This window comes from Duganella sp. Root336D2 (assembly GCF_001425005.1).
In the GTDB taxonomy this organism is placed as follows: Bacteria; Pseudomonadota; Gammaproteobacteria; order Burkholderiales; family Burkholderiaceae_D; genus Rugamonas.
On record NZ_LMDB01000022.1, the window covers coordinates 1 to 461,373 of the forward strand.

Below are 461,373 nucleotides of genomic sequence, written 5' to 3' on the forward strand. Positions count from 1 at the left end.
AGTGAGGTAACCTGACTTTTTCGGACACTTCCATTTGATAAACTTGTCAAAGGGAGTGAAAACATGAGATCAACAACATACACGCCGGAGTTCCGGGCCGAGGCGGTAAAACTGGTGCTGGCGCAAGGGCTGACGTTGGAAGAAGCCGCGCAACGTATCGCGATTCCGAAAGGGACGCTGGCGAACTGGGTGAGCGCGGCAAAACGCCGTAACGACCCGGCTGCGCCACCTGGTAGCCGAAGCATCGCAGAGCTTGAGGCCGAGGTTGCGAAGCTGCGCAAAGAACTGGCTACCGAACGGATGGAAAAGGAAGTGCTAAAAAAGGCCACCGCGTACTTCGCGAGGGAGTCGCTGCCCGGTACGCGTTCATGAAATCGGTGCGACTCGATTATCCTCTTGGCTTGTTGTGCCGCGTCTTTGAAGTTTCGCGCAGCGGTTTCTACGCAGCGTTGGAGCGCAAGCCGTCGCAACGCGCCCAGGATGATGAACGATTGAAGGTTGCGATCAAGGCCACTCACGTGCAGACGCGAGAGACATACGGCCCTTTGCGCCTGCAACCGGAGTTGGTCTCGCAGGGTTTCAATGCTGGCCGTGACAGGATCGTGCGGCTGCGGCGAGAGCTTGGCCTGCGGTGCAGGCAGAAGCGGAAGTTCAAGGCTACGACGAACTCGAATCATGCGTTCCCGGTGGCGCCGAACTTGCTGGAGCAACGGTTTGCACCGACGCGGCCCAACGAAGCCTGGGTCAGCGACATCACCTATGTCCCGACCGACGAAGGATGGCTTTACCTGGCTGGCATCAAGGACGTCTTTACGTGCGAAATGGTGGGCTACGCCTTGGGTGCGCGGATGACGCAAGAGTTGACGGCGCAGGCGCTGTGGCGGGCGGTACGCAGCAAAAGGCCAGCGCCCGGCCTGATCCTGCATTCCGATCGCGGCAGCCAATATTGCGCCGACGACTACCGCAAGCTGGTCGCGCAGTTCGGCATGCGGGCATCCATGTCGCGCAAGGGGAACTGCTATGACAACGCCCCCATGGAGAGCTTTTGGGGCAGCTTGAAGAACGAGATGATTCATCATCAGAGATACGCTACAAGGGCTAACGCAGAATCAGCGATCAAGGAGTACATCGAGATCTTCTACAACCGCCAGCGGCGTCATTCGCGCCTTGGCTATGTATCGCCGGCATTGTTTGCAGATAATTTCAACAAACAGGCGCTGGCTGCTTGAAACGGACGTGTCCATTATTGACAGTACACCTCANCGCCTTGGCTATGTATCGCCGGCATTGTTTGCAGATAATTTCAACAAACAGGCGCTGGCTGCTTGAAACGGACGTGTCCATTATTGACAGTACACCTCAGAAGCTCTACACCGAACTAGTCGTTTGCTGTGATCACTCCGGTTGCAAAGAGATCTTCGTTGCGCAAGAACCAGCTATTGACCCCATGGAGGAATGGGCCGAACGAGCTGCGCTCGAGGCCGAAAGGTTTGGTTGGTCGGAAAGTACGAACGGAGACCTGTTTTGCCCTAACCATTCATATATGGACTCCCAATACGCACGAAATTATTCAGGTGGCTAACCCTTTGATGGCTTCCTGGATCGAACCGACGTCAGGGGGAAAACATTACTTCCGCAATTTTCGAGGCGAGATCACCGTCAAGAATCCAAGCAAGAACGCAATCGCGAAAATGAAAGCAGTCGCAAAGAAGCTTTCGGCGCGAGTCCAGGGAAACGACGGTGAGTGGTACTGAATAGCCGCGCGTTGCTGCAGTCAGTTACCCCACACGTTAGCCCCTCACATCCAAAGATAACTATGCACTCACTTACTCTTCCGCTGAAACGCACTATTCATTCGCTCTTCCTTCTTGGTATGCTGCTAATCGGCTCTATTGCCGACGCGAGCGACGAGATCTCTATCAAGCTCGCAAACGAATCCAAGTCAGAACGAAGAACAGAGCAACAGCTTCGGCGCATCCTGACGGAATACGACCTGTCGCGCTGGACGTTCGCGCGTTCGGTTGTGATCGATGAGAAGGAAATTCCTCATAGCCATCCGGTTCTCACATTGCACGCGCGGCACGTCAATGACGATGAGCTACTTCTCTCCACGTACTTACATGAGCAGCTGCACTGGTTCCTTTCGCAACATCCGGCCGAAACTTTGGCTGCCACTCGTGAACTAAAGCGTATCTATCCGCACGTTCCAGTAGGTTTCCCGCAAGGGTCATCTGATAAGGACGGCAACTATGAGCACTTGCTCGTCATTTACTTGGAGTACCGGGCAAACCAAAGCTTGATGGGTGAGCTCAAGGCACGCGAAGTGATGAGTTTCTGGTCGGAGGACCACTACACGTGGATCTACAGGGAAGTTCTCAAGAATCCAGAGAAAGTTGGAAAGGTGCTGAAGGCTCATGGGCTAGTCCCGAGCAAGCGCGGCGCAGAAGTCTAGACGGTAGCCAAACGATGGCGCACTAATGGCGCTCATCGCGGAGTGGCCGGAAGCGACGCGGTTCATTATTTAGCGCAAAGCGCTTACGCCGGTTGACACACGTTAGGGTTGATTGAAACCGATGGCTCGAGCCCTCTAGGGAACTCGCGTCGAAGTCCTGCGGTCTTTCTGGCGCTTTATACGGGATTTTCAATCGCGTGAGTACCCCCAAACCAGACTGGCCCATTGTCGACTACAGCCGCATTGCGGCGATTAGAGAAGCGATCGGAGTTTCACATGAAGCCTAGCCATCAGTACCATCGGGCGCTTGGCGGCGCCAAGGAATAGCGAAGAAGCCGTGACCACAAACCTTCAGAACGAGTGGCAGGTCTTCCAAGCGCCGCGACATTCGCGCCAGATCGATGCCTTGATATTTGTAGACGGACAGCGTGGTGAAATTTGGTGAGCCTTTACGAATCGTTGGTAAGTTAAGATATGCACCACTTTTTCAGGAGTCCATTGATGCCCCTACGCCCAATCCTTGCAGCAGCGGTGCTGCTGCATGCCTGCTTAGCACATGCGGATAATAGTTCCCTGGAGGGGCAGCTGGATGCCAAGTTGGCGCCTATGTTCAAGTCCGGCGGCCCCGGAGCCGCCGTCATTGTCACGCGGGAAGGTGCGACGGTCTTCCGCAAAGCATATGGCCTGGCCGACCTCGACAAGAAGGTCCCACTGCAGGCGGATATGCAGTTGCGACTGGGCTCGATCACCAAGCAGTTCACCGCAGTGGCAATCCTGATGTTGGCGGAGCAAGGCAAACTTTCGCTGCAGGACGACATCACGCGGTTCGTGCCGGATTATCCGGCCAAAGGCAAGTCCATCACCATACAACAGCTGCTGCAGCACAAGTCCGGCATCCATAATTACACGGCCATGCGTTCATTCTGGTCGGCGGCGCGCAAGGACATGAGCGTCGCGCAAATGATCGACTTCTTCAAAGATGAACCGCTGGACTTTGCGCCTGGCGAACGCTGGGCGTACAGCAACTCCGGCTACTTCCTGCTTGGCGCCGTGATCGAGAAGGCCTCCGGCATGCGCTATGCCGATTTTATTGCCCGGAACATCTTCGAGCCATTAGGTATGGCGGATACGGCCTATGAAGGCGTGGAGCGCAGCGCCAAGCGCCGCACTCCAGGCTATCGCAGCGGATTTTTTTCGGGCTATAGTCCGGCCGACCCAATCAGCATGTCATTGCCCTACGCAGCAGGTGCGCTGGTTTCCACCGTTGACGATCTGGCGCGTTGGGACGCCGCCATTGGCGCCGGCAAGCTGTTGACGGCGGAGAGTTGGAGGCAGGCTTTCACGCCTTGCACTCTGCCTGATGCGGTGACATGCAATTATGGTTTCGGCTGGAACATCGGTAAACTGCGCGGGCACCAGGAAATGGCGCACGGGGGCGACATCCCAGGCTTTAATGGCCATGTAATTCGCCTGCCGGACGATAAAGTTTTTGTGGCGGTGTTAAGCAATGGCGAACGTTCTTTGCTCAATACGGAAGTGGTGGCGCAGCATGCTGCAGCCATTGCCATTGGCGATCCATTCCCCGAGCAGAAAGTCATTGCTCTGACGCCGGAGGCGCTGGATGCTTTCGTCGGCACTTATAAACTGGCCGATAACAGCATGCGTACAGTGCGCCGCAAAGGGGCAATCCTGACCTGGCAGCGCGAAGGCCGTCCGGCGACGGACTTGAAGCCGTATGCATCGACCAGCTTCTTCATGGATGGAACCATGAATAGCGTCGAGTTCCGGCGCGATGCCGGCGGTAAGGTTACCAGCCTCTTGGTGCAGCAGACCATAGGCGACCAGGTGGCCGAGCGCATCGCGGATTAAGCGAGCGGAATAGCCGTGAATTCGTCTTTACCTTGAACGTTTGACCCCTCCGCTTATGGAACTGAAGACAGCAACCGAATTGATGGCGATTTTCGAGCGAGTAGGCGCTACTTTAAACGAAGCCGAGCCTATTCTGCGGGCGCTTCCTGAAGGCGAACGTGAGTCGTATCTGACGGGCCTAGGGTCGATGATGGCCATGCTTTGGACGGGCCTTCAGCATCCGATCGTGCAAGAACATCCTGAATTGGATCCTGACGTATGACTTTGTCAAACAACTTATTCAACTGGGCGGCTTATGCGTTGCCAGCTATCCCGCACGTCAGGACCCTATGCAACTAGTAGCTTGGATCTTTTTCTTTGTTGTATATGGTCTCGTGGCAGCTTACGTTATGCTCGCCCTCAGCGCTCGCCGAATACGCGACCCTGGCCAATCATCCAAGCCTCAACACTGGTTTCTTGCCTTGGGTGGAATGACAGGGCTTGCGATAGTTCCCCCGCTGGCCGAGCTATGTGTTCGAGTCTATGTTGACGATGCAATGACCAAACAAGACCTAGGTCTTGGGGCATTTATAGTGCTTTGGGTCTCTGCGTTCTTGCCGGGCGCTATTAAGAGTCGGCGAATGTTGCGGGCTGCAGGCATTGATTCAGATGCGAACGGCTAACCCTCCAGTTAACTGGGCTGCCTCCGCGCTGTGTGTTTTCGCTGGCGGTTGTCGGATGTTAGGGCTTATGGAGAGAAATCGGAAAATCAGCGCAATTGCAGCGTCCTTGCTTTCCCGCTTGAAGTGGTGGAGCTGGGCGCTAGCTCCATTACTCCCGGCCACGAACGGGAATTTGTAATTTGCTGTTTGCTTGTACTTTCCGCGATTGATTCAGGTCTTTGCTTCTCTCATTGCAGGGAGAGCAAATACTCAGATATTGAATCGCAGCTCGATCAGTTGCCGGACGAGCAGGCAATGATGCCGGTCGAGGCCTATGCTGCCAGAGGTGATCGATCGCTTCAATGCTGTTCGTACCTGTAGCAACTTTCGTTTAACGATAGATATCACAACACTTGATTATGATTCTTCTCAATCTTCCAACCAAAAGCGATGTACTGCTCGTCGCTCCGGCAGATTCTTGCTGTAACTGTGGTTCCACTATTAACGTACGGCCTATTGAAACTGATCTTCGCCGTATGCCGTTGATGGGGCTAGCGGGTGCAGAAATAAAAATTGTCCTCCCGTTCCCATACTGCGAGTCTTGTACGGCCACGGCGACGCGTCGTCGTCCTTCCTTGCTCGGCGTAGTTGCAGTTTCATCGTTGCTCGCGCTTGTATTCGGAATGTGCTGGATCTTCTTTGGGCCGCAGTTGCCCGAAGAGCAGACTACCTATGTGGTCGGACCCGCATTGATTGTATTGAGCCTGATGGTTGTCCTGGGCTTCTACTCGCTCCGAAAGCGAATTGGCGCGCAATCGACTTATTACCAGCCCATCAAGCTGAAAAATACCGCGCACAAGTGGCCGGCAGACATCACAGGCCTGGCGCTGGAGTTCACGAACTCGGAGTATGCCAAGAAGTTTTCAGACGCTAACCAATCCGCTATAGCAACAAAGAAGCTCAAAGTTTCCAATGCCTAAGGCCGTTGAACCAATGAACATTCCGTTGCGTGCGTCCGGCGCGCCATTTACCATCCGCGTGTTAGCGTTGTTTCGACAAGCAAGCCCTCATATTCATTAGATCGCAAAAATTTATGTCAACTGAAGATCCCAGCACCCCGCCTGGCGCTAAAGCTATCGGCGTACCGTCTGGTACATCACATCCGAATGGACGTTGGCTAGGGGCGTCGCTTTTTTGGCGAATCTTTCTGCTGCAGGCATTTGTAGCTATTCCGGTGGCGGTCCTGTGGCCAGCGAGTGACGGGTATATTCGGCTCAAGCCCTCCGCTATCTACTTCATCATGGTGCTGGTCTTGGTCATCGCTGCGTTAGTCTCGAAGACTGGCCTATTTTCGGCTGTGGGGTGATCGCCTTGGTTTGGCTGCGTTTTTTTGGCGCCGCTTCAACTGGTTACTGGTTGCATATTACATTGCTATGGCAATAGGTAACATGATTCTGGTCTTTACCGCCTCCGTTGAAGCCTGGCTTCAGTTTAAGTTGTATGTTCCGCTCATTTCATTGCTTGCCCTGTGTTTGTTTGCCCCCAGGTTCATTCGAAGTGTGACGTGAACTGGTGAACGGTATGATTGGATGTGCAACCAAGCAGGCACGATGAGCGGAAAATACCCTGATGAAAAGGCGCTTGTTGCGCGCGTGCGGACTAGGTTTCCGATTGAAGCAATTCGCACTGACGATTGGCTGATAGAGCGTGGTTGGGAGCTGGTGGACGAATGTCCGCATATCTGGGTTGAGGCATTCGCCGATCGAACGACTGAGGCGGCTCGCGACCAGGATTGGGGATTGGTGAAGTCGCATACTGAGTTTCTTGCGACAGAGTACCGGGACGGGACTGACGCAGTCCGAAAAATGGTGGACGTCTCGTATGCGGAGAATTTAATGTGGGATCTTGACGCGGATGCCAAGGCCAGCGCGTGGCAATACGTCGCAAAGGAAGTACAGGCATTGTACGAACAGACTTGGAATAGCTAGAGGTCGCCTGAAGCGACCATAACCGGAGCAAGCCTCGTGACAGTCAAACGCATGGATAACGTGGGTATCGTAGTGGAGGACCTCGAAGCTGCCATTGGGTTCTTCACCGAACTGGGTCTCGAACTCGAAGGCCGCGCGCCGATTGAGGGCGATTGGGCGGATGGCGTAACCGGCCTGCGTGGCATGCGTGTCGAGATTGCGATGATGCGTACGCCGGATGGCCACAGCCGCCTCGAGTTGTCCCGCTTCCTCACGCCGGCGGTGGTTGCCGATCACCGTGCCGCCCCTGTGAATGCCCTTGGCTACCTGCGCGTCATGTTTACCGTGGATGATATCGACGATACGCTGGAACGGCTCGGCAAACTTGGGGCGAAGCTTGTTGGTGAAGTGGTGCAGTACGCGAGCGTGTACCGGCTTTGCTACATCCGCGGGCCGGAAGGAATCCTCATTGGACTGGCCCAGGAGCTTGGGCCTGAGTGACGCCTTGTGCGCTGGCGGTGCGTGCTAGAATTTGCCAAAAAATCAACCCCATCGCACATGTCCCGCCGAAGCAAGTTCGTATCCATACTGATCTTTTCCAGCCTCGCCCTGATTTCCGCCTGCAGCCAGAAGGCTGCCAGCGTATCTGATGAGGATATCAGGCTGTCCAATCTTGAGCCGCTGCCAAGCATTGCCAATTCTATGGTCGGGAAAGAGCGCCAGGTCAAGCCGGGCGAGCCGGATTACGTTCCTGAGCCGATAGCGCAGTCGCTGAAGGCGCAGGTTGCGAAGTGGCCAAAGGGCGAGAAGATCGCGGACGCGCTTTCCTTCTGCTCGGGCGCCCTGGTTGCGAAGCGCCTTGGCGCGAAGTCGGCCTGCGAAATTTATTCGATGGAACCGGAAAGTTCATGCATTGCGCAGCATGGCTATGGCAAGAATTCCATCGGCCAGGCCTTGACGGCCGATCGCCGGGACTTGAATGGTGACGGCGTCAAAGACTATATCATCTCGGATCGCTACTACTGCTTTAGCCTGACTGCAAACCAGGCCAGCGTATACTTCGTGATGCTGTCGAATTCGAAGAAGGACTTTACGCTGGCATATGCGGATTGGGCGTCGGCAGGCATCGTTGTGGTCGACGACAAGGTTAAAGGCAAGCTTGTGCTGATGGAGCAAGCCCAAAAGTCGTACGGGAAGTTCTCGACGATTTATGAGTTGCGCGATTCGAAGTACTCCGCGAAGGCTTGTGTTATCAGTGACGAGAAGGGCTATAGCGCCTGTCCGCTTTCGGAGCCGCAAAGCGGTTTTGACTGAGTTCTTCATGACTTACTCTATACTCGCCACGGTTTCCTTCTCTCGCTGCATTTTCTGAATGACTAACATCACTGCTAACCAAGTCCCTCCACGAGTCCTGCGACGGCAAACCCTGGCGCTGGTACTGCTGGTGGCGAGCGGCGTCATTAATTACCTGGACCGCGCCACCCTGGCCGTGGCGAACGAGTATATCCGCGCGGACCTCAGCCTCTCACTGGGTGAAATGGGCCTGCTGCTGTCGGCATTCTCCTGGAGCTACGCCTTGTGCCAGCTTCCGGTCGGTGCACTGGTGGACAAGGTCGGTCCGCGGTGGCTGCTTGGCATGGGCCTGGTGGTATGGTCGGTGGCACAGGCGGCTGGCGGGCTGGCTTCGACTTTCGGCTTCTTCGTGCTGGCGCGTATTGCACTGGGCATTGGGGAGGCGCCGCAGTTCCCTTCTGCGGCGCGGGTGGTGAGCAATTGGTTCCCGCTGCGCTCGCGCGGAACGCCGACCGGCATCTACAACTCTGCATCGCCGCTGGGCGTCGCGCTGGCTCCGCTGCTGCTGCCTCCATTGATTGCTGCGACCAGCTGGCATTGGGCGTTTTACGTCACCGGTGGATTGGGCCTGGTGGCTGCAATTGTCTGGGTGAGCGTCTATCGCGATCCGGTTCGCGAGGAACTGAGCGCCGAGGAGCGCGCCTACCTGGAGGAGGGGGAGGCCGTCGAAGCCGCGCCGAAAACCAGCTTTGCGGCCTGGCGGGCGCTGTTCCGCCATCGTGTGACCTGGGGCATGATGTTCGGCTTCTTCGGCTCCGTCTACCTGAACTGGGTGTACCTGACCTGGCTGCCCGGCTACCTGCGCACGGAACGCCATATGGACCTGGCGAATGCGGGCTTTGCGTCGGCAATTCCATTCCTGTGCGGTTTTGCCGGCGCCCTGATCGCAGGCTGGGCTTCAGACCGCATTGTGCGCTTTGCCAGTACGCCGATTTCCGGACGCCGCAACGCGGTGGTAGTTGCCACGCTGGGCATGGTGGCGTTCACGATTCCTGCCGCGCTGGTGGAGAGCAATGTCGTGGCGGTGGCGTGCATTTCCATCGTGATCTTCCTTGCCAATGCTTCGTCGGCCTGCGCCTGGTCGTTGGCCACGGTGGCGGCACCTCGCAGCCGTATCGCTTCGCTTGGCGCGATCCAGAATTTCGGCGGTTTCCTGGGCGGGGCGCTGGCGCCGGTGCTTACCGGGTATATCGCTCAAAGCTGGTCCTTTGTGCCGGCGCTGCTGACCGGTGCAGCGATCGCCTTCCTTGGCGCCATGTCCTACCTGTTCCTGGTTGCGCGTCCAATTCCTGAAGAGGAGTGAAATGATTGACTGGTGCCTCGATGCCGCAAACTACCTCCGCTAAAGCGCGCAAGGCCGCGTTCGCGCTGGTTGGCGCAATGGTTGGAATGGCAGCGGTGTCGTGCTGGATCGGTGGCGTCATCGGCTGGGAGCAAAGCGGGCAATGGCCGGCGTGGCTGGCGGTGCCGCTTGGTGTCGGCATGGGGCCGATGTATCTCATTGGCGACTTGATGACTCTCTCAGACGGCAGCCTGCAGGATATGATCGCCTTGCCGCAAGCGCTGGTGGGTGGCGCCGTCGGCGGCGCGCTGGGCTGGCTGGTTGCCAGTGTGAGGAAATAGGCCAGCCCGAGGCGACTTTTCGAGAGAATTCAAGGCTCCGCGGAAGCGTACAATCTTGCACCCAACTTTCGCGAATGCGGCAGCGCTGCAAGCTCCATGAAGACCCAATTTTTTACCGCTGCCAGCCTTGATGGCTTTATCGCCACCGAAGACGATTCGCTGGAATGGCTATTCCCGCTGGGCGATGTCAACGACAGCAGCTATCCTGAATTCATCGCTCGCGTTGGCGCCATCGCCATGGGCTCGTCCACCTACGAGTGGATGCTGCGCAATGCCGATACGGTGGCGGCGGAAGTGGGGGCGCCCTGGCCCTACACCCAGCCGACGTGGATCTTCTCGTCGCGCTCCCTGCCGTCGATTCCCGGTGCGGATGTGCGCTTTGTGAAAGGCGATGTGCGTCCGGTGCACGCTGCGATGCGCGAGGCGGCGGGCGATAAGAACATCTGGATCGTGGGCGGCGGGGACTTGGCGGGCCAGTTCCATGACGCGGGACTGCTGGACGAGTTGATCGTCCAGGTCGGCTCGGTCACGCTGGGGCGCGGCAAACCGCTGTTTCCGCGGCGCCTGACCAATCCGCCGCTGCTGCTGCAATCGGCGCGCCAGATCGGAACCGGCATGGCCGAACTGCGCTATCTGGTTCCGGGGCGGTGACCGAATGCTGATCCGTCCTTATCAAGCCTCCGACTGGCGGCGCATATGCGTGGTGCACGACGCCGCGCGCAAATTCGAACTGGCAGCCAGTGGCCTGGCAGACGCTTTCTTCACGCTGGAAGAAACCGGCGAGGCAGAAGGCCTGTTCGAGGCGACGCTGCTGGTGGCTGAAATCGACAGTGAAGTCGTCGGCTTCGCTGGCTTCACGGAAGACGAGGTGACCTGGCTGTACGTCGATCCGGCCCGCTATCGGCAGGGAATCGGCCGCGCGCTGGTTGAAGCGGTGTTGCGCGGGTCGGGCAAGCCGCTGTCGCTGGACGTATTGGCCGGAAATGCGGCTGCCTTGGCCTTATATCAAAGTGCCGGCTTCAAGATCGTTGAAACGATCAGCGGCAAGCTGGCAGGTAACGAGCGGTTTGCCGCGACTGCGCATGTACTACATAACTCTAACTCACTACTGGGGAAATCAATTGCTGGACAGGACTAACTACTTCATCAAAGAACACGCCGGCGTATTCAAAATGTCGGACACTTACGACATCATCGACCCGGAGACCCGGCAGAACCTGGGCGTGGCCCAGGAAAAACTGAGCTTCCTGGTCCACGCGCTGCGCCTCGTCATCGACAAGCGCATGCTGCCGACCAAGGTGGAAATTTCGGAACAGGTGAACGGCCCGGCGCTGCTGACCATCAAGCGTGGCATGACTTTCCTGCGTTCGCGTATCGAGATCGTGGACCGCTCGGGCCAGGCCATCGGCTATTTCAAATCCAAGCTGTTCAGCCTGGGCGGCGGTTTTTTTGTGTACGACATGCGCGACCAGCTGATCGCTGAAGTGAAGGGCGACTGGAAGGGCTGGAACTTCAAGTTCCTGGATGCCAAGGGTAATGAGAAGGGCACCGTCAGCAAGAAGTGGGCAGGCATCGGCAAGGAGCTGTTCACCACTGCCGACAACTACATGATCTCGATCGCCGACGACTTCAAGGCCAACGCCGGCTTGCTTCTCGCTGCCGGCCTGGCAATCGATATCGTCTTCAAAGAGCGCTAATATGGCGGGCGCCGGGCATGGTGCTAGAATTTATGAAAAGGATAATACCGACCTCCGAAGGAGACTTGTCATGAAGACCATGAATTTGTTTGCTGCCGTCCTGGGCCTGTGCCTGGCTGCCGCTACGCCGGCCGGCTGGGGCCAGCAAACCACCCCGGGACAGGACAAGCCGGAAGCCCGGCAGCAAGCCAAAGCGACCGTGAAAGGTGAATCTTCCTCTGCGGCGCGCAAGGCCACCGGCCTGCAGGAGCCCAAAAAGGAGGGCCAGGCGGGCAGCCAGCCCGACCGCCGCGAGCGGGCGATGCAAGTCTCCGGCAGCCTGCAGAAGAAAACCAACGAAACGGCAAGCGCGGCCGCTTCCAACGTGAAGTGAGCCCCAGGCTGCCCGGCCTTGTTAAAATCATGCCCTGAACCTCTTTTCGAGCTGGCATGAGTATCCAAACCGACAATTTCACCGAGCAGCGCATCATCGATGCGGCGCCAACCTCCCCCAACGAGGAGGCAATCGAGCGCGCGCTGCGTCCCAAGCACCTCGATGAATACGTCGGGCAGTCCAAGATCCGCGACCAGCTCGAAATTTTCATTTCGGCCGCCCGCAAGCGCAGCGAGGCGCTTGACCATACCCTGCTTTTCGGTCCTCCTGGCCTGGGCAAGACCACGCTGGCCAATATCATTGCGCGCGAGATGGGCGTCAACCTGCGCCAGACTTCCGGGCCGGTGCTGGAGCGCCCTGGCGACCTGGCCGCCATCCTGACCAACCTGGAAGCCAACGACGTCCTGTTCATCGACGAGATCCACCGCCTGTCACCGGTGGTCGAAGAAATCCTGTATCCGGCGCTGGAGGACTACCAGATCGACATCATGATCGGCGAGGGTCCGGCGGCGCGCAGCGTCAAACTGGACCTGCAGCCTTTCACGCTGGTCGGCGCCACCACCCGCGCCGGCATGCTCACCAACCCGCTGCGCGACCGTTTCGGCATCGTGGCGCGGCTGGAGTTCTATACCACCGATGAACTGGCGAAAATCGTCGCCCGCAGCGCCGCGCTGCTGAAGGCGAATATCGACGAAAGCGGCGCGGTGGAAATTGCACGGCGCGCGCGCGGTACGCCGCGTATTGCCAACCGCCTGCTGCGCCGCGTGCGCGACTATGCGGAAGTGAAGGGCAACGGCGACATCACGCGCGAAGTGGCCGACGCTGCGCTGCGCATGCTGGACGTCGACCATGCGGGCTTTGACGTCATGGACCGCAAGCTGCTGGAAGCGGTGCTGTACAAATTCGGCGGTGGCCCGGTCGGCATCGGCAACCTGGCGGCCGCCATCGGCGAGGCCGCGGATACTATCGAGGACGTTTTGGAACCATACCTGATCCAGCAAGGCTTCCTGCAACGCACGCCGCGCGGCCGCGTCGCTACGGCGCAGGCCTACCAGCATTTCGGCGTGACCCCGCCGCGCAGCAATGCCAGCGGAGACCTTTGGGATGCGTAAGCTGGCAGCGCTGGGCGCGGCGGCGCTGGCCGCGCAAATCGCATCGGCAGCGGTGCCGGTGCAGGGCTATTCGATCAAGGCGACGTACCCGCACGATCCGCAAGCCTTTACCCAGGGCCTGTTCTTCAAGGACGGCTTCCTGTGGGAGAGCACCGGCCAGTACGGTGCTTCGTCGGTGCGCAAGGTGGAACTGGCCACCGGCAAGGTGTTGCAAAAGCGCGACCTGCCGGAGAAGGTATTCGGCGAAGGCATTGCGCCGCATGGCGACAGCATCGTCGGCATCACCTGGATGAACCAGGCCGGCTATGTGATGGACCAGGGCAGCCTGTCCATCAAGGGCACTTTCAATTACCTGGGAGAGGGCTGGGGCCTGGCCAGCGACGGCGAGCGCCTGTACATGAGCGACGGCACGCCGGAAATCCGCGTGCTCGACCCGAAAACCTTCAGCGAGCAGCGCCGCATCAAGGTGACCGCCGATGGCCAGCCGCTGGCGCAGATCAATGAGCTGGAGTGGGTCGAAGGGCAGCTCTATGCCAATGTCTGGCAGACCGACCGCATTGCCCGCATCGATCCGTCCAGCGGCCGTGTGCTGGGCTGGATCGACCTGTCCGGACTGGCGGCTACCGCCAAGGCGGGCGGCGATGCCGACAATGTCCTGAACGGCATCGCCTACGACGCCAAGACACACCGCCTGTTCGTCACCGGCAAGCGCTGGCCCAAACTGTTCGAGATCGTGCTGCGACCCCAAAAGAAATAGTAATTGTCGGTAGGCTTGCTTCATGAAGTTTTCCGCGCAAGAATAGGTGAAACCCAGCCTTGCGGAGGCCCGCCGTGCTTGCACGTTCCAGCAGCTTGTTCTGGAAGCTGTTCCTGCCAATCGCCTTGCTGCTGGCCGGGTGCGGGCTGGTCATTTCGGCATTATTGCCAATCCTGATCAGCGAGAACGCGGAGCGCGATGCCGTGGATGCGGCGCAGGCCACGGTGCGGCAATTCCTCCTGCTGCGCAAGTACTACACCGAGAACGTGGCGGCGCGCGTGCTGGCGCGGACCGATATGCAGGTGGATCCGGACTATCGCAGCAAGGAAAATGCGATCCCGCTGCCGGCTACCATGATCCACGACCTGAGCGACTTGATGCAGGGCGGCGGCACCTCGGTCAAGCTTTACAGTCCTTTTCCCTTCCCGCAGCGGCGCGGGCGCACCAGCGACCAGTTCGCGCAGGACGCCTGGAACTACCTGCAGAAAAACCCCGAGGGCGTGTTCTCCCGCACCGAGACCGTGCACGGCCGCAGCACGGTGCGCGTGGCGCTGGCCGACCGCATGAGCGCCCAGGCCTGCGTGTCCTGCCACAACAGCCATCCGCAAAGCCCGAAGACCGACTGGAAGCTGGGCGACGTGCGCGGCGTGCTGGAGGTCGATTCCACGCGCGAGGCGGCAAGCGCCACGCGCATCGTGAGCTGGGTGCTGATCGCGTTCGGCGCCGTGCTGCTGCTGGTGGCCGTAGCGCTGCGGGTGTTCTACCAGCGCAATGTGGCGCAGCCGCTGCACCGGGCGCTGGATTCGGCGCGCGCCCTGGCCGATTCAAGGGCCGGCCATGTGGCGGCGGTGCAGGCCGTGGCGAGCGGCAACCTCGGTCCTGATTTCACGCCGTCGCCGCTGCCGCAGCTGGACCTGGCCGGCGTGGCGCACGATGAGGCGGGCGACCTGCTGTTGTCGGTGGCGGGACTGGCCGAGTCGCAGCGCAGCTTCGACCAGGCCTTTGCCCGGATGACCGAGGCACTGCGCGCCAGCAAGCTGGCCGACCGCGAGCGCGACTGGCTCAAGTCCAGCCAGAACGAACTCAATACCGTGATGCGCGGCGAGCAGGAACTGGCCGCGCTCGGGCAACGCATATTGGACTTTTTCGCGCAGCGCCTGCAGGCGCGCGTGGGTGCGCTGTACGTGGATGAAGCTTTGGGTGCGGGCATGTGCCTGCTGGCGGGTTATGGGCTGGCGCAGGAGCGGCAGCTGGCGCGCGTAGCGCCGGGCGAAGGACTGGCCGGGCAGGCGATCCGCGACGGCCAGCGCATGCTGGTCAGCGAGGCGCCGCCGGGCTACCTGGCAATCGGATCCGCCCTGGGCAGTGCGCAGCCGTCCTGCGTGCTGGTGCTGCCGCTGCAGCACGGGCGCAATATGGTGGGGGTGATGGAGCTGGGTGCCTTCCGCCGTTTCAGCGACAACGAGCTGGCGTTTGTCGACCTCTGCGCAGAAGCGGTTGCGATCGGGCTGGAGGTGAACATCACCCGCCATCGCACCAGTTCCCTGCTGGCGGAGACGGCGCAGCAGGCGGAGGAGCTGCGGGTGCAGCAGGAGGAGCTCCAGCAGAGCAATGCGGAGCTGGAGGAGCGTGCCGACCTGCTGGAACGGCAACGCGAAGAGATCCAGCGCGTCAGCGCCTACAAGAGCGAGTTCATGGCCAATATGTCGCATGAGCTGCGCACGCCGCTGAATTCCATGCTGATCCTGTCGGCCCTGCTGAAAGAAAACAAGGCGCACAACCTGAATCAACGGCAGCTCGAATATGCCGGCACCATCCACAATGCCGGGCGCGACCTGCTGAACCTGATCAACGATATCCTGGACCTGGCCAAGATGGAAGCGGGCAAGGTGGAGCTGAATATCGCCCCGGTGGAGCTGGCTGGCTTGTGCGAGGACCTGCAGGCGCAGTTCCAGCCGCAGGCCGAGCAGAAAGGGCTGGCATTGCTGATGGAACGTCTGCCCGGTACACCGGCGGCAGCGCTGATGGATGGACATCGTGTGCAGCAGGTGCTGCGCAACCTGTTGGCCAATGCGCTCAAATTCACGCACCAGGGCAGCGTGGCGCTGCGCGTGTCGGTAACGGGCGAGCAGTTGTCGTTTGCGGTCAGCGATACCGGGATCGGCGTGCCGGCGGACAAGCAGGTGACGATCTTCGAAGCATTCCGCCAGGCCGACGGAAGCATCAGCCGGCATTACGGCGGCACCGGCCTGGGCCTGTCGATTTCACTTCAGCTGGCGCGCACCATGGGCGGTGCGCTGCACCTGCACAGCGTGGAAGGGGAGGGCAGTACATTCACCTTCATGCTGCCATTGCTCCCTGGCGACGGGGCGCAGGATCCGGTGCGGCCGGCCGCTGCCGCTGCCAGTGCCGTCCCGGCGCCGGGCGATGACGGGCGCCGCATCCTGATTGTGGAAGACGATCCTTTCTTCGCCAGCCTGCTGGCAGACTTCGTGCGCGGCCGCGGCTATACGCCGCTGGTCGCAGCGGATGGCGAGCAGGGGCTGCAACTGGCGCGGCAGGAGTCGCCGCATGCCGTGCTGCTGGACGTGATGATGGCGCGCATGGACGGCTGGGAAGTGATGCGCGAGCTGCGCGCCGACCCCCGTACCGGCCACCTGCCGGTGCACTTCATCACCTGCCTTGACGAAATCCAGCGCGCGCGCGATTTGGGGGCGCTGGGTCTGGTGACCAAGCCGGTCAGCCCCGGGCAGCTGGCGCAGGTGTTCGATACGATCGAGCAGGCCTGGGCCGGTGCGCTGAAACGCGTGCTGGTTGTGGAAGACGACGAGAGCCAGCTAAGCAGCCTGGCCGCGCTGCTTGAGGGGCGCGAGGTGGAAGTGGTGCGCAGCAAGTCGGGCCGGGCCGCGCTCGAACTGCTGGTGCATGGCCACTTCGACTGCATGGTGCTGGACCTCGGCTTGCAGGACATGTCCGGCTACCAAGTGCTGGAGGAAATCCAGGCCACGCCCGGCCTGCGCCGCCTGCCCGTGGTCATCCACTCCGGCCAGGACCTGACGCGCGAGCAGCTGCGCATGCTGAATCATTACGCGCGCAGTGTGATCATCAAGGGCGCGCACAGCCCGCAGCGTCTGTTCAGCGAGGTGCAGCTGTTCCTGCATAGCGTGGAGCAAGGCGGCCAGGGTACGCAGCAGGAGGCTTTCGCGCTTGCAGGCAGCAAGGTGCTGGTGGTGGATGACGATATGCGCAACCTTTTTTCGCTGGCCAGCCTGCTCGGCGACCGCGGGGTAGAAGTGCTTGAAGCGGAAAACGGCATCGAGGCGCTGGCCAGGCTGGCGGCGCAACCCAGGGTGGATGCGGTGCTGATGGATATAATGATGCCGCAGATGGATGGTTATGAAGCGATGCGCCGCATCCGCGCTGACGCCCGCTACAAGGACTTGCCCATCATCGCGATGACCGCCAAGGCCATGCCGGGCGACCATCAGCGTTGCCTGGAGGCGGGAGCCAGTGATTACCTCGCCAAGCCGATCGATACCGCGCAGCTCTTATCGCTGTTGCGGGTCTGGATTAGACGCTAGGGGAGCGCATGGACCTGAACATCCCGGTGCTGCTGGTCGACGACCGACAGGAAAACCTTACGGCGCTGGAAGCCTTGCTGGAAGAGATGCCGCTGCCGCTGCACCTGGTGAAAGCCATGTCCGGCAATGAGGCCTTGCGCCAGTCGCTCAGGCATGATTTCGCGGTGGTGCTGCTGGACGTGCAGATGCCGGAGATGGACGGCCTGGAGACGGCCGAACTGCTGCGCGCCAATCCGCGCACGCGCCACCTGCCCATCATCTTCGTCACCGCCGGCCTGCATGACCGCGTGCACCAGTTCAAGGGCTATGAAATGGGCGCGGTGGACTTCCTCAACAAGCCGATCGAGCCGGCTGTGCTGCGCAACAAGGTGGCCGTGCTGTGCGAGCTGTACGCCAAGGTCCAGGAGCGTACGCGCGCCTTGCATGAATCGGAGCGGCGCCTGCGGATGGTGATCGACAGTGCCAGCGAAGCCTTCGTTGCCACCGACAGCGAGGACGTTGTCACCGACTGGAACCATGCGGCGGAAGATTTGTTCGGCTGGCGCCGCGACGAAATGCTGGGCCAGCCCGCCGGCAAGGTGCTGCTGCCGTCTGACGGCTGCAGCCGGCGCGCGCGCCACCGCAGCGGGCGCGAATTCGACGTCGAAGTGTCGCAGTGGCAGGTGCCGCAATCGCAGCCTCCGGCTTTTGCAGCGCTGGTGCGCGATATCACGCAGCGCAAGGAGGCCGAAGAGGCGCGCCGTTGCGAGCTGCGCCAGGCCTTGCAGCAGATCGTCGAACAGGAAAAAATGGCGGCGCTGGGCAGCATCGTCGCCGGCGTGGCGCACGAGTTGAATACGCCGGTCGGCAACCTGGTGCTGCTGGCGTCGACGCTGCGCGAGCGGGTGAGCGAACTGGCCGACAATGCGCTGGCCGGCAAGTTGACGCGCTCCTGCCTGGTGCAGGCAGCTGGCGAATGCCGCGATGCGAGCGAGGTGCTGGTGCGCAGCGCCGACCGGGCGCGCGAATTGATCGAGAGTTTCAAGAACGTGGCGGTGGACCAGACCAGCCGGCGCCGGCGCCAGTTCGACCTGCATTCCTGCCTGCACGATATCCTGGTCACGCTGGGGCGCATGATGCGGCAGGCGAACGTGACGGCGGAGCTGCAGGTGCCGCCCGGTGTGCTGATGGATTCCTATCCTGGCCACCTGGAGCAGATCCTCAACAACCTGATCGTCAACTCCATCCTGCACGGCTTTGAGGGGCGCGGCTGCGGCAAGATATCGATTGCCGCCAGCGTGGCGGACGGCCATGTGCGCTTGCTCTACAGCGATGACGGCGCCGGCATCGCGCCGGAACTGCAGCAGAAGATCTTCGAACCGTTCTTCTCCACCAAGGTCGGCTCCGGCGGCTCCGGCCTTGGCATGTACATCGTCAACAACCTGGTGTGCGGCGCGCTGCAAGGCAGCGTGAGCCTGGCCAGCACGCCCGGCCAGGGTGTGCAATTTGAGTTCAGGCTGCCGCTGACAGTGGGCTAATTCGTCCTGGCCTTATTCTTCGCTGTAGATCTTTCCGCCGAATTTCAAGGCGCTGTATTCGCGCTTCGATTGCAGCAGGGGGTAGAACATCTGCTTGTCCCAGCGTTCGGCGCCGAACAGCTGGTCGTCGCGCAGGCCGACTTCGGCCGGGTAGCGGCGCGTGATGTGCGCGGTGCCGAACAGCACGTCCCAGAAGAACAGCAGGTTGCCGAAGTTGCCCTTGTAATAGCCGATGCCGTCGGCATTGGTGATGGCGTGGTGGGCGCGGTGGGTGGCCGGGGTGGAGATGGTGCGTTCCACTACCCACATCAGCGGGCGCAGGGCGCGCACCTTGTACAGCGGCTCGTCCCAGGCCCAGGCGCAGTGCGCGCCGAGGATGACGGTCTGCTTGACGATGACGTAGGCGAAATACATCCAGCCGCAGCCCAGGTAGACCATGGCGCCGGCGAACCAGATGCCGGGCATCATCAGGTAGTAAAAGAAGTTGTTGCGGTAGGTGATGCGGATGCTCATGTAGGAAGCCGAGTGGTGGGCGCGGTGCAGGGGCCACAGCTTCGGCGAATGGGAGATGCGGTGCCACCAGTACTGCGTCATGTCGTCGCCCACCAGCAGCAGTCCGGCCCAGGCCCACCAGGGCAGTGCGGCCCAGGCGTTGCGCATGGCGGGCGCCAGCCAGTGGCCCAGAGCGCTGCTGCTGAAGATGATCAGCGGCTGGGTAACCAGCAGCAGGCTGACGGTCATGCCCACTTCCAGCGCGGTATCATTGGCGCTGGCGCGCACTGTGTCGCGGTAGCGGCGGCTGGCGAATTCCGCCATGGCCAGGCCGGCAATCACCAGTGCCAGCAGCGTGTACATCATGTTGTTGTCCATGTTCCGGGTCTCCTTTTGCAAGCATGATGCAGGGCCGCGCCGGCGAAGATTGTTCAATTCCGGGCAATTCAGGATTTTTTTGCATGCAGATATTCTTCAACAACCCCTGGTTCGCGCGCCTGCCGGCGCCGCAGGCCAAAGCTTTGCTGGCGTTGACGCGCAGCGTGCGCCTGGTGCAAGGCGAGGTGCTCTACCTGCAGGGCGAACGGTCGTGCGGGGCGCAGGATGGGCTGTGGGGCGTGGTGCGCGGAGCGGTGCGGCTGTCGGTCATGCATGCGGACGGCAACGAGGCGATCGTGACCATGGCCGAAGCGGGCAACTGGTTTGGCGAAACGGCGCTGCTGGCGGGCTTGCCGCGCAGCGCCACGGCCACCGCCCAGGAGGACACGGAGCTGCTGGCGGTCAGCGCCGAACGTTTCACGGTCCTGATGCAGGACGTGGTTTTCGCCAACGCCATGGCGCGGATGGAAGCGGAGCGGCTGCATGCGGCCTTCGGCCTGATTGCCGACATGGCGATGCACAGCACCGGCACCCGCCTGGCGCGGCGCCTGCTGATGATGGCGCACGGCGACCTGACCCAGGCCGCCAGCGCGCGCAGCACCATCAGCGCCTCCCAGGACCACATCGCGATGATGCTGGGCGTCGGGCGCACCACCCTGAACAAGGAATTGCAGGCGCTGGCCGGCTGCGGCGCGATCGCCCTGCGCTATGGCCAGATCGAGCTGCTCGACCTGGAGTTGCTGCGCGCAGCCGCGGCCTGACGGGGGCCTTGCGGGCGGTTTATTGGCGCGGCATTTCGGTACCGGCCAGTTGCGCCAGGATTTCGCGCGCCGCCTGCAGCACGCGTTGCGCGCCCGGCGACAAAGTGCGCCCGCGCAGGCGGATGGTGGCGATGTCGGCCCACAGCGGCGGCAGCGGCACCTGCACCTGTTCCAAGCGGCCCTCGGCGGCCGCCTCGGCCAGCGCCGCATGGCTGGAAATCAGCAGCAGGTCGCTTTCGGCCACCACGTCGACCAGGGTGTGCACGCTGTCGCAACTGAGCATGATGGGCAGGTCGCGTCCGGGCGGCAGGCGGAACAGCCTGTTCATCTGCGTCATCAGCACTTCGGGAATGGTGGGCGCGGCCATGCCGTAGGGCAGCAGCTCGGGCGGGGTGACGTCGTCGCGCCCCAGCAGCGGGTGGCCGGGACGGCAGTAGATGCCGCCGTACTGGCGGCATTCGTGGGTGATGATCAGGTCTTCGGCCGGTTCGATCAGGCGCACGTCGGACATGAAGAATTCCATTTCCTCGCCGCGCAGGTGGTCCAGCAGGTAGGTCGAGGTGTTGATGGTGACCGACAGGCTGATGCCCGGCTGGTCGGCGCGCACCTGGCGCAGCATGCGCGGCAGCAGGGCGCCCGAATGCAGCGGGCCGATGCCGAAGGCCACATGGCCGCTGTCGCCATTTCGCAACAAGGACAAATCGTGTTCCATGTTGCGTACATCAAACAGCAAGCGCCGCGCGTGGTTGAAGAAGGCGGCGCCGGCCACCGTCACCGCCACGTTGCGGTTGCCGCGGTCGAACAGCAGGAAGCCCAGCTCTTCCTCCAGGGTTTGCACGGCGCGCGACAGGGCGGGCTGGCTGATGCTGACCTTCTCGGCGGCCCGCACGAAATTGCCTTCGTCGGCGACAGCCAGGGCGTAACGCAAACGCTTGAAATCCATGGAAAAACCTCTAGTATGCGGAATATGCATTGTGCGGATAAATACAATGCATTGGACGAATAGTAGTGTCAAACACATACTCGTTTCAACGACAGCGTTAATAAAACGCGGCGCAACTGGAGACACTGTGATGAAAGTTCAGGAATTCGACCCCGCCGTCGTAGGACGCTGCGCGTCATCTCTGCTCGACGTGCTGGAAGTCCAGCGCGCGGCCTTCAACGCCGACATGGTGCCGACGGCGGCCGTGCGGCGTGAACGTCTTGGCCGCCTGCAGGCGCTGGTGGCCGACAATGAGCCGGCCATCCTGGAGGCGATCAACGCCGACTTCGGCGGGCGCGCGCGGCAGGAAATGGTGCTGACTGAATTGTTCGTCGTGCTGTCGGCGATTCGCCAGCAGCGCCGCAAGCTGGGACGCTGGATGCGCCCGCGCCGCGTGGCCACCCCGCTGCACATGCTGCCCGGCTCGAGCCGGATCATGCCGCAGCCGCTGGGCGTGATCGGCAATATCGTGCCCTGGAACTACCCTTGCCAGCTGGCGCTGGTGCCGGCGGCAGCCGCGCTGGCCGCGGGCAACCGCGTGATGATCAAGCCTAGCGAACTGACGCCGGCCTTTTCGCGCCTCCTGGCGCAATTGGCGGCGCAGTATTTCGCCCCGGCCGAACTGGCGGTAATCGAAGGCGGGGTGGAAGTCAGCCGCGAATTTTCGGCGCTGCCGTTCGACCACCTCATATTCACCGGCTCCACCACGGTCGGGCGCCAGGTCGCAGTCGCTGCGGCGCACAACCTGACGCCGGTCACCCTGGAACTGGGCGGCAAGTCGCCCGCCATCATCGACGAAAGCTGCGACCTGGCGGAGGCCGCGCCGCGCCTGGCCTTCGGCAAATTGTTCAACGCCGGCCAGACCTGCGTGGCGCCGGACTATGCGCTGGTGCCGCGCGCGCGGGTCGAGGAATTCGTGCGCGAGGTCAGCGCGGCGGCAACGGCGATGTATCCCCGCTTTGCCGGCAACGAGCAGTACACCAGCATCATCAGCGAGCGCCATTACGCCCGCCTGCAGCAGCTGGTGCAGGACGCGGAGCAGCAGGGCGCGCGCGTGCTGCGGCTGGGCGACGCCGCGGCGGGGCCGGCCGGCGAGCGGCGCATGGCGCCGGTGCTGCTGCTGGACGTGACGCCGGAAATGGCGGTGATGCGCGAAGAGATCTTCGGCCCGCTGCTGCCGGTGGTGCCGTATGACACGCTGCAGCAAGCCATCGCCTTCATCAACCAGCGCGAACGCCCGCTGGCGCTGTACTGGTTCGGCAGGGAGCGCCGCAACTGCAGCAAGGTGCTGCACTCGACCATCTCGGGCGGCGTGACCGTCAACGACGCGCTGTGGCATGCGGCGCAGGAAAACCTGCCCTTTGGCGGCGTGGGCGCCAGCGGCACCGGCGCCTATCACGGCGAGCATGGCTTCCTGGCGTTCTCCAAACAGAAGCCGATCTACCGGCAGGCGCGCCTGAATGGCTTCGGCCTGTTCCGCCCACCTTATGGCCGCGTATTCGATACGCTGGCCGATTTCCTGAAACGCCATATGTAACGGGTTAGCGCATGCAAGCTTTGATGCAGGACCAGCCGCTGCTGATTTCTTCGATGATCGAGCATGCGCGCCGCGTGCACCCGCGTGCCGAGATTGTGTCGCGTACTTGCGAAGGCCCGCTGCACCGCAGCAGCTACGGCGAGATCGAACGCCGCGCGCGGCGCCTGGCCAATGCGCTGCAGGCGCTGGGCGTGGCCATGGGCGATCGTGTCGGAACGCTGGCCTGGAATACGCACCGCCACATGGAGCTGTACTTCGGCGTGTCAGGCATGGGCGCGGTGCTGAACACCATCAACCCGCGCCTGTTCCCGCAGCAGGTGGAGTACATCGTCAACCACGCGCAGGACCAGGTGCTGTTCTTCGATATCAGCTTCGCTCCGCTGGTGGCTGCGCTGGCGCCGAGGCTGGCGGGCGTGAAAGCCTTGGTCTGCATGACCGAGCGCGCGCACATGCCGCCGTCCCTGCCGGCCGGCACCCTGTGCTACGAAGAGCTGGTGGAAGGCGCCAGCGAAGAATATGCGTGGCCGCAGTTCGATGAACGCACGGCGTCGGCGCTGTGCTATACCTCCGGTACCACCGGCAATCCGAAAGGCGTGCTGTATTCGCACCGCTCGGCCTACCTGCATTCGATGGGATTGTGCGCTGCGGGCAGCGCAGCAATTTCGCACCGTGACAGCTGCTTGGTGGTGGTGCCGCTGTTCCATGTCAACGCCTGGGGCATGCCGTATGCGGGCGCGATGAGCGGCGCCAAGCTGGTACTGCCGGGACCCGCGCTCGACGGCAGCAGTATTTATGAATTGCTGCGCGACGAGCGCGTGACGATGGCGCTTGGCGTGCCGACCGTCTGGCTCGGCCTGCTCAATCATATCGACAGCGAAGCGCGCCCGGCGCTGCAGGAGCTGTGCCTGGAGCGCATGCTGTGCGGCGGCTCGGCGATTCCGCCGGTGATGTTCACGCGCTGCCGCAACACGCTGGGCGCGACCCTGATGCAGGCCTGGGGCATGACGGAGATGTCGCCGCTCGGCACCGTGTGCTCGCTGTTGCAATCGCACGACAAGGCCAGCGACGAAGAAAAGCTGCGCGTGCAGGCGCGCCAGGGCCGTCCGGTATGCGGGGTGGAGCTGGCGCTGAAAGACGAAGCGGGGCGGCGCCTGCCGCATGACGGCATGGCGAACGGGCGCCTGATGGTGCGCGGGCCGTGGATCCTGTCGGCCTATTACGGCAGCGATGCGCCAGTGCTGGACGAGGACGGCTACTTCGATACCGGCGACATTGCCAACATCGACAGCGATGGCTATCTGCAGATAACCGACCGCGCCAAGGACGTGATCAAGTCCGGCGGCGAATGGATTTCATCGATCGATGTCGAGAACGCAGTGATGGGCCATCCCGATGTGATGGCCGCCGCGGTGGTCGGCATCCCGCATGAAAAATGGCAGGAGCGCCCTTTGCTGGTGGTCGTTCCCCGTCATGGCAGTTCCCCCGCACGCGATGAAGTGTTAGGCTACCTTGCCAGCCGCGTAGCCAAGTGGTGGCTTCCCGACGACGTGGTTTTTGTCAGCGAGCTTCCGTATTCCGCCAACGGCAAAGTGCAGAAGATGAAGTTGCGTGAGGAGTTCAAGCAGTTATATAAGCCTGTATAAAAAGCTGTAAAAAACCATTAGGAGACACAAGGATGACGAGGAAGTACAACCGTACCATGGCGCTCGCTGTGGCCGCGGCGCTGGCAACCCCACTGGCGCACGCAGATACCTTCACCACTGGCGATGGACTGGAAGGACGCTGGTCCCTCAATATGTCGGTCGGCACCAGCATCCGCATGAAGGATGCAGACAAGAACCTGATCTCTGTACCCAACGGCGGCACGGCAGGCGCCGGCGCCGACGACGGCAACCTGAACTTCAAGAAGCACGATGCCTACTCCACCGTCGGCAAGCTGACCGGCGAACTGGAACTGAAAGGCGATACCTACGGCATGTTCATGCGCGGCTTTGCCTGGTACGACCGCGTGCTGAAGGGCCGCGAAATGCCGCACGGGCATTTCAACAACGGCTACAAGACGAATGGAGAACTGAGCGACACCGGCTTCGACCAGCTGTCCACCTTTGACGGCGTGGCACTGGCCGACGCCTATGTGTTTGCCAACTGGGACCTGGGCGGCAAGGCCCTGAGCGCCAAGCTGGGCAACCAGGTGATCAACTGGGGCGAATCGCTGTTCGTACCGGGCATCAACGCGATGGGCGCATTCGACACCAGCGCCGCGCGCCGCCCGGGTGCGCAGGTGAAGGAAATCCTGCGCCCGCAGCCGGCCCTGATGGCCAACCTGGGCCTGGGCAATGGCGTCTCGGTGGAAGCGTTCTACAACCTGGGCTGGCGCCAGAACGTGGTGGACGGCTGCGGTACCTACTGGTCGGCGGCCGACTCGCTGAACTGCAATAACGGCACCGTGCTGTTTGGCGACGGTACCAAGATGAACGACCAGGGCCAGTACAACGGCGCGCCTCTGCTGGCCGGGCTGCCGGCGGCGCTGAATCCGCTGCTGGCTTCGCTCGGCCTGTCGCGCAGCATGCCGCTCAACTTCCGCATGACCACCGCGCAAAAGATCCGGCCGAAGAATTCCGGCCAGTTCGGCCTCTCGAGCCACTATTTTGCCGATGCCATCGCGACCGACTTCGGCGTCTACTTCGCGCGCTACCACAGCCACTCGCCGATCGTCTCGGTGGTCAAGCAGCCGTCGGCCCTGCCGTCGGTGTGGTCGGGCCGCCTGGCGCAGCTGGTGAAAGCGGTGCCCGCGCTGGCGCCGAACCTCGGCGCGCTGGCCCTCCTGCCGCCGGGGAATATCGTGTGGGATTACAGCGGCGAGAACGTGAAAACCATGGGCTTGTCGGCGGCCACCGAAGTGGCCGGCTTCTCGCTGTTTGGCGAAATATCGCGCACCAAGGACATTCCGGTCCAGATCAACGCCATCGACCTGCTGGTCGGCACCGCGCTGGGCCTGGGCCCGCAGGCCAAGCTGTTTGCCGTTGCGCGCGATCCTAACGTGCCCACCGGTACCGTGATCCATGGCTACGACCGCAAGGACAAGACCCAGGCGCAGATGTCGTTTATCCGCCAGATCCCGCAAGTGCTGGGCGCGGATTCGCTGACGCTGCTCGGTGAAATCGCGGGCCAGAAATGGACCGGCATCGGCGATCCGAATACCAGCACGCGCTATGGGCGCGCCTTCATGTTCAACCTCGGCCCGACCGCGGCGCTGGGCGGCACCTGCCCGGCAAGCATCCAGCCGAACCCGTCGTACTGCGAGAACGAGGGCTTCGCCACCCGCACCGCCTGGGGTTACCGCCTGTCGGCCGAGATGCTGTTCCCGAACGTGGTTGCCGGCATCAACTTCAAGCCGCGCGTCTACTTCGCGCATGACGTGAAGGGCTATGCGGCGGACAACCTGTTCGTCGAAGACCGCAAGACGCGCTCGGTCGGCCTGCGTGCGGACTACAACAACCGCTATTACGCGGACATCAGCTATACCAGCTACAACAAGAGCGCCAAGTACGACCAGTTCCACGACCGCGACAATATGCAGTTCGTGGTCGGCGCCAACTTCTAATAGAGACACAGGAGACAAGTAGATGAAGATGATGAAGCAAAGCTTGCTGGCCGCAGCGCTGGCGTGTATCGCGGGCAGCACCCTGGCCGGCCTGCCGCAGGCCGATGTGGACCGCCTGGGCAAGGACCTGACGCCGGTCGGCGCGGAAAAAGAGGGCAACAAGGCCGGCACCATCCCGGCCTGGGGCGGCGGCGTCACCAAGGCGCCGGCCGGCTTCGACAGCAAGAACGGCTACGCCGACCCGCTGCCGAACGAAGCGGCGCAGTACAGCATCACGGCCGCCAATATGGACAAGTACAAGGACGTGCTGGCGCCGGGCCAGATGGAAATGCTGAAACGCTACCCGAGCTACAAGATGAATGTCTACAAAAGCTACCGCACGGCGGGCTATCCGCAGGGCGTGTACGACACCATCAAGGCCGAAGCCTCCAAGGCGGAGCTGGCCGGCGGCGGCAACGGCGTGACCGGCATTGCCAGGACCACGGTGCCGTTCCCGATGCCGAAGACCGGCGTGGAAGTGATCTGGAACCACCTGATGCGCTACCGCGGCGGCACCATTGAGCGCTACACCGCGGAATTCCCGGTGCAGACCAACGGCGCCTTTACGCCGGTGACGCGTACCGAGAAGGTGGCGTTCGCGCAGGGCATGGCCAATCCGGAGCCGAACCGCCTGCTGTACTACATGGCGACCCTGACCGGGCCGTCCTCGGTGGCGGGCGATGCGCTGCTGGTGGTGGACCCGCTGGACCAGGTCAAGGAATCGCGCCTGGCCTGGACCTACAACCCGGGCCAGCGCCGCGTGCTGCGCGCGCCGAACGTGGCGTACGACTCGCCGGGGCAGGGCGCCGACGGCCTGCGCACCACCGACGACTACGACGGCTTCAACGGCGCGCCGGACCGCTACGACTGGAAGCTGGTGGGCAAGAAGGAGATGCTGGTCTCCTATAACAACTACAAGATCACCAACAAGTCGATCAAGTATGCCGACATCGTGCGCGCCGGCCACATCAACCAGGACTTCGTGCGCTACGAGCCGCACCGCGTGTGGGTAGTGGAAGCGACCCTGAAGAAGGACAAGCGCCACATCTACGCCAAGCGCGTGTTCTACGTGGACGAGGATAGCTGGCAGGTGGTGCACACCGATTCGTACGACGGCCGCGGTGAACTGTGGCGTGTGCACGAAATCGGCGGCATCCAGTACTACGATGCGATGACCCACTACTTCGCCTACGAAGTTTTCTACGACCTGCAGGCACGCCGCTACCTGCTGTCCGGCATCTCCAACCAGGAGAAGCCGATCAAATTTGGCGTAAAGCTCGATCCGTCGAACTTCACGCCAGATACGCTGCGCCGCTCGTCCAACTGAGGACGGCGTAGCGGGTTTGGGGGTGTCTCTTCGGGCGCTTGCGTTCTCAGGGAGCGCTGCGCCCATTTTTTCGCAGGTAGAGAATGAATAAAGTCTTGATACAGGCCGCTGCCGCGCTCTTGGGCGCACTGGCGGTGATGCCGGCCGTGGCGCGCGACCCGCTGCAAACGCCGGCGCGCATGTCGGCGCGGGCGCCGAAAGCCATGCTGACGGCAATGGCGCTGGCCGGCCAGCGCACGGTGGCGGTGGGCGAACGGGGCGTCATCCTGCTGCGCGACGGCGGCGCGAATGCGGCGTGGCAGCAGGCGAGGGTACCGGTGTCGGTCACGCTGACCGACGTGGCGTTTGCCGACGCGTCCAATGGCTGGGCCGTCGGGCACGATGGCGTGATCCTTGCCACCAATGACGGCGGAGCGAATTGGAGCACACGATTTGATGGCAACAAGGCCAATGCCTTGATGCTGGCCGATGCCAAGGCGGCAGTTGGCAAGGCGCAGGCGGCCGGGGGCAATACGCTCGCCGACGCCGAGAATGCGCTGGGCGATATCGAAGCGGCGGCCAAGTTCGGTCCGTCGCGCCCGTTATTGGGCGTCTGGTTCCGCGATGCCAAAACGGGCTACGCGGTGGGCGCATACGGCCAGGCTTTCCGTACCACGGACGGCGGGGCAAACTGGACTTCCATGGGCGCGGGCCTGCCCAATCCCGAAGGCCTGCATTACAACGCGATTGCCGGCGGGCCTGGCAATGCGCTGGCCATTGCGGGCGAGGGCGGCTATGTGTACCGCTCGCAGGATGGCGGCGCCAGCTGGCAGCGCATCGAGACCGGCTACGGCGGCCAGCTGTACGGCGTGATCTTCACCGGCCGCAGCGTGCTCGCTTACGGCTTCGGCGGCCATGTGTTCCGCAGCGAAGATGGCGGCGCCACCTGGCGCGAAACGCCGGCTGTGACGAAAAAGAGCCTGGTGGGCGGCGCCATGCAGGGCGGCAGCATTGTGCTGGCGGCGCAGGATGGCGCTTTGCTGCGCAGCGATGACGATGGCGCCAGCTTCCGCGTGCTGCGCCAGGGCGATGCGGTGCCGACGGCCGGCATGCTGGCGCTGGACGGCGTCGTGCTGCTGTCGGGCGTGGGCGGCGTGCGTGCCGTGGCCGGGGAGGGCGCAAAATGAACCGCAACGACAAAAAAGCCTGCGCAGTGGCGGAGCAGGGCCACCAGCGCTTCACCTCAGTCGAGCACTGGCTGGAGCCGCGCCTGTTCCATTACCGTTTCATCATCCTGCTTGTCTTCCTGCTGGCATCAGTGCTGTTTGCCTGGCAGGCGGCGTTGCTGAAGCCGGACGCCAGTTTCCAGAAGATGGTGCCGGCCACGCACCCTTTCATCGCCAACTACCTGAAGTACGAAAATGAGTTGCGCCCGCTGGGCAACAACATCCGTATCGCGGTGGAGGCAAAGAACGGTGATATCTATTCCAGGGAATACCTGGACACGTTGAAGGCTGTGACGGACGAAGTGTTCTACATTCCCGGCGTGGACCGCGGCAACCTGAAGTCGCTGTGGACGCCGAACGTGCAGTGGATGGAGGTCACCGAGACGGGCATGAACAGCGGCCAGATCATCCCGCAGGGCTTCGACGGTTCTCCGGCCATGCTGGACGAGGTGCGCGCCAATGTGGCGCGCTCGGGGCGCATCGGCAGCCTGGTGGCGGCGGACCAGAAGTCCACCATCGTGCAGGTGCCGCTGCTGGAGATCGATCCGGACAAGGGCACCAAGCTCGATTACGGCCTGTTCTCCGAACGGCTGGAAAAACTGGTGCGCGACAAGTATGAAGCGCAGGGCGTGAAGATCCACATCGTCGGCTTTGCCAAGGTGGTGGGCGACCTGATTCACGGCGCCAAGGCGATCGGCATATTCTTTGCGATCACCTTTGCCATGACGGTGGCGCTGCTGCTGTGGTATTCGCGCTGCTGGAAGTCGACCCTGGTGACGGTATTCTGCTGTTCGCTGGCGGTGATCTGGCAGTTAGGCATCGTGCGCTTATTGGGTTTCGGGCTGGATCCGTATTCGATCCTGGTGCCGTTCCTGACCTTTGCCATCGGCGTGTCGCATGCGGTGCAGAACATCAATACCATGGCGGCCGAGCGGCTGTCGGGCAAGACGGACGTGGAGGCCGCCAAGCAAACTTTCCGCCAGCTGTTCATTCCGGGCACCATCGCGCTGCTGTGCGATGCGGTGGGCTTCTCGACCCTGCTGGTGATCGAAATCGGCGTGATCCGCGAGCTGGCGATTTCGGCCTCGGTCGGCGTGGCGGTGATCGTCTTGACCAAGATGTTCCTGCTGCCGGTGCTGATGTCCTATGTCGGCGTGACGCCCGCCTGCCTGCGCAACCAGGAGCGCAAGGCGCAGCGCAAGCACAGCTTCATGCGCACGCTGTCGCGTATTGCGGAGCCGAAGTTTGCCAAGTGGGCGTTGCTGGGCGCGCTGGCGGTGTTCGTCACCGCCTTTGCGCTGAGCCGCGACCTGAAGATCGGCGACCTCGATCCCGGCGCGCCGGAGCTGCGGGCGGATTCGCGCTACAACCGGGACAACGCTTACATCACCGGCCATTACTCGACCAGTTCGGACGTGTTCGTGGTGATGGTGAAGACGCCGGCCGGCGAGTGCGGGGCGTATCCGACGGCGGAAGTGGTGGACCGCTTCCAGTGGGAGATGGAGAACGTGCCGGGGGTGGAGTCGACTACTTCGCTGTTCACGGTGCAGAAGCGGATCATCTCCAACGTGAATGGCGGCAGCCTGAAATGGCAGGCGCTGTCGCGCAACCGTTTCGTGTCCAATTCGGCGCAGCGCATGATTCCGTCCGAGTTGTACAGCAACGATTGCTCGATGCTGCCGGTGCTGGTGTTCCTGGCCGACCACAAGGCCGATACGCTGACGCGGGTGGTGCAGGCGGCGCAGGCGTTCGCCAGGGAGAACAATTCGCCGCAGGCGGAGTTCATCCTGGCGGCCGGCAATTCGGGCATCGAGGCGGCCACCAATATCGTGATCAAGCAGGCCGAGATCACCATGCTGGTGCTGGTGTATGCGATTGTGGCGCTGCTGGTGTGGTGGGAATTCCGTTCGCTGCGGGTGACCATCTGCATCATGGTGCCGCTGTATATCACGTCGGCGCTGTGCGAGGCCATCATGGCGCGCCTGGGGCTGGGGGTGAAGGTGGCGACCTTGCCGGTGATTGCGCTGGGGATCGGGATTGGCGTCGACTACGGCATCTACATCTACAACCGGCTGCAGTGCTTCCTGGACCGCGGAATGGAGCTGAAGGAGGCTTACTTCGAGACGCTCATGACCACTGGCGTGGCGGTGGCGCTGACCGGCGTGACACTGGCGCTGGGGGTGCTGACCTGGGCCTGGTCGGACATCAAGTTCCAGGCCGATATGGGCCTGCTGCTGATGTTTATGTTCCTGTGGAATATGGTGGGGGCGATTGTGATGATCCCGGCGCTGGCGTCGCTGCTGCTGCCGAAGCGTTAAAACCGGTAGGCCGGGGTCTGACCCAAGGGTCAGACCCTGGTTTACCGGTTTTACTCCTGGCGTTCCCAGGTCTGCGAGCGGCCCAGCATCGGGAAGCCAACGTAACCGCGCACTTTCAGCTTCTTGCCGCCGTCGGCGATTTCCAGCTTGCTCCTGTACACCTTGCCGTTATTCGGGTCGAGAATCTCGCCGCCGGTGTATTCGCTGCCGTCCTTCTTCAGCCCGGATACGATCACCATGCCGACAATCGGCTTGTCCTTGCGCGCGTCGGTGCACTTGTCGCACACCGGGTTCTGTTCCTCGGCCGGGCCGCGGAACAGCTTTTCAATCTTGCCCTGCAGGGCGCCGTTTTCCTCGGTGATGCGGATCAGGGCCTTTGGCTTGCCGCTGACGTCATCGATGTTTTTCCACAGGCCGATGGGGGTAGGATCTTGGGCAAATGCCGGAGCGGCAGCCAGCAAGGCTGCCACAGCCAGCGCCGCTGTGCGGGTTAGGCGCATGGGGGTGTCTCTTTTTTAGATTTGGGGAAAATCAGTTTAGCAAAGGACCCGGCGGGACACCGTACGGTCATGCTATTTTTTTTGGAGGGAAGCCTCTAGAAATGAAAAAGGCGCACCTGAGTGCGCCTTAAATGTCCGATTGCCAGACCTGACCCCGACTTTTATGCTGGGAGTTTTGCCAGTTGTTCCTGCATCTTGGCCAGGGTGGCGCTGAAGGTGGCGACGCGTTCCTGTTCCTGTGCCACCACGGCTGCCGGGGCGCGGGCGACGAAGCTTTCCGAGGACAGCTTGCCGTTGGCCTTGGCGATTTCGCCTTCCAGGCGGGCGATCTCTTTCGACAGGCGCTCGCGTTCTGCTTTCACGTCGATTTCGACTTTCAGCATCAGCTTGGTGGTGCCGACCACGGAGACGGCGGCCGGCGATTCCGGCAGCGCGTCGACGATCTGCACTTCCGACAGCTTGCCCAGCATCTGGATGTACGGGGCGAAGGCGGCCATCTTGGCTTGGTCGGCGCCGGATGCTTCGACGATCAGCGGCACGCGCACCGACGGCGACAGCTTCATTTCGCCGCGCAGGTTGCGGGCGGCGTCGGTCATGCCTTTCAGCTCGCCCATCCAGGCTTCGGCTTCGGCGCTGATCGCCGCTTCGTTCGGCAGCGGGTAAGGCTGGGTCATGATCGACATGCCTTCGCCGCCTTTGCCGGCCAGCGGGGCGACGGTCTGCCACAGCTGCTCGGTGACGAACGGGATGATCGGGTGCGCCAGGCGCAGGATCACTTCCAGTACGCGCAGCAGGGTGTGGCGGGTGGCTTGCTGCTGGCCCGGCGTGCCTTGCTGGACCTGGACTTTCGCCAGTTCCAGGTACCAGTCGCAGTACTCGTACCAGACAAACTGGTAAATGGTGGAGGCGATGTTGTCGAAGCGGTAGTCGGCGAAGCCTTTGTGCACTTCCTGTTCGGCGCGGTTGAGGGCGGAGATGATCCACTTGTCGGCGGCCGACAGGTCGGCTTCGTTGGCGGAGCAGTCGTGGCCTTCGGTGTTCATCAGCACGAAGCGGGTGGCGTTCCACAGCTTGTTGCCGAAGTTGCGGTAGCCTTCGCAGCGGCCGAGGTCGAAGTTGATGTTGCGGCCCAGCGAGGCGTAGGAGGCCATGGTGAAGCGCACGGCGTCGGTGCCGTAGGCTGGAATGCCGTCCGGGAATTCCTTGCGGGTGGCTTTTTCGATCTTGGCCGCGTCTTTCGGGTTCATCAGGCCGGTGGTGCGCTTGGCTACCAGGTCTTCCAGTGCGATGCCGTCGATCAGGTCGATCGGGTCCAGGGTGTTGCCCTTGGACTTGGACATCTTCTGGCCTTGCGAGTCGCGTACCAGGCCGTGCACGTACACGGTTTCGAACGGCACCTTGTTGGTGAAGTGGCTGGTCATGATGACCATGCGTGCAACCCAGAAGAAGATGATGTCGAAGCCGGTCACCAGCACGGAGCTTGGCAGGAAGGCCTGCAGTTCAGGCGTTTCGTTCGGCCAGCCGAGGGTGGAGAACGGCACCAGGGCGGACGAGAACCAGGTGTCCAGCACGTCGTTGTCGCGGGTCAGGGCGCCGGTGATGCCTTTGGCGGCGGCTTGCGCTTTGGCGTCTTCTTCGCTGCGGGCGACGTAGATGTTGCCTTGCTCGTCGTACCAGGCCGGGATCTGGTGGCCCCACCACAGCTGGCGCGAGATGCACCAGTCCTGGATGTTGTTCAGCCACTGGTTGTAGGTGGTGCTCCAGTTTTCTGGGACGAATTTGATCTCGCCGCTGGAGACTTTTTCCAGCGCCACTTCGGTGATCGATTTGCCCGGGTTGAAGGTGCCTTCAGGCGCCGGTTTGCTCATGGCGACGAACCATTGGTCGGTCAGCATCGGTTCGATCACGACGCCGGTGCGGTCGCCGCGCGGCACCATCAGCTTGTGCGGCTTGACTTCGACCAGGAAGCCTTGCGCGTCCAGGTCGGCGACGATCTGCTTGCGCGCGGCGAAACGGTCCAGGCCCTGGTAGGCTGCTGGCGCGTTTTCATTGACCTTGGCGTCCAGCGTCAGGATCGACGGCATGTCCAGGTTGTGGCGCTGGCCTACGGCGTAGTCGTTGAAGTCGTGCGCAGGAGTGATCTTCACGCAGCCGGTGCCGAATTCCTTGTCGACGTATTCGTCGGCGATCACCGGGATTTCGCGGCCAACCAGCGGCAGCTTGAGCATCTTGCCCACCAGCGCGGTGTAGCGCTCGTCGGTCGGGTCCACCGCCACGGCGACGTCGCCCAGCATGGTTTCAGGACGGGTGGTGGCGACCACCAGGTGGCCACTGCCGTCGGCCAGCGGGTACTTGATGTGCCACATCGAGCCGTCTTCTTCTTCCGATGCCACTTCCAGGTCGGAGACGGCGGTGCCCAGCACCGGGTCCCAGTTGACCAGGCGCTTGCCGCGGTAGATCAGGCCTTGTTCGAACAGGCGCACGAACACTTCGGAGACCACTTTGGAGCGCTCGGCGTCCATGGTGAAGTATTCGCGCTTCCAGTCGGGGGAGGTGCCCATGCGGCGCATCTGGCCGGTGATGGTGGAGCCGGACTTTTCCTTCCACTCCCAGACTTTTTCGACGAATTTTTCGCGGCCCAGGTCATGGCGCGACACCTTCTGCGCGTCCAGCTGGCGCTCCACCACGATCTGGGTGGCGATGCCGGCGTGGTCGGTGCCCGGGATCCAGGCGGTGTTGTGGCCCAGCATGCGGTGGTAGCGGGTCAGGCCGTCCATGATGGTCTGGTTGAAGGCGTGGCCCATGTGCAGCGTGCCAGTGACGTTCGGCGGCGGCAGCTGGATGCTGAAAGACGGCTTGGAGAGGTCGAGGGAGGCGGCGTAGTAACCGCGCTTTTCCCACTCGCTGCGCCAGAACTGTTCAATGTCGGCAGGCTCGAAAGACTTGGCTAATTCCATGATTTGGGCTGTAAATTTGGCGAAAACTTTCATTATAAGGTAGATTGCCGGGACCATGGACGCCAGCAATTCCCCCCCGCCCCGCAAGCGCGGCCGCCCTGCGCAGGCCGCTTCCGACAGCCTCAAAACGCTGCTTATTGCCGTTTCGGCAAGGCTGTTCCGCGAACAGGGCTTTGATAACACCACCGTGCGCGATATTGCGGCCGCTGCGGGCGTGCAGGCGGGGTCGTGGTTCTATCACTTCAAGTCCAAGCAGGACATCTTGCAGGCGGTGATCGAGGAGGGCATGCAGCAGGCCCTGGCCCGCATCGAGGAGGTGGCCTCGCTTGGTCTGCCGCCGAGCGAGGCGTTGCGGCGCCTGGTGCATACCCATCTCGAAACCTTGCTGTCGCCGGGGCAGGATTTTGTCTACGTCATGCTCTACGAGTGGCGCGCACTGTCGCCAGAGGGGCAATTGCGCATTGTCGCGGCCAAGGACCGCTATGAGGCCTTGTGGGATGCGGTGCTGCGCGAGCTGCAGGCTTCCGGCGAGTGGCCGGCGCCGGGCAAACTCGATCGGCTGTGGCTGTTCGGGGCGCTGAACTGGTCGGCGCAATGGTACCGGCGCGACGCCGGCGTCAGCATCGATGAATTGGCCGAGTCCGCCATTCGTTTCCTGCTTCGGTAGCTCCTCGCGGGTGCTTCTGTGGTAAGTGCTGAAATGGCGTTACAAGGTGCTGAAATTTGAACTTCTCCCGAATTTCTCCCTCTAAGGGATTTTCACTTCGGGAGATTTCAGCATGAACCAAACCGTGAGCGTACCAATCACATTGCCGACGTTGCGCGCCTTACTCGACTTTCAGGCTGGGCACGCCAGCAAAGAGAGCTTTTCGGACCTTGTGGATCGTATCTTTCGCGAGTGGTTGGCGCGCCAGCGCGGTCCGCAAGGCTATCTCTGGAAAACGGTAATGCTGCCGGAAGGCAGCCGCCTACGGATTTCCAGCCTACATCGTGCTCATTTCGCGGCCATTGTTGGCAGCGAACTCATTTATGAAGGTGTGAGCATGTCGCCAAATCAGTTTGCCACGGCGAGCCTGGGTACCGTTCGCAATGCATGGGAGGCGATTCAAGTCCAGTTGCCGGGCGAACTGAACTGGACGCCAGCAACCAGATTGCGCTATTCCGCCGAGGCTGAAGCTCGCCGGAAAGCATACCGTGAGGCGCAACGAACGAGAGAAGAGGCGATGTGCACATCTCGTCGTGAGAAGTGCTGAAATCGCGTTGCCAAGTGCTGAAATCTGCTGGAAATCGGAAGCGCTTGAAAATTCTCCCTCTGGGGTAATTTCAGGCCGCGCGATTTCAGCACCTCCCCCAGACAGTCTCCGAATGAGGACTCCGCCGCCCGAAGCGTCGCGGCGGTCCTTGACATTTTATGTCGTGCTTTTATACTAATGACATAATATGTCTAACCACCCCACAACAAGGAGGGACTTTATGGACGAGGTGATGGGCCGGATGCTGGCGATCGAGCGCGCGCTGTCCGCCCAGGTGGGCTCGCTGTCGGTGAGCGCCAACCTGCTGGCCCCGAGCGAGCCGGATGGCGTGCCGGTGATGCGCATGTGCATCGAGGGACAGGAAGAGATCCCGGTGTTCGTCACCGCTTCGCCGCAGCAGGTGCTGTGCATCTGCTATCTGTGGACCGAGCGCGAGGTGCGCCCCGAGCGCCGTGCCGAGATGCTGGAAGCGATGATGGACCTGAACATCGCCATTCCGCTGTCGAATTTCGGCCGCATCGGCGAGCACTACGTCATTTTCGGCGCCCTGGCGGCCGACGCGACGCCGGAGAGCATCGCCACCGACGTCGCCATGGCTGCCGACAATGCGCTGGAAGCCCTGGAAGTGTTCAACGAATTTCTCATGTGAGGAGCCATCATGGCTGTTTTTTCCAAAGTGCTGACCATGTTGCGAGGTAACCTGCGCGAGATCGGCCAGAGCATCGTCGACGGCAACGCGTCGACCATTTACGAACAGGAAATCGTCGAAGCCACTGCCCATGTGGCGGCGGCCAAGAACGACCTGACGGCGGTGATGGCCAAGGAAATGCAGGCCGGCCGTGAAATCGAACGCCTGCGCGCCGAACTGCAAAAGTACGAAGACCTGGCGGTGCAGGCGCTGCAAAAGGACGAAGCCGGCCTGGCCGAGGAGGTCGCCACGCGCGTCGCGGACCTGGAATTGGCGCTGGCCGAGCAGGAAGAAGCCCGGGCCCAGTATGCCGCCCACGTGGCGCGCCTGAAGGACATGATACGCAACGCCGAGGCTACCCTGCGCGAACACGAGCGCCAGCTGGCCATGGCCAAGACCACGGAAAGCGTCTACAAGGCCACTGCCACCATCTCGCAGAACATGGGCGCGAGCGGCTCCAAGTTGATGAGCGCGAAGGAGTCGCTGGAACGCATCCGCCAGCGCCACCAGGACCTGGCAGACCGCATGCAGGCCGCCGAGACGCTGGAAGGCGAATTCGGTTCCAAGGCGCTGGACAACAAGCTGGCGCAGGCGGGGATCGGCGAGCGCGCCAGCCGCAAGGCCGAAGTCATTGCCCGCCTGCAGGCGCGTGCCCGGCCCAGCACGCCGGACCGGAGCTGAGGCGCATGGTACGCAGTTCCAGCCGCTGGTCCGGATCGGACGCGGCCTTGCGCGCCGTCCAGGTGGCGTTTGACGTCGAGACGCAGGTGATCGACGCGGTGCGCCTGGCGGCGTTCAAGAGCCAGCTTTCCACCTCGGACCAGATCCGCAAGATCCTCGGTTTGCCGTTTAGCAGCAAGCCGGTGCGCCCGCGGCTGACGGTCAGCCTGTCCGACGCCGACTACGCGCTGCTGGCCGGGCGCCTGGGCGTGGACGCGGCCGACCGCCGCCGCATCAAGGAAATCCTGCATGAACAGTTGATAACGTTTGCAATAAAGCAATTAGAGCGCGAGAATGCTTGACGATTTCACCACCCTGAAGGGCACCGCATGAGCACCTGGCAAACCCTGACCAGTTTTCCTACCGCCGTCCCCACCGTCCTGCTGATCATCCTGCTGGTGTACTGGGGCTTGTCGCTGGCCGGCCTGTTCGACCTGGGCGACAACCTCGAGGCCGAGGCCGATGCCGATGACGCCGACTTGCAAACGCTGGCATCGTGGCTGGTGGCGCTGGGGCTGGGCGGCGTACCGCTGTCGATCGTGGCCACGCTGCTGGTCTTCTTCACCTGGCTGCCGACGGCCCTGCTGCACCAGTACCTGCTGGCCTGGCTGCCGGCCGGGGTGCTGCAATGGGCCGGCGGCGGCGCCGTGCTGCTGGCGGCTGCGGCCTTCAGCGTGTGGCTCTCGGCGCGCCTGGTCAGGCCCTTGCGTGCGCTGTTCGTCAAGCACCATGCGCCGGAAAACCGCAGCCTGGTGGGCCGCACCTGCCGCATCGTCACGCTGGCGGTGGACGAGAAATTCGGCCGCGCCGAAGTGGCGACCAGCGGCGCCAGCCTGAATATCCGGGTCTGGGCCAGTTCGCCCAATTCACTGGGCAAGGATGCGCTTGCGGTGATCGTCGCCTACGACGAAGCATCGCAGCAGTACGAAGTACAGGCCGCCAGCGCGGCCAGCTAAAACAATAAATACCAACAATACCAACACACCTGAAGGAAATCCATGGACATCATGTTGATTACAGCCGCCATCGGTATCGTCTTTTTGCTCGGCGCCCTGGCCATGTTCGCCCGCTTCTACCATAAGGTCGAACAGGGTCACGCAATGATCATCAATACCCTGCGTGCCGAGCCGGACGTGAGCTTTACCGGCGGCATGGTCTACCCCATCATCCACAAGAAGGAAATGATGGAGATCTCGCTCAAGACCATCGAGATCGACCGCCTTGGCAAGGATGGCCTGATCTGCCGCGACAATATCCGCGCCGACATCAAGGTCACCTTCTTCCTGCGCGTGAACAAGACCAGGGACGACGTGCTGAAGGTGGCCCAGGCCGTAGGCTGCGCCCGCGCTTCCAGCCAGGACACGCTGGAAAGCCTGTTCTCGGCCAAGTTCGCCGAGGCCCTGAAGACGGTCGGCAAGTCGATGGACTTCGTCGACCTGTACCAGGCGCGCGACCGCTTCCGCGACGACATCATCCGCCAGATCGGCAACGACCTGTCCGGCTACATCCTGGAAGACGCGGCCATCGACTATATCGAGCAGACCCCGATCGAAAAGCTGGACAGCCATAACATCCTGGATGCGCAGGGTATCAAGAAGATCACCGAACTGACCGCGATCGAAAGCGTGCGCACCAATGAACTGAAGCGCGACGAGGAAATGCGCATCAAGAAGAAGGACGTGGAAACGCGCGAAGCGATCCTCGAGCTGGAGCGCCAGCAAGCCGACGCGGAAGCGCGCCAGAACCGCGAGGTCACCTCGGTGCGTGCGCGCGAACAGGCCGAAGCCGAGAAGGTGCAGTCCGAAGAGCGCGCCAAGTCCGAACTGGCCCGCCTGCAGGCCGAACAGGTGGTGCTGGTGCAGCAGGAAAATACCACGCGCGAGAAGGAAGTGGCGGAGAACAACCGCAAGCGCGCCGTCGCCATCGAGGAAGAGCGCGTGACCCGCGCCCGCCTGCTGGAAGTGGTGGCGCGCGAGAAGGAAGTCGAACTGCAACGCATCGATAAGGAGAGGGCGCTGGAGGTGCAGAAGAAGGCCATCGCCGACGTGATCCGCGAGCGCATCGTGGTCGAGCGCACGGTGGCCGAGCAGGAAGAAGCCATCAAGGACGTGCGCACCCTGGCCGAGGCCGACCGCGGCAAGAAGTCGCTGGTGATCGCCGCCGAGGCCAGCGCGGAAGAGAAGCTGCTGCTGGCGGTCAAGGCGGCCGAAGCGGATGAGCGCGCGGCCAAGCACCGCGCCGCCCAGGAACTGACGCTGGCGGAAGCGGCGCTGAAAGTGGCGGAGAAGGAAGCCGAAGCCAAGAAGCGCCAGGCGGAAGGCACGGAAGCAGAAATCGCCGCCCCTGGCCTGGCGGAAGCGCGCGTCATGCTGGCGTCGTCGGAAGCGATCGTCAAGCAGGGCGCGGCCCAGGCCGAAGCGACCCGCCTGCGCATGGAAGCCGAAGCCAAGGGCAAGGAGCAGTTGGGCCTGGCCGACGCTGCGGTGAAGACGGCCGATGCGGCCGCCACGGCCAGCCTGGGCGCGGCGGAAGCCAAGGTGATCGAGGCGCGCTTCGAAGCCGAGTCGCGCGGCCTGGCGCAGAAGTTCGAATCGATGTCGGCGATGAGCGCCGAAACGCGCGCCCACGAAGAGTTCCGCATGCAGCTGGAACTGGCCAACGAGCAGGCCCTGAAAGGCATCGATGCGCAGACCATGGTCGCGCGCGAGCAGGCCGAAGTCCTGGGCAAGGCGCTGCAGAACGCCAAGATCGACATCGTCGGCGGCGACGGCAACTACTTCGACAGCTTCGTGCGCGCGCTGTCGGTCGGGCGCGGCATCGATGCCGCCATCGAAAAGAGCAAGACCCTGCAGATCGGCCTGAAGGACCACCTGAGCGGCGAGCGCGACATGCTGAACGACCTGCGCGGCCTGGTCGGCGCGCTGGGCGGCTCCTCCGGCGAGCTGCAGAACCTGAGCGTGGCTTCGCTGCTGGCCAAGGTGTCGCGCGAAGGCACCCAGCAACAGCAGCATGCCCTGAACAACCTGATCGCCTCGGTCCCTGAACTGAAAGGAAAAGCATGATCTGCCCGGCCTGCGCAAGCACCCATTTCCAGTCGACCCGCATCGAAGGCGGCTTGCCCGCAGAGCAATGCGAGGCTTGCCGCGGTGTGCTGGTGGACCTCGAGCGCTATCGCGCCTGGCGCAAGACCATGCCGGCGGTGGCGCTGGCCGCCGCCACCGCCGAAGCGAGCGTCACCGACGGCGCCGTCCGGCTCTGCCCCAGGACCGGGCGCATCATGGCGCGCCTGAAGGTGGACAACCACCATCCGCTGCGCCTGGACTACAGCGCGGCGGCGCAGGCGATCTGGCTCGACGCCGGCGAGTGGGACACGCTGATGTCGCTCGACTTCCACGGCCAGCTTGACGAGATCGCCTCCGACCGCTGGCAGGCCAGCGTGCAGGAAGCGGCATCGCGTGAGCGCATCGAGCAAGCCATGCAGGCGCGCTTCGGCGACGACTTTGCCGAGCTGGCGCGCATGCGGGCCTGGCTGGACGGCCGCCCGAACCGCGGCGAGATGCTGGCCTTCCTCGGCGCCCTTAAAGACTGAAGCGACAGAAGCACAACATCATGAGCCAAGAACAAGCAGCACCCGAGGGTGCCGAGGCGTCGCTGCGCCATTCCAGCAGTTTCGATTTGCTGCGCAAGCGGCTGGCCGAGCAGGGCAAGTCCCTGCTGGAGAAGGCCGGCGCGCTGAACGCAGCGCGGCTGGCCGAGTTCGGCCGCGAAGAGATGGCGCTGCGCGCCCGCACCCGCGCCCGCACCGACAACAACTGCACCGCGCGCGACCTGGTGCTGGTCGGCGAGGTGCTGCTGTTCGGCTATAACGTCTTCATCGGCCTGCGCCAGGAGACCCAGGTGGCGGACGTGTTCGCGCTGTATCGCCTGCGCCAGGACGGCGCCGAAGTGGAGCTCGAGCCGCTGGCGCTGGACGGCAGCTTCCTGGCCGAGCCGCGTTTCGTGGCCGAATTCAAGGAACTCTACAACTACTACCGCAGTGCGCAGCTGGTGCAGCTGCGCGTTACGCAAGGCAAGCTGCTGGCCGCCTTCAAGATCGGCGAACGCCAGAGCGACCTGCGCGTGTTCCGCTGGCAGCTCGGCGAGCAGGGCGCGGCGACCTACATCGACAACCGCGGCGAACGCGATGTCGCGCTGCCGCCGCCGCATGATTTCGAGTGGAGCGTCACCACGCGCGACCAGCACGTGCTGGGCCAGCACCCGCACGTCAACGTGCTCGACACCCTGTTCGTGGAAACAGTGGGCGGCGACCTGACGCTCAAGATCGAGAACAACACGGAAACAGGGCTGGGCATCTACAGCGAGCCGGTCGACGATCCCAACCAGTCGCTCAGCGACGCCGAGATCGCGTATGCCGCGCTCGGCGACCTGATCCTCTTGCGCGTGCGGCCCTACCGCGAGACGCAGCTGCGCTACCTGGTGTATTCGCGCCTGAGCCAGCAGGCGCAGCGGGTCGACAGCATCGGCGCCTCCTGCGTGCAGCTGCCGGAAGACCACGGCATTGTCTTCCCCGGCGGCGTGATCCTGCAGGGCGGCGAGTCGCGCCTGTTCGCCGGCCTGCCGGAGGGACTGCAATTCGAGCGCCGGGTGCTGGCGCCCAACGGCGAAGACGTGCTGTATGTCTTTTACGAACTTGTCAGCGGCACTTATGTGCTGCTGACCTATAACCTGATCAACAAGACCCTGTCGCAGCCGCTGGTGGCGCACGGCTACGCCCGCTATGACGACGGCAGCATGCTGCTGTTCACCGCGGAAAGCGAGGAGCCGACCCGCAACCACCCGATGCAGTGGTGGCAGACGCCGTTCCTGGGCGAGGAATACGCCGCCCGCGCCGCGCCGCGCCAGGGCTTCTTCGGCAAGATCGGCAACCGCGAGCTGGTGCGCGGGGTGTCGGAACTGTATTCGATCGGGCGCATGGTGCGCGAGCAGGGCCAGGGTGAAGGCGGCGGCAATGCGCTGCCCGGCCGCGCCGTCTACGAGAGCCTGCTGCGCCAATGCCGCCGGGTGGCCGACGCTTTCCACTGGCTGGGCGCGCCCGAAGCCATGGGTGTCGGCGCCGACCTGGGCGGGGTGTCCGAGCTGGCCAGCGCCACGATGGACGAATTCGACAAGGCGGCGGCAATCCAGCGCGAAGCGGCGCGCGTGCTGCAGCAGGCGGCGCAGGAGCAGCGCCAGTTGCTGGCCGAGACGGCCAGCCGGCTGTGGCAATCGCCGACCGAGTTTATCGAAGCGCTGGAACAGATCCGCCTGGCGCGCGGCCGCCTGGCCACGCTGAAGGAGCGGCGCTACATGGACGTGGCGCGCCTGGCCGAACTGGATGGCGAACTGGGCGCCGAAGAGGCGCGCGTGGGCGAGCGCACCGTCCAGTTCCTGTCGCAGGCCAATGCCTTCGCCGGGCTGGAGGCGGAACTGGCGAAACAGCGCGGGCAGCTGCCGCAGCTGGGCACCACGGCCGAACTGGCGCCGCTCAACGAAGCGCTGGACCGCACGGCGCGCAACCTGGATGGCTTGAACGAACTGCTGGGCACCCTGGCGGTCGGCGATGCCGCCTTGCGCACCCAGATCCTGACCGCCATCTCGCGCCTGTACGCGGGCATCAACCAGTTGCGCGCTGAAGTGCGCCAGCGCCGCAAGCAGCTGGCGCAGACCGAGTCGGCGTCCGAATTCGCGGCCCAGTTCCAGTTGTTCAGCCAGTCGGTGGAGAGCAGCCTGGAACAGGCCGACACGCCGGAGCGCTGCGATGAATTGCTGACGCGCCTGCTGGCCCAGCTGGAAACCCTGGAAGGGCAGTTCGCCGAGCAGGAAGACTACCTGGCCGAGATTGCGCACAAGCGCGAAGCGGTGTACGAAGCGCTGGAGGGGCGCAAACAGTCGCTGCTCGATGCGCGTGCGCGCCGCATGCAGGCCATCGGCGAAGCGGCGCGCCGCATCCTGGCGGGTGTGCCCAAGCGCCTGGCCCAGTTCAGCGAAGCGGCCCAGATGGAAGCGTATTTCGCCGCCGATGCCCTGCTGGCCAAGCTGAAGGCCAGCATCGAGGAATTGCGCAAGCTGGGCAACGCGGTCGCCGCGGACGATTTGAGCGGGCAGCTGAAGAACCTGCGCGAACAGGGCCAGCGTGCGCTGCGCGACCAGAACGAACTGGTAAGCGGCAATACCATCAAGCTGGGACGGCATGACTTCACCGTCAACCGGCAAACGCTGGAGCTGGCCATCGTGCCGCACCAGGGCGAGCTGGCCTTCCACCTGGCCGGCACCGATTACTATGCGCCGCTGCAGGACGCGCGCCTGGATGCCTTGCGCCCATGGTGGTCGCAGGAGACCGTGGCCGAGACAGCGCAGGTTTACCGCGCCGAATACCTGGCTTACCAGTTCATGCGCGCGGTGCGCGCCGGCACCGCCGGCATCGACTGGCAGCAATTGCAGGAAGCGCTGGCGCAGCCCGATAGAGCGGCGCTGGACGAACCGGTGCGCCGCTTTGCCGCGCCGCGCTACCAGGAGGGCTACCAGAAAGGCTTGCACGACCACGACGCTGCCGCCATCCTGCGGCAGCTGGTGCCGTTGTGGGAGGGCGCCGGCCTGCTGCGTTTCAGCCCGCTGGCGCGCGCCGTCGCCGTACTGTACTGGACCCATGTGCATGCCTCGCCTGCGGCGCAGTCGCTGCGGCACCAGGCCGAGCAAGCCGAATTGATGCGCCGCCATTTCAATAGCGAGCGCTTATGGGACAAGCTGGCGGCTGAAGTCGAGCAAGCGCTGCAGCGCTTCCTCGATGCCGAACTGCTCGATATCGAGGCCTGGCTCGATCACGGCAGCGAAACGCGCGCCCTGGCGCTGGCGCAGGCCGCGCGCTACCTGCTGTCCGAACTGGGCGTGCCCGCGGGCGTGGAGCAGGCCTGGCTGCTGAGCCGCAGCGGCAGCGAACTGGCGAACGGCCTGGCGCAGCACCTTGCGCGCCACAATATCGCCGCCCCTTGGCAAGTGCCGGCACTGTCGTGGCGCGAGCGCTGGATGCTGGCCACCGAATGGCTGCACGGTTACGCACTCCAGCAGGGCCATGAGCTGTCGCTGCTGCCCGAGGTGGCCGCCAGCCTGCTGAGCACCCTGCCGCGGCGCGTCGTGCAGGTTGGCGTCGAAGCACAGGTCACCGGTTTGCTCGGCGAGCACGCCCGCATTGAAAACCGGACGCTCAAGCTGCAACTGAATGATTTCCTGCGCCGCCTCGAACATCACGAAGCTGTCGTGGTGCCTGCCTTCCGCTTGCTGCAGCAGTTGCGCCAGCAACTGGCGCAAGAAGAGAAAACCCGCCTGCGCCTGGAGCAGTTCCAGGCCAAGCCGCTGGCCAGTTTCTTCCGCAATCGCCTGATCGACGAAGCGTACCTGCCGCTGATCGGCGACAACCTGGCCAAGCAGATCGGCGCGGCCGGCGACCAGCGCCGGGTCGACTCGATGGGCATGCTGTTGCTGATTTCACCGCCGGGCTACGGCAAGACCACCCTGATGGAGTACCTGGGCGAGCGCCTGGGCATGATCTTCGTGCGCATCAACTGCCCGGTACTGGGTCACGACGTGACGTCGCTCGACCCGGCCCTGGCCGGCAACAGCGCCGCCCGCATGGAACTGGAAAAGCTCAACCTCGGCCTGGCGATGGGCAACAACGTGATGCTGTACCTGGACGACATCCAGCACACCAACCCCGAGTTCCTGCAGAAGTTCATCGCCCTGGCCGACGGCACGCGCCGCATCGAAGGTGTATGGCGCGGCGAGAGCCGCAGCTACGACCTGCGCGGCAAGCGCTTCGCCGTGGTCATGGCGGGCAACCCCTATACCGAATCGGGCGACGTGTTCAAGATCCCGGACATGCTGGCCAACCGGGCCGACATCTACAACCTGGGTGATGTGCTGAGCGGACGCGAAGAACTGTTCGCCCTCTCGTATATTGAAAACGCGCTGGTGGCGCATCCCGAACTGCAGCCGCTGGCTTCGCGCGACCCGCAGGACCTGTACCTGCTGGTACGCATGTCGCAGGGCGAACCGGTGGCGGCGTCGGACCTGAAGCATGCCTACACTTCGCAGGAGATCGACCAGATCTGCGCGGTGCTGCAGCGCCTGTTCAAGGTGCGCAGTGCGCTGATGAAGGTCAACCTGGCTTATATCGCCTCGGCCGCGCAGGACGATGCCTACCGCAGCGAGCCCGCGTTCAAGCTGCAAGGCAGCTATCGCAATATGGCCAAACTGGCGCCCAAGGTGTCCGCCCTGATGCATGACGCCGAACTGGACGCGCTGCTGCGCGACCACTACCGCGGCGAGGCGCAGACCCTGACCAGCGGCGCCGAAGAAAACCTGCTGCGCCTGGCGCACTTGCTGGGTCAGCCGACGGACGCGGAGCAGGCGCGCTGGAGCGAGCTGGTGGAGGAATTCGTCCGCCTGCGCAAGAACGGCGGGCAAGCGGATGGCGAAGCGCGGGTAGCCGAACACCTGGCCGAGATCGGGGCCGGCATCGCCGCGCTGGGTGGCCGCATGGCGCCGCAGGTGCAGGTGCACGTGCCGGAACAGGAGCGGCTGCACGAATTGCTGCAGCGCCTGGCGGACAGCTATGAAAAGGTCCTGCTGCCCATGATGAGCGCGATGAATTACAAGATGCGCCTCGACCACGGCATCTGGGACGAGGTGCGGGCCACCAGTTCCATCGTCAAGGATATGGAACACCGCCTGCGCTACCGGGGCAAGAAGGGCCCGCCGTCGCCCAAGCAGGCGCGCGAGCCGGCTGGCGAGACGGCTGGCGAGCCGTTAGGCGACTGAGAGGACCTTTTCTTTGCAGATGGCGGGCACGTTCTCATCGAAGAACTGGCCGAGCCCGCCATCCGGTTGCTGCTTGGGGAGTTCAGTGCACCGCTGTCGCGGACTACTACTGAAAACTACTGAAATTTTCACTGAAACTACTGAAAAATTGAACTTTCAGGGCGTGATAGCGCTCTAACGGGGAAAATTTCAGGAGCTTTCAGTATGACTTCCCGAGTGACCCTGGAGGTAAGCCTCCCTACGCTGCACGCGCTGCTCGACTACCACTCTGAACAGGCGGCAGACCACACCCTTACGGACTTGGCCGACATTGCGATCCGCGAATGGTTGCAACGCCAGCGCGCCGCCAGCAAGCCAATGGAATTAGCGGGTTTCTTTTGGCAGACGCTCTTCCTGCCAGACGGAGCATTGCTGCGCATTTGCAGCCGTGACGGACCGCATTGCGCCGAGGTGGTCTGTGGCGAGCTAATCTATGAAGGGCGGGCAGTATCACCAAACCAATTTGTCATTGCCAGCCTGGGTAATGTAGGGAACGCCTGGAAAGTGATTTACGTTCAGCTTCCAGGGGACGGTGATTGGACGCCGGCTACCCGGATGCGCCACGCGGCCATGGCCCATGCGTTCCGCACGGCTAAACGCAAGGCCGAACGCACCGCGCCGCCGGGCTCATCTTCCTCTTAGCCGTATAAAGCCTGGTGATTCGCGCGCAGCACGTGCTTCTGGATCTTGCCGGTGGAGGTCATCGGCAAGTTCTCCACGATGGCAATGTGCTTGGGGATTTCGAAGCCGGCCAGCGTGCTGCGGCAATGTTCCTGCAGCGCGCCCGCGTCGGCGGATTGCCCGGGCTTGAGGCAGACGAAGGCGGTGACGGCTTCGATCCATTCCTCGTGCGGCAAGCCGACCACGGCAGCAACAGCCACGGCGGGGTGGCCGAGTAGCGCTTCTTCCACGCGGATGGCGGGCACGTTTTCGCCGCCGGTCTTGATCATGTCCTTCAGGCGGCCTTTGAAGTGCAGGTAGCCGTCCTCGTCCCACATGCCAAGGTCGCCGGTATGGTGCCATCCGAAGCGGCGCACGGCGGCCGTGGCTTCCGGGTCCTTGAAGTAGCCCAGCATCGCATTTGCGCCGCGATGCACGATTTCGCCGACTTCGCCTTTGCCAAGCAGGCGTCCGTCGGCGTCCATGATGGCGGTGTCGTTGACCGGCGTCGCCTGTCCCCAGCAATTGCCGGTACGGTGCTGCTGCTCGGGCGGGAAGTAGACCGTCATCGGGAACATCTCGGTCTGCCCGCTGCCCAGCGCGAAACGAGGGCAGAATTCCTGCATCAGGCGGCGCAGCAGCTCGGGCGCCATCGGAGCCATGGCGTATATCGCCAGGCGCAGCGCGGAGAGGTCGTGTTCCGCGCGCGCAGGATGCAGAAGCATTGCGCCATACATCGCCGGCAGGGCGGCCACCAGCGTGACGCGCTCGCGCGCCAAAGTCGCCAGCACGGCGGCCGGATCGAAGCTGCGCGAGAGCGATATCGCGGCGCCGCACGCCAGTCCCGCTGCGGCCATGCTGAACTGGGCGCAGTGGAATAGCGGCAGGATGGCGGACAGCACGTCATTCGGAACGATCGATACGGTCACCGCGTTCGACATCACGGCCGACAGCACCGAACGGTGCGAGTGCATTGCGCCTTTCGGATGGCCGGTGGTGCCGCTGGTGTACATGATCATGGCCAGCGCGTGTTCGTCGATCTCCAGCGCCGGCGGGGTTGCCGGCTGGCCGATGAGCGCCTCGGTCAGCGTGCCTGCGCCCTGGGCGCCCGGGCCGCAGCGCAGTAGCGGCACACCCAGCGCGGGCAACGCGGCGCGCCAGGCGGGATGCGCGCCAAGCTGCGCGTCCACCACCAGCAGGCGCGCTTCCGCGTGCTGCACGATGTAGGCGACTTCGGTCGGCGACAGCATGGCGTTGACCGGCACCCATACCAGCCCCGCCTTCATGATGCCGAACGAGGCCACCACGAAGTCCATGGAATTGGGACTGAGCATGGCTACCTTGTCGCCGGGCTGCAGGCCGCTGGCGAGCAGATAGTGCGCAAAGCGGTTGCTGTCCTCGTCCAGCTGGGCGTAAGGCATGCGGCGGCCATGTTCCAGCAGCGCCGGTGCCGCGCCATTGCGGCGCGCGCTGCGCGAAACCACATTGCCCAGGGTCTCCTGCATGCGCTCAGTCATGGCCTGCCTCCACGAACAGGTCGATCATCGGCTCCACGCCTGGCGTCACCTGGTACTGTGAAAAATCGGTCATGCCGCTGCCGCGCAGGACTTGCTCGTCGATGAAGAAGTTGCCGGTCGTCGTGCGGCTATCCTTCGTCAGTATCAGGTGGGCGGCATCGGCCATGATTTCCGGCGTGCGGCCGTACTGGGCGCCGCCGGGCAGGGCGACATTGAGGGCGGCCGTTGCGATGACGGTGCGCGGCCACAGCGAATTGACCCCGACCCCTTCCTCTGCTAGCTGGGCGGCCAGGCCGTGCACGATCATGCTCATCGCGTATTTCGACGTGGTGTAGGCGGCGTGGCGGGCGAACCATTTCGGGTTCATGTCGATCGGCGGCGACAGCGTCAGGATGTGCGGGTTGCTGGCTTCCAGAAGATGCGGCAGGCAGTGCTTGGCGCAGGCGAAGGTGCCGCGTACGTTGATGTCCATCATCAGGTCGTAGCGTTTCATCGACGTGCTTTGCGCGTTGGTCAGGCTGATGGCGCTGGCATTGTTGACCAGTATGTCAATGCCGCCGAACTCCGCGACGCCGCGTTCGATGGCGGCAATGACCTGCTCCTCCTCCCGGATATCGACCTGCAGCGGCAGCGCATTGCCGCCGGCGGCGCGGATTTCCTCGGCGGCGGAGTAGATGGTTCCGGGCAAACGCGGATCGGGTTCGGTGGTCTTGGCGGCGATGATCACGTTCGCGCCGTCGCGCGCCGCGCGCAAGGCGATCGCCTTGCCGATGCCCCGGCTGGCGCCGGTGATGAACAGGGTCTTGCCTTGCAGCGTAGTCATGGGTTCTCCGTCAGGGGGTGATTTCCAACAGCAGCTGTCCGGTCGCCACTTGCGTGCCGAGGGCGGTGGCGAGCAGCGCCACCTTGCCGTCGCGCGTGGCGAGCATATTGTGTTCCATCTTCATCGCTTCCAGCGCCAGCAATGGCTGGCCGATGCTCACTTGTTGGCCTTCGCGCACGTGCAGAGCGACCACGCGGCCGTTCATTGGCGCGGCGATGCGGCCGTCGGCGGCGCCGTTGCCCGCTCCTTGCGGCGCTGCGTCGCCCAGGTCGTCCAGCATATGTTCTCTGCCGTCCAGCAGGAAGAACAGGCGGGCGCCGTCGGCGGCGAAATGCAGTGTCGCGGGCTGGCCGTCGAGGGATAGCAGCACGGTGCCGTCGCCGGCTTCGGCCACTTCGACGCGCATCGACACCGCGCTGCCTTCGCTGGTGATGTGCCAGGCGTTGCGGCCGTCGGCGCTGGCGCGGGCCTGGTGCGCGGCGCCATCCAGCGTGAAGCGCAAAGCTTGGGCATGGGCATGGCTGGAGCTCCAGCCGTGCAGCTCGGCCGGGTAGCGGCGCGGGTGGCGCTGCGAACGGTGCCAGGCCAGCAGCGCGCTGGCCGCCTGCGAGCTGCGGCCAGTCGCGGTGGCGCTGCCGCGCCGCCCGGGCGGCAGGTATTGGGCGATAAAGCCGGTGGTCGCACGGCCGGCGCGGAATTCGGGGTGCGCCAGGCATTGCGCCAGGAAGGGGCGGTTGCTGGGCAGTCCAAGCAGCACGCATTCGTCCAGCGCGCGCCGCAACTGGCGCAGCGCGTCGGCACGGTCGCGGCCATGGGCCACCAGCTTGGCCAGCATGGAGTCGTAGTAGGGCGGCACCTGCACCCCGTCGGCCAGCGCGTGGTCGCTGCGCACGCCGAACGGCGCCGCCCAGCGCCATACTTTTCCGCTTTGCGGCAGGAAGTCCTGCTGCGGGTCTTCCGCGCACAGACGCACTTCGATGGCATGCCCGCCGGCTGCGCGGCGCGCATCGAGTTCGCACTGCGCCTGCGGCAGCGGCGCACCTGCCGCCACCAGCAGCTGCCATTCGACCAGGTCGATGCCGGTGATGGCTTCCGTCACCGCATGTTCGACCTGCAGGCGCGTGTTCATCTCCATGAAATAGAATTCGCCGTCGCCATCGAGCAGGAATTCCAGCGTGCCGGCGCCCACATAGCCGATGGCGCGTGCCGCCGCCACGGCCACCGCGCCCATGCGCTCGCGCAGCTCCGGCGTCACGGCCGGGGAGGGCGATTCTTCGATCAGCTTCTGGTGCCGCCGCTGCACCGAGCAATCGCGTTCGCCCATGTGCACCACGTTGCCGTGGCTGTCGGCGAAGAGCTGGATCTCGATGTGGCGCGGTTCGATAACGGCGCGCTCCAGGATCACGTCCGCGCTGCCGAAGGCGTGCAGCGCTTCGGAGCGGGCAGCCGCCAGCGCGGCGCTGAATGCGCCCGGGTCGTCCACCCGGCGCATGCCGCGCCCGCCGCCGCCGGCGGCAGCCTTGATCATCACCGGGTAGCCGATGCGCTGCGCTTCCGCCGCCATGCGCTCGCTCGACTGGTCTTCGCCGTGGTAGCCAGGCACGCAGGGCACGCCGGCCTCCAGCATCAGGCGCTTGGCGCCGGCCTTGTTGCCCATGGCTTCGATAGCTGCCGGCGGCGGACCGATGAAAACCAGGCCCGCGTCGGCGCAGGCCTGGGCGAAATCGGCGCGTTCGGCCAGGAAGCCGTAGCCGGGGTGCACGGCGCCGGCGCCGCTGGCCTGCGCGGCGGCGAGCAGCGCCGGGATGTTCAGGTAGGACTCGCCCGGCGCGGGGCCGCCGATGCGCAGCGCCGCATGCGCGCCACCGGCTGCGCCGGTTGCATCGGCGGCGCAGTGCGGGGCGCCGGCGTCGGCGTCGGAATATACCGCCACGCAGCGGTAGCCCATGCGCCGCGCCGTACGCATCACGCGCAGCGCAATCTCGCCGCGGTTGGCGACCAGGATGGTGTCGAAGGCGTTCACGCTTTGCGGCCCGGCAGGATGTCCATGTATTTGCAGATGATGCCCAGCATGACCTCGTCGGCGCCGCCGCCAATCGAGGTCAGGCGCCCGTCGCGGTAGAACTGCGACACCGGGTTTTCCAGCGTGAAGCCCATGCCGCCCCAGAACTGCATGCAGCCGTCGGTGATCTGGCGCGCCAGGCGGCCGGCCTTGAGCTTGGCCATCGACGCCAGTTCGGTAACATCGGCGCCGCCGATGTACATGCCGCAGGCGCGGTAGGTCAGGGCGCGCAGCGATTCGAGCTCGGTCTGCATCTCGGCCAGCTTGAAGTGCACCCACTGGTTATCCAGCACGCTGGCGCCGAAGATCTTGCGCTCGCGCGTGTATTCGATGGTGGCGTCGATGCAGTTCTGCATCTGCTGCACGATATTGGCCGCGCACCACAGGCGTTCTTCCTGGAATTGCAGCATCTGGTAGGTGAAGCCCTTGTCCTCCTCGCCCACCAGGTAGCGCTGCGGCACCCGCACTTCGTCGAAGTGGATCAGGCCCGTGTCGGAGGAATTCATGCCGATCTTGCGGATCTTCTGGCCCACGCTGACGCCCGGCGTATCCATCGGCACGATGATCAGCGACTTGTTGCGGTGCGCCGGGCCGTCGCCGGTAGTGGCCAGCAGGCACATCCAGTCGGCCTGCAGGCTGTTGGTGATCCACATCTTGCTGCCGTTGATGATGTAGTCGCCGCCGTCCTTGCGCGCCGTGGTGCGGATGGCCGCCACGTCGGAGCCGGCGCCCGGTTCCGACACGCCGACGCAGGCCACCGCCTCGCCGGTAATCGCCGGCGCCAGGAATTCGCGCCGCAGCGCGTCCGAGCCGAAGCGCGAGAGCGCCGGCGTCGCCATGTCGGTCTGCACGCCGATCGCCATCGGCACCCCGCCGCAGCGGATGTGGCCCAGTGCTTCGGCCATCGCCATCGAGTAGGAGTAGTCCAGTCCCAGGCCGCCGAATTCGGCCGGCTTGGATACGCCCAGCATGCCCAGTGCGCCCAGCTTGCGGAACACTTCCTTGGCAGGGAAGATCTCGGCGGCCTCCCATTCGTCGACAAAAGGATTGATGTCGGTGTCGATGAAGCGTTTCAGGTTGCGCTGCAGTTCAAGGTGTTCGTGGCTGTATTCCATAGGTTCTCCAATCATGGTCGGGCGACGCCGAATTGCACCGGCCGCAGCTCGCGCCGGCGCGCTTCCTCGCACACTGCCAGCACGCAGGCCAGCACCTTGCGCGTGTCGCGCGGGTCGATGACGCCGTCGTCCAGCAGGCGTCCGGATGTCGTAAAAACGTCGGTCTGGCGCTCGAAGGTTTCCACCACGCGTGCGCGCATGGCGGCAATCGCCTCGCGGTCGATTTCCTGTCCTTTGCGCCGCATGCTGCCTTCCATCACGATGGCCATCGTGGTGGCTGCCTGCTCGGCGCCCATCACGGCGGTGCGCGCATTGGGCCAGCTGAAACAGAAGTCCGGCATGAAGCCGCGCCCGGACATGCCGTAATTGCCGGCGCCAAACGATGCGCCGCAATGCAGGGTAATGCGCGGCACGTTGGCGTTGGCCAGCGCCTGGATCATTTTCGAGCCGTGCTTGATCATGCCCGCCTGCTCGTAGGCTTTGCCGACCATGAAGCCGGTGGTGTTCTGCAGGAACAGCAGCGGGGTGCCGGACTGGCAGCACAGCTGGATGAAGTGCGCCGCCTTGGTGGCGCCGGCCGGATCGAGCGGGCCGTTGTTGGTGATGATGCCGACCGCCATGCCGCAGATGGCCGCATGGCCGGTCACCGTGGCCGCGCCGTAGCCGGGCTTGAACTCCAGGAAGGCCGAGCCGTCCACGATGCGCGCGATCACTTCGCGCATGTCGAGCGGCTTGCGCTGGTCGCATGGCGCGATGCCGAGCAGTTCCGCCGCCGCATGGCGCGGCGCCTCGTACGGTGCGCCGCCCGCCGCCGGCGCGGCGTTCCAGCCCAGGCTTGCCACCAGTTCGCGCGTGATGCGCAGCGCATCGGCGTCGTCTTCGGCCAGGTAGTCGGCCAGGCCGGACAGCGTGGCGTGCATCTCCGCGCCGCCCAGTTCTTCCTCGCTGGCGATTTCGCCGGTGGCCGCCTTCAGCAGCGGCGGCCCGGCCAGGAACGCCTTGGCGCGCTCGCGCACCATCACCACGTAGTCGGACAGGCCCGGCATGTAGGCGCCGCCCGCGGTGCTGGAGCCGTGCACCACGCTGATCACCGGCAGTCCCGCCGCCGACAGGCGCGCCAGCCAGTAGAAGCCGCTGCCGCCGTGGATGAAGGTCTCGACCTTGTAGTCCAGCAGGTTGGCGCCCGCGCATTCGACCAGGTGGATGAAGGGCAGCTTCTGCGCCAGCGCCACCTGCTGCAGGCGCTGGAACTTCTCGATCCCCATCGGCTGTACGGCGCCGGCATCGATGCCGGAATCGTCGGCCACCACCATGCAGCGCACGCCGCTGACAAAGCCGATGCCGCCCACCAGGCCGCCGCCCGGCACCGAGCGCTCGGGATCGGGATGGTCCAGGCAGTAGCCGGCCAGCGTGGCCATTTCCAGGAACGGTGCGCCGGCATCGAGCAGGGCGCCCAGGCGTTCGCGCGGCAGCAGCTGGCCGCGCTTGGCAAACAGCGGCGCCGAGGCTGCCGATTTGTCGCGGCTACGCGCTTCCAGCTGGCGCAGGCGCGCCAGCTGCGCCTCCAGCGCCGCGCTGTTGGCCTGGAAGGCTGCGCCCTGCGCCGGCACGCGGCTTTCGAGCGCCGGCATTATCCGCCCTCCAGTACGCGCGGCGTGGCCGCCAGGTGGAAACCGTTGAAGGGCGCCGTGGCGCCGGCCTGGCGCGGCGCGGGCATCGGCATGCCAGGCCGCACATTCGGCCGGCCGCCGTCGACGCGCAAGGTGCTGCCGGTGATGAAGGCCGCCGCGTCGGACAGCAGGAAGGTGATGGCCGCCGCCACTTCCGATTCGGTGCCGAAGCGGTGCAGCGGCACCGTGCGCGGGAAGGCGCGGATGGTGTCGCGCATTTGCGGCGGATACTGGTCCATGCCGGAGGAGGCGATGTAGCCCGGCGCCACGGCGTTCACCCGCACGCCGTACTGCGCCCACTCGAAAGCTGCCGTCTCGGTCAGGCTCACCATGCCGGCGCGCGCCGCGCCCGAGTGGCCCATGTTCGGCATGCTGCCAAACATGTCGGCCGCGATATTGACGATGGCGCCGCCATGCTCGGCCATGCTCTGGTTCAGGCACTCGCGCGCCAGCAGGAAGCCGCCGGTGAGGTTGGTCTGGACCACCGCTTCCCAGCCCTTTTGCGAGATCTCGCGCAGCGGCGCCGGGAACTGGCCGCCGGCGTTGTTGACCAGGCCGTGCAGCGGGCCGTGTGCGGCCACCATCTGCGCCACCAGCTCGCGCACGGCCTCTTCGCTGCGGATATTGCAGGAGTAGCCGTGGGCAGCGCCGCCGGCGCCGGCAATCTCGGCGCGCACGGCATCGAGCTTGGCGCTGTCGCGCCCCACCAGCAGCACGCGCGCTCCCAGCGCCGCCAGTTCGTGCGCGGTGCAGCGCCCGATGCCGCTGCCACCGCCCGTCACCACGATGGCGCGGCCCTCGAACAGGCCGGGTTTGAAGATCGATTGGTACATTGCACTTCCTTTCAGGACCAGCCGAGCTGGCGCGCGGCCAGGTCGTTGAGGATTTCTTCGGCGCCGCCGCCGATCATATACACCTTGGCGTCGCGGTACACGCGCTCGGCCACCGTGCCGCGCATGAAGCCCATGCCGCCCAGGATCTGCACCGCTTCGCCGGCGCAGGCCTGCATGGTTTGCGCCGCGAAGTTCTTCAGCATGCACACTTGCGCCACGTCCTGCCCTCCCGCATCCATGCGCGCGACCACACTGTCGATGAAGGCGCGCGTGGCCTCGATGCGGGTCGCCATGCCCACCAGTTTGTGGCGCACGGCCTGGTGCTGCACCAGCGCTTTGCCGAAGGTCTTGCGCTGCTGCGCCCATTGCAGCGCTTCATCGAGGCAGGCTTGCGCCAGGTAGCAGGCGTGCATGGCCAGCATCAGGCGTTCATCGTTGAAGTTGCGCATCAGGAGCGTGAAGCCGGCATTTTCGGCGCCCAGCAGGTTGGCGGCCGGCACGCGGCAATGGTCGAAATGCAGTTCGGCCGTGTCGGAGCACCACCAGCCCATCTTCTTCAGCGGTGCACGCGTCAGCCCCGGCGTGTCGCCGGGCACCAGCAGGACGCTCACCCCGGCCGCGCCGCTGCCTTGGCCGCCGGTGCGCACGGCCAGCGTGATCCAGTCGGCGCGCATGCCGGAGGTGATGAAGGTCTTGCTGCCGTTGACGATGTAATGGTCGCCGTCGCGCTCCGCCGTTGCCGCCAGGCTGGCCACGTCGGAGCCGCCGCCCGGCTCCGTCACGGCCAGGGCGCTGATCGTCGCGCCGGAGAAGATGCCGGGCAGCACGCGCGCGCGCAGTTCGGCAGAGCCGCCATGCACGATCGGCGGCGTGCCGATGCGATGGCTGAACAGGGATGCCAGCAGGCCGCCGCAGGCGGTGCGGCATAGTTCCTCGTTCAGCACCTGCAACTGGCGGTAGCTGGCGGGGATGCCGCCGTCGGCCTCCGGGAAGCCCAGGGCCAGCAGGCCCAGTGCGCCGGCTTGCTGATAAAGGGCGCGCGGGAAGGTGCCGGCTTCTTCCCAGTCGTTGACGTGGGGGCGCAGCTCCTGCTCGACGAAACGGCGCACGGTGGCGCGCAAGGCTTCTTCCATCATGTTCTCCGGCTGGTGAAATCCGGCGGCACCGCGACTGGCATCGCCAGCAGCCATTGCGCCATGCCCTTGCCAAGCGGATCGTGGCGCAGTGACGCCATGCCGCCGCCGCCCAGCGCCTGCTCGCAGACGAAGTTGAAGGCGTGGATGCCGGGCAGTTCGTAGCGCGTCACAGGGCCGCTTACCTTGTCCGCCAGGTGCGCGGCCACCGCTTCCGGCGTCAGTTGCTCGCGCAGCAAAGGCAGGTCTCCAGGATGGCGCGCGATGACGCCGATATTCGAGGTATCGCCCTTATCGCCGCTGCGCGCCCAGGCCAGCTCAATCAACGGCACCATGCGCCACCCCTCACGCGGTAGAGCTCGTGTCACACCCTCGCCCCTAGGGGCAACCCCAAGGTGTGACACGGGCTCGGCCGTAGCGGCAGTGCCGGGCGGGATTGCGGGGCGCGCTTGCTCGCCATCGGGCAGGTGCACCACGGGCTGGATGCGGTTTTTGTCGAGCAGGAAGGAGAATTGTTTGATGGCGGGCGAGACGGAGGGGCGGCCGCCGAAGCCGGTGGTGCCGGGTGCCCACGAAGTGCCGGCGGGGGCGATCTCGCGCGTGAAACTTTCGAGCGCGGCGCGCTGCGGGTGGGCTACCGCCAGCCACATGACCGCCTGGCCGAAGCCTTCTTGCGCGCCGAGGATGTCGATGTGCGTGGCGGAATAGTCGGCCAGTCCGGCGCGGGCGAACATGGCCCGGGTCCGCGTCAGGATGGCTTCGGCGCTGCGGCGCGCCTTGCGGCCTGCGTCGTGGCCGACGATGGTCAGTTGCGCGGCGCTGCGAAAGCCGTCGGCGTAGGTGGCGCTGACCTTGTAGGTCGGCGTAGGCGCGCGGCCGCGCGCGCCTTGCACCAGCACGCGCTGCGGGCCCGCTGGCTCCAGCGTGACGCCGGTGAAATCGCACACCACGTCAGGCAGCAGGTAGTGCGCCGGGTCGCCGATTTCATAGAGCAGCTGTTCGGCCGCCGCGGCTGGCGATACCAGCCCGCCGCTGCTTTCTGGCTTGCCCAGCACGAAGCTGCCGTCGGCGCGGCATTCCACCACGGGATAGCCGCTGTTGGCCCAATCGGGTACGTCTTCCCAGTCGGTGAACAGGCCGCCGCTGCCCTGGCAGCCGCATTCGATCAGGTGGCCAGCCAGGCTGCCGGCGGCGAGCAGGTCGTAATCGCCGGCGGCCCAGCCGAATTCGTGCATCAGGGCGCCCAGCGTCACGGCGCTGTCGACGCAGCGGCCGGTGATCACCACGTCGGCGCCGGAATCGAGTGCGGCCTTGACCGGCAGTGCGCCGAGGTAGGCGTTGGCGCTCAGCACCGTGGCTGGCAGGGGCAGGCCTTCCGCGCGCAAGCCGGGCAGCAAGGCTGACACGTCGTCGCCTTCCACCACGGCGATGCGCGGCGCCAGTCCCTGTTCCGCCGCCAGCGCGCGCAGTGCGGCGGCGCAGCCTTGCGGGTTGATGCCGCCGGCGTTGGCCACGATGCGCACGCCGCGTGCCAGCGCGTCGGCCAGCACGTCGCGCATGACGTCGATGAAGTCGGTGGCGTAGCCCAACTCCGGGTGCTTGCGGCGCGCCGCCGCCAGCAGCGACATGGTCAGTTCGGCCAGGTAATCGAAAACGAGGTAATCGAGGTCGCCGCCGTCGAGCAGCTGGCGCGGGCCGAGGGCGCTGTCGCCCCAGAAGCCAGCCGCCCCTCCGATCCGGACATGGTTCCTGCCTGCACGCACCCTGCCTCCTTTATTAAATCATGCGATTGAATAATTAAGGATACCTCGGAAAAGCGCGGGCGTGCAAGAAAAAAGCCCCGGCTGCCGCCAGAGGCGGGGCCGGGGCTGGCGCGTCAGCTTAGCCGACGCCAGGTGCTTAAGGCACCAGGTTGAAGTTGACGTTGATGGCGTTGGCGACATTCAGGTCGACCGCGGCATTGGACAGCGTGGTGTAGCCGGTGGCCGAGGCATCGACCTTGTACATGCCGGTGGCCGGGATGGTGCCGGCGCTGGAGAAGGCCAGCGGCAGGGTGGCGCTATAGGCAGCGTATTGCGGCGCGGCCAGCGGCAACTTGGCGATGCTGTAAGCGCCGGTGCTCAGGTCCGCATTGGTGTAGCGCAGGGTCACGGTCGGGCCGCCGGTAATGGCTTGCTTGGCCGAGACCAGGGCCGATTCGGTGGCGCTGGCCGGGGTCAGCGTGGCGCTGCCGCTGATCGATCCCATCAGGCTGGTGGCCGGCAGGGTGAACGGGGCGCCGGTGGTGCTGATCGGCACCATGGCAGTGGTGGAAGTCACCGGTACGCCGCCCACCACGTAGGCCGCATGGGTATTCGAGGTGATGACCACGTCGTAGTTACCGAGAGGCAGGCGTGGCAGCACGAATTCGCCGGTGGCGCTTGGCACCGTCGCGGCCACCACGGCGCCGTTTTGCTGGGCGCTGACGGTAATGCCGTCGGACAGCAGCGGCACGGCGACGAAGCCGCTGATGCCGTTCAGGGCAGTCGGGATCACCTTGACCACCGGTTTCAGCGCGTACTTGCCATTGCCCTTGGTGACGATGGATTTGCAGGCGTCGAAGTCCATCACCAGGTCATAGCGCTGGCCCGCTTCCACCGTGAAGTCGGCGTTCATCTTGATGCCGCTTTGTACCGCGCTCGGGGTGTCGAGCGAGATCTCGGTGGTGGTGCCGCTCAGGACCACGGAGTTGGCAGTCGCGTTGCCGGTGTTCGGGTCCAGCACCAGGCGTACCTGGTTGTAGCGGCCTGCCGCCAGCGCGGTCTGGCCCAGCGCGTCCAGGGTGCCGTTGGTCAGGTTCAGCAGGTTGATTTTCTTCCCTGGCGAGAGGGTGATATCGGTCCAGCCGCTATCGGTGTCGCTGGCGGTGGCGCTGGTGTTGACGCGGACCTTGTTGACCGTCACGTTGACGGCATCGAAGCCGCAGGCCGGAGCGTCGGTAATCGAGACGCCCAGGGTGCCCATGGTCTGGGTGGGTGGAGCGTCGCCACCGCCACCGCCGCCGCCGCAGGCAGCGAGCAGGAGGGATGTCAGCGCGAGTGGGAGCAGGGAGACTTTGGAGTTCATGGTAGTGCCTCTCGTAATAGTTATTGGTGCTCTTCCATTATCGGAAGCGAGAGGAAAAACCCAATGTGCGATTACCCACATAGTAACGAATTGTTACACTTGCAGATCAAAAGCCACTCTGCAGCAAGGGCTGTGTTGCATGTGGAACACGGCCCTCCTTGCGATGCACTGTTTTACCGGCAGTTAATTACCGGCAATTAACGTTCCATGCGGTGAGTTCCGCGCGCGACGGCCGCACCGTGATCTCGACTTTGCTGCCGATATCGCTTTCATAGCCAAGCAGGAACATGCCGTCGGTGCTGCGGCCCAGGGCGCGCAACTGGAAGCTGCGCGAACGGGTCGGTGCGCAACTGGTATTGCCGGCCATGAGCAGGCGCGCGCGCTGCAGCAGTTCGCCCTGGGCCTGGATCAGGCGCAGCATGTCGATTTCGGCCAGCGGTGCGCGCAGTTCGACCATTGTGGCCGGCGGCATGCCGCAGCTGGTGGTGTGGTGGATCCAGACATGCTGGCTGCTGTCGGCCCGCCAGCTATCGTCGGCCTGCTGCGTGTAGCGGGTGCGCGTGACGCGGCACAGCGGCAGTACCAGGCGCACCGGCGGCGCATCGGTGGTAGCGCTGGCAATCCACTTGCTGCCATCGCTTGCGCGCTCCAGGCGCAGCGGCGGCACGGGCGTGCCCGGCGCGCTGCGCTGCATGAATTGTTCGAACGAGCGCTGCTCGGCCAGCGTCGGCGCGCGCGCAGCAGGGCCTGGCCCGGCCATCGCCGTTGCCGCCTGCGCGGCCATCGCCGCCAGGAATACTACATATCGCATCCGGTCTCCTTTCAATGCGCATCGATTATAGATATAATCCGCTCGCTGCCGAAAGGTGGCACACGCTAGGGGTCCTGTGCGCTCAGTTTCATATTGAGCTGCGCGGGTGAGAAATACCCTCCGAACCTGATCTGGATAATGCCAGCGAAGGGAAGCTTCAGGATACGCAGCGGCTGCGCCACGCACGGCGCAACTGCACGCGCAGCCTAACCTCCTTTGCTGGCTCCTGCGCCAACAAAGGAGCCAAAATGAACGCCAATCCAACTTTCCTCGCCGCCCAGGCAGAGGTCGACTCCGCAGCTGTTACCCCGCTGCCGAATTCCCGCAAAATCTATGTGACCGGCAGCCGCGCCGACCTGCGCGTGCCGATGCGCGAGATCAGCCTGTCCGGCGACAATGCGCCGGTCACCGTGTACGACTGTTCCGGGCCTTACAGCGACCCGGACGAAACGATCGACATCCGCAAGGGCCTCGGCACGCCGCGCGCGGCCTGGATCGCCGAGCGCAGCGACACCGAGCTGCTGGCCGGCCCGACTTCCGACTATGGCCGCCAGCGCCTGGCCGATGAAAAGCTCGATGCGCTGCGCTTCGAACTGCACCGCCAGCCGCGCCGCGCGCAAGCCGGCCGCAACGTGAGCCAGATGCACTACGCGCGCCAGGGCATCGTCACGCCGGAAATGGAATACGTGGCGATCCGGGAAAACCTGCGCCGCAAGGAATACCTGGCCGGCCTGCGCACCCAGGGCGAGAAAGGCCAGCGCATGGCCGACCTGCTGGGCCGCCAGCACCGCGGCGAGTCCTTCGGCGCCGCCATCCCGGAAGAAATCACGCCTGAATTCGTGCGCGACGAGATTGCCCGCGGCCGCGCCATCATCCCGGCCAATATCAACCACCCGGAACTGGAGCCGATGATCATCGGCCGCAATTTCCTGGTCAAGATCAATGCCAATATCGGCAACTCCGCCGTCACTTCCTCCATCGGCGAGGAAGTGGAGAAGATGACCTGGGCTATCCGCTGGGGCGGCGACACCGTGATGGACCTGTCCACCGGCAAGCATATCCACGAGACGCGCGAATGGATCGTGCGCAATTCGCCGGTGCCGATCGGCACGGTGCCGATCTACCAGGCGCTGGAAAAGGTCAACGGCAAGGCCGAAGACCTGACCTGGGAAATCTTCCGCGACACCCTGATTGAACAGGCGGAGCAGGGCGTCGACTATTTCACCATCCACGCCGGCGTGCTGCTGCGCTACGTGCCGCTGACGGCCAACCGCATGACCGGCATCGTCTCGCGCGGCGGTTCGATCATGGCCAAGTGGTGCCTGGCCCACCACAAGGAAAACTTCCTGTACACGCACTTCGAAGACATCTGCGAAATCATGAAGGCCTACGACGTGAGCTTCTCGCTGGGCGACGGCTTGCGTCCCGGCTCGGTGTGGGATGCCAACGATGCGGCGCAGCTGGGCGAACTGAAAACCCTGGGCGAACTGACCCAGGTCGCCTGGAAGCACGACGTGCAGGTGATGATCGAGGGCCCGGGCCACGTGCCGATGCAGCTCATTAAAGAGAACATGGACCTGCAGCTGGAGCAGTGCAGCGAAGCGCCGTTCTACACCCTGGGCCCCTTGACCACCGATATCGCGCCCGGCTACGACCATATCACCTCCGGCATCGGCGCCGCGCAGATCGGCTGGTACGGCACCGCCATGCTGTGCTACGTGACGCCGAAAGAGCACCTTGGCCTGCCGAACAAGGCCGACGTCAAGGAAGGCATCATCACCTACAAGATCGCGGCACACGCGGCCGACCTGGCAAAAGGCCATCCGGGCGCGCAGATCCGCGACAACGCGCTGTCGCTGGCGCGCTTCGAGTTCCGCTGGGAAGACCAGTTCAACCTGGGCCTGGATCCGGACCGCGCGCGCGAATTCCACGACGAGACCCTGCCGAAGGATTCGGCCAAGGTGGCGCACTTCTGCTCCATGTGCGGCCCGCATTTCTGCTCGATGAAGATCACGCAGGAAGTGCGCGAGTTCGCGGCCAAGGGCATGCAGGAAAAGTCGATCGAGTTTGTCAAGGGCGGTGCCAGCATCTACCGCGAGCAGGCATGATCGAGATTGAACTGAACGGCGCGCCGCACTCGGTGCCGCCGCGGCAGACGCTGGAGGCGCTGATCGAAGCGCTGGAACTGACAGGGCAGGCGCTGGCGCTGGCGGTCAACCGCCAGGTGGTGCCGCGCCAGCGCTGGCCGCAGGTCGCACTGAACCAAAACGACAAAGTAGATATCGTCCGCGCCATCGGCGGGGGCTGAAAAGGGGAGACGGCAAATGCAAGACAAACCATTGCTCATCGCGGGCAAGCAGTACAGCTCGCGCCTGCTGGTCGGCAGCGGCAAGTACAAGGACTTGGCGCAAACCCGCGAAGCCACGCTGGCGGCGGGCGCGGACATCATCACGGTGGCGATTCGCCGCGTCAACATCGGCCAGGACCCGCACGCGCCAAGCTTGCTGGACTACGTGCCGCCGCATGAATTCACCATCCTGCCGAATACGGCCGGCTGCTACACGGCGAAGGATGCGGTGTACACGCTGCAGATGGCGCGCGAACTGCTGAACGGCCACAAACTGGTCAAGCTGGAAGTGCTGGGCGACGAGAAGACCCTGTTCCCCAACATGCCGGAAACCCTGGTCGCTGCGCGCGAACTGGTGAAGGACGGCTTCGATGTGATGGTCTACTGCAGCGACGACCCGATCCAGGCGCGCATGCTGGAAGATATCGGCTGCTGCGCGGTGATGCCGCTGGCGTCCCTGATCGGCTCGGGCATGGGCATCCTGAATCCGTGGAACCTGTCGCTGATCATCGAGCAGTCCAACGTGCCGGTGCTGGTCGATGCCGGCGTCGGCACCGCGTCCGATGCGGCCATCGCCATGGAGCTGGGCTGCGACGGTGTGCTGATGAACACCGCCATCGCCGCTGCCGGCGACCCGGTACGCATGGCGCGCGCCATGAAGCTGGGCGTGCAGGCCGGCCGCGAAGCCTTCCTGGCCGGCCGCATGCCGCGCCGTTTCGCCGCCTCGCCGTCGTCGCCGATGGCGGGGAGGCTGGCATGAGCGACCGGCCTTGCGTGCTGGTGTTTTCCGGCGCCGATCCCTCGGGCGGCGCCGGCATGGCGGCCGACATCCAGGCCATCACGGCGATGGGCGCGCATGCGCTGCCGGTGCTGACGGCCATTACGGTGCAGGACAATAACCGGGTGCATGCGGTGATGCCGCTGGCGCCGGAAGTGGTACTGCAGCAGGCGCGCGCGCTGCTGGCGCAGGTGCCGGTGGCGGCGGTGAAGATCGGCATTCCGGGCAGCGCGGAAAATGCGCAAGCCATCGCGATGCTGCTCTGCGAGCTGCGTGCCACGCATCGCGCCGCGGCCGGTGCGGCGCCGGGCTGGGCGCAGCGCCTGTACAGCGATCCGCCGGTGGTGCTCGATCCAGTGCTGCGCAGCGGCCATGGCGACGCGCTGGGGCGCGACGATGCGGTGCAGGCGCTGGCGCCCCTGCTGCCGCTGGCCACGCTGATCATGCCGAATGGCCCCGAGGCCGCGGCCCTGGCCGGCAATGCGGCGCGCTATCGCGCGCCTGTCCGGGCAAGCGCCGCGGCGGCATCCGGCATCGGTGCTGCGGCACGGTCGCCGGTGCCGTCCATGGCTGGTGCGCTGGCTGCGGCGGGTGATGCGCCTGAAGGCGAGGCGGGCGAGGCGGGCGGGGTTGCGCTGGTGGACGCGGCACCGATGGTGGCGCTGGCGGCGCCCGGAGTGCCGCCGGCCTGGCACGGCACCGCGCATGGCGATGCTTTGACCCATGCACGTGCGCTGCGGGCGCTGGGCTGCACCCACGTGCTGGTCACGGGCGGCCACGATGAAGGCAGCGACGTGGTAATCAATCGCTGGCTCGGGCCTGACCGCCAGCAGAACTGGAGCTGGCCGCGCCTGCCGGGCGATTTTCACGGCAGCGGTTGCACCCTGGCCGCCGCCACGGCAGGGCTGCTGGCATTGGGCAACACGATGGCGCAAGCATTGACCAAGGCGCAAGGCTATACCCAGCGCGCACTGGCCGCTTCATACGCGATCGCGCCCGGCCAGCGCATTCCGCAGCGATAAGGAGAAATCATGCAAGGACTTTACCTGGTCACTCCCAATTGGGACGATACCGACAAACTGCTCGAGGTGAGCGAGCAGGCGCTGCGCGCTGGCGTCGCGCTGCTGCAATACCGCCACAAGGACGCTAGTGCGGCGCTGCGGCGCGAGCAGGGCGGGGCGCTGCGCGAGCTTTGCCACAAGTACAGCGTGCCGTTCCTGGTGAACGACCACGTGGCGCTGTGCCGTGAACTGGGCGCCGATGGCGTGCACCTGGGCGGTACCGATGCGCCGCTGGCCGAAGTACGCGCTTCGCTCGGCCCCAACAAGCTGATTGGCGCTTCCTGCTACGGCGAGCTGGCGCGCGCCCAGGCAGCGCAGGCGGCCGGCGCCAGCTACGTGGCATTCGGCGGCTTTTACCCGTCGAAGGTGAAGCAGTACGCCGTCACCACGCAGCCGTCGATCCTGCGCCACGCACGTGAAGTGATCGGTGTGCCGCTGTGCGTGATCGGCGGCATGACGGCGCAAAATGCAGCGCCGCTGGTGGCCGAGGGAGCGCAAATGGTGGCGGCCATCACCAGTGTTTACCTGGCCGATGATGTAGTGGCTGCAGTGCGGGAATTTCAGTCTATAATTTCCCCATTAGCATAACCATAAGGTTGACGCCGATGAACGCCCAGACTCCGCCAAAGCGCCTGATCCTGATCGTCGATGATGACAAGATCCTGACCGAGTTCCTGGGCGAGCTGCTTGCCCGTGCCGGCTACGACACCATGCTGGCGCATTCATCGGACCAGGCCTTGTCCCTGATCGCCGAGCGCGAACCCGACCTGGCCCTGCTCGACATCCACATGCCCGGCATGTCGGGCCTGGAACTGGCCAAGCAGTTGAACCGCAACACCACGGTGCCTTTCATGTTCCTCTCCGGCCGCGGCGACGCCGACGCCGGCAAGCAGGCCGCCGCTTATGGCGCGGTGGGCTTCGTGGTGAAGCCGGTCGACGAGCACCACCTGATGCCGGCTTTTGAAGCCGGCCTGGCGCGCGCCGATGAGATCCGCCAGTTGCGGCGCACCGAAATCAACCTCAATGCAGCACTGGCAGCCGGGCGCGAAACCAGCCTGGCCGTGGGACTGTTGATGTGCAAGTACCAGACCGACCGCAACACCGCCTTCGAAGTGTTGCGCGACCATGCCCGTTCCAGCCGGCGCAAGATCAACGAGGTAGCCGACCAGCTGCTGGCGGCGGAAGAAATGTTGAACGGTTTGCATGCTGCATTTAACTCACGCCTGAAGAAATAAAGCTTTCCGCGGGCCGCGCGCTTGCTTTAGACTATTCCGGTGGGCCCCGACTCGCCCACCGTAATCCCCTTCAGCGGCCGCCCCTCCTTCGCGGCCCGGCAACATCCTTCGGCCCAGCTCCGCCGACCATCCCCTGCAGTGCGGAGAACCGCTTCATGAACATGCCATTTGATTTGCATCCGGCGCCACGGGTGCTGCACGTCGACCACGACGAAGATAGCGCCGTCGTCCTCGCCACCTTGCTGGCGCCTGAAATCCACGTGGTGCACGCATCGAGCTACAGCCAGGCGCAAAGCCAGTTGCAGCAAGGCGAGTTTGCCCTGGTGGTGATCGACCCCGACCTGCCGGACGGCGACGGCCACGCCTTGATCCGCTGCATGCGACAGACCGAGCAGAACACCCCGGTGCTGCTGTATTCGGGCAGCCAGCCGATGCTGCATCACCAGGCCCACGCCTTCCTGCCCAAGCCCTGGACTTCGCCGCGCCAGCTCTGGCGCACCGTGTCGCACATGCTGGGACTGGAGTCCACGCTGGCTGTCAGGAGTTAGGCTATGCTGTCGTCTTTATCAGTTTTGGAGTAGCGGGATGAAGACGAGAGCAGCTGTGGCATGGAAGGCGGGAGCGCCGCTGACCATTGAAGAAGTGGACCTGGATGGCCCGCGCGCGGGCGAGGTGCTGGTGGAGATCAAGGCCACCGGTATTTGCCATACCGACCACTACACCTTGTCCGGCGCCGATCCGGAAGGGCTGTTCCCGGCCATCCTTGGCCACGAAGGCGCAGGCGTAGTGGTTGACGTCGGGCCGGGCGTCACTTCGCTCAGGAAAGACGACCATGTGATCCCGCTGTACACGCCGGAATGCCGCCAGTGCAAATTCTGCCTGTCGCGCAAGACCAACCTGTGCCAGGCGATCCGCTCGACCCAGGGCAAGGGCCTGATGCCGGACGGCTCGAGCCGCTTCTCGCTGGACGGCAAGCCACTGTTCCACTACATGGGCACCTCCACCTTCTCCAACTACATCGTGGTGCCGGAGATTGCGCTGGCCAAGATCCGTCCCGACGCGCCGTTCGACAAGGTATGCTACATCGGCTGCGGCGTCACCACCGGCGTGGGCGCCGTGCTGTTCACTGCCAAGGTGGAAGCTGGTGCGAACGTGGTGGTGTTCGGCCTGGGCGGCATTGGCCTGAACGTGATCCAGGCGGCCAGGATGGTGGGCGCCGACAAGATCATCGGCGTCGACATCAACCCGGCGCGCGAAGCGATGGCGCGCCAGTTCGGCATGACCCACTTCATCAATCCGCGCGGCGTCGAGAACGTGGTGGACGCCATCGTGCAACTGACCGACGGCGGCGCCGATTACAGCTTCGAGTGCGTCGGCAATACGCAGCTGATGCGCCAGGCGCTTGAGTGCTGCCACAAAGGCTGGGGCAAATCGATTGTGATCGGCGTGGCGGCGGCAGGGCAGGAGATTTCGACCCGTCCGTTCCAGCTGGTCACCGGCCGCCACTGGCTCGGCTCCGCTTTCGGCGGCGCGCGCGGCCGCACCGACGTGCCGAAGATCGTGGACTGGTATATGGAAGGCAAGCTCAAAATCGATGAGCTGATCACCCACACCCTGCCGCTGGAACGCATCAACGAAGGCTTCGACCTGATGGAACGCGGCGAATCGATCCGCTCCGTGGTCGTGTATTAAGCATCCTGGGCGGCGAATTGCGCCGCCTGTCGCAAATCCCGCGCCGCGCTGCCGGCGCGCGGCTACATTGGCTCCTGAGCGCTTGCACCCGCATCTAGACAAAAAGTTCTAGACACAAAGATCTAGATCATTTAATCTAGTTTGCAAGGACACCATCAAACCGGAGCCGCCTGCCATGAGCAACCTGCTGAACGCCGTCATCCCCGCCCTGGGCTGGTCCCTGCTGCACTTCCTGTGGCAAGGCCTGCTGATCGGCTGCGTCGCGGCATTGCTCCTGAACGCCCTGCGCAATGCCCGGCCGCAAGCGCGTTACCTGGTCGCCTGCACCGCCTTGCTGATGTGCGCCGCACTCCCGCTGGCCCATTTCGCATGGCGCCTGGCCGACGCCGCCGACACCGGCTACGTACTGCCCGCCCCACTGGAAGCCACCGCCATCGCCGCCATCCCCGGCGTAGCAGGCGGGCAGGGCGGCGAAGCAGCGCTGGTCGACATTGATGCCATGGCATCCTGGGAATACCTGCTGCGCCGCCAGATGCCCTGGCTGGTGCTGCTGTGGGCCGCCGGCGCCGCGCTGATGACGCTGCGCCTGTCGCTTGGCCTGCAATGGGTGCGCACCCGCACCCTGCCCAATCATTACCACGCCGACGCCAGGTGGCAGGCACGCACCACCGCGCTGGCGCAGCGCATGGGCATTCGGCGCCTGGTGCGACTCGGCGTATCGGACGATGCGCTGGAAGGCCCGATCACGGCCGGTAGCCTGCGCCCGATCGTGCTGCTGCCAGCTTCGCTGGTCAGCGGCCTGCCGCCCGATTTGCTGGAAGCACTGCTGGCGCACGAGCTGGCGCATGTACGCCGCCACGACTACCTGGTCAACCTGGTCCAGAGCGGCATCGAGATTTTCCTGTTCTACCACCCCAGCGTGTGGATGCTGTCCCAATGCATCCGGCGCGAGCGCGAACAGATAGCAGACGACTTAGCCGCAAGCACGCTCGGCGAACCGCGGCGCCTGGCACTTGCACTTTCAGAGCTGGACAGATTCCAGTTCACCACCCATCACTTTGCTGCCCCTGCGGCAAACGGAGGAGACCTCATGTCCCGAATCAAACGCCTGATCCGTCCCGATGCACAGCCACTGAGCTGGAAGATGGCGACCCCGTTGTTAGGAATTTTTGCGGCCTGCGCCGCGCTGTATGCCCACGCGATGCCGCAAGCAGTGTCGCTCCCGGCCGCCAGCGCTGTTACCGCAGCCGCTCCCGACGCCGCGCCGGCAGGCGCCATGCTGTTGCACGTCACCGATGCCGACGACCCGCACGACGTGGAGCCCGCGCCACCGGCCCCGCCGGCGCCTCCCGCAGTCGCTGCGCCGCCCGCCCGCCCGGCCCCGCCGGTGGCCGAACTGGCGCCGCCCGCACCGCCCGCCGCGCCGATGGCCGCCGTACCGATGGCAGCCGTACCCGCTCCGCCCAAACCACCGAAGCCGCCGAAGGAACTGAAGGAGATCGAAAGCAGTAGCTACATCTCGATCGACGACGGCAGCCGCAGCGCCTACGCCTTCGTGCGTGACAACGACAAGCACCTGTCGGTGAACGGCTTCCACGGCGCGCCAAGCGACCTGACGATGCTGAAGCGCCTGCGCCAGGATACCAAGGGCGAATTCATCTACGTTCGCAAAGACGGCAAATCCTACGTGATCCAGGACCCGGTCCTGCTGGGCAAGGTGCGCGACCTCTGGAAGCCAGCCGAAGCGCAAGGAAAGCTGATGGATGAACAGGGCAAGCTGATGGACGTCCAAGGCAAGCAAGTGGAAGCGATGAGCGACCAGGTTGCGAAAGAAGTCGAAGCCGCCATGGGCAGCAAGGAGCAGCAAGCCCTGGAACGCGACCTGGAGCGCAAGATGGAACTGTCCGCACGGCAGCAAGAACGCATCGGGCGCGCCATGGAAAAAGCCGGCCGCAAGATGGCAATGGCCGACGACAAGACCCGCGCCCAGCTGGAACGCGACCTGGAAAGCCTGCGCAAGCAGATGGAACCGCTGTCGGCGGAAATGGCGCGTCAGGGCAGTGAGATCGGCGCCCGCCACGCCGCGCTGGCAGCACGCCAAGCCCCGATGGCCGCCATGCACGCCCGCATCGCCGAAGCCTCCAAACCGCTGCACGAAATGGGCCGCAAGATGGGCGAGCTGGGACGCGAACAAGGCCGCCTGTCGCGTGAAGCGGACAAAGCTTCGCGCGCCCTGATCGACGAAGCCATCAGCAACGGCAGCGCCAAGCCAGTCCTGTAATAAAAGTCGGGGTCAGGTCTGGGACTTGGTGACGCAGCCGGAATCCTCATGCGCGGGCCAGCTGTTCCGGCAACAGCAGCGCCTCGAATTCGGCCACCGGCAGCGGAGCGCCGAACAGGTAGCCCTGGAAGGCGCGGCAGCCCTGGTGTGCGAGATAGTTCTTTTGTTCCAGCGACTCAACGCCTTCGGCAATGGCCGACAGCCCCATGCTGTCGGCCAGGGTCAGGATGGTCTTGGTGATGGCGGCATCGTCGGCATTGTGCACGATGTCGCGCACGAAAGAGCGGTCGATCTTCAACTGGCACAGCGGCAGGCGCTTCAGGTAAGCCAGCGAGGAATAGCCGGTGCCGAAGTCGTCCAGGGAGATGCCGATGCCGGCCGCCTTCAGCAGCGCCATTTTGCCAATCGATGCTTCCACGTCGTCCAGCAGCAAGCCTTCGGTCAGCTCCAGCTTCAGCAAGTGCGGCGAGGCGCCGCTGCGCACCAGCGCGCCCATTACCTGCTCGACGAAGTCGGCCTGGTAGAACTGGCGCGGGCTGACGTTCACTGCTAATTCCAGCGAAGCTGTCAATGGTTCGTGCGCCCAGGCTACCAACTGGGCGCAGGCTTGCTCCAGTACCCAGGCGCCGAGCGGCAGGATCAGGCTCGACGCCTCGGCCGCAGCAATGAAGTGCATCGGCGGCACCAGGCCGCGTACCGGGTGCTGCCAGCGCAGCAGGGCTTCAGCGCCGGTGATGCGTCCTTCAGCATCGACTTGCGGCTGGTAGTGCAGCATGAACTGCCGCAGCGACAGGCCCTGGCGCAAGTCCGCATCAAGGGCGGCGCGGGCGCTGACCACGGTTTGCATGGCGGGGTCGAAGAAGCACATGGTATTGCGGCCGGCCGCCTTGGCCTGGTACATCGCGAGGTCGGTTTGCTTGAGGAGGTCCTCCAGGCTTTCCTGTTCGCCGCGGAACACCGTGATGCCGACACTGGAGGTGCAGCTGTGCTGGTGCGGGCCCATGATGTAAGGTTCGGTCTGCCTCGCCAGCAGCTTGGCGCCGATGGCGCGCGCCTGTTCGGCGGCCAGTTCGGTATCGTCGGACAGGTTCTCCAGCATGATCACGAATTCGTCGCCGCCCAGGCGCGCCACGGTATCGCTCTCGCGCACGCAGCCGACGAAGCGGCGCGCGGCCTGCTGCAGCAGCATGTCGCCAACGTTGTGGCCCAGCGTGTCGTTCAGGTCCTTGAAGTTATCCAGGTCGATGAACAGCAGCGCACCGCATTGGCCGGTGCGTGCGCTGGAAGCCAGCGCGTGCTGCAGGCGGTCCATCAGGCAGCGCCGGTTCGGCAACTGGGTCAGGAAGTCGAATAGCGCCAGGTTGCGGATTTCCTGCTCCGAGGCTTTGCGCTCGGTGATGTCGGTCAGCGCACACACGTGGTGGGTTATTTCGCCGGCCGCGTCGCGCACGGCCGTCACCACCAGCCAGCACGGGAAACGCCCTCCGCTCTTGCGCAGCTGCCATACTTCGCCCTGCCAGGCGCCATGGGCGGTTACACCATCCCAGATGCGCTGTTGCAGCGCGGAGTCGTCGCATACCAGCAGTTCGCGGTCCAGCGCATCGCGCTCGGAAAAGCCGGTGATGTCGGTGTAAGCGCGGTTGACGCGCAAGATCATGTGATCTGCATCGGTGATGGCCATGCCTTCCAAAGACTCGAATGCGGTGGCGGCAACGCGCAGGTCGGCGTCCGCCTTTTGCTTCTCGCGCAGGTAAAGCGCGGTGGCGGTGGCTGCGGCGACCAGCATGCTGCCCGTGAATTCGATCAGCATGAATAGCCAGAAGCGGCGCGTACCCTGGTGCTGCAAGGCCGGCAACGGCCGCGGCACCGTGACCGAGAGGCTGCCATCGGACAAGGAGCGGGATGCCAGCACGCTTGGGGTGCGCGCGCCGCCTATGCGCGCCGCGGCCGGCATGCCGGCAGCGTCCCAGGGTTCCAGCGAGACGCTGGCGAAACGTTCGCGCCCATAGCGCTGGCGGCGCTGCGCCGGGTCCAGCCGGCTCACGCGGGCCTCGGGCAAGGCCTGGTGGCGCAGGGTTGCATCGGCCGAGTGGATGATGACGCCGTTGCTGTCGGCCACCCAGGCTTGCGAAGGGCCTGCCATGGTGGCTAATGCGCCGGCATTCAACTTGACCACCGCGACGCCGAGGAATTTGTCGCCATCGCGCACGGCGTGGGCGTAGTACAGGGCGCCCGTCTGGCCGTCGCGGCCGACGCCATATTGCTGTCCTTCTTCGCTGGCGTGCGACTGGATGAAGTAGTCGCGGCTGGAGAAATTGCGGCCGACATACAAGGCCGTCTCGGCCAGGTTGCTGGTGGCGATGCAGGTACCGCCGGCATCGAGCACAAACATGCTGTCGACCTTCAAAGCGCGCGCAGTCTGCGCCAGCCGTTCGTTCGATGCCTGGTCTGCTGAGCCCTGCAGCGCTATGCTGCGGATGGCGGCATCACGCGCCAGCATCAAGGCGAAGCCGCGCAGTCGCGCCGTACTTTCTTCGATGCTGCTGGCGACGTTGTCGGCCTGGTCCTGTGCTACTTTCAGCTCATGCTGGTACACCTCGTCGGACATGCGCTGCTGGAAGTAGCTGGCGCCCAGCCACGCGATCACGCTCCAGCCGAGGATCAGCATGGCGATCAGGCGGTAGGAGCGCTCGAAGGTGAACAGGCGGCGCTTGCCGACATAGGTGGCGACAATGGTGACAACAATCAGCAGGCTGGTGAACACCAGGACGGAAGCAGCCAGTATGCTTGGACTGATGTGCGCAGTCTCCGCGACGTTGGCCGCGGCGCTGCTGCCACGGCCGTCGCGCACGAAATAGGCCGCGGCCATCGCGGTGTAGTGCATGCAGGCCACCGCCAGGCCCATCACCACGGAACTCCACAGCGGGGACGCCCAGCGTCCCTTTAATCGCGCCAGCCGGAACTTGAGCCACAAGGCCAGCGTTGCCATCGCCACGGCCACTGCGATCGACAGCAGGAACAGGCGCAGGTCGTACTGGATCATGCCGTCGAACTGCATGGCCGCCATACCGGTGTAGTGCATGGCGCCGATGCCGGCGCCAAGCAGGGTGCCGGCGATCCACAGCCGCGGCGTGTTGGGCGGGCCTTGGCTGATGACGTGCAAGGCCAGGCCGCTGGCCAACATGCCGGGTACGGTGGACAGGAGTGTCAGTCCGGCGTCATAGCTGTTGGTGCAGGGCAGGGTGAAGGCCAGCATGCCCACGAAGTGCATGGCCCAGATGCCCAGGCCCAGGCAGCCGCCGCCCGCAGCCAGCCACCCCGCGCGGCGTGCCCGATTCGCTGCGGAAGGCAGCAGCTGCGCTACCAGCAGCGCAGCGTAGGAAGCGAAGATAGCGACCGCCACTGACAGGGTGACCAGCACGGCGTCGTAGTGGCCAAGGTAGAGCACACTGCTGTCGGGCGCGCCGAGGACGAGGATCAGGTAGTCGAACATTGCAACCCTTATCGGTTTGTATTGCAGTGTGGGCAGCGCTCTCCTCAATCTAACAGAAAAAAATCCCCGCAGAAATCAACTACTTAAAGGCAAGGTACTGCGCAGCCAAGGTTCCGACCAGGCGGCGACCTTGGTTGCTGCCTGCAATCCACTCTTCGGGGGGGAATAGGTCGAACAGGCCGACCTTGGCGACGGTCGGGATGGCTGCTTCCAGTTGCTGTTCAAGGTCGCCGCGTTCGCCGGCGTTATACAACTCGATATTGCGCAGCATGGTGGCGACAGTGCCGGTTTGCACCTTGCTGCCGTCTTTTAGCTGCACCAGCGGCAGCGATTCGCCGTCGGCGAGGATTTTCTGGTTGATGGCAGCGAGGTCATTAGGGGTATTCATTATTGCTCCTTTCATATGTGTGAGGCGCATATTCGCACGTCCCGCCGCGTCTTCAAGGCCCCGAATCACAGCTTGGCGGTTTCGCGACAACATGTGGCGAAAACCCATCATTCAGTACAATGCAACCACCATGCAAACGAGAGTCCTGACACCCGGCGATGCCGCCGCCTATCATTCCTTGCGCCTGGAAGGCCTGCGCGAAGCGCCTTCGGCATTCACGGCCAGCGTTGAAGAAGAGTCCACCACGCCACTCAGCGAAATCGCGAGGCGCCTGTCGCCAGGATCGGGACGCGAATATTTAGGCGTGTTCAATGAGGAGGCCTTGGTTGCGATCGCGCGCGTGGATCGCGACAGCAGCTCAAAGCAACGCCACCGCGCCCACATTCGCGGCGTGTACGTCTCTACCGCCCATCGAGGGAAAGGCGCTGCGCGCAAGCTGATGGAGCGGGCGCTGGACTGTGCCGCTTCACTGGAAGGTGTGACCCACGTCAGCCTTGCCGTCACGGCCGGCAACGAAGCTGCGCAAAAACTGTATGAGTCGCTGGGCTTTAAGGCCTGGGGCTATGAGCCTGCCGCGCTGGTTGTCGATGGCGTGAGGTACGACGAGATCCCGATGACGAAGGTGCTCGCGCCCGATGCCAGGGACACTTAAAGCAGTTTGATGACCGCCACGCCGGCCAGCAGCAGCACGACGCCAGTCAGCCGCAGCGCCGAAACGTCGCGTTGCGGCAGACGGAACCAGCCATGCCGGTCGACGAAGACAGACGCCACTTGCTGCCCGGCGACCGTCAACCCGACTGCAGCCGAGGCACCGATGACCGGAATCGCGGTAAAGACGGTCGTGACATAGATCGCGCCGGCGAAGCCGCCGAGCCATCCCCACCAGGGCATGGAAGGCAGGCCTTGCAACGTAGGCGCCGGTGCGCGCAGTACCGTGGTCGAAAACAGCAGCGCCACAGCCATCGCCAAGGTGGCGACCAGGAAGCTTACGGCACCAACCACCAACGGCGCACCGAGATCATGTCGCAGCAAGCCGTTCACCACGCCCTGAACCGGCAGCACTGCACCGGCAAGCAAGGCGAGCATGATCCAGCCGGCCTTGCCCGCTACCGGGTGTGATTGCCGGCCAGACTGCCCCTTCACGATGATCGCGGCCCCCGCCAGGAGTGCCAGCATGCCGACGGCAAGCGGGGCATCGACTGTACGCGGTGCGCCGCCGGCCAGTCCGGTGACATCAAGGACAAATGACGCCAGCATCTGGCCCGCAATGAAGAGTCCTACTGAAACAATTGCGCCGAGGCGCGGAAACAGCAGGATGGTGGAAACGACATAGATGGCGCTCGCTACCCCGCCGACTGCATGCCACCAAGGTACGTGGGGCAGGGCGGCGGCGGCGGTCAGCGTCCCCGTAAGCAGGGCAAGCACCAGCAGCGCAAGCGTGCCGACCGACAGTTGCAGCGTGGTCGCCGCAAAGGGACTGCCGGTTGCTTTGGACAGTTGCGCATTCGCGCCCGCTTGCACAGCGAGCAGTCCGCCGGCAAACAGCGATGCCGGGATCAGAAGGGTTTCCATGTTTAGCCTCCGAAGAAAATGTGAGTGACGGTCGCGCCCACTGTAGGCTATGCTTCATTGCATGGATATTCCCAATAATCGCGTTTGAGCTATGCAAAAACGCAGAATGAGACTATGAATCAATACGCTACCTACGCCGCTTTGAAAAGCGAAATGGTTGCGTCGGTGGGCTATGCCGGGAGGCTGGAAGTTCCAACCGCGCTGGTGCGAAAAATCGCAGAGTTCCTCGATGCATATCCGGACGACTCGATGACGACTTACTACGCCAATTCATTGCTTGACCAGTTCTATCGAAAAAGAACGAAAGAACGTTCGATCAGGCTATTTGAATTATTGAGCTCATTCCTGAAGAACAAGAGTCCGCTCATCGACTTGTTCTTGCATCGGGTAGCCTGGCGACAGGACCGCTTCCGCGCTGAACAATGCTTTGACGCCGCAACAATCTGGTCAGCGATACGCGATCTTGACGATGGCTACGACAAGGCAAACTGCATTGGCCAATATGCTTACCTGCTTACCGACGAAGTCGCCAGCCAGGCGTACCACACCATCCTCGAACTCCACGAACCGTACAAAACAAGGGCTCTTGCCGGCATCTACCCCAGGATGGATACGCTTCGCAAAACGGAGATCCTGAGCTACTTGCTGCAACAATTTGCCTCCGGATCTTCTGCGGCCGCGTATCGTCTTAAGTTCATGTTCCCGTACATGGATAGTGCCTCCCGAGCCAAAGTGGTAGCCGCCCACCTTGGCCTGCCGGACGTACCGGAGGGGCTCATTGCCTATCTTGTTGTCCGCAACGCAGCCTATTTCGAGTACGACGATGCAGTCAGGCTGGCGGCCAGGGCCAGACTTTTCGAGTCGGACTATTACAGGAACCGCTGCCTGCTTAAACTAGCCGCCTTTCTGCACGACGGGGAAGTCGAAAAACTGTATGAGCAGTTTATGTTGGACTTCAACACGCAGCCGGCTACCTCAGCGAGGATACATAACCTGTACCATTTTGGATCGGTGCTGAAAACGCTGGACCCGACTCGCGTCATCAGCCTGGCACTGGAAAAAATTGAGTGCCTTGACGATTCCGCAAGCGACTATTACGAGCAAGCCAAGTATGGCGAAATGATGTTTGTCATGCCGCTGCTGACCGAAGCTCACAGGGAGCGGGCATTCGGCATCGCAGGGACGATCAGGGGGCGCTACGGGAAAGCTGTCGTGTCGAAGCTGAACGCCCATTTCACAAACAGCAAAGACTTTTGTGACTTCAGGGGGGCTCCGATATTCTATTGAATGGAAATTGCAGGTCCAACGGAAATCCAGGTCTTCGCTGCACCGCCAGGTATGTACGGGATCCCTATCACGTTGAAGTAAGCATGCTTTGAGCGAAACGCATTATGTTTCTTATGCCAGGGCATAGCATGATTCAAATACGGGGCGGGAATGGGACATCCCCGCCCCGGGGATGGAGTTAGATCCGTTCCAACTTCGCGACCGAGAGGTCGAGCACCTTCATGCCGAAGGAGCCGAAGTTGATTTGCGCGCGGCAGTTGGCGCCACTGCCTTCGAGATTGACGATCACGCCTTCGCCGAACTTGGCGTGGGCGACCGATTCGCCGATGCGCCAGCCACCGGAGGCACCGGAGCGTTCGTTCATGCGCGCCGCCAGGCGATTGTCGGCGCTTGGCACGGACGGCATTTCATCCCATGCCGACTTGCGTGAACCGGTAGAGAACCAGTTGTTCTGCACGCGTGCCGTCAGCCACTTCAGCGATTCCTCCGGCAGTTCGTCGAAGAAGCGCGACTTCATGTTGTAGCGCGTCTGGCCGTGCAGCATGCGGGTCTGGCAGAACGACATGTACAAGCGCTTGCGCGCACGTGTGATCGCAACATACATCAGGCGACGCTCTTCCTCCACGCCGCCTTCTTCTTTCGAGCTGCTCTCGTGCGGGAACAGGCCTTCTTCCAGGCCGGTGATGAAGACATTGTCGAACTCCAGGCCCTTGGCCGAGTGCACCGTCATCAGCTGCAGCGCATCCTGGCCTTCCTGGGCCTGGTTGTCGCCGGCTTCCAGCGAAGCGTGGGACAGGAATGCGGACAGAGGCGACATCACGGTCGCCAGCGGAGCATCGGCGTCGATGATCTCCACGCCGTCTGCTACCACCACTTGCGCGCCGGCGGAGGCCGAAGCCTGCGGACCGAGGTGCGCAGGCGCCCCCTGTCCGAAGCCTTCTTCGGACACGAACTGCGTAGCAGCGCTGACCATCTGCTCCAAGTTCTCGACGCGGTCGGCGCCTTCCTTCTCATTCTGGTAATGCAGCAGCAGGCCGGAGGAATCCAGCGTGATCTTCACCAGTTCCGGCAGTGCCAGTTGCTGGGTCTCGAAGCGCACCCCCTCAATCAGCTTGGTAAAGGCGGCCAGCGAGGTGCCGGCCTTGCCGACCATGTACGGCACTGCGGCGTACAGCGAGCAGTTGTAGGTGGCTGCTGCGTTCTGCAGTTGCTCAATCGAGCGCGCACCGATGCCGCGCGCCGGGAAATTCACCACGCGCAGGAAGGCCGAATCGTTATGCGGGTTGTCCATCAACTGCAGGTAAGCGATGGCATGCTTGACCTCAGCGCGCTGGAAGTAGCGCAGGCCGCCGTACACGTGGTAAGGCATGCCGGCCGAGAACAGGGCATGTTCGATCACGCGCGACTGCGCATTCGAGCGGTACAGGATCGCGACTTCGCGGCGCAGGGCTCCCTCGGCGATCAGCGACTTGGCTTCTTCAATGATCCACTGCGCTTCCTGCAGGTCCGAGCTGGCTTCGTACACGCGTACCTGCTCGCCATGGCCGGCGTCGGTGCGCAGGTTCTTGCCCAGGCGGCGGCTGTTGTTGGCGATCAGCAGGTTGGCCGAATCCAGGATGTGGCCGTGCGAGCGGTAGTTCTGTTCCAGCTTGATCAGGTTCTTGACCTGGAACTCGCTTTCGAAGGCCTGCATATTGCCTACGTTGGCGCCGCGGAAAGCGTAGATGCTCTGGTCATCGTCGCCCACGGCGAACAGCGCGCCGCCGAATGGCGAGGCATGGCCAGCCATCAGTTTCAGCCAGGCGTACTGCAGGTTGTTCGTATCCTGGAACTCGTCGACCAGGATGTGGCGGAAGCGTTGCTGGTAGTGCTGGCGCAGCGGTTCGTTGCGCGACAACAGTTCGTAGGTGCGCAGCAGCAGTTCGGCGAAATCCACCACGCCTTCGCGCTGGCACTGGTCGTCATAGAGCTGGTACAACTCGACCAGTTTGCGCTCCAGCGCGTCGTAGGCCTCCACCTGCGAGGCGCGCAAGCCCTGGTCTTTGTTGTTATTGATGAAGTACACCACCTGCTTCGGCGGGAACTTTTCATCGTCGATATTGTTCGCCTTCAGCAGGCGCTTGATCATCGATAGCTGGTCTTGCGAATCGAGGATCTGGAAAGTCTGCGGCAGGGCCGCATCCTTGTAGTGGGTGCGCAGCAAGCGGTTGCACAGGCCGTGGAAGGTGCCGATCCACATGCCGCGTGTATTGATCGGCAACATGGCGCTCAGACGGGTGAGCATTTCCTTTGCCGCTTTGTTGGTAAAGGTCACCGCCAGCACGCCGGACGGGGATACCTGGCCAGTCTGGATCAGCCACGCGATACGGGTGGTCAGCACGCGCGTCTTGCCCGATCCGGCACCGGCCAGAATCAGGGCATTTTGCGGTGGCAGGGTGACTGCTGCGAGTTGTTCGGGATTGAGGTTGTGGAGGAGATTTTGCATCCCTCCATTATACCGGCGCAGCGCTTGGGAGGCCGGGAGACGGGGCGTGGCGGCTGGCTGGTCTCGTCATTGGTGATTGATAGGCCCGGAGTTTGGCGTCATAATTAGGTTTGTTAAAACGTTAATATGATGCCGAATTTACGTTGGGCCCGGATATGACAATGGACACATCAGATCAAACCAAGCTTCTTGCGAAGGCGCTCTACGAAATTCGGCTGCTTCTTTCTGGCTATCTTGGCAGTTCCGTGGACGCAGACATGTCGGTGCGCATCGCGGCGCACATCGCGTATGCTCTCCATAATGAGGCTTTAGCAGTTTGTGACGGAGACACCTTTGACTTGGCTGGCGCTACCAAAAAAATCGAGGCAATTGATCGCTTGCTCGATCAACGAGTGAGCGAACGCTTGTTATGAAAGCGCTTTTGCCCAACCATTCCGTCAACCGGGCCTCCGCAACGCTGCTCGTTGCTATGGCCGCTTACGTTCAACGTTGGGTCTCACATGGTTAAGGTCAGGCTTGCTAAGAATGCTGACGTACCTCAAGTTGGCGCGCTTTACGTCGAGGCTGGATACGGTGGTGGGATCGATGAAAACGACACAGTAATTGTTGCCACCGCGAGCGAGAAAATTGTTGGTGCGGTACGCTTATGTTCTGAAGATGGCGTCACAGTGCTTCGAGGCATGCAGGTCAGCGAAACGTTCCAAAGGCAAGGAATCGGTTCGCAGTTGCTGAAGGCTTGTGCCGGGCATATGGACATTGGCCAAGCGTTTTGCCTGCCATATTCACACCTCGCGGAGTTCTACGGTGCCGCGTCGTTTGAAGCCGTCAGTGCCGAAGAGCTGCCGGACTTTTTGGCCAAGCGGCTATACTCATATTTGGCTCGGGGCCAAGACGTTATTGCTATGCGGCGTAATGGGCTCGACCAAGCATTCCAGCCGACGCCTTCGGCGCGGCTGAATTAGCACGTTGGACTATCGATCAATGACGTACGATCCTATTACCGAAGTAGAAGATACGACGTTGTGCTTTGGATGGAGGAGGCCGTTGCGCTTCGTGGTTTCAAACCACCTAAGATCGCAGTTCATTCCGCCAACTCTTCGGCAAGGGATAAGATGATCGCAGGTATCCTATCTCTCGAACGTCTGGTAGCCAGAACATGAGCCCCATCGCTAATCATAGGTTCCGTTGGACGCCTAAGGGCGCCGCTGAGCAAGCACGTTGTCCCATATGAATAATCTCTTGATGCTCTTCTTTGTAGCCTTCCTTTCAGCGAACGCGCTTGCCCAGAGCTCGGAGCCTCACAACTACAAGCCAGCCGCTGGTTATGTGCCGGACGCCGCAACTGCGGTGGCGTCGCAGTTGCAGAAATCTCCAGAGATGATGCCACCGTTCGTCGCATTAGCCATGGCAAGTAAATAGTCCAACAATTCAGTCAGCAGGACGCGCGCCCCCTGATTGGCGTACGTTGGAAAAAGAAGCATGAATTCCTTGTCACCGCTGCACTAAATTATGCTCTTCGCCATTTGCTATGCGTTTCTATTGTGCACGCATGCCTTATTGAATAAGCGCGACTTCAAACAAAGCCCTGAAAAGCGGGAGCGGTACAATGCACTTCCCCGTTACTACAAATTTTGTTGCTGGTTCGTCGTCATGCCGATGTTTGCGGGGGGGAATACTTATACCTTGGCTTTTCATGTTTTCGTTGGTGGGCTTCTTCCTTCTTGAGGCTGCATGCATTAGGTGGTACCGCCGTAGGGGGCTATTCGGATGAGTGCATTCTTGTATGAGGGGCGGTCGAATACCGCTGGCCGCGCGCACGGAATTTGCCAAGAATGCGTTCGCCCTAGAGCCTACATGAAGCTTCTCGCGATTTTCAAATCCTGCAAAATTCTCACCGCCTGTGGCGCCAGCCCAGTTGAATCATGGCACGTCTGATGTGCTATCGGCCAAAGTAGACCGTCATCGACTATTGAGGAACATGTGCCTACATTGAATGACCGGGATATCCAGGCTGTGGTGGATCTAGAGGCTGACCGGCTCCTCCGCTTGAATCCATGTGAACTGATGCAGATTCAATCTCACGACCTCGTTCGCGTCGTTGGCAATAGTGAGATCTGCGTTCATGTGAGTCCGTGTTACGTGCTGTCTGCCTTATAATTCAGCTTCTCGTGCGTCCAGGATAGAAGGGGCCGACAACCTGGAACGTTGTCTGGCCAAATTATAGATAGTAGAGTTCACCCGTATGCTGAGAGCAATGTACCGCTTCGCATACGTCGAATAGCGAGGAATATATTCCTATGTCAGCGGAAGTTTACTGGGTTCGTGATATCGAACCTCTAAGGCTAGCAATCATGCCTCGTCCTCGAGGTGGTGATTGGCTTGAAGATGAAATCGCAGGCTGGAAACGGTCAGGGGTCACCCATGTCGTCAGCCTGCTGCATCGATATGAAATCGAAGAACTGTCCATTTCAAATGAGGCGGCACTTTGCAAGGTTAGCGGGATCGAGTACAAGTCATTGCCGATTCAAGATCGAAGTACGCCCGCTTCTTCAGCGGACTTCTTCGCGCTGGTACACGAGTTGACTTCGCTGGTGCAAAACAATCACGGCGTTGCGGTGCATTGTCGCGCTGGCATTGGTCGTTCCGGCCTCACTGCTGCTTGCGTACTACTGAAGCTTGGAATTCCCGCAGCGGAGGCATTTGCGATTCTGTCGCGAGCTCGCCGCCTGCCGGTCCCTGATACGCAGTCTCAGGTCGAGTGGTTTCATTCGGTCGCTGTCCCTCGGCTTCTGCAGCGAATCTAAGCCAATGCGTAAGCGAATCACCCTGATACGGGAGCCCGGCGGCAGACTATGTCGGCGTTTGCGTCGGCCCTGCGCCAGGCAAATTCGGCTCGCCGAATATGCCTTTGTAGGCCGCGTACACCGAGCATTGAATGATCATTGCGATGACCATCAGGACTGACTGCTGCACTGCTGCGCCAAGTAGTGTTTCGCCGAACAGTATTATCACCATACTCGACAACAGCATCACAATCACTACCCACGACAGGAAGTACAGCAGGAAGGGACGCAAGGCACGCCATACCCCGAAGAAGCTGAAGAAAAGTGCTTTGCCGACGCCCATCTGCTGCCAGAAGATCAGCAGTGCCGCAAACAGCATGGCCATGCTGACTGGCAGGGAAACCAGGAAGACAACCAAAATGGCAAAGTTTACATTGCCATTGGCTGCCACCGCGCTGGCCTTCATCTTCTGCTCCACTAACTGGCGCATGGTATCGAGACCGACAATGCTCGCAAACACGAAGGTGAGCAAGATCAGCACAATCACAAACAGCGTGCCCAATCCAGCAAGGCGCGGAAAGACCGGTTTCTGGAAGATAGGGTGCAGCATTTCCGGCGTCAGTTTCTGCTGGCGGTCAGCTGCTGCGCAGGCTTGCACGAACACGGCTGTGAACACCGGAGCGAGAATCATCGGCAGCAACTGTCCCAGCAGGGGAATAATCCCCATTATCATCCCCGCCACCAGATAGGCCAGCATCAGCAGCATCAGCCCGCCGGGCTGCTTGCGGAAGATGGCGAAGCCTTCGCGGATCCAGGCGATGCCTGCGCTGGCGGGTAAATGACTCATTTAATACAACTCCGGGGCCGGTACGGCAATGCGTGTGCGCAGGATGCGCTCAAAGTGGGTAGGGTCGTGCGGCGTCAGCATTTCGGCGGCGCGCGGCAAATAAAAATCGTACAGTCTCGATATCCAGAAGCGCAATGCTCCGGCGCGCAGCAGGGCAGGCCACAGCGAGTGCTCGGCGGCCGTGAATGGCCGCACGGCGTGGTAGGCGTCCAGCATGGCGCGCACGCGTGCTTCGTCGAGCGCGCCGGTGGCGAGGTCGATGCACCAGTCGTTGACGGTCACGGCGACATCGAACAGCCAGCTATCGCAGCCTGCGAAGTAGAAGTCGAAGAAGCCGGTCAGGCGCTCGCCGTCGAACATCACGTTGTCGCGGAACAGGTCGGCGTGCACCGGGCCGCGCTGCAGCGTGTGGTAGTCGGCGGAAGCATGCAGCGCTTCCTGGAATTTCATCTCGTCGTGCAGCAGGTGGGCTTGTTCCAGCGCCAGGTGCGGCAACACGGCGGCGGTAGCTTCGCGCCACCACGGCAGGCCGCGCAGGTTGGGCTGGTGCAGCGTGAAGTCCTGGCCGGCAAGGTGCATGCGCGCCAGCATGGCGCCAACGGCGGCGCAGTGCACCGGCTGCGGCGCCATTTGCGGCTTGCCTTCGAGCTTGGAGACGATGGCGGCCGGCTTGCCGTGCAGCGGGACGCAGAGTTCTCCCTGGCCGTTGGGCACGGGCGCAGGCACCAGCACGCCGTGTTCGGCGAGGTGGCGCATCAGCTGCAGGTAGAACGGCAGCTGCTCGAACGTCAGGTTTTCAAAAATTGTGAGCACGAACTCGCCGCGCTCGGTAGTCAGGAAAAAATTGCTGTTCTCGATGCCGGACGCGATGCCTTTCAGCGCGACGGCTTTGCCAAGGGGGAATTGCTTGATCCAATGGCCGACATCTTCCAGTGAGACCGGGGTAAAAACTGCCATGAGAAACCAGGTTAAGTGTTCGTACGGGGCGCGCGCTTATTTAGTTGACGCGGCCGGCTGGGCTGGCGGTGGAGGCGGCGGGCCGTCCTCCTTGTCCGCTTCCTCGGCAGAGCGTTTCTTCTTCTTGGCGAGGAGGTCGAACTCCAGCACGGTCCACTGCGGGCCACGGTTGGCCGAGCCGGCTGCATCGCCGGGCAGTGCGCTGCCAGCCGGGGTATTCGGCTTGACGGTATACGTGCTTCCGCCGCTCTTGACCTTGGCTTCGGTCACGCGGCCACCTTCGCGCTTTTCCACAATCCTGGTTTGCGTGCTCGGCTTGGCCGAGACGGTTACCGGATTGTCGACTTCCTCGATGCGTTCCAGTTGCTGCGGCTGGGGCGGGGCAGACTGCGCCACGGCGCCGGTGGCCAGCAGGACGAAGGGAAGGGCAAGCCAGGAAGTTTGGGCGCGCATGATGGGATTTCGTTCAATTTATTGGTTTAACCATTGTATCAAATGCCCTCCTGTCCCGTTGTAAAACTCTGCGATAATGGAATATTGAGATTTACACCACTCTCCCGCTATGCAAAAGACCCTGTTGCTGGTCGATGGTTCCAGCTACCTGTACCGTGCCTTCCACGCCCTGCCTGACCTGCGCAGCGCCGAAGGCCATCCCACCGGCGCCATGCACGGCATGGTCAATATGCTACGCCGCCTGCGCGCCGACTTCCCGGCTGCCTACATCGCTTGCGTGTTCGACGCCAAGGGCAAGACCTTCCGCGACGATATGTATCCCGACTATAAGGCGACCCGCGCGCCGATGCCGGATGACCTGCGCCTGCAGATCGAGCCGATCCATGAGGCGGTGCGCGCCATGGGCTGGCCGATCCTGATGGTAGAAGGGGTGGAGGCCGACGACGTGATCGGCACGCTGTCGGTGCAGGCCGAACAGGCCGGCCTGGACGTGGTGATCTCCACCGGCGACAAGGACCTGGCGCAGCTGGTCACGCCGAAAGTCATGCTGATCAATACCATGACCAATGAAAAGCTGGACGAGGCGGGCGTGCTGGCCAAATTTGGCGTGCCGCCGAACCGCATCATCGATTACCTGACCCTGATCGGCGATACCGTCGACAACGTGCCGGGCGTGGCCAAGTGCGGCCCGAAAACTGCACTGAAATGGCTGCAGGAATACGATAGCCTGGCTGGCATCATGGCAAACGCCGACAAGATCGGTGGCGTAGTGGGCGGCAACCTGCGCTCGGCGCTGGAGTGGCTGCCGAAGGGCCGCGAGCTGATTACCGTGAAGACCGATTGCGACCTGTCGGCGCACATGATGTCGATTTCCGAATCGCTGGGCGCCAAGGATGAAGACCGCGAGCAGCTGGTTGCCTTCTTCACCAAGTACGGCTTCAAGACCCTGCTGCGCGAGCTGTCCGGCCTGACCCCGGCCGCTCCGGCGCCGGGCAGTGCGGCTGCCGCTGCGCCGGCACCGGGCGCCACGGCTGACCTGTTTGCCGCGCCGCCGGCCACCATCAGCTACGAGACCGTGCTGACCGAGGAACAACTGGCAGCGTGGATGGCGCGCATCGATGCCGCCGAGCTGACGGCGATCGATACCGAAACCACGTCGCTGGAGCCGATGCTGGCCGAGATGGTGGGCATCTCGCTGTCCACCGAGCCGGGCATCGCTTGCTATATCCCGCTGGCGCACAGCTACCCGGACGCGCCGCAGCAGCTGCAGCGCGACTGGGTGCTGTCCAAGCTGAAGCCGTGGCTGGAAGACGGGACCAAGCCGAAGCTGGGCCAGAACCTGAAGTACGACGCGCACATCTTCGCCAACCATGGCGTGACCCTGCGCGGCGTCGTGCACGACACCCTGCTGCAATCGTACGTATTCGAATCGCACCGCACCCACGACATGGACAGCCTGGCGCTGCGCCACCTGAACCACAAGACCATCGCATACGAAGAAGTGTGCGGCAAGGGCGCCAGCCAGATCGGTTTCGACCAGGTTGAAATCGGCCGCGCCACTGACTACGCGGCGGAAGATGCCGACATCACGCTGCGCCTGCACCTGGCGATGCATGGCCAGGTCTCGGGCGACGAAGGCCTGACCCGCATCTACAACACGATCGAACTGCCGACCGCGGTCGTGCTGCAAAAGATCGAACGCAACGGCGTGCTGATCGACGCCGGCCTGCTGGCGACCCAGTCCAACGAACTGGGCGCGCGCATCCTGGAACTGGAACAGAAAGCCTATGAACTGGCAGGCCAGCCGTTCAACCTCGGCTCGCCGAAGCAGATCGGCGAGATCTTCTTCACCAAGCTGGAACTGCCGGTGGTGAAAAAGACCCCGAGCGGCGCCCCTTCCACCGACGAGGAAGTGCTGCAAAAGCTGGCCGAAGACTATCCGCTGCCGAAAGTGCTGCTGGAATACCGCGGCATGGCCAAGCTCAAGTCGACTTACACCGACAAGCTGCCGAAGATGATCAACAGGGCCACCGGCCGCGTGCATACCAACTATGCGCAAGCGGTGGCGATCACGGGCCGCCTGGCGTCGAACGATCCGAACCTGCAGAACATCCCGGTGCGCACCGCCGAAGGCCGCCGCATCCGCGAAGCGTTCATCGCTCCGCCGGGCGCCCACATCGTGTCGGCCGACTACTCGCAGATCGAGCTGCGCATCATGGCGCATATCTCGGGTGACGAGGCGATGCTGCGCGCCTTCGCGGAAGGGGAGGACATCCACCGCGCTACCGCCGCCGAAATATTCGGCGTGGCGCCGGCCGACGTGCAGCCGGAGCAGCGCCGCTACGCAAAGGTAATCAATTTCGGCCTGATCTACGGCATGAGCGCCTTTGGCCTGGCAGCCAACCTGGGCATCGACCGCACTGCAGCACAGAACTATATCGACCGCTATTTCGCCCGCTTCTCCGGCGTCAAGCGCTATATGGATGAAACCCGTGCCGAAGCCAAGGCGCAGGGCTTTGTGCAGACCGTGTTCGGCCGCCGCCTGTGGCTGCCGGAGATCAATTCGCCGAACGGCCCGCGCCGCCAGGGTGCCGAGCGCGCGGCGATCAATGCGCCGATGCAGGGTACGGCGGCCGACCTGATCAAGCTGGCCATGATCGCGGTGCAGGACTGGCTCGAGCGCGAAGGCCTGGCAAGCAAGATGATCATGCAGGTGCATGATGAACTGGTGCTGGAAGTGCCGGATGCCGAGCTGGCGCTGGTCAGGGACATGCTGCCGAAGCTGATGTCGGGTGTGGCGGAACTCAAGGTGCCGCTGGTGGCGGAAGTCGGAGTTGGCTGCAATTGGGAAGAGGCTCACTAAAGATGCCTGCTGATCGCCAAAATTTGTCAGCACTGACAAATTTTGGCAGCCGAGCTCGACAAACCTTGTCAACTTACTTGAAATGACAACAATAAAAAAATTGCAAGTGAGCGGCACCGTCTCTGTCGAGCTGGCTTCGCAAGGGCTTGAGTTAGCGAAAAATGCTGCAGGGCGGTAAAATGCCCGGTTTGCACGCGAAGGAAGCACCATCGACCCCGTCCTGACCTCCATCCTGCTGGCCACCACGATCGCCGGCGTTGCCAGTATTACGGCAGCGGCGGTGTTTTCGTTCGCCCTGCTGTCGAAGGTGGTGGAGAAGATGGTCAGCCTGTCGGTCGGCATCATGCTGTCCACTTCGCTGCTGCACGCGCTGCCGGAAGCGTTCGAGTCCGGCACCGACCCGCGCCACCTGTTCGGCGCGCTGCTGGCCGGCCTGCTGGCCTTCTTCCTGCTTGAAAAATTGGCAATCTTGCGCCACTCGCACCACCACGAGCACGACGGCCACCATCACCACCATGGCCACGACAAGGCCGAAGCGGGCCGTGCCGGCTGGATGATCCTGGTGGGCGACGGCATGCACAATTTCACCGACGGCATCCTGATTGCGGCGGCTTTCCTGGCCAACCCTCAGCTGGGCATCGTGACCGGCGTCGCCATCATTGCCCATGAGATCCCGCAGGAAATCGGCGATTTCATCGTACTGCTGAATGCCGGCTTCTCGCGCACGCGCGCCTATGTCTACAACCTGCTGTGCAGCCTGCTGTCCGTGGCTGGCGGCGTGCTCGGCTATTACACGCTGGACAAGGCCACCAACCTGATTCCTTTCGTGCTGGTGTTTGCCTCTTCCGGCTTCATCTACATTGCCGTCAGCGACCTGATGCCACAAATGCAACGCCGCGCCACCATGCGCGAGACCATCCCGCAAGTTTTCTTAATTGCACTTGGTGTTGTAATTGTGCTATTCCTCACTTCCAGTGCGCACGATACGCATTGAACTATTACGCATTGGCATCATTTTTGCTACGCTAAGGGGATAGGAGATTGCCCCATGCACGAAACATCGACCGAACACCACACTGCAGAAGCTCTGATGGCCGCATTCCAGCGCGGCGCCGGAGTGCAACCAAACTGGCAACTGACGCCGGAATTCATGGAAATGCTGGGAAAACTGGTCGGCACCTCGATCAGCGGGGCGCATAGCCTGCTGCTGAATCGCGCTGAGCTCAAGCGCAACATCCACGCCGACGCCACCGTCGTCGTCGTGCGCAACAACAACCCCCTGAAGTTCCTGCCTGACAGCCAGGCTGCCAAGACCCAGATGCTGCGCAAGAAAATGCCTGGCTTCATGGGACCGGTGGAGGCGCTGGAAGATGCCTTCGCCGACCTGACTGCCCACCAGACATGCGTGAAGGCCGGCATGGAAGGCGCCGTCGCGGAAGCGCTGGCGCGGGTATCGCCGCAAGCGGTCGAGGAGAAGCTGAAGCGCGGCGTGGTAGGCACCGTCCTGCCGATCGCGCGCAAGGCGGCCTTGTGGGACAGCTACCGTGCCCAGCACGCGGCCCTGCTCAAGGCAACCGACTCCGATTTCAACGGTACGCTGGGCGATGCTTTCCTGAGCGCTTACGAGCGCCGCCAGGACGAGATGGAATAAGGAGTCAGCCATGGCCGATATGCCCCAGCGCATTGCGCTCAGCGTCGCGGAAGTTACTTCCGTCGGCGGACGTGCATCCAACCAGGATGCTATTGGCCGTGCCGAGCGCGGTGAACTGGTGTGCTTCGTCGTCTCCGACGGAGCGGGCGGTCACGAGGGCGGCGAAGTCGCGGCCCAGACCGTGGTGCAAGCGGTCTTGTCCAACTTCGGCGAGCATCCCGCCTTCAGCGCCGACGCCACGCCGGCCATGGTGGCCGAAGCGGCGATCGCGGTAGCACGCAGCAAAAGACAACGCCCCACGCTGCAGGGCATGAGCGCCACCGTGGCGCTGGCGCTGGTCGACCGTGCAGGCTCCCAGGCCACTTGGGCGCATATGGGCGACACCCGCATCTACCTGTTCCGCCGCGGGCGCCTGCTGCATGCCACGCGCGACCATAGCATGGTGCAACAGATGATTGACGCCGGGCTGGCCGCTGGGGCCGACCCGCGCAGCCATCCCAAGCGCAATGTGCTGTATGCTGCTATTGGCACTGAAAATGAAGTGCTGCCGTCCGTGATGCCGCCAATGGCGCTGCGCGCGGGCGATGCAATCCTGATCTGCACCGACGGCCTGTGGGAATGGGTCGCCGAGCCGCAGATGGAGTTGTTGCTGGCGAAAGCAGGCAGCGCGCAAGAGTGGCTTTCCGCCATCTGCACCCTGGCCGACGAGCGCGCGGGCCTGGTGCATAAGGCGCGCGATAATTTCAGCGCTCAGGCAATTTTTATCGGTGAAGCTCCATGAACAAAGCAGTCGAACTGCCTAACAGCCTGCCAATTGGCACCCGCATCGCGGAATTCGAGATCCGCGAAGTGATCGGGGAAGGCGGATTCGGCATCGTCTACCTCGCCTTCGACCACTCGCTGCAACGCACGGTGGCGGTCAAGGAATACATGCCGTCGGCCCTGGCCGCCCGCGCCACCGACCATACGGTGACGGTGCGCTCCAAGCGCCACGCGGAAGCCTTCGGCGCCGGCTTGCGCAGCTTTATCAACGAAGCGCGCCTGCTGGCCCAATTCGACCACCCGGCGCTGGTCAAGGTGTACCGCTTCTGGGAGTCGCATGGCACTGCTTACATGGCCATGCGCTACTACGAAGGCCGCACCTTCAAGTCGGTGGTGCGCGACAATCCGGAACTGGTGACCGAAGCATGGCTCAAGCGCCTGCTGCAGCCGGTGCTGGGCGCGCTGGAAGCGCTGTACGCGGCCAAGATCCTGCATCGCGACGTCTCGCCGGAAAACATCATGATCCAGCCCGATGGCCAGCCGGTACTGCTCGATTTCGGCGCCGCGCGCCAGATCGTGCAGGACATGGCGCAGTCGCTGACCGTGATCCTGAAGCCGGGCTTTGCACCGGTCGAGCAATACGCCGACGACGAATCGATGCGCCAGGGACCGTGGACCGATATCTATTCGCTGTCGGCCGTGATGTATGCGGCGATCACCGGCAAGGCGCCGCCGGCAGCGGTGGCGCGCATGCTGAACGACCCGATCGAACCGCTGGCGATCAGCGGGCGCGAAGGCTACAGCAACCAGTTCCTGGAAGCGATCGACCGCGGCATGGCCGTGCGTCCGGAAATCCGTCCGCAATCGATCGCCGAATTTTCAGCGCTGCTTGGCCTTGATGCTGCCGCGCCGGCCGCCGCAACGCCTGCCGCCGACAGCGGCAATGCGCCAGCCGCAGCCGACGGCGCCGCCGAGGCCGCGCATGCCGGCGCAGCCGGTGACGCCAGCACTGCGACAGACAATGTACCGCGCCGCAACCGCCCCCGCACGCCTCGCAACGCCGAGAAGGGCGGATCCGCATCGGGCGAAGCCGGCGCCAGTTCGAGCCCGAGCGCAAGCTCGCCGTTTGATTCGGGCAACCGCTCCGGGCGCAACAAGGCCGGCAGCAAATCGGGCAAGCAGGCGGTCCCGGTTGCACGCAGCACGCGCCCATCGAACAACATGATCGCCGGCGGTCTTTGCGTCCTGGCCTTGCTGGTTGGCGGCATCACGTGGTTTGCCGACGGCAGCCCGGTAAAGCCGGCCGCGCCGGAAGTAGCCAGCGCACAGGTGCCGGCAGCAAGCAGCGCAAGCGCTGAAGCGCCTGCCAGTGCAGTCCCGGCCAGCGCGCTGGCTGAGGCCGGCCCCCCTGCCGCAGAGCCGCAGGTTGCCGTTGCCGGCAGCAGCGCCAACGCATCCGCGTCGGCAGGTGCAGTACCGGCGGCCACGCCGGCGGAGCAAGCCGCACCGGGCACCGCCGCCGCGACTGCTGCAGCGCCTGCGCCGACTTCCGGCACGCTCAGCATCGCTGTGCAGCCGTGGGCTACAATTTACGTCGACGGTGTACAGAAAGGCATCACACCGCCTTTGAAAAAACTGACGCTGCCTTTGGGCGAACATGAAGTTCGCCTCGAGAACCCCAACTTCCCAGCATATGTCCAGAAGGTCACTGTGGACGCCAGGAAGCCGGTCACCATCAAGCATGACTTTGGACAATGAAGAATAAGAGTTTCCTGATCGCCGCCGCGCTCTTGCTGGCTGGCTGCGAATCTTTCGGCCCGCTGCATGACAAGCCGGCACACGCTCCTGCCACTGCAAAAGAAGCGGCGCCGCCGCCGGTCAAAAAAGCACTTCCGCCTCCACCGCCAGCGGAGCCGGAAGTGCCGGACGCGCGCAAGGCGCTGGGCGCAGGTATCGAGATGTACAAGGCGGGTAATTTCAACGGCGCCATCAAGCAGCTCTCGGCGCCTGAACTGGCGAATGCCGATAAGCCGCTGCAGCTGGAAGCGATCAAATATACGGCCTTCAGCTACTGCGTCACCAACCGCGCCACCCAGTGCCGCCAGCAATTCGTCAAGGCCTTCAAGCTGGACAAGTCCTTCGACCTGAGCCCGGGCGAAAAGGGCCACCCGCTGTGGACGCCTTCGTTCGAACGCGCCCGCAAGGAAGCTGCAAAAAAAAAGTAACTGCTAATGAACGACGCGCAATGACGGGGTGTGACGCAACAAGTTCATGATCTCGTCATCCCGGAAGCCGTTCTGCTTCAGGAAAATCCAGGCATGAATGCTGCCCGCCTCCACATTGATGCGCATGGCAATCTGGACGATGTCCTGCGTTTCGAATTCCGCGGCCGCCAGCTCTGTTCTGATTTTCATATATTTGCTTTCGCGACAAGTTCGTTATTCCCGACGAACTCTCAAGAATATAGTCACACTTTCTCACGCAAATTTCCAACGAAAAGCGGGCTGGTGCGGCAAGCGCGCCACGTTGTAATACACTTGTCACAATCTTTACTTAGGCTGGCATCATGATTTGGACAATGTTGAACAGTTGGTACGCGCGGCGCCTCATGTCGCGCTCACATCACCACAAAGCCCTCAAGGAGATACCGGCGGGACTTTACAGCTACTGGAAAAGCAGCGCGCCTCTCGAATACCACGGCATCCCGACAGATGCCGTTTTTTTTGCCCGCGCCACGATTGGCCTGCTCGACTTCTTCGACTGTGCCGCGCAGGATGGCAAACCCTGTGCCCTGCCATCCAAAGCCGCCGACTCGGTGTGGCATGCCTGGCTGCGTTTATCCCCGCTCAAGCTCGAAGCATTCTGCCGCAAGCACTTTGGCCGCGTGGTGCCGCATGTGGAAGGCGCCGCAATGGGCGGCAACCTGGATGAAGCGCTGGCGGTCTGCCTGGTGCGGGCGCGCCTGGCCGAATGCCTGAATCCCGAAGGGCCGCGACTGCCGTCGCTGTTCTTGCTGGATAAGAAGTTGAAGATGCCGTCCGGCTTCGGCTACTCGGTCAAGCGCGGCCAGCCCGGCTACAGCCAACTCGATGCACAAGGCCGGTTCGACTCGGACATCCAATGCCCGCCGCAGATGGCGGCGGCCGGCCTGCTGACGGCGGGCCTCATCACGGCCTCCCAGTTCGACGACTTCGAACAGCGCGCGCGGCAGCAGGCTTCCAGCAGCAGCGACAGCAGCAGCGGCAGCAGTTGCGGCTCAGGCTGCGGCAGTTCGGTTGACTGCAGCAGTGATTCCTCCAGTTCCAGTTGCGACAGCGGAGGCAGCAGCTGCGGAAGCAGCTGTGGCAGCAGTTGCGGCGGCGGAGGCGGCGACTGATTGAACGGCTGAGTTCGTGTCACACCATGGGGTCACACCCCAAGTGTGACACGGGCTGAACTGTACTTGGAAATATCAGGCGGGGCCGGTGGCGACGGGGCGGGTGCTGTCGGCGCACCATTCGGACCAGGAGCCGGGATACAGGGCGGCGCCCGGCAGGCCGGCGATTTCCAGCGCGAGCAGGTTGTGGCAGGCGGTGACGCCGGAGCCGCATTGCATGACGGCGCCAACCGGCGCACCCACTACCGGCGTCAGTTCCTGCTTCAGCGCGGCGCCGTCTTTGAAGCGGCCGTCGGCTTGCAGGTTGTCTTTGAAGAAGCGGTTGCGCGCGCCGGGAATGTGGCCGCCCACCGGGTCTATCGTTTCGTTCTCGCCGCGGAAGCGGTCGTTGGCGCGGGCGTCGACTACTTGCAGGCGTTTTACCCCGAGGTTTTCAAGCAGCTCGGCTGCCGACACTGTGCGCACCAGGGCTGCCTTGTCGGCGAGCTTGCCGCGCGGGCGTTCGGCGACCGACGTGACCAAAGGCTGGCCGGCGGCGCTCCATGCGGCCAGGCCGCCGTCCAGCACCGCCGCTGCGCCATGGCCAACCCAGCGCAGCAGCCACCACAGGCGCGCCGCGTACATGCCGCCGTGCGCATCGTAGGCGACAACTTGCGTATCGTCGTTGATGCCCCAGCGGCGCAGGGTTTCCAGCAGCGCGGCGCGGTCCGGCAAGGGGTGGCGGCCACGGAACACGCCATCGCTACCCGTCTTGGGACCCGACAGGTCGGTGTCGATATTGGCGAATTGCGCGTTTTCGATATGACCTTCGGCAAAGGCGTTGCGGCCGAAGTCCGGATTCATCAGGTCGTGGCGGCAATCGAGGATGACCCACTGCGGGTCGGACAGGTGCTGCGAAAGGGTGTTGGCGTCGATCAGGGTAGTGAACATGCGTGGTCCTTATACTTCGCTGGCAATCGGGTCGGTTTCGGAAATGGCCTTGCCACGTTCCGTGCTGCGGGTATTGTAGAACGTCGCGGCCACACCGGACAGCAGGATGATCGCGATGCCCACCCAGCTTAGCCAGCCGAAGCTGTCGCTGAACAGCAGCACGCCCCAGAAGCTGGAGAACACAATCCCGGTGTACTGCAGGTTGGCTACCACCAGCGTCTTGCCGAGGCGGTAGGCGCGCGTCATCGCCACTTGTGCGGCGGTGGCGCACAGGCCAATTCCCAGGATCAGCAGCACGCCGCGTGCGTTGTCCAGCGGGTGCCAGTTCCATCCGCTTTCCAGCAGGTGTCCGCTGAAGCCGGCAAAGAAATTGGTGACGCTGAAAAAGAACACCACGCGCGACTCGGGTTCGCCGGCCAGGCCAAGCTTGCGCACCTGCATATAGGCCATGGCCGACAGCACGGAGGAACCGAGCGCCATCAGGGCGGGGCCGAGCTGGTTGGCGTCGAAGGCCGGTTGCAGCAGGCAGGTGACGCCGACAAAGCTCATGCCGACCGCCAGGATCAGCGGCCATTCGACGCGGTTTTTCCGGTGCCACCAGCCATGGCCGAACAGCCACACGGCGATCCAGATCGGCGCCATGTAATTGAGCGTCATGGCCGTGGCCAGGGGCAGCTTGGCGATGGTGTAGTACCAGATCCAGAGCGAAAGTACGCCGACCGCGCCGCGCCACAAGTGGGCCAGCGGCATGGTGGTCTTGAGGGTGCCGCGCTGCAGGCGCAGCATGGTGAACAGGATGACCATGCCGATCACCCCGCGGTACATCACCATTTCGGAAACGCTGAATTCACCGGACGCCAGTTTCACGCACACCCCCATGGCGGCGAACAGGAAACTGGCAACTAACATCCAGAGTGATTGCATCAGGTGTCCAGTTTGCTCCGGTACCATTCATGGAAGTGCTGCATGCCGTCTTCCATCGGTGATTGATACGGCCCGGCGTCGTTCTCGCCGCGCTCCATCAGGATCTTGCGCCCGGCGTCCATGCGGGCGCCGATTTCATCGTCCTCGACGCAGGTTTCCATATAGGCTGCGCGTTCGGCTTCGATGAATTCGCGCTCGAACAGCACGATTTCTTCCGGATAGTAGAACTCCACCACGTTGCGGGTGCGGTTCGGGCCTTCCGGCCACAGGGTCGAGACCACCAGCACGTGCGGGTACCACTCGACCATGATGTTCGGGTACAGGGTGAGCCAGATCGCGCCGTGCTTCGGCGGCTCGCCGTTGCGGAACTTGAGCAGCTGCTCGTGCCATGCCTGGTAGGTGTCGGAGCCTGACTTCTTCAGGCCGCGGTTCACGCCCACCGTCTGCACGCTGTAGTCCCGGCCGAATTCCCAGCGCAGGTCGTCGCAGGTGACGAAGCTGCCCAGGCCGGGGTGGAACGGCTCGACGTGGTAGTCCTCCAGGTAGACCTCGATGAAGGTCTTCCAGTTGTAGTCGCAGTGGTGCACTTCCACGTGGTCCAGCATGTAGCCGCTGAAATCCAGGTCCTTGGTGACCGACAGGCTACCCAGCTTTTCCATGACGTCGTAGCCGTTCTGCTCGAACAGCAGGCCGTTCCAGCTTTGCAGCTTGGCCTTCGGCAGGTTCAGGCACGGGGTGTCCGGGAAGTGCGGGGCGCCAATCAGCTCGCCTTTCAGGTCGTAGGTCCAGCGGTGCAGCGGGCAGACGATGGTATCTGCATTGCCGCGGCCATTGAACATCAGCGCCTGGCGATGGCGGCAGACATTGGACAGCAGTTCGATACCGTTGGCATTGCGAACCAGCATGCGGCCTTCATTTTCAGCCGCCAGCGTGGCAAAGTCGCCGATATTCGGCACCATCAGCTCGTGGCCGACGTAGCGCGGGCCTTTCTTGAACAGTTCCTGCATTTCACGCTGCAGCAGCGTTTCGTCAAAATAGACGGTGACCGGAAGTTGCGCGTTGGAACGCGCCAGCTTGGCGTGGCTACCCAGATCGGACATCCAAACCCCCCTTAATTAAATAATCAAACCAAGAAGAGAAAGATCCGCAAAGACCTGAATTCAGATAATAAAAACGGTATTTCGGACAGAACCGGAGATTATAGCGTGAAACAGGCTATCTTCGCTGAACTATCTGGGGCGGGGCGCGCGACAGTCAATGTGAAAGTAATTGCAACGTTTCCAGCGGATTAGAGGCCGCTTTTTAGACCGGATACAGGAGTTTGTTCTAAAATAGCGGGCTACACTCAAGTTATATGCCATGTCCAAGAAAATGAATGCGCCCGCCACCTTCGAGGAAGCGATGGCCGAACTGGCCCAGCTGGTCAGCCAGATGGAAGCCGGTCAACTGCCGCTGGAAGCTTCGGTGGCAGCCTATGCCCGCGGCTCCGAGCTGGTGAAATTCTGTGCCGGACAGCTCGACAAAGTCGAAGCCCAGGTCAAGGTGCTGGAAGGCGATATGCTCAAGCCATTCGCCGAAGGCGAGGAGGCCGTCCAATGACCGCATCGTTCCAGGACTGGATGAAGACCATCCAGGCCGGCATGGAGCAGGACCTGGCGTCCTACCTGCCTGCCGACGATATCGTTCCGGCCAAGCTGCACGCGGCCATGCGCTACGCCGTACTCGATGGCGGCAAACGGGTGCGCCCGCTGCTGGTGCATGCCGCCGGCGCCCTGTACGGCGCCGATGCGCAGGCCCTGAGCCGCGCGGCCGCCGCCTTGGAAATGATCCACGCCTATTCGCTGGTGCACGACGACATGCCCTGCATGGACGACGACGCGCTGCGCCGCGGCAAGCCGACGGTGCACGTGGCCTATGACGAAGCCACCGCGCTGCTGGTGGGCGATGCGCTGCAGGCGCAAGCCTTCGGCGTGCTGGCCGGCGTCGATTCGGTGCCGCCGCAACGCCTGGTCGGCATGCTGCGCCTGTTGGCCGATGCCGCCGGTTCGGCCGGCATGTGCGGCGGCCAGGCGATCGACCTCGATAGCGTGGGCATCAGCCTGACGCTGGAACAGCTGGAGCGCATGCACCAGCTGAAGACCGGGGCGCTGCTGCGCGCTTCCGTCGTGCTGGGTGCGATGGCGGGCAAGGATTTGACGGAAGCCGAACTGAAGGCGCTGCACGATTATTCGCGCGCCATCGGCCTCGCCTTCCAGGTGGTCGACGATGTGCTCGACGCGACGGCCGATTCGGCCACGCTGGGCAAGACGGCGGGCAAGGATGCGGCGGACAACAAGCCGACTTATGTATCCATCCTGGGCCTGGAACCATCGATCGCCCTGGCGGAAAAATTGCGGCAGGATGCGCACGCTGCGCTGGCGCCGTTCGGAGAACAAGCTCTGCGCCTGCGTGAACTCGCAGACCTGATCGTGCAGAGGAAAGCTTAAACATGAAACTGCTTGAAACCATCAATAACCCGGCCGACCTGCGCAAGCTGGGCCGCCACCAGCTCACGCCACTGGCCGAAGAGCTGCGCAGCTTCCTGCTCGATTCCGTGTCCAAGACCGGCGGCCACCTGTCGTCCAACCTTGGCACGGTGGAGCTGACCGTTGCGCTGCACTATGTGTTCAACACGCCGCAAGACCGCATCGTGTGGGACGTGGGCCACCAGACCTACTCGCACAAGATCCTGACGGGCCGCCGCGACCAGTTCCACACGCTGCGCCAGTTGAACGGCATTTCCGGTTTCCCGCGCCGCGCGGAATCGGAGTACGACACCTTCGGTACCGCGCATTCCTCGACCTCGATTTCCGCCGCGCTGGGCATGGCGCTGGGCGCCAAGATCAAGGGCGAGCACCGCCACGCTATCGCCGTGATCGGCGACGGCTCGATGACCGCCGGCATGGCGTTTGAAGCGCTGAACAACGCCGGCGTGGAAAAGGACTGCAACCTGCTGGTGATCCTGAACGACAACGACATGTCGATCTCGCCGCCGGTCGGTGCGCTGAACCGCTACCTGGCGCGCCTGATGTCGGGACAGTTCTACGCCGCCGCCAAGAACGTCGGCAAGTCCGTGCTGCCAGGCCCGCTGCTGGAAGTGGCCAAGCGCCTGGAAGAACACGCGAAAGGCATGGTGGTTCCTGCCACCATGTTCGAAGAACTGGGCTTCAACTACATCGGCCCGATCGACGGCCATGACCTCGATTCGCTGATCCCGACGCTGCAGAACATCAAGCAGCTGAAAGGTCCGCAGTTCCTGCACGTAGTGACCAAGAAGGGCCAGGGCTACAAACTGGCCGAGGCCGAGCCGGTCCTGTACCACGGCACGCCTAAGTTTAATCCGGCCGAAGGCATCAAGCCGCCGCTGGCTCCTTCCAAGAAATCATATACCGAAATATTCGGCGACTGGCTGTGCGACATGGCCAAGGCCGACAAGCGCCTGGTCGGCATCACGCCGGCCATGCGCGAAGGTTCTGGCATGGTGCGCTTCGATAAGGAATACCCAGACCGCTATTTCGACGTCGGCATCGCCGAGCAGCATGCGGTAACCTTTGGTGCCGGCCTGGCCTGCGAGGGCCTGAAGCCCGTCGTGGCGATCTACTCGACTTTCCTGCAGCGCGGCTACGACCAGTTGATCCACGACGTGGCGCTGCAAGACCTGGACGTGACCTTTGCGCTGGACCGCGCAGGCCTGGTGGGCGCCGACGGCGCTACCCACGCCGGCAACTACGACCTGGCCTACCTGCGCTGCATCCCGAACATGGTGGTGATGGCGCCGTCCGACGAGAACGAATGCCGCCAGATGCTCTCGACCGCTTACCACTACCCCGGTCCTGCGGCGGTGCGCTATCCGCGCGGCGCCGGCATCGGCGCGGCCATTGCGCAGGAACTGACCACGCTGCCGATCGGCAAAGGCGAAATCCGCCGCAAGGGCCAGAAGATCGCTATCCTGGCCTTCGGTTCGATGGTGGCGCCGGCGATGGGCGCGGCCGACCTGCTGAACGCCACCGTGGCCAATATGCGCTACGTGAAGCCGCTCGACGTGGAACTGGTCAAGCAGCTCGCTGCCGACCACGATTTCCTGGTGACGGTGGAGGAGGGCTGCATCATGGGCGGCGCCGGCGCTGCCGTTGCCGAAGCCATGGCCGCCGCAGGCATCACCAAGCCGATCCAGATGCTCGGCCTGCCGGACAAGTTCATCGACCACGGCGACCCGGCCAAGCTGCTGGCGCTGGTGGGCCTGGATGCCGCCGGCATCGCGGCCTCGATCAAGGCGCGCTTCGGCGACGAACCACGCCTGGTGGTCAACAACGGTTGATCGGATATGCCCCACAAGGAACGGCGCTGCGGCGCCGTTTTTTTTGCCTAGCATGTTAATAGTGTTGCAATATTGTTGCGCTGTACATGTTTTTGCTTGAACAACATAGTTGCTTCCGCTAACGTGGCTGCTGCAAATGATGAATATTTGCGCAATCAAACAATTAACGGAGGAAGACGATGTTCAAGAAGATTGGTCTGTTCCTGTTTGCTGTAGGCGTTGCAGCAGCTGCCTATGCCGGTTCCCCTGAATGCTACGCGGCTTGCGATGCCGAACTCGATGCTTGCCAGGAGGCGGGCGGGCATTGGTACAACTGCCGCGCCGATTTCTTCGCCTGCAACAAGGCATGCGACGCCGAATAAGCGATTGAGCCTTAGCCGCCACCGTCACCAACATCTGCGAAGACATCGATGATCAAGCATTTGAAGACCCTGGGCATGTATGCCCTGATCCTGGCAGCCGGCCTTGCGGTCGGCGTGGCGGTGGCAAAAGTACCCGCCCTGTTCAAGAAGGACTTTGTGCAGGGCGACTACTCCGCCTACCTGACGCAGCATAAGGCGCAGGTAGTGTTGTACGGTACGGAGACCTGTCCCTATTGCGCCAAAGCGCGTGCCTACTTCAAGGAGAACGGTATTGCCTACGCCGACCTGGATGTCGGCAAGCCGGGCGAGTCGCGCGAGGAGTTCAAAAAACTCGGCGGGAAAAACGTTCCCCTGCTGCTGATAGGCGAGCGCCGTATAGACGGCTTTAATGTCGCCGTTATCCATGCGGCATTGAAGGCCGACGGGCGTGCTATGCTGGGCCGGTGATCTTCCCCCACGGAGGCAGTCGTGAAAGCCGCAAGCCTTGCCGTTATCCTGCTGGCCGTGTGCGCCGCAGCCTTTGCCGGGCAGCCCCCGCCCCCATCGATCAAGTTGCCCACGATGGAGGACGCGCCGGCTGAGGCGCCAGCCAAAACCAGGTCCTCCACAACGCAGCAGAAACGCGCCGCCACCACGCTGCCTGCCCGCATGCCGTACATCGTCATGTATGCCACGGCCACCTGTCCCTATTGCGCCAAGGCGCGGGCGCATATGGCCGCGCGCGGCATTCCTTATGAAGAGCGGGATGCCGGTGATTCGCAGGAGTTCGGGCAGCTCGGCGGACGCGGTGTGCCGTTGTTCGTCATCGGTTCTGAAGTGCTGCATGGTTTCAATCCTGCAGCGCTGGATGCCGCTATCCGGCGCGCTGCGCCTTGATTTCTTGCGCTATCTCTCGCTCGCGTTGCTGGCAGTGTTCACCCCTGCGCTTGCGCAAGTGCCCGATTCCGGTCGTTGGCAGGAACTGCGCTTTGCTGCGGAGGAAGTGGGGCAGCGCGCGGAAGACCGGTATATTGAGCAGACGGTGTCGCTTGCCGCGGCTGGCCGGCTTGACCGTGACAAGGTCTTGCTGCTGCGCGTGAGGCGCGTCGCGCAGGGGCTGGTGCACGCGGCAAGTGCGCTCAAGCCGGCTGCTGCGGAATGGCCGTGGGAAGTCCACGTGACCGACGATCCTGCAGTCGAAGCGGAAAGCCAGCCTGGCGGCAAGCTGCTGGTGGGCAGCCTGTTTATTGAAAGCCTGCGGCTGGATGATGGCGAACTGGCGATCCTGCTGGCGCATGAAATCGCGCACGTGGTTGCGGAGCATGGGCGCGAGACCTTGTCGGAGGCGCTGCTCGACAGCCGGCGCGACTTGCCGCTGGAGGTGGTAGAGGAGCGGCTGGCCTCCGACATCCCCTTGCAATTTCGCCTGTCGAAGCTGTCCGCGATCCAGGAGCGGGAAGCCGACCAACTCGGCATGTTGATCGCCTATCGCGCCGGCTGGCCTCGCTCAGCCATGCTGTCCTTCTACAGCAAGCTTGCCGCCGATTCCAGCGGCCCCGCGCTGCTGGTCAGCCACCCCAGCGGGGCCACTCGCCTCAGCCTTGCCAAAGGCATGTCGCGCCTACTTGGCGACTAGTGCCGCGGCGCGCGCCATTTCCGCGTAGCCGGCGTCGCTTGGGTGCAGGTGGTCGCCGGAGTCGAAGCCGGCGCGCAGGCGAGTCGGGTGCGCAGGATCGCGCAGCAGCTGGTCGAAATCGATGGTTGCGTCGAACTCGCCGCTGTGGCGGATCCAGTCGTTGACTTCGTGCCGTACCTTGTCTTTGGCTGGCGAATAATGGCCCGAGTAGGGCGTGCCGTGCAGGGCGCCTTCGAATGGCAGCAGGGTGCCGCCGACGATACGGACCTGGCGTGCACGCGCGGCGCTGATCAGCTTGCGGTAACCGGCAATCATGGCGCTGGCCGTGGCTGGCGCTTCCTGCGGCGCGAAGGCGCTGCCGGGCCAGCCGATGTCGTTGATGCCCAGCAGGACGATCACCGTGCCGACGCCCGGCTGCGCCAGCACATCGTGCTCGAAGCGCGCCGCCGCCTTTTCACCCATTCCATCGGACAGCAGGCGGGCGCCGGAAATGCCGGCATTGGCCACGGCGACGCCGTCGGCGCGCGCGGCCAACTGGTCGGGCCAGCGCAGGTCGAGGTCCGGCGTCGAGCCGTTGCCGTCCGTGATCGAATCGCCGAAGGCGACGACGGCAAGGCGCGCGGGGCCTGCGACCTGCACGGCGCTGAGGAAGGTGCGGCCTGTCATGGCTTGTGCAGCCGGCAATGCGGTGGCGGCGGCCAGGTTGCCGGGGGCGACAAACGCTGTCTGCTGCGCACCCCAATGGAAGGTCGCCAGCGCGGTGCGCTGGGGCAGCCAGGTCGATATCGACAGGCGCTGGCGGGCGGCTATCGGCAGGGATGCCGCGTCACTGGTGGCCGTCTGCCCCGGCGCGATCGTCACGCCGCGCTGGCCGCCGAAGGTCAGTTGCACCCCTGAGCCATCCTGCTGCGACGAGGCGGCGCGCGACGCTTCGCCGCGTGTCGCTGCCAGCCGAGCCTCGCCGATCACGAGCGGCGCAGCGCCATAGCGGTTGGAGTAGGTGATGCGAACCTGCTCGCCGCCGACGCTGGTGCGCACGACTTCGCGCACCGTCTGGGCCTCCAGCGCGGGTGGCAGCATGGTGGGCAAGGCGAATTCGGCGCCCCAGGCTGGCATTGGCGCGGCATACCAGGTGGTGCGCCATTCGGCTGCGTGGACGGCGGTGGCAGCCAGCATTGCGGCCAGGGAAGCGGTCAGGCGTTTCATGAGGATTCTCCAGTTGATTGGGGTGGAGACATCCTCGTTTATTCTGAATGCGACTGGTAGCCTGGAAAATGGACTATAGTTAAGTCCAGAATGGAATGACTATGGATACCTTACGCTCCCTCCAGTGCTTCGTGCGCGCCATTGAACTGGGCAGCCTGTCGGCTGTCGCCCGCGAGCAGCGCACGACGCAATCGAACATCAGCAAGATCGTCGCCGCGCTGGAGGACGAACTTGGCGTGCGCCTGCTCGAGCGCAGCACCGCCAGCCTGTCGCCCACCATGCCCGGCCGCCGTTTCTATGAACGCGCCCGCGGCGTGCTCGAAGAATATGCCGATGCCGTGGCCGATGTGCGCGGCGAAACCGCCGCCGCCAGCGGCCTGCTGCGCATCAATGCGCCGGTAGCACTGGGCCAGTTTTGCCTCAACGCCTACGTACAGGACTTCCTGCGGCAATACCCGGGCATTGAAGTGGAGCTGATCCTGAACGACCGCATGGCGGACCTGGTGGAGGAGGGTGTCGACATCGCCGTGCGCCTTGGCAGCGACTTGCCGCCGAACGTGGTCGCGCGCCGGGTCGGCGTCTCGCCACGCATGCTGGTGGCCGCACCGGCCTACCTGAAAGCCCACGGCACGCCGCAAACGCCGGCCCAGCTGGCCGGCCATGAATACATCCGCTTCGCCTGGCTGAGCACAGGCGACCGGCTTGAATTATCGGATGGTGAACAAAGCGTGACGGTCGCCACGCATGGCCGTTATCGCGTCAACAACGCGCTGGCAATCCGCGACACGTTGGCTGCAGGCGCCGGCATCGGCCTGTGCCCGCAATGGCTGGTGCACGACCTGCTGGCCCGGCGCAAACTGCGCCGGGTGCTGCGCGACTGGCAAGGGCCGGGGCAGGAACTGAACCTGCTGTACCCCAGCCGCCGCTACCTGCCGCACCGGGTGCGGCTGATGCTTGATTACCTGCAGCAGCGCTTTGCCGCGCAGGCGGGTTTTTAACCGCGTTTGCGGTCGTGGTGCCACAGCACGTCGCTGCCGCCGGCGAAGCGGTTCAGCACGCGCGCCAGCACGAACATCAGGTCCGACAGGCGGTTCACATACTGGCGCGGGAAGTCGTGGATGGTTTCCGTCTTGCCCAGGGTGACGATGGCGCGTTCGGCGCGGCGGCACACGGTGCGGCAGACATGCGACACCGCGGCGGCGCGCGAGCCGGCCGGCAGGATGAATTCCGTCAGCGCAGGCAGCGTGGCGTTGTACTTGGCCAGCAGTGCATCGAGGCGCTCGACATGTTCTTCCTTGATCATCTGGTAGCCCGGAATGCACAGCTCTCCGCCCAGGTCGAACAGGTCGTGCTGGATCGAGACCAGTTCATCGCGCATTTCGTCCGGCAGCGGCTCGGCCAGCAGCACGCCCAGGTTGGAGTTCAGCTCATCCACTTCGCCGATGGCCTGGATGCGCACATTGTCCTTGTCCACGCGGGAGCCGTCGCCCAGGCCGGTGGTGCCTTTGTCGCCGGTACGGGTGGCGATTTTCGAGAGTCGATTACCCATTGCAGCCTCAATTTGTCGTTAACGCTGGCAGGATACGACAAATTACCAATGGTTGGGAGGGGATTTCCGCGTGCCTGCAGGATTTGAACTTACAATGGATTAATGAATAACAGCACAGCCTTCGTTGCCGCCCTGCGCGCGGCCCTGCCGCCGGCGAGCGTGCTGTCCGACCAGGAAGACACCCGCCCCTACGAATGCGACGGCCTCTCGGCCTATCGCCAGCTCCCGATGGCGGTCGCCCTGCCGGCCGACGAGGCGCAGGTGCTGGCGGTGCTGCGGATATGCCGCCAGTTCAATGTGCCGATCGTGCCGCGCGGCGCGGGTACCGGCCTGTCCGGCGGCGCCATGCCGATTGCCGACGGCCTGGTGCTGTCCACCGCGCGCATGAACCAGATCCTGCGCGTGGATGCCTATGCGCGTACGGCGGTGGTGCAGCCGGGCGTGCGCAACCTTGCCATTTCCGAAGCGGCCGAACCCAGCGGCCTGTATTACGCTCCCGATCCCTCGTCGCAGATCGCCTGCACCATCGGCGGCAATGTGGCGGAGAATTCGGGCGGCGTGCATTGCCTGAAGTACGGCCTGACCGTGCACAACGTGCTGCGCGTGCGCATGGTGGCCATCGAGGGCGACGTGGTGGAACTGGGCGGCGAATCGCTCGATGCGCCGGGCCTGGACCTGCTGGCCGCCTTCGTTGGTTCCGAGGGCATGCTGGGCATCGTCACCGAGGTCACCGTCAAGCTGGTGCCCAAGCCTGCCAGTGCGCGCGTCATCATGGCGTCCTTCAACGAAGTGGCGGCGAGCTGCAGCGCGGTGGCTGACGTGATCGCCGCCGGCATCATCCCGGCCGGGCTGGAGATGATGGACCGTACTTCTTCGCGCATGGTGGAGCCTTTTGTGCGCGCCGGCTACGACACCGACGCCGCGGCGATCCTGCTGTGCGAGGCGGATGGCACGGTCGATGAGGTCGAAGAGGAAATCGCCCGCATGACGGCAGTACTGCAAGCGGCCGGCGCCAGCGCGGTGCTGGTGTCGGGCAGCGAGGCGGAGCGGCTGAAATTCTGGTCCGGCCGCAAGAACGCCTTCCCGGCGGCCGGCCGCATCTCGCCCGACTACTACTGCATGGACGGCACCATCCCGCGCAAGCAGCTGGCGCGCGTGTTGTTGGGTATCGGGCAGATGGAGGCAAAATACGCCCTGCGCTGCGCCAACGTGTTCCATGCCGGCGACGGCAACCTGCACCCGCTGATCCTGTTCGATGCCAACCGGCCCGACGAACTGCAGCGCGCCGAAGCGTTCGGCGCCGAGATCCTCGCCTTGTGCGTGGCGGTGGGCGGCACCATCACCGGCGAGCATGGCGTGGGCATCGAGAAGATCGACTCGATGTGCGCCCAGTTCAGCGATGCCGAACTGGCCGCGTTCTCTGCGGTGAAACAGGCTTTCGATCCCCTGGCGCTGCTGAACCCGAACAAGGCCATTCCCACGCTGAACCGCTGCGCCGAATTCGGCAAGATGCATGTGCGCGCGGGACGCTTGCCGCACGCCGGCTTGCCGAGGTTCTGACATGGATGCGATCCTCGAACAATTCCGCGCCCGCATCCGGTCGGCCAGCGCCGACGGCACGCGGCTGCTGCTGCGCGGCGGCGGCACCAAGGACTGGTACGGCCAGAACGTGGTGGGCGACGTATTCGACACTCGCGCCTACGCCGGCGTGGTCGATTATGAACCGACCGAACTGGTTGTCACGGCGCGCTGCGGTACGCCGTTGGCCGAGATCGAAGCCCTGCTGGCCCGGCATGGGCAGATGCTGGCGTTCGAGCCGCCGCGCTTTGGCGCCGGTTCGACAATTGGCGGCGTGGTGGCCAGCGGTTTGTCCGGCCCGCGCCGCGCGACTGCCGGGGCGTTGCGCGACTTCGTATTGGGGGCGCAGTTGTTGGATGGCCGCGGCGAGTTGCTGTCTTTCGGCGGCCAGGTGATGAAGAATGTGGCGGGCTACGACGTGTCGCGGCTGCTGGCCGGCTCGCTGGGCACGCTGGGCCTGATTACCCAGGTCTCGCTGAAAGTGCTGCCGCTGCCTTTCTGCGAAGCGACCATCCGCTTCGAGGCGGATGAAATCAAGGCGCTGCGCATGATGAATGAATGGGCGGGGCGGCCGCTGCCGCTGTCGGGCACTTGCTGGCACGCCGGCGTGCTGACTGTGCGCCTGTCCGGCGCCCAGGCGGCAGTCAGGGCGGCGCAGTCAGGCATGGGAGGCGAGGCGCTGGCCGCTGGCGATGCATTCTGGAGCGCCTTGCGCGACCAGGGCGCCGATTTCTTCGCGGCGGCGGAGGCCGGGGCTGCGGAGCTGTGGCGCCTTTCGGTGCCGGCCACCGCCAGCGCGCTGGTCATGCGCGGCGAGCAGATGATCGAGTGGGGCGGGGCACAGCGCTGGCTGCGCGTCGACCGCGGCGCGGCCGACGATATCCGGCGCGTTACGGCGGCGGCGGGCGGCCACGCTACGCGCTACCGGGTAGCGAGCGAGGACCTTGGCGCGGGCGTAGGCGCCTTCCATCCTTTGGCGCCGGCGATCGCGCGCATCCATCAGCGCCTGAAAGCCGCCTTCGATCCCGCCGGCATTTTCAACCGCGGCCGCATGTACTGATATGCAAACGAACCTGGCAGATTTCATCAAGGGCACGCCGGAGGGCGATGAAGCGGAGGCGATCCTGCGCGCCTGCGTGCATTGCGGCTTCTGTACCGCCACTTGCCCGACCTACCAGCTTCTGGGCGATGAGCTGGATGGGCCGCGCGGGCGCATCTACCTGATCAAGCAGGTGCTGGAAGGCGCTGCGGTGACGGCCAGTACCCAGCTTCACCTGGACCGCTGCCTGACTTGCCGCAATTGCGAAACCACCTGTCCTTCGGGCGTCAAATACGGCCGCCTGGCCGACATCGGGCGCAAGGTGGTGCAGCAGCGCGTGCCGCGCAAGCTGCCAGACCGCATCAGGCGCTATGTGCTGAAGGAAGCCTTGCCGCGCCGCTGGCTGTTCGAGCCGGCCCTGCGCATGGGGCAGCTGCTCAAGCCTGTGCTGGGCAAGCCGTTGCAGGACAAGCTGCCGCCGCGCGGCCGCGCGGCAGCATGGCCAACGCGCCGGCACGCCCGCAAGATGCTGGTGCTGGACGGCTGCGTGCAGCCCGGCCTGGCGCCCAATATCAACGCGGCCACCGCGCGCGTGCTCGACACGCTGGGCGTGCAGCTGGTCGCAGCGCCGGGTGCCGGCTGCTGCGGCGCGTTGCGCTTCCACCTGAATGACCAGGAGGCCGCGCTTGGCGATATGCGGCGCAACATCGACGCCTGGTGGCCGTATGTGGCGCAAGAACAGGTGGAGGCGATCGTGATGACCGCCTCCGGCTGCGGCGTCACGGTGAAAGAGTACGGCCACCTGCTGGCGCACGACGGCGCCTACGCCGCCAAGGCGGCCCGCATTTCCGGCATGACGCGCGACCTGGCTGAAATCCTGCCCACGTTCGAGGCCGAGCTGGCGCAGCGCGCGGATGCAACCCGGGCCGGCGCCGGGCCAGTCGCATGGCACCCGCCCTGTACGCTGCAGCACGGCCAGCAAATCCGCGGCAAGGTCGAGGGCCTGCTGCGCGCGCTCGGCGTGGAAGTGAAACTGTGCCGCGACGCCCACCTGTGCTGCGGTTCAGCGGGCACCTATTCGCTGCTGCAACCGGAGTTGTCGCAGCAACTGCGCGAGCGCAAGCTGGCCAACCTGGCCGATACCGGCGCCGAGCGCATCGTCTCGGCCAATATCGGCTGCATCGGCCACCTGCAGTCCGGCACGCAAACGCCGGTGGAACACTGGATCGAGCTGGTCGACCGCGCGCTGCACGGCTAGCCTCAGCGCTCGGCCCACTTGTCCATGATGCGCGCCACTTCGGACAACTGGCCGAGGAACAGGTCCACCAGCCGCGGCTCGAAGTGCAGGCCGCGCTGGTCCTGCATCCAGGCGCAGGCATCCTCCAGTTTCCAGGCCGCCTTGTAGGGCCGCACGGACGTCAGCGCATCGAATACGTCGGCCACTGCAATAATGCGGGCGGCCAGCGGGATCTCTTCACCGGCCAGCCGGTTGGGATAGCCGCTGCCGTCCCACTTTTCATGATGCGACAGCGCCACGTCGTGCGCCATGGCCAGCATGCCGCCCTCGTGCTGGCCGATGATATGGGCGCCGATGCCGGGGTGGGTTTGCATGATCTTGTACTCCTGCGGCGTCAGGCGGCCCGGCTTTTGCAGGATGCTGTCGGGGATGCCGATCTTGCCGATATCGTGCATCGGCGCCGAAATGAACAGGTCATCGGCTTGCTGCTCGTCGAAGCCGGCGGCAGTGCCGAGCAGCCGGGCGTAGTGGCTCATGCGGATCACGTGCAGGCCGGTTTCGTTGTCCTTGTATTCGGCGGCCAGGCCGAGGCGCTGCACGATGGCCAGGCGGCTGGCGCGCAGCTCCTCCATGCGCACCATGGACAGGTGCAGCTTGACGCGGGCCTTGACCACGGCCGGGCTGAGCGGCTTGCTGATGAAGTCCACCGCGCCGGCCTCGAAGCCGTCCACTTCATCGGTCGAATCGGTCAGCGCGGTGACGAAGATTACCGGGATCTTGCTGCTGGCAGGGTTGGCTTTCAAGACCCGGCATACGTCGTAGCCTGTCATTTCGGGCATCATCACGTCGAGCAGGATCAGGTCGGGCTTTTCGTTGACCGCCAGTTCGATGGCGCGCGCGCCATCCTTGGCGAACAGCAGGCGGTACTTGTCCTGCAGGACCTGGCGCAACAGCTGCAGGTTGGTCGATTCGTCATCGACGGCAAGCACGGTGGCCTGTCGGGTCATGGCATTTTCCTTTGCATCGGCAGGCATTCGTCGAGCAGTTCCTGCAGGGCGCCGCGCGCCACCGTGAAGTCGAAGTCGTCGAGCGCGCGTTGCAAGGCCTGCAGCCGCTCTTCGGCCGCCCGGCCGTGCAGCAGCTCCGACAGCGCCGCCAGTTCCTGCTGGTCGAAGCTGCCGCGTTCCAGCGACTGCAGCATGGCATTGCCCATCGCGCGCACCTGTTCCTGGTCGAGCGCCGCTGCCGGGCCGGCTGCCGCTTCCGCGGCGGGCCCGGGGCGGATATCGTCCTGCGCCCACACCGCCGCCAGCGCATCGGACAGGCACAGGGCAGCCTGCTCCAGCAGATCCGGCAGCGCCGCCCGCCCGTCCTGCGCCTGCAAGCTGCTTTCCAGGCGCCACAGCGCATCGGCCAATTGTTCCATGCCGAGGTTGGCGGCGGCGCCACGCAAACGGTGCGCCAGGGCGGCGCAGGCGGCGTGCTGGCCGGTCGCGAGCCCGGCCCGCAGTTCCCGCTCTGCGCTTTCATACTCGTGCGCAAAACGGCGCAATGCGCGCTGGTAGGCTTCGCGCTGGCCGGCCCAGCGCGCCAGGCCTTTTTCCGCATTCAGTACCATGCCGCGCGCCGGGATGGCGGCCGGCGCCAGCTGCGGGGCGCCGGCGGGCATGCCGAGCACACGTGCCAGTTCCTGCGTCAGCACGGCCACATCGACCGGCTTGGTGGTGAAACCGTCCATGCCCGCCTCGCGCGTGGCATCGCGGTCGCGTTCCAGGACGCTGGCGGTCATGGCGATGACAGGTGTGCGCCTGCGGCCCGCGGCCGCTTCGTCGGCGCGGATGCGGCGCGTGGCTTGCAGGCCGTCCATGCCCGGCATCTGCACGTCCATCAGGATGGCATCGAATTGCGCTTCCGCCGCCAGTTGCGCCGCCATTGCGCCATCGCCGGCGCCGGTCACGGTATGCCCCAGTTTTGCCAGCAGCAGCATCAGCACCTCCAGGTTTTGCGGCACGTCGTCGGCTGCCAGGATATGCATCGGCGGCAGCAATACCGGTGCTGCCGCGCTGCGTACCGCCTCGTCGCGCGCCGCCAGCAGCGGCAGCATGACGTGGAAGGTGCTGCCTTTGCCCGGTACGCTCTCGGCCCACAGGCGGCCGCCCATCAGCTCCACCAGCTGCTTGCAGATGGTGGTACCCAGTCCGGTGCCGCCGAAGCGGCGGTTCATCGAGGCATCGGCCTGTACGAAGGGTTCAAAGATGGCCGCCATGCGGTCGGCGGCGATGCCGATGCCGGTATCGCCGATGGCGAAATGCACCATACGCCGCTCGCCTTCCCGTGCCGCGCTGGCAGCCAGCGACACGCCGCCCTGGCTGGTGAACTTGATCGCGTTGTCCAGCAGGTTGGTCAGCACCTGGCGCACGCGCAATTCGTCGCCATGGATCCAGTTCGGCAGGGCTGGGTCGTAGTGCAGCGACAGCGATAGTCCCTTGGCCTTGGCCGCGTTGCCCATGCTCGAGGACAGCTCGTCGCTCAGTGCCAGCAGGCTGAAATCGTGCAGTTCGAGCTCCACCGCGCCCTTGTCCAGCTTGGCCGTGTCGAGGATGGCGTTCAACAGGCGCAGCAGCGAGCGGCCGGCATTGCGCACCGTGTCGAGGTGGCGCCGCTGCACGGCAGTGAGTTCGCCATGCAGCAGCACGTCGGTAAAACCGAGGATGGAATTCATCGGCGTACGGATTTCGTGGCTCATATTGGCCAGGAAGGCGGCGCGCGCAGCGGCGGCGCCCTCGGCACGCTCCTTGGCCACGCGCAGGTCCAGCTCCATCAGGCGGCGATTGCTGATGTCGAGCACCACGCCGTCCAGCAGTTCGACTTCGCCGCTCGGGCCCAGCACCACATTGCCGTTGCCCCAGAACCAGTGGATGCTGCCGTCGCGGTGGATGATCCGGTATTCCAGCGTGAAGGGGCGGCGCTGTTCGACTGCTAGGCGCGCGCCTTGCTGGACTGCCGGAAAGTCGTCTGGATGCACCAGTTCCCCGAACAGGCGCTTGGGCGGGTCGCCCAGGAAGTCGGCAGCGGGATAGCCGGTCATGCTTTCGATGGCATCGTTGACAAACACCAGCGGCCAGCCGGGTGTGTTGCGGCAGCGGAAGGTTATGCCCGGGATGTTCGTGACCAGCGAGCGCAATTGCTCTTCGCTGGCGCGCAGCGCCTGTTCCAGGTCGCTCACGTGGTGGAACAGGGCGCGGTAGCGCAGCATGCCGTTGGCGAATACCACCAGCGCCGTCAGCAGCGCCGTGGTCACGGTCACGGCCAGCGCCAGGAAGCCGGCATTGGCAATGCCGCTGGCCGGGTCGAGCGGCACCCGGCCGACAAAGCGTGCCGCGGCCATGCCGGTGTAGTGCATGCCGGAGATGGCGCAGCCCATGATCAGGCCTGCCGCGGCGACGCTGCCGCTTTCCCCCAGCCTGCCGCGCAGGCCCTGCAAGCCGAAGCGCACCCACAGCGCCAGGGTCGCCAGCGCAATGGCGACCATGATGGACCAGCCGAACATCCACGGGTCGTAGCGCAACTGCAGCGCCGAGCGCATGGCCGCCATGCCGGTGTAGTGCATGGCGCCGATGCCGGCACCGACCAGCACGCCGCCCACCAGCAGGCTGCGCAAGCCGATGCGATGGCGGCTCAGCAGCGACAGGGCGACAGTGGAGGCGGCGATGCTGGGCAGCATCGACAGCAGGGTGGTGGCGGGATCGTAGGAGACCGGCGTGCACAGGTCGAAGGCCAGCATGCCGATGAAGTGCATGGCCCATACCCCGCTGCCAAGGGCCAGGCTGCCGGTCACCAGCGCGGCCAGGCGCAGCGTGCGCTTGCTGCTGCGCGCTGCCTGGCCGGCCAGCTGCAAGCCCATGGCGGACGAGAAACTCGCCACCAGCACCGACAGGATGACCAGCGCTGGAGTGTAGATCCCGTAAGTGAGTAGCGCCGGGTCGGCAGGCGGAGAGAACAGCTGGATCAAGTAGTGCTTGATCTCGCCCATGACGGCGCCCCTTCCTTATTGCGCTATCAGCTTCCTGATTTCATCCGCCAGGTCGGCAGGCTTGGTGGTCGGCGCATAGCGGTCATGGATGCTGCCGTCCTTGCGCACCAGGAACTTGGTGAAATTCCACTTGATGCTTTCCCAGCCGAAGATGCCGGGAGCGTTCTTCGTCAAATGCCGGTACAGCGGATGCGCATTGTCGCCTTTGACCTCGATCCTGGCGAACACCGGGAAAGTCACGCCGTAGTTCTTTTCGCAGAAGGCGCCGATTTCTTCAGCGTTGCCGGGTTCCTGCTGGCCGAACTGGTTGCAGGGGAAGCCCAGTACTTCGAAGGGCTGGCCGGCAAACTCCTTGTGCAATTCCTCCAGCCCCTGGTACTGCGGCGTGAAGCCGCATTTGCTGGCGGTGTTTACGATCAGCAGCACCTTGCCCTGGTACTGCTTCAGGTCCACGTTCTGGCCCGCCAGGCTGTCGGCGCTGAAATCGTAAACAGTGGTCATCAGATGATCCCCAGGTGCTCGGTACCGGCCGCCAGGTCGCGGGTTTTCGCATCCTTCGATTCCAGCTTGATGGCAAGGCGCAGGTCGTTCACCGAGTCGGCGTTGCGCAGCGCATCTTCATAGGTGATCTGGCCGGCTTCGTACAGGTCGAACAGCGCCTGGTCGAAGGTCTGCATGCCCAGTTCGCGCGAGCGCTTCATCAGTTCCTTGATCTCATGCACCTGGCCCTTGAAGATCAGGTCGGCGATCAGCGGGGAATTGAGCATGATCTCCACCGCCACGGCGCGGCCCTTGGCATCCTTTTTCGGGATCAGGCGCTGCGAGATCATGCCTTTCAGGTTCAGCGACAAGTCCATCAGCAGCTGCTGGCGGCGCTCTTCAGGGAAGAAGTTGATGATACGGTCGAGCGCCTGGTTGGAACTGTTGGCGTGCAGGGTAGCCAGCGCCAGGTGGCCGGTTTCGGCGAAGGCGATCGCGTGGTCCATGGTCTGGCGGTCGCGGATCTCGCCGATCTGGATCACGTCCGGCGCCTGGCGCAGGGTGTTCTTCAGCGCGATTTCCCAGTCTTCGGTATCGACCCCCACTTCACGCTGGGTGATGATGCAGTTGCGGTGCGGGTGCACGAATTCGACCGGGTCTTCGATGGTGATGATGTGGCCGTAGCTGTTGGCATTGCGGTGGCCCACCATGGCGGCCAGCGTGGTCGATTTACCGGAACCGGTAGCGCCGACCATGATCACCAGGCCGCGCTTGGACATGATCACGTCCTTCAGGATCGGCGGCAGGCCCAGTTCGTCGAACTCGGGGATCGAGCTGTTGATGGTACGCAGCACCATGCCGACGGAGCTCATTTGCACGAAGGCCGAGACGCGGAAACGCCCCAGGTCGCCCGGGCTGATGGCGAAGTTGGCTTCCTTGGTCTGCTCGAAGGAAGCGGTCTGCTTGTCGTTCATGATCGCACGGGCCAGGTCGGAGGTGTGGGCCGGCGTCAGGGCCTGCGCCGACACCGGCGTCATCTTGCCGTCGATCTTGATGGCCGGCGGGAAGCCGGCGGTGATGAATAAGTCGGAGCCCTTCTTGCTGACCATCAGGCGCAGCAAGTCGAACATGAATTTTGAAGCCTGGTCGCGTTCCATGATTAGCCTGGGAAATTATCTGGGATCTTGGCCGCTGCGCGCGCTGCGGCCGGGGAGATCATGTTGCGACGGATCAGGTCCGTCAGGTTCTGGTCCAGGGTCTGCATGCCGACGCTGTTGCCGGTCTGGATCGAGGAATACATCTGCGCGATCTTGGCTTCGCGGATCAGGTTACGGATGGCCGGGGTGCCGATCATGATTTCGTGCGCGGCGACGCGGCCGGAACCGTCCTTGGTCTTGAGCAGGGTCTGCGAAATGACGGCCTGCAGCGATTCGGACAGCATGGCGCGAACCATTTCCTTTTCTTCCGCCGGGAAGACGTCGATGATACGGTCGATGGTTTTCGCGGCGGAGGAGGTGTGCAGCGTGCCGAACACCAGGTGGCCGGTTTCCGCCGCCGACAGCGCCAGGCGGATGGTTTCCAGGTCGCGCAATTCGCCCACCAGGATCGCGTCCGGGTCTTCCCGCAGCGCCGAGCGCAGCGCGTTGTTGAACGACAGCGTGTGCGGCCCCACTTCGCGCTGGTTGATCAGGCACTTTTTCGATTCGTGCACGAATTCGATCGGATCCTCGATGGTCAGGATGTGGCCGTATTCGTTTTCATTGAGGTGGTTGACCATTGCTGCCAGCGTGGTCGACTTGCCGGAGCCGGTCGGGCCGGTCACCAGCACCAGGCCGCGCGGCTTGAGTGCGAAGTCGGCGAAGATCTTCGGCGCATTCAGTTCTTCCAGGGAGAGGATCTTGGAAGGAATGGTACGCAGCACGGCCGAAGCGCCGCGCTCCTGGTTGTAGGCGTTGACGCGGAAACGCGCCAGGCCCGGAATGGCGAACGAGAAGTCGCATTCCAGCATCTCTTCATAGGCCTTGCGCTGGCCGTCGTTCATGATGTCATAGATCATGCCGTGCACGTCTTTGTGCTCGAGCGGCGGCAGGTTGATGCGGCGCACGTCGCCGTGCACGCGTATCATCGGCGGCAGGCCTGCCGACAGGTGCAAGTCAGATGCCTTGTTCTTGACGGAGAATGCGAGAAGTTCGGAAATGTCCATTTATAATCCCTGTGCTTTTTCAATAGCCAAAAAAGCTTGGCCCTGTCTCATTCGATTATGTCCACAATAGCCCACAACTTGCAAGTTGTTACTGAAGCAATTAACGTTGCCGCACGCGAAGCGCGGCGCGTTCCCAACGAAGTGCAGCTGCTGGCTGTTGCCAAGACCTTCCCGGCGCAGGCAGTTTTCGAGGCGGTGCTGGCGGGACAGCGTGCTTTTGGCGAAAACTATGTGCAGGAAGGGGTGGACAAGATCCACGAACTGGCAAAAATGCGCGGCTGCACGCCGTTGGAGTGGCATTTTATAGGACCAATCCAGAGTAATAAGACGCGTCTTATAGCCGAAAACTTCGATTGGGTGCACACGATTGAACGCGAAAAGATCGCGCAGCGCCTGAGCGGGCAGCGGCCCGCGCACCTGCATCCCATGCAGGTCTGCATCCAGGTCAATACCAGCGGGGAGGCCAGCAAAAGTGGCGTACTGCCCGCCGACGCCGCAGCACTGGCCCGTACCGTGGCCGCGCTGCCGCGCCTTGTCTTGCGCGGCCTGATGGCCATCCCCGAGCCGGAAGACGATTTCGACAGGCAGCGCGCGGCCTTCCGCGTGCTGCGTGAACTCTACGATCAATTGCGGGCCGAGGGCATTGCGCTCGACACGCTGTCGATGGGCATGTCGGCCGATATGCGCGCCGCCATCCATGAAGGCGCGACCATTGTGCGCGTCGGCAGCGCCATTTTCGGCGCCCGCGACTACAACCAAGGGTAAGAAGTAATGAAAATTGCATTTATCGGCGGCGGGAATATGGCCGCTGCGCTGATCGCCGGCCTGGCCGGCAAGTTGACGCCCGGCGCAAATATCCACGTGGTGGACCCCAACCCGGCATCGCTGGAAAAGCTGCGCCAGGAGTACGGCGTGAGCGTTGCCGCTGCGGCCGGCGAGCCGGTGGCGGCGGCCGAAGTGCTGGTGCTGGCAGTCAAGCCCCAGGTCATGCACGAAGTGACGCAGCAATTGCTGCCGCTGCTGCAGGCGGCGCAGGCGGCCGGCCGTGCGCCGCTGGTGCTGTCGATTGCAGCCGGCATCCGCGCCGCCGACCTGGCGCGCTGGCTGGGCGGTTATCAGTCCATCGTGCGCACCATGCCGAACACGCCGGCCCTGATCGGCATGGGCGTGACCGGCATGGTGGCGTCCTGCGGCGTCAGCGCCGGGCAGCGCGCGGCGGCCGACCAGATCCTGCGCGCCGTCGGCGCCACGGTCTGGCTGGACGACGAGGCGAAAATCGATGCGGTGACGGCGGTTTCCGGCAGCGGCCCGGCCTATGTCTTCTATTTCATCGAAGCGATGCAGCAGGCGGCCCAGGAGTTGGGCCTGAGCGCCGAGCAGGGCAGGGAGCTGGCGATGGCTACCTTCAGCGGCGCCGCCCAGCTGGCGCTGCAGTCGACCGATCCGGTAGCGGTGCTGCGCGAAAAAGTGACCTCGAAGGGCGGCACCACCTATGCCGCGCTGGCCAGCATGGAGTCAAGCGGCGTCAAGGCGTCCATCATCTGCGCCGTCAAGGCTGCCGCCGCGCGCGGCAAGGAACTGGGCGAGCAGCTCGGCGCCGCCGGCTGAGCGGCGCCTCAGGCCGGCGCCAGGCTGCCATGGGCTGCAGTGCGGCCCAGGCCGGCCAGCAAGGCCGCCAGTTCGACTTCCACCTCCGCCACCAATGGCGGGATGCGCTCGATCTTGCCGGCTTCGGCCAGCATTTCAACCAGGCCACACAGGGCGCTGAGTTCGCGCGCGCCGAACAGGCCAGCGCTGCCTTGCAGGCTGTGCGCGTTCAGGCTGATGGCCGCCATGTCCGCGCACTGGATGCCTTGCCGGATCGCGGCAAGCTGGCGCGGGCCTTCCTGCATGAAGGCGGCGCATGCGGCAGGGCTTAAGGCGCGGCCAGGCGCGGCCGGCATGGCGCCGCCTTCGGTACCAAACATGGCGTCGAGGTCGGCCCGGCGCGGCGCATGCAGCTGCAAGCCGGCATGGCGGCCAATTTCCGCATGCAGGTTTGCTTCATCGATCGGCTTGGGCAGGAAACCGTTGGCGCCCGCTTCCATGAAGCGTTCGCGCTCCTCGGCTGCCGCATTCGCGGTCAGCGCAATGACCGGGATCGCGGGCTGGCGCACGCCGGCCGCGCCGGCGCGCAGCAGGCGCAGGGCGGCGATGCCGTCCATGCGCGGCATGCGGCTGTCCATGATCACCAGGTCGAAGTCGCGTTCCGCCAGGCGTGCCAGTGCAGCGGCGCCATCTTCCGCGATGGTTACCGCGTGCCCCATGTCGCCCAGCAGCTCGCGCAGGATGATCTGGTTGGTGCTGCCATCTTCCGCGCACAGGACCTGCAGGCGCACTGCATGCGGGGTGCGCGCCTCCAGTGCCCGCTCGACTGCCGGCTGCCCGGCCGGCAGCGGCAGCTGCACCTTGAACACGCTGCCGGCGCCGCGTTCGCTGCGCACCTCGATCGTGCCGCCCATGGCATCGACGATGTTCTTGCAGATTGCCAGGCCGAGGCCGGCGCCGCCATATTTGCGCGAAGTGGCGGCATTGGCTTGCTCGAATTTGCGGAACAGGCGGGAAATCGCATCCGGTTCGATGCCGATGCCGGTATCGCTGACCAGCAGCTCGATGCCGCCGTTGTGTCCCATGCCGGCAGTCATCCGTACTTCGCCGCGTTCGGTGAACTTGACGCCGTTGCCAACCAGGTTCATCACCACTTGGCGCAGGCGCAGCGGGTCGCCGCGCCACCAGCGCGGCAAGGCCGGGTCGATCTCCGCCACCAGCGAGATGCCCTTGGTTTCGGCGCGGTCGGCCAGCAGCGCCACCACGTCGCGCAGCAGGGCCGGCAGGTCGAAGTCGATGCTCTCGAACGGCATCTTGCCCGCTTCCAGGCGCGAAAAATCGAGGATGTCGTTAATGATGTGCAGCAGCACTTCCGCATTGCCCAGGCCGATGCGCAGCTTGTTGCGCGTTTCCGCCGACAGGGTGCGGTCTTTCTTCGCCAGCTGCAGCATGCCGATCACGCCGCCCAGCGGGGTACGCACTTCGTGGCTGATCATGGCCAGGAATTCCGATTTCTGCTCGTTCGATTCCTCGGCCGCCTTGCGGGCCGCGGTCGACTCGCGCAGTTCCAGGTCGCGTGCCTGCAGGGCGGCCACCTGCTTCTCCAGCGCCTGCTGCACTGCGCGCTGGCGCGCCAGCGCGCCTTCCAGCCCATTCAGCAGGTAGGCGCAGGACACCACCAGCACGGCCGCCACCAGGGTGAAATTCAGCGCAACCAGCGACCAGTGCATCAGCATGCTGACAAAGACGTTGGCCAGGCCCGGATCGATGCCGCCGAAATAGCCGACCGCGAACAAGGTGGCGCTGCAGCAGAGCAGGGCTGCCATGGCGGGACGGATGCCGAGCAGCACAGTGCATAGTATCGGCACGGCGAGCAGGTAGGGCTGGACCAGCGGGCCGACGGCGAAAAGCTGCACCACGGCGAGCAGGTAGCAGATGGCCAGGAAGGCCAGCGCCCGGAAGCGGAAAGAGGGGGAGCGGCAGAAATACAGGGCGCCGACGCACAGCAGGGCGACGATGTCGCTCACGATCAGCGGCCACTGGTTCATCTTCATGCTGCCCACGACGCTGGGCACCGCAACCAGCATGCCGAGGAAGAATGCGACGGCGCACAGCCCGTTCAGCAGGTTGTTGCGCCAGATTTGCAGGCTGTCAGCCTGTTCGTTCAGGCCATGCAGCCGCCGGGATATGAAATCCCCTGGCCCGTCGTACTGCGCGGGCCGCTCGGCTTGGGCGGGAGGACTCTTGGCGGGGACGAACATTGCAACATAAAAGTTTGGCTAAGAGGTTGATTTTACTACAATTCGTCACATGTTCACGCGCAGCTCAAGGCCGAACTGGCGCGGCGAATTGACCATCGCATAGGGCGTGCCCAGCAAACCGGTGGTCATATTGCCAATACTGGTCACGTAACGTTTGTCGAACAGGTTGTTGGCGTACAACGCCAGCGCCCATTGATGGCTGGCCGCTTCATAGCCGGCGCGGAAGTCGGTGCGCTGGGTGGAGCTGCCGACGCGAAAGCGCGGCGTGGCCAGGCAGGCACCCTGCAGCGCATCGGCGTTGCAGCGCGTGGCGCCGGTGTAGGCGTGCTGCAGGGTGAAGTTCAGGTCGCCGCCCGCCACGTCGCGCACCCAGTAGTCGGCGCCGAGCGCCGTGGTCCATTTCGGCGTGCCCACCGGCTGGCCATCGAGCCTGATGCCGTCGCTGGTGGTGAAGGTCTTGTAAGTCTGGTCGATGTAGGCGGCGCTCATGTTCAGGCGCAGGTCGCGTACCGGCTGCCAGCGCATGTCGAAATCCAGCCCGTGCGCTTGCTGGTCGCTGCTGGTGACCTGGTAGGTCGGGATCGCCGATCCATTGTTGACCAGGGCCAGCGACTGCAGGTTGCTGAACTTGTATTTATAGAGCGAGGCGTTGACCAGCAGCTTGTACTGGCGGTAGTAGTTCTTCACGCCGACTTCGGCATTCCAGACCTTTTCCGGTTCGTAGGTGGCATTCACCTGCAGCGCATTGAAGCCGCCGGCCTGGTAGCCCTTGGCGATCGAGCCGTAGAGCAGCATGTCGTCATTGAGCTTGTAGTCGAGCACTGCGCGCGGGCTGCTGTCGTTCCACTTGTTCTTTCTGGACAGCGGCGCCGAAGTGGCGCCGGCGCTGGTGAACTCGATGTTCTGGCTCATGGCGCCCAAGGCCATCATCAGTTGCTCCGGCGTGAGGGCGCCCATGCCGACCAGCGCGTCGAAGAAGCCGAGGTTTTGCAGGTTGGCGATGCTGTTGTCCAGGCCTGCGGCCGTGCGCGGCGGGCTGTACCAGCTGAAGCGCTTGTCGTCGCGCGTGAAGCGCACGCCGGTGGTCAGGTTCAGCTTCGGCGCCAGGTGCCAGATCACGTCGCCGTAGATTGCAGTGGCCTTGTAGCGCCCTTCAACGTGCATGTTTTCCTGCCAGGGGTTGCCCAGCAGCCCGGCCGGAATGTCGACGGCTGCCGCGGCGCCTTCCAGCAGGCTGAAAACGGGGAAGCTGGCGACGTTGCCGAAGATGGTGTCGAGGGTATTGGTGTTGGTGTTGACCTGGCTGGTCTGCTTCGCCTTCTCATGATAGAAGCTCAGGCCCGTGACCCAGTCGGCCATGCCGGTATTGCCCGACAGGCGGAACTCCTGCTGCCAGCTCCGGTTGCGTTCCGAGTTTTCGGTATCGACATAATGGGTGGCCAGGTTGGTGCCGTCGTTATCCTGCCGGTTGCGCGAGTCGAAGCGGCGGTAGCCTGTGGTGGAATTGAAGGTGGCCCAACCCAGCGGCACTTCGATGCGCAGCGTGCTGCCGCGGAAGTCGCGCGTTTCGCCGTTGTGCATGGCGTCGTTGTAGACCGGGGCCGTGCGCGGGTCGAGGTAGCCGGATGGATCGGCCGGCACCACGGGCACGCCGGCCACCAGGCCGATCGCCGGGCGCGCCATATGGTCGAGCTTTTCCGCCTCCACCGACAGCAGCACCTTGGCGCGCGCCGGGGCGTCCCAGCGCAGGGTGGCGCGCACGCCGTTGTCGGTGCCATGCTGCAGTTTTTCGCCGGTGGCTGCGTCCTTCAGCCAGCCGTCGGTGCCATGGTGCACGGCCGTGATGCGCAGCGCCGTGGTATCGCCAAGCGGGGTATTGGCCAGCAGCTCCACATTGCGGGTGTGGAAGCGGCCATAGCGCAGGCGCGCCTCCAGTTCGGTGTCGCGGCCCGGTTCCCGCGTCACGACCGAGATGGCGCCGGCGGCGCTGTTGCGCCCGAACAGCGTGCCTTGCGGGCCTTTCAGTACTTCGATGCGCTGCACGTCGTTGAAGTTCATGATCGCGCCGCCGGTCTTGCCGGCATAGACGCCATCGATGTACATGCCAACCGGGGCGTCGGTGCCGATGCCAAAGTCGCCGGTGCCGATGCCGCGCAGCGAAAGCGAGGGCTGGGTCGCCTGCTCGGCGTTGACCGACAGGCCGGGAATATAGCCGTTCATTTCAGCCAGGCTGGGAGCGGCCAGCTTGTCGATCTGGTCGGCGCCGATGATCTGCAGCGCGATCGGCACGTCCTGGGCCTGCTGCGTGCGGTTCTGCGCGGTGACCACCACGACATGGGTTTCTTCCTTCGGCACCGGCTCGGCGGCGACGGCGGCGCCGCTGCAGACGAGCAGGGCGCTGGAAATGCTGGACGACAGGACTTTCTTGCGCAGCTTCATGTGGTCTCCCCCGTTATTGTTGGTTGCAGCTTTCCTTCATCGATGCGATCCATTCGCGTATCAGTTCCACCCCTTCGCGGTGCGAAGTGGTGCGTCCCAGTTCCGGCATCATCACGCCCGTTGCGGTCGACTTCAGGCGGAATACGAAGATCGAATCATCGGGCTTGCCGGGATTGATGCCGAAGGCGTGGCCGCCGGTGCCGGCGCCGGCCGCCACGGGCGGCTTGCACAGGCCCAGGTGCTGGTTGGCCGGCGCACCGATTTCCAGGTGCAGGGCGGTCGTGTTGGCCGTGCCCTTGTGGTTATGGCAGTGGGCGCAGTTGATGTCGAGGTAGGCGCGGGCGCGGGCCTCGATCGGGGCATTCCTGTCGCGCCAGTCGACGTTGTGCGGCAGCTCGGCGGCGGCCGGCAGGCCGGACAGGTAGCCGGCCTGCGCCATCTTCTCCAGCTGCCCGTTCAGGTTGATGTGGCGCGCCTTCAGGCCGAGCGGCTCGAACTTCTTGCTCTTCAGGTCCGCCACATGGCAGGAGGCGCACTGGTTGACATTCGGCACCACATAGGTGAACTTCTGGCGGCCCTGGGCCGACACCAGTTCCATCGGCAGCTGGTCGCCGGTGCGTTTCAGTTCGGCCTCGGTCTGCGCTTCGTTCCAGACATAGGGCAGGGCGATCCAGCCCGTTTCGCGCCGCACCAGCAGGCGCGTCTCCATCAGCCTTACCCTGGACAGGTCGAGCGCCGTGCCGGTGCCGCTGTCGTCGGTGGCCAGGACGGCCTGGCTGCCGCCGTCGCGCGGGTAGTAGAAGGTCTTGCTGATGATGGTCCCGGTCGGGAAATCGAAGGCGGTATCGGGCTTGTATGCAGCCGACACGCCCTTCGGCATCCACACCGTGCGCAGCTTATGGGCATAGTCGCTGAACAGCGGCGTGTTCAGGGTATAGGGCAGCACTTCCTTGTTCAGCACCAGGCGGCCCTCGCTGGCGGCCATCAGGCGCCATGCACTGAGTTTCTCCGGCCGCCCTTCGGCGATGAAGTTCACGGGTTCGGCGGGCGGGGCAGGGCTGCGTGCGCAGGATGCGAGAGCGAGTGCGCACGCCGCCATGCCGGCCGCCCGCAGCGGGCGGAAAGCGGGGACGGCAAGCTTCATCAGGACTGCGAGCTGAGTTGAGGGATGCTGACCGGCGGCAGCTTGGCAAGCTGGCAGCGGTGCGGGGCCGAATCGGCTTTCGGGTTCTTGTACTTGTTGGGGCCATCGGCGTTCAGTACTTCGGCGCCGTCCTGCACGCAGATGCGCGTTTCGGCCGGCATCACGCCATTCCTGGCCAGCGCATTGTCGGAATAGCCGTCCCACAGCACGTCGGGCAGGTGGCCGGACAGGCCGTACAGCGCCACCTTCAGCGCTTTCAGGTCCAGCCCATCGGGCGCATCGCCGCCGCCCTTGAAGCGGTTGCCGTAGACGTAGATCGCCTTTGGATACGGATCGTAATCCTTGGCCACGCCCTTCTCGGTGAAGTAGCCGGTCGAGTGGTAGCTGGAGATGATGACGTTGGCGGTCTGGTTATTGGCGATGTCGTTGTCGAAGATTTCCACCTTCGAGTTCGAGTTGATCACCACGCCCGAACCGGCCGGCACGCTGGCTACCGCCGTGCCTTTGGCGGCGAAGTTGCCCAGGTTGTTCTCGTCGACCTTGTTCCTGAACACTCGCGTGCTGTGGCCCGGCTGCTGCAGGTTGGGCATGTTGAACACCAGGATGCCGCCGGTATTGCCGGTAGCGACGTTGTCGTACACATCGGCGTTGATGGTGTTCTCGATTTCGATGCCGGCCACATTGGCCTCGGCGCGCGAATTGCGCACCACCACGTTCTGCGACTGGCCGACGTAGATGCCCGCATCGGAGGCCGCGATGGCCACGCAGTGTTCGATCAGCACATTCTTGGTCTTGACCGGGTAGATGCCGTAAGCGCCGTTGCTGACTTTGGAGCCGCCGGTCCACTGTACCTTCACGCTGCGGATCGTAATGTGGTCGCCATCATTGATCTTCAGCCCATCGCCCTTGGAGTCTTCGATGGTCAGGCCTTCGATGGTGAAGTTGTTGCCGTAGACGAGCAAGCCTTCCGGCCCCGTTACCTGCGGTTTGAAAGACAGGATGGTCTGGTCCATCCCGGCCCCGCGTATGGTCACGCCGTCGGCGCGCAGCTGCAGCCCGCTGGTGAACTTGTATTTGCCGGCCGGGATCTCGATTACCGAGCCGGGCTTGGCGTCGAGCAGTTGTTCCTGGAGTTGTTTCTGGAACGCCAGGTCGGCAGCCGAAGCCGGCGCCGGCAGTGAAGGCGTAGTCTTGTAGCAGGCCGATAGCAGGGCGCACAGCGCCAGTGCGCCGATGGCTTTGTACATACATGTCTCCCGTTTATTGTTGTAGGGATGCAGCAGCGAAGCCAGTATATCTGTCCATTATTGAAATGTTATGTGCAAGATCGGCCAATTCTGCTGTTAGTATCGGCCAGGATGAGAGCGCCGGTTACCATCGCCATCTATGTGGGGGACGATTGCTGGGGAGGCCTTGCCCTGCTGGCACGGGAGGCGTTTGCCATTGCCGGCACGCTGCATGCGCGCAATGCGGATTTGCAGGCTGCCGAGCTGTTCCGCGTGCGCCTGGCCGCAATCGATGGGGCGCCGGTGCGCTCCTTCACCGGTCCGCGTCTGCAACCGGAGGCGATGCTGGCCGAGCTGCCGGCGCCCGATGCCGTGATCGTCCCGCCATACTACCTGCCGCTGGCCGCGCGCCAGCCGATTGCACCGGCGCTGCAGGAATGGCTGCTGCAAGCCCATGCCGCGGGCGCCATGCTGGTGGGGATGGCCGGTGGCGTGCGCATCCTGGCCGAGACTGGCCTGCTCAATGGCCGCGAAGTGACCGGCAACCTGTCGGACCAGCGCGTCTTTGCCCTGCACTATCCGGAAGTGCGCTTCAGCCCCGACGTGCCGCTGGTGATCGACGGCAGCATCATCAGCGCCGGCTCGGTCAATCCCTGCCTCGATGCCTGCAGCTACCTGGTCGGCCACTTCCACGGCGACGCGGTAGCGCACAAACTTTCCCGCTACACCAATCCGGCCAGCCAGCCCAGCGCCGGACGCCTGGCAATCCGTAACGCGGGACTGAAACAGCATCGCGACCAGCGCATCCGCCAGGCGCAGGAGTACATCGAGCGCTGCTTCAAGCAGGAATTGACGGTGGAAGGGGCGGCGCAGCGCACGGCCATGAGCGTGCGCAATTTTTCGCGCCGCTTCCAGCATGCCGTGGGCATGCCGCCGCATATCTATATCGCGCGCTGCCGCGGCGAATATGCAAAGGAATTGCTGGCCCGTCCCGGCCTGTCGATGCTGCAGGTGGCGCTGCAATCGGGCTTTCGCAGCGAGGCCATGCTGCGCCGCACCTTCAGCCAGCTGTTCGGCGTGTCGCCGGCCGCATTCCGCAGCGGCGCCGCTCACTCGCCGGCCAGGTATTTGGAATAGATGGCCTGGAAGCGGCCGCTATCCTTCAGGTATTTCAGGCCGGCGTTGAAGTCGTCGCGGATGCCGCTGTCGCGGAACACGGGACGGTAATCCATCGGGTTCAGCCTGGCGAAGGCATGCTCGGTCACCGGCTTGGGCTTGAAGGATTTGTTCAGTTTGAGTTGCAGGGTGAAGTACCTGAAGATGTTGCGGTCGCTGAGCACCACGTCATAGCGGCCACGGTCCAGGGTCAGTACCTGCAGCGCCTGGTCGTTCTGCTCATAGTAGTGGCCGGCCTTGCGGACGGCGTCCAGCCAGTCCGGGTAGCGCCTGGCGGCACCGGCGAAGGAAATCACGGTCAGCCCCTGCAAGTCTTCCGGACGGCTGATCGCCAGGTGGCGTTCCTTGAGCGTGATGAAAACATTGTCGTAGAGAACGGCCGGGTTGCCGTAGAAGGCGCCCCAGGCTGTCATGTCTTCGCCCAGGTCGGTCATGGCGGCATCCACCTCGCCGGCCTTGAATGCGATGGGAATCCGCGCGAAGGAGTAATAGCGCGGCTTGAGCACGTGGCCGCGCAACGCCAGCGCTTCGCGCATCACGTCGAGTTCGATGCCGGAATCGGTTTCGGGGAAGCAGAACGGCGGGATCTTTTCGCCAAAAGCCATGCTCACTTCGGTGGCCAGGGCGGCCTGCATCCAAAGCGCCAGCGCGACGGCAGGTCCAATGTGCATGGTCCGGGGCATGGTCTACCTCAGAACGGCGGCGATGCACGTGCATGTCTGCACGCGCATGCCGCGCCAACTGCTCTGCAATCCGGCGCTAGCGGCGCGCGACCAGCAGGCCGACAATCACGCCGATGGCGGCGCCGGTAGCCACCGCCTTCCACGGGTTGTCGTGCACATAGTGGTCGGTAGCCTGGGCCGCCATCTTGCCGCGCGCGATCATGCTGTCTTCCAGCTTCAGCAAGTCGCGCTTGGCGGTACGCAGCGTGTCCTCAAACTTGGCCTTGACCATGCCAAGGTCTTCGGAATTGGCCGAGGCTGCATTGCGCAGCCAGGTTTCCGCATCCTGCACCGCCTGTTTCAGGTCGCCCATCAGCCTTTCACGGGCTTCCGTGCTTTCGTTGTGGCTATGGCTCTTGCCGTTGGCAACGCCGCCGCCGTTTGGTTTTGCCGTGGTACTTTGTGGTGTCTGGTCCATGATCGCCTCGTCTCAGTGAACAGCACTCGGATTAAATTCCAGTATAGGTCAGCGCAACGCATAGTCGAGCGCAATGCCTGCGAAGACAGCAGCGCCCAGGTAGTTATTGTGGCGGAAGGCGGCAAAGCAGGGCGCACGCTCGCGCCCGCGGATCAGGAAGTAGTGGTAAATCGCGCAGCCGGCTGCCACTGCCATGCCCAGCAGGAAGGGCAGGCCGAGGCCGAACTGCCGGCCGACCACCAGCAGGATGGCCAGGTGAACGCCATAGCAGAACATGATGGCGGCCACGTCGAAGCGGCCAAAGGTAATGGCGGAGGTCTTGATGCCGATTTTCAGGTCGTCGTCGCGGTCGACCATGGCGTATTCGGTATCGTAGGCCACGGCCCAGAACACATTGCCCAGCAGCAGCAGCCAGGCCACCGGCGGCACCGTGTTTTGCACGGCGGCGAAGGCCATCGGCATGCCGAAACCGAAGGCAATGCCGAGGTAGGCTTGCGGGATGGCGAAAAAGCGCTTGAAGTAAGGGTAGGTGGCGGCAATGACCAGGGCCGCCACGCTCAATTGCTTGACCAGGGCATTCAGCGGCTGGATCAGCAGGAAGGCTGCCAGCGCCAGGCCGGCAGCGATCAGCAGCGCTTCCTTGCCGCTGACGCGGCCGCTGGTGATCGGGCGTTCGGCGGTGCGCTTGACGTGCTTGTCGAAATCCTGGTCGGCGTAATCGTTGACGGCGCAGCCGGCCGAGCGCATCAGGAAAGTCCCGAGCGAGAAGATCAGCAGCAGCTTCCAATCGGGTACGCCGGCGCAGGCCAGCCACAGCGCAGCCAGGGTTGGCCACAGCAGCAGCACGGTGCCAATCGGCTTGTCGAGCCGGACCAGGCGGAAATAGAGTTCGAGTTTGCTCAGGGGTGGGGTAGTCGCATGCATCCCGGCATTTTACTCTTCGTGCCCGTTCAGCATGTGGACGCCGGGCAGCTGGCAGTCGGCTACTGCGGCAACGATCGCATCGATGGCTGCCTTGCGCGTGAAACTCTTGCGCCAGACCATGACCACGCGCCGGTTCGGCTCGGGGTTGTCGAAGTAGCGGAATGCCAGCATGCCGTCGCGCCCTTCCATGTCCGGCACCGAGGCGCGCGGCAGCACGGTCAGGCCGATGCCGCTGGCCACCATGTGGCGGATGGTCTCCAGCGAGGAGCCCTCGAAAGTGCGCTGCATGCCGTTGCCGGGCGAGGAAAAGCGCGCCATTTCCGGGCACACTTCCAGCACCTGGTCGCGGAAGCAGTGGCCATTGCCCAGCAAAAGCATGGTTTCGCTCTTGAGGTGCTCGGCCGGAATCTCGCTGCGCGCGGCCCAGGGATGGTTTTTGGGCATCGCCACCACGAAAGGCTCGTCATACAGCGGCTGCACCGACATGCCGTGCTCCGGCAGCGGCAACGCCATGATGGCGGCATCGAGCTCGCCCTGGCGCAGCATTTCCAGCAGCTTGACAGTGAAATTCTCCTGCAGGATCAGCGGCATCTGCGGCGTGGTTTCAATCATCCGCTTGACCAAAGGCGGCAGCAGGTAGGGCCCGATGGTGTAAATCACGCCCAGCCGCAGCGGGCCGGCCAGCGGGTCCTTGTTCTGCTTTGCCAATTCCTTGATCGCTGCCGTCTGCTCCAGCACCCGTTCGGCCTGGGCCACGATCTGGGCGCCCAGCGGGGTAACGGAGATTTCCGCCCCGCCGCGCTCGAACAGGACGACGCCGAGTTCGTCTTCCAGTTTCTTGATTGCGACAGAAAGGGTAGGTTGAGCAACAAAACAGGCCTCGGCGGCATGGCCGAAGTGTTTCGCTCTGGCAACTGCTACGATATATTTGAGCTCGGTCAGTGTCATGAACCCATTTGAACACAGTTGAATGCCTTGTTGCAATGCCATGAATGGGTGACGGCACTGGCTATAATGATCTGCAAAACCCCATAACGAGGCAAATATGTCATCCACACTCGGCCACGAAGAAGCCCAGTCGTATATTTATAAACTGCTGACGGCCATGCACCAGGTCGGCGGCTCCGACCTGTTCATTTCGGCGGATTTCCCGCCCAGTATCAAGTCGCAGGGCGCGATGCGCGCCCTGAGCCAGCAGCGGCTCACGCCGGACGTGACCCGGGCCCTGGCCTACGCCATCATGAACGAGAAGCAGCGGCGCGAGTTCGAAACCGAACTGGAGTGCAATTTCGCGATTTCGCTGCCCAATGTCTGCCGTTTCCGCATCAATGTCTTCGTGCAGCAGCAGGCGGTGGGCATGGTGTGCCGTACCATCGCTTCCGAAATCCCGAATTTCGAGAAGCTGGACTTGCCGGAAATCCTGAAAGAGGTCGTGATGACCAAGCGCGGGCTGGTGCTGGTGGTCGGGGGTACCGGTTCCGGTAAATCGACTTCGCTGGCGGCCATGATCGACTACCGCAACCAGAATTCCGCCGGCCACATCATCACGGTGGAAGATCCGGTCGAATATGTGCACAAGAACAAGAACTGCCTGATCACCCACCGCGAAGTGGGCGTGGATACCCTGTCCTGGCACCATGCGCTGAAAAACACCCTGCGCCAGGCGCCGGACGTGATCCTGATCGGCGAGATCCGCGACACCGAGACCATGGAGCACGCGATCGCCTTTGCCGAGACCGGCCACCTGTGCCTGGGCACCCTGCACGCGAATAATGCGAACCAGACCATGGACCGCATCATCAACTTCTTCCCGGAAGAGCGCCGCAACCAGCTGCTGATGGATTTATCGTCCAACCTGCGCGCCATCGTTTCGCAGCGCCTGATCCGCACCGAAGACGGTAAGGGCCGCAAAGCCGCCATCGAGATCCTGCTGAACACGCCGACCATCTCGGAGATGATCTTCAAGGGCAACTTCCACTCGATCAAGGAAATCATGGCCAAGTCGCGCGAACTGGGCATGTGCACCTTCGACCAGGCCCTGTTCGAACTCTATAATAAGGGCTACATCGCCTACGAAGAGGCGCTGCGCAACGCCGACTCGACCAACGGCCTGCGCCTGCAGATCAAGCTGAACAGCAGCCGTCCGCCACCGGACGCCGCCGCGCCAGCGGCCGCGGCGCCGAAGTCGTCGGGCGGCTTGAGCATGCAGTTGGATGACGACGAGGAAGAAGAAGGCGAATGATCGATTTTGAACAGAAGATGTGCTCGCGCGACGAACTGGCCGCGCGGGTGGCGGCGTTGCCCAAGCCGGTGGTGATGACCAACGGCGTGTTCGACATCCTGCACCGCGGCCACGTGACCTACCTGGCGCAGGCGCGCGCGCTGGGCGCCTCGCTGGTGGTGGCGGCCAATACCGATGCCTCGGTCAAGCGCCTGGGCAAGGGCGACGACCGCCCTTTGAACAACTGCGATGACCGCATGGCGCTGCTGGCGGCGCTGGAGTCGGTCAGCCTGGTGGTGCCGTTTGACGAAGACACCGCGCTGGAAGCGGTGCTGCAGGCCAGGCCCGAGGTCTACGCCAAGGGCGGCGATTACGATATGACCGCGATCCCGGAAGGGCAGGCGGTGCTGGCTTACGGCGGCAAGGCGGTGGCCATCGATTTCGAGCACGATCGCTCGACCACCAAGCTGCTGGCTAAAGTGCGCATGTTTGGACAATAGGAGGCCGTCATGGCTTTTGGTGTGCTGCTGACCGACGAAGGCGTGGCCGAATTGGGCAACACGCTGAAGGATTACCTGACTGACGGCCCCGCCGGCAAATTCCTGCCCTGCAAGGAGGCCAGTCCCGACCGCAGCTTCTTCCACCTGGTCGCCGAAGCGCGCAATACCGAGGGGGCGATGGTGGAGGTGGAACTGTACATCCCCAACCGCTACATCAAGCTGGTGATGTCGGGGCTGGAGCGCAAGCACATCGGCTTCCTCTGAGTTGCGCGGGGCAGCAAGGGCGCCTCAGTGCTGCAGGATCGTGATCTTGCCATCCGCTTCAAGGAAAGCGTATTTCATTTTTTCCTGAGGGCAGTCCGCTTCGCGCAGTGACTGCTCCAGGTCGCCTTCTGCGACGTGGTTGCGGCGCAGCGCCTCCTTGAATATTTTGCCGTCGCGCCCGAGCAGCACGGCGCTGCCTTCCACCAGGTCGGCGGCTTTCCTGCTGCGGGCGGTAATGAAGGCGATCGCCACATTCAGCGCCACCAGGGTCACCACCACGACCAGGCCGCCTGCGACCGAGTCATCGCCGCCGGTCAGGCCGGGCGACACCGATTCGCTGAGCAGCATCACGACCAGCAGGTCGAATGGCGTAAACTGGCCGATGGTGCGCTTGCCGCTGAGGCGCATCATCACCAGCAGCGCGCCGTAGATGGCGACGCCGCGCACGACATATTCCCACCACGGCAGGTCGAGCTCGAACATGACAGCCTCCTTCCGTTTGCTTATACGTCGATTCGACTGTGCCCGGCCACACGCTTCCGCCCGTCAACGCCTGCTGGCCGTGGCCTGCTGGAATTGCAAGATATATAATATTGATTTTCAGAAATATTTTATGAAACAAGCGATTATTCTTTTGAGTCTGTGCGGCAGCCTGCTGCCGGCCTTGGCGCATGCCGACGAAGTGGGCGACATGACTGAAAAGCTGCTGAAGAATGCGCCCCTGAAATGCCTCGATGAGGCGCTCACCATTTCAAACAACCATTGGCGCCGCGTCCTGCCGGATCTGGTCCTCGATGGCGCGCGTGAATCCGAAAAGCTGGGCCAGGCATGGGCACCAGGCAATGAGAACTATCGCCAGGCACACGACCTGCTGGAAATGGCATTCCAGGATGATGAGCTGAGCAACGGGCCGCTGCTTGACGCCGGTCTGCAGCCGTTGCTGCATACCATGGTCAGCAGCTGGACGCCGGCCCAGCGCGTAGAGTTCCAGGCCTTCCTGCAGCAAAAGGGTGGGCGCCTTTATTGGGACACGATGATGGACGGCGCGCTGTGCGAAGCCATGATCGAGTTAAGTGCGAAGCCACCTCACGCGCTCCCGCCGGGCGCGGACCAGAATCGCTTGAATGCGCTGGCAACCGGCATCACTATCCGCAAGGCGACGATGGAGCTGGAGTTCAAGCTGTTGCCAAAGGACCAGGCCGCCAAGGTGGATAAAGTGGGCGAGGAACTGAATAAATCCGTGAAGCAGGCATTCGGCAAGGTGTCCCAGGCCTTCGTTCCGCGCGCAAAGCAAGTGTTCGAGGCTGCCGCGCCGGAATTGAAGAAAATCGTAGCGGCCTACAAGCCGTAACGCCGACTGGCGCTCAGGCGCCGCCGGCGTAGCCGTGCTGGCGCCAGGCTTCGAACACCACCACCGCCACGGTGTTGGAGAGATTGAGGCTGCGGTTACCCGGCATCATCGGCAGGCGGATGCGCTGTTCGGCCGGGAACGATTCGCGGAACTCGGGCGCCAGGCCACGGGTCTCGCTGCCGAACACGAACACGTCGCCGGGCTGGAAGGCCAGTTCGGCGAACGGGCGCGAGCCGTGGGTGGTCATGGCGAACATGCGGCTGGGGTCCGGCTGCACGGCGGCCAGGAAGGCAGCCCAGTCCTGGTGCACCTTCATTTGCGCATATTCGTGGTAATCGAGCCCGGCGCGGCGCATCCTGGCGTCGTCGAGCGGAAAGCCGAGCGGCTCGATCAGGTGCAGCTGCGCGCCGGTGTTGGCGCACAGGCGGATCACGTTGCCCGTATTGGGCGGGATTTCCGGGTTGACCAGCACTACATGAAACAAGTTCTTCTCCTAATTCGGGTTCGGGGGCGTGCGGGCGAACACATAGTTCGTTACGCGCGCGGCGCCGTAGCGCTTCAGCGTTGCGGCCAATTCCTGCAGCGTCTGGCCGCTGCTCATGACATCATCCACCACGCCGATATGCCGGCCTTCCACCAGCGCCCGCTCGGGGATCGCGAAGGCATGCGCGATGTTGGCATGGCGCGCGCCGTGCGGCGTGCTGCTTTGGGCCTGCGTGTCGCGCACGCGTACCGCGAGTTTGCCATGTACGGCAATGCCGAGCGTCTTGCCAAGCGGGCGGGCGATTTCCAGCGCCTGGTTGAAGCCGCGCTCCGACAGCCGCTGCAGGCCAAGCGGCACGGGGCAGAGCAGGGCCGGGCGCGGCTGAAGGCCGGCGTCGGCGCGCTGCACCGCATCCGCCAGCAAGCCGGCAAACAGGCGCGCCAGCGCAAGCTGGCGGGCGAATTTTAACTGAAGCACGAGGCGGTCGACCGGAAGGGCGTAGTCGGCGGCCACCACGGTGGCGTCAAAAGCGGGGTGCTCGGCCTGGCAGCGGCCGCAGGGTACGGCTTGCGTTGCCTGGGGCGCGGGCGGCAGCGGATTGGCGCAGATCGGGCAGCGCGGCACGGCAGCGGCGAAGAATTGCCGGTGGCAGCCGGGGCAGAGCAGGGCCGGGCCGCTGGCGCCGCACAGCACGCAATTACAGGGCAACAGGGCGGCCAGCAGGCCATTGGCAATTGCTGCAGCCATCGCAAATCCCCGCGAGCGAGTAAACTGCCCGGATTATCCCATTAAAGAACCGTATTAAATATGCAAGTCCCAGCAAAACCGCCGAAATTAAGCGCTCCGATTGACCTGGATCGCGTCCGCGCCTTGTTTGCCGACCCGGCCCGCGTGGCGGAATCCGATTTCCTGCGGCGCGAGATCGCCAGCCGCATGCACGAGCGCCTGCAACTGGTCAAAGTGAACCCGCTGCGCGTGGTCGATGCCGGCTGCGGCACCGGCCCGGACTTGGCGGCCCTGCAAAAAAGCTATCCGGCGGCCCAGATCCTGGGGGTCGATACTTCCGCGGCCATGATCGCCGCCGCCCGCGGCCAGGCCGGCAAGTCGGGCCTGAGCCAGTTGATTGGCAAATTGCTACCAGCAAAATCCGGCATTGACTACCTGTGCGCCGATATGGCCGACCTGCCGCTGGCACGGAACAATGTGGACCTGGTCTGGTCTAACCTTGCGCTGCACTGGCACCCGCAGCCGGACCGCGTGTTTGCAGAATGGCATCGGGTGCTGAAGGTCGGCGGCCTGCTGATGTTTTCCTGCTTCGGCCCGGACACGCTGCAGGAACTGCGCAGCGCCTTCGCCGAGGTCGACCTGGCGCCGCACACGCTGCCCTTCGTCGACATGCACGATTTCGGCGACCAGCTGGTGGAAGCCGGCTTTGCCGAGCCGGTCATGGACATGGAAAAGATCACGGTGACTTACGACAGCGCCGACAAGCTGCTGGCCGATGCCCGCGCGCTAGGCGGCAATCCGCTGCAGACGCGCCGCAAGGGGCTGCTCGGAAAACAGGCATACCAGCACATGCTGCAGGGCCTGGAAAAGCAGCGCCGCGCGGACGGCAAGCTGGCGCTGACGTTCGAAGTGATCTACGGCCATGCCTTCCGCCCGGCGCCGAAGCTCACCAGCAGCGGCGAAGCGATCATCCGTTTCGACCTGCCAAGGAAGCCTAAAAAATAGGCAGGGCGGGGCAGGGTAACTTGCGTATACCACAGCCAGGGGTGTGCTGCCCTTGATGCAGGACATGTTCACTGAGTATAATCATTAGCTAATTTTGCCATCACTTCGCCCAGCCGAACGCAACAAGGCGGTCCAAGCCAGGCAAACATGGCAACAAAGCTACTGGTGATGTGTGGTCATCGGGAGTGTTTTTCAAGGTTCCAGCACAGTCCGGTCGCGAAATTTTTCGCGCTGGCTTGGCTCGGAGCCTTTAGGTGTTTAGCGTGCGGCAGGTCCGCGGTTAGGCGGGCCTGGCGCTCAAAAATCTTCTTTATTTTTGGGTGGTTGGGGAAAACATGAAACTTGCGAAGCGACTTCAATCGTTGATGCTCGGCTTGGCCGTTACCGCCGCTGCAATGCCGGCGTGGGCTGAGCCTGCGGCGACAGCGGCCGGCGACTACACGGCAAAGACTGGTGGCACCGGCGGTCCGATGGCCAATCAGTTGAACCTGCAGGCTCCTGCAACAAAGATCGCTGCCGACATCTACGACCTGCACACCATGATGATGTGGATCATTATGGTGATCTTCGTCGCCGTGTTCGGCGTGATGTTCTACTCGATCTTCAAACACCGCAAGTCGCTCGGCCACAAAGCTGCCACCTTCCACGAATCCACCGCTGTGGAAATCGCCTGGACCGTCGTTCCTTTCCTGATCGTGATCGGCATGGCACTGCCAGCAACCAAGACCGTGGTGGCGATGAAAGACACCTCCAACGCCGACATCACCATCAAAGCCACCGGCATGCAGTGGAAATGGGGCTATGACTACCTGAAGGGCGAAGGCGAAGGCATCTCCTTCGTCTCCAACCTGTCGACTCCGCGCACCCAAGTGGGCAATCCGGGCGAACAATTCACCGGTAAGCGCAACGAAAACTACCTGATGGAAGTGGACAACGAAGTGGTCGTGCCAGTTGGCAAAAAGATCCGTATCGTCACCACTGCCAACGACGTGATCCACGCCTGGATGATTCCAGCCTTCGGCGTCAAGCAGGATGCCATTCCCGGCTTCGTACGCGACACCTGGTTCAAGTCCGAATACACCGGCACCTTCCGCGGCAACTGCGCCGAGCTGTGCGGTAAAGAGCATGCTTTCATGCCTATCGTAGTCAAAGTCGTGACCGCCGAAGAGTACAGCGCCTGGGTCAACGGCAAGAAGAAGGAAATGGCTGCCCTGGCAGATGATCCGAACAAGACCTGGACCATCGACGAACTGAAGACCAAGGGCGAAAAAGTCTACACCGCTAATTGCGCAGTCTGCCACCAGGCAACCGGCAAGGGCGTACCTGGCGCCTTCGCGGCCCTGGACGGCTCCGCTGTGGTGAACGGCCCGAAAGCAGATCAGGTCAAGGTCCTGCTGCACGGCCAGAAATCCGGCAAGTTCCCATCCGAAATGCCGGCATGGAAGCAACTGTCGGACACCGATATCGCGGCTGTGATCACTTACACCCGCAACAACTGGTCGAACAAGCCAGCGGAAAACATCGTCCAGCCAGCCGAAGTTGTGGCTGCTCGCGCCAAGTAATTAGGAGCATTACATGAGCACTATCGATCACGCACACGATCACGCCCACGGCGACCACGATCACGCACACGATCACCCACACGGCCTGAGCCGTTGGCTGTTCGCGACCAACCACAAGGACATCGGTACCCTGTACATGTGGTTCTCGTTCATCATGCTGCTGTCCGGCGGCGTGCTGGCACTGATGATCCGTACCGAACTGTTCAAACCGGGCCTGCAGTTCTTCCAGCCTGAGTTCTTCAACCAGCTGACCACCATGCACGGCCTGGTGATGGTGTTCGGCGCCATCATGCCGGCCTTCGTCGGCTTCGCCAACTGGATGATCCCGCTGCAGATCGGCGCATCCGACATGGCGTTCGCGCGCATGAACAACTTCTCGTTCTGGCTGCTGCCGCCTGCCGCGATCCTGCTGGCCGGCTCGTTCTTCGTGCCTGGCGGCGCGACCGCTGCCGGCTGGACCCTGTACGCTCCGCTGTCGACCCAGATGGGCATCGGCATGGACATGGGTATCTTCGCCATGCACATCATGGGCGCGTCGTCGATCATGGGTTCCATCAACATCATCGTCACCATCCTGAACATGCGCGCTCCCGGCATGACCCTGATGAAGATGCCGATGTTCTGCTGGACCTGGCTGATCACCGCCTACCTGCTGATCGCCGTGATGCCGGTCCTGGCAGGCGCCATCACCATGACCCTGACCGACCGTCACTTCGGCACCTCCTTCTTCAACGCCGCCGGCGGCGGTGACCCGGTCATGTACCAGCACATCTTCTGGTTCTTCGGCCACCCGGAGGTGTACATCATGATCCTGCCGGCCTTCGGCATCGTGTCGCAGATCATCCCGGCCTTCGCCCGCAAGCAGCTGTTCGGCTACGCTTCGATGGTGTACGCCACCGCGTCCATCGCGATCCTGTCGTTCATCGTCTGGGCCCACCACATGTTCACCACCGGCATGCCGGTGACCTCGCAGCTGTTCTTCATGTACGCCACCATGCTGATCTCCGTGCCGACCGGCGTGAAGGTCTTCAACTGGATCGCGACCATGTGGAAAGGCTCGATGACCTTTGAAACCCCGATGCTGTTCTCGGTCGGCTTCATCTTCGTGTTCACCATGGGCGGCTTCACCGGCCTGATGCTGGCCGTGACCCCGGTCGACATCCAGCTGCAGGATACCTACTACGTGGTGGCGCACTTCCACTACGTGCTGGTGGCAGGTTCGCTGTTCGCGCTGTTCGCAGGCTTCTACTACTGGGTTCCGAAGTGGACCGGCCACATGTACAACGAGACGATGGGCAAGGCCCACTTCTGGCTGTCGCTGATCACCTTCAACGTGACCTTCTTCCCAATGCACTTCCTGGGCCTGGCCGGTATGCCGCGTCGTTACGCCGACTACCAGGCGCAGTTCACCGACTTCAATTCGATCGCGTCGATCGGTGCCTTCGGTTTCGGCCTGAGCCAGGTGTTCTTCCTGTTCTGCGTGGTACTGCCAACCATCCGTGGCGGCAAGCAGGCGGAAGCGAAGCCATGGGATGGCGCTGAAGGCCTGGAGTGGACCGTGCCGTCGCCGGCGCCGTTCCACACCTTCGAAACGCCACCGACTGTCAAGTAAGCAAGCACCATGTCCGACCCGAAGAAGCCGAATGGCAACCTGCGACTGGCCCTGATCTTGCTGTCGGTCGCCGTAGTGTTCTTTGTTTCCGTCATCGGCAAGCAATGGATGCTGGGGCACCACTGAAATGAGCAGCGAGGACAGCGGCAGCAACAGGAAGCTGCTCGGCAAGCTGGTAGTCATCGCCGTCATGATGTTCGGCTTTGGCTACGCGCTGATTCCGGTATACAAGCACCTGTGCGAGGTGCTTGGCCTGAACCTGATCGATGGCAAGCCGCAGGAAGTTGCCAAGAACAGCCAGGTCGACATGAGCCGTGAAATCACGGTGGAGCTGGTCAGCAATGTGCAGGGCACCTTGCGTTTCCGCGCCACCCGGAATAGTGTGACTGTGCACCCTGGAGAAATGACGACGGTGGTGTACGAGGTAGTCAACAGCGTGGCCCGCGCGGTCAAGGCGCAAGCCGTCCCGAGCTACACGCCGATGGAAGTAACGCCGCATTTCAAGAAGGTGGAATGCTTCTGCTTCAAGGAGCAGACGCTGAAGCCGAACGAGGCGCGGCAAATGCCCGTGGTGTTCTTCATCGATCCGGCGGTGCCGAAGAGCGTGAAGACCGTCACCCTGTCGTACACCTTTATCGAGGCGGGCGGCCTGGGCAACCAGACAGCGGCCAACTAAGGAAGGCAGATGGGATCGTTTTTGTATTCGATGAAAGCAGTGATCTGGTCGTTCTTCGGCCTGCGCCGCAAAAGCGATTTTGAGCAGGACCAGGAGAAGATCAAGCCGGTCCACATCATTGTCGCCGGACTGCTGGGCGCGGCCCTGTTCATCGGCTTGCTGGTTTCGATCGTAAAACTCGTGGTTTCAAAGTAACTATTACAGGATTTTAGGGAGAACAAGATGAGCTCTAATAACGCCGCGGCACCGTACTACTTCGTGCCTGGTCCTTCCAAATGGCCGATGCTGGCAGGTATTTCCCTGCTGGTGACCATGATCGGCGCATCGGCCTGGGTCAATGATGCTCCCTGGGGCATGATCGTCAATAACATCGGTATCGCCATGACCCTGGCCGTGCTGTACTTCTGGTTCGGCGACGCGATCTCCGAGTCCGAAAAAGGCCTGTACTCCAAGCGCATCGACCTGTCCTATCGCTGGTCGATGGGCTGGTTCATCTTCTCCGAAGTGATGTTCTTCGGTGCCTTCTTCGGTGCGCTGTACTATGCACGCCAGATCACCATGCCTTGGCTGGGCGACCTGGACCACAAGATCATCTGGCCCGATTTCGCTGCCGCCTGGAACGGCAACGTCGGTCCTGCCGGCACCGTGGACAGCTACACCCCAATGGGCCCGTTCCCGATCCCGACCATCAATACCGCGCTGCTGCTGGCTTCGGGCATGACCCTGACCATCTCCCACCACGCGCTGCAAGCTGCCAACCGCTCCAAGGCGATCTTCTGGCTGGCTGCTACCGTGCTGCTGGGTGCAACCTTCATGGGCTTCCAGGCTTATGAATACATGCACGCTTACAGCGAACTGAACCTGAAGCTGACCTCGGGCATCTACGGCTCCACCTTCTTCATGCTGACCGGCTTCCACGGTTTCCACGTGACCATGGGCGCGATCATGCTGTCCGTCGTGCTGTACCGCCTGATCCGCGGCGACATGAGCGCCGAACACCATTTCGCCTTCGAAGGGGCGGCATGGTACTGGCACTTTGTTGACGTTGTCTGGCTGGGCCTGTACGTCGTCGTGTACTGGATGTAAGACGCGGGTATAATTTACCCGCAAGAAAAAGCCGCATCGGCCAGAACGCGCCCCAGGTCGCGCTCTGTGCCGATGTGGCTTTTTTGCATTTGAGGTGGCTTACCTGATGCCGGTTGGCTTGATGTAGCCGAGCTTTGCCAGCACCAGGATGGTGACGAACAGCGCGATCGAAAAGCCGACGCGCAGCGCAAAAGCACGCACCATTTTCGGGTTGGCGGACTTGCTGCGCATCATGCTGATAAAGGCTGAAGCCAGGCTGCCGATGATCAGCACGAAGGCTGCGGCGACGAAGTATTTCATGGTAATTGGACGGTATCTTGGGAACACTTATTGTATGGCATTCCGCTTCCGGCTGATCCCCTTCCTGGCCACCATGGTGCTGGTGGCGATCGGCGTTGGCGCCGGCCGCTGGCAGGATGGCCGTGCCGCCCAGAAGCTGGCGCTTGAAGCGCGCCTGGCGGCCGGCAATGCCGCCGCTCCGCTGGCGCTGGGTGCCGCGCCGGTGGTGGCGGCTGAGGTGGAATTCCGCCGCGTGCGGCTGCGGGGGGAGTGGGTCGGCAACTGGCCGGTCTACCTCGACAACCGTCCCCGCGCGGGAAAACCCGGCTTCTACCTCCTGATGCCTTTGCGCCTGGCCGGCAGCGACATGCACGTGCTGGTGGCGCGCGGCTGGCTGCCGCGCGATATGGCCGAGCGCAGCAAATTGCCATCCTATGCCACGCCGGCCGGACCGGTGGCGGTCGAGGGCATCGCGCGCCTGGCGCCGGGCCATGTGATGCAGCTGGGCGAGGCGCCCAAGCTGGCACCGGGCGCCATCGTGCAGAATGCCGATGCGGCGGCCATGGCTGCGGCGACCGGCTGGAAGTTCCAGCCGCTGGTGGTCGAGCAGACGACGCCGGATGGCGCGGCCGCCACCGGCGAAGCGCTGCAGCGCGACTGGCCGGCACCCGCGATGGGCGCCGACAAGCATAAAGGTTACGCCTTCCAGTGGTACGCACTGGCGGCAATGGCAGTACTTTTCTTTGTATTCACCGGATTGAGAAAAAGTGGAAAACGCTAAACAAGACGAGAACCAGCGCCGCCGTGGCCGCTGGAGCATGTTCGCGGTGCTGCTGGTGTGCGCCGCACCGATCATTGCCTCCTACATCACGTATTTCGTCATCAAGCCGGAGGGCCGCACCAACTACGGCGACCTGCTCGACCCGCGCATGCACCCGATCCCTGCCATGTCCAGCACCACCGTCGACGGCAAGCCGCAAACGCTGGACGACTTCAAGGGCAAGTGGCTGATGGTCAAAGTGGGCGGCTCGGCCTGCGACCAGAAATGCCAGGACATGCTGTTCATGATGCGCCAGCTGCGCACCATGCAGGGCAAGGAAGCCGACCGCATCGAGCGCGTGTGGCTGATCACCGACCAGGAGCCGCTGGAGACCTTCATGCTGCGCGTCAACGACGGCACCCGTTTCCTGCGTGCGCCGGCCGATGTGGTGGGCAAGTGGCTGCCACTGGAGAAGGGCGGCAAGGTGGAAGAGCATATCTACCTGATCGATCCGCTGGGGCACCTGATGATGCGCTTCCCGAAAGACGCTGACCCGGCCAAGGTGAAGAAGGACCTGGGCAAGGTGCTCAAGGCTTCGGCCATCGGTTAAGGCGGGCGCAATGGACCATAATTCCTTTGCCCATATGGCGATTACGGCGCTGCTGGTGGCGTCGCTGCCGCTGTCCGCCGTCTGGATTTCCAGGGACACCAACAAGTACCGCAAGCTGGTCTGGATCGCGGTCTTTTTGACTTTCGACCTGATCGTGTTCGGCGCCTTCACGCGCCTGACCGATTCTGGCCTGGGTTGCCCGGATTGGCCGGGCTGCTACGGCGCAGCCAATCCCTTCGTCGCGCACGAACAGATCCGCGCCGCCGAATCGCTGATGCCGACCGGTCCGGTCACCATGATGAAGGCCTGGATCGAGATGATCCACCGCTACCTGGCCATGGGCATCGGCGTGCTGATCGTGGCCATGATGGGCGTGGCGTGGTGGCGTTCGACCGGCCGCGGCCGCGCCGGAGCCGGTGCCGGCATGGCGCGCCGTATTCCGCCGGGCTTCCCGACTTTCCTGTTCTTCTTCATCCTGCTGCAGGGCGCGTTCGGCGCCTGGACCGTGACGCAGAAGCTGCAGCCGATCTTCGTTACCGGCCACCTGGTGCTGGGCATGTCCCTGCTGGCGTTGCTGGCCTGGTTCGGCGGACGGGAAGACCAGCTGCACTCGCCGCTGGCGCGCGCTGCCGGCTCGCAGATGGCGCGCCTGGGACGCATCCGCCTGCTGGCGGCGCTGTCGGGCGTGGTGCTGCTGGCGCAACTGGCGTTGGGTGCCTGGGTCAGCTCGAACTATGCGACGCTGGCCTGCACCGAATTCCCGACCTGCGCCGGCGCCTGGGTGCCGCCGATGGACTTCGAGCATGGTTTCCACCTCTGGCGCGAGCTGGGCAAGACCGCCGCCGGCCACTACCTGCCATTTGAGGCGCTGACGGCGATCCATTGGGTGCACCGCAATTTCGCCGCCCTGGTGGTGCTGGTGCTGGGCGCAACCGCCTGGCAGGCCTGGCGCGTCAACGGCCTGGGCAAGCATGCGCGCTGGATGGCGGCGCTGCTGGCATTGCAGGCATTTACCGGCGTGGCAACCATTTATTTCAACTTCCCGCTGGCCATTGCCGTGGTCCATAACGCGGGGGCGGCGGCCCTGGTGCTGTTGCTGACCATGATAAACTACAGGGCTAAGTACCTGGCTGCCCCCGCCTACCAATAACAATGAAATCCTCCACCTCCCGCATGGCCCAGTACTGGGCCCTGACCAAGCCGCGCGTGACGCAGCTCGCCGTGTTTTGCGCCGTCATCGGCATGTTCCTGGCGAGCGACGGCATGCCTGACTGGCACGTGGTGATCGCGGCCACTGCCGGCATCTGGCTGCTGTCCGGCGCGGCGTTTGCCGTCAACTGCCTGGCCGAGCGCGAAATCGATGCGCGCATGGCGCGTACCGCGCGCCGCCCGATGGCGATGGGCGAGATCACCGTGCCCCAGACCGTGGTGTTTGCCGCAGTGATCGGCGGCGCCGGCATGTGGATCCTGCACCAGCTGGTCAACCCGCTGACCATGTGGCTGACCTTTGTCACCTTCGTCGGCTACGCCGTGATCTACACCATGATCCTGAAGCCGGCTACGCCGCAGAACATCGTGATCGGAGGCCTGTCCGGCGCCATGCCGCCGGCACTGGGCTGGGCCGCCATCGCCAACGACGTGCCGATGCAAGCCTGGCTGCTGGTGCTGATCATCTTCGTCTGGACCCCGCCGCACTTCTGGGCGCTGGCGATGTACCGCAAGGCCGACTACGAGCGTTCCGGCCTGCCGATGCTGCCGGTCACCCACGGCATGGGCTTTACCGCCTTCCACGTCTGGCTGTACTCGATCATCCTGGCCGCCACCACGCTGCTGCCGTTCGCCGTGAAGATGAGCGGCCTGATTTACCTGTTCAGCGCGATTGCCCTGAACGCGGTATTCTTGTCCTACGGCTGGCGCATCTACAAGCATTACAGCGATATCGTGGCGCGCAAGGCATTCACCTGGTCCATCATCTACCTGTCGCTGCTGTTCGCGGCGCTGCTGGTCGACCACTACTTCAAGTTCTGAATACGATGAAAAAACTGTTTGCGGCGCTGTTCATGCTGCTCGCGCTGGTGGCCTGCGGCGAGAAGCAGCTCAAGTTTGAAAACACCGACCTGACCGGCCTCGATTACGGCAAGGGCTTTTCACTGAACGACCATACCGGCAAGCCGGTGACGCTGGAATCCTACAAAGGCAAGGTAGTGGTGCTGTTCTTCGGCTTCACCCATTGCCCGGACGTGTGCCCGACCACCATGGCTGAAATGTCGGCCGTGATGAAGGAGCTGGGCCCGGACGCCGACAAGGTGCAGGTGCTGTTCGCCACCCTCGATCCTGAGCGCGATACCAAGGAACTGCTGTCGCAATACGTGCCGGGCTTCGACTCGCGCTTCGTGGGCCTGTACGGCACGCCGCAGCAGGTTGCCGATACGGCGAAAGAGTTCAAGGTGTTCTACCAGAAGGTGCCGGGCAAGACTCCTGGCAGCTACACCATTGACCACACCGCCGGCAGCTATGTGTTCGACAAGGGCGGCAAGCTGCGCCTGTTCCTGCGCCACGGCGGCGGACCGGCGCCTATCGTGCACGACCTGAAGCTTCTGCTCGATTAATGCTGTTTTGTTGCCTAAAAATGACGAAAATTGTAAGAGGAGAGAAAACAGCGTATAATCGCGGGTTGTCTACCTATTTTTCAATTTTTGGAGCTATCTATGACTGTCGCAGAACTTCTCGCTGAAGTGCAGGCACGGGCCGTAGACGATGAGCAGATTGCAGCGTTTCAGCAGCGTATGAAGGTTGCAGGGGAAGAGTTTGAGGCTCTTGTGCGTGAAAGTGCGCCGGACAAGGATACATTGGCGCGGACGTATAGCCTGTAATCCAACCTATAAGATCACCAATAGCAGCCCATGGGCTGCTATTTTTTTTTCCAAATCGATGATTCCATATCTCGTAAGTCAATTCGCGAAGTCAACGTTAAGCAACCTGGTAAAGGAGAGCTTCGGATCCGACTTTCCTGACATCTTCAGTAAGAAACAAGTCGATTACTTATTTCGATATCTGAAAGATCTGGGCGCAAAGTCGATCTTGTTGGAGTTCGACTATGTTGATAAAGATTTTCTGGAAGACTATTCGCTTTACTATGTGAAGCGATTCAGTAGTGCTGGAAACAAGTGTGCCAGGCTGCACTTCTTTTCGACAGAAGTAATGCACAGCACAATTGAAAAGGCACTTCACTACGGTAACGCTGATAATCCGCGTTCGCATCTCCAAGCAAGCTATCTGGGCTTCATCGTCGTTAAGCCACTTCCCAAAACCTTTATCGGAAAGACTTGCTTGAAGCGGTACGACTCGATGACAGGTTCGTTGAACAAGAAATGTATCTCTCGACGTTATGATGTCGATCTGTTTGGCATAAAGCTTCACGTGGACTCTGTAGCATTTCAAGAGCAGGACAAAGAGGTTTCTGCATGTGCAACCACGGCTATATGGGCTGCATTGCATGCAATGAAGTCTCGCAATGTCCGTGACATTCCAGCATGCAGCGAAATTACGATCAATGCTATCAACCATATCGACGGGTCGAGCAATCACTTTCCAAGCAAGGAGCTCTCTAATAAGCAGATTTTGCGTGCGCTTGATGTCGAACGATTGAGAAACCACCTCCTTAAGCTTGAGAATGTTAGCCAGCAGCGCTTTGTAGAGTGCGTCAAATTTCATGTAGACAGTGGACTCCCGATGATCCTTGGCGCCGATGCTTACCGCGTTACCAACGATAGGGCGATTCAAAAACTCGCCGGCCACGCAGTAACCGTAGTTGGATATAGACTTGAGCACGGTGAAAAGGAGCCAGCTCTCTACATACATGATGACCGGCTTGGACCATTTGCCCGCGCAACGTTTGTGAAAATCACTGACTATCATGGATCGGAGCGAATTAGGCCAGAGTGGGGACTAGAACTGCAAAGCAAGGATGACTCCGCTAACTGGCAACAGGCTCACGAGGTGCTTGTGCCTACCAGTTTGACAATTCCGACCAACCGAAAAGTCAGGCTACCCTATGAATTTGCGCAAGCAACATGTCAATTCATTCAGCAAGAGTATGAAACGTGGGTCGGAACCATTGCAGAGTCGAAGTCCGATGCAGGCGTGATGCCTTCTGTTCACTATTCGTTGCAGTTGCGAGAGATCTCGGAGATTCGTCAGGAAATAATTTGCTACGATTTCGCCCACCATGGCATGGAGAGGGATAAGCAGAATGTGCAGAAATTGGAGCAGCAAAAGGTCTCATTTCTGACAGGTAGCTATGCGCGATTCCATTGGCAAGCGGAGTTCAAAGTCAACAGTGAGCCAGCCCTTCGAATTTTCTTCGATGCGACTGACATCCCTCAAGGAAAGGGTATTTCCGCTATTCTCGAGCTAAATATCGCAAACGCTCAGTTATTGATGATGCAACTGCGTCAGATCTCGAAGCTTGCGATCGACTCGTTGGAGGTCGACAATTTTTGTACTGCCTTGTTGCGGCAATTAAAGGAGCCTGAAGAGGATTATCCCAATTATCTGACGGAGACGTTCGGCGGGTTGCGAGCGCCGGCCTACCTTAAGGAGCAAGAAGTTAAAGGTGGCGAGGTCGCAAAGAACGCTAACTCAAAAAAATACTATGGCGTATGTCACGATACTATCGAGGCCGAACTTGAGCATATGCTCGACAAGAATGATCCTAAGACCCACCTGATTTGGGCTATAGCACATGACGGTTGTCTACTGGTCGGTCTTGATCTGGAGGGAGTTGGTCATCCTAGTCTGACCGCTTTTAAGCCGGCTCGAATCGCAGGTGAGTTGTGGAGGACCGAAGAAGGGTGGCGAATTAACTCTAGCTCGGGGCGATACAGTAGGGATTACCCAAACAGTCAACAGCTATTGGCTAATGCGTTGGAAAAATTCCAAATGATTTTTTACCGATCACGAGACCAGATCACATCCTATGTCAAGTAAGACAATTCGCATTTCCTGATAAGCTAAGGCATGGAACAACGATTTCAGCCCTATAGCCGCCTGGCAGCCATTGTCTTCCTCGTCATTGGCTGCCTTTACGTCCTGCGCCCCTTCCTGGCCGGCATCCTGTTTGCCGCCGCCATCGCCATTTCCTCCTGGCCCCTGTACCAACGCCTGCTGGCGCGCCTGAAAGGCCGCCGCACCCTTGCCGCGGCCGTGATGACGGTGTCGCTGGTGTTGATCATCGTCTTGCCGCTGACGCTGGTGACCTGGAATATCGCCGACAGCGTGACCCACTTCTATCGTGGCGCGCGCCAGGCGCTCGATGCCGGCGGCTTTGAACCGCCAGCCTGGCTGCGCCAGTTGCCGATGGTGGGGGAGGTGGCCGATTCCTACCTGCGGCAGATCATGAGCAGCAAGGAAGAGCTGCTGGCGGTCGCCAAGAAGTATGTGGAACCGGCCCGTAATATCCTGCTCAACAGCGGCATCGTGCTCGGCGCCGGCGTGGCGCAGGTCAGCCTGGCCGCCTTTGTTTCCTTCTTCCTTTACCGCGACGGCCATAACATCGTGGCTGCCCTGGAAGTGGGCATGGACAAGATCATGGGCGAGCATGCGGTCGAAGTGGCGGAAACTGTCAGCCGCACCGTTACCGGAGTGATGTACGGCATGCTGGGCACGGCCCTGGCGCAAGCGGCGGTGGCTGCGGTGGGCTTCCTGATCGCGGGCGTGCCCGCGGTCGCCCTGCTGTCCGTGGCAACCTTCATTTTCTCGCTGGTGCCGGTGGGGCCGCCGCTGATCTGGGGCGGCGCCTCGATCTGGCTGTTCTCGCAAGGGATGACCGGCTGGGGCATCTTCATGCTGGTCTACGGCACGGTCGTTATCAGCGGCGTGGATAACGTGGTCAAGCCGATCCTGATCTCGCGCGGTTCCAGCCTGCCTTTTGCGCTGGTGCTGCTTGGCGTGATGGGCGGCGTGCTGGCCTTCGGCTTCGTCGGCCTGTTCATCGGCCCGACCCTGCTGGCGGTGGCGCTTGGACTGCTCAGGAACTGGAGCAAGGTCAAACCAGTCGTTTAGGAGGGCACCATGAAGGGCATCGTGTTCACCGAGTTCATGGAGTTGGTTGAAGGCCGCATGGGCCTGGAGATGCTGGACCGGATCATCACCGAGGCCGGGCTTGCCAACGATGGCGCCTACACTTCGGTGGGCACCTACGATCATGCAGAGCTGGTGCGGCTGGTGCAGGCGCTGTCCAATGCCAGCGGCATCGGCGTGCCGCAGTTGATCCATATGTTCGGCGAGCACCTGTTCCAGCGCTTCAGCGTCAGCTACCAGGCGCTGTTTGCCGATACCCGCAGCGCCTTCGATTTCCTGTCACGCATCGACGATGTGATCCACGTAGAAGTGCGCAAGCTGTATCCGGACGCCGAATTGCCGTCGCTGCCTTGCGAGCGTCCTTCGGCGGACAGGCTGGTGATGCATTACAGTTCCCCGCGCGGATTTGGCGACCTGGCGGAAGGCCTGATTGTAGGCTGCATCAAGCACTTCGGTGAAAACATCACGGTCACGCGTACCGACCTGCCCAAGGAAGGCCTGCTGCATCGCGCGCGCTTCGAACTGGTCAGGCAGGCAGCTTAGCGCACCACCATGGCCAGCGCCCGTTCGGGACTGGTATGCCGTTCCATGATGGACTTGACGGTGCCGTCTTCGCGCATGGCGCGCAGGGCCTGTTCGAGCCTGCTGGCCGACGTGTCGGCGACCAGGCGGGAGATCACCAGCGAGCCCTGTACGTTTTCGCGCGGAACCAGGTCCAGCACGCGGAATTGGCTGCGCAACTGGTCGTCGCGGTACAGGGCGTCGATATTGCTGCTTAACTGGAGGATTGCCTGCACGCGGCCATACTGGAACAGCCGCAGCAGCGTAGCGTAGTCGGGAGTGTCATACACGCGGCCCTGCTTGCGCAGGCGCTCAAGCCAGGCATCGTAGGTGGTGCCATGCTTGAAGCCTTTGATGACGGCGACTTTCAGTTCCGGCCGCGCCGCGAATTGTTCCAGCGTGGCGGCGTGCCGTGCCGCCTCGTTGCGCAGCAGTAGCATGTTGCGCGACTGAAGGTAGGGTGTAAAGCGCGCAAAGCCTTCGCGCTCGGGCGTGGAAATGCCGGACATGGTCATGTCCAGGGTGCCTTCCTTCAGCATGGTCCAGATACGGATGCGCGAGTCGCGCGTCATGCGCAGTTCGCAGCCGGTGCGGCGTGCCAGCTCTTCGACGATGTCCTTGTCGATGCCGGCCCATTGCTCGCCGCTGCGGTAGTACAGGGTGCCGTGTTCGTACATGGCGACCGTGTACGGGCCGCAGGAAGCCGCTTCGGCGCTGCCGGCAAGGCAGGCCGCAGCGGCAATCAGGATACTGCGCAGTAGCATATCAATCCTGTTCGTCGGAATCCGGCGGCAGGTTACGCGGGATTACCTTTACCAACAGTATACGCGGGCCATTCATCTTTTTCACGACCAGGTCGAAAGCGTCGAATTCCACCCGCTGGCCCTGTTTCGGGATGTCGCCGAGCTTCAGCATGATCAGGCCACCGACCGATTCCACTTCGCCCAGGCCCATCTCTTCATTCTCGATATCGACGCCGAGGATGCGTTCCAGCGAGAAGATCGGCAGGCTGGCCTTGCCGATCAGCGAACCATCGGTCTGCCGCAGCCAGTCGTTCTCGTTGAGGCGGAATTCATCGTGAATCTCGCCGACCATGGCGCCCAGCAGGTTGTCCAGCGTGAGGAAGCCCACCGGGCGCTTGCCTTTTTCGCCGATCAGGGCAAAGTGCGGCGCGCCGTCCTTGAAGCGGCGGAACAGTTCCAGGGCCGGCGTGCGGGCCGAGATGGTCTCGACCGGACGCAGGAAGCCCGACAGGTTTTTCAGTTCCTTGCGCGATTGCAGGGCAAAGAACAGGTCTTTCAAGTGCACCACGCCCAGCACGCTGTCGCCTTCTTCATCGAAGTAGGGATAGCGGCTGAAGCGATTGCGTACCACGGTGTCCAGGTTCTCATCCATCGAGCGGTCGGCGTGCAGTGCGATCACTTCGTTGATGGGGCGCATCAGGTCGGCTACGCGCAGTTGCGAGAAGTCCAGCGAGTTGGCCAGGATGTTGCGCTCGTCCTTGTTGAAGGATTCGCCGGGTTGGCTGGTGCGCAGGATCAGCTTCAGTTCATCAGTCGAGTAGTGCGACTCGTGGCCGCCGGCGTTGCCCAGTCCGGCCAGGCGCAGCACTGCGTTGGCGCTCTGGTTCAGCAGCCAGATGGCAGGGTACATGGCCCAGTAGAAGGCGTACAGCGGGATGGCGCTCCACAGCGCGACCGCTTCCGGAAGGCGGATAGCCAGCGATTTAGGCGCCAGTTCGCCCACCACGATGTGCAGGAAGGAGATGGTGACGAAGGCGAACACGAAGGAAATGCCGTGCACGATTTCCGGCGATGTGATGCCGATGAATTTGAGCAGGGGTTCCAGCAGTCCGGCAAATGCAGGTTCACCGACCCAGCCCAGGCCGAGCGAGGCGAGCGTAATGCCCAATTGGCAGGCGGACAGGTAGGCATCGAGCTGGCCGTGGACCTTGGCGAGGATGCGGCCGCGCAGGCCCTGGGTCTTTTCGATGGCACGCACGCGGGTGCGGCGCAGGGTGACGATGCTGAATTCGGCGGCGACGTAGAAGCCGTTCAGTGCTACGAGGAAGAGTGCGAAAATTACTAGTAAGAGGTTGTCCATATGCGCCCTAAGGCGGAGAGTCGAAAACCTCTATCTTATCCGACCCGGGGCACACCTCGCGCAATTCTGACAATTTCTTGTCAGAAAGTTATGGCTGCGGAGCCAATCCGCTGGCCTTGCAGATCGCCAGCAGGCGGAGCGCCAGCTCGCTGTCGCTGGCTGTGCGCTCGCGCTGGATGGCGAGCAGGGCGCGCTGCGCTTGCAGTGCCGGCAGCTCGTCGCTCATGCCGCGGCGCGCGCGGGCAGCGACCAGTTCCAGCGTGGAGCGGGCACTGGCTTCCCTGGCTGCGAGCGCTTGCCGGCGCCCGCGCGCGGCGGCATAGGCGGAAAGGGCGTCATCCATTTCGTGCCACGCTTTCAGGACCGTTTTCTGGAAATGGATGGCCGCTTCCTGTTCTTCCAGCTTGCGCAGTTCGACCGTTGCACGGCGGCGGCCATTGTCGAAAATCGGCAGTTGCAGGCTGGGGCCGAGCGACCATTGGCGGCTGCCCCAGTCACCGAACTTTCCGGTGTCAACCGATTCAAGGCCGAGCGACAGGCCAAGGGTGATGCGGGGATAGAGGTCGGCCACTGCCACGCCGATCCGCGCCGTTGCTGCCTGCAGGCGCGCTTCCGCGGCCTGGATGTCCGGGCGATGGCGCATTATCTCGCCCGGTACGCCGAGTGCCAGATCAGGCCCGCCTGGGGCGGCCGCGCCTTGCTGCGCTGTCAGTTGCTCCTGCAGCGCACCGGGCGGCTTCGCCAGCAGCATTGTCAGCCGGTTGGCGGCGGCGGCTTCCTGCTCGAGAAATGCCGGCGCGCGGCCTTCCAGTTCGGCGAGGGCCGCCTGCTGCTGCTCGACCTCGAGGCCGGTAGCAAGTCCGCCGCGCTGGCGCGCTGTCGCCAGCGCCGCCATGTCGCGTGCCGCAGCCAGGTCGGCCCGCAGCAATTCCTGCTGGCGCTGGGCTGCGCGCAACTCGTAGTAATTGCGCGCCACTTCGAGCTGCACTGCCAGCTGCACGTCGCGCAGGATGGAGCTGGCCTCCGCCATGCCGGCGTCCGCAGCCTGCACGCTGCGCCGCACCCGGCCCCACAGGTCCAGCTCCCAGGCGGCATCGAAGCCGGCCTGGTACAGCGCGAAGGGATCGCTGAGTTTTTCAATCAGGGCATCCCGGTTGGCAGGCGCGATCGCATCAACCATGCGCGTTCCCGCGCCGGACTCGGACTGGCGCTGCCGGGTGGCGCCGGCATGGGCGCTGAGTTGCGGGCCATGCGCGCCGGCCGCCACGTTGCGTGCCATCCGGCTCTGCGCAAATCGCAGCGCGGCCGCCCGCACGTCGAAACTGGCGGCCAGCGCTTGCTGCTGCAAGCTGTTCAATACAGGATCGTCGAAGCGGGCAAACGACTGCGCCGTACCGGCGGCCAGGCCTGTTTCGCGCAAAGCCGGCGCTCCGCCATGCCAATCGCCATAGGCTGCGGGCGCCTGCACGGCCGGTTCGCGGTAATCCGGCCCCACCGCGCAAGCAGCCAGCGACAGGCAAAACAGGGAGAGTGTGAGCAGTTTCATGATGTTTCCAGTTCAGGCGAGGCGGTGGCGGAACAGCCATGCCGCCAGCGGCAGCGTTATGAGGGCAATCAACACGAGCGGCACCATATTCGGCCACAGCGTGCCGAGACCGGCGCCTTCGAGATAAATCCGCTGCACCATGTCGATGGCAAAGCGCAGGGGATTCGCCGTGGTCACGATCTGCAGCACTTCCGGCATGTTACGCACCGGCGTGGTGAGCCCGGATAGCAGCATCATCGGCATCACCAGCACGAAGGTGTACAGCATGGCCTGCTGCATGTTCAGCGACACAGCCGAAATCGACAGGCCGATGCCGACGCTGGCAATCGTGAACAGCGTCAGGCCGGCGTAGATGGAAAGCAGCGACCCCGCCATCGGTACGCCAAACCACAGCCGCGTGACCAGCAGGATCAGCGTCGACTGCAGCAGCCCGATCATGATGGGCGGCAGGGCCTTGCCGAGCATGATGTCGATGGGCGTCAGCGGGGTGACCAGCAACTGGTCGAAAGTGCCTTGCTCGCGCTCGCGCGCCACCGAAAGAGCCGTCAGCAGCAAGGTTTGCAGCATGCTTAAGGCTGCGATCATGCCCGGCATCAGGTACCAGCGCGTTTCCAGGTTCGGGTTGAACCAGGCGCGCGATTCAATGCGCAGTGCAGGCTGGGCGCCGCCGTGCTTTTCGCGCCATGCGCGGTTGAAGTCGGCCACGACCGCGCCGATATACGCAGCAGCCGAGCCGGCCGTGTTGGAATTGCGCCCGTCCAGCACTATTTGCAGGGGCGCCGCGTCGCCCGCATACAGGCGACGCTCGAAGTCGACCGGAATGCTGATGGCGAGCAGCGCCTTCTCGCTGTCGATCGCCGCGCGCAGCGCTCCTTGCGTTTCGACGATGAGCGTGCGGCGGAAGGTGCCGCCGGCATCCAGCCTGGCCAGCAGTTCGGCGGCGGCCGCGCTATGGCTGGCGTCATTCAGGGCATACGGCACATAGGTCAAATCATAGGTTGCGGCGTAGCCAAACAACAGGCTTTGCACGATAGCCGGCACCACCAGGATGAAGCGGCTCTTCGGGTCCTTGAGCACGGCCAGGAATTCCTTGCGGACGATGACGGCAATGCGGCGGAAGAAATTGATCATGACAGCCTCAGTCCAGTCGTTTGCGGGTGACCGCGCGGGCGATGCCGAGTAACAGCACGGCGTAGGCGGCAAGGATGGCGCAGTTGCGCAGTATCAGCGGCCATACGTTCCCGGCCAGGAACAGGGTCTTCACCAGTTCCATGAAATAGGTCGCGGGCAGGATGCGGCCGACGACCTGCACCGCCACCGGCACATTGCGCAGGTCGAACAGGAAGCCGGACAGCATCAGCGAAGGCATGAAGCTGCTGACCAGGGCCAGCTGGCTGGCCAGGAACTGGTTCTTGGTGGCGGAAGAAATCAGCAGGCCCATGCCGACTGCCACCACCAGGTACAGCATGGAGGCGAAGATGATGACCAGCAGCGAACCCTGCATCGGTACCTTGAACAGGAAGCGGGCTGCGGCCAGGCACAGGAACAGGCCCATCATGCCGACGCAGAAATAGGGGATGACTTTGGCCAGGAGGATTTCGACCGGCCGCACCGGCGTGACGAATAGCGCTTCCAGCGTGCCGCGCTCCCATTCGCGCGCCATCACCAACGCAGTGAGGAAGGCGCCTACCAAGGTCATGATCAGTACGATCAGGCCGGGCACCAGGTACCAGGTGCTGGTGTTGGCGCTGTTGTACCACATGCGCTGTTCGATGCGTACGGCGCCGTTGGCGGGCAGGGCGTCGGGACGGGCCGCGCCCGCCTGGCGTTCGGCGCGGCGGGCATCCCACTGCCGTAGTGCGCCGCTGGTGTAATTCAGGATGATGCCGGCGCGGTTGGCTTCCGCGCCGTGCACGATGATTTGCACGGCGGCGCCGCCCGCTGCAATGTCGCGCGTGAACGTGGCCGGGATGCGGACGATGGCGTCCACGCGGCGCTCGCGCATCAGGGCTTGGGCGTCGTGCATCGAGGCTACTGGCAGAGCGGCAAACGAAGGGGACAGGCTGAAGCCTGCCACCGCCTCCTGCGCGGTGGGCGAGCTGTCTTCCATCACGATGGCGATGGGCGCGTTCTTGACGTCCAGCGACAGGCCGTAGCCGAAGATCAGGATCAGCACGATCGGCAGGGCGATGCCGATTGCCAGATTCGATGCGTCGCGCAGCAGCTGGCGGAACTCCTTGCGTACCAGCGCGGCGAGGCGGGAGCGGAAGCCGCTGTTCATCGTGCGCCTCCGCTGCGGTTCTTTTCGACGATGGCGATGAAGGCGTCTTCCATATTGCCGGCATCGCCCGCTTGTGCCCGGACTTCGCGCGGGGTGCCGATAGCGAGAAGCTTGCCGGCGTCCTGGATGACGATGCGGTCGCAGTATTCGGCTTCTTCCATGAAGTGCGTGGTCACCACGATGGTGACGCCCTGTGCCGACAGGCTGGTGATGCGGCGCCAGAATTCGCGCCGCGCCAGCGGATCGGCGCCGCTGGTCGGTTCGTCCAGGAAGAGTACTTCCGGTTCGTGCAGCAGGCCGGTGGCCATCGCCAGGCGTTGCTTGAAGCCGCCCGGCAATTGGCCGCTCGGCATATGTTCCTGTCCGCGCAACTGGAACTCTTCCAGTACCTGGCTGGTGCGCTGTTGCAGGCGCTTGCCGTACAGGCCGTAGGCGCCGCCGAAGAAGTCGAGGTTTTCCTGCACGGTCAGGTTGCCGTACAGGGCGAATTTCTGCGAAACGTAGCCGACTTTTGCGCGCGCTTGCGCGCGGGCGTGGCGCAGGTTGACGCCTGCCACTTGCAGGAAGCCGGAGCTGGCGGGAAGAAGTCCGCACAACATGCGGAAGGTGGTGGTCTTGCCGGCGCCGTTTGGGCCCAGCAAGCCGAAGATCTCGCCGCGGGCGACGCTGAAACTGGTGCTTGCCACAGCCGTGAAGTCGCCGAATTTCCGCACCAGGTCGCGCACCTCAATCATTGCCTCCCCGCCGTCCGCCACCCCGCCAGCGGCTACGCTTGCGCCGTGCTGCACCGAAGCCGCGCTGCCGCCTTGCGCGGCCCTGGCCGGCGCAACCTTCGCTGCCTGCAGCAGCATCATGAAGCCATCTTCCAGCCGCGCGGGCACGGGCGTGACCGGCAAGCCATCCAGCAGTTGCCCAATCGCGCCATCCGCAGCATCCGCCCGGCGGATGAACCGCACATGCCCGCCTTCCGGCACCGCATCGACCACGACTTCACGGGCATCGATCAAACGCGCCTGCAACGTCCGCGCCGACTCGCCGGCGCGCGGCATGGCCGTAAAGCTCAAGCCTTCGGCACGAGAGCGCAATTCAGCCGGCGCGCCCGATGCCAGCAAGCGCCCTTCATGCATGACAAACACCTGCTGGCAGCGCTCGGCCTCGTCCATGTAGGAGGTGCTGACAATCACCGACAGCCGTTCCTCATCCACCAGCTGCTGCACGATCTCCCACAGCTCGCGCCGCGACAAAGGATCGACGCCAACCGTGGGCTCATCGAGCAGCAGCAACTCCGGCAGGCGCACCAGCGTGCAAGCCAGGCCAAGCTTCTGCTTCATCCCCCCGGACAGCTTGCCCGCGGGGCGCGCAGTGAAGCGCGCCAGGTCGGTCATATGCAATAGCCGCGCGAAACGCTGGCGCCGCACGTCCGCTGGCACACCATGCAAGTCCGCGTACAGGTCCATGTTCTCCTGCACGCTCAAGTCCTCGTACAGGCCAAAGCGCTGCGGCATGTAGCTGATGCGGTCCTGCACCTCCTGGGGGCGCGCCGCGACATCGACACCCAGCACCGACAAGCTGCCGCCGCTTGGCGCCAGCAGACCTGCTGCCATGCGCAGCAAGGTAGTCTTCCCCGCACCGTCCGGCCCGACCAGTGCGGTCAGTGCACCGGAAGCCACCTCCAGCGACACCTCGCGCACCGCCTCCACCGGGGCCGGTGCACCTTTGACGATGAAGTGGCGGCTCAGGCCACGGCCGCTTAAGACTGCCGAATCCATGATCAGTGCCCGACCGCGATCCGCACGGTGGCCGGCATCCCCATGCGCAGCACGTCGGCCTTATCTTCGGCCAGCACGCGCACCTCGTAGACGAGGGCCGTACGCAGCTCCTCGGTCTGCACGAACTTCGGCGTGAATTCTGCCGCCGAGGAAATGTAGCCGACCTTGCCCGGCAGCGTTTTGCCGGGCTGGCTGTCGATCGAAATGCTGGCGGCCACCCCTGGTTTGATGCGCCCCAGGTCGGCCTCGCGCACGTAGGCGCGAACCCACTTTGGATCGGCAATCGCCAGCGTATAGACAGGGCGCTGTGGAGAGGCCATGTCGCCGGCCTCCATCAGGCGCGCACGCACCACCGCGTTGACCGGCGCCTTCAGCGAAGCTTCGCCGAGCTGGTATTGCAGCAGCGCGATCGCCGCATTGCCGGCATCGAGCTGTGCCTGCGCCTGTGCGATATCCTCGCGGCGCGACCCATGCCGGGCCAGTTCCTGCCCCTGGCGTGCCTGCTCCAGCGCGGCCTGCGATGACCTGGCGCGGGCGCGGGCGGCATCGGCGTCTTGCTGGCTGACGGCGCGGCCATTGCTATCCTTTTGCACAGCCACGATGCGATCCAGCTGCTGGCGCGCGAGATCGGCCTCCGCCTGCGCCGCACTGGTGCGGGCGCGCGCTTGCGCCAGCTCTTCCGGCCGCGTGCCGGCCTTCAGGCGAGCCACAACTTGCTGTTGTGCCGCCGCCTGCGCTTCGGCCTCCGCCAAACGCAAACGCAGGCCCCGCGTATCGAGTTCCGCCAGCACCTGGCCGGCCTGCACTTGCTGGCCTTCCTCCGCCAGCACGCGCGCAACGCGTTCGCTGGCAGGGAAGGCGAGTGCCACCTGCCGCAGGTCGACGTTGCCGTACAGGACAAGCTCCTTCTCATTCGGCGCCGGGCGGCTCCAGTACCAGGCGCCAGCCGCGATAGCCGCTGCGGCAATAATGGCAATTCCAACAAGCTTTTTGTTCATGGCAGAACCTCCTGCGGAAAATTCTACATCAAATTCAAATTTGGATTTGAATTTATTTTCGACGTACAATGCGAGCCATGCAAAAAAAGACAGCTCCCCGTGCCAATCGCCAGGACGGCGACGCCACCCGCCAAGCACTTCTTGACGTAGCGGGGCAGGTGTTCGCCGAACGCGGTTTTGCCGACGCCACCAGCAAGGAAATCTGCGCCCGCGCCGGCACCAATATCGCTGCCGTCAATTATCACTTCGGCAGCCGCGGCGCGCTATACGAAGCTGTGCTGGTGGAGGCGCACCATCATTTGCTCAAGCTTGAGGATATGCAGGAAATTACCGCGCGCGACATGGCTGCGCGCGACAAGCTGCGCGTTATTTTGCGCAGTATCGTGCTGCGCGCCACCGGTGCGGACGCGCACTGGGGGGCACGCGTGGTAATTCGGGAACTGATGTCGCCCACCGAGCATGCGCCGGCCCTGGTGCAAAAAGCCATTGCGCCCAAGGCGATGGTCATGCTCGGGCTGGTGTGTGAAATCATCGGCCTGCCGCCCACCACGCCCGGCCTGCAGCGGGCCCTGTTCCTGCTGATGTCGCCCTGCCTGGCGCTGCTGGTGGCCCCGCGTGAAATGCGTACCAAGCTGTTTCCCGCGCTGGGCGAGGATGCCGAGGGCCTGGTCGACGATATGATGACCTACGCCGGCGCGGGCCTCGACGCTATCGCTGCGAAATACTCAGCATCGCCTCGACCACCGGGTGGCTGATGCGCCGCTCGCTGGAAATGGCATAGAACTGCTCCTGCAGTTCCGACGCCGGCCCCACCGGCAGCGCGCCGAACTGCTCCAGCATATCTTCGGCGAGTGCCGCCGGTGCAAAGAACAGCCCCATGCCGCTGCGGCCGAAGGTATTCAGCATCGCGCTATCTTCGAATTCACCGACCACGTCGGGCCGCACGCCCTGTTCCAGCAGCCAGGCGTCGATACGGCCGCGCAGCGCGGTATTGCGCGTTGGCAGCAGGATCGGGGCGCCATTCAGGCTCTCGGGGAAGTCCTTGCCGTACTTGCGCGCCAGCGCCCGCACGCCGAACAACTGCATTTCACTTTCACCCAGCAGGTGGCTGAACACCTTGAGCGATGCGCTGGCGCGCATCGGACGGTCGGTCAGCACCACATCCAGCTTATGCAGCGCCAGTTCCGCCAGCAGGGCATCGAACTCGCCCTCGGTGCAGACCAGGCGCACCGGCGTGTCGGGCGGCAGCGCCGCCTGCAGGTAGTGCGCCGCGATCAGTTTGGGCATGGAGTCCGAAATGCCGACGGTCAGGCGGATCTTGCCGGCATCGACCTCCTCGAGCGCCTCCTGCATCCGGTCGCCCAGCTGGAAGATCTGCTCAGCATAGGTCAGCGCCACCCGTCCCGCCTCGGTCGGCACCAGGCGGCGGCCCTGCTGGGTCAGCAGTGACTTGCCGATTGACTGCTCCAGGGCGGCAATCTGTGTGCTGACCGTCTGGATGGCTAAGCCCAGCCGGTCGGCGGCCCGGGTAACGCTGCCCTCGGCGGCGACCATGCGGAAGAAGTAAAGGTGGCGGAAATTCAGGCCCGTGGTTTTCATGTTTCTATTTTTACGAAGTAATACTTCGATTATCTTCTATTTTTAAAAAGCCGTGCCGCCCTTAGACTGGCCAGACTTATCAACAAGAAAGGGTCAACCGATGAAGCACTTCAGGTTTTCATTCCTGGTCTCCTTCATCTGTCTTGCTGTGGCAGGCTGGTGGGGGTACCAACAAACAGGCGTAAGCGGCGCCCTGGCGGCCCTGTGGATCGCCTTTATCCTGAGCGTGATGGAAGTCTCGCTCTCCTTCGACAACGCAGTTGTCAATGCCTCCGTCCTGAAAAACTGGGACGAATTCTGGCAAAAGCTGTTCCTTGGTGTCGGCATCATCATCGCGGTATTCGGCATGCGCCTGGTATTCCCGCTGGTGATCGTGGCGGTGGCGGCAGACCTCAGCATCCCCGACGTGTGGACGCTGGCCTTGAACGACCCGAAAGCCTTTTCGACCCACCTGACCAACCACCACGCTGAAGTGGCGGCATTTGGCGGCATGTTCCTGCTGATGGTGTTCCTGAACTTCATCTTCGACCATGAAAAGCAGATGCACTGGCTGGGCAATGTGGAGCGCAAGCTGGGCGCGCTGGGCAAGGTGTCTTCGATTGCCATCATGATTTCGATGGGCGTGCTGCTGGGTAGCCTCAGCATCGTTGAAGAATCGCAGAAGTTCATCGTGCTGGCAGCGGGCATGTGGGGCTTGCTGACCTACGTCGGCGTGGATGCGCTCTCCACCTGGATGGAAAAAGGGGAAGAGGGCGGCGTAAATGCCGGTGATCTGGTCAAGCGCGGCGGTGTCGGCGGCTTCCTCTACCTGGAAGTGCTGGATGCTTCGTTCTCCTTCGACGGCGTGATCGGCGCCTTCGCGATCACCAGCGACGTCGTGATCATCATGCTGGGCCTGGCCATTGGCGCGATGTTCGTACGCTCGATGACGGTCTACCTGGTGCACAAGGGCACGCTCGAAGAGTATGTCTACCTGGAGCACGGCGCGCACTACGCGATCGGCATCCTGGCGGTGATCATGTTGGCGAGCATGAAGTTCCATATTCCGGAAGTGATTACCGGCCTGATTGGTGTGGCATTTATCGTGGCATCGCTGTGGTCTTCGATCCGCCATAAAAAGCTTGAAATGAAGGGAGCTTGAGACTATGGCGACTTTTAAAGTAACCGGGGATATCGATCCCTTCCTGCAGGTGTCGATGAAGCAGGGCGAGCGCATCTTCTGCGAATCGAATGCGATGGTGATGATGGATTCCACCCTCGAACTGAAAGGCAAGATGCGTGGCGGCCTGGGCGGCGCCCTGATGCGCTCCCTGGCGAACGGCGAGTCCTTCTTCCAGCAGAACATCGAAGCCACTGGCGGCGACGGCAACTGCCTGCTGTCGCCCAACCTGCCGGGTGCGATGCGGGTGCTGGAGGTCGGCGAGCGCCAGTACCTGATCAGCGACGGCGCCTTTGTCGCAGCCAGCAGCGGCATCGACCTGCGGGTGCGTACCCAGAACGTCGGCAATGCGCTGTTTGGCCAGAGCGGCGGCTTCTTCATCACCGAATCGACTGGCGCCGGCCAACTGGTGGTGTCGGGCTTCGGCGCGCTGCATGAAGTCGACGTGGAGCCCGGCAAGGAAGTTGTGATCGACAACGCCCACGTGGTGGCCTGGGACAGCGCCCTGCGTTACGAGATGGCAGTGGCGACCCGCTCCGGCGGCGGCTTGTTGGGCAACCTGGTCAACTCGGTGACCAGCGGCGAAGGCATGGTGCTGCGCTTTTCCGGCCGCGGCAAGGTGCTGATCTGCTCGCGCAACCGTGAAGCTTTTGTGGCCTGGATGATGTCGCACCAGGGCCGCTAATACGATTTACCTCCGTTGACGCCCCCATGGCGTTCTTCTTTGCGGTGGTCCTGGAAACAGGCCACCGTTTTTTTTGCCTGTCATCGCCAATTCATATTTGCTTGCTACGTTGTGCTACGCCACCACCCACACACGGAGATCAATCAGATGCAAAGCGCTACGACATGCAGGATCGCAAAATTCATCTCGGGATGCGCCTTCAGTTTGTTGAGCGCGCAATCGATGGCGGTCACCTACGTCGCCTGGCCGACCAGCACCACCGTGGCCGCGGCCGACCAGGCCAGCACCTTCGGGGAAAACTTGAGCGGTCTTTTCTACCAGCCTGCTGCGGCATCGAATCCAGCCGTATTGTGGGCTGTTCAGAACTCGCCCTCCAAGCTGTACAGCCTCACGTGGAATGGCAGCAACTACGTCAAGAACACAAACAACAGCTGGGCCAGTGGCAAGACCTTGCGTTATCCGAACGGCAGCGGCGCACCGGATGCGGAAGGCGTGACCATGGCTGAACTGAATTCGCCTGCGCTGTATGTAGCCTCGGAGCGTGATGGCAGCGGATCGAGCCGCCTGAGCATCCTGCGCTACGACACCAGTGCCGCCGGCACCACCCTGAAAGCGAGCAACGAGTGGAACCTGACGGCCGACCTGCCCAAGGTCGATTCCAATGCCGGCCTGGAGGCCATTACCTGGGTGCCTGACAGCTACCTGCAGGCGAGCCAGTTCACCGACGAGAACACCCGCCTCCCCTACGATCCTGCGAATTACCCGTCGCACGGCACCGGCTTGTTCTTCGTCGGCCTGGAAGCTAACGGACAAATCTACGCCTATGCGCTGAACCAGTCCGGCTCGAGCTACGTGCGCATTGCTTCGTTCGTGAGCGGCCAGTCGCAGGTCATGGACCTGGCGTTCGATCGGGACAACAACATCCTGTGGGCTGCCTGCGACAACAACTGCAGCGGCAAGACGACCCTCTTGTCCGTCGATACCGCAGTGGGCTCTCCAACCAAGGGCAAGTTCGTTGTACGCAAGGGCTACAATCGGCCAGGCTCGATGTCCAATATGAACAACGAGGGTATTGCGATTGCTCCTGAATCGGAATGCATCAATAAGCTGAAGACGTTCATTTGGGCAGACGATGGGGAAGATAACAACCACGCGCTGCGACGCGGGACGATTTCCTGCGGGCCGCTGTTCTGACGCTTTAAAGCTGTATAGCGAGCATGCCGGCGTTATACAGGGCGTGCGTCAGCATGGGGGCCAGCAGCGACCTGCTGCGTTCCGCTGCAATTGCGGTGCACAGGCCCAGCACGAAGACCGGCGCCATTGCCAGCGGCGGATGGATGACCGCAAACAGCGCGGCGCTGGCGGCCATCGCCTGCCAGGCCGGCAGAGAGCGGCGCAGGCCGCCGAAAACCTGGCCGCGGAAGATGAACTCTTCAAACACCGGCGCCGCCAGCACGGCAAGGGGCGCCAGCCACATCAGGGCGACTGGCGGCGCGGCGCTTGGCACGGCGCCAAAGTGGCGCAGGATGGACAGCCATAGGACGCCGCCTGCCAGCGCAGGCAGCGCCATCAGCAGGCCCCATCCTGTGGCGCTGCGCCAGGCCGTCTTCCACTCCCCCAGCCACAGGCGCGGTACGCCGCTGGTCCCGCTGCGCCAATACAGCAGGCGCGCCAGCGCGTAGACCAGCGCGCCGGAAATGGCGAAGGACAGCGTCGCTGTCGGCAGCGAAGCAGGCTTGCCGGCCAGGTATAGCACGCCGGCCGCCAGCAATTGCAGCAGGAAGAACATGATTGCCGCCATGATGCCGTCCGAGGCGCAAACGCGCGGCGGCGGCGAAGCAGTTGGATCGAGCAGGTATGGAAGTGAGTCGCGTGCGCGCTGCCACAGCGACAGGGCCAGGGCTGCCAGCAGCACGATGGCTGCCAGGCGCACATGCCATGCGCGGGTGTTGAGGGCGTAGGTATAGAGCGACGACAGGATCAGGTAGGCGTAGGCGAAGGTGGGCCGTACGCGGGCATGCATGTCCTGCGCCAGCGGGTCGCTGGCCCATACTCCCAGCGCAACGGCAATCGCCGCGAAAATCGGGATGCCGGCCACCACCAGGACGAGCTGCGAGAGCAGGCGCCCATCGGCCGGCACGCCAAAGCACAGTCCCATCGCGAATACGCCCAGGGGATAGACCAATGCCAGCACCGACCATAGCTGCGCCTTCTCGGCCAGCATGCTGCCGATGCTTTTCGGATAGGTGTAGAGCAGCCACAATGCATGGCCCTCGGTATTGACGGTCTGGAAAGCCGACAGCATCAGCACATAAGCTCCCAGGCCGAAGGCGACGGAAGACAGCAGCGCCGGATCGCTGATGAACTGGCCCATATTCTTCACCTGGCCATTCAGTACCAGCTGGCTGCCGAAGATAATCAAGGGGATCAGCAGGCTTTGCACCAGGAAGTTGCGGTCGCGGCTCAGCAATCGCAGCTCGCGCCGTTGCAGCGCTGAGCCAAATACCCAGCCGGCGAAGGCGGGACGCGCGCCGCCACGGCCTGTTTCGCGCGAACCGGTAGCGACCACGCCATCGGCCAGCAAGGCATTCAGCAGGCGCAAGCCAAGCCACAGCAGGAAGGCGGCTTGCGCCGCCAGCAGGGCGCCGTAGCCAAGGCCATGGAATGTATCGCGCGCGTTCATGGCCTGCAGCGCCAGGCCGGGAGGCGCCCACAAGGTCCACGCCGGGAATTGCGCGGCCCATTCCAGCGTCAGCGTGGCGGTCGGCATGGCGAGCGACATGGCCAGGTACATCAGCGGCATGCTGGCGACGGAAGCGATGGCCTGCAGGTTGCGCAGCTGCGACGGTGCGAGGCGCAGGCGCAGGCCGGTGTCGGCCACCGTGCGCAGCGTGGCGGCGCAGGCCAGCAAAGGAAAAGTGCATGCGGCGGCCAGGAATGGCGTGCTCCAGCGGTAGCCGGAATGCCAGGCGATCGCCATGCACATCGGCCATAGGGCCAGGATGCCGGAGGGATTGGCCAGCGTCCGCTCGGCAATGCGCGCCAGCAGCAAGGTGCGGCGTTCCAGCGGCAGCGTGACCAGCCACTCCAGGTCCCAGTCCGGCTGCGCCAGTTCCTTGCTCCCCAGCGGCAGCAGGAAGGCGATGCCGAACAGCAGGGTGGCCTGCATCACGGCCGCCTGCATCAGCACGGGATGGAAGGGCGCTGCCTGCAATTCCCTGCGCGCCTGGCGCATGGCGGCGCGCGGTGCGGCGTCCGATTCGGCGGCGATGCATTCGCTGCCGGTAGGCAGGCGGCACTGCATGTTCAGCAGCGAAGTGCTGGCGGTATTCAGGAAGGCGAACAGCATGAAGGCCGACAGCACGAAGGTCACCAGCCAGCGCGCGTTCTTCTTGCCGCGCGTGGGTGCGCGGCTGGGACCCAGCCAGCCTTTGCGGAAGCGCAGGGCATTGCCGATGTTCAGGAGCCGCAACAGCCGCAGGCGTGCAAGCAGCCAGAATGCACGCGGGGCGCTGGGCAGGTCCATCATGCGGCCAGGCTGTCTTCGTCGGTGAATTTGAGGAAAAGCTCTTCCAGCGTGCTGTTGTCACTGCTGGCGCCGCGCAGTTCTTCCAGCGAGCCGGTGGCGACCAGGGCGCCGCGGTTGATGATGCCGACGCGGTTGCACATGCGCTGCGCCATGTCGAGCAGGTGGGTGGAAACGAAGATGGTCTTGCCGGCGGCGGCGCTGGCGACCAGGCGGTCCTGCACTTCGCGTGCGGCGCGCGGATCGAGGCCGTTGATCGGCTCGTCCAGGATCAGCACGGCGGGATCGTGCACCAGGGCGCAGGCCAGGCCCAGCTTCTTCTTCATGCCCATCGAATAGTTGACGGCGAATTCTTCGCTCACGTCCTGCAGGCCGAATTCCTGCAGCATTTGCGCCGCGCGTTCGATGGCGGCCTTGCGCGGCATGCCGTGCATCTCGGCCACGAACTGCAGGATTTCGCGCCCGCGCAGGAAGTCGTAGAAGATGGGGTTATCCGGCAGGTAGCCGACGTGGCGCTTTACTTTGGCGGCATCGGCCTGGCAATCAAGGCCGTCGACCAGCACGCGGCCTGCGCTGGGCACCAGGATGCCCATCATCATGCGGATGGTAGTGGTCTTGCCCGCGCCATTTGGTCCAAGGAAGCCGAACACTTCGCCGCGCTGCACCGCCAATGACAGCGGCTGCACGGCGGGAAAGTCGCCGTAGTGTTTGGCCAGTCCCTGGAATTCGATCATGGCCGCAAGCTCATGCCGATGCGTTCCGTGCGCGGCGCCCAGTTGCCCAGGATGTCGGCGGACACCAGCACGCGCTCGGCGCGGCCGATCAGCAGCTTGCGCGGCACGAAGCCGATGAAGCGTGAATCGCGGCTGTTGTTGCGGTTGTCGCCCAGCATCAGGTAGCTGTCGGCCGGCACGGTGACGGGGCCGAAATCGCGTTTGGCATCGACTTGCGGCAGCACCTGGATGCTGTAGCTGGCGCTGGCATTGTGCTCCTTCAGTTGCAGCGCTTCCAGGTCGCCCACCTTGTCGATATGTTCGGTGGCGTTGCCCAGCACTGCATATTCGGAAGTCTTGCCGTTGATGATCAGGTGCTCGCCGCGGATTTCAACGCGGTCGCCGGGCAGGGCGGCGATGCGTTTGATCAGGCGGGTGCGGTCTTCCGGGGAGAAGAAGGTGACCACGTCGCCGCGCTGCGGTTCGCCAAGGTGGCTGACGGAGATATCGGTCAGCGGCACTTTCAGGTCGTAGGCGATGCGGTTGACGAAGACCACGTCGCCTTCCAGCAGGTTGGGGTGCATGGAGGCGGACGGAATCGGGTTCCAGTCGGCGATGGCGGTGCGGAACACGCCCAGCGTCAGCAGGAAGACGATGAAGCCCTTGTTTTCACGTATGAGTTTTTTCACGACCGGTGTCTCCATCTTGGTTCAGGAAACTGCATCATCTTATCAAAACCTTAAGCGCTGCTTAGACCGAAGGCGGCCAGCATCTGGCGCTGCCCTTTGGGCGGTACTTGCAGCGCGCGGCTGTCGAGGTCCTGCTCGACCCAGCCGCGATTCAGGGCCAGTTGCAGCAGGGCCGCACCGAGCGCCCCGCCGAGGTGGGGCTTGCGTTCGCTCCAGTCCAGGCAAGGGCAGGCGAAACGGCGCCGCAGCTTGCGCAGGGCGGGCAGGTCCAGCCCAAGCTGCGCGAATTGCTGCTCGCCCGCGGCGCTCAACTCGTATCCATCGCTGGCTTCCGCCAGCCAGCCCTGTGCCGCGAAATGATCGTGCAGGCTGACTGCGACCGTGCCGGCCATGTGGTCGTAGCAGGTGCGCGCGTTGCGCAGGCGGTCCGGCGTGTTGGGCTTGAACTCACTGCGAGGCAGGCCGGCGACCACCAGCAAGGCTTCCAGCGCGCTGGCTACTTCCTGGCTGGCGAGCTGGTAGTAGCGGTGCTTGCCTTGCGCGAGTTGCACCAGCAATTGCTCATCCTTCAGGCGTGCAAGGTGGGCGCTGGCGGTGGAGGGGCTTACTTCGGCTACAACGGACAGCTCCGTGGCGGTGCGGGCATGTCCGTCCAGCAGGGAGCACAGCATGCGGGCGCGGGCGGGTTCGGCGATGGCGCCGGCAATGTTGGCAAGCTTGGAATCCATATTTCGATGCAGGGCGAATTGTCGTTGTGCTTTTTTCAGCATACTGCAATTTCTTGAACGTTGCCGGAGAAACGGAATGCAGAATCTGGAATGGGATGCAGGGCGGGGATTGTGGATCGCAGCCGGCGCCGCGCTGGTGGAAGAAGTGCTCAGCCATCCTGCCTTGCGCGTGCGGCCGCAGGCAGAAGCTGTGCCCGCTGCGATTGCGGGCGGCAGCGCCGGCGAGGTGTTCGGCGCGCTGGTGCGCATGAACGATGGCGAACGCCATGCCGCGCCCAAGCTGGTTTTACAGCGTGCACTGGCTTGCGCCGCCGGCGGCGAGGCCGCGCAGCAGCGCGCACGGGAGGTTGCAGCACGCCTGCTGGCGGAAGGGCGCTCGATCGGCGCCTGGGCTTTTGAAGCGCCTGTCAGTACGGTTGCCAGCCTGCTCGGTTTCACCGACCAACAGTTGCCTGCGGTGGCGCGCTGGATGGGCGAGTTCGTGGCCTGCCTGTCGCCATTGAGCAGCGCCGGGCAAATTGAACAGGCACACGCAGCGAGCCTGCGCCTGCTGGCCGCCATGCGCGAACTGTTGCAAGCGGCGCCGCAGGCTTCGCTGGCCGCGAATGTCGCGCAGGAAGCTGCCGCAGCCGGCTGGCAGAACGACCACGCCATCCTTGCCAACTTGGTCGGGCTGATGTCGCAAACCTACGAAGCCACTGCCGGCCTGCTTGGCAACAGCCTGGTCGCCATGCAGCAGGGTGCGCCGGGCAGCGACGCCAATGCGCTGGTGGCGCAGGTGATGGAAACCGATCCGCCCATTATCAACACCCGCCGTTTCGCCGCCGAGCGCTGCATTGTCGGCGGCGCGACAGTCGCAGCGGGGCAGGCGATACTGGTCATGCTTGGCGAAGCGAAACGCGGCTTTGGCCATGGCCGCCATGCCTGCCCTGGGCAACAGCTGGCGCGGCAAATCGCTGCCGGCTGCATCGAAGCGCTGCGCAGCAAACCGCTGCCGCAGCTAAGCTGGACTTACCGCGCATCGGTCAACGCGCGCATACCGGAGTTTCATCAATGATTGCAGTGATTTTTGAAGTGACGCCCGCCGCAGGGCGCAAGGATGCCTACCTGGATATCGCGGCCAGGCTGAAGCCAACGCTGGAGCAGATCGATGGTTTTATCAGCGTCGAACGCTTCCAGAGCCTGGCCAACCCGGAAAAGATGCTGTCGCTGTCGTTCTTCCGCGACGAGGCCGCGGTGCTGGAATGGCGCCGCGTGGAAGCGCACCGCGCCGCCCAGCAAGCCGGGCGCGAAAAGCTGTTTGCGGACTACCGCCTGCGCATCGCCAGCGTGGTGCGCGACTATGGCCTGAACGAGCGCGCGGAGGCGCCGGCCGATAGCCGCGAACGGCACGGGTGATCAGTGCCCGCGCTTTTGCACCAGCGCGCTGCCGGTGCCATGGCGCCTGCCTTCGCTGACCGCGGTCACGCTGCCATCGGGATGGAAGACGATGGCATTGGCGGCGCCGATTTCCTCGGCCGCTGCGTCCCAGCGTTGGCCGAAACGCTCCAGCGCTTGGGCTTGCGCGCTGCCGGCAAATCCCGGCTCGATGGAGGTGGCCCGGCCATTGCGCTCCGAGATGCGCGGTGCATCCAGCGCTGCCGGCATGTCCATGCCCAGGTCGATATGGTTGAAGATGGTCTGCAGCACCGTGGTGACGATGGTGGAGCCGCCCGGGCTGCCGATGGTGAAGGCCGGCTTGCCGTTGCGGAAAGCGATAGTCGGCGACATGCTGCTGCGCGGCCGTTTGCCCGCTTCCGGCACGTTCGGATGGGGTCCGGTGAAATCGAAGTCCGTCATCTCGTTGTTCAGGATGAAGCCGTAGCCCGGCACCGTGATGCCGCTGCCGCCCCATGACTCGATGGTGAAGGTGTAGGCAACGATATTGCCGTCCTTGTCCGATACGGCCAGGTGGGTGGTGTGCGCGCTTTCCGACAGCAGCCTGGCCTTGGCGGCGCCGGCGGGGCGCAGTGGCACGCTGGGGTCTTGCTGGAACAGGTAAGGATCGCCGGGCTGCGCGTGATAGTGCGCCTGGGTAGGATCGATCAGTTCGCGGCGGCGCGCTGCGTAGTCCTTGCTGAGCAGTCCCTCCACCGGCGCGTCGACGTATTCCGGATCCGCCAGGTAGGCATTGCGGTCGGCGAAGGCCAGCCGCGCCGCTTCCAGGTACAGGTGCTCGGCCTTCTCGCGCGGCATGGATTTCAGGTCGAAGCCTTCCAGGATATTGAGCGCTTCGGCAATCGTCACGCCGCCGCTGCTTGGCAACGGCATGCCGACCAGTTCATAGCCGCGGTAAGTGCTGCGCACCGGCTGCCGCCAGCGCGCTTCGTAATTGGCCAGGTCGGCCAGCGACATCTGGCCCGCGCGGACTGAAACGCCCGCAGCGACAGGCGGGCGGTTGACCGAGTCGACAATCGCCTGCGCCAGCTTGCCCGAATAGAAGGCTTTCACGCCGCCGGTGGAGAGCAGGCGGTAAGTCTTCGCCAGGTCGGGATTGCGCAGCAAGGTGCCGGCAGGCAGCGCCTTGCCGTCCCGCATGTAGCGCCCCGCGGTCTCCGGGAACAGCGCGAACTTTTGCTCATTCTCTTTGACCAGCGCGACGAAGTTGTCGTTCACCTTGAAGCCATCCTGCGCCGCCTTGATGGCCGGCGCCAGCACCTGCCTGAACGACATGGTGCCATAGCGGTCCAGGGCATCATGCCAGCCGCGCACGGTGCCCGGCACGCCAACCGCCATGCCGCTGGCGACTGCGGTCTCGAAATCCATCGCCTTGCCGTCCGGCGCGAATGCGCTGGAGCGGAAGGAAGCCGGCGCCACCTCGCGATGATCGAGTGTGATGACGCGGTTTTCCTTGGCCAGGTAGATCACCATGAAACCGCCGCCGCCGATGCCGCAGCTGAACGGATCGGTCACGCCCAGCGCGGCGGCTGCCGCCACCGCCGCATCGACCGCATTGCCGCCTTTGTTCAGGATCGCCAGCGCGGCCTGCGAGGCCGGTTCGCTGATGGTCGCCACGGCGCCGCCGGTGCCGCTGGCAACCGGGGTCTTGGCCCAGGCCGGGACGCCGAATGCCAGCGCAATGATGATGGTGGAAGTCAGTCGTCGGGGCAGGGCGTTTGGCGTCATGGGCAGCTATGTTGGCTGGGAAATAGTTACCCGCAAGCTTACCCGATAATCCGGCGCTGGTGCCTTCAGTGAAGGCGCTTCGGCCGGCTCCATCCCCAGCAGCGTAAAGGTCAGCCCATTGCGCGTCACCGTTTTGCCGGCGCCTGGCATGTCCTCGGCCAGCACGAAGCTGGTGCTGCCCTGTTGATCAGCCAGCACGAAGCTGTAACTGATATAGCCAGCCCAGACGCAGACTGCCCCCTTTTTACAACGGCTGTCATTGACGCGCTCGAGTTTGAGCGTCACGGATGGGGCCAGCGTGACGATTTCCCCTTGTGCCAGGACGTAGCTGGCGCTGGTGCGTGGTGCGGGACGGCTGGCTACGTCCTCAGCAGTACTGCGGGTTGAGCCGCAGGCGGTGGCAATGGCAAGGACCAGGCCCGCCATGCCCAGACAGATCAGTCTAGCTTGCATGATGTTCTCCTCTGGCCTGGGAACAGCTTAGCAAATCGCAAACGATCGCGTTGCACTGTTGAGTCCACTCAACAATAAGGGTGTAAATATTCCCGACAAAAAAAGCGCCCCGAGGGGGCGCTAGTTTTTATAGTTGGTTTTCACAACTTATTCTGTGCGGCGACGGCGGGCTACCCCCAAGCCCATCAGCCCGACGCCTAGCAGTGCCAGGGAAACTGGTTCAGGAATGACGCTGATTGTAGGGACCGTGTCGTCGCCAGGGTCAGCAGGTGGATCGTCTGGCAGCGGATCGGTTGGATTGGTTGGCGCATTGAAATTGCCGGCCAAGACCAGGAAGTCGACATTGGTGGTGTTATCGTGGATGTTCAGCGAATCCAGGCGGAAGCGATATACCTGGCCGGCAAGCAAGGTCACGTCATCGAAGTAGGCTGCGTAACCGCTTGGCTTGGTCTTCGCTTGCGAGACATCGTTGAGCAGGAAATCGAAGTCGAAAGACTGCACCGAGCCGCCATTGGGCGGGGCGATGCTGAAGTCGAACGTAGTGTCGGCCGTTACTTTGACGTAGAGCGTGGTCTGGTCCTTGACGTGGATCCAGTCGGCAAAAGTCCAGACTGAATCGCCGTCGGGATTCCACCCCGCGGCGATCGAGCTGCCAACTGTCAGAGTCAACGCGTTACCGCTGGTTTGCCCTAGTTTATTGGTAGGGCCTGCGGCGGCGGAGCCAACAGCCAGGGCGCAGATTGCAGCCAGTGCCAGTTTCGTGAACATGGTGACTCCTCGATTTGTGTGCTCAGGGGTTACTAAGCAATCGTTATGCCACAAACTGAAAGTCAGTCATTTCAAGGACTTACCGGGTGTTGCATGAGGGAATGTAAAAATTCCCGACATTAAGAGGCTTACTCCGCAGTTAATAAAAAAGCACCGAACCTTGCGGTATCGGTGCTTTTGGCGAGGACAGCCCTGGCTTACATATAGGCGGCCAGCGAGCCTTTCATTTTTTTCAGGGCAGCCGCTTCGATCTGGCGGATGCGTTCGGCCGACACGCCGAATTCTTCAGCCAGCGTGTGCAGCGTGGCGCCCGAGCCATCGTCGTTGGCCAGCCAGCGTGCTTCCACGATACGGCGCGAACGTGCATCGAGCTTGGACAGGGCAGTTTCCAGGCCCTCGGACTGCAGGCGCACCACCTGTTCCGCTTCCAGCACCTTGGTCGGCTCCATATTGTCGGAGGACAGGTAGGCGATCGGCGAAAACTTGTCGTCTTCGTCGTCGGAAGGGGCTTCCAGGGCGATGTCGCGGCCGCTCAGGCGCGTTTCCATCTCGATCACTTCTTCGCGCTTCACGTCCAGCGCCTTGGCCAGTTCGTCGATCTGCTTCGGCGACATGGCATCCAGGCCCTGCTTGTGGCTGCGCAGGTTGAAGAACAGCTTGCGCTGGGCCTTGGTGGTGGCCACTTTGACCAGGCGCCAGTTCTTCAGGATGTATTCGTGGATTTCAGCCTTGATCCAGTGCATGGCGTAAGACACCAGGCGCACGCCCTGGTCCGGGTCGAAGCGCTTGACCGCCTTCATCAGGCCGATATTGCCTTCCTGGATCAGGTCGCCGTGTGGCAGGCCATAGCCCAGGTAGCCGCGCGCGATCGACACCACCAGGCGCAGGTGGGAGGTGACCAGCGTTTCCGCCGCCTTGATATCGTTCTTTTCCTTCAGGCTCTTGCCGAGCGCCACTTCTTCCTCGTGGGTCAGCATAGGCAGGCGATTGACAGCCGAGATGTAAGCGTCCAAGTTGCCCAGGCTCCCGCTGAAGCCAAGGGTCAGCGCGTTGCTGCCGGCAGGTACCAGTGCGTTTGTTGCGGTCATCTTATCTATCCTCGCTTGAAGGGAATGCTTTTCAGAGTTACCAGCATGCACGACAGAACTTAAATGATTCTTAACCTCTATCATGCCGTTCTGAACATATATTAGCACTCTCCCCTGGTGAGTGCCAATCGCAGGGATTTTATGGCTCTGATAGCAAAAACACTATCGCCAGAGCGCGATTCCTTGCGCTGGATCAAAGTCAGGATAAGGCGGGGAACGGAGCGGCTCGGTGCGGATACGCACGAAGAATTTGAAAGTCGGGGTCAGCTCCGGCAATCGGACATTTTGCGTAGCAAAATGTCCGATTGCCGGAGCTGACCCCGACTTTCAATTTAAACGCGACAGGTGACGCTGGACGCAGAGCAGGGCGCCGACCAGGCCGAGCCCGGCGGACAGGGCGAGCAGGCCGGCAGTGCCCATCGGGTCCAGCGGAACCAGCTGGAATTCCGAGGCGTACAGTCTTGCGAAATCTGCAATGGCGCGGTTGAGTGGCTGCAGGGCCAGTGCCACGCCGCCCAGGGCTACGCCGCCGGCGCACAGGCCGAGCAGGGCGCCGGTGTAATAGAAGGGGCGGTGGATGAAGCTGTCGCTGGCCCCGATCAGTTTGGAGACCAGGATTTCCTCACGCTGGGTCATCACCTGCAGGCGGATGGTGTTGAACACCACTGCCACCACTACCGTGGCCAGGGTGGCGGCCAGCAGCAGCAGGGCCAGGCGCAGGATGCCCAGCAGGGCGGCCAGCCGCTTTACCCAGGCCGAATCCACCTGCACCGATTCCACGCCCGGCAGGGCGCGCATCTGGTCGGCGATGCTGTCGATCTGGCTGCCTTCCGCGGCGTTCTGGAAGGCATTCAGTTTGACTACATAGCTGTCCGGCAGGGGATTCTCGCCCAGCGTGGCAACCACGTCGGACAGGCCGCTCTTGGCATTCAGCTGCTCCAGCGCTTTTTCGCGCGAAGTGAAAATGATCTTGGCCGAAGGTGCGATGCTGCGCAGCGAGGAAGCCAGCCCGGTGGCCTGCTCGCGCGGGGTTTCGGCCTTGATGAAGACGCTGAGCTCAGGCTCGACCGCCATCTGCTCCGACAGCGGCCGCACATTGTCGAGCAAGGTCACGCCCATGAAGGGCAGGGCCAGCGCAATGGCGACCACCAGGATATTGAACAGGAAAGAGCCCGGCGCCCGGCGCACATGCACCAGGGCGGAGCCGAGGGCGAACAGGTGGTGGCGCAGCCAGGTGCTCATGCTGCTTCCTTCATCAGTTCGCCGCGTTCGAGATGGATCACACGCGCCGCGGCGTCCAGAATCTGTTCATCGTGCGAGGAAATCAGGCAAGTCACGCCCACCGAGTGGAAGGCGTGCAGCGCATCGATCACCCGGTTGGCGCTGGCGCGGTCCAGGTTGGCGGTCGGTTCGTCGGCCAGGATGATTTGCGGCCGGTTGACGATGGCACGGGCGATCGAGACGCGCTGCTGTTCGCCGCCGGACAGGGCCAGCGGCTGCCCGTCGGCACGGTCCAGCAGGCCCACCTTGTCGAGGGCGGCGCGGGCGCGCTGCTCGGCGACAGCACGCGGCGAACCGGTCACCAGCAGCGGCATCATCACATTGGCCAGCACCGTGCGGTCGTTCAGCAGGCGCTGTTCCTGGAAGATCAGGCCCAGGTTGCGGCGCAGGAAGGGAATGCCGGCGCGTTTCAGGGCGCCGATGTCCTGGCCGTTCACCAGCACTTTGCCCGACGTCGGCCGCTCCATGGCGGCGATCATCTTCAGCAGGGTCGACTTGCCGGCGCCGGAAGGGCCGGCAAGGTAGACCAGCTCGCCTTTGGCAATGGTGAAGGAAATGTCGCGCAGGGCGACACCGTCGGGGGAGTATTGCTTGCTGACGTGCTGGAATTCGATCATGTAGGCCGGTTACGCGAGCAGTGCTTCAACAAATTCAGCCGCATTGAACGGCTGCAGGTCTTCAATCTTTTCGCCGATACCGATGAAGTACACCGGAACCGGGCGTACGCGGGCGATGGCGGCCAGGATGCCGCCTTTCGCAGTGCCGTCGAGCTTGGTGATGATCAGGCCGGTCAGTTGCAAGGCATCGTCGAAAGCCTTCACCTGGGCCAGGGCATTCTGGCCGGTATTGCCGTCGATCACCAGCAGGGTTTCGTGCGGCGCGCCTTCCATGCCCTTGCCGATCACGCGCTTGACCTTTTTCAGCTCTTCCATCAGGTGCAGCTGGGTCGGCAGGCGGCCGGCGGTATCGATCATCACCACATTGGTGCCGCGCGCCTTGCCGGACTGCACCGCGTCGAAAGACACGGCAGCCGGGTCGCCCGACTCCTGGGAAATCACGGTGACGTTGTTGCGCTGGCCCCACACCATCAACTGTTCGCGGGCGGCGGCGCGGAAAGTGTCGCCGGCAGCCAGCAGTACCGACTGGCCGTGGGCCTGCATATGCTTGGCCAGCTTGCCGATGGTGGTGGTTTTGCCGGCGCCGTTGACCCCGGAAATCATCATGACCAGCGGCTGGTGGCGGCCCAGTTCGAACGGCCTTTGCAGCGGCTGCAGCAGGTCGACCATCAGCTGCTTGAGCGCTTCCTTGACCTGGGCGGCATCCAGCAGCTTGTCTTCCTTGACCTTGCGCTTCAGCGCATCGAGCAGGTATTCGGTGGCGTCGACGCCGGCATCGGACATCAGCAGCGCCGCTTCCAGCTCATCGTACAGATCGTCGTCGATCTTGGCGCCGACGAACAGGATGGACAGGTTGGCGGAAGTCTTCGACAAGCCGGCCTTCAGGCGGCTCATCCAGCTTTGTTTGGGTTCCGGCCTGGCGGCGGTTTCGACTTCAAACGCCAGCGGCGCGGCAGTCTCGGTGCCGGCAGGCACGGAAGGAGCAGGGGCCGCAGGTGTTGCGGCTGGCACTGCGGGCGCGGCTTCCGGCGCGACCGGTTTCTTCTTGAAAAAACTGAACATGGACAAGTTGGCAGAGGGTCCTTCAATCGAACCGCGTATTCTACCAGAGGCTAGGTGAGGGCCAGTCGCTGGCGCTGGCGCCATTCAGTTACCGCGCCGCCGATATCGTCCAGCTCGCACACATTCACCGTGCTTGGCGGGCGTTTGCGCAGGGCCGAGTTGTTGCCGCCGGCCCAGATTTCAGCCTGGTCCGGCAGGCGCACCCGCAATTCGCGCAGGCTATCAGCAACGTGGCGCGGATTCATGGTGGCGGAAAAAGACAGCGCAACGATGTCCGCCTGCATGGCGCGCGCGCCCTCGACGATGTCCGGCAGCGGCGTCTGGACGCCTAGCGGAATGCAATGCGCTCCCTCGGCGGCAAACATGGCTTCGGCCATCAGCAGGCCCAGGCCGTGGCGTTCCTGCGGCAGGGTGGTCAGCAGCACACGCGGGCGCGGCGCCCCGCTGCTGTGGTTCACCTGCGGCACCGAGAATACGGCGCTGCGCAGTACGATCTGCACCGATTCGGCAAATAAATGCTCTTCAAACACAGCGAACTGCCCGCAAGCCCACGCTTCGCCCACCAGGGTGGTAAGCGGGGCGACCAGGTTGATCACGAAATTCTTTAAGCCCATCACCAGCATCGCCTGCGTCAGTTTGCGGCGGAAAGCTTCCATTTGATGGGCTTTACAGAGTTCCAGGAAGGCGTGCAGCTCGGGGTGCGGCATGGCAGCTTCCATCCGCTGGCTGGAAGCGCTTTTCTGCGCCAAGGCCTGCAGTTCGTCCGCGGAATAGCCGATAACCTTGCCCGGACGGTAGCCCAGATCAATCAATCTCTTGATCAATCTCAATTTAATTACTTGTTCGCTTGGATAGACTCGCTCTCCGAACGTGTCGCGTTCAGGACGGGGAAAATCGTAACGGCGCTCCCAAACGCGCAAAGTTTCCTTTGCCAGGCCGGTGTCCCGTTCCACATCGCTGATGGTGGATGGAATTGTTACAGAAACCGCACTCGTTTTCATTCGCCGACAGCGCCCCCAGATTGATCCGCGACCTGCATTCTAACGCTGAAGTCTGACACAAAGTTGCATGCAGCACAGTTCCGTTCCACTGGGAAACTGCGCTTCAAAGCCCTTGTCCATGACACAATCCCGGCGCCCCAGGTTTCACGGCCAAAAGAAACGAAAGTGTGAAATATGTCCTGAACAAAAAAGTTGAAAGTTGTAAAAATTTTATTCGGCTTACTCCAGCAAAAGGCGTCCCCTTGCAATACGTATTACTACGTGAATAGCAGGAAATATTGAGATCATATAAAATAACGGGCGATCAGCGCCGAAGAGCCCTGGTGATCGATAACAAAGAAAAGGAAGAAGCACATCATGAAGAAGACCCTGATTTCCCTCGCAGTACTGGCAGCAGCATCCGGCAGCGCCTACGCCCAATCCAATGTAACCGTTTTCGGTATCATGGATGCCGGCATCGTGTCCGAACACGGTGGCAAGAACGGTAACGTGACCAAAGTGTCCTCCGGCGTCGCCAATGCATCGCGCATCGGCTTCAAAGGCACCGAAGACCTGGGTGGCGGCCTGTCCGCAGTGTTCATGCTGGAAGGCGGCATCAAAGGCGACACCGGCGAGTCCGACGTGTCCGGTTCGATCTTCCAGCGTCAGGCATACGTAGGCCTGGTGTCGAAATCGGCTGGTACCCTGACCCTGGGCCGCCAGTACACCCCTTGGTACAACGCATTCGTGCAAGTTGGCGATCCGTTCCAGGCTGGCCTGTCCGGTTCGGCTAAGAACATCTTCCCGGCAAACGGCATCAACGTACGCAACAGCAACTCCGTGTACTACAAGTCGCCAGACATGATGGGTATCACTGCTGAAGTGTTCTACGCTGCCGGCGAGCAGAAAGAATCCTCGACCGGCCGTCAACTGGGCGCGGCGATCGGCTACAAGAACGGCGACTTCGAAGGCCGCCTGGCTTACAACAACCGTAACAACGACACCGTTGCCAACAACATCGTTACCGGTCGTGACATCGGCCACAACACCCTGCTGGCTGTGAACTACGACTTCAAGGTTGTTAAGGCCTTCGCCATGTTCAACGCCAACAAAGGCCTGAACAGCGTTGCATACCCTAACGGTACCGCTTACACCGCTGCTGCAGTAGCCGCTTCGACCGACAGCCGCAACTACCTGGTAGGCGCGACCGTTCCTGTGTCGGCTGCTGGCTCCCTGGTGGCTTCCGTAGCCCGCGCGGATGACCGTGACGTTGCCAACCGCGATGCTAACCAGTACGCAATCGGCTACCTGCACAAACTGTCGCCACGTACCACCACCTACATGTCGTACGGCAAGATCAAGAACAAGAACGGCGCTTCCTTCACCGTTGGTAACAACGCTGAATCCGGCTCCGGTGACTCCGCTTACAACGTAGGCATCCGTCACACCTTCTAATACCTGTCAGTTCCAGGTCAAAACGGCTGCCTCGCGCAGCCGTTTTTTTTTACAATGCTGATATGAAAACTTCACATCGCATCGGCAGCGCGCTGCTGCTCGCTTCAGTCACGGTATTGCCTGCCGCATTGGCGGCCAACAAAGCCGGAGGCCTGCCGCGCCACGGCATGGTGGTTTACTCTGACCTGTGCGTGCACGAAGGCAGCGGCGAATATGGCGGCCAGCGCATTACGCTGCAGCGGTTTGCCGAAGTCGATACGGTAATTTACGAATACACGGCTGGCGGCCTGAGCTGGCCGCTGGTGGCGAACGACGTGCATGTCGACCCGCGCGGCAAGATGATGTACTTCACCGTGCAGGAAGGGGAGGAAGAGCGCACCATCAGCGGCAAGTTCTCTCCCGGCGGCGAAACGCTGACGCTGGATGGCGGCTATTGCGATGACCAGTCGCAGCCAATGGTACTGGCCAAAGTGCGCGACTTCAGCCGCACTGCCAAAGCCTGCAAGTCCTGTCCGGCGCCGAAGCGGTAATCAGGTCTCCGCATGGTGGTAACCGAAATATAAAAGGGCTGGCCGCGCGATTGCGGGCCAGCCCTTTGACTGTGGGTCGGTGGGATTATTTGCCGGCGGCGATCGCCTGCTTGCGCAGGGTGTCGAGGGTGGCGCCAGGGGTGATCAGGTTGCCGTCGTAGCGCAGCTCGATGATGGCCGGCAGGTTCTGCTCGCGGGTGAAGGCGAGGGCACGCTGCAGGGCAGGCGCGAATTCCTCGGTGGCCGCGACGGTTTCGCCATGTCCGCCGAAGGCGCGGGCCACTGCAGCGAAGTCCGGGTTGTGCAGCGTGGTACCGGAAACGCGGCCAGGGTATTCGCGCTCCTGGTGCATGCGGATGGTGCCGAACATCTGGTTATTGAATACGATGATGAGCACGCCAGCTTTGTACTGCACGGCGGTCGCCAGTTCCTGGCCGTTCATCAGGTATTCGCCGTCGCCGGCAAAAGTGACCACGGTGCGTGCCGGGTCGATGATTTTGGCGGCTACGCCGGATGGTACCGAGTAACCCATGGCGCCGCTGGTCGGCGCGAGTTGGGTGCGCATGCCGCCGTACGGCCAGTAGCGATGCGCCCAGGTGGCGTAGTTGCCGGCGCCGTTGGTGATGATGGTGTCCGCCGGGCACTGTGCCTTCAGTTCCTGCACCACTTGCCACAGGTTCAGCGGGGCGTTGTTATCCTTGAAGATCGACGGCTGCTGCTGCCAGGCGCTGTACTCGGCGCGCGCCTGTTCGACGCTGTCGCGCCAGGCGCTCGCATCCACCGGCTCCATTGCCGCCAGCATCGCTGCGGCCTGCGGCATGCCGGAGGCGATCATCATTTCGCCCTGGTAGACGCTGCCCAGTTCCTCCGGGCTGGCGTGGATATGCACCAGGCGCTGTTGCGGCACCGGCGAGGCGATGATCGAGTAGCCGCTGGTGGTCATTTCTCCGAGGCGCGGGCCGATGGCGATCAGCACGTCGGCGTCTTTCACGCGCGCGGCCAGCTTCGGATTGATGCCGATACCGACGTCGCCGATGTAATTCGGGTGCGCGTTGTCCAGCAGGTCCTGGAAACGGAAGGCACAGCCGACCGGCAGCTTGTTCGCTTCGGCGAATTTGCGGATATCGGCAGTAGCTTGCTCGTTCCAGCCGCCGCCGCCCAGCAGCAGCATCGGGCGCTTGGCTTCGGACAGCATCTGGCGCAGTTGCGCGATCTGCGGGGCGGAAGGGGCGCCCTGGGTCGGCACATAGGCACGGGTGTCGGCGACACTTGCCTTGGCGGTCAGCATATCTTCCGGCAGGGCCAGCACCACCGGGCCTGGACGGCCGCTGGTGGCGACCTGGAAAGCGCGGGCAATGTATTCGGGAATGCGGTCGGCGCGGTCGATCTGGGCGACCCATTTCGCCATCTGGCCGAACATGCGGCGGTAGTCGACTTCCTGGAAGGCTTCGCGGTCCATGAAATCGCTGCCGACCTGGCCGATGAACAGGATCATCGGGGTCGAATCCTGGAAGGCGGTGTGCACGCCGATCGAGGCATTGGTGGCGCCCGGCCCGCGGGTCACGAAGCAGATGCCTGGCTTGCCGGTCATCTTGCCGTATGCGTCGGCCATGAAGGCAGCGCCGCCCTCCTGGCGGTTGATGATGAAGCGGATGCCGGATTCGTGCAGGGCGTCCAGCACGTCCAGGTAGCTTTCGCCAGGCACGCCGAAGGCGGTATCGGTGCCGTGGACTTTCAGCGCATCGACCAGGATCTGGCCGCCGGAACGAGGAGTTTGCGTCATGGTACTTGCCTTCTTATACATGGATTTGGCATTCTATGCCTGCCCTAGGGAAATAGCTTTCCGATTTGCGACACCAAATTATATGGACGGAGTCAGGGCCCAACACCCAACACGGCTGCGCCGTGTCAGGTATCGGGACCTGACCCCGGATAAGTAATGTTGGAGTCAGGGCCCAACACCCAACACGGCTGCGCCGTGTCAGGTATCGGGACCTGACCCCGGATAAATAACGTTGGAGTCAGGGCCCAAGACCCAGCACGGCTGCGCCGTGCCGGGAATCGGGACCTGACCCCGGGGTTAAAGCTGGTAAAATACCGCCCGAAGCAAGCCAGACAGCCGCTGGCTCATGTCGCAAGACATGGGCGGGAGGAAGGTCCGGACTCCACAGAGCGGGGTGACGGTTAACGGCCGTCCGCTGAAAGCCAGCAATGGTATAAGGCGAGGAATAGGGCCACAGAGACGAGCGTATTAAGTTACGGTGAAACGCGGTAACCTCCACCTGGTGCAATTTCAAATAGGCACGCGATGATGTTGCTCGCGGAGCGTGCGGGTAGAAAGCTTGAGCGGCGGAGCAATCCGTCGCCTAGAGGAATGGCTGTCATAGCACCTTCGGGTGCCGTAACAAAATCCGGCCTATCGGCTTGCTTCAACTAATTCTTGAGAGATGACTCAATACATCCTCGCCCTGGACCAGGGCACAACCAGCTCGCGCGCCATCCTGTTCGATCACGAAGGGAAAATCGCAGGATGCGCGGCACAGGAATTTCCCCAGCACTTCCCCCAGCCAGGCTGGGTTGAACACGATCCCAACGAAATCTGGAACAGCCAGATCTCCGTGGCACGCAAAGTCCTGCAGGATTTCGATGTAAAGAAGGTGCGCGCCATCGGCATCACCAACCAGCGTGAAACCACCGTGGTGTGGGACCGCAAGACCGGCGAACCGATCGCGCCGGCCATCGTGTGGCAGGACCGCCGCACCGCCGATTATTGCGAAGAGCTGCGCGCCGCCGGCAAGGCGAAAATGATCTGCGATGCCACCGGCCTTGAGCTGGACGCCTACTTCTCCGCCACCAAGGTCAAATGGATCCTGGACCACGTGCCGGGCGCGCGCGAACGTGCACGCAAGGGTGCGCTGTGCTTCGGCACCATCGATTCCTGGCTGGCCTGGAAACTGTGCGGCGTGCACGTCACCGACGTCTCGAACGCCTCGCGCACCATGCTGTTCAACATCCACCTGATGCGCTGGGACTCGGACCTGCTGCACCTGTTCGACATCCCCGAAGAAATGCTGCCGCAGGTGGTATCCTCCAGCGAGGAAGTCGGCACCACGCGCGAAGCCCTGTTCGGCCATGCGATCCCGGTCGCGGGTATCGCCGGCGACCAGCAGGCGGCCACCTTCGGCCAGGCTTGCCACAAGCCGGGCATGGTGAAGAACACCTACGGCACCGGATGCTTCATGCTGATGCACGCCGGCCGCCACCCGCGCACCTCGCACAACCGCCTGTTGTCCACCGTCGGCTGGCGCGTCGACGGCGTTACCGATTACATGCTGGAAGGCTCCGTCTTCATGGGCGGCGCCACCGTGCAATGGCTGCGCGACGGGCTGGGCATCATCCAGCAATCGAGCGATGTGGAGGCGCTGGCGAACAGCGTGCCTGACAGCGGCGGCGTGTTCCTGGTGCCAGCCTTCGTCGGCCTTGGCGCACCGCATTGGGACCCGTATGCACGCGGCACCATCGTCGGCCTGACGCGCGGCAGCAGCAAGGCGCACATCGCGCGCGCCGCCGTGGAATCGATCGCCTACCAGAGCGCCGAACTGCTGGCGGCAATGCAGAAAGATGCAGCTATGCCGGTAACGGAGATGCGCGCCGACGGCGGCGCGGCCCGCAACGACATGCTGATGCAGTTCCAATCCGACCTTCTTGGCGTTCCCGTGCTGCGCCCGAAGGTCACCGAAACCACGGCACTGGGCGCGGCCTACCTGGCAGGCCTGGCCGTCGGCTTTTGGGAATCGCAGGAAGAAATCGCCACGCAATGGGCGTGCGAGCGCCGCTTCACTCCAGCGATGGGGGGTGACCAGCGGGCCGAGTTGCTGGCAAAATGGAATCGCGCCACAGAGCGCGCCAAAGCATGGGAGACACCTTTATGACGGACCGTCCTTGGAACGTGGAGCTGGACGCGATCGAAAAACTGTTCGACGCGATGACCGAAGTAGCCTTCTTCGTGAAGGATCGCGATGGCCGCTATGTGGCCGTCAATAATACGCTGGCCCGCCGCTGCGGCCTGCGCAGCAAGTCCGACATCCTCGGCAAGACCGTGATGGACGTGCATCCGCGCCCCCTCGCTGCCGCTTATGAGGCGCAGGACCGGCAGGTGATCGACATGGGCGCCACCATCGAGAAGCACCTCGAACTGCACCTGTACCCGAACCGCCGCCGCGGCTGGTGCCTGACCCACAAGGCCCCGCTGCGCAACGAGCAAGGCGATATCGTCGGCCTGGTAGGCACCTCGCACGACCTCGGCCTGGTCGACGAACAGCACCCGGTTTACCGCCAGGTGGCGCGCATTGCGCAGCGCATCCGCGACAACTTCCATATGCAGCTGAACCTGGCCGACCTGGCGCGCGAAGAAGGCCTGTCGCTGGCGCGAGTAGAGCGCCTGTTCCAGAAAGTCTTCCACTACAGCCCGCGCCAGCTGCTGCTGCAATCGCGGCTGGAAGGTGCGCTGGCGCTGATTGAAGCCCACCCTGGCCGCAGCATCGCCGACATCGCCCGCGAATGCGGCTACACCGACCACAGTGCCTTCAGCCGCCAGTTCAAAGCGATGACAGGCTATACGCCAAGCCAGTTCCGAACCGGTTCCGGCGCGCGTCCACCTGTGGCTTTTTCGTCCATCGCCTGTGCAGTTCACGTTAGCTGAAGCAGCGAAATCACCATAACGGCGCACACGATTGAAGCCGCGCCACCTCTCCTCGTTAGCATGGGCGCTCCCATTACATAACAGAAGAGGTGGAGACATGATGTTGAAAGCAATCGGCGCAGCAGCTTTGCTGCTCGCCGCGCAAGCCCACGCGGATAGCGGTAACAAGCTGCACCAGCCGCCCGCGCCGCACCAGCGGCAAACCCTGCCGCCATCGGTGGAGCAGAGCAAGTACGACCTGGCGCCAACGCGCAAGCCGCGCAATGACCTGATGCCGCGCAGCCTGAAAACCAGCATGGCGCCGATGGCAGCAACGCCGCAGTGCAAGGACATGAACGTCCTGGCCAGCTACAGCGGCGCTGCACTGGCCGAATACCTGGCCACGCTGCCTGACTACGAGTGCACTTATCCGCTGTTCTCGGCGGCGCCGGCACTCGCTACCAGTATCTATTCCAGCGCCAACGTGAGCGCCGTCGCCAGCCGCCTGGCCAGCGAGGCATCCAGCTACAACGGCAGCAACATGAAGCTGGTGAACCTGGTGCTCTACCTGCGCGCCGGCTACTACCAGGCCAGCGGCGGCACCATTCCTGCGCTGAGCGAATCGGTACGCGCACCGATTCGCACTGCACTGCATGGCCTGGCCCAGGGCAGCAGCCTGTATGCCAACAACACCGCGGCGCCGTCCACCGCGATCGAAGCATGGAAGCTTGTCACCAATATGAACGACGAGGTGCAATTCCTGCCGGATGCGAAGGCCACTGTGGCGCGCTTCACCAATACTTCGGCCAAGCCGACGGCTGCCGAAGCGCTGAAGCAGGATAGCGCCAGCGGCGGCATGACCGGTGCGCTGACTGTGCTGTTCCGCGCCCACACGTCCCCTAACGCAGGTACGGCGCTGTCGGGCGACATCTCCTACGCCAACACCCTGTACTCGTTCATCACCAACAACAAGGCGGCCCTGCTGAACACCAACGCCGGCGCCCACCTGACCGATGCATCGAACGAGGCCTTCCGCTTCATGCAGTACGCCGGACTGAAGGCGCAGGTCAAGCCGATGGTGCAGAACACCCTGAATACCAGCACCATGCTGGGCGCCGACAGCGGCATGTGGCTGGCGGCAGCGGCGGCTGTGAAGTACTACGACAGCGGCAATTGCGCGCAGTACGGCGTGTGCAATTACGAGGACCAGTTGGCAAATGCGGTGCTGAAGACGAGCTACAGCTGCAGCCCGTCGCTGCGCCTGCGTGCCCAGGACGTGACCCAGGCCCAGGTGCAGGAAATCTGCTCCGCCCTGGCGACTGAAGAGGGCTACGCCCACACCATGCTGCAGACCAACCGCACCCCGGTTGCGCATGACAACAACACCGCGCTGGAACTGGTGGTGTTCGACGACTACAGCAACTACAGCAAGTACGCCAGCGTGATCTACGGCATCGACACCAATAACGGCGGCATGTACCTGGAGGGCGATCCGTCCGTGGCCGGCAACCAGGCGCGCTTCATCGCCCACGAGGCGTCGTGGCTGCGTCCGACCTTCAAGGTGTGGAACCTGGAGCATGAGTATGTGCACTACCTGGATGGCCGCTATGACATGTACGGCGATTTCGGCCAGGGCACTTCCGTGCCGACGGTGTGGTGGATCGAGGGTGTCGCGGAATATCTCTCGCTGAAAAATAACAACCAGCCGGCAATCGACATGGCGCGCAGCCGCAAATACCGCCTCAGCGACATCTTCGGCAATACGTACTCGATGTCGGATTACCAGGACCGTGCCTACCGCTGGGGCTACATGGCGACCCGCTTCATGATGGAGCGCCATCGCTCCGACGTAGACCAGGTGCTGTCCAAGTTCAGGGTCGGCGACTATGCGCGCTACAACGACTTCATGCGCGACATTGGTGCCCGCTACGACAGCGAGTTCGCTGCCTGGGCCGATGCGGCCACCACGGCCGGCGAACCACCGCTGCCTGACAGCGTGTCCAACCTGCCAGCCTGCAGCGGCCAGTCCTCGCCAAGCTACCTTGGCAAGAACTGCGCAATCCGCAACCTGTCTTCCGGCAGCCGCACCTACCTGCACCTGATCGTGCCGGCCGGTGCCAAGAACGTGAAGATCATGAGCGCGGGCGGCAGCGGCAATATGGACATGTACGTGGCCCTGAACCGCTATCCGAGCACCACCTCCTACGACTATGCCTCCACCAACTCGGGCAATGCCGAAAATGTCAGCATCCCGAGCCCGGTGGCGAACCAGTGGTATTACATCACGCTGGAAGCGAAGCAGCCGTTCAGCGGCGTCACGGTAGGCGTCACTTACGAGTGACAAGTCTCTCAAGCCGTATAATGTAGGCAAGCGGCGGCATTCGCCATATGTCTATACAAGTTGCCGCCCAGTCCAAACTGGGCGGCATGTTCTTTTCGAGGGTCGACATCGCGCGCAAAGCGTGACAGGCAGCAATTCTCCCGCTTATCCGGGCGGCGGCATTTGTTGTTAAATTGCTTAATTGTCGTTGCCTCAAGGCAACCAAATGCAGTTTTCCAAATTTATTTCTAGTCACTTTTCCCCTCTCTGGCCAGCCCTGCACGTGAAGTAGCACTTTCACTATCTTTCATAAGTCCCTAATTTCTCAGTGGTTTTTACTTCGGCTATTTCTCAAGGAATGCCGCTAAGTCCTTAATTTCATTGGACAAATCGCTATTTTCGCTTGGGAAATTCGCTTGACCACCTTGTGCGCTTCCTCTAAAGTGGGCGACAGTGTGAAAAAGTGTAGTTTTGTGGGATTTTTTAGATAAGGTTAAGTCGTGTTCCAAGGCGCGTCCGCGATTACTCTCGATGCGAAAGGCAGGATGTCCATTCCGGCCAAGCATCGTGACGCACTGGTAATCCAGTGCGAAGGACGGCTCACGCTTACCAAACACCCGGACGGCTGCCTGTTGATGTATCCGCGCCACGTCTGGGAAGCCAAACGCGACCAGATCGCTTCGTGGCCGATGTCGGCCCGCGGCTGGCAGCGCATCCTGCTGGGTAACGCCGCCGACGTCGAGATGGATTCGGCCGGCCGCATCCTGGTTGCCCCTGAATTGCGCGACGCCGTCGGCCTTGGCCGCGAAGTCGTGCTATCCGGCATGCTGACCCATTTCGAAATCTGGGATCCGGTCAAGCGCGCCGCAAACGAGCAAGCCACCATCGAGGTTGGCATGCCCGATACCTTGTCCGATTTCTCCTTCTGAGGCCCGGTTCAATATGACGACGACCTCGGTGCCAGAGTTCCAGCATCGTACGGTGCTGTTAGATGAAGCGGTGGATGCGCTCGACCTGGCCGGCGCGCGCGCCAACGGCATCTATATAGATGGCACGTTCGGCCGCGGCGGCCATAGCCGCCTGATCCTGTCCCGCCTGGGTCCGGACGCCCGCCTGATCGCCTTCGACAAAGACCTGCAAGCTATCGCCAACGCCGAAACCATCGGCGACAAGCGTTTCACCATCGTGCACGACAGCTTCGCCACCATGGCGGATGCGCTGGCCGAACGCGGCATTCCCGCCGTCGACGGCATCTTGCTGGACCTCGGCATCTCGTCGCCGCAAGTGGACGATGCTGCGCGCGGCTTCAGCTTCCGCAACGATGGCCCGCTCGACATGCGCATGGATACCACGCGCGGCATCTCCGCTGCCGAGTGGCTGGCCACGGAATCAGAAAAAACACTGGAAAAGGTGATAAGGGATTATGGGGAAGAACGGTTTGCTTTTCAGATTGCAAAGGCGATTGTTGCTCGCCGGGCAGTCGAACCAATTTCAAGCACACGACAGCTTGCCGGTATCGTGGCAGGCGCGGTCAAGACTCGCGAGAAGGGCAAGGATCCTGCGACCCGCACCTTTCAGGCTATCCGGATTTTCGTCAATAAGGAGCTTGAGGACCTCGAATCGGTCCTGAGCCAGGCGTTCAACGCCCTCAAGCCGGGCGGGATCCTGGCCATCATCAGCTTCCACTCGCTGGAAGACCGCATGGTCAAGCAGTTCCTCGCTTCCAAGGCCAAGGTGGAGCAGCCGGACCGGCGCCTGCCGATCAGGGCGGTCGACCTGCCGCAGCCGGAACTGAAGCTGCTGGCACGTATCAAGCCGTCCGATAAAGAGGTGGATGAAAACCCGCGCGCCCGTTCGGCCGTGATGCGGGTCGCCATGCGCCTGCCTTCAACCGGAGGCCTGCCATGAGCAACAAGATCAATATCGTGCTGACGGCATTACTGGTCGCTTGCGGCCTTTCTGCCGTTAACGCGCAATACCAGGCGCGCCACCTGTTTGTGGAGCAGGAGCGCGCGGAAACGCAGGCGCGCCAGCTGGATATCGAGTGGGCCCAGCTCCAGCTCGACCAGTCGACGCTGGGCAAGCACGCCCGTATCGAGGAAATCGCACGCCGTGAACTGAATATGACCCAGCTCACGCCGAACCGCACCCAATACCTGACGGAGGGCGAAAAGTGATGCGCTCCAGCGGTGGAACCGGAACGGCCCGCGTGGCACGCTCGCAGGGCGTGGCTTTCTCCAAGAGCCCGGTACTGGCGGTGCGGCTGCCAAGCTGGCGCTCGCGCGTTGTGCTGTTCGGGATGTTCATCGCCTTCGGGGCGCTGGCTGCACGCGCGGTCTGGCTGCAGGGCACTTCCCGCCAGTCGGAGTTCCTGAAGGAGCAGGGCGCCAACCGCTACCTGCGCACGCAGGAATTGCCGGCCGTGCGCGGCAAGATCACCGACCGCAATGGCCAGGTATTGGCCTCGTCCATCCCCGTGCGTGCTATCTGGGCTGCGCCGGACGAATTGCTGGCGGCGCCGAAAGACAAAATCCGCGCTCTGGCCGGCTTGCTGGAAATGAGCGAGTCCGAGCTTCGCAAGAAGCTCGATTCCGATCGCAACCTGGTCTACCTGCGACGCCAGGTCGAGGTGGAGGTGGCCGACAAAATCAAGGCGCTGGATCTGGCGGGCATGGATATCCGTCCCGAGTACAAGCGCTTCTATCCGCAAGGCGAGGTGATGACCCATATGGTGGGCTTCACCAACGTCGACGATAAGGGCCAGGAGTCGATGGAGCTGGCGCAGCAGGCCAATCTGGTCGGCAAGCCCGGTTCGCGCCGCGTCATCAAGGATGGCCAGGGCCGCATCGTGGAGGATATCGGCGGCAAGATAGAACCGCATAACGGCAAGAACGTTGTGCTGTCGGTGGACAGCAAGATCCAGTATATCGCCTACACCCAACTGAAAAACGCCGTCGATCATTTTGGCGCCAAGGCCGGTGGCGCCGTGGTGCTCGATGTCCATACCGGCGAGGTGCTGGCGCTGGCCAACTACCCGAGCTACGACCCGAACGATCGCCGCAACCTGACCGGTGCGCAGCTGCGCAACCGCGTGATGACCGACACCTTCGAACCGGGTTCCACGCTGAAGCCGATTACGGTGGCGCTGGCCCTGGACAGTGGCCGCGTCAAGCCGAATACTTTCATCGATACCGGCGGCGGCAAACTCACCATCGCCGACCGTACGATTTCGGATACCAAGGCGCACGGCGTGATCAATGTGGGGCAGATCATCGAGATGTCGTCCAATATCGGCACCTCGAAAATTGCGCTCAGCATGCCGTCGCAGGAAATGTGGGAGATGTTCACCAAGGTCGGCTTCGGCCAGCAACCGAAATGGGGTTTCCCCGGGGCGGTAGCCGGGAGGGTGCGGCCTTATAAATCATGGCGGCCGATCGAACAGGCGACCATGAGTTACGGTAACGGTATCTCAGTGTCGCTGATACAGCTGGCGCGCTCTTACATGATGTTTGCCCGGAATGGTGACACCATTCCTTTGTCGTTTGAGAAGGTCGAAAAAGAACCGCTGGGCCAGCAGATCATCAAGCCGCAGACCGCAGCGCAGATGCGCGAGATGCTGGAGGCCGTTGTCTCCGGCAAGGACGGTACCGCCAAGAAGGCGCAGATTCCGGGCTACCGCGTAGGCGGCAAGACCGGTACCGCCTACAAGGTGGAGAACGGCCGCTATGCAATGCCGCGCAAATACATCGGTTCCTTCGTCGGCATGGTGCCGATGTCGGCGCCGCGCTTCATCATTGCAGTCATGATCGACGAACCGACCCAGAACGGCCACTTTGGCGGCTCGGTCGCAGCACCAACTTTCGCGGCTGTCGCAATCAATGCATTGCGCGCCTCCAATGTGCCTCCTGATTCCAACGTCACCGAAATCGTGGTGCCGGCGGACACCGGACCGGAGGCCATGTAAATGACGACGATGAACCATCAAGAAATTATCAGCTGGATGCGTGAAGCTGCGCCCAATGCGCAACTGGCATCCGACTCGCGCCGCATCAAGGCCGGCGACGTATTCTTTGCCTATCCCGGCGACGCCAAGGATGGCCGCACCTTTATTGCCGCAGCCATCGCCAGCGGCGCTGCCGCCGTGGTGTACGACGACACCGGGTACGCCTGGGATGCCGCGCATGCCGTGCCGCACCTCGCCGTGGCGGGCCTGAAGAAGCAGGCCGGCCCGATTGCGCACGCCTGGTATGGCCAGCCCGATGCCGGCATGTTCACCGTGGCCGTCACCGGCACCAATGGCAAGACTTCCTGCGCGGTGTGGACCGGCCAGGCCCTGGCCAAAGTAGGCGAAACGACCGCCGTGATCGGCACGCTGGGCGTCGGCATGTTCCGCGCCCGCGGCGAAGTGGATTTCGACGAAACCGGCTACACCACGCCGGACGCCGTGCTGCTGGCCCGCAAGCTGAAGGAAGTGCATTCCGACGGCGCCAGCGCGCTGGCCATCGAAGCCTCGTCCATCGGCCTGCACCAGGGCCGCACCGAAGGCATGCATTTCGATGTGGCGGTCTTCACCAACCTGACGCGCGACCACCTGGATTACCACGGCGACGAGGCAAACTACGAAGCCGCCAAGACCATCCTGTTCGACTGGCCTAACCTGAAACACGCGGTGGTGAACCTGGACGATCCGATGGGCCACCGCCTGCTCGCGCATATCAAGGCTTCTAAAGCAGCGCGCAAGCCGGCCATCATCGGCTACACGCTGAAAGACATCAAGGCGCAGCCGAACGTGGCGGGTATTTCCATGCTGCGCGCCAGTGCGCTGCGCAGCCGCAACCTGGGTACCGAATTCAACCTGGATTCGACCTTCGGCCATGCGCATGTGCGCACCCAGCTCGTGGGGCCGTTCAATGTCAGCAATGCGCTGGCCGTGCTGGCCGTGTTGCTGGCCAAAGGCGTTGCCTTCCGCACCGCCATCGACGGCATCGAATCCCTGCAACCGGCCCCGGGCCGCATGCAGCAGATCGGCGGCCAGGAAGCGCCGATGGTCGTGATCGACTACGCGCATACCCCGGATGCCCTGGAAAAGACGCTCGAAGCGCTGCGTTCAGTGGCGGCCGATCGTGGCGGCCACCTGTGGTGCGTGTTCGGCTGCGGCGGCGACCGCGACCCGGGCAAGCGCCCGCAGATGGGCAGGATTTCGCAAATGGCGGAGCATGTGCTGGTCACCAGCGACAATCCGCGCAGCGAAGAACCAGCCGAGATTATTCGCCAGATCGTGGCAGGCATGGACCCGCAACATCCGAATTCGGAATTCCTGACGGTGGAAGACCGCGCCGCCGCGATCCTGTCCGCCGTGCGCAATGCCGGCAAGGCGGATGTGATCCTGCTGGCAGGGAAGGGCCACGAGCCCTACCAGGAAATCAAGGGCCGCAAGATGCCGTTCTCGGACACCGAGCACGCGCAGCTTGCATTGTCTGCACGCCTTACCATGATGAGGCCGCACTGATGCGCAGCTCTATCGCCCACATCCTGCCGGCATTGAAGGGCGCGCACGTGCATCACGGTGTGCTGTCCAATGACGCCGCGCTGGCGCTGGACTTCGACGGTGTGTCGACCGACACCCGCACGGTCGGCGCCGGCCAGCTGTTCGTCGCCCTGCGCGGCGAGGTATTCGATGCCCACGATTTCCTGCAGCAGGTGGTCGACAAGGGCGTCGTCGCCGTGGTGGTTGAAAAGTTGCCGAAGGGCTGGACCCTGCCTGCCATCGTGGTGCCGGACACCCTGGTGGCATTGGGCCAGATCGCCAACTACTGGCGCAGCCAGTTTGCGCTGCCGCTGATTGGCGTTACCGGCTCCAACGGCAAGACCACCGTCAAGGAAATGATCGCCTCCATCCTGGCCGCCGCCCATGGCGAAGGCGGCCGGCTGGCGACGCGCGGCAACCTGAATAACGAGATCGGCGTGCCGTTGACGCTGTTCCGTCTTGACACATCGCACCGTTCCGCCGTGGTGGAACTGGGCATGAATCATCCGGGCGAAATCGGCCGCCTCAGCGCCATCGCAGCTCCGACCATCGGCATGGTGAACAATGCGCAGCGCGAGCACCAGGAATTCATGCACACCGTGGAAGCGGTGGCGCGCGAGAACGGCAGCGTGCTGGCTGCGCTGCCTGGCGATGGCGTGGCCGTGTTCCCCCATGGGGACGAATTTACGCCGGTCTGGCGCGAGCTGTCGGTCGGCCGCCGCGTGCTGACCTTCGGCCTGGATGCTGCCGCCAACGTAAGCTGCACCTACACCGCCGGCGACTTCGGCTCCGAGCTGGAAGTGACCGTGCGCCCCGCTGCAAACGCGCACGCAGCCGGCCATGGCGCCGCCGCATCTTTCTCCGCACCGGACGCGGTGCCGCGCCACTTCAGCGTATCGCTGCAGGCTGCCGGCGATCACAATGTGCGCAACGCGCTGGCTGCGATTGCCTGTACCTATGCCGCCGGCATCGACACTTCCACCATCCGCACAGGGCTGGAAGCGTTCGCGCCGGTGAATGGCCGCCTGGAGAAGAAGCAGGCCGCCAACGGAGCGCTGTTGATCGACGACACTTACAACGCCAACCCGGATTCCGTGCGTGCCGCCATCGATGTGCTGGCCAAGGCCAAGGCGCCGCGCGTGCTGGTGCTGGGCGACATGGGCGAAGTAGGCACGCAAGGCAAGGAGTTTCATGAAGAAGTCGCCGCCTACGCAGCGACCAAAGGCATCGAGCACTTTTTCGCTACCGGCACGCTGGCCGCCCACATGGCGCCCCATGCCGAGTACCACCAGGAATTCGACGCGCTGCTGCAGGCCGTAAGCGCCGCGGTAACGCCGGATGCAACCGTATTGATCAAGGGCTCCCGCTTCATGAAGATGGAACGGGTCGTGCAGCATTTGATTGGATCGCAACACGCTACAAAGGAAACACACTAATCATGCTGCTCTGGCTGGCTCAAATCCTGCAGGACGACATTGGGGCTTTCCGCCTCTTTAACTACATCACCTTCCGCGCTGTGATGGCTACCATCACGGCCCTGCTGATCGGCCTGATCGCCGGTCCCGCCGTGATCCGCAAGCTGACCGTCATGAAGTACGGCCAGGCGGTGCGTACCGACGGCCCGCAGACTCACCTGAAGAAGCACGGCACCCCGACCATGGGCGGCGTGCTGCTGCTGATCGCGGTCGGCATCGCCACCGTATTGTGGTGCGACTGGTCGAACCGCCTGATCTGGCCGGTGATGGTCGTGACCATGGGCTTCGGCGCAGTGGGCTGGGTGGACGACTACCGCAAGGTGGTGCGCCAGGACCCGGAAGGCATGCGTTCGGCTGAAAAATACTTCTGGCAGTCGCTGGTCGGTATCGCCGCTGCGCTGTACCTGGCCTTCTCGGTGTCGGCGCCTACGCCGGCCAAGGTGTTTGAATTGTTCTTCCAGTGGGTGCAGTCGGGCTTCTCGATGGACCTGCCGCCGAAGGCCGACCTGATCGTGCCGTTCGTGAAAACCATCAGCTATCCGCTGGGCGTGTGGGGCTTCATTGCGCTGACTTACTGCGTGATCGTCGGCACCTCCAATGCCGTGAACTTCACCGACGGGCTGGATGGCCTGGCCATCATGCCGACCGTGATGGTGGGTTCCGCATTGGGCCTGTTCGCCTACCTGACCGGCTCCGCGACCTATTCGAAATACCTGTTCATCCCGCACATCCCTGGTGCCGGTGAGCTGATCATCTTCTGCGGCGCGATGGCGGGTGCCGGCCTGGCCTTCCTTTGGTACAACGCGCACCCTGCGCAAGTCTTCATGGGCGACGTCGGCGCGCTGGCGCTGGGCGGCGCGCTCGGCACCATCGCCGTGATCGTGCGCCAGGAAATCGTCCTGTTCATCATGGGCGGCATCTTCGTTGCGGAAACCGTTTCGGTGATCATCCAGGTGGGCTGGTTCAAGTACACCAAGAAGCGCTACGGCGTTGGCCGCCGCGTGTTCCTGATGGCGCCTTTGCACCACCACTTTGAACAGAAGGGGTGGAAAGAGACCCAGGTTGTCGTGCGCTTCTGGATCATCACGATGATGCTGGTGCTGGTTGGCCTGTCTACTTTGAAACTGCGCTGATGATCTATAACGGCAAAATTGCACTGGTCCTGGGGCTCGGCGAATCGGGCCTGGCGATGGCGCATTGGCTGGCGCGCTGCGGCGCGCTGCTGCGCGTTGCCGACACGCGCCCGGTGCCGGACCGCCTGCCGCTGCTGCGCGAGCAGCTGCCCGGTACGCAGTTTATTTCCGGCCCGTTCAACGCGGCGCTGCTGGATGGGGTGGACTTTGTCTGCGCCAGCCCGGGCCTGGGCCCCAACAAGGAGCTGGCCGAGATCATCCCCGCTGCGGCGGAAAAAGGCATTCCTGTCTGGGGCGAGATCGAACTGTTCGCCCAGGCGCTGAAGTGGCTGAAAGACGACCGCGCCTATGCGCCGAAAGTCATCGCCATCACCGGCACCAACGGCAAGACCACCGTCACCAGCCTGACCGGCCAGCTGTGCGAGCGCGCCGGCCTGTCCGTGCGCGTGGCCGGCAATATCAGCCCGGCCGCGCTGGACGTGCTGCGTGAAGTGATGGAGAACGATACCCTTCCGCAAGCGTGGGTGCTCGAGCTGTCCAGCTTCCAGCTGCACACGACCTACAGCCTGAACGCCGATGCCGCCACCGTGCTGAACGTGACCCAGGACCACCTGGACTGGCACGGCAGCATGCAGGCTTATGCCGACGACAAGAAACGCATCTTCGGCGACGATACCGTGCGCGTGCTGAACCGCGACGACAAGTGGACCATGGCGATGTCCAATCCGATCGGTGAGAACGTCACCTTCGGCACGGATGCGCCGGAACTGGCGCACAGCTTCGGCCTGGTCAACGAGCGCGGCGTGTACTGGCTCGCCACGGCCGAACCGACCGACGATGCTGAACCGCCGAAGCGCCGCAAGAAAAACGATCCGCCGCCACCGCCGGTGGAGTGCTACACCAAGAAGCTGATGCCGGCCGATGCGCTGCAGATCCGCGGCACCCATAACGCGTCCAACGCCCTGGCCGCGCTGGCACTGTGCCGCGCCATCGGCCTGCCTTTCGCACCGCTGCTGCACGGCCTGCGCGAATACAAGGGCCAGCCGCACCGCGTGGAACTGGTGGCCTCGATCAATGGCGTCGACTATTACGACGATTCCAAAGGCACCAACGTGGGCGCAACGGTTGCCGCGCTGGTCGGCCTGGGCCAGTCCTTCGGCGGCAGTGAGCAAAAGCTGGTGGTGATCGCCGGCGGCGATGGCAAGGGCCAGGAGTTCGACCCGCTGGCCGGCCCGGTACGCCGCTTCGTGCGCGCCGTGGTGCTGATCGGCCGCGATGCCCCGGCTATCCGCACGGCGCTGGAACCGACCGGCGTGAAGATGGAAGATTTCGCGACACTGGAAGAAGCGACCAGGCGTGCCGCATCGCTGGCCCATGCCGGCGATGCCGTGCTGCTGTCGCCGGCTTGCGCCAGCCTGGACATGTTCAAGAACTATGCGCACCGCGCGCAGGTGTTCATCGACACCGTGCGCGAGATCGCACTTGATGCGGGGCAGGAGATCTGATGGCAATCCAGCTTCCATTCCGCTTTGGTGGCGCCGAGTCCCCAGCTCCGCTGGATGGACGCGCACGTCATTCGAAGATGATGGATTACGACCAGCCGCTGGTATGGTCGGTGCTGTTGCTGATGCTGTTCGGGATGGTGATGGTGTATTCGGCGTCGATTGCGCTGCCGGATTCGCCCAAGTTCGCCGCCTACAAGAATCACTACTTCGTGCAGCGCCAGGCGATCTTCATCGGCATTGCCATCGTGGCTGCTGCCGTGGCGTTCCGCGTGCGCGTGGAAGTATGGCAGAAGGCCGCGCCTTACCTGTTCATCGCGACCCTGGTGGCGTTGGTGCTGCTGTTCATTCCGGGCCTGGGTGTCAACGTGAACGGCGGCCGCCGCTGGCTGAACCTCAAGCTATTCCAGTTCCAGCCGTCCGAACTGATGAAACTTTTCATCGTGCTGTACGCTGCCGACTATACAGTGCGTAAGCAGGAGTTCATGCATCGCCTGTCGAAAGGCTTTGCACCGATGGCGCTGGCAGTGGCTTTCGTGGGTTTCTTGCTGCTGTTGGAACCCGACCTGGGCGCCTTCGGCGTGATCGTCTGCATCGCCATGGGCATCCTGTTCCTGGGCGGCGTCAATGCCGTGTGGTTCGGCGGCATCGCCGGCATGCTCGTGACAATCTTCGTGGCCATCATCTGGTTGTCGCCATTCCGCCGCGCACGCCTGTTTGCCTACCTGAATCCGTGGGAGGAAGAAAACGCCCTGAACAAGGCCTACCAGCTGACCCATTCGCTGATTGCCTTCGGGCGGGGCGAGATCGGCGGCGTTGGGCTGGGCGCCAGCGTGGAAAAACTGCACTACCTGCCGGAAGCGCATACCGACTTCCTGCTGGCGGTGATCGGCGAAGAACTGGGCATGATCGGGGTGCTGGTCACCATCGGCATGTTCTACTGGATCGTCAAACGAGCTTTCGACATCGGCCGCCAGGCCATTGCCATGGACCAGACCTTCGCTGGCCTGGCCGCGAAAGGTATCGGCATCTGGATCGGCGTACAGACATTTATCAATATGGGCGTGAACCTCGGCTTGCTGCCAACCAAAGGCCTGACACTGCCGCTAATGAGCTATGGCGGCACCGGCATCATCATCAACTGCGTGGGCCTGGCAATCCTGCTGCGCATCGATTTCGAGAACCGCCAGATGATGCGGGGAGGGCGGGTATGACCAAGCGCCTGATGATCATGGCAGCCGGCACCGGCGGCCACATTTTCCCCGGCCTGGCAATCGCCCAGGCCATGCGCGCTCGTGGCTGGGAGGTTTCCTGGCTCGGAACTTCGCATGGCATGGAAACGGAACTGGTGCCGAAGCATAACGTTGACATGGACCTGGTCCGCTTCAGCGGCATGCGCGGCAAAGGCCTGGCACACACTGTCGGCGGCGCCTTCAAGATGGTCGGCGCCTTCATCGACTGCTTCCGCTTCATCGGCAAGCGCAAGCCCGACGTGGTGCTGGGCATGGGCGGCTACGTCTGCGTGCCGGGCGGCGTGATGGCCAGGCTGCGCGGCGTGCCGCTGGCACTGGTGAATGCTGATGCCGGCCTGCTGCTGTCGAACAAGACGCTGGCGCCGATGGCGAAGAAGGTCTTCTTCGGCTTCACTGCGGACTTCGGGGCGGTAGCCGGCAAGGCTGTCGTCACTGGCAACCCGGTGCGCAAGGAAATCCTGGCGCTGCCGGCGCCCGGGCTGCGCTTCGCCGGCCGCGACGGCGTGCTGCGCATCTTGGTGGTTGGCGGCAGTTTGGGCGCCAAGGCGCTGAACGACGCGCTGCCGGCCGCACTGGCGCTGATCGCGCCGGAACAGCGTCCGCTGGTGACCCACCAGTCGGGCAAAAAGAATATCGAAGCCCTGCGCGCGGCTTACGCGCAGGCGCATGTGGAAGCAAACGTGGTTGATTTTATCGACGACATGGCAAGCGCCTACGCGCAGGCGGACATTGTGGTCTGCCGCGCCGGCGCCATCACCGTGTCGGAACTGACGGCAGCCGGCGTAGCCAGCGTGCTGGTTCCGCTGGTCGTCTCGACCACCAGCCACCAGCGCGACAACGCGCAATGGATGGCCAAGCAGGGCGCGTCCATCCACATGCCGCAGACGGAACTGAATCCGGAAAGCCTGGCAGCACTGTTGCAGACATTGAACCGCAGCACCTGTCAAAAGATGGCGACCGCCGCGCTTGCAGTGGGCAAGCGCGACGCGAATGACGCCATCGCACAAGAATTGGAAGCACTAGCATGAAACATAAAGTAAAGAACATTCACTTCGTCGGCATCGGCGGCAGCGGCATGAGCGGCATCGCCGAAGTGCTGGTGACGCTGGGCTACAACGTCTCCGGCTCGGATCTCGGCTCGAACGCCGTCACCCAGCGCCTGGTCGACATGGGCGCCACGGTGCACCAGGGCCACGATGCAGCCTTCATCGGCAACGCCGACGCGGTCGTGACTTCAACCGCAGTCAAGGCCGACAACCCGGAAGTGGTCGCTGCGCGCGCCCGCAAGATACCTATTGTGCCGCGCGCAGTGATGCTCGGTGAATTGATGCGCCTGAAGCGCGGCATCGCCATTGCCGGTACCCATGGCAAGACCACCACCACCAGCCTGGTGGCGTCGGTGCTGGCCGAAGGCGGCCTGGACCCGACCTTCGTGATCGGCGGCCGCCTGACCGCAGCCGGCGCCAACGCCAAGCTGGGTTCCGGCGAGTACCTGGTGGCCGAAGCGGACGAATCGGACGCCTCGTTCCTGAACCTGACCCCAATGATCGAAGTCATCACGAATATCGATGCCGACCATATGGAGACCTACGAGCACGATTTCGAGAAACTGAAGCAAGCCTTCGTGCATTTCACGCACCGCCTGCCGTTCTATGGCCGCGCCATGCTGTGCATTGACGACCCGCACGTGCGCTCCATCATCCCGCAGGTGACCAAGCCTGTGACGACCTACGGCTTCGCGGAAGACGCTGAAGTGCGCGCCATTAACGCGCGCGCCGTCGGCACCCAGATGCATTTCACCGTGCTGCAGGAGGGCTTCCCCGACCTGGACATCGTGCTGAACCAGCCCGGCCTGCACAATGTGCAGAACGCCTGCTCCGCTGTCGCCATCGCGCGTGAAATCGGCGTACCGGATACGGCCACGCAAGCCGGCCTGGCAGGTTTCGCCGGCGTCGGCCGCCGCTTTACCAAATACGGCGAAGTCGCCATCCCTTCGGGCGGCAGCTTCACCCTGGTCGACGACTTCGGCCACCACCCGATTGAAATGGAAGTGACCACCGCCGCTGCGCGCGCCGCCTATCCCGGCCGCCGCCTGCTGCTGGCTTTCCAGCCGCACCGCTACAGCCGCACGCGCGACCTGTTCGAAGACTTCGCAAAAGTCCTGAGCACGGTCGACGTGCTGGTCCTGTCGGACGTTTATGCCGCGGGCGAGGCGCCGATCGTGGCGGCCGACGGACGCGCGCTGGCGCACGCAATCCGCGCGCGCGGCAAAACTGAACCGGTGTTCGTCGAAAACATCGCCGACATGCCGGAAACGATCATGAACGTGGTGCGCGACGGCGACGTCGTGCTCACGATGGGCGCAGGCTCGATCAGCGGCGTCCCTGCAAAACTTACGAACTGGAAGGCTTGACGCGATGACGAAACTGACTGCACAAGAAGCGCAAGCATTCGGCAAGGTGGGCGTGCTGATGGGCGGCCTGTCGGCCGAACGCGACGTCTCCATCATGTCCGGCACCGGCGTGCTGGCAGCCCTGCAATCGCAGGGCGTGGACGCACACGCCTTCGACCCGGGCCAGCGCTCGCTGGCCGACCTGGCCGCGGAAAAATTCGACCGCGTATTCATCGCGCTGCACGGCCGCTACGGCGAAGACGGCAGCATCCAGGGCGCGCTCGAATTGCTGGGCATCCCTTACACCGGCTCGGGCGTGATGGCCAGTTCCGTGGGCATGGACAAGATCACCACCAAGATCCTGTGGCTGCGCGAAAACCTGCCGACCCCGGAATATGCGGTGCTGGGTGCCGATTCCGACCTGGACGCTGAAGCTGCACGCCTTGGCCCGCCGCTGATCATGAAACCGCCGCATGAGGGTTCGACCATCGGCATCACCAAGGTGAGCGACAAGGCAGGACTGAAAGCCGCCTACGATGCCGCCGCCGCGCTGGACGACTGCGTGCTGGCCGAAGAATTCGTGGAAGGCCGCGAGTTCACCGTCGCCGTACTGGGCACCGGCAAGGACGCGCGCGCGCTGCCGATCGTGGAAATCGTGGCCCCGCAAGGCAACTACGACTACCAGAACAAGTACTTCACCGACGACACCCAGTATTTCTGCCCGCCGCAGCTGGACCAGGCGATGCAGGACGAAATGCAGCGCCTGGCAGTGGCGGCCTACCGCGCCGTCGGTTGCGAAGGCTGGGGCCGGGTCGACGTGCTGTTGCGCGCCAAGGACAACAAACCGTTCCTGCTGGAGGTGAATACCTCGCCCGGCATGACCGGCCACTCGCTGGTGCCGATGGCTGCCCGCGCGACTGGCGTGAGCTACGAAGAACTGTGCGTGGAAATCCTGCGCACCGCACGCCTGAAGCTGAAGAAGTAAAAGGAACGAAGACCAACCATGTGGCACGACGTCAAAGCCTTGAATGCATCCGCCAGCGGCCTGGTCGCGCTGTCGGTGCTGGCCTGCGCCGTTGCCGGCGTGTGGTGGGTGGCGAATCGTCCTGTATTCGATTTGCGTGCCATCCGCGTTGAAACCATGGACAAGTCGGATTTCAAGCATGTGAACCACCTGACGCTGCGCAACGGCACCCAGGGCCGCCTGCTTGGCAACTTCTTCACCGCCGACCTGGAGCAGGTGCGCAAGGTGTTCGAGTCGGTACCGTGGGTGCGCCGCGCCAGTGTGCGGCGCGAGTGGCCGAACCAGCTGATCGTGTCGCTCGAAGAGCATGAAGCGCTCGGCACCTGGGGTGAAGACGGCCGCCTGCTGTCGGTAAAAGGCGATGTCTTCACCGCCAACCTGGCCGAAGCGGAAGAGGATCACGAGTTGCCGGAGTTTTCCGGCCCTGACGGCAGCGAGAAGGAAGTACTGGCGCGCTACGGCGAGCTGAAAAACTGGTTTGCACCGGCCAGCCTGGTGCCGAAGAGCGTCGCCCTGTCGGGGCGCTATGCGTGGACGGTGAAGTTGGACAACGGCGCCAGTGTGGCGCTGGGACGCGAGGCAACGCATGACACCCTGCATCAGCGGGTGCAGCGCCTGGTCGGGATCTGGCCGCAGATTTCCAGCCGCGTGCCGAATATTGAAACGATTGATATGCGCTACCAGAACGGCCTGGCTTTGAGCGCAGCGGGATTGAAGATCCCGTCAGATACGAAGAAACGTTGAAAGCAGGGCATAGAGATGACTAAAGACGCTAAAAACCTGATCGTCGGCCTCGACATCGGCACCTCCAAAGTGGTGGCCGTGGTGGCCGAGGTGATGGGCGATGGACGCCACGAAGTGATTGGCCTGGGCCAGCACGAATCCAGCGGCCTGAAAAAAGGCGTAGTGGTGAACATTGAAGCGACCGTCGAATCGATCCAGCGCGCGCTGGAAGAGGCGGAGCTGATGGCCGACTGCAAGATCCGCAATGTCTATGCGGGCATCGCCGGCAGCCATATCCGCAGCTTCAACTCCAGCGGCATGGTGGCGATCAAGGACAAGGAAGTCACCGCCACCGACGTGGCGCGCGTGATCGAAACGGCCAAGGCAGTCAACATCCCGACCGACCAGCAGCTGCTGCACACGGTGCCGCAGGAATTCATCGTCGACTCGCAGGACGACGTGCGCGAGCCGATCGGCATGAGCGGCATCCGCCTGGAAGTGAAGGTGCACATCGTGACCGGCGCGGTGAGCGCGGTACAGAACATCGTCAAGTGCGTGCGCCGCTGCGGCCTGGAAGTGTCGGACCTGATCCTGCAGCCGATGGCCTCGGCGGACGCCGTGCTGACCACGGATGAAAAGGAGCTGGGCGTGGTGCTGATCGACATCGGCGGCGGCACCACCGACGTGGCGGTGTTCAGCGACGGGGCGATCCGCCACACGGCCGTGATCCCGATCGCGGGCGACCAGATCACCAACGATATCGCGATGGCGCTGCGCACCCCGACCGGGGAAGCGGAAGAAATCAAGATCCGCTACGGCGTGGCCAAGCAGGTGCTGGCCGACCCGGGCGAGCACCTGGAAGTGCCGGGCCTGGGCGACCGCGGCCCGCGCAACCTGTCGCGCCAGGCGCTGGCCGCCGTGATCGAGCCGCGCGTGGAAGAACTGTTTGCGATGGTGCACCAGGTGGTGCGCGAGTCCGGCTACGAGGGCGTGCTCTCGTCGGGCATCGTGCTGACCGGCGGCACCTCGATCATGCCGGGTATGGTGGAGATGGCGGAAGACATCTTCCTCAAGCCTGCGCGCCTGGGCACCCCGGACTACCGCGGCCAACTGGCCGACGTGGTCCGCAGCCCGCGCTATGCAACCGTGTTGGGCCTGTTGTTGGAAGCTAAGAAGCAGTATCTGCGCGGCCACATCGTGACGCGCCAGGATGGATCGGTAAAGGCAGTTTGGCAGCGCATGAAGGAATGGTTCCTGGGTAACTTTTAAACATAAATTCGAAATAAAACCTGCAGTTTTCAATCCCCAGTTCTCCTAAATTTATGAGGCCTGGCGCTTGAAAACCGCATTCTAGATAGGAGTAAATCATGGAGTTTGATATGGTTGATAACGCAACACTGGGAACGGTCATCAAGGTCGTCGGCGTTGGCGGTGCAGGCGGCAATGCCGTCCAGCATATGATCAACAAGGGCATGAGCGGCGTAGAATTCATCGCTGCCAATACCGACGCACAAGCGCTGGCCGCATCGAAGGCAAGCAACATCATCCAGATCGGCGCGAGCGGCCTGGGCGCTGGCATGAAGCCTGATGTCGGCCGTGCGCTGGCAGAAGAATCCCGCACCCGCATCGAAGATGCGCTGCGCGGCGCACACATGGTGTTCATCGCTGCCGGCATGGGCGGCGGCACCGGTACCGGCGCAGCGCCGATCGTGGCGGAAATCGCCAAGCAGCAGGGCGCGCTGACCGTGGCGGTTGTTTCCAAGCCGTTCTCGCACGAAGGCCAGAAATGCCTGGACATCGCCGAGGCAGGCCTGGAAGCGCTGTCGCAGAACGTCGACTCGCTGATCGTGATCTGCAACGAGAAGCTGGAAGAGATCTACGAAGACGAATCGCTGATCGAGTGGCTGCAGCATGCTGACGACGTGCTGAACAACGCGGTTGCCGGTATCGCCGAAATCATCAACGTGCCTGGCCACATCAACGTCGACTTCAACGACGTGAAGACCATCATGGGCGAGCAGGGCAAGGCGATGATGGGCACCGCCACCGCCTCCGGCGTGGACCGCGCCCGCGTGGCTGCCGAGCAGGCAGTTGCATCCCCGCTGCTGGACGGCGTCGACCTGGCGGGCGCACGCGGCGTGCTGGTGAACGTCACCGCATCGCGCGGCCTGAAAGGTAAGGAAATCAAGGAAGTCATGGCTGCCGTACGCGCCTTCGCCGCACCGGATGCGTCGATCGCCCAAGGTATCGCCTACGACGACGCGATGGGCGACGATATCCGCGTGACCGTGGTGGCGACCGGCCTGGGCAAAGCCAAGAAGCTGGTGCAGCTGGTACCGCAGCAGCAACTGCGCACCGGCACCCATGGCGGCAACCCGCTGAACGTCAACGCAGGCCTGGGCGGCGGTGCAGCAACTGCAGCAGTGGGCGGTTTCGGCAACGCAGGCTTCTCCGGCACGGCTTCGGACGTGCAGAAGCAGCCGGCCGTGTGGCGCCGCGAATCGGCCACCGAGCAGGTGAACGCACTGGCCAAGTCGGGCATGGAAACTTACGACATTCCTGCCTTTCTGCGCAAGCAGGCTGACTAAATAAGGTCGGCCGCGCCGCCGGATCACGCGTCCGGCGGCGCGGAGTTATACTCTGGGTTTTCACAAGAAGGAGAACCCGAAATGACCATCAAGATCGGCGACAAACTGCCGGAAGGCCAACTGTCCGAATTCATCGAAACCGAGACCGAAGGCTGCGCGCTCGGCCCGAACACCTTCAATGTGCAGGACATCGCCAAAGGCAAGAAGATCGCGATCTTCGGCCTGCCAGGCGCCTACACCCCAACCTGCTCCGCACAGCACGTGCCAGGCTACGTCAAGCACGCTGCCGACCTGCAATCCAAGGGCGTGGATGAAATCTGGTGCATCTCCGTGAACGACGCCTTCGTGATGGGCGCATGGGGCCGCGACCAGAAAGCCACCGGCACCGTCCGTATGATGGCTGACGGCAACGCTGCTTACTCCAAGGCTCTGGGCCTGGACGCAGACTTCTCCAAGTTCGGCATGGGCACCCGCTCCCAGCGTTATTCGATGCTGGTGGAAGACGGCGTGGTCAAGCAACTGAACGTCGAGCAAGGCGGCAAGTTCGAAGTGTCGAACGCCGAAACCATGCTGGGCCAGCTGTAATCTCCCGACGGGTGGTGCCCCTACCACCACCCGTTTTCGTCCAGGACCATATGCTTGTAGTAGTCGATGTTTGCACGGACTGCAAACAGCACCGGCAGGACTGACCGGCCAATCAGTTCGACCAACCTGTCATTGATGCCGATTAGCTCCGCGAGGATGACAAAAGCAAACCAGAGTCCGGCAAAAGTCAGTGCTTTGCGCCACATCCCAAGACAGCAGTAGTAAATCGGACCGAACAAAAACGCGAGCCAGTTCGCTCGAGCCTTATAGCGCTCACCCATGCTTAGCGTATTGAAAGCGGTAAGATGAACTCCCCCAGCCTTCTCGATCAAGGCAAAGCGGCGCTTCCAGGTTTCCGACAGGTCGGACATGGCGTTCTCCTTGCTGGATTGGGAATTTCATCCTAGCAAGGCATTGGCATCGCGTTTTGAGGAATGTCAGCCCAGTGGAGTCTCGGCTTGTTGGGGCTTTGCGCGCGACTTGCGCTTCTTTGGCGCCAGCATGACACCGGTGCAGGAAGGCGCGCCGCAGTAGCAGGCGAATGCCTTCTTCACTTTGGCGGTGTGGCGGGCCTCGTATATCAGGCCGTAGTTGTAGTTCAGCTCTTCGCCTTCCTCGATGTCGTGCAGGGAGCAGATGTAGACGCGGTCTTCATCGTCTTCCTCGGCCTCGCAATTGGGCTCACAGGAGTGGTTGATGTAGCGCGCCTCGTTGCCGCCCGAGCCGCCGTCGATCAGCATGCCGTTGTTCAGGCTGAAGAAGAAGGTGTGGCCGATCGGGCCGCCTTTCTCCTCGGTGCGGCGGCAGCATTCTTCCCAGTCGACGATCTCACCGGTGTACTCGATGATGCGGGTGCCGGCCGGGATCATCCGGCGCGCGAAAACACCCCGCCCATGCACGGGCGACTCGCGGACCACATAGAGTGGTTCGACCTCTTCGATCACTTCGACCAGTAGCGCTTCAGTATTCATCCCAGCATCATAACTCGCCGCGAATTTCTTCGTGATTTCTTTCAGGAGTCAGGAACAATTCCAGCGCCGCCTTGTCTCATCGTTTTGGTCCGACGAGATGTCATATGAGGCGAGTCGAATTTCAGGCGTTGTCGCGGATGCGTGCCGATGAAGGGAAGTGCTTGCTTGACGCGGGCCGGTATGCCGGCAGCTATTACTTGACAGGATACGCGGTCGAGTGCGCGCTCAAGGCGGTGATCGCGAGAAACTGCGAGCGGTTCCAATTTCCCAATCAGTCCAAGGTATCTGCGAACAAGGCGCAATGTCTAAACATCGCATGCGCCGGCCCGAAGAGTGCAGGGACTGGTATCTGCAGATCATCACGAAGAAGACGGATAAGGGCGACCCACGCAAAATCATTCGGCGCGTTTTCAAGGTGATTGATTCCATGCCTGCTGTAAGGCAGCAGCTTTGGCCTGACTATTTCAATATCCGGGGCACCTGGGACGGCGTTTACCAAAAGGCACGAAACCGAATGCCCTATGGCAGGCAAGGGCGGGGCATCGGACAGGATGAATGGGCAAACAGGGACTTCCACTGCTACCGCCTAAGCTGACGCGGCCTCAGCAGCAAACCATTTCTTTCAGTACAATGGACGACCCGCCAACGGATTTTGGGCCGCCATCGTGACTCCGCAACAAAGAGAAAACCTGCAAGCTATTTACGCCATGGTGGCCGCGGTCGCCATGTTCTCCCTCATGGACGCTTCCATGAAAGTGCTGGCCGCGCGCTATCCGGCCGTACAGGTGACCGCGTTGCGATGCATGCTTTCGATGCCCCTGGTGTGCGCGTACATGGCCTACCGCGGCAAGTTCACCGGCATCTTCAATGTCCGCTGGCCGCTGCACCTGCTGCGCGGCGCGGTCGGCATTGCCATGCTGTCGCTGTTCGCCTTCGCGTTGAAGTCGCTGCCGCTGGCCGATACCTACGCCATTTTCTTCATCGCACCGGCACTGGTGACCGTGCTGGCGGTGTTCGTCCTCAAAGAAAAAGTCAGCCTGGGGCAATGGGTGGCGATCTTTGTCGGCCTGGGCGGCGTACTGGTAGTGCTGCGCCCGGACGGCACCAACTTCGCGTCGATTGCCGGCCTGGCCGTGCTGGCCTCGGCCGTCTGCTACGGCATTTCCGCCATCGCCGGCCGTGTCCTGGCCAAAACCGATGCGCCGGAACACGTGATGTTCTGGGTCTTGACCCTGATGGGCGTCGGCGTCGCGCCGCTGGCCATCAACGCCTGGGTGAGCATCGACTGGTCGCTGTGGCCTGCCATGGCGGCGCTGGCGGTGAGCGGCTTCTTCGGCCAGCTGGCGCTGACGCGCGCTTTCAGCATGGGCAAGGCTTCGATCGTGGCGCCGTTCGAGTACACGGCGCTGGCCTGGGGCGTCGGCATCGACTGGCTGCTGTGGCATACGTTGCCGGATGCCTATACCCTGGCCGGCGCGGCCATCATCATCGGCTCCGGCATCTACCTGGTGCGGCGCGAGACGGAACATTCCGAGGCCGAGCACCCGTAAGCGGGGAGGGGCGCAGGGCGCTATAATCCTTGCATGCTGAAACAACGAACCATCAAAGAAATCGTCCGCACCACGGGTGTCGGCCTGCACTCCGGCACCAAGGTCGAGCTGACCTTGCGCCCTGCTGAGCCGGATACCGGCATCGTCTTCCGCCGTGTCGACCTGAACCCGCAGGTTGTCTTCCCGACAAGGGCAGACATCGTGGGTGATACCCGTATGGCAACTGTACTGATGAAGGACGGCGGCCGCGTTTCGACCGTCGAACACCTGATGTCGGCCTGCGCCGGCCTGGGTATCGACAACCTGTACGTTGACGTGACGGCGGAAGAAATTCCGATCATGGATGGTTCGGCATCTTCGTTTGTCTACCTGCTGCAGCAGGGCGGCGTGCAGGAGCAGGAAGCGCCGAAAAAGTTTATCAAAGTGAAAAAGCCGATCGAGATCCGCGAAGGCAAAGGCGCCGCTGAAAAATGGGCACGCCTGGTCCCGCATGACGGCTTCAAGCTGGACTTCTTCATCGAATTCAACCACCCGGCGGTGGACGGCACGGCGCAGCGCGCGACCGTGGACTTCGGCGACGTCTCCTACATCCAGGCGATTGCCCGCGCCCGCACCTTCGGCTTCATGCAGGACGTGGAAATGCTGCGCGGGATCGGCCTGGCGCGCGGCGGCTCGCTGGAAAACGCCATCGTGATGGATGAATACCGCATCCTGAACCAGGATGGCCTGCGTTACGACGACGAGTTCGTACGCCACAAGATCCTCGACGCGATCGGCGACCTGTACATGGTCGGCCACCCGATCATCGCCAGCTATGAAGCCCACAAGTCCGGCCACGCCCTGAACAACCAGCTGCTGCGTGCCATGCTGGCCGACCCGGATTCCTACGAGCTGGTCACTTTCGATTCCATCGACACGGCCCCGCCGTCGTACGCCAAGCAGATGTCGCGCGAGTGGGCCTACTTATAAGAAATGTGGACATTCAGCCGCGGCGGCGGGCAACCAGGCGCCGCATCGCGTCGATCAGCGGCTCGTTGGCGGCGGTCGGTTCCAGTTTTTGGCTGAGCTCGTCGAAGGAATTGACTGCAGTTTCGGGTAATTTCAAGCCTTCGCCGCTTGGACCGACGTGCGCGATCCCTTTCGGCATCTGCACGCGGAAGCGGATGTTGCTTATCTGCCACCCTTTACCGTTCAGCGTTTCTTGTAATTTTGGCACTTGCTGCTTGAGCTTGGCCGCCACTGCCGTGTTAGGCACGGCCAAGGTCAGTTCACCGCCGTCGAATGCAAAGACTTCGCAGCTTTTGAAGGCTGTAGGTAGTACTTCTGCGCAATCGCGTTGTAATTTCGCCATGCGCTGCACAGCGGGTAGCAGGGCCGCCAGGCGTGCGTTGCCACGCAAGAAATCCGTTGCTTCCTGCGGTGCGTACTTGCGATCTGTGAACGAGAAACCCATGCCGCCATTTTACAGTGGCGGCCTCAACCGGTGAATTTTTCATCGCTAGCCTATTGTTATATAGGTCAAGATCCCAACCTTGCTTCGAACGCATGATAAAATCACGCACTTTTGCCATTGGCGGACCCGAGGAAGAATTTAAGAAATGTCCTTACTGACCCAGATTTTCGGCAGCCGCAACCAGCGTCTGCTTAAGCAATACCAAAAAACGGTAAAGGCGATCAACGCCTTGGAGCCGGAGTTTGAAAAGCTGTCGGATGCCGAGCTGCAGGCGAAAACGCCCGCCCTCAAGGAACGCGTTGCCAATGGCGAAACGCTGGACAACCTGCTGCCGGAAGCCTTCGCCGTCTGCCGCGAAGCCTCCAAGCGCGTGTTCAAGATGCGTCATTTCGACGTCCAGCTGATCGGTGGCATGGTATTGCACTACGGCAAGATCGCTGAAATGGGCACCGGTGAAGGCAAGACCCTGACCGCGACCCTGCCTGCCTACCTGAATGCACTGTCCGGCAAAGGCGTGCACATCGTGACCGTCAACGATTACCTGGCACAGCGCGACGCCGAGACCATGGGCAAGCTGTACCGTTGGCTGGGCCTGTCCTGTGGCGTGAACCTGTCGCAAATGCCGCACGACGACAAGCAGGAAGCTTACGCGTCCGACATCACCTACGGTACCAATAACGAATTCGGTTTCGACTACCTGCGCGACAATATGGTGTTCGAAGCCAGCGAGCGCGTGCAGCGCACCCTGAATTTCGGCATCGTCGACGAAGTGGACTCGATCCTGATCGACGAAGCGCGTACCCCGCTGATCATCTCCGGCCAGGCTGAAAACCACACCGACCTGTACCACAAGATCAACCTGGTACCGCCGCAGCTGACCCTGCAAGTTGGCGAAGAGACCGTAGACGGCAAGGGCAAGATCGAAGTCCCTGGCGACTACACCAAGGATGAAAAAGCGCACCAGGTGCTGCTGACCGAAGCTGGCCACGAAAAAGCCGAGCGCATCCTGACCAAAATGGGCCTGCTGCCGGAAGGCGCGTCCCTGTACGACTCCGCCAACATCACCCTGGTGCACCACCTGTACGCCGCCTTGCGCGCGCACGTGCTGTACTTCAAGGACCAGCACTATGTAGTGCAGAACAACGAAGTGGTGATCGTCGACGAATTCACCGGCCGCCTGATGACTGGCCGCCGCTGGTCCGATGGCCTGCACCAGGCAGTCGAAGCCAAGGAAGGCGTCAAGATCCAGAACGAGAACCAGACCCTGGCCTCGATCACCTTCCAGAACTACTTCCGCATGTATGCCAAGCTGTCGGGCATGACCGGTACCGCCGACACCGAAGCGTATGAATTCCAGGAGATCTATGGCCTGGAAACCGTGGTGATTCCACCGAACCGTCCGTCGGCGCGCAAAGACCGCCAGGACCAGGTGTACAAATCCAACGCCGAAAAGTACAACGCGATGATGCTCGACATCCGCGACTGCTACGAGCGCGGCCAGCCGGTGCTGGTGGGTACCACCTCGATTGAAAATTCCGAACTGTTGTCCGGCATCCTGGACAAGGCCAAACTGCCGCACAACGTGCTGAACGCAAAACAGCACGCCCGCGAAGCAGAGATCATCGCCCAGGCAGGTATCCCGAAAGCGATCACCATCGCCACCAATATGGCAGGCCGTGGTACCGATATCGTTTTGGGCGGGAATATCGAGAAGCAGATCCAGATCATCGAAGCCAACCCTGAGCTGAGCCCCGAAGAGAAAGCAGCCAAGGCGCAGCACCTGCGCGGCGGCTGGCAGTCGCTGCACAACCAGGTGGTGGCGGCTGGCGGCCTGCATATCGTCGGTACCGAGCGCCACGAATCCCGCCGCGTCGACAACCAGCTGCGTGGCCGTTCCGGCCGCCAGGGCGACCCGGGTTCCTCGCGCTTCTACCTGTCGCTGGACGACCCGCTCCTGCGCATCTTTGCCGGCGACCGCGTGCGCGCGATCATGGACCGCCTGAAGATGCCGGAAGGCGAGCCGATCGAAGCGGGCATCGTGTCCCGTTCCATCGAATCCGCGCAGCGCAAGGTTGAAGCACGCAACTTCGACATCCGTAAGCAGCTGCTGGAATACGACGACGTCGCCAATGACCAGCGTAAGGTGATCTACTCGCAGCGTAACGAGCTGCTGGAAGCGACCGACATTTCCGAAACCATCATGAACCTGCGTCATGGCGTGTTCACCGACGTGGTGCGCACCTATGTGCCGGAAGAGTCTGTGGAAGAGCAGTGGGATATCCCTGCCCTGCAGAAGACCCTGGCTGCGGAATGGATGATCGACGTGCCGCTGGTTGAGATGATGGAGAAGGAAAGCACCATCTCCGACGAAGACATCGTCGAGCGCGTGGTTGCGGCGGCCGATGCCGTGTACCAGGCCAAGGTAGATATCGTTTCGAAGGAAGCGTTCGGCGGCTTCGAGCGCAATGTCATGCTGCAGTCGGTGGACACCCACTGGCGCGAGCACCTGGCAGCGCTGGACCACCTGCGCCAGGGTATCCACCTGCGCGGCTATGCGCAGAAGAATCCCAAGCAGGAATACAAGCGCGAAGCGTTTGAGCTGTTCGGCACCATGCTGGACATGATCAAGAACGACGTGATTCGCATGGTGATGATGGTGCGCATCCAGTCGCGCGAAGAGGTCGAGGCAGCGGAAGCCGCCATGAACCAGTCGCACGTCGAAAACGTCCACTACCAGCACGCCGACTTCAACCCGAACGCGGCGCCGGAAGAACTGCTGGCCCCGACCGCCATGCCGGCCGGCGACCTGGAAGACGCAATCAACCAAGGCTTCAAGGTTGGCCGCAACGACCCATGCCCATGCGGCAGCGGCAAAAAGTTCAAGGCTTGCCACGGCAAGCTGGCATAAGCTTTAAAGCCCCATGAAACGGCCCGGCCGCGCAAGCGCCCGGGCCGTTTTGTTTTGTGACGCCACAGTCACTACGTCACTTGACGTATGGGCCGTCCTGGCCTGCCTCGTTACTCTTTACACAAGCGGAAACATTTCCAAACTTGTCAAAAGAGGACTGGCATGCACAAGAAGATCAAGCTCTCCGTATTACTCAGCGCCGCCATGGCGTCGCTGGCGCACGCGGGCGTCACCATTCCAATCGGGGAGGATAAGTCCGTCAGCGCAGGTTTTGGGGCGCGCGGCAGTTTTACCAGTGCCAAGGACGGAGCGCCGGATGGCAGCTCGCGATCGAACGATTTCAACCTGGACAGCGCACGCCTGTTCTTTGGCGCTTCGCTGAACAAGACCATCAAGGGCATGTTGAACACGGAATGGGACGGTGACCAGATCCGGGTGCTGGATGCTGCCGCCCAGTTTGCATTTTCACCGGAGCTGAATGTCTGGGCCGGGCGTCTCCTGTCGCCCAGCGACCGCGCCAATATGGCCGGTCCCTATTATTCGCTCGGCGGCGGCTACTGGGCGGGTGTGGCTTCGCGCTATGGCTACAACGGCGGCATTTTCCGTGGCCGCGACGACGGCGTGGTGGTGTGGGGTAATGCGGCCGATGGCAAGCTTGGATATTCCTTCGGTGCTTTCGAGGGCCATACCTTCGGCATAGGCAGCCTGACACAGAAGGAAGCCAAAGCGGCGGGCATCAAAGCCGATGACAGCTTGATGTATGCCGGCCGCGTGCAATATGACTTCTGGGATGCGGAGCCGGGCTATTACGGTACTGGCAACTACCTGGGCAGCAAGGATATCCTGGCCATCGGCCTGGCTGGCCGCTACCAGAAGGACGGCGTGCTGACCGTGGCGAAGAATGGCGACTACAAGGCCTGGAACCTGGATTTCCTGCTGGAGAAGCGCGTCGGCGCCGGTGCGGTCTCGGTGGAAGCGGCCTACTACAACTACCGCAACGGCGATGTCATCCTTGCGGAGCAGGGTAAGGCCTGGTCGACCGGACTGGCCTATTTGTTCAACCTGGCGCCCGGCCAGGGCAAGCTGCAGCCCTTTGTCCAATACCAGAAGTTCAAGCCCGATAACAACGTCGACGTCAAGCAGTCGGACATCGGCCTCAATTACATCATCGATGGCTACAACGCGCAGTTGAGCGCCAAGTATTCGAAGACCGAAACCGTCGCCGCCGCCGACCAGTCGAAGTTCGTGGTCGCGCTGCAAGTCCAATATTAAGCACCATCTTTCCACCATCAAAGAGGGTAACCATTATGCAAACTCGCCGTCATTTCGTCGCTTCCCTGACCCGCATCGCGGCGGCCGCCGCCATGCTGGGTGGCAGCTTCGCCGCCTACGCCGCCGACACCATCAAGGTCGGCATCCTGCACTCGCTGTCCGGCACCATGGCGATTTCTGAAACGTCATTGAAAGACGTGGCCTTGATGGCTATCGACGAAATCAATGCCAAGGGTGGTGTGCTGGGCAAGAAGCTGGAGCCGGTGGTGGTCGATCCGGCTTCGAACTGGCCGCTGTTCGCCGAGAAGGCACGCCAGCTGGTCGCGAAAGACAAAGTGGCCGCAGTGTTCGGTTGCTGGACTTCGGTCTCGCGCAAGTCCGTGCTGCCGGTCTTCAAGGAATTGAATGGCCTGTTGTTCTACCCGGTGCAGTATGAGGGGGAAGAACTCGAGAAGAATGTGTTCTACACCGGTGCGGCGCCGAACCAGCAGGCGATCCCTGCCGTCGAATACCTGATGAGCAAGGAGGGCGGCGGCGCCAAGCGCTTCGTGCTGCTCGGTACGGACTATGTGTATCCGCGCACCACCAACAAGATCCTGCGCGCTTTCCTGAAGAGCAAAGGCGTCAAGGACAGCGATATCGAGGAAAGCTACACGCCGTTTGGCCATTCGGACTACCAGACCATCGTCGCCAATATCAAGAAGTTTTCGGCCGGTGGCAAGACCGCGGTGATCTCCACCATCAATGGCGACTCCAACGTGCCCTTCTACAAGGAGCTGGGTAATGCCGGCCTGAAGTCGACGCAAGTGCCGGTGGTCGCCTTCTCGGTAGGTGAAGAGGAATTGCGCGGCGTGGACGCCAAGCCGCTGGTCGGCCACCTCGCCGCGTGGAACTATTTCGAATCGGTGAAAAATCCGGTGAACGAGGCCTTCATCAAGAAATGGAAGGCATATGCCGTGGCGAAGAAACTACCGAATGCCGCCAATGCAGTCACCAACGACCCGATGGAAGCAACCTATGTCGGCATCAATATGTGGGCGCAGGCAGTCGAGAAGGCAAAGTCCACCGATACCAACAAGGTGATCGCGGCGATGGGTGGCCAGTCCTTCAGCGCGCCTTCCGGCTTCACCCTGACCATGGACCCGAGCAACCATCACCTGCACAAGCCCGTGATGATCGGCGAAATCAAGGCTGACGGCCAGTTCAGTGTCGTATGGAAGACCAAAGAGCCGGTCCGCGCCCAGCCCTGGAGCCCGTTCATCCAGGGTAACGAAGGCAAGCAAAAGCTGTAAATCGGTATGCCGGCCGGGCTGCGCCCGCCGGCCTTGATTACTGGAGAATTCCCCATGATGCATTCCGCTGTGCGCCGGCTGCTGGCCGGCATCGTGCTTTGCCTGCTGGCCGGGGCCGCGCAGGCGGCCATTGCGCCAGCCCTGCTGCAATCGCTGGCTGGCGACGATCCCGACGCGCGGGTGGCAGCAGTGGCCGCCATCGGAGCGCTCGGCACGCCGGAAGCGGCGTCCCTGCTACGCACATTGAAGGACGATGCCTTGTATCTCATGCCGGACGGGCAGGTGGTGGCCAGCCTGGCGCCATCGGCGCCAGCGCCCGAGGGCGCGGCTGCGATTGTCGTCAATAACCGCCTGCGTGCCGCCATCGAAGCAGCCCTGTCGGGCATGGACCTGATGGCGCCCGGGCCGGCGCAGCGCCTGGCGGCCGCGCATTCCTTGCTGGACCAGGAAATGAGTCCCGCCCAGGTGGCGCTGGTGCAGCGCGCCCTGCAGGGTGAACAGGACGGGCAAGTGCGCTCCGCGCTGCAATTGCTGCTGGCCCTGGCCAGCTTGCAGGCGCCGCAAATGGCCGAACGCGCTGCCGCCGCCCGCCAGGTGGGCGAGCTGGGTGGCAGTGCGCAGCGCGCGCCGCTGCAGGCCATGCTGGAGCCGGCATCCGCTGAGCCCAACGCCGCCGTACGCCTGGCGGTAACGGCGGCCTTGAAGGCCATCGATGCGCGGCAGGCACGCACCGAGTTGCTTGGCCACCTGTTTTACGGCGTCTCGCTGGCCAGCGTGCTGCTGCTTGCGGCGCTGGGCCTGGCCATTACCTTCGGCTTAATGGGCATCATCAATATGGCGCACGGCGAATTGCTGATGATCGGCGCTTATACGACTTACCTGGTGCAGTCGCTGTTCCGTCAATACCTGCCGCAGGCGGTCGACCTGTACCTGCTGGCGGCGGTTCCCGCTGCTTTCGCCGTGGCAGCGCTGGTGGGCATGGCGCTGGAGCGCAGTGTGATCCGCTGGCTGTACGGACGCCCGTTGGAAACCTTGCTCGCGACCTGGGGTATCAGCCTGGTTCTGATGCAGGCGGTGCGGACCCTGTTCGGCGCGCAGAACGTGGAAGTCGCCAACCCGGCCTGGATGTCGGGCGGCGTCACGGTGCTCGGCTCTCTGGTGCTGCCCTACAACCGCATTGCCATCATCGTGTTTGCCGTGCTGGTGACGGCCGGCGTGTGGCTGCTTCTGAACGGCACACGGCTTGGCCTGTTCGTGCGCGCCGTCATGCAGAACCGCCGCATGGCCGGCTGCGTCGGCGTGCCGACCGGGCGCATCGATATGCTGACTTTCGGTCTCGGTTCCGGCATCGCGGGGCTGGGCGGCGTGGCGCTTTCGCAGCTGGGCAATGTGGGGCCGGACCTCGGGCAGTCCTACATCATCGACTCTTTCATGGTGGTGGTGCTGGGCGGCGTCGGCCAGTTGGCCGGCACTGTGATCGCGGCCCTGGGGCTTGGTGAAGCCAACAAATTACTGGAACCTGCGGCAGGTGCCGTGCTGGCCAAGATCGCCATCCTCGCCTTCATCATCATCTTCATCCAGCGCCGTCCGCAGGGACTGTTCGCGGTCAAAGGCAGGAGCATCGAATGAACAAGCTGTTTTCCCGGCGCACCTGGTGCGCACTGGCCGGCCTGGCGTTGCTGGCGGCCTTGCTGCCGGCCTGCAATCTGGCCTTCCCGCCAGGACATGCGCTGCATGTGCCCGACTACCTGGTCGGCCTGGCCGGCAAGTTCATGTGCTATGCCCTGGCGGCACTGGCGCTTGACCTGGTGTGGGGCTACACCGGCATCCTGTCGCTGGGCCATGGCCTGTTCTTTGCCTTGGGCGGCTATGCACATGGCATGTACCTGATGCGCGCGATCGGGCGCGATGGCGTCTATCAAAGCACGCTGCCGGACTTCATGGTCTTCCTCGACTGGAAGGAGTTGCCCTGGTACTGGGCCATGACGGACAGCTTCTGGTACTGCCTGGCGCTGGTAGTGCTGGTACCGGGCGCGTTGGCTTTCGTTTTCGGTTACTTCGCTTTCCGTTCGCGCATCAAGGGCGTGTATTTTTCGATCATCACGCAAGCCCTGACCTATGCCTGCATGCTGCTGTTCTTCCGCAATGACACTGGCTTCGGCGGCAATAACGGCTTCACCGATTTCAAACGCATTCTTGGCTTCAGCATCACGGCGCCCTCCACCAAGGCAGTGCTGTACCTGGTAACCCTGGCCTTCCTGGCAGGCGCACTGCTGCTGTGCCGCTGGATCGTGACGTCGCGCCTGGGTCGCGTGCTGCAAGCAGTGCGCGATTCGGAGGCACGCCTGATGTTCATCGGCTACAACCCGTTATGGTTCAAGCTCTTTGTCTGGACCCTGTCGGCCATCCTGTGCGCCATTGCCGGTGCCTTGTATGTGCCGCAGGTGGGCATTATCAATCCGTCGGAAATGTCGCCGGCTAACTCGATCGAGATGGTGGTCTGGGTGGCCGTCGGCGGCCGTGGCACGCTACTGGGAGCGATCCTCGGAGCCTTTACGGTAAACGGCTTGAAGAGCTGGTTCACCGCCGCCTTCCCGGACTTATGGCTGTTTGCACTGGGCCTGCTGTTCATACTGGTGACGCTGCTGATGCAGAAAGGGCTGCTGGGTCTGCGCCTGCCTCGGCGCGCGCAACGCACCGCACCGGCGCCCAGGCAAGAACTGGAGGAGGTGGTATGAAGCTCGCGCAGGACGATGGGCTGGACACCAGCCATGGCGCCATCCTTTACCTGGAGGATGTGACGGTCGATTTCGACGGCTTCCGTGCCCTGAACAAGCTCAGTCTCGATATCTCGGTGGGAGAACTGCGCTGCATCATCGGCCCCAATGGCGCCGGCAAGACCACGATGATGGATGTCATCACCGGCAAGACCAGGCCCGCTTCGGGCAGCGCCTGGTTCGGCCAGCGCCACGATTTGTCGGCGCTGACGGAATACCAGATCGCGCAAGCCGGCATTGGCCGCAAGTTCCAGCGGCCGACGGTGTTCGAGTCGCATACGGTGTTCGAAAACCTGGAGCTGGCAATGAAAATGGACAAGCGCGTGCGCCCCTCGCTGTTTGCGCGCCTGGGCGGCGAGCAGCGCGACAAAATTGCCGCCACCCTGCGCCAGATCCGCCTGGAAGGGCAGGCCCAACGCCTGGCGGGATTGCTCTCGCACGGCCAGAAACAATGGCTGGAAATCGGCATGCTGCTGATCCAGGACCCGCAATTGATCCTGCTGGACGAACCGGTGGCCGGCATGTCCGACGCCGAAACGGCGCGCACCGCAGAATTGCTGAACGAACTGCGCGGCAAGCATTCCATCATGGTGGTGGAGCACGATATGGGTTTCGTGGCCGAGATCGCGCAGCGCGGCAAGGTGACGGTGCTGCATGAAGGCGCGGTACTGGCACAGGGCCGCATGGACGAAGTGCAGGCCGATGAACGGGTGATAGAAGTCTATTTAGGGCGCTAGGAAGATGATGCTGCAAGCCGAAAACCTGAACCAGTACTATGGCTCTTCCCACACCTTGCGCGGCGTCTCGCTGCAAGTGGCGCGCGGCCAATGCCTGGCCTTGCTGGGCCGGAATGGCGTGGGCAAGACCACGCTGCTGAAATGCCTGATGGGAGTGCTGCCGGTTTCCGGCGGCACGGTGCGGCTGGGCGGGCGCGACATCACGCGCCAGCCGCCCCATGCGCGCGCGGCGGCCGGCATCGCCTATGTGCCGCAAGGCCGGGAGATCTTTGGCCGGCTGACGGTGGAGGAAAACCTGCGCATGGGCATGGCCACGCTGCCAGGCCGCGAGGCGGCGCGCATCAATGGCGAAGTCTACGAGCTGTTTCCCGTGCTGAAGGAGATGCTGCAGCGGCGCGGCGGCGACCTGTCCGGCGGCCAGCAACAGCAGCTGGCCATCGCCCGCGCCCTGCTGCAACGGCCGCAGGTGCTGATCCTGGACGAACCGACCGAGGGCATCCAGCCCTCCATCATCAAGGATATCGAACGCGTAATCCGCCTGCTGCGCCAGCGCGGCGACATCGCCATCCTGTTGTGCGAGCAGTATTTCGATTTCGCCCAAGCGCTGGCCGACCATTTCGTCGTGCTTGCGCGCGGCGAGGTGGTAGCGGCCGGCAGCCAGGCGCAGATGGCGAGCGGCGATATCACCCGCCACCTGGCGGTCTAGACGATACGGCCAGCGTGGCGGCGGCGGTACGCGTCTCGACGCCCAGTTTCGCGAACACGTGCTCCAGGTGCTTGTTGATGGTGCGCGGGCTGGTGCCGAGGATGTCGCCGATGTCGTGGTTGGTCTTGCCCTTGCTGACCCAATGCAGCACTTCGGCTTCGCGCTGGGTCAGGCGGTGCTTCGCCATCAGCGACTGCACCAGCGCGTCATCCGATTCTTCGCGCAGCACCACGCTCCACTGGACCGCTTCGTCCGCCTCGCCCAGCGCGAAGATCAGGCGCCGCGCGCCTTGCGCAATGACCAGCGCGGCTGCTTCCTCGCCGGCGGAGCGCGCCCGCACGGCGCGCTGCAGCCAGGGCGAAACCTGCGGCGGCAGCGTCGACTTGGCGTGGGCCGGGAAGTAAATATCCAGCCATTGCCGCGCCAACGGTGTTTGCCAGATGATGCGTTCGTCCGGATCGACCGCCAGCACGGCATGGCCAAAGGCATCAAGGGCGCTGCGGGCCTGGCTCATCATGCGCGCGTTCTGCGTGTGGGTGCGGATGCGCGCCAGCATTTCGTTCTGGCGTACCGGCTTGGTCACATAGTCGCTGCCGCCGACCTGGAATGCCGCCACCACATGTTCGCTCTCGGTCAGCCCCGTCATGAAGATGACCGGGATGGCGCGGGTCTGGAGATCCGCTTTCAGGCGCCGGCAGACTTCAAAGCCATCCATGCCGGGCATGACGGCATCCAGCAGCACGACGTCGGGCTGCAACAAGTGGGCCTGTTGCAGCGCGGTGGCGCCGTTGTTGGCAACCACCACGGAGTAGCCCGATTCATCCAGCGCGTCGTGCAGCACGGCCAGGTTTTCGGGCATGTCGTCAACTACCAGCACCAGCTGGCCTGGCGGGCGTTCAATCGTTTGTGGCATGGGATGCTCCCTGTTCGAGCAAGTGCGCCATCGCTTCCAGGTCGAAGCGCTGCGCGTGGGCCCGCATGATGGCGACAAAATGCAGGTACGGTTCGCCGAGCGCGGCGATGACGTCCAACTGCTGCTTGATGCCGCGCATATAGCCGGCCCTGACCTGGGCGCGCAGGGTCGCGAGCTGGGCGGGCGGCGGCAGTTGCGGCAAGCCGGGCGGCGGGGCGCTGGCAGCGGCGGCCGCCGGCACGATCCAGTCGAGCTGCAGGCGGCGCCCGATCCAATCCAGCAGTTCGGCCAGTTGCACCGGTTTGGTGAAGAAGTCATCGGCGCCGATGCCGGCCGGATTGGGCAAGCCCTTGTCGTAGGCATTGGCCGAGACGATACCGATCGGCACAGTACAGCCATGCCCGGTGCGCAGCAGGTGGCTGGCTTCCCAGCCATCCATGCCTGGCATGGCCAGGTCCATCAGGATCAGGTCGGGTGTGAAGCCGGCCTGGTATTGCAGGCACTCCTGGCCGGAAGCGGCCTGGCCGACGATGAAGCCGAGCGGCGTCAGGATTTCCGCCAGCAGCTCGCGGTCGTTGGGGTCATTGTCGACCACCAGGATGCGGCGGCGGGCGCCGGCATAGCCGCTGCGCGGGAGCGCGGGGGTATCGGGCTCCGGCGCCCCGGCCTGCAGCCGTGGCAGCAACAGGCGCACGCCGAAGACGCTGCCCGTTCCCGGGGTGCTGCGCACCGTCAGTTCACCGCCCATCAGCTCCGTCAGCAGCTTGCTGATGGGCAGGCCGAGCCCGGTGCCGCCGCAGTTGGCGGCATCGCCGGCGCTGCCGCGCGCGAAGGGCTCGAAGATGCGTTCCAGCTCGTGCCCGAAGATGCCAGGTCCGCTGTCCTCCACCTCAAAGTGCGCCATGTCGCGCTGGTAGCGCAGGCGGAAAACAATGCTGCCCTGGCTGGTGAACTTGACCGCGTTGCCGAGGATATTGATCAGGATCTGGCCAAGGCGCTTGCGGTCGGCCCGCACCAGCGCCGGCAGGCTGCCCTGCACCTCGTAGCGGAAAGCCAGTGCCTTGCTGGCGGCCTGCTGTTCGAACATCAGTACCAGCTGCGCGATGAAGGTGGCGAATTCCAGCGGGCGCAGGTCGACGCTCAGGCGGCCGCCCTCGATGCGGGCGATGTCGAGCGTGCCTTCGATCAGCGACAGCAGGTGCTCGCCGCTGCCGCGTATGACGCGGATGGCCTGCTGCCGGTGCGGCGGCATGGCCGGGTCGTGCTCCAGCAACTGCGCATAGCCGAGGATACTGTTGAGCGGGGTGCGGATTTCATGGCTGATGCCGGCGATATAGCGGCTCTTGGCCTGGTTGGCCTGGTCGGCCAGCTTCCTGGCCTGCTGCGCTTCTTCCTGCGCCACGCGGCGCCCTTCGCGGTTCAGCACCAGCCACCACGCCACGATAGCGCTGACCAGCAGCAGCGCGCCGAAGATCTTGAGGAAAGCCAGGCGCAATGGCGCCAGCAGCTGCGCCTGCCCGGCCTGCAGCAGGGCTGCACCCTCATGCAGGTAAAGCAGTCCGAGCAGGCCCGCCAGGAAGAGCAGGGTCAGCGTCAGCAGCAGCAGGTAGTAGCCCAGCCCGCTGACCAGGTAAGGCCAGGCCGACTTCGGCAGCAGCCAATGCATGGCCGCTTGCCATTGCACGGACAGGCGCGCATGGGGCTTGCATGCATCGTCGCAGCGTGCGTCGAGGCAGCAGCAGAGCGAGCAGATCGGCCCCTGGTAGGCCGGGCAATGCGCCATGTCCTCCGCTTCGTAGGATTTTTCGCAGATGCTGCAGGTGTTGCTGTGTGGCGCCGCGGCCTGGCGTGCAATGTAGTAGCGTCCGCCGGTCAGGCAGGCGATGGCCGGCGCCGTGGCGAAGGCGGTGGCGAGCGCAATGAGGGCAGAAAAGGCTTGCGCCGTAGCGCCGAACAGGCCGGTGAACGCGGCTACCGACAGTAGCGAGGTAAGCAGCATGGCGCCCACGCCAACCGGATTGATATCGTACAGGTAGGCGCGGCGGAATTCGATGCCTGCCGGGCTTAGTCCCAAGGGCTTGTTGATGACCAGGTCGGCCACCACGGCGGCGATCCAGGCGATGGCGATATTGGAGAACAGCCCGAGCACCTGGCCCAGCGCCTGGAACACATTGAGCTCCATCAACAGCACGGCAATCAGGGCATTGAAGCAGGCCCACACGACGCGCCCCGGATGGCTGTGGGTCAGGCGCGCGAAGAAGTTCGACCAGGCCAGCGAGCCGGCATAGGCGTTAGTCATATTGATCTTGACCTGCGACACCACGACAAACACGACGGTGGCCAGCAGCGCCAGGCCATGGCCGGCGCCGACCAGGCTGAAGCCGGCCAGGTACATATGGGTCGGGTTGACTGCCTGCGCCAGGCTGGCGCCGCCTTCCAGCGCGAGCAGGGCGAGCAGGGCGCCGGCCAGCATTTTCAGTGCCCCGACCACCGCCCAGCCAGGACCCGCGGCCAGCACGCCAAGATGCCAGTGCAGGCGCTTCTTTCCAGGCGGCGGCATGAAGCGCAGGAAGTCGACCTGTTCACCAATCTGAGGGATGAGGGCCACCCCGACGGCGGTGGCAGCGCCAAAGGCCAGCGTATTGAAATGGGCATGGGCCGGGTCGGTGCCGGCGAACCGGAGCAACTGGCCGGGAAGGTCGGGCCGCTTGAAAGCAATGGCGATGAAGGGCAGCGCCATCAGCAGCAGCCAGAGTGGCTGGCTCACCATCTGGATGCGGCTGATCAGGGTCACGCCGTGCGTCACCAGGGGCACCACCGCCAGCGCGCTGGCCAGGTAGCCGAGCCACAGCGGCAGGCCGAAATACAGTTCCAGCGCATACGCCATGATGGCCGCCTCCAGTGCAAACAGGATGAAAGTAAAGGAAGCGTAGATAAACGAGGAAATGGTGGAGCCGATATAGCCGAAGCCGGCGCCGCGGGTCAGCAAGTCCATGTCGACGCCGTGGCGCGCCGCGTAATAGCTGATGGGCAGGCCGGACAGGAAAATGATCAGGCTGACCGCCAGGATGGCCCAGAAGGCATTGATGAAGCCGTAATGCACGGCCAGCGTTCCGCCTATCGCTTCCAGCACCAGGAAGGCAATCGCACCAAACGCGGTATTGGCGACGCGAAAAATGGACCATTTGCGAAAGGTGCGCGGCGTGAAGCGCAGCGCATAGTCTTCGATGGTTTCATTGGCGACCCAGGTATTGTAGTCGCGCCTTATCTTGACGATGCGCTGAACCGTTTTGGTGCGTGGGCTTTCCACATTTGGTGCAGAGTTATTCATGGTTCGCGTTGTTCTGGCAGGCTACAGCTCTGATGCAATTACTATGCCCATTGGCCGTGGCTTGGTTCTCGGGTAACTGGTATGCGTCTTGCTTATTGAAGAGCATGACCGATAAGCTTCCCGACAATTTGATTGGACTCTGTTTGCTGGTGCTCAGCCTGGGCTTGAAGCACGGTTTCGACGCTGACCACCTGGCAACGATTGACGGCCTGGCGCGCTGGAATATGCCGGCCCGCGCGCGACTGGCGCGCCAGTGCGGAGCCTGGTTCTCACTGGGACACGGCGCCGTGGTTACCGCCATCGCGCTGGCGCTCAGCACACTGGCCGGCTACTGGCAGCCGCCGGCCTGGCTTGAACTATGCGGTGCCTGGGTCTCGATCGCCTGCCTGATCGGCTTGGGACTGTTGAATGCTCACGCGTTGCTTAGTGCACCTGCAGGGCAGATGGTTGCGCCAGTCGGATTGAAAGGCCGCTTCCTGGGTCCTCTTGCCGCGGCATCGGGCCCGGGCGGGGTGGCGCTGGTGGGCGCCTTGTTTGCGTTGTCGTTCGATACCGTCAGCCAGGCCAGTCTGTTCGCCGTTGCTGCCACGCAGTTCGGCGGCTGGCAGCATGCGTTGCTGCTGGGCGTGTTGTTTACGCTGGGAATGCTGGTAGCCGATGGCGTGCACGGTTTCTGGATTGCGCGCTTGCTGCGCCGTAGTGGCGAGGCGGCGGTACTGGCGTCGCGCATCATGGGCTGGGTGGTGGCTGGCCTGAGTTTCCTGGTCGCGGGTTTCGGCATCCTGAAACTGTCATCGCCCGCGATCGTCGCCTGGAGCGAAGGCAAGGAGCTTGCTTTCGGTGCGGCACTGGTAGTGGTATTGGCGGGCAGCTTCCTGCTGGCCAAAGTCGTCGCGCGCCCGCGGGCAAGGGCGCCCTCCGACGCATCCTTGGGATAGTGGTGGCTGTCATGCGCATCGACCTTCCCGCCGCATCGTTGCCCCCCGCCTCGTGGCGTGCCAGCCTGGCGCTGCGCTATGCGCGCGCCGGCGCCGCGACGCGGCTGGTGCAGCGCACACACAGCGGCCCCTTGCGTGTGCAAAAGGCGTTCTATCCGGAAGGAGAAACCGTTTGCCATAACATCGTTCTGCATCCACCGGCCGGCATTGCCGGTGGCGATGCACTGTGTATCGACGTCACGGCTGATGCCGCTGCGCATGCCCTGCTGACTACGCCGGGCGCCGCCAAGTGGTACCGCGCCAATGGCAAGCCTGCCTCGCAGCGGGTCAGCATCCGGCTGGAACAAGACGCGCGGCTGGAATGGCTGCCGCAGGAAACCATCTTCTTCGACGCCACCGATGCACATCTGCTGCAGCAGGTCGAACTGGCGCCCGGCGCGCGCTACCTCGGCTGCGACATCCTGTGCTTTGGCCGCAGCGCCAGCGGCGAGCGCTTTGCACGCGGTACGGTACGCCAGCAATTGCAGGTACGCCAGGCCGGGCGCCTGCTGTGGTGGGACCAGGGCGTGCTGCATGGCGGCAGCAGCGCCATGCAAAGTCCGCATGTGCTGGGCGGCGCGACGGTATGCGCCACCTTGCTGGCGGCAGGACGCTGCGCCGACGCCGCGCTTATCGCGCAGTTGCGCGCGCTGGACCCGGCGCTGGGCGTGACGGCGCTCAAATCCGTGTCGGTAGTGCGCTACCTGGGGCACGATGCCGAATGTGCGCGCAAGCTGATGGCGCAGGCCTGGCAAGCCTTGCGCCCGCATTGGATGGCGCGCCCCGCAACCGAACTCCGCATATGGAATACCTGATATGGACCTTTCTCCACGTGAAAAAGACAAGCTGCTGCTGTTCACGGCCGCGCTGCTGGCGGAGCGCCGCCGCGCGCGCGGCCTCAAGCTCAACTACCCGGAAGCGGTGGCCCTGATCAGCGCGGCGATCCTGGAAGGCGCGCGCGACGGCAAGACCGTGGCCCAGTTGATGTCCGAGGGCAGCCAGGTGCTGGCGCGCGACGATGTGATGGAGGGCGTGCCCGAAATGATTCCCGACATCCAGGTCGAAGCGACTTTCCCCGACGGCACCAAGCTGGTCACCGTCCACCACCCTATCATTTGAGGACGGCATGATACCTGGCGAATACCTGCTTGAAGAGGGCGACATCACGCTCAACGCCGGCCGTGCCGGCTGCACCCTGGTGGTGGCCAACAGCGGCGACCGGCCGGTGCAGGTCGGCTCGCATTTCCATTTTTTTGAGGTCAATGAGGCGCTGCAGTTCGAGCGCGCCCAGGCGCGCGGTATGCGGCTTGATATCGCGGCCGGTACCGCGGTGCGCTTCGAACCCGGCCAGCGCCGCACGGTGCAGCTGGTGGCGCTGGCCGGCACGCGCCAGGTGTATGGCTTCAACGCCCGCGTGATGGGCGCATTGGACGGGGAGGCGTAATGGCCCGGATTTCGCGCCGCGCATATGCGGAAATGTTCGGGCCGACCAAGGGTGACCGCATCCGCCTGGCCGATACCGAACTGTTCATCGAGATCGAACATGACTACGCCATTCCCGGCGAAGAGGTGAAGTTCGGCGGCGGCAAGGTCATCCGCGACGGCATGGGCCAATCGCAGCTGCCGCACCGGGACGTGATGGACACGGTGATCACCAATGCCGTGATCCTCGACCACTGGGGCATCGTGAAAGCCGATATCGGCTTGAAGGACGGCCAGATCGCCGCCATCGGCAAGGCCGGCAACCCCGACATCCAGCCGGGCGTGACGATGGCCATCGGCGGCGCCACCGAGATCATTGCGGGCGAAGGCATGATCGTCACCGCCGGCGGGGTCGATACGCACATCCATTTCATCTGTCCGCAGCAGATCGAAGAAGCCCTGGCATCGGGTGTGACCACCATGATCGGCGGCGGCACCGGGCCGGCCGTCGGCACCGCGGCCACCACCTGCACGCCCGGCCCATGGCATATCCACGCCATGCTGGCAGCGGCCGACGCCTTCCCGATGAACCTGGGTTTCCTGGGCAAGGGCAATGTGAGCCTGCCGCGCCCCTTGGAAGAACAGGTTGAGGCCGGCGCCATCGGCCTGAAGCTGCACGAGGACTGGGGCAGCACGCCGGCCGCAATCGACAACTGCCTGTCGGTTGCCGACCGCATGGACGTGCAGGTTGCCATCCATACCGACACGCTGAACGAAGGCGGCTTCCTGGAGGCGACGCTGGCGGCGTTCAAGGACCGCACCATCCACACCTTCCATACCGAAGGCGCGGGCGGCGGCCATGCGCCGGACATCATTGCGGCAGTCGGCCAGTCCAATGTGCTGCCGTCGTCCACCAACCCGACCCGCCCGTTCACCGTCAACACCCTGGACGAGCACCTGGACATGCTGATGGTGTGCCACCACCTGGACGCCGCCATCGCCGAAGACGTGGCCTTCGCCGAATCGCGCATCCGCCGCGAGACCATCGCGGCCGAAGACATCCTGCACGACCTGGGCGCGATCTCGATGATGTCGTCCGATTCGCAAGCCATGGGGCGGGTGGGGGAAGTCATCATGCGCACCTGGCAGACCGCGCACAAGATGAAAGTGCAGCGCGGCGCGCTGCCGGGCGACAGCGAACGCAGCGACAACACGCGCGTCAAGCGCTACGTGGCGAAATACACCATCAATCCCGCCATCGCACATGGCGTGTCGCACGTGGTGGGCTCGCTGGAAGTGGGCAAGCTGGCCGACCTGGTGCTGTGGCGGCCGGCATTCTTCGGCGTCAAGCCATCGATGGTGCTGAAGGGCGGCATGATCGCCTGTGCCCAGATGGGGGATCCGAACGCCTCGATTCCCACACCGCAGCCGGTGTACATGCGGCCGATGTTCGGCGCCTTCGGCGGCGGCTTGAAAAAGTCGCTGACCTTCGTCTCGCAGGCGGCGTTCGAGGCCGGCGTGGCGCAGCGCCTCGGGCTGGCCAAGCGCGTGGTGCCGGTGCGCGCCACGCGCAAGCTGCGCAAAGCCGATATGGTCCACAATGGCGCGGCCCCGCACATGGAGGTCGATCCCGAAACCTATGAAGTGCGTGCCGATGGCCAGCTGCTGGTGTGCGAAGCCGCACCAGTGCTGCCGATGGCACAGCGCTATTTCCTGTTCTGAACGAGCGATGACGATGCTGACCCTGCACACCAAACTGGCCGCCGCCGAACGCGTGGACGGCGAACTGGTACTGACTTACGACCAGCGCGAGAAGTGCCGCCAGCGCGCGCGCCTGGTTTCGGGCGAGGAAATCGCCTTGTTCACCGCGCGCGGCACGGTATTGCGCGAAGGCGACCTGCTGGCCGGTGAAACCGGTTTCGTGGCGCGCGTGCGCGCCGCTGCGGAGCCGGTTTATACCGTGCGCGCCGCCGACGCGCACGGCCTGCTGCGCTGCGCTTTCCATCTCGGCAACCGGCATAGCCAGGTGGAGGTGGGGGACGGCTTCCTGCGCATCCGCGCTGATCCGGTGCTGCGCGACATGCTGACCGGGCTGGGAGCGCTGGTGACGCAAGACATGGCGGCATTCGAGCCGGAGCCGGGCGCCTATTCCGGCGGCCATGCGCACGGCCACCCGTTGGCCCCGGTGCCGCTGCGGCAAAAGATCCATCGCCCGGCGGACGCGTAGCGATGGAAGCGCAAGCCCTGCTGCACCTGCTGCAATTCGCCAGCCCGGCGCTGCCGGTTGGTGCTTACAGTTATTCGCAAGGACTGGAGGCGGCGCTGGAGCAAGGCAGCGTGCACGACGCCGCAACGGCGCGCCAGTGGATGAGCAGCATGCTGCACGAAGTGCTGGCGCGCTGGGACGCCCCGCTGTTCTGGCGCCTGCTGCGCGCCCACGCTGCAGGCGATGCGGCGTGTGCCGCGTGCTGGGCCGAACGCTACCTGGCTTCGCGCGATACGGCGGAACTGCGCGCGGAATCGGTGCAGATGGGTTTTTCGCTGGCGCGCCTGTTGGCCGAGCTGGAGCTGGCGCCGGCCACGGAAGGCGAGGAGGCTTACCTGGCCGCCCTGGCGCGTGCCGTGCATGCGCTGGGCGTTCCTCACAACGCGGCGTTGCTGGCCATGCTGTTCGGCTGGGCCGAGAACCAGGTACTGGTGTGCGTCAAATCCATCCCGCTGGGGCAGGTGGCGGGCCAGCGGCTGCTGCTGTCGCTGCGCCCGGAAATTGAAGAAGCGGCGCGGGTTGCGCAAGCGCTGGACGATTGGGACATGTCCAACTGGGCGCCCGGGCTGTCCCTGCTGTCGATGCGGCACGAGGTGCAGCACGGCAGGCTTTACCGTTCATAAAGGAATGACTATGGCATCCAATCCCCTGCGCGTCGGCATCGGCGGCCCGGTCGGCTCTGGCAAGACCGCCCTCTGCGAAATGCTGTGCAAGGCCATGCGCGACGATTACGACATGGCCGTGATCACCAACGACATCTACACGCGTGAAGACATGGAGATCCTGCTGCGCGCCCAGGCGCTGCCGCCGGAGCGCCTGATGGGCGTGGAGACGGGCGGCTGCCCGCACACTGCGATCCGGGAGGACGCGTCGATCAACCTGGAGGCGATCGCGCGCCTGCAGGCGGATTTTCCGGCGCTGGACCTGATCCTGGTCGAATCCGGCGGCGACAATCTGGCCGCGACCTTCAGTCCTGAGCTGTCGGACCTGACCCTGTATGTGATCGATGTGGCGGGCGGTGAAAAGATTCCGCGCAAGGGCGGGCCGGGTATCACGCGCTCCGATCTGCTGATCATCAACAAGACCGACCTGGCCCCGCATGTGGGCGCAGACCTGGAAGTGATGGCGCGCGACGCCGCACAGCAGCGGGGCGAACGTCCTTTCGTGTTCACCAATTTGCGCAGCGGGCAGGGCGTGCAGGACGTGGTCAGCTTTATTCGCGAGCAGGGTTTGCTGGGCGCGCCAGGTTCACAGGCGGACGCCTAGTCCTTTTGCGGTGAGCTGGCCGGGAGCAATATGCGCACCGTGGTACCGTCGCCCGCCGCGGACTCGATGGTAATGCGGCCGCCCATTACTCCCGTGACGATGTTGTAGACGATGTTCATGCCCAGGCCTGTGCCGCCATTGCCCATTTTGGTGGTGAAGAAGGGATCGAACACTTTGCGCTGCACTTCTTCCGGCATGCCGGCGCCGTCGTCGCGGAATACAATTTCGACCTGTCCACCCTCGATCGCGCGGGCTGTAAGCCACAGCTTGCCGCTGCTGCGGCCTTCGAAAGCGTGCATCAGGGAGTTGTTGATCAGGTTATTGAACACCTGGTACACGCTGCCTGGATAAGAATCGAGTTCCAGCTCATACGGAACGTCGATTTCCATGTGGATTGCACCGCGGCGCAGGCGCGGCGTGTAAGTTGCTGCGGTATCGAGCGCCACTGCCCGCAGGCGGAAGCGGCGGCGCTGGTCGTTGGTCTGGTCCACAGCGATCTGCTTGAACGAGGCAATCAGGGCGGCAGCCTTTTCCAGCGAACTGGAAATCAGGCCGCACGCGAGCTGCACTTCTTCCAGGTGATGATTCAGTGTCGAACGCCGCACCGAGCCGTCGGCGACCGACTGCTTGAATTCCTTCACTCGGTCGTCGAGCGCAGTGGAGGCCAGCAGGCTATTGCCGATCGGCGTATTCAGTTCGTGCGCGATGCCTGCCACCAGCGAGCCGAGCGACGCCATTTTTTCTGAGGCGATCAGGTCATGCTGCGTGCGCTGCAAAGTCTCCAGCGCGTGCGACAGGTCGCGGTTGGCCTGTTCCAGTGCAGCCGACCGTTCGCGCACGCGCGACTCCAGCGCATCATTCAATTCGCGTAACTGCTGCTTGGCCTGCATCTCCTGCGTCAGGTCGAGCAGGGCCCAGATGATGGCGTGCTTGCCGTCCAGGAGCAGTGAGGACGACCAGATCGCCACCTGGCCCGCCCCGCCATCAGGCAGTACCACATCGGCCATCTCACCGCGCACCACGCCATGCCGGCGGAATTCGTCCCAGATGCGCTGGCGTTCGTTCGGCGACGCCCAGAACGACACTTCATCCGAGCGCCTGCCAATCAGTTCGTGCAGCGGAGTGCCGAAGGTGCGGGCAAGTGCCTGGTTGGCGCCGATGATGCGGCCATCCTGGTCGGACACCGACAGCGGCAGAGGCGTCATGTCGAACAGGGTGCGGAAGCGTTCTTCCGACTCGCACAGGCGGCGCTGCGACTCTTCGAGCTGGGCGATGCGTTCGCGCAGCGCGGCGCTCATCATGTTGAGCGAGTGGGTCACCACTTCGAGTTCGTCGCCGCCGCTTTCGGGCAACTGGCTGAACTGGCCTTCGGCCAGCTTTTCCGAGTGGCGCGTCAGGGCGCCAAGGCGCATGCTGACGCCGCGCGTCATGGCATAGAACAGGAGCAGGGCCAGCGCGAAGCCAAGCAGGGCGATCAGGCCGCCCTGGCGCAGCACGTCATCGCGCGCCGTTACCAGGTCGACGGTGGAGAGGCCGAAGTGCAGCATGCCGACCTGGTTGTCCTTCAACAGCAGCGGCGCCTGCGCGTGCAGCAGGTTGCCGTCGACGGAAGTGCGCACGCCGCCGCCCAACTGGGCCTGGCGCAGCGCTTCCGGCATGAAGTCCGGGCGCTCGCCGGCTTCCAGCACGGTGTCGCCCGAAGCGTCGAGGATCACGATGTAGCGCAAGAAGCTGTCGCGCGGGTCGGACAGCATTTCCGACCAATAGCTGCGTAGTTCGCCCAGCCGGCCGCTGCTGGAATAAGGCGTCAGGGTCAGGTTGAGGTTGACGGCATATTCGTGGGCAACGCGGTCGGCGTTGCGGCTGACGGCATTGCTCATCAGGCGCAAGCTGTTGCCAATTAACAGCGCCACCACCACGGCCTGGACGAAAGCGCTCAGCAGCAGGAATTTCGCGCGCAGCGAAAGTTTCAAAGCGACCCCCGGGATAAATGTCCACTTTTGTTCCTGACCCCTAGGTGGACATTTTTATTGATGAATTATCACGGCATTGTATCTCTTCATTTGTGAAAGTTGCCGAGATCGAAAAAAAACGCCGCCCGGCTGTTGCGGGGCGGCGTTGGCGCGTAGCGGGCGCAGTAAAACGTTTTCGGCTTACGGCAGGGTCAGGATGACCTTGACGCTGTCGTCGGCAGCCGATTTGTCGATGTAGCCGATGGCTTTCGGATCGTCCGCCACGGCCTTCTTGACCTCGGCGTTGGACTTGAATTCCTTCGGTGGCGTGGCCTTGCCGGTGAACACCAGCTTGGACCAGATGGCTTTCACCTGGGCCGGGTCCTTTTCCGCGACTTTCTGGTAGAAGTCGGTGCGGATCTTGGAGCCTTCAGCCTGGTCCACCGGGGTGAACATGGCCGATTTGCCGAGGAAGAACTGGGATGCCTGTTCCGAGAACATGCGCGAAGCCGGATTGTCCTTGTTGACGATCACGACGATTTCGGCCGACGCCGGCAGGGCCGCGGCAGCCAGGGCCGAAGCGAGGAGGGCGCTCAGGATTTTTTTCATGGCCAGATCTCCTTAGAAGACGAAGTCGATGCCGGCGGCATAGACGTTCACGCTGTTGTTGTAGGTCATTACGCCGCCAGGCAGGATCAGGGAGCCGCCTTTTTTCTGTGGCTTGACGTGGTCGATCTGCACTTTCAGGGCCAGCGATTTGGCGAAGTCCCAGCGCATGCCGATCAGGTCGGACTTTTGCTCAGGCGAAGCCAGCAGGCCGCGTACCGCACCGAAGGTCGAGGCCAGCGGGTGGGCTGCCGGCAGGGTCGGCACGTTCACGGAAGTGCCGGCGTCCTTGTAATAGGCGTGCGCGTAGTAAGGCAGCACTTTGCCGAAACGGTAGCCGGCCATGATGTAGCCCGAGTTGGTCTCGGGGATGTAGACCGGCTCGTGGGCGCGGCGCTGGGCGTACTCGGCTTGCAGCACGATGTTCTTCCAGTCCATCGTCAGGCCGATTTCGGTGAAGCTCATCTTCTTGCCGCCCCGCAGGGTCAGGTCGTCGGCGAGCTGGATCGCGGCCGGCACCTTGGTCGCGGCCAGGCCGTCGGTCAGGGCGTTGATCGGGGCCAGGTTGTTGACTTCGATCTTGGCGCGGGCGTGCGCCAGGCGGGCGGTGAACGGACCGTATTCGGCCGTCACGGCAGCGCCGAAGACTGGCGACTGGTGCTTGGCAACGGAGCCGCCGCCGGTCGGGATGTACAGCTTGCCACGGCTGACGCCACCGAAGCCCTGCACGGTGACATTGGTGTCGCCGAAGGCGTGCTGCCAGTTGATGTCAGCACCGTCCATGTTTTCGATCGGGGCCTGGCCGTACATTTCGATCGGCGGGCGCATCATGGTGTTGGCGTAGCCGACGTTCTGGTAGTCCGAGATCAGGAAGGCTGGCAGCACAACGCGGCCCAGGCGCACATTGGTCTCGTCGTTCAGTTTGTACTTCAGGAAGCCCCAGGTGAAGTCGGTGGTGAACTGCTGGCTGGTGTTCTTGCGGGTCAGTACCTGCACGGTGCCCGACAGGCTCTCGTTGAAGGTGTAGGTGGCTTGCAGGCCGAGGTTGCTGTCCAGGCCGATGCGTGGCGAGTCGCCGGTGCCGGCTGCCTGGTTGTAGCGTGCGAATTTTGCGTCATCGGAGTTGGTCTTGGCCACACCCAGGGTGCCAAAGCCACTGATACTCAGGTTACCGTCGCCCAGGGTACCGGCCTGGGCCATCATGCCGGTAGCAGCCAGCATGGCGGCGGCGAGAAGCTGTTTCTTCATGAAAGTGATCCGATCGAATGTTATTTTATTGATAGTGCAGCGCACCAAAGTGATATCATTTTATTTATGACAGTTGCCCATGATAAACGAAAATTGAACTGATTTGAAACGAATCCTGCACAATTAGAGAGCAGCTTCTACAAAGTGTGGGGTTTTTGCGTTCGTTGATTGGTGTTATTGCACTGCGCACTGGAATGCGCGTGCGTTTAAAATAACAGCTTCGTTCCCCATCAAGATTGAGAAGAAAACCATGGCCGTCAATTCCCCTATCCCTGTCGCCGCCGACCTGAAGCCGGTTGCCGGTATCGAGCTTGGCTATGCCGAAGCCGGTATCAAGAAGCCGGGTCGCAAGGACGTGCTGGTCCTGAAGCTGGCCGATGGCGCCGCCGTGTCCGGTGTGTTCACGCTGAACCGCTTTTGCGCCGCACCGGTGCAGATTTCGAAGGAAAACCTGGCGGCCGTGAAAGCGGGCGGCAAGCCGATCCGCGCGCTGATGATCAACACCGGCAATGCCAACGCCGGCACTGGCGAATCGGGCCTGGCCAATGCCCGCACCACCTGCGCTGCGCTGGCTAAGGAGCTGGGTTGCGACGCGCAGCAGATCCTGCCGTTCTCCACCGGCGTGATCCTGGAGCCGCTGCCGGTCGAAAAAATCGTGGCCGGCCTGCCGAAGGCGCTCCAGAACCTGAAACTGGACAACTGGTTCAATGCCGCCGAAGCGATCATGACCACCGACACCCAGCCTAAGGCGGGTTCGCGCACCGTCGATATCGCCGGCCACAAAGTCACCATGACCGGCATTTCCAAAGGCGCCGGCATGATCAAGCCGAACATGGCCACCATGCTGGGCTACCTGGCCTTCGACGCCAAAGTGGCGCAGCCGGTGCTGGACGTGCTGGTCAAGGAAGCGGCCGACAAGTCCTTCAACTGCATCACCATCGATGGCGACACGTCGACCAACGATTCCTTCATGCTGGTGGCCACCGGTGCCGGCACCCTGGTGGTCGATTCCGTCGACTCGCCTGAATACAAGGCGCTGGCTGCCGCGGTGACCGAGCTGTCGGTATTCCTGGCGCAGGCCATCGTGCGCGACGGCGAAGGCGCGACCAAGTTCATGACCATCACCGTGGAAGACGGCAAGGATACCGACGAGTGCCGCAAGATCGCCTACTCGATCGGCCACTCGCCGCTGGTGAAGACGGCGTTCTTCGCCTCCGACCCTAACCTGGGCCGCATCCTGGCCGCCATCGGCTATGCCGGCGTGGACGACCTGGACGTCAGCAAGATCAACCTCTACCTGGACGACGTGTGGGTGGCCAAGGACGGCGGCCGCAATCCGGACTACAAGGAAGAGCAGGGCCAGCGCGTGATGAAGCAAAGCGAAATCACCGTGCGCGTGAAACTAGCGCGCGGCACTGCCGCTTCCACCGTCTACACCTGCGACCTGTCGCACGACTACGTGTCGATCAACGCCGACTACCGTTCCTGAGCGGATGTCGAACCAACTCGACCAATTCCTCAAGCGCGCCGAGGCTTTGCTGGCGCGCGTGGAAGCCATCGTGCCGCCTGCGGCTGCAAAGCCCGACTGGAAGGCGTCCACCGCTTTCCGCTGGCGCAAGCGGGGCCATACCGGCTACCTGCAGCCGGTACCGCGCCCTGCGCAAATCGCTTTCGACGACTTGCAGCATATCGCCCGCCAGAAGGCGCAGATCGAGCAGAACACGCGCCAGTTCGTGGAAGGCAAGCCAGCCAACAACGTGCTGCTGACCGGCGCGCGCGGCACCGGCAAGTCTTCGCTGATCAAGGCTTGCCTGGCGGAGTTTGCACCGCAAGGCCTGCGCCTGATTGAAGTCGACAAGGGCGACCTGCACGACCTGCCCGACATCATGGACCTGGTCGCAGGACGCCCGGAGCATTTCGTGGTGTTCTGCGACGACCTGTCGTTCGAGGAAGGGGAAAGCGGCTACAAGGCGCTGAAGGTGGCGCTGGACGGTTCGGTGTCGGCCGTGATCGACAATGTGCTGATCTACGCCACCTCCAACCGCCGCCACCTGATGCCCGAGCGCATGTCGGACAATGCCACTTACAAGCATGACGAGGATGGCGACCTGCATCCGGGCGAAACGGTGGAAGAAAAGATTTCGCTGTCCGAACGCTTCGGCCTGTGGCTGTCGTTCTACCCGTTCAAGCAGGACGATTACCTGGGCATCGTGGCGCACTGGCTGGCAGCATTCGGTTGCAGCGTACCGCAGATCGCCGACGCCCGCGCCGAAGCCCTGCAATGGGCGCTGCAGCGCGGCTCGCGTTCCGGCCGCGTAGCCTGGCAATTCGCACGCGATTACGCCGGGAGGCTGCCATGAGCGCCGCACTGCATTCGCCGCGCCCGATCGACGTGGCGGTCGGCATCCTGATGCAGCCCAATGGCGACGTCCTGCTTGGCCAGCGCCCGGAAGGCAAGCCCTACGCCGGCTATTGGGAATTCCCGGGCGGGAAAGTCGACCCGGGCGAAACCATCCTCGAAGCGCTCAAGCGCGAGTTCGTCGAGGAACTGGGCATCCATATCCAGAGTGCGGAAGAATGGTGCGGCGTGGAGCACGTGTACGAGCACGCCCACGTGCGATTGCACTTCTTCATCAGCCGCGAATGGAGCGGCGAACCGCAAAGCCTGGAAGGCCAGGCCTTCGCCTGGCAAGGAACGGTAGGTGTCGAACCGCTGTTGCCAGCCACCATACCCTTGCTGGAGTGGCTCGACAAAGTACGATATTAAAAGTCGGGGTCAGCTCCGGCAATCGGACAAAATGTCCGATTGCCGGAGCTGACCCCGACTTTCTTATTGCTTGTCTTCGTCCAGGGGATCGGTGGGGGCGGTGCCGGGGATGGTGTATTTTTCCTCGGCCCAGGCGCCCAGGTCGATCATCTTGCAGCGCTCGCTGCAGAAAGGGCGGTATTTATTGGCTTCCGTCCACTCTACCTTGGTGTGGCAGGTGGGGCATTCAACGACAGTAGGCATGGTGCTTAGAAATTACAGAGGGTGAGCTCGAATGGTACATCTTCTTCCAGCGGCTTGGGCTTCAGGTCGCCGCCCTGGGAGGTGAAACGCACCCACAGCATGTATTTGTTGGCCGAGATCTCGGGGATTGCCCCCAGCGCCTGGTCGACCGACAGGCGCAGCATCTGGTAGACCTTGCCTTGAAGCATCTGCTGGTAACTTCCCGCATTAGCGATCATTTTGACCGGTGCGCCGGAATCGCGCAGCAGCCGCAATACCAGGGCCAGGGCGTCGAACAACGGTGCCAGCGGGTTGAACCAGGTGACGATATCGTTGAAACGCTTTTCGGCCGGCTGCTTTTGCCAGGCGTAATAGGAAGGCAGGTCAAATTCGCAGGCGCCGCCGGGGATGATGGTGCGGCCGCGAATACTCATCAGCCACTCATTGTCGCGCACGTTCTGTCCGGTCTTGCCTTGGGAGGCGACCAGGGCGCTCGACACGCTATCGAGTTCGGTGAGGATGGCGTCCAGCATTTCGGCCTGGACGTTCGGGTTGGAGCGGTAGCCAAGCAGGCTCTGGCGCTGGCGCTCGAGTTCCTGCAGCAGGTCGGACTTGAGGTCGGCGCGGCCGGCGACTTCGAGCATGTCGAAGATGGTGGCCAATGCGACGTGATGCTGCATCGGGTGTTCCTGATGCACGAAGAACTTGAATTTCTCGTATAAATCCTCCAGGCGCAGCAAGGTGCGGATGCGCTCATTGAAAGGATATTCGTAAACGATCAAAGCATCCCTCGTCTGGAAGACCTATTAATAATCTCGTGATTCTGAACTATGCGAAGCAAAATTACAAATATTGCTGATAAAAACCATGCAAATGGTCTACTTGAGGGGTTAAAGCTTCGATCCGGCCGCCGTTGTCTATGACATCGTCGGCTGCCGCCAGCCGCACGGCGCGCGGTACCTGGGTCGCCATGATGGCCCGCACCTGGTCTTCCGCCAGGCCATTGCGCGCCATCACGCGCGCTACCTGGATTTCTTCCGGGCAGTCGATGACCAGCACGCGGTTGACGCGCTGCTTCCAGGCGCCGGATTCAACCAGCAGGGGGATGGCCAGCATGACGTAGTCGCCGCTGGCATCGGCGGCGGCCGCCAGGGTGGCGTCGCGGATCATGGGGTGGAGGATGGCTTCCAGCCGGCGCTTGGCCGCTGGTTCGCGGAATACCAGTTCGCGCATTTTGGCGCGGTCCATGGCGCCGTGGCTGTCGGCCATGTGGGGGCCGAATTCGGCCAGGATGTCGGGCATGGCGGCGCCATTGGGCCCGGTTAAAGCGTGGGCAATCTGGTCGGTGTCGACGATGCTGGCACCGCGGTCGGCAAACATATTGGCGATCAGGCTTTTACCGCTGCCGATGCCGCCTGTCAGGCCGACCACGAAGCGCGCCGGCATGTCAGCCCGGTACGCCGTACAGCATTGCAGTGATTTGCTGGCCGCACAGCAGTGCCACCAGGCCGGCGCCGGCCAGGTAAGGGCCGAACGGGATCTTGTGGTCGAAGCCCATGCGCGACGCGACGATGATGCCGATGCCAACCACTGCGCCGACCACCGAGGACAGCAGGATAATTGCCGGCAGCATCTGCCAGCCCATCCAGGCGCCGAGGGCCGCCAGCAGCTTGAAGTCGCCGTAGCCCATGCCTTCCTTGCCGCGCACCAGCTTGAACACCCAGTACACCGTCCACAGCACCATATAGCCGGCGGCTGCGCCCAGTACGGCGTCCTGCAGCGGCACGAACAGGCCTTTCACGTTGACCAGCAGGCCCAGCCACATCAGCGGCAGGGTCAGGTCGTCCGGCAGCAACTGCGTGTCGAGGTCGATAAAGGTCATCGCGATCAGCAGCCAGCCGAAGACCAGGGTGGCCATGCCGGCCCAGCCCGAGCCGAAGTGCCACACCAGGCCGGCCGACAGCAGGCCGCTGAGGAGCTCGATCGCCGGATAACGCGCCGAAATCGGCGCCTTGCAGGAGCTGCATTTTCCGCGCAGCACCAGCCAGCTGATGACCGGGATGTTTTCCAGCGCCGTGATCTGGTGCTTGCAATGCGGGCAGGCCGAACGCGGCACCACCAGGTTGTAGCGCTCCGGATGCGGTTCCGGTTCATCGCGTTCGCAGGCGCAGACGCTGTCGACCTCGCGCTGCATCATGATCGGCACGCGGTGGATCACCACGTTCAGGAAACTGCCGATCAGCAGGCCAAGGATGCCGGCCACCACAGCGGCGGCCAGCGTGGCTGGTGGCGAAAACAGCATGAATACGTCTTGCATGCTGGTTACACCACCGAACCGAGTTTGAAGATTGGCAGGTACATCGCAACCACCAGGCCACCGATCAGCACGCCCAGGATCACCATGATCATCGGTTCCATCAGGCTCGAGAGCTGGGCTACCGCCTCGTCCACTTCTTCTTCGTAGAAGTCGGCGACCTTGCCCAGCATCGCATCGAGCGCACCGGACTCTTCACCGATGGCCACCATCTGCGTCACCATGCTCGGGAACACGTCAGCATTCTGCATCGCCACGGTCAGGCTGGTACCGGTACTCACTTCGGTCTGGATCTTCTTGGTCGCGTCCATGTAGACGCGGTTGCCGGCTGCGCCGCCCACCGAGTCCAGCGATTCCACCAGCGGTACGCCGGCGGCGAACATGGTCGACAGGGTGCGGGTCCAGCGCGCCACGGTGGCTTTCAGGATCACGTCGCCGAAAATCGGCAGCTTCAGCAGCAGGCGGTCCATGGTGGCCTGCATCTTTTCCGAACGGCGCCAGCTTTGGAAGAAGAAGTACAGCCCGGCAAACAGGCTGCCGAATATCAGGTACCAGTATTTGACGAAGTATTCGGACACCGTCATCACGAACACGGTCGGCGCCGGCAGGTCGGCACCGAAGCTGGAGAATACCTCCTTGAAGGCCGGCACCACCCAGATCATGATCACGGCGGTCACGATGAAGGCCACCGCCAGCACGGCAATCGGATAAGTCAGGGCGGACTTGATCTTGCCCTTGATGGCCAGCGTCTTTTCCTTGTAGATCGCCAGGCGCGTCAGCAGGTCTTCCAGGATACCGGCCTGTTCGCCGGCCGCCACCAGGTTACAGAACAGCGGGTCGAAATACAGAGGGTATTTGCGGAACGCCATGTTCAAGCTGGTACCGGTTTCGATATCGGCGCGCAGGTCCAGCACCAGCTTCGAGACCGAAGGATTGGCGTGGCCCTTGCCGACGATGTCGAAGGCCTGCAGCAGCGGCACGCCGGCCTTCATCATCGTCGCCAGCTGGCGCGTGAACAGGGTCAGGTCTTTCTCGGTAACCTTCTTGCCCGAGCGGTAGACCTTCTTCTTGATCTTGGTGACCATGATGCCCTGGCGGCGCAAGGTAACATTGACCACGGCCTCGCCACCGGCGCGCATTTCTCCGCGCACGGTCTTGCCTGTCTTGTCCTTGCCTTCCCAGGTGAATATCTGTTCTTTTGCGGTGCCCGCAGTAGCCATATCTTATTTCCTATTCGTTGGTGCAGCCCAGCACTTCTTCCAGGCTGGTCAGTCCGTTTTTGACCTTGACCAGGCCCGATTGGCGCAGGGACTTGACGCCCTCTGCCTCAGATTGTGCCGCGATCTGCATCGCGTTACCATGTGCCAGGATCAATGCTTCGATCGCGGGCGTGATCGGCATGATCTGGTAGATACCGACCCGGCCTTTATAGCCCGAGCCGTTGCAGCGCTCACAGCCCACCGGGCCGTAAGGTTTCCAGCTGCCATCCAGGTCGTCATCCTTGAAACCGGCTTTCACCAGCAATTCCGGCGCGATGTCGATCGGCTTCTTGCAAGTGCACAGCCGGCGCGCCAGGCGCTGAGCCGTGATCAGGATGACCGAGGAGGCAATATTAAAGGGCGCAACGCCCATATTCATCAAACGCGTCAAGGTCGACGGCGCGTCATTGGTGTGCAGGGTGGAGAACACCATGTGGCCGGTCTGCGCGGCCTTGATCGCGATGTCCGCCGTTTCCAGGTCGCGGATCTCACCGACCATGATGATGTCGGGATCCTGGCGCAGGAAGGCCTTCAGCGCCACCGGGAAGGTCAGGCCGGCCCGGTCATTGACGTTGACCTGGTTCACGCCGGGCAGGTTGATCTCGGCCGGATCTTCCGCGGTCGAGATATTGATGCCTGGCTTGTTCAGGATGTTCAGGCAGGTGTACAGCGACACCGTCTTGCCCGAGCCGGTCGGGCCCGTCACCAGCACCATGCCGTAAGGGCGGTGCACGGCGTCCATCAGGATTTCCTTCTGGTCCGGGTCGTACCCGAGCGAATCGATGCCCATCTGGGCCTGGGTCGCATCCAGGATACGCATCACGGTCTTTTCGCCGAACAGGGTCGGCAGGGTCGAGACACGCAGGTCGATGGTCTTGGTGGATGAGACGATCAGGCGCATGCGGCCATCCTGCGGCACGCGCTTTTCCGAGATGTCGAGCTTGGACAGCACCTTGATACGCGACACCAGCTTGTCCTTGATCGAGGTTGGCGGCTGGGCGTGCTCAAGCAGGTTGCCGTCGACCCGGAAGCGGATGCGGTAAAACTTTTCGTAAGGTTCGAAGTGCAAGTCGGAGGCGCCCATATTGACCGCATCCATCAGCATCTTGTTCAGGAAACGCACGATCGGCGCGTCTTCCACTTCGGCGTCGGCGCCGGCGCCCTGCGCCGCCGAGACGCTTTCTTCTTCGGCGAACTCGATTTCGGCTTCGTCGCCTGTCATCTCGAGGACGGTCTGGGTCGAGCTCTTGGTCAGGGTTTCGAGCAGCTTGAGCAGCACGTCGTGCTGCACGATGACGGGTTCCACCGTCGATTCGGCCTGGAACTTGATCTGGTCCAGGGCCTGGGTATTGGTCGGGTCGGACAAAGCCACCGACATCTTGTTGCCGCGCTTGGCCAGCGGAATCACGCGCTGGGTCGCCATCAGCCGGGTATCGATGGCCTTGGGCGGCAAAATTTCCAGATTGATGGCGCTCAGGTCGAGCAGCGGATAAGCGAAGGTTTCGGCACAGAAAACGGCCAGCTCGCGCGCATTGATGGTGCCGCCGGCAAGCAGCACGTCGATAAACGTGGACTTTTCGGCAACAGCCTTCTTATTCAGAGCGTCCGCTTGCGGCGGGGTCAGACGCCCCGCTTGCATCAGGGCTCGGGCCAGTCCCGACATAGGGGAACCGGACGCCGAGTTGGGTTGGACTGCTGCCATAGGAGCGCACTATCAGAATGTTAAGAAAGAGTGAGTCTCCGGATGATGCCTGTAGGCATCATTTTTGTAAAGGTCCGCACGGTTCACTCGGCCTGGCGGAACTCCGGACGTCGCAATTTCACTACTTTAATGGCCTGGTCTTGTGCCTGCACCACTTCCACGATGCAGGATCCCACTTTGATGGATATGGGAGCGTCGGGAATGTCTTGTAAAAATTCCAACAACATGCCGTTCAGGGTCTTGGGCCCATCAAGAGGAAAGTTTAAACCCAGACGCTTGTTAATGTCACGTAATGCCGTGCTGCCCTCCAGCAGGCATTCGCCATGGCCGTCCCAGCCGAAACTGTCGGCCCGCGCCGCGCTCGGGGTCGAAGTGGTGAATTCGCCGATCATTTCTTCGATGATGTCGTCCAGCGTGACCAGGCCCTGCACCTCGCCGTACTCATCGACCACGATGGCCAGGCGTTCCTTGTTCTCCTGGAAGTTCTGCAAGGCAGCAAAGGCCGGTGTGTCCTGCGGGATGAAGAACGGTTCGGACAGCAGCTTGCGGAAGTGTTCGACCGTCAGTTCATCCTGTTCATTCAGCAGGGCGATGGCCTTGCGCACGTGCAGGATGCCGACAATCCGGTTGATCTCGCCGTCATACACCGGCAGCTTGTTGTGGAAGCAGGTGGTGAGCTGGGACTTGATGTCCGCCACCGGCATGGCCAGGTCGAGCGCCTCGATGTGGGCGCGCGGGGTCATGATGTCTTCCACCGAGATAGTGTCGAGGTCGAACAGGTTGAGCAGGATGCTCTTGTGCTTCTTGGGGATGAAGCTGCCGTTCTCCAGCAGCACCGAGCGTAATTCGTCCGGCGACAAGTTGCCTTCGTGGACCTGGCCGGTAGGCTTGATGCGGAACAGGTGCAGCAGGGTGTTGACAAACAGGTGCACGAACCACAGCAGCGGTTTCGACACCGACAGCAGCGGGCGCAGCACGAGGGAAGCGGGCAGCACGATCTGGTCGGCATAGCGCGCGCCGACGATCTTGGGCGAAATTTCAGCCAGCACGATCAGGATGAACACCACGACCACGGTCGACAGCAGGATCACATGCTGCTCGAGACCGAACTGGGTGATGGCAATGGCGGTCGCCAGGGCGATGGCCATGGCATTGAGCAGGGTGTTGGCGACCAGGACCAGGGACAGCAGCTGTTCGGTGCGTTCCAGCAGCCACAGGGTGGCGATGGCGCGGCGGCTGCCGCGTTTGGCCTGGTGGCGCAGGCGGAAGCGATTGGCCGCCATCAGGGCGGTTTCGGCCATGGCGAAGAAGGCCGAGGCAAGAATCAGGAAGGCGAGGGCGGCAAATTGCGCCCACAAGGGAACGGTATCCAAGGTCAGTATGACGAGTCAGTAAGAGGGCGATTCTAGCATGGCACCCTCGCTGCCCGTGCCGTTGCCCGCGGCCGGCGCGTGCTGTCGAAGCCCTCTATAATGCAAGCCATGCGTGATGTGGATGCGATTCTGGCGCCGATGCGCCTGGCCATTACCCGGCCGTCCAGGCTGGCGGGCGTGGTGCGCTATTTCCATGTCGAGTTGCGAAGCCCCGGCGCCGTGCTGGTGCCCGCGTCCCCTTGTCCCATGGTCACCTTCTTTGTCAGCGGCGGCTCGCGATTCGCCGAAGCCGATGGCCGCGAACGCCTGTATGGCGAGCCCTTCGTCTCCGGACCGCTGACGCAGCACTTTCCCGCCGTGTGGGAGCCGGGTACCAGCTTCATCAGCGCCGTGATCGAGCCGGGCCAGTTCGGCCGCCTGTTCGACATCCCGCTGGGCGAATTGCGCGACGCCGTGGTGCCGCTGGCCGACGCGGCTCCCGAATGGCGCGGCGCGGCAGAGCTGGAGCACCGGTTGCGTGCCGGCGCTGGTAGTGCAGCCTGGGTCGCGCTGATGGGCGATTGGCTGTTGCAGCGCCTGGCCGCGCGCGAACAACGGCTGGCGCGTGGGCATGCTCCACTCGTGCTGCCGCCGGCCTTGCTGGCCCTGCCTACTGATGAAATAGCTACCCGTTTCGGCATCAGCGTGCGCCAGCTAGAGCGGCGGGTGATGGCCAGCTACGGCCAGAGCATCCGCGACAGCCGCCGCATGATGCGCTATGTCCGCGCCTTGTCGCGCATGCTCGGTACGCCGGTGCGGCATGGCGGCCTGACCCGCCTCGCTGTCGACTGCGGCTACCACGACCAGGCGCATATGGTGCGCGATTTCGTGCTTTTCACCGGCCTTGCGCCGAAGGCCTTGATGCAAGCCGCCAGCGATGCCAGCGGCAGCCTGCGCCTGCTGCGCTATGACGAGGTTTCGCGCGCCGTCGTCACCCGCGAGCGTTATTAGTACGCGGCGGGTGTCGCATCCATACAATATTTCTTGCGTACTCCCCGCTATCGTAGCGACGCTACTGAAAGGGGAACGAAATGGAACTGGATGCTACTCTGGAGCGCGACGGCTACGTACTCGCTTCGCTGGACTCGCTGATGGAAACGGTCCGCACCAACAGCCTGTGGTACCTGAGCTTCGGCCTGGCCTGCTGTGCGGTGGAGATGATGCAAGCGGCATCGGCGCGCTATGACATGGACCGCTTCGGCATGTGCCCGCGGCCTTCGCCGCGCCAGGCCGACCTGATGATCGTGGCCGGCACCCTGACCAACAAGATGGCGCGCGCCATGCGCAAGGTGTACGACCAGATGCCCGAGCCGCGCTATGTGGTGTCGATGGGATCCTGCGCCAATGGCGGCGGCTATTACCACTACTCGTATTCGGTGGTGCGCGGCTGCGACCGCATCGTGCCGGTCGATGTCTACGTGCCCGGCTGCCCGCCGACGCCGGAAGCCTTGCTGTACGGCCTGATGCAGCTGCAGCGGAAAGCCCGGCGCGGCGAGCGCGCCGTCATGCTGCGCGACTAGCTGCCGCGGTAAGTGGAGTACGACCAGGGCGACACCACCAGCGGCACATGGTAGTTCTGGTCGGCGTGCGCGATGCCGAAGGCGATCGTCACTTCATCGAGAAAGCGCGGCTCCGGCAAGTCCACGCCTGCTGCGGCGAAATAGTCGCCTGCGCCAAACACCAGCCGGTACTGGCCGGGTTGCATGGCGGCTCCCTCCAATAGCGGCGCGCTGCAGCGGCCGTCGGCATTGGTCACATCTTCCTTTACCAGCGAGCCATCGGCGCGGTACAGGGCGATGCGCACGCCGGCGGCTGGCCTGCCATTGGCGGTATCCAGGACGTGAGTGCTCAGTTTTCCCATTTTGCATTCCTTATTTTGCTTATCCGGCAGATGATATACCGGTGCCATAACGCCAATATATTATTGAGGATATACCTTTCATCCCGGACCTATCATGAGCAACTACCCGCGCGACCTCGTCGGCTACGGCCCCAATCCACCCCATCCGCAATGGCCCGGCCAGGCCCGCGTCGCCCTGCAATTCGTGCTGAATTACGAAGAGGGCGGCGAGAACTGTGTGCTGCACGGGGACCAGGCGTCGGAAACCTTCCTGTCCGAGATCATCGGCGCCGCGGCCTTCCAGAGCCGCCATATGAGCATGGAGTCGATCTATGAATACGGCTCGCGCGCCGGCCTGTGGCGCCTCCTGCGCATGTTCGAGGAGCGCAAGTTGCCGCTGACCGTCTTCGGCGTGTCGATGGCTTTGCAGCGCCACCCGGAAGCGGTGGCCGCCTTCCGGGAACTGGGCCACGAGATTGCCTGCCACGGCCTGCGCTGGATCACTTACCAGAACATGGACGAGGAAACCGAGCGCGCGCATATGAAGGAAGCGGTGCAGATCATCCAGGAGCTGACCGGCAGCGCGCCGCTGGGCTGGTATACCGGCCGCGATTCGCCCAATACGCGCCGCCTGGTGGTGGAACACGGCGGCTTCCGCTACGATGCCGATTATTACGGCGACGATTTGCCGTTCTGGCAGGAAGTGGCGCATACCGGCGCCGACGGCAAGCCAGCCATCACCCCGCAGCTGATCGTGCCCTACACGCTCGACACCAACGATATGCGCTTTGCCGCCATGCAAGGCTTTAACAGCGGCACCCAATTCTTCGATTACCTCAAGGACGCATTCGACGTACTCTATAAGGAAGGGGACCCGAACGGCCTGAACCAGCCGAAAATGCTGTCGATCGGCCTGCACTGCCGCCTGGTGGGGCGTCCGGCGCGCGCGGCCGCATTGGCACGTTTCCTTGACTATGTGCAAAGCCACGACAAGGTGTGGATCACCCGCCGCATCGATATCGCCGAGCACTGGCACAAGCACCATCCGCATATGCGAAACGCCTGATATTCAAAATCAGAGATTTCTTATATGGCCGGGGTCCGGTAATGTTATCTTGCAAGCTAGGAGACCTGCGAGGACAAGATGTCAGAACCGATCCGCTTTTACTACCACGGCGCCGTACATGAAGTACGCGACGCTGCCCCGACGCAGACTGTGCTGCAGCACCTGCGCGAAGACTTGCACTGCACCGGCACCAAGGAAGGCTGCGCCGAGGGCGACTGCGGCGCCTGCACCGTGGTGCTGGGCAGCATGGTCGACGGCAAGCTGGAACTGAAAGCGGTCAATTCCTGCATCCAGCTGACCCCGACGCTGGACGGCAAGGCCCTGTTTACCGTGGAAGACCTGCAACAGGCCGACGGCGCGCTGCATCCGGTGCAGCAGGCACTGGTCGAATGCCACGGCTCGCAATGCGGCTTCTGTACGCCGGGTTTCGCCATGTCGCTGTGGGGCCTGTACCTGAAAAAAGAAGGCCAATGCGCCTCGCGCAAGGAAGTCGACGACTGCCTGTCGGGCAACCTGTGCCGCTGCACCGGCTACCGCCCGATCATCGACGCTGCCCAGCGCATGGCCGAACTGCCGAAAGTCGAATTCGATGCGGCCCGCGTGGCCGAACAGCTCGAGGCGCTGAAACGCGACTCGCTGGCCGTCTACAGCGCGCATGGCCAGACCTTCCTGGCCCCGCGCACCCTTGATGAACTGATCCAGCTGCGCTCAGCCAATCCTGGCGCGGTGCTGCTGGCCGGGTCCACCGACGTTGGCCTGTGGGTCACCAAGCAGATGCGCGACCTTGGCGACATCATCTACCTGGGACACGTGGATGCGCTGAAGATGCTGCGCGTGGGCGATGGCGCCATCGAAATCGGCGCCGGGGTGTCGTTGGAAGATGCCTACAACGCGTTGTGCAAATACTACCCGGATCAATTGGGCGAAATGCGCCAGCGTTTCGCCTCGCTGCCGATCCGCAATGCCGGTACGCTGGGCGGCAACGTCGCCAACGGCTCGCCGATCGGCGATTCCATGCCATGGATGATTGCGCTCGGTGCGCAAGTCGTGCTGTGCGGTGCAGCCGGCGAGCGAGTGCTGGCGCTGGAAGATTTCTATCTCGATTACATGAAGAAGGACTTGCAGCCGGGCGAATTCGTGCAGGCTGTGCGCGTGCCGCTGCCGCGCGAGGACGTGCGCTTCCGCACTTACAAGCTGGCCAAGCGCTTCGACCAGGATATTTCCGCCGTCTGCGCCGCCTTTGCGTTCCGCATGGACGGCGATGCGATCGCGCAAGCGCGCATTGCCTTTGGCGGCATGGCGGCGACGCCGAAACGCGCAGCACAGGCGGAAGCGGCGCTGAAGGGGCGCGCCTGGAGCGAGACTGCGCTGGCCGACGCCATGGCCGCCCTGGCGCGCGACTATGCGCCGTTGAGCGACATGCGCGCCAGTAGCGAATACCGGATGAAGACGGCGCAGAACCTGCTGCGCCGCTTCTGGCTTGAGACGCGCAACGATGCACCGCTGGCGGCCGACGCGGTCAACGCCTTTGCCGTCAGCGCGTAAGGAGGCAAAATGAACCATCCCGTCACGCCTGAACTGAAGGCCGCCACCTGGACCGGCGTCGGCATTCCGCGCGCGCATGAATCGGCCGAGCTGCATGTGCTGGGCCAGGCAACCTATACCGACGATATCCTGGAAGTGCAGGGCACCCTGCACGCGGCGCTCGGCCTGTCGTCCAAAGCCCATGCCCGCATTACTTCGCTGGACCTGGATGCGGTGCGCGCCGCGCCCGGCGTGGTTGCGGTGTATACGGTCGCCGACATCCCGGGCACCAATGACTGCGGCCCGATCATCCACGACGACCCGATCCTGGCCGACGGCCTGGTGCAGTACGTAGGCCAGCCGATTTTCATCGTGGTCGCTGATTCGCACACCAATGCGCGGCGTGCCGCCAAGCGCGGCGTAGTTGGCTACCAAGAGTTGCCGGCGATCCTGACGCCGCAACAGGCCAAGGCTGCTGCTTCGTATGTGCTGCCGCCAATGAAGCTGCTGCGCGGCGACGCGCAGGCGGCGTTCGAGAAAGCGCCGCACACGGTCAAGGGCCAGCTCTACGTCGGCGGCCAGGAACAGTTTTACCTGGAAGGCCAGATCGCCTACGCCATCCCGAAAGAGGGCAAGGCCATGCTGGTGCAATGCTCGACCCAGCACCCAAGCGAAATGCAGCACGTGGTGGCGCATGCGCTGGGCCTGCATTCGCACCATGTGACGGTGGAATGCCGCCGCATGGGCGGCGGCTTCGGCGGCAAGGAGTCGCAATCGGCATTGTGGGCCGCTGCCGCGGCCATTGCTGCAAAGCGCACCGGCAAGCCGGTCAAGCTGCGCGCCGACCGCGATGACGACATGCTGGTGACCGGCAAGCGCCACTGCTTCTATTACGAGTACGAAGTCGGCTACGACGACGCGGGCCGCATCGTGGCGGCCAAGGTCGACATGACTTCGCGCGCCGGCTATTCGGCCGACCTGTCGGGCCCCGTTGCAACGCGCGCGGTCTGCCACTTCGACAATACCTATTACCTGTCGGACGTGGAAATCCATGCCGCCTGCGGCAAGACCAATACCCAGTCGAACACCGCCTTCCGCGGTTTCGGCGGCCCGCAGGGCGCTATCGCAATCGAATACGTGATCGACGAGATCGCGCGCAACCTGGGCCAGGATCCGCTGGATATCCGCCGCCTGAATTTCTACGGCAAGACCGAGCGCAATGAGACGCCGTACGGGCAAGTGATCGTCGATAACGTGATCCACGAGCTGGTGGCGGAGCTTGAGCAAAGCAGCGAATACCGCGCGCGCCGCGCCGCGGCTGCCGCCTACAACGCGGCCAGCCCGGTGCTGAAGCGCGGCCTGGCGCTGACCCCGGTCAAGTTCGGTATCGCCTTCAATGTGACCCATCTCAACCAGGCCGGCGCGCTGGTGCATGTCTATGTCGATGGTTCGGTGCTGGTCAACCATGGCGGTACCGAGATGGGGCAGGGCATCAACACCAAGGTGCTGCAGGTGGTCGCGCATGAGCTGGGCCTGGACCTGGAGCGCGTGCGCATCACGGCAACCGATACCAGCAAGGTGGCAAATACTTCGGCCACGGCGGCTTCCACCGGCGCGGACCTGAACGGCAAGGCGGCACAGGATGCGGCGTGCCAGATCCGCGAGCGGCTGGCGGCATTTGCTGCGAAAACGCTGGGCGGCGAGACGGCTGATGTGCGCTTCTTTGCCAACGAAATCCACGTCAATGGCCAGAGCGTACCGTTCGAAGCGCTGGTGCAGAAGGCCTACCTGGCGCGCGTGCAGCTCTGGTCCGACGGGTTCTACGCGACGCCCAACCTGCACTGGGACCCGAAGACCATGAACGGCCATCCGTTCTCTTACTACGCTTATGGCGCCGCAGTGGCGGAAGTGGTGGTCGATACCCTGACCGGGGAATGGAAGCTGCTGCGCGCCGACGCGCTGTACGATGCCGGGCAGTCGCTGAACCCGGCCATCGATATCGGCCAGGTCGAGGGCGCCTTCATCCAGGGCATGGGCTGGCTGACCACCGAGCAGCTGTGGTGGAATGGCGCCGGCAAGCTGATGACGCATGCACCGTCCACTTACAAGATTCCCGGCATTTCGGATTGCCCGGAAGATTTCCGCGTCAAGCTGTTCCAGAACCGTAACGTGGAGGATTCGATCCATCGCTCGAAAGCTGTGGGTGAGCCGCCGCTGCTGCTGCCGTTCTCGGTATTCTTTGCCATCCGCGATGCGATTTCCGCAGTCGGCGGGCATCGCGTCAATCCTCCGCTGAACGCGCCGGCGACCAGCGAAGAAATCCTGCGCGCCATCGCGGCAGTTGAAGCCGCAGTTGCAGCGGCAGGCTGACATGGCTGACTGGTTGACGCCAGCCGGGGAAGCGGCGGTTCTCGTCACGGTCGCGCGCGCCGAAGGTTCGGTGCCGCGCGAGGCGGGGACGCATATGCTGGTCACCGCCAGCGGCCGGTTCGACACGATCGGCGGCGGCCACCTGGAGCACAAGGCTTTCGACATTGCCCGCGAAATGATTGCCGCCCAGCGCGCCGGCCGCCCGGTGACGCCGCACCTTGAACGCTTCCCGCTGGGCCCAAGCCTGGGCCAATGCTGCGGCGGCGTTGTCTGGTTGCTGTTCGAAGCGGTAAGCGGTGGACTGGAAGAGGTCCTGGCGCAGCTGGATCTGCGGCGCCGGGAGGATAGCTGCCGCATCACCGCCATCGACGGCCAAGCGGAATGCAGGCTCGTGGCCGAGGAGCATAAGGAAACCCACATCCGTACCGACGCCGACGGCCGCCGCTGGCTGGTCGACCCGGTCAAAGCACCGCGTGCCCACCTCGTCCTGTTTGGCGCGGGCCACGTCGGCGCCGCCATCGTGCGCGCCCTTGCCGAGCTGCCGTGTACCGTTACCTGGGTCGACGAGCGCGACGCCATGTTCCCGCCTGAAGTGCCGGGCAACGTCACCATCGAGGCCACCGACACGCCGGAAGCCTGCATCGACGAGGCGCCCGACAACGCCAGCTACCTGGTCCTGACCCACAGCCACGCGCTGGACCTGCAACTGACCGAGGCCATCCTGCGCCGACCCAAGGTTGGCTGGTTCGGCCTGATCGGCTCCAAAACCAAGCGCGCCCAGTTTACCTCCCGCCTCGAGGTCAAGGGGCTGGGCACGCAAAACATGGTATGCCCGATCGGCCTACCGGGTATCATCGACAAGGCCCCAGCGGTGATTGCCGCTTCGGTTGCCGCCCAATTACTGATGGTCTGGGAATCCCAGGCGAAAGACTAAGCAATGAGCAAAACCACCAGCGTGCAGGCCTACCGAGCAGGCTTGCTGCATTTTCACGCCGATCCGGCCTTCATCGAACGCGCCCATGCCTGGCACGAAGACGGCCTGCTGATCGTGGCAGACGGCAAGGTGCAAGCTGCCGGCGATTACGCCACGCTGGCGCCGACCCTGCCGCCGGGCACGGAGGTCAAGGACTATCGCGGCAAGATCATCATGCCCGGCTTTATCGACTCCCATGTGCATTACCCGCAGACCGATATGATCGCCTCGCCGGCGCCCGGCCTGCTGCCATGGCTGGAGCAATACACTTTCCCGACCGAGCGCCAGTTCGCCGACCCGGCGCATGGCGCCCAGGTGGCCGAGTTTTTCCTCGATGAACTGCTGCGCAATGGCACCACCACGGCCATGGTCTACGGCACCGTGCATCCGCAATCGGTGGACGCCTTCTTCGCCGCCAGTGAAAAGCGCGACCTGCGCATGATCGCCGGTAAAGTCATGATGGACCGCCATTGCCCCGACTTCCTGTGCGATACCGCCGAAAGCGGCGCGGAGGAGACCGAAGCCCTGATCCAGCGCTGGCATAAGAAGGGGCGTTCTCTGTATGCCATTACTCCGCGCTTCGCCCCGACTTCAACCGAAGCGCAACTGCAGCTGGCCGGCGAGCTGGCGCAGAAGTACCCGGACACCTTCCTGCAAACCCACGTCTCGGAAAACAAGGAGGAATGCGCCTGGGTCAAGACACTGTTCCCGCAGGCGCGCAGCTACCTGGACGTGTACGACCGCTACGGCATGATGCGTCCGCGCGCCGTCTACGGCCATTGCATCTGGCTGGACGAAACCGACCGCGCCCGCATGGCGGAAACCAAGGCCGCCGCCGCCGTGTGCCCGACCTCCAACCTGTTCCTCGGCTCCGGCCTGTTCGACTTCGAGCAAGCCGACAAGGCGGGCATGCTGCTGTCGCTGGCGACCGACGTCGGCGCAGGCACCTCGTTCAGCATGTTGCAAACGATGAATGAAGCCTATAAAGTAGCGCGCTTGAAGGGCAGCTACCTGCCTGCCATGCGCATGTTCTACCTGGCGACGCTGGGCGCCGCGCGCAGCCTGCACCTGGACGACACGATCGGCAGCTTTGCCGCCGGCCGCGAAGCGGACTTTATCGTGATCGACCCGCAGGCCACGCCGCTGCTGGCACGCCGCAGCGCCAATACCGACAGCCTGGAAGAACAGCTGTTCGCACTGGCGCTGCTGGGGGATGACCGTGCCATCGCGGCCACGTATTCGGCGGGGAGGCTGGTCCACGAAGCACACTAACAAGGGAACGCCCATGCATAAGAACCTGACTAGCGCGGTGATCGCCGCCGCAATTGCTGCCGCCGTTGCTGTTCCGTCTGCCAGCGCAGCCTCGAACGCCGAGATCACTGCCCGCCACTTCGCCGCACTGGTCTCTGGCCCGGCGCCGAAGACTGCGGAATTGGCCATGTTCTTTAACAATATGCCGAAGGGGGCCGACCTGCACCACCATTACTCGGGCTCCATCTACGCCGAGCAATACCTGGAATGGGTCGACAAGCTGGGCTACTGCGTCGACAAGACCAGCTGGAGCGTGCAGACCGACAAGGCTGCCGACCGCAAGAATTGCGCAACTGTCGCCCAACTCGAGCAAGACCCCGTCGCCTACCGCGAGCTGCTGCACAAGTGGTCTACCCTGGACTTCTACAACCACAGCGAAAACCAGCTGGCGCCCGACCTGGCCTTTTTCACCACCTTCCCGCGTTTCAACGACGTTGCCTCGACCAATGGCAATGATGGCCAGAAGCGCCTGAAACAGCGTGCGATCGCGGAAAATGTCAGCTATATCGAAACCGTATTCGAAATCGCCCCGATCACCTTCGACGCTGAATTCGACGGCAAGCTGACCGATGAAGCAGCTTTTGCAGCCTACCTGGCCAAACTGGAAGCCAGCCCGGCTTTCGCCAAGGGCATCGCCGACTACAGCGCCTATGTCGACAGCAGCAGCGCCGGCATCGACGACGACAACTTCACCATGCGCTACCAGCCTTTCGTGCTGCGCTTCCTGTCGCCATCGATCGTGTTCTCGCAAATGGCGGCGGGCTTCAAGATCGCCAGCCAGAACCCGAAAGTGGTGTCGGTCAATATCGTCGGCGCCGAGCATTATCCGGTGTCGATGCGCGACTACCGCCTGCACATGCGCATGTACAAATTCCTGAGCGCTAAATACCCGAACGTGAAGCTGTCGCTGCACGCCGGCGAGCTGGCCCTGGGCCAGGTGCCGCCGGAAGGCTTGAAGTTCCACATCGCTGAAGCGATCGATGTCGCCGGCGCCAAGCGCATTGGCCACGGCATGGACATCGCCCACGAAAGCCAGCCGCAAGCCATCCTGAAAAAGATGCGCGAAAAGAATGTGGCGGTGGAAGTGAACCTGACTTCCAACGAGTTCATTCTGGGCGTGAAAGGGGAGGCGCATCCGGTCAATATTTACCGCAAATACGGTGTGCCGTTTATCCTCTCGAGCGATGATACCGGCGTTAGCCGCAACACCCTGTCGAACGAGTATGTCTTGTTCGCGAGCCGCTACAAAACCAGCTATGCCGAGGTGAAAAGGCTTTCATATGACAGCATCCGCTATGCCTTCCTGGCTGAGGCGGATAAGCAACGCCTGACGAAGCAGCTCGATACCCGGTTCGCCAAGTTCGAGGCAGATATCGCGGAGTTGGGCGCTAAATCCCGCCAGTAATTGCAAAAAAACGACAATCCGCTGCGGCGGATTGTTGTCCTCCCATTATGCAATGTAGCGCATTTGCTACAGTTTGACCTGCCTGAAGCAGCCAATTGCTTCATTCCGAAAATTAGAAAATTTCATTCGGAGCCGGCTCACATATAATGCCGCCTTACTAAATAAGAGCGCACAGCTTCCCTTATTGTCTATTTATTTCGGCAACGAATAAATCGCTTAGGGAAAACATATTTGTCGCCTCAGTCGCACCCATGCAATAGTGGTTCCTTGTCATGCTAGCGTCATGCTCGGCAACTAATATACACACGCTTTTCAGTTTCACAACACACTAGGGGAAATCCAATGCAATCGAAACAATTGCGCATGAGCCTGATCGCCGTCGCGGCGCAGATGGCTAGCATCGCTGCCGGTTCGGCTTACGCCCAATCCGCGTCGGACGTTGCGCCGCAAGTTACCACCACCAAGGGCGAGAGCACCGTGGTCATCACCGGCAAGAAGCTGGGTATGGGCCTGATGGTGACCGAAGACGCACCGAAAGCGCGTTCGACGATTACCTTGGAAGAGCTGGAAAAGCAGCGCCCAACCGGTAACGCCTACGAGGCATTGGAAATGCTGCCAGCAGTGAACAGCTACAACCATGACGCAACCGGCCTGTTCGGCGGCGGCATGACCCTGCGCGGCTTCAACTCCGACCAGATCGGCGCCACCATCAACGGCGTGCCGGTCAACGACTCCGGCAACTTCGCGATCTACCCGCAAGAATACGTGGACCAGGAAAACACCTGCTCCCAGTTCGTGACCCAGGGTTCGACCGACGTGGACTCCCCACAAGTGGGCGCCACCGGCGGCAACTTCGGCATCACCACCTGCCAGCCTGAAAAAATGCAGCGCGTGCGCGTCATGCAAACCCTCGGCCAGCTGAACCTGAAAAAGACCTTCGTGCGCTACGATACCGGCGAGATCGGCAAGTTCAAGGCCTTCATCTCGGCTTCGCACGCAGAAGCGGACAAGTGGAAGGGCAAGGGCGGTGCGGAGCGTAACCACATCGACCTCGGCATGAACTACGACTGGGATCGCTTCAACTACATCCACGGTACGGTGCTGTTCAACAAGGCTGTCAACAACAACATCAACAACATCACCCTGGCTGAAATGAATGCCAACGGTTACTACTTCGATTACGCTGATACCTTCAAGGGCCACCTGACCCCGGTGAAGGGCACTGTGCAGAACGAAACCACCCAGTCGCCGGCTTACTACGGCCTGGGCATCAATCCGTTCAAGAACGTGATCGCTTCGGCAGTCAGCAAGATGCGCGTGACCGACAACCTGGACCTGGCCTTCACCCCATACCTGTGGTACGGCTTCGGCAACGGCGGCGTGCAGCAGCGCGCCCAGTCGGAAAAGGGCTTCTACAACCCGACTACCGGCAACCGTAACGGCACTGTGGACCTGAACGGCGACGGCGACACCCTGGATACCGTGCTGGTAGCTAACGCCAGCGTGACCAAGACCTTCCGTCCTGGCTTCAACTTCGCAGCGATCTACAATATCGCCAACCACGAGATCAAGGCAGGTGTCTGGTATGAGCGTGCACGCCACGAGCAGACCGGCCCAATGCTGGCGCTGACCAATGCCGGCGAGCGTGCCGACGTCTGGCTGGAAGACGGCCAGATCCTGCGTCCTGATGGCCATCCGGCAAACAGCCGCGACTGGATCTCGATCTCGACCGCTTACCAGGCCTTCCTGCAAGACACCGTCAGCCTGGCTGACGACGCCGTGCAGATCAACGTTGGCGTTCGTGCGCCGCACGTCAAGCGCGAATTCAGCAACTGGGGCGACGAGGGCAACAACGTCAAGCCATACAGCTACACCCGCAAGTACAGCGAAGTACTGCCGCAGTTCGGCGCGCGCTGGCGCTTCACTCCTGACGACCAGGTCTTCGCCTCGGCCGCCAAGAACATGAAGACCCCACCGAACTTCGTGTTCGGCAACATCGGCACCAGCGTGACTGTGGACGCGAACCTGGTTGCTGCCATGTTCCGCAACGTTGAGCCGGAAACCTCGTGGAGCGGCGACATCGGCTACCGCCACCAGGACAAGAAGTTCATCGCGACCGTGACTGCGTTCTACACCGACTTCAAGAACAAGCAGGCAACCAGCTTTGACCCTGATACCAAGAAGAACACCTACGTCAACGTCGGCGCCGAGAAGCACAGCGGTCTGGAAGTTGAAATTGGTAACACCCCGGTCAACGGCTGGTCGTTCTACGGTTCCCTGGGCCTGCTGAAGACCGAACTGAAGGACAACATCCCTGGCAGCGCCGCCATCACCCTGCCAACCGCAGGCAAGGAAGCGCCTAACTCGCCACGCCGCAAGGCAGGCGTGTCGGTGGAATACCAGGTTGGTTCGTTCTACGTTCGTGCCAAGGCGCGTGCAACCAGCCGCCAGTACGCTTCCTTCATGAACGATGAAGTGGCTCCTGGCTACACCACCTTCAGCCTGGACGGTGGCTACACCTTCGCCAACATTGGTTACCTGAAGCGTCCTAAGTTCACCTGGAACGTCAGCAACCTGAACAACAAGCAGTATCGCAACCCGTCGTCCACCACCGTGGTCAACTCGCTGCCATACCAGGGCCTGGCCGCTTCCGGCGCCACCCGCTACTACCTGGGCGCTCCGCGTATGATTTCGGGCACCCTGTCGGTCGACTTCTAAATGCTGTCGTGCTGAGATGAAGACGGGCCTTCGGGCCCGTTTTTTTTTGAACGTAACATATCGTTTCCCGGCGCGCGCCGCGCCTTGCGCCGCCTGTACAATCTTCGTTTTACCCTTTGAACATATGAAGCCATTCCTGCGCCCTATTGCATTAGCCGCCTTGCTGGCCGGCTGCGCCGCACAGCGTCCCGACAACCAGGTCGAGCTGACGCTGGTCGGGCTGAATGACCTGCACGGCCACCTGGAATCATCGCGCTTTGAAAACACCAAGGCAGGCGGCGTCGACGCGCTGGCAGCCACGCTGCAAGCCTGGCGCAAGGATGACCCGGACCTGGTGGTGGTCGGCGCAGGCGACATGATCGGCGCCAGCCCGGCCATGTCGGCGATGTTCGCCGACGAGCCGACCATCCAGGCCCTGAACCTGCTCGGCATGCGCGCCACGTCGGTCGGCAACCATGAATTCGACGCCGGACGCGTAGAGCTGTTGCGCCAGGCCAAGGGCGGCTGCACCAATTCGCCGCGCCCGGAGAAAGCCTGTAAATACAATCCTTCCTGGGATGGCGCCAAGTTCAGCTACCTGGCCGCAAACGTGATCGACACGCGCACCAACCAGACCTTGCTGCCGGCCTACCGCATCGACGAAGTCAAGGGCGTGAAGATCGCCTTCATCGGCACGGTGCTGAAAGACACGCCGGAACTGGTGGCGGCGGGCGGCATCAGCGGCCTGGAGTTCATCGACGAAGCGCAAGCGGTCAACCGGCTGCTGCCGGAACTGCGCGCGCAAGGCGCGACCGTATTCGTGGTGCTGATCCACCAGGGCGGCCATACCAAGGCGCGCTACGACCAGCAGTACTGCAGCGACCTCGATGGCGACATCGCCGATGTGGTCAAGCGCCTCGATCCCGCCGTGCGCCTGGTGGTCAGCGGCCATTCGCACAACGGCTACCTGTGCCGCGTGGACGGCAAGCTGGTGACGCAGGCCGAAAAGTTCGGCCATATGCTGTCGCGCATTTCGCTGGTGGTGGACCGCCAGACCGGCGCCGTGGTTGACGCCAGCGCGCGCAATATCGTGGTGGAGCCGGGCAAATACGCCGGCATGCCTGAAGTCGATGCGCTGGTGGCTTCGGTGCGCGCGCGCAGCAGCGCAGAGCTGGACAAGCCGGTGGCGAAGATTGCCGCGCCTTCGATCAGCAAGCACATCATGCCGAACGCCGATGAATCGCCGCTGGGCCAGGTGGTCGCGGATGCGATCCTTGCTTCCGCCCGTAAATGGGGCGCGCAGATCGCGTTCACCAATACCGGCGGCATCCGCACCGCGCTGGACGCCGGCGCGAACAATGTGGTGAGTGTCGCGCAAACCCAGGTCGTGCTGCCATTCGGCAACGAGATCGTGGTGATGAACCTGACCGGCGCGCAGATCTTCGCGCTGCTGGAAGGGCAGTGGAGCGGCAGTGAAGCCGACAAGCGCGGCCTGCTGCAAGTGTCGGAAGGCTTCAGCTATTCCTGGGACGCGCGCAAGCCGAAGGGCCAGCGCATCGTGCGCGACAGCGTCAAGTTGAATGGCGTGATGATCGACGAAGGCGCCAGCTATCGCGTGGCCGTGTATAACTTCCTGGCCGAAGGCAATGACGGCTTTGTGACTTTCCGCCAGGGCAGCAACCAGGCGGCGACCGGCGTGCGCGATGTCGATTCGCTGCGCAGCTACCTGGTGCGCCAGGAGCAGGACAATAAGCCGGCCGGCACCAACGCCGCCGTTCCGCGCATTATCCGTATCAAATAAAGAAAGGGAGCCCATGCGCCGCTATCTTCTCGCAGCTGCACTGGCAGCAAGCTTCTCCAGCGCCCACGCGGCTTTCCAGATTCCGGGTTTTGAACTGGTGCAGACTGCGCCGGTTGAAACCACGCTGAAAAGCGACGACCTGCGCGGCCCGCTTGAAGTCTGGACCGAGTTGTTCGACAACGCCAAGTCCGAAATCTGCATCGGCCAGTTCTACATCGCCAGCGTGCCCGGCGCGCCGTTCGAGAAAGTGATCGAACGCCTGGAAGCGGCCGGCAAGCGCGGCGTGAAGATCCGCTTCCTGGTAGACAAGAAGGGTGTATCGGGATTGTCCGACAAGGCCACCGTGGATCGCCTGCGCGCCATTCCAAATCTCGACATGCGTGTGCTGGATGTGGGCCAGCTCACCGGCAACGGCATCATTCACGCCAAATACCTGACGGTCGATCATAAGGTTGCCTTCATCGGCAGCCAGAATTTCGACTGGCGCGCATTCACGCACATCCATGAAACAGGCCTGCGCATCAGCGACGCCAAGATCGCCGGCCAAGTGCAAGCCATCTTTGAACAGGATTGGGCTGCGCAAGCGGCGCTGGCCGCAGGCAAGACTGTCGCGCCGTTACAAGGCAAGGCCGCTGTCCTTGCCAACTCCGCGCCGGTGGCCTTGCCCACAGAGGCCAATTTCCTGATCGCCAGCCCGGGTGGATTTAACCCGGCTGGCGTGCCCGATTCCGAAATCGTGCTGCCAACTTTGCTGGCCGATGCAAAACAGGAGATCCGCGTCTCGATGCTGGACTACGCGCCCCTGAGTTATGGCCCGAACGGCACCCGTCCGTTCTATGCCGTGGTCGACAACGCGCTGCGTGCCGCAGCCACGCGTGGGGTCAAGGTCAAGCTGCTGGTGTCGAACTGGAACCTCGAAAAGCCGGCCATCCAGCACCTGAAATCGCTGGCCATCCTGCCGAACGTGGAAGTACGCATTGTGACAATTCCAAAGGCGTCCACAGGCTTCATCCCGTTTGCACGGGTGTGGCATAGCAAGACCCTGGTCATCGACGGCAAGCTGGCATGGGTTGGCACCAGCAACTGGGCCGGCGGCTACTTTGACTTGTCGCGCAATATGGAAGTAGTGATGCGCAACGAAGCCATGGCCAGGCGGGTGTATGCCTTGCAGGAGCAAGCCTGGAGTTCGCAATATGCGGAGCCGCTGGAGATCAACAAGGACTACCCGAAACCGAACAAAGGTAAAGACGAATGAAAAAACTAGCACTGATCGCCGCGCTGTCCGGCGCCTTCCTGTCCACCAACGCCATGGCCTGGGGTAATGCCGGCCACCGCATCGTGGGTGCCATTGCCGATAACCTGATTAAAGGCTCCAACGCCGAGAAGCAGGTAAAGGCCTTGCTGCAGCCGGGCGAAGACCTGGAAAAGATCGCCAACTGGGCTGACTGCGTGAAAGGCACTTTCTGCGGCCCGCAGACGCAGGAAATGAACGACTATGTAGCGGCGCACCCGAAGCACAGCGAATACCATTACACCGACGTGCCGTTTCAGCTCACCGAGTATCACCTGCACGGTGCCGGTACGTCCGAGCATGACGTGGTGCAGGTGCTGCAGCAATGCATCGCCACCTTGCAGGACAAGGGCGACGGCAAATTCACCAAGCGCCAGGCGCTGCTGATGCTGACCCACCTGGCAGGCGATATCCACCAGCCGCTGCACGTCGGCGCAGCCTTCGTCGACAAGGAAGGCAAGTTCGTGGTGCCGAAGTCCGACAAGGAAATCGACTCGCTGAATATCTTCGATTCGCGCGGCGGCAATAACCTGCAGATGGATGAAGCGGCACTGGCCGCAGCCAGCGCCAAGAGCGGCATCCCCGCCGGCGACGAAGCGCCATCCAAGTATCCGACCAAGCCTTTCCACTCCTACTGGGATACCACGGTGGTCGATTACGCCATGCGCCGCAGCAGCATGCGCACGGTGGACAAGTTCAGCCAGTGGGCCATTGACGGCAAGCCGGCCGTGACGCTGCCGAAAGGCGACGCCATTACCTGGCCGGAGCAATGGGCGAATAATTCGCTGGTGGCGGCCAAGCAGGCTTACGCCGATGTCAAAGTGGGTGTGGCAAGCAAGCAGGCCAGCCGTAACGGTGATACCTACACCGTGTGGGCGATGACTGTGCCGGACAGCTACCCTGTGCCATCGTCCGCGCTGGCGCGCGAGCAGTTGATCAAGGGCGGCTACAACCTGGCCGGCCTGCTGCAGAAGATCTGGCCTTAAATGCGCGGGACTTAGGGCCGATACCACAATTCGCTGCGCTGGAGCGGAGTCTCCGGCGGCAGCATGGGATTACGCAGCTCGATGACGTGCCTTTTCCTGATCTCGGCCCGCTCGATCAGCGGGCCTTTGTGTTTGTGAAACAGTGCTGCGAGCGAGCCGTCTTTTATCATCATCTCCATGCCTGCCTTGATGCGTTCGGCAAGCCTGTCGCCTTCTGCATTACGGCGTACGAAGAAGTAGCGCGGCAGGGGATAGCGCAGCATCAACGTAGGCTCGATCACGATGTCCGTGTGCGATTTGCGGATCACGTCGTACTCGCGCGGTGCTTCATCCAGCGCGCGCGGGAAAAAGTCGAAGCGGCCCGCCTCCAGCATGCCAAACAGGCTGCCGGGCCGTGGCGATTCCACCACGCTGATGCCTGCGGCCGACAACACAGATGTATCCACCCAGCCCTTGCCCTGGCCTGCACTCATATGCCGCAGGTCATCCAGCGTGCGTACGCTGGCGAAGCGCGGCAGGTCGGCTTTGCGCACCAGCAGCAAACGCATGCCCATCAGGCCGCGGTCGATCGGGATGCGTATCGGTTGGAACTGGTGTTCCAGGTCGCGCTGGGTGGCACGGGCAATGATGTTGATGACGCCATCGGAGCGGTCCAGCTCTTGCAGCATGCGCGGAATCGATACCGGCTCCGGCGATGCCGACAGCGTGAACGGGCCAAACTTGGCGGACGTTCTTTCCATGACGGCCTGCAGCACGATCCAGTCGAAACCTTTGCTGGTGTCGAGGATCGAGAAATAGCGCGGGAAGACCAGGTGGGTGACTGGGCCGTCGTGCGCGTGCGCAGTCAAGCCCAGGCAGCAAATTGCTGACGGCAATAATCTCTGCAAAATCCAGGCGCGCCGGTTCATGGAGGACTCCTTGCTCCTTGCAATATAAACCGGACACCCTCCGGGCACAACAGTGGCACGTGTTGCGCACGGCATACCGGCTGGGTTCGATCTTCAGCGCCTTGCTGCTAGCATCAAAAACCGGTTCTCACGAGGGAGGGCATCATGGCTTGCAAACATGTTTTGGCGCTGGCACTCGCTTGCACTGCGGTCAGCGCTTGTGCGGAAGATTGGCAATTCAGTTATACCGGCTTTAACGAGAATGGTGCCTTCGTTCACGACGCGCGCGTCGACGGCAGCTTCCGTGGCTCGGATCTTGATCTCGATGGCATTATTTCCCTGGCGGAGCTTAGCTCGCTGGTCATCGCCGGGCGCGAATACCTGGATGGTTGCCTGAGCTTGAGCGATCCCTATTTCCGATGCGAGATCGGAGCGTTCAGCTACAAGCTGACGGGGCAGTTGTCGGTTGACGCCAACTGGTGGGGGAATGACGAGGCGTTCTCAGGCTGGGGCGCGGGCTTTCGCACGGGAGACCAATACTCGCAGTGGAGCTACGGATGGGCGGACTGGAGCCGCACCTGGTACTGGACCAGCCAGACCAGCTTCGACATTACGCCAGCTCCGGCCGTGCCGGAACCGGCGACCGGGGTGATGCTGCTGGCGGGATTGGCGACCCTGGCCGGCGTGGGCCGGCGCAGGGCGAAGGAGGGTGCGCTTAACGCGACTTGACGAACGGTACGCCGATGGCTTTCGGTGCCACCGACTTGGCCATCAGGCCGGCCAGCACGATCACGGTGACGACGTAAGGCACCATCTGGATCAGGGCGCCCGGAATGCGGCCGATCACCGGCAGGTCCACGCCTTCGAGCTGGATCTGCACGGCGCCGAAGAAGCCGAACATCAGGCAGCCGAGGAAGGTGTACAGCGGACGCCAGTTGCCGAACACCATGGCGGTCAGGGCCAGGTAGCCGGCACCGGCCGACATGTCGCGCAGGAAGAAGCCCGATTGCACGATGGCCAGGTAGGCGCCGGAGAAGGAGCACAGCACGCCGGCGATCAGCATGGCGCTGTAGCGGGTGCGTTCAACTGAGACGCCGGCGGCATCGGCTGCGTGCGGGTTCTCGCCGCAAGCGCGCAGGCGCAGGCCGAAGCGCGAGTGGTACAGGAACCAGTGCACCAGCGGTACCAGCAGGAAGGCCAGGTAGACCAGCACGGAGTGGCCGCCAATGAGCTTGGTGTAGAACCAGCCGAGGAAAGGGACGTCGGCCACGGCAGCGCTGCCCGGCAACACCACGTCGAACAGGCGTGCTTCGCCCAGGTCCGGGGTGCGGCCGCCTTGCTGGAAGAAGTACTGCGCGACCACGAAGGTCAGGCCGCTCATGGCGATATTGATCGCGATACCGCCTACCAGCTGGTTGCCTTTCTGGGTGATGGCGACGAAGCCTTGCAGCATCGCCAGTGCGACGGAGATGCCCATGCCGGCCAGGATGCCGAACCACGGGTTCCTGGTGGCGAAGGCCACGGCTGCCGAGACGAAGGCGGAAGCCAGGATCTTGCCTTCCAGGCCGATGTCGATGACGCCGGAGCGTTCCGCGAACAGGCCGGCCATGGCGGCGAAAATCAGCACCGGCGCGTTGCGCACGGTGGAGACGAGGATGGAGCCCAGGTGGAGATCTTCGAATGTCATGGTCTAACCCTTGCGCGATTTGATCAGCTTGATAATTGCCGGGGCATACAGGTTTTCCATAGCGCCGCAGAACAGGATGATCAAGCCCTGGATGAAGATGAAGGTTTCGGTTGGAATATTCGGTTTTTCCAGCGACAGGTCGAAGCCGCCCTGGATCAGCGCGCCGAACAGCACGGACGACAGGAAGATGCCGACCGGATGCTGGCGGCCCATCAGCGCGATCGCGATGCCGACGAAGCCTGCGCCGCCAACAAAGTTCAGCGAAAGGTAGTGCGTCGAGCCCATGATGGAGTTGACCGCGCCGAGGCCGGCCAGCGCACCGGAAATCATCATGACGATGATGATCATGGCGCTGATTTTCACGCCGGCGTAATGGGCGGCGTGCTGGTTCAGGCCAAGCGCGCGTACCTTGTAGCCCCAGGCGGAGCGGTTCATGACGACGCCGTACACCACCAGCGCGGCAATGGCGAAGAAGAAGCCGATATTCAGCGGGGTTTCGCCCAGGATCGGGAACAGGCTATTCAGGCGCGGCATTTCCGCAGCGGTCGAAAATACGCGCGAGGCGGTATTCTGTTCGCCGGCAGGAATCAGGTACTTCACGATCACGAAGTTCATCAGCGAGGCGCAGATGAAGTTGAACATGATGGTGGTCACCACGATGTGCGAGCCGCGCTTGGCTTGCAGGTAGCCGGGAACGAAGGCCCACAGGGCGCCGAACAGGGCGGCGCCGATGATGCCGGCCGGGATCAGCAGGTACCACGGCAGCGAGGCGTCGAAGGCCAGCATGGCAAGGGTCACGCCGAGGCCGCCGAAGTACATCTGGCCTTCGGCGCCGATGTTGAACAGGCCAGCCTGCATTGCGATCGACACGGCCAGGCCGGTGAACACGAAGGTCGAGGCGTAGAACAGCGTGTAGGACAAGCCTTCCGGATTGACGACGGCGCTGTTGATCAGGATCTGCATCGACTCCAGCGGGTCTTCGCCGAGCAGGTGTATCACCAGCGCGGCCACCAGCAGGGCGGACATCAGGTTCAGGATGGGCAGGACAAAGCCAGTCGCCCAACGTGGCATATCGTTCGTAGTCATGATCAGTGTTTATGCATGCCGCCCATCAGCAAGCCGATGCGGGTGGTGTCGAATTCGTCGATTTTCAGTTCGCCGGTGATTTTGCCGCCGCACATCACGAGGATGCGGTCGGCCAAGGCGCGCACTTCTTCCAGTTCCACCGATACCAGCAGGATCGCCACGCCCTGGTCGCGCAGGGCCAGCAGCTGGGTGTGGATGGATTCGATGGTGCCGATGTCCACGCCGCGGGTCGGCTGGCCGACCAGCATCAGCTTCGGCTTGGCCAGCACTTCGCGCGCGATCACCACCTTTTGCTGGTTACCGCCGGACAGCAGGCCAATGCGCAAGTCCGGATTGGCCGGGCGCACATCGAACTCCTTCATCAGGCCGGCGCAGCGCTGGGCGATACCCTTGAAGTCGATCAGGCCCCACTTGTTCTTCACCTTGTCCTGGTAGCCGAAGAAGGTGTTCTGCATCACCGAGAAGGCCTTGATTACGCCATCGCGCAGGCGGTCTTCCGGAACATGGCCGATGCCCAGGTTGCGGAACTTGGTCGGCAGGCCGTCGGCATCGCCGCTTTTCGGGAAGGGCAGGGCCTTGCCTTCGAAGTCCACTTCGCCGGCGGTCGGCAGCTTCATGCCGGACAGGATCGCCATCAGCTCGGACTGGCCATTGCCGGATACCCCCGCAATCGCCACGATTTCGCCCGCGCGCAGGGTGAAGTTGATGTCCTGCAGCAGCTTGACGCCATTGTCGTCCGACAGCTGCAGGTTCTTCACTTCCAGAACGGCCTTGCCAGGCTTGTATTCACCGCGCGGCAGGTTATTCTCGATCGGCCGGCCGACCATCATCTGGGCCAGTTCTTCCTTGGTGGTGTCGGCAGTCTGCACCGCGCCCACCACACGGCCGCCGCGCATCACGGTGACGGTGTCGGTGATGTCCTTGATCTCCTGCAGCTTGTGGGTGATCAGGATAATGGTCTTGCCCTGTTCCTTGAACAGCTTCAGGATCTCGAACAGCGATTCGGTTTCCTGCGCGGTCAGTACGGCGGTCGGCTCGTCCAGGATCAGGATGTTGGCCGAGCGGTAGATCTGCTTCAGGATTTCGACACGCTGCTGCGCACCCACCGACAGGTCGTGGATGGTCGCCAGCGGATCGACGTCCAGGCGGTAGCGGTCGCAGATTTCGCGCAGCTTCTTTTCGACGCTGGCGCGCTGCTCGCGCAGGCGGAAGCCGCCTTCGCTGCCCAGCATCACGTTATCGAGCACGGTCATGTTCTCGACCAACATGAAGTGCTGGTGCACCATGCCGATGCCGAGGCGGATCGCTTCGTGCGAATTGTGGATGTGCTGCACCTTACCGTCCAGCAGGATCTCACCGCCATCTGCGCGGTAATAGCCGTAAAGGATGCTCATCAAGGTCGACTTGCCGGCGCCATTCTCACCCACCAGGCCATGGATGGCCCCTTTGGCGATGGAGAAACTGACGTCCGTATTCGCCTTCACCGCTCCAAAGTGCTTGGAAATATTGCGGAATTCTACTGCTGGCGTCATAAGGATTTTTCGGGTCTTATTTACTGAAAAACGCGCCGGACGGGCATTCCCGTCGGCGCGTTCTCTTTAATGGAATTACTGGTTAAGCCGGGCAGGCGGCGTTGGTGGTGCGGATGTCGATGACCTTGATCTTGCCATCGATGATGTCCTTGCGCGCGCCCAAGACCTTTTTCTCGATCTCAGGCGAGATCACCTTGCGGTTGTTCTCGTCCAGCGCCCAATCCACGCCACCTTCTTTCAGGCCCTTGGCGGTCACGCCAGCCTTCCAGGTGCCGTTCTTCATCTGCATGAAGGAATCGTACACGGCGTTGTCCACGCGCTTGACCATGGAGGTCAGCACGGAACCTGGATACAGATGGTTCTGGTTGGAGTCGACACCGATCGACAGCTTGCCTTTTTCCTTGGCAGTCTGCAGGGTGCCCATGCCGGAACCGCCGGCCACTGCGAACACCACGTCCACGCCGCGGTCAAACTGGGCACGTGCCAGCTCGCCGCCCTTGGCAGGGTCGTTCCAGGCAGCGGAAGTGGTGCCGACCATGTTCGAGATCACTTCGGTTTTCTTGTCGGTCGCTTTGGCGCCCTGGGCATAGCCGCAGGCGAAGGTGCGGATCAGCGGAATATCGATGCCGCCAATGAAGCCCAGCTTCTTGGATTTGGAGGCCATGGCAGCGGCCACGCCAACCAGGTAAGAACCTTCTTCTTCCTTGAACGTCACGGAATTGACGTTATTACCCTGCGCAACGCCGTCGATCAGGACGAAACGGACTTTGGGGAATTCTTTGGCGACTTTCTGCACCGCCTGGGTCTGGGCGAAGCCGATCGAGGCGATCAGGTCCAGGTTCTTGCGGGCCAGGCCGCGCAGCACCTGCTCAGCCTGGGTGTCGCTGCTGGCTTGCACTTCGATGAATTTGATGCCGGTTTCTTTCTGGAAGCGCGAAGCGCCTTCGAAAGCGGACTGGTTGAACGACTTGTCGAACTTGCCGCCGGCGTCGTACACGATGCCCAGCTTCGGATCAGCCGCGTTTGCGCTGGCTGCCACCGCAACTGCGGCGATCATCATGCTAAGTTGTTTGATTTTCATGTAAGGGCTCCGTCGAAGTTCGTTATTGTATATTTTTATGGAGTGCCCCGTTCCGCTTTTTCGAGCCAATCCCGGCCACGGCACCTTGTAGCTTGCCAACAACGCACAAATGCAAATTTTGTACATGTACCCTTGATTAATTCTTGGGCACGTCATCAAACTGCAATCACTTGTTCCTGCAGTCGAATCCGCTTCTCACGGCATGGATTCGTGGCTCACTACTATGCAGCAGGCGCGATATGTATGGCAAATACGTTTTTGCTTACTTATTTATATGCAAGGCAACTAAATGAGGGGTTTCTCGTAAGTAAGAGAAGGGATTTGCTTTCGTGTTAGCATTTGCGCCATTGCAACATTACGTTACTTTTCTTTTAAAGATTGGAACATCGGGTATGGATAAACGCCTCAAACACTCCCTGATTGCCTTGGCCGTGGCCAGTGCTTTCCCTCTATATAGCGCTTCTGCCCAGGAAGCACAGCCAACCGAAGAAGTGAAAAAGCCGGGCCAGCTGGAGACTGTGATCGTTACTGCACAGCGCCGCGCGGAGAACATCAAGGACGTGCCGATGGCGATCGCCACCCTGAAGGGCGAGAAGCTGGACGTGCTGACCTCCGGCGGCCAGGATATCCGTTTCCTGAACGGCCGTTCGCCATCCGTATCCGTGGAGTCCGACTACGGCCGTACCTTCCCGCGTTTCTATATCCGCGGCCTGGGTAACACCGACTTCGACCTGAACGCTTCCCAGCCGGTCGGCCTGGTAATGGACGACATCGTGCAGGAAAACCCGATGCTGAAGGGCTTCCCGGTGTTCGACGTCGACCAGGTGGAAGTGCTGCGCGGCCCGCAAGGCACCCTGTTCGGCCGTAACTCCCCAGCCGGCGTGATCAAGTTCGACTCCGCCAAGCCGGTGTTCCGCCAGGAAGGCTACGTCAACGTCGGCTTCGGCAAGGACCGCGTGCGTAACTATGAAGGCGCCTACAACTTCCCGGTCAATGATGTGCTGGCAACCCGCATCTCGCTGCAATCGCAGCACCGCGGCGACCGCGTGCACAACGATCGTCCAGGCGCGCCGATCCGGGACTTCGAAGGCTATAAGGACAACGCCGGCCGTATCCAGTTCCTGCTGAAGCCTGATAAGGACTTCAGCGCCCTGCTGAACCTGCACGGCCGCGACATGGACGGCAACGCCACCCTGTTCCGCGCCAATATCCTGAAGAAGGGTACCAATGAGCTGGTCGACAACTTCGACTACAAGTCCTACCCGACCGACGGCGGCAACGAGCAGCACCTGAAAAACAAGGGCGCCAACCTGCGCCTGCGCTGGGATACCCCAGGCCTGACCTTCCACTCGATCACTGGCTATGAAAAGCTGGAGTTCTATAGCCGCGGCGACGTCGATGGCGGTTATGGCGCCAGCTTCCATCCGCCTAGCGGTCCAGGGACGATTCCGTTCCCTGTCGAAACTGCCGACCTGATTCCTGACCACAAGCAGATCTCGCAGGAATTCCGCGTCGAGTCCAATAACAAGGGCCCTCTGCAGTGGATCGCCGGTGTGTTCTATTTTGACGAACATATCCAGATCGATTCGATCTCGTTCGATTCCTTCACCGCTGGTAACCCGCAAAACGCCGCCTACTCGACCCAGCAGCAGGATGCCAAGTCGTACGCCGCCTTCGGCACCATCAACTACACCGTGAACGAAGCCTTCAAGCTGCGTGCCGGCCTGCGCTACACCAAGGACAAGAAGGACTTCATCGCCACCCGCGTTGAACCGCCGCAATCGGCTTCCAATGCGTTGAGCGATACCTCGAGCAATGTGAGCTGGGACCTGAGCGGTACTTACACCTTGAACAAGGACACCAACCTGTTCGGACGTATCGCTACCGGTTACCGCGCCCCTTCCATGCAGGGCCGCCTGTTCGACCTGACTTCGCTGCCATCCAAGGCTGACGCTGAAAAGGCCCTGTCGGTGGAATTCGGCGTCAAGCAGGACCTGTTCGACCGCCGTGCGCGCATGTCGGCCACCGTGTTCAACTACCGCATGAAGGACAAGCAGCTTACCGCGGGTTCCGGCACCGTGAACATGAACCGCCTGATCAACGCCGACAAGGTGACCGGCCGCGGTATTGAAGTGGACCTGCAGGCGAACTTGAGCGACGCATGGGCCGTGACGTTCGGTACCAGCTACAACGACACCAAGATCAAGGATGCAGACCTGTTTGTCCAGTCCTGCGGCGGTGGTTGCACCCCGACCGATCCGCGAGTCCAGTTCCTGGATGCGAACGGCAACGTCGTTGGTAGTGCTGCCCTCATCAACGGCAACCCACTGCCGCGCGCACCGAAGTGGCAGCACAACTTCACCCTGCGCTTCAGCCAGCCGCTGGGTGATGGCGAAATCTACGCCTACACCGACTGGGCATACCGCACCTCGTACAACTTCTTCCTGTACGAAGCTCCCGAGTACAAGGCCAAGGAACTGCTGGAAGGCGGCCTGCGCGTGGGCTATCGCTGGAACGACGGCAAATACGAGCTGGCTGCATACGGCCGCAACATCACCAATCGTATCCAGGCACTGGGCGCAATCGACTTCAACAACCTGACCGGTATCGTCAACGAACCGCGCACCTACGGCGTGCAGTTCAAGGCGAACTTCTGATCGGTTCGTAGCATCCCCCAAGGACGCGCACTTCGGTGCGCGTTTTTTTTTGACCGTGCTGGGGTAAGATGTGGCCTTCCTTGGGGAGGGGAGATGCAAACTGCTGTCAATATGTGGCCGCTGCTTGGCGTGGCCGTGATTGTGCTTGGATTCCTGCTGCGGCTGCACCCTGTGCTGGTGGTTGTCGCCGCCTGCTTCACTACCGGCTTCGCTGCCTTCATGCCGGTAGAGGCCTTGCTTGCTTCGCTTGGCACTGCCTTCGTCAAGACGCGCAACCTGCCGATGATCTACTTGTTGCCGCTGGCGGCGATCGGCTTGCTCGAGCGCTTCGGTTTGCGCGAGCACGCACAGGCGGTCGTAGCGCGCATGCGTTCCGCAACTGCGGGGAGGCTGCTGATAGTTTATCTGGCGGTCCGTGAACTGTCGGCCGCAATGGGCCTGACTTCACTGGGTGGCCACCCGAATATGGTGCGCCCGGTCGTGGCGCCGATGGCAGAAGGTGCTGCCCAGCTTCGCAATCCTGCGCTCAGCGACGAGCAGCGCCAGCACGTTCGCGCCATGGCCGCTGCCACCGACAATGTAGGCCTGTTCTTCGGTGAGGATATTTTTGTCGCTTTCGGTGCCATCGTCCTGATGCAGACCGTGCTGCGTGCGGAGGGCATCGAGGTCGATCCGCTGCATATGGCGCTATGGGGTATTCCGACGGCTATCAGTGCTTTCATCATCCACGCCTGGCGGCTGCGCCGGCTGGACCGCTACCTGGCGCCGGTCGGGGGAGCACGCGCATGATTATCCGCGTCGAGTATTTCTATTACTTCCTGGGCATCATGCTGGCTTTGGTCGCACTGATGTCTTTTGGCGACCGCACGAATCCGCGGCGCTGGACGACGGGCTTGTTCTGGACGCTATACGCGATGGCCTACCTGGTGGGGGAGCGCTTGCCGCCAGCGATCGTGGGTTTGGCAATGATCGTGATGGCGCTGCTGGCAGGTTTTGGCGGCGTCAGGAGCGGCAAGCCGGACGTGCTGCCGGACGATGCACGCCGCGCCAGTGCCGTGCGGCTTGGGCAAAAGCTGTTCGTGCCAGCGCTGGTCATCCCGGCTGTGACGATGGCCGGCTCCACGCTGCTCAAAGATGTGCGCGTCGGGGAACTGTTCGTGCTGGACCCGAAACACCTTACGCTGGTCAGCCTTGGTTGTGCGGCGGTGATTGCAGTCGGCGTAGCCTGCTGGATGACGCGTTCGACGCCGCTGCAGGCTGGCCGGGAATCGCGCCGCCTGATAGACGCCATGCGCTGGATGATCGTCCTGCCGCATATGCTGGCGGTGCTGGGCCTGTTGTTCAGTGAGGCGGGCGTAGGCAAGGCGGTGGCGCAAGTGACGACGACCTATATTGGCCTTGATTCGAAGCTGGTGGCCGTTGCGGTGTATTGTGTCGGCATGGCGCTGTTCACGATCGTGATGGGCAATGGTTTTGCCGCCTTCCCGGTGATGGCAGGCGGCGTCGGCGTGCCGGTGCTGGTGGCGAAATTTGGCGGCAATCCAGCTGTGATGGCGGCGATCGGCATGTTCAGCGCTTATTGCGGCACCTTGATGACGCCGATGGCGGCCAACTTCAACATCATTCCGACTGCGCTGCTGGATTTGACCGACCGTAATGCCGTCATCAAGGCGCAGGTGCCGACAGCCTTGCCGCTGCTGGGTGCAAATATCGTTCTGCTGTACTTTTTGCTATGAAAACTGTTCTGCTGACGGGCTTCGAGCCTTTTAACAAAGAGCCTATCAATCCGGCTTGGGAAACCGTGCGCGCGCTGGATGGCTGGGGTGAGCGCGGCTTCCGAGTCGTTGCGCGCCAGTTGCCTTGCGTGTTTGGCGATGCGAATGCTGCCATGGCGGCGCTGATCGATGAACTGCAGCCGGCACTGGTGATTGCGGTCGGGCAGGCCGGCGGCCGTGTGGACTTGTCGGTGGAACGGGTGGCAATCAATGTCGACGATGCGCCGATCAAGGATAACGCCGAACAGCAGCTGGTGGATGAGCCGATCGTGAGGGGCGGGCCGGCAGCGTATTTTTCGACGCTGCCGATCAAGGCGATTGTCGCAGCGTTGCGGGCGGCAGGCTTGCCGGCGTCGGTGTCGCAGACTGCCGGCACTTTCGTTTGCAACCACGTTTTCTACGGCTTGATGCACGCCGTGTCCGGCCGCAGCGGCGTGAAGGCAGGCTTCATCCATACTCCCTATCTTCCGGAGCAGGCTGCACGCCACCCCGGTGCGGCCAGCATGTCGCTGGAGCAGATGACGGAAGGGCTGCGTATTTCAATACGTACTGCGCTGGCGGTTGAGCGCGATGCTGCGATAGCCGCCGGCGCGACGCATTAACCGCCTGGCGGGCGCAGGATGTTGAGGAAGGCGCGCACGACAGGCGCGTCATCCAGCGTGGTGTAGGTGATGTACAGGTTGGCCGATGGCGGGTTGGTGCGGATCGGCAGGAATACCACGCCAGGCCAGCCGATGCGTGCCGTCGTCTCCGGCATCAGGGTGACGCCAAGGCCCGCGCCCACCATGGCCAGCAAGGTTTGCGGCTCGTGCGCTTCCTGGAAAATCTCCGGCTGGAAGCCCGCGTTCACGCAGCACTGGATCAGGTAGCGCGGGAATGCCGACTTGTCCAGTGCCAGCGTCAGCATCGGATCGTCCGCAATGTCCGCCAGCTCGATCGCATCCATCTTCGCCAGCGGGTGGTGTTCATTGACCGCCACGCAGACATTCTCGCGGAAGCACAGCTCCTGCCTCAGGTTATCGCGCCGCAGCTCATCATCGTCCAGCTTGGGCTCGCGCCAGAAGCCGACGTCGATCTGCTTGGCGCGCAGCGCGTCGTACTGCACCGTCGGCCCCGATTCGTGGATGGTCCAGGTCACGCGCGGATACTTGCTCTGGAATTCTTCCAGCATGGACGGAATCGGCCCCCACATCGCCGAGCCCACGATGCCGACGCGCAGCCGGCCTACTTCGCCGCGGTCGATCTGGCGCACGGTGTCGATGGTCATGCGCATTTTGGCCAGCAGGTCCGAGGCCTCCTGCATCAGCGCCTTGCCGGCGACAGTCAGCTCAAAGGTGCGGGTGGTACGGGCGAACAGCTTCACGCCCAGCTCCGCCTCCAGCTTCATGATCTGCTGCGAAAGCGGCGGCTGCGAAATATGCAGGCGTTCGGCCGCGCGGCTGAAGCTCTTCTCTTCGGCGACGGCGAGGAAGTACTTTAACTGTTTCAGGTCGATGGACATGGATGCTCCTGCAGCTCACGTGCCAGGGCAGCGCCGACGCGTGCGTTGTTTTTCACCAGTGCGATATTTGTTTTCAGGCTGCGACCCTCGGTAAGGGTCTTGATGCGGGCCAGCAGGAAGGGGGTTACCTTCTTGCCGGTGACGCCGTTGTCTTGCGCTTCCTGCAGGGCGCGCAGGGTAATGGCGTCGATTTCATCTTTCGGCATGGCTTCTTCCACCGGCACCGGTGCCGAGACTACCACGCCGCCGTCCAGGCCCAGGGCCCATTTGGTGGCGATGAAGGATGCCTGCTCAGCGGCCGTGTCCAGCTGGAAGTCGGCATTGAAGCCGCTTTCGCGGGTAAAGAAGGCCGGGAAGCCGGGCTGGCCGACGGATACCACCGGCACGCCGTGCGTTTCCAGGTATTCCAGCGTCAGGCCGATGTCGAGGATGGACTTCACGCCTGCGCATACGACGGCGACATTGGTCTGCGCCAGTTCCTGCAGGTCGGCCGAGATGTCCATGCTGGTTTCCGCGCCGCGGTGCACGCCGCCGATGCCGCCGGTGACAAACACCTTGATGCCGGCCAGCTGGGCGCAGATCATGGTGGCAGCCACGGTGGTGGCGCCCAGCCTGCCTTGCGAGAGTACATAAGGCAGGTCGCGGCGCGAGACCTTGATCGCGTTCGGCGAGTTGCCCAGTTCTTCCAGCTGTTCCTCGGTCAGGCCGACACAGATCTTGCCGCCGATGATGGCGATGGTGGCCGGCACGGCGCCAGCGTCGCGGATGATCTGTTCCACTTCGCGTGCAGTCTGCACATTCTGCGGGTATGGCATGCCGTGCGAAATGATGGTCGACTCAAGCGCGACGATCGGCTTGCCGGTGGCGCGGGCGTTGGCGACTTCCGGAGAGAAGGACAGGAATTGGTGCATGGTTTACTCCTCGATATGCGCCGTGGCGAGCAGGTCTGCGCTCAACTCGGGCGACACGGTGTGTGGACTGGCCAGCGTGATGGAGGCGGCTTTCAGTCCGCGCTCGCAGGCCAGGGTCAGTTGTTCGGGTTCTTGCAGCAGCGACCAGCAGACGGCGGCCGAGAAGGCATCGCCGGCGCCGGTCACGTCGACTACCCTGGCGTCGTGCGCCGGCAGCCAGTGCAGGGCCTGGCCCAGCGTGTGATAGACGCCGCTGGCGCCGCAGGTGACGACGATGTCGCGCGCACCGTCGGCCTGCAGGTCGTGGCAGGCGGCCTGCACGTCGGCTTCGGTCGGCAGGGGGCGGCCGGCGCGGGTTTCCAGTTCGCCGCGATTCAGGATCAGCAAAGACAGGCCGCTCAGGGACTTCGGCAGGCGCGCCATTTTCGGCTGCGACACCGCGACCACGACCAGCGGCACGCCGGAGGCGCGGGCATCGGCTATCAGCATGGCCACGGATTCGATCGGCAGGTTCAGGTCGGCCACCACCATGCCGGCGGCATTGCGCTGCGGCTGGCGGCTGGCGACCCAGCCCGGGGTAAGCTGGTCGAAGATCGCCATGTCGGCCAGTGCGACCACCATTTCGCCGGAGGCATCCAGCACGGCGGTGTAGGTGCCGCTGCCGATGCCGTTGACCTGGAGGCTGCCTTCCATGCCGATGCCGAAAGCTTCGGCCTGGGCGCGCAGCGCGCGGCCGGAGGAGTCGTCGCCCAGGGCCGTCAGCAGGGAGCAGGGCAGGCCGAGCTGGGACAGGTTGGCCGCGATATTTCTTGCAACGCCGCCAAAACTTTCTTCAGCGCAAGCCGGATTCGAGGTGGCCATTTGCAGCGGGGCGTGCGGGCGCAGTTTGCGGTCGAGGCAGGCGGCACCGATACACAGAACGGTGCGTTCATTGCGCAGGACATAGGCTCGGCCCAGCAGTTTACGCTCGCGGATCAGGCTGGCGATGTGGCCTGCCACCGCAGAGCGCGACAGGGCGAGCTGCTCCGCCAGCTCTTGCTGGGAGATAAAGGGGTTGGCCCGAATCAGCTCGTAGAGCTGTTCCTTGCGGGAGAGATCGGTCACGAAAAGCTCGCTATAAACATTTGTTTGCGATGCTAAACATTTGTCCGTCACATGTCAAACGGAAGGCGTTCCTATAATAAACCCATATTTATAGCGCCTGCATATAAATGGCAAAGAAAAATGGTATTTGCCATACATATAGACGATGATGCATAGTGTCGTGGTACGTTCAAGGGCCTGTTCTGGCCAGCTCACCTAAAGATATAAAAACGAGGAACTCCATGTCTTCCAATACCCCATTCCAGGCAGCCGCCATCATCCGTGCTCGCATGCCGGCCAATTTCCAGCCACGCGTTGCCATGATCCTGGGCTCCGGCCTGGGCGTGCTGGCCGAACAGATGACCGATGCAGTGTCGATTTCCTTCGACGAACTGCCAGGTTTCCCGATCTCCACCGTGCATGGCCACGCCGGCCAGCTGGTACTGGGCACGCTGGCTGGTGTGCAGGTTGTCTGTCTGAAAGGCCGCGGCCACTTCTACGAGGGTTACGGCCCTGCGGTGATGACTTCCGCTGTGCGCACCATCAAGCTGCTGGGCTGCGAAATGCTGTTCGTGACCAATGCGGCGGGCTCGCTGCGTCCTGAAGTGGACGCCGGTTCGCTGGTGGCGCTGAACGACCATATCAACTTCCTGCCGGGTACCCCGATGGTTGGCCCGAACGACGAGCGTTTCGGTCCTCGTTTCTTCTCGATGGCCAATGCCTACGATGCCGACCTGCGCAAGCTGCTGCAGTCGACCGCTGCGGACAAGTCGATCACCCTGCATGAAGGGGTGTACATCGCTTACCCGGGCCCGAACTTTGAAACGCCTGCGGAAATCCGTGCGTTCAAGACCCTGGGTGCCGACGTAGTGGGCATGTCGGTGGTGCCGGAAGTTGTGTCGGCGCGCCATTGCGGTTTGAAGGTGGTGGGCGTTTCCGTTGTGACCAACCTGGCGGAAGGGCTGTCGCCGTTCCCGCTGTCGCATGAGCAGACGCTGAAGTATGCTGCTGTTGGCGCGGAATCGCTGATCAAGCTGATCCTGGCGTTCCTGGAGAATGTGGCGAAGGCGCCTAAGGCTTAAAACCGGTAAACCTGGGTCAGACCCAAGGGTCAGACCCGACCGGTCGCCGTCGCGTAGCGGGTCTGACCCTTGGGTCAGACCCAGATTTTCGGGTTTGAATTGAGAGGCATCCCATGTCCCGCGCATTTATCCTGTTGTTAGACTCCTTCGGCCTCGGTGCAACGCCGGACGCCCATAAGTACGGCGACCAGGCCTATAACACCTTCGGCCATATCGCCAAGTGGGCGGCCAGCGAAGGCAAGCCGATGTCCCTGCCAATCATGGAAGGCCTGGGCCTGGCTGCCGCCGCGCATACCGCGTCTGGCCAGTGGGCCGCCGGCTTCGAAAAGCGCGACGGTTTTACCGGCGCCTACGGCGCGGCACGCGAACAATCGACCGGCAAGGACACCCAGTCCGGCCATTGGGAAATCGCCGGCGTGCCGGTGCTGTTCGACTGGGGCTACTTCCCGAAAGAAGTACCGTCGTTCCCGCAAGAGCTGACCGACAAGCTGCAGGAACTGACCGGCGTGCCGGGCTTCCTGGGCAACTGCCACGCCTCGGGTACCACCATCATCAATGACCTGGGCGACGAGCATGTCGCGACCGGCAAGCCTATCCTGTACACCTCCGCCGACTCCGTGCTGCAGATCGCATGCCACGAAGAACATTTCGGCCTGGAGCGCCTGTACGACATGTGCGAGAAGGCCTACGAACTGGTCAAACCGTACAACATCGGCCGCATCATCGCCCGTCCATTCGTCGGCGCCAACCGCGACTACAAGCGCACCGCCAACCGCCACGATTACGCCGTGCCGCCAAGCGCGCCAACCCTGCTGGACCACGTGAAGGACGACGGCGGCGAGGTGATCGCACTGGGCAAGATCAGCGATATCTACGCCGCCCAAGGCGTGAGCCGCGTCCTGAAAGGACCGGACAATATGGCGCTGTTCGACAAGCTGCTGGAAGCCCAGCGCGAAGCGGGCGACAAGTCGCTGACCTTCGTCAATTTCGTCGACTTCGACATGCACTTCGGCCACCGCCGCGACGTGGCGGGCTATTCGAATGCGCTGCACGAAATGGATGCACGCCTGCCGGAATTCATCGCCAACCTGAAGGACGGCGACCTGTGCGTGATCACTGCCGACCACGGCTGCGACCCGACCGCACCGGGCTCCGACCATACCCGCGAACATATTCCTGTGCTGTTCTTCGGCCCTGGCGTCAAGCCGCAGTCGCTCGGCATCTCGGAAACTTTCTCCGACATCGGCCAGACCATCGCGCATCACCTCGGCGTGAAACCTCTTTCCAACGGAACCAACCTGCTATGACTATGACCCCTGACTTCAAGCGCAACGAGGCGATTGGCCTCGACCTGGGCTGGCTGAATCACATCCACGTGAACAAGGCCGCCGCGGATCGCCGCGCCGCATCGCTGGCGAACCGCCGCAGCGTGAAGAAAGAGTACCAGGCTGCCTGGCTGGTAAAGGCGATCGAACTGATCGACCTGACCACCCTGGCCGGCGACGACACCCCGGGCCGCGTTGAGCGCCTGTGCATGAAGGCCATGCGTCCGCTGCGCCAGGACCTGGTGGAAGCACTGGGCCTGCAAGAGCGCAAGCTGATGACCGGCGCCGTCTGCGTGTACCACGAGATGATCCAGCACGCCGACGCTGTGCTGAAAGGCCGCCTGCCTATCGCTGCAGTGTCGACCGGCTTCCCGGCCGGCCTGACCAGCATGGAAACCAAGGTGCGCGAAGTTGAACTGTCCGTCGCCGCAGGCGCGAAAGAGATCGACATCGTCATCACCCGCCAGCACGTCCTGACCGGCAACTGGCAAGCGCTGTACGATGAAATGCTGGCTTACCGCAAGGCTTGCGGCGAAGCCCACGTGAAGGCCATCCTGGCTACCGGCGACCTGGTGACGCTGGAAAACGTGGCGAAGGCTTCGTGGGTCTGCATGATGGCAGGCGCCGACTTCATCAAGACCTCGACCGGCAAGGAAGGCGTCAACGCCACCATTCCGGTATCGCTGGTGATGGTTCGCGCAATCCGTGAATACTACGAGCGCACCGGCTTCAAGGTGGGCTACAAGCCGGCAGGCGGCGTAGGCAGCGCCAAGACCGCGCTGCAATATATGACCGTGATGAAGGAAGAACTGGGCAACGAGTGGCTCGAGCCGCACCTGTTCCGTATCGGCGCATCGTCCCTGCTGACCGACATCGAGCGCCAGCTGGAGCACCATGTGACCGGCGCCTACTCCGCCGCCCATCGCCACGCGCAACCATAAGAAGACACCGCCATGCCAACTATTAACGAGATCCTCAACACCATGGACTACGGCCCTGCACCAGAAAGCCAGAAAGAAGCGCAAGCGTGGCTGGAGCAGCGCTCCCGCAAGTTCGGCCTGTTTATCGACAACGAATGGACTTCGCCAGGCGAAACCTTCGCCAGCTACAACCCGGCTGACGGTTCGCAGCTGGCCGAACTGACCCAGGCGACCGCCGTCGACGTGGCGCGCGCAGTCACCGCGGCGCGCAAGGCGCTGCCGGGCTGGCAGGCACTGGGCGGCCACGGCCGCGCCAAGATCATGTACGCCATCGCACGCCTGATGCAAAAGCATGCGCGCCTGTTCGCCGTACTGGAAACCCTGGACAACGGCAAGACCATCCGCGAAACCCGCGACGCCGACCTGCCACTGGTCGCACGCCACTTCTACTACCACGCTGGCTGGGCGCAACTGCTGGACGAAGAATTCCCGGGCCACCGCGCCGTCGGCGTGGTCGGCCAGATCGTGCCTTGGAACTTCCCGCTGCTGATGCTGGCATGGAAGATCGCTCCTGCGCTGGCTGCCGGTAACACCATCGTCTTCAAGCCGGCTGAATTCACGCCGCTGACTGCGATGCTGTTCGCCGAGATCTGCCAGCAAGCCGGCGTACCGGCTGGTGTCGTGAACATCGTGACCGGCGACGGACGCACTGGCGAAGCCATCGTCGGCCATCAAGGCATCGACAAGCTGGCCTTCACCGGTTCCACCGAAGTTGGCCGCATCATCCGCGAAGCCACCGCCGGCACCGGCAAGAAGCTGTCGCTGGAACTGGGCGGCAAGTCGCCGTTCATCGTGTTCGAAGACGCTGACCTGGATGCTGCGGTAGAAGGCCTGGTCGATTCGATCTGGTTCAACCAGGGCCAGGTTTGCTGCGCCGGCTCCCGCTTGCTGGTGCAGGAATCCGTGCAGGACCGCTTCCTGAAGAAGCTGAAAGCGCGCATGGACAACCTGCGCCTGGGTTCCCCGCTGGACAAGTCGATGGATATCGGCGCCCTGGTCGATCCGATCCAGCAGCAGCGTATTGCCGGCCTGGTGGAATCCGCACGTGCCGAAGGCTGCGAGGTATACCAGCCAGCCGGCTGCGAAGTACCGGCCAGCGGTTCGTGGTTCCCGCCGACCCTGATCACCGGTGCGTCGACTTCCGCCGCCGTGGCGCAGGCTGAAATCTTCGGCCCGGTGCTGGTGGCAATGAGCTTCCGCACGCCTGCCGAAGCGGTACAACTGGCCAACAACACCGTGTATGGCCTGGCTTCCTGCGTATGGACCGAGAACATCTCGCTGGCGCTGGACGTGGCGCCAGCTATCAAGGCCGGCGTGGTGTGGATCAACACCGCCAACCAGTTCGACGCTGCTTGCGGCTTCGGCGGCTACAAGGAATCGGGCTACGGCCGTGAAGGCGGCCGTGAAGGCATGTTCGAGTACCTGGTGCCGGTGTCGGAAGATGCACGTCCGGCCGCGCCATCGTTCAAGAAGCCTGCCAAGCCGGATACCGAGCACGTTCCGTCGACCGACCCGTTCGCAGTCGACCGTACCGCCAAGCTGTACATCGGCGGCAAGCAGGCCCGCCCTGACGGCGCCTACTCGCGCGCCATCCACGGCGCCGACGGCAAGTTCCTCGGCGAAGTGGGCGAAGGCAACCGCAAGGATATCCGCAACGCGGTAGAAGCTGCGCACAAGGCGACCGGCTGGACCAAAGCCACTGCGCACAACCGCGCACAAGTGCTGTACTACATCGCTGAAAACCTGGCTGCGCGCGGCGCCGAATTCGCAGAACGTATTGCTGCGCAGACCGGCACCAAGAACGCCGAGAAGGAAGTGCAAGCTTCCATCGAGCGCCTGTTCTACTGGGCGGCCTGGGCTGACAAGTACGACGGCCTGGCGCACCAGCCGCCAATGCACGGCATCACCGTGGCATTGAACGAAGCGATTGGCGTGATCGGCGTTGTTTGCCCGAACGAGAACCCGCTGCTGGGCTTCGTCTCACTGGTGGCCCCGGCTATCGCCGTGGGCAACCGCGTGGTGGCTGTGCCTTCGGAAGCGTATCCATTGTCGGCGACCGATTTGTACCAGGTCTTCGATACCTCCGACCTGCCGGGCGGCGTGGTGAACATCGTCACCGGTTCGGCGGACGAACTGGCGCGTACCCTGGCTTCGCACGCCGACGTTGACGCCGTGTGGCGCCACGATGGTTCCGCAGCCGGTTGCGCGGAAGTCGAGAAGCTGTCCGCTGGTTCGCTGAAGCGCACCTGGACTGGCGGTGCCAAGGGCCGTGACTGGTTCTCGACCGCGCAGTGTGGCGGCCGCGTTGTGCTGGCGCATGCTTCGCAAGTGAAAAACATCTGGATTCCTTACGGCGTCTGATAAAAACAAAAAAGGGCTGCAGACGCAGCCCTTCGTAACTAAAGAGATAGAAATATGTTCCTCCCCCAGGAAATCATCCGTAAAAAACGCGACGGCGGTGTGCTGTCGAAAGAAGAGATCCAATTCTTCGTCAAAGGCATCACCGACAACAGCGTCAGCGAAGGCCAGATCGCCGCGCTGGCAATGGCGGTATTCTTCAACGACATGAGCATGGACGAGCGCGTGGCGTTCACCCTGGCCATGCGCGATTCCGGCGAAGTGCTGGACTGGAAATCCCTGAACCTGCCAGGTCCGGTGATGGACAAGCACTCCACCGGCGGCGTGGGCGACGTGGTGTCCCTGATGCTTGGCCCGATGATCGCTGCCTGCGGCGGCTTCGTGCCGATGATCTCCGGCCGCGGCCTGGGCCACACCGGCGGTACGCTGGACAAGTTCGACTCCATCCCAGGCTACTCCACCGTCCCGACCAACGACAAGTTCCGTGAAGTGGTGAAAGACGTCGGCGTGGCCATCATCGGCCAGACCGCGTCGCTGGCACCGTCGGACAAGCGCTTCTACTCGATCCGCGACGTCACCGCCACCGTGGAATCGGTGGCGATGATCACCGGCTCCATCCTGTCCAAGAAACTGGCCGCCGGCCTGGATGTGCTGGCAATGGACGTGAAAGCCGGCTCCGGCGCTTTCATGCCGACCTACGAGAAGTCGGTCGAACTGGCTGAATCGATCGTCAAGGTGGGCAATGGCGCGGGTACGCTGACTTCGGCCCTGCTGACCGATATGAACGAATCGCTGTCCCCATGGGCAGGCAATGCGCTGGAAGTGCGCGGCGCGATTGACTACCTGACCGGCAAATTCCGCCCTGCACGCCTGCACGAAGTCACCATGTCGCTGTGCGCCGAGATGCTGGTGCTGGGCAAGCTGGCTGCCAATGAAGCCGATGCGCGCGCCAAGCTGCAGCACGCGCTGGATTCCGGAGAGGCTGCCGAGCGCTTCTCCCGCATGGTCAAGGCATTGGGCGGCCCGGCCGACCTGGTGGAGAACATGGACAAGCACCTGGAGAAGGCGCCGATCGTGGTGCCGGTGCCTGCGCCGCGCACTGGTTACGCTGCTTCGACCGTTTGTCGCGATATTGGTCTGGCTGTGGTGTCGCTGGGCGGCGGCCGCCGCCGACCGACCGACGCGATTGACTTTGCTGTTGGTTTGACTGACCTGGTGGAACTGGGGCAGCCGCTGCAGGCGGGCCAGCCTATGGCAATGGTGCATGCGCGTACCCAAGCCGCTGCGGAACAGGCTGTGCGTGAGGTGCAGGCGGCGTACACGATTGCGGATGCGGCGCCGGCGGCGAACCCTATCGTTTATCGTACTATTCGCCCTTAAACCGGTAAACCAGTGTCAGACCCGCAGGGTCTGACACGCCACTGGCCGGCGAGCACCGCTTTACCGGTTTCGGAGTGCACATGAACAACGAAAAACTGATCGAAGAGGCCAAGGCTGCGCGCCTGAAAGCCTACACGCCGTATTCCAACTTCAAGGTCGGCGCCGCGCTGCTGGCGAAGGACGGCAAAGTCTTCCACGGCTGTAATGTGGAAAATGCCAGCTATGGCCTGTGCAACTGTGCCGAGCGCACCGCCTTCTTCAGCGCAGTCGCGCAAGGCTACCAGCCCGGTGACTTCGACAAGCTGGCTGTTGTCGGCGACACGGACAACCCTATCGCTCCTTGCGGCGCCTGCCGCCAGGTCACGCTGGAATTGGGCGGCAACCAGTTGCCGGTCGTGCTGGCCAACCTGAAAGGCGGCGTCCGCGAAACCACCGCAGCTGAACTGCTCCCGGAAGCCTTTGGCGGCTGGGATTTGAAGAAGTAACACGCGTGAAGAAGGCCATCGACGTCCAGACAGCCGTCGCCATCGCGGCGTCTGAAGCCATTGCAGCCAAGACCCAGGGCACCTTCGGCGTAGGCGGTGTGATGCTGGACGCCAGCGGCACCGTGCTCAAGGCGCTGCATAACAACGTCATCAAGCACGGCCTGATTTACGACCCCACTGCGCACGGCGAGCGCCAGTTGATCGACTGGTACTTCGCCGAACGCGCCAAAGGCCACGAGCTGCCGCCGCCAGAGGAAATCACCATTGTGACTTCGCTCGACCCGTGCTGCATGTGCACGGGAGCCATCCTGGCGGCAGGCTTCAACGTGGTGGTTGCGGCACCGGACAGCAAGGCCGGCATCAACTACAACGGTTCCGCCTTCTATCCATCGCTGCCGGTGGCTTTGCGCCCACAGGCCGAACGTACCTTTGCCTATCCTGCAGTGCTGGGCACCTCGTCTTATGCACGGCGTGGGGCAGGGGCCTCGCCGAAGCCATTCTTCATCGGGAAAACCATCGCCGAACCAACGCAAGCCTTATGCTCGCTGGTGTTCGAGGCCACCTCGGCCAACGTGATGGACCTGTTTAATATCGACCCGCCGCAAGTGGAGTTGATGGACCCGGCAACGCTTGCCGAAGACCACTTCATCGTGCGTGCGCTGAAGCGGACTTTCCCGGATGCGCTGACTTACCGCTGCAAAGCGCGCATGCCGGATGCCGGCCTGGCGCCATACCTGCAGCAAGCCATGGCACGCGACAAGGCGCAAGGCGGCAAGGGCGATGCCGTGGCGCTGCTCGATTCCTTCGGCAACCTGCTGCTGTGCTGCCACGGCCGCCTGCAGGCTTCGACTATCCGCACCGCCTTCATGGAATGCACGCGGGCGTACGCACAGCTGCGCTACAAGTTGATGGAAGGCGCCGATGCGGCGACGCAGGCGGAGGTGCGCCACTACCTGGGACATCCGAAAGACGGGACGTTCGTATTTGCCGTGGGCCCCGATGAAAGCGCGCTGAGCTTCATGACGCTCGGCGCCTATGGCTCGACGATGGAAGGCGCACTGCCGCACAACAATCCGGCGCAGTTCCAGTACGTGCGCCCGGCAATGCCGGAGCAGGCGCTGCACGAGCTGTGCAGCCACCTGCCTCCGCTATACCGCAACCTGATCAGGATTCGCCCGACCCAGGTGGCGGATGCCGCCCTGGTCGCCGCGATCAGCTAAGCATATTCGCGTCGCGCGCCAACTGCCATTTGCCGGCGGCGTTCCTGCGATACACCGACAGTACATTACCTTCCTTAAGCACGGTTTCGCCGCCTGCCAGTTGCGTAATTGCCACACGCAGGTGCGTAGTGCAATACGCGAGGTCGCCGCTGACTTCAACCTGCTGCACATCGGCGTGCGATTCGACACGATGCGATGCCAGCACGGCGCGCACGCCTTTTTCGAATGCGGCGCGGCCGCGCATGACGGGCTGGCCAGGCACGTAGAATTCCACGTCTTCCGTCATGAGCGGGAGAATACGGTCGACTTCCGCGGCGAGGGTGGCACGGGTCCATTCCGCGACCAAGTCGCGGATTGCCTGTTCATCGCTCATTCACCCCCCTCGAATGAGGCGCTGGCGTCATTCTGCATCATGCCGAAAAGATTGCCGTCTGGATCCTTGGCGTAGGCCAGCCAGCCGACGCCCGATACCGGCATGCGCGGCACGGCGACCGTGCCCTTGAGTTCCTTCAGCAGGGAAATGGATTTGTCGAGGTCTTCCACGTCGACGGTGCAGACGAAGGCATTGACTGAGGCGCCTTCCTCCGGGCGAGGTCCGCGGCGCGGCAGCAGGCCGCCATTGATGCCGGGCGCACCGACTTCACCGGTGCCGACCAGCCAGTACTCGCCGCCCTCCCATTTGGAAAAGCTCCAGTCGAACATCTTGCCGTAAAAATCGATCAGGGCTTGTGGCTCGCTAGCCTGGATCTCAAAGTGAACTGTGCGTCCCATCAGTGCTCCCAAGGGTCATAAGTGCCTATGCTCCAGATATGCCCTTCGGGATCTCGACAGGTAAATCCACGGCCGCCGTAATCTTCATCCTGCAAGGGCATCTCGATTGGCGCCCCGGCTTGCACGCAGCGAGCGTGCACTTCGTCGGCGTCGTTGACGACCAGGTAGGCAGATTGGGTGACAGCCATCCCCAGCTGGGCGGGCTGCTTCAGTAGACGGCCATAGTCGGTGTCAAAGATGGAGCTTAGCATGACCATGCCATTGCCATAGGAAAGCTGGGCATGGGCGATGGTGCCGTCTTCGTTGGTGACCACAAGCGTGGCCTTGAAGCCCAACGTTTTACACAGCCAATCGATGGCGGCCGGAGCGTCGCGGTAACGCAGGCAAGGTATGATGGTCGCGCGCGTGGCCTTTGGAATCGTCATCGCTCTCTCCCTGTAATCACGGCATGGTCAGCTCAATATAGACTAGCACCGTACAGGGGGCAAGCAAGCGCGGGCGACCTACATTTGCTGGAATAAATGGGTGTTGCCGCGGCTGACTTCGAGTTCTTCGGTGGAGTTGCGCACGCGGACCATCTGCCGGCCGCGCAAGTCGCGCGTTACTTCGGCAATCGCATCGACGCGTACCAGGGTGGAGCGGTGGATGCGCCAGAACTCGTTCGGGTCCAGCTCATCTTCCAGTTCCTTCAAGGTCTTGCGGATCAGGAATTCGCCCTGTGCTGTTTGCACCCGCGTATATTTTTCATCGGCGCGAAAGAACAACACTTCCCTGGTCGAGATCATGCGCAGGCTGTTGCCAACCTGGGCCTGGATCCAATGCAGGAACTCGGGCTGGGCGGGACCGGCTCCGCTGGCCGGGCCGCGGCCGCTTTGCTGCAAGAGCTGGCTCAGTTGGCGTTCGATATTGTTGGGCGTCTTGCCAAGCCGCGCCTGCAAGCGCTCGCAGGCTGTTTTCAGGCGCTCCAGGTTGACCGGCTTGAGCAGGTAATCCAGCGCACCTTGTTCGAAGGCTTCAATCGCATATTGATCGTAGGCAGTGATGAAGACGATGTGGCAACGGTTGAACAGCATGCGTGCTGCCTCGATGCCGGTCAGGCCGGGCATGCGGATATCGAGAAAGACGATGTCGGGCTGGTGCTGGCCGGCCAGCGCAATCGCTTCGATGCCGTTGGCCGCTTCGGCCACGATTTCCAGCTCGGGCCAGGCTTCATGCAGGCGCTTGCGCAGCATGTCGCGCATTGGTTCTTCATCGTCGGCGATGATGGCCGTGGCTTTAGGCTGGTTGCTCATGGTTCAGGGCTTGGCGAAAATATCCGGTGCAAACGGAATGCAGATCGAGGCGCGGCATCCGCCGTCCATCGGCTGTTCGATCAGCAACTGGGCGCGGGTGCCATACATCAGCTTCAGGCGTTCGCGCACATTGGTCAGGCCGACGCCATCGCCGGCATAAGCGTTGAAGCCGACGCCGTCATCCTGCACGTCCAGTTGCAGTACGCTGCCGTTCACGCTGGCGCGAATGTCGATGCGGCCGCCTTCCACTTTCGGTTCCAGGCCGTGCTTGATCGAATTTTCGATCAGGATCTGCAGCATCATTGGCGGGAACGTAGCGCTTTCCAGTTCCTGTGGCACGTCGATCGATACCGACAAGCGTGACTTCATGCGCGCCTGCATGATGGCCAGGTAGGAATGCGCCATCTGGATCTGGCGCCCCAGCGTGCCGTTGCCGCGCGAGCGCATCTGGGGCAGGGTGGCGCGCAGGTATTCGATCAGGTGGGTGTGGATCTTGGCCGCTTGCGGCGGGTCGGTTTCGATCAGCTGGCCGATCAGGGCCAGGGTGTTGAACAGGAAGTGCGGTTCGACTTGCGCCTGCAGGGCCGACATCTGGGCTTCCACCAGGCGCCGCTCCAGGCTTTCATTGCCGGCTTGCGCAGCCGACTTGCGTGCTTCGATTTCCGCCTTGCGCTTGCCGCCGGCGAGGATCTTCAGTCCGGCCGAGCCGATGATGAAGAAGGCTACCTGTTTCGGATGCAGCACGGGCGTCAGTCCCAGCAGGAAGGCGAGCATCCACGTCACTACCAGCTGGCGCAAAGGCACCTGCGCCAGCCAGTCGAAGAAGTCCCACCACAGGCTGCTGGCTGTGTCGCCAATCTCCCCGACAAAGGAGAGCACGCTGCGGGTCCGGTTACCCATGCTGTTTCTTGTCTCCGAAGAGGTTGATGGCCAGCTTGGCGATCAGCACGCCGACGAACAGGGTGATGACCAGCGGCAGGATGGTCAGGAACAGCGCAATCACGACGCACATGCCGACGATGGCAGGCCAGGACATATGGTCCAGCGTACGCACGAAGTGGCGGCCGATGCCGACAAAGGCTTGCCACACTTCTTTCACGGTTTCCTTGGCGCTTTTGTTAATCGTTTTCATCATTTCCTCCTTGCGTTTCGATGATGCAACTGTACCGCTGCGCCTGGCAACAGTGGAGCCGCATCCGACGAACTGCACTGCGGGGCGGCTGATTTGCTCTGGCGTGCGATGAACGGCTAGCGCGCGGCCTGCCAATCGGAACCCAGCAGGCCGAAAAAGTCCGTGTCGCAGATCTCTCCATTGATGATCCAGCGCTCGCGCATATGGCCTTCATGCACGAAGTGCAAGCTTTTCAATAGCCTGGCCGAGGCCGCGTTGCGCGGGTCGATGTCGGCCTCGATGCGGTGCAAATCCAGCACCCGGAAGGCGTAGTCGATCACGCTGGCCATGGCTTCCCGCATATAGCCCTTGCCCCAGAACGCACGGTCCAGCATGTAACCGATGTCGCAGCGTCGGTTCTGGCGGTTGAAGCTGTACAGATTGATAATCCCCGCCAGCTCGCCGTCCACCTCCATGCCCATGCGCAGCAGGTCGCCACTGTCGTACCCTGCCTGCGCGGCGGCGAGATAGTCCTCTGCCTGTTGCAGCCAGTCCCAGGGCGCGCTGCTCCAATAGCGCATGGCGTCCGGGTCGGAATACATGCGGTACAGTGCTGGCACGTCGGCGGCGCTCAGGGCGCGCAGTTGCAGGCGCTGGGTGGCCAGGGTGAAAGGCGCAAAGGCTGGCATGGAAGGCGAACTCCGGGGTTTTTGGACATTTTAACAAGGAAGCAACTTTGGCAGGTCTTGCCGATGTCGTGGGGTGATGTTAGATTGCCAAGACCCAAGCGATCGGAGGAATTCGGCATGCAACTCGGTGTATTTTCCCTTAGCCTGAACGTCAAAGACATACGTGCTTCGCGCGAGTTTTACGCGAAGTTCGGCTTCCAGGATTTTGGCGGCAACATCGAGCAAAACTGGCTGATCATGAAGAATGGCGAACAGGTGATCGGCCTGTTCCAGGGCATGATCGAGAAGAATACGCTGACCTTCAACCCGGGCTGGGATAGCAACGCCCAACTGGTGCCAGGCTATACCGATGTGCGCCAGCTGCAACGCCAGCTTGAAGAGAACGGGGTGATGCTGGCCGCGCGTGCCGACGAATCGACCACCGGCCCGGCCTACATCATCGCTGTCGACCCCGACGGCAATCCTATCCTGATTGACCAGCATATCTGATGAAGATCCGTTTAACGATAATCACGGCAGTACTGGCACTGGCTGCCGCGAATGCCTGCGCTGTGACGCCATCCGAAGAACTGGCGCGGCAGGCCGACGCCTGGGACAAAGCCATCATCAGCAAGGACCGCGCTGCCATTGCTGAAAACATGGCGGAAGATTTCCGCCAGATCAGCGCGCGCGGCGATGTGGCCGACAAGGCAGCCTTCCTCGATGCGATCATGTCGGCCAAGCTGGTGATCAATCCCTATGGCGTGGAAGACATGGATATCCGCTTCTACGGCGACGTGGCGCTGGTGAGCGGCCGCACGCGCATGACCGGCAGCTATGACGGCAAGCCATTCGGCAGCCATTACCGCTATGTTGACGTCTACCTGCGCAAGGAAGGAAAGTGGCGCGTCGCCAGCGTGCAGATTACGCCAGTACAGGAGTAAGACTTGACCGGCGCATGCAGATCAAAGGCAGCTCGTCAGGTCTTGTGCTGACGTCGCGCAGGGCTGCCACGTGCACTGATTCCGAAGTCGACGAACGGGTGAATCGCGAGGCCTGCCGCCGGGTCGGCCTGCGCTCGATGGCGATCCTGCCGCTGCTGATTGGCGAGCAGGCAGGCGGTGTACTGAAGCTGGCGTGGCGTGACCCGCGTCCTTTCGATGAGGACGAAGTGCCGGTGGGCCAGGCAGTTGCCGATATGACCGCCGCGCTGATGTTCCATGCTTCGCAAGAAGGCGCGCAAACGCTGCAGCGCAAGGTGACGCAGGACCCCGCGACGGGGCTGCCGAACCGTTCTTGGTTCTACGAGCAGTTGCGTGTTCGCGTCGACGATGCGATTGCGCGCAGCGGCCGCGTGGGCGTGATGGCGGCGCGCGTGCGTCCGCAACAGCGCGACGTGACGATGGAAATCGCCCGGCGGCTGGCCCGGGAATGCCGCGAGGGCGACGTTCTGGCGCGGCTGGGTGGCGACGAATTCGGCGTGATCCTGAGCGTTGCTGCGCGCCGCTCCATCATTCAAAGCCAGGAATAAGTGGATTCGCCGGCACCAGGGACGCTATGACCAGCCTGGTGATGGTTTCTTCCGCTTCGGCGAAGTCGGTGCCGGTCAACTGGCCGGCGCCAAGCACCAGCTGCATCTGTGCGGCAAAGTCGGCATATGACTGGGTCATGGCCCAGATGGCAAACAGCAGGTGGGTGGCGTTGACCGGGGCGATGCGGCCTTGGGCGATCCAGCGTTCGAAGACTTCGATATCCTTGCGCACCAGCGGCACCACGCGTTCGCGAATCTGACCACCGTACAGGGGCGCGCCGCTGATCACTTCCATAGCGTAGACGCGCGATCCGCATGGATGCTCGCGCGAGAAATCCAGCTTGGCCTTGATGTACGCACGCAGCACCTCGGCCGGCTCGCCGTCAGGCTCTGCGATATTGGCCATGCGCGCCAGCCACTCGTCCAGTACGTCGTCCAGCACGCGCTGGTAGAGCGCCTGCTTGGTGGAGAAGTAGTACATCAGGTTCTGCTTGGAGAGGCCGACGTTTTCGGCGATGGTGGCGACAGAGGCGCCTTCATAACCCGATTCGGCGAATACGCGCACCGCTTCGGCAGCGATCTCCGCCTCCAGGCGGTCGCGGTTGATCACGCGGCGCAGTTTAGCTGATGCCATGTTCCCTCCTCATGGACTGCAGGAAGTTCCGCAGTTGTGGGCTGTCCGAATACGCAACGTTGAAGCGGAACCAGATCGAGGCCGGTTGCCGCAGCTGGAAGAATTCACCCGGCGCGAGCAGGATGCCGGACTTCAGTGCCTGGTCGGCGAGCAGCTTGCCGTTGCATTCCGGCGTCGGTGCTTGCTGCCAGCCGGCGCTGACAAACATGCCGCCGCGCGGCCTGGCGATCGGCGCCATGCCAGCCAAGGCAAGCAGGTCGATGGTGCGCTCGCGACCTTCAGTCAGTTGCGCCACCAGCTTTTCCACCATGCGCTTGTAGGGCCGCGCTGTGATGGCGTGGTAGGCGGCGCGTTCATTGACTTCCGACGTGGTGAGGCCGGCCAGCATCTTCACGCGCACCAGTTCCGGCAGCAGGGAAGCGGAGGCGCAGATTGAGCCGACACGCAGAACCGGCGACAGCGTCTTGGAAAAACTGCCGACGCGGATCACGCGCCGCAAGCCATCCATCGCGGCCAGCGAGGCTTCGCCGCGCGCGGTGAGTTCGCGGTAGATGTCGTCTTCCACCAGCCAGAAGTCGAACTGCTCGGCAAATCCAAGCAGGCGGTGCGCCTGCGCCTGCGTCAGGCTGGTGCCGAGCGGGTTTTGCAGCACGGTATTGACGAACATGAGCTTGGGCTGGCTCTCGCGTGCTTGCGCCGCGAGGAAGTCCATGTCCAGGCCATGCTCGTCGCGCGGGATGCCGATGGCGTGGCAACCGTGGTGGCGGATCAGCGACAGCAGGTTGCTGTACACCGGGTCTTCCACGAAGACGGTGTCGCCCGGCTTGGTCAAGGTGCGCAGGATCAGGTCGAAGGCATGGGTGGCGCCGTGCGTGAGCAGGATCTGCTCCGCTTCGACGGCGAACAATTCGCCGCTTAAGGTGGACGCCATGTATTGCCGCAGGCCGGGGAAACCGAGCGGATGGCCGTAGCCGCGCAGCCGGTTGGCGGGAATGCGCATGGCGTGGCGCACGGCGTCGAGGATGGTGTCCTCGCCATACCATTCGGGCGGCAGCCAGCCGGCGCCGACCGGCAGCGCTTCGGAGGCGCCGGAATACAGTTCCGGGGTCAGGGCATCGACGGCGGCGGGCGTGGCGAACATGGCCGCCGGCGGCAGCAGGGCCGGGACGTCGTGGCGAGCAACAAAATAGCCGGAACCGCGGCGTGACGACAACAGTCCGAGCGTGACCAGGCGGTCGTAAGCCTCCACAACTGTAAAGGTACTGATGCCATTACACTTCGCGAATTGCCTGACGGAGGGCATCTTCGTGCCAAGGCGCAGCTCGCGGCTGGCCACCATGGCGCTGATGGCGTCCACGATCTGTTCAACCAGCCTGCCCTTCTTCGCGCGCTCGATGGAAAGCACGGGCCATGCGGAGTTTGGGTTTGCGCTATCGTCCATTCGGGCCTCTAAAACTGTACTGTTTTTGCTACCTGTACGGTTGGAACGTTTCCGCGTGTGTGTATATGTGCCATAGTTAACTTGCTGTCTATTATTGCATCATGATTTTGCCAACTGGTAAAGTTTTTTGAGCGTCGTAAAAAACCCACCAAGGGAGATAGCAATGAACGAAGCCCGGCCGCAGTCCCTGGCATCTTTCTGGATGCCGTTCACGAACAACCGAGACTTCAAGGCCAATCCGCGCCTGCTGGTTTCGGCGGAAGGTGTGTATTACAAGGACGTCGACGGCAACCAGATATTGGACGGCACCGCCGGCCTGTGGTGCGTACCGTGCGGCCACCGGCAGCCGAAAATCGTGGCGGCGGTCAGCGAGATGGTCGGCCAGCTCGACTTTGCACCAACCTTCCAGATGGGCCACCCGGCCGCCTTCGACCTCGCCGAAAAACTGATGGAATATACCAACCATCGCTTCGGCCACGTGTTCTACACCAACTCCGGCTCCGAAGCGGTGGACACGGCGCTGAAGATCGCGCTGGCCTACCACAAGGCGCGCGGCGAAGCATCCCGCACCCGCCTGATCGGCCGCGAGCGCGCCTACCACGGTGTCGGCTTCGGCGGCATCTCGGTCGGCGGCATTGCCGGCAACCGCAAGCCTTACGGCACGCTGCTGCCAGGGGTGGACCACCTGCCGCATACCCATAACCTTGAAAAGAACGCCTTCACGCGCGGCGAGCCGGAATACGGCACCCACCTGGCCGATGAACTGGAGCGCATCGTCGCGCTGCACGACGCTTCCACCATTGCCGCCGTGATCGTGGAGCCGGTGGCTGGTTCTACCGGCGTGCTGGTGCCGCCGAAAGGCTACCTGAAACGCCTGCGTGAACTGTGCACCAAGCACGGCATCCTGCTGATCTTCGATGAAGTGATCACCGGCTTTGGCCGCCTGACCACGCCGTTCGCCACCGACTATTTCGACGTCGAGCCGGACATGATGACCGCCGCCAAAGGCCTGACCAACGGCACCATCCCGATGGGCGCGGTGTTCAGCAAGAAGTTCATCCACGACGCCTTCATGGAAGCGCCGGCCGGCATTGAACTGTTCCACGGCTATACCTACACCGGCCACCCGGTGGCCTGCGCAGCATCGCTGGCCACGCTGGAAGTATTCAAGGAACAGAAGCTGCTGGACCACGCCAAGGAAATCCAGCCCTACTGGGAAGATGCGGTGCATTCGCTGAAAGGCCTGCCGCATGTGATCGACATTCGCACCATTGGCCTGGTGGCCGGCATCGAGCTGGCGCCGCGCGCAGGTGCACCCGGAGCGCGCGCGTACGCGGCGTTCAAGAAAGCTTTCGCGGATGGGCTGTTGATCCGCACCACCGGCGACATCATCGCGTTGTCGCCACCACTCACCTTTGAGAAGAAGCACATCGACGAATTGTTCGGGAAGCTTGGAAAGGTGTTGAAGGACCTAGACTAGAGGAGACGAACCATGTTGGTAGGCGTACCGAAGGAAATCAAGAATCAGGAATCGCGCGTTGGCCTTACCCCGGCCAGCGTAAAGGAACTGACACTCCGCGGGCACCAGGTCCTGGTGCAACACAACGCGGGCGCTGCAATCGGTCTGACCGACGAAATGTATGTGGGCTCCGGCGCCACGATCATCCCGACCGCGGAGGAAATCTTCGCCAAGGCGGAAATGATCGTCAAAGTGAAAGAGCCGCAGCCGCAGGAATGCGCGATGCTGCGAGAGAACCAGATTCTTTACACCTACCTGCACCTGGCTCCCGATCCAGAGCAGACCAGGGCGCTGGTGAAATCCGGCGCCGTCTGCATCGCGTATGAAACCATCACCGGCGCAAACGGCGGCTTGCCGCTGCTGGCGCCGATGAGCGAAGTGGCAGGGCGCATGTCGATCCAGGCTGGCGCTGCCCATCTTGAAAAATCCAAAGGCGGCATGGGGCTGCTGCTGGGCGGCGTGCCCGGCGTGGCGCCGGGCCATGTGGTGGTTATCGGCGCCGGCGTGGTCGGCACCAATGCGCTGCAGATTGCAGTCGGCATGGGTGCCCGCGTCACGGTGCTGGACAAGAACGTCGACCGCCTGCGCCAGCTTGACCTGGTGTTCGGCAACCGCATCCAGACCATGTTTTCCAACGCCCACACCATCGATGATGCCGTGACCGATGCCGACCTGGTGATCGGCGGCGTGCTGGTGCCCGGCGCCGCGGCGCCGAAGCTGGTCACGCGCAGCATGGTGTCGCGCATGAAGCAGGGCTCGGTGGTGGTGGACGTCGCCATCGACCAGGGCGGCTGCTTCGAAACCTCGCACGCCACCACGCACGAAAGCCCGACCTTCATCGTCGACGGCGTAGTGCACTACTGCGTCGCCAATATGCCGGGAGCCGTTGCCCGCACTTCCACCTTTGCGCTGAATAACGCCACTATCGGTCATGCCGTCGCGCTGGCCGACAAGGGCTGGTCCAAGGCCATGAAGGCCAACCCGCACCTGCGCAATGGACTCAATGTCTGCCAGGGACACGTCACTTATGAAGCGGTGGCGCACGACCTTGGCTATACCTACGTGCCGGCGGAATCTCTGCTGGCTTAATCCTCAGGGCTTGAAATGAGCAATCTCGATACTATTACCCACTTTATCAATGGCGCGAAGGTCGACACGGCCGGCGGGCGCTATGGCGATGTCTTCAATCCAGCGCTGGGCGAGCCGGTCGCACGCGTGGCGCTCGGCACTGCGCAGGAAGTGGATGCCGCGGTGCGCGCTGCGGAAGCGGCTTTCCCCGCCTGGTCGAACACGCCGCCGCTGACCCGCGCGCGCGTGCTGTTCAAATTCCTCGAACTGTGCCACCAGCACACCGAGGAATTCGCCGCCATGCTGACCCGCGAACACGGCAAGACGTTCGCGGATGCCAAGGGCGAAGTGGCGCGTGGTATTGAGATGGTGGAATTCGCGGTCGGCATCCCGCAGATGATGAAGGGCGAATACACCGACCAGATCGCGCGCGGCATTGACGCCTGGTCGATGCGTATGCCGCTCGGTGTGGTGGCGGGCATTACGCCGTTCAACTTCCCGGTGATGGTGCCGATGTGGATGTTCCCCATCGCTATCGCCTGCGGCAACACCTTCATCCTCAAGCCTTCCGAGCGCGATCCTTCGCCATCGCTGCTGCATGCACGCCTGCTGAAGGAAGCCGGCCTGCCGGACGGCGTGTTCAACGTCGTGCAGGGCGATAAGGTGGCGGTTGATGCGCTGCTCGACCATCCGGTAATCCAGGCGGTGAGTTTCGTCGGCTCGACGCCGATTGCGGAATATATCTACTCGCGTGGCTCGCAGCATGGCAAGCGTTTGCAGGCGCTGGGCGGGGCAAAGAATCATATGGTGGTGATGCCGGACGCCGATATGGACATGGCCGCCGACGCCCTGATGGGGGCCGCCTTCGGTTCGGCAGGAGAGCGCTGCATGGCAATCTCGGTGGTCGCGGCAATCGGCGATGCGGGCGACAAGCTGCTGGGCGCACTGAAAGAGCGCACTGCTGCACTGAAAGTGCGCGACGGCATGGCGTCGGATGCCGAAATGGGGCCGGTCGTTACGTCGGCCGCCAAGCAGCGCATCGAACGGTTGATCGGCGAGGGTGTGGAGCAGGGGGCGACCCTGGTGGTCGATGGCCGCAATTACCAGGTCGCCGACCGCCCGAACGGCTTCTTCATCGGCGGCACGCTGTTCGACCACGTCACGACCGACATGTCCATCTACAAGGAGGAGATCTTCGGCCCCGTGCTGTGCATGGTGCGCCTGCCGGACGTTGCGACGGCGGTAGAGCTGATCAACAGGAACGAGTACGGCAACGGCGTCGCGGTCTTCACGCGCGACGGCGGCGTGGCGCGCGAATTCGTGCGCCAGATCCAGGTCGGCATGGTAGGCGTCAACGTGCCGCTGCCGGTGCCGATGGCGTTCAATAGTTTCGGCGGGTGGAAGCGCAGCATGTTTGGCGACCACCATGCCTATGGTCCGGAAGGTGTGCGTTTCTATACCCGCCACAAGGCCGTGATGGAGCGCTGGCCAAATACCGCAAGTGCTGGCGCACAGTTTGCTTTCCCACAGATGAAGTGAGGATGGAACCAATGATCGAGTCACTCAAATACATACCGCAGCCGAAAGCCACGAACGAAGAGCTGGCCGGTCATTTCACCGACCTGGCGCCAGCCCTGAACGCGCGCCAGGCTGCTATTGAAAGCTCGCGCTGCCTGTATTGCTACGACGCGCCGTGTACGCGCATCTGCCCGACCAGCATCGATGTCGCGAGCTTCATCCGCAACATCCATGACAAGAACATCAACGGCGCTGCGGTGACTATCCTGCAGCAGAATATCCTTGGCGGCAGCTGCTCGCGCGTCTGCCCAACCGAAATCCTGTGCGAAGACGCCTGCGTGCGCAATCACGACGCGGAAGGCCAGCCGGTAAAGATCGGCTTGCTGCAACGCTTCGCACTCGATAACGCGACACTGGAAGGCCACCCGTTCAAACGCGCTCCCTCGACCGGCAAGAAAGTTGCCGTCGTCGGCGCCGGGCCTGCCGGCCTGTCCTGTGCCCATCGCCTGGCCATGCTGGGCAACGATGTCGTGATTTTTGAAGCGCACGAGAAATCGGGCGGACTCAATGAGTACGGCATTGCGAAGTACAAGCTGACCGACAATTTCGCCCAGAAGGAAGTGGACTTCCTGCTGGGGATCGGCGGCATCGAGGTGCGCCATGGCCAGAAGCTGGGAGCCAACCTGCACCTGAAAGAACTGCACGCGCAATACGACGCGGTTTTCCTCGGGCTTGGACTGGGCGCCAGCCGCGCCCTCGGCCTGACCGGCGAGGATGCGCCCGGCCTGATGGCAGCGGTGGATTACATTGCCGAACTGCGCCAGGCCGACGACCTGGCCAAACTGCCGGTGCCGCGCCGTGCCATCGTGATTGGCGCTGGCAATACCGCTATCGACATGGCGGTGCAGATCCAGCGCCTGGGTGCGGAGGAAGTGACGATGGTCTACCGCCGCGGCTTCGACGCCATGAGCGCTACCCGCCACGAGCAGGATATCGCCAAGGCCAACCAGGTGCGCATGCAGACCTGGGCGCAGCCGCAGCAAGTCCTGCTGGACGAAGCCGGCCGAGTACGCGGCATGCGTTTCGAACGCACGGCGATGGAAGGATCGCGCATGATCGGTACCGGCATTACGTTCGAACTGCCGGCCGATGCCGTCTTTAAAGCAATTGGCCAGGCGATGGAGCCGGCTGCACTGGCCGACCCGCTGGCTGCGATGCTGAAACGCGATGGCGACAAAATCCACGTGGATGACAGCTTCCGCACCATCCTGCCGGGTATCTATGCCGGCGGCGACTGCGTCTCGCTTGGCCAGGACCTGACCGTGCAAGCCGTGGAGCATGGCAAGCGCGCTGCAATGGCGATCCATTCCGACATCCAATCAAAGAAGGGGGCAGCATAATGGCCGACCTGAGCGTCAATTTCTGCGGCATCAAGGCGCCGAATCCATTCTGGCTCGCCTCCGCACCGCCGACCGACAAGGCATACAACGTGATCCGCGCCTTTGAAGCAGGGTGGGGCGGCGTGGTCTGGAAAACACTGGGTGAAGATCCGCCAGCCGTAAACGTGTCGTCGCGCTACTCCGCCATCTATGGCAAGAACCGCGAAGTCCTTGGCTTTAACAACATCGAGCTGATTACCGACCGCTCGCTGGAGCTGAACCTGCAGGAGATCACCGATGTGAAGAAGGCTTGGCCGGACCGCGCCATTGTGGTTTCGCTGATGCTGCCTTGCGAAGAACACTACTGGGCTGACATCCTGCCGAAAGTCGAAGCCACCGGGGCTGATGGCATCGAGCTGAATTTCGGCTGCCCGCACGGCATGCCGGAGCGCGGCATGGGTTCCGCTGTCGGCCAGGTGCCGGAATACGTGGAACAGGTGACGGCATGGTGCAAGAAGCATACCAAATTGCCGGTGATCGTGAAGCTGACCCCGAACATCACCGACATCCGGCGTCCGGCGCGCGCGGCCAAGGCCGGTGGCGCCGATGCCGTTTCGCTGATCAATACGATCAACTCCATCACCTCGCTGGACCTGGACAGGATGGTGGCCTTCCCCAATGTAGGCGGCGCCAGCACCCACGGCGGCTATTGCGGCCCGGCGGTCAAGCCGATTGCGCTGAACATGGTGGCCGAGATCGCGCGCGATCCGGAAACGCGCGGCCTGCCGATTTCCGGCATCGGCGGCATCGGCAACTGGAAGGATGCGGCTGAGTTCATCGCGCTGGGCGCAGGCTGTGTGCAGGTCTGCACCGCGGCGATGCTGCACGGCTTCCGCATCGTGCAGGAGATGAAGGATGGCCTGGAGCGCTGGATGGACTCCAAGGGCTACAGGACGCTGGATGATTTCATGGGCAAGGCGGTGGCGAATACCACGGACTGGAAGTTCCTGGACATGAACTACAAGTCCATCGCCCACATCAACCAGGACGACTGTATCAAGTGCGGCCGCTGCTATGTGGCCTGCGAGGATACTTCGCACCAGTCCATCTTCCAGTTGGTTGACGAAGCGAGCGGCACGCGGACGTACAAGGTCAATGACGAAGAATGCGTCGGCTGTAACTTGTGTGAAATTACCTGTCCGGTGCAAGGTTGTATTACGATGGTCGCAGTCCCCACGGGCAAGCCTTACATGAACTGGACGCAGGACCCGCGCAATCCTCGCGCCGAAATCAAGGAGACTGCATGAGCGACAATTCCCAGTTGTGGAACGAAGACCTGGCCCCGACCAATGAATCGCAGCGCACCTGGCGCTGGTATCACTTCGCTGCACTCTGGGTTGGGATGGTCATGTGCATCCCCGCCTACACGCTGGCTGCCAGCCTGATTGAAGGCGGCATGTCGGCGGGACAGGCTGTCCTCACTGTTTTTCTCGCCAACACCATTGTGCTGCTGCCGATGCTGCTGATCGGCCATGCCGGAACCAAATACGGTATACCGTATGCGGTGCTGGCGCGCGCCTCGTTCGGCACTTCCGGCGCGCGCCTGCCGGCGCTGATGCGCGCCATTGTGGCCTGCGGCTGGTACGGTATCCAGACCTGGTTCGGCGGGCAGATGATCTATACGCTGCTGGGCGTGATGATGGGCGGCGAGATCGGCGGCGCCAAGATCGGCGGTCTTGGCATCAATGGCGCGCAACTGCTTTGTTTCATTGCGTTCTGGGCGATCCAGTTCTGGTACATCGTGCACGGTATGGATGCGATCCGCAAACTGGAAACCTATACCGCACCGCTGAAGATCATCATCTGCTTTGTGCTGCTTGGCTGGGTCTACCAGAAGGCGGGCGGCTTCGGTACTTTGCTGGAGCAGCCTTCGCAATTTGTCGAAGGCGGCAAGAAGGCCGGCCAGTTCTGGCCGACGTTCTGGCCTTCGCTGACGGCCATGATCGGTTTCTGGGCCACGCTGGCGTTGAATATCCCGGACTTTACCCGCTTCGCAAAAACGCAGCGCGACCAGGTGCTGGGCCAGTCGGTCGGCCTGCCGGTGCCCATGGGATTGCTGGCGGCGCTGGCGGTGATCGTGACTTCCGCTACGGTCGTTTTGTACGGCAAGGCAATCTGGGATCCGGTCGACCTGGCCAGCCGCATGACAGGCGTGGCCGTGCTGCTTGCGCTGGTGGTCCTGCTGATCGACACCATCTCGGTCAACCTGGCGGCCAACCTGGTTGGCCCTGCCTATGACTTTTCCGCGTTGGCGCCAAAGCATATCTCCTACCGCACCGGCGGCTACATCACGGCCGGCATCGCGCTGGCGATGATGCCCTGGAAGCTGCTGGAGACGACGCAGGGTTACATCTTCACGTGGCTGATCGGCTATTCGGCCTTGCTTGGTCCAATTGCGGGCGTGCTGATCGTCGATTACTACCTGATCCGAAAGACAGAACTGAATGTCGGTGCGCTATACGTCGACAATGGCGAATACAGCTACACCAACGGCTGGAATTCCGCCGCGCTGCTGGCCTTCGCGTTCGGCGTAGCGCCTAATGTGCCGGGCTTCCTGAATGCGGCCTTTCCGGCATCGTTTGGCGACGTCGGCGAAGGCTTCAAGCTGATTTATACCTATGCATGGTTCGTCGGCATCGCAATTGCGGCGCTGGTGTACGGCATTTTGATGAAGGGCAGGGCCGCCCGCACGGTCCATCCACCATTAGCGGAGAAAGCCTAAATGGCGACATTGATTCGTGGCGGTACTGTAGTCAACGCGGACCGTGCGTTCCGCGCCGATGTTCTGTGCGAGGGCGACAAGATCGTCGCCGTCGGACCCGGGCTCGCGGCGCCAGCCGGGGCGGAAGTGATCGATGCCGGCGGCCAGTACGTCATGCCGGGCGGGATCGACCCGCACACCCATATGAACCTGCCTTTCATGGGCACCGTCACGCAAGACGATTTCTTCACCGGTACCGCTGCCGGACTTTCAGGCGGCAATACCACCATCATCGATTTCGTCATTCCAAGTCCCCAGCAGCCGTTGCTTGAGGCTTACCATCAGTGGCGCGGCTGGGCCGAGAAGGCTGCTGGCGACTACACCTTCCATGTGGCGATCACCTGGTGGTCGGACAAAGTACATGAGGAAATGGGCACGCTGGTACGCAGCCATGGTGTGAACAGCTTCAAGCACTTCATGGCCTACAAGAACGCCATCATGGCGGACGATGAAACGCTGGTGAAGAGCTTCCGCCGCGCGCTGGAGCTGGGCGCGATCCCGACTGTGCATGCGGAAAACGGCGAGCTGGTATACCAGTTGCAGCAGGATCTTCTGCGCCAGGGGATTACCGGCCCGAAAGCGCATCCGCTGTCGCGCCCTCCGGCCGTGGAAGCGGAAGCGGCCAACCGCGCCATCGCTATCGCCAATGTCCTGAATACGCCGCTGTACATCGTGCACGTGTCGTGCAAGGAATCGCTGGACGCCATCACCCGTGCCCGCGCTGCCGGCCAGCGTGTTTATGGCGAAGCACTGGCGGGCCACCTGATCGTCGACGACAGCGTGTACGACCATCCCGACTTCGAGTTCGCCGCCGGCCATGTCATGAGTCCACCGTTCCGCAGCCGCGAGCACCAGAAGGCGCTGTGGCAAGGCCTGCAAGGTGGCAACCTGCACACCACCGCCACCGACCACTGCACCTTCTGCGCTGAACAGAAAGCTGCCGGCCGCAACGACTTCACCAAGATTCCGAACGGTTGCGGCGGCGTGGAAGACCGCATGGCCGTAATCTGGGACGAAGGCGTCAACAGCGGCAAGCTGACGCCGTCCGAATTCGTGCGCGTAACGTCGGCCAACGCGGCGCAGATCTTCAATATCTATCCGCGCAAGGGCGTGATCGCTGCCGGTTCGGATGCGGATATCGTGGTGTGGGACCCGGAAGGAACCCGCACGATTTCGGCCAAGACCCAGTATGCCAAGGGCGGCTTCAATGTCTTCGAGGGACGTACCGTCAAAGGGATTTCGAGCACCACGGTGGCGGCAGGCAAAGTCGTATTCCATCGTGGAGATTTGCGGGCAGTCGAGGGGGCCGGGCGCCACATCGACCGTCCAGCTTTTGCGCCAGTGACGGCGCGCTAAGGAGCGCAGTATGAGCGATATACGCATTAACAGCGACCGCCTGTGGGATTCGTTGATGGAACTGGCCAAAATTGGCGCTACCCCGAAAGGCGGGGTCAAACGCCTGACCCTGACGGACCTCGATAAACAGGGCCGCGACCTGGTAACAGGCTGGGCGCGCGATGCAGGACTGTCGATCACGGTCGACCAGATCGGCAATGTGTTCATGCGCCGCGATGGCGAAGACAATACGCTGCCGCCAATCATGACCGGCAGCCATATCGACACCCAGCCAACGGGCGGCAAGTTCGATGGCAATTACGGCGTGCTGGCCGGGCTGGAAGTCGTTCGCACCCTGAACGACAAAGGCATCAAGACGCGCGCGCCAATCGAAGTCGCGTTCTGGACCAATGAGGAAGGCTCGCGCTTCGTGCCGGTGATGATGGGCTCTGGTGTGTTTTGCGGCGCCTTCACGCTGGAACATGCTTACGCCGCCAAGGACACCGAGGGAAAGACGGTAGGCGAGGAGCTGGAACGAATCGGCTACAAAGGCGAGCAGGTACCTGGCCAGCATCCGATCGGCGCCTATTTTGAAACGCACATCGAACAAGGCCCTGTGCTGGAGGATGCCGACAAGGTCATCGGCGTGGTTCCGGCTGTAATGGGGCTTTCATGGTACGACTGCACGGTGACCGGCATGGAGGCCCACGCCGGCCCAACGCCTATGCACCTGCGCAAGGATGCGATGCAGGTCGCGGCGCAGATCATTCCCGAAGTCGTCGCCATTGCCAACCGCTATCCACCTTACGGGCGCGGCACGGTTGGCATGATGCAGGTCTTCCCCAACAGCCGCAACGTGATTCCTGGCGAGGTCAAATTCAGCATCGACCTGCGCAATGTGAACGACGAGCTGCTGAACAAGATGCATGAAGACATGCTGGCCTTCATCGACAAGACTTCCGCCGAAACCGGGCTTCCGGTGAAGATTGAGCGCGTGTCATATTATCCGCCGTGTCCATTCCATCCCGACTGTGTTGGAGCTGTGCGTAAGGCGACCGCAAAATTGGGCTACTCCACAATGGACGTAGTCTCCGGCGCCGGCCACGACGCCATCTACGCCGCCCGTGTCGCCCCAGCCGGCATGATCTTCGTTCCCTGCAAGGACGGCATCAGCCATAACGAAATCGAAGACGCCAAGAAGGAGCACCTGGAGGCAGGCTGCAACGTCCTGCTGCACGCCATGCTGGAACGCGCCGGCGTCGTGTGAGCCTGGCGTGAGCGCGCCGCACGGCTGGCTTTATTGGGCATTGCTGTCGGCCGCCTTTGCCGCGCTGACAGCCATCTTTGCCAAGATCGGTATCCGCGATGTGGATTCCGACCTGGCGACGCTGGTGCGCACGGTGATCATCGTGGTCGTGCTGGCAGCCTTTGTCGGCCTGGCTGGAAAGTGGAGCGACCCGCGCGCACTCCCGGGCCGCACCTTGCTGTTCCTTACGCTCTCCGCTCTGGCAACCGGCGCATCCTGGGTTTGCTATTTCCGCGCCCTGCAGTTGGGCGAAGCATCGAGTGTCGCACCGGTCGACAAACTCAGTGTCGTGCTGGTGGCCCTCTTCGCAGTAGTCTTCCTCGGCGAACGGCCTTCGCTGCAGTCGTGGTGCGGCATCGGCATGATTGCCGGCGGAGTACTATTGCTCTCATGGAGAACCTAGCGCAAGCCAGCGGCTTGCGGTAATTTCTGGTATCGATTACCGCGGTATCAGCTTGATTCCTGGTAACTGGCGGCACATACTGCGGCTGTTTTTTTACTAACGAAAGCACCGCATGACCAAATACTTCGCCGTTTTCCTCGCAGCATTTGCATTGACCGCCTGTACCCGTTCCGTGGATAAGATTGCAGCCTCCGAAGCGGGCCATCCACCGAGCTTGTGGTCCCACCATAAAGTCCTCGAGATGCCTGTGGCCAGTTGCGCCATCAAGGCCAGGCAGGCGCTGGAATCGCTCAATTACAAACAGGTGGTGCAGGCCAACGATTCAGCCTACGGAAATCTCGGCAATACTCGCGCAGTAGTAAAGTGCGCGGAGATCCAGTATGGCTCGTTCGTCTATATGACCGTTGGCGGTGCGGATGGCAAGGCCGTTGAAAAGCAGCGCAACGCTATCGCCTCGAAATTCTGATCTATCAGCGGCCGAAGGCGATGCGGGTGATTGCGACGGTGGCTTCGTGCGCCAGGTCTTCCAGTTCTTTGTGCTGGGGGCGGGTTTCGGAGATGAACAGCATGGTGCCCAGCATCTGCGCCACAATCAGCGTGCCGCGAATTTCGCATTGCTGCATCGACAGCGCCGGGTCGATTTCGTGGATCAGGTTGCGCAGCGTCCTGCGGGCGCGGGTCATCATGGTGTCGAATAGTTTCGTGGCCACCGGATGACGGTTTGCCAGCGCAGCGATTTCGAAGAACAGCCCACTCGACACCTGGTCGCGCAAGTCGGCCAGGAAGTAATCAATGATCGACTCGAACAGCTCCACGCGCGGCCCGGTCCCGGCTGCGGCGACGCGTTCGTCGATGCCAGCCTGGTAGCGGGCGAAAGTCTGCTCCAGCAGCGCTTCGATCAGCGCATCCCGGCTCGGGTAATAGTGCTGCACCGTCGACAGGCTCACCCCAACCTGCTGCGCCACGCCGCGCATGGCCAGCGCCGCATAACCGTCGTGCGCCAGCAACAGGCGGGCTGCCTCCAGGATCGCACTGGCGCGCTCAAACCCTTTGGTAGTGGTGTTGGATTCCTTTGCCTGCAGGGGCGTGTCTGACTTTTTCTTCATAAGACACGAATTATCCCGTCGATTGACAAATAGGTCAACTGACCGATACTATTTCGGTCAACTGACCTATAACATCAACGGAGACCTTGCCTGATGATTCCTCGCACCTTATTCACCGAAGAACACGACATGCTGCGCGAATCCGCGCGCCGCTTCATGGAAACCGAAATCGCCCCGCATCATGAACGCTGGGAGGAGCGAGGCTATGTGGACCGCGACGCCTGGCGGAAGGCCGGTGCAGCTGGCTTCCTGTGCCCTACCATGCCGGAGCAGTACGGCGGCGTGGGCGTGGACCGCCGCTACAGCATGGTGCTGATCGAAGAACAGGCGCGCGTCGGCGCTTCGGGCCCTGGCTTCATGCTGCACTCCGAAATCGTGGCGCCCTACATCCTGCACTACGGCAGCGAGCACCTGAAGTCGCATTACATTCCCAAGCTGGCCACCGGAGAAATGATCGGCGCGATCGCGATGACCGAGCCTGGTACCGGCTCCGACCTGCAAGGCGTGGCCACCACCGCGATTCGCGACGGCGATTATTACGTGATGAACGGCTCCAAGACCTTCATCACCAACGGCTGGAACGCCGACTGCGTGATCGTGGTCGCCAAGACCGACCCGACGGCCGGTGCCAAGGGCATCAGCCTGTTCGTGGTCGACACCTCGATGGAAGGCTTCAGCAAAGGCAAACGCCTGAAGAAGGCCGGCATGAAGGCGCAGGACACCTCCGAGCTGTTTTTCGAAAACGTGCGCGTGCCGGCCCGGAACCTCCTGGGTGAAGAAGGCATGGGCTTCAAGTACCTGATGCAGGAACTGCCATGGGAGCGCATGCAGATCGCCATCATGGCGGTGCAAGCCGCCGAATCCGGCCTTGAATGGACCGTGCAATACACGCGCGACCGCAAGGCTTTCAAGCGTCCGATCGCCGAATTCCAGACTATTGCCCACGCGCTGGCCGAAATCAAGACCGAGGTGCAGATGTGCCGCGTGTTCGTCGACCGCTGCATGGAGCTGCTCATCGAGGACAAGCTCGATGCCGCGACGGCGTCGATGGCCAAGTACTGGACCACCGAAATGCAGTTTCGCGTGCTGGACAAGTGCGTGCAGCTTCACGGCGGCTATGGTTACATGTGGGAATACCCGATCACCCGCGCCTGGGCCGATGCACGCGTGCAGCGCGTGTATGGAGGCACCAACGAAATCATGAAAGAACTGATCAGCCGTACGCTGTAAGGAGACCAGCTTGGAAGCTTATATCTTTGACGCCGTGCGCACGCCGCGCGGCAAGGGCAAGAAGGACGGTTCGCTGCACGGTGTAACGCCGCTGCGCCTGGCGGAGACTGCGCTGCGCGCGCTGGTCAGCCGCAACAACTTCGACAGCGCGATGATCGACGATGTGGTGCTGGGCTGCGTGGAGCCGGTCGGTGAGCAGGGCGCCTGCATTGGCCGCGTGGCGGCGCTGGCATCCGGCTACGCCGAGTCGGTCGCCGGCGTGCAGATCAACCGCTTCTGCGCTTCCGGCCTCGAGGCCTGCAATATGGCTGCGGCGCAGGTGATGTCCGGCCAGTCCGACATGGTGGTCGGCGGCGGCGTGGAGGCAATGTCGCGCGTGCCGATGGGTTCTTCCGGCGGCGCATGGCCGGTAGATCCGCAAAGCGCTTTCGACTCCTACTTCGTGCCGCAAGGGATCTCGGCCGACGCCATCGCGACCATCTGGGGCTACAGCCGCCGTGATGTCGACGCGTACGCAGTCGAATCGCAGCAGCGCGCCCACCGCGCCTGGCAGGAAGGCCGCTTCGCACGCTCGGTGGTGCCGGTGGTGGACCGCAATGGTTTGACGATGCTGGCGCGCGATGAGCTGGTGCGTCCGGAAACTACCGTTGATTCGCTCGGCGCGCTGAAGGCGTCGTTTGCCGACATGGGCGCCAACTTTGGCTTTGATTCCGTCATCACGCAACGCTATCCCCAGATCGAGCAGATGCAGCACGTGCATCATGCCGGCAACAGCTCGGGCATCGTGGATGGTGCGGCTGCAGTGCTGATCGGTACGCGCGAAGCGGGCGAACGTGCGGGACTCAAGCCGCGCGCCCGGATCCGATCCTTCGCCTCGATCGGCAGCGAGCCTTCCATCATGCTGACCGGTCCAAGCTACGCCGCAGAAAAAGCATTGAAGCGCGCGGGCATGAAGGCGTCCGACATCGACCTGTATGAATTGAACGAGGCCTTTGCCTCTGTGGTGCTGCGTTTCATGGAAGTGATGAATGTGCCGCACGAGAAGATGAACGTCAACGGCGGTGCCATCGCCATGGGCCACCCGCTGGGCGCAACCGGCGCCATGATCCTCGGCACCTTGCTCGACGAGCTGGAACGCCGCGACCTGCAGGCCGGCCTTGCCACGCTGTGCGTTGGCGCTGGAATGGGCACTGCAACCATCATCGAGCGCATCTAAGGGAGACGGACAATGATCGATTACAGCCTGGATTCCCAAGGCGTTGCTACCCTGAGCTGGAATATGCCGGGGCGCAGCCAGAATGTTTTGAATGAGGACAGCTGCCTCGCACTGTGCGAACTGGTAGAGCGCGTGATTGCCGACGCAGCCGTGAAGGGCGTGCTGATGACGTCCGCCAAGCCGGACTTCATCGCTGGCGGCGACCTGGAATGGCTGCTGTCCGCGAAGACTGCCGAAGTGCTGTTTGAGCGCGTGGTGCGCCTCGACCGCGCGCTGCGCAAGCTGGAGACCTGCGGCAAGCCGGTCGCCATGGCGCTGCCGGGAACAACGCTTGGCGGAGGGCTGGAGGTGGCGCTGTGCGGCCATTACCGCGTGGCGGCCGATAACCCGAAAGCGCGTTTCGGTTTGCCGGAAGTGACGCTCGGCCTGCTGCCGGGCGGTGGCGGTACACAGCGTTTGCCGCGCCTGGTCGGCATCCAGAAGTCCTTGCCGATGCTGTTGGAAGGAAAGCGCCTGGGTGCTGCCGCTGCGCGCGAATTGGGCATCCTGAACGAAGTTGTCCCGGCCGGCACCGAACTGGATGCGGCGCGCGCATGGCTGGGAAGCGCGATCGCTGCCGGCGGCGTGCAGCAGCCCTGGGATGCGAAGGGATTCAAGATCCCGAGCGGCGCGGTATCTTCGCCGGCGGTGCAGCAGGTATTCATGGCGGCTAACGCCATGCTGCGTGCCAAGACCTACGGCAACTACCCGGCGCCGCGCAATATCCTGTCCTGCGTATACGAAGGCCTGATCACGGACCTCGACACCGGCTTGATGACGGAAGCGCGCTACTTCGTGCAAACCGTGTTGTCGCCGGAAGCGAAGAACATGATCCGCACGCTGTTCTTCAGCATGAACGAGGCAAACAAGCTGGCCTCGCGCCCGAAGGAAGTGCCGCAGCAGAAGTACAGCAAGATCGGTGTGTTGGGCGCGGGCATGATGGGCGCCGGCATTGCTTATGTCGCCGCCAAAGCGGGCATCGAGGTCGTGCTGGTCGATACCGCACAAGAAGCGGCCGAGAAAGGCAAAGCGCATTCGGCGGCGCTGCTCGCCAAGCAGCAGCAACGCGGCCAGGTCTCCGCCGAAAAATCGGAGGCGCTGCTGGCACGTATTACCCCGACGACCGACTTTTCGCTGCTGGCCGGCGCGGACATGGTGGTGGAAGCGGTCTTCGAAGATCGCGGCATCAAGGCCGACGTGACGCGCCGTGCAGAGGCTGTGCTGGGGGCGGATGCGGTCTTTGCGTCCAACACCTCCACCTTGCCGATCACCGGCCTGGCGGAAGCTAGCGCGCGCCCTGCCAATTTCATCGGCCTGCATTTCTTCTCGCCGGTGGACCGCATGGCCATCGTCGAAATCATCGTCGGCAAGCAGACCTCCGAAGCCACGCTGGCACGCTCGATGGACCTGGTTCGTGCGCTGGGCATGACGCCGATTGTGGTCAACGATGCGCGCGGTTTCTATACCAGCCGCGTGTTCTCGACCTATGTGCTGGAAGGCCTGGCTCTCCTGGCGGAAGGTGTCGCGCCCGCACTGATCGAAAACGCCGGCCTGCAGGCGGGCATGCCGGTCGGCCCGCTTGCGCTGACGGACGAAGTGTCGTCCGAGTTGATCTGGAAGATCGACCGCCAGACGCACCTTGACCTGGGCGATGCCTACCAGGCCCGTCCAGGCCACGAAGTCGCGGCGCGCATGGTGGAACTGGGCCGCATCGGCAAGAAGGCCGGCAAAGGTTTTTACGAGTATCCGGAAGGCGGCAGGAAGTCGCTGTGGAGCGGCCTGGCGGAACTGTTCCCACGCGCCGCAGTGCAGCCGGACGTAAATGCCGTGGCCGAGCGACTGACCGTGGTACAGGCTGTCGAAACCGCACGCTGCATGGATGAAGGCGTACTGCGCTCCGCGCGCGATGCGGACGTCGGTGCTATCCTCGCATGGGGCTTCCCGCCATTCCGCGGCGGTCCGTTGAGCATGATCGACAATGCCGGACCGGCGGCCTTCGTGGCGCAGTGTGAACGCCTGGCGGCCGCTCACGGTGACCGCTTTGCGCCGCCGGGGCAGTTGAAGGCGATGGCCGCTGCCGGGACTACTTACTACACGGAGCGTTGAGATGGGCGTGCTGTCCGGAGTCAGGATCATCGAGATAGCGGGCATTGGCCCGGGCCCGTTTTGCGGCATGCTGCTGGCGGACCTGGGCGCGGAAGTGATCGTGGTCGAGCGTCCCGGCCCGGCGGAGATACCGACCGCAGGCATCCTGCGTCGCGGCAAGCGCTCGCTGGCGCTGGATCTCAAAGAGCCGGGCGCCATCGATACCGTGCTGCAACTGGTCGAGGATGCCGACGGCCTGATCGAGGGTATGCGGCCCGGTGCAATGGAACGCCTTGGCCTGGGACCGGACGTATGCCTGGCGCGCAACCCACGCCTTGCCTACGGACGCATGACTGGCTGGGGCCAGGACGGTCCGCTGGCTCAGTCGGCAGGGCACGACAACAACTACATCGCACTTTCGGGAGCGCTGCATTACGCCGGCGCTGGCGACGTGCCGCCGGTAACGCCGCCAACGCTGGTCGGTGACCTTGGCGGCGGGGCGCTGTATCTTGCCCTGGGCCTGGTTTCCGCCGTTCTGCACGCACGCGGCGGCGGCAAGGGGCAGGTGATCGACGCTGCCATCGTCGACGGCTCCGCGCACATGATGAACCTCTTGCTGGACCTGTCGGCGGTGGGCCTGATGCGCGAGCAGCGCGGCACCTCGGTGCTGGATGGGCCGCACTGGTTCAACACTTACCGCTGCAAGGATGGACGCGATATCACCGTTGGCGCGCTGGAGGGCAAGTTCTACAAACTGCTGCTGGAGAAACTTGGGTTGGCTGGGGACCGGCGCTTCGCGGCGCAGCATGCCGCGGGCCAGTGGCCGCTGCAGCGGGCTGCGTTTGCCGAACTGTTTGCGATGCGTACGCGTGACGAATGGTGCGCACTGCTGGAGGGGACGGACGCTTGCTTCGCGCCGGTGCTGGCGCCGTCGGAGGCGGCGCAGCACCCGCATATGCAGGCGCGCGGCGTTTATTCCACCGAAGGAGTACTGCAAGCGAACGCCGCGCCGCGGTTCTCCGCCAGCCGGGCATCGTCGGGGCCGAACGCAATTCCAGCCGTCGGCCAGCACAACGAGGAAATCCTCGCGGCGCTGCGACGGTAGATGGTCTTATTGCGGCAGGAAGCCGCGCAGGAAGTCGAGCAATACCTGCGCGGCGATTTCCGCATCGTCGGCGGTCATGGTCTCCAGCGGGTTGTGGCTGATGCCCCCGTTGCCGCAGCGTGTGAACAGCATGCACACGTCGGTCAGGGCCGCAATCGCCATCGCATCATGGCCGGCACCGGATAGCAGGTCAAAGCGCGGCAAGCCGCTGCGCTGGACTGCATCGCCAAGCTGCTGCATCAACCACGGTGCGCACGGCGCGGCATTGGCCTCCACGATCTTCTCCACCTTGACTTCGATATTGCGGCGCGCGCAGATGGCCGCCAGCCCATCCAGCACATCGCGCACCGCCGCCTCGCGCACCGTATCGTCGGCAGCGCGGATGTCGAGCGATAGTTTGCATGCGCCGGGAATCACGTTGACCGAACCGCCGGGTACCTGAAGCTGGCCGACTGTTCCTACCAATGCCTCGCCCTGTGCACAACGCTGCTCGACCAGCAGCACGATTTCGGCCGCCGCCGCGGCCGCATCTTTGCGCATATGCATAGGCGTTGTGCCGGCATGGCTGGCAACGCCCTGCAATTCGACCAGGAAGCGCGAGCTGCCGGCGATGGCGGTCACGACGCCTACCGGCAGGCCATGCTGCAGCAGGACCGGGCCTTGTTCGATGTGGACCTCGACATAGGCGGCGATATCTTCGCGGCGCCGCGCAATCGCGGGAATGGCGGCGATATCGTGGCCTGCGGCGGCAAGCGCATCGCGCATCTTGACGCCATCGGCGTCAAGCGCGTCCAGCAGGGCCATATCGAACCTGCCGGTGACGGCGTTACTGCCAAGGAAGGTACTGCGGAAGCGCACGCCTTCTTCTTCCGCGAAGCCGATCACCTCGAAGTTGAAAGGCAGCTTTTCGCCCTTGGCGTGCAGGTGGCGCACGATGGCGATCGGCAGCAGGATGCCTAGGCGACCGTCGTATTTTCCGCCGTTCCGTACGGTGTCGTAATGCGAGCCGGTGAGGACGGTCTTTGCGCCTGGCGCATTGGACAGGTGGCGGCCAACGACGTTGCCAACAGCATCGATCTCGACCTGCATGCCGGCTTCGCGCATCCACGTGGCCAGTTGCGCGGCGGTAGCGCGATGGGCGTCGGTCATATAGGCGCAGGTGAGGGCGCCTTGGTCATCGCTCCACTGGGCCAGGTCTTCCGACCATTGCATGATCTGCGGGCCGAACTCCAGCTTCACGCCCAGCAGGTCGTTCAAGCGAATTTCGGCGATACGGTGAATCTGGCGCAGGCATTCCGCGGTTTCGTCCGCCTTCTGGTTTTTCAGGCGGCGTGCGAAGGTGGCGATGACGGCTTCGCGCGTCAAGCCTTGCCCCGTAGGACCTTTGACGGCAAGGATGAAGGGGAAGCCGAACTTGGCGTTGTAATCGGCATTCAGCTTATGCAGGGTTGCGAATTCCTCCGCGCTGCACAGGTTCAGGCCGGACCTGGCTTGTTCACTGGTTGATTCGGCAGTCAGTTCGCCGGCGATGGCGGCCTTGCCGGCCAGTTCAGGGTGGGCACGGATCAGGCCAAGCTGCTCGGCCTCGGTCGCACCATTCACCACGCCCTGCAATGCCTGCTTCAGCGCCGCCAATGTCGCAAATGGCCGCCGGGCCGCAGCGCGTTCCGGAATCCATGGCGAATGTTCGTAGATGCCGCGCAGGCGGTCAACAAAAGCGGCAAGGTCGCAGGAATTCAGTTCAGGGAGAGTCGTGGTCATTGCTTTGTCCTATCTTGAACAATCGATCATATCCCGATCAGTGTCTCGCGCCATAAGCGCCCCTATATACCTGCCATTATGAAAGTCGGGGTCAGGTCCGGCAATCGGACATTTGCGCAGCAAATGTCCGATTGCCGGACCTGACCCCGACTTTCATCACAGAGCCTTGGCGGCGGCGGTGACCTGGTCGCGCAGCCATTTGTGTTCGGGGGCCTGGTGCACGCGTTCGTGCCAGAGCTGGTAGAAGCGCATCGGCGGGAACTTGACCGGCGGCGTAAATACTTTGAGCGGTAGCGAGTTTTCGTAAAAACGCAGGAACTGGCGGCCTGTGGTCAGCACCAGGTCGGTCTGCGCCAGCATGTACGGGATCAGGCTGAAATAGGCCGATTCCACCGCTACATTGCGCCGCATTCCCTGGCGTTCCAGGAAGGAGTCGATCACGCCGCCGTATCCAGGCACCATTTGCGATGGTGCGACATGCGGCAGGGTGAGGTAGTCGTCCAGCGACATCGCGTCGCTGGCGGTGCGCTTGGCATATGGGCTGCCGGCATGCATGGCGCAGATGATCGGGTCTTCGAACAGTTTGGAAATGTGCAGGTGCTGCGGCGGTTCGTCCCAGTTGGCGATGACCAGGTCCATGTCGCCGTCCGACAGCAGGCGCAGGTAGTCGGTGCCGGGGCCGATCGAGTGGATCACCACGCGGCTCTTGGGTGAGCCCCGGCGTAGCATCGCCACCACATTCGGCAGGAACTGGCTGTCCAGGTAATCCGGCGCCGCGATGTTGAAGGTGCGCGCTTCCTCCTGCGCTACAAACGGCGTTTTTTTCACGAACAGCGATTCCGTCTCGTCCAGGATGCGCTTGGCCGGCTTGAGCAGGCTTTCACCGTGCTGGGTCGGCACCATGCCGCGCGCGCCGCGCACCAGCAGTGGATCGCCGGTCAGCTCGCGCAGTTTTCGCAGCGAGGCGGAAATCGAGGGTTGCGGTTGATTCAGTTTGAGCGCCACGCGCGACACGTTCTTCTCGACCAGCAGCAGGTAGAGAATTCGGATGAGGTGAATATCGAGGTGTTGCGGCAGGCCGGACATCTTGCTTACGTATATGAATTCGAATATCTTGAATATACGACATATTTCATGTCGTGGGGGCTCGAAAGCGCGTATCTTCGATAGATTGCCACTTCTTCAACTCAAGGATTTACATGGAATACCTGCTGCCCTACGGCTTGGAATGGGCGAATCTGCTGGTGCGCTGGCTGCACATCATCACGGGCATCGCCTGGATTGGCGCGTCGTTCTATTTCGTCTGGCTGGATAACTCGATCCGTCCGCCGGCTCCAGGTTCGGACCTGGCGAAGAAGGGCGTCTCCGGCGAGTTGTGGGCGGTGCACGGCGGCGGTTTCTATAATCCGCAAAAATACCTGGTGGCGCCGGCCGAACTGCCGAAGGAGCTGCACTGGTTCAAGTGGGAGGCCTATTCCACCTGGCTGTCCGGCATCGCGCTGCTGACGATTGCCTATTACTTCAATGCGCAGGCCATGATGGTGGACAAGCAGGTGGCGGACCTCTCCAGCCTGCAGGCGGTCGGCATCGGCATCGGCTTCCTGGTTGCCGGCTGGGTGGTGTACGACGCCCTGTGCCGCTCCCCGCTGGGCAAGAGCGAGAAGTGGCTTGGCCTGGTTGTGTTCATGTTGCTGGTTGCCGCGGCTTATGCGCTGACGCACTTGCTTAGCGGCCGGGCGGCCTTTATCCACATCGGCGCCATGATCGGCACCATCATGGTGGCCAATGTGGCGATGCTGATCATCCCGGGCCAGCGCAAGATGGTGCAAGCCATGCAGGCGGGCAGCCTGCCGGACCCGATCCACGGCATCAAGGCCAAGCAGCGCAGTGTGCACAATAACTACTTCACGCTGCCGGTGCTGTTCATCATGATCAGCAATCACTATGCGATGACCTACCAGAACAAGAATGCCTGGCTGGTGCTCGGTTTTATCATGGCGGCCGGCGTCTTCATTCGCCACTTCTTCAACCTGCGCCACAAAGGGCGAGTCGAGTGGCGCTATCCGGCGATTGGCGTGGCACTGCTGCTGGCGATTGCCGTGGTCATTGCACCATCCAAGCCTGCCGCCGTGAAGCCTGCGGCAGATCCCGCGGCGCAATTCGCGAAAGTGAAATCGATTGTCGACCAGCGCTGCCTGGCCTGCCATTCGGCGACGCCAACCCAGCCCGGTTTCGCCACGGCGCCGGCCGGCGTGATGTTCGACACGGCTGACCAGGTGCACCAGCGCGCGGCGCAGATTCACAAGCGCGCGGTGGAGCAGAAAGATATGCCGATCGGTAACCTGACCAATATGACTGACGCGGAACGCGCCGAACTGGGCGCCTGGTTCGCAGCAGGAGCGAAATGATGAACGACAAACTGACCCAATGGATCGACGCCCACTTCGATGAAGAAGTGGCATTCATGCAGCAGGTACTGCGCGTGCCTACCGATACCCCGCCTGGCAATAACACGCCGCACGCGGAAACGGTGGCGGAGCTGGTGAAGGCGTATGGCTGGAATGCGGAAAAGCATGTCGTGCCGGAGCGGGAAGTGCGCGATTACGGCATGGAGTCGATCACCAACCTGATTATCCGCCGCCCCTACGCAGCCGGCGGACCGACGGTCGCGCTGAACGCCCACGGCGACGTAGTGCCGCCGGGCGAGGGCTGGACCTACCCTCCCTACGGCGGCGTGATCGACAATGGCTATATCTATGGGCGCGCCGCAGCGGTGTCGAAATGCGACTTCGCCACCTATATCTTCGCCGTACGCGCGCTGGAAGCGCTGGGCGTCAAGCTAAAGGGCGGCGTCGAATTGCACTTTACTTACGACGAGGAATTCGGCGGCCTGCTCGGGCCGGGCTTCCTGCTGCGCGAAAAGCTGACCAGGCCGGATTACGTAATCGCGGCAGGTTTCAGCTACAACATCGTCACCGCGCACAACGCTTGCCTCCAGCTTGAAATCACCGTGCACGGCAAATCCGGCCACGGCGCCATGCCGGAAACCGGACATGACGCGCTGCAGGCGGCCACCAGGATTTTGAATGCGGTCTACGGCCAGCTGCCGGAACTGAAAAAGATCAAATCCAAGGTGCCGGGCATCGATTCGCCGACCATGCTGGTGGGCCGTATCGACGGCGGAACCAATACCAATGTGGTGCCGGGCAAGGTCGTGATGAAGATGGACCGCCGCATGATCCCGGAAGAAGATCCGGTAGCGGTGGAAGCACAGGTGCGCAAACTGATTGAAGACGCAGTGCAGGGCGAGCCCGGCATCCGCCTGGAGATCAAGCGCCTGCTGCTGTCGCATGCTTTGCGCCCGCTGCCGGCTGGAGAAAAGTTGGTGGCCAATTTGCAGAAGAATGCGCGCGCGGTGCTGGGCGAGGATATCCCGGCAGTCGGCACGCCGCTGTACGCCGATGCGCGTCTGTACGGCGAACAAGGCATTCCCGCAGTACTATATGGCGCTGGGCCGCGTAGCGTACCCGAATCGAATGCCAAGAAGGCGGATGAAAAACTGCTGCTGGAAGACTTGCGCAAGGCAACCAAGATCGTGGCCCTGACTTTGCTGGACTTCCTCGCAGCCGAGTAAAAAGGGGAGTAGCAATGTTTGAACGCAAGATGCTGGCTGGCTGGGGCGATATGGATTTCAACAGCCATATGGCCAACACGGCTTACCTGAACAAGGCGGGCGATATCCGCATGATGTTCCTGGGCGAGAATGGCTTCCCGATGGCGGAATTCAAGCGCCTGAACATCGGTCCTGTCGTGATGAAGGACGATATCGCTTATTTCAAGGAAGTGCTGCTGATGGATACCATCACCGTGACACTGGCGCTGGCCGGGATGTCGCAGGATGGCAGCCGCTGGATGCTGCGCAGCGATGTGTATCGCAGTGATGGGAAGCTGTCCGCCCGGATCAACAGCTCGGGCGGTTGGCTGGACCTGACTGCGCGCAAGCTGGTCACGCCGCCGCCGGCGCTGCTGGCGGCCTGGCACTCGCTTTACCAGACTGATGATTTTCAGGCGCTGCCTTCCAGCGTAGCTAAACCTTAAACCCCAAAACCGGTAAACCTGGGTCTGACCCAAGGGTCAGACCCGACATGCTGCAGTCACGGCACGGGTTTTATTTGAGGGTGCTCTCGAACAGCTTGTAGATGCGGCGGTACTGGTCGTACCAGCTCTCGGGCTGCACGTAGGCGTGGCGCTCCAGCGGGTACGCCGCCAGTTCCCAGTTGTCCTTTTTCAGCTCGATGAAGCGCTGCGTCATGCGCACCGAATCCTGGAAGAACACATTGTCGTCGACCATGCCGTGGGCGATCAGCAGGTGACCCTTCAGTTTATCCGCGTACTCGATCGGTGACGATTTGCGGTAGGCTTCAGGGTCGATATCCGGCGTGTTCAGGATGTTGGCGGTGTAGCCATGGTTGTAGGTGGTCCAGTCGGTTACCGGGCGCAGTGCGGCGCCGGCCTTGAACAAGTCCGGTTCGCGCAGCAGTGCCATGAAGGTCATGAAGCCGCCGTAGCTGCCGCCGTAGATGCCGACCTTGTCGATATCGCCCTGGTGGTTTGCCGCCAGCCACTTGGCACCGTCGACGTAATCGTCCAGTTCCGGATGACCCATCTGGCGGTAGATCGCCGTGCGCCAATCGCGGCCATAGCCTTTGGATGCGCGGTAGTCCATGTCCAGCACGATGTAGCCTTTTTCAACCAGCAGGTTGTGGAACATCTGCTCGCGGAAATAGTTCGGGAAGCGGTTGTGGGTGTTCTGCAGGTAGCCCGCGCCGTGCACGAACATCACGACCGGATACTTCTTGCCCGGTTCGAGGGTGGCCGGACGATACAGCTTGGACCAGATAGGCTGGCCGGCGCCGTGGGTGGATGGCACGGCTACCATCTGCGGCTGGATCCATTCGCGTGCCTTGTATTCGGCGCTGCGGGTATCGGTCAGCCTGGTTGCCGCGCCGCCGGCAGCCGGCACGGTGGCCAGTTGCGAAGGTACGTAGGCCGACGAGTAATGCACCAGCAGCTTGCGCTGGTCAGGAGAGAGGTCGAACTGTTCGACGCCGCCACTGAGCTGGGTCACTTCGCGCACGGTCGCATCCTTGGCCGAGGCCGAGCACACTTCATACTCTCCCGGCGTGCGGCGGTTGCACAGCATATAGGCCATGCTGCCGTCGGCATTCCATTTCACGTTCGAAGCTTCCCATTTGCCGCTGGTCAGGGCGCGCTGCCTGCCGTCGGCGCCCAGGGTGTACAGGTGGGCGTAGCCGGTTTCTTCGGACATGAACCACAGCGTGCTGTTGTCAGGCAGCCAGCCAAAATCGTTGTAGCTGTAGTTGATCCAGGCGTTGTCGGTCAGGCGGTGCAAGGACTTCAGCCTGGCGCCTTCCAGGTCGACGCCGGCCAGCCAGCGGTCCTTGTTATCCACTGTGCGCAGCATGACGGCGACTTTGGCGCCGTTGTCGCTCCAGGCGATACCGTCGCCTTCGTCGTTTTCCAGGCGGGTGGCGCGATTGCCTTTCAGGGCCGGCTGTTTGGCTGCTTCACGCAGGCCGGCCAGCGGGTCGGTCGCGATGCCCGGCAGGGAATCGAACGACAGGTCCTTGATGGCGCCGGTGCGCAGGTCGACCAGTTTTAACGATTGCGCCAGCGGCAGGTTGCGGCCGACGCGGGTGCGCTGGTCGTCGAATTCTTCGTAACCCGATTCGGTCACGTAGCGCGGCATTTTGCCGACGCGGCCGTTCTCGCTGCCTTTCGGCGAAGTGGCGACCATCAGCCAGCGGCCATCCGGCGACAGCGAGGAGGCATCGATGGAGACCTTGTCGCCGAAGTAGATCGGCGCCGGGGCGCGCGTGGCGTCGGCAGTGCGTTCGGCCTTGGCGCGGGCGCGCGTTTCATCGCGTTCGTCCTTCTGGCGCTTGAGGGTGGTGATCAGGCGCAGCTGCATTTCGCGCAGGTAGTCTTCATCCGGCGCGGCGGCAGGGTCTTTTGCGGCACGCGGCAAGGCGACAGGGGAGAGCAGGCGGTCGGCGCGATTCCAGCTGAACCAGTCGTTGCCGACCTTGAACTGCACGCTGCGGCCGTCGGCCGAATACTGCGGCGCGGAAGCGTTGGCGGTGCCGCGGCTGATCTGCAGCAGGGCGCCGGATTTCAGGTCGCGTTCGAACACGTCGCCGTTGCGCAGCACGATGGCGCGGGTGCGCTCACGGTTGAACACCATGTTCGGGCTGTCCTGGTTGGACAGCTCGGAGTCCGCCACCAGGCGCGGTTTGTCGCCGGCCAGGAAGGTATCGCGCAGCGAGGAACCGATGCGCTTTTGTTTATAGAAGATCTGCTTGCCGTCCCAGCTCCACCACGCAGCTTCGACCGGCGTGCCGATCCAGTCCGGGTGGGACATGGCCTGGTCGAGGGTGATAGGGGTTGGGGCTGTGGCAAACGCGGGGGCTGCCAGCAGGGCAGCCAGCATGGGAAGTGCAAGTCGTCGCATGGTCTCTGATGGGAAATGTAGAACTTCGAGGAAGGATTCTAACAGTCGTCCCCTCTACGAAAAGTATCAGGCTTGTAACAGGGTAGCGTCTGCGCCGCCGGGCCTCTAGAATGACGGGCATTCAGCTTATTCAGGAGACAAAATGGCAAAAAGCCATGTAGCGGCGCTGGTCCTGGCCTTGGTGGCCTCCGGTGCGATGGCGCAGCAACAGCCTGCCATGCAGTGGGAGACCGAGGCGCTTGCCGGGTCTTATAAAGAAAACATCAGTGAGGATGAAAAGATCGCCGGCCTGTCCAAATTGTGGTCGGAGGTGAAATACAATTTCGTCGATACCGCCACACTGGAAAAGCTGGACTGGGACAGGCTGTACCTGGAAACCCTGCCGCGCGTACGTGCCGCGCGCGGCACCGAAGAGTATTACCGCGTTCTGATGGAAATGGTGGCGAAGCTGAAAGACGGTCATACCAACGTCATGCCGCCAAATGAGCTGTCGGACCGGATGGGCGGCCTGCCGCTGCTGGTCACACGCCCGATCGAGGGCCGCGTCATCGTGACCGAGGTACTGGACCCCGGCCTGCGCGCCAAGGGCATCATGCCCGGCCTGGAAGTGGTGGCCGTGGATGGGGCCGAAGTGAAGACTTACGCTGCCCGTGAAATCACCCCGTATGTGAGTGCCTCCACACCGCAGGACGAAGCCCTGCGCACGTTCGGCACACAGTTCCTGCGCGGCGCAGTTGGCTCCGCGGCGCGCGTGACCTTCCGCGATGCCGCCGGCAAGCAGTTCGAGCAGCAAGTTGCCCGCGTCGGCCGCGATGCCCGCAAGGCCGCGACGGTCAATTCACCGTCGTTTGAATTCAGCATATTGCAGGGCGACGTGGCCTACGTTTCGCTCAATAGCTTTGATGACAATAGTGCGGCGGATGCCTGGCTGGCCGCCTTCGACGAAATCGCCAAGTCTTCGGCGCTGGTGATCGATGTGCGCCGCAATGGCGGCGGCAATTCGGATGTGGGCTACAAAATCCTGTCCACACTGGACGACAAGGCTTTCCTGACCAGCCGCTGGGCCACCCGCGAGTACAAGCCAACCTGGCGTGCCTGGGAGAAGGAGCAGCCGATGTACGCCGAAGCGCCGGACGCGATTCAACCCGACGCGCAGCGGCAGTACAAGAAACCAGTGCTGGTATTGACCAGTGCTGCCACCTTCTCGGCGGCGGAGGATTTTGCAGTCGCCTTTGACGTCATGCAGCGCGGCACCCTGGTGGGCGAGGCGACCGGCGGCAGCACCGGCCAGCCGCTGTTCATCAAACTGCCGGGCGGCGGCAGCGCGCGCATCTGCACCAAGCAGGATACCTATCCGGACGGCCGGGCATTCGTCGGCGTCGGTGTACAGCCGCAGCACCTGGTCAAGCAGACCGTTGAGGGCGTTCGGGCGGGCCGCGACGAGGTGCTGGAAGCAGCCCTCGCTTCACTGCAGCCGAAATAAAAAAAAGCCGCCGGACCAGGTCCGGCGGCTTTCTTTGCAAAGCAAAAGCTTAGAAGTGGTAAGCCACGCCCAGGCTGATGATCGATGCGTCGCTGGCAGGCTTCTGCCATTCAACGCGTGCGCTCACTTCTTTGGTGATCGCGTAGTTCAGGCCGATGCCGAACAGGGCGCGGTTCAGGTGGTCTTTGCCGCCGTCGCCTTTGAATTCGGCGCGGCCGTAGCCCAGACGGCCGTACACAGCCAGCTGGTCAGCTACTGGCATGGAAGCCAGCACGGAAGCGCTGATGTGGGTGCCCTTGACTTTTTCGGTGCCGAACACGTCGAAGTCGCCCAGCTTGCGGTAGGTACCTTCGATAGCGAAGGTCTCGTCGATCTTGTAGCCAGCGAACAAGCCGAAGCCGGTTTCGGTGGACAGGTCGTCGATCTTGGTCGAAGCTACATCGGCGCCGACGTAGAAATTGGTTGGCTCAGCTGCGGAAGCGGCGAAGGAGGTAGCGGCCAGCAGAGCGGCTGCGGTGATTTGCTTGATCATTGTTAAGTATTCCTATTTCTAGTTAGGTTGCCTGCTCTTGATACAAGGCAACATACCATTCTAACAATCTTAATTGGGTATTGCAAGTCCACTGTGCGTTCGTACAGTATAATTTCGGCATGCCTGGTTTTATCCTCACCCGCGCCTGGCGCGATGCCCGCGATGGGACGGAAATCGAGTTCTGGCTCGCGACCGACGACGGTCCCCGCAAAATATTGCTCACAGCACAAGCTTCGGTGGCTTTCGCCGAGGCTGCTTTGCGCGACACCATTGCAATCCTGGTGGCCGGCATGCCGGGCATCGACGTGCGTGAAGTTGCGCTGAAGACATTCCAGCACGAACCCGTGGTCGGCATCTACGCCAGCCATTACAAGCAGTTGCTGGCGCTGGAGCGCAAGCTGGGCGAGCGCGGCATCCGCCTGTACGAGGCGGACATCAAGCCGCCGGAGCGCTACCTGATGGAGCGCTTCATCACCGCCGGCGTTGAATTCGAAGGCGGCAAGCTGCGGCCGGCGCCGGAGTATCGCCCGCGCCTGCGCATGGTGTCGCTGGATATCGAAACCAGCGCATTTGGCGACCTGTATTCGATCGCACTGGAAGGTTGCGGCCAGCGCCAGGTCTATATGCTGGGCGAGCAGCCGGACGTTGCGCCTGAAGTAGACTTCTCCCTCGAATACTGCCCGACGCCGCGCCGCGTGATCGAAAAGCTCAATGAATGGTTCCGCGCGCACGACCCGGACGCCATTATCGGCTGGAGCGTGGTGCAGTTCGACCTGCAAACGTTGCAAAAGAACGCCGAGAAGTACAAGGTGCCGCTGCTGCTCGGCCGTGAAGGCCGCCCGGTTGAATGGCGTACCCACCAGGCGCGCGACGGCTATGTGTTCGCCACCATCCCGGGCCGCATTGCCATCGACGGCATCGAGGCCCTGCGCGCCGCTTCCTGGACCTTCCCGTCCTTCAGCCTGGAGAACGTGTCGCAAGCCTTGCTGGGGGAGGGCAAGGATATCGGCAGCGATTACGACAAGATGGCCGAAATCGAGCGCCGCTTCCGCGAGGACAAGCCTGCCCTGGCCACGTACAACCTGAAAGACTGCGAACTGGTCACGCGTATTTTCGAGAAGACGCGCGTGATGGACTTCATCCTTGAGCGTTCCCACGTGACGGGATTGGTGCCCGACCATATGGGCGGTTCGATTGCCGCCTTCAGCCACCAGTACCTGCCGCGCATGCACCGCGAAGGCTATGTGGCGCCGAATGTGGGCGAGATTCCGGCCGTTGCCTCACCCGGCGGCTTCGTGATGGATTCGCGTCCAGGCCTGTACGACTCGGTCGTGGTGCTGGACTTCAAAAGCCTGTACCCGTCCATCATCCGTTCCTTCCTGGTCGATCCGGTGGGCATGGTCGAAGCCGAGGCGGAGGCGGAAGCAGGCGGCGACCCGGTGCCTGGCATGCGCGGCGCCCAGTTTTCGCGCGCGCACCACTGCCTGCCCGCCATTACCACCCAACTCTGGCAGGGCCGCGATAGAGCGAAGCGCGAAAAGAACGACGCGCTGTCGACGGCGCTCAAGTTGCTGATGAATTCCTTCGTCGGCGTGCTCGGCTCAACCGACTGCCGCTTTTACCATCCTCAGCTCATTTCCTCGGTCACGCTGCGCGGCCATGAGTTGCTCAAGCTTACGCGCGAGCTGGTGGAAAAGGAAGGCTACGAAGCGATCTATGGCGATACCGATTCCATTTTCATCTGGCTCAAGCGCCCGCATGAAACGGAGGAGGCGCTGGCCATTGCGCGCGCGCTGGTCGCCAAAATTAACAAATGGTGGACCGAGCGCCTGCGCAAGAAGTACAAGCTGGAATGCCACCTGGAGATCGAGTTCGATACCTATTACCAGAAGTTTTTCATGCCGACCATTCGCGGTACGGACATGGGCAGCAAGAAGCGCTACGCTGGCCTGACCAGCGACGGCGATATCATCTACCGCGGCCTGGAAGTCGCGCGCAGCGACTGGACCCCGCTGGCGCAGCAATTCCAGCAAGGCCTGTTTGCCCGGATCTTCCGCAATGAGCCTTACCAGGACTTTGTACGCGACTATGCGCGCAACACCTTGTCCGGTGCGAACGACGAACTGCTGGTGTATCGCAAGCGCCTGCGTCATCGCCTGGACGAATACCAGGTGAATGTACCGCCGCAGGTGCGTGCCGCGCGCCTGGCCGATGAATTCAATAAGGCGCAAGGGCGCCCGCTGCGCTACCAGAATGGCGGCCGGATCAGCTACGTGATCACCACCAGCGGCCCGGAGCCGCTGGAAGTGCAGCGCTCACCGATCGATTACCAGCACTATCTCGACAAGCAATTGCAGCCGATCGCCGATGCGATCCTGCTGCCGCTGCATGACAGCTTCACTGCCTTGACCACGACGCAGCAGGCACTGTTCTAGGGCGCAGGCGTATAGCGCAGGCCAAACCAGTAGAGCGTCGGGATCGAATGGCTGTCTTTCAGCACCTTGCCGGCTGCGCCGACCGTGCTGGTAAGGCGCTCGCCGGTCAGGTTCTGCGCCTGCGCCAGCAGGGTAAGGCCTGGCTGGAGTCTATAGCTGGCTTGCAGGTCGACCTGGTGGCGGGGCGCCCAATACAGGTCTTGCCACTCGATGTCCGGCACCACCGCACGCAAGGCCTGGCCCTGCCGGTTATAGGCGGCGCGCAATTCCAGTGCCCCATTGCCGTAGAAAATCGACAGGTTGCGCGTCTGGCCGGGTTGGCCTGTCAGGTGACCAATGGTGCGGGTGCGCTTATCGGACTTCAGCACTTCCATGCGGCCTTTGAGCAGGGTCCAGTTGGCGCTGAAGCCAAAGTCGCGCGCGGCAGGGTGCAGCCACGCCAGCGAATTCACTACCGCGCTGATTTCCAGTCCCTTGATCGAGGCCGACGCGGCGTTGACCGGCTTCGTTACGACAGCATTCGCATAGCTGACGCCTTCGTAGGTGTAGCCCAGCGAGGAGGCGTTGAAGATTTCGTCCTTGATGTCCTTGTTGAAAACGGTGGCAGACAGCAGGCCGCCAGCCTGCGGCGGCAGCTTCCAGTTGACGCCAAGATCGGTATTGGTGGACAGGCGCGGCTTGATGTCGGGATTGCCGGCCGTGACGGTGACGCCAGTGGCGTTGGCATTCCCGCGCTCACCAGGGTTCGCGAAGTCGATCGAACTGCGCGCCGCATACGAGTCGTAAGCAGGGCGGCCGATGCTTTGGCTGGCGCCCATTCTCACATCGAGCGATGGCGACCACTGGTAGCTGGCCAGCGCAGAGGGCAGGGCGAAGTGGTAGCGCGACCCGGTGGGCAGGTCCGTCCATGCACCTGCGACGCGCGCACGGCCGATCGTAGACTGGCGAGTGGAATCCAGGTGCACGCCGAACCGGGTCTTCCAGGCGTTGGCAGCATAGCCAAGCATGCCGTAGGCGCCGGCAATGCGTTCCGTATGTTCGTAATTGTCCTGGTTGCCCAGGGCGGTCTGGTCCACCGCATTCAGGCCCCCTGCGGCGCGCAGCGTGTCGACATAAGCGGCTGCGCGCTGCGGATCGATCGTCAACATGTCCAGGCCGGACTGGTTGTATATCAGCCCCGGCCCGACTGGTCCGAGCACGTCGGACAGCGTGCCTTGTTTTGCACCGGTATTAGGGGAAAACTGTGTGCGTGAAAGGCTGTAGGAGGATGCATCGCGCGTGAAGCTGGTGCCGACGGCATAGCCCCAGCCCGGGCCGTCGCCGTTGTGGCGGAAGTCCAGGCGCAGGTACTTGATGTCGTTGCCGGCATTGCGGTGAAAACCGGAATCCGGGCGGTAGTAATTGAGCCTGTAGTTTTCCAGCTTGTAGTAGGCGGCCGGTGAAATATTAAAGGAGTGATCGAGCGATTCCGTGTTGTAGTCAATCGCGTAATCCGGAGTCGGGGTGGGCGAGGTATCACCGGTTCCCGGCGGGCTGTTGCGGCTGCCGGTCGAGTATTTGATCATCAGGATGGGCTCGCGGTAGGACGCACGCGAAGCGCCGGCACGCAGGCTTGCCACTTGTTGTGCTGCGGTTTCCCAATCCAGTCCGGTTTGCAGCAAGCTGGTGGCAGTGGTGGCTTGCTGCCGCGTGTAACCAACTTCAACGTCGCCTGCTGGATAGCGGCCCGAGGTGGCGGCCTGGCCCAGTACTTTCGCGCGGTTGCGCGGATCGATGATGAGCTCATTGCGTTCCATATCGTCACGCGATACGAAGCGCCCGCCGGTCGCGAAGCCGCGCAGTGTGCCGGAGAACTTTGCTTCCAGCTTGGCGGCAAGGCCGTATTGCTCGCGGCGATTCTCCGAATACCAGTATTTGTCCTGCTGCGGCACGGCAAAGCCGTTGCCCTGGTTTGCCCCGCCCTGCAGGACGCCAGCCGCATTGTAGAAGCTCTCGCTGGTGCTGTCGGTGGTCATGTGGGCGTTGGCGCTGCTGGCTGTCGCCTGGTAACTGGCCGCTATTACCAGGCCAAACTGCCGCTGCGGGCCGAACGTAGTACTGGCGGTACCCGCCAGGCGTTGTCCGATGCGGTCGTGGCGGTGCGGACCGGCGGCATCGTTTGGCTTCCCCAGGGCTGCTTCCACGGACAGGAAGTCGCTGCCGCCAAGTGCGAAGGCGCTGCGCGTCCGCACGTCGATGGCGCCGCCGATGCCGTGTGCGTCCTGGTCGGGCAGGAAGGTTTTCGATACCAGCATTGCGCCGATCATCGACGAAGGCAGCAGGTTAAGGCGCGCGCCGCGGCTGGCGGAGCCATTGCCGTTGGCGACGCCGGGCGAAGCGACCGGGATGCCGTCGATCGTGACCGGGTTATAGGCCGCGCCCAGGCCGCGAATGACTGGTGCGGCGGCTGTATCGCGCGGCCGTTCGTTGTCAAGCACCGGCAGCAAGGCTACGCCGGGCAGGCGGCGCAGGACATCGAGCGCAGTCAGGTCGGGCAAGGATTGTACGTCGCCTGCGCCTGCCACATCGGCAATGCCGGTGTAAGCAAGTTTGGCGGCAACGGCATCCTGCCGCGGGTCGCTGGCGCCGCTGACGATGACTTCCGGGATTGGTGGCTCCTCGGCGGCACGGGCCTGCCCGTGGAAGGCAAGCGTATTGAGGACGGCGACGGCGATGCCGGCCAAACGGTATTGGTCTTTTACTTCATGCATGTGAAATCAGGGGTGCTAATCACGCGGCGTGGAGAGCCGCATTACCCACTTTGTGAAAAATAGCAGGATCACCGTGCCCGCCAGGTCGCCAAGCCCCATGACGGCAAAGCTGCCCAGTAATTGGCCGCGCCCCTCGTATAAGGCAAACCAGATGTGATGAAGCAAGGGACTGGCCAGTGAATAGGCGACGGCACAGACCAGCATCTGCCAGGCAGCCAGGTTGGCCAGCGAGCCTTGCAGGTCGAGCCAGCGCCTGGCGCCAAGGTAGACAAGATAGGGCGCTGCACTGGCAAGGATGCCTCCGGCAAAGGCGCGCACCGGTTCGTGCGGGAACAGGACGAGGAAGCAGTAAAGCCAGGAAACCGCCAGCAGGCCGATTGCACCTGCTTCGGCAAAAAGCAGGGTGGCCAGCAAGCGCACGCCGGCGGGCAGGTAGATCCAGTTGATACCTTCGGCGAACTCCAGCTTCTTGAACAGGAGTTCATTGATCAGCAAGGCAGCGCCAAACATCACCATCGTCGCAAAGATCATGGAAAGGTTCTGGCGGATGCTTGTCATGCTAGTCGTTTGTCGTGGACGAATCCCCAGATCTTAACACCTTCAGCGCCCGGCAAATGGTGTGCCGAACACACCGACGGCCAGTTCCATCCAGACTGCCAGCAATCCGATACCAAGCGCAATTGCCAGTACTGCTTTCTGCACCCTGTTGTCCATGCGGTTTGCCAGAAGCACGTAACTGCCGCCGCTGACCACAAGCAGCATCCCCGCTGCAAGGAAGTCAAACCAATCCCATCGCACTTCGTCAGTGAACTGCATTGCAATCAAAGGGACGAGCAATATCGTCGCGGCGCCAAGGCCGACACAGGCCATTTTTTTGGGGATTGCCATGGTCCTCTCCTGTTCCGGGTGAAGATGTTACTTTATCCGTCCATTGTGAAGCTTGGATGCACTCAGTGTGAAGTCTTCGGCCCATGGGCCAGCGCGCAGGATGCGACGCCGCCCACCAGCAGTAATATTGCCATTACCTCGACGATGGCTGGCCAGCGCTCTTCCCATAAAAATCCGTAAAGGGCGGCAAACAAGGTTTCGAAGACGATCATCTGGCCGGTCAGGGTGAGCGGCAAGGCGCGGCTGGCGTAGTTCCAGAAGCCGTTGCCGGTGATCGAGCAAAGAAGGGCGACACTGGTCACTACCGCAGCGAAGTACAGCCATTCGGGCGTGCTGTGTTGCGGCGCTCCGCATGACAGCGCCGGTACCGCCAAAAGCAACGCTTCGGCGCCGGTGACCAGGCCGGTAAGCATACTCCATTCATGCGCTGTGACGGCCTTGAGGCGGGCCAGCCATCGGCTGTTGCCGACTGCATAGGCGGTCCAGGAGGCGAGGGCGCCGCTCGCATACAGCACGCCCGCGAGCGAGCCGGATTGCATGTGTTGCCAGCTTATGCAAAACAGGCCGGCGCTACTGAGGACAATTGACGGCAGCAGGCGTGGCAAAGGAATGGCGCCGGCATCGCGGCTGCCGACCAGGGTTATTACCACCGGCAGCAAGCCGATCACGATAGATGCCGTGGCGATGCCACCGGTCTGCACCGCCTTTGCCAGGAAAAAGTAGTACATGATGTTGCCGGTAAAACTGAGCCAGGCCAGCGCCTTCCATTCGCGCCACGCCAGCATGGCGAACAGGCGGCGCCAGGAGCGCGCAACCAGGATGGCGGCGATCAGACCATATGCCAGGTAGCGGCCTGCAGAGAGCTGGATCGGCGTGAAGCCGCGCGTCAGCTCAGGTGCGAGGAATACCAGTCCCCAGAATGCGCCGGCGATGATGCCGGCAATAATACCAAGTGAAATATTCAACGTCCACCTCCCAAATAGGGACATGGTGGATGCTGCGCGCCGTAAGGTCTTGGCGCAGCCTACTGTATTTTTGTGCCAGGCTCCTGTCCCCGGCGGCGATAGGCCGCCGGCGTGGTGCCCAGCTGGATGCGCATGGCGCGGGTGAGGGCGCTCTGGTCCCCGAAGCCGGTACACTGGGCGACATCGGCAATCGGCTGGCAGGTATGGCGCAGCAGTTCGCAGGCGCGATTGAGGCGCCGCGAGAGAAGCCAGGCACGTGGGCTTGTATTCAGCTCGTCCTGGAACAGCGCATGCAGGCGGCTCACGCTCATGCGCGCAAACTGCGCCATCGATTCCGTCGTCCAGGGCAATGCGGGATTGGCTTCCGCATGTGCCAGCAGGGCGGCCAGGCGCGATTGCGGGCGTGGCTGCTCCAGCATGAGGGCGTCCAGCAGCAGCGGCAGCCAGCCCTGGAGCAGCGATGGCGGTGCCGCGCGGCCAGCGATTGAAAGGTGCATGAATTCGACCAGCTTGCGCGCAGCAGGGCTGATGTCGGTGAAGGGCCTATCGGCAATGCGTTCCCAGACCGGGTGGCCTATTGCAGCCTGGTCGACGTCCACGACCAGCGAGTGGTTTTCAACGATGCTGTGCTGCGCATGCCATGCGCCCGCCACGACCACCGCGCCTTTCAAGGGATTAAGCCTGTCGCCCTTGCCCTCAATGTCGAGCTGCACTTCGCCGGACAGCGGCAACACCAGCTGGGCGAAGGTGTGCTGGTCCGCCGCCCATCGCTCGCTGTAGCTGCGGATGTCGATGTCGACCAAAGTGGGATGGGTGATAGGCACGGTAGAAGCTGTGGTGCGGGATGGAGGCCACAGTTTACTAAAGTTCACTAAATAGTGGCCGAATTTCGCGAGGCCGGTTGAACAGGTCCTGTCTCCTTGATATAAGTTTTGAACATCCAGGGAGGGTATGTCGATGAAGGCATTTGCATTCGTAACAGGGGCCATGCTGGCTGGCTGCATTCCCGCCGCGGCACAAGACTCCGCACCGCTCGCCTATGAATGCCAGCGGGCTGCGGGGGCCATCCGTATCGACGGAAAGCTGGACGACCCGGCATGGCAGGACGCGCCGTGGACCGCCGATTTCGTCGACATCGAGGGCGGCAGCAAGCCACGGCCTAAATTCCGCACGCGCGTAAAAATGCTGTGGGACGACCAATACCTCTACATCGCTGCCGAACTGGAGGAACCCGAAGTGACGGCCACGCGGACCCGGCGCGATTCCGTGATCTTCAAGGACAATGATTTCGAGGTCTTCATCAAGCCGCTGCCGGACACCAAAAGCTATTACGAATTCGAGATCAATGCCTTCAACACCGGCTGGGACCTGTTCCTGCCCAAACCCTACAACGAAGACGGCCAGCCGGATAATAGCTGGGACATCGAGGGCCTGCAGACCGCCATCGCGGTACAGGGAAGCTTGAACCAGCCCGGCGACAAGGACCGCGGCTGGACGGTGGAAATCGCCTACCCCCTGAACGCCTTCGCCTCGCGCCAGGCCGTCCCGCATCCCAGGCAGGGCAGCACCTGGCGCATCAACTTCAGCCGCGTCGAATGGACCGCCGGCCAGCCGAAGGAAGACAACTGGGTGTGGTCGCCGCAAGGCCTGATCGACATGCACGTGCCAGGCCGCTGGGGTTACCTGCATTTCTCCGAAAATACTTCCACACTAAACAAATAGCGGCACGTGCCACTACAGGGCGGAAAGCCACTGTCGCAAATCCGCTGCACTCTTGTTTACTAATCAAAACTAAACTTCATTCAAACATTGAAAGTTTGTTGAAGTGTCATGGCCTCCTTTGTAAGAATTCTCCTGAGTGGACGCGATCCCATCGATGTGCAAACGGCATCGTCGCCGTTTAGTAAATCGATGATTCGAGGCTTGCTACCGCGATATAAAGCCCTAAAACGGGCATAACCAGGAGACACGCATGACGTTCAACACCCATCTCGCTTCACGGCAGCGCGGCTGCCGCGCTACGCCCATCGCCATGGCGGTGAGCGTGGCACTGCTTTCCCTTGCAAGCGCCCAGGCGCAAACCGCGTCCACCGACCCGAATACCGTGGTCGTCACCGGTTACCGCTATGCGATCGAGAAGAGCCTCGACCAGAAGCGCGACGCCAATTCGATCGTGGAAGTGATCACCGCCGAAGATATCGGCAAATTCCCGGACAAGAACGTGGCGGATGCGCTGCAGCGCGTACCGGGCGTGGTGGTGACCCGCAGCGGCGGCGAGGGCAAGAACGTCAGCGTGCGCGGCCTGTCGTCGGAACTGACCCTGACCCAGTTGAACGGCAACTACATCGCCACTGCCGAATCCAATGGCGATCCATCGCGTTCGTTCAACTACACGATGCTGCCGTCGAACATGCTGTCCAGCGCAGAGCTGTTCAAGACTCCGGAAGCGCGCATCGACGAAGGCGGCGTTGGCGGCACCGTAATCCTGCATACCCGCCGTCCACTGGAAGTGAAATCGGGCTCCGGCTTCGTTTCAGCGGATGGCACCTGGGCCGATACCACAAAGAAGACCGACGGCCAGTTCTCCGGCCAGTATGCCTGGCACGATGAGGACAACCGTTTTGGCATCCTGGTCGGCCTGACCAGGCAGAAGCGCACCACCCGCACCATGGGCGCCAGCACCGAGAACTGGCAGTGGTATGGCGACGATTACGATGCCCATCCGGCCACCGACGTCAATGGCAAGCCATCGGAGCTGAGTTCCTACTGGTGGGGCCAGTCGGGCTTCTACGACCAGGGCGGCAAGTACTACACCAACTTCATGATGCCGACTTCGGTCAACCTGAACGTGAAGAGCGAGGAGCGGGAACGCAAGGGCGGCCAGATGACCCTGCAATTCAAGCCGGTGCGCAACCTGACGCTGACAGCCAACTACTTCCGCTTCAACCTGTCGCAGAACTCGCAGACCAATATCCTGAAAGTCCCTGAGTGGAACCTGGCGCGCTACAACGGCGACGGCAACTGGCCGGGCGGCCGCATGCTCGACGGCCTGACCTTCGACCGCAGCGGCACCCTGGTGACCGGCGCCCAGTACAGCGCCCATGCCGGCAAGGCCTACTACTGCAGCGAAGCGCAAGCCGCGGCAGCCGGCAAGCAGCCTGGCGGCTGGGGGCCGGATGATTGCACCATCCCGACGCCGCAGATCACCGGCAGCTACAACCAGGAAAAATCGCTGTCGCAGACCGCCGACTTTGAAGCCGAATGGCGCGGCCAGTCGCTGGACGGCATCTTCAAGTTCGGCCGCACCTGGGCCAGCGGCGGACCGAAAATGCAGATGACGATGCCGATCAAACCGCGCGTGCAGAATGCCGACGGCAGCTGGACCCTCGGCAACTACGCAAGCTCCTGGAACACGGTCGGCACGCCGGCCATGGTGTTCTCGCCGGAGCTGATGGCCAACCTGGGAAAAGGCATCGGTGAGATCGACCTCGGTTCCACCTCGTCGTCATGGACCAGGAACAGCACCCAGCAGAAGTATGCCCAGGCCGACATGACATGGCGCACCGAGAGCACCTGGCTCGACTCGCTGCAATTCGGCGCCAAATACCGTGATGGCGGCACCCACCGCGCCACCGGCAACAACTACTGGGTTTGCAAAGGCGCCGACCCGTCCGACTACGACAAGCGCTACCAGGCAGGCTGCGATCCGACCGCGAACAAATTCCTGCCGCAGTTCCTGTACGGCGGTTCGCTGGGCAACCTGGCAGGCGGTATCAATGCCAGCGCCTTCCCGGCGATCAATTACCCGGCCTACATCTCCTTCCTGAACCAGTCGTACGGGACGATGCAGACTCGTAACGAAGATAATTTCGTCTACAACGTCGACGAGAAGATCAGCTCGGCCTACCTGCAGGCTAACGTGAAGACCGAGCGCCTGCGCGGCAACGTCGGCATGCGCTTTGTGCGCACCAGGCAGCATGCCGATTCGACCGACCAGGTGGAGAGCTACAACGACTACTTCTTCAACGGCGCCAATGGCAGCCCGGCACCGTGCCTGGCAGGCGGCCTGCCGGCTGCGGGCGCACCAGCGGGCTCGGGTTGCACCAGTGGCTTCACCCGCCTGCCTGACAGCATTGCACGCGATTCGTCGTTCGTGGTCAGCTCGCTCGATCGCAGCTACAACGACGTGCTGCCAAGCTTCAACCTGGCGTATGAGCTGACCAAGGACCTGCTGCTGCGCGCGGCGGCATCCAAGGTAATCTCCCGTCCAAGCTACAACGACATCGCTTCGCCAGGCGGCCTGCAGTACTACAGCCAGGAATACGTCAATGACCGTCGCCTGATCGGCGGCGGCGACCAGCAAGGCTGGTTCGGCGCCGGCAGCAACAAGCAGCTCGAGCCGTACAAGGCCAAGCAGTTCGACCTGGGCCTGGAGTGGTATTTCCATCGCGGCTCCGTGCTCGGCATCGACTTGTTCCGCAAGAATGTCAGCAACTTCGCCGTTCCCGTGGTGCGCGACGTGACCATGAACGTGGGTGGGCAGAACGTGATCGTGCAACGCTACTCGACCAGCGCCGGCGGCCGTGACGGCGTATCGAAGGGCGTTGAGCTGTACGCGCAGCATACGCTGGACATGGGCCTCGGCTTCCAGTTCAACTACACCTACAACAAGACCAACCAGGCGGATATCACGATGGCGGACGGCACCAAGATCGGCGAATCCCCGCTGGTCGGCAGCGCCAAAAACCAGATGAACCTGACAGTGTTCTACGAAACCGACAAGTTCCTGGCGCGCGCTTCGTACAACCGTCGCGGCGAAGTGGTGGATGGACTGGTCAACGGCCTGAACGTGTATGAGGAGCCGTATTACCAGGTCGACTTGAACGTGGCCTACAACATCACCAAGGAGCTGAGCCTGACTGCTTCGGTGCTGAACCTGACCAAGGAGGAAACGCGCTCCCACCTGGGCAACGACACCAAGGATCGCTTCTACTCCAATGGCTATGCCGGCCGCATTGCCTACTTTGGCTTGAACTACAAGTTCTGATGCTTCCCTCCTTCCTCCCCGCGCTTCGCGGCAGGGGAGGTTTTTTCCTGTTTTGGGTGCCGCAATGAACCAGCACAACCGAATCAGCAAGCTTGCAATCGTTGGCGCGATGCCATGAGCACGCACCTGTACTGGCGCTCCCTGGCGGCCCTGCTGCTGGGCCTCTGCCTTACGGTGGTGGCAGCGGTCGCGTCGGCGGCTACGCCGGTCCGCACCGTCATCGGCGATAGCTGGAGCTTCCGCCTCCTGCCCGGCAACACGCAGCTCGCCGCGCATCCCGAAGCCTTGCCTTGGCATTCTGCAAAGGTGCCGGGAACGGTGCACAGCGACCTGTTCGCCCGCAAGCTGATCCCTGATCCGTACGTCGGCGCCCCGGAGGCCGGTTTGCAATGGATCGGCCTCGCCGATTGGGAGTACCGCACGCATTTCGATGCGTTGAAGCAGGCGGCGCGCAGTGACCTCGTGTTCGAGGGCCTCGATACCTTCGCCGAGGTCTGGCTGAATGGCGAGAAGCTGTTCGATGCCGACAATACCTTCCGCACCTGGCGCATTCCCGTGCAGGGCAGGCTGCGCGCAAAAGGCAATGAGCTGCGTGTGATTTTGCGCTCACCGATTACAAGGCTGCTGCCGGCTGTTCGAGCCATGCCGCGCAAGCTGGCGGGAAACTATCCTTCCCCCTTTGGCGATGAGCCGCCCGATGCGATGACCGGCAACTTCGTGCGCAAGCCCGGCTATCACTACGGCTGGGATTGGGGCCCGCGCTACGTTACTGCGGGCATATGGAAGCCGGTCGTGCTGGAAAGCTGGGATGCGGCGCGCATCGATAACCTGCAGCTGCGGCAGGATCACGTTAATGAAGCGCGTGCCGATATTGCGGCAGTCGTTTCTGTCGATGCGGTGCGCGATGGCGCGTTTCAACTGCGCTTGTGGCAAACCGCGCCCGGCGGCAAGCGCTCGCTGGCGGCCTTACGCCGCGTCGGGCTACGCGCAGGTGGCAACCGCATTGAACTGCCGCTGCGCATCGACCGCCCGCAGCGCTGGTTCCCTAACGGCTACGGCGCACAGCCCTTGTATCGCTTCGAGGTTGAAGTCAGCGATGGCAAGGCCGCCATTGCCAAAGCCAGCGCCCGCACCGGCTTGCGCAGCATCGCCTTACGCCGCGAGCCGGATGACAAGGGCAGGAGCTTCTATTTCGAAGTCAACGGTATTCCAGTATTCGCCAAAGGCGCGAACAGTATTCCGTTCGATATGTTCCAGCCGCGCGTGAGCAAGGGGCAGTTGCGCCGCGTGCTTCAGTCAGCACGCGACGCCAACATGAATTTCCTGCGCAGTTGGGGCGGCGGATATTACGAGAGCGAAGACTTCTTCGATCTCGCCGATGAACTGGGGCTGATGGTATGGCAGGATTTCATGTTCGGCGGCGGCATGCCGCCGGCATATGACGACACCTTTCGCGCCAACGTGCTCGCGGAAGCCCGTGACAACGTGCGCCGGCTGCGTAACCATCCGAGTCTCGCACTTTGGTGCGGCAACAACGAGGAAGAAATCGCCTGGAAGTACTGGGGCCCCGGCAAGGAAATGATGGCAGCCGATCCCGCCTTCGCCAGCAAAGTCTGGAACGGTTACGTGCAGCTTTTCGGCACCGGCCTGCGCAAGGTCGTGGCAGAAGAGGGTGGCGGTATCGCCTACTGGGCCAGTTCGCCCAGCGACGACCTGGCCGAGGTGGCAAACACGCCGGCCAGCGGCGATATGCACTATTGGGAAGTGTGGGGCAACCCGGCGCACCCGCCTTCGAAGTACCTGGAGATCACGCCGCGCTTCATGTCCGAGTACGGCCTGCAGGCGTGGCCGGTGCAGCGCACGATTGACGCCTTCGCCAGTCGCGGCGAGCAGGGTATTGCCTCGCCAGTCATCGAGGCGCACCAGAAATTCCTGGCCGGGAAGGGTAATGAACGGCTGATGAAGTACGTGAACTACGAGTTTGGCGAACCGAAGGACTTTGCCAGCTTCGTCTATCTTGGCCAGGCGGCGCAGGCGGAAGGCATCGAGCTGGCGGCGCTGCACCACCGCGCCAGCCGGCCATACACAATGGGCACGCTGTATTGGCAGCTTAATGATGTCTGGCCAGGCGCCTCGTGGTCGAGCGTGGATTGGTTCGGGCGCTGGAAGGCGCTGCATTTCCACGCGCGCCGTTTCTACGCCCCGGTTGCCGTAGCCGCGCTGCGCAGCGCCGAAGGCAGGACTTCCATCAGCCTGCTCAATGACCGCACGCACGCCGTGCGCGGCGAATTACGCCTGCGGCTCATGACGCTTGATGGCACGCCGCTGCGTGAGGAGCGCAAACCGGTTGAACTGGCACCGTTGTCGGCGACGAAGCTGGCCAGCTATACCGACCTGGAATTGCTGGGTGATGCGGACCCTGCGTCAACAGTCGCCGTATTCGACCTGCAGGCGGAGGGCGAGCCCGCCTCGCGCCGAGTGGTGTACTTCAAGGCCGCGAAGGACATGGGCTGGCCCGATCCTGGCCTGAAGGCGGAGCTGCGCCGCGACGGAAGCGGCTTCACGCTTGAGCTGCGTGCCGCGAACCTCACGCGCGCCCTGTGGATCGACTTCGGCGACGCGGACGCCGAGATTGCCGATAACGCAATGACGCTGCTGCCCGGCGAACCGGTGGCCTTGCATATCGCGTCCAAAGCCAGCCTCCCGGCGCTGCGCAAGTCCTTGCGCCTGCGCTCATTGGCTGGCGAGGTGCGTGTTTACTAAAACAAGCTAAAAGATCTAATTTTTTACTGCTCTTGTTGACGCCTGCAAAAGGCGGCTGATATAAAACTTACCCATGTGCAGGCGCCCAAACCGGCACACGCCAGGCACCTGGAAGCGCTCAAAGAGGCGTTTATTAAACTGAACATTGGAGACTCCCTTCATGCACTTGAACTCCCGCCAGGAGGTGCAGCCGTGAGCCAGGTCACTTTGCGCGACATCGCCGAAGCCACCGGGCTATCGATTGGCACGGTCTCGCGTGCGCTGAAGAACCAGGCCGGCATGACCGAGGTGACCCGCAACCAGGTGCGCCAGGCCGCCGAGAAAATGGGCTATGACTTCGGACAGCTCAAGAAAGGGCGCATTCGCCGGATCGCCTTCCTGTTGCATAGCCAGCACAATACGCTGGCATCGAGCCAGTTCTATTCCCCGGTGCTGCATGGCGCCGAGGCGGCTTGCCGGCGCGAGGGCATTGCGCTGTCTTTTATCGCAGTGGGACCGGCCGAACCGGTGCAGGGCCTGATCCGCGTGCACCAGCCGGATGCCATCCTGTGCGCAGGCTTCTTCGAGCCGGAAGTACTGGCGGCCTTGCAGCAATCCGGCAAGCCCATCGTGCTGGTGGACATGCACCGCCGCGGTTTCACCTCGATCAATCCGGACAATGTGCGCGGCGGCTACCTGGCCACCCAGCATTTGCTGCGCTGCGGCCGCAAGCGCATCGCCATGATGTCAGGCTCACTGGCCCACTACAGCATCCAGCAGCGCAATCGCGGTTTCCGCCAGGCGCTATTCGATGCCAAGGTGTTTGCCGACCCGGACCTGGAAGTCATTGTTCCCACCATGGGCGAGGGCGACGAAGCCGTGGTGGAAGCCATGCGCAGCCTGCTCGGCCTTCCAAAACGGCCGGACGCGCTGTTCTGCTACAACGACAGCACGGCGCTGATCGCCATGAAGCATTGCCTGAACGAGGGCATGAAGATCCCGCATGACATCGCAATCGTCGGCTTCGACGATATCAGCAGCGCGGCCGCCGCCATCCCCCCGCTCAGCACCATCCACGTCGACAAGGAAGACCTGGGACGGGCGGGGATCGAACTGCTGCTGCAAAGACCGGAAGAAGCCCCCTCCCAGATAACCATGCCAGTCGAATTGATCGTGCGCGAAAGCAGTTGCGACGACTAGCGTACCCACCAGGACCAACATGACCACACTCCCGAATTTCCGCGACCCGGATGTCCTGCTCGACCACGCGCGCCACACCATGCGCTTCTATCATCCGCGCGCAATCGATCCGGCCGGCGGCCTGTATCACTACTTCAAGGACGACGGCACCGTCTACGATGCGCAGCACCGGCACCTGGTCAGCAGCACGCGCTTCGTGTTCACCTATGCCATGGCTTACCGCCATTTCCATGATCCGGCCTATTTGGAAGGCGCACGCCATGCGCTGCGCTTCCTGCGCGAAGTGCACCGCGAGCCAGGCGGTAGCGGCTATGCCTGGATGCTGGATGGGCGCGAGGTGGAGGATGGTACCCAGCACGCCTACGGCCAGGCGTTCGTGCTGCTCGCCTATTCGCACGCCACGATGGCGGGCATCGAAGAGGCGCGCGCATGGATCGGCGAGACCTTCGAACTGATGGAAAAGCACTTCTGGGACGAGCAGGCAGGCCTGTACGCCGACGAGGCGACCCGCGACTGGAGCGTGCTTTCGAGCTACCGCGGCCAGAACGCCAATATGCACGCCTGCGAAGCGCTGCTGGCAGCGCACCAGGCAACCGGCGAGCGGCGCTACCTGGAACGCGCCTACACCGTGGCCTACAACATCACCCAGCGCCAGGCGTCCCGCTGCGGCGGTTTGATCTGGGAGCACTACGACGCCGACTGGCAGCCGGACTGGCGCTTCAATATCGACGATCCGGAAAACCTGTTCCGCCCATGGGGCTACCAGCCGGGCCATTTCACCGAATGGGCCAAGCTGCTGCTGCAACTGGAAGCGCGCGGCAGTGTGCTGAACAAGGACCTGGGCTGGCTGATGCCGACCGCGGAGCGCTTGTTCCATGCTGCAACAGGCAAGGGTTGGGATGCCGAACATGGTGGCCTGTGCTATTCGCTGGCACCAGGCCTGACGGTATGCGATCCGCACAAGTATTTCTGGGTGCAGGCCGAGAGCACTGCGGCCGCCGCCATGCTGGCCAAACGCACCGGCAGCGCCGAATACTGGGATTGGTATGAGCGCCTGTGGGCCTATAGCTGGACCCACTTCGTCGACCACGAACACGGTGCCTGGTACCGTATCCTGTCCGGCGACAACCGCAAGCTGAGCGACGAGAAGAGCCCGGCTGGCAAGGTGGACTACCACACCATGGGCGCCTGCTACGACATCGTGGCTGTGCTGGGGGCCGCCGACCATGCATGACGCACCGTTGATGCTGTGCGCCGGGGAGGCGCTGACCGATATGATTCACCAGGGCGACGAGCGCTGGGTGAGCCGCGTTGGCGGCTCGGTATGGAATGTGGCGCGCGCGCTGGCCGTTCTGGGCGAACGCACTGCCTTCGCAGGCGCCATCAGCCGCGATCGGTTCGGCGATGCGCTGTGGGCCGCCAGCGAAGCCGTCGGCCTCGACCTGCGCCTGCTGCAGCGCGTTGAACGCTCACCGCTGCTGGCAATCGTGGAACAGGGCGAGCCGCCGCGCTACTTCTTTATCGGCGACGACAGCGCCGACCTGCATTTCGATCCGGCGACGCTGCCGGAATACTGGTCGCGCGACCTGCGCTGGGCGCATTTCGGCGGCATCAGCCTGGCGCGCGAGCCACTGGCATCGAACCTGGTGGCGCTGGCTGAAAAACTGAAAGGGCAGGGCGTGGCCATCAGCTACGACCCGAACTACCGCAACCTGATGGATGAGCGCTATGCGCCGACCCTGCGCAGCATGGCGGAGCTGGCCGACGTGATCAAGGTTTCCGACGACGATTTGCGTGGACTGTTCCCCGGCGTCGCGCTGGATGCAGCGCTGCAGCAGCTGCGCGCCGCCGCGCCTTCCGCATTCTGCCTGCTGACACGCGGCGGCCAGGGCGCAAGCCTGTTTCATGGCGAGCAGCACGTAGATGCACGTGCGCCGGCAGTCGCGGTAGTCGATACGGTCGGCGCAGGCGACGCCAGCGTGGCCGGCCTGCTGCATAGTTTCGCACGCCATCCGGGGCGTTCGCTGCAGTCCCACCTGCATGCTGCGCTGGCTGCCGGATCCGCCGCCTGCCAGCAATCCGGCGCCACCCCGCCGCCGCCTGCCGCCATGCAGCAGCTATTCAAATTACTGGAAGGAACGTCAGCGTAATGAAAGCAATCCGGTTTACATTTTGCTCTGTCTTGCTGGCGGCATTCGCGCTGCCGCTTGCCGCAGCACCGGCCGATATGCCGGTCAATACCTTCATCGGCACCCAGGATGAGGGCAATACCTTCCCCGGCGCCTCGGCACCCTTCGGCATGATCCAGGTCAGCCCGACCGGCGAGCATTATGCCGGCTGGCATTACAGCGGCGCGCGCATTCGCGGCTTTGGCCATTCCTTCCTGTCCGGCGCCGGTTGCTGGGAGCAGGGGGGCCAGCTTTCGGTGCTGCCGGTCACCGGCAGCATCGGACCTGGCGGTGACTTCGACACCAAGAAGGCAGAGAGCTTCAACAACAAGCGCTACGGCGCAAACTACAGCCACGATGGCGAGATTGGCCAGGCCGGCTACTACAAGGTGCAGCTCACCAGCTATGGCGGCATTACCGCCGAAGCCACCGCACTGACCCGCGCGGCTGCCGAGCGCTATACCTTTGCTGCCGGCACCGCCAGCGGCCATGTGCTGCTCAACCTGGGCCAGGCCAACGAACGCCATTCCGTGGTCGGCAGCGAGTTGCGCGTGCTGGATGACCGCAGTGTCGAAGGCAAGATCGTCACCAAAAGCTTCTGCGGCGGCGCCCAATATACGACCTGGTTCCGCATTGTGTTTGACCAGCCTTTCGTCGCTAGCGGCATTTGGGATGACCGCGGCGGCTGGCCGGGAGTGAAAGGCCCGAGCCAGCAAGGCGACAGCCGCCCACATGGTGCCTGGCTGACTTTCGACCTCAAGGGCGGGCAAGCCGTGACAGCAGTCAGCGCTATTTCGCACGTCGATGCCGAAGGCGCGCGCATCAACCTGAAGGCCGAAGGCATGGCGGCTGGCAAGCCGCTCACTTTCGACGCAATGCGGGCGCAAGCGCGGGCAGCGTGGCAGAAGGAACTGGGCAGCGTACGCATCGAGGGCGGCAGCAGCGATGACCGTACCGTGTTCTACACCGCCTTATACCACGCGCTGCTGCAGCCCCTGACCGGCAGCGATGCCGACGGCCGTTATCGCGGCTATGACGATGCACTGCATAGCGCCAAAGACTGGACCTATTACGAATTCTTCTCGCTGTGGGACACCTACCGTGCGCAGAACCAGCTGCTAGCCTTGCTGCGCCCGCAGCGCTCGCGCGATATCGCCAATTCGGTCCTCAAGATCCGCGAGCAGGGCGGCTGGCTGCCGCGCTGGGGCTACGCCAATTTCGACAGCAACGTGATGACCGGCGATCCGGTCACTCCGTTCCTGGTCGACCTGTGGCGCTTTGGCGCGCTGAAGGGGCGTGAACGCGAAGCCTACACCGCGCTGCGCGAGAACGCCTTTGGCGTGCCGCCTTCGCGCATTCGCGCTGAAGGCCGCGCCGGCAATCCAAATTACCTGAGCCAGGGCTTCGTCCAGTATGACCGCGGCTTTGTCGCCAAGGGCATGGACATCGACCCGCACCACGGCGCTTCGGCAACGCTGGAGTATGCGCTGGCCGACAGCTCGCTGGCGGTCATGGCCAAGGCGCTTGGACAGGCAAAGGATGCCCAGGTACTGGAGCAGCGCGCCCTCAACTGGCGTAAGGTATGGGATCGGTCGGTGATTGACGCCCCGACCGGGCAGCGCGGTTTCCCGCGTCCACGCGTATTGGACGGTAGCTGGTTCACCGACCTGAATGGCAGCTACGACCCGCGCGCCGACCGCGGATTCCATGAAGGTACGGCCTGGCAGTACCAATGGCTGGTGCCGCAGGATGTTCCTGGCCTGGTGGCCGCCATGGGCGGCCAGGCCAAGGCGCTGCAGCGCCTCGACCAGTTCTTCGATTACGACGCGGTGCGGGCCGACCCTGAGGCTGTGCGCAAGTCGTGGGTGGTGGGCGCCTACAGCTACTACAGCCAGTTCCGCTACAACCCGAACAACGAACCGGACCTGCACGCACCGTGGATGTACACCCTGATGGGACAGCCGTGGAAAACCACCACTGTGCTGCGCGCGGCGGAAACCCTGTTCGGCAACGGTCCAAGCGGCGTTACCGGCAATGACGACCTGGGCACGATGTCGGCCTGGTACCTGTTCAGCGCACTGGGCCTGTACCCGGATACACCGGGCAGCGGCCGCTTCCTGCTGCACGCGCCGCGCTTTTCCCGCGCCGAGATCGACCTGCCGCAAGGCCGCACGCTGCGTATCGAAGCGCCGCAGGCCAAGCCGGGTGAGCGCCGCTTCGTGCAATCGGTGCAATGGGGCGGCCGCCCGCTGTCGCGCGTGTGGCTGGATTGGGAACAACTGCAAGGTGCTGGTACCCTGTCGTTCAAGCTTGCGCCGCAGCCTGAAACGGCTGGCTGGGGCACGCGTGGCCGCGACCTGCCGCGCTCACCAGCCGGCATGTAAACATAAAAATTGAGGAGACAATCATGGCATCCATGGCACCGAACACCACGCCCGCTGCGGCCCCACAAACGGCGGGCGGCGCACAGAACGGAACAAACACCAGCGCGCTGGTGATCGTCACACTGCTGTTCTTCATGTGGGGCTTGATTACCTCGTTGAACGACGTGCTGATTCCGCACCTGAAGGCGATCTACACGCTGTCGTACTTCCAGGCGATGCTGGTGCAGCTCTGCTTCTTCGGCGCCTACTTCATCGTGTCGCTGCCGGCGGGTGTCCTGATCCGCCGCATCGGCTACCAGAAGGGCGCTGTCACCGGCCTGCTGATTGCCGCTGGCGGATGCGTGCTGTTCTATCCGGCGTCTTTCGGCGGCTACGGCCTGTTCCTGCTGGCGTTCTTCGTGCTGGCATCGGGAATCACCGTGCTGCAGGTAGCGGCTAATCCCTATGTCACCGTGCTTGGCCCGCCGCGCACCGCGTCCAGCCGCCTGAACCTGACGCAGGCCTTCAATTCCCTCGGCACCACCATCGGCCCTTCCGTAGGCGGGGTGCTGATCCTGTCGACCGGCGCCGCAGCAGTGGGCGCCGCGGCGAATGCCGCCACCGTGCGCGGCCCTTACCTGGCGCTGGCCGGTGCGCTGGCATTGCTGGCGGTGCTGTTCCTGGTCGCCAAGTTGCCGCAGATCGCCGACAGCGAAGACCAGTCGCTGGCGGGTGAGGGCCACGGTTCGGCCTGGGCCCACCGCCATCTGGTATTGGGCGCAATCGGTATTTTCCTGTACGTCGGCGCTGAGGTCAGCATCGGCAGCTTCCTGATCAACTTCCTCGGCGAATCGCATATAGCGGGGCTGGCCCATGCCGATGCGGCACACTACGTCAGCATCTATTGGGGGGGCGCCATGGTCGGCCGCTTCATCGGCTTCGTGGTAATGCGCGTGGCCAGTCCTGGCAAAACCCTGGCCGTCAATTCGCTGGTGGCGATCGGCCTCGTGCTGGCGGCAACCTTCGGCAAGGGCAGCGTAGCAATGTGGGCCATTCTGGCCGTCGGTCTGTGCAACTCGATCATGTTCCCGACTATTTTCAGCATGGCCCTGCACGGCCTGGGCAAGTACACCGGCCAGGGTTCGGGTATCCTGTGCATGGCGATTGTCGGCGGCGCGCTGGTGCCGTTCGCACAAGGTGCGCTGGCCGATACCATCGGTGTGCAGGCATCGTTCATGCTGCCAGCCGCTTGCTATGCCTTTATCCTTTACTTTGGCGCGAAGTATTCGTCCATGTATGCGACGCAATAGTGTGTTGGCGATGGTTGCCCTGTGTGCAGCCGGCGCGCTGCACGCGGAAACCATGGACCGCATGGTGCTGTCGCGCGGAGGCGTGGTGCTTGAAGTATCCGCGCCAGCCAGCGGCATTATGCGCATCCGCATGGGGCGCGGGACATTGCCGGAAGATGCTTCATGGGCGGTGCCCGCAGCTGCACGCAGGACCCGTCTTCCGCTGAACGTTACGCGCGGCAGCGATGTGCTGCAGTTGAGCGCTGCGCATATCGGCGCCCGCATAGACATGCGTACGCTGCGAGTGGATGTACTGGACGGCGTCGGCAAGCTGCTGTTGGCCGACCTTGCCGGCCGCTCCGCATTGTCTGGAGAAGGCGGCTTCCGCATGCGCGGCCGCATGAGCGGCGACGACCACGTCTTCGGCTTGGGCGACAAGACTGGCACCTTCGACCGCAAGGGCGGTGCCTACACCATGTGGAACTCGGACACTTACAAGTTCACGCAGGCGACCGATCCACTGTACAAGACGATTCCATTCTTCATGACGGTGAGCGACCGTGGCCAGGCTTACGGGCTGTTCCTGGACAATACCTGGCGTACCACCTTTGACTTCGGCAAGACCGAACGCGGCATGCTGTCGATCAGCGGCGAGGGCGGCCCGGTCGATTACTACGTGATGGCCGGCCCCGCACCGAAAGACGTGCTGCAGCAATACGCACGCTTGACCGGCACGCCGCCGCTGATGCCGCAATGGGCGCTGGGCTTCCAGCAATCCAAGTGGAGTTACAAGACCGACGCCGAAGTGCGCGCAATCGCACAGCGCCTGCGCAGCGAACGCATGCCGTCAGACGTGGTCTACATGGACATCGATTACCAGGACCGTTCGCGGCCCTTCACCGTTAACGGCGCAACCTTCCCCGATATGCGCAAGCTTGCCACCGACTTGCGCGGGCAGGGTATCCGCCTGGTGCTGATTACGGACCCGCATGTCGCCAATGCACCTGGCCAGGGTTATGCCGCCTACGACGGCGGCGCCGCACGCGACCTGTTCCTGAAACTGCCGGGAGGCCAATACTACTCTGGCGATGTGTGGCCCGGAGCCGCGGTATTCCCCGATTTCAGCCGCGTCCAGGCCCGCCGCTGGTGGGGCGACCTGTATGCGGGTTTTGTTGGCGATGGTGTGGCTGGCTTCTGGAACGACATGAATGAGCCGTCGATCTTCAACGTGCCAAGCAAAACCATGCCGCTCGATGTCGTGCACCGGATCGAGAGCGACGACTTTGCACCACGCAGCACTTCCCACGCCGAAATGCATAACGTCTACGGCCAGCTCAACTCGCGCGCCACTTATGAAGGCCTGGCTCGGCTGCAGCCGGACGTACGCCCCTTTGTGCTGACCCGCGCCACCTATGCGGGCGGCCAGCGCTACGCCGCGACGTGGACCGGCGATAACGTCTCGAGCTGGCAGCACCTCAAGACGGGCATGCAGCAGCTGGTCAATCTTGGCCTGAGCGGCTTTTCCTGGGTTGGCAATGACGTTGGCGGCTACGCGGGCGAGCCCCCCTCGCCGGAGCTGCTGACGCGCTGGTTCCAGCTTGGCGCCTTCATGCCGCTGTTCCGCGCCCATGCGGAAACCGGCCGGCCCGACCAGGAACCATGGGTGGGCGACGCCGTGCAAGTCGAAATCCGACGCCGCTTCATCTCCGAGCGTTACCGGTTGCTGCCGTACCTGTATGCCACTGCAGAAGAGAACAGCCGCAGCGGCATTCCCTTGCTGCGGCCAGTCTTCCTCAATTTTCCTTCAGTGCTGGCAAATGGCGACCGGCTTGGCGGTTCGGAGGACCAGTTCATGGTGGGCGGCGATTTGCTGCTGGCACCATCGCCGACGCTGGAGTCGCCGGGCGATTACAACGTTGAACTTCCTGGCAAGGACTGGTACGACTACTGGACTGGGCGGCGCCTGGATGGCAAGAGCCAAACGGTCAAACCGGATATCGCCCAGTTGCCGGTCTATGTGCGACCGGGCGCGATCATCCCGAAGCAGCCGCTGGTCCAGAGCACCGCCTTCGTGCCGGAAGGGCGGCTGGAACTGCATGTCTATCCCGGCGCGGACTGCCATGGCGACCTTTATGCCGACGATGGCATCAGCATGGCTTACCAGCGCGGCAGCTTCCTGCGCCAACACATTCGCTGTGAGGAGTCGCAATCCGGCCTGAAAATACTGTTCGAACAGCGCGAGGGAAGCTGGAGGCCGTGGTGGAGCGGGGTGGAACTCTATATTCATGGATGGGAATCCGACGCACCACCAGAAGTTCACGCCTTTGGCGCCGCAGTAGCGGCATCGGTAGACCGTGCGCAGAAAGCAGCCTTGATCCAGGTCCCAGACATGGTCAATGGGTCGGTCGAGATCAGCCGATCAAGATAAAAAATCACTCGCGGAGATTGTGCCGGTCATTGCTCCGGGCTTCAATACATACGCCGATGCATCGGGCGGCAGGGACATGTCACCGTTGAACAAGGCTGCCATGACTGGACCACTCTGCCGAATAGCTAATTTTTCCGCTATGGCACCGTCGCCGTCTCGCAAGCGTTTCAGGAATTGAAGGCTCGACTCTCCTGCAGCACGCTCGATGACGATATTCCCTTTCCCGCGAATGAGGACGCGCTGCGCCCGTGCCGCAGCATGGAGCACGGCGAGGTCGAACATATTTGCTCGCACACCGCTGGCAAAATAGCCGATCATCGTCGGGCAGATACTGGTAATTGCGGTGTTGGAGGTGGCCACGTTATTGAACTCGAGCTTCCCGCGCGAGTAGACATCCAGCCAGTGCAGCGATTTCGACTCCAGGTCTATCGCCATTGGCATAAAGATGCCGTCTGCACCCTGCAGATTGAACTTCATTTCGACCGTGCGTGGATCGAAATGCTGGCCCTGGGTATCGCTACGCAGCATCATGCCGATAAAGGCATGCTCCAGTTGCTCGAAAGCCTGGCCGGAGTAATTGTTCACAACCGTCACGGCATAGCGGATGCCATGTTTTTCCGCCATGGCGCAATCCAGGTCGATGAACTCCGACGCGCCATTGGGGAAGGGCGCACTGGTTAGATCGCCGGAGCTGACGGCAATCTGCCCAAACGCACCCTGGAGTACGCGCTGGTAATAGGAGCACGTTCCAACGTGCTGCCACTGCGCGTCATAGAACCCGATCGACAGATCCAGGTCTGTGTCGAAGTGCGCTTTCTCCGGTTCGCACCAGTGAAGGAATAGTCGTATGGTCTTTTCCGGAGCGATATCGATGGTCGAGCCGCGCGACAGCTGAATTGCCGCTCGCGAAGCGGTCCGTTCGTTGAACGGCACCATGAAGGTTTTCAGCGCCGAGTCGATGATGAAATCGCCGATGGCCGGCTTGCTTTCAAAGCGCGCAAGCAGTGCCCGATCGACGATCGCAACGCTGCGCTTGATTGTTTCCAGCGCAAGAACGGGCCGCTTGTCACGTGCAAATATGCCGTTGACGACGGAGCCTTTCGGCCAGTAAACGCGTGACTTGGCTTGCACACCACGCGTCGGCAGCAAGGCGAGAAGCGTCAGGAGGACCGGCGTTGAAAACTTTGGCGCGCAGCGCTCAAAGCCTGCCAGCAGGCCTTCGACAGCAACGTCATCGTCGCCCGCAATGCGGAGTGCATGGTCGAACCGTCTCGCCAGTTCGCCAGGGCGCTGCAACAGCAAGGCTGTCATGCTGGCGGCATCATTGAGACTGATGGCCGCTTCCAGTTTGCCGTAATACGTCAGCCAGGCTGGTGCACGGCTGCCATCCGGCGCTTTGCGCCGCACAATCTCGAAAGCCCGCGCAACGTTTGGAAAACGCTGCTTGTATTCGGCTGGATGCAGGAACTCGCCGAGCCAGACCCAATATGAACGATGGCGCAGCATGTCGTCGATCATCGATGCCGGGATGAGGCTTTCCATGAACTCCAGCAAGGCTCGCCTGAGCGGACGGCCAAGCTTTGCCATCTTGAAGCGGTAGATTTCCACCGGCAGCTTGAGCGACGCGACCCTATCGTAGTAGCTATGCGCATACAGTTCGCTAAATTGCTTCTTCTTCCTGGCTGCCTCGACGGTGAACTCGCGTAGGACTGTTTGCGGCAGTAATCCTGGATCTGCCCCGGAATAGCAGGCGATTAAACGCAGTACATCGGTTGCGGTGTTCATGTAGGGTGCTGCGGCCGGCAGGGTAATGGCAGGATCGCAATGACGCAGCAGCGTGCCGAAAACATGCGCTATGTTCTCGCGCACCGGAATGGTGGCCGGGAGCGAGGCCAGGATTGACGGGCCGTATTCGGTGACGATATCCGACAAGTCCGCCACGTCCACCGGCGACATGGCCTGCGTACGCTGGCAAAAGCTGACGAACAATTCGCGCACCACCTGCTCGGCGGACGTGCCAAGGTCCAGCAACTTGAGTGTGACGTTCTCAGTTGGCGTGCCCCTGATCGGCGCAGGCTTGAAGAAGGCGGAATGACGGTCGACCTGCCGTTCGCAGATGGGGCAAGCCGAGTAGTTGCTGCCGTCAAAGCACTGGTCGCATACCACGTGCATGCATGGATTGAGCACGTGTGTGGTCCCCGTCAGCCCGCAATGCAGGCAAGGCTGGCCTTCCGCTTGCATGAAATGGGACAGCACCCGTTGCCGCCACAAGCCGTGGGTATCCGCCGGAACGTCGTCGGGAAAGCTGCGGTAAAGCGGCACGTGGGTCCGGTGTCCACCCAGCTGTTCCGCCAATACGCTCCAGGCCTGCGCTTGCAGCACGGTCAAAGCTTCGCTGGAAATTGTCTGCAGGCGATGGCGCAAACGCGTGGAAATCGCATATCCCAGCTTCTCGAGATTGATCTCGAAAGCTTCGATGAAATTGCCGGGAAGGGACGCAGTGCCTGCTTCAATAAACAGCAAGCCTTGCCTGCGCAGGAGGATAGCGTGGGAGGCAGTGAAGGTCATGGAATTCGGGGAGAAGGGAAGCGGACGAACTGAATCGGAAGTTAGAAGGAAGCCCGTCCTGAGCCTTCTCGGCCAGGATCGTAATATATTTGCAATTGGGGAGCAAGGGGGAAATACGGTCAGCGGCCAGGGGCTGAAGGGAAGGATTCCGTGGTCGGGGTGAGAGGATTCGAACCTCCGGCCTCTACGTCCCGAACGTAGCGCTCTACCGGGCTAAGCTACACCCCGACGGTGTGAATTAATTTTACCCATAATTTTGTGGATTTATCAACACCTTTGCAGATGCTATAGTGCGGCTTTGGATTAACTTCATTTGCATCATGGGAATCACCATTTATCACAATAACGCCTGCAGTAATTCGCGTGGCGCGCTGGCGCTGATCCGCGAGGCGGGCATTGAACCGGAAATCGTCGAATACCTGAAGGCGCCGCCATCGCGCGAAGTCCTGGTTGACCTGATCGCGCGTGCCGGACTGACGGCGCGTGGCGCCATGCGCAGCAAGGGCGAGCTGTATGACCAGCTTGGCCTCGGCGATGCATCGCTGTCGGATGATAAGCTGGTCGACGCCATGATGGCGCATCCGGAGCTGATCAACCGTCCCTTCGTGGTGACGGAGAAGGGCGTGCGCCTGTGCCGCCCGCCGGAAATGGTCAAAGAGATCCTCTAAGTGCGCAAGGCCTTCGCTACCACTTTGCTTGCACTGGCTGCCAGCGCCCATGCCGATACCTCGGAATGCGAGATCCACAAGCTGGCCACCTTCCCGTTCCCGCATCGACCGACGGCGGAGCAGGCCGCAGCGCTGAAGGATTGCGACGCGGACAAGCTGTATTACGGCATCGGCGTGCACTTCGACTATGTGAGGGCACGTCACTGTGCATTCGCGACGGACAGGCAGGACGTGCTGATGATGTTGTACGCGAACGGCTTGGGCGCACCGCGTAATTACGCAGTGGCAAAAATGGCTGCCTGCCTTTCCGAACCTGCCGAGATCGAAGCGCGCCTGGCCAGGCTGGCCCGTATGCAGACCGGTAAGGAAGGCCCGTCGCCGAAAATCGATATGTGCGATGGCGCGGCAAACAGCCACTTGCAGTCGCGTTGTGCGGCGATCCAGCTGCAACTGGCCGACCAGGACCGCAATGGACGCATTGACACCATCTCGGCGCGCTGGCGCGATACCGAGAAGACCGCGCTGCTGTCGGTGCGGCGCCATGCGGTGGACCCGGCGCAAATTGAGGAAATCCTGATCTCGTTGCAGGACTTCGAGGCAGGCAAGCTGCCGTCTTTCTCAGTGGAGGATGCCGCCGCAGTCGAGCGTGAAATGAGCCAGATGAAAATAGCGCCGGACAAACAGCGAAGCTGGCTCGCCTACCGCGATGCATGGCTGGGACTGGGCAAGCTGCGCTACCCTTCGATTCCACCGCATGCATGGAAGGCCTACTTCGCCAAACGGCGCCTCGCCTCGACCAAGTCGCAATAAGAAAAAAAGGCGCCGATTTCGGCGCCTTATTCATTAGTGGCTGCGGTCCACCGAGAAGCGGGCCAGCTGCAGTAAGGACTGCTTGTAGACGCCGTCCGGCATGCTGGCAATGGCATCGATGGCGCGCTGCGCGGCCACTTCGGCGGCGCGGCGGGTGTAATCCAGTGCGCCGCTGTTGGTAATGGCGGCCAGGATAGTGTCGAAGTGCTGCTCGTCGCCGTTTTCGATGCAGGAACGAACCAGGGCGCGCTGTTCTTCGGTGCCGTTTTCCATCAGCCAGATCAGCGGCAGGGTAGGCTTGCCTTCGCGCAGGTCGTCGCCCACGTTCTTGCCGATTTCTTCCGCATCGCCGGCGTAATCCAGTACGTCGTCGATCAGCTGGAAGGCGGTGCCCAGCGAGCGGCCGTATTCGCCGGCAGCGGCGATATCGGTGTCGGACGCACCGGCTACCAGTGCACCAAGTTCCGCTGCCGCTTCGAACAGCTTGGCAGTCTTGGAACGGATCACCTGCAGGTAGCTTTCCTCGCTCACGTCCGGGTCGTGCATATTCAGCAGCTGCAGCACTTCGCCTTCTGCGATCACATTGGTCGCATCGGACAAAATCTGCATCACGCGCATGGAATCCAGCGACACCATCATCTGGAAAGCGCGCGAATACAGGAAGTCGCCCACCAGCACCGAAGCGGCATTGCCGAACAGCGCATTGGCAGTCTGGCGGCCGCGGCGCATTGACGATTCGTCAACAACGTCATCGTGCAGCAGGGTCGCGGTGTGGATGAACTCCACCACGGCGGCCAGTTCATGGTGGCCGACGCCTTTATAGCTATAGGCATTCGCTACCAGCAGGACCAGGACTGGTCGGATACGCTTGCCGCCCGCGCTGATGATATATTCAGCAATCTGGTTGACCAGCGCCACTTCCGAGTGAAGGCGCTGGCGGATCACCGAATTGACCGCGTCCATATCGGCGGCAATGGTGCTCATGATGTTGTTCTGGGCGTTGTTCGACAAGGCAAACCTACTGGTAAGGTTGGTAAGAGTGCCGCGATTATACGTTACTCGTTGCCCACATACCACGTGGCCCGCCCGCCGACAATACCTTTTGACCGGTTTCCCGAAACTATGTATAATCAGCGGTTCCCCGGCTTTCGCCTTGTTGTTTTTGGGCGTCGAGCAAGGGAGACTTATTAACAATCCAAGAGGTTTCCAATCATGTACGCGGTCATAAAAACCGGTGGCAAACAATACAAAGTTGCTGCTGGCGAAAAAATTAAAGTAGAACAGTTGCCGGCTGACATTGGTTCCGAAATCACTATCGACCAGGTCCTCGCCGTTGGCGCGGGTGACAGCATCAAGTTTGGTGCTCCACTGGTTGCAGGTGCATCGGTTCTGGTGAAAGTAGTCGCACAAGGTCGTCACGACAAGGTCCGTATCTTCAAGATGCGCCGTCGTAAGCACTACCAGAAGCGTCAAGGCCATCGCCAAAACTTCACCGAAATCCAAATCGTTTCGATCAACGGCTAATCGCTGTTCATCAAGACTCACCGAGCTATCAAGGAGTAACTAAATGGCACACAAAAAAGGCGGCGGTACTACCCGCAACGGTCGCGACTCTGAATCAAAACGCCTTGGCGTTAAAGTGTACGGCGGCCAGACCATCAATGCTGGTGGCATCATCATCCGTCAACGCGGCACCCCAGTGTCCGCTGGCGAAGGCGTAGGCACCGGTAAGGACCACACCCTGTTCGCACTGGTGGACGGCGTTGTGAAGTTCGTGACCAAGGGTCCGGACAGCAAGAAGTACGTTACCGTCATCGCTGCTGCTTAATCAGCGACGAATACTGGTACAGTAAGGCGCAAGCCTGCTCTCCAAAAGGCTCTGCCAGTGGTAGGGCCTTTTTTAGTTTTCAAGGTGGTCACCTGACGTCCCCTCCGCCATAAAGGCCGGAGATTCCTGCTGCCAGCGTCGCATGTCCGCGACGGAGAATGATCTAGTTCATTCTCATATTCCAGGTCTTGCGATACCTTTCGGCCTTGCGTTGTGAATGTGCCCAATGCGAGCAGAACTGCGGGTTTGTGCGCTAGCATAAGGCAGTAGGCCAATTAGAATTTAGCTGTAAATATATACAGTATTTTTGCCGGCTGGCGCACGCCCGCCCTCACCGGGGCGCTGGGCACTCGATGCGCGTTCGGCTTATCTCACACTTCGCCCACCAGGACGAAGTTATTCGGAGTACTACCAGATGAAGTTTATTGACGAAGCACGAATCGAAGTTATCGCCGGCAGCGGCGGCAATGGTTGCGCCTCTTTTTGCCGTGAAAAATTCCGTCCGTTCGGCGGCCCTGATGGCGGTGACGGCGGCAAAGGCGGCAGCATCTGGGCGGTAGCTGACCGCAACGTCAATACGCTGGTGGACTACCGCTATTCCAAGATGCACCGTGCCGGCAACGGCGAATCCGGCCGCGGCTCCGACTGCTATGGCAAGGGTGCGGACGACGTCTTCCTGCGCGTGCCGGTCGGCACCCTGGTGATCGACGAAGTGTCGGGCGAAATCATCGCCGACATGACCGAACACGGCCAGATGGAACTGCTGGCCAAGGGCGGCGAGGGCGGCTGGGGCAATATCCACTTCAAGACCTCGACCAACCGTGCGCCGCGCCAAAAGACCGACGGCAAGGACGGCGAACGCCGCGAGCTGCGCCTGGAGCTGAAAGTACTGGCGGACGTCGGCCTGCTGGGCATGCCGAATGCCGGCAAGTCGACCTTTATCACCGCGGTGTCGAATGCCCGTCCGAAGATCGCCGATTATCCGTTCACCACCCTGCACCCGAACCTGGGCGTGGTGCGTGTGTCGCACGAAAAATCGTTCGTGATCGCGGACATTCCAGGCCTGATCGAAGGCGCCGCTGAAGGCGCGGGCCTGGGCCACCAGTTCCTGCGCCACCTGTCGCGTACCGGCCTGCTGCTGCACATCGTCGACCTGGCGCCGTTCGAGGCGACTGTCGATCCCGTGAAGGAAGCCAAGGCCCTGGTCAAGGAACTGCAAAAGTACGATCCTGCGCTGGGCGACAAGCCGCGCTGGCTGGTGCTGAACAAACTGGACGTGGTTCCGGAAGAAGAGCGTGCCAAGAAGGTCAAGGACTTCGTCAAGAAGTTCGGCTTCAAAGGCCCTGTGTTCGAAATCTCCGCCCTGTCGCACGAAGGCACGCAGGAACTGGTCAACGCCATCTACCTGCACCTGGAGCAGCAGCGCTACTCCGAGCAGCGCTCGGAAGAAGTGCAGATGACCGAAGAAGCCCGCGGTATCTCCTCCATCGACCCGGACGACCCACGTTTCAAAGTTCTCGATTAAAATCGAGACAACCTCTTATCTTTGCCGCCCCTGCCAACCGCAGGGGCGCGCATTGTCTGCGGCAAGCCGGCATCACCCCGCCCGGCGCATCACCAGAAGTTTCACCACCTTTTGTTTGATCAGACTTTTGCCGTCCTATGAATTCGCTTATCCAGAACTCCACCCGCATTATTATCAAAGTGGGCTCCTCGCTCGTCACCAATGACGGCCGCGGGCTCGATCATGCCGCTATTGCCCGCTGGGCCGCACAGATTTCCGCCCTGCGTGCGATGGGCAAGGAAGTTGTGCTGGTCAGCTCCGGCGCCGTAGCTGAAGGCATGCTGCGCCTGGGCTTCGACAAGCGACCGACGGACATACACGAACTCCAGGCATGCGCCGCCGTGGGCCAGATGGGCCTCGCGCAGATCTATGAAACCAGCTTCCGTGAGCACAGCATCGGCACCGCCCAGGTGCTGCTGACGCACGCCGACCTGGCGGACCGTGAACGCTACCTGAACGCGCGCTCCACGCTGACCACCTTGCTGCGCCTGGGCGTGGTCCCGATCATCAACGAGAACGACACGGTCGTCACCGACGAAATCAAGTTCGGCGACAACGACACCCTGGGCGCACTGGTGGCCAACCTGATCGAAGCCGACGCGCTGATCATCCTGACCGATCAGCGCGGCCTGTTCAGCGCCGATCCGCGCAAGGATCCGGCGGCGTACCTGATCACGCACGGCCGCGCCGGCGATCCGGCGCTGGAAGCGATGGCCGGCGGCGCCGGTTCCTCGCTGGGGCGCGGCGGTATGCTGACCAAGATCCTGGCCGCCAAGCGCGCCGCGAAATCGGGTGCACACACCGTAATCGCCTTCGGCCGTGAGAACGACGTGCTGACCCGCCTGGCGGCCGGCGAAAGCATCGGCACCGAACTGTCCGCGCAAACCGGCCACCTGACGGCGCGTAAGCAATGGATGGCGGACCACCTGCACACCGCGGGCCAGGTCGTACTGGATGCGGGTGCGGTGCAAAAGCTGGTGAAAGAGGGCAAATCGCTATTGCCGATCGGCGTGATCGAAGTGCACGGCGAGTTCGGCCGTGGCGCGGTCATCACCTGCGTCGGCGAAGACGGCCACGCGATAGCGCGCGGCATCAGCAACTACACCAGCGCCGAAACGCGCCGCATCAAGCGCAAGCCATCCGCCGAAATCGAAGCCATCCTTGGCTACGTCGAAGGCCACGAGCTGATCCACCGCGACAATATGGTCCTACTGTAGAACTCGTGTCACACCATGGGGTCACACCCCAGGTGTGACACGAGCGCAGCCGTTAAATGCACGAGTCCGTGTCACAGTTAGGGTGTGACCCCAAGGTGTGACACGGGCTCAGGCGTCGGCGGGGGCGGGGGTCTTGCCTTTGAATTCGCACAGGTCGGCGATGATGCAGTTCCAGCACTTGGGCTTGCGCGCTACGCAGGTGTAGCGGCCATGAAGGATCAGCCAGTGGTGCGCGTCCATCAGGAATTCCTTCGGCACGAACTTCATCAGCTTCTGTTCGACGATATCCACGTTCTTGCCCGGCGCGATGCCGGTGCGGTTGGAGACGCGGAAAATATGCGTGTCCACTGCCATTGCGATTTGCCGGAAGGCGGTATTCAGTACTACGTTTGCCGTCTTGCGGCCCACGCCCGGTAATTGCTCCAGTTCCTCGCGCGTCTGCGGTACTTCCCCGCCATACTGCTCCACCAGGATCTGGCAGGTCGCGATGACGTTCTTGGCCTTGGTCTTGTACAGGCCAATGGTGCGGATGTATTCCGTCAGTTCTTCGAGGCCCAGATCCAGGATCGCTTGCGGCGTGTTCGCCACCGGATACAGCTTGCGCGTGGCCTTGTTCACGCCGACGTCGGTCGCTTGCGCCGACAGCAGCACGGCGATCAGCAGCTCGAACGGGGTAGTGTATTCCAGTTCAGTCTCGGGATTTGGATTGGCCTCGCGCAGGCGAGTGAAGATTTCTAGTCGTTTTGCTGGATTCATTTACTTTGGTCGCCCTCGCCACGTTTGCGGGCACGCTCCATGGCGGCGGCAATGATCTGGCGCTTGCGCTCCTTCTCTGCCGCCTCGGCATCGTTTTCAGGATTGAGTCGCTCCACCGCGGCGGCCTTGGAATGTGCTTTGGCGGCCAGGCGCGCATCGTTCTCCTCGCGTTCGCGGATCAGGCGCGCCAAACGGAAGTCGTGGCGGTCGCGCGCTTCGTCGGCTTGCGGCTGCGTCCAGGCATCCCAGCCGGTGGTCTCGGTCACCGGGTACATGACGATGCAATCGACAGGGCAGGCCGGCACGCACAGGTCGCAGCCGGTGCAGTCCTCCGGAATGATGGTATGCATCTGCTTGGCCGCACCCATGATCGCGTCGACCGGGCAGGCCTGGATGCACAGCGTGCAGCCGATGCATAGCGATTCGTCGATGAAGGCCACCGCGCGCGGGCGTTCGAAGCCGTTGACGGGATTCAGCGGAATGACCGGGCGACCTGTAACGCTGGACAAGCGGCGGATGCCTTGCGCGCCGCCGGGCGGGCATTGGTTGATGTTCGCTTCGCCGGACGCAATCGCTTCCGCATACGGTCGGCAGCCCTTGTAGCTGCACTTTGTGCATTGGGTTTGCGGCAGCACGTCCTCGATGCGGTCGGCCAGGGTCTTCGGATCAGTCACGGTCTGAGGCGATACGATAAAGCGCTATTATCCAATATCTGCGCGGCCTTTGCGGAAGTTGCTTTATGTCAACCTCCGTGGGATCATTACTCCTCTTTACATTAGGCGGGGAACCATGCGTGTTGTGCAGGTGATCGGTTGGGGGCTGGGCTTGCTGCTTGGGTGGCAAGGCTGCGCCGCTGCTGGTTCTTCAGTGCGGCTCGCATCGGACGAATGGCCGCCGTTTGTATCGGCCTCCTTGCCCGATAATGGCGTTTCCGGCGCCTATGCACTGGCAGTCTTTGCGCGCCTCGGAAGTGTCGCCACCATCGATTTTTATCCCTGGAAGCGCACCCTTGAGGTGGGCATGAACGACTCGCGCTACGCCGGCTTGCTGGCGGTCTGGCGCACGCCGCAGCGCGAAACACAATGCCACTTCTCTACGCCGATCGGTACCACTTCGAACGTGCTGGCGTATTTGAAGGAGTCGCCGCTGATCGCCTCCACCATGCGCGACCTGCGAGATGCCAGCATCGGCATTGTGGCCGGATATTCGAACGGCGAAGAGTTCGACGGGCTGCTGCGGCGCGGCTTGCTGCACGTGCAGGAGGGTGTCAACGACGAGACCAATCTGCGCAAGCTCCTGAGCAAGCGCTTTGATGCGATGGTGATCGAAAAACGCGTGCTGCGCCATCTGCTCGCCAGCCCGCGCTTCACGCGCGCCGAGCGCGAACGCATCGCCTTTTCGGACAACCTGTTCCATGAACGCACCGTCCACATCTGCTTCCAGCGTACCCCCGCCGGCCTGGCGCAGCAGCGCGCCTTCAACGAGGCCGCCCGCGATATCGACCTCCCCAAATTTGAACGCGACTACCTGCGCCGCCTCGACACCGACCGTCCAACCGTCAATTAAGCAATAAGGCTATACGAAACTATTCGTTGGCGATGCCGGCTGCCGCACTTACTCTGGCGCCTTCGACGGAGGAATCCATGACTGATGCTGTTGACCGCCACTGGGCGGAAGTGTTGTCGCCGCGCCGGCGCAATTACGAGCGATTCAAGGTGGAATTGGGCGACTGGAACCTGGAGCCGCGCGGCCTGCACGTCACTCCATCCTCATCTTTTTTATGCGCTCTGGGTCAATCGCTCGCAGCCCGTGAACGGCTATGGCATCAAGAAGCCCGGACAGGGCGAGCCGCGTGTTGAACAGATTTTCCCGAACACGCGGCCGAGCATGGCGATCGAAAAGACTTCCTAGGCCTTGCGCCGTTCGGCGAGTTCGAAGATTGCCATCCCCGCCAGCATGGCGATGAAGAAGATCCATGGCTTGCCGCCGCCGGTTGCAAGCGAGGTGATTACCGGGCCAGGACAGTAACCGGCCAACCCCCATCCGATGCCGAATGCGAGGCTCCCCAATACGAGACGGCGATCGATATCGCGCGCAGTCGGCAGGCTGATCGGCGCGCCGAGGATGGCGCGGGTGCGTTTGCCTGCGATGCGGAAGGAGACGGTGCCGACCAGCAGCGCCCCCACCATGACGAATGCCATCGCGGGATCCCATTTACCGAATATGTCGAGGAAGCCCAGCACCTTGGCCGGATTGGTCATACCCGAAACGACCAGGCCCAGGCCGAAAATCAGTCCGGCCAGCAAAGAGGCGAGTGTGCTCATAGCAGGCCCCGCACCACAGCGACGGTCGCAAAACCCGCTGCCATGAAGGTAAGGGTGGCGGCCAGGGAGCGCGGCGAGAAGCGCGACAGCCCGCAGATGCCATGGCCGCTGGTACAGCCGGAGGCGTAGCGCGTGCCCACGCCAACCATCAAGCCGGCGACCACCAGGGTGCCGATGCTGGCATCAACTTGCGCTGCCGGCAGTACGGTGAAAGCGCCGTAGAGCAGGGGCGCGGCCACCATGCCGGCCAGGAAAGCGATGCGCCAGCCTGCGTCGCCGCCGGAATCGGGCTGGCGCGTGAAGGCCTTGCCAAGCAGCCCGCCGACGATGCCGCTGATGCCGGCAATTCGTCCGTTGAGCAACAAGAGCATGGCCGCACCCAGGCCGATCATGATGCCGCCTAAGAGCGGCGCGTAGTAAGTACTCATCTCCCTACTCCTTTGGACAGTAAAGTTTGTACAGCACCTGCAGCACCGCCATCGCCTCTGCACTGGCGATGCTATAAAAGATCTGTTTGCCTTCACGCCGCGTAGCGACCAGTTCAGCGTTGCGCAGCACGGTCAATTGCTGCGACAGGGTGGGCTGGGCGACGCCGGTTGCAGCTTCCAGCTCGCCCACGGAATGTTCGCCGTCGACCAGTTGGCAAAGCAGCAGCAGGCGGTCCTGGTTGGACAGGGATTTCAACAGCCCGGACGCGCGGCCGGCAGCGGCCTGCAAGGCAACAGGATTAATTTTCATATTATATAAAAACGTATATTGTTTGCCGTAATAAAAGCCGGGCACGCGGACCCGGCCGGCTGAAGGGCTGGAGCCCTCAGCCGTGTTTTTTAATGAACGATGAGATACGCGGGCAAACCATCTCGCGCCAGCGGCGGCCGGAGAAGATGCCGTAGTGGCCGGCGCCCGGTACCACGAAGTCTTCCTGCATATTGGCCGGAATGCCGGAGCACAGGTCGTGTGCGGCCTGCGTCTGGCCGGCGCCGGAAATATCATCCAGTTCGCCTTCCACGGTCAACAGCGCCACGTTCTTGATATCCTGCGGACGCACAAACACGCCGTCCACTTCCCAGGTGCCTTGCGGCAGGCTGAAGTCCTGGAACACCGTCTTGATCGTGTCGAGGTAGTACTCGGCCGGCATGTCCAGCACTGCGTTGTATTCGTCGTAGAACTTGCGGTGCGATTCCGCCGGCTCGTCGTCGCCGCGCACCAGGTGCATGTAGAACTCGCGGTGCGACTGGGCGTGGCGCCCAGGGTTCATGGCGATAAAGCCGGCGTGCTGCAGGAAGCCTGGGTACACCTTGCGGCCAAAGCCCGGATAGTTAGGCGGCACCGCATAAATCACGGTGTTTTCGAACCAGGAAAACTTCTTTTCCACTGCCAGGTTGTTGACTTGGGTCGGCGACTTGCGCGGATCGATCGGGCCGCCCATCATCGTCATGGTCTTCGGCAGTTTCGGATCCTTGGCGCTGGCCATCAGGGATATCGCCGCCATCACCGGGACTGTCGGCTGGCAGACGGAAATCACGTGCAGGTCAGGGCCGAGCAGGCGGATGAATTCCTGCACATACCGCACATAGTCGTCCAGGTGGAACGGGCCGGCCGACAGCGGCACCAGGCGCGCGTCGATCCAGTCGGTGATGTAGACGTCATGTTCGGACAACAGGGACTGTACGGTGTCGCGCAGCAGCGTCGCATGGTGGCCGGACAGCGGCGCTACCAGCAGCACGGTCGGCTGCTTGAGGGCCTTGAACTCCTTTTCGCTCAAATCCTTGCGGAAGTGCAGCAGCTTGCAGAAGGGTTTGTTTTCGACAATGCGTTCGTCGATATGGACTTGCTTGCCATTGACCACAGCCTGCTCGATGCCGAATTCCGGCTTCTCGTATTCCTTGCCCAGGCGGTACATCAATTCGTAGCCCGCGGCGATACGCTGCGAGAACGGCGTGTGGGCGAAAGGCGAAACAGGATTGGTGAACAGCTTGGACGAGGCTTCAGCCCACTGCATCAATGGGTGCAGGAGAGAGCGTTGCATTTCGTGCAATTGGTAAAGCATAGTATGTCCCGCTGAAAATTGTGGCAATGCGCAAAGATGATTCAATTATAGGCCATTTATACATGACCTACAGCATTCCGCAGTACCTCCCAGAAAGTACATGAGCAAGGGCTAAGACCTTATGATTCCAACATAATACGAGCTTGAAAATAAAAAAAGCAGCGTTTCCGCTGCTTTTTTGTAGGATGCGTCCGAGGAATCAGTCGGATCAGTCGAACACCGGGGTTTCGACGCCCAGCACCTTGTGGAGTTTTGGCGACGTGGTGGTGTATTGCATATGGATCTTCTTGTCCGGGAAGATATATGGTGCAGCGCCGAAAGCGGCCAGTGCGGCCTCGTGGAAGCCCGACAGGATCAGCTTTTTCTTGCCTGGGTAGGTGTTGATGTCGCCCACGGCGAAGATGCCTGGCACATTGGTTTCGAACTTCTCGGTCGAGACCACTTTCAGCTGTTTGCGCTCGATATCCAGGCCCCACTCGGCGATCGGGCCCAGTTTTGGCGACAGGCCGTAGAACACCAGCAGCATGTCCAGCGGCACGCGGCGGGTCACGCCGTCGGCGCCGGTCACGCGCAGTTCGGACAGTTTGTCATCCCTGGTTTCGATGCCCGACACCTGGCCGACGATCAGCTGCATCTCGTATTCGTCGCACAGCTGCTTCATCTTGGCCACGGAGGCTGGCGCAGCGCGGAAGTCGTCACGGCGGTGCAGCAGTACCACGGATTCGGCTTTGCCGACGAAGTTCAGCGCCCAGTCCAGCGCGGAGTCGCCGCCGCCGCAGATCACCAGGTTCTTGCCTTCGAACTGGGCCGGGTTTTTGACGCGGTAGAACAGCTGCGAGCCTTCGAAGGCTTCGATGCCGTCAACCTTCATGGTGCGCGGCTGGAACGAGCCCACGCCGGCTGCGATGAAGATGGTCTTGGTGATGAGCTTGGTGCCCAGCGAGGTCTCGACGTCGAAACGGCCGTCTTCGCGCTTTTGCACGACGGTCACTTCCTGGCCCAGGTGGTAGGTCGCGCCGAACGGCTCGATCTGCTTCAGCAGGCCGTCGGTCAGTTCCTGCCCGGTGCACGATGGAATGGCTGGAATGTCGTAGATCGGCTTGTCCGGGTACAGTTCCACGCACTGGCCGCCAACGGCGCTGAGCGAGTCGATCACGTGGGCTTTGATCTCCAGCAGGCCGAGTTCGAAGACCTGGAACAGGCCGACTGGGCCGGCGCCGATGATGACTGCATCGGTCTCGTGGAGACCGCCTGGTGGGGTGCTGACGACATTCATAACGATTCTCATTCCATCTGAATAAGCGAACACCGCGTCAGGCGCGGTGTTGCACGGTGAATAACAGGCTGCTGGAAGCGATTAACGCTTCAGCAAGTGGGCCTTTTCCTTGACGTCCTTGAACTGCTCGGCTTCCGGCAGGGCAGGCTTGGTCTTGGTGATCGAAGGCCAGTTGCGCGACAAGTCGGCATTGATCTTGATGTATTGCTGCTGGTCGGACGGCACGTCTTCTTCGGCGAAGATGGCGTTGACCGGGCATTCGGCCACGCACACGGCGCAGTCGATGCACTCGTCCGGGTCAATGGTCAGGAAGTTCGGGCCTTCGCGGAAGCAATCTACCGGGCAAACATCGACGCAGTCGGTATAGCGGCAGGCGATGCAGGATTCGGTGACAACGTGGGTCATAACAGTCCTATCTATATTGAAGCGCTGGAGAAAAGCTCAGCAAAGCACTGTATTTTAAGGCAATCCGCTATTTCTCACAATTCGGGCTTAGATACAATCTAAATAAGCAAATTCGTGGCGTGCCTCTAACAGTCTTGCTTTCAAGCAGTAGAACGGATCAAATCGAGCAGATTTTGCCAGGGCGGACCGCCGGTCTCGACAAAGCTTAAGCTATGTCGTCGACGGCCGTCATCGGCTGTGATAGTCCATTGCCCCAAATCAGCGCCAATCGGGGGCGAAAAATTTTCCGCGGAGGTGAAAAAACCACTGGAGGCGAGGGCCGCCTCCAGCGCGGGACCGGCCGGGCTTATCTCCGTGTCAACTTCAAAGTGCTGGCTGAGGCCGGCAAAGCCGCCCCCGCCCGACGCGCTGATCTTCATTTTTCAGTGACTACCTCCCCGTGACGGCTACTGTAATTCTTGCACCAGGCGGCCAAAGCCTGGCGCTCGGCATCGAGTACGCTTTCCAGGTCGAAATATTCGGCATGGTTCATGGTGCCGCAGCAGGCGCGGCGGTCCTGGCGCGCGTCGGGCGCATCTTCCACCATTGCCGGCAGTTCCAGGTTTTGCGGCTGGTCCTCGGTCAGCGGCAGCGGCGATACCACCACTTCGCGCAGGGCGAAGCGGTTGCGGATGAAGTTGGCATAGTCGACCGGTTTGCCGTCTTCCGCTGCGATACGCAGCATCTGGTTTACCACATCGGCGTATTTGGCGTTGGAGTCGGGGGCAGCAACCAGCGAACGCAGCACCAGGCTGCATAGATAGCCGGCAACGCTGTGCAGCACTGCGGCATCGTCGCGCAAGCCCGGGGCGCGCTCGAAGCCGAAGATGTCGGCCAGGATGTCATAGATGGCGCCGGTAAACACCTGCGAGATGGCATGGACCTCGTTGCCCGTCTCCGACAGCTTGAGGTCGTTGTCGGCATTGCGCAAGCCGTTCGGTCGGCCGAGCGCCAGGCCGAACTGCTCCGCCATATCCGCCAGGAAGGTCTTGTCGTGCAGGTCGGCCTTGGTTTGCGCGATCACCGCTTCCACCTGGTCGAGCTGGGACAGGGCCAGGAAAATCGCGGTCAGGTCGCCAAACGATTCGTGCAGGCCGCCCGTTTGCGGCGGCGCGCTGTTCAGGATCCACTTCGGTTTCAGCCCGTCCAGCACGGCGTGGCCGGTCTCGTGCGACACGATATCGAAGGAGCGGCAGGTAAACACGCGGCCGCTTGATCCGGTCGGCACGAAGTCGCCGAACTTCAGGGCGCGGTCGTTGCGGCTGTAGTAGGCGTTCATCACATTCGGCAAGCCGTGCGGGAAGACTTCCAGTGGGTCGGTGTTGTGGCTGCTGTTCCAGGCCCAGGGCAGGGGGGCGTTTTGCTCGGCGCGCGACAGTACGCGCTGGTACATGGTCAGGGTCGAGCGCACCACGGCAAACGCGTGCACTGCGTCGAACTGGTCGGTGTCCGGCGCCATGATGAAGTCGCCGAAGGCATTCGGGCTGACCGGCGCAATGCCGGGCTGGCCGTAAGTGACGCGGGCATCGCGCGGGCCTTCCAGGATCACGCCGGGCAGGAAAATCTTGCGGGTGCCGAGTTCGTTCACGGACGGATCCTGTTTCCAGATCAGCACCCGCGCACCGGCGGGCGGCGCAGCGGCGGGACGCGTGGGCAACGCGGTATCTTTCAGGCGTGGCAGGCTGGGCTGCTGTAGCAGTTGCGCCGACTTGCGGTGCGCGCGGTACAGGGCGGATGGCGTCGGCACAAAGCTGACAGGCAAAGTCATGCACATATTCTCATCCATGATCACTCTCCCAAGGGCGGTTGAATGACCATGGTTACCCTGTCGGCGGCGCTGCCCTTTGATCCAGCACAAAGGTGTGTGCGTTAAAATAGCGCCTTTTGTGCTTTTTGATTAGCAGAGTATGGCCGATATCAACATCACCCAAGCCCACAGCCTGGAACCTGCGCAAGCGCGCGCAGCAGCAGAACAAGTCGCACAACGTATTGCCAAGGAATTCGACCTGGCCTGCCAATGGCATGGCGATACCCTGAAATTCGGCCGCAGCGGCGTGGAAGGCACGCTGACACTGGCCGAGAGCGCCGCCCACATGAATATCAAGCTCGGCTTCCTGATGGGCGCCTTCAAGAGCGCCATCGAAGGTAAGGTTGCCGAGAAGATGCGTTCGGTATTCGCTTCGGCTTAAGCAGTCCCGGTGGGATCGCCCACCGTTTCGTTCAGTGCCACCGCAGCGCGCACCAGTTCCAGTACGGTTGCGCGCTCGAGTTGCGTTTCCCTTCGCAGTGCCAGTGGGCGTAACTCATATTTGCCGCCGCCGGTCATGCGCGGCTCAAGATGCAGCAAACGCTTGCCGCGCCAGAATCCAAATAGCACGCGTTCCTTTTCCGCGCGGATCAACAGTACTGGCCCGTTCGAAAAGTAGACCAGGTGCGTCCATTTGATGCGCCGCATTCTTCATGACTGATCCGCCTCAAGGAATCGGTGCAACACGTATGCGTCGACCAGCCCCTGTTCGCCGTGTCGGAACGCTTGCGGTAAGGTGCCGGCGATACTGAAGCCCAGCTTGCGATACAAGGCCACCGCCGGCGCATTCGTGCTGACGACGTAATTGAACTGCATCGCCAGGAAGCCTTCGCGCCGCGCCTGCGCCAGGCTGTGCTCGACCAGCGCGCGGCCAATGCCTTTACCTTGCGCCTGCGTGGCGACGGCGTAAGTCGCGCTGGCGACGTGTGCACCGTGGTCGGGATAGATTGCGCCCATCTTGTACATGCCGAGGATCCGCTCGCCCGCGCAGGCAACGTAAGCCGGGTGGCTGCTGAACCAGTGTAGCTGGAAGGTGGATTTCTCGAACCCGGCGCCGAATGGGAAGGAATCGCCGCCAGACAGCAGCGGCTGGAAGATGGCCCACATGGCATCAAGGTCGCCCGCCTCCGCGCGGCGGATCGTCGTTCCACGCGCAAGACGGTAGTGGACGTTGCCGTCATCCCCTGCTTCCCCGCGCTGCCAGCCCAGGGCCTGGTAGAGGCGATCGGCGCGGGTGCCGGCAGCGGTGGAAAGGCTTACCGCGTGCGCGCCGCTGGCGAAGAGCCAGTCGGCCGCGAGCTGCAAAAGGCGCTTGCCTGCGCCCAGCCCCTCATGCGCCGGATCGACGAACAGCGCCCAGATTGAACTGTCGTCACGCGCTGCGTAAGAGAATCCGATGACGATGCCATCGCGCTCGCACACCCAGCCCCGGCCCAGGCGCTCAAGGTAATCCTCATACATCTGTTGCGTAATGCGTGCCGGATTGGACAGCGCATTTTCGCGCACGGCCAGCCTGATTGCGCCCATGGCGGGGATATCGGCAGTCGTCGCGCGGCGGAATTGAAGTGTCATGCGTTGGCGTCGGATTATAAAAAGCGCAACTCTAGCATGCCTGCTGGAAGCGGTGGCTAGCCCGCGCGCCACCGGGCAGGCGCAGGCCGTCGTGGCGGGAAAAAATCAGGCCAGGCGCAGCGATGCCGTCCTCTTCAGCATGGTCTTGACGATGATCTTGTGCAGCGGTGCGACCGGCAGCATGTACAGGCGCCCCAGCCAGTTATGGATATGGACTACGGTGGTGACGCTGACCGCACCTTGCGGCGCTTTGCAGACGGACAGCACCACGTCCAGGTGCTTGTCCGAGTCGCCCAGCAGCACTTCGTCCGGCGACAGGTAAAGCAGGGAGAAGATGCCAACACGGTCGCCGACGCGATACCCAGTAAGCGGTTTAGCGGTGCGCAAAGCGCCCAGGTGGCCCAGGTTTTTCAGGCCGACCAGGCCGGCCAGCCGGTTACGTACTGCCATGAGCCGGTTCACCCAGCCAGGTGTCTGGCCTACAACCTGCAGATAAAGCTCCAGCGCGCAGATGTCGGCGTCCGGTGCCGCGATCTGGTAGCAGTCATGGAAATAAGCACCCGGCAGGAGCAGGCTGGCCTGGCTGCCGGCCGGCGCCGCGCCTGAAGTGACTGCACCGTGCATCACTTGCGCAGCAGCGCCCACAAGGAATAGCCGCCAACGACCGTGCCGACCGGAACATTGAACAGGGCGAAAATGCTGAAGATGATCAGCGGTGTGCGAGCGGCGCGCGATCCATTCAAGTATGCGATGGCGGAGCCGATTTGCAGCAGGCAAAGCGCAACCAGTACGCCAAAAATGATGCTGCCCGCACCCATGATGAATTCAACGACATTTGGGGCATTGCGGACGATTTCCGCCAAAGCGCGGAAGAAGACGGCCATGCATGCCAATAACAGCAAAGAGAGGAAGCCGAGGACGATGTGGACGATCGCGGCGATTTTGGAGTGGTTATCCAGCATTTGACTATTATTTATTTTGCAAATGCTGCAGTGTGCAGCGCCGCGCCGGTTTTGACAAGCGCAGCGCCGGAAGCGGGAAGATTACTTCAGGCTTTCGATCAGGTCGATGTACTGCTGCTTGGCGTCGTCCTGGCTGGTGCCGGCCAGCGCTGCCCATGCGTCGAACTTGGCGCGGTTGACGAAATCAGTCATGCCTGGACGCTCGCCGGTAGCATCGCCTGCCGAGCCTTGCTTGAACAGGGCGTAGATCTTCAGCAGCGTCATATTGTCTGGGCGTTCCGGCAGGTTCTTGGAATCGGCCATCGCTTGGTCAAACTGTTCTTGCAGGCTCATGGTTTTACCTTTGGATAGTGGGGTGTGTGAAGCGCCATCATACAAAAGAAAACTTGCCCTGCCTTAGAGTATAGGCTCCAAATTCGCTACTCCTGCGTCACCACGGTTGGCAGGGACCAGGCGCCATCGGGGGCAATCATCCGGCACATGCCAGTCGTGGATGCCGCGATGAGCTGGAATTGCTTGCCGTTCCAGCCTCTGGTTTTGAACTCCCAGCAGTCACCGCGACCACGTCCCTTGTGAAGCTCTCGGATCTTGCCTGCGGCATAGTCGGCGGCGGTGGTGGTCACCAGCACAGGCCGGAATGGCGGCTTGTCGCTGACCACCCAGTAACCGGCTCCGGCGTTGTAGGCCGCTATCCAGCAGCGCATGGATACCAGCATTTTGGTGGAGGAGAGCCGGACCGCTCTGAGCGCACTCAGCTTCTCGTCTTCAAACAGTTCTTCGCATTCATCCGGCTTCGCGCTGGCGCGCAGTGCCGCAACCAGGGGCTTGCGGCGCTGCGAGATGAAGCGGCCATCGGCATCTTCAGGAAGACCGCTGCGGCGCCTGTATCCGATACTACTCCCCATAGCTCGTTTTCCCGGAGCAGTTCGACGGCGGCATGGTCCGGCAAAGCGTCCAGTAGCGCCGCAACCTGCGCCTGCGAAAGCTCGGCCACCATCGTTTCCTTGACAAATTCCAGCGATCCCGCTGCCGTGTCGTTGATCCAGAGTTCGAGCTTGAATTTTGCCGGCAAGCGTTCCTTCGCGTCATTCATGTCAGCATGGGCGAGCATGAACTGTCCGTTGACTTGCTGGCTGGCGCCAGCTTGCCTGGTCAGAAGAACGGAGGCCGAGAGGCCGTCAATGCGGTCGCCACCGTATCCGGCTGCGCGGCAGGTGCCGGTGTTGTCGCAGGCCAGCTCCCATTCCTTGTGTGCGAAGTACAGTCCGGACGGGCTGAAAGCGATGGCGTACAGCGGCAGCAGCGCCGTGGCGAGGGCAAAAATCAGGCGCATCGATTTTCCTGTAGTTGGTGCGGTGTGCGCCGCACAATAAAAAACGGCGGTTCAAGACAAGCCATTTTTGGCCAGCCTTGAACCGCCGTTCTGGCGGTAAGCCCGAAGAATTACTTCTTCTTGGTTGGGTTCACAGCGGCTTTCAGGGTCGCGCCAGCCGAGAACTTAGGGGTCTTGGATGCAGCGATCTTGATCGCTTCGCCGGTTGCCGGGTTGCGGCCTTTGCGCGCTGCGCGCTTGGCGACGGAGAAGGTGCCGAAACCGGTGATGCCAACGGTGTCGCCCTTTTTCAGACGCTCGGTAACGATCGCGATCAGGGTGTTAATTGCTTCGTTAGCAGCTGCGCCGGACATTTCGGTACGCTTCGCAAATTCTGCAATCAGTTCGCCTTTTTTCATTACTACCTCCTTGGTTAATGGAGCGCGCAGATTAGCACATTAATTGAAAAAAGTGTGTACCGTTTTTGAAGAAGCCCATATAGTGACTGGCTCGCCACGAAATACGGGACGGATTCTGGCGAAAACCTCAGCTAGTTTAAGCTTTTTCGCCGCCCCGCCCCGGCTTGGTGCATCATTGTGCGGAGCCTTCAACTGCGGTGTTTCTGCCGGCTTGAGCGTTGAAACCGGCGTTGACACTTGCGTTGGCGGAAGCGCTTTTCGGCGACTGCTGCGGTGCGGATTGGCTGCTGCCGCCGCCATTGCCACCGCTGCTGCGGGGGGCTTTGCTGGCATTGGCGGAACTGTTCGCCGAGCTGTTTGCCGAGGCGTTTGCCTGGCGGTCGGCGCTGCGCACCAGGTTTGCACCCAAGCCGGACGAAGTGCTTCCACTGCCTGAAGCGGAACCGGATTTTCCGCCGTCCGAAGTAACGCCTGGCGCGCTGTTTGCCGCGCTGTCGGCGCTGCCGCTGACGGCGCCGGCATTGCGTGCAGCCTGGGCGCCGAGGGAATGAGCGCCTGCCGCTCCGCCTGCCAGTCCGCCAACCAGTCCATTCGCACTACCGCTGGCCGCGCCATTCGAATTGCCGCTGGCATTGCTGCCTGCTGCGCTATTCGAGGCTTGGTTGGCGGCGCCATTTGCGGCACCGTCAGCGTTGCCGCCGGCCGCGCCGGCATTGCGCGCGAGGTTGCCGGCCAGGTTGGCAGTGCCGTTCGCTGCGCCGCTGGCATCCAGGCCGCGCCGGGCAGCGTTGTTTGCCGCCGAATCGGCAGCAGCTGTGCGAGAGGCGTTGGCAGCGGCACTGCCCGCCGCATTGCCCGCGATATCCGCACCAGCACGGCCGCCGCGCATGGTACTGCCGGCGATATCGCCGGTCATTCCGCCGCGCATTGAACCCATGCCGCCACCGAAAGCACCACCGATGCCGCCGCCGATATTTCCGCCAAGCGCGCCGCCGAGAGGGCCGGCGTGGGCGATGGATGCGGCGCTGGCGGCAGCGATAAAGGCAGCGCGGATGAGGGTTGCGATGTTGGTTTTCATATCAGTTCTCCTTGGTCTGGCTGCGGGAAATCCGCCGCTTACATACAGAGAACGAACCAGGTTCGGGATTTCTTCCATTCATCCGAAAAAAAATTCAAAAAACTTTTTCAGCGGAAGGCGGAAGGGGGAGTGCGCAGGTTTTCGCCGACCACGCCGCGGCCGGTGCCGTCGCCGGCTGCGCTGGCGCCGGCTGCCAAGGCAGCCAGCGCGCTGGCCGCTTGCGCCGGGGAGGGGGAAGGCAGGCGCGGCGCCAGCAGCGCCGCCACCAGCGGCGCGGCGAAACTGGTTCCGCGCACCAGCTTGTATGGCGGAGTGCCGATAGCGGCGGCCGCCATCTGGCTGCCCGGCGCCGCAAACATCACTTGCGGACCGCGCGCAGCCTCCGGCAGCGGATGCCGTTTCGGGTCAATCCCCGTGACGCCTACCACGCCGGGGTAGCTGGCCGGATAAAGAGGAGGAGCGGCCGGGCCGTCGTTGCCCACGGCCGCCACCAACAGGTGGCCGCGTGCCACCATTGCCTGCACCACGCGGCCCAGCATCTGGTTGGGCGGGCCGACCAGGCTGATATTGATGACGCCGACCTGTTCTTTCGCCAGCCAGGCCAGCGCCTGCACGATCTGGCTTGCCGAGCCGCCGCTCGGCTGGTCGCAATAGATATCTGCGGCATACAGCTTGGCGCTCGGCGCCGCGCCCCTGAACCTTTCGGACTTGCCGATCATCAGGGCGCCAACCGCCGTGCCATGGGCAGCCGGGTGCGTCGCGCCGTCGCAGCCCCAGCGCACGATACGGGAGTTTTCGAACACCTCGTGGCGGTCATCGATGCCGCTGTCGACCAGCCCCACGCGTACGTCGCCGCCGCCAGTCTCCATCCGCGCCGCGCCAGGCGGGGACAGGGCCGATGTGCCGCCCGCCGCATCGGCACCTGTATACACATGGTTGAAATCGTAGCTGCCGCCAGGATCGGCAGCGCGCAGCATGGCCAGCGCATCCGCCGTAGCGACACCATCCGGCACCCGCAACGTCACCAGCGACTGCCCGAGCTGCGGCATATCCTGCCGGCCGGCCACCGTCATCCCGGCGGCGGCGGCGGCCGCAAGTCCGGCGCCGGATGGCGACCACGCCAGGATCTCCCTGCGCACGATCGGGAATCCGGCAGGGTCCGGCTCCAGCAGGGCTGGATGCCGCTGCAACAATTCGCGCACATTCAGCGACCGAAGCTGGTCCGGCGCCACCTTGCGCGGCAGTTCGGTGGAATCCAGCAGCTTCTCGCGCAGGCGATCGCGCAAGCCGTTGTCGCCCAGGCGTGGCGACAGGCCGCCCGGCAACTGCGGCAATCCCGGCCGGCCGATTTGCGCTGCCGCCTGTCCTGCGCCAGCCAGTAAACCGAGGGCCAGCAGCAGGCAGCGGCATGTACGCAACAGGGAATAAGTCGGGCGCAAGGTTGGCATGGTCGGATGATAATATAGGCTAACGGTATCTATTCTGTATTAACGATGGAGAGAGGGAAGAAAATCCCCGCCCCGTTCGTTATCTTCATATGATGGACAACGATAGCTCCCTGCACGAGGAAATCGCCACACTGTTGCCGCGGCTGCGGCGTTTCGCCCGTACCCTGGCCTGGCACCGCGAAGATGCCGACGACCTGGTCCAGCTCTCCGTGGAGCGCGCGATCGTGCACAGCAGCTCTTACCAGCCGGGAACCCGCCTGGATAGCTGGTTGTTCCGCATTATTAAAAATGCCTGGATTGACGAAGTGCGCTCCCGTACCCGCCGCAGCGAGCTGTTTGCGCCGGAGGAGGAGGGTGAGCACGTAGGGGACGATTATGCCGAAGCTCACCAGCAGCGGATGGCGGTGCAAAAGGCTGTCAGCCTGCTGAGCGAGGAACACCGGCTGGTGGTCGGCCTGGTGCTGGTGGAAGGCCTGCCATATAAAGAGGCAGCTGAAGTGCTGGAAATCCCGGTCGGCACCCTGACCAGCCGCCTGGCGCGCGCCCGCACGGCGTTGCAAGAAATGTTATCGGAACAAGCGAGGACGGTATGAAGAGTTTTTCCGACGAGACCTTGATGGCTTATGCCGACGGTGAACTGGATGAGGTGACCCGCCGTGCGGTGGAAGACGCCATGCGCAAGGATGCCGCGCTGGCGCGCCGCGTGGCCCAGCACAAAGCCATGCGCAACGACGTCTTTGCCGCTTTTGCCCCGGTGGCGGAGGAGGCGGTGCCGCCAAGGCTGGCGCAGCCGCTGCGCCAGGCTACGGTGGTCAGCCTGGATTCCGTGCGTGCCCGGCGCGAGGCGGAGCAGCAGGCCGCGCGCAAGGCCAGCCGCGGCCGGCGCTGGTCCTGGCCGGAATGGGGCGCGTTAGCGGCGATGCTGATGGTGGGCGTGATGGCTGGCCACTATGGCGTCGGCATGCTGCCGCTCGACCGCAGCGAAACGATCGCCAGCCGCGATGGCGTGCTGGTGGCGCAAGGCCGCCTGGCGACGGCGCTGGACCAGCAGTTGGCCGGCAGCGGCGGCCCGGTGCGCATCGGCACCAGCTTCCTGGCGCAGGATAACAGCTACTGCCGCAGCTTCACCACCGCGCAGGAAATGTCGGGCCTGGCCTGCAAGCAGGGCGGCGCATGGAAGGTGCAACTGGCGGTGCAAAGCCAGGGTAAGTCACAGCAGGGGGAATACCGGCAGGCGGCGGCGGATATGCCGACGCAGGTGTTGGATGCGATCGACCAGCGAATCGCCGGCCAGGCGCTGGACGCGAAAGCGGAGCAGGAGGCCGTGCAGCGCAAATGGCAGCGCTAGGCCTCCGCCCGGGGGCTGATTAAACGCCCAGCAGTTCCACGTCGAAGATCAGGGTGGCGTTGGGCGGAATCACGCCGCCGGCGCCGCGCGAGCCATAGCCCAGTTCAGCAGGGATGATCAGCTGGCGGGTGCCGCCTACTTTCATGCCTTGCACGCCTTCATCCCAGCCGCGGATCACCATGCCTGCGCCCAGGGCGAACTCGAACGGATCGTTACGGTCCTTGGAGGAATCGAATTTCGGGCCTTTGCTGCCGTCGTCGTTGCGCAGCCAGCCGGTGTAGTGAACAGTGACGTTCTGGCCGGCTTTGGCTTCGGCGCCATCGCCAACGTTGATGTCGTCGTATTGCAGGCCGGATGCGTTAGTGATGATAGTCATGTGGATTCCTTAGAAATGTGGGGCTTAGGCCGCGATTGTAGTGCATTCACGGCCGATACCCATTAAATGTTGTCGGCAATAACTTAATACAAGACGTTTGACCGTAAAATACTGGTTGGCTTAACCAATAAGCGAGTTTTCATGTTCCGCAGTATCCGTAGCGCAGCAGTTTCATTAGCTTTGCTGGCAGGCGTGCAGCCTGTCCAGGCAAACGTTGTCGTCGTGCTCAATTCGCGCGATGCCACGGTCCAGTTGCTGGACCAGGTAAGCTACAAGAGCCTGCAAACCTTCCCGGTGGGGAAAGAGCCCCACCACTTGATGGCCACCCCCGATAACAAGTCGCTGATCGTCGCCAGCGCCGTGGGCAACGAGCTGGTATTCCTGGATCCGGTGACCGGCCAGGTGCAGCGCCACGTCAAGGATATCCTCGACCCTTACCAGATCGGCTTTTCGCCGGACCAGAAGTGGTTCGTGGCGACTTCGCTGCGCCTGCACCGGCTTGACATCTACTCCTACAACGGCAAGGAAATGACGCTGGCCAAGCGCATTCCGCTGCCCAAGCTGCCCAGCCACGTGGCTTTCGACGCCAGGAGCAGCACCGTCTTTGTCACCCAGCAGGGCAGCGACCAGGTCAGCGCGATCGACCTGAAGACGCAGAACGTGCTGTGGACCATCCCGGTCGGCAAGCTGCCGGCGGGTATCGCCATGACGCCGGACGACAAATACCTGCTGGTCGGGATCATGGGCAGCGACTACGTCGAGGTGATCGATTGGCGCACCCGCCAGACCGTCAAGCGCATCAAGGCCGGCGCCGGCACCCACAACTTCCGCGCCCTGGGCGATGGGCGCTACACCTATGTGTCGAACCGGGTCTCCAACACCATCAATATCATCGACCAGAAGACCCTGGAAAACGTCGGCACCATCGATGTGCCCGGCGGGCCGGATTGCATGGAAATCACCGCCGACCGCAAATACATGTGGACCACGCTGCGCTGGATCAAGAAAGTGGCAGTGATCGACCTGCAGCAGAAAAAGGTCGTCAAGATGATCCCGGTCGGCCGTTCGCCGCACGGCGTCTTCTTCGCCAACTCTTCCGCGAGGATGTAATGCGCTGGCAGGCTTGCGTGCTGGGACTGGCCGCTGCGGCGGCCGGCGGCGCGTCGGCGGGCCCGCAATGCCGCGCGACCGTCTACCTGACCTTTGACACCGGCAGCCAGTCGCAGGCCGAGCTGATCGCCTCCGTCCTGGCGCGGCAAAACGTCAAGGCCACCTTCTTCCTGGCGAACGAAAAGACCGTCAAGGGCGATTACAGCCTGGACCCGTCCTGGCAAGCCTATTGGCGCGCCCGCGTAGCCGAGGGACACGCTTTCGGCAGCCACACCTTCGATCATACTTACTACGTGCGCGATGCCGCCAACGGCAAGATCACGGTCAAGCCGCAATTCGGCGCCCACGCCGGCAAGTCGCAGGACTGGACATCGCAGCAGTATTGCGAGGAGCTGCGCCGCGTCGACCAGCGCTTCCACGAACTGACCGGCAAGGCGCTGGACCCGTTCTGGCGCGCCCCCGGCGGCAAGACCAGCGCACGCACGCTGGCGGCCGGCAAATCATGCGGCTACCAGCATGCGGCATGGGCCATGCCGGCCGGCTTCTCGGGCGACGAGCTGCCGGTGGAGCGCGCCTCCAACGCGCAATTGCTGCAGCGCGCGCTGGACGGCCTGCGCGACGGCGACATCTTCGTGGCCCACATGGGCATCTGGTCGCGCAAGGACCCCTGGGCGCCGGCCAACCTGGAACCGCTGATTGAAGGCCTCAAGCAGAAAGGCTTCTGCTTCGCCACCCTGAGAGAACACCCGGATTACCGCAAATGATTCAATTTTTCCTGGACCTGCTGGGCCAAGCCCAGGGCTGGCTGTTTGAAAACGCCATCCAGCCGGCCATCTACTTCAGCGGCATGGGCGACATCACCGAAGAAGCCTTCGAGGGCACCGAATGGCTGCTGATCGGGCTGGCCGAGCTGCTGCTGATCTTCCTGGTGCTGCGCCCGCTGGAGGCGGCCATCCCGGTGCACCAGTTCAGCGACAGGCGCGCGCGCTGGAATGACTTCATCTATACCGTGCTGCAGCGTATCGGCCTGATCCCGCTGCTGCTGTTCTTCACGCTCGACCCGCTGATGGACGCCATCGCCGGCGCCCTGCACATGGAAGGCGTGCAGCCCTTCAACCTGGAAAACCTGGTCACCAATATGCACCCGCTGGCCAGCTTCGCCATCTACCTGCTGGTGCTGGACTTTGCCGATTACTGGTTCCACCGCGCCCAGCACAAATTCAACTGGTGGTGGGGCCTGCATAGCCTGCACCATAGCCAGCAGAACATGAACCTGTGGAGCGACGACCGCAACCACCTGCTGGACGACCTGCTGCGCGACATCGTGATGGCGGTGCTGGCGCTGGCCATCGGCGTGCCGCCAAGCCAGTACGTGCTCCTCGTATCGCTGTCCCGTATCGTGCAAAGCCTGCAACACGCCAATGTTCGTATACACTTCGGCCGCATCGGCGAACGGCTGCTGGTGTCGCCGCGCTACCACCGCATGCACCACGCGATTGGCATCGGCCATGAATCGAAAGGGCAGGGCACGCTGGGCGGTTGCAATTTCGCCGTGCTGTTCCCGATTTGGGACATTATTTTCCGCACTGCTAACTTCACGCCGCGCTTCGAAGCGACCGGCGTGCGCGACCAGTTGGCGGGCCGCGACTACGGCCGCGGCTTTTGGGCCCAGCAATGGCTTGGCCTGAAACGGATGTTTGAATATTTGAGAAAGAAACCGAGTTAATTAATGCGCGCAGTTATCAACGCTTACGGCAGGGCCCTGCTGTCCCAGTTCCACGGCAAGATTTTATTGCTGAGTATTGTTCCTTTCATTTTGTCAGTCGCACTGTGGGCGCTGCTGCTGGGGTTTGGCCTGCAGCCGCTGCTGGACTGGCTGCACGGCTACTACGTTGGATTCGAGGTCTACCGCGTCACCAGCGACTGGCTGCAATCGATCGGCCTGGATGGCTTGCGCAACGTCCTGGTGCCACTGTTTGCGCTGCTCCTGCTGCTGCCCTTGATGATCGTGACGGCCATGACTTTCATCGGCGTGGCAGCCATGCCCTTCGTCGTGCGCCACGTCGGCGGCCGCCATTTCCCGCAGCTGGAGAAAAAGCAGGGCGGCTCCATCCTGGGCGGCGTGCTCAAGGCCTTCGGCGCTTTCGGCATTTTCGTGGTGGCATGGCTGTGCATCCTGCCGATGTATGTCTTCCCGCCGCTGGCGGGCCTGGCTACCGTGCTGCTGTGGGGCTGGCTCACCAGCCGCGTCATGAGTTATGACGCGCTGGCCGACTACGCCAGTGCGGAAGAATTGTCCAAGCTGCAGCGCGAACACCGCTGGCAGCTGATGTCGATCGGCGTGGTGTCCGGCCTGGCGGGTTCGCTGCCGGCCCTGGTGTGGGTAGGCGGCGCCGCTGCGGCGATTGCCTTCTTCCCTATCCTGCTGGCGGCATCGATCTGGGTCTACGTCGTGATTTTCATCTTCACCGGCCTGTGGTTTGAGTATTATTGCCTGCAAGCGCTGGCGCAATTGCGCCATGCTCCATTTGAGGAAAGCCTATGCGAATCGGATTGATCATCATTGGCGACGAAATCCTGTCCGGCAAGCGGACCGACCAGCATTTCCCCAAAGTGGTGCAGCTGCTGGCGGAACGCGGCCTGCAACTGTCATGGGCGGAGTTCGTCGGCGATGACCGCGAGCGCATCACCGCCACGCTGAAACGCACTTTCGCCAGCGGCGATATCGTGTTCTCCTGCGGCGGCATCGGCGCCACGCCGGACGACCATACGCGGCAGTGCGCCGCTGCCGCGCTGGGCGTACCGCTGCTGCTGCATGAGGGCGCGAAGGACAGCATCCAGCAGCGCGTGCGCCAGGTGGCGGAAGAAAAAGGCGAAGTTGCCGACCTCGCTTCGGCGGAAAACCTGCAGCGCCTGCAGATGGCCGAATTCCCGCAAGGTGCGGCGCTTATTCCAAATCCGTATAACAACGTGGCTGGATTCGCGCACGGCACGCATTACTTCGTGCCCGGCTTCCCGGTGATGGCGTGGCCGATGATCGAATGGGTACTCGACACGCATTACGCCGACCTGTTCAATCGTGAGGCCCGTGCTGAGCAATCGGTGTTAGTGTACGAAGCAGCGGAAGCAGCACTTACTCCGCTGATGCTGGCCCTGGAAGCAGCCTGGCCGCGCATCAAGGTCTTCAGCCTGCCAAGTGTGGGCGATGCCAAGACCCGGCGCCATATCGAGCTTGGTGTGAAAGGCGATCCGCCCCAATGCGAGGCTGCATTTATCCAAATGTGCCGTGAGCTCGATGCCCTGAAAGTGGAGTACGCGAAGCCCTGAATCCACAGTGTGAAAAGGGTGTTAACTGCTCTTGCAACGGCGCTCACAAAAGGTGTGAAGCGCCGTTGTTTTTTTGCGAAACTGATACGCGAAGTTTAAATATTTTGCGAGTTGCCCCGTGCAGTGCGCGCCGATGTGGTGCAATGGTAATCAAGCAGAAATACTCTGCGTGTACTGTCCGGTTTGAACACTATGTTAAGCAATCGTCGTTTTCGCCGGCCCCGAGTTGTCGTCCGAGCGGTGCGCAAGATGCGCGCCGGTGCGGCAGCGATTGGATACGGCGGCAACAGGCGGCGTTTGCGCTCGGTACCTATGCCTTCCCAACAAGATCACGAATCAAGCTCCTTCGAACCACACGAACCAACCGAGACAGCACCACCGCCTCCATCCGAACCCAAAAAGGGTTCACGTCTGCGCAATGCGTTCATTGTGCTGGTACTGGTGCTGCTGACGGTGGCCGGCGTCTGGGGCTATCACGAGACCCGCACCTCGACGATGCAGGCGAAGGTGTTCACCGACCTGGTCGGCAAGCTGACCTACAAGGTGGAGCCGGGGCCGAGCAAGTCGATCCGCTTTCCGCACGACAGCCCATACGATGAGCGCCTTGGCTACGCCAACCTGCCGGACTACCTGGACAAGCTGAAAGCACGCGACTACGAGGTCACCTCGCAGGCCCGCTTCTCGCCGAAAATGGTGGAGCTGAGCGACATGGGCGTGTTCGCGACTTATCATGAAAAAACCCGTACCGGCCTGTCGATTCTCGATTGCCGCGAGCAGCCGCTGTTCACCGCCAGCTATCCGGAGCGTATTTACGGCAGCTTCGAGCAGGCGCCGAACGCGCTGGTGCAAAGCCTGCTGTTCATCGAGAACCGCGAACTGCTGGACAACAAGTATCCGAAGCGCAATCCGGCTGTTGAATGGGACCGGCTGTCCAAGGCCATCCTGGAAAAGTCGATGAGCGCCGTGGGCGCCGGCGGCCACCGCGCTGCGGGCGGCTCGACGCTGGCGACCCAGATCGAGAAATACCGCCATTCACCGGAAGGGCGCACCGGTTCGATGAAGGACAAGCTGCAGCAAATGGTGTCGGCTTCGCTGCGCGCCTACCAGCAGGGCGAAGATACCACCAAGGTACGGCGCCAGATTGTGCTCGACTACCTCAATACGGTACCGCTGTCGGCCAAGCCCGGCTACGGTGAAGTGAACGGCGTGGGCGACGGCATGTGGGTCTGGTACGGCCGCGAATTCGATGAAGTGTCGCGCCTGTTGGGCGGCAAGATGGACCAGCCGGGCAGCCCGCTGGCCTTCAAGGAAGCGCTGTCGCTGCTGATTGCACAGCGCCGCCCGAGCTACTACCTGGGCGAAGGCGATGAGGACCTGGAAGTACTGGCCAACAGCCACCTGCGCCTGCTGGCGAGCGCCGGCATCATCACGGCGCAGCTGCGCGACGCTGCGCTGAAGGAGAAGCTGCATCCGGCCAAGGGCAGCGGCGTGCAGGCGGCGCCGCCGATGACGTATGTGACCAAGAAAGCCTCGAACGCGGTGCGCGTGCACTTGGCCAACCTGCTGGGCGACAACCGCATGTACAACCTGGACCGCCTCGACCTGTCGGTGAACACCACGCTCGATGCTGAGACCCAGAAGACCGTGACCGCCATGCTGCGCCAATTGCGCGAGCCGGAAACCGCGGTGCAGGCCGGCCTGACCGGCAAGGGCATGCTGGGCAACGGCGACCCGGCCAATGTGGTGTACAGCTTCACGCTGCTGGAGCGCGGCGAGCACGCCAACTACCTGCGCGTGCAGACCGACAACTACGACCAGCCGCTGGACATCAACGAAGGCGCCAAGCTGGACCTGGGTTCCACCGCCAAGCTGCGCACCCTGGTGACGTACATGGACATCGTCGACCAGCTGCACAAGAAGTATGGCCAGATGGACGCGGCGCAACTGAAGAAGGTCAACGTCGACCAGCGCGACCGCCTGACCACCTGGGGCATCGAATACCTGGCCATGACGCCGATGGACAAGCGCGACTTGCCGGCCATGCTGCAGGCGGCGCTGGAGCGCAAGTATTCGGCCAATCCGGGGGAAGGTTTCTTTACCGGCGGCGGCCTGCATTACTTCGGCAACTTCAGCAAGGATGACGACTTCAAGATCATGACGGTGCGCGAGGCGCTGCGCCGTTCCACCAACCTGGTGTTCGTGCGCCTGATGCGCGATGTGGTCAAGTATTACTCCTTCCAGATGCCGGGTTCCTCGCAGACCCTGCTGACCGACTCCGACGATCCGCGCCGCGCGGCCTACCTGGCGCGCTTCGCCGACAAGGAAGGCAAGGAATTCCTGTACCGCTTCTACGCCAAGTACAAAGGCAAGAAGACTTCGGAGCTGGACGCGATCCTGCTCGATACGATCCGCCCGACGCCGGTGCGCCTGGCGAATATCCACCGCACCGTGTATCCGAATGCGACGCTGGCGGAATTCGACAAGTTCGTGAACGACAACCTGAAGGTGCAGAACGATGTGCCGGAAGAGCGCCTGGCCAAGATGTACGAGCAGTACGCGATGGACAAGTGGAGCCTGGCCGACCGCGGCTACCTGGCTGCCGTGCACCCGCTGGAACTCTGGCTGGTGGCCTACCTGCACCAGAATGAAGGCGCTTCGCTGTCCGACGTGGTTGCCGCCAGCGAGAAGGAGCGCCAGGAGGTCTACCAGTGGCTGTTCAAGACCCATCACAAATACGCGCAGGACAAGCGCATTGCCGGCCTGCTGGAAATGGAGTCCTTCATGGGCATCCATCGCCAGTGGAAGAAGATGGGTTATCCGTTCGATTCGCTGGTGCCGTCGTATGCGACCACGCTGGGTGCTTCGGCCGACCGTCCTGCCGCGCTGGCCGAGATGATGGGCATTATCATCAACGGCGGCGTGCGCAAGACAACGCAGCGCATCGAGTCGCTGCATTTTGCGAAAGGTACGCCGTACGAAACCACGGTTGCGCGCAACAAGTCGTCTACCAATGAGCAGGTGCTGACGCCGGAAGTGGCGCGCGCGGTGGCGGATGCGATCCGCGAAGTGGTGTCGGACGGTACGGCGCGGCGCGTGAAGGCGGCGTTCGTGGGCTCGGATGGGCAGATCATTCCGGTGGGCGGCAAGACCGGTACCGGCGACCAGCGTTTTGACGTGTATGCGGCGGGCGGGCGCCTGATCGAATCGCGTTATGTGAACCGTTCGGCGACCTTTGTGTTCAATATCGGCGAGCGCTTCTTCGGCTCGATGACGGCTTATGTCCATGGGCCGGAGTCGAAAAACTACGACTTCACTTCGGCGCTGCCGGTGCAGCTGCTGACGGTGCTGGCACCTTCGCTGATGCCGCTGATCGAACCGAATGCGCAGAAGGCGGCGCCGGTTGTGACGGCGATGGCGGCAAGCAATGCGCCGGGCGGAGTGCAGCCGGTGGCTACGGCTGCCTTGGCGGCTGCCACTGCGGCCGCATTTCCTGCCGCACCGCTGCGCGCCTGCGGCGCCCGCTAAACCCGGTAAGCCCGGGTCAGACCCAAGGGTCTGACCCTGCCGAAAGTCAAAAACCTCAAACCCTGCCTGCGGCGGATGCGCCGCACGGGTCAGACCCTTGGGTCTGACCCAGGTTTACCGGTTTACAATGCGCGCATGAAACTCATCACCAAGTTCACCCGCATCAGCCTGCGCGACCTGCTGGTCTCGTTCGCCCCCACCGTCCTGCTGATCGCCGGCGCCTGTGCGCTGGCCTACTGGATCATCGACCCCACCCCGCCGCGCGTGGTCAAGCTCGCCACCGGCCAGGAAAACAGCGCCTACGAAAACATCGGCAAGCGCTACGCGCAAGCGATGGCCAAGCACGGCATCAAAGTCGTCCTGCAGCCAAGCCAGGGCTCGCAGGAAAACCTGCAACGCCTGAATAAAGGCGAAACCGACATCGCCTTCGTGCAAAGCGGATCCACCAACGAAGCCGAAGCCGAGCGCACCGGCCTGGTCTCGCTGGGCAGCCTGTTCACCGAGCCGCTGTGGCTCTTCATGCGCGACAGGAAAGCCGTCACCAGCCTGACCCACCTGAAAGGCATGAAGGTCAACCTCGGTCCCGAGGGCAGCGGCGTGCCGCGCCTGTTCCGCCAGGTATTGCAGATCAACGGCCTGCACGTCGGCGACATCAACGCCAGCGACCTGGAAAACACCCCCGCCACGGTGGAATTGCTGGAAGGCCGCATCGACGCCCTGGTGTTCGCCGCCGCCCCCGACGACCCGCTGATCCAGATGCTGCTGATGACGCCCGGGATCAAGCTGTTCAACTTCACCCAGGCCGAAGCCTATGCACGCCGCCTGCCGTACCTGACCCACGTCACCCTGCCGCGCGGGATCGTCGACTTGGGGCGCGACCTGCCGGCCCGCGACTACCACCTGATCGCGCCGACGGCGACCCTGGTGGCGCGCGAAGACTTGCATCCGGCCCTGGTCGACCTGTTCGTGCAGGCCGCCAGCAGCATCCACAGCGGGGCGGGCTGGTTCCAGCAGCAGGGCCAGTTCCCTTCGCCGCGCTATACCGAGATTCCGGTCGCGCATGAAGCGGCCAAGTTCTACAAGGACGGGCCGCCTTTCCTGCAACGCTATATGACCTTCTGGCTGGCCAACCTGTTCGACCGCCTGTGGGTGGTGCTGCTGGCCACCGGTGCCCTGATCCTGCCGCTGTCGAAAGTGGTGCCGCCGTTGTACGTGTGGCGCATCCGCTCGCGCGTCTACCGCTGGTACGGCCAGCTGCGCTCGGTGGAGCAGGGCGTCGATGAAGGCAAGCCGCGCGAAGAACTGCTGCACCGCCTGGACCAGATCGAAGAGCGGGTCAATCGCCTGACCGTGCCGCTGTCCTTTGCCGATGAGTTCTACGGCCTGCGCAACCACATCGAGTTTGTGCGCCAGAAGCTACGTACAAACACGTAAAACAACTTGAAAGTGTTGTATCCGCGAGAACCTGAATTGACAGTTGCTCATAGTTACCTCAAATATAAGCCGGGGAGTGAAACTGGTTTAACTACAAGGGGTAGCTATGGCACCAAAAAAACAGGTTCTCGCAATCGCAGTTGCATCACTTTTCAGCAACGCCGCGTGGGCGCAGGAAGCGCCTGCCGGCGAAACCGCTACCGTGGTGGTGACCGGTACCCGGGTCTCCAACCGCACGGTACTCGACACCACCGCACCGGTGGACGTCATCAGCGCCGACAGCATCAAGAACGCCGGTGTTCCGGAAATCACGCAGGCGCTGTCCGTGGCGCTGCCTTCGCTGAATTTCCCGCGTCCTGGACTGGCCGACGGTACCGACACCATCCGCCCCGCCACGCTGCGCGGACTGGCGCCTGACCAGACCCTGGTCCTGGTCAACTCCAAGCGCCGCCATACTTCCTCGCTGGTCAACCTGAACGGCACCATCGGCCGCGGTTCGGCGGCGGTGGACATGAACTCCATCCCGGCCGGTATCGTCAAAACCATTGAAGTGCTGCGTGACGGCGCTTCCGCGCAATACGGTTCCGACGCAATTGCAGGCGTGATCAACGTACGCCTGCGTACCGACCGCACCGGTGGCGAGGCCAGTGTGAGCTATGGCCGCCGCGATACCGAATACAACTTCAATCCGGGCACGCCGCCAGCCGGCGCCACCTGGGGCGTGCAGGATTCGCGCAAGCGCAAGGACGGCAATACGCTGAACCTGAGCCTGTGGAAGGGCATGGAGCTGGGTGAAGACGGCTTCCTGGTGCTGGCACTGGAGCGCAAGCGCCAGCATCACACCGAGCGATCGGGCTGGGACGTGCGCCAGCAATATCCGCTGCTGAACGGCGCCTTCGACCCGCGCGAAGCGACGATCAATCGCTTCAACGCCTGGTACGGCGAGCCTGAGCTGACGCAGAACACCTTCTTCGCCAATGCCGGCTATAACCTGGCCGGCGGCGTCAAGCTGTATGGCTGGACCAGCTACCAGGACCGCGATGCGCGCTCGGGCGGCTTCTTCCGCCGTGCGATCCAGGACAACAATACGATCCAGATTTATCCGGATGGCTTCCTGCCGATCATCGCGCCGGCGGTGGAAGACTTCAGCGCGGCCTTCGGCGCGACCTGGAGCGCCGGCGCGTGGGAGATGGATACCTCCCTCACCTACGGCGAAAACCGGATGGACTTCACCATCGAGAACACGCTGAACCGTTCCCTTGGCCCGAGCTCCAAAACCGCCTTCGACGCGGGCGGCTTCAAGTACGACCAGCTCACCTTCAACCTGTCGGCCGTGCGCCAGTTCGAAGTGGGCCTGTCTTCGCCGCTCAACCTGGCAATTGGTGCGGAAGCGCGGCGTGAAGGCTACGCCCTGCATGCCGGCGAACCGGATTCCTGGCGCAATGGCGGCGTGCTGCTGCCGAACGGGCAGCCGACGGCGTCCGGCTCGCAGGTGTTCCCTGGCTTCCGTCCGAGCGACGAATCGGATGCCAACCGCAAAGCCTACTCGGTGTTTGCCGACGTGGAAGCGAACGTGACGGAGAACCTGCTGGCATCGGCCGCGGTGCGCGGTGAGCATTACTCCGACTTCGGCAACAACTGGTCGGGCAAGCTGGCGGCGCGCTACAACTTTTCGCCGTCGTTTGCCCTGCGCGGTTCGGCGCAGAACGGCTTCCGCGCGCCGTCGCCGCAACAGCAGTTCTTCACCTCCACGGCGACCAACTTCGTCGGCGGGGTACCGTTCGATATCACCACCTTCAAGCCGAGCGATCCGGCTGCGATCGCGTTGGGCGCCAAACCGCTCGATGCAGAGAAGTCGACCAACTTCTCGCTTGGCGCCGTCGGCAAGATGGGCAAGGCCAGCCTGACGGTGGATGCGTTCCAGATCAAGATCCGCGACCGCATCGTGCTGTCGGAGAACCTGCTGCAGACCAATGTGCGCGACTACCTGGCCTCGCAAGGCTTTATCGGCGTTGGCGGCGGACGCTTCTTCATCAACGGCGTGAACACCACGACGCGTGGTGTGGACGTGGTGGCGAACTATCCATGGAACGCCGGTAACGTGGGCAAGTTTGACTTCACGCTGGCGGGCAACTACACCAAGACCGAAGTGACCAAGGTGCCGGTGACCGCGCAGTTGGCTGCGCTGAATCCTGCGCCGCCGCTGTTTGATCGCGTCAATGTGCTGACCTTCGAGCATGGCACGCCGCAGACCAAATTTACGGCCAGTGTGAACCATACGCTGGGCAACTGGAGCGGTACCTTCCGCGCCACGCGCTACGGCAAGGTGCTGCAGCCGGACGCCAACCCGGCACGCGATCACTGGATGACGCCGAAGACTTTGGTGGACGTCGAAGGTCGCTACAAGATCACGCAGCGCCTGACTGCCGCGGTGGGTGCCGAGAACCTGTTCGACCAATATCCGGACCCGTATCCGGCGCTGTTGAACGGCACCGGCAATGCACCGTATTCCAACTACTCGCCGTTCGGCCGCTCCGGCCGCTTTGTGTACGCCCGTTTGAACTACGCGCTTTAACCTGTCTTAACCCGGTTTTACAGTTGAGCAGATTTTTTACAAGAGCGTAATACTGCGATACAAAAAGCGGGGTTTTGGATAACCGGCTGTTACACCGGCCTGCGACGATGGGCATCGACGATATTGAACTATCCCGATGCCCATTTCATTTGTTCGCGGCGCGCTGTCGCTGGCCGCCATCTTCCTGTTTTGCCTGAGCTACTGGATCCACCGGTACTTCGGGCAGGTCGACATCCACCAGATCGCCTATCACCTGGACTTCGGCCTCGATCTTGCGAGGACTTCCGACCCGGTATTTGCCAAGCGATTCGTACGCTGGTGCGTGATCGCGCCACTGCTGTTCTTTGTGCTGCTGCGCTGGCTGCAGAGCCGCCTGGCACAGCGGCAGCAGCGCCTGCTGCCACCTTTGCTGCTTGCCGCCGCCATCGGTTTCTGGCTGTGGGACGTATCGGCCTTCAAGTATCTGGAAGCGAACTTCGGTGCCGACTACTTCGGTGCGAACTATGTGCCGCCAGCTTCGGTTGCCCTGCACGAGCAAAAGGCGAAAAACCTGGTGCTGATCTACGTCGAAAGCCTGGAGTCAGGCTATGCCGACCGCAACGCTTTCGGACGCGACTTGCTTGCGCCGCTGACCGCACTGCACGGCACCAGCTTTCCCGACTACGAGCAGGCGCCCGGCACCAGCTGGACCATCGCTGCGATGGTCGCCACCCAATGCGCAGTGCCGCTGGAACGGGTGTCGATTTTCGACGGCAATACGCAAGGACAGATGATGGAGTCCTTCCTCGGCAAGGCGGTGTGCCTGAGCGACCTGCTGGCCCAGCGCGGCTACCGCAACGTGTTCATGGGCGGCGCCGCATCGAGCTTTGCGGGCAAGGATAAATTCCTGCGCCAGCACCACTACCACGAGGTTTACGGCAAGGATGAATGGCTGCAGCGCGGCGCCGGCGAAAGCACGATGAATGGCTGGGGCTTGTACGATGCCGATTTGTTCCGCCAGGCGAAGGCAAGGCTGCGCGACCTGGCGGCCTCGAAACAGAAGTTCAACCTGTCGCTGCTGACGGTCGATACCCACGAGCCGGCCGGCATGCTGTCGGCACAGTGCGCGCAGCAGGGCTATGCGGATAAATTCGACGGCATCGTGTCCTGCACCGCGGCAGCGGTGGCGGACTTCGTGCGCTATGCGGAGCGCAGCGGCTACCTGGAGAACACCAATGTGGTGATTGTCGGCGACCACCTGTCGCGCAAGAATCCGCTATCGCCGCAGCTGGCGCAGATGCCGCGCCGGACCATCTTCAATACTTTCCTGGCCCACGAGGCAGCGGTGCCCAACCGTGCGCAGTTGCTGCATTTCGACCTGTTGCCATCCATCCTCGAATTCATCGGCTACCAGGTGCCGGGCGGCCGCCTGGGCCTGGGCTACAGCGGCTTCAACGCGCACCGTCCATTGCCGCCGCCCGAGCGGCTGGCGGCAATGGAGCGCGACCTGCTGAATCGATCGCGCGAATACCTGGCCCTGTGGGATGGGCGCAAGTGAATCAGGCGCCGGCCCAGGGCAGGCCGGCCTTGCACCAGCCGCCCACCGTCTTGCGATGGCCGTCGGCGTTCTTGTCGCCTTCAAAGCCTTCCAGGATATCGTAGCACTGGGTATAGCCGGCTTCGGTCGCCGCCTTGGCCGCGTGGCGCGAACGCACGCCCGAACGGCACAGGAAGACGAGCACCGTGTCCTTGCCCGGCACCGCCGCTGCCAGCTGTCCCAGGAAGTCCGGGTTCGGCGTACCGCCCGGATACACGTTCCACTGCGCCGCAAGGTGCTGCCCGGCCGGAATCGCCACCCGTCCCACCCAATCGCGCTCGGCATTGGTCCGCACATCGACCAGGCGCACATGCGGGTCGCATTTCAGCAGTTCGTATGCCTCATGCGGGGTCACTGCACCGGCGTAGGGCAGGGAAGTGTCGCGTTTGCGTGCACGGTCGAGGATTTCGGAATTGGAACTCATGGTTTTTCCTTTATGATGACTGCACCACAACGATGCATTTGCATTAATTGGTGCAATATTGCACCACCATGGTGCAATGATCGGCAAGCGCACCCGCCTGGTGCGTCTTTTCGCGTGCCGGTAGTAGGGAATTGGCTGGCATGATATCTGCTTAATGTACCACCAGCGTTCGCCGCACCCAAGAGGTCGCGGCAGTTTTTTCACTTAGGAGATATGTAATGGCACTGACCGCCGCAGATGTTCTGAAGATGGTACAAGAGCACGAAGTCAAGTTCGTGGACTTCCGTTTCGCCGATACCCGTGGCAAGGAACAGCACGTAACCGTGCCTGTGTCCCATTTCGACATCGACAAATTTGAATCGGGCCACGCTTTCGACGGTTCTTCCATCGCCGGCTGGAAAGGCATTGAAGCTTCGGACATGATCCTGCTGCCGGATCCATCGACCGCCAATATCGACCCATTCTTCGAAGAAACCACCCTCTTCATGCAGTGCGACGTGATTGAACCGTCGGACGGCAAGGGCTACGACCGCGACCCGCGCTCCATCGCCAAGCGCGCTGAAGCCTACCTGAAATCCTCCGGCCTGGGCGACACCGCCTACTTCGGCCCTGAGCCGGAATTCTTCATCTTCGACTCCGTGAAGTGGAAGATCGACATGTCCGGCGCCATGGTCAAGATCGACTCCGACGAAGCTTCCTGGTCGACCGACAAGGACATCGATGGCGGCAACTCCGGCCACCGTCCAACCGTCAAGGGCGGCTACTTCCCGGTGCCTCCGGTCGACTCCTTCCAGGACATGCGTTCCGAAATGTGCCTGATCCTGGAATCGATGGGCATTCCGGTTGAAGTGCACCACCACGAAGTGGCTGGCGCTGGCCAGAACGAAATCGGCACCAAGTTCTCGACCCTGGTCGAGCGCGCCGACTGGACCCAGAACCTGAAATACATCGTCTGGAACGTCGCTCACTCCTACGGCAAGACTGCGACCTTCATGCCTAAGCCTATCGTTGGCGACAACGGCTCCGGCATGCACGTGCACCAGTCGATCTGGAAAGACGGCAAGAACCTGTTCGCTGGCGACGGCTATGCCGGCCTGTCCGATTTCGCGCTGTACTACATCGGCGGCATCATCAAACACGCCAAGGCACTGAACGCGATCACCAACCCGGGCACCAACTCGTACAAGCGCCTGGTGCCAGGCTACGAAGCGCCAGTGAAACTGGCTTACTCGGCGCGTAACCGTTCGGCTTCGATCCGTATTCCACACGTGGCCAATCCAAAAGGCCGCCGTATCGAAACCCGCTTCCCGGACCCGCTGGCCAACCCATACCTGTGCTTCGCAGCACTGATGATGGCCGGCCTGGACGGCGTGCAGAACAAGATCCACCCAGGCGAAGCAGCGTCCAAAGACCTGTACCACCTGCCGCCGGAAGAAGATGCACTGATCCCAACCGTCTGCGCATCGCTGGAAGAAGCGCTGGATCACCTGAACAAAGACCGTGAGTTCCTGACCCGCGGCGGCGTGTTCACCGATTCGATGATCGATGCCTACATCGAACTGAAGATGACCGAAGTCACCCGCATGCGCATGACCACTCACCCGGTCGAGTTCGACATGTACTACTCCCTGTAACCAGGGCTCGACTGCCGGAATTGCCTGGCAGTCAACAAATACGCGAGGTCAGCCAGCTGCTTTCCTCGCGTTTTTTTTCGGATGTTGTATAGTCGGGGCATGAACACTCGCACTCTCGTATTACATGGGCTGGCGCTGCTGGCCGTGAGTGGCGCAGCGCAGGCGCAGCAAATTTTTCTCTGCGTGGATGCCGATGGCCGCAAGGAACTGACCGATAGCCGCAAGGGAAAGAACTGCAAGATGCTGGACCTGCCTGGCGCCGCGATACCCGCGCCTGCCGGAGCGCGCCGCGGCGCCACGCCGTCCGCACCTGCCGTAGCGCCAGCCAATTTCCCCCGCGTTGAAAGCTCGGAGCAGAAAGCCCGCGATGCCGACCGCCGCGCCATCCTGACCGATGAGCTCAACACCGAAAACCGTAAGCTGGCGGATTTGCGCAAGGAATTCAACAACGGCGAGCCCGAACGCCGGGCCGACGAGCGCAATGCGGCCAAGTACCAGGAGCGCGTCGCTGGCCTGAAGGACAGCATCGCGCGTGCGGAATCGAACGTGGAAGCGCTGAAGCGCGAGCTTTCCAATATCAAATGATCCCAGACAGCCCTGCCAGTATCCGGCCCGCTGAACTGGCAGGACTGGACCTGCTGGCATCGGCCGTTGTCATCGTCGATGGCGGCGGCCATATCCTGTACCTCAACGCCGCCGGCGAGAACCTGCTCGAATCGTCGCTGAAAGCATTGGCGCGGCAAGCGCTGGGCGGCCTGTTCGCGGCGCCGCTGGAACTGGAAAACATTATCGCGCAGGCGCGCGATCACAAGTTTTCCGATGTACGGCAAGAGCTGGTGCTGGAGCGCGCCGGGCGCGAAGCGCTGCATGTGCACATCATCGCCAGCGCGCTGGACGAGCCGGATGGCGCGGTAATGATCGAGCTGCGCGAAATCGTGCAGCAGATGAAGCAGGACCGCGAAGAGCGCCTGATGGACCAGAGCCAGGTCAACAAGGAGCTGATCCGCAACCTGGCGCACGAGATCAAGAACCCCCTGGGCGGCATCCGCGGCGCGGCGCAGCTGCTGGAAATGGAGCTGCCGCCGCTGCACCTGACGCAGCTGCGCGAATACACCCAGGTCATCATCAAGGAAGCGGACCGCCTGCAAACGCTGGTGGACCGCCTGCTGGCGCCGCACCGCCGGCCGCATATCGTGGGCGACGTCAATATCCACGAAGTGCTGGAGCGGGTGCGCAGCCTGATCCTGGCCGAGTTCCCGGTCGGGCTCACCATCCGCCGCGATTACGACGCCTCCCTGCCCGAATTCCGCGGCGACAAGGAGCAGTTGATCCAGACGGTACTCAACATCGCCCATAATGCGGCCCAGGCGCTGGCATCGCGTATCGAACAGGGCGACGCCGAGATCGTTTTCCGTACCCGCGTGGCACGCCAGATGACGCTGGCGAAGGTGCGTTATGCGCTGGCATTAGATTTGCATATCATCGATAACGGACCGGGCATCCCGCCCCAGATCCGCGACCGTATCTTCTACCCGCTGGTGTCGGGCAGGGATGGCGGCAGCGGCCTGGGGTTGACGCTGGCGCAAACCTTCGTGCAGCAGCACATGGGGGTTATCGAATGCGAAAGCAGGCCTGGTCAAACGGACTTCAGAATCTTATTGCCTTTGCCTTGATCGGATTAAATGAAACCAATCTGGATAGTTGACGACGACGAATCGATCCGCTGGGTGCTTGAGAAAGCACTGGCGCGGGAGAACCTCGCAACGCGCAGCTTTGCCAATGCGCGCGATGCGGTCGCCGCGCTGGAACATGAGACACCGCAGGTGCTGGTGTCGGACATCCGCATGCCGGGCGACTCCGGCCTCGACTTGCTGCAACTGGTGAAGCAGCGCCATCCCGGCCTGCCGGTGATCATCATTACCGCCTTCTCCGACCTGGATTCCGCCGTGGCGGCCTTCCAGGGCGGGGCCTTTGAATACCTGGCCAAGCCGTTCGACATCGACAAGGCGGTGGAGCTGATCCGCCGTGCGCTGGACGAGAGCCTGCGTGAATCGAGCATCGAATCCGGGCCGGCCGACACGCCGGAAATCCTGGGCCAGGCGCCGGCCATGCAGGAAGTGTTCCGCGCCATCGGCCGCCTGTCGCAGTCGAACGTGACGGTGCTGATCACCGGCGAATCCGGTACCGGCAAGGAGCTGGTGGCACGGGCGCTGCACAAGCATAGCCCGCGCTCGGACCAGCCTTTCATCGCCATCAACACGGCGGCGATCCCGAAAGACCTGCTGGAGTCCGAACTGTTCGGCCATGAGCGCGGCGCCTTCACCGGCGCCCAGACCACGCGCCGCGGCCGGTTCGAGCAGGCCGAAGGGGGCACGCTGTTCATGGACGAAATCGGCGACATGCCGTTCGACCTGCAAACACGCTTGCTGCGCGTGCTGTCGGACGGCCACTTCTACCGTGTCGGCGGCCACTCGCCGCTGAAGGCCAATGTGCGCGTGATTACGGCGACGCACCAGAACCTCGAACAGCGCGTGCGCGATGGTTTGTTCCGCGAGGACTTGTATCACCGCCTGAATGTGATCCGCCTGCGCCTGCCCAGTTTGAGGGAGCGGCGCGAGGATATCCCTATTCTGGTGCGCCACTTCCTGGTGCAGAGCGCGCGCCAGCTGGGCGTGGAAGCCAAGCGCATGAGCGATTCCACGCTGGCCTTCTTGCAGCAGCTTGAGTTGCCGGGCAACGTGCGGCAGCTGGAAAACCTGTGCAACTGGATTACGGTGATGGCGCCGGGGCAGTCGGTGGAAGTGAAGGATTTGCCGCTGGAGCTGACGCAGGGGCAGGAGAGCCATGCCGCTGCTGCTCCCGTCGCTGCAGAGACGGCAATGCCGCAGCATCACGGCACGGTACAGCCGCTGGCCCTGCCGGCACTGGCCACCTCGCCGGAAGGCTGGCTTAGCCTGCTCGAGCTGCAGGCTGCGGGGATGCTGAGCAGCGGGCAGCAGGATGTGATGGATATCCTCGGGCGCCAGTTTGAGTCGGCCTTGATCCGCACGGCGCTGAAATACACGCATGGACGCAAGAACGATGCAGCGATCCGGCTCGGTATAGGGCGCAATACCATCACGCGCAAGATCGCCGAGCTCGGCATCGACGGCGCCAAGGACGATTAAAACCGGTAAACCTGGGTCAGACCCAAGGGTCAGACCCGATTACGCGACCGTCGCCCCTCGGGTCTGACCCTTGGGTCAGACCCTGGTTTACCGGGTTTAGGGTATGCTGCGGGCTTGGAAATTTGAGGAGCCTGCATGCTGATTAACTGCGTCGCCTACCAGGATGGGCGCAAGCTGGCTGATATCCCGGTGGAGGACATCAGCGATTACGTGGCGCGTGAAGACGCCTTCGTCTGGGTCGCCCTGCGCGACGCTTCAACCGCCGAACTCGAAGTGATGCAGGAGGAGTTCGGCCTGCACGAACTGGCGGTGGAAGACGCCGGCCGCGGCCAGCAGCGGCCGAAAATCGAGGAGTACGGCGACTCGCTGTTCGTCGTCGTCAAAATGCTCGAACTGCGCGAAGACGAACTGCACGTCGGCGAAGTCGACATCTTCGTCGGCCCGAACTACGTGCTGTCCAACCGTTCCAATTCGACCAAGGACTTCCTCGGCGTGCGGGCCCGCGCCGAACGCGAACCGCACCTGCTGCAGCAGGGCTCCGGCTTCGTGCTGTACGCCTTGATGGACGCGGTGGTCGACCGCTATTTCCCGATCATCGATACGCTGGAACTCGAACTGGAAAAGATCGAGGAACGCATCTTCATCCGCGGCTCGCAGCAGGACAATATCGAACGGCTCTATGAACTCAAGCGCAAGGTGATGACGGTGCGCCATACCGTGGCTCCCTTGCTCGATGCAATCGGAAAGCTCCATGGCGGCCGCGTGCCCTCGGTCTGCAGCAATACCCAGGAATATTTCCGCGACGTCCATGACCACTTGCTCCGAATCAACTCCGCTCTCGATACCATGCGCGAGACCATCGGGACCGCGATCCAGGTCAACCTGTCGATGGTGGCGCTGGAAGAGGGCGAAGTGAACAAGCGCCTGGCGGCATGGGCGGCAATTTTCGCGGTATTGACCGCCTTTGCCGGCCTGTGGGGCATGAATTTCAAGCACATGCCCGAACTGGACTGGCGCTTCGGCTACCCGGCCGCCCTGACTTTAATGGCTGTTGTTTGCGGGGCATTGTATCGACGCTTTAAGAAGGTGGGCTGGCTCTAGCGGTATATAATTTACAATAAACAACCTCCTATGGGGCTGGGCATGGTGGATGACGCAATGTTGTTCGACGATGATGAGACGCCAGCCCCGGCTGCGGTCCTTGCCCCTTGGGAAATCCTGATCGTTGATGACGAGCAAGCGGTACACCAGGTGACAGAACTGGTGATGTCGGACTTTGAGTTCGACGGCCGCCGCGTCCACTTTTCCCATTGCTATTCCGGCGCCGAGGCGCGCGAACGCTTGTCGCGCCCCGGCCAGTTCGCCCTGATCCTGCTTGACGTGGTGATGGAGTCCGAACATGCCGGCCTCGAGCTGGTGCGCTACATCCGCGAAGAGCTGGGCGACCGCAATGTACGCATCGTGCTGCGCACCGGCCAGCCGGGCCAGGCGCCGCAAGCGCTGGTGCTGAAGACCTACGACATCAACGATTACCGTGAAAAGACCGAGCTGACGCACGCCAAACTGAGCACCGTGTTCTACTCCGGCCTGCGCGCATACCGCGACCTGATGCGCCTCGACCGCGCCCGTCTTGGTTTGCGCCGTTCAATCGACGCCATCACCCACGTCTGCGATTCCGACAACCTGCGCCATTTCTGCTCTGCCGTACTGGAGCAGGCCTCGGCCCTCCTGGGCCGCCAGGCGGAGGGCGTGTGCGCCAGCCGCATGAACGCCTACGCCGCCGCGCGCCAGCCGGGCCGGCTGCAGGTGCTGGCGGTGACCACGGCCTATGCCGAACTGGCGCTGGAAGAAACCCTGGACCACTTGCCGTCCCAGGTGCGCGAGGCCTTCCTGCGCTGCATGGCGGAGCAGGCCGACCACTATGGCCCGCTGTACTACGCCTGCTACTATCGCACGCGCGACGGCAATGAAAGCCTGCTCTATATGTCGTTCAGCGAGCCGCTGGAACACGAGGAGCGCGAGCTGCTCGGCCTGTTCTCGGCGAATGTCGCCATCACTTACGAACGCCTGCTGGCACGCGAGGAACTGGAAGCGACGCAGGACGCCATCATCCACATCCTGGGCGAGGCGCTGGAAAGCCGCTCCGCCGCGTCGGGCGGACACGTCGAGCGCGTGGGCGAGATCGCCGCCATGCTGGGCGCGGCGGTCGACATGCCGGACAACGCGGTGCGCCAGTTGCGCCAGGCAGCGCCGCTGCACGATATCGGCCATGCCGGCATCCCGGACGAAATCCTCAACCTGCCAGGCCCGCTCAATGCGGCGCAGCGCACGCGCATGCAGGGCCATAGCGATATCGGTTGGAACATGCTGTCCTCGTCGCCGCAGCCGGTATTGCAGCTGGCTGCGCGTATCGCCCACGAGCACCATGAACGCTGGGATGGCGCCGGTTACCCGCAAGGCTTGCGGGGCGCCGACATCAGCCTGGCCGCGCGCATAACCGCGCTGGCCGATTTCGTGGACGCCATGGTGAGCCCGCGCAGCTATCGCCCGCCGCACTCGCTGCAGCATGCGCTGGACGAAGTGCGCGAGGGCAGCGGCAGCCGCTTCGACCCCGCACTGGCCAACATGCTCCTGCAGCACCAAGGCGAGCTGCAAGAGCTGTATCGGCGCTACCCACCTCATTAGGAGCCCGTCATGGAATTATTCGACGCCAACGACGCGCGCACCCTGGCCGAAGCGGCGTTGCGCTCGATTACCGATTCCACCGCGCGCGCGCGCGGCGATGAATTCTTCCGCGTGCTGGTACGCGACCTGGCGGCGGCGCTGGAGGTGACCTATGTGATCGCGGGCCGCGTGATTCATATGCCCGATGGCCAGGAAGGCATCCGCACGCTGGCGGTATGGGGCGGCAGTGAATTCCTGCCGAATATGGAGTACAGCCTGGAACATACTCCTTGCCACAACGTCACCGACCAGACCATGTGCTTCCATGGCTGCGGCATCCAGCAGGATTACCCGCTTGACACGCTGCTGGTGGACATGAAGGCGGAAAGCTATGTCGGCATGCCAATGGTCGATACCGAGGGCAAGACGCTGGGCATCCTGTCGGCCATCGATACCAGGCAGATCGACGAGAACAAGCGCTTGCTGGCGCTGTCGCTGCTGTCGATCTTCGCGGCGCGTGCGGCAGCCGAGCTGCAGCACCAGGACCGCGAGCACCTGCTGGAAGAAAAAGTTGCGCGCCGCACCGATGCCTTGCGCGCAGCGCAGGCCAGCCTGGTTGAGCAGGAGAAGATGGCGGCATTGGGATCGCTGGTGGCCGGCGTGGCGCATGAAGTGAATACGCCGGTGGGCGTGGCGCTGACGGCGGCATCGGCCATGAGCAGCTATACCGCGCAACTGGTGCAGGCGCTGGAAGCGCCGAAAGTGAGCCGCTCCGACCTGGTCAACCTGGCCGCGCGCCTGAACGACGCGGCGGCGCTGATCGAACAGAACCTGCACCGCGCGGCGGCCCTGATCGGCAATTTCAAGCAGTTGGCGGTGGATCAGGGCACCGAGCACGTGAGCACCCTCGCGCTGAAAGACTATGTGCAAGGCGTGGTGTCGGCGCACAGTCCCGAATTGCGCAAGGCCGGCATCAAGGTGCAGGTCGAAATGGATCACCTGCTGCGGCCACGCCTGCCGCCCGGGAAATTCTCGCAGGTGCTGTCCAACCTCCTGATGAACGCGGCGCGCCACGCTTATCCCGACGGCCAGGGGGGCACGGTGACCGTGCGCGCCAGCGAGGCGGACGGCTGGCTGGACATGGATTTCATCGACCAGGGCGTCGGGCTGGCGCCCGGCGTGCAGGAAAGGATTTACGAGCCCTTCTTCACCACCAAGCGCGGGCAGGGCGGTTCAGGGCTGGGCATGCATATTGTGTACACCATCATGCAGCAGATGGGCGGCGCGGTGGAAGTGCACAGCAAGCCCGGGCAGGGCTGCCGCTTCCACCTGCGCATTCCGTTCGAAGTCAGGACTTGTCAGCCGCCTGCATAGACAGCGCAACGGCTTCCGCCACCTTGATGCCGTCCACGCCGGCCGACAGGATGCCGCCGGCATAGCCTGCGCCTTCGCCGGCCGGGAACAGGCCGCGCGTGTTCAGGCTTTGCAGGTCGTCGTTGTTGCGCTTGATGCGGATCGGCGACGAGGTGCGGGTTTCCAGGCCGGTCAGCACGGCGTCGTGCTTGAAGTAGCCCTTGACCTGCTTGTCGAAGGCCGGGAAGGCTTCGCGCAGCGCCACCACGGCGTATTCCGGCAGGATGGTCGCGAGGTCGGTCCAGGTGATGCCCGGCTTGAAAGACGGCGTCACGGCGCCGACATCGCTCGAAGCGCGGCCCGCCACGAAGTCGCCCATCAACTGGCCCGGCGCATTGTAGTTGGAGCCGCCCAGCACATAGGCTTTTTCTTCCAGGCGGCGCTGCAGCTCGATGCCGGCCAGCGGGTGGCCCGGGTAATCCTCTTCAGGACTGATCGATACCACGATGGCGCTGTTGGCATTGCGTTCGGCGCGCGAGTATTGCGACATGCCGTTGGTGACCACGCGGCCCGGCTCGGAAGCCGCCGCCACCACGGTACCGCCAGGGCACATGCAGAAGCTGTAGACAGCGCGGCCATTGCTGGCGTGGTGCACCAGCTTGTAGTCGGCCGCGCCGAGGATAGGATGGCCGGCATTCGGGCCGAAGCGGCACTGGTCGATCAGCGATTGCGGGTGCTCGACGCGGAAGCCGATCGAGAACGGCTTGGCTTCGACGTAGACGCCGCGCTGGTACAAGGATTCAAATGTGTCGCGCGAACTGTGGCCGATGGCCAGTACCACATGGCTGGTTTCGAGGTATTCGCCGCTGGCCAGGTGCAGGCCGCGCATCTGGCGCACGCCGTTTTCCTCGCGGATGTCGAAATCGGTCACGCGCTGCTCGAAGCGGATTTCGCCGCCCAGGGCGGTGATTTCCTCGCGCATGTTTTCCACCATCTTCACCAGGCGGAAAGTACCGATGTGCGGTTTGCTGACGTAGATGATTTCTTCCGGTGCGCCGGATTTGACGAATTCGGTCAGCACTTTGCGGCCGTAGTGCTTAGGGTCGCTGATCTGGCTGTACAGCTTGCCGTCCGAGAAGGTGCCGGCGCCGCCTTCGCCGAACTGCACGTTCGATTCAGGGTTCAGCACGCGCTTGCGCCAGAAGCCGAAAGTATCCTTGGTGCGCTCGCGAACGGTCTTGCCGCGCTCGAGGACGATAGGCTTCAGGCCCATTTGCGCCAGGATCAGGGCGGCGAACAGGCCGCAAGGCCCCATGCCGATGACTACCGGGCGCGCTTGCCTGCCGTCGGCGTTGACGCCATGCGCCACAAATTTGTAGGCCATGTCCGGCGAGACCATCAGGTGCTTGTCGTCGGCACGTTGGGCCAGGACGCCGGCATCGTCCGTGGTTTCCACGTCCACCGAGTAGATCAGCGAGATATTCGACTTCTTGCGCGCATCGTAGCTGCGCTTGTAGACGGTAAAACCCAGCATCTGCTGCGGTGAAATCTTCAATCGGGCCAGGATGGCTTGCGCCAGCTCCGGTTCAGCGTGGTTGAGGGGGAGCTTGATCTCGTTCAGTCGCAACATGGTGGTTTTCTCTCTCGGATGGGGCGCGCAACGGGCCCAAAGGCGACATTTTACCTGCTTCCTTCTTAACGAAGTGGTGTTGGTTGCACGCCATAAGGCTTTGCCGATTCCCGGCAGGCTTCCTGGCGACTTCGGCACAATCTGCTTTTTTCATTATTCATTGCTGAATTGACATGCTCTGATTTGCAAGCCGCACCCCGCGGCAAGTACAAAAACAGAGAGTCAAAGAGGAAACGATGATGAAAGAAACCATCCTGTCGCGTTCAGTGCGACTGATGTTCATGGCCGGCCTGGGCGTAGCTGCCCTGCCGGCGATGGCTGAGGAGACCATCCAGCGGGTCGAGATCACCGGCTCGGCAATCAAGCGCGTTGCCGTTGAAGGCGCGCTGCCGGTACAGACCCTGTCCAAGGCGCAGATCGAGCAGACCGGCGCTACCACCGTGGCCGACCTGGTCGCCACGCTGCCCTCGATGCAGGGCTTCGTCACTTCGTCGGCGTCGATCAACGGCGGTGGCGGCGGCGTGCAGACCGCTTCGGTGCATGCCATCGGCACCGGCTACACGCTGGTATTGCTGAACGGACGCCGCATCGCGCCTTACAGCTCGGGCTCCGCGGTCAACCTGGCCTCGATCCCGCTGTCGGCGGTCGAGCGGGTGGAGATCCTGACCGACGGCGCTTCCGCGCTGTACGGCTCCGACGCGATTGCCGGCGTGGTCAACTTCATCCTGAAGAAAAACCAGACCGACGCCAACATCGAGCTGACCTACAACCGCCCCACCAAGGGCAGCGCAGGGGCCACCTCGAACGTCGCCATCTCCAAGGGCTTCGGCGAGCTGGAGACCGACGGCTTCAATGTGCTGCTGGCCTATAGCCACGACGCGCAGAAAGAGTTGAGCGCGAGCGACCGCCGCTTCGCGGCGCCGGGCGGGGTGCATGCCTTCGGCGAGGGCGGCAAGGGCTATTCGCTGTACCAGGTATCGGCCAATTCGATCCCGGGCAACGTCAATGCGCGCACCAGCAACGGCAATGTGCTGTTCAACCCGAGCCTGATCAACACCGGAACCTGCGGTGCGCCGAATACCTTCAAGGTCGGCGACCGCTGCATGTTCAACTACGGCTCGGTGGTCGAATTGCTGCCGGAACTGAAGCGCGACGGCTTGTTCGCTTCCACCCATATCAAGCTGAACGCCGACTGGACCGTGTTTGCCGAAGGCCTGTACTCGAAGTTCACCAGCACGGCGCGCTATGCGCCACCGGCCCAGCCGCTGTCGCTGGACATCAATTCCCCGCTGTACAACGCCCACGTGGTGCCGGCGCTGGTCAAGCTGGGCGTGAACCCGGCCACCGTGAACTCGGCGACCATGAGCCTGCGCCTGGTCGATGCCGGCGGCCGTACCGACGACTGGAAGACCGAAGCCAAACACCTGGCACTTGGCGTAGAGGGACGCCTGGGCGGCTGGGACGTGGCTGCTTCCTACACCCATTCCGAAACCACGGCGGAAGACCATGCGGTATCCGGCTACACCAGCAGCGACAAGCTGGACGCACTGATGGCCTCCGGCGCCTACAACCCTTTCATCGTGCCGACTGCGGAAACGCGCGCAGCGCTCGCCTCGGCCGTGCTGCACCAGAAGCTGGATGAGACCACCTCCAAAATCGATGTGGTCAACCTGCGCGGTTCGCGACCGGTCTTCGAAGCGCCGGGCGGCTCGGCCATGCTGGCGCTGGGCGGCGACTTCCTGCGCCAGAAATATGTCTACGATCCTAGCGCAATCACGATGGGCGCCAACAGCCTGCAGCCGAACTTCACCGACAGCCCGATCGGCGGTATTTCGGGTTCGCTGCCGACCGACGCCTCGCGCAAGAACTGGGGCGCTTTCGCCGAACTGGTGGTGCCGGTGGTGAAAGGGCTGGAACTGACCGCCGACGTGCGCTACGACAGCTACGACGCGGTCAAGGACAAGATGAACTTCGACAGCACCGGCAAGCTGGTAGCGCCGGGCACCAAGGGCAATGAGGCGAGCAAGACCACCTACAAGCTGGCCGCCGCCTGGCGCCCTGCGGAAAGCGTGCTGGTACGCGGCTCCTACGGCACCGGGTTCAAGGCGCCGGTGATGACCGACATTACCAACCCGCTGCAAGGCGGCGGCTCGTCGAATGCGCACCCTTGCCCGATCACCTCCGGCCCGCTGCTGCCGCTGTGTAACGGCAACTCGGAGTACAACCTGCTCAATGGCGGCAATCCGTATGCCGGCGCGACTGGCTTGAAGCCGGAGACGTCGAAGCAGGCTTCCATCGGCCTGCGCGTCGAGCCTATGCGCGAACTGTCGATCGGCTTTGATTTCTGGGATGTGAAGATCAACGACCAGATTTCCAAGCTGCCGGAAAACGAGGTGTTCAACAATCCGGCCAAGTATATGGGGCTGTTCGTGTCGTACTACGACCCGATCCAGAAGCAGAACACGCTGGCCGCCTCGCTGACGCCATTCAACCTGGCCAAGTCGCATTACCAGGGCATCGATTGGGACCACACCTACAAGCAGGGCAGGCTGTCGTTCAACTGGACCGGTACTTATATGAAGAAGGCGGATTTCCAGACGCTGGCGACCGACCCGGTGGAAAACAGCGTGGGCCGCTTCGATTCGTATAACTCGGTGACCTTCCGCTGGATCAGCAAGGTCGTGGCGAGCTGGAAGCAGTCGGATGTGCTGACCCATTCGCTGACCGGGGTGTACAAGTCCGGCTACCATGATATGCCGATCAGCGAGGGCAGCCAGGCGGTACGGGATGAGGCTGGGAACTTCGTGGCCCTGAACCGCAAGGTTGGCGACTACCTGGTGTGGGATTGGCAGACGCGCTATCGCTTCAATCCGAACCTGGTGCTGACTGGCGGTATCAAGAACCTGTTCGACCGGGAGCCGCCGTTCTCGCAGCGCATTGCCGGCGGCGGTAACCAGATGGGGTTTGATGCGCGGTATACCGATCCGCTGGGAAGGCAGTTGTACTTGGTGGGGAATTACAAGTTCTAAACAGGTAAATCTGGGTCAGACCCAAGGGTCTGACCCTCAACGGTCTCTAGGCTGGGGGGAGGGTTCGAGGTCTTTGACATTTCAATAAGTCAAAAGCCCAGAACCAGCCCCGTAGCAGACGAGCAGACAGGGTCTGACCCTTGGGGCGGACCCCGGTTTACCGGTTTTAAATCCCACCCCAAGCCGCAGCAAGAATCGACACCGCCGCCAACGCCGCAGTCTCCGTCCGCAGCACCCGAGGTCCAATCGACAAGGGCAGGGCGCCATGCCGCAAAGCCTCAGCCTCCTCCTCATCGGAAAAGCCGCCTTCCGGCCCGACCATGATGCTGAGCGCCTGCGCCGGCTGGTGCCTTGCCCAATCCGCCAAAGATTCCGTTGCGCGCGGCGTCAGGATCACGCGCTTATGCAAATCCTGCTGCGAGATCCAGTCGCGAAACTCGAGCGGCGCCGCCACCGGCGCCAATCGATTCCGTCCGCACTGTTCCGAAGCCGACACCACGATCCCAGTCCAGTGCTCCAGCTTTTTCTCCGCCCGCTCCGCCGACAGCCGCACCACGCAGCGCCGTGCCGCCAGCGGCTGGATGCCGGCCACGCCCAGTTCCACCGCCTTTTCGATAATCCAGTCCATTTTCGACCCTTCGGGCAAGGCCTGGGCCAGGGTCACGGCAAACGGCAGTTCCGCCTCGCGCGGGTCGAAGACCTTGAGCTCCGCCCAAGCCTTCTTCTTTTGCACTTCTGTCAACACTGCCGTATACTCGCCGCCATCGCCATTGAACAGGGTCAGCGTGTCGCCCGGCTCCATGCGCACCACATTGACATGGTGGGCAACATCGGCGGGCAGTTCCAGTTGCTGGCCAGCGGCAAGGGGCTGTGGCACGTGGAAACGGGGCATATGGTCACTTCGGAAAGGTTGAAATGCACCAATTTTAAGCGTTGGTGTCACGCTCTGGTAAAATATCGGGTTCCGAAAGCGGCGCCTGCCGCAGTGCACCAAATACTCAACCTTCCTCGATATACGATGAAAACTTCGCTCCCCTTCACCAAAATGGCCAACGCAATCCGTGCGCTGGCAATGGACGCTGTGCAGAAGGCCAACTCCGGCCACCCAGGCATGCCAATGGGCATGGCTGAGATCGCCGTAGCACTGTGGAGCGGTCATCACCGCCACAACCCGACCAATCCAGCCTGGGTCAACCGCGACCGCTTCCTGCTGTCCAACGGCCACGGCTCGATGCTGCACTACGCGCTGCTGCACCTGTCGGGTTACGACCTGCCGATGGAAGAAATCAAGAACTTCCGCCAGCTGCATTCCAAGACCCCGGGCCACCCTGAAGTCGGCTACACCCCAGGCGTGGAAACCACCACCGGCCCGCTGGGCCAGGGCATCGCCAACGCAGTCGGCATGGCGCTGGCTGAGTGGCTGCTGGCTTCCGAATTCAACAAGCCCGGCTTCGAAGTTGTCGACCACCACACCTACGCCTTCCTGGGCGACGGCTGCCTGATGGAAGGCATCTCGCACGAGGTGTGCTCGCTGGCCGGCACCCTGGGCCTGAAAAAACTGATCGCCCTGTACGACGACAACGGCATCTCCATCGACGGCAAGGTCGAAGGCTGGTTCACCGACGACACGCCTAAGCGTTTCGAATCCTACGGCTGGAACGTGATCAAGAACGTGGACGGCCACGACGTCGCCGCGCTGTCCGCCGCCATCGAACAAGCCAAGAAATCCGACAAGCCAACCCTGGTTTGCTGCAAGACCGTCATCGGCAAGGGTTCGCCAAACCTGCAAGGCGGCGACAAGGTGCACGGTGCACCGCTGGGCGACAAGGAAATCGCCGCAGTGCGCGAGTACATCTCCTGGGGCGCCGAGCCGTTCGACATCCCTCACGATGTGAAGGAAGCATGGGACTTCAAGGAAGAAGGCGCGAAATTCGAAGCCAGCTGGAACGAGATGTTCGCCAAGTACTCGGCCCAGTACCCGACCGAAGCCGCTGAACTGACCCGCCGCATGAAGGGCGAACTGCCAGGCAACTTCCAGGCAACCCTGGATGCCGCCATCGCCGCCTGCATCGAGAAAAAAGAAACCATCGCCACCCGCAAGGCATCGCAGAACGCGATCCAGGCACTGGCACCGATCCTGCCTGAATTCCTGGGCGGCTCGGCCGACCTGACCGGCTCCAACCTGACCAACTGGAAGGAATGCATCGCCGTTCGTTCCGGCGTGCCGGGCAACCATATCAACTACGGCGTGCGCGAGTTCGGCATGTCCGCCATCATGAACGGCGTCGCCCTGCACGGCGGCTACATCCCGTTCGGCGCGACCTTCCTGACCTTCGCCGACTACAGCCGCAACGCACTGCGCATGGCCGCGCTGATGAAGCAGCGTGCCCTGTTCGTGTTCACCCACGATTCGATCGGCCTGGGCGAAGACGGCCCGACCCACCAGTCGGTGGAACACGTCTCCTCGCTGCGCCTGATCCCTAACCTGGACAACTGGCGTCCTGCCGACACCGTCGAATCGATGGTCGCATGGGGCGAGTCCGTGAAGCGTGCCGGCGGCCCGTCGACCCTGATCTTCTCGCGCCAGAACCTGCCGTTCATCGAGCGTTCGGCTGAAGTCCTGGCCAACGTCGCCAAAGGCGGCTACGTGCTGTCCGACGAAGCCGGCGCCAAGGCCATCATCATCGCCACCGGTTCCGAAGTGGAACTGGCCATGAAAGCCGCCGCCGAACTGAAGGCTGCCGGCACCCCGGTACGCGTGGTGTCCATGCCGTCGACCGACGTGTTCGATCGCCAGGACGCAGCCTACAAGGCATCCGTGCTGACCAAGGGCATGCCGCGCGTGGCGATTGAAGCAGGCGTCACCGCATTCTGGTACAAGTATGTTGGCCTGGAAGGCGCAGTGGTTGGTATCGACACCTTCGGCGAATCCGCACCGGCCGGTGTGCTGTTCAAGCACTTCGGCTTCACCGTCGACAATGTCGTGGCAAAAGTCAAAGCAGTCATCTAATTTCTATCATCAGGAGTAAACAGCATGACGATCAAAGTAGCAATTAACGGTTATGGCCGTATCGGCCGCAATGTCCTGCGCGCTTTCTACGAAGGCGGCAAAAAGCAGGACATCCAGATTGTGGCAATTAACGACCTGGGCAACGCCGAGTCGAACGCCCACCTGACCCGCTACGACACCGCCCACGGCAAGTTCCCTGGTACCGTCACGGTAGAAGGCGACAACATGATCGTGAACGGCGATTCGATCCGCGTGTTCGCACAGCGCAATCCTGCTGAAATTCCATGGGGCGAGCTGGGCGTGGACGTAGTGCTGGAGTGCACCGGCTTCTTCACCACCAAGGAAAAAGCATCGGCCCACCTGAAAGGCGGCGCCAAGAAAGTGATCATCTCCGCACCAGGCGGCAAGGACGTTGATGCGACCGTCGTGTACGGCGTGAACCACGGCGTGCTGAAAGCTTCGGACACCGTGATCTCGAACGCATCCTGCACCACCAACTGCCTGGCCCCGCTGGTCAAGCCGCTGAACGACGCCATCGGCCTGGAAACCGGCCTGATGACCACCGTGCACGCTTACACCAACGACCAGGTGCTGACCGACGTGATGCACGAAGACCTGCGCCGCGCCCGTTCCGCCACCCAGTCCATGATCCCGACCAAGACCGGCGCTGCTGCCGCTGTTGGCCTGGTGCTGCCGGAACTGAACGGCAAGCTGGACGGCTACGCCATCCGCGTTCCGACCATCAACGTATCGATCGTCGACCTGTCCTTCATCGCCAAACGCGACACCACGGTTGAAGAAATCAACAAGATCATGAAGGACGCATCGGAAGGCGCACTGAAAGGCGTGCTGACCTACCAGACCGAGCCGCTGGTTTCGGTGGACTTCAACCACAACCCGGCATCGTCGAACTTCGACGCCACCCTGACCAAAGTGTCGGGCAAGCTGGTCAAGGTATCGTCCTGGTACGACAACGAGTGGGGCTTCAGCAACCGCATGCTGGACACCACCGTGGCGCTGATGAGCGCCAAGTGATCCCAGGCTTCAGCTGCAAGAGGAAAGCGCCCATCCGGGCGCTTTTTTTTTGAAAGTCGGGGTCAGCTCCGGCAATCGGACATTTCGCGTAGCGAATGTCCGATTGCCGGAGCTGACCCCGACTTTCATCCTGCGATGCGGGCAAGGCGGCGGGCTTCTTCGCGGACGGCGTCGCGCAGCTCGTCCGGGCCTTCGATCGTGAAGTCGAAGTTGAACGAGGCCAGCATGCGTGCGAACCAGCTGTAGCTGGTGGTGGTGGTCTTCAGCCGCACGCCGCCTTCGACTTCGGCCAGCGGGCCGATATAGCGGCCCACTTCGCGTGCGGCGCAGGCCAGGTCGGTGTGCAGCAGCACCTGTACCGGCAAGGGGCGCGGCAAGGTCGCCATCGCATGCTGCAGTTGCGCGGCGGCGTCGAAGCTGTCCGGCTTGTCGAACACGGCGCCGGTTTCACTCACTTCTGCGATGCGGTCCAGGCGGAACGAGCGGATCGCCAGCCGCAGCCGGCACATCCCCACCACATACCAGCGCGTATGACTGAACACCAGGCCGTAGGGATCGAACTCACGTTGCATCGATTCCCCATCCTGCGGCGTATAGCGGAAGCGCACCCGGTGCTGGGTCTGCGCGGCCAGCGCCAGTGCCGTCAGCTCGCCGGTCAAAGCAGGGCGGGCGGTGCCCGAATAGGCCCAACGCTGTTCCGGCGTGTCGAGTACGGCGGTTTCGCGCAGCGCCTGCACGCTGCCTTGCAGCGCAGGCGGCATGACGCGCTCCAGCTTGGCCTGTGCGCTGGCTACCGAAGGTGCTGTGTCGGCCAGGCGCAGCGAACGCACCGCCATCAGGCCGAGCGCCACGGCAGACGCCTCATCGTTGGTGAACATCAGCGGCGGCAGTTTGAAGCCGGGCACCAGCATGTAGCCGCCGTAGCGCCCGCGCTCGGCCGTGATCGGGATGCCCAGCTCTTCCAGCATGGCGATATAGCGGCGCAGCGTGCGGCGGTCGATGCCGAGGCGCTCCGACATATCGGCGCCCGAAATCTGCCGCTGGCTCTGCAGCAGTTCGAGGATGGAGAGGGCTTTGATCGCTGGTTTTGACATGATCATGCAATCATTGCACGAAATCAGGGCGGATATTGTCCTATATCGATCAGACAATGCCTCATCCCCAACAAGAACAATGAGGCAAGCAAATGGAAACCATCCTGTACCACGGCGCACCGCAGGGCTGCGCATTCGGCGTAATCGTCGCCCTCGAATGGCTGTGCCGGCCTTACCGGCTGGTGCAGGTTGACCTGCCGGGCTTGCCGGTGCCGGTGATGCAGACGGGTAACAAACTGCTGAATGATTGCCGCGCCATCCTGCGCCATGTCGGCCAGCAACGGCGCTACCTGCTGGGCTACCGCGCCGGCTCGGCAGAGGCGCGCAAGCTCGAGACGCTGCTCGACTATCTGCACGAAGGCTTCGATGCCGGTCCCGCCCGCATGGCGCAGACCTGCGCCGCGTTGGACGAAGTGCTGGGCGGCCAGGAGTGGTTGGACGGCCAGAAGCGCACCGTCGCGGATGCCTGCCTGGTGGCCGTGGTGCGCTGGGCGCAACGGGAGGCGGGCCTGGACCTGGCGGCATACCCGCAGCTGCAGCGCCATGTGGCCGAGCTGTATGGCGACCCCGCTGTGTTTTTCGCCGACGCCATCGAAACCCAGCGTCCAGCGGTCAGCAGCGGCCGCTACCTGGGCAGCACCAGCCTCGACGAACTCCCGCTCGCAGCTTAAAAGTCGGGGTCAGCTCTGTTTGCCGGAGCTGACCCCGACTTTTATTTCAGAAGATACTGCTCCACAGCAGGCGCACGTTGGCGGCGTGGGTGGCGGCTTTTTCCATCGGGACGCGCGACTGGTCCTGGCCTTGCAGGCGTAGCTGGTGCTGCCATCTGCGCATGTCGCGATAGGCGTCGGCGACCAAAGCCGCCAACGCGGCATCGACCAGGCCCAGCTTTCCTGCCAGGTGCAGCAGGGCGATATTGCCGATGTTGCCGGTCAGCTCGCTGTACTGTGCGGCATGCTGCAGCACCAGGTATTGCACGATGAATTCGATATCGATCATGCCGCCTTCGTCTTGCTTGAGGTCGAACAGTTCGCTGCGGTTGGGACGGGCATCGCGCATCTTTTGGCGCATGGCCAGCACTTCCTGTTTCAGCGCGGCGGCGTCCGGCCGTTCCTTGCGCAGCACCTGGCAGCGGATTTGCTCGAAGCGTTGGCCGATGGCGGCATCGCCGGCGCAGAAGCGGGCGCGCGTCAGGGCCTGGTGTTCCCACAGCCATGCCGAGCTCTGCTGGTATTTTTCAAACGAGCCGACGCTGGATACCAGCATGCCGCTGGCGCCATCCGGCCGCAAGGCGGTGTCGATGTCGAACAGGATGCCGGCCGGGGTGTGCGATGTCATCCACGTGATGAAGCGCTGCGCCAGTTTGGCGTACAGGCCGGGCGCGTCCTGGTCTTCGTCGTCGAACAGGAAAATGACGTCGAGGTCGGAGACGTAGCCAAGTTCCTTGCCGCCCAGCTTGCCGTACGCGATGACGGCGAACTTCGGTACTTCCAGGTGGCGCTTGGCGACGGCCTGCCAGGCTGCTTTGACGACAGCGGCGACGATCACGTCGGCCAGCGCGCTCAGGTGGTCGGCCAGCTTTTCCACCGTGAGCGAGCCGGCCAGGTCTTGCGCCAGCAGGTGGAACAACTGGGCGTGGTGTACTTCGCGCAGGATGTCGAGCTGGCGTTCGGTGTCGCCGGGGGCGGTGGCCAGCTGGCGTTCCAGCTCGGCAGCCGCGGCGGCCGGGTCGAACACGGCGCTGAGAATGCGGTCGTCCAGCAGTTCGTCAAGCAGGATCGGGTGCTGGGTCAGGAATTTGGCGGCCCAGCCGCTGGCGTGCATCATGGTGATCACGCGCTCGAGCGTGTGCGGGTATTCGGTCAGCAGCGACAGGTAGGACGAGCGGCGCGAGATCGCTTCCAGGAAGTCGAGCAGGCGGCCCAGCGTGCCGAGCTTGCTGCCGGCGCTATTGCGTTCGGCGGCGCGGGCGATCTGGGGCAGGGCGGCATTGACCAGGGCTACCAGGCGCTGGCGGCTGGCGTCGGGCAGGCTGGCCAGCTTGGGCGCTTGCCAGGTGGCGATCAGGCGCTGCGCCGCCGCCGCTGGGTCTTCGTAGCCGAGGCTGGTGAAGCGCGCTTCGATGGCTTCGCGGTTGTCGGGATCGGCGCACTCGTTGCTGGTGGCGGGGTCGACGTCTTCGCTGCCATTGCCGCTCTTGTCGGCGAAGATGGCGTCGAATTGCTCTGCGACGTACTGGCGGTGGGCATCCATCCCGGCCAGCAGGGAAGAAATATCGGGCAGTCCCATCATCTGCGCTACGGCCAAGCGGTCGGCTTCGTTCGGCGGCAGGGTGTGGGTCTGGGCGTCGTCGATGTATTGCAGCCGGTGTTCCAGGTTGCGCAGGAAGGTGTAGGCCTCCATCAGGCGGGCTACGACGTCGGCGCCCAGCAAGCCTTTTTCCGGGAGCTGGCGCAGGGTGCCGCGGGTGGAGCGGCCGCGCAGCTCTGGATCGCGCCCGCCGCGGATGAGCTGGAAGACCTGGGCCAGGAATTCGATTTCGCGGATGCCGCCGCGGCCCAGCTTGACGTTGTGGCTGCGCTCCGGGTGCAGCCTTTCCTGGCGCGCCACTTCGGCGCGGATCTGGGCATGCATGGAGCGGATGGCGTCGATCACGCCGAAATCGAGGTAGCGGCGGAAACAGAACGGGCGCACGATGGCGTCCAGGGCCTTGATGTCTTCCGCGCGGCCGGTCACGGCGCGTGCCTTGACCCAGGCATAGCGTTCCCATTCGCGGCCTTGCACGATCAGGTAGTTCTCCACCATGCCCAGGCTGGCAGCCAGCGGGCCGGAGGCGCCGTTCGGGCGCAGCGCCATGTCGACACGGAAGGTAAAGCCGTCTTCCGTGATCTCCGAAATGGCGGCAATCAGTTGCTTGCCGAGGCGGACAAAGTACTCGTGGTTGGAGAGCTGGCGCTGGCCGGGGCCGGCCGCCGTGTCGCCGTCTTCCGGATAGACGAAGATCAGGTCGATGTCGGACGACACATTCAGTTCGCCGCCACCGCCTTTACCCATCGATAGCACGATCATCTGCTGCGCCACGCCCGATTCGGCACCGGTTGGCACCCCGTGGGCCGCGCGCAGGGCGGTGTCCAGCTCGGCCAGGTGGGTCTGGATCACGAAATCGGCCAGCCTGGTCATGGTGGTCACGACCTCATCGAGGTCGGCCTTGCCTTCCAGGTCGCGCCGGATCAGGGTGGCCAGCACCAGGTTGCGCAAGCGGCGCATGCCGCGCGCCAGCGGCAGCTCGCCCCGTTCGCTTGCCAAAACATCGGCAAAGTTCAGCGAGGCAAGCGATAATTGCGCCAAAGCATCTATTTTGGCCTGGCGGGATGGATCGGCAGCCAGCCAGCGCTGGTAAAAGCGGGAAGCGGAAACGAGTGCGGAAGTGCTCATTGACAGATGTTAGAGAGTGTAAAAAGCCTGCGAAACCGTGCCTATTGGAACATAGTTTAAGGGGGCGGTGCGGTAAAATGCTGTATTGATAAAGGCCTGGCTTGAGCGTATTGAAGGACAACCTGGTGGAGCAGATCGAGGCAGTCGAGGCCCCGCTCAAAGAGCGCTGGCATCGCCTGCAGGCGGCCTATCGCTTCTGGAACCTGGCCACCCATCATGTCCTGGGCTTCACCATCAAGCTGGTGCTGCTGCTGTATTTTGCCTTCACCATCCTGTTCCTGGCCCTGCGCTGGGTGATCCTGCCGAATATCGACCACTACAAAGGCGACATCGAACGCCTGGCCAGCCAGGCAGTTGGCAACCAGGTGGTCATCGACCGCGTCTACGCTTCCTGGAAGGGCCTGCGCCCGCAGCTGATTCTGGGCGACGTGGTGATGCGCGATGCGCGCGGCCAGCAGGCGCTGCACCTGCCCAGCGTGTCGGCCACCCTGTCGTGGTGGAGCGTGCCGGCCGGCGGGCTGCGCTTCGAGTCGCTGGAATTCCACCGTCCTGAAGTGGACGTGCGGCGCGAGGCCGATGGCAAGCTGTATGCCGCCGGCATCTACCTGGACCTGGAAAAGAAGGGCGACGGCAGGAGCGCCGACTGGCTGCTGTCGCAACGCGAAGTGGTGGTGCGCGATGGCCGCATCACCTGGACCGATATGCAGCGCGGCAGCGCGCCGCTGAAGCTTGACAATGTCACCGCCCTGATGCTGAACAAGTGGCGCCGCCACCAGTTCGCCTTCAAGGCCACCCCGCCTGCCGCCATGGCTGCGCCGCTTGATGTACGCGCCGATTTCAGCCACCAGCCGTTTTCCCGGATTTCCAACCTCAAGCTGTGGAAGGGCGAGATGTATGTCGAACTGCGGCGCGCCGACCTGGCGGGCTGGAGGCCTTACCTGCCGGGCAAGCTCGATGTACAGTCCGCCAGCGGCGGCGTGCGCGCCTGGCTCAGCATCGATAATGCGCGCCCGGCCGCCATTACCGCCGACGTAGCGCTGGACAATGTGGTGGCGACGCTGGGCAACGATTTGCCGCAGCTGGACGTGGCGGCCCTGCGCGGCCGTGTGACAGCAGCCGAAGAGCACGCCGCCACCCTGGTGCCCACACCGGGCACGCCCCCCGCCATCACGCGTACGCTGGAACTGAAGGATGTCACGCTGCGTACGCGCGACGGCGTTGAGCTGGCGCCGACCACCGCTTCGGCGCGCCATGTGGCGGCCACCAACCAGCCGACCTGGACCGAAGTAAAGGCTGCCGCGCTGGACCTGAAGATCCTGTCCGAACTGGCCACCCGCCTGCCGCTGCCGCAGGTGCAGCGCGACCTGCTGGCGGAAGCTGCGCCGCGCGGCCGCGTAACTAACCTGGTGGCTGAATGGCGTGGTCCGCTGTCGGCAGCCAGGGATTACAAGCTGAAGGGCGATCTCGATGCGCTGGGCATGGAGGCGCTGGCTGCGCGTCCCGCCGTGGCGCGTTCGGCCAAGGCGTGGCCGATGCCGGCGCTGCCCAATATTCCCGGCTTCGAGAAATTGAGCGGCCATGTGGAAGCTGGTGAACAGGGCGGCAGCGTAGCGCTCGATGCACCCGGCTTCACGCTGGCGATGCCGGCCTGGTTCGACGACGAGCCATTGGCATTCGAGCAGTTCAGGCTGAACGGCAGTTGGTCGCTGGCCGATGCCAGGCAAGTGGCGGTCAAGCTGGAACAGCTGGACCTGGTGCAAGAAGGCATGAAGCTCAAGCTGGCCGGCAGCCACACGCTGCCGCGCGGCCCCGGCGCCAAGGGCCTGGGCTTGTCGGACTTCAGCGGCAGCATCGACGACTTCAGCATCAGCCGCATCGGCCGCTACCTGCCGAAGCAGACGCCGGAACATACGCGCCATTGGCTGGTGGGTGCGCTGGAAGACGGCATGCTGACGGAAACCTCGCTGCGCCTGCGCGGCGACCTGGCGCACTTCCCGTTCAAGGAGGGCTCGCCAGACAAGGCCAAGGGCGAGTTCCGCGTGGCCGGCCGCATCGTGGATGGGCGCCTCAATTACACGCCGGGATATTTCGCCAAGGATGGCAAGACACCGGTGTGGCCGCTGGCGGAAAAGATCCGCGGCACGATCGTGTTCGACCGCGCGCGCATGGAAATCAAGGCGGAGACCGCGCGCACCCTGGGCGTGGCGCTGAGCAATGTGAAAGCGGTGATTCCGGACCTGGGCACCCATGACAGCATGCTGGACATCGACGGCACGGCCGCCGGCGCAATGCAGGACTTCCTCAAGTACGTGACGGCCAGCCCGGTGCTGGAGTGGATCGGCCATTTCACGGAGGACACCACGGCGACCGGCAATGCCAGGCTGGCGCTCAACCTGCACCTGCCGCTGTCGCATATCATCGACGCCAAGGTGCAGGGTAGCCTGCAGCTGCAAGGCAACGACGTGCTGTTGTGGCATGACATGCCGACTGTGGCAGGGACCACCGGCAAGATCGAATTCAATGAAAAGGGCGTCAACCTGAACAACCTGGCCGGCAACTTGCTGGGCGGCCCGCTGTCGGTGACGGGCGGCAGCCAGAAAGATGGCGGCATCCAGGTACGTTTGAGCGGCACGGCGACGGTCGATGGGCTGCGCAAGCAATACCCGGTGGCTGCCGTTCAGCGCCTGGCCAATCACCTCGGCGGCGGCACCAGGTTCACCGGCCTGATCACGGCCAAGGACCACAAATACGAAGTGGCGCTTGATTCGAGCCTGCAGGGCGCGAGCCTGGATTTCCCGGTGCCGCTGAAGAAAGCCGCTGCCGACAGCATGCAGCTGCACTTCCAGCTGAATGGCGGCAGTGCCAACGAGCAGGGTGTGGCGCGCGATGAAATCCGTGTTGCGCTGGGCGCCTCCTACGCTGCGCGCTACCACCGCCAGCGCGTCAACAAAGGTCCGTGGAAGCTGGTCAACGGCGGCATCGGCGTCAATGTGCCGGCCCCGGAACCGGACAGCGGCATGATGATCCATGCCAGCCTGAAGTCGCTCAATGTCGATGACTGGATCGACCTGGCGAGCGAAATCGCCGGCAAGGAAGAGCGCGACGCGCCAGGCAAACCTGCCGAGCAAGGCGCGGCTGAAGGCGGCGATATCTCGCAATATGTGGTGCCGGAGACCATGGCGGCCCGTGCTGTCGAACTGATCGTCGGCGAACGCAAGCTGGACAACGTGGTGGTGGGAACCACGCACAGCAAGGGCGTCTGGCAAGCCAGTATCGATTCGCAGCAGGCGGTGGGCTATGTCACGTGGAATGAATCGCCGACCGGCAAGGGCGTGGGCAAGGTCACTGCGCGCCTGTCGTCGCTGACCATCCCGGAATCGCAGGCGGCATCGGTCAAGGACCTGCTGGAAAGTTCGACCAATGCGCCGACCATCCCGGCGCTGGATATCGAGGTGCAGCGCCTGGAATGGTTCAACCGGCCGCTGGGCCAGCTGGAACTGCATGCGTACAACGCGCTGATCACCTCCGCGCGCGAATGGCGCATCAGCAAGTTGTCGCTGGTCAATGCCGACGGCGAATTGAATGGCACGGGTCGCTGGCAAACCAAGGACGGCCAACACAATACGGCGCTGAACTTCAATATGGACATCCATGATGCCGGCAAGCTGCTGGATCGCTTCGGTTTCAAGGATACCCTGCGCAACGGCAAGGGCAAGCTGAGCGGCGATATCGCCTGGAAGGGCTTGCCTTATCATATGGACTTGCCAAGCCTGTCGGGCACGCTGGCGCTGAACGTGGAGAAGGGCCAGTTCCTGAAGCAGGATCCGGGCGCGGCCAAGCTGCTCGGCGTGCTGAGCCTGCAGGCCTTGCCGCGCCTGCTCAAGCTCGACTTCAACGACGTCTTCTCGGAAGGCTTGCAGTTCGATGGCATCACCGCCAACGCCAGCATCAACCACGGCATCGTGAAGACGGATAACCTGAAGATGCACGGTGTGCAGGCCACGGTGCTGATGGACGGCACGGCCGATATTGCCAATGAATTGACCAACCTGCGCGTGGTAGTCATCCCGCAGGTCAACCTGGGTACCGCGCCGCTGGTGTATGCGCTGGCGGTCAACCCGGTGATTGGCCTCGGCAGCTACCTGGCGCAGCTGTTCCTGAGCGCGCCGGTGATGAAGGCGCTGACTTACCAGATGCAGGTGACCGGGCCATGGAAGGCGCCGGTCATTACCAAGATCGAAAACCCAAAGGAGCCAACGCCATGACCAAAGTCGCCGCGATCCAGATGGTGTCCACCCCTGTCGTGGAAGAGAATATCGCTACTGCCAGCCGTCTGATCGGCGAAGCTGCCGCGCAGGGGGCGAAGCTGGTGCTGCTGCCCGAATACTGGGCCATCATGGGGATGCACGATAGCGACAAGGTCGGCAAGGCGGAAGCGCTGGGACAGGGACCGATCCAGGATTTCATGTCGGCCATGGCGCGCGAGCACGGCATCTGGCTGCTGGGCGGCACGCTGCCGCTGGCTTCCGACGATCCCGCACGTGTCGTCAATACCACGCTGGTCTACGATCCGCAGGGCAAGCATGCTGGCCGTTACGACAAGATCCACCTGTTCGGTTTCACCAAGGGCACGGAATCGTATGACGAAGCGCGCACCATCGTGCCTGGCAAGACGGTTGGCACGGTTGAGACAGCGCTCGGCAAGGTCGGCATGTCGGTCTGCTACGACTTGCGTTTCCCCGAACTGTACCGTGCCATGGGCCCGCTCGACCTGATCGTGGTGCCGGCAGCCTTTACCTACACCACCGGCAAGGCGCACTGGGAAATCCTGCTGCGCGCACGAGCCATTGAAAACCAGTGCTATGTGCTGGCCGCGGCGCAGGGCGGCAGCCACGTCAACGGCCGCCGTACCTGGGGCCATTCGATGCTGATCGACCCGTGGGGCGAGGTCAAGGCCGTGCTGGCGGAAGGCGAGGGCGTTGTCAGCGGCGAACTGGACCCGGCCTTCGTGCATGGCGTTCGTGAGAGCTTGCCAGCACTGAAACACCGAATCCTCTAAAATCCGGCTTAAGTACCATTCAAAACAAGATTCCGATATGAAACCATTCGACCCCAATATGTCCGCCATGGCCGCAGCGAAAGACATCCTGCTGACGCCATTTGGCCTGGATGAAGGCAAACTGCTGAAAGCACTGGGCAGCATGTTCACCCATAAGGTCGACTACGCCGACCTGTACTTCCAGTTCACCAAGAACGAGGGCTGGAGCCTGGAAGAAGGCATCGTCAAGACCGGTTCGTTCTCGATCGACCAGGGCGTCGGCGTGCGCGCCGTGTCGGGCGACAAGACCGCCTTCTCCTATTCCGATGAGATTTCCGAGTCGGCACTGCTGGATGCTGCCGCTGCCACGCGCACCATTGCGCGCGCCGGCGCCGGCAAGATCAAGGTGGCCGGCAAGATGACGCCGGTCGGCGGCCGTTCGCTGTACATGCCGCATGACCCGCTGGTGTCGCTCGACGCCGCGTCCAAGGTCAAGCTGCTGGAGCGCGTCGAGAAGATGGCGCGTGCCAAGGATCCGCGTGTGGTGCAGGTGATGGCCGGCCTGGCCGGCGAATACGATGTGGTGCTGGTGGTGCGCAGCGATGGCGTACTGGCAGCCGATATCCGCCCGCTGGTGCGCGTGTCGGTGACCGTGATCGTGGAGCAGAACGGCCGCCGCGAAGTCGGCTCTTCCGGCGGCGGCGGTCGCTATGAATACGGCTACTTCACCGATGCGCTGCTGGACCAGTACGCGACCGACGCGGTGAAGTCGGCACTGGTGAACCTGGACGCGCGCCCGGCGCCTGCCGGCCCGATGACCGTGGTGCTGGGCCCTGGCTGGCCGGGCATCCTGCTGCACGAAGCGATCGGCCACGGCCTGGAGGGGGATTTCAACCGCAAGGGTTCTTCCACCTTCTCCGGCCGCATCGGCGAGCGCGTGGCCGCCAAGGGCGTTACCGTGGTCGATGACGGCACGCTGGCCAACCGCCGCGGCTCGTTGAACATCGATGACGAGGGCAACCCGACCCAGTGCACCACGCTGATCGAAGACGGCGTGCTGAAGGGCTATATCCAGGACACCATGAATGCGCGCCTGATGAAGATGAACGTCACCGGCAACGCACGCCGCGAATCGTTCGCCCACCTGCCGATGCCGCGCATGACCAACACCTATATGCTGGGCGGCGACAAGGATCCGGAGGAGATCCTGGCTTCGGTGAAGAACGGCATCTACGCGGTCAACTTCGGCGGCGGCCAGGTCGACATCACCAACGGCAAGTTCGTGTTCTCGGCCTCCGAGGCGTACATGATCGAAAACGGCAAGGTGAGCTATCCGGTCAAAGGCGCCACCCTGATCGGCAATGGCCCTGACGTCATGAACCGCATCACCATGATCGGCAACGATATGAAGCTCGATCCGGGTGTCGGAGTGTGCGGCAAGGAAGGGCAAAGCGTGCCGGTCGGCGTCGGCCAGCCGACGCTACGGCTGGACGGCGTGACAGTCGGCGGCACCGCCTAAAACAAGGGCAACACAAAGACCGGGTAAAATACCCGGTTTTTTTTGCCTGGGACGGATATCACATGAACAATTCGAACAACAAACCCTTCGTGATTGGCGTCGCAGGCGGCAGCGGCAGCGGCAAATCGACCGTCACGCGCGAAGTATTGAAATCCTTCGGCTCCGAGGTAGTCTCGGTGGTCCTGCAGGACGACTACTACCTGGACCAGACCCATATGTCGCCCGAAGACCGGCGCAAGGTCAACTACGACCACCCGGAAGCGTTCGACTGGCCGCTGATGGTGGAGCACGTACGCCGCCTGCGCGAGGGCGAATCGATCGAAATGCCGGTGTACGACTTTTCCATCGATAACCGCACTACCCAGACCATCACCGTTAAACCGGCGCCCGTGATCGTGATCGAAGGACTGTTCGCGCTGTATGACGCCGACCTGCGCAAGCAGATGTCCCTGAAAATCTTTGTCGACACCGCTGCCGACGTGCGCTTTATCCGCCGCCTGCAGCGCGATATCGCAGAGCGCGGCCGCAGCACGGAGAGCGTGATCAACCAATACATGGAAACCGTGCGCCCGATGTACAAGCAGTTCATCGAACCGACCAAGCGCCACGCCCACGTGATTCTTCCTCATGGTGCCAACGGGCCGGCGGTGGACATCATCACCACCAAGGTGGCGAGCCTGATCAAAGGCGAGTAAACAAAAAAAACCGCGCCCCGAAGGGCGCGGTTGTCTGGCACCAGGTGCCGTGCTACTTAGAACTTGTAGCGCATGCCGATGTTGAAGTAACGGCCCAGTGCGCCGCTGTAGTCCAGCGGGTTGTAGCTTTGCGCGCCGTAGGTCAGCGGATCCAGCGGAGCTTTCTTGTCGAACAGGTTGTTGATCGAACCGAACAGCTCAGCCTTGTCGCTCAGGCGATAACGGCCCACCAGGTCGAACGTGGTGAAGGACGAGATCTTGCAACCGGATGGTGCATCGTTGCCGTTAGCGAAGTGCGAGGCGCAACCATCAGGGTCATCCTTGAAGTTGATGTTGTCCAGCTTGTCGCGGTAGTTCATGTTCAGCGACAGGCGCAGAGCATCACGCTCCCAGGTGGCGCCCAGGTTCACGCGGTTGTCAGGCGTGCCCATGCAGTTGGTGGCATCGCAGTTACCGTGGGTACCAGCGAAGTCACGCTTGCTGCCATCCTTCTCCGTGCGTTCCATCTTGATCAGATGGGTCCATTTGGCGTCGATGGTCAGGGTGCCATTGCCGTCGCCCAGCGCGAAGGACTTGCGTGCATCCAGGTCGACACCGCGAACGATGGTCGAAGCCGAGTTCACGTAGTTGGCCAGCACGGCAGTGATCGCACCTGGGTCGCCAGGAATGTTGGTAGCGGTCGATGGGTCACGTGCAACGTGGCCAGCAGCGATTGCTGCATCGGTCTGCTCCTGGTTGATCTCGTTGGTACGTTTGATCTGCCACAGGTCGACCGCCAGGCTGGTACGTGGCATTGGATCCCATACCATGCCCACCGAGTAGCTCTTCGAACGTTCCGGCGACAGGGCTGGATTCGGGCTGGTGATGATAGCGATCGAAGCAGGGTTACATGCCGATGCTACGCCCAGGGCGCAACGTACCGGGTCGGTTGCGGTGGAGAACGCTGCCAGGCCGCCTTTGCCGTTTTCTGCTGCGCTTGGGGCGCGGAAACCACGCTCCAGGTTGGCGCGCAGTGCGAAGTTGCCGGTCGGAGTCCATTTCAGGCCCAGCTTCGGCGTGTAGGAATTGCCGACGTCAGAGAAATGGTCCCAGCGAATTGCGGTTTGCGCTTCCAGGGTCTTCAGCAGCGGAATCGCCATTTCAGCGTATACCGCGCTTTCGTTACGCTTGCCGTCATAGGCCGAGTAACCCAGGCCGATGATGTTGCCGGTGTCGGTGCCTTCGGTTGGCTGCAGGCGGGTCTCGGAGCGGCGGTATTCTGCACCGAATGCCAGGCCGACCGAACCGGCTTCCCACTTGGCGATTTCACGCGAAGCCTTGAAGTCGATTTGCGAGATGCTGGTTGCTGCATCGTTGGAAATGTTCGGCGACAGGGCGGCGTACAGCGCGCCCGAGTTGAGGCCGGCGTTCTCGCCGATGCGCCAGAAGCTGCCAGCTGGCAGGGCTGCGTAGCGGGCGTTTTTCATGGCGGCAGCGACGTTGGCTGCGCTCGGGTTCAGCAGGGCGAAGGTCACGTCGCGTTGCAGGTAGCCGCTACGCTCGTTGCTGACTTTGGTTGCCGAGTACAGGTAGGCAGTGTCGATATCCCAGCCGGCTGCCGTACCCTTGACGCCGATCAAGGCGCGGTAGAAGTTGGAGTCGACGTTGCTGACGCGTGGGCCGACGTCCGCAGCCAGGTAACGCAGGCGTGCGGCGCTGCCGAAGTAAGGGTTGTCAGGGTGGGCCGCGCCCAGGGCCACGGCGGCGTTGCTGACCGGGCCGCCTGGATAGCCAACGCTGCCCGAAATACCGGACGGGGTGCCGCTGGCGACCGACTCACTGCGGTAGGCGTTGCCTTCAAAATAGGCTTGCCAATCCTGGCTCAGGTTGATGGTGGCGCGGGTGAACAGGTTGGCAGTCTTTTGACGTGGCTGGATCTGGCCGTATTCCTGTGCGGCATCGGTCAGGCAGCCGCCCAGTGGGTCACCTTGCGGGTGGCTGGTCAGCTTGCTGCAGTCGGCGCCGGCGAAGGTGCGGGTGAAACCGGTGCCAGCAGCCATGTTGCCGCGGCTGTAGTAGTCCAGGGTTGCCGGGTTACGGACGTTACCGACGATGGAGCTGCCGGCCAGGTTGTTGTCGACGATGGCGCCAGTGCCACCCAGCGATTCCTGGGCGCTGAAGCCGAAGTCGCGCAGGTCGCTCTTGCCAACGGCGCCGCGGTCGCTGCGGTCACGGTTCCATACTTCGCGCTTGAGGCCGAATTCGGCGTTGAACAGCACGTTGTAACGGTCGGTGTCCAGGTCACCGAAACCGGTGGTCAGGGCCAGGCGGGTATCGCCGCCGTCACGCTCTTGCGACAGGCCTTGGCTGGCGCGCACGGTGGTGCCTTTGAATTCCTTGCGCAGGATGATGTTGACCACGCCGGCAATCGCGTCCGAGCCGTACAGGGCGGAGGCGCCGCCTTTCAGCACTTCAACGCGCTCGACCGCTTCGGCCGGGATCACGTTCAGGTCGGAGAACACTTTCTGGCCGTCGTCAGCCAGGCCGTACGGTGCCATGCGGCGGCCGTTCAGCAGTACCAGGGTGGAAGCAGCGCCCAGGCCGCGCAGGGAGATGCCCGATGCGCCGGAGGCGAAGCCGCTACCGAAGGAAGTCGGGACCGAACCCTGGTTGTCGACTGCCAGGGTTTGCAGCAGTTCGGCGACGGTGGTCTTGCCGGACTTTTCAATGTCCGCACGCGACAGCACCTGAATCGGGTTCGAGGACTCGGCTTCGGCACGGCGGATGTGCGAGCCGGTGATTTCGACGCGCTGGATCGGCGCGGGAGCCTGCTGGGCTTGGGCGGCCACAGAAGACAGCAGCAGCGGCGCAGCCAGGTAAGGCAGGCAGCGGCGCAGATTCACAACCAGTTTCTTTTGTTGCATTGGACAGTCTCCAAAAGGGGGGAATAACTCTTTTGCAAGAGATCTATCTTTTATAATATTTTTTTATTGACAAGGGAATAGGGCGTTACAAAAAATCTCCCCTGAAAATAACTTTCAAATACGAAGTTTCGCTGACGCAAAATAGGCTAAGTGCTGCGATTTCGCGCCCAAATGGAGCGAAACTGCCTGTGTATACGACTTTTAGGCCAATTTCTTCGATTCTTTTGGCTTTCCCGTGCAACGGCGAATATGTAACGATGGGTTCGCGTAAAAACAACAGAATTGCCAGCAGAAAGCAAAACAAGCCAACCAATGAACTGAACCCCAATTGTTGGATGCCAACAATTGGGGTTTGGTCAGGAAGCGAATATTTATTTTCCTTACGTATAACTACGCAGCTATTTAGAAGCTGTAGCTGGCACGCAGGTAAATTGCGCGGCCGATCGGGTCGGAGTAGCGCGGGTCATAGCCTTTCTGGAACACCGTGCCCTGGTTGGTGAATGGCGGATCCTTGTCCAGCAGGTTCTTCACGCCGCCGGTCAGCGTTACGCCTTTCCAGCCGGTGTAGGTCGCGGACAGGTTCCACAACTGGTAGGAATCCACCTTGTTGAAGAATTCCGGCGCCACGAAGTTCTGGTCGACGTAACCTGATTTGAAGTTCTGCGACAGGGTCGTGCTCCAGTTCCCGTCACGCCAGGTCAGCGAGGCATTGTGGCGCCAGCGCATGATCGGGCCATTGTCGCCGTACGTGCCGACGTTCTGGATGAACGCGCCGTCACGCTCGTTCTGGTACTTGTAGCTGTGGACCCAGGTGCCATCCAGGGTAAAGGTGAAGCTGCCGTACTCGGTGCGGCCCGAGTTGACCGTTGCGCTCAGGTCGATACCATCGGTCTTCACGCGGCCCAGGTTTTCGTTCAGGTCCAGGATCGCGAACGGCGAGCCATCCGGGTTGCGCAGGAAGCGCGCCTGGTATTTCGCGTAGTCGCCGTAGATTGCTTGCTCCGGCAGCGCGCCAATCTTGTCCTTCAGGCGGATATTCCAGTAGTCCAGCGCGATGGTGGTGTTGCGCACCGGCTCGAAGACTGCGCCGAAGGAGAAGGTCTTGGATTTTTCCGGCGTCAGCGCAGTATTGCCGCCTTGCAACTTGAACTGTTGCAGGTCACAATCGCGCAGCGGATTGGCGCCAGGCTGTGGCACGCCGCCCGGGCACAGGATCGGATCGTCATAAGTGTTGCTGGTGTCGTTCTTCGACTGCGGTGCGTTTTTCTCAAACAAGGTCGGGGCGCGGAAGCCGGTGCTGGCCGAGCCGCGCAGCAGCAGTTGCGGGGTTGGCTGGTAGCGAACACCCAGTTTCGGGTTGGTGGTGCTGCCCGCGTCACTGTAATGGTCGTAGCGTACGGCGGCCTGGATGTCGAGGTCCTTGATCAGCGGCACGCTCAATTCGCCATACACCGCTTTCACATTGCGCGAACCGGTCTTGGACTGCGACCCGGACAGGCCGGAGCTGGATGCCTGGCCGGCGATATCCCGGTTGACGTTGAAGTCAGCGTCTTCCTTACGGTATTCGGCGCCCAGCGCGACTGCCATGGCGCCGCCAGCCAGTTGCATCACGTCGCGCGAGCCCTTGATGTCAAAGGTGGTGGCCTTGTTCTTGGCATCCTGCACCTTGCCGCGCAGCGCTACGCTGGCCAGGTAGGCGCGGCCGGCTTCATTCTGCATGCCGAAGGGATTCAGGATGCCGTTCAGCACGCCAGCGGCAAAGCCGGCGTCCTGCACATAGCCGCCCGTGAAGTTTTCCTCGGACTTGCTGACCGAGTGGTTGAGGCCTGCCTTGTAGTCCCAACCGGCCGCTATACCTTCCAGTGCAGCCACCAGGCGGTCGCCTTCGCCCTTGGAGTTGATTTGGCGCTGGCCGGCTTCTGTTGGGCGCCAGTTGACCGACAGCGGCTGGCCCGACAGGTTAGGCTGGGCCGGCACGCCGCCCGCGTTACCCGGATAGTAAGGGCTGGTGATGGGCAAGACCAGGCCAGTCTGCGGCGGCGGTGCCGTGCGCGACATTACCTTGTTGCGCGAGTGCAGGTATTCCAGGCTGGCCGTGGTGTCGGCATTGAGTTTGAAGGCGGCCTTGCCGAAGAAGACCAGGCGGTCCTGCTTCGGCAGGTCGTCGATCTGGCGCGTATAGTCCTGGCGGCAGGTGCCGTTGGATGGCCGCGGGATCGAGAACGGCGGCAGGCAGCCGCTGGCAAAGCCGGGGTTGCCCGTCGCTTCGGTGACCGGATCGAAATAGTTGCCAGGGAAGGTTGTGCCGGAAGTGCCGTCAGCCACGGTCATGCCGCGCTCGGGGATCACGGCGGTCTTGGAAAAGTCGCGCTGCTGCGACGTCAGGACATCCTGCTTTTGCCAGTCCAGCACGCCCATCAGGTTCCAACCGTCGCTGTCGAGGTTGCCAACGCCGCTGACGATATTGGCGCGGCGCTCCTTGCCGCCTTTTTCGCGCGGCAGCATGGTTTCCGCCGCGACAGTGGTGCCGGTCACGGAACGCTTGGTAATGAAGTTGATCACGCCGCCGATGGCATCGGTACCGTAGATGGCGGAAGCGCCGTCGCGCAGGACCTCAACCCGCTCCAGCGCTGCCACCGGGATGATGTTCAGGTCAACACTGGCGCCGTCATACGGGTGGTTGGCGATGCGGCGGCCGTTCAGCAGCACCAGGGTCTTGTCGCCGCCAAGGCCGCGCAGGTCGGCCACCGCCTGGCCGCCGGTCGGCAGGCCGCTGGCGTTGCCGCCCACGACGTTGCCGGCGCCCATGCTGGTCTGGTTGGACGGGATCCGGTCCAGCACTTCCTGGGCGGTGGTCAGGCCCTGCTTGGTAAATTCTTCGGCCTTGAAAACGGAAAGCGGCTGGGACGTTTCCGATACCAGTCGTTTGATGGAGGATCCGGTCACTTCGACCCGGATCATTTTTTCTTCGGGAGCCTGTTGCTGCGCCATGGCCGGCAAGACTGCCAATGCACCGAATGCTGACAACAGGGAATAAATGATCGATTTAGCCTTGATTGTAGCCAACGTACTTCTCCTCAAATAGATGGGATGTCGGGTCCGATGGAAGTGCCGGGCGTTAGGCACCTGCAAAGGTTGAAGGAATTCTATTTGAGATCTGATAACAAACGTCCAAAACTTCCGTCCGGAACTATTCACTGTTGCGCCTGCGCGTCTACTTCACTCGTGCAAGTTTCTGTCGAATATTGATACATTGCGCCCTGAATCGATTTAATAATATCAAGAAAAACAATAAGTTATTAATTTGGTATTAAAATTGCTACAATGCAGGGTTCATACGAAAAAGGAGTGGTTCATGAAGTACTTGGCTGGACTGGTTTTGACGGCAAGCTGCCTGTGTGTTGCCAATGCCGCGCACGCAATCGTCGCAAGCGCCACCAGCGACGCCGTCGCGCTGGCAAGCGCAGTCTCGGCCGGTGCATCGGGTTTGACGGTCAACGCAGCTGCCCTGAGCGGCCATGCCACTTCCAGCGGCACCTTCAGCAATGCCAGCGGCACTTACGGCATCGGCAGCGGCATCATGCTGTCGACCGGCGATGTGCGCGACTACGCGGACGGACCAAACCAAAAAGATACCAAGACCACCCAGTACGGGGTGCTGGGCACGGCAGCCCAGCACGCGATCCTGTCCCAAATCGGTGGCAACGACAATTATTTCGATGTCACCCAGCTCGATATCAATTTCACGACCGGCACCGGCAGCGTGTTTTTCCAGACCGTGTTCGGCTCGGAAGAATTCCCGGACTTCGTCGGCAAATTCGTCGATGGCTTCGGCTTGCTGATCGATGGCGTGAATATCGCTTTCGTTGGCGGTTTGCCGGTCAATATTGACCATCCATCGGTGCAGCAGTTTGATGGAACCGAACTGAACGGCATCCTCTGCCCGGATACGGCGACCAGCTGCAAGCCAGTGCAGAATTTTGCGTTGAGCGGCCTGAGCACGGACCGCAGCCATACCCTGACCTTCATCATCGGCGACCGCGGCGATGACCGGCTGGACACCACGGTCTACATCAGTGCCTTGAGCGGCACGCGTCCGGTCGATGTGCCGGAGCCTGGTGCACTGGGCCTGGCGGGTGCGGGACTACTGGCTTTGCTGGCGGCGCGGCGCCGCCGCAAGGCCTGAACGCCTCGCTTGCATTAGGCGATAACTGTTGTTATAGTGGATCGAAATCCACGGAACTCGACCCATGCAGCTGCACTTCTTTACCGGCTTTTTTTACTTTAGCAATTCCAACCCAAAGGCGGTGGAGTAGCGGCCGGTTCACGTAGCAGCAAAACGAGATCCCAGCAGATACCAAGACAAACCGCCAGCAATGGCGGTTTTTTTTTACCCGATTTTATTTAAGCCTCAGGAGAAACCATCATGCAACGTACCGACGACCTGCGTATTCGTGAAATGAAGGAGCTGACGCCACCGTCGCACCTGATTCGCGAATTTCCCTGCACGGAAGCGGCATCCAACACGGCTTCCGAAGCGCGCGTCGCGCTGCACCGCATCCTGCACGGCCAGGACGACCGCCTGATGGTGGTGGTCGGCCCATGCTCGATCCACGACCCGAAAGCGGCGCTGGAATATGCGCGGCGCCTGGCGCCGGTACGCGAACGCCTGAAGGGCGACCTGGAGATCGTGATGCGCGTCTACTTCGAAAAGCCGCGCACCACCGTGGGCTGGAAGGGCATGATCAACGATCCGTACATGGACAACAGCTTCCGCATCAACGACGGCCTGCGCATGGCGCGCGAACTGCTGCGCTCCATCAATGAGATGGGCCTGCCGGCCGGTACCGAATTCCTGGACGTCATCAGCCCGCAATACATTGCCGACCTGATCTCTTGGGGCGCAATCGGCGCCCGCACCACCGAATCGCAGGTGCACCGCGAACTGGCCTCCGGCCTGTCCTGCCCGGTGGGCTTCAAGAACGGCACCGACGGCAACACCAAGATCGCAGTGGAAGCGATCAAGGCGGCCTCGCAGCCGCACCACTTCCTGTCGGTCACCAAGGGCGGCCACTCTGCCATCGTGTCGACCAACGGCAATGAAGATTGCCACATCATCCTGCGCGGCGGCAAGACGCCGAACTATGATGCGGCCAGCGTGGAAGAAGCCTGCAAGGCGATCTCCGGCTACGGCCTGGCGGCGCGCCTGATGATCGATGCATCGCATGCCAACTCGTCGAAGAAGCCGGAAAACCAGGTGCCGGTGTGCGCCGATATCGCGCAGCAGGTGGCCGGCGGCGATACCCGCATCGTCGGCGTGATGGTTGAGTCGCACTTGGTGGCAGGCCGCCAGGACCTGGTGCAGGGCAAGGAACTGACCTACGGCCAGTCGATCACCGACGGCTGCATCGACTGGGACACCAGCGTACAGGTGCTGGAGAACCTGGCTGCCGCCGTGCGCCAGCGCCGCCTGCAGGGCGAGTAAGAACCGGCAGGTAATAAAAAACCCCGGCTGCGCAGTGCACAGCCGGGGTTTTTTTACTCAAGCTACTTCAGCAATCAGTACTTGTACTGTGCGCCAAGGTAGTAGGTGCGGCCGAGGGCGCTGGCGTAGCGTGGGTCGTAACCCAACTGGTGCGAACCGGTGTTACGCAGCGACAACGGTGGATCGCGGTCGGTCAGGTTCTTCACGCCGAAGGTCAGCTCCAGGCCTTTCATGGCGCGGAAGGTGGTCTGCCAGTCGAAGGTGGTGTAGCTTGGCACGTCCAGCTGCACGTCCACGCACTCCGCTGCTGCGTCGTTGGTGTTGACCGCGCAGTTTTCCGCGTCGTGGTGCTTGTCCTTGTAGCCATTGCGGAAGTTGCCCACCAGGTTGTGGGTGAAACGACCGATGTCGTAGGTCAGGCTGGTGGCGATCACGTTGCGGAACTGCACAGTGTTATCCGAACCGTACACGTTCAGGCTCGATTCCCACGAGTCGTTGGTGCCTGGCGTGGTGTACTTCGAGTGGTAGATGTAGGTACCGGCCAGGCGCGCGGTCAGCTTGCCTTCCCAAACCTTTTCGCGGAACTGGAAATCGTAGTCCACGCCCTTGTTTTCCTGACGGCCGATGTTGATCGGCAGCAGTTTGATGGCCAGCTTGTCCAGGCCGGTGGAAGCCTTGTGCTTCACCGTGTACAGGTCGATGTACTTGCCTGGATTGTTGGCGATCAGGTCTTCGCTGACGCTGGTCACCGCATCGCGGATCTCAACCGACCACAGGTCCATCTTGGCGCTGAAGTTCGAGGTTGGCTCGAACACGGCACCCAGGGTCCACTGACGTGATTTCTCTGGCTTCAGGCCGGAGTTACCGCCCTGGAACACTTCCAGCTGGCCGCGGGTATCGCAGTACTGCGCCAGTGGGTGGTTCTGCAGGCCGTTGGCTGCGCTCAGCGGGCAGTTGTAGGTGCCGCCGGTCACGCCGAAGTCAGCCAGTGGCTGGCCGATCTGGGTCATGGAAGCAACTTTGAAGCCGGTGCCGTAAGCGCCACGGAACACCATGGACTTGCTTGGCTGCCAGCGGGTGCTGACCTTGAAGGTGCCGGCCGACTGGTTGCTGCCGACGTCGCCGCCATTGAGGTCGTCGCTCAGCTTGGTCACGCGGTCATAGCGCGCCGAGGTGGTGACGGACCATTCCTTGGTAATCGGGGTTTCCAGTTCGCCGAACACGCCGCCGCTCTTGCGCGAGAAAGCGTATTCCGGCTGGTCGTCGTCGAACAGGATTTCCGAATGGGCCACGGCCTGGTTGGCGCGTTGCGAGAACTTGGTCTTGCGGATGTCGGCGCCCACACCCAGCATGGCCGGGCCGGCTGGCAGCGAGAAGACTTCGCGCGAGCCGCGCATATCCCAGCCGTACACCTTGATGTCGGTGGTGTTGTAGTTGCCGACGTATTGGGTGGAGCGCAGCACGTCTTGCATGCCCTGCGGCATTTCGCCCAGTGCGTACGGGAATGGATCCAGCTTGCCGGCGGCGATCGCGGCATCGAACTTGTCGGCCAGAGGGAAGCCGCCCAGGTAGTTCTGTGGCTGCTTGTTGCGCGAGTAGATCACGGCCGAATTGATATCCCAGCCTGCGGCCTGGCCTTCGACGCCAGCGACGATGTTGGACGCTTTGCTTTCGTAGTCATAAGCACGGCCGCCCAGGTCTTGCAGGCGGTACTTGACGGTCGCCGAGGTCATGCCGCTCAACTGTTCAGGAGTCAGGTAAGGCTGGACGTACTTGGTGAACAGCGGGCTGCCCTGTGCCAGCGAGAATTCAGCCGGATAAGGAGCGATGGTCGCGTAGATATGCGACTTGTTGAACGACACGTCGGAGAACGCCTTCCAGCCGGTGTTGCCCAGTTTCAGGCTGCCGGACGCCCAGAAGCCGTCGCGTTTGATTTCAGGAGAGATTTCCACCGAGGAGGTGTAGTCGAAGTAGCACTGGCCGTCGCCCAGGTCAACGTGGGCGGCTGGGCACTTGCCGTTGAGTTTCAGGTATGGGTTGACCGAAACCGACTGCTTGTCGCCGGCGCCGTCAAGGTAGCCAACGGTGACGTTTGGCGGAATCGAGCGGGAAGAGCCGTTGAAGAACTGCAGCGGCTTGCCAGTCTTGGGATCGTTGAAGTTGATAATGCCGGTCTTGGCGAATTCGCGCTGGGAAGCCTTCAGGCGGTCTGAATTCTGGTGGCTATACGACATGAACAGGCTGTAGCCGTCAGCTTCGTAGTCGCCGAAGCCTTTCGAAATCGACACGGTACGGTCGGTGCCGCCCGGGTGCTGCGGCTTGCTGTACTTGGCGTCGACGGTCAGCGGAGCTGCGCCCTTTTTCATGATGAAGTTCACCACGCCGGCGATCGCGTCGGCGCCGTACAGTGCGGATGCACCGTCGCTCAGCACTTCGATACGTTCAACGGCCGCCAGCGGGATGGTGCTGATATCGATGGTGGTGCCGGAGTTCGCAGGAGCGATACGACGGCCATTGACCAGGACCAGGGTGTAGGTTTCGCCAACGCCGTGGATGGAAGCAGTGGTCAGGCCGCCGCCGCCGCCGCCAACCGAGTCGGACGAGGCGGTGAAGCCTTGCATCACAGGCAGTTGCTGGATGAAGTCGGTGACCGAAGTCACGCCGGTGCGCTGGATGTCCTTCTGGTTGAATGTCTGAACCGGCAGCGATGCCTCAGCAGCGATGCGCTTGATCGAGGAGCCGGTGATTTCCACGCGTTGGATTGGCTGTTCAGCTGCTTCTTGTGCGAATGCAGCGTGCATGCCAAGCGCCAGGCCACCGGCGCAGATCACGCGGATCGAGCGCGACAGAATGGTTTCCTTCAACATATCTTTGATACTCCCAAGAATTACAAACTGTTTAAGGCCGTTACTGGCCCTTTAATTTTTGTTTGACGACAAACAGCGCAACTTGTGGTCCCTGCCTTTCGTCCGCGCTTATCAAATCATTCATTGACGAATTGTGTCAATCCATAGAAATGCCGAAGTTGTGCATGCAACTTCGCACTTGGTAGTAACGAGACGGTTCGATGAAGGCTTGGATTGGCCTTTTTTGCGCGATGTTGCGCGGGGAAGGGGTGTTTTATTCGACCGAATTGGCCGCGATGACTTGCCGAAATGCAGCTTGTTAACGGGCGGGGAAGTGTGCCCGATTTGCCACAAAACTTGGGTAAACAGTCAAAGTCCCCGCCTTGGCAGGCGGGGACTTTTTAAGCAGGCGAATTAGAACTTATACGACGCGCTCAGGTAGAACTGGCGACCCAGTGCCGACGAGTAGGACGGGTTGTAGCCAACCTGGTGCGAGCCGGCGTTACGCAGGGTGAACGGCGGATCGCGGTCGAACAGGTTGATGATGCCGCCGGTGATTTCCAGGTTCTTCAGCGGACGGTAAGCCGTCTGCAAGTCGAAGGTGGTATAGCTCGGCACCTGCAGGGTAATGCCATAGCATTCGCCCGGCTGGCCAGCCACGATCACGGCACACACGTCCGCGCTTTGCTCCTTGTCGGTGTAGCCGTTGCGGTAGTTGGCGCTCAGCGTGTGAGTCCATTGCGCCTGCTCGAAGCTGGTCGAAGCACGCACCACATGGCGGAAGCTGACCTTGTCGTTCGAGCCGTAGCGGTTCAGGCTCGATTCCCACTGGTCGTCGGTGCCCGGGGTGGTGTAGCGCGAACGCAGCAGCCAGGTGCCGGCCAGGCGGCTGGTCAGCTTGCCGTCGAACAGCTTGGTCTTGTGGGTGAAGTCATAGTCGACGCCGCGGTTCTCGACTTTGCCGATATTGATCGGCAGCAGTTTGATGGCCAGCACGTCGGCGCCGGTCGAGCCGATGTGCTTGGTGGTGAACAGGTTGGCGTACTTGGCCGGGTCGGCGAAGATCAGGCCTTCGGAGACCGACGTCACCTGGTCGCGGATTTCCACATTCCACAGGTCAAACGACATCGACAGCGCGTTGGTCGGCTCGAATACGGTGCCGATGCTCCACTGCTTGGACTTCTCCGGCTTCAGGTCCGGGTTGCCACCCTGGAAGGCTTCGAACTGCTGTCGCACCACGCCGTTGCAGTAGGAGGCCAGCGGGTGGCCGGTGCCGGTCAGCGGGCACTGGTAATTACCGCCAGTGACGCCCCAGTCTTCCAGCGGGCCGGCGATTTCCTGCATCGATGCGGCGCGGAAGCCGGTACCGGCCGCAGCGCGGAACAGCAGGTTCCTGGCCGCGGTGTACTTGGCGCTCAGTTTCCAGGTGGCGGCGTTTTCCTTGCTGCCGACCTTCTTGCCGGTCAGGTTGTTGTCGATCGCGCCGATCTGGTCGTAGCGGGCGGAGCCGGTCAGTTCCAGCGCTTTGCTGACTGGCATCACCAGCTCGGTGTAGGCACCGAAGTTGTCGCGCTCGTAAGAGCTGTCCACTTGCGGGTTGTCGAACAGGATCTGGGCGTTCTTCGCCACGTCAGCCTGCTTGACCTTGAACGAGGTGTTGCGGTAATCGACGCCAACGCCGATCTGCGCCGCACCGCCCGGCAGCTTGAACGCTTCACGAGAGGCGCGGGCATCCCAGCCCTTCATTTCCACGGTCTGGGTATTGTAGGTGCCGCTGAAGCCGGTCGACAGCAAGGTGTCGCGCATGGCTTGCGGCATTTCACCGAGGCCGTAGGCGAACGGATCGATGCTGCCGGCGTCAATCGCAGCCTGGAACTTGTCGGCCAGCGGGAAGCCGCCGACGTATTTCTGGGTCTGCTTGTTCTTGGAGTAGGTCAGGGCCGAGTTGACGTCCCAGCCGGCAACGGCGCCGTCCACGCCTGCCACCAGGTGGGTGGCCTTGGTGCCGTAGTCGTAGGTGCGGTTGCCCATTTCGTACAGGCGGTACTTGGCCACGACGGAGGTGGCGCCGGCATCCTGTTCGGCGCTCAGGTTAGGCTGGATGTACTTGTTGTACAGGGCCGAACCTTTGGCGATCGAGAAGTCGGCCGGATACGGGGCGATGGAGGCAATCACTTTCGCTTCGGTGTAGGCCAGGTCGTAGAAACCTTTGAAGCCAGTGTTGCCCAGCTTTACGCTACCGGACGAGAACAAGGCGTCGCGCTGCGTTTTCGGATTGATCTCGATGGTCGAGGCGTTGTCGAAGTAGCAGTTGCCGTCGCCGTAGAAGTCGGCATTGACCGCGGCGCACTTCCCGCCGTGGGACAGGGCGTATGGGTTCAGGTTGACGGTCTTGCTGACGCGTTCGCCGGTCGCCGGATCGATTTCGTTGGAGAGGTAGTTCACGCCGGCATTGGCTGGCAGCGAACGCGAGGAACCGTTGATGAACTGCAACTGCTTGCCGTTGGCCGGGTCGGTGAAGTTGATGATGCCGGTGCGGGCGAAGTCGCGCTGCGATGCCTTGAGCTGTTTCTGCTCATCGTGGCTGAGCGAGAAGAACACGCTGTAGCCGTCTTCGTCGATGTCGCCGAAGCCCTTGCTCAGGGAGATTGCGTTGCTGGCGCCGCCGCTCTGCTCGGGGCGCGAGTACTTGGCATTGATTTCCCAGTCGGTGGCACCCTTTTTCAGGATGAAGTTGACCACGCCGGCAATGGCGTCGGCGCCGTACAGCGCGGAGGCGCCGTCGGTCAGCACTTCGACGCGCTCGATGGCCGACAGCGGGATCGAGTTCAGGTCGATGGTGGTGCCGGAATTGGACGGGGCGATACGGCGGCCGTTCAGCAGCACCAGGGTGTAGGCGGCGCCGATATCGTGGATGGAAGCAGTGGTGACACCGCCGCCGCCGCCGCCGACCGAGTCGGCCGCGACGGAGAAGCCCTGCATGGCTGGCAATTGCTGGATGAAGTCGGTCACGGTGGACACGCCGGTCTTCTTGATGTCTTTCTGGCTGAACGACTGTACCGGCAGCGAGGATTCTGCAGCGATGCGCTTGATGCTGGAACCGGTGATTTCAACGCGCTGCATCGGCGCTTCAGGAGCTGCTTCCTGGGCAAAGGCAGCTGCGCTGCCGATGGCCAGGCTACCGGCGAACATCACGCGCAGGGAGCGCGACAGGGCTTTCTCGATGATCATTGATAAACGTCTCATTAATGAAATAGTGGGAGCGATATCAAACCACCGACTCAATAGCTTAGCAATAGATGTTTGATAAGTGAAACAAATTGAAACAATTAAGTTAGGCATAAAAAATCCCCGCCAGCTTGCGCGGGCGGGGAGCGGGAGTTGTATTTAATGCGCGATTACTTGAACTTGTAGCTGGCGGTCAGGTAGAAAGTACGGCCCAGCGGGTCGGTGTAGCGACCGTCGTAGCCAACCTGGTTGCCGCCGCCGGTGTCGCGGATCGACAGTGGAGGATCCTTGTCCAGCAGGTTGCGGATACCGCCGGTGATCGAGAAGTTCTGGTTGAAGACATACTTCGACTGCCAGTCGAGGGTGGTATATGCCTTGACCTTGCGGCCTTTCATGTCGACATAGCCGCCCAGGGTGCCGTCGTCGTTGACCGAGCGCACGCGGCCATCGTCTTCCGTGAAGTCCTTGTCGGCGTAGCCGGACTTGTAGTTCACGGTCAGCGAGTTGGCCCACTGCTCGCTCGACTTCAGCGAGAACACCAGGCGCGAGATCCAGCGGAAGGTCACGTCGTCGTACGAGTCGAAGCGGGCAATGCTGCTCTCGGTCTTGTTGGTGCCAGGATGGTCGGCATCAGGCACGGTCTTCTCGGCCTTCAGCATATAGGTCGCGCTCCAGTTCGTGGTCAGCTTGCCGATCGGGGTGGCGGCGCGGAAGGTCGCGTCCATGTCGATACCGCGATAGCGCGAGCTGGCCAGGTTCAGCGGCGACTGGGTCATGACCAGGACCTTCGATTTCTGGATCGGGTCGAAGTAGATGGTGGCGTACTTGCTGGCCAGGGCTTCGGTGCCGAACAGCATGTCCTGCGACAGGTTCTGGATCTGGTTCTTCAGGCGCACGTCCCAGAAGTCCACGCCCAGAGAGAGTGAGTCCATTGGCTCCAGGCGCATGCCGATCGAAGCCTGCTTCGAGGTTTCAGGCTTGAGCGCTTCGCCGCCGGTGGCCGGGTTGCCCACGGTCAGCAGGCCGTATTCCTGTACCCCGCGGCAGTAAGCGAAGCGTGGGTCGGCCGCGTTCTTGATCGGGCAGGCGAAGAAGTTCGACGAGCCGGCGTTCTTCAGCGGATCGGAGATGTCGTTCATGGTCGGCGCCTTGAAGCCGGTGCCGTAGGAGCCGCGCAGCATGACTTCCTTCGAAGGCTGCCAGCGTGCGGACAGCTTGAAGGTGGCCTTGGAGACGTCTTTGCCCTGCTTGCCGGCCAGCGACGGATTACCGTTCACGTCGTAGCTGGTGTTGCGCTTGTCGACTGCGTCGTAGCTGTCGTAGCGCGCCGAGGCGGTTACATCCAGGCCTTTGATCACGGGCATTTGCAGTTCGCCGAATGCACCCCAGTTATTGCGCTTGGCATCCAGCGGCTGGGAGCCGGTGCCGCCGCCGATGACGGTGTCGGTCCAGCCCGGGTTGCCCGGGCCAGGGCCCATCAGGATCCTGCTTGGCGAGTCTTCGTACTTCTGCATGGTGTAGTCGGCGCCGAGGCCGAGGGCGGCATTGCCGCCTGCCATGGCGAACACTTCACGCGAAGCGTGGGCGCTCACGACATCGAGCTTGGACTTGGTGGTCGACAGGTTTTCGTGCAGCACTGCCGGCGCCAGGACGGCGGCGGAATTCGGGTCGAAGACGTAAGGGTTGTAGGCGCCGGACTGGACCAGGGCTTCGAACTTGTCGCCGCTCATGTAGCCGCCGGCGGCCTTGTCGGTCTGCTTGTTCTGCGAATGGGTATAGGCCGCGCCGACATCCCAGCCGGCGAACTCGGAGTCCAGGCCTACCGAGAAGTGCAGCGCCTTGGTGCCCCAGTCGTCGGTACGGCCGCCCGCGTCACGCGCGCGGTAGTACAGGTAGGCGTCGGTCACCGCGTTCGGATCGATGCCCTGGCCAGCCAGCAACGGCTCCACCGATTTCTTGTAAGGCACGATGTAGACCGGGCTGATGGTCTTCACGTGGGTTTCCGGATCGGTGCTCATGGTGGTCAGCGGCTGCGCCGGTGCTGCATAGCGGGCGGTGCTGGTGAACTTGGAGTAGACGAACTCGCCGGTCAGGCGGGTCTTGTCGGAGATCTTCAGCGCGCCGGAGGTGAACAGGCTGTCGCGCTTCAGTTCCGGCAGCAGTTCCACGGTAGCCGCGTAGTCGTAGCGGCAGACGCCGCCGCGTGCGAAGGTGTTGGGGCCGTTGCACTTGCCGGTGTTGACCAGGTCCGGCGAGAAGGTCGCTTCGACGTCGGGGCCGTTGAATACATCGGCATTGGCCGGGATCGAGTTGATCGAGTTCTGCCAGGTGGCGTATTGCTTGCCTTCCTTGCTGAATTTGACCACGCCGGATTTGGAGAAGTCACGCTGGCTCGCGCTCAGTGCCTTGCTCTGGTCGTGGCTGTAAGCCAGCATGACGTTGAAGCCGTCGCTGTCGTAGTTGCCGAAGCCTTTGGTGAGCGAAAAATTGGAACTCTGGCCGCCTTTTTCCTGCGGACGGTTGTAGGTGGCGTCGATGCTCAGGTCGTTCTGGTTTTTCTTCAGGATGAAGTTGACCACGCCGGCAATGGCGTCCGAGCCGTACAGGGTGGAAGCGCCGTCGGTCAGGATCTCGACGCGCTCGACCGCTGCCAGCGGGATGGAGGCCAGGTTGACGGCGCTGCCGGTGCCGTATGGCGCCATGCGCTTGCCGTTCAACAGTACCAGGGTGTAGTCGGTACCGATCGAGTGCACCGATGCGCTTTGTACGCCGCCGCCGCCGCCGTTGATGGAGGCGGACGAGGTGATCATGCCCTGCATCGATGGCAGCAGGGCGACCAGGTCGGCCACGTTCTGCACGCCGGTTTGATCGATGTCTTTGCGGCTCAGGGTCTGGATCGGCAGCGCACCCTCCTGGGCGATGCGTTTGATCGACGAACCGGTAATCTCAACGCGCTGGATAGCGGCATCAGTTTGCTGGGCGAAAACTGGTGCGCAGACTCCGGCTGCCAGCAGGCCGCTGGCGCACGCCAGGCGGATTGCATATGACAGGGTGTTCTCTTTCATCATAATTCTTAGATCTCCCAGAAGTTGGACTGTTCTTTGCGTTTGCGCAAAACCTAGCAATAGGCTGTTGGTACTTTCTTGCAAGAGTTCTTTGCTTGCAATCTTTTTGAAATAAAAAGCCACAAGCTGTTACAAAAGCGCAACATTGCACGTTTTTGTCGGAAAAAGGGAATGATGAAAGATGTCGGCGTTTTTGCGCAAAATAGCGGTTTTTGTAAGATGCTTAGCGAATGAAATGCAGGTGATTTGGTCCTGTATATTTCGCTTTGTAACTGTTTAGATACAAGAGGCTTGTGTACACAACTTGAGTAATCTTCAATCGTCGGGACAAAAAAAACGGCACCGAAGTGCCGTTTTTGTGTGCTTCAAGCCGAGCGGCTTAGAAGAACTTGTACTGGGCGCCGAGCTTGAAGTAGCGGCCAATGGCGCCGGAAGCGTCCATCGGGTTGTAGCTCATGCCACCGTAGGTCAGCGGATCGAGTGGAGCGATCTTGTCGGTCACGTTGTTGATCGAAGCGAACACCGTGAACTGCTTGTTCACGTTGTAGCGCGCCGACATGTCCAGGGTGGTGAACGATGCGATCTTGCAACCGTTGGTGCCTGGCTGGCCGTTGGCCAGCTTGGAGGCGCACAGGTCGCCGGCGAACAGGACGTTGTCCATGCTGTCGCGGTAGTTGACGATACCGGCAACGTTCCAGTCGCCGTAGTCCCACGATGCATTCAGGTTCATCTTGTTCTTAGGCGTACCGGCGCAGTTCGAGGTATCGCAGTTGCCGTGGGTGCCGTTGAACTGGTACACGGTGGTTGCGGACTCGTGGCGCTTCCAGGACGCGGTGTGGGTCCAGACGAAGCCCAGGTTGGCGCGGCCGTAGCTGCCGAGGCGGATGCGCTGCTTGATGTCCAGGTCGATGCCGCTGACTTCGGTGAAGCTGGAGTTGCGGTATGGCGCCTGGGTCAGCACCAGGGTGCCGGTGCCAGGAATCGCTACGCCGTTGACGACCAGGTTGTTGTCGTTGCGGATCGCGGTTGGCAGGGCAGCTGCTTCGTTGTATGGCAGCGGGTTGATCTCGTCGCTACGCTTGATCTTCCATGCATCCAGCGCCAGGCTGGTGCCATCGAACGGATCCCACACCACACCCAGGGTCGAGCCCTTCGAGGTTTCCGGACGCAGCGAAGCGCTGCCGACCTTGACTGCGGCGACCGGGATCGCGCAGTCGGTGGTGGTGGCGCCGCCGGCTGCCGGGGTGCCGCCTGGGCAGCGGATCGGGTCGCGCACGGTCGAGGTGCCGGTCGATTGCGACAGCGGCGAACCTTCAGCTGGGCCAGGAGCACGGAAGCCTTCGGTGTAAGTACCGCGCAGGGCGAAGGACTTGACCGGGGTCCACTTGAAGCCGGCTTTCGGGGTGGTGGACTTGAAGTTGTCGTACTTGTCGTAACGTACGGCAGCGCTCAGTTCCAGGCCCTTCAGCACCGGGGCAGCCAGTTCGGCGAACACTGCCGAAACCTTGTTGTCGCCGAAGGCAGCTACGTAGGAAGAGTTGATCGAACCGTCAATGGAGCCGGACAGCGATGGGTTTTCCAGCTTTTCACGGCGGTGTTCGGCACCGACTGCCAGGCCCAGGTTGCCGCCTGGCAGGGCGAACAGTTCACGCGAAGCGTGGAAGTCGATCACGTCCAGCTTGGTGGTCGAATCGGAGGTCGCGCTGGTGACCAAGGCCGAGTACAGGGCGGCCGAATTCTTGCTCGCTTCGGTGCCAATGTAGTACCAGCCGTACTTGGTCGGGTCGCTCATCGCCGTACGCAGCACGCTCAGGTTCAGCATATTGCTGTAGTCCAGGTGCAGCTTGGACTTGGAGTGGGTCAGGCCGCCGTCGTAATCCCAGCCTGCGAACGAACCCTTGACACCCAGCACGAAGCGGTTGAACTCGTTATTGGCGGAGCGGGTGCTCGGGCCGATGTCGAAGGCTGTGTAGCGTACGCGGGTGGCAGCGCCATATGGATTCTGCGGGTGGTTTGCGCCCATCAGTGCCAGCGAACCGTAGTTCACAAAGCCCAGCGGGTTGGTGGCGTTCGGCGGGAAGGCCACAGTCGGGGTGATCGATGGCGGGGTCAGGGTAAAGGCGGTATCGCGCTTCGAGTAGCCGACTTCGGCATACACCTGGGTGTTGTCGTTCACCTGCCACGTGCCGCGGGTGTACAGGTTGATCGATTCGATCTCCGGCTGCATGTCGCGGAACTGGTCCTGGTGCCACAGGCAGCCACCGTTGGCGCCGGCCTGGTTCGCGGTGGTACTCAGCAACGAGCAGCCTGGCAGGCCGACGTAATCGAGCGTGGCCGGGTTGCGGATGGCGCCAGCAGGGCCTGCCGAAGCGTTGTTGTTGCCGGCGATGTAGCCGCCTGCGAACTGGGTGCCGATCGGGAAGCCGTACGGACGCAGGTCGCCCTTGCCGATGTGGCCGCGGTCCTTGCGGTCGCTGTTTTTCAGGCGATCCGAATCCATGAACTCAGCATTGACGACCCAGTTGTACTTGTTGTCGTCCAGGTTGCCCAGGCCGTAGGTGATGGACGCCTTGTTCTGCTTGCCGTCGTCGTAGCGCGACCAGCCGGTATCGCCCTTGACTTGCAGGCCTTCGAAGTCCTTGCGCAGGATGATGTTGACCACGCCGGCAATCGCGTCTGCGCCGTAGGTGGAGGAAGCGCCGTCTTTCAGGATTTCAATGCGCTCGACGATCTGCATCGGCACGGTCGACAGGTCGGTGAAGCTCTTCTGGCCGTCGTCGGCACGGGCGAACGGCGCCATGCGGCGGCCATTCAGCAGCACCAGGGTCGACGTCGCACCAAGGCCGCGCAGGGAAATCGCGGTGGAGCCTGCAGCGAAGCCGTTGCCGAAACCGGTCGGCAGCGAACCTGCGCCGTCAACGGTCAGGGTCTGCAGGTATTCGGCCACGGTGGCCTTGCCGGACTTCATCAGGTCTTCCTTGCTGATGACCTGGATCGGCGATGCAGTTTCCTGGGTCGCGCGCTTGATGCTCGAACCGGTCACTTCCACGCGCTGCATTGGCGCTGGTGCTTCCTGGGCAAAGACAGGGGCGGCTATGGTGGCGAGCATACCGCCGGCGCAAACCAGCCGTACGGAACGAGCCATGATTTTTTCCATCATGTTTGCTATCTCCAAAAATTTGGAATAAAAAGACGAGCTACAGCTATTGACTACTGCTTCGGCGCTCCCATTCGAAGGAACCATCTAGGTGATTCCTCGGAGAAAGATGAGAGCATTTGGGCTAACATTGCGTCAATTAAAAACTGGTAAGCGATACATTTTTCAGACGAACCGTCTCATTTATGAAACGATACTACGTGAACCACTTATAGAATAATTGCCAAGGATGATTTCATTTTTGATACGTCGCACCTGGCAAATGGCGCCGACTCTGCTGGGCGTGGTGCTGCTGGTGTTTTTGCTGTTCAACTGGGTTGGCGGCGACCCGGCCTACTTGCTGGCCGGCAAGATGTCTGATGCTGCCAGCATCGAAAATATCCGCCGCCAGCTGGGGGTGGACCAGCCTTGGTACGTGCAACTCGGCATCTTCCTGAAGCAGATCGCCACCTTCGATTTCGGCCAGAGCTGGGCCACGGGAGAGGCGGTGGCGGACATCATCACGAGCCGGCTCGGGCCTTCGCTGACGGTGCTGGTGCCGCTGACAGTGCTGGAGACTGTGCTTGGCATCGCGCTGGCGCTGGCGCTCGCCTTCCTGCGCGGCACGCTGGCGGACCGTGCAGTCATGCTGGCATGCACGGTGGGCATGTCGATCTCGATCCTGGTCTACATCATCGTGTTCCAGTACTGGCTCGCCTATCAGGCCGGCTGGTTTCCGGTGCAGGGCTGGGGCAGCAGCCTGCTGGAGAACCTGCGTTTTGCCGCATTGCCGATCCTGATCGGGCTGGCCGTATCGCTGGCGCCCACCTTGCGCCTGTACCGCAGCTTCGTGCTGGACGAAGTGGGCCAGGACTACGTGCGCACGGCGCGCGCAAAAGGCCTGCCTGAGCGGCGCGTCATGTGGGTGCATGTGCTGCGCAACGCGGCGATCCCGATCATCACCCATGTGATGGCCAACCTGCCGGCCATGCTGATCGGCGCCTTCCTGCTGGAGCGCTTTTTCGGCATCCCGGGCATCGGGCGCGAAGTGATCCTGGCGGTGGAGCGCTCCGATTTCCCCGTCATCAAGGCGATTACCGTCTACGTTGCCGTGGCCACCATGGTATTCAACCTGCTGACCGACGTGCTGTACCAGGCTGTCGATCCGCGCGTACAGCTCAAGTAAGGACCGCACATGCACGCAATTCATGATTCGGCCGGCCTGTGGACCCTGGCCTGGCGCCGCCTGCGGGCGGACCGGCTGGCCATGGCGGCGCTGGCGGTGGTGGCGGCCTTCCTGCTCCTGCTTGCGGCCTCCGCCAGCGGCATGGTGGCCGCGGGCTGGGAGGAGGAGGTCGCGCTCAATTACGCGCCGCCGACGTTTGCCGCGCCGCGCGCCGCGCCGCCGCCGTCCAGCGCGCCGGGCGTGCCGGGCGCTGCGGACAGCGCACCGCCCGCCAACGAATTCGACCCCTTGGCCGCCGACCTGCGCGAGCTGCGTGCCACCCTGGGCAAAGCCGTCGCGGAGCCGGCCGCCGGGCGCGCGCCAAGCCTGCCGTTCGGCGCCGACAAATGGGGCCACGACATCATTTTGAAGACCATCAAGGGCGGCGAGACCTCCATCGTGGTGGGGCTGGCCGCAGCCACGCTGGCGGTCGGCTTGGGCACGCTGTTCGGCGCAGTTTCCGGCTTTTATGGCGGAATAGTGGATGATTTCTTCAACTGGTTCTACAACGTGTTCACCTCGATCCCCTCGATCCTGATGATCCTGACCGTGGCCGCGGTGCTGCAGCAGAAAGGCGTGCTGACTATCGTCCTGATCCTCGGGCTGACCGGCTGGACCGGCCCTTACCGCCTGATCCGCGCCGAGTACATCAAGCACAAGGCGCGCGAATACGTGATGGCGGCGGATGCCATCGGGGCATCGGCCTGGCGCAAGATGTTCAGCCACATCTTCCCCAATGTCAGCCACGTGGCGCTGGTGCAGGTGTCGATCCTGGTGGTGGGTTTCATCAAGGCGGAGGTCATCCTGTCCTTCCTCGGCTTCGGTGTGCCGGTCGGTGTGGTGAGCTGGGGCTCGATGCTGAACGAAGCCCAAAGTGAACTAATCCTCGGCAAATGGTGGCAACTGGCTGCTGCCTCCAGCGCCATGGCCTTGTTGGTGACGGCCTTCTCCCTGTTCGCCGACGCCCTGCGCGACGCGCTCGATCCCAAGGTGAAATGACATGCTGCTACAGGTCCGCAATTTGCGCATCCGCTTCCGCACCGACAAGAACAATACGGTCGAAGCGGTGAAGGGCGTTTCCTTCGATATCCCGCACAACCGCACGGTGGCCCTGGTGGGCGAATCGGGCAGCGGCAAGTCGGTCAGCTCGCTGGCGGTCATGGGCCTGCTGCCGCCGCAGACGACCTTGATCGACGCGCAAAGCAGCGTGCTGTTCGAGGGCCGCGAAGTGCTGCACCAGTCGGCTGCCGAACGCCGCGCCATGTGCGGCAAGGAGATTGCGATGATTTTCCAGGAGCCGATGTCGTCGCTGAACCCGGTGTTCACGGTCGGATTCCAGATCGGCGAAGTGCTGCGCCTGCACATGGGGATGGACCGGCGCAGCGCCCGCGTCCGTACGCTGGAACTGCTGGAGGAGGTCGGCATCGCCGATGCTGCGACCAGGATCGATGCCTACCCGGGCCAGATGTCGGGCGGCCAGCAGCAGCGCGTGATGATCGCCATGGCAATTGCCTGCAAGCCCAGGCTGCTGATCGCCGACGAGCCCACCACTGCGCTGGACGTAACGATCCAGAAGCAGATCATGGAGCTGATTGCCGGCCTGCAGAAAAAGCACCAGATGTCGGTGCTGTTCATCACCCACGACCTGGGCCTGGTGGCGGAGATCGCCGATGACGTGATCGTGATGCGCCACGGCGAAGTGCGCGAAAGCGGCAATGCGCGCGCCGTATTCGCCGAACCGGCAGACCTGTACACCCGTGCGCTGCTGCACTGCCGGCCGTCGCTCGACGCGCGCCCGCTGCGGCTGCCGGTGATCAACGATTACATGGAGGGGCGTTTCGGCGCCGCCGAACAGCAGCCGCAGCGTACGCGCGGCAGCGCCCCGGATGACGATATCGTGCTGGACGTGCAGGGCCTGAAAAAAAGCTTCTGGCTGCGCGAAGGCCTGTTCGGCAAGCGCGAACTACAGGCCGTCAAAGGCGTGTCGTTCAAGCTGGCGCGCGGCACGACGCTGGGCGTGGTGGGCGAATCGGGCAGCGGCAAGTCCACCGTCGGCCTGACCCTGCTGCGCCTGCATCAGGCGACAGGCGGCAGCGCCCTGTTCGAGGGACGCGACCTGCTGACCATGAGTGCCAGGGAATTCCAGCCGTTCAAGCGCCGCATCCAGATCATTTTCCAGAATCCGTATGCCTCGCTGAACCCGCGCTTCACTGTGGGCCAGATCCTGCTGGAGCCGATGCGGCTGCACGCCATCGGCGCCAGCGACGCGGAGCGCACGCAGATGGCGCTGGCGCTGCTGGAGAGGGTAGGGTTGCCGCAGCAAGCCTGCCATCGCTATCCGCACGAATTCTCAGGCGGCCAGCGGCAGCGCATCGCCATCGCGCGCTGCCTGGCGATGAAGCCTGAAATCCTGGTGTGCGACGAATCGGTGTCGGCACTGGATGTGTCGGTGCAGGCGCAGGTGCTGAACCTGCTGCAGGACCTGCAGGACGAATTCGGCCTGTCCTATATCTTTATCTCGCACGACCTGTCGGTGGTGAAGTACATTTCCGACCAGGTGATGGTGATGCACAAGGGGGAAGTGGTGGAAATGGCCGATTCCGATGAACTCTATCGCAATCCCCGGCATCCCTATACGCGTTCGCTGCTGGCGGCCATTCCCAGGGCTGCTTGATCGGCCCATGTAAAGCTGGCACACTGGCCATCTGCGCTGCATACCGCAGCGCCCCGGCCGGAGCAGGTCTTTGCGTTCGAACAAAGTTGCCTCCATCGCATTATTGGTCAGCGTGGCGTTGACGACCATCGTCAGCGCCGTGCTGCTGGTGTTCGCCGCCTACTCCTACAATTCCGCGAGCAGCAAGCGCTGGCAGGAGCTGCAGCGCGTGCTGAATATCAGCGCCGACCAGCTGGCTCTGGGTGTGGCCATGCCGGCCTGGAACTTCGACGACAAGCAGGTGCTGTCCATCATGCGCGCCAGCATGAACCAGCGCGACCTGCATGCGATCGTGTTGTACGGCAGCGGCAGCAAGCGTGAGCAGGTGGTGCAGCGTGGCGCAGGCGACAAGCTGGAAACCAGCCTGCCGCTGGCGACCATGCCCGACATGCTGGTGGCCCAGCGCCCGATCGTGGTCGATGGCGCCACCATCGGCACCATCAAAGTCTTCGCCACGCCCGCCTATATGCGGCAGGACCTGCAGGACCAGCGCCGCTCCAACCTGGTTGCGATCCTGGTGCTGGCGGCGGTACTGGTCACCAGCCTGTATGGCTTGCTGTGGTTCCTGATCCTGCGGCCGCTGAAGGCGGTCGGCCAGTACGTCATGGGCGACACGCCGCAAAAAGCCTGGTTCTACGGCGAACTGCGCACCCTGAAGGACTCCATCCACAAGATGTGGGAACTGCTCGATAGCCGCTACCGCTCCATGCGCGAAAGCGAAGAGCGCCTGAGCGTGGCCACCCGCGCTGCCCGCATCGGCATCTGGGACTGGGACGTGATCTACGATGAACTGATCCAGGACGACGAGATCATGCGCCAGTATGGCTTGGGCACCCGGCTGGGAGGGGGCAATTACAAGGCCTGGCTGGAACGCGTAGTGCCGGAAGACCGCGAGCGCGCCCGCGCCGAGGTGGCGGCCGCCCTGACCGGCGAGCGCGACTTCTCCCTGCAGTTCCGCGTGCGCCGGCCTGACGGCACCCTGCGCCACCTGCGTTCGATGGCGCGTTCCTTCCGCGATGTGCAGGGCAAGGTGGTGCGCATGGTGGGCGTCAGCATCGACGTGACCGAGGCCACCGAAAGCGAGCAGGAATTGCGGCGCCACCGCAGCCACCTGGAAGAACTGGTGAGCGAGCGCACGGCGGCCCTGTCGGTCGCCGTCGCGGAGGCGCAGGCGGCCAGCCGCGCCAAGAGTGTGTTCCTGTCCACCATGAGCCATGAACTGCGCACGCCGTTGAATGCCGTGATCGGTTTTTCGCGCCTGATGGCGCAATCGAGCACCATGACGGCCGATGAAAAGCGCAATATGGCGATCATCCATCGCAGCGGGCAGCATTTGCTGGCTTTGATCAACGACATCCTCGAGCTGTCCAGGATCGAGGCCGGCGGCGTCAGCGTGCAGCGGGAAGCGGTCGATGTGGCGCAACTGCTGCGCGATGTGTGCGATATGGTGGGCGAGCGCGCCGCACAGGCCGGGGTGGTCCTGAAACTTGAATGCGGCGCCTTGCCGCGCGCCTTGACGATGGATGGCGCCAAAGTGCGCCATGTGCTGCTCAACCTGGTCACCAGCGCGCTCAAATTTGCGCACGATGGCACGGTCAGGCTTTCGCTGCGTCCGACCGTCCTGCCGGGCGGGCGGCACGGCCTGGCATTCGCGGTGCATGCCGCGCGGGCCGGGATTCCCGAGGATCCGGGCCTTGGCCTGGCCATTTCGCGCCAGTACGTGCGCATCATGGGTGGTGAACTGGAAATCGAGGCAGCGCCGCCGCCGGGCGAGGGAACGGTATTCCGCTTCACCATCGAGGCGGAAGAAGCCGATGCCGGGGCGCCGTTGGCGCGCCTGCCACAGTTGGCGCCAAAGCACCAGGGGCGGCGCATCCTGGTGGTCGATGATGGTGGCGAGGGGCGCCACCTGTTGCGCAGTATGCTGGTGCCGGCCGGCTTCGACGTGCGGGAGGCGTCGGATGGCGTGGAAGCACTGGACGCGATTGCGGCATCGCAGCCGGAGCTGGTCTTGATGGACTGGCGCATGCCGGTACTGGACGGGCTGGAAACGACGCGCCGCCTGCGCGCCGACCACAGCCTGCCGCAGCCGCGCGTGGTATTGCTGACGGCGTCTGCCTTCGGCGGCGAGCGGCAGCAGGCGCAGGCGGCCGGCGCCGACGACTTCCTGCATAAGCCGGTGGAGCAGGACAAGCTGTTCCGCATGCTGCAGCAACTGCTCTCGCTGCAGTATGTCGAGGGGGTCCTGCCTTAGCCCCCCGTTTTGCGCTACCATAGGCGAACTATGGCTAACCTAATTACCTTGTTGCAGCAGTATGGTGTCCTGATCGTCTTTGCCGTGGTGCTGGTCGAACAGATGGGGTTGCCAATTCCTGCCTATCCAGTGCTGATCGTGGCCGGTGCCCTGGCCATCGATAACAGCAACAGCGCGCCGTTTCCCGTGGTACTGGGCGTTGCCATGCTGGCATGCCTGCTCAGCGATTTCTTCTGGTTCCGCGCCGGCCGCCGCTTTGGCAAGCGCATCCTCAAGCTGCTGTGCAAGATCTCGCTGTCGCCGGATTACTGCGTCAGCCAGACGGAAGACAATTTCCGCAAATGGGGCCCGAAGTCGATGGTGGTGGCCAAATTCATCCCCGGCTTCAATACCATTGCGCCGCCGATGGCCGGCGCGCTCGGCACGGGCATGCCGACCTTCCTTGGTTTCAGCCTGCTGGGTGGATTGCTGTGGAGCGCCACCGGCCTGCTGATCGGCGCCTATTTCCATGCCGATGTCGATAAAGTACTCGACGTGCTGTCGACCATGGGATCGACGGCGCTGACGGTGCTGGTAATCCTGCTCGGCCTGTTCGTGCTGGCCAAGTTCATCGAGCGCCGCCGCTTCCAGAAGGCGATGCAGACCGAGCGTATCAGCATCGCTGAACTGAAGGAACTGCTCGATTCCGGCCACGACCCGGTGATGGTGGATGCGCGCAGCGCTACCGCGCAAATGCTCGACCCGCCGGTGCCGGGAGCCTTGCTGGTGGGGGCGAGCGACCCGCTGGCCGTGATCAAGTCCTTGCCGAAGGACCGCCACATCATCGTCTACTGCAGCTGCCCGAATGATGTTACTGCCGCCAAGCTGGCGAAGCAGCTGCATTCCCACGGCTACAAGCGCGCCAAGCCTTTGCACGGCGGCCTCGATGCCTGGAATACCGCTTTCCGCGGCGAAAGCGAATCTGCCGTAATTGCCGAACATGTGCCGGACGGCCTTACGCCCGCAGATTCCCGCCATTAAATCGTGAACGCCGACCTGCCGCATGCCCTTCCGGGCAGGGCGGCGCTTGCCTGCCGGGGATGGGGTGAGTAGTCATACTACCTGCGATATATCCCGCTATGTAGCATCCGAACCTAATTTACCTCGTTCTTGTACTCAAACTACAAAGAAATCCTTGCGTCCTGGCTAACATATCCCTTAGCATTAAGGCTCAACTTAACTGCTTGCGCCCATGACTGTTCAGACCAACTTCGCAACGCCTGCCACCTTCCCAAGCCCGCGCCTGCTGGCCGACGTCGGCGGTACCAATGCCCGGTTTGCGCTGGAGCTGGCGCCTGGCAGGATTGATAACATCCATGTGCTGTCCGGTGCCGCCCATGCAACGCTGGGTGCGGCGCTGAAAGCCTACCTGGCGCTGCCGGATGTGGTGGCCGCGGCCGGCCTGGGTGTGCGCCATGGTGCGATCGCGATTGCCAATCCGGTCAATGGCGATTACGTCAGGATGACCAATCACCACTGGGAGTTTTCGATCGAGGCGCTGCGCCTGGAGGTTGGCTTTGAGGTGCTGGTGGTGGCCAATGATTTCACCGCTCTGGCGCGCTCGCTGCCGCTGCTGGCGGAGGGCCAGAAACGCCAGGTCGGGGGCGGCCTGCCGCAGGCCGGCGCGCCGCTGGGACTGATCGGCGCCGGTACCGGCCTGGGTGTGTCGGGCCTGATCCCGTCGGCGTCGGGCTGGACCGCGCTGCTGAGCGAGGGCGGCCATGTCAGCTTCCCGCCCATGAATCCGGAAGAAGTGGCGATCTTGCAATATGCATGGACAGAATTCCCGCATGTGTCGGCAGAGCGTTTGCTGTCAGGCGTGGGGATCGAGCTGATTTACCGTGCGCTGGTGGCCCGGCGCGGCCATGATGAGCCGGTGCTGCCGGCGCCGGAAATTGCGCGCCGGGCGCTGGCTGGCGAATGCCCGCTGTGCGACGACGCGATCGAACACTTCTGTACCATGCTCGGCACCATTGCCGGCAACCTGGGCGTGACCCTGGGGGCAACCGGCGGTATATATATTGGCGGCGGCATCGTGCCGCGCCTGGGCGATCGCTTCGATCGCTCCGGCTTCCGTGCGCGCTTTGAGGAAAAAGGGCGCTTCAATCAATACCTGGCGGCCATCCCCACCTATGTAATTACTGCCGAGTACCCGGCCTTTGTTGGTGTTTCGGCAATACTGTCCGAGCGCCTCGCCGGTTAAGCGAATTCAGGCTTTTACACTTCTTCCCGGTTTTATCGGGTACAATTGCCCAAGTTGGATGAAGCGGCGCCTGTCGCCTGCCTTGTTTTCGCCCTGAAAACGCTCTCCACCTGAGACTCTCGCCCCGGCGCGTAGCGGTCCGGCGCCTTCTTACTAAGTTACACAACCAGCTTGTAGTGTATGGATAATGCAGAGGCTAAGAAAGTCCTCGAAGCTGCGCTGCTATGCGCCCGTGAACCCTTATCGATCCACAGCCTGAAAAAGCTGTACGTCGAAACCGACGACCAGGGCAATCCGCTCGGCGCCGGCATTGGCGCCGATACGATCAAGGAATTGTTGGAAGAATTGCGCCTGGATTGGCAGGGGCGCGGCATCGAGGTGGTCAGCTTGTCCAGCGGCTGGCGCTTCCAGAGCCGGCCTGAAATGAAGATGTACCTGGAACGCCTGAATCCGGAAAAGCCGCAGAAGTATTCGCGCGCCACGCTGGAAACGCTGGCCATCATCGCTTATCGCCAGCCGGTTACCCGCGGCGATATCGAGGAAATCCGCGGCGTTGCGGTGAATTCGCAGACGATCAAGATGCTGGAAGACCGCGGCTGGGTCGACACTGTCGGCTACCGCGATGTACTGGGCCGCCCGGCTTTGCTGGGGACCACCAAGCAGTTCCTGGACGACCTGGGGTTGGAATCGTTGTCGCAGCTGCCGCCCCTGCAGCAGATCAGCGATACGCAGAATGAAAATCCGCTGGAAGTGCTGGAGGCTCGCCTCACAGAAAACTTCGAGAAGGCGGCGCAGGAAGCACAAGCAGCAGAAGAAGAGAAAGAGGCGACGCCGGTCGAGGCGCCGTCGGTAATAGACGACCCGGCGCCCGATAACGTCGAGCCCTTTGCAGAAACGAATAATGAACAAGCCTGATAACACCCCTGAGACCGGCGCCGCCGACACCGCACCCGCCAAGCCGAAACGCCGCACCAAGGCGCAGATTGAGGCGGATAATGCCGCCGCTCTGGCTGCCGGCGAAGCGCCAAAACCAAAGCGTCGCACCAAGGCTGTTGTGGCAGCTGAAGCCGCAGCCGAGGCCGGCGAGCACGGCGCTGCCAGCGCCGAGGCTGCGCCGCTGAAGAAGCCACGCGCCAAGAAGGCCGTGGCGGCGGAAGCCGCGCCGGCGCTGGATGCCGCTGCGGCACCGGCCGCCCCGGCGCCGGCAGAAACCGCGCCAGCCGCTGAGGGTGAGGGCAAGGATCGCGGCCGTGCACCGCGCGGCCCGCGCCAGATGCGCGAACAGCGCGCCCAGCGCCAGGCTGAGAAGGCTGCTGTGGCTGCTGCCGTGGCATCTGAATCGGCCGGCGAGCCGGCCCCGGCCGCGCCTGCGGGCGCCGAAGGCACTGAAGCTACCGCAGCCACCGAAGGCGGCACCCCGTGGCCATCCGCTGTGCCGGCTGAAAAACGCCACGGCAAGCATAAGGGCAAAGGCAAGCACGGCAAGCCGGCACATGGCGACGGCCAGGGCGCGCCAGTCGGCGAGGCTGGCCAGGGCAGGACCCAGGGCGGCCAGGGCCAGAAGCCGCGCGTGCACGGCGCTTTCGGCAACAAGATGAAAGCCAAGGACAAATCGTCCGAAGCCGATGCCGTGTTCTCCTTCGTCACCTCGGACGCGTTCGACCGCGACGAAGGCGGTTCCAGCAAGCCTGCCAAGGCTCGCCGCGACCTGACGGCAGAAGACGATGCACCGAAGTTGCACAAAGTGCTGGCGGAAGCGGGCATGGGCTCGCGCCGCGACATGGAAGAATTGATCGTCGCCGGCCGCGTGTCGGTGAATGGCGAACCGGCCCACATCGGCCAGCGCATCCTGCCGACCGATGCGGTTCGCATCAACGGCAAGCTGGTGCAGCGCAAAGTGTCCAAGAAGCCACCGCGCGTGCTGGTGTATCACAAGCCGGCCGGTGAAATCGTGTCGCACGACGACCCGGATGGCCGTCCATCGGTGTTCGACCGCCTGCCGAACATGAAAACCGGCAAATGGCTGGCCGTCGGCCGCCTGGACTTCAATACCGAAGGCCTGCTGCTGTTCACCACCTCCGGTGACCTGGCCAACCGCCTGATGCATCCGCGCTACAACATCGACCGCGAGTACGCCGTGCGGACCCTGGGCGAGCTGGAAGAGGGTATGCGCCAGAAACTGCTGGCCGGCGTCGAGCTGGAGGACGGCCTGGCGCAGTTCACCAAGATTGCCGATGGCGGCGGTGAAGGCGTCAACAAATGGTACCGCGTGGTGATCGGCGAAGGCCGTAACCGCGAGGTGCGCCGCATGTTCGAGGCGATCGGCCTGACCGTGTCGCGCCTGATCCGTACCCGATACGGTGCGCTGACCCTGCCGAGCAACCTGAAGCGCGGCCGCTGGGAAGAGATGGAAGAGAACACTGTGCGCGACCTGTTGTCGGCGGTGGGCTTCAAGAAGGAGGGCGGTGCAGGTGCAGGCGAGGCTGCCAAGCCGCAGGGTGGCCAGGGCAAGCGCGAGCGCGAGCGTGAGCCGAACGGCAACCGCATGGATGTGAGCAACAAGAATGCCGATCCATTCCCGCAGGCGCCACGTGGCGGCCGTGGCCAGGGCCAGGGTCAAGGAGGCTACTTCGGTGCTCCGCGGCATGGCGGCGCCGGCTTTGGCGACCAGCAGCCGGGCGGCTTCGGCCGTGGTGCAGGTGGCGGTGCCGGCGGCAAAGGCAAGGGCAAAGGCGCCGGTCCGGGTAAGGGGCAAGGGCAGGGCCTGGGTAAAGGACAAGGGCAGGGCCAGGGCAAGGGCGGCCCACGCCAGCCTGATCCGCTGATGACGACGTTTGGTTTTGCCAGCCAGGGCCATGGCCAGGGCCAGCAGCGCCGCGGCGGCCACCAGCCGCGCGGCGGGGCATCCGACCACGGCATGCCGCGCCGCCGCAAAGGCTAACGCAGCCCGGCAAGGTGTTGGATTTTAAGCGCCTTGCTATTGTTACACCCGCTCCCGATGTGGTATGCGGCATTGCAGCGAAATCAATATCACGCTATAATGAGCAGCCTAGTTAAAGTTCTTCGCAGTTTATTTTGCTGAGAGTGCTTTCATCTGGCTGCAGTAACGAAAGATGGGCAGTTGCCCATTTTTTTTTGGTTGAACCGTTTTAAGTATCTGGAGATTTTCTTTGCAACTGCTTGAATTGATTGAAAAAACCGTCGCTGGCCTCGGCTACGACCTGGTCGATTTCGAACGGGCCGAACGTGGTTTGCTGCGCATCTATATCGATTTCACGGCAGAAGAAGCAGAAGAAAAAGGCCTGATCACGGTCGAAGACTGCGCCACGGTGAGCCACCAATTGTCGCACGTGCTGACGGTTGAGAACGTTCCTTACGAACGCCTCGAGATTTCGTCGCCTGGCCTGGACCGTCCGCTGCGCAAGTTCGCCGACTTCGTCCGCTTTGCCGGCAGCGAAGCCATCGTCAAGCTGCGCATGGCCATTCCAGGCACCGCGAACCGTAAGTCCTACCAGGGCATCCTGACGGAGCCTGATGGCGAGCAACTGGGTATTGAATTTGAAGGTAAAGAAGGTCCTGCGGTGCTGAATTTCACGCTCGCGGACATTGACAAGGCACGCTTGGTGCCGCAGGTGAATTTTGGGAGCCGCAAAGCATGAGTCGCGAAGTATTGTTATTGGTTGATGCGCTGGCGCGCGAAAAGAACGTCGACAAGGAAGTCGTGTTCGGCGCGCTCGAGTTCGCACTGGCGCAAGCCACGAAGAAGCGCTATGAAGGCGAAGTGGATATTCGCGTTTCGATCGACCGTGAAAGCGGCGAGTTCGAGTCCTTCCGCCGCTGGCACGTCGTGCCGGACGAAGCGGGCCTGCAGCTGCCTGACCAGGAAGTGCTGCTGTTCGAAGCGAAAGAACAGATCCCGGACATCGAAGTCGATGAATACATCGAAGAGCCGATCGAATCCGTGGAATTCGGCCGCCGCTTCGCCCAGGATACCAAGCAAGTGGTCCTGCAGCGCGTGCGCGATGCTGAACGCGAGCAGATCCTGCAAGACTTCCTGGAGCGCGGCGACGCGCTGGTCACCGGCACCATCAAGCGTATGGAACGCGGCGATGCGATCGTCGAATCCGGCAAGATCGAAGCACGCCTGCCGCGCGACCAGATGATCCCAAAGGAAAACCTGCGTATCGGCGACCGCGTACGTGCTTACATCCTGCGTGTTGACCGCAATATGCGCGGCCCGCAAGTGATCCTGTCGCGCACCGCGCCAGAGTTCATCATGAAGCTGTTCGAACTGGAAGTGCCGGAAATCGAACAAGGCATGCTGGAGATCAAATCCGCTGCACGCGACGCCGGCGTGCGCGCCAAGATCGCTGTGCACACCAACGACAAGCGCATCGACCCGATCGGTACCTGCGTCGGCATGCGCGGCTCGCGCGTGCAGGCCGTGACCGGTGAACTGGGCGGCGAGCGCGTGGACATCGTGCTGTGGTCGGAAGATCCTGCGCAATTCGTGATCGGCGCGCTGGCACCAGCCAACGTGTCCTCTATCATGGTTGACGAAGACAAGCACGCGATGGACGTGGTGGTTGACGAAGAAAACCTGGCCATCGCCATCGGCCGCTCCGGCCAGAACGTGCGCCTGGCTTCCGAGCTGACCGGCTGGAAGATCAACATCATGACCGCGGAAGAATCGGCCGACAAGCTGGCTACCGAAACCGCTGCAGTGCGCGCACTGTTCATGGAAAAACTGGATGTGGACCAGGAAGTGGCCGACATCCTGGTGGAAGAAGGCTTCAGCAGCCTGGAAGAAATCGCTTACGTGCCGATCTCCGAAATGCTGGACATCGACGCGTTCGACGAAGACACCGTCAACGAGCTGCGCACCCGCGCCCGCGACGCCCTGGTAACCGAGGCGATTGCTTCGGAAGAGGGCCTGGAAGGCATGGAAGAACAGCTGGTTGGCCTGGAAGGCATGGACCGCGTTACCGCGGGCAAGCTGGGCCTCGCAGGCATCAAGACCCTGGCAGCATTTGCCGGTCTGGCCTACGACGAGTTCGGCGCCATCCTGGCCCTGTCGTCGGACCGCGCACGTGAACTGATTACGAATGAGTTTGAGAATGTGACCGACGATGAAATGAAGCTGGTCGACGGTAAGTACGATGATCGTGCCAAGGCGCTGCAAGCCAAGGCATGGGCATCATCCGAAACGGCCAAGGCCTGAGTCATGGCCTGAACAGCAGAAGCAGCTTTAATTATCATCGAGACACATAGAAAAGAGGACTGAATGGCGAGTAACAACGTAGCCCAATTTGCCACCGAACTGAAGATGCCTGCAGATTTGCTGCTGTCGCAGCTGCGTTCTGCTGGCGTCGACAAGATTTCGGCGTCAGATCCATTGTCAAAAGATGATAAGGACAAGCTGCTGGAACATCTGCGCCGTACCCACGGCGCAGGGGCAGAACCGGGCGAAAAGAAAAAGATCACCCTGACTCGTAAAGAGACCACGGAGATCAAGCAGGCCGACGCCTCCGGCAAGGCCCGCACCATCCAGGTCGAAGTACGCAAGAAGCGTACCTTCGTGCAGCGCGACGACCTGACCACCACCGCGACCGCCAAACCGGCCGCACCGGTGATCGACGCCGCCGAGCAGGCGCGCCGTGAAGAAGACGCACGCCGGCAGGCCGAGCTGATCGCTCGCCAGGAAGCGGAACTGAAAGAGAAGCAGGAGCGCCTGGCCAAACTCGACGAGGAAAAGGCTGCACAAGCCAAGGCCGCCGAAGAGGAAGCCAAGCGTGTAGCGGAAGATCAAGCCAAGAAAGCCGCCGCCGACAAGGCCGCCGCCGAGAAGGCTTCTGCTGCCGCTGCCGCCGGCGCCGCCCAGAAAGCTGCCGCCGACGAAGAAGAAAAGAAACGCCTGGCTGATGCCGAAGAATCCAAGCGCAAGCACGAAGTCGCCGCCAAGGAAGCCGCCGAGCGCGCGGAAGCGACCGAACGTGCCCGTAAGGCTGTTGCAGATGAAGTGGCCCAGATCAAACTGATGATGAGCCAGCCGCGCCGCGTGATGAAGGCTCCCGAGCCGGCGCCCGCAGCGGTTGTTGCCAAGCCGAAGGTTGCTGAAGGCACGCTGCACAAGCCAGCCGACAAGAAGCCTGCGACGACCGCAGCTGCTCCTGGCGGCGACAAGAAGGATGCCAAGCCTGGCGACAAGAAATCCATCAAGTCGGCCAACGTGGCTTCGACCTGGCAGGATGAAAAGCGCCGTGGCGCCCCAGGCGGCGGTGCCGGCAAAGGCCGCGGCGGCAGCACCGGCGGCAACGCCGGCGGCCGCGACGGCTGGCGTGCGGGTGGTAGGGGCGGTCGCCGCGGCGGCCATCACGATGACCGTGAAACCAACTTCCAGCAGCCGACCGAAGCGATCGTGCATGACGTGCACGTGCCGGAAACCATCACCGTGGCCGAACTGGCGCACAAGATGGCAGTCAAGGCATCGGAAGTGATCAAGCAGCTGATGAAGCTGGGCCAGATGTGCACCATCAACCAGGTGCTGGACCAGGAAACCGCGATGATCGTGGTGGAAGAGATGGGCCATAAAGCCTTCGCAGCCGCTGAAGATGATCCGGAAGCACTGCTGGCCGACCAGGGCGAACACGCCGAGTACGAAGCAACCCCGCGCGCACCAGTGGTGACCGTGATGGGCCACGTCGACCACGGTAAGACCTCGCTGCTGGACTACATCCGCCGCGCCAAAGTGGCGTCGGGCGAAGCCGGCGGTATTACCCAGCACATTGGCGCATACCACGTGGACACCCCGCGCGGCAGCATCACCTTCCTGGATACCCCGGGCCACGAAGCCTTTACGGCAATGCGTGCCCGCGGTGCGAAAGCAACCGACATCGTCATCCTGGTGGTAGCTGCCGACGACGGCGTGATGCCGCAGACCAAAGAAGCAATTGCCCACGCCAAGGCCGCAGGCGTACCGCTGGTAGTGGCGATCAACAAGATCGACAAACCGGGCGGCAACGTTGACCGCGTGACCCAGGAACTGGTGGCCGAGCAAGTGGTGCCGGAAGAATACGGTGGCGATTCGCCATTCGTGCCGGTGTCGGCGAAGACTGGCCAGGGCATCGACGACCTGCTGGAGCAAGTGCTGCTGCAAGCCGAAGTGCTGGAACTGAAAGCTCCGGTCGAAGCGCCTGCGCGCGGCCTGGTAGTGGAAGCTCGCCTGGACAAAGGCCGTGGTCCCGTGGCCACCATCCTGGTGCAATCGGGCACCCTGAAGCGCGGCGACGTCGTGCTGGCTGGTTCGTCCTTCGGCCGCGTTCGTGCGATGCTGGACGAAAACGGCAAGTCTATTTCCGAAGCTGGTCCGTCGATCCCTGTAGAGATCCAAGGCCTGACCGAGGTGCCGGCTGCTGGTGAAGAAGCAATGGTCATGGCTGACGAGCGTAAAGCCCGTGAGATTGGCCTGTTCCGCCAAGGGAAGTTCCGCGACGTGAAGCTGGCCAAGCAGCAAGCGGCCAAGCTGGAGAACATGTTCGACCAGATGGCCGAAGGCGAAGTGAAGAACCTGCCGCTGATCGTCAAGACCGACGTGCAAGGTTCGCAGGAAGCGCTGGTTGGCTCGCTGCAGAAGCTGTCGACCTCCGAAGTGCGGGTACAGATCGTGCACGCAGCGGTGGGCGGCATCACGGAATCGGACGTCAACCTGGCGACCGCCTCCAAGGCAGTCATCATCGGCTTCAACGCCCGTGCCGATGCACAGGCGCGCAAGCTGGCCGAGACCAACGGCGTCGACATCCGCTACTACAACATCATTTACGATGCGATCGAAGAGGTCAAAGCGGCGCTGTCGGGCATGCTGGCTCCGGAGAAGCGGGAAACCGTTACCGGCCAGGTCGAGATCCGCCAGGTCATCCTGGTCTCCAAGGTTGGCGCGATTGCCGGCTGCCTGGTTACCGATGGTGTGGTCAAGCGCTCGTCTTCCGTACGCCTGCTGCGCAACAACATCGTGGTGTGGACCGGCGAGATCGACTCGCTCAAGCGTTTCAAGGACGATGCGAAAGAAGTTCGTGCCGGCCTGGAATGCGGCCTGAACCTGAAGGGCTACAACGATATCGTCGTCGGCGACGTGCTCGAAGTGTTCGAAGTGCAGGAGATCGCCCGTACCCTGTAACAGCAGGACGGCGCGATACACGGCGGGTGCTTCCCGCCTCGCGAGAGCGGGGCAGGGCACCCGCCTTTTAGTTTTATCGAAAGCAAATCATGGCTAAACATAGCAAATCGATCCCCCAGCGCGGCCTGCGCGTGGCGGATCAAATCCAGAAAGACCTGTCCGAACTGATCGCCTTCGAAGTGAAGGATCCGCGCGTCGGCATGATCACCCTGTCCGAAGTGCAGCTCACCCCGGACTACGCGCACGCGAAGGTGTTCTTCACCACGCTGAAAGACGATCCGGAATCGATCAAGAACACGCTGGCCGGCCTGGCCGCTGCTGCCGGCTACCTGCGCAACCAGTTGGGCAAGCGCCTGCATATCCACACGCTGCCGCAGCTGCACTTCCAGCATGACATGTCCGCCTCGCGCGGCATGGCGATGTCCGCCCTGATCGACAAGGCCAACGCCACTCGCGCTGCCGACTTCGACGAGAACAGCGAAGAAGAATGACTGAAGCACGTGTAAAGCGCGTGCGCGATGCCGTTGACGGCGTGCTGCTGCTCGATAAGCCGGTAGGCCTGTCCAGCAACGACGCCCTGATCAAGGCCAAGCGCTTCATGAACGCGAAGAAGGCCGGCCACACCGGCACGCTCGATCCATTCGCCACCGGCTTGCTGCCGCTGTGCTTCGGCGAAGCGACCAAGTTCTCGCAGGACCTGCTGGAAGCCGACAAGACCTACCTGGCCACTGTGCACATGGGCGTGCGCACCGATACCGGCGACACCGAAGGCCAAGTGCTGGAAACGCGCGATGTCAACTGCACGCAAGCTGAAATCGAAGCCGTGATGGCCCGCTTCCGCGGCCCGATCAAGCAGGTGCCGCCGATGTATTCCGCCTTGAAGCGCGACGGCAAGCCGCTATACGAGTACGCCCGAGAAGGAATCACGCTGGAGCGCGAAGCGCGCGAGGTGGTGATCCACAAGCTGGAACTGGTTTCGTGGGAAGCGCCTTTCCTGAAGATCGAAGTCACCTGCAGCAAAGGCACCTACATCCGTGTGCTGGGCGAAGACATCGGCGCGGCCCTGGGCTGCGGCGCACACCTGAACGCCCTGCGCCGCACGCAAGTCGGCGCCCTGACCACCGACAAGATGGTCACGCTGGAAGACCTGGCAGCCCACGCTGCACCGCGTGAGCTGCTGGCGCCGGTGGACGCGCTGCTGTCGTCCTTCCCGCGTATCGTGCTGGATGCAGATCTCGCCAAGCGCTTCCTGCACGGCCAACGCCTGCCGCTCGGCAAAGAGCCATCGATCGCCGTGCCGACGCCGTATGAAGGCCGGGTACGCATTTACGACGATGCAGGCCGCCTGCTCGGCACTGGCATCTTTGGCGAATACGCCATCCTCGCCCCCGAGCGCCTGATCGCTGCAGCCAGCGGCAACTAAGCGTAGCAAGGCGGCTGTTGGTATCCATTGCCTGAGCGCGACGAAGTTTAATTACTCACGCGCAAAACACTTCGGAAAGGGACGGCGCATCGCACAGATTCCTGGTCCATTGCTCAAGGTCTCCCAGCGATGAGCTTCGAATTCGTTTTATTGCCCCATCGGGCAATTGCCCGAAGCGGACTGTCAGCAGGCGTTCCACTATTTGGCGTTGTCCGTCCAGCACCCCTTGTGCAAGACCTTGCTCAAGACCTTCTGCGCGGCCGTTTGCAAGGCCTTGTTGATGGCCATGACTTAGTCCTTCTTCGCGCGCCTTGTCCCTGATCTTCTCGGCAAATCTTGGCATCAGTTCCATGTCTATGTCCATGTCGCACTTTCGCTATTTAATAAGTCATCGGCTTGGCGATCCCAGTCCAGTAGCTTGAAGATTGGAGAGCGGAGCTGTATTTCACCGTCCAGGATTGGCAGCGAGATCGAAACGGCCGCCAATGACTAAGCAGTTGGCCAACAGAATTCGATGCATTCAAACAGGAACGCGTCGATTGCTTTTTCCAGAGGGAATCGTGATCTTGCATGACCGCTTTGAGCGGACGTGCACAGGAGCGTTGCGTGAGGATCAAGGCGGATTGATCTGCCTCAAAGAACGGGGCGGCGAATAATGCCGCCCCGGTACATCAGGACTTGGCCATTGGCTGCTGGCAGTCACGCCAGCTGACTGCGTTGCCCAACTCGTCGAAGATGACGGGCAGCGCCGCCTTCGCTTTGCTATGCACATCGTGGAACAGCAGCACGCCGTGCCGCTTGATCAGCATCAGCGCGATCATGCGGTTACTCACGTCGTCCGCGCTGACCTGGCTGCTCCAGTCCTGCGAGTCCAGGTTCCACAGCGCGACCTGCAATCCTTGTTGCTGGAAGAACGCAGCGCTGTCGGCCGGCCGCTGGCCGTACGGCGGGCGGAAGTAGGGCAGCACATCGCTTTTGGCGAAGGTCGAATTCAACAGCCCGTGGGTACGGGTAATCGAATCTTGCCACTGCTCCCACTTGGCGTGCGACTGGTGCTGCCAACCATGCGATGCCATGCACTGGTGTTTGTACGAGGCGGCAACCTTGGCAGCGCCGGCCTTGTTGACACGGTTCTGCAGGTTTTCGCCCAGTACGAAGAACACACCTGTCTTCCTGGTGTTTGCCAGCATGGCCAGCGTGTCGTCCGTATTCGCGCCTGGCGAAGGGCCGTCGTCGAAGGTCAGCAGGAACTGGCGGTCTTCCAGTGTGTCGCCATTCCATTCGTGCGGGCCGAAGCGATCGATCTCGCTGCTGATCTTCGGGAACAGTGCGGCCAGGCGCAATTGCTCGGCAAGATAAGCGCGGGTGAAGGCGGACAGGTTGGCGTGCCAGGCTTGCTGGCCGGCCGGTACCGACTTCTGCCAGCTATCGGCCTGGCGCAGAAGGGTGTCAACGCTGTCGACCTGCGCTACGCAAGTCCAGTCGCCGCCAGCGCAGTCGCGCGCCGCACGCTGGTAGTTCGTCAGCGACAGCGCCATTTCCGACTTCAGCCACTTGTCGACCGAGGCGCGGTTCAGGCTCTTGATCTTAAACGACGCCATCATGTCGGCATCGGCCATCTTGTGCATTTCCTGCAGTGCCGAAGCATAGGTCAGGATCGATGCACGCGAAGCCTTGTCGAAGCCGTTGCGGCTGTTCAGGGTCTCCGTCCACAAGCGACGGTCGGCCTTGGCCACCGCAGCCGGGCCGACGGCGAAGGCAGGCATGGCAACCGCGGCCAGCGCGGCGGCCATGCACAGGGAGGGCAGCGCTGGCCAGCGCATTATTTCGCCCCGTTCTGCTGCATGCGCGCGATGGCCTTGTCGTAGGTCGGGTTGCTCTTCTCCGCCTGCGCCGCGCGGTATTCGCGCAGCGCGTCATCCCACTGCGATGCCGCTTCGTAGATCTTGCCGTTGTTGTAGTGCGAGCTGGCGCGCACGGTAGGTGCAGTCGAACCGCTGGCCAGTGCAATGGCCTTGCGGTTGGCCCACATGGCTTCCGCCGTGCGGTTGGCCTTCTGGAACGCCAGGCCCAGGTTGCTGTATGCCTGGCCGTAGTTGCCGTTCAATTCAATCGCTTCCTGGTACAGGCGGATCGCTTCGTCCAGGTTGCCGGCGTGGTAGGCCGCTTCGCCCTGGCTGTTCAGGCGTTTGGCGCTGTCCTGGCTGCTCGCGCTGTAATTCACGGCTTGCAGGTCTGCTGCACGGCCAACACCGGAGAACTCGGAGGTTTGCAGGCGGTCATGGCTGGTCACGCCTTTCAGGGTGTTGAAGTCCTGGAACTCGCCATCTTCGGTCACCGCGAACACGGTCCACAGGTTGCCGGTGCCGGTGGTCGGCACGTAATAGGTGCGGATCAGGGTCTGGCCGACGTACACGAAGACCTTGGCGCCGCTGTTGGCCAGGTTGCGGGTGTTCGGGTTGGAGCCGTCGGTGAAGTCATGCACGGCGTAGACATAGCGCTGGCCGACGTGCTTGCGATCGATGGTGATGGTCTCGGGACCGAAGCCGTTGGTGTCGTCCACATCCAGCTTGGCGTCGGTGCCGCGCATCTGCATGAAGTAGACGTGGTTGTCCGGGTAGACCACGTGGGAATCCAGGTCGGCCGGGCTGGCGCCCCAGTTCAACACGATACGCATGCCGTCCAGGTTATTCATCACCGGGCTGATAGCGTAAGTCGAGCCGTTGCACGGGCACTTCACCACCAGGTTGGAATAGCCCGGCTTCTTGACGATCATCAGGGTCGAAGCATCGTCGGCGAAAGTTGGCGCCAGCTTGACTTGGCCCTGAGCGTCAGTGTTTGCGCTGACCGATTGTTCGCCGTTCTTTTGCAGCGTGACGGTGGCGCCGTCGATCTTCTTGTCCTTGACCGTAGCGCTCAGGATCTGCACGCCGACCGGTGCGGCGGCGGCGGCGCCAGCCACCAGCAGGGACAGGGCGGCCGTCAAAACGGTGTTCGTCAAACGCAATTTCATGTAGTGCTCTCCAGGCAGTTCATAGGGCTCAAATAAGCGTGATTGCTTATTTTCTAATAATACCCTACGGAAATCAAAGATGGGGAGCTTCTAGCTTGCGGCGCAGCATGCTATACTAGTGGGTTCAGTGCTCCCGCACTTGCAGAATTCCTGTCCACACACAAATCATGTCTAATACTAAACGCGCAATTCGCAACATCGCCATCATCGCCCACGTTGACCATGGCAAGACCACCCTGGTGGACCAGCTGCTGAAGCAGTCCGGTACCTTCCGTGAGAACCAGCAGGTTGATACCCGCGTCATGGACTCCAACGACCTGGAGAAAGAACGCGGCATTACCATTCTGTCGAAGAACTGCGCCGTTGAGTACGAAGGCACCCACATCAACATCGTCGACACCCCAGGCCACGCCGACTTCGGCGGCGAAGTGGAGCGCGTGCTGTCGATGGTCGACTCCGTGCTGCTGCTGATCGATGCGCAGGAAGGCCCGATGCCGCAGACCCGTTTCGTGACCCGTAAGGCACTGGCCCTGGGCCTGAAGCCGATCGTGGTGGTGAACAAGATCGACCGTCCGGGCGCGCGCGCCGACTGGGCGATCAACCAGACTTTCGAACTGTTCGACAAGCTGGGCGCAACCGATGAACAGCTGGACTTCCCGATCGTGTACGCCTCGGGCCTGAACGGCTACGCCGGCCTGGACGAAACCGTGCGTGACGGCGACATGAAGCCGCTGTTCGAAGCCATCCTGAAGTACGTGCCGGTGCGCGACGACAATCCGGACGGCCCGCTGCAGATGCAAATCACCTCGCTGGACTACTCGTCCTACGTCGGCAAGATCGGTATCGGCCGCGTGTCCCGCGGCCGCGTGAAGACCGGCCAGGACGTGGTGGTCCTGAACGGCCCTGATTCGACCCCGATCAAGGGCCGCATCAACCAGGTGCTGAACTTCAAGGGCCTGGAGCGCGTGCTGGTGGACGAAGCGGTTGCCGGCGACATTATCCTGATCAACGGTATCGAAGAAATCGGCATCGGCTCCACCGTGTGCGCACCGGATACCCCGGACGCGCTGCCAATGCTGACCGTCGACGAACCGACCCTGACCATGAACTTCATGGTCAACAACTCGCCTCTGGCCGGCCGCGAAGGTAAGTTCGTAACCTCGCGCCAGCTGCGCGACCGCCTGGACAAAGAACTGAAGGCCAACGTTGCACTGCGCGTGGCACCGACCGACGACGATACCGTCTTCGAAGTATCGGGCCGCGGCGAACTGCACCTGACCATCCTGATCGAAAACATGCGTCGCGAAGGTTTCGAGATGGCTGTGTCGCGTCCGCGCGTGGTGTTCAAGATGGTGGATGGCGTGCGCCATGAGCCGTACGAAAACCTGTCGGTAGACGTGGAAGAAGCCAACCAGGGTGGCGTGATGGAAGAACTGGGCCGTCGTCGTGGCGACCTGCAGAACATGGAATCGGACGGCAAGGGCCGTGTGCGCCTGGAGTACCGCATTCCTGCGCGTGGCCTGATCGGCTTCCAGGGCGAATTCATGACCCTGACCCGCGGTACCGGCCTGATGTCGCACGTGTTCGACGCCTACGCTCCGGTTGACAGCTCGAAAGGCGAACTGGGCGGCCGTCGCAACGGCGTGCTGATCTCGCAGGACGACGGCGCTGCCGTGGCCTACGCAATCTGGAAGCTGCAGGATCGCGGCCGTATGTTCGTGGTCCACAACGACCCAGTGTACGAAGGCATGATCATCGGTATCCACTCGCGCGACAACGACCTGGTGGTCAACCCGATCAAGGGCAAGCAGCTGACCAACGTGCGTTCGTCCGGTACCGACGAAGCAGTGCGCCTGGTGCCGCCAATCCAGATGTCGCTGGAATACGCAGTGGAATTCATCGATGACGACGAGCTGGTGGAAGTCACCCCGAAATCGATCCGCCTGCGCAAGCGCTACCTGAAAGAGCACGAGCGCAAGCGTGCCAACAAAGAAAACGCGTAATGCATGAAGAACCCGCCGCAAGGCGGGTTTTTTTTCTTCGGAGACCAGATGACCAAGCAAATCCTCTTTACCACGGCCTGCCTGGCGGCAGCTGGCGGCGCCGCTGCGGGCGACATGTTCAGCGATTTGCGCAGCTGGGAGCTTCGCACTGCACCGGCGGCGGACCTTGCTAGCGCTATCGGCGTGCGTCCCGATGGCGTGCTTGCAGTGAGCGGCGCGCCCTCGGGCTTCTTCGCCACGACTGCCAGCTATCGCAACTACCGGCTGCACGTCGAGTGGCGCTGGCCGGGCAAGGAGGGCAATGCCGGCGTTCTGCTGCATATCAGCGAGGGGCCGATGGATCGCGTCTGGCCTTTGAGTTTACAAGTGCAGACCAAGTCCGGCAGTGCCGGCGACGTGCTGCCGATGGCCGGCGCAACGTTCGCCGAGCCGCTGACGGGCGACAAGCCGGCCGTGAAGGCGCGCATCGCCGCCGGTTCCGAGCTGCCTGCAGGCGAGTGGAACAGTGCCGATATCGTGGCGCGCAATGGCGTGATCGAGGTGTCGGTTAATGGAGTGGTACAGAATCGCGTGACTGGCACATTGCCACGCGAAGGACGGATTGGCTTCCAGCTTGAGGGCACGCCGTACGAGTTGCGCCATGTGGAATTGACGCCACTGGAGTGAAGCACGCTGGGCACATGAGCGTGGTAACCTGTATGTCCCAAGCCGGAATCGACGAGGAGAACCCGCATGGCCGAACCTAGCAACCTGGCCGCACAGGCCGTGGAATATTGGACCGACACCTGGCAGCGCTCGATCCTGTTCATGGACGTCCTGTATCGCCGCGGTACCGAGCGCAATGCGCGCGAGCGCGAAACCGCGCCTCATGTGCTCAATTTCGAATTCGAGACCCTGCTCGATGGCCGCACGCTTGCGCGGCCGGTGAACTATTCCCTGATGCGTATTATCCCGCCGGAAGGCGTGGAGATCGACGACACCAAGCGACCTTTTATCGTCGTCGATCCACGCGCCGGGCACGGGCCGGGCATCGGCGGCATGAAGCAGGACAGCGAAATCGGCGTGGTCCTGAAGGCCGGCAATCCCTGCTACTTCATTGGCTTCCTGCCGGCACCGGTGCCGGGACAGACGATTGAAGACGTCTGCCACGCCGAAGCGCAGTTCATCGAGCAGGTGGCCTACCTGCACCCGCAAGCCGAAGGCAAGCCGGCCCTGATCGGCAATTGCCAGGCCGGCTGGCAGATCATGATGACGGCCGCACTGCATCCCGAGCTGGCCGGCCCCTTGGTGCTGGCCGGCGCGCCGCTGTCGTATTGGGCCGGCGTACGCGGCAAGAACCCCTTGCGCTACCTGGGCGGCCTGACCGGCGGCACCTGGATGACGTCCCTGGCGGGCGACCTTGGCAACGGCAAGTTCGATGGCGCCCACCTGGTCAGCAATTTCGAGAACATGAATCCTTCCAATACTTATTGGAAGAAGAGCTACCACGTGTACGCCAATGTCGATACCGAGGAAAAGCGCTTCCTGGAATTCGAACGCTGGTGGGGTAATCCGGTGCTGCTGAACGCGGAGGAGATCCAGTTCATCACCGATAACCTGTTTGTCGGCAATCGCCTGAGCAACGGCACGATTCATGACACCGCGGGCCGCCGCATCGACTTGCGCAATATCCGCTCACCGATCGTGGTGTTCTGCTCCTGGGGCGACGACATCACGCCGCCGCAGCAGGCGCTGGGCTGGCTGCTCGATCTGTATGAGGACGACGCTGCGCTGGTGGCCGGCGGGCAAACGGCGGTGTACACGCTGCACGAATCGATCGGGCACCTGGGCATTTTCGTGTCAGCCTCTGTGGCCAACAAGGAGCATGACGAATTCACGCGTTCCATGGACTTGATCGACGTGCTGCCGCCGGGCCTGTACGAAGCGGTGTTTATCGACAAGGCCGGAGAGGGCGTGCATAGCCCCGAGCTGGCCGATGGGAATTACGTGGTGCGCTTCGAACGGCGCGACTTGAACGAACTGCGCGCGCTGGGCGGCAACGATGATGAGGACGAGCGCCGCTTCGCCACGGTGGCGCGCCTGTCGGAGATCAACCAGGGCCTGTATCGGACTTTCGTCAGCCCGTTCGTGCAAGCCGCGACCAATGAGCAATCGGCGGAGTGGATGCGGCGCATGCATCCCTACCGCATGCGTTATGAGCTGTTCTCCGACATGAACCCGTTCCTGAGCGGGATCAGCGCACTTGCGGAACAGGTGAGGGAGCAGCGCAAGCCCGCCGCGCAGGATAACTTCTTCCTCAAGCTGCAGGAGGCGGCTTCGGAACAGATCGTGGCAGCGCTCGAGCAGTACCAGGTGATGCGCGACCAGTCGGTGGAGCAGTTCTTCCTGTCCACCTATGGCCAGCCGCTGCTGCAAACGTTGCTTGGCTTGCGCGCCGATTCGGCCAATATCCGCCGCCGCATCGGGCGCGATATCGCGCGCGAATCGGTGGTGGCTGCGCGCCGCACCGAAGCTGCCAAGCGGCTGGCCAGTGGCGGCGAGCGCGAGGCGGTGGTGCGTTCGATCCTGTATATCGCCCGCAGTCCCGAGGTGCGCGTGGCCGACGAACGGGCCTTTGGCGTCCTGCGCGAGTTGCGCGCGCTGCTGCCGGCCAAGGAACGCATATCGCTGGCGCGCTTCAAAGAGGTAGTGCAGGAGCAGAACATGATCCTGCAACTGGACGAAGAACGCGCCATGTCGGCCCTGCCTAAACTGCTGGCCGACGCCGACCGCAAGCGCGCGCTGGTAGGCATCCGCCAGATCATGACCGCCTCCGGCTCCCTGACGGGCGAAGCCGCCCGCCGCCTGTCCCGCGTCGAAGAACTCTTCGCTTGAAAGTCGGGGTCAGGTCTGGCAATCGGACATTTTGTCCGATTGCCAGACCTGACCCCGACTTTCGCTATAATATGCGGCCCCGTTTGTTGAGCTTTGCATTATGACCACCTCGATCGCCCCCAAGCCTTCCCGCCGCCTGTCCGTGGCGCCGATGATGGATTGGACCGAGTGATGCTTTCCTCTATAGGAGGAATGGGTTTTTTGATGAGGCATCGTAGCAAATCTGTAGCATTGGCTTGATGCGACTGGTTACGATTAGGTAACCTTTCCCGGATCACAGTTCATAATCGCCGCCCACCTATTGCAATTTGCCTGGTCTAGATTCCGTAGCTTGGTATCGACTACGGTTTGCAATTCGCAACCTATTACGGCTTGGAACCCTCATTGACTACGATCCGTAATTACGTTTGTAACTATGGTGGACGAACTATGCTAGAATTATTCATCGGCGTATAGCATCCGTCTACTTAGGATTGATTATGAAGAAACAACCAAAGCATGTGTTGAAGGCAGCAGTCGCGGAGCGTCGCGTCGCTGGTGCTGCACGCTCGCGCGATGAGTTGTTGTCCGATCTGAATCTAGATCCTGCTAGTGTTGCTCTGTTTGCTGGCATTCATGCAAGCAAGGAGTTCACTGTGGAGGCTGCGCACCGCGCCTTCGCGGGGATTAAGCGCAAAAAATGATATAAACTAATGGCGCCGCAGCGGTGCCGAGAAGAGAGCCGCCAAATCGATAGCTTGCTATCTTGGCGGCTTTTATTTTGCCTTGAGTGTTGCATTTCGGAAAATATGTCGGTAAAAATAACAACTGTGCTTCGACAGAGTTTGGAGGCGCAAGGCCTGGACGCAGACAAGTTACTGGTTGACTTCGCGGAGTGGAAAGCTGGGGATGAATACGATCATTTCTTCTTTGGAAAGGACGCCCCGTACACAACTCCAGTGGTAGATAACGAGAAAAACGTCTTGATGCACGTGCATCTAGTTCCGCTCAAGGATTATGACCAGCTTGCGAATTGGAAGAAGAAATTCAGGCATCGTAGCCGGAAAACCAGCGACCGCGTGCTTGTCTACGTGTCAGATAAGCGCAAAGGGCATCTGCTCATTTACATTCTTGATGAGCCGGATGCTCATGAAATCGCGCGTATGAAGACTGCCGAGCATAGAGAACTTATGGAAGGCTTCGCAGTGGTAGCAAGTGAATTCCTGGATACGGGCGAAGTTCTCAATTAACTGTTAAGGCTCGAAGTAATGACAATTAACACTGAAGCGCCAGAAGACCGGGAGCCGCTAGGGGCAACACCGGAGCCGGGGCCGGAACCGACCAAGGGGAGAGTTCGTCGAAAGGCTCTAGGCTCGCTGAGACGTGAGCTAAGTGACAAGGAGCTTCTATCTCCGGCGGTCCAAAAGCTCTTGCTCGACGAGATCGATAGATTGGAAGAGGACAATACAGAACTGGCGGGGTATCGCAGCCGCTTCCATGAAGCTGATAAGAAGTCCGCTATCCTCGAGCAAAAGCAAGCCACAAGCAATGCGCACGAGATAATCTCATTAGCCTGTGTAACAGTCGGAGGGGCTGCGCTGGGCTATGCCCCCTCGGTTTGGTCTTCGCAGCCGACAGGCGGGATTGCACTGGCGTTTGGTGTACTACTTGTTATCAGCGGCATCGTCGCTAAGGCGGTGAAAGCATGAATCTCAAGCTGAAATCAATCGCAGATAAAGGTGACCCTCAGAAAGAGCGCCTCGTAATTCGCGTTGTGCAGGACACCGATGTCGGAGAGTTCATCGTCATGCGAACAGGTTTTGTTAATGACGAAGTGAATATTGGTGTGGAGGGTACGTATTGGTTTCCGAATAAGTCGGTGAAGGCTGGTGACCTGGTTGTACTGTATTCAAAATCAGGCGTTAACAAGGATAAACCACTTGAGCGTGGTGGAGATGTGCATTTCTTTTATTGGGGGCAAGCCACTGCGGTGTGGCGTAATCCCAATACTGCTGCCGTTCTCGCTCATGCTCCTGTATGGGAGTCGGCCAATGCTGAAGAGCTCTAACGCATCGTTCTAATTTATGTCTGGGCTCTTGTTTGGGCGTCTTGATTGGGCACTAGGTAAAGAGCACGTTCCGGTTCAGATTCTCCGATTCAAATGGAAAAGAGCCACGGTCTCCCGTGGCTCTTTGCTATGCAGGGCCTAATCTGCAATCGTCGAGGTACTTGCCCACATCACGCACGTCTGCAATTACGTGCTTCCCCGATTTACGTGTGGGGATAGGAAAGGTGCCGGCACTCATCTTGTTGCGGGCCGTCCCCACCGATATGTCGATCTCGGCGCAGATCTCCTCCAGGCGCAGGAACATGCGGTCATACTTGAGCGCCAGGAACATCGAAGCTTTCATTGCGCGTTCTCCTTCTCGAGAGCGGTGGACAGGAAATCCTTGGCCATGCTCAGTACTGCCTTGCGCGCGGACTCGCGCAATAGCTCTTGATCGATAGCACCCCGCTGCTGCAGGTCGACCATTGCGTGCAAGAGTGTGGACATCGGGGAATAGTGGTGCAGTGTCCTCAAGATCTCGCCGGCGGCCTTTAGTTCGCTTACAAGGCTCGCTACCACGCTATGCGCTGGAACGTGCCTCGCTGGCGCCACGGTGGTCGTATGGTTGTTAAATGCGTTCATGTTGCTTAGTCCCGGTCGTTGGCGGCAAGGGATTTAAAGTCGGTGCTCGGGGTGTGTCGCACTGGGTGCTTCTTAGCGTACGAGCGCAATGCCCGCCCGAGTGCGGGGTCGTCCAGAGCGGCGTCCAGTGGCTTCGTAATCCGCAGCGTGTGGTGAGCGGCGACAAGTGCCAAGCGATCGGGCGCAACCGGCGTAACGGTGATGCCGCAGGGCGTATCGCCTGTGCGTGCAACCGCTGCATCGGCGGCGCTCGCCGCGTCAATGGCTCTCGTTTGGAATGTCAAAACGCCGGCGGCAGTGCGGACCTTCACATTAAACTCATTCACCAGGTGGCCGTGGATGGCAACGGCGTTTCGAAGATCATCCGCTGTGTCGCCACGCATGCCTGCAAAGCCGGCTTGCGTAAGCAATTCCGTGGCATTTGCAGCAGCCGCATACAGCAATTTCATGCTGGACATCAGCGCCGCGGCATGATCGCCAAGTGCTCCCTCTGCCAGCGTCATGGTCGGGGCGTGTGCGATCATTTGGCCCCCATGTTTTCAACTAAACATACAGACGTCTGCACACGCTGAATTGGTTTGTTGAGATTTCGTGCTGCGATGTAAGCGTGACCTTTGAGGCCGGAGAGCGCAGTGGCTGAGTTCTCTGATTGTTGCGACGAGAGATAGCGTACGTGAATCGAGCGGCCTTCTTCGACGCCTGCAAAGAATGCGTCGGCTGCGGCTGTTCCAGGTAGGTAAAGGCACGCCAGCGGCTTCCCAATAAGCTGCTGAAGTAAAAGTGCGCGAGCCCCATTCACGTACTCGACGCTCCGCTCTAGGCGCTTCAAGGATGGCGCGAACGCCTCCTCGATAAGTTGGTTGATTAATTGTCCTGGGGTGGTTTTGGCCACGTTTGTGGCCGAGAGAGATGCATTGATCACCTGTTTCTCCGACGTAGTTAACCTTCGATGGAGAAACTTTACCCAAAAGATAAACTTCACGCAAGAAATTTTACCAAAAAGATTAATTTTGGCGGCGTGCGTGATCGTTGTTATCTGTCCAAATTTCTGGGGTTCGGGTGGGCGGCGAGATTGAAATGTTGCGCATCAGGGGCCCGACTAGAAGTTGTCGCCTTCGCGACGAACTACACGCCCAACGATGATGCAACGATTGCCTTGGCACGCGCGCCTAAAGTATTTGCGTTGGTCCGGGTTGTCCGACATGAGCCACCACTGGCCAGCGTCCCTCGAAAGGCGCTTGACGACAGCTTCGCCTTCGTAATTGACCGCATAGACGCCATTGTCGATTAGTCTTTTATCAGCGAGATTGATGACGACTGTGTCATCCTCATAGAAGGTCGGCTCCATGCTTTCCCCTCGTACCTCGATTGCAATCAGGTCCTTCGGGTTAAAACCCTTGCGTTCGATCCATGCGCGAGAAATGCCTAGTGTGCCGCCGTCACGCAAATCGGGCTCGGTCTCGAAACCGGTTACGCCTGCTTGAAGCTTCAATGTCACTTTTGGTATTGGCTGGAGATGTGGCGAATTGTCATCCTCCACACTTACTGGGCGCGCGCCGGGAAAGAGCGACGCATGCGAATCGTCGGCCGCTTTTAGCGTGGCTGCTGGCTGGGCAGTTGTCGCAGGAGGCTGTTGCCCAATGTCCAGTGAGCCCTCGACCAGGTCAAAGGCGTTCTCAATTCGAGTGGCGATGATGTTGCCGATATTCTTTGTTGGGTTCTTTCCAATGATCTGGCTGACCTGGGAATTTTCCATTCCGGTCCTGCGGGCGAATTCTGCCAGCCCGCCGGCGTCTTCCGCGAGTTTGCGCGCGTTCTCGCGCCGTATGTCTTCTCTCTTCATTGGTCCCATGCCCCGGATGATCAACGGTTTTACCGAAAAGATAAATGACCAAAAAGATAAACAATGCTTGCGGTAAGTTTATCTTTTGGGTAAAGTTTGCCTATGGACATGAAAACCTTCCTTAGGCAAGCAACCCCGGCAGAGCGCGAATCATTGGCAAACGCCGTCGGCTCATCTGTGGGCTACCTCTACTTGATTGGCGGCGGACATCGTCGGCCTGGACCTAAATTGTGCAGGGCGCTCACGCTTGCTGAATCGAAGCTGACTCTCCACGAACTTAGGCCGGACATCTGGTTGCCCCAGGCGAATTCCCACGAGATGTAACCCGCCATTTCCTCGCTCCCGTACTTGGCACGTTGCTTGATCGATGCGAGTCAAGAAGGCGCAGGGGAATAGTAGATCAAAGTTTTGTTATCTGAAACCCAAGAACTAAAGGACGATACTGTGGAGTTGTTAGCTGCATACCAAGAAATGATCAAGGTTCACGGCTGGGCCGGAACTGCTGCAACCTTGGGCCTGACGAAGTCGGCTCTTGAGCAACGGGTGTATGAAGTGAAGGGTAGCGGCATGCGCGTCGATACTGCGTTGTTGATTCAGCGCTATGCCAGCACGACCCATTTTGCTCAAGCTGTTGCGTACGCCAGCGGCGGTGTGTTCTATGAACTGCCACAAGTGGGCGACCTGTCCGATGAAGAAATTCAGGACAAGATCCTGGAATTGAACATCGAGCTTGGAGAACTCTCGCAGGCCTTGAAAAAGGCGAAGGCCGATAACGTCATCGACGACAAGGAGTGCGCACAGTTGCAAGAAATCGGGCAGCGCATGCACAAGAGTCTCCGCGAACTGAATGCGCTGATCATTTTGCAGCATCATCCGATGCGCAATCCAGCGATGTTCGTTGGCGAGGTGGCAAATGGCTAAGCACAATCTGCCACGACGTGGTACGCACGCGGCCAATGCGCTGGTGACACTGTTCGCTGCAGGCACGTCGCTCCCGGCCGCCACCCTTGCCACGCGCGCCGGGTGGACCCGCAGCTTCGTCCAGTTTGAGGAAGATGTGGTCGGCACATTGTGCGTCGCAGGCCTCGCGCGCATCGGTCATAAAGGCGTTGAGATCACTAAGGCTGGCCAGCGATTTGTGGAGCGCGACACGCCGGCCGAGCCAACGTGTCAAGGCATTCCAGCGGCACCGCGTACTACCATTGTAGGACGCCCACAGCGTAGTCGCAGCCCTATGGTGCTGCGTGACGGGGCGCTTGACTACCGCAACTTCCCTTCGCGCTTTGGCGATACCTACGTGCCATTCGGTGAGAAGGCCGACGCGTGACGCTTGACGATTTTTCCGTAGTCGGGCGCGTAGCGCTCGACTCTATTCAATCGCTTCTCCATGAGTGGTTTCCGAGCGGCGTCAAGGAGGGGCACGAGTACTGCATCGGATCGCGAGCTGGCGAGGCCGGGCAGTCTCTGCGTATTCGCCTTTCCGGTGACAAGGCCGGCGTTTGGTCAGACTTCTCCGACGGCGCCGCCGGCGGCGACCTGATCTCCCTTTACGCATTTATTCACGATTTGAAACCTGGGCAAGCCTGCAAAGCGCTCGCCGAGCGTTTCTCCATCGCTCTTTCCGAAGGCGGTGGCCTGCACAAGGGGCAATCGAAGCCATTGGCTAAGCCGGTGCAACCACGACCTAATCCCGCGCCTGCGCAAGCGGGCAAAGGGGTAGAAGTACCTGCTGAAGAAAAAAAACGGACGCCGTGGACCCCACTTCTGCCTGTTCCCGATAACGCCGGACCGTATCCGAAGGCGCACGTTGTACGTGGGCGGCCTGAAGCCACCTGGGAGTACCGCAATGCCGAAGGGAAGTTGCTGGGCGTGGTGTTCCGCTTCCTGCGTTCCGATGGCAAAGGCAAAGAGGTACTCCCGTGCGTGTTCGCACAGCGGGCAGACACCGGTGCGCGCGAATGGCGGTGGCTGGCATTCCCTGAACCACGTCCACTCTACCAGCGCGGTCCGCATCGCCCCGACGAGCCTATGCTCATTGTGGAAGGGGAGAAATGCGTTGATCGCGCCGTGGCGATGCCTGCGGTGCAGGAAGCCTTCGAAGTCATTTCGTGGTCCGGCGGTGGCAAGGCGGTCAAGAAGTCAGATTGGTCGCAGATCCGTAACCGCGATGTGATCCTTTGGCCTGATGCAGATGCGAAGCGGTATAAGGAAGGGCACGAACGCGCGGGGCAGCTCATGCCGGAGCATGAACAGCCGGGCGTCAGCGCAATGCTCAAGATTGCTGAAATTCTCAGCGCCCAAGGCTGCAGCGTTTTCATGGTCGACATACCACCACCTGGCGAATTGTCGGATGGCTGGGATATCGCAGACCTGATCGACGGTGGCGCGACCGAGGAAGAGGTGATCGCCTGGACGACCAAGCTGCGCCCGATATTAGCGGGCGCGCCAGAGATCCAGCCGACTGCAACGGCCCCCGTGCAAGACGCCGTGCCGGCATGGGTCAACGAGCAGATGTCGGAACACTTCGAATCGGCTTCCCCCCCAATGCCGGCTGGCGCGGGCGACGAGCCACAAGGCTCCCTGCGGGGCCAACTGATCGCAACCGCGAACGGTGGCGTGAAGGGATGCCGCGAAAACGTGTACCTGGTCATGCAACACGACAAAGAGCTTCGCGGCATGGTCGCGCTTGACCTGTTTTCCGGCCTGCAGGTGAAGCGCCGCAAGGCCCCGTGGGCAACCACGCCGGGAGAATGGACCGAATCTGATGACTTCCTCCTGGGGATGTACACCGCGAAGAAATATGGCCTCGTCGTGGCCGCGCGCGGCGATATCGAAAGCGGTGTGGCACAGGCCGCACGCGAGTTCGCCTTCGATCCGGTGGTGGATTATCTTGACCGGTGCGCGGCGGCCTGGGATGGCCAGCAGCGCGTCGCAACCGCGTTGACTCGCTACTGGAGTGCTGACGATTCTGAATACATGCGGCTGGTCTCGACCATGTTTTTCATCGGTGTGGTGATGCGCGGCTATAAGCCGGGCGTGAAGAACGACCACGCGCCCGTGTTTGAGGGCGGGCAGGGGCAGGGCAAGTCCACGGCCTTGAAGGTACTGGGCGGCGACTGGTTCGCCGACACGCCTTTCAGGATGGGCGAGAAGGACGGTTATCTGTCGATTCAGGGCGT

405 protein-coding genes, 1 tRNA gene, 1 other RNA gene and 1 riboswitch (1 of these 408 only partly in view) are annotated in these 461,373 nt (G+C 62.6%); of the genes, 256 read left to right on the plus strand and 151 right to left on the minus strand.

Annotation, left to right across the window (positions count from 1 at the left end; genetic code table 11):
- The first annotated feature begins 63 nt into the window (after positions 1–63).
- The 19 genes from ASD07_RS15820 to ASD07_RS15905 all read left to right on the plus strand — a co-directional run bounded on the left by ASD07_RS15820 (position 64) and on the right by ASD07_RS15905 (position 18,942).
- Positions 64–1,229 (plus strand): IS3 family transposase gene (locus ASD07_RS15820; protein ID WP_373922080.1). Its coding sequence is split into 2 segments (ribosomal slippage): positions 64–331 and positions 331–1,229, totalling 1,167 coding nucleotides; the frame shifts between segments, so codons are not numbered across the junction.
- Between the two features lie 587 nt (positions 1,230–1,816).
- On the plus strand, positions 1,817–2,452 hold the full coding sequence (locus tag ASD07_RS15825) for a hypothetical protein (protein WP_156398034.1): 636 nt from the start codon (positions 1,817–1,819) through the stop codon (positions 2,450–2,452).
- Between the two features lie 501 nt (positions 2,453–2,953).
- Entirely contained in the window at positions 2,954–4,321 is a 1,368-nt protein-coding gene (locus ASD07_RS15830) for a serine hydrolase (RefSeq protein WP_057246123.1), read from the plus strand.
- 55 nt (positions 4,322–4,376) lie between these two features.
- A complete protein-coding gene (locus ASD07_RS15835; protein WP_055932220.1) occupies positions 4,377–4,583 on the plus strand; it encodes a hypothetical protein in 207 nt (68 codons plus the stop codon).
- Between the two features lie 798 nt (positions 4,584–5,381).
- Positions 5,382–5,942 carry a hypothetical protein gene (locus tag ASD07_RS15840; protein WP_156398035.1) on the plus strand — a complete coding sequence of 187 codons (561 nt, stop codon included), beginning with the start codon at positions 5,382–5,384 and terminating at the stop codon, positions 5,940–5,942.
- A 375-nt stretch (positions 5,943–6,317) separates the two neighbouring features.
- On the plus strand, positions 6,318–6,530 hold the full coding sequence (locus ASD07_RS32315) for a septation protein IspZ (protein WP_373922086.1): 213 nt from the start codon (positions 6,318–6,320) through the stop codon (positions 6,528–6,530).
- A gap of 42 nt (positions 6,531–6,572) precedes the next feature.
- On the plus strand, positions 6,573–6,950 hold the full coding sequence (locus ASD07_RS15845; protein WP_055932222.1) for a hypothetical protein: 378 nt from the start codon (positions 6,573–6,575) through the stop codon (positions 6,948–6,950).
- Positions 6,951–6,986: 36 nt separating this feature from the next.
- The gene (locus ASD07_RS15850; RefSeq protein WP_055932223.1) at positions 6,987–7,430 is read left to right on the plus strand and encodes a VOC family protein; all 444 of its coding nucleotides are present in this window, start codon (positions 6,987–6,989) and stop codon (positions 7,428–7,430) included.
- Positions 7,431–7,451: 21 nt separating this feature from the next.
- Entirely contained in the window at positions 7,452–8,243 is a 792-nt protein-coding gene (locus ASD07_RS15855; protein WP_156409909.1) for a hypothetical protein, read from the plus strand.
- A gap of 58 nt (positions 8,244–8,301) precedes the next feature.
- Entirely contained in the window at positions 8,302–9,585 is a 1,284-nt protein-coding gene (locus ASD07_RS15860) for an MFS transporter (protein ID WP_055932229.1), read from the plus strand.
- 20 nt (positions 9,586–9,605) lie between these two features.
- Positions 9,606–9,905: a hypothetical protein gene (locus ASD07_RS15865; protein WP_055932232.1), complete on the plus strand. Its 300-nt coding sequence runs from the start codon at positions 9,606–9,608 to the stop codon at positions 9,903–9,905.
- A 96-nt stretch (positions 9,906–10,001) separates the two neighbouring features.
- A complete protein-coding gene (locus ASD07_RS15870; protein WP_055932235.1) occupies positions 10,002–10,556 on the plus strand; it encodes a dihydrofolate reductase family protein in 555 nt (184 codons plus the stop codon).
- Between the two features lie 4 nt (positions 10,557–10,560).
- Positions 10,561–11,043: a GNAT family N-acetyltransferase gene (locus tag ASD07_RS15875; protein WP_055932238.1), complete on the plus strand. Its 483-nt coding sequence runs from the start codon at positions 10,561–10,563 to the stop codon at positions 11,041–11,043.
- Complete coding sequence (locus tag ASD07_RS15880; protein ID WP_055932244.1) at positions 11,027–11,602, plus strand: phospholipid scramblase-related protein; 576 nt, start codon at positions 11,027–11,029, stop codon at positions 11,600–11,602. The genes ASD07_RS15875 and ASD07_RS15880 overlap by 17 nt, the downstream gene beginning before the upstream one ends.
- A gap of 70 nt (positions 11,603–11,672) precedes the next feature.
- On the plus strand, positions 11,673–11,975 hold the full coding sequence (locus tag ASD07_RS15885) for a hypothetical protein (protein ID WP_055932247.1): 303 nt from the start codon (positions 11,673–11,675) through the stop codon (positions 11,973–11,975).
- Positions 11,976–12,031: 56 nt separating this feature from the next.
- Positions 12,032–13,087: a Holliday junction branch migration DNA helicase RuvB gene (gene ruvB / locus ASD07_RS15890; protein ID WP_055932250.1), complete on the plus strand. Its 1,056-nt coding sequence runs from the start codon at positions 12,032–12,034 to the stop codon at positions 13,085–13,087.
- Positions 13,080–13,844: a glutaminyl-peptide cyclotransferase gene (locus ASD07_RS15895; protein WP_057246125.1), complete on the plus strand. Its 765-nt coding sequence runs from the start codon at positions 13,080–13,082 to the stop codon at positions 13,842–13,844. Before ruvB ends, ASD07_RS15895 begins: the two co-directional genes overlap by 8 nt.
- Positions 13,845–13,918: 74 nt before the next feature.
- On the plus strand, positions 13,919–17,425 hold the full coding sequence (locus ASD07_RS15900; protein ID WP_055932255.1) for a response regulator: 3,507 nt from the start codon (positions 13,919–13,921) through the stop codon (positions 17,423–17,425).
- Positions 17,426–17,433: 8 nt separating this feature from the next.
- On the plus strand, positions 17,434–18,942 hold the full coding sequence (locus ASD07_RS15905; protein ID WP_055932258.1) for an ATP-binding protein: 1,509 nt from the start codon (positions 17,434–17,436) through the stop codon (positions 18,940–18,942).
- Positions 18,943–18,954: 12 nt separating this feature from the next.
- Here the strand turns inward: ASD07_RS15905 and ASD07_RS15910 are convergent, their stop codons facing one another.
- A complete protein-coding gene (locus tag ASD07_RS15910; protein WP_055932261.1) occupies positions 18,955–19,812 on the minus strand; it encodes a sterol desaturase family protein in 858 nt (285 codons plus the stop codon).
- Positions 19,813–19,895: 83 nt separating this feature from the next.
- Here ASD07_RS15910 and ASD07_RS15915 point away from each other — a divergent pair, with 83 nt between their 5' ends.
- A complete protein-coding gene (locus tag ASD07_RS15915) occupies positions 19,896–20,573 on the plus strand; it encodes a Crp/Fnr family transcriptional regulator (RefSeq protein WP_162246567.1) in 678 nt (225 codons plus the stop codon).
- A gap of 19 nt (positions 20,574–20,592) precedes the next feature.
- On the opposite strand, the gene ASD07_RS15920 is transcribed toward ASD07_RS15915, so the two are convergent.
- Positions 20,593–21,516: a LysR family transcriptional regulator gene (locus tag ASD07_RS15920; protein ID WP_055932265.1), complete on the minus strand. Its 924-nt coding sequence runs from the start codon at positions 21,514–21,516 to the stop codon at positions 20,593–20,595.
- Between the two features lie 130 nt (positions 21,517–21,646).
- On the opposite strand from ASD07_RS15920, the gene ASD07_RS15925 reads away from it, so the two are divergent.
- From ASD07_RS15925 to ASD07_RS15950, 6 genes are all read left to right on the plus strand, one after another.
- Entirely contained in the window at positions 21,647–23,092 is a 1,446-nt protein-coding gene (locus tag ASD07_RS15925; protein WP_082507372.1) for a coniferyl aldehyde dehydrogenase, read from the plus strand.
- Between the two features lie 11 nt (positions 23,093–23,103).
- Positions 23,104–24,735, plus strand: a complete 1,632-nt coding sequence (locus tag ASD07_RS15930) for a long-chain-fatty-acid--CoA ligase (protein WP_055932268.1) — start codon at positions 23,104–23,106, stop codon at positions 24,733–24,735.
- A 32-nt stretch (positions 24,736–24,767) separates the two neighbouring features.
- The gene (locus tag ASD07_RS15935) at positions 24,768–26,696 is read left to right on the plus strand and encodes a DUF1302 domain-containing protein (protein WP_055932271.1); all 1,929 of its coding nucleotides are present in this window, start codon (positions 24,768–24,770) and stop codon (positions 26,694–26,696) included.
- Positions 26,697–26,718: 22 nt separating this feature from the next.
- On the plus strand, positions 26,719–28,062 hold the full coding sequence (locus ASD07_RS15940; RefSeq protein ID WP_082507373.1) for a DUF1329 domain-containing protein: 1,344 nt from the start codon (positions 26,719–26,721) through the stop codon (positions 28,060–28,062).
- A gap of 83 nt (positions 28,063–28,145) precedes the next feature.
- Positions 28,146–29,228: a YCF48-related protein gene (locus ASD07_RS15945; RefSeq protein WP_055932274.1), complete on the plus strand. Its 1,083-nt coding sequence runs from the start codon at positions 28,146–28,148 to the stop codon at positions 29,226–29,228.
- A complete protein-coding gene (locus ASD07_RS15950) occupies positions 29,225–31,585 on the plus strand; it encodes an RND family transporter (RefSeq protein WP_082507374.1) in 2,361 nt (786 codons plus the stop codon). The genes ASD07_RS15945 and ASD07_RS15950 overlap by 4 nt, the downstream gene beginning before the upstream one ends.
- A gap of 50 nt (positions 31,586–31,635) precedes the next feature.
- Here the strand turns inward: ASD07_RS15950 and ASD07_RS15955 are convergent, their stop codons facing one another.
- The gene (locus ASD07_RS15955) at positions 31,636–32,085 is read right to left on the minus strand and encodes a DUF2147 domain-containing protein (protein ID WP_055932277.1); all 450 of its coding nucleotides are present in this window, start codon (positions 32,083–32,085) and stop codon (positions 31,636–31,638) included.
- Positions 32,086–32,246: 161 nt separating this feature from the next.
- The gene (locus tag ASD07_RS15960) at positions 32,247–35,042 is read right to left on the minus strand and encodes a valine--tRNA ligase (RefSeq protein WP_055933485.1); all 2,796 of its coding nucleotides are present in this window, start codon (positions 35,040–35,042) and stop codon (positions 32,247–32,249) included.
- Positions 35,043–35,097: 55 nt separating this feature from the next.
- Between ASD07_RS15960 and ASD07_RS15965 the strand changes: the two genes are divergently transcribed.
- The 10 genes from ASD07_RS15965 (at position 35,098) to ASD07_RS16010 (ending at position 47,237) form a co-directional block, all read left to right on the plus strand.
- On the plus strand, positions 35,098–35,709 hold the full coding sequence (locus ASD07_RS15965; protein ID WP_055932280.1) for a TetR/AcrR family transcriptional regulator: 612 nt from the start codon (positions 35,098–35,100) through the stop codon (positions 35,707–35,709).
- A 112-nt stretch (positions 35,710–35,821) separates the two neighbouring features.
- A complete protein-coding gene (locus ASD07_RS15970; protein ID WP_055932283.1) occupies positions 35,822–36,295 on the plus strand; it encodes a hypothetical protein in 474 nt (157 codons plus the stop codon).
- A gap of 220 nt (positions 36,296–36,515) precedes the next feature.
- Positions 36,516–36,944, plus strand: coding sequence for a DUF2170 family protein (locus ASD07_RS15975; RefSeq protein WP_055932286.1), 429 nt, complete (start codon positions 36,516–36,518; stop codon positions 36,942–36,944).
- A 9-nt stretch (positions 36,945–36,953) separates the two neighbouring features.
- Positions 36,954–37,664 carry a PspA/IM30 family protein gene (locus tag ASD07_RS15980; protein ID WP_055932288.1) on the plus strand — a complete coding sequence of 237 codons (711 nt, stop codon included), beginning with the start codon at positions 36,954–36,956 and terminating at the stop codon, positions 37,662–37,664.
- 5 nt (positions 37,665–37,669) lie between these two features.
- Positions 37,670–38,005, plus strand: coding sequence for a hypothetical protein (locus ASD07_RS15985; protein ID WP_055932291.1), 336 nt, complete (start codon positions 37,670–37,672; stop codon positions 38,003–38,005).
- Positions 38,006–38,032: 27 nt separating this feature from the next.
- Positions 38,033–38,659, plus strand: a complete 627-nt coding sequence (locus ASD07_RS15990; protein WP_055932294.1) for a hypothetical protein — start codon at positions 38,033–38,035, stop codon at positions 38,657–38,659.
- Between the two features lie 42 nt (positions 38,660–38,701).
- Positions 38,702–40,765 (plus strand): flotillin family protein, encoded by a 2,064-nt coding sequence (locus ASD07_RS15995; protein ID WP_055932297.1) that lies wholly within the window; start codon positions 38,702–38,704, stop codon positions 40,763–40,765.
- Positions 40,762–41,292, plus strand: coding sequence for a zf-TFIIB domain-containing protein (locus tag ASD07_RS16000; RefSeq protein ID WP_055932301.1), 531 nt, complete (start codon positions 40,762–40,764; stop codon positions 41,290–41,292). Before ASD07_RS15995 ends, ASD07_RS16000 begins: the two co-directional genes overlap by 4 nt.
- A 20-nt stretch (positions 41,293–41,312) precedes the next feature.
- On the plus strand, positions 41,313–46,556 hold the full coding sequence (locus tag ASD07_RS16005) for a DNA repair ATPase (RefSeq protein ID WP_055932304.1): 5,244 nt from the start codon (positions 41,313–41,315) through the stop codon (positions 46,554–46,556).
- 204 nt (positions 46,557–46,760) lie between these two features.
- Complete coding sequence (locus ASD07_RS16010) at positions 46,761–47,237, plus strand: hypothetical protein (protein ID WP_055932307.1); 477 nt, start codon at positions 46,761–46,763, stop codon at positions 47,235–47,237.
- Here ASD07_RS16010 and ASD07_RS16015 read toward each other — a convergent pair.
- The 10 genes from ASD07_RS16015 to ASD07_RS16060 form a co-directional block, all read right to left on the minus strand.
- Positions 47,234–48,772: a class I adenylate-forming enzyme family protein gene (locus ASD07_RS16015; RefSeq protein WP_055932310.1), complete on the minus strand. Its 1,539-nt coding sequence runs from the start codon at positions 48,770–48,772 to the stop codon at positions 47,234–47,236. The two genes, ASD07_RS16010 and ASD07_RS16015, sit on opposite strands and share 4 nt — an antisense overlap.
- Positions 48,765–49,595, minus strand: coding sequence for an NAD(P)-dependent oxidoreductase (locus ASD07_RS16020; protein ID WP_055932313.1), 831 nt, complete (start codon positions 49,593–49,595; stop codon positions 48,765–48,767). The genes ASD07_RS16015 and ASD07_RS16020 overlap by 8 nt, the downstream gene beginning before the upstream one ends.
- Positions 49,596–49,605: 10 nt before the next feature.
- A complete protein-coding gene (locus ASD07_RS16025) occupies positions 49,606–51,618 on the minus strand; it encodes a biotin carboxylase N-terminal domain-containing protein (RefSeq protein WP_200953810.1) in 2,013 nt (670 codons plus the stop codon).
- Positions 51,615–52,772: an acyl-CoA dehydrogenase family protein gene (locus ASD07_RS16030; RefSeq protein ID WP_055932316.1), complete on the minus strand. Its 1,158-nt coding sequence runs from the start codon at positions 52,770–52,772 to the stop codon at positions 51,615–51,617. Before ASD07_RS16030 ends, ASD07_RS16025 begins: the two co-directional genes overlap by 4 nt.
- An 11-nt stretch (positions 52,773–52,783) precedes the next feature.
- Positions 52,784–54,403, minus strand: a complete 1,620-nt coding sequence (locus ASD07_RS16035; protein WP_055932319.1) for an acyl-CoA carboxylase subunit beta — start codon at positions 54,401–54,403, stop codon at positions 52,784–52,786.
- Positions 54,403–55,275, minus strand: a complete 873-nt coding sequence (locus ASD07_RS16040; protein WP_055932322.1) for an SDR family oxidoreductase — start codon at positions 55,273–55,275, stop codon at positions 54,403–54,405. Before ASD07_RS16040 ends, ASD07_RS16035 begins: the two co-directional genes overlap by 1 nt.
- An 11-nt stretch (positions 55,276–55,286) precedes the next feature.
- Positions 55,287–56,411 (minus strand): acyl-CoA dehydrogenase family protein, encoded by a 1,125-nt coding sequence (locus ASD07_RS16045; RefSeq protein WP_055932326.1) that lies wholly within the window; start codon positions 56,409–56,411, stop codon positions 55,287–55,289.
- Positions 56,408–58,171 (minus strand): acyclic terpene utilization AtuA family protein, encoded by a 1,764-nt coding sequence (locus ASD07_RS16050; protein WP_055932329.1) that lies wholly within the window; start codon positions 58,169–58,171, stop codon positions 56,408–56,410. Before ASD07_RS16050 ends, ASD07_RS16045 begins: the two co-directional genes overlap by 4 nt.
- A gap of 136 nt (positions 58,172–58,307) precedes the next feature.
- Positions 58,308–59,513, minus strand: coding sequence for a DUF4382 domain-containing protein (locus ASD07_RS16055; RefSeq protein ID WP_055932333.1), 1,206 nt, complete (start codon positions 59,511–59,513; stop codon positions 58,308–58,310).
- 187 nt (positions 59,514–59,700) lie between these two features.
- Positions 59,701–60,324, minus strand: a complete 624-nt coding sequence (locus tag ASD07_RS16060) for a hypothetical protein (RefSeq protein ID WP_055932337.1) — start codon at positions 60,322–60,324, stop codon at positions 59,701–59,703.
- 57 nt (positions 60,325–60,381) lie between these two features.
- A riboswitch (TPP riboswitch) is annotated at positions 60,382–60,494 on the plus strand.
- A 78-nt stretch (positions 60,495–60,572) separates the two neighbouring features.
- Between ASD07_RS16060 and thiC the strand changes: the two genes are divergently transcribed.
- The 9 genes from thiC to ASD07_RS16105 all read left to right on the plus strand — a co-directional run bounded on the left by thiC (position 60,573) and on the right by ASD07_RS16105 (position 69,718).
- A complete protein-coding gene (gene thiC / locus ASD07_RS16065) occupies positions 60,573–62,432 on the plus strand; it encodes a phosphomethylpyrimidine synthase ThiC (RefSeq protein WP_055932338.1) in 1,860 nt (619 codons plus the stop codon).
- The gene (gene thiS, locus ASD07_RS16070) at positions 62,429–62,632 is read left to right on the plus strand and encodes a sulfur carrier protein ThiS (RefSeq protein WP_055932341.1); all 204 of its coding nucleotides are present in this window, start codon (positions 62,429–62,431) and stop codon (positions 62,630–62,632) included. The genes thiC and thiS overlap by 4 nt, the downstream gene beginning before the upstream one ends.
- A gap of 16 nt (positions 62,633–62,648) precedes the next feature.
- On the plus strand, positions 62,649–63,431 hold the full coding sequence (locus ASD07_RS16075) for a thiazole synthase (protein ID WP_055932344.1): 783 nt from the start codon (positions 62,649–62,651) through the stop codon (positions 63,429–63,431).
- Entirely contained in the window at positions 63,428–64,471 is a 1,044-nt protein-coding gene (locus tag ASD07_RS32215) for a bifunctional hydroxymethylpyrimidine kinase/phosphomethylpyrimidine kinase (protein WP_055932347.1), read from the plus strand. Before ASD07_RS16075 ends, ASD07_RS32215 begins: the two co-directional genes overlap by 4 nt.
- A 9-nt stretch (positions 64,472–64,480) precedes the next feature.
- Complete coding sequence (gene thiE, locus ASD07_RS16085; RefSeq protein WP_055932350.1) at positions 64,481–65,098, plus strand: thiamine phosphate synthase; 618 nt, start codon at positions 64,481–64,483, stop codon at positions 65,096–65,098.
- Between the two features lie 17 nt (positions 65,099–65,115).
- Complete coding sequence (locus ASD07_RS16090) at positions 65,116–65,745, plus strand: ANTAR domain-containing response regulator (RefSeq protein ID WP_055932353.1); 630 nt, start codon at positions 65,116–65,118, stop codon at positions 65,743–65,745.
- Between the two features lie 155 nt (positions 65,746–65,900).
- Positions 65,901–66,293 (plus strand): response regulator, encoded by a 393-nt coding sequence (locus tag ASD07_RS16095; protein WP_055932356.1) that lies wholly within the window; start codon positions 65,901–65,903, stop codon positions 66,291–66,293.
- Positions 66,294–66,330: 37 nt separating this feature from the next.
- Positions 66,331–67,437: an S-(hydroxymethyl)glutathione dehydrogenase/class III alcohol dehydrogenase gene (locus ASD07_RS16100; protein WP_055932359.1), complete on the plus strand. Its 1,107-nt coding sequence runs from the start codon at positions 66,331–66,333 to the stop codon at positions 67,435–67,437.
- Between the two features lie 175 nt (positions 67,438–67,612).
- Positions 67,613–69,718, plus strand: a complete 2,106-nt coding sequence (locus ASD07_RS16105; protein ID WP_055932362.1) for a M56 family metallopeptidase — start codon at positions 67,613–67,615, stop codon at positions 69,716–69,718.
- A 46-nt stretch (positions 69,719–69,764) separates the two neighbouring features.
- Here the strand turns inward: ASD07_RS16105 and ASD07_RS32165 are convergent, their stop codons facing one another.
- Together ASD07_RS32165 and ASD07_RS16115 are read right to left on the minus strand one after the other, a co-directional pair.
- On the minus strand, positions 69,765–73,211 hold the full coding sequence (locus ASD07_RS32165; RefSeq protein ID WP_055932365.1) for an EAL domain-containing protein: 3,447 nt from the start codon (positions 73,209–73,211) through the stop codon (positions 69,765–69,767).
- Between the two features lie 79 nt (positions 73,212–73,290).
- Positions 73,291–73,599, minus strand: coding sequence for a hypothetical protein (locus ASD07_RS16115; protein WP_200953811.1), 309 nt, complete (start codon positions 73,597–73,599; stop codon positions 73,291–73,293).
- A gap of 130 nt (positions 73,600–73,729) precedes the next feature.
- Here ASD07_RS16115 and ASD07_RS16120 point away from each other — a divergent pair, with 130 nt between their 5' ends.
- Positions 73,730–74,251, plus strand: a complete 522-nt coding sequence (locus ASD07_RS16120; RefSeq protein WP_055932371.1) for a GNAT family N-acetyltransferase — start codon at positions 73,730–73,732, stop codon at positions 74,249–74,251.
- On the opposite strand, the gene ASD07_RS16125 is transcribed toward ASD07_RS16120, so the two are convergent.
- Positions 74,248–75,171 (minus strand): DMT family transporter, encoded by a 924-nt coding sequence (locus tag ASD07_RS16125; protein ID WP_055932374.1) that lies wholly within the window; start codon positions 75,169–75,171, stop codon positions 74,248–74,250. The two genes, ASD07_RS16120 and ASD07_RS16125, sit on opposite strands and share 4 nt — an antisense overlap.
- Before the next feature lie 114 nt (positions 75,172–75,285).
- Here ASD07_RS16125 and ASD07_RS16130 point away from each other — a divergent pair, with 114 nt between their 5' ends.
- Positions 75,286–76,458: a hypothetical protein gene (locus ASD07_RS16130; protein WP_055932377.1), complete on the plus strand. Its 1,173-nt coding sequence runs from the start codon at positions 75,286–75,288 to the stop codon at positions 76,456–76,458.
- Between the two features lie 178 nt (positions 76,459–76,636).
- Here ASD07_RS16130 and ASD07_RS16135 read toward each other — a convergent pair whose 3' ends face one another.
- The gene (locus ASD07_RS16135) at positions 76,637–78,943 is read right to left on the minus strand and encodes a UvrD-helicase domain-containing protein (RefSeq protein WP_055932381.1); all 2,307 of its coding nucleotides are present in this window, start codon (positions 78,941–78,943) and stop codon (positions 76,637–76,639) included.
- A gap of 161 nt (positions 78,944–79,104) precedes the next feature.
- On the opposite strand from ASD07_RS16135, the gene ASD07_RS16140 reads away from it, so the two are divergent.
- From ASD07_RS16140 to ASD07_RS30260, 5 genes are all read left to right on the plus strand, one after another.
- Positions 79,105–79,356 (plus strand): hypothetical protein, encoded by a 252-nt coding sequence (locus ASD07_RS16140; protein WP_200951608.1) that lies wholly within the window; start codon positions 79,105–79,107, stop codon positions 79,354–79,356.
- An 87-nt stretch (positions 79,357–79,443) separates the two neighbouring features.
- On the plus strand, positions 79,444–79,905 hold the full coding sequence (locus ASD07_RS16145) for a GNAT family N-acetyltransferase (protein ID WP_055932387.1): 462 nt from the start codon (positions 79,444–79,446) through the stop codon (positions 79,903–79,905).
- Positions 79,906–79,965: 60 nt separating this feature from the next.
- A complete protein-coding gene (locus ASD07_RS32320) occupies positions 79,966–80,103 on the plus strand; it encodes a hypothetical protein (protein WP_373922081.1) in 138 nt (45 codons plus the stop codon).
- Between the two features lie 67 nt (positions 80,104–80,170).
- On the plus strand, positions 80,171–80,362 hold the full coding sequence (locus ASD07_RS16150; RefSeq protein WP_055932389.1) for a hypothetical protein: 192 nt from the start codon (positions 80,171–80,173) through the stop codon (positions 80,360–80,362).
- A gap of 878 nt (positions 80,363–81,240) precedes the next feature.
- Positions 81,241–81,747: a dual specificity protein phosphatase family protein gene (locus tag ASD07_RS30260; RefSeq protein WP_082507377.1), complete on the plus strand. Its 507-nt coding sequence runs from the start codon at positions 81,241–81,243 to the stop codon at positions 81,745–81,747.
- A 46-nt stretch (positions 81,748–81,793) separates the two neighbouring features.
- On the opposite strand, the gene ASD07_RS16155 is transcribed toward ASD07_RS30260, so the two are convergent.
- Genes ASD07_RS16155 through ASD07_RS16165 form a run of 3 tightly spaced genes read right to left on the minus strand, consistent with a single transcriptional unit; the run spans position 81,794 to position 83,983 of the window.
- On the minus strand, positions 81,794–82,573 hold the full coding sequence (locus tag ASD07_RS16155; RefSeq protein ID WP_055932392.1) for a BPSS1780 family membrane protein: 780 nt from the start codon (positions 82,571–82,573) through the stop codon (positions 81,794–81,796).
- Positions 82,574–83,530 carry a homoserine kinase gene (locus ASD07_RS16160; protein ID WP_055932395.1) on the minus strand — a complete coding sequence of 319 codons (957 nt, stop codon included), beginning with the start codon at positions 83,528–83,530 and terminating at the stop codon, positions 82,574–82,576.
- 36 nt (positions 83,531–83,566) lie between these two features.
- Entirely contained in the window at positions 83,567–83,983 is a 417-nt protein-coding gene (locus tag ASD07_RS16165; protein WP_055932398.1) for a hypothetical protein, read from the minus strand.
- 109 nt (positions 83,984–84,092) lie between these two features.
- On the opposite strand from ASD07_RS16165, the gene polA reads away from it, so the two are divergent.
- The 6 genes from polA to ASD07_RS16195 all read left to right on the plus strand — a co-directional run bounded on the left by polA (position 84,093) and on the right by ASD07_RS16195 (position 91,484).
- Positions 84,093–86,846: a DNA polymerase I gene (gene polA / locus ASD07_RS16170; RefSeq protein ID WP_055932401.1), complete on the plus strand. Its 2,754-nt coding sequence runs from the start codon at positions 84,093–84,095 to the stop codon at positions 86,844–86,846.
- Positions 86,847–87,126: 280 nt separating this feature from the next.
- The gene (locus ASD07_RS16175; RefSeq protein ID WP_055932405.1) at positions 87,127–87,840 is read left to right on the plus strand and encodes a ZIP family metal transporter; all 714 of its coding nucleotides are present in this window, start codon (positions 87,127–87,129) and stop codon (positions 87,838–87,840) included.
- A gap of 54 nt (positions 87,841–87,894) precedes the next feature.
- Positions 87,895–88,497, plus strand: coding sequence for a type VI secretion system-associated FHA domain protein TagH (gene tagH / locus ASD07_RS16180; protein ID WP_055932409.1), 603 nt, complete (start codon positions 87,895–87,897; stop codon positions 88,495–88,497).
- 10 nt (positions 88,498–88,507) lie between these two features.
- Positions 88,508–89,278, plus strand: coding sequence for a PP2C family serine/threonine-protein phosphatase (locus ASD07_RS16185; RefSeq protein ID WP_055932411.1), 771 nt, complete (start codon positions 88,508–88,510; stop codon positions 89,276–89,278).
- The gene (locus ASD07_RS16190; RefSeq protein WP_055932413.1) at positions 89,275–91,017 is read left to right on the plus strand and encodes a serine/threonine-protein kinase; all 1,743 of its coding nucleotides are present in this window, start codon (positions 89,275–89,277) and stop codon (positions 91,015–91,017) included. Before ASD07_RS16185 ends, ASD07_RS16190 begins: the two co-directional genes overlap by 4 nt.
- Positions 91,014–91,484 (plus strand): TssQ family T6SS-associated lipoprotein, encoded by a 471-nt coding sequence (locus ASD07_RS16195; protein WP_055932417.1) that lies wholly within the window; start codon positions 91,014–91,016, stop codon positions 91,482–91,484. The genes ASD07_RS16190 and ASD07_RS16195 overlap by 4 nt, the downstream gene beginning before the upstream one ends.
- A gap of 3 nt (positions 91,485–91,487) precedes the next feature.
- Here the strand turns inward: ASD07_RS16195 and ASD07_RS16200 are convergent, their stop codons facing one another.
- Complete coding sequence (locus ASD07_RS16200; RefSeq protein WP_055932420.1) at positions 91,488–91,673, minus strand: hypothetical protein; 186 nt, start codon at positions 91,671–91,673, stop codon at positions 91,488–91,490.
- Between the two features lie 194 nt (positions 91,674–91,867).
- Between ASD07_RS16200 and ASD07_RS16205 the strand changes: the two genes are divergently transcribed.
- Complete coding sequence (locus tag ASD07_RS16205) at positions 91,868–92,635, plus strand: hypothetical protein (RefSeq protein ID WP_055932423.1); 768 nt, start codon at positions 91,868–91,870, stop codon at positions 92,633–92,635.
- Between the two features lie 75 nt (positions 92,636–92,710).
- Here the strand turns inward: ASD07_RS16205 and ASD07_RS16210 are convergent, their stop codons facing one another.
- Genes ASD07_RS16210 through ASD07_RS16220 form a run of 3 tightly spaced genes read right to left on the minus strand, consistent with a single transcriptional unit; the run spans position 92,711 to position 95,589 of the window.
- Positions 92,711–93,565, minus strand: coding sequence for a sulfurtransferase (locus tag ASD07_RS16210; RefSeq protein ID WP_055932426.1), 855 nt, complete (start codon positions 93,563–93,565; stop codon positions 92,711–92,713).
- Between the two features lie 9 nt (positions 93,566–93,574).
- Positions 93,575–94,489 carry a DMT family transporter gene (locus tag ASD07_RS16215; protein ID WP_055932430.1) on the minus strand — a complete coding sequence of 305 codons (915 nt, stop codon included), beginning with the start codon at positions 94,487–94,489 and terminating at the stop codon, positions 93,575–93,577.
- Positions 94,489–95,589 (minus strand): aromatic ring-hydroxylating dioxygenase subunit alpha, encoded by a 1,101-nt coding sequence (locus ASD07_RS16220; RefSeq protein ID WP_055932433.1) that lies wholly within the window; start codon positions 95,587–95,589, stop codon positions 94,489–94,491. Before ASD07_RS16220 ends, ASD07_RS16215 begins: the two co-directional genes overlap by 1 nt.
- A 259-nt stretch (positions 95,590–95,848) precedes the next feature.
- On the opposite strand from ASD07_RS16220, the gene ASD07_RS16225 reads away from it, so the two are divergent.
- The 7 genes from ASD07_RS16225 to ASD07_RS16255 all read left to right on the plus strand — a co-directional run bounded on the left by ASD07_RS16225 (position 95,849) and on the right by ASD07_RS16255 (position 100,823).
- Positions 95,849–96,088 (plus strand): exodeoxyribonuclease VII small subunit, encoded by a 240-nt coding sequence (locus tag ASD07_RS16225; protein WP_055932435.1) that lies wholly within the window; start codon positions 95,849–95,851, stop codon positions 96,086–96,088.
- Positions 96,085–96,975 (plus strand): polyprenyl synthetase family protein, encoded by an 891-nt coding sequence (locus tag ASD07_RS16230; RefSeq protein WP_055932437.1) that lies wholly within the window; start codon positions 96,085–96,087, stop codon positions 96,973–96,975. Before ASD07_RS16225 ends, ASD07_RS16230 begins: the two co-directional genes overlap by 4 nt.
- A 2-nt stretch (positions 96,976–96,977) precedes the next feature.
- Positions 96,978–98,846, plus strand: coding sequence for a 1-deoxy-D-xylulose-5-phosphate synthase (gene dxs / locus ASD07_RS16235; protein WP_055932440.1), 1,869 nt, complete (start codon positions 96,978–96,980; stop codon positions 98,844–98,846).
- A 179-nt stretch (positions 98,847–99,025) separates the two neighbouring features.
- Positions 99,026–99,208, plus strand: a complete 183-nt coding sequence (locus tag ASD07_RS16240; RefSeq protein WP_055932443.1) for a hypothetical protein — start codon at positions 99,026–99,028, stop codon at positions 99,206–99,208.
- A 48-nt stretch (positions 99,209–99,256) separates the two neighbouring features.
- Positions 99,257–99,655, plus strand: coding sequence for a glutaredoxin domain-containing protein (locus ASD07_RS16245; protein ID WP_229207175.1), 399 nt, complete (start codon positions 99,257–99,259; stop codon positions 99,653–99,655).
- 21 nt (positions 99,656–99,676) lie between these two features.
- A complete protein-coding gene (locus ASD07_RS16250) occupies positions 99,677–100,084 on the plus strand; it encodes a glutaredoxin family protein (protein ID WP_055932446.1) in 408 nt (135 codons plus the stop codon).
- Entirely contained in the window at positions 100,032–100,823 is a 792-nt protein-coding gene (locus ASD07_RS16255) for a M48 family metalloprotease (protein ID WP_229207176.1), read from the plus strand. Before ASD07_RS16250 ends, ASD07_RS16255 begins: the two co-directional genes overlap by 53 nt.
- Here the strand turns inward: ASD07_RS16255 and ASD07_RS16260 are convergent.
- On the minus strand, positions 100,809–102,029 hold the full coding sequence (locus ASD07_RS16260) for an SGNH/GDSL hydrolase family protein (protein WP_055932449.1): 1,221 nt from the start codon (positions 102,027–102,029) through the stop codon (positions 100,809–100,811). The genes ASD07_RS16255 and ASD07_RS16260 overlap by 15 nt on opposite strands.
- Before the next feature lie 101 nt (positions 102,030–102,130).
- Here ASD07_RS16260 and ASD07_RS16265 point away from each other — a divergent pair, with 101 nt between their 5' ends.
- Positions 102,131–103,027, plus strand: a complete 897-nt coding sequence (locus ASD07_RS16265; protein WP_055932452.1) for a LysR family transcriptional regulator — start codon at positions 102,131–102,133, stop codon at positions 103,025–103,027.
- On the opposite strand, the gene ASD07_RS16270 is transcribed toward ASD07_RS16265, so the two are convergent.
- The gene (locus ASD07_RS16270; RefSeq protein WP_055932455.1) at positions 103,024–103,578 is read right to left on the minus strand and encodes a cob(I)yrinic acid a,c-diamide adenosyltransferase; all 555 of its coding nucleotides are present in this window, start codon (positions 103,576–103,578) and stop codon (positions 103,024–103,026) included. The two genes, ASD07_RS16265 and ASD07_RS16270, sit on opposite strands and share 4 nt — an antisense overlap.
- Before the next feature lie 102 nt (positions 103,579–103,680).
- On the opposite strand from ASD07_RS16270, the gene ASD07_RS16275 reads away from it, so the two are divergent.
- From ASD07_RS16275 to glcF, 3 genes are read left to right on the plus strand one after another with little or no spacing between them, the layout of a single operon-like run.
- Positions 103,681–105,138, plus strand: coding sequence for an FAD-linked oxidase C-terminal domain-containing protein (locus ASD07_RS16275; RefSeq protein WP_055932458.1), 1,458 nt, complete (start codon positions 103,681–103,683; stop codon positions 105,136–105,138).
- A gap of 1 nt (position 105,139) precedes the next feature.
- On the plus strand, positions 105,140–106,216 hold the full coding sequence (glcE, locus tag ASD07_RS16280) for a glycolate oxidase subunit GlcE (protein ID WP_055932461.1): 1,077 nt from the start codon (positions 105,140–105,142) through the stop codon (positions 106,214–106,216).
- A gap of 1 nt (position 106,217) precedes the next feature.
- Positions 106,218–107,453 carry a glycolate oxidase subunit GlcF gene (gene glcF, locus ASD07_RS16285; RefSeq protein WP_055932464.1) on the plus strand — a complete coding sequence of 412 codons (1,236 nt, stop codon included), beginning with the start codon at positions 106,218–106,220 and terminating at the stop codon, positions 107,451–107,453.
- Between the two features lie 2 nt (positions 107,454–107,455).
- On the opposite strand, the gene ASD07_RS16290 is transcribed toward glcF, so the two are convergent.
- The 5 genes from ASD07_RS16290 to ASD07_RS16310 are packed head-to-tail and all read right to left on the minus strand — an operon-like array spanning position 107,456 to position 114,148.
- Positions 107,456–108,439, minus strand: coding sequence for an HD domain-containing phosphohydrolase (locus ASD07_RS16290; RefSeq protein ID WP_055932467.1), 984 nt, complete (start codon positions 108,437–108,439; stop codon positions 107,456–107,458).
- Positions 108,436–111,465: an MHYT domain-containing protein gene (locus tag ASD07_RS16295; RefSeq protein WP_055932470.1), complete on the minus strand. Its 3,030-nt coding sequence runs from the start codon at positions 111,463–111,465 to the stop codon at positions 108,436–108,438. The genes ASD07_RS16290 and ASD07_RS16295 overlap by 4 nt, the downstream gene beginning before the upstream one ends.
- Before the next feature lie 15 nt (positions 111,466–111,480).
- A complete protein-coding gene (locus ASD07_RS16300) occupies positions 111,481–111,966 on the minus strand; it encodes a glutathione peroxidase (RefSeq protein WP_055932473.1) in 486 nt (161 codons plus the stop codon).
- Positions 111,966–113,102, minus strand: a complete 1,137-nt coding sequence (locus ASD07_RS16305) for a PilT/PilU family type 4a pilus ATPase (RefSeq protein WP_055932476.1) — start codon at positions 113,100–113,102, stop codon at positions 111,966–111,968. The genes ASD07_RS16300 and ASD07_RS16305 overlap by 1 nt, the downstream gene beginning before the upstream one ends.
- Before the next feature lie 2 nt (positions 113,103–113,104).
- Complete coding sequence (locus tag ASD07_RS16310; protein ID WP_055932479.1) at positions 113,105–114,148, minus strand: type IV pilus twitching motility protein PilT; 1,044 nt, start codon at positions 114,146–114,148, stop codon at positions 113,105–113,107.
- A gap of 57 nt (positions 114,149–114,205) precedes the next feature.
- On the opposite strand from ASD07_RS16310, the gene ASD07_RS16315 reads away from it, so the two are divergent.
- Positions 114,206–114,913 carry a YggS family pyridoxal phosphate-dependent enzyme gene (locus ASD07_RS16315; RefSeq protein WP_055932482.1) on the plus strand — a complete coding sequence of 236 codons (708 nt, stop codon included), beginning with the start codon at positions 114,206–114,208 and terminating at the stop codon, positions 114,911–114,913.
- Between the two features lie 6 nt (positions 114,914–114,919).
- Complete coding sequence (proC, locus tag ASD07_RS16320) at positions 114,920–115,756, plus strand: pyrroline-5-carboxylate reductase (protein WP_055932484.1); 837 nt, start codon at positions 114,920–114,922, stop codon at positions 115,754–115,756.
- A gap of 8 nt (positions 115,757–115,764) precedes the next feature.
- Here proC and ASD07_RS16325 read toward each other — a convergent pair whose 3' ends face one another.
- From ASD07_RS16325 to ASD07_RS16340, 4 genes are read right to left on the minus strand one after another with little or no spacing between them, the layout of a single operon-like run.
- Positions 115,765–117,996: an ATP-binding protein gene (locus tag ASD07_RS16325; protein ID WP_055932487.1), complete on the minus strand. Its 2,232-nt coding sequence runs from the start codon at positions 117,994–117,996 to the stop codon at positions 115,765–115,767.
- A gap of 45 nt (positions 117,997–118,041) precedes the next feature.
- Positions 118,042–120,435: a TonB-dependent receptor gene (locus ASD07_RS16330; RefSeq protein ID WP_055932490.1), complete on the minus strand. Its 2,394-nt coding sequence runs from the start codon at positions 120,433–120,435 to the stop codon at positions 118,042–118,044.
- Positions 120,436–120,448: 13 nt separating this feature from the next.
- On the minus strand, positions 120,449–121,579 hold the full coding sequence (locus ASD07_RS16335; RefSeq protein WP_229207177.1) for an SO2930 family diheme c-type cytochrome: 1,131 nt from the start codon (positions 121,577–121,579) through the stop codon (positions 120,449–120,451).
- Positions 121,579–122,826 (minus strand): parallel beta-helix domain-containing protein, encoded by a 1,248-nt coding sequence (locus tag ASD07_RS16340; RefSeq protein WP_055932493.1) that lies wholly within the window; start codon positions 122,824–122,826, stop codon positions 121,579–121,581. Before ASD07_RS16340 ends, ASD07_RS16335 begins: the two co-directional genes overlap by 1 nt.
- Positions 122,827–122,937: 111 nt before the next feature.
- Between ASD07_RS16340 and ASD07_RS16345 the strand changes: the two genes are divergently transcribed.
- Complete coding sequence (locus tag ASD07_RS16345) at positions 122,938–123,942, plus strand: GlxA family transcriptional regulator (protein ID WP_055932496.1); 1,005 nt, start codon at positions 122,938–122,940, stop codon at positions 123,940–123,942.
- Here ASD07_RS16345 and ASD07_RS16350 read toward each other — a convergent pair.
- From ASD07_RS16350 to ASD07_RS16365, 4 genes are all read right to left on the minus strand, one after another.
- On the minus strand, positions 123,915–124,664 hold the full coding sequence (locus ASD07_RS16350) for an ABC transporter substrate-binding protein (protein WP_200953812.1): 750 nt from the start codon (positions 124,662–124,664) through the stop codon (positions 123,915–123,917). The genes ASD07_RS16345 and ASD07_RS16350 overlap by 28 nt on opposite strands.
- A 76-nt stretch (positions 124,665–124,740) precedes the next feature.
- Positions 124,741–125,121, minus strand: a complete 381-nt coding sequence (locus ASD07_RS16355) for a YqjD family protein (RefSeq protein WP_055932502.1) — start codon at positions 125,119–125,121, stop codon at positions 124,741–124,743.
- 48 nt (positions 125,122–125,169) lie between these two features.
- A complete protein-coding gene (ubiA, locus tag ASD07_RS16360; protein ID WP_055933501.1) occupies positions 125,170–126,024 on the minus strand; it encodes a 4-hydroxybenzoate octaprenyltransferase in 855 nt (284 codons plus the stop codon).
- A gap of 30 nt (positions 126,025–126,054) precedes the next feature.
- A complete protein-coding gene (locus ASD07_RS16365) occupies positions 126,055–126,993 on the minus strand; it encodes a hydrogen peroxide-inducible genes activator (protein ID WP_055932505.1) in 939 nt (312 codons plus the stop codon).
- A 97-nt stretch (positions 126,994–127,090) separates the two neighbouring features.
- On the opposite strand from ASD07_RS16365, the gene ASD07_RS16370 reads away from it, so the two are divergent.
- The 3 genes from ASD07_RS16370 to ASD07_RS16380 are packed head-to-tail and all read left to right on the plus strand — an operon-like array spanning position 127,091 to position 129,030.
- Positions 127,091–128,287, plus strand: coding sequence for a PilT/PilU family type 4a pilus ATPase (locus ASD07_RS16370; protein WP_055932508.1), 1,197 nt, complete (start codon positions 127,091–127,093; stop codon positions 128,285–128,287).
- Complete coding sequence (locus ASD07_RS16375) at positions 128,284–128,766, plus strand: adenylyltransferase/cytidyltransferase family protein (protein ID WP_055932511.1); 483 nt, start codon at positions 128,284–128,286, stop codon at positions 128,764–128,766. The genes ASD07_RS16370 and ASD07_RS16375 overlap by 4 nt, the downstream gene beginning before the upstream one ends.
- Before the next feature lie 9 nt (positions 128,767–128,775).
- A complete protein-coding gene (locus ASD07_RS16380; RefSeq protein WP_055932513.1) occupies positions 128,776–129,030 on the plus strand; it encodes a hypothetical protein in 255 nt (84 codons plus the stop codon).
- A 24-nt stretch (positions 129,031–129,054) separates the two neighbouring features.
- On the opposite strand, the gene ASD07_RS16385 is transcribed toward ASD07_RS16380, so the two are convergent.
- Positions 129,055–129,513 carry a DUF421 domain-containing protein gene (locus ASD07_RS16385; protein ID WP_055932517.1) on the minus strand — a complete coding sequence of 153 codons (459 nt, stop codon included), beginning with the start codon at positions 129,511–129,513 and terminating at the stop codon, positions 129,055–129,057.
- A 130-nt stretch (positions 129,514–129,643) separates the two neighbouring features.
- On the opposite strand from ASD07_RS16385, the gene ASD07_RS16390 reads away from it, so the two are divergent.
- Positions 129,644–130,381 carry a hypothetical protein gene (locus ASD07_RS16390; RefSeq protein ID WP_162246568.1) on the plus strand — a complete coding sequence of 246 codons (738 nt, stop codon included), beginning with the start codon at positions 129,644–129,646 and terminating at the stop codon, positions 130,379–130,381.
- Between the two features lie 13 nt (positions 130,382–130,394).
- Here ASD07_RS16390 and trmL read toward each other — a convergent pair whose 3' ends face one another.
- Both trmL and ASD07_RS16400 read right to left on the minus strand, forming a co-directional pair.
- A complete protein-coding gene (gene trmL, locus ASD07_RS16395; RefSeq protein WP_055932523.1) occupies positions 130,395–130,865 on the minus strand; it encodes a tRNA (uridine(34)/cytosine(34)/5-carboxymethylaminomethyluridine(34)-2'-O)-methyltransferase TrmL in 471 nt (156 codons plus the stop codon).
- 9 nt (positions 130,866–130,874) lie between these two features.
- A complete protein-coding gene (locus tag ASD07_RS16400) occupies positions 130,875–131,612 on the minus strand; it encodes a ComF family protein (protein ID WP_055932526.1) in 738 nt (245 codons plus the stop codon).
- Between the two features lie 60 nt (positions 131,613–131,672).
- Here ASD07_RS16400 and ASD07_RS16405 point away from each other — a divergent pair, with 60 nt between their 5' ends.
- The 7 genes from ASD07_RS16405 (at position 131,673) to ASD07_RS16430 (ending at position 137,532) form a co-directional block, all read left to right on the plus strand.
- Positions 131,673–132,596, plus strand: coding sequence for a methyltransferase domain-containing protein (locus ASD07_RS16405; protein ID WP_055932529.1), 924 nt, complete (start codon positions 131,673–131,675; stop codon positions 132,594–132,596).
- A 335-nt stretch (positions 132,597–132,931) separates the two neighbouring features.
- A complete protein-coding gene (gene coxB, locus ASD07_RS16410; protein ID WP_055932532.1) occupies positions 132,932–134,158 on the plus strand; it encodes a cytochrome c oxidase subunit II in 1,227 nt (408 codons plus the stop codon).
- Between the two features lie 13 nt (positions 134,159–134,171).
- On the plus strand, positions 134,172–135,770 hold the full coding sequence (gene ctaD, locus ASD07_RS16415; RefSeq protein WP_055932535.1) for a cytochrome c oxidase subunit I: 1,599 nt from the start codon (positions 134,172–134,174) through the stop codon (positions 135,768–135,770).
- A 9-nt stretch (positions 135,771–135,779) separates the two neighbouring features.
- Positions 135,780–135,896, plus strand: coding sequence for a cytochrome oxidase small assembly protein (locus tag ASD07_RS31775; RefSeq protein WP_229207178.1), 117 nt, complete (start codon positions 135,780–135,782; stop codon positions 135,894–135,896).
- 1 nt (position 135,897) lies between these two features.
- A complete protein-coding gene (locus tag ASD07_RS16420) occupies positions 135,898–136,446 on the plus strand; it encodes a cytochrome c oxidase assembly protein (RefSeq protein WP_055932538.1) in 549 nt (182 codons plus the stop codon).
- 9 nt (positions 136,447–136,455) lie between these two features.
- Positions 136,456–136,641 (plus strand): DUF2970 domain-containing protein, encoded by a 186-nt coding sequence (locus ASD07_RS16425; protein ID WP_055932541.1) that lies wholly within the window; start codon positions 136,456–136,458, stop codon positions 136,639–136,641.
- 27 nt (positions 136,642–136,668) lie between these two features.
- Positions 136,669–137,532, plus strand: a complete 864-nt coding sequence (locus ASD07_RS16430; protein ID WP_055932544.1) for a cytochrome c oxidase subunit 3 — start codon at positions 136,669–136,671, stop codon at positions 137,530–137,532.
- Positions 137,533–137,631: 99 nt separating this feature from the next.
- Here ASD07_RS16430 and ASD07_RS16435 read toward each other — a convergent pair whose 3' ends face one another.
- Entirely contained in the window at positions 137,632–137,832 is a 201-nt protein-coding gene (locus ASD07_RS16435) for a DUF2909 domain-containing protein (RefSeq protein ID WP_055932546.1), read from the minus strand.
- Positions 137,833–137,866: 34 nt separating this feature from the next.
- Here ASD07_RS16435 and ASD07_RS16440 point away from each other — a divergent pair, with 34 nt between their 5' ends.
- From ASD07_RS16440 to ASD07_RS16475, 9 genes are all read left to right on the plus strand, one after another.
- The gene (locus ASD07_RS16440; RefSeq protein WP_055932554.1) at positions 137,867–138,592 is read left to right on the plus strand and encodes an SURF1 family protein; all 726 of its coding nucleotides are present in this window, start codon (positions 137,867–137,869) and stop codon (positions 138,590–138,592) included.
- A 37-nt stretch (positions 138,593–138,629) separates the two neighbouring features.
- Entirely contained in the window at positions 138,630–139,181 is a 552-nt protein-coding gene (locus ASD07_RS16445; RefSeq protein ID WP_229207189.1) for an SCO family protein, read from the plus strand.
- A gap of 10 nt (positions 139,182–139,191) precedes the next feature.
- Entirely contained in the window at positions 139,192–140,331 is a 1,140-nt protein-coding gene (locus ASD07_RS16450; RefSeq protein ID WP_229207179.1) for a heme A synthase, read from the plus strand.
- A 2-nt stretch (positions 140,332–140,333) separates the two neighbouring features.
- Positions 140,334–141,209, plus strand: a complete 876-nt coding sequence (gene cyoE, locus ASD07_RS16455; RefSeq protein ID WP_055932560.1) for a heme o synthase — start codon at positions 140,334–140,336, stop codon at positions 141,207–141,209.
- Positions 141,210–141,214: 5 nt separating this feature from the next.
- Positions 141,215–141,790, plus strand: coding sequence for an SCO family protein (locus ASD07_RS16460; protein ID WP_055932563.1), 576 nt, complete (start codon positions 141,215–141,217; stop codon positions 141,788–141,790).
- A 99-nt stretch (positions 141,791–141,889) separates the two neighbouring features.
- Entirely contained in the window at positions 141,890–142,054 is a 165-nt protein-coding gene (locus ASD07_RS30885) for a hypothetical protein (RefSeq protein WP_156398038.1), read from the plus strand.
- 58 nt (positions 142,055–142,112) lie between these two features.
- Positions 142,113–144,170 (plus strand): hypothetical protein, encoded by a 2,058-nt coding sequence (locus ASD07_RS16465; protein ID WP_055932566.1) that lies wholly within the window; start codon positions 142,113–142,115, stop codon positions 144,168–144,170.
- 30 nt (positions 144,171–144,200) lie between these two features.
- A complete protein-coding gene (locus ASD07_RS16470) occupies positions 144,201–145,244 on the plus strand; it encodes an AI-2E family transporter (RefSeq protein WP_055932569.1) in 1,044 nt (347 codons plus the stop codon).
- A 9-nt stretch (positions 145,245–145,253) separates the two neighbouring features.
- On the plus strand, positions 145,254–145,805 hold the full coding sequence (locus ASD07_RS16475; RefSeq protein ID WP_055932572.1) for a heme NO-binding domain-containing protein: 552 nt from the start codon (positions 145,254–145,256) through the stop codon (positions 145,803–145,805).
- Here ASD07_RS16475 and ASD07_RS16480 read toward each other — a convergent pair.
- The 7 genes from ASD07_RS16480 to ASD07_RS16510 form a co-directional block, all read right to left on the minus strand.
- Positions 145,802–146,587 (minus strand): ABC transporter substrate-binding protein, encoded by a 786-nt coding sequence (locus ASD07_RS16480; RefSeq protein ID WP_055932575.1) that lies wholly within the window; start codon positions 146,585–146,587, stop codon positions 145,802–145,804. The two genes, ASD07_RS16475 and ASD07_RS16480, sit on opposite strands and share 4 nt — an antisense overlap.
- Position 146,588: 1 nt before the next feature.
- Positions 146,589–147,926 carry a hemolysin family protein gene (locus tag ASD07_RS16485; RefSeq protein WP_055932578.1) on the minus strand — a complete coding sequence of 446 codons (1,338 nt, stop codon included), beginning with the start codon at positions 147,924–147,926 and terminating at the stop codon, positions 146,589–146,591.
- Positions 147,927–148,014: 88 nt separating this feature from the next.
- Positions 148,015–149,472, minus strand: coding sequence for an efflux transporter outer membrane subunit (locus tag ASD07_RS16490; protein ID WP_055932581.1), 1,458 nt, complete (start codon positions 149,470–149,472; stop codon positions 148,015–148,017).
- 12 nt (positions 149,473–149,484) lie between these two features.
- Complete coding sequence (locus tag ASD07_RS16495; RefSeq protein ID WP_055932584.1) at positions 149,485–150,603, minus strand: ABC transporter permease; 1,119 nt, start codon at positions 150,601–150,603, stop codon at positions 149,485–149,487.
- A 7-nt stretch (positions 150,604–150,610) separates the two neighbouring features.
- Positions 150,611–151,753 (minus strand): ABC transporter permease, encoded by a 1,143-nt coding sequence (locus ASD07_RS16500; RefSeq protein WP_055932587.1) that lies wholly within the window; start codon positions 151,751–151,753, stop codon positions 150,611–150,613.
- Positions 151,750–153,522 carry an ATP-binding cassette domain-containing protein gene (locus ASD07_RS16505; protein ID WP_055932590.1) on the minus strand — a complete coding sequence of 591 codons (1,773 nt, stop codon included), beginning with the start codon at positions 153,520–153,522 and terminating at the stop codon, positions 151,750–151,752. Before ASD07_RS16505 ends, ASD07_RS16500 begins: the two co-directional genes overlap by 4 nt.
- Positions 153,523–153,524: 2 nt before the next feature.
- Positions 153,525–154,520 (minus strand): HlyD family efflux transporter periplasmic adaptor subunit, encoded by a 996-nt coding sequence (locus tag ASD07_RS16510; protein WP_055933506.1) that lies wholly within the window; start codon positions 154,518–154,520, stop codon positions 153,525–153,527.
- Between the two features lie 77 nt (positions 154,521–154,597).
- Between ASD07_RS16510 and ASD07_RS16515 the strand changes: the two genes are divergently transcribed.
- Positions 154,598–155,275 carry a TetR/AcrR family transcriptional regulator gene (locus ASD07_RS16515; protein ID WP_055932593.1) on the plus strand — a complete coding sequence of 226 codons (678 nt, stop codon included), beginning with the start codon at positions 154,598–154,600 and terminating at the stop codon, positions 155,273–155,275.
- On the opposite strand, the gene nhaR is transcribed toward ASD07_RS16515, so the two are convergent.
- Positions 155,229–156,119, minus strand: a complete 891-nt coding sequence (gene nhaR, locus ASD07_RS16520) for a transcriptional activator NhaR (RefSeq protein WP_055932596.1) — start codon at positions 156,117–156,119, stop codon at positions 155,229–155,231. The genes ASD07_RS16515 and nhaR overlap by 47 nt on opposite strands.
- 100 nt (positions 156,120–156,219) lie before the next feature.
- On the opposite strand from nhaR, the gene ASD07_RS16525 reads away from it, so the two are divergent.
- From ASD07_RS16525 to ASD07_RS16535, 3 genes are all read left to right on the plus strand, one after another.
- On the plus strand, positions 156,220–157,260 hold the full coding sequence (locus ASD07_RS16525; protein WP_055932599.1) for a DUF475 domain-containing protein: 1,041 nt from the start codon (positions 156,220–156,222) through the stop codon (positions 157,258–157,260).
- Positions 157,261–157,264: 4 nt separating this feature from the next.
- A complete protein-coding gene (locus ASD07_RS16530) occupies positions 157,265–157,963 on the plus strand; it encodes a TIGR00266 family protein (protein WP_055932602.1) in 699 nt (232 codons plus the stop codon).
- Between the two features lie 207 nt (positions 157,964–158,170).
- Complete coding sequence (locus ASD07_RS16535; RefSeq protein WP_156398039.1) at positions 158,171–159,157, plus strand: hypothetical protein; 987 nt, start codon at positions 158,171–158,173, stop codon at positions 159,155–159,157.
- Positions 159,158–159,161: 4 nt separating this feature from the next.
- On the opposite strand, the gene ASD07_RS16540 is transcribed toward ASD07_RS16535, so the two are convergent.
- From ASD07_RS16540 to ASD07_RS16555, 4 genes are read right to left on the minus strand one after another with little or no spacing between them, the layout of a single operon-like run.
- Complete coding sequence (locus ASD07_RS16540; protein WP_055932608.1) at positions 159,162–161,492, minus strand: CPBP family intramembrane glutamic endopeptidase; 2,331 nt, start codon at positions 161,490–161,492, stop codon at positions 159,162–159,164.
- On the minus strand, positions 161,489–162,223 hold the full coding sequence (locus ASD07_RS16545; RefSeq protein ID WP_055932611.1) for an ABC transporter ATP-binding protein: 735 nt from the start codon (positions 162,221–162,223) through the stop codon (positions 161,489–161,491). Before ASD07_RS16545 ends, ASD07_RS16540 begins: the two co-directional genes overlap by 4 nt.
- The gene (gene lepB / locus ASD07_RS16550; RefSeq protein WP_055933509.1) at positions 162,220–162,891 is read right to left on the minus strand and encodes a signal peptidase I; all 672 of its coding nucleotides are present in this window, start codon (positions 162,889–162,891) and stop codon (positions 162,220–162,222) included. The genes ASD07_RS16545 and lepB overlap by 4 nt, the downstream gene beginning before the upstream one ends.
- A gap of 50 nt (positions 162,892–162,941) precedes the next feature.
- Positions 162,942–163,619, minus strand: coding sequence for a helix-turn-helix transcriptional regulator (locus ASD07_RS16555; protein ID WP_055932614.1), 678 nt, complete (start codon positions 163,617–163,619; stop codon positions 162,942–162,944).
- 76 nt (positions 163,620–163,695) lie between these two features.
- Between ASD07_RS16555 and ASD07_RS16560 the strand changes: the two genes are divergently transcribed.
- Together ASD07_RS16560 and ASD07_RS16565 are read left to right on the plus strand one after the other, a co-directional pair.
- Positions 163,696–164,676 carry a cytochrome P450 gene (locus ASD07_RS16560; protein WP_055932617.1) on the plus strand — a complete coding sequence of 327 codons (981 nt, stop codon included), beginning with the start codon at positions 163,696–163,698 and terminating at the stop codon, positions 164,674–164,676.
- Positions 164,673–165,017, plus strand: a complete 345-nt coding sequence (locus ASD07_RS16565) for an antibiotic biosynthesis monooxygenase (protein ID WP_055932620.1) — start codon at positions 164,673–164,675, stop codon at positions 165,015–165,017. Before ASD07_RS16560 ends, ASD07_RS16565 begins: the two co-directional genes overlap by 4 nt.
- On the opposite strand, the gene ggt is transcribed toward ASD07_RS16565, so the two are convergent.
- The 8 genes from ggt to ASD07_RS16605 all read right to left on the minus strand — a co-directional run bounded on the left by ggt (position 165,018) and on the right by ASD07_RS16605 (position 173,054).
- Positions 165,018–166,784, minus strand: coding sequence for a gamma-glutamyltransferase (gene ggt, locus ASD07_RS16570; RefSeq protein ID WP_055932623.1), 1,767 nt, complete (start codon positions 166,782–166,784; stop codon positions 165,018–165,020). It abuts the gene before it with no gap.
- 6 nt (positions 166,785–166,790) lie between these two features.
- Entirely contained in the window at positions 166,791–167,237 is a 447-nt protein-coding gene (locus ASD07_RS16575; protein ID WP_082507384.1) for a hypothetical protein, read from the minus strand.
- A 147-nt stretch (positions 167,238–167,384) separates the two neighbouring features.
- Positions 167,385–168,005, minus strand: a complete 621-nt coding sequence (locus ASD07_RS31435; protein WP_055932627.1) for a PEP-CTERM sorting domain-containing protein — start codon at positions 168,003–168,005, stop codon at positions 167,385–167,387.
- A gap of 197 nt (positions 168,006–168,202) precedes the next feature.
- Positions 168,203–169,093 carry an RNA polymerase sigma factor RpoH gene (gene rpoH, locus ASD07_RS16585; RefSeq protein ID WP_055932629.1) on the minus strand — a complete coding sequence of 297 codons (891 nt, stop codon included), beginning with the start codon at positions 169,091–169,093 and terminating at the stop codon, positions 168,203–168,205.
- 327 nt (positions 169,094–169,420) lie between these two features.
- A complete protein-coding gene (gene ftsX / locus ASD07_RS16590; protein WP_055932632.1) occupies positions 169,421–170,335 on the minus strand; it encodes a permease-like cell division protein FtsX in 915 nt (304 codons plus the stop codon).
- The gene (locus ASD07_RS16595; protein WP_055932635.1) at positions 170,332–170,991 is read right to left on the minus strand and encodes a cell division ATP-binding protein FtsE; all 660 of its coding nucleotides are present in this window, start codon (positions 170,989–170,991) and stop codon (positions 170,332–170,334) included. The genes ftsX and ASD07_RS16595 overlap by 4 nt, the downstream gene beginning before the upstream one ends.
- 9 nt (positions 170,992–171,000) lie before the next feature.
- Complete coding sequence (gene ftsY / locus ASD07_RS16600; protein ID WP_055932639.1) at positions 171,001–172,053, minus strand: signal recognition particle-docking protein FtsY; 1,053 nt, start codon at positions 172,051–172,053, stop codon at positions 171,001–171,003.
- A gap of 50 nt (positions 172,054–172,103) precedes the next feature.
- Complete coding sequence (locus ASD07_RS16605) at positions 172,104–173,054, minus strand: MerR family transcriptional regulator (RefSeq protein WP_055932642.1); 951 nt, start codon at positions 173,052–173,054, stop codon at positions 172,104–172,106.
- 357 nt (positions 173,055–173,411) lie between these two features.
- Between ASD07_RS16605 and ASD07_RS16610 the strand changes: the two genes are divergently transcribed.
- Complete coding sequence (locus ASD07_RS16610; RefSeq protein WP_055932645.1) at positions 173,412–174,488, plus strand: porin; 1,077 nt, start codon at positions 173,412–173,414, stop codon at positions 174,486–174,488.
- A 62-nt stretch (positions 174,489–174,550) separates the two neighbouring features.
- The gene (locus tag ASD07_RS16615; protein WP_055932647.1) at positions 174,551–175,018 is read left to right on the plus strand and encodes a hypothetical protein; all 468 of its coding nucleotides are present in this window, start codon (positions 174,551–174,553) and stop codon (positions 175,016–175,018) included.
- A gap of 85 nt (positions 175,019–175,103) precedes the next feature.
- Here ASD07_RS16615 and ASD07_RS16620 read toward each other — a convergent pair whose 3' ends face one another.
- Positions 175,104–176,801, minus strand: coding sequence for a thiamine pyrophosphate-binding protein (locus ASD07_RS16620; RefSeq protein WP_055932650.1), 1,698 nt, complete (start codon positions 176,799–176,801; stop codon positions 175,104–175,106).
- Positions 176,802–177,121: 320 nt separating this feature from the next.
- Here ASD07_RS16620 and rnpB point away from each other — a divergent pair.
- The 20 genes from rnpB to ASD07_RS16715 all read left to right on the plus strand — a co-directional run bounded on the left by rnpB (position 177,122) and on the right by ASD07_RS16715 (position 200,221).
- Positions 177,122–177,453, plus strand: an RNA gene (rnpB, locus tag ASD07_RS18130) — RNase P RNA component class A.
- A gap of 12 nt (positions 177,454–177,465) precedes the next feature.
- Complete coding sequence (glpK, locus tag ASD07_RS16625; protein WP_055932653.1) at positions 177,466–178,950, plus strand: glycerol kinase GlpK; 1,485 nt, start codon at positions 177,466–177,468, stop codon at positions 178,948–178,950.
- Positions 178,947–179,720 (plus strand): AraC family transcriptional regulator, encoded by a 774-nt coding sequence (locus ASD07_RS16630; protein WP_055932656.1) that lies wholly within the window; start codon positions 178,947–178,949, stop codon positions 179,718–179,720. Before glpK ends, ASD07_RS16630 begins: the two co-directional genes overlap by 4 nt.
- Before the next feature lie 97 nt (positions 179,721–179,817).
- Positions 179,818–182,040: a M9 family metallopeptidase gene (locus ASD07_RS16635; protein ID WP_055932660.1), complete on the plus strand. Its 2,223-nt coding sequence runs from the start codon at positions 179,818–179,820 to the stop codon at positions 182,038–182,040.
- A 479-nt stretch (positions 182,041–182,519) separates the two neighbouring features.
- Positions 182,520–182,948 (plus strand): division/cell wall cluster transcriptional repressor MraZ, encoded by a 429-nt coding sequence (gene mraZ, locus ASD07_RS16640; protein WP_055932663.1) that lies wholly within the window; start codon positions 182,520–182,522, stop codon positions 182,946–182,948.
- Positions 182,949–182,961: 13 nt separating this feature from the next.
- On the plus strand, positions 182,962–183,927 hold the full coding sequence (gene rsmH, locus ASD07_RS16645; protein ID WP_055932666.1) for a 16S rRNA (cytosine(1402)-N(4))-methyltransferase RsmH: 966 nt from the start codon (positions 182,962–182,964) through the stop codon (positions 183,925–183,927).
- Positions 183,924–184,196 (plus strand): cell division protein FtsL, encoded by a 273-nt coding sequence (ftsL, locus tag ASD07_RS16650; RefSeq protein ID WP_055932669.1) that lies wholly within the window; start codon positions 183,924–183,926, stop codon positions 184,194–184,196. The genes rsmH and ftsL overlap by 4 nt, the downstream gene beginning before the upstream one ends.
- A complete protein-coding gene (locus ASD07_RS16655; RefSeq protein ID WP_055932672.1) occupies positions 184,196–185,983 on the plus strand; it encodes a penicillin-binding protein 2 in 1,788 nt (595 codons plus the stop codon). Before ftsL ends, ASD07_RS16655 begins: the two co-directional genes overlap by 1 nt.
- Complete coding sequence (locus ASD07_RS16660) at positions 185,984–187,528, plus strand: UDP-N-acetylmuramoyl-L-alanyl-D-glutamate--2,6-diaminopimelate ligase (RefSeq protein WP_055932675.1); 1,545 nt, start codon at positions 185,984–185,986, stop codon at positions 187,526–187,528.
- The gene (gene murF / locus ASD07_RS16665; protein WP_055932678.1) at positions 187,528–188,982 is read left to right on the plus strand and encodes a UDP-N-acetylmuramoyl-tripeptide--D-alanyl-D-alanine ligase; all 1,455 of its coding nucleotides are present in this window, start codon (positions 187,528–187,530) and stop codon (positions 188,980–188,982) included. Before ASD07_RS16660 ends, murF begins: the two co-directional genes overlap by 1 nt.
- Positions 188,983–188,984: 2 nt before the next feature.
- Positions 188,985–190,154 carry a phospho-N-acetylmuramoyl-pentapeptide-transferase gene (gene mraY, locus ASD07_RS16670; RefSeq protein WP_055932681.1) on the plus strand — a complete coding sequence of 390 codons (1,170 nt, stop codon included), beginning with the start codon at positions 188,985–188,987 and terminating at the stop codon, positions 190,152–190,154.
- Positions 190,154–191,659 (plus strand): UDP-N-acetylmuramoyl-L-alanine--D-glutamate ligase, encoded by a 1,506-nt coding sequence (gene murD, locus ASD07_RS16675; protein ID WP_055932683.1) that lies wholly within the window; start codon positions 190,154–190,156, stop codon positions 191,657–191,659. The genes mraY and murD overlap by 1 nt, the downstream gene beginning before the upstream one ends.
- Positions 191,659–192,870: a putative lipid II flippase FtsW gene (gene ftsW / locus ASD07_RS16680; protein ID WP_055932686.1), complete on the plus strand. Its 1,212-nt coding sequence runs from the start codon at positions 191,659–191,661 to the stop codon at positions 192,868–192,870. Before murD ends, ftsW begins: the two co-directional genes overlap by 1 nt.
- The gene (gene murG / locus ASD07_RS16685; RefSeq protein ID WP_229207180.1) at positions 192,867–193,937 is read left to right on the plus strand and encodes an undecaprenyldiphospho-muramoylpentapeptide beta-N-acetylglucosaminyltransferase; all 1,071 of its coding nucleotides are present in this window, start codon (positions 192,867–192,869) and stop codon (positions 193,935–193,937) included. The genes ftsW and murG overlap by 4 nt, the downstream gene beginning before the upstream one ends.
- Positions 193,934–195,322: a UDP-N-acetylmuramate--L-alanine ligase gene (gene murC, locus ASD07_RS16690; protein ID WP_055932689.1), complete on the plus strand. Its 1,389-nt coding sequence runs from the start codon at positions 193,934–193,936 to the stop codon at positions 195,320–195,322. Before murG ends, murC begins: the two co-directional genes overlap by 4 nt.
- A gap of 4 nt (positions 195,323–195,326) precedes the next feature.
- Entirely contained in the window at positions 195,327–196,286 is a 960-nt protein-coding gene (locus ASD07_RS16695) for a D-alanine--D-alanine ligase (protein WP_055932692.1), read from the plus strand.
- An 18-nt stretch (positions 196,287–196,304) separates the two neighbouring features.
- On the plus strand, positions 196,305–197,069 hold the full coding sequence (locus ASD07_RS16700; RefSeq protein WP_055932695.1) for a cell division protein FtsQ/DivIB: 765 nt from the start codon (positions 196,305–196,307) through the stop codon (positions 197,067–197,069).
- A gap of 15 nt (positions 197,070–197,084) precedes the next feature.
- Positions 197,085–198,317: a cell division protein FtsA gene (gene ftsA / locus ASD07_RS16705; RefSeq protein WP_055932698.1), complete on the plus strand. Its 1,233-nt coding sequence runs from the start codon at positions 197,085–197,087 to the stop codon at positions 198,315–198,317.
- 98 nt (positions 198,318–198,415) lie between these two features.
- Positions 198,416–199,636: a cell division protein FtsZ gene (ftsZ, locus tag ASD07_RS16710; RefSeq protein WP_055932701.1), complete on the plus strand. Its 1,221-nt coding sequence runs from the start codon at positions 198,416–198,418 to the stop codon at positions 199,634–199,636.
- Positions 199,637–199,717: 81 nt separating this feature from the next.
- On the plus strand, positions 199,718–200,221 hold the full coding sequence (locus tag ASD07_RS16715; protein ID WP_055932704.1) for a peroxiredoxin: 504 nt from the start codon (positions 199,718–199,720) through the stop codon (positions 200,219–200,221).
- A gap of 20 nt (positions 200,222–200,241) precedes the next feature.
- Here the strand turns inward: ASD07_RS16715 and ASD07_RS16720 are convergent, their stop codons facing one another.
- Together ASD07_RS16720 and ASD07_RS16725 are read right to left on the minus strand one after the other, a co-directional pair.
- Positions 200,242–200,592 (minus strand): DUF2628 domain-containing protein, encoded by a 351-nt coding sequence (locus tag ASD07_RS16720; protein ID WP_055932707.1) that lies wholly within the window; start codon positions 200,590–200,592, stop codon positions 200,242–200,244.
- A 66-nt stretch (positions 200,593–200,658) separates the two neighbouring features.
- Positions 200,659–201,192 carry an SET domain-containing protein gene (locus ASD07_RS16725; RefSeq protein WP_055932710.1) on the minus strand — a complete coding sequence of 178 codons (534 nt, stop codon included), beginning with the start codon at positions 201,190–201,192 and terminating at the stop codon, positions 200,659–200,661.
- A 301-nt stretch (positions 201,193–201,493) separates the two neighbouring features.
- On the opposite strand from ASD07_RS16725, the gene ASD07_RS16730 reads away from it, so the two are divergent.
- The 3 genes from ASD07_RS16730 to lpxC all read left to right on the plus strand — a co-directional run bounded on the left by ASD07_RS16730 (position 201,494) and on the right by lpxC (position 203,711).
- Entirely contained in the window at positions 201,494–201,787 is a 294-nt protein-coding gene (locus ASD07_RS16730; protein ID WP_156398040.1) for a hypothetical protein, read from the plus strand.
- A 112-nt stretch (positions 201,788–201,899) separates the two neighbouring features.
- Positions 201,900–202,742 (plus strand): DMT family transporter, encoded by an 843-nt coding sequence (locus tag ASD07_RS16735; protein WP_055932716.1) that lies wholly within the window; start codon positions 201,900–201,902, stop codon positions 202,740–202,742.
- Between the two features lie 33 nt (positions 202,743–202,775).
- Positions 202,776–203,711: a UDP-3-O-acyl-N-acetylglucosamine deacetylase gene (gene lpxC / locus ASD07_RS16740; protein WP_055932719.1), complete on the plus strand. Its 936-nt coding sequence runs from the start codon at positions 202,776–202,778 to the stop codon at positions 203,709–203,711.
- 13 nt (positions 203,712–203,724) lie between these two features.
- Here lpxC and ASD07_RS16745 read toward each other — a convergent pair whose 3' ends face one another.
- Complete coding sequence (locus tag ASD07_RS16745; protein WP_055932722.1) at positions 203,725–204,195, minus strand: DciA family protein; 471 nt, start codon at positions 204,193–204,195, stop codon at positions 203,725–203,727.
- A gap of 145 nt (positions 204,196–204,340) precedes the next feature.
- On the opposite strand from ASD07_RS16745, the gene secA reads away from it, so the two are divergent.
- From secA to urtE, 7 genes are all read left to right on the plus strand, one after another.
- Positions 204,341–207,103 (plus strand): preprotein translocase subunit SecA, encoded by a 2,763-nt coding sequence (secA, locus tag ASD07_RS16750; protein ID WP_055932725.1) that lies wholly within the window; start codon positions 204,341–204,343, stop codon positions 207,101–207,103.
- Between the two features lie 162 nt (positions 207,104–207,265).
- Positions 207,266–208,375 carry a hypothetical protein gene (locus ASD07_RS16755; protein ID WP_055932728.1) on the plus strand — a complete coding sequence of 370 codons (1,110 nt, stop codon included), beginning with the start codon at positions 207,266–207,268 and terminating at the stop codon, positions 208,373–208,375.
- A 92-nt stretch (positions 208,376–208,467) separates the two neighbouring features.
- Positions 208,468–209,667, plus strand: a complete 1,200-nt coding sequence (urtA, locus tag ASD07_RS16760) for an urea ABC transporter substrate-binding protein (protein ID WP_055933517.1) — start codon at positions 208,468–208,470, stop codon at positions 209,665–209,667.
- A gap of 54 nt (positions 209,668–209,721) precedes the next feature.
- Positions 209,722–211,296 (plus strand): urea ABC transporter permease subunit UrtB, encoded by a 1,575-nt coding sequence (urtB, locus tag ASD07_RS16765; RefSeq protein ID WP_373922082.1) that lies wholly within the window; start codon positions 209,722–209,724, stop codon positions 211,294–211,296.
- Complete coding sequence (urtC, locus tag ASD07_RS16770) at positions 211,293–212,405, plus strand: urea ABC transporter permease subunit UrtC (RefSeq protein WP_055932732.1); 1,113 nt, start codon at positions 211,293–211,295, stop codon at positions 212,403–212,405. Before urtB ends, urtC begins: the two co-directional genes overlap by 4 nt.
- Entirely contained in the window at positions 212,402–213,181 is a 780-nt protein-coding gene (gene urtD / locus ASD07_RS16775; protein ID WP_055932735.1) for an urea ABC transporter ATP-binding protein UrtD, read from the plus strand. The genes urtC and urtD overlap by 4 nt, the downstream gene beginning before the upstream one ends.
- A 7-nt stretch (positions 213,182–213,188) precedes the next feature.
- Complete coding sequence (gene urtE / locus ASD07_RS16780) at positions 213,189–213,887, plus strand: urea ABC transporter ATP-binding subunit UrtE (RefSeq protein WP_055933521.1); 699 nt, start codon at positions 213,189–213,191, stop codon at positions 213,885–213,887.
- Here the strand turns inward: urtE and ASD07_RS16785 are convergent.
- Both ASD07_RS16785 and ASD07_RS16790 read right to left on the minus strand, forming a co-directional pair.
- Positions 213,865–214,800: a response regulator transcription factor gene (locus ASD07_RS16785; RefSeq protein WP_055932739.1), complete on the minus strand. Its 936-nt coding sequence runs from the start codon at positions 214,798–214,800 to the stop codon at positions 213,865–213,867. The genes urtE and ASD07_RS16785 overlap by 23 nt on opposite strands.
- Positions 214,784–218,131: an ATP-binding protein gene (locus ASD07_RS16790; RefSeq protein WP_055932743.1), complete on the minus strand. Its 3,348-nt coding sequence runs from the start codon at positions 218,129–218,131 to the stop codon at positions 214,784–214,786. The genes ASD07_RS16785 and ASD07_RS16790 overlap by 17 nt, the downstream gene beginning before the upstream one ends.
- 104 nt (positions 218,132–218,235) lie before the next feature.
- Here ASD07_RS16790 and ASD07_RS16795 point away from each other — a divergent pair, with 104 nt between their 5' ends.
- The 8 genes from ASD07_RS16795 to ureG are packed head-to-tail and all read left to right on the plus strand — an operon-like array spanning position 218,236 to position 224,062.
- Entirely contained in the window at positions 218,236–219,069 is an 834-nt protein-coding gene (locus tag ASD07_RS16795; protein WP_055932746.1) for a nickel transporter, read from the plus strand.
- An 11-nt stretch (positions 219,070–219,080) separates the two neighbouring features.
- Complete coding sequence (locus ASD07_RS16800) at positions 219,081–219,923, plus strand: urease accessory protein UreD (RefSeq protein WP_055933524.1); 843 nt, start codon at positions 219,081–219,083, stop codon at positions 219,921–219,923.
- A gap of 1 nt (position 219,924) precedes the next feature.
- On the plus strand, positions 219,925–220,227 hold the full coding sequence (locus ASD07_RS16805) for an urease subunit gamma (RefSeq protein WP_055932748.1): 303 nt from the start codon (positions 219,925–219,927) through the stop codon (positions 220,225–220,227).
- A gap of 7 nt (positions 220,228–220,234) precedes the next feature.
- A complete protein-coding gene (locus tag ASD07_RS16810; RefSeq protein ID WP_055932751.1) occupies positions 220,235–220,552 on the plus strand; it encodes an urease subunit beta in 318 nt (105 codons plus the stop codon).
- Positions 220,552–222,252: an urease subunit alpha gene (gene ureC, locus ASD07_RS16815; RefSeq protein WP_055932753.1), complete on the plus strand. Its 1,701-nt coding sequence runs from the start codon at positions 220,552–220,554 to the stop codon at positions 222,250–222,252. Before ASD07_RS16810 ends, ureC begins: the two co-directional genes overlap by 1 nt.
- Positions 222,253–222,265: 13 nt before the next feature.
- Positions 222,266–222,757: an urease accessory protein UreE gene (gene ureE / locus ASD07_RS16820; RefSeq protein ID WP_055933526.1), complete on the plus strand. Its 492-nt coding sequence runs from the start codon at positions 222,266–222,268 to the stop codon at positions 222,755–222,757.
- A 2-nt stretch (positions 222,758–222,759) separates the two neighbouring features.
- On the plus strand, positions 222,760–223,419 hold the full coding sequence (locus ASD07_RS16825; protein ID WP_055932756.1) for an urease accessory protein UreF: 660 nt from the start codon (positions 222,760–222,762) through the stop codon (positions 223,417–223,419).
- A gap of 4 nt (positions 223,420–223,423) precedes the next feature.
- Complete coding sequence (gene ureG / locus ASD07_RS16830) at positions 223,424–224,062, plus strand: urease accessory protein UreG (protein WP_055932758.1); 639 nt, start codon at positions 223,424–223,426, stop codon at positions 224,060–224,062.
- Here ureG and ASD07_RS16835 read toward each other — a convergent pair.
- From ASD07_RS16835 to ASD07_RS16845, 3 genes are all read right to left on the minus strand, one after another.
- Positions 224,059–226,035, minus strand: coding sequence for an ATP-binding protein (locus ASD07_RS16835; protein WP_055932761.1), 1,977 nt, complete (start codon positions 226,033–226,035; stop codon positions 224,059–224,061). The two genes, ureG and ASD07_RS16835, sit on opposite strands and share 4 nt — an antisense overlap.
- 180 nt (positions 226,036–226,215) lie before the next feature.
- A complete protein-coding gene (locus ASD07_RS16840) occupies positions 226,216–226,623 on the minus strand; it encodes a hypothetical protein (protein WP_055932765.1) in 408 nt (135 codons plus the stop codon).
- 12 nt (positions 226,624–226,635) lie between these two features.
- On the minus strand, positions 226,636–227,868 hold the full coding sequence (locus tag ASD07_RS16845; RefSeq protein WP_055932768.1) for a porin: 1,233 nt from the start codon (positions 227,866–227,868) through the stop codon (positions 226,636–226,638).
- 250 nt (positions 227,869–228,118) lie between these two features.
- Here ASD07_RS16845 and argJ point away from each other — a divergent pair, with 250 nt between their 5' ends.
- From argJ to ASD07_RS16860, 3 genes are read left to right on the plus strand one after another with little or no spacing between them, the layout of a single operon-like run.
- Positions 228,119–229,357 (plus strand): bifunctional glutamate N-acetyltransferase/amino-acid acetyltransferase ArgJ, encoded by a 1,239-nt coding sequence (gene argJ, locus ASD07_RS16850; RefSeq protein WP_055932771.1) that lies wholly within the window; start codon positions 228,119–228,121, stop codon positions 229,355–229,357.
- Positions 229,358–229,361: 4 nt separating this feature from the next.
- Entirely contained in the window at positions 229,362–230,228 is an 867-nt protein-coding gene (locus ASD07_RS16855; RefSeq protein ID WP_055932773.1) for an ATP-binding protein, read from the plus strand.
- Positions 230,225–230,635, plus strand: a complete 411-nt coding sequence (locus ASD07_RS16860) for an NUDIX domain-containing protein (RefSeq protein ID WP_055932775.1) — start codon at positions 230,225–230,227, stop codon at positions 230,633–230,635. Before ASD07_RS16855 ends, ASD07_RS16860 begins: the two co-directional genes overlap by 4 nt.
- A gap of 63 nt (positions 230,636–230,698) precedes the next feature.
- On the opposite strand, the gene yacG is transcribed toward ASD07_RS16860, so the two are convergent.
- The 7 genes from yacG to ASD07_RS16895 all read right to left on the minus strand — a co-directional run bounded on the left by yacG (position 230,699) and on the right by ASD07_RS16895 (position 237,505).
- Entirely contained in the window at positions 230,699–230,878 is a 180-nt protein-coding gene (yacG, locus tag ASD07_RS16865) for a DNA gyrase inhibitor YacG (RefSeq protein ID WP_055932778.1), read from the minus strand.
- Positions 230,879–230,883: 5 nt separating this feature from the next.
- Positions 230,884–231,639: a cell division protein ZapD gene (gene zapD, locus ASD07_RS16870; RefSeq protein ID WP_055932781.1), complete on the minus strand. Its 756-nt coding sequence runs from the start codon at positions 231,637–231,639 to the stop codon at positions 230,884–230,886.
- Positions 231,640–231,700: 61 nt separating this feature from the next.
- Positions 231,701–232,303: a dephospho-CoA kinase gene (gene coaE, locus ASD07_RS16875; RefSeq protein WP_055932784.1), complete on the minus strand. Its 603-nt coding sequence runs from the start codon at positions 232,301–232,303 to the stop codon at positions 231,701–231,703.
- Position 232,304: 1 nt separating this feature from the next.
- Positions 232,305–233,174: an A24 family peptidase gene (locus ASD07_RS16880; protein WP_055932787.1), complete on the minus strand. Its 870-nt coding sequence runs from the start codon at positions 233,172–233,174 to the stop codon at positions 232,305–232,307.
- A 5-nt stretch (positions 233,175–233,179) separates the two neighbouring features.
- On the minus strand, positions 233,180–234,391 hold the full coding sequence (locus ASD07_RS16885) for a type II secretion system F family protein (protein WP_055932790.1): 1,212 nt from the start codon (positions 234,389–234,391) through the stop codon (positions 233,180–233,182).
- A gap of 10 nt (positions 234,392–234,401) precedes the next feature.
- Positions 234,402–236,132: a type IV-A pilus assembly ATPase PilB gene (gene pilB, locus ASD07_RS16890; RefSeq protein ID WP_055932792.1), complete on the minus strand. Its 1,731-nt coding sequence runs from the start codon at positions 236,130–236,132 to the stop codon at positions 234,402–234,404.
- A gap of 83 nt (positions 236,133–236,215) precedes the next feature.
- Positions 236,216–237,505: an HlyC/CorC family transporter gene (locus tag ASD07_RS16895; protein ID WP_055932795.1), complete on the minus strand. Its 1,290-nt coding sequence runs from the start codon at positions 237,503–237,505 to the stop codon at positions 236,216–236,218.
- A gap of 99 nt (positions 237,506–237,604) precedes the next feature.
- On the opposite strand from ASD07_RS16895, the gene ASD07_RS16900 reads away from it, so the two are divergent.
- Entirely contained in the window at positions 237,605–238,495 is an 891-nt protein-coding gene (locus ASD07_RS16900; RefSeq protein ID WP_082507386.1) for an AraC family transcriptional regulator, read from the plus strand.
- An 80-nt stretch (positions 238,496–238,575) separates the two neighbouring features.
- The gene (locus tag ASD07_RS16905) at positions 238,576–239,064 is read left to right on the plus strand and encodes an NADH-quinone oxidoreductase subunit B family protein (RefSeq protein ID WP_055932801.1); all 489 of its coding nucleotides are present in this window, start codon (positions 238,576–238,578) and stop codon (positions 239,062–239,064) included.
- Here the strand turns inward: ASD07_RS16905 and uraH are convergent.
- Positions 239,061–239,405, minus strand: a complete 345-nt coding sequence (gene uraH / locus ASD07_RS16910) for a hydroxyisourate hydrolase (protein WP_055933528.1) — start codon at positions 239,403–239,405, stop codon at positions 239,061–239,063. The genes ASD07_RS16905 and uraH overlap by 4 nt on opposite strands.
- A gap of 94 nt (positions 239,406–239,499) precedes the next feature.
- On the opposite strand from uraH, the gene puuE reads away from it, so the two are divergent.
- The 10 genes from puuE to ASD07_RS16960 all read left to right on the plus strand — a co-directional run bounded on the left by puuE (position 239,500) and on the right by ASD07_RS16960 (position 254,808).
- Positions 239,500–240,450 carry an allantoinase PuuE gene (gene puuE / locus ASD07_RS16915; RefSeq protein WP_055932804.1) on the plus strand — a complete coding sequence of 317 codons (951 nt, stop codon included), beginning with the start codon at positions 239,500–239,502 and terminating at the stop codon, positions 240,448–240,450.
- Between the two features lie 78 nt (positions 240,451–240,528).
- Positions 240,529–241,995, plus strand: a complete 1,467-nt coding sequence (xdhA, locus tag ASD07_RS16920; RefSeq protein WP_055932807.1) for a xanthine dehydrogenase small subunit — start codon at positions 240,529–240,531, stop codon at positions 241,993–241,995.
- A gap of 9 nt (positions 241,996–242,004) precedes the next feature.
- Complete coding sequence (xdhB, locus tag ASD07_RS16925; RefSeq protein WP_055932810.1) at positions 242,005–244,344, plus strand: xanthine dehydrogenase molybdopterin binding subunit; 2,340 nt, start codon at positions 242,005–242,007, stop codon at positions 244,342–244,344.
- 1 nt (position 244,345) lies between these two features.
- The gene (gene xdhC, locus ASD07_RS16930) at positions 244,346–245,278 is read left to right on the plus strand and encodes a xanthine dehydrogenase accessory protein XdhC (protein ID WP_055932813.1); all 933 of its coding nucleotides are present in this window, start codon (positions 244,346–244,348) and stop codon (positions 245,276–245,278) included.
- 3 nt (positions 245,279–245,281) lie between these two features.
- A complete protein-coding gene (guaD, locus tag ASD07_RS16935) occupies positions 245,282–246,589 on the plus strand; it encodes a guanine deaminase (RefSeq protein WP_055932816.1) in 1,308 nt (435 codons plus the stop codon).
- 13 nt (positions 246,590–246,602) lie between these two features.
- Positions 246,603–248,033 (plus strand): adenosine deaminase, encoded by a 1,431-nt coding sequence (locus ASD07_RS16940; RefSeq protein ID WP_055932818.1) that lies wholly within the window; start codon positions 246,603–246,605, stop codon positions 248,031–248,033.
- A 342-nt stretch (positions 248,034–248,375) separates the two neighbouring features.
- Positions 248,376–250,751, plus strand: a complete 2,376-nt coding sequence (locus ASD07_RS16945; RefSeq protein WP_055932821.1) for a TonB-dependent receptor — start codon at positions 248,376–248,378, stop codon at positions 250,749–250,751.
- 124 nt (positions 250,752–250,875) lie between these two features.
- The gene (locus ASD07_RS16950) at positions 250,876–252,531 is read left to right on the plus strand and encodes a bifunctional UDP-sugar hydrolase/5'-nucleotidase (RefSeq protein WP_055932824.1); all 1,656 of its coding nucleotides are present in this window, start codon (positions 250,876–250,878) and stop codon (positions 252,529–252,531) included.
- Between the two features lie 13 nt (positions 252,532–252,544).
- Complete coding sequence (locus tag ASD07_RS16955; RefSeq protein WP_055932827.1) at positions 252,545–253,786, plus strand: phospholipase D-like domain-containing protein; 1,242 nt, start codon at positions 252,545–252,547, stop codon at positions 253,784–253,786.
- The gene (locus tag ASD07_RS16960) at positions 253,783–254,808 is read left to right on the plus strand and encodes a S1/P1 nuclease (RefSeq protein WP_055932829.1); all 1,026 of its coding nucleotides are present in this window, start codon (positions 253,783–253,785) and stop codon (positions 254,806–254,808) included. The genes ASD07_RS16955 and ASD07_RS16960 overlap by 4 nt, the downstream gene beginning before the upstream one ends.
- Positions 254,809–254,819: 11 nt before the next feature.
- Here the strand turns inward: ASD07_RS16960 and ASD07_RS16965 are convergent, their stop codons facing one another.
- Complete coding sequence (locus ASD07_RS16965; RefSeq protein WP_229207181.1) at positions 254,820–255,656, minus strand: ABC transporter substrate-binding protein; 837 nt, start codon at positions 255,654–255,656, stop codon at positions 254,820–254,822.
- A 204-nt stretch (positions 255,657–255,860) separates the two neighbouring features.
- Between ASD07_RS16965 and ASD07_RS16970 the strand changes: the two genes are divergently transcribed.
- A complete protein-coding gene (locus ASD07_RS16970; RefSeq protein ID WP_057245671.1) occupies positions 255,861–256,424 on the plus strand; it encodes a PEP-CTERM sorting domain-containing protein in 564 nt (187 codons plus the stop codon).
- On the opposite strand, the gene ASD07_RS16975 is transcribed toward ASD07_RS16970, so the two are convergent.
- The 4 genes from ASD07_RS16975 to ASD07_RS16990 all read right to left on the minus strand — a co-directional run bounded on the left by ASD07_RS16975 (position 256,411) and on the right by ASD07_RS16990 (position 261,081).
- On the minus strand, positions 256,411–257,382 hold the full coding sequence (locus tag ASD07_RS16975) for an ABC transporter permease (RefSeq protein WP_055932835.1): 972 nt from the start codon (positions 257,380–257,382) through the stop codon (positions 256,411–256,413). The genes ASD07_RS16970 and ASD07_RS16975 overlap by 14 nt on opposite strands.
- A 3-nt stretch (positions 257,383–257,385) precedes the next feature.
- Entirely contained in the window at positions 257,386–258,468 is a 1,083-nt protein-coding gene (locus ASD07_RS16980) for an ABC transporter permease (protein WP_055932838.1), read from the minus strand.
- Positions 258,469–258,470: 2 nt separating this feature from the next.
- On the minus strand, positions 258,471–260,000 hold the full coding sequence (locus ASD07_RS16985) for an ABC transporter ATP-binding protein (RefSeq protein WP_055932841.1): 1,530 nt from the start codon (positions 259,998–260,000) through the stop codon (positions 258,471–258,473).
- Positions 260,001–260,082: 82 nt separating this feature from the next.
- On the minus strand, positions 260,083–261,081 hold the full coding sequence (locus tag ASD07_RS16990) for a BMP family protein (RefSeq protein ID WP_055932844.1): 999 nt from the start codon (positions 261,079–261,081) through the stop codon (positions 260,083–260,085).
- Between the two features lie 392 nt (positions 261,082–261,473).
- On the opposite strand from ASD07_RS16990, the gene ASD07_RS16995 reads away from it, so the two are divergent.
- The 4 genes from ASD07_RS16995 (at position 261,474) to pcp (ending at position 266,115) form a co-directional block, all read left to right on the plus strand.
- A complete protein-coding gene (locus ASD07_RS16995; RefSeq protein WP_055932847.1) occupies positions 261,474–263,738 on the plus strand; it encodes a TonB-dependent receptor in 2,265 nt (754 codons plus the stop codon).
- Between the two features lie 93 nt (positions 263,739–263,831).
- Positions 263,832–264,527 carry a DUF969 domain-containing protein gene (locus ASD07_RS17000; RefSeq protein WP_055932851.1) on the plus strand — a complete coding sequence of 232 codons (696 nt, stop codon included), beginning with the start codon at positions 263,832–263,834 and terminating at the stop codon, positions 264,525–264,527.
- A complete protein-coding gene (locus ASD07_RS17005; protein WP_055932854.1) occupies positions 264,524–265,474 on the plus strand; it encodes a DUF979 domain-containing protein in 951 nt (316 codons plus the stop codon). The genes ASD07_RS17000 and ASD07_RS17005 overlap by 4 nt, the downstream gene beginning before the upstream one ends.
- Positions 265,471–266,115 (plus strand): pyroglutamyl-peptidase I, encoded by a 645-nt coding sequence (pcp, locus tag ASD07_RS17010; RefSeq protein WP_055932857.1) that lies wholly within the window; start codon positions 265,471–265,473, stop codon positions 266,113–266,115. The genes ASD07_RS17005 and pcp overlap by 4 nt, the downstream gene beginning before the upstream one ends.
- On the opposite strand, the gene ASD07_RS17015 is transcribed toward pcp, so the two are convergent.
- The 3 genes from ASD07_RS17015 to ASD07_RS17025 are packed head-to-tail and all read right to left on the minus strand — an operon-like array spanning position 266,112 to position 269,029.
- Positions 266,112–267,014 (minus strand): LysR family transcriptional regulator, encoded by a 903-nt coding sequence (locus tag ASD07_RS17015; RefSeq protein WP_055932860.1) that lies wholly within the window; start codon positions 267,012–267,014, stop codon positions 266,112–266,114. The two genes, pcp and ASD07_RS17015, sit on opposite strands and share 4 nt — an antisense overlap.
- A complete protein-coding gene (locus ASD07_RS17020; protein ID WP_055932863.1) occupies positions 266,999–267,925 on the minus strand; it encodes a pseudouridine-5'-phosphate glycosidase in 927 nt (308 codons plus the stop codon). The genes ASD07_RS17015 and ASD07_RS17020 overlap by 16 nt, the downstream gene beginning before the upstream one ends.
- Positions 267,926–267,928: 3 nt before the next feature.
- Positions 267,929–269,029, minus strand: a complete 1,101-nt coding sequence (locus tag ASD07_RS17025; RefSeq protein WP_055932866.1) for a carbohydrate kinase — start codon at positions 269,027–269,029, stop codon at positions 267,929–267,931.
- 221 nt (positions 269,030–269,250) lie between these two features.
- On the opposite strand from ASD07_RS17025, the gene xapA reads away from it, so the two are divergent.
- From xapA to ASD07_RS17060, 7 genes are all read left to right on the plus strand, one after another.
- Complete coding sequence (gene xapA / locus ASD07_RS17030) at positions 269,251–270,090, plus strand: xanthosine phosphorylase (RefSeq protein ID WP_055932869.1); 840 nt, start codon at positions 269,251–269,253, stop codon at positions 270,088–270,090.
- Between the two features lie 113 nt (positions 270,091–270,203).
- Positions 270,204–271,397 (plus strand): phosphopentomutase, encoded by a 1,194-nt coding sequence (locus ASD07_RS17035; RefSeq protein ID WP_055932872.1) that lies wholly within the window; start codon positions 270,204–270,206, stop codon positions 271,395–271,397.
- Entirely contained in the window at positions 271,394–272,356 is a 963-nt protein-coding gene (deoC, locus tag ASD07_RS17040; RefSeq protein WP_055932875.1) for a deoxyribose-phosphate aldolase, read from the plus strand. The genes ASD07_RS17035 and deoC overlap by 4 nt, the downstream gene beginning before the upstream one ends.
- A 12-nt stretch (positions 272,357–272,368) precedes the next feature.
- A complete protein-coding gene (locus tag ASD07_RS17045; RefSeq protein ID WP_373922083.1) occupies positions 272,369–274,756 on the plus strand; it encodes an aldehyde dehydrogenase family protein in 2,388 nt (795 codons plus the stop codon).
- A gap of 54 nt (positions 274,757–274,810) precedes the next feature.
- The gene (deoA, locus tag ASD07_RS17050; protein WP_055932881.1) at positions 274,811–276,133 is read left to right on the plus strand and encodes a thymidine phosphorylase; all 1,323 of its coding nucleotides are present in this window, start codon (positions 274,811–274,813) and stop codon (positions 276,131–276,133) included.
- Positions 276,134–276,213: 80 nt separating this feature from the next.
- A complete protein-coding gene (locus ASD07_RS17055) occupies positions 276,214–276,618 on the plus strand; it encodes a cytidine deaminase (protein WP_055932884.1) in 405 nt (134 codons plus the stop codon).
- 5 nt (positions 276,619–276,623) lie between these two features.
- The gene (locus ASD07_RS17060; protein ID WP_055932885.1) at positions 276,624–277,838 is read left to right on the plus strand and encodes a nucleoside deaminase; all 1,215 of its coding nucleotides are present in this window, start codon (positions 276,624–276,626) and stop codon (positions 277,836–277,838) included.
- On the opposite strand, the gene ASD07_RS17065 is transcribed toward ASD07_RS17060, so the two are convergent.
- The 7 genes from ASD07_RS17065 to ASD07_RS17095 all read right to left on the minus strand — a co-directional run bounded on the left by ASD07_RS17065 (position 277,831) and on the right by ASD07_RS17095 (position 281,701).
- Complete coding sequence (locus tag ASD07_RS17065; protein WP_055932888.1) at positions 277,831–278,211, minus strand: SgcJ/EcaC family oxidoreductase; 381 nt, start codon at positions 278,209–278,211, stop codon at positions 277,831–277,833. The genes ASD07_RS17060 and ASD07_RS17065 overlap by 8 nt on opposite strands.
- Positions 278,208–278,609: a VOC family protein gene (locus tag ASD07_RS17070; protein ID WP_055932891.1), complete on the minus strand. Its 402-nt coding sequence runs from the start codon at positions 278,607–278,609 to the stop codon at positions 278,208–278,210. The genes ASD07_RS17065 and ASD07_RS17070 overlap by 4 nt, the downstream gene beginning before the upstream one ends.
- Positions 278,609–279,034: a VOC family protein gene (locus tag ASD07_RS17075; RefSeq protein ID WP_055932894.1), complete on the minus strand. Its 426-nt coding sequence runs from the start codon at positions 279,032–279,034 to the stop codon at positions 278,609–278,611. The genes ASD07_RS17070 and ASD07_RS17075 overlap by 1 nt, the downstream gene beginning before the upstream one ends.
- Before the next feature lie 78 nt (positions 279,035–279,112).
- Positions 279,113–279,901 carry a LytTR family DNA-binding domain-containing protein gene (locus tag ASD07_RS17080; protein WP_055932898.1) on the minus strand — a complete coding sequence of 263 codons (789 nt, stop codon included), beginning with the start codon at positions 279,899–279,901 and terminating at the stop codon, positions 279,113–279,115.
- A 3-nt stretch (positions 279,902–279,904) separates the two neighbouring features.
- Complete coding sequence (locus tag ASD07_RS17085; protein ID WP_055932901.1) at positions 279,905–280,801, minus strand: sensor histidine kinase; 897 nt, start codon at positions 280,799–280,801, stop codon at positions 279,905–279,907.
- Positions 280,794–281,036: a hypothetical protein gene (locus ASD07_RS17090; protein ID WP_156398042.1), complete on the minus strand. Its 243-nt coding sequence runs from the start codon at positions 281,034–281,036 to the stop codon at positions 280,794–280,796. Before ASD07_RS17090 ends, ASD07_RS17085 begins: the two co-directional genes overlap by 8 nt.
- A gap of 113 nt (positions 281,037–281,149) precedes the next feature.
- Positions 281,150–281,701, minus strand: a complete 552-nt coding sequence (locus tag ASD07_RS17095) for a GNAT family N-acetyltransferase (protein WP_055932906.1) — start codon at positions 281,699–281,701, stop codon at positions 281,150–281,152.
- Between the two features lie 117 nt (positions 281,702–281,818).
- Here ASD07_RS17095 and ASD07_RS17100 point away from each other — a divergent pair, with 117 nt between their 5' ends.
- Genes ASD07_RS17100 through ASD07_RS17110 form a run of 3 tightly spaced genes read left to right on the plus strand, consistent with a single transcriptional unit; the run spans position 281,819 to position 283,211 of the window.
- On the plus strand, positions 281,819–282,190 hold the full coding sequence (locus tag ASD07_RS17100; RefSeq protein ID WP_055932909.1) for a VOC family protein: 372 nt from the start codon (positions 281,819–281,821) through the stop codon (positions 282,188–282,190).
- Positions 282,190–282,624 (plus strand): nuclear transport factor 2 family protein, encoded by a 435-nt coding sequence (locus ASD07_RS17105; RefSeq protein WP_055932912.1) that lies wholly within the window; start codon positions 282,190–282,192, stop codon positions 282,622–282,624. Before ASD07_RS17100 ends, ASD07_RS17105 begins: the two co-directional genes overlap by 1 nt.
- 14 nt (positions 282,625–282,638) lie before the next feature.
- The gene (locus ASD07_RS17110) at positions 282,639–283,211 is read left to right on the plus strand and encodes a diguanylate cyclase domain-containing protein (protein ID WP_055932915.1); all 573 of its coding nucleotides are present in this window, start codon (positions 282,639–282,641) and stop codon (positions 283,209–283,211) included.
- On the opposite strand, the gene ASD07_RS17115 is transcribed toward ASD07_RS17110, so the two are convergent.
- Together ASD07_RS17115 and ASD07_RS17120 are read right to left on the minus strand one after the other, a co-directional pair.
- Complete coding sequence (locus ASD07_RS17115; RefSeq protein ID WP_055932918.1) at positions 283,192–283,845, minus strand: TetR/AcrR family transcriptional regulator; 654 nt, start codon at positions 283,843–283,845, stop codon at positions 283,192–283,194. The genes ASD07_RS17110 and ASD07_RS17115 overlap by 20 nt on opposite strands.
- Positions 283,832–285,286 carry a PLP-dependent aminotransferase family protein gene (locus ASD07_RS17120; protein ID WP_055932921.1) on the minus strand — a complete coding sequence of 485 codons (1,455 nt, stop codon included), beginning with the start codon at positions 285,284–285,286 and terminating at the stop codon, positions 283,832–283,834. Before ASD07_RS17120 ends, ASD07_RS17115 begins: the two co-directional genes overlap by 14 nt.
- A gap of 163 nt (positions 285,287–285,449) precedes the next feature.
- Here ASD07_RS17120 and ASD07_RS17125 point away from each other — a divergent pair, with 163 nt between their 5' ends.
- The 10 genes from ASD07_RS17125 (at position 285,450) to ASD07_RS17170 (ending at position 297,101) form a co-directional block, all read left to right on the plus strand.
- Positions 285,450–286,766 (plus strand): aspartate aminotransferase family protein, encoded by a 1,317-nt coding sequence (locus tag ASD07_RS17125; protein ID WP_055932924.1) that lies wholly within the window; start codon positions 285,450–285,452, stop codon positions 286,764–286,766.
- 12 nt (positions 286,767–286,778) lie between these two features.
- Positions 286,779–287,894, plus strand: coding sequence for an alanine dehydrogenase (gene ald, locus ASD07_RS17130; RefSeq protein ID WP_055932927.1), 1,116 nt, complete (start codon positions 286,779–286,781; stop codon positions 287,892–287,894).
- Between the two features lie 15 nt (positions 287,895–287,909).
- Entirely contained in the window at positions 287,910–289,412 is a 1,503-nt protein-coding gene (locus ASD07_RS17135; protein WP_055932930.1) for a CoA-acylating methylmalonate-semialdehyde dehydrogenase, read from the plus strand.
- Positions 289,413–289,423: 11 nt separating this feature from the next.
- A complete protein-coding gene (locus ASD07_RS17140) occupies positions 289,424–290,791 on the plus strand; it encodes an NAD(P)-dependent oxidoreductase (protein WP_055933534.1) in 1,368 nt (455 codons plus the stop codon).
- Complete coding sequence (gene preA, locus ASD07_RS17145) at positions 290,791–292,077, plus strand: NAD-dependent dihydropyrimidine dehydrogenase subunit PreA (protein WP_055932933.1); 1,287 nt, start codon at positions 290,791–290,793, stop codon at positions 292,075–292,077. Before ASD07_RS17140 ends, preA begins: the two co-directional genes overlap by 1 nt.
- On the plus strand, positions 292,074–293,552 hold the full coding sequence (locus tag ASD07_RS17150; RefSeq protein WP_055932936.1) for an NCS1 family nucleobase:cation symporter-1: 1,479 nt from the start codon (positions 292,074–292,076) through the stop codon (positions 293,550–293,552). The genes preA and ASD07_RS17150 overlap by 4 nt, the downstream gene beginning before the upstream one ends.
- The gene (gene hydA / locus ASD07_RS17155; RefSeq protein ID WP_055932939.1) at positions 293,553–294,947 is read left to right on the plus strand and encodes a dihydropyrimidinase; all 1,395 of its coding nucleotides are present in this window, start codon (positions 293,553–293,555) and stop codon (positions 294,945–294,947) included.
- Between the two features lie 10 nt (positions 294,948–294,957).
- Positions 294,958–296,193: a Zn-dependent hydrolase gene (locus tag ASD07_RS17160; RefSeq protein WP_055932942.1), complete on the plus strand. Its 1,236-nt coding sequence runs from the start codon at positions 294,958–294,960 to the stop codon at positions 296,191–296,193.
- A gap of 7 nt (positions 296,194–296,200) precedes the next feature.
- The gene (locus ASD07_RS17165; protein WP_055932945.1) at positions 296,201–296,635 is read left to right on the plus strand and encodes an EamA family transporter; all 435 of its coding nucleotides are present in this window, start codon (positions 296,201–296,203) and stop codon (positions 296,633–296,635) included.
- A gap of 112 nt (positions 296,636–296,747) precedes the next feature.
- A complete protein-coding gene (locus ASD07_RS17170) occupies positions 296,748–297,101 on the plus strand; it encodes a hypothetical protein (protein WP_055932948.1) in 354 nt (117 codons plus the stop codon).
- Between the two features lie 4 nt (positions 297,102–297,105).
- On the opposite strand, the gene ASD07_RS17175 is transcribed toward ASD07_RS17170, so the two are convergent.
- A complete protein-coding gene (locus tag ASD07_RS17175) occupies positions 297,106–297,741 on the minus strand; it encodes a TetR/AcrR family transcriptional regulator (RefSeq protein WP_055932951.1) in 636 nt (211 codons plus the stop codon).
- Between the two features lie 93 nt (positions 297,742–297,834).
- Between ASD07_RS17175 and ASD07_RS17180 the strand changes: the two genes are divergently transcribed.
- The 4 genes from ASD07_RS17180 to ASD07_RS17195 are packed head-to-tail and all read left to right on the plus strand — an operon-like array spanning position 297,835 to position 303,416.
- On the plus strand, positions 297,835–298,971 hold the full coding sequence (locus tag ASD07_RS17180; RefSeq protein WP_055932954.1) for an acyl-CoA dehydrogenase family protein: 1,137 nt from the start codon (positions 297,835–297,837) through the stop codon (positions 298,969–298,971).
- A gap of 10 nt (positions 298,972–298,981) precedes the next feature.
- Positions 298,982–300,187, plus strand: coding sequence for an acetyl-CoA C-acetyltransferase (locus tag ASD07_RS17185; protein WP_055932957.1), 1,206 nt, complete (start codon positions 298,982–298,984; stop codon positions 300,185–300,187).
- Positions 300,188–300,199: 12 nt separating this feature from the next.
- Entirely contained in the window at positions 300,200–302,332 is a 2,133-nt protein-coding gene (locus ASD07_RS17190) for an FAD-dependent oxidoreductase (RefSeq protein WP_055932960.1), read from the plus strand.
- Between the two features lies 1 nt (position 302,333).
- Positions 302,334–303,416: a CaiB/BaiF CoA-transferase family protein gene (locus ASD07_RS17195; protein WP_055932963.1), complete on the plus strand. Its 1,083-nt coding sequence runs from the start codon at positions 302,334–302,336 to the stop codon at positions 303,414–303,416.
- Between the two features lie 6 nt (positions 303,417–303,422).
- Here the strand turns inward: ASD07_RS17195 and ASD07_RS17200 are convergent, their stop codons facing one another.
- Together ASD07_RS17200 and ASD07_RS17205 are read right to left on the minus strand one after the other, a co-directional pair.
- On the minus strand, positions 303,423–305,177 hold the full coding sequence (locus ASD07_RS17200; protein ID WP_055932966.1) for an allantoate amidohydrolase: 1,755 nt from the start codon (positions 305,175–305,177) through the stop codon (positions 303,423–303,425).
- Positions 305,178–305,333: 156 nt separating this feature from the next.
- The gene (locus ASD07_RS17205) at positions 305,334–306,263 is read right to left on the minus strand and encodes a LysR family transcriptional regulator (RefSeq protein WP_055932969.1); all 930 of its coding nucleotides are present in this window, start codon (positions 306,261–306,263) and stop codon (positions 305,334–305,336) included.
- 113 nt (positions 306,264–306,376) lie between these two features.
- On the opposite strand from ASD07_RS17205, the gene ASD07_RS17210 reads away from it, so the two are divergent.
- Genes ASD07_RS17210 through ASD07_RS17220 form a run of 3 tightly spaced genes read left to right on the plus strand, consistent with a single transcriptional unit; the run spans position 306,377 to position 309,275 of the window.
- Positions 306,377–307,585 (plus strand): urate hydroxylase PuuD, encoded by a 1,209-nt coding sequence (locus ASD07_RS17210; protein ID WP_055932972.1) that lies wholly within the window; start codon positions 306,377–306,379, stop codon positions 307,583–307,585.
- Complete coding sequence (locus tag ASD07_RS17215) at positions 307,582–308,811, plus strand: M20/M25/M40 family metallo-hydrolase (protein WP_055932975.1); 1,230 nt, start codon at positions 307,582–307,584, stop codon at positions 308,809–308,811. Before ASD07_RS17210 ends, ASD07_RS17215 begins: the two co-directional genes overlap by 4 nt.
- A 14-nt stretch (positions 308,812–308,825) precedes the next feature.
- Complete coding sequence (locus ASD07_RS17220; protein ID WP_055932978.1) at positions 308,826–309,275, plus strand: thioesterase family protein; 450 nt, start codon at positions 308,826–308,828, stop codon at positions 309,273–309,275.
- A gap of 70 nt (positions 309,276–309,345) precedes the next feature.
- Here ASD07_RS17220 and ASD07_RS17225 read toward each other — a convergent pair whose 3' ends face one another.
- Complete coding sequence (locus ASD07_RS17225; RefSeq protein WP_055932982.1) at positions 309,346–311,709, minus strand: S9 family peptidase; 2,364 nt, start codon at positions 311,707–311,709, stop codon at positions 309,346–309,348.
- Between the two features lie 142 nt (positions 311,710–311,851).
- Here ASD07_RS17225 and ASD07_RS17230 point away from each other — a divergent pair, with 142 nt between their 5' ends.
- Positions 311,852–313,192, plus strand: coding sequence for a S41 family peptidase (locus ASD07_RS17230; RefSeq protein ID WP_055932985.1), 1,341 nt, complete (start codon positions 311,852–311,854; stop codon positions 313,190–313,192).
- A 49-nt stretch (positions 313,193–313,241) separates the two neighbouring features.
- Here the strand turns inward: ASD07_RS17230 and ASD07_RS17235 are convergent, their stop codons facing one another.
- Positions 313,242–313,724 carry an outer membrane beta-barrel protein gene (locus tag ASD07_RS17235; protein WP_055932988.1) on the minus strand — a complete coding sequence of 161 codons (483 nt, stop codon included), beginning with the start codon at positions 313,722–313,724 and terminating at the stop codon, positions 313,242–313,244.
- A 119-nt stretch (positions 313,725–313,843) separates the two neighbouring features.
- Between ASD07_RS17235 and ASD07_RS17240 the strand changes: the two genes are divergently transcribed.
- Positions 313,844–316,159: a DNA polymerase II gene (locus tag ASD07_RS17240; RefSeq protein ID WP_055932991.1), complete on the plus strand. Its 2,316-nt coding sequence runs from the start codon at positions 313,844–313,846 to the stop codon at positions 316,157–316,159.
- On the opposite strand, the gene ASD07_RS17245 is transcribed toward ASD07_RS17240, so the two are convergent.
- The 5 genes from ASD07_RS17245 to ASD07_RS17265 all read right to left on the minus strand — a co-directional run bounded on the left by ASD07_RS17245 (position 316,156) and on the right by ASD07_RS17265 (position 321,586).
- Complete coding sequence (locus tag ASD07_RS17245; RefSeq protein ID WP_055932994.1) at positions 316,156–318,909, minus strand: TonB-dependent receptor; 2,754 nt, start codon at positions 318,907–318,909, stop codon at positions 316,156–316,158. The genes ASD07_RS17240 and ASD07_RS17245 overlap by 4 nt on opposite strands.
- A 15-nt stretch (positions 318,910–318,924) precedes the next feature.
- Positions 318,925–319,467, minus strand: a complete 543-nt coding sequence (locus tag ASD07_RS17250) for a hypothetical protein (RefSeq protein ID WP_055932997.1) — start codon at positions 319,465–319,467, stop codon at positions 318,925–318,927.
- 42 nt (positions 319,468–319,509) lie between these two features.
- Complete coding sequence (locus ASD07_RS17255; protein WP_055933000.1) at positions 319,510–319,797, minus strand: hypothetical protein; 288 nt, start codon at positions 319,795–319,797, stop codon at positions 319,510–319,512.
- A gap of 62 nt (positions 319,798–319,859) precedes the next feature.
- Complete coding sequence (locus tag ASD07_RS17260) at positions 319,860–320,786, minus strand: DMT family transporter (RefSeq protein ID WP_055933003.1); 927 nt, start codon at positions 320,784–320,786, stop codon at positions 319,860–319,862.
- Between the two features lie 35 nt (positions 320,787–320,821).
- Entirely contained in the window at positions 320,822–321,586 is a 765-nt protein-coding gene (locus ASD07_RS17265) for an AraC family transcriptional regulator (protein ID WP_229207184.1), read from the minus strand.
- Positions 321,587–321,719: 133 nt separating this feature from the next.
- Here ASD07_RS17265 and ASD07_RS17270 point away from each other — a divergent pair, with 133 nt between their 5' ends.
- The 9 genes from ASD07_RS17270 to ASD07_RS17310 all read left to right on the plus strand — a co-directional run bounded on the left by ASD07_RS17270 (position 321,720) and on the right by ASD07_RS17310 (position 337,999).
- Entirely contained in the window at positions 321,720–322,484 is a 765-nt protein-coding gene (locus ASD07_RS17270; RefSeq protein ID WP_055933539.1) for a carbohydrate-binding family 9-like protein, read from the plus strand.
- 250 nt (positions 322,485–322,734) lie between these two features.
- A complete protein-coding gene (locus tag ASD07_RS17275; RefSeq protein ID WP_082507387.1) occupies positions 322,735–325,809 on the plus strand; it encodes a TonB-dependent receptor in 3,075 nt (1,024 codons plus the stop codon).
- A gap of 114 nt (positions 325,810–325,923) precedes the next feature.
- Complete coding sequence (locus ASD07_RS17280) at positions 325,924–328,572, plus strand: glycoside hydrolase family 2 protein (RefSeq protein WP_055933006.1); 2,649 nt, start codon at positions 325,924–325,926, stop codon at positions 328,570–328,572.
- 192 nt (positions 328,573–328,764) lie between these two features.
- A complete protein-coding gene (locus ASD07_RS17285; RefSeq protein ID WP_055933008.1) occupies positions 328,765–329,751 on the plus strand; it encodes a LacI family DNA-binding transcriptional regulator in 987 nt (328 codons plus the stop codon).
- 19 nt (positions 329,752–329,770) lie between these two features.
- Entirely contained in the window at positions 329,771–330,985 is a 1,215-nt protein-coding gene (locus tag ASD07_RS17290) for an AGE family epimerase/isomerase (protein ID WP_055933012.1), read from the plus strand.
- Positions 330,978–331,901, plus strand: a complete 924-nt coding sequence (locus tag ASD07_RS17295; protein WP_055933016.1) for a carbohydrate kinase — start codon at positions 330,978–330,980, stop codon at positions 331,899–331,901. The genes ASD07_RS17290 and ASD07_RS17295 overlap by 8 nt, the downstream gene beginning before the upstream one ends.
- Positions 331,901–334,303: a GH92 family glycosyl hydrolase gene (locus ASD07_RS17300; protein ID WP_055933019.1), complete on the plus strand. Its 2,403-nt coding sequence runs from the start codon at positions 331,901–331,903 to the stop codon at positions 334,301–334,303. The genes ASD07_RS17295 and ASD07_RS17300 overlap by 1 nt, the downstream gene beginning before the upstream one ends.
- A 23-nt stretch (positions 334,304–334,326) precedes the next feature.
- Entirely contained in the window at positions 334,327–335,592 is a 1,266-nt protein-coding gene (locus ASD07_RS17305) for a sugar MFS transporter (protein ID WP_055933022.1), read from the plus strand.
- Positions 335,579–337,999, plus strand: coding sequence for a glycoside hydrolase family 31 protein (locus ASD07_RS17310; protein WP_082507388.1), 2,421 nt, complete (start codon positions 335,579–335,581; stop codon positions 337,997–337,999). Before ASD07_RS17305 ends, ASD07_RS17310 begins: the two co-directional genes overlap by 14 nt.
- Here the strand turns inward: ASD07_RS17310 and ASD07_RS17315 are convergent.
- Together ASD07_RS17315 and ASD07_RS17320 are read right to left on the minus strand one after the other, a co-directional pair.
- Positions 337,991–340,567 (minus strand): MXAN_6230/SCO0854 family RING domain-containing protein, encoded by a 2,577-nt coding sequence (locus tag ASD07_RS17315; RefSeq protein ID WP_055933028.1) that lies wholly within the window; start codon positions 340,565–340,567, stop codon positions 337,991–337,993. The genes ASD07_RS17310 and ASD07_RS17315 overlap by 9 nt on opposite strands.
- Positions 340,568–340,718: 151 nt before the next feature.
- Positions 340,719–340,795: transfer RNA gene (locus tag ASD07_RS17320), tRNA-Pro, on the minus strand.
- Positions 340,796–340,887: 92 nt separating this feature from the next.
- Here ASD07_RS17320 and arsC point away from each other — a divergent pair.
- Positions 340,888–341,235, plus strand: a complete 348-nt coding sequence (gene arsC / locus ASD07_RS17325) for an arsenate reductase (glutaredoxin) (protein WP_055933031.1) — start codon at positions 340,888–340,890, stop codon at positions 341,233–341,235.
- A complete protein-coding gene (locus ASD07_RS17330) occupies positions 341,236–342,045 on the plus strand; it encodes a hypothetical protein (RefSeq protein ID WP_055933034.1) in 810 nt (269 codons plus the stop codon).
- A gap of 33 nt (positions 342,046–342,078) precedes the next feature.
- Here ASD07_RS17330 and ispB read toward each other — a convergent pair whose 3' ends face one another.
- On the minus strand, positions 342,079–343,029 hold the full coding sequence (gene ispB / locus ASD07_RS17335) for an octaprenyl diphosphate synthase (protein WP_055933545.1): 951 nt from the start codon (positions 343,027–343,029) through the stop codon (positions 342,079–342,081).
- 228 nt (positions 343,030–343,257) lie between these two features.
- Between ispB and rplU the strand changes: the two genes are divergently transcribed.
- The 4 genes from rplU to proB all read left to right on the plus strand — a co-directional run bounded on the left by rplU (position 343,258) and on the right by proB (position 346,654).
- The gene (gene rplU / locus ASD07_RS17340) at positions 343,258–343,569 is read left to right on the plus strand and encodes a 50S ribosomal protein L21 (protein WP_055933037.1); all 312 of its coding nucleotides are present in this window, start codon (positions 343,258–343,260) and stop codon (positions 343,567–343,569) included.
- Between the two features lie 43 nt (positions 343,570–343,612).
- The gene (gene rpmA / locus ASD07_RS17345) at positions 343,613–343,873 is read left to right on the plus strand and encodes a 50S ribosomal protein L27 (RefSeq protein WP_055933040.1); all 261 of its coding nucleotides are present in this window, start codon (positions 343,613–343,615) and stop codon (positions 343,871–343,873) included.
- A 415-nt stretch (positions 343,874–344,288) separates the two neighbouring features.
- Positions 344,289–345,398: a GTPase ObgE gene (gene obgE / locus ASD07_RS17350; RefSeq protein ID WP_055933043.1), complete on the plus strand. Its 1,110-nt coding sequence runs from the start codon at positions 344,289–344,291 to the stop codon at positions 345,396–345,398.
- Positions 345,399–345,535: 137 nt separating this feature from the next.
- Positions 345,536–346,654, plus strand: a complete 1,119-nt coding sequence (gene proB, locus ASD07_RS17355) for a glutamate 5-kinase (RefSeq protein ID WP_055933045.1) — start codon at positions 345,536–345,538, stop codon at positions 346,652–346,654.
- 108 nt (positions 346,655–346,762) lie between these two features.
- Here the strand turns inward: proB and nth are convergent, their stop codons facing one another.
- Both nth and rsxB read right to left on the minus strand, forming a co-directional pair.
- Complete coding sequence (nth, locus tag ASD07_RS17360) at positions 346,763–347,410, minus strand: endonuclease III (protein WP_055933048.1); 648 nt, start codon at positions 347,408–347,410, stop codon at positions 346,763–346,765.
- On the minus strand, positions 347,407–348,084 hold the full coding sequence (gene rsxB, locus ASD07_RS17365; protein ID WP_055933051.1) for an electron transport complex subunit RsxB: 678 nt from the start codon (positions 348,082–348,084) through the stop codon (positions 347,407–347,409). The genes nth and rsxB overlap by 4 nt, the downstream gene beginning before the upstream one ends.
- A 115-nt stretch (positions 348,085–348,199) precedes the next feature.
- Here rsxB and ASD07_RS17370 point away from each other — a divergent pair, with 115 nt between their 5' ends.
- Complete coding sequence (locus tag ASD07_RS17370; protein WP_055933054.1) at positions 348,200–348,976, plus strand: ABC transporter substrate-binding protein; 777 nt, start codon at positions 348,200–348,202, stop codon at positions 348,974–348,976.
- A gap of 341 nt (positions 348,977–349,317) precedes the next feature.
- Here the strand turns inward: ASD07_RS17370 and ASD07_RS17375 are convergent, their stop codons facing one another.
- The 8 genes from ASD07_RS17375 to ASD07_RS17410 form a co-directional block, all read right to left on the minus strand.
- A complete protein-coding gene (locus ASD07_RS17375; protein ID WP_055933057.1) occupies positions 349,318–349,734 on the minus strand; it encodes a DUF6691 family protein in 417 nt (138 codons plus the stop codon).
- Positions 349,731–350,162 carry a YeeE/YedE family protein gene (locus ASD07_RS17380; protein WP_055933060.1) on the minus strand — a complete coding sequence of 144 codons (432 nt, stop codon included), beginning with the start codon at positions 350,160–350,162 and terminating at the stop codon, positions 349,731–349,733. Before ASD07_RS17380 ends, ASD07_RS17375 begins: the two co-directional genes overlap by 4 nt.
- 4 nt (positions 350,163–350,166) lie before the next feature.
- Positions 350,167–350,472, minus strand: a complete 306-nt coding sequence (locus ASD07_RS17385; protein WP_055933062.1) for a metalloregulator ArsR/SmtB family transcription factor — start codon at positions 350,470–350,472, stop codon at positions 350,167–350,169.
- Positions 350,473–350,548: 76 nt separating this feature from the next.
- The gene (locus ASD07_RS17390) at positions 350,549–351,784 is read right to left on the minus strand and encodes a polyhydroxyalkanoate depolymerase (RefSeq protein ID WP_055933065.1); all 1,236 of its coding nucleotides are present in this window, start codon (positions 351,782–351,784) and stop codon (positions 350,549–350,551) included.
- A gap of 208 nt (positions 351,785–351,992) precedes the next feature.
- Positions 351,993–353,060 carry an NAD(P)/FAD-dependent oxidoreductase gene (locus ASD07_RS17395; RefSeq protein WP_055933068.1) on the minus strand — a complete coding sequence of 356 codons (1,068 nt, stop codon included), beginning with the start codon at positions 353,058–353,060 and terminating at the stop codon, positions 351,993–351,995.
- An 81-nt stretch (positions 353,061–353,141) separates the two neighbouring features.
- On the minus strand, positions 353,142–353,465 hold the full coding sequence (gene fdxA, locus ASD07_RS17400) for a ferredoxin FdxA (RefSeq protein ID WP_055933073.1): 324 nt from the start codon (positions 353,463–353,465) through the stop codon (positions 353,142–353,144).
- Positions 353,466–353,605: 140 nt separating this feature from the next.
- On the minus strand, positions 353,606–353,884 hold the full coding sequence (locus ASD07_RS17405; RefSeq protein WP_055933076.1) for a protealysin inhibitor emfourin: 279 nt from the start codon (positions 353,882–353,884) through the stop codon (positions 353,606–353,608).
- On the minus strand, positions 353,881–355,290 hold the full coding sequence (locus ASD07_RS17410) for a hypothetical protein (RefSeq protein WP_055933080.1): 1,410 nt from the start codon (positions 355,288–355,290) through the stop codon (positions 353,881–353,883). Before ASD07_RS17410 ends, ASD07_RS17405 begins: the two co-directional genes overlap by 4 nt.
- Positions 355,291–355,411: 121 nt before the next feature.
- Between ASD07_RS17410 and ASD07_RS17415 the strand changes: the two genes are divergently transcribed.
- Positions 355,412–355,693, plus strand: coding sequence for a polyhydroxyalkanoic acid system family protein (locus ASD07_RS17415; RefSeq protein WP_055933084.1), 282 nt, complete (start codon positions 355,412–355,414; stop codon positions 355,691–355,693).
- Here ASD07_RS17415 and ASD07_RS17420 read toward each other — a convergent pair.
- The 10 genes from ASD07_RS17420 to ASD07_RS17470 form a co-directional block, all read right to left on the minus strand.
- Positions 355,690–355,959, minus strand: coding sequence for a hypothetical protein (locus ASD07_RS17420; RefSeq protein ID WP_055933088.1), 270 nt, complete (start codon positions 355,957–355,959; stop codon positions 355,690–355,692). The genes ASD07_RS17415 and ASD07_RS17420 overlap by 4 nt on opposite strands.
- Before the next feature lie 3 nt (positions 355,960–355,962).
- On the minus strand, positions 355,963–356,883 hold the full coding sequence (locus tag ASD07_RS32220) for a GNAT family N-acetyltransferase (protein WP_307144595.1): 921 nt from the start codon (positions 356,881–356,883) through the stop codon (positions 355,963–355,965).
- A gap of 105 nt (positions 356,884–356,988) precedes the next feature.
- Positions 356,989–357,507 (minus strand): DUF2867 domain-containing protein, encoded by a 519-nt coding sequence (locus ASD07_RS17435; protein WP_055933092.1) that lies wholly within the window; start codon positions 357,505–357,507, stop codon positions 356,989–356,991.
- Complete coding sequence (locus ASD07_RS17440) at positions 357,507–357,845, minus strand: hypothetical protein (RefSeq protein WP_055933095.1); 339 nt, start codon at positions 357,843–357,845, stop codon at positions 357,507–357,509. Before ASD07_RS17440 ends, ASD07_RS17435 begins: the two co-directional genes overlap by 1 nt.
- Before the next feature lie 81 nt (positions 357,846–357,926).
- Complete coding sequence (locus tag ASD07_RS17445; RefSeq protein WP_028100729.1) at positions 357,927–358,178, minus strand: acyl-CoA-binding protein; 252 nt, start codon at positions 358,176–358,178, stop codon at positions 357,927–357,929.
- An 86-nt stretch (positions 358,179–358,264) separates the two neighbouring features.
- Positions 358,265–358,687 carry a DUF1176 domain-containing protein gene (locus tag ASD07_RS32090; RefSeq protein WP_255357016.1) on the minus strand — a complete coding sequence of 141 codons (423 nt, stop codon included), beginning with the start codon at positions 358,685–358,687 and terminating at the stop codon, positions 358,265–358,267.
- Positions 358,597–359,178 (minus strand): DUF1176 domain-containing protein, encoded by a 582-nt coding sequence (locus ASD07_RS32095; protein WP_055933101.1) that lies wholly within the window; start codon positions 359,176–359,178, stop codon positions 358,597–358,599. The genes ASD07_RS32090 and ASD07_RS32095 overlap by 91 nt, the downstream gene beginning before the upstream one ends.
- 110 nt (positions 359,179–359,288) lie before the next feature.
- Positions 359,289–359,576, minus strand: a complete 288-nt coding sequence (locus ASD07_RS17460) for an HU family DNA-binding protein (RefSeq protein ID WP_028100727.1) — start codon at positions 359,574–359,576, stop codon at positions 359,289–359,291.
- A 172-nt stretch (positions 359,577–359,748) separates the two neighbouring features.
- Positions 359,749–360,654 carry a hypothetical protein gene (locus ASD07_RS17465; RefSeq protein ID WP_055933105.1) on the minus strand — a complete coding sequence of 302 codons (906 nt, stop codon included), beginning with the start codon at positions 360,652–360,654 and terminating at the stop codon, positions 359,749–359,751.
- A 107-nt stretch (positions 360,655–360,761) separates the two neighbouring features.
- Positions 360,762–362,102: a S8 family serine peptidase gene (locus ASD07_RS17470; protein ID WP_055933108.1), complete on the minus strand. Its 1,341-nt coding sequence runs from the start codon at positions 362,100–362,102 to the stop codon at positions 360,762–360,764.
- A gap of 89 nt (positions 362,103–362,191) precedes the next feature.
- On the opposite strand from ASD07_RS17470, the gene ASD07_RS17475 reads away from it, so the two are divergent.
- Together ASD07_RS17475 and ASD07_RS17480 are read left to right on the plus strand one after the other, a co-directional pair.
- Positions 362,192–362,695 (plus strand): RNA polymerase sigma factor, encoded by a 504-nt coding sequence (locus tag ASD07_RS17475; RefSeq protein ID WP_082507390.1) that lies wholly within the window; start codon positions 362,192–362,194, stop codon positions 362,693–362,695.
- The gene (locus tag ASD07_RS17480) at positions 362,692–363,450 is read left to right on the plus strand and encodes an anti-sigma factor (RefSeq protein WP_055933111.1); all 759 of its coding nucleotides are present in this window, start codon (positions 362,692–362,694) and stop codon (positions 363,448–363,450) included. The genes ASD07_RS17475 and ASD07_RS17480 overlap by 4 nt, the downstream gene beginning before the upstream one ends.
- A 19-nt stretch (positions 363,451–363,469) precedes the next feature.
- Here ASD07_RS17480 and ASD07_RS17485 read toward each other — a convergent pair whose 3' ends face one another.
- On the minus strand, positions 363,470–363,826 hold the full coding sequence (locus ASD07_RS17485) for an FKBP-type peptidyl-prolyl cis-trans isomerase (protein WP_055933114.1): 357 nt from the start codon (positions 363,824–363,826) through the stop codon (positions 363,470–363,472).
- A 141-nt stretch (positions 363,827–363,967) separates the two neighbouring features.
- Here ASD07_RS17485 and ASD07_RS17490 point away from each other — a divergent pair, with 141 nt between their 5' ends.
- The 9 genes from ASD07_RS17490 (at position 363,968) to ASD07_RS17530 (ending at position 377,334) form a co-directional block, all read left to right on the plus strand.
- Positions 363,968–364,936, plus strand: coding sequence for a cytochrome D1 domain-containing protein (locus ASD07_RS17490; RefSeq protein WP_055933117.1), 969 nt, complete (start codon positions 363,968–363,970; stop codon positions 364,934–364,936).
- A complete protein-coding gene (locus ASD07_RS17495; RefSeq protein WP_055933120.1) occupies positions 364,936–365,700 on the plus strand; it encodes a polysaccharide deacetylase family protein in 765 nt (254 codons plus the stop codon). The genes ASD07_RS17490 and ASD07_RS17495 overlap by 1 nt, the downstream gene beginning before the upstream one ends.
- Positions 365,697–366,662 (plus strand): sterol desaturase family protein, encoded by a 966-nt coding sequence (locus ASD07_RS17500; RefSeq protein WP_055933123.1) that lies wholly within the window; start codon positions 365,697–365,699, stop codon positions 366,660–366,662. Before ASD07_RS17495 ends, ASD07_RS17500 begins: the two co-directional genes overlap by 4 nt.
- A 3-nt stretch (positions 366,663–366,665) precedes the next feature.
- Positions 366,666–367,493 carry an EI24 domain-containing protein gene (locus ASD07_RS17505; RefSeq protein ID WP_055933126.1) on the plus strand — a complete coding sequence of 276 codons (828 nt, stop codon included), beginning with the start codon at positions 366,666–366,668 and terminating at the stop codon, positions 367,491–367,493.
- Positions 367,478–368,263 carry a molybdopterin-binding protein gene (locus tag ASD07_RS17510; protein ID WP_055933129.1) on the plus strand — a complete coding sequence of 262 codons (786 nt, stop codon included), beginning with the start codon at positions 367,478–367,480 and terminating at the stop codon, positions 368,261–368,263. The genes ASD07_RS17505 and ASD07_RS17510 overlap by 16 nt, the downstream gene beginning before the upstream one ends.
- 429 nt (positions 368,264–368,692) lie before the next feature.
- The gene (locus ASD07_RS17515) at positions 368,693–371,788 is read left to right on the plus strand and encodes a transglycosylase domain-containing protein (RefSeq protein WP_373922084.1); all 3,096 of its coding nucleotides are present in this window, start codon (positions 368,693–368,695) and stop codon (positions 371,786–371,788) included.
- A gap of 135 nt (positions 371,789–371,923) precedes the next feature.
- Positions 371,924–373,222, plus strand: a complete 1,299-nt coding sequence (locus ASD07_RS17520) for a TAXI family TRAP transporter solute-binding subunit (protein WP_055933131.1) — start codon at positions 371,924–371,926, stop codon at positions 373,220–373,222.
- 106 nt (positions 373,223–373,328) lie between these two features.
- Positions 373,329–375,797 carry a TonB-dependent siderophore receptor gene (locus ASD07_RS17525; protein WP_055933134.1) on the plus strand — a complete coding sequence of 823 codons (2,469 nt, stop codon included), beginning with the start codon at positions 373,329–373,331 and terminating at the stop codon, positions 375,795–375,797.
- A 136-nt stretch (positions 375,798–375,933) separates the two neighbouring features.
- Positions 375,934–377,334 carry a sulfatase-like hydrolase/transferase gene (locus ASD07_RS17530; RefSeq protein WP_055933137.1) on the plus strand — a complete coding sequence of 467 codons (1,401 nt, stop codon included), beginning with the start codon at positions 375,934–375,936 and terminating at the stop codon, positions 377,332–377,334.
- A gap of 1 nt (position 377,335) precedes the next feature.
- On the opposite strand, the gene ASD07_RS17535 is transcribed toward ASD07_RS17530, so the two are convergent.
- Complete coding sequence (locus tag ASD07_RS17535; RefSeq protein WP_055933140.1) at positions 377,336–377,797, minus strand: rhodanese-like domain-containing protein; 462 nt, start codon at positions 377,795–377,797, stop codon at positions 377,336–377,338.
- Positions 377,798–378,015: 218 nt separating this feature from the next.
- On the opposite strand from ASD07_RS17535, the gene glnA reads away from it, so the two are divergent.
- The 7 genes from glnA (at position 378,016) to ASD07_RS17570 (ending at position 386,636) form a co-directional block, all read left to right on the plus strand.
- On the plus strand, positions 378,016–379,431 hold the full coding sequence (gene glnA / locus ASD07_RS17540; protein ID WP_055933143.1) for a type I glutamate--ammonia ligase: 1,416 nt from the start codon (positions 378,016–378,018) through the stop codon (positions 379,429–379,431).
- A gap of 99 nt (positions 379,432–379,530) precedes the next feature.
- A complete protein-coding gene (locus ASD07_RS17545; protein WP_055933146.1) occupies positions 379,531–380,016 on the plus strand; it encodes a DUF4124 domain-containing protein in 486 nt (161 codons plus the stop codon).
- Positions 380,013–381,104 carry a nitrogen regulation protein NR(II) gene (gene glnL / locus ASD07_RS17550; RefSeq protein WP_055933149.1) on the plus strand — a complete coding sequence of 364 codons (1,092 nt, stop codon included), beginning with the start codon at positions 380,013–380,015 and terminating at the stop codon, positions 381,102–381,104. Before ASD07_RS17545 ends, glnL begins: the two co-directional genes overlap by 4 nt.
- A 9-nt stretch (positions 381,105–381,113) precedes the next feature.
- Positions 381,114–382,598 carry a nitrogen regulation protein NR(I) gene (gene ntrC / locus ASD07_RS17555; RefSeq protein WP_055933152.1) on the plus strand — a complete coding sequence of 495 codons (1,485 nt, stop codon included), beginning with the start codon at positions 381,114–381,116 and terminating at the stop codon, positions 382,596–382,598.
- A 135-nt stretch (positions 382,599–382,733) separates the two neighbouring features.
- The gene (gene corA / locus ASD07_RS17560) at positions 382,734–383,699 is read left to right on the plus strand and encodes a magnesium/cobalt transporter CorA (protein ID WP_055933154.1); all 966 of its coding nucleotides are present in this window, start codon (positions 382,734–382,736) and stop codon (positions 383,697–383,699) included.
- A 57-nt stretch (positions 383,700–383,756) separates the two neighbouring features.
- Positions 383,757–385,283, plus strand: coding sequence for an HD domain-containing phosphohydrolase (locus ASD07_RS17565; RefSeq protein ID WP_162246569.1), 1,527 nt, complete (start codon positions 383,757–383,759; stop codon positions 385,281–385,283).
- 9 nt (positions 385,284–385,292) lie between these two features.
- The gene (locus ASD07_RS17570; RefSeq protein WP_055933160.1) at positions 385,293–386,636 is read left to right on the plus strand and encodes a GAF domain-containing sensor histidine kinase; all 1,344 of its coding nucleotides are present in this window, start codon (positions 385,293–385,295) and stop codon (positions 386,634–386,636) included.
- Here ASD07_RS17570 and ASD07_RS17575 read toward each other — a convergent pair.
- Complete coding sequence (locus ASD07_RS17575; protein ID WP_055933162.1) at positions 386,611–388,245, minus strand: NAD(P)/FAD-dependent oxidoreductase; 1,635 nt, start codon at positions 388,243–388,245, stop codon at positions 386,611–386,613. The two genes, ASD07_RS17570 and ASD07_RS17575, sit on opposite strands and share 26 nt — an antisense overlap.
- A 236-nt stretch (positions 388,246–388,481) precedes the next feature.
- Between ASD07_RS17575 and ASD07_RS17580 the strand changes: the two genes are divergently transcribed.
- On the plus strand, positions 388,482–391,274 hold the full coding sequence (locus ASD07_RS17580) for a TonB-dependent receptor (protein WP_055933165.1): 2,793 nt from the start codon (positions 388,482–388,484) through the stop codon (positions 391,272–391,274).
- A 166-nt stretch (positions 391,275–391,440) separates the two neighbouring features.
- Here the strand turns inward: ASD07_RS17580 and ASD07_RS17585 are convergent, their stop codons facing one another.
- Positions 391,441–392,166 carry a 16S rRNA (uracil(1498)-N(3))-methyltransferase gene (locus ASD07_RS17585; RefSeq protein ID WP_055933168.1) on the minus strand — a complete coding sequence of 242 codons (726 nt, stop codon included), beginning with the start codon at positions 392,164–392,166 and terminating at the stop codon, positions 391,441–391,443.
- A 126-nt stretch (positions 392,167–392,292) separates the two neighbouring features.
- Here ASD07_RS17585 and tkt point away from each other — a divergent pair, with 126 nt between their 5' ends.
- Positions 392,293–394,284 carry a transketolase gene (tkt, locus tag ASD07_RS17590; RefSeq protein WP_055933171.1) on the plus strand — a complete coding sequence of 664 codons (1,992 nt, stop codon included), beginning with the start codon at positions 392,293–392,295 and terminating at the stop codon, positions 394,282–394,284.
- A 24-nt stretch (positions 394,285–394,308) separates the two neighbouring features.
- Positions 394,309–395,319, plus strand: a complete 1,011-nt coding sequence (gene gap / locus ASD07_RS17595; protein WP_055933174.1) for a type I glyceraldehyde-3-phosphate dehydrogenase — start codon at positions 394,309–394,311, stop codon at positions 395,317–395,319.
- A 125-nt stretch (positions 395,320–395,444) separates the two neighbouring features.
- Here gap and ASD07_RS17600 read toward each other — a convergent pair whose 3' ends face one another.
- A complete protein-coding gene (locus tag ASD07_RS17600; protein WP_055933561.1) occupies positions 395,445–396,413 on the minus strand; it encodes a YafY family protein in 969 nt (322 codons plus the stop codon).
- Between the two features lie 92 nt (positions 396,414–396,505).
- Between ASD07_RS17600 and ASD07_RS17605 the strand changes: the two genes are divergently transcribed.
- Positions 396,506–397,084 carry a glutathione S-transferase family protein gene (locus ASD07_RS17605; protein WP_055933177.1) on the plus strand — a complete coding sequence of 193 codons (579 nt, stop codon included), beginning with the start codon at positions 396,506–396,508 and terminating at the stop codon, positions 397,082–397,084.
- A gap of 46 nt (positions 397,085–397,130) precedes the next feature.
- Here the strand turns inward: ASD07_RS17605 and glnE are convergent, their stop codons facing one another.
- Positions 397,131–399,848, minus strand: a complete 2,718-nt coding sequence (gene glnE / locus ASD07_RS17610; RefSeq protein ID WP_055933180.1) for a bifunctional [glutamate--ammonia ligase]-adenylyl-L-tyrosine phosphorylase/[glutamate--ammonia-ligase] adenylyltransferase — start codon at positions 399,846–399,848, stop codon at positions 397,131–397,133.
- A 101-nt stretch (positions 399,849–399,949) separates the two neighbouring features.
- On the opposite strand from glnE, the gene ASD07_RS17615 reads away from it, so the two are divergent.
- The 4 genes from ASD07_RS17615 (at position 399,950) to udk (ending at position 407,100) form a co-directional block, all read left to right on the plus strand.
- Positions 399,950–404,113: a YhdP family protein gene (locus ASD07_RS17615; protein ID WP_307144622.1), complete on the plus strand. Its 4,164-nt coding sequence runs from the start codon at positions 399,950–399,952 to the stop codon at positions 404,111–404,113.
- Positions 404,110–404,907, plus strand: coding sequence for a carbon-nitrogen hydrolase family protein (locus ASD07_RS17620; protein WP_082507393.1), 798 nt, complete (start codon positions 404,110–404,112; stop codon positions 404,905–404,907). Before ASD07_RS17615 ends, ASD07_RS17620 begins: the two co-directional genes overlap by 4 nt.
- A 37-nt stretch (positions 404,908–404,944) precedes the next feature.
- Positions 404,945–406,405 (plus strand): metalloprotease TldD, encoded by a 1,461-nt coding sequence (gene tldD, locus ASD07_RS17625; RefSeq protein ID WP_055933186.1) that lies wholly within the window; start codon positions 404,945–404,947, stop codon positions 406,403–406,405.
- A 62-nt stretch (positions 406,406–406,467) separates the two neighbouring features.
- The gene (udk, locus tag ASD07_RS17630) at positions 406,468–407,100 is read left to right on the plus strand and encodes a uridine kinase (RefSeq protein WP_055933189.1); all 633 of its coding nucleotides are present in this window, start codon (positions 406,468–406,470) and stop codon (positions 407,098–407,100) included.
- A gap of 56 nt (positions 407,101–407,156) precedes the next feature.
- Here udk and ASD07_RS17635 read toward each other — a convergent pair whose 3' ends face one another.
- Both ASD07_RS17635 and ASD07_RS17640 read right to left on the minus strand, forming a co-directional pair.
- Positions 407,157–410,003, minus strand: coding sequence for a TonB-dependent receptor (locus tag ASD07_RS17635; protein WP_055933193.1), 2,847 nt, complete (start codon positions 410,001–410,003; stop codon positions 407,157–407,159).
- 402 nt (positions 410,004–410,405) lie between these two features.
- Positions 410,406–413,069, minus strand: a complete 2,664-nt coding sequence (locus ASD07_RS17640; RefSeq protein ID WP_229207185.1) for a TonB-dependent receptor — start codon at positions 413,067–413,069, stop codon at positions 410,406–410,408.
- A gap of 289 nt (positions 413,070–413,358) precedes the next feature.
- On the opposite strand from ASD07_RS17640, the gene ASD07_RS17645 reads away from it, so the two are divergent.
- Positions 413,359–414,189, plus strand: coding sequence for a choice-of-anchor L family PEP-CTERM protein (locus ASD07_RS17645; protein ID WP_055933196.1), 831 nt, complete (start codon positions 413,359–413,361; stop codon positions 414,187–414,189).
- A gap of 240 nt (positions 414,190–414,429) precedes the next feature.
- Positions 414,430–415,488 carry a 3-deoxy-7-phosphoheptulonate synthase AroG gene (aroG, locus tag ASD07_RS17650; protein ID WP_055933199.1) on the plus strand — a complete coding sequence of 353 codons (1,059 nt, stop codon included), beginning with the start codon at positions 414,430–414,432 and terminating at the stop codon, positions 415,486–415,488.
- Positions 415,489–415,562: 74 nt separating this feature from the next.
- Here the strand turns inward: aroG and ASD07_RS17655 are convergent, their stop codons facing one another.
- From ASD07_RS17655 to ASD07_RS17670, 4 genes are all read right to left on the minus strand, one after another.
- Entirely contained in the window at positions 415,563–418,355 is a 2,793-nt protein-coding gene (locus ASD07_RS17655; protein WP_055933202.1) for a TonB-dependent siderophore receptor, read from the minus strand.
- A 393-nt stretch (positions 418,356–418,748) separates the two neighbouring features.
- A complete protein-coding gene (locus ASD07_RS17660; protein WP_055933205.1) occupies positions 418,749–421,565 on the minus strand; it encodes a TonB-dependent receptor in 2,817 nt (938 codons plus the stop codon).
- A 167-nt stretch (positions 421,566–421,732) separates the two neighbouring features.
- On the minus strand, positions 421,733–424,630 hold the full coding sequence (locus ASD07_RS17665; RefSeq protein WP_055933209.1) for a TonB-dependent receptor: 2,898 nt from the start codon (positions 424,628–424,630) through the stop codon (positions 421,733–421,735).
- Between the two features lie 376 nt (positions 424,631–425,006).
- Positions 425,007–427,772, minus strand: coding sequence for a TonB-dependent receptor (locus ASD07_RS17670; protein ID WP_055933570.1), 2,766 nt, complete (start codon positions 427,770–427,772; stop codon positions 425,007–425,009).
- Between the two features lie 241 nt (positions 427,773–428,013).
- On the opposite strand from ASD07_RS17670, the gene ASD07_RS17675 reads away from it, so the two are divergent.
- The 13 genes from ASD07_RS17675 (at position 428,014) to truB (ending at position 445,793) form a co-directional block, all read left to right on the plus strand.
- Positions 428,014–428,949 (plus strand): ABC transporter permease, encoded by a 936-nt coding sequence (locus ASD07_RS17675; protein WP_055933212.1) that lies wholly within the window; start codon positions 428,014–428,016, stop codon positions 428,947–428,949.
- Positions 428,950–428,958: 9 nt separating this feature from the next.
- Positions 428,959–429,987 carry an ABC transporter permease gene (locus ASD07_RS17680; RefSeq protein ID WP_055933215.1) on the plus strand — a complete coding sequence of 343 codons (1,029 nt, stop codon included), beginning with the start codon at positions 428,959–428,961 and terminating at the stop codon, positions 429,985–429,987.
- A gap of 1 nt (position 429,988) precedes the next feature.
- Entirely contained in the window at positions 429,989–431,662 is a 1,674-nt protein-coding gene (locus ASD07_RS17685) for an ABC transporter ATP-binding protein (protein WP_055933218.1), read from the plus strand.
- Between the two features lie 70 nt (positions 431,663–431,732).
- Positions 431,733–433,955 carry a response regulator gene (locus ASD07_RS17690; RefSeq protein ID WP_055933221.1) on the plus strand — a complete coding sequence of 741 codons (2,223 nt, stop codon included), beginning with the start codon at positions 431,733–431,735 and terminating at the stop codon, positions 433,953–433,955.
- A 30-nt stretch (positions 433,956–433,985) separates the two neighbouring features.
- Positions 433,986–434,975 (plus strand): VTT domain-containing protein, encoded by a 990-nt coding sequence (locus tag ASD07_RS17695; protein WP_055933224.1) that lies wholly within the window; start codon positions 433,986–433,988, stop codon positions 434,973–434,975.
- Positions 434,976–435,186: 211 nt separating this feature from the next.
- A complete protein-coding gene (locus ASD07_RS17700; RefSeq protein WP_055933227.1) occupies positions 435,187–436,197 on the plus strand; it encodes a glucokinase in 1,011 nt (336 codons plus the stop codon).
- 180 nt (positions 436,198–436,377) lie between these two features.
- Positions 436,378–437,112, plus strand: coding sequence for an SMC-Scp complex subunit ScpB (scpB, locus tag ASD07_RS17705; protein WP_055933230.1), 735 nt, complete (start codon positions 436,378–436,380; stop codon positions 437,110–437,112).
- Positions 437,099–439,138, plus strand: coding sequence for a 23S rRNA pseudouridine(2605) synthase RluB (rluB, locus tag ASD07_RS17710; RefSeq protein WP_055933233.1), 2,040 nt, complete (start codon positions 437,099–437,101; stop codon positions 439,136–439,138). Before scpB ends, rluB begins: the two co-directional genes overlap by 14 nt.
- A gap of 229 nt (positions 439,139–439,367) precedes the next feature.
- Positions 439,368–439,856: a ribosome maturation factor RimP gene (gene rimP / locus ASD07_RS17715; RefSeq protein WP_055933236.1), complete on the plus strand. Its 489-nt coding sequence runs from the start codon at positions 439,368–439,370 to the stop codon at positions 439,854–439,856.
- The gene (nusA, locus tag ASD07_RS17720; protein WP_055933239.1) at positions 439,853–441,418 is read left to right on the plus strand and encodes a transcription termination factor NusA; all 1,566 of its coding nucleotides are present in this window, start codon (positions 439,853–439,855) and stop codon (positions 441,416–441,418) included. The genes rimP and nusA overlap by 4 nt, the downstream gene beginning before the upstream one ends.
- Before the next feature lie 63 nt (positions 441,419–441,481).
- Positions 441,482–444,370 (plus strand): translation initiation factor IF-2, encoded by a 2,889-nt coding sequence (gene infB / locus ASD07_RS17725; RefSeq protein WP_055933242.1) that lies wholly within the window; start codon positions 441,482–441,484, stop codon positions 444,368–444,370.
- Positions 444,371–444,459: 89 nt separating this feature from the next.
- On the plus strand, positions 444,460–444,861 hold the full coding sequence (rbfA, locus tag ASD07_RS17730) for a 30S ribosome-binding factor RbfA (protein ID WP_055933246.1): 402 nt from the start codon (positions 444,460–444,462) through the stop codon (positions 444,859–444,861).
- Positions 444,858–445,793, plus strand: coding sequence for a tRNA pseudouridine(55) synthase TruB (gene truB, locus ASD07_RS17735; protein ID WP_055933249.1), 936 nt, complete (start codon positions 444,858–444,860; stop codon positions 445,791–445,793). Before rbfA ends, truB begins: the two co-directional genes overlap by 4 nt.
- 55 nt (positions 445,794–445,848) lie before the next feature.
- On the opposite strand, the gene ASD07_RS30275 is transcribed toward truB, so the two are convergent.
- From ASD07_RS30275 to ASD07_RS17745, 3 genes are all read right to left on the minus strand, one after another.
- Positions 445,849–446,145, minus strand: a complete 297-nt coding sequence (locus tag ASD07_RS30275) for a DUF4351 domain-containing protein (RefSeq protein WP_162246570.1) — start codon at positions 446,143–446,145, stop codon at positions 445,849–445,851.
- 319 nt (positions 446,146–446,464) lie between these two features.
- Entirely contained in the window at positions 446,465–447,616 is a 1,152-nt protein-coding gene (locus ASD07_RS17740) for a polysaccharide deacetylase family protein (RefSeq protein WP_055933252.1), read from the minus strand.
- A complete protein-coding gene (locus ASD07_RS17745; protein ID WP_055933255.1) occupies positions 447,616–448,806 on the minus strand; it encodes a tetratricopeptide repeat protein in 1,191 nt (396 codons plus the stop codon). Before ASD07_RS17745 ends, ASD07_RS17740 begins: the two co-directional genes overlap by 1 nt.
- Before the next feature lie 167 nt (positions 448,807–448,973).
- Between ASD07_RS17745 and typA the strand changes: the two genes are divergently transcribed.
- The 7 genes from typA (at position 448,974) to ASD07_RS17775 (ending at position 455,730) form a co-directional block, all read left to right on the plus strand.
- Complete coding sequence (gene typA / locus ASD07_RS17750) at positions 448,974–450,809, plus strand: translational GTPase TypA (RefSeq protein ID WP_055933258.1); 1,836 nt, start codon at positions 448,974–448,976, stop codon at positions 450,807–450,809.
- A 48-nt stretch (positions 450,810–450,857) separates the two neighbouring features.
- A complete protein-coding gene (locus ASD07_RS17755; protein WP_162246571.1) occupies positions 450,858–451,475 on the plus strand; it encodes a DUF1080 domain-containing protein in 618 nt (205 codons plus the stop codon).
- Between the two features lie 66 nt (positions 451,476–451,541).
- Entirely contained in the window at positions 451,542–453,683 is a 2,142-nt protein-coding gene (locus ASD07_RS17760) for a DUF3141 domain-containing protein (RefSeq protein WP_055933265.1), read from the plus strand.
- 479 nt (positions 453,684–454,162) lie between these two features.
- Entirely contained in the window at positions 454,163–454,366 is a 204-nt protein-coding gene (locus ASD07_RS30900; protein WP_156398045.1) for a hypothetical protein, read from the plus strand.
- A gap of 105 nt (positions 454,367–454,471) precedes the next feature.
- On the plus strand, positions 454,472–454,912 hold the full coding sequence (locus tag ASD07_RS17765) for a type II toxin-antitoxin system YafO family toxin (protein WP_055933268.1): 441 nt from the start codon (positions 454,472–454,474) through the stop codon (positions 454,910–454,912).
- Positions 454,913–454,930: 18 nt separating this feature from the next.
- Positions 454,931–455,371 carry a hypothetical protein gene (locus ASD07_RS30905; protein WP_156398046.1) on the plus strand — a complete coding sequence of 147 codons (441 nt, stop codon included), beginning with the start codon at positions 454,931–454,933 and terminating at the stop codon, positions 455,369–455,371.
- Positions 455,368–455,730 carry a hypothetical protein gene (locus ASD07_RS17775; protein WP_055933274.1) on the plus strand — a complete coding sequence of 121 codons (363 nt, stop codon included), beginning with the start codon at positions 455,368–455,370 and terminating at the stop codon, positions 455,728–455,730. Before ASD07_RS30905 ends, ASD07_RS17775 begins: the two co-directional genes overlap by 4 nt.
- Before the next feature lie 127 nt (positions 455,731–455,857).
- Here ASD07_RS17775 and ASD07_RS17780 read toward each other — a convergent pair whose 3' ends face one another.
- The 5 genes from ASD07_RS17780 to ASD07_RS17800 form a co-directional block, all read right to left on the minus strand.
- On the minus strand, positions 455,858–456,073 hold the full coding sequence (locus tag ASD07_RS17780; RefSeq protein WP_055933277.1) for an AlpA family transcriptional regulator: 216 nt from the start codon (positions 456,071–456,073) through the stop codon (positions 455,858–455,860).
- Positions 456,070–456,216 (minus strand): hypothetical protein, encoded by a 147-nt coding sequence (locus tag ASD07_RS30910; RefSeq protein ID WP_156398047.1) that lies wholly within the window; start codon positions 456,214–456,216, stop codon positions 456,070–456,072. The genes ASD07_RS17780 and ASD07_RS30910 overlap by 4 nt, the downstream gene beginning before the upstream one ends.
- A 140-nt stretch (positions 456,217–456,356) precedes the next feature.
- Positions 456,357–456,875: a hypothetical protein gene (locus tag ASD07_RS17790; RefSeq protein WP_055933284.1), complete on the minus strand. Its 519-nt coding sequence runs from the start codon at positions 456,873–456,875 to the stop codon at positions 456,357–456,359.
- Entirely contained in the window at positions 456,872–457,273 is a 402-nt protein-coding gene (locus ASD07_RS17795; protein WP_055933287.1) for a hypothetical protein, read from the minus strand. Before ASD07_RS17795 ends, ASD07_RS17790 begins: the two co-directional genes overlap by 4 nt.
- Before the next feature lie 177 nt (positions 457,274–457,450).
- Entirely contained in the window at positions 457,451–458,194 is a 744-nt protein-coding gene (locus tag ASD07_RS17800) for a LexA family transcriptional regulator (RefSeq protein ID WP_055933290.1), read from the minus strand.
- Positions 458,195–458,638: 444 nt separating this feature from the next.
- On the opposite strand from ASD07_RS17800, the gene ASD07_RS17810 reads away from it, so the two are divergent.
- The 3 genes in view from ASD07_RS17810 to ASD07_RS17825 are tightly spaced (each overlapping or abutting the next) and all read left to right on the plus strand, a layout consistent with a single transcriptional unit that may run on beyond the window.
- A complete protein-coding gene (locus tag ASD07_RS17810; protein WP_304439091.1) occupies positions 458,639–459,115 on the plus strand; it encodes a YmfL family putative regulatory protein in 477 nt (158 codons plus the stop codon).
- Positions 459,108–459,521 (plus strand): hypothetical protein, encoded by a 414-nt coding sequence (locus ASD07_RS17815; protein ID WP_055933301.1) that lies wholly within the window; start codon positions 459,108–459,110, stop codon positions 459,519–459,521. Before ASD07_RS17810 ends, ASD07_RS17815 begins: the two co-directional genes overlap by 8 nt.
- Positions 459,518–461,373: the 5' portion of a VapE domain-containing protein gene (locus ASD07_RS17825; RefSeq protein WP_156398048.1), read on the plus strand. It continues 658 nt past the right edge of the window; only the first 1,856 of its 2,514 coding nucleotides appear in the window; the start codon lies at positions 459,518–459,520; its stop codon lies off the right edge, out of view. The genes ASD07_RS17815 and ASD07_RS17825 overlap by 4 nt, the downstream gene beginning before the upstream one ends.

Bases quoted from the DNA above. Each gene is read 5' to 3' on its own strand.
- ASD07_RS16375 (WP_055932511.1), top strand. From the start codon at position 128,284: ATGATCGATTTTGAACAGAAGATGTGCTCGCGCGACGAACTGGCCGCG.
- rsmH (WP_055932666.1), top strand. From the start codon at position 182,962: ATGACGACGACCTCGGTGCCAGAGTTCCAGCATCGTACGGTGCTGTTA.
- ASD07_RS17800 (WP_055933290.1), bottom strand. From the start codon at position 458,194: ATGAAGAGAGAAGACATACGGCGCGAGAACGCGCGCAAACTCGCGGAA.
- pilB (WP_055932792.1), bottom strand. From the start codon at position 236,132: ATGGCAGCAGTCCAACCCAACTCGGCGTCCGGTTCCCCTATGTCGGGA.
- ASD07_RS17565 (WP_162246569.1), top strand. From the start codon at position 383,757: ATGTTGTTCGACGATGATGAGACGCCAGCCCCGGCTGCGGTCCTTGCC.
- ASD07_RS17790 (WP_055933284.1), bottom strand. From the start codon at position 456,875: ATGATCGCACACGCCCCGACCATGACGCTGGCAGAGGGAGCACTTGGC.
- ASD07_RS16880 (WP_055932787.1), bottom strand. From the start codon at position 233,174: ATGCAAGACGTATTCATGCTGTTTTCGCCACCAGCCACGCTGGCCGCC.
- ASD07_RS16220 (WP_055932433.1), bottom strand. From the start codon at position 95,589: ATGTCCGATCTGGGTAGCCACGCCAAGCTGGCGCGTTCCAACGCGCAA.
- ASD07_RS16335 (WP_229207177.1), bottom strand. From the start codon at position 121,579: ATGAAGCTTGCCGTCCCCGCTTTCCGCCCGCTGCGGGCGGCCGGCATG.
- ASD07_RS16310 (WP_055932479.1), bottom strand. From the start codon at position 114,148: ATGGACATTTCCGAACTTCTCGCATTCTCCGTCAAGAACAAGGCATCT.
- hydA (WP_055932939.1), top strand. From the start codon at position 293,553: ATGGCGACATTGATTCGTGGCGGTACTGTAGTCAACGCGGACCGTGCG.
- ftsY (WP_055932639.1), bottom strand. From the start codon at position 172,053: ATGTTCAGTTTTTTCAAGAAGAAACCGGTCGCGCCGGAAGCCGCGCCC.
- ASD07_RS15935 (WP_055932271.1), top strand. From the start codon at position 24,768: ATGACGAGGAAGTACAACCGTACCATGGCGCTCGCTGTGGCCGCGGCG.
- coxB (WP_055932532.1), top strand. From the start codon at position 132,932: ATGAAACTTGCGAAGCGACTTCAATCGTTGATGCTCGGCTTGGCCGTT.
- ASD07_RS17475 (WP_082507390.1), top strand. From the start codon at position 362,192: ATGATGGACAACGATAGCTCCCTGCACGAGGAAATCGCCACACTGTTG.
- ASD07_RS17160 (WP_055932942.1), top strand. From the start codon at position 294,958: ATGAGCGATATACGCATTAACAGCGACCGCCTGTGGGATTCGTTGATG.
- ASD07_RS16015 (WP_055932310.1), bottom strand. From the start codon at position 48,772: ATGACTGAGCGCATGCAGGAGACCCTGGGCAATGTGGTTTCGCGCAGC.
- ASD07_RS16435 (WP_055932546.1), bottom strand. From the start codon at position 137,832: ATGAAATACTTCGTCGCCGCAGCCTTCGTGCTGATCATCGGCAGCCTG.
- ASD07_RS17645 (WP_055933196.1), top strand. From the start codon at position 413,359: ATGAAGTACTTGGCTGGACTGGTTTTGACGGCAAGCTGCCTGTGTGTT.
- ASD07_RS16490 (WP_055932581.1), bottom strand. From the start codon at position 149,472: ATGAAACTGCTCACACTCTCCCTGTTTTGCCTGTCGCTGGCTGCTTGC.
- ASD07_RS16160 (WP_055932395.1), bottom strand. From the start codon at position 83,530: ATGGCAGTTTTTACCCCGGTCTCACTGGAAGATGTCGGCCATTGGATC.
- ASD07_RS16300 (WP_055932473.1), bottom strand. From the start codon at position 111,966: ATGACCACTGTTTACGATTTCAGCGCCGACAGCCTGGCGGGCCAGAAC.
- ASD07_RS16855 (WP_055932773.1), top strand. From the start codon at position 229,362: ATGTCGAACCAACTCGACCAATTCCTCAAGCGCGCCGAGGCTTTGCTG.
- ASD07_RS17070 (WP_055932891.1), bottom strand. From the start codon at position 278,609: ATGGGACGCACAGTTCACTTTGAGATCCAGGCTAGCGAGCCACAAGCC.
- ASD07_RS16030 (WP_055932316.1), bottom strand. From the start codon at position 52,772: ATGGAATACAGCCACGAACACCTTGAACTGCAGCGCAACCTGAAACGC.
- ASD07_RS17420 (WP_055933088.1), bottom strand. From the start codon at position 355,959: ATGCGGCGCATCAAATGGACGCACCTGGTCTACTTTTCGAACGGGCCA.
- ASD07_RS17170 (WP_055932948.1), top strand. From the start codon at position 296,748: ATGACCAAATACTTCGCCGTTTTCCTCGCAGCATTTGCATTGACCGCC.
- ASD07_RS16130 (WP_055932377.1), top strand. From the start codon at position 75,286: ATGAATCAATACGCTACCTACGCCGCTTTGAAAAGCGAAATGGTTGCG.
- ASD07_RS16265 (WP_055932452.1), top strand. From the start codon at position 102,131: ATGGATACCTTACGCTCCCTCCAGTGCTTCGTGCGCGCCATTGAACTG.
- ASD07_RS17685 (WP_055933218.1), top strand. From the start codon at position 429,989: ATGCTGCTACAGGTCCGCAATTTGCGCATCCGCTTCCGCACCGACAAG.
- ASD07_RS16165 (WP_055932398.1), bottom strand. From the start codon at position 83,983: ATGCGCGCCCAAACTTCCTGGCTTGCCCTTCCCTTCGTCCTGCTGGCC.
- ASD07_RS17125 (WP_055932924.1), top strand. From the start codon at position 285,450: ATGAACGAAGCCCGGCCGCAGTCCCTGGCATCTTTCTGGATGCCGTTC.
- gap (WP_055933174.1), top strand. From the start codon at position 394,309: ATGACGATCAAAGTAGCAATTAACGGTTATGGCCGTATCGGCCGCAAT.
- ASD07_RS16840 (WP_055932765.1), bottom strand. From the start codon at position 226,623: ATGAAAAAAATCCTGAGCGCCCTCCTCGCTTCGGCCCTGGCTGCCGCG.
- ASD07_RS16105 (WP_055932362.1), top strand. From the start codon at position 67,613: ATGAGCAACCTGCTGAACGCCGTCATCCCCGCCCTGGGCTGGTCCCTG.
- ASD07_RS17015 (WP_055932860.1), bottom strand. From the start codon at position 267,014: ATGTCCATCGACCTGAAACAGTTAAAGTACTTCCTCGCCGTCGCCGAA.
- ureG (WP_055932758.1), top strand. From the start codon at position 223,424: ATGACTATGGCATCCAATCCCCTGCGCGTCGGCATCGGCGGCCCGGTC.
- ASD07_RS16010 (WP_055932307.1), top strand. From the start codon at position 46,761: ATGACTTCCCGAGTGACCCTGGAGGTAAGCCTCCCTACGCTGCACGCG.
- ASD07_RS30260 (WP_082507377.1), top strand. From the start codon at position 81,241: ATGTCAGCGGAAGTTTACTGGGTTCGTGATATCGAACCTCTAAGGCTA.
- ASD07_RS15840 (WP_156398035.1), top strand. From the start codon at position 5,382: ATGATTCTTCTCAATCTTCCAACCAAAAGCGATGTACTGCTCGTCGCT.
- ASD07_RS16615 (WP_055932647.1), top strand. From the start codon at position 174,551: ATGAAAACTTCACATCGCATCGGCAGCGCGCTGCTGCTCGCTTCAGTC.
- rplU (WP_055933037.1), top strand. From the start codon at position 343,258: ATGTACGCGGTCATAAAAACCGGTGGCAAACAATACAAAGTTGCTGCT.
- ASD07_RS17110 (WP_055932915.1), top strand. From the start codon at position 282,639: ATGCAGATCAAAGGCAGCTCGTCAGGTCTTGTGCTGACGTCGCGCAGG.
- ASD07_RS17635 (WP_055933193.1), bottom strand. From the start codon at position 410,003: ATGCAACAAAAGAAACTGGTTGTGAATCTGCGCCGCTGCCTGCCTTAC.
- ASD07_RS15915 (WP_162246567.1), top strand. From the start codon at position 19,896: ATGCAGATATTCTTCAACAACCCCTGGTTCGCGCGCCTGCCGGCGCCG.
- ASD07_RS16885 (WP_055932790.1), bottom strand. From the start codon at position 234,391: ATGGCTACTGCGGGCACCGCAAAAGAACAGATATTCACCTGGGAAGGC.
- ASD07_RS15985 (WP_055932291.1), top strand. From the start codon at position 37,670: ATGGTACGCAGTTCCAGCCGCTGGTCCGGATCGGACGCGGCCTTGCGC.
- ASD07_RS17260 (WP_055933003.1), bottom strand. From the start codon at position 320,786: ATGTCCCTATTTGGGAGGTGGACGTTGAATATTTCACTTGGTATTATT.
- ASD07_RS16295 (WP_055932470.1), bottom strand. From the start codon at position 111,465: ATGGGCGAGATCAAGCACTACTTGATCCAGCTGTTCTCTCCGCCTGCC.
- ftsA (WP_055932698.1), top strand. From the start codon at position 197,085: ATGACTAAAGACGCTAAAAACCTGATCGTCGGCCTCGACATCGGCACC.
- ASD07_RS17135 (WP_055932930.1), top strand. From the start codon at position 287,910: ATGAGCAATCTCGATACTATTACCCACTTTATCAATGGCGCGAAGGTC.
- deoC (WP_055932875.1), top strand. From the start codon at position 271,394: ATGACTATGACCCCTGACTTCAAGCGCAACGAGGCGATTGGCCTCGAC.
- ASD07_RS17280 (WP_055933006.1), top strand. From the start codon at position 325,924: ATGAGCACGCACCTGTACTGGCGCTCCCTGGCGGCCCTGCTGCTGGGC.
- ASD07_RS17775 (WP_055933274.1), top strand. From the start codon at position 455,368: ATGAATCTCAAGCTGAAATCAATCGCAGATAAAGGTGACCCTCAGAAA.
- ASD07_RS16090 (WP_055932353.1), top strand. From the start codon at position 65,116: ATGAACGCCCAGACTCCGCCAAAGCGCCTGATCCTGATCGTCGATGAT.
- ureE (WP_055933526.1), top strand. From the start codon at position 222,266: ATGCTGACCCTGCACACCAAACTGGCCGCCGCCGAACGCGTGGACGGC.
- urtA (WP_055933517.1), top strand. From the start codon at position 208,468: ATGCTGGGTGGCAGCTTCGCCGCCTACGCCGCCGACACCATCAAGGTC.
- ASD07_RS16995 (WP_055932847.1), top strand. From the start codon at position 261,474: ATGGATAAACGCCTCAAACACTCCCTGATTGCCTTGGCCGTGGCCAGT.
- ASD07_RS15965 (WP_055932280.1), top strand. From the start codon at position 35,098: ATGGACGCCAGCAATTCCCCCCCGCCCCGCAAGCGCGGCCGCCCTGCG.
- ASD07_RS17235 (WP_055932988.1), bottom strand. From the start codon at position 313,724: ATGATCAAGCAAATCACCGCAGCCGCTCTGCTGGCCGCTACCTCCTTC.
- ASD07_RS16950 (WP_055932824.1), top strand. From the start codon at position 250,876: ATGAAGCCATTCCTGCGCCCTATTGCATTAGCCGCCTTGCTGGCCGGC.
- ASD07_RS17045 (WP_373922083.1), top strand. From the start codon at position 272,369: ATGCCAACTATTAACGAGATCCTCAACACCATGGACTACGGCCCTGCA.
- ASD07_RS32165 (WP_055932365.1), bottom strand. From the start codon at position 73,211: ATGTTCGACTACCTGATCCTCGTCCTCGGCGCGCCCGACAGCAGTGTG.
- ASD07_RS31775 (WP_229207178.1), top strand. From the start codon at position 135,780: ATGTCCGACCCGAAGAAGCCGAATGGCAACCTGCGACTGGCCCTGATC.
- ASD07_RS16970 (WP_057245671.1), top strand. From the start codon at position 255,861: ATGGCTTGCAAACATGTTTTGGCGCTGGCACTCGCTTGCACTGCGGTC.
- ASD07_RS17065 (WP_055932888.1), bottom strand. From the start codon at position 278,211: ATGAGCGATGAACAGGCAATCCGCGACTTGGTCGCGGAATGGACCCGT.
- infB (WP_055933242.1), top strand. From the start codon at position 441,482: ATGGCGAGTAACAACGTAGCCCAATTTGCCACCGAACTGAAGATGCCT.
- ASD07_RS16270 (WP_055932455.1), bottom strand. From the start codon at position 103,578: ATGGGTAATCGACTCTCGAAAATCGCCACCCGTACCGGCGACAAAGGC.
- ASD07_RS16290 (WP_055932467.1), bottom strand. From the start codon at position 108,439: ATGACCCGACAGGCCACCGTGCTTGCCGTCGATGACGAATCGACCAAC.
- ASD07_RS16450 (WP_229207179.1), top strand. From the start codon at position 139,192: ATGGACCATAATTCCTTTGCCCATATGGCGATTACGGCGCTGCTGGTG.
- ASD07_RS17370 (WP_055933054.1), top strand. From the start codon at position 348,200: ATGCGTGTTGTGCAGGTGATCGGTTGGGGGCTGGGCTTGCTGCTTGGG.
- ASD07_RS17535 (WP_055933140.1), bottom strand. From the start codon at position 377,797: ATGAGTTCCAATTCCGAAATCCTCGACCGTGCACGCAAACGCGACACT.
- ASD07_RS32215 (WP_055932347.1), top strand. From the start codon at position 63,428: ATGAGCGACCGGCCTTGCGTGCTGGTGTTTTCCGGCGCCGATCCCTCG.
- ASD07_RS17275 (WP_082507387.1), top strand. From the start codon at position 322,735: ATGACGTTCAACACCCATCTCGCTTCACGGCAGCGCGGCTGCCGCGCT.
- ASD07_RS16515 (WP_055932593.1), top strand. From the start codon at position 154,598: ATGCAAAAAAAGACAGCTCCCCGTGCCAATCGCCAGGACGGCGACGCC.
- ASD07_RS17525 (WP_055933134.1), top strand. From the start codon at position 373,329: ATGGCACCAAAAAAACAGGTTCTCGCAATCGCAGTTGCATCACTTTTC.
- thiE (WP_055932350.1), top strand. From the start codon at position 64,481: ATGCAAGGACTTTACCTGGTCACTCCCAATTGGGACGATACCGACAAA.
- ASD07_RS16955 (WP_055932827.1), top strand. From the start codon at position 252,545: ATGCGCCGCTATCTTCTCGCAGCTGCACTGGCAGCAAGCTTCTCCAGC.
- tagH (WP_055932409.1), top strand. From the start codon at position 87,895: ATGCACGAAACATCGACCGAACACCACACTGCAGAAGCTCTGATGGCC.
- preA (WP_055932933.1), top strand. From the start codon at position 290,791: ATGGCCGACCTGAGCGTCAATTTCTGCGGCATCAAGGCGCCGAATCCA.
- nhaR (WP_055932596.1), bottom strand. From the start codon at position 156,119: ATGAAAACCACGGGCCTGAATTTCCGCCACCTTTACTTCTTCCGCATG.
- ASD07_RS16210 (WP_055932426.1), bottom strand. From the start codon at position 93,565: ATGTTCACTACCCTGATCGACGCCAACACCCTTTCGCAGCACCTGTCC.
- ASD07_RS16980 (WP_055932838.1), bottom strand. From the start codon at position 258,468: ATGACTACGAACGATATGCCACGTTGGGCGACTGGCTTTGTCCTGCCC.
- ASD07_RS16560 (WP_055932617.1), top strand. From the start codon at position 163,696: ATGCAGAATCTGGAATGGGATGCAGGGCGGGGATTGTGGATCGCAGCC.
- ASD07_RS16120 (WP_055932371.1), top strand. From the start codon at position 73,730: ATGCAAACGAGAGTCCTGACACCCGGCGATGCCGCCGCCTATCATTCC.
- ASD07_RS17195 (WP_055932963.1), top strand. From the start codon at position 302,334: ATGGGCGTGCTGTCCGGAGTCAGGATCATCGAGATAGCGGGCATTGGC.
- ASD07_RS17575 (WP_055933162.1), bottom strand. From the start codon at position 388,245: ATGTTGCGACTGAACGAGATCAAGCTCCCCCTCAACCACGCTGAACCG.
- ASD07_RS16595 (WP_055932635.1), bottom strand. From the start codon at position 170,991: ATGATCGAATTCCAGCACGTCAGCAAGCAATACTCCCCCGACGGTGTC.
- ASD07_RS16365 (WP_055932505.1), bottom strand. From the start codon at position 126,993: ATGACACTGACCGAGCTCAAATATATCGTAGCAGTTGCCAGAGCGAAA.
- ASD07_RS15930 (WP_055932268.1), top strand. From the start codon at position 23,104: ATGCAAGCTTTGATGCAGGACCAGCCGCTGCTGATTTCTTCGATGATC.
- ASD07_RS16195 (WP_055932417.1), top strand. From the start codon at position 91,014: ATGAAGAATAAGAGTTTCCTGATCGCCGCCGCGCTCTTGCTGGCTGGC.
- ASD07_RS16470 (WP_055932569.1), top strand. From the start codon at position 144,201: ATGGAACAACGATTTCAGCCCTATAGCCGCCTGGCAGCCATTGTCTTC.
- ASD07_RS17255 (WP_055933000.1), bottom strand. From the start codon at position 319,797: ATGGCAATCCCCAAAAAAATGGCCTGTGTCGGCCTTGGCGCCGCGACG.
- ASD07_RS15895 (WP_057246125.1), top strand. From the start codon at position 13,080: ATGCGTAAGCTGGCAGCGCTGGGCGCGGCGGCGCTGGCCGCGCAAATC.
- ASD07_RS16730 (WP_156398040.1), top strand. From the start codon at position 201,494: ATGTCTAAACATCGCATGCGCCGGCCCGAAGAGTGCAGGGACTGGTAT.
- ASD07_RS17415 (WP_055933084.1), top strand. From the start codon at position 355,412: ATGGCCGATATCAACATCACCCAAGCCCACAGCCTGGAACCTGCGCAA.
- ASD07_RS16475 (WP_055932572.1), top strand. From the start codon at position 145,254: ATGAAGGGCATCGTGTTCACCGAGTTCATGGAGTTGGTTGAAGGCCGC.
- ASD07_RS16940 (WP_055932818.1), top strand. From the start codon at position 246,603: ATGCATAAGAACCTGACTAGCGCGGTGATCGCCGCCGCAATTGCTGCC.
- ASD07_RS16510 (WP_055933506.1), bottom strand. From the start codon at position 154,520: ATGAACAAAAAGCTTGTTGGAATTGCCATTATTGCCGCAGCGGCTATC.
- ASD07_RS17190 (WP_055932960.1), top strand. From the start codon at position 300,200: ATGATCGATTACAGCCTGGATTCCCAAGGCGTTGCTACCCTGAGCTGG.
- ASD07_RS17665 (WP_055933209.1), bottom strand. From the start codon at position 424,630: ATGATGAAAGAGAACACCCTGTCATATGCAATCCGCCTGGCGTGCGCC.
- ASD07_RS17210 (WP_055932972.1), top strand. From the start codon at position 306,377: ATGGAATACCTGCTGCCCTACGGCTTGGAATGGGCGAATCTGCTGGTG.
- ASD07_RS16735 (WP_055932716.1), top strand. From the start codon at position 201,900: ATGGTGGCCGCGGTCGCCATGTTCTCCCTCATGGACGCTTCCATGAAA.
- ASD07_RS17385 (WP_055933062.1), bottom strand. From the start codon at position 350,472: ATGAAAATTAATCCTGTTGCCTTGCAGGCCGCTGCCGGCCGCGCGTCC.
- yacG (WP_055932778.1), bottom strand. From the start codon at position 230,878: ATGCCTACTGTCGTTGAATGCCCCACCTGCCACACCAAGGTAGAGTGG.
- ASD07_RS16350 (WP_200953812.1), bottom strand. From the start codon at position 124,664: ATGCCCCGGACCATGCACATTGGACCTGCCGTCGCGCTGGCGCTTTGG.
- ASD07_RS16810 (WP_055932751.1), top strand. From the start codon at position 220,235: ATGATACCTGGCGAATACCTGCTTGAAGAGGGCGACATCACGCTCAAC.
- ASD07_RS15940 (WP_082507373.1), top strand. From the start codon at position 26,719: ATGAAGATGATGAAGCAAAGCTTGCTGGCCGCAGCGCTGGCGTGTATC.
- glcF (WP_055932464.1), top strand. From the start codon at position 106,218: ATGCAAACGAACCTGGCAGATTTCATCAAGGGCACGCCGGAGGGCGAT.
- ASD07_RS16200 (WP_055932420.1), bottom strand. From the start codon at position 91,673: ATGAAAATCAGAACAGAGCTGGCGGCCGCGGAATTCGAAACGCAGGAC.
- ASD07_RS16020 (WP_055932313.1), bottom strand. From the start codon at position 49,595: ATGACTACGCTGCAAGGCAAGACCCTGTTCATCACCGGCGCCAGCCGG.
- ASD07_RS16325 (WP_055932487.1), bottom strand. From the start codon at position 117,996: ATGTTCGTCCCCGCCAAGAGTCCTCCCGCCCAAGCCGAGCGGCCCGCG.
- ASD07_RS17390 (WP_055933065.1), bottom strand. From the start codon at position 351,784: ATGCTTTACCAATTGCACGAAATGCAACGCTCTCTCCTGCACCCATTG.
- ASD07_RS32220 (WP_307144595.1), bottom strand. From the start codon at position 356,883: ATGACACTTCAATTCCGCCGCGCGACGACTGCCGATATCCCCGCCATG.
- ASD07_RS15825 (WP_156398034.1), top strand. From the start codon at position 1,817: ATGCACTCACTTACTCTTCCGCTGAAACGCACTATTCATTCGCTCTTC.
- ASD07_RS17100 (WP_055932909.1), top strand. From the start codon at position 281,819: ATGCAACTCGGTGTATTTTCCCTTAGCCTGAACGTCAAAGACATACGT.
- ASD07_RS17085 (WP_055932901.1), bottom strand. From the start codon at position 280,801: ATGGGTAACCGGACCCGCAGCGTGCTCTCCTTTGTCGGGGAGATTGGC.
- ASD07_RS16440 (WP_055932554.1), top strand. From the start codon at position 137,867: ATGGCATTCCGCTTCCGGCTGATCCCCTTCCTGGCCACCATGGTGCTG.
- ASD07_RS17075 (WP_055932894.1), bottom strand. From the start codon at position 279,034: ATGACGATTCCAAAGGCCACGCGCGCGACCATCATACCTTGCCTGCGT.
- ASD07_RS17315 (WP_055933028.1), bottom strand. From the start codon at position 340,567: ATGACCTTCACTGCCTCCCACGCTATCCTCCTGCGCAGGCAAGGCTTG.
- ASD07_RS17745 (WP_055933255.1), bottom strand. From the start codon at position 448,806: ATGAAATTGCGTTTGACGAACACCGTTTTGACGGCCGCCCTGTCCCTG.
- glnA (WP_055933143.1), top strand. From the start codon at position 378,016: ATGGCACTGACCGCCGCAGATGTTCTGAAGATGGTACAAGAGCACGAA.
- rluB (WP_055933233.1), top strand. From the start codon at position 437,099: ATGAACAAGCCTGATAACACCCCTGAGACCGGCGCCGCCGACACCGCA.
- ntrC (WP_055933152.1), top strand. From the start codon at position 381,114: ATGAAACCAATCTGGATAGTTGACGACGACGAATCGATCCGCTGGGTG.
- ASD07_RS17105 (WP_055932912.1), top strand. From the start codon at position 282,190: ATGAAGATCCGTTTAACGATAATCACGGCAGTACTGGCACTGGCTGCC.
- rbfA (WP_055933246.1), top strand. From the start codon at position 444,460: ATGGCTAAACATAGCAAATCGATCCCCCAGCGCGGCCTGCGCGTGGCG.
- ASD07_RS16805 (WP_055932748.1), top strand. From the start codon at position 219,925: ATGGACCTTTCTCCACGTGAAAAAGACAAGCTGCTGCTGTTCACGGCC.
- ASD07_RS17140 (WP_055933534.1), top strand. From the start codon at position 289,424: ATGATCGAGTCACTCAAATACATACCGCAGCCGAAAGCCACGAACGAA.
- ASD07_RS17675 (WP_055933212.1), top strand. From the start codon at position 428,014: ATGATTTCATTTTTGATACGTCGCACCTGGCAAATGGCGCCGACTCTG.
- ASD07_RS17480 (WP_055933111.1), top strand. From the start codon at position 362,692: ATGAAGAGTTTTTCCGACGAGACCTTGATGGCTTATGCCGACGGTGAA.
- ASD07_RS16985 (WP_055932841.1), bottom strand. From the start codon at position 260,000: ATGACGCCAGCAGTAGAATTCCGCAATATTTCCAAGCACTTTGGAGCG.
- ASD07_RS17505 (WP_055933126.1), top strand. From the start codon at position 366,666: ATGCGCGCAGTTATCAACGCTTACGGCAGGGCCCTGCTGTCCCAGTTC.
- ASD07_RS16145 (WP_055932387.1), top strand. From the start codon at position 79,444: ATGGTTAAGGTCAGGCTTGCTAAGAATGCTGACGTACCTCAAGTTGGC.
- ASD07_RS16575 (WP_082507384.1), bottom strand. From the start codon at position 167,237: ATGCAAGCTAGACTGATCTGTCTGGGCATGGCGGGCCTGGTCCTTGCC.
- ASD07_RS17305 (WP_055933022.1), top strand. From the start codon at position 334,327: ATGGCATCCATGGCACCGAACACCACGCCCGCTGCGGCCCCACAAACG.
- ASD07_RS17250 (WP_055932997.1), bottom strand. From the start codon at position 319,467: ATGACAAGCATCCGCCAGAACCTTTCCATGATCTTTGCGACGATGGTG.
- ASD07_RS17020 (WP_055932863.1), bottom strand. From the start codon at position 267,925: ATGCACCAATTCCTGTCCTTCTCTCCGGAAGTCGCCAACGCCCGCGCC.
- ASD07_RS15865 (WP_055932232.1), top strand. From the start codon at position 9,606: ATGCCGCAAACTACCTCCGCTAAAGCGCGCAAGGCCGCGTTCGCGCTG.
- ASD07_RS16605 (WP_055932642.1), bottom strand. From the start codon at position 173,054: ATGAAAACGAGTGCGGTTTCTGTAACAATTCCATCCACCATCAGCGAT.
- ASD07_RS16035 (WP_055932319.1), bottom strand. From the start codon at position 54,403: ATGCCGGCGCTCGAAAGCCGCGTGCCGGCGCAGGGCGCAGCCTTCCAG.
- ASD07_RS17670 (WP_055933570.1), bottom strand. From the start codon at position 427,772: ATGGCTCGTTCCGTACGGCTGGTTTGCGCCGGCGGTATGCTCGCCACC.
- ASD07_RS16990 (WP_055932844.1), bottom strand. From the start codon at position 261,081: ATGAAAATCAAACAACTTAGCATGATGATCGCCGCAGTTGCGGTGGCA.
- ASD07_RS17585 (WP_055933168.1), bottom strand. From the start codon at position 392,166: ATGCCCCGTTTCCACGTGCCACAGCCCCTTGCCGCTGGCCAGCAACTG.
- ASD07_RS16275 (WP_055932458.1), top strand. From the start codon at position 103,681: ATGAATAACAGCACAGCCTTCGTTGCCGCCCTGCGCGCGGCCCTGCCG.
- scpB (WP_055933230.1), top strand. From the start codon at position 436,378: ATGGATAATGCAGAGGCTAAGAAAGTCCTCGAAGCTGCGCTGCTATGC.
- ASD07_RS16330 (WP_055932490.1), bottom strand. From the start codon at position 120,435: ATGAAGCTGCGCAAGAAAGTCCTGTCGTCCAGCATTTCCAGCGCCCTG.
- puuE (WP_055932804.1), top strand. From the start codon at position 239,500: ATGAGCAACTACCCGCGCGACCTCGTCGGCTACGGCCCCAATCCACCC.
- ASD07_RS16610 (WP_055932645.1), top strand. From the start codon at position 173,412: ATGAAGAAGACCCTGATTTCCCTCGCAGTACTGGCAGCAGCATCCGGC.
- ASD07_RS17520 (WP_055933131.1), top strand. From the start codon at position 371,924: ATGAAACTCATCACCAAGTTCACCCGCATCAGCCTGCGCGACCTGCTG.
- ASD07_RS15875 (WP_055932238.1), top strand. From the start codon at position 10,561: ATGCTGATCCGTCCTTATCAAGCCTCCGACTGGCGGCGCATATGCGTG.
- uraH (WP_055933528.1), bottom strand. From the start codon at position 239,405: ATGGGAAAACTGAGCACTCACGTCCTGGATACCGCCAATGGCAGGCCA.
- ASD07_RS15970 (WP_055932283.1), top strand. From the start codon at position 35,822: ATGAACCAAACCGTGAGCGTACCAATCACATTGCCGACGTTGCGCGCC.
- ASD07_RS17530 (WP_055933137.1), top strand. From the start codon at position 375,934: ATGCCCATTTCATTTGTTCGCGGCGCGCTGTCGCTGGCCGCCATCTTC.
- deoA (WP_055932881.1), top strand. From the start codon at position 274,811: ATGTTCCTCCCCCAGGAAATCATCCGTAAAAAACGCGACGGCGGTGTG.
- ASD07_RS16745 (WP_055932722.1), bottom strand. From the start codon at position 204,195: ATGGGTTTCTCGTTCACAGATCGCAAGTACGCACCGCAGGAAGCAACG.
- urtE (WP_055933521.1), top strand. From the start codon at position 213,189: ATGCTGCAAGCCGAAAACCTGAACCAGTACTATGGCTCTTCCCACACC.
- ASD07_RS16525 (WP_055932599.1), top strand. From the start codon at position 156,220: ATGAAGCACTTCAGGTTTTCATTCCTGGTCTCCTTCATCTGTCTTGCT.
- ASD07_RS16140 (WP_200951608.1), top strand. From the start codon at position 79,105: ATGGACACATCAGATCAAACCAAGCTTCTTGCGAAGGCGCTCTACGAA.
- nth (WP_055933048.1), bottom strand. From the start codon at position 347,410: ATGAATCCAGCAAAACGACTAGAAATCTTCACTCGCCTGCGCGAGGCC.
- thiS (WP_055932341.1), top strand. From the start codon at position 62,429: ATGATCGAGATTGAACTGAACGGCGCGCCGCACTCGGTGCCGCCGCGG.
- ASD07_RS16135 (WP_055932381.1), bottom strand. From the start codon at position 78,943: ATGCAAAATCTCCTCCACAACCTCAATCCCGAACAACTCGCAGCAGTC.
- ASD07_RS17290 (WP_055933012.1), top strand. From the start codon at position 329,771: ATGACCACACTCCCGAATTTCCGCGACCCGGATGTCCTGCTCGACCAC.
- ASD07_RS15925 (WP_082507372.1), top strand. From the start codon at position 21,647: ATGAAAGTTCAGGAATTCGACCCCGCCGTCGTAGGACGCTGCGCGTCA.
- ASD07_RS16045 (WP_055932326.1), bottom strand. From the start codon at position 56,411: ATGATGGAAGAAGCCTTGCGCGCCACCGTGCGCCGTTTCGTCGAGCAG.
- ASD07_RS16405 (WP_055932529.1), top strand. From the start codon at position 131,673: ATGCAAGTCCCAGCAAAACCGCCGAAATTAAGCGCTCCGATTGACCTG.
- ASD07_RS16825 (WP_055932756.1), top strand. From the start codon at position 222,760: ATGGAAGCGCAAGCCCTGCTGCACCTGCTGCAATTCGCCAGCCCGGCG.
- ASD07_RS16860 (WP_055932775.1), top strand. From the start codon at position 230,225: ATGAGCGCCGCACTGCATTCGCCGCGCCCGATCGACGTGGCGGTCGGC.
- murD (WP_055932683.1), top strand. From the start codon at position 190,154: ATGATCTATAACGGCAAAATTGCACTGGTCCTGGGGCTCGGCGAATCG.
- ASD07_RS17780 (WP_055933277.1), bottom strand. From the start codon at position 456,073: ATGAAAGCTTCGATGTTCCTGGCGCTCAAGTATGACCGCATGTTCCTG.
- ASD07_RS16385 (WP_055932517.1), bottom strand. From the start codon at position 129,513: ATGTTCGAGCTCGACCTGCCGTGGTGGGAATATGTCGTGCGCGGCGTC.
- ASD07_RS15945 (WP_055932274.1), top strand. From the start codon at position 28,146: ATGAATAAAGTCTTGATACAGGCCGCTGCCGCGCTCTTGGGCGCACTG.
- ASD07_RS17310 (WP_082507388.1), top strand. From the start codon at position 335,579: ATGCGACGCAATAGTGTGTTGGCGATGGTTGCCCTGTGTGCAGCCGGC.
- rpoH (WP_055932629.1), bottom strand. From the start codon at position 169,093: ATGACCGCAACAAACGCACTGGTACCTGCCGGCAGCAACGCGCTGACC.
- ASD07_RS16205 (WP_055932423.1), top strand. From the start codon at position 91,868: ATGTCGCGCTCACATCACCACAAAGCCCTCAAGGAGATACCGGCGGGA.
- ASD07_RS16540 (WP_055932608.1), bottom strand. From the start codon at position 161,492: ATGATGGACCTGCCCAGCGCCCCGCGTGCATTCTGGCTGCTTGCACGC.
- mraY (WP_055932681.1), top strand. From the start codon at position 188,985: ATGCTGCTCTGGCTGGCTCAAATCCTGCAGGACGACATTGGGGCTTTC.
- ASD07_RS17200 (WP_055932966.1), bottom strand. From the start codon at position 305,177: ATGACCACGACTCTCCCTGAACTGAATTCCTGCGACCTTGCCGCTTTT.
- ASD07_RS17465 (WP_055933105.1), bottom strand. From the start codon at position 360,654: ATGAAAACCAACATCGCAACCCTCATCCGCGCTGCCTTTATCGCTGCC.
- ASD07_RS17005 (WP_055932854.1), top strand. From the start codon at position 264,524: ATGATTATCCGCGTCGAGTATTTCTATTACTTCCTGGGCATCATGCTG.
- urtD (WP_055932735.1), top strand. From the start codon at position 212,402: ATGAAGCTCGCGCAGGACGATGGGCTGGACACCAGCCATGGCGCCATC.
- ASD07_RS30275 (WP_162246570.1), bottom strand. From the start codon at position 446,145: ATGGAACTGATGCCAAGATTTGCCGAGAAGATCAGGGACAAGGCGCGC.
- ftsX (WP_055932632.1), bottom strand. From the start codon at position 170,335: ATGAGCACCTGGCTGCGCCACCACCTGTTCGCCCTCGGCTCCGCCCTG.
- ASD07_RS15960 (WP_055933485.1), bottom strand. From the start codon at position 35,042: ATGGAATTAGCCAAGTCTTTCGAGCCTGCCGACATTGAACAGTTCTGG.
- ASD07_RS15955 (WP_055932277.1), bottom strand. From the start codon at position 32,085: ATGCGCCTAACCCGCACAGCGGCGCTGGCTGTGGCAGCCTTGCTGGCT.
- ASD07_RS31435 (WP_055932627.1), bottom strand. From the start codon at position 168,005: ATGTTCACGAAACTGGCACTGGCTGCAATCTGCGCCCTGGCTGTTGGC.
- ASD07_RS17740 (WP_055933252.1), bottom strand. From the start codon at position 447,616: ATGCGCTGGCCAGCGCTGCCCTCCCTGTGCATGGCCGCCGCGCTGGCC.
- ASD07_RS16390 (WP_162246568.1), top strand. From the start codon at position 129,644: ATGAAACAAGCGATTATTCTTTTGAGTCTGTGCGGCAGCCTGCTGCCG.
- ASD07_RS16785 (WP_055932739.1), bottom strand. From the start codon at position 214,800: ATGCCACAAACGATTGAACGCCCGCCAGGCCAGCTGGTGCTGGTAGTT.
- xdhB (WP_055932810.1), top strand. From the start codon at position 242,005: ATGAACCATCCCGTCACGCCTGAACTGAAGGCCGCCACCTGGACCGGC.
- ASD07_RS32095 (WP_055933101.1), bottom strand. From the start codon at position 359,178: ATGCGCCTGATTTTTGCCCTCGCCACGGCGCTGCTGCCGCTGTACGCC.
- ASD07_RS16635 (WP_055932660.1), top strand. From the start codon at position 179,818: ATGATGTTGAAAGCAATCGGCGCAGCAGCTTTGCTGCTCGCCGCGCAA.
- ASD07_RS16505 (WP_055932590.1), bottom strand. From the start codon at position 153,522: ATGGATTCGGCAGTCTTAAGCGGCCGTGGCCTGAGCCGCCACTTCATC.
- xdhA (WP_055932807.1), top strand. From the start codon at position 240,529: ATGTCAGAACCGATCCGCTTTTACTACCACGGCGCCGTACATGAAGTA.
- ASD07_RS16340 (WP_055932493.1), bottom strand. From the start codon at position 122,826: ATGTACAAAGCCATCGGCGCACTGGCGCTGTGCGCCCTGCTATCGGCC.
- ASD07_RS16370 (WP_055932508.1), top strand. From the start codon at position 127,091: ATGTCATCCACACTCGGCCACGAAGAAGCCCAGTCGTATATTTATAAA.
- guaD (WP_055932816.1), top strand. From the start codon at position 245,282: ATGAGCAAAACCACCAGCGTGCAGGCCTACCGAGCAGGCTTGCTGCAT.
- aroG (WP_055933199.1), top strand. From the start codon at position 414,430: ATGCAACGTACCGACGACCTGCGTATTCGTGAAATGAAGGAGCTGACG.
- ASD07_RS17240 (WP_055932991.1), top strand. From the start codon at position 313,844: ATGCCTGGTTTTATCCTCACCCGCGCCTGGCGCGATGCCCGCGATGGG.
- ASD07_RS17660 (WP_055933205.1), bottom strand. From the start codon at position 421,565: ATGATCATCGAGAAAGCCCTGTCGCGCTCCCTGCGCGTGATGTTCGCC.
- rpmA (WP_055933040.1), top strand. From the start codon at position 343,613: ATGGCACACAAAAAAGGCGGCGGTACTACCCGCAACGGTCGCGACTCT.
- ASD07_RS16425 (WP_055932541.1), top strand. From the start codon at position 136,456: ATGGGATCGTTTTTGTATTCGATGAAAGCAGTGATCTGGTCGTTCTTC.
- ASD07_RS17095 (WP_055932906.1), bottom strand. From the start codon at position 281,701: ATGCCAGCCTTTGCGCCTTTCACCCTGGCCACCCAGCGCCTGCAACTG.
- ASD07_RS17175 (WP_055932951.1), bottom strand. From the start codon at position 297,741: ATGAAGAAAAAGTCAGACACGCCCCTGCAGGCAAAGGAATCCAACACC.
- glnL (WP_055933149.1), top strand. From the start codon at position 380,013: ATGATCCCAGACAGCCCTGCCAGTATCCGGCCCGCTGAACTGGCAGGA.
- ASD07_RS16355 (WP_055932502.1), bottom strand. From the start codon at position 125,121: ATGGACCAGACACCACAAAGTACCACGGCAAAACCAAACGGCGGCGGC.
- ASD07_RS16465 (WP_055932566.1), top strand. From the start codon at position 142,113: ATGATTCCATATCTCGTAAGTCAATTCGCGAAGTCAACGTTAAGCAAC.
- ASD07_RS17120 (WP_055932921.1), bottom strand. From the start codon at position 285,286: ATGGACGATAGCGCAAACCCAAACTCCGCATGGCCCGTGCTTTCCATC.
- ASD07_RS17410 (WP_055933080.1), bottom strand. From the start codon at position 355,290: ATGGATGAGAATATGTGCATGACTTTGCCTGTCAGCTTTGTGCCGACG.
- ASD07_RS16260 (WP_055932449.1), bottom strand. From the start codon at position 102,029: ATGAAACGCCTGACCGCTTCCCTGGCCGCAATGCTGGCTGCCACCGCC.
- ASD07_RS16905 (WP_055932801.1), top strand. From the start codon at position 238,576: ATGGAACTGGATGCTACTCTGGAGCGCGACGGCTACGTACTCGCTTCG.
- polA (WP_055932401.1), top strand. From the start codon at position 84,093: ATGCAAAAGACCCTGTTGCTGGTCGATGGTTCCAGCTACCTGTACCGT.
- ASD07_RS16005 (WP_055932304.1), top strand. From the start codon at position 41,313: ATGAGCCAAGAACAAGCAGCACCCGAGGGTGCCGAGGCGTCGCTGCGC.
- ASD07_RS17395 (WP_055933068.1), bottom strand. From the start codon at position 353,060: ATGAATGTCGTCAGCACCCCACCAGGCGGTCTCCACGAGACCGATGCA.
- ASD07_RS17300 (WP_055933019.1), top strand. From the start codon at position 331,901: ATGAAAGCAATCCGGTTTACATTTTGCTCTGTCTTGCTGGCGGCATTC.
- ASD07_RS17150 (WP_055932936.1), top strand. From the start codon at position 292,074: ATGAGCGACAATTCCCAGTTGTGGAACGAAGACCTGGCCCCGACCAAT.
- ASD07_RS16530 (WP_055932602.1), top strand. From the start codon at position 157,265: ATGGCGACTTTTAAAGTAACCGGGGATATCGATCCCTTCCTGCAGGTG.
- ASD07_RS17605 (WP_055933177.1), top strand. From the start codon at position 396,506: ATGGAAACCATCCTGTACCACGGCGCACCGCAGGGCTGCGCATTCGGC.
- ASD07_RS16725 (WP_055932710.1), bottom strand. From the start codon at position 201,192: ATGAATACTGAAGCGCTACTGGTCGAAGTGATCGAAGAGGTCGAACCA.
- ASD07_RS17495 (WP_055933120.1), top strand. From the start codon at position 364,936: ATGCGCTGGCAGGCTTGCGTGCTGGGACTGGCCGCTGCGGCGGCCGGC.
- ASD07_RS16150 (WP_055932389.1), top strand. From the start codon at position 80,171: ATGAATAATCTCTTGATGCTCTTCTTTGTAGCCTTCCTTTCAGCGAAC.
- ASD07_RS16485 (WP_055932578.1), bottom strand. From the start codon at position 147,926: ATGGACAACCTCTTACTAGTAATTTTCGCACTCTTCCTCGTAGCACTG.
- ald (WP_055932927.1), top strand. From the start codon at position 286,779: ATGTTGGTAGGCGTACCGAAGGAAATCAAGAATCAGGAATCGCGCGTT.
- ASD07_RS17080 (WP_055932898.1), bottom strand. From the start codon at position 279,901: ATGAGCAACCAGCCTAAAGCCACGGCCATCATCGCCGACGATGAAGAA.
- ruvB (WP_055932250.1), top strand. From the start codon at position 12,032: ATGAGTATCCAAACCGACAATTTCACCGAGCAGCGCATCATCGATGCG.
- ASD07_RS16660 (WP_055932675.1), top strand. From the start codon at position 185,984: ATGACGACGATGAACCATCAAGAAATTATCAGCTGGATGCGTGAAGCT.
- ASD07_RS17545 (WP_055933146.1), top strand. From the start codon at position 379,531: ATGAACACTCGCACTCTCGTATTACATGGGCTGGCGCTGCTGGCCGTG.
- ASD07_RS16460 (WP_055932563.1), top strand. From the start codon at position 141,215: ATGAAAAAACTGTTTGCGGCGCTGTTCATGCTGCTCGCGCTGGTGGCC.
- ASD07_RS16430 (WP_055932544.1), top strand. From the start codon at position 136,669: ATGAGCTCTAATAACGCCGCGGCACCGTACTACTTCGTGCCTGGTCCT.
- ASD07_RS16095 (WP_055932356.1), top strand. From the start codon at position 65,901: ATGAACATGCCATTTGATTTGCATCCGGCGCCACGGGTGCTGCACGTC.
- tldD (WP_055933186.1), top strand. From the start codon at position 404,945: ATGAAACCATTCGACCCCAATATGTCCGCCATGGCCGCAGCGAAAGAC.
- ASD07_RS16500 (WP_055932587.1), bottom strand. From the start codon at position 151,753: ATGAACAGCGGCTTCCGCTCCCGCCTCGCCGCGCTGGTACGCAAGGAG.
- glcE (WP_055932461.1), top strand. From the start codon at position 105,140: ATGGATGCGATCCTCGAACAATTCCGCGCCCGCATCCGGTCGGCCAGC.
- ASD07_RS17000 (WP_055932851.1), top strand. From the start codon at position 263,832: ATGCAAACTGCTGTCAATATGTGGCCGCTGCTTGGCGTGGCCGTGATT.
- ASD07_RS16215 (WP_055932430.1), bottom strand. From the start codon at position 94,489: ATGCAATCACTCTGGATGTTAGTTGCCAGTTTCCTGTTCGCCGCCATG.
- pcp (WP_055932857.1), top strand. From the start codon at position 265,471: ATGAAAACTGTTCTGCTGACGGGCTTCGAGCCTTTTAACAAAGAGCCT.
- ASD07_RS17435 (WP_055933092.1), bottom strand. From the start codon at position 357,507: ATGCACGGTGCAGTCACTTCAGGCGCGGCGCCGGCCGGCAGCCAGGCC.
- ASD07_RS16445 (WP_229207189.1), top strand. From the start codon at position 138,630: ATGTTCGCGGTGCTGCTGGTGTGCGCCGCACCGATCATTGCCTCCTAC.
- ASD07_RS16060 (WP_055932337.1), bottom strand. From the start codon at position 60,324: ATGCGATATGTAGTATTCCTGGCGGCGATGGCCGCGCAGGCGGCAACG.
- ASD07_RS15980 (WP_055932288.1), top strand. From the start codon at position 36,954: ATGGCTGTTTTTTCCAAAGTGCTGACCATGTTGCGAGGTAACCTGCGC.
- ASD07_RS17765 (WP_055933268.1), top strand. From the start codon at position 454,472: ATGTCGGTAAAAATAACAACTGTGCTTCGACAGAGTTTGGAGGCGCAA.
- ASD07_RS17655 (WP_055933202.1), bottom strand. From the start codon at position 418,355: ATGTTGAAGGAAACCATTCTGTCGCGCTCGATCCGCGTGATCTGCGCC.
- ASD07_RS16125 (WP_055932374.1), bottom strand. From the start codon at position 75,171: ATGGAAACCCTTCTGATCCCGGCATCGCTGTTTGCCGGCGGACTGCTC.
- ASD07_RS16480 (WP_055932575.1), bottom strand. From the start codon at position 146,587: ATGCTACTGCGCAGTATCCTGATTGCCGCTGCGGCCTGCCTTGCCGGC.
- ASD07_RS15950 (WP_082507374.1), top strand. From the start codon at position 29,225: ATGAACCGCAACGACAAAAAAGCCTGCGCAGTGGCGGAGCAGGGCCAC.
- ASD07_RS17580 (WP_055933165.1), top strand. From the start codon at position 388,482: ATGATGAAAGAAACCATCCTGTCGCGTTCAGTGCGACTGATGTTCATG.
- ASD07_RS15835 (WP_055932220.1), top strand. From the start codon at position 4,377: ATGGAACTGAAGACAGCAACCGAATTGATGGCGATTTTCGAGCGAGTA.
- ASD07_RS16700 (WP_055932695.1), top strand. From the start codon at position 196,305: ATGTGGCACGACGTCAAAGCCTTGAATGCATCCGCCAGCGGCCTGGTC.
- argJ (WP_055932771.1), top strand. From the start codon at position 228,119: ATGGCCGTCAATTCCCCTATCCCTGTCGCCGCCGACCTGAAGCCGGTT.
- ASD07_RS16255 (WP_229207176.1), top strand. From the start codon at position 100,032: ATGGTTTCAATCCTGCAGCGCTGGATGCCGCTATCCGGCGCGCTGCGC.
- ASD07_RS16960 (WP_055932829.1), top strand. From the start codon at position 253,783: ATGAAAAAACTAGCACTGATCGCCGCGCTGTCCGGCGCCTTCCTGTCC.
- ASD07_RS17755 (WP_162246571.1), top strand. From the start codon at position 450,858: ATGACCAAGCAAATCCTCTTTACCACGGCCTGCCTGGCGGCAGCTGGC.
- ASD07_RS17600 (WP_055933561.1), bottom strand. From the start codon at position 396,413: ATGTCAAAACCAGCGATCAAAGCCCTCTCCATCCTCGAACTGCTGCAG.
- ASD07_RS16075 (WP_055932344.1), top strand. From the start codon at position 62,649: ATGCAAGACAAACCATTGCTCATCGCGGGCAAGCAGTACAGCTCGCGC.
- urtC (WP_055932732.1), top strand. From the start codon at position 211,293: ATGAACAAGCTGTTTTCCCGGCGCACCTGGTGCGCACTGGCCGGCCTG.
- ASD07_RS16800 (WP_055933524.1), top strand. From the start codon at position 219,081: ATGCGCATCGACCTTCCCGCCGCATCGTTGCCCCCCGCCTCGTGGCGT.
- ASD07_RS17500 (WP_055933123.1), top strand. From the start codon at position 365,697: ATGATTCAATTTTTCCTGGACCTGCTGGGCCAAGCCCAGGGCTGGCTG.
- ftsZ (WP_055932701.1), top strand. From the start codon at position 198,416: ATGGAGTTTGATATGGTTGATAACGCAACACTGGGAACGGTCATCAAG.
- ASD07_RS16000 (WP_055932301.1), top strand. From the start codon at position 40,762: ATGATCTGCCCGGCCTGCGCAAGCACCCATTTCCAGTCGACCCGCATC.
- cyoE (WP_055932560.1), top strand. From the start codon at position 140,334: ATGAAATCCTCCACCTCCCGCATGGCCCAGTACTGGGCCCTGACCAAG.
- ASD07_RS17760 (WP_055933265.1), top strand. From the start codon at position 451,542: ATGGCCGAACCTAGCAACCTGGCCGCACAGGCCGTGGAATATTGGACC.
- ASD07_RS17620 (WP_082507393.1), top strand. From the start codon at position 404,110: ATGACCAAAGTCGCCGCGATCCAGATGGTGTCCACCCCTGTCGTGGAA.
- xdhC (WP_055932813.1), top strand. From the start codon at position 244,346: ATGGCTGACTGGTTGACGCCAGCCGGGGAAGCGGCGGTTCTCGTCACG.
- secA (WP_055932725.1), top strand. From the start codon at position 204,341: ATGTCCTTACTGACCCAGATTTTCGGCAGCCGCAACCAGCGTCTGCTT.
- ASD07_RS16225 (WP_055932435.1), top strand. From the start codon at position 95,849: ATGTCCAAGAAAATGAATGCGCCCGCCACCTTCGAGGAAGCGATGGCC.
- ASD07_RS15845 (WP_055932222.1), top strand. From the start codon at position 6,573: ATGAGCGGAAAATACCCTGATGAAAAGGCGCTTGTTGCGCGCGTGCGG.
- ASD07_RS16945 (WP_055932821.1), top strand. From the start codon at position 248,376: ATGCAATCGAAACAATTGCGCATGAGCCTGATCGCCGTCGCGGCGCAG.
- ASD07_RS16245 (WP_229207175.1), top strand. From the start codon at position 99,257: ATGATCAAGCATTTGAAGACCCTGGGCATGTATGCCCTGATCCTGGCA.
- nusA (WP_055933239.1), top strand. From the start codon at position 439,853: ATGAGTCGCGAAGTATTGTTATTGGTTGATGCGCTGGCGCGCGAAAAG.
- ASD07_RS17815 (WP_055933301.1), top strand. From the start codon at position 459,108: ATGGCTAAGCACAATCTGCCACGACGTGGTACGCACGCGGCCAATGCG.
- thiC (WP_055932338.1), top strand. From the start codon at position 60,573: ATGAACGCCAATCCAACTTTCCTCGCCGCCCAGGCAGAGGTCGACTCC.
- ASD07_RS16155 (WP_055932392.1), bottom strand. From the start codon at position 82,573: ATGAGTCATTTACCCGCCAGCGCAGGCATCGCCTGGATCCGCGAAGGC.
- ASD07_RS17270 (WP_055933539.1), top strand. From the start codon at position 321,720: ATGAAGGCATTTGCATTCGTAACAGGGGCCATGCTGGCTGGCTGCATT.
- ASD07_RS15885 (WP_055932247.1), top strand. From the start codon at position 11,673: ATGAAGACCATGAATTTGTTTGCTGCCGTCCTGGGCCTGTGCCTGGCT.
- ASD07_RS15830 (WP_057246123.1), top strand. From the start codon at position 2,954: ATGCCCCTACGCCCAATCCTTGCAGCAGCGGTGCTGCTGCATGCCTGC.
- ispB (WP_055933545.1), bottom strand. From the start codon at position 343,029: ATGAGCACCATTGCCGCCGATATGGACGCGGTCAATTCGGTGATCCGC.
- proC (WP_055932484.1), top strand. From the start codon at position 114,920: ATGAAAATTGCATTTATCGGCGGCGGGAATATGGCCGCTGCGCTGATC.
- ASD07_RS17460 (WP_028100727.1), bottom strand. From the start codon at position 359,576: ATGAAAAAAGGCGAACTGATTGCAGAATTTGCGAAGCGTACCGAAATG.
- ASD07_RS17035 (WP_055932872.1), top strand. From the start codon at position 270,204: ATGTCCCGCGCATTTATCCTGTTGTTAGACTCCTTCGGCCTCGGTGCA.
- ASD07_RS17115 (WP_055932918.1), bottom strand. From the start codon at position 283,845: ATGGCATCAGCTAAACTGCGCCGCGTGATCAACCGCGACCGCCTGGAG.
- ASD07_RS17245 (WP_055932994.1), bottom strand. From the start codon at position 318,909: ATGCATGAAGTAAAAGACCAATACCGTTTGGCCGGCATCGCCGTCGCC.
- ASD07_RS17220 (WP_055932978.1), top strand. From the start codon at position 308,826: ATGTTTGAACGCAAGATGCTGGCTGGCTGGGGCGATATGGATTTCAAC.
- glpK (WP_055932653.1), top strand. From the start codon at position 177,466: ATGACTCAATACATCCTCGCCCTGGACCAGGGCACAACCAGCTCGCGC.
- ASD07_RS16315 (WP_055932482.1), top strand. From the start codon at position 114,206: ATGTCCACAATAGCCCACAACTTGCAAGTTGTTACTGAAGCAATTAAC.
- ASD07_RS17055 (WP_055932884.1), top strand. From the start codon at position 276,214: ATGAACAACGAAAAACTGATCGAAGAGGCCAAGGCTGCGCGCCTGAAA.
- ASD07_RS17230 (WP_055932985.1), top strand. From the start codon at position 311,852: ATGGCAAAAAGCCATGTAGCGGCGCTGGTCCTGGCCTTGGTGGCCTCC.
- ASD07_RS16790 (WP_055932743.1), bottom strand. From the start codon at position 218,131: ATGAATAACTCTGCACCAAATGTGGAAAGCCCACGCACCAAAACGGTT.
- ASD07_RS30905 (WP_156398046.1), top strand. From the start codon at position 454,931: ATGACAATTAACACTGAAGCGCCAGAAGACCGGGAGCCGCTAGGGGCA.
- ASD07_RS15995 (WP_055932297.1), top strand. From the start codon at position 38,702: ATGGACATCATGTTGATTACAGCCGCCATCGGTATCGTCTTTTTGCTC.
- ASD07_RS16400 (WP_055932526.1), bottom strand. From the start codon at position 131,612: ATGGCTGCAGCAATTGCCAATGGCCTGCTGGCCGCCCTGTTGCCCTGT.
- murG (WP_229207180.1), top strand. From the start codon at position 192,867: ATGACCAAGCGCCTGATGATCATGGCAGCCGGCACCGGCGGCCACATT.
- tkt (WP_055933171.1), top strand. From the start codon at position 392,293: ATGAAAACTTCGCTCCCCTTCACCAAAATGGCCAACGCAATCCGTGCG.
- ASD07_RS16190 (WP_055932413.1), top strand. From the start codon at position 89,275: ATGAACAAAGCAGTCGAACTGCCTAACAGCCTGCCAATTGGCACCCGC.
- glnE (WP_055933180.1), bottom strand. From the start codon at position 399,848: ATGAGCACTTCCGCACTCGTTTCCGCTTCCCGCTTTTACCAGCGCTGG.
- ASD07_RS17215 (WP_055932975.1), top strand. From the start codon at position 307,582: ATGATGAACGACAAACTGACCCAATGGATCGACGCCCACTTCGATGAA.
- ASD07_RS17225 (WP_055932982.1), bottom strand. From the start codon at position 311,709: ATGCGACGACTTGCACTTCCCATGCTGGCTGCCCTGCTGGCAGCCCCC.
- ASD07_RS15920 (WP_055932265.1), bottom strand. From the start codon at position 21,516: ATGGATTTCAAGCGTTTGCGTTACGCCCTGGCTGTCGCCGACGAAGGC.
- ASD07_RS17445 (WP_028100729.1), bottom strand. From the start codon at position 358,178: ATGAGCCTGCAAGAACAGTTTGACCAAGCGATGGCCGATTCCAAGAAC.
- ASD07_RS16715 (WP_055932704.1), top strand. From the start codon at position 199,718: ATGACCATCAAGATCGGCGACAAACTGCCGGAAGGCCAACTGTCCGAA.
- ASD07_RS17440 (WP_055933095.1), bottom strand. From the start codon at position 357,845: ATGCTGGATAACCACTCCAAAATCGCCGCGATCGTCCACATCGTCCTC.
- obgE (WP_055933043.1), top strand. From the start codon at position 344,289: ATGAAGTTTATTGACGAAGCACGAATCGAAGTTATCGCCGGCAGCGGC.
- xapA (WP_055932869.1), top strand. From the start codon at position 269,251: ATGTCTTCCAATACCCCATTCCAGGCAGCCGCCATCATCCGTGCTCGC.
- ASD07_RS16230 (WP_055932437.1), top strand. From the start codon at position 96,085: ATGACCGCATCGTTCCAGGACTGGATGAAGACCATCCAGGCCGGCATG.
- ASD07_RS16655 (WP_055932672.1), top strand. From the start codon at position 184,196: ATGCGCTCCAGCGGTGGAACCGGAACGGCCCGCGTGGCACGCTCGCAG.
- ASD07_RS16100 (WP_055932359.1), top strand. From the start codon at position 66,331: ATGAAGACGAGAGCAGCTGTGGCATGGAAGGCGGGAGCGCCGCTGACC.
- arsC (WP_055933031.1), top strand. From the start codon at position 340,888: ATGGGAATCACCATTTATCACAATAACGCCTGCAGTAATTCGCGTGGC.
- dxs (WP_055932440.1), top strand. From the start codon at position 96,978: ATGAAACTGCTTGAAACCATCAATAACCCGGCCGACCTGCGCAAGCTG.
- ASD07_RS17680 (WP_055933215.1), top strand. From the start codon at position 428,959: ATGCACGCAATTCATGATTCGGCCGGCCTGTGGACCCTGGCCTGGCGC.
- ureC (WP_055932753.1), top strand. From the start codon at position 220,552: ATGGCCCGGATTTCGCGCCGCGCATATGCGGAAATGTTCGGGCCGACC.
- ASD07_RS16055 (WP_055932333.1), bottom strand. From the start codon at position 59,513: ATGAACTCCAAAGTCTCCCTGCTCCCACTCGCGCTGACATCCCTCCTG.
- ftsL (WP_055932669.1), top strand. From the start codon at position 183,924: ATGAGCAACAAGATCAATATCGTGCTGACGGCATTACTGGTCGCTTGC.
- lpxC (WP_055932719.1), top strand. From the start codon at position 202,776: ATGCTGAAACAACGAACCATCAAAGAAATCGTCCGCACCACGGGTGTC.
- ASD07_RS16555 (WP_055932614.1), bottom strand. From the start codon at position 163,619: ATGGATTCCAAGCTTGCCAACATTGCCGGCGCCATCGCCGAACCCGCC.
- coaE (WP_055932784.1), bottom strand. From the start codon at position 232,303: ATGCCGGCGCGCTTCGTGGTCGGCCTGACAGGCGGCATCGGCAGCGGT.
- ASD07_RS17570 (WP_055933160.1), top strand. From the start codon at position 385,293: ATGGAATTATTCGACGCCAACGACGCGCGCACCCTGGCCGAAGCGGCG.
- ASD07_RS15990 (WP_055932294.1), top strand. From the start codon at position 38,033: ATGAGCACCTGGCAAACCCTGACCAGTTTTCCTACCGCCGTCCCCACC.
- ASD07_RS30885 (WP_156398038.1), top strand. From the start codon at position 141,890: ATGACTGTCGCAGAACTTCTCGCTGAAGTGCAGGCACGGGCCGTAGAC.
- ASD07_RS17380 (WP_055933060.1), bottom strand. From the start codon at position 350,162: ATGAGTACTTACTACGCGCCGCTCTTAGGCGGCATCATGATCGGCCTG.
- ASD07_RS17490 (WP_055933117.1), top strand. From the start codon at position 363,968: ATGTTCCGCAGTATCCGTAGCGCAGCAGTTTCATTAGCTTTGCTGGCA.
- typA (WP_055933258.1), top strand. From the start codon at position 448,974: ATGTCTAATACTAAACGCGCAATTCGCAACATCGCCATCATCGCCCAC.
- ASD07_RS16420 (WP_055932538.1), top strand. From the start codon at position 135,898: ATGAGCAGCGAGGACAGCGGCAGCAACAGGAAGCTGCTCGGCAAGCTG.
- ggt (WP_055932623.1), bottom strand. From the start codon at position 166,784: ATGACGCCAAACGCCCTGCCCCGACGACTGACTTCCACCATCATCATT.
- corA (WP_055933154.1), top strand. From the start codon at position 382,734: ATGCTGATTAACTGCGTCGCCTACCAGGATGGGCGCAAGCTGGCTGAT.
- murF (WP_055932678.1), top strand. From the start codon at position 187,528: ATGCGCAGCTCTATCGCCCACATCCTGCCGGCATTGAAGGGCGCGCAC.
- ASD07_RS16240 (WP_055932443.1), top strand. From the start codon at position 99,026: ATGTTCAAGAAGATTGGTCTGTTCCTGTTTGCTGTAGGCGTTGCAGCA.
- ASD07_RS16630 (WP_055932656.1), top strand. From the start codon at position 178,947: ATGACGGACCGTCCTTGGAACGTGGAGCTGGACGCGATCGAAAAACTG.
- ASD07_RS15905 (WP_055932258.1), top strand. From the start codon at position 17,434: ATGGACCTGAACATCCCGGTGCTGCTGGTCGACGACCGACAGGAAAAC.
- ASD07_RS30910 (WP_156398047.1), bottom strand. From the start codon at position 456,216: ATGTCCACACTCTTGCACGCAATGGTCGACCTGCAGCAGCGGGGTGCT.
- ctaD (WP_055932535.1), top strand. From the start codon at position 134,172: ATGAGCACTATCGATCACGCACACGATCACGCCCACGGCGACCACGAT.
- ASD07_RS16720 (WP_055932707.1), bottom strand. From the start codon at position 200,592: ATGTCCGACCTGTCGGAAACCTGGAAGCGCCGCTTTGCCTTGATCGAG.
- udk (WP_055933189.1), top strand. From the start codon at position 406,468: ATGAACAATTCGAACAACAAACCCTTCGTGATTGGCGTCGCAGGCGGC.
- ASD07_RS16975 (WP_055932835.1), bottom strand. From the start codon at position 257,382: ATGACATTCGAAGATCTCCACCTGGGCTCCATCCTCGTCTCCACCGTG.
- ASD07_RS16040 (WP_055932322.1), bottom strand. From the start codon at position 55,275: ATGTACCAATCGATCTTCAAACCCGGCCTGTTCGAGGGCCGCGCCATC.
- ASD07_RS17090 (WP_156398042.1), bottom strand. From the start codon at position 281,036: ATGATGAAAACGATTAACAAAAGCGCCAAGGAAACCGTGAAAGAAGTG.
- ASD07_RS16845 (WP_055932768.1), bottom strand. From the start codon at position 227,868: ATGAAGAAACAGCTTCTCGCCGCCGCCATGCTGGCTGCTACCGGCATG.
- ASD07_RS16795 (WP_055932746.1), top strand. From the start codon at position 218,236: ATGACCGATAAGCTTCCCGACAATTTGATTGGACTCTGTTTGCTGGTG.
- ASD07_RS17405 (WP_055933076.1), bottom strand. From the start codon at position 353,884: ATGAAGATCAGCGCGTCGGGCGGGGGCGGCTTTGCCGGCCTCAGCCAG.
- ASD07_RS16695 (WP_055932692.1), top strand. From the start codon at position 195,327: ATGACGAAACTGACTGCACAAGAAGCGCAAGCATTCGGCAAGGTGGGC.
- ASD07_RS17180 (WP_055932954.1), top strand. From the start codon at position 297,835: ATGATTCCTCGCACCTTATTCACCGAAGAACACGACATGCTGCGCGAA.
- truB (WP_055933249.1), top strand. From the start codon at position 444,858: ATGACTGAAGCACGTGTAAAGCGCGTGCGCGATGCCGTTGACGGCGTG.
- ASD07_RS16545 (WP_055932611.1), bottom strand. From the start codon at position 162,223: ATGATCGAATTCCAGGGACTGGCCAAACACTACGGCGACTTTCCCGCC.
- proB (WP_055933045.1), top strand. From the start codon at position 345,536: ATGAATTCGCTTATCCAGAACTCCACCCGCATTATTATCAAAGTGGGC.
- ASD07_RS30900 (WP_156398045.1), top strand. From the start codon at position 454,163: ATGAAGAAACAACCAAAGCATGTGTTGAAGGCAGCAGTCGCGGAGCGT.
- ASD07_RS16345 (WP_055932496.1), top strand. From the start codon at position 122,938: ATGAGAGCGCCGGTTACCATCGCCATCTATGTGGGGGACGATTGCTGG.
- ASD07_RS17695 (WP_055933224.1), top strand. From the start codon at position 433,986: ATGGCTAACCTAATTACCTTGTTGCAGCAGTATGGTGTCCTGATCGTC.
- ftsW (WP_055932686.1), top strand. From the start codon at position 191,659: ATGGCAATCCAGCTTCCATTCCGCTTTGGTGGCGCCGAGTCCCCAGCT.
- ASD07_RS16380 (WP_055932513.1), top strand. From the start codon at position 128,776: ATGGCTTTTGGTGTGCTGCTGACCGACGAAGGCGTGGCCGAATTGGGC.
- ASD07_RS16755 (WP_055932728.1), top strand. From the start codon at position 207,266: ATGCACAAGAAGATCAAGCTCTCCGTATTACTCAGCGCCGCCATGGCG.
- ASD07_RS17470 (WP_055933108.1), bottom strand. From the start codon at position 362,102: ATGCCAACCTTGCGCCCGACTTATTCCCTGTTGCGTACATGCCGCTGC.
- fdxA (WP_055933073.1), bottom strand. From the start codon at position 353,465: ATGACCCACGTTGTCACCGAATCCTGCATCGCCTGCCGCTATACCGAC.
- ASD07_RS16115 (WP_200953811.1), bottom strand. From the start codon at position 73,599: ATGAATACCCCTAATGACCTCGCTGCCATCAACCAGAAAATCCTCGCC.
- ASD07_RS15860 (WP_055932229.1), top strand. From the start codon at position 8,302: ATGACTAACATCACTGCTAACCAAGTCCCTCCACGAGTCCTGCGACGG.
- ASD07_RS15870 (WP_055932235.1), top strand. From the start codon at position 10,002: ATGAAGACCCAATTTTTTACCGCTGCCAGCCTTGATGGCTTTATCGCC.
- ASD07_RS17375 (WP_055933057.1), bottom strand. From the start codon at position 349,734: ATGAGCACACTCGCCTCTTTGCTGGCCGGACTGATTTTCGGCCTGGGC.
- ASD07_RS17485 (WP_055933114.1), bottom strand. From the start codon at position 363,826: ATGACTATCATCACTAACGCATCCGGCCTGCAATACGACGACATCAAC.
- ASD07_RS17205 (WP_055932969.1), bottom strand. From the start codon at position 306,263: ATGTCCGGCCTGCCGCAACACCTCGATATTCACCTCATCCGAATTCTC.
- ASD07_RS15975 (WP_055932286.1), top strand. From the start codon at position 36,516: ATGGACGAGGTGATGGGCCGGATGCTGGCGATCGAGCGCGCGCTGTCC.
- ASD07_RS17295 (WP_055933016.1), top strand. From the start codon at position 330,978: ATGCATGACGCACCGTTGATGCTGTGCGCCGGGGAGGCGCTGACCGAT.
- ASD07_RS16185 (WP_055932411.1), top strand. From the start codon at position 88,508: ATGGCCGATATGCCCCAGCGCATTGCGCTCAGCGTCGCGGAAGTTACT.
- urtB (WP_373922082.1), top strand. From the start codon at position 209,722: ATGATGCATTCCGCTGTGCGCCGGCTGCTGGCCGGCATCGTGCTTTGC.
- ASD07_RS16620 (WP_055932650.1), bottom strand. From the start codon at position 176,801: ATGACGCAAACTCCTCGTTCCGGCGGCCAGATCCTGGTCGATGCGCTG.
- ASD07_RS16305 (WP_055932476.1), bottom strand. From the start codon at position 113,102: ATGGAACGCGACCAGGCTTCAAAATTCATGTTCGACTTGCTGCGCCTG.
- ASD07_RS17700 (WP_055933227.1), top strand. From the start codon at position 435,187: ATGACTGTTCAGACCAACTTCGCAACGCCTGCCACCTTCCCAAGCCCG.
- ASD07_RS17510 (WP_055933129.1), top strand. From the start codon at position 367,478: ATGCGAATCGGATTGATCATCATTGGCGACGAAATCCTGTCCGGCAAG.
- murC (WP_055932689.1), top strand. From the start codon at position 193,934: ATGAAACATAAAGTAAAGAACATTCACTTCGTCGGCATCGGCGGCAGC.
- ASD07_RS15910 (WP_055932261.1), bottom strand. From the start codon at position 19,812: ATGGACAACAACATGATGTACACGCTGCTGGCACTGGTGATTGCCGGC.
- ASD07_RS16495 (WP_055932584.1), bottom strand. From the start codon at position 150,603: ATGATCAATTTCTTCCGCCGCATTGCCGTCATCGTCCGCAAGGAATTC.
- ASD07_RS16565 (WP_055932620.1), top strand. From the start codon at position 164,673: ATGATTGCAGTGATTTTTGAAGTGACGCCCGCCGCAGGGCGCAAGGAT.
- ASD07_RS16900 (WP_082507386.1), top strand. From the start codon at position 237,605: ATGCAAGCCATGCGTGATGTGGATGCGATTCTGGCGCCGATGCGCCTG.